The sequence below is a fragment of the Limnobacter humi genome (genome assembly GCF_024518835.1).
GTDB classification, from domain to species: Bacteria; Pseudomonadota; Gammaproteobacteria; order Burkholderiales; family Burkholderiaceae_B; genus Limnobacter; species Limnobacter humi.
In genome coordinates this window covers 113,586-503,284 of the sequence record NZ_JANIGO010000003.1, presented here as the reverse complement: position 1 = coordinate 503,284, position 389,699 = coordinate 113,586, and the positions used below count along the sequence as shown (strand labels likewise).

Genomic DNA, 389,699 nt, shown 5'->3' with positions numbered 1-389,699 from the left:
CCTTAGCGCCGATGATAGTGTGCATTCGCATGTGAAAGTAGGACATCGTCAGGCTCTCCATTCCCAAAAAACCCCTACCGACTTCTCGTCGTAGGGGTTTTTTAATTCACCCTCAATTCAACAATATTCTTGCAAATACTGGGTTGCCAACGTCATTGTTGCCAGGTTCCGTTTGCTTGAACCAAATGGCATTTAAACACCACAACAGAACGAATCGAACTCCGTTTGTCACTCTCTGAAACGTTGCGTGCGTTGTGGATTGGCATCCGTTTATTGGTGGTTTAAATTGTTTAGTCGCTGTCGATCTGTGTTAATCCACTACAACCTTTTTCTATGGCTTGCTTTGCACGTGTCGCAAGCCTTGGCAAATGGGGCGATACAGGGCCAAGCTTCTCTCCATGAAAAATTCGCCCACCCCCCTGTTATATCCTCCACCGTTGGTGATGAAGCCAGTGCCACGCTGTTGAATGAAGTTGTTCAAGGCGCCAAGTCTGATTACGAAAAGGCCCACCGGATCTATCGTTGGGTGATAAAAAACATGTCGCACGATCCACGGGCAGCGTCGCGCATCGGAGATCCAGCCCGCCATGCGTTGAGTCAGTTGTTGACCAGTCGGCGCGGCAGTTGTGCGGTGTTCGCCGATGTCACATCCAGGTTGATGGTATTGGCTGGTTTAAATGTTCGCACCGTAGAAGGTGTGGCGCGAGTAGGCACCGCTCGCAGGGGGCAGGCCAATCATCGGTGGAACGAGGTTTGGTTAGATGGTGAGTGGCGTGTGGTGGACACAACCTGGGGTGCGGGTTATCTGGAGGGTGGACGCTTTGTTCGTGACAACACTGATTTGTTTTTTGCCATGCCAGCCGAACTGGCTAAATTGAGCCACTATCCCCTACGGTATTGGGGAGGATACGCCTCGGGTGAGGAGAGTACAGTGGTTGCAGGTGGGCAGAGCCGACTGGCCTTCAACACGTTTACCAAATTGTCCGAGCAGGCGATATTCATGGCTGCAGCCGGTTTTTCGGCAGACGACCTACTTCGCGCGGCGGTGCATGGTTCAGCGCAGCCTGATTGGTATCAGCCGTTGAACACGCAGACCAAAGTCATCCAGGCGCCTGTATCAAAGGTGCTTGCACCCAGCGCCGAGGTTCGGTTCCAGTTTGAGAACCAGGCTTACGAGGAGATGGCTGTTGTTCAAGGGCGTAAATGGGTGCGACAACGCGCCAAAACGGGGCTGTTTGACCTCGCGGTAAGCGCCCTCCCGGGTGAACTGTTGGTCATGGGGCGTCGGAAAGGCCAAGATGAGTTTGAAGCTGTATTGGGTTATCAGGTTGGCGGGCGCTGAACAGGGGGCGCAACACCACGAGAACCTGCGCTACACGCTGGCACTTAAGAAATGCTCAACGATGGCGACCCATGCTCGAACACCCAGTGGCAATATGCCGTCGTTAAAGTCGTAGCTGGGGTTGTGGAGTGTGCACGGCCCAACGCCGTGACCAACGGTTCGATGGTCGCCGGTGCCGTTGCCGATCCACAGGTAGGCACCTGGTTTCTGCATGAGCATGAAAGCAAAATCTTCTGCACCCATGGTTGGCGGTAAATGGCGATGCACGGCGGTCACATCCGTGATGGACCGCAGCGCATTTTCAGCCAGTTCAGCCATGGCTGGGTCATTGATCGTGGGGGGGTAATTGCGGTGAAACTCCACGTCTGCTCTGGCGCCCATGGCCGTACAGAGCTCCTGACTGATCTTTCGAAGTTGCGACTCAATCAGGTCCAAGACGTCGTGGCTGAATGTTCGAACGGTTCCCTTGAGCACCGCCCGATCGGGAATCACGTTGATGGCCTCGCCGGCATTGATTTGAGTGACCGACAATACGGCTGGATCAACCGGACGGCAGACGCGACTGACAATGGTTTGCAGCCCCAGTATGAGTTGGGCTGCGATCACAATCGGATCGGTGCCCAAGTCGGGCATGGCAGCATGGGCGCCTTTGGCATGAATGGTGATGGAGAATTCATTGCTCGATGCCATGACGGGGCCTGAATGTGCAGCAAACTCGCCTGCTGCAAGCCCTGGCCAGTTGTGCATGGCGAATACCGCGTCGCAGGGGTAGCGATCGAAAAGGCCGTCTTCGATCATGCGCTGGGCACCGGCACCACCTTCTTCGGCTGGTTGAAAAATCAGGGCAACTTTTCCTGCAAAGTTGCGTGTCTCGGACAGCTCCTGCGCAGCCCCCAGCAGCATGGCGACATGACCATCATGTCCGCAGGCATGCATCTTTCCAGGATACAGGGATGCATGACCAAATGTGTTGCGTTCTTGAATGGGGAGTGCGTCCATGTCGGCGCGAAGACCGATCATGCGAGGTGTTGAACTCACGAGGCGACCTTCCAATATGCCCACCACGCCAGTTTTTCCGATGCCAGACTCAACGGCGTAGCCCAGGTGCCGCAGTCGCTCTTCAATTAACCGGGCGGTTCGGTTTTCTTCAAACCGCAGTTCAGGGTGGGCATGGATATCTCGCCGGGTCTGAATCCAGGCATCGACTTTGGTTGGGTTCACAGCACACATCATTGGGATTCGAGGTAACCTCAAGAATCGCAGGTTTTTTGGGTACTGGCAACCGCAGACGCTAATGGAATGCGGTGTTTCAGGGGTATGGGGCATGATCAATGGTGTGGGTTGCTGGTACAAAGCCTGGTTTAAAGCAGCGATAAAAGGCGTTGGGCACGTGTGTTTTGGTTTGTTATGTGTGGCATTGCTGGGTGGGTGTTCGTCGACCCGTTACTTGTGGCAGGCCGCTTCGGGCCACCTGTCTGTGTTAGCGGCCTCTCGTGACGTGGACGATGTGCTCAACGACCCCGAGACACCAGGATTGATTCGCCAGCAACTGGCTTACGCGCGAGATATTCGACAATACTCTGTTGAGGTGTTGGGGTTACCCGATAATCAGAGCTATCGGCGGTACGCGGATGTGGGGCGACCGTATGTGGTGTGGAATGTGGTCATTGCACCAGCCGATTCACTGGACTTGAAAAAATCATGTTTTCCAATCACGGGCTGCATTTCATACCGTGGATTTTACGATGAGACCGATGCGAAAGCCTATGCAGAGCCTTTTCGCGCTGAAGGCATGGATGTGGCCGTGATCGGTGTGCCAGCCTACTCAACCTTGGGCTATACGCCTGACCCCTTGTTGAACACGTTCATTCGGTTTCCGGCTGGGGAGCTTGCTCGAATGGTATTTCACGAGTTGGCCCACCAGGTGCTGTATGTGGCTGATGACACCGTGTTCAACGAGAGCTTCGCCAGTGCGGTGGAGGAGTTGGGTGTAAACGCCTGGCTTTCAGATTCGACACGGGTTGGTTTGAAAGCGCAATATGACCGGTTTGATGTGAAGCGCATGGCGTTTCGTGACTTAATGGCCAAGGCTCGGGCGGACCTCAAGATGCTGTACGACGATGATTCCTTGACGCCGGAAGACAAACAGCGACGCAAGGCCATTCGGTTTGCAACGCTGCGTCGGGATTATGATCAGTTGAAGGCCAACTGGGATGGTTGGCCGGGATTTGATCCGTACATGTCAGTCGATTTGAACAATGCAAAACTGGCTGTGTCGGGTTTGTATGATGACGACGTGCCAGGCTTTAAGCGACTGTTTGCGGTGTGCGGAGACAATTTCGGCCGATTTTATAGCGCCGCGCGATGGCTGGCTGACCAGAGTCCGGATGTGCGCCGTCAATGGGGCACTGGCAACCCGTCTTTGATCACCGCCTGTCCATCCTGAAAAACCAGAAGTGACCCAGCTTCAAATGAGGTCCACACTTCGTCATCGGTGAGAGCGGTGGTCGCGATGACAGCAACCCGATCTTTGGGCGTGGTGACTTGGCCAAAGTCCACTTGCAAGTCGCAGTCAATGAGGTGAGCCTGTTTGAACGGATAGGCCCGAATGATGTACTGCAGCTTGGTGGAGCAGTGGGCAAACAGTGCCTGCCCGTTGGACAGCAGCATGTTGAAAGTCCCATGACGGGCGATGTCAGAACAGGCTGCCCTGACCACGGGCTCAATGTCGCGAAGCGCGGGACGATTCAGCGAGGTGCGGTTGCCGAACGCCTGTTTCAACGCCTGCAGAATTTCGCAGAATGCCTGCTCGCTGTCGGTGTCGCCGATCGGCAGGAAGTCGCCGTGGAGCTGCGGGTTGTATTGTTTGAGATCGCCATTGTGAGCAAATACCCAGGCTTGGCCCCACAGCTCCCGAACAAACGGATGGCAGTTGGCCAGTTTGACCTCTCCCACCGTGGCTTTTCGGATGTGCGAAATGACGTTGGTGGACCGGATGGGGTAGCTGCGGATCAGCTCGGCCACCGGCGAGTTCGAAGCGGGTTTGTGGTCGATGAAACAACGCGCTGCATTGCCTTCAAAAAAGGCGATACCCCAGCCATCGCCGTGTTCGTCGGTTAGGCCCCCACGTTTGGCAAACCCTTCGAACGAAAACTGGATGTCTGTCGGGGTGTTGCAGTTCATGCCCAGAAGTTGACACATCGCTGTTGGTTGAGAAAGCTCGAGTTAAGCATTATTTCATTTTCAGGAAGCTAGCATGTCTGCCGCCACTGGTTTTTTTGAGTCTGTGTTGCGAGAATCGTTCAACGTGGCAGTGGCCTCTGCCCAACCGTCCCACGAGTTACCGGGCTTGTGGGCAGAAAAAATTCAGCCCTGGCTGGACAGCATGGCACCGGAACGACAGCGCGTGTGGGTGATCGGTGCAGGTAAAGCCGCAGCATCCATGGTTCAGGCCGTCGAGGCCTGTGCTGGTCAGCATGAGCACTTAACCGGCATGGTCATTACCCGCCGTGGCCACGGGGGGACAACCCAACATGTGGAAGTGTTGGAGGCGGCACACCCTGTGCCCGATGAAGAGGGGCAGCGCGCTTCTCGGCGATTGCTGCAACTGTTGCGGACGATTGAGGCAACTGATCCGGTGATAGCGCTGGTGTCTGGTGGTGGCTCAAGCTTGTTGAGCGTACCGGTGAAGGACATTCCCTTCGTGGATCTGCAGCAACTGAATCGGGCTCTGCTCACTTGCGGTGCCCCAATTGATGAGATGAATACGGTGCGCAAGCACGTCACCCAAACACTGGGTGGTCAGTTGGCCCAGGCTTGCCGCGCGCCGGTGTTTCAATTGATGATTTCGGATGTGCCAGGTGACGACCCGGCAGTGGTTGCATCGGGACCGTTTTGCGCAGACGACACCACCTATCAGGATGCCTTGAATGTGATTCGTCGTTGGAATGTGCAAGCGCCGCATTCTGTTTTGCGCCATCTTGAGAAAGGTTGTAAGGGTTTGGTACCAGAGACACCAAAATCCAGTTCGTTGGTGTTCCGGAAAATTCGCTCTCACATCATGGCCAGCAACGGAAAAATGCTGGATGCTGTGGAGCATTATCTGCGTCAGCAAGGGTACACCGTGCTGAGTTTTGGTGACACGGTGGAGGGTGAGTCCAGCCATGTGGCCAAGGTGCATGCTGCACTGGTGAAGCAGGCCATGCAGGGGCGGGGTGGATGGCCTGCCGCACCACTGGCCATACTCAGTGGCGGCGAATGCGCGGTGACACTCAGTGACACCCAGATGAAGCAGGCCAAAGGGGGCCGAAATTCGGAGTTCTTGTTGTCGCTAGTGCATGAGTTGCGGGCCCAGCCCGAGGTGTTTCCTTTGGCCGCATTGGCTGCCGACACGGATGGCATCGATGGGGTGGGAGGGCATGCCGGTGCTTTGTTGTTGCCCGGTGATTTGACGAGAATTCAGCAACTGCAGTTGTCCGCCAGGCTGCATCTGGAGCAGCACACCAGCCATGATTTTTTTCACACGCTGGGCCGTTTGCTGGTAACCGGGCCGACCCAAACCAATGTCAATGACCTTCGACTGATTCTGATTGGGCAACCTTGAATGACTCGTTTGCCATGGGATGCGTAGTGACGGGTTAAAATAATGGGCTTGGACATCACAGGATTTGTTATGGCTTCGTCGATTGCACCCACCACTTTGACCATTGCGCCGCCCGATGATTGGCACCTGCATCTTCGCGATGGCGAGGCGTTGGAGCACGTGGTGGCAGCCACTGCATTGAATTTCAGGCGTGCGATTGTTATGCCAAATTTAAAGCCTCCTGTCACCACCACTGAGCAGGCTCTGGCGTACCGTGGGCGCATTTTGGCCGCAGTGGACAAAGCCTGCATGAGCGGACGTTATTCCGAGGCTGACTGTGCGCAAATGCGGCAGTTTCAGCCCTTGATGGTGCTGTATCTGACAGGGGCAACACCGGCTGATGAAATTGACCGGGCCATGGTCAGTGGTGCGGTGCATGCAGTGAAGTTGTATCCAGCTGGTGCCACCACCAATTCGGATGCAGGGGTATCTGACCTGTTGGGTCAATGCTCGGCAGTTCTCGCCCGAATGCAAGCCTTGGGCATGCCCTTGCTGGTGCATGGCGAAGTTACCGAGGCGCATGTGGATGTGTTTGATCGTGAGGCGGCATTCATCGAATCGGTGATGAAGCCGTTACGATCGAGATTCCCAAGCCTTCGTGTGGTGTTCGAGCACATCACCACACGTCAGGCGGCGGAGTATGTGACCGATCACGCCACGCGCGATGCGCAGGGACGCTTGTTGCTTGCTGCGACCATCACCCCCCAGCACTTGTTGTACAACCGAAATGCGCTGTTCAGAGGAGGTCTGCAACCCCATTGGTACTGCTTGCCGATTTTGAAGCGGGAGGAGCATCGCCTGGCCTTGATCAAGGCCGCCACCTCTGGTTTGCCTCAGTTTTTTCTCGGGACGGACAGCGCTCCCCATGCTCGGCATTTGAAGGAAGCCAGTTGTGGTTGTGCGGGCTGTTATTCAGCCCCGTATGCCTTGGGCCTGTATGCAGAGGCGTTTGAATCTGTTGGCGCTCTTCAAACCACAGATGCATTTGAGGCGTTCACCAGCCGAAACGGGCCAGCCTTCTATCGCCTGCCTGTAAACCCTGGTCGATTTGAATTGCGACGGGTGCCGGAGACGGTGCCCGAGAGACTGCCATTCGTCACGGACAGTGGGATTGTACCGTTGCGGGCCGGTGAGACCTTGACGTGGTCTGTAACCGCGCGTGAGTGATGCCCAATTGATGGCGGCCAAACCCTGGCTTGTTCCTTATGGTGGTCCGTCTGTAGAATGGGTTTCGGCTGGGGTGGTAGAACCGGCTGATTGTGGGCCGGGTCATGTGGCCCTGCGCTTGAATAGGCGGGCGCATGTGATGAGCCCGAATGATGGGCTGCACTTTGTGCCGTCTACTGAACACTTGGGTGCACTGGCTTACGAGGCCCGGTGCCAACAGGGCAGCATTCCGACGCGTGATCTGGCCCATGACTGGTACAACGGTGTGGTTTGGCAGACCCTACCCAAGTTTAAGCGAGCGTTGAATGAGGCCCACATCGCTGAGTCGGCACGGCAACAGGCTGTTGGCGGCAACGGTCGGAATGCCCGCCGGGATGCGTTGACCTTGCTGGACGAGAGTGGAGCCCTGCTGCTGGTCAGTCACCCCGAAGTCGTTCAAGAATTGATCAATCATGATTGGTCGAGTTTGTTCATGCGTCACCGGGCAGATTGGGGGCATCACATTCATTTGCTGGTGTTTGGTCACGGCCTTTTGGATGCCATGGACCGTGCGCACAAGGGCCTTTGTGCCAAAGTTTTACCCGTGTGTGTTCTCGACGACGCCGACCCTAGGGGGTTGATGGCGTCTCTGCGTGCGGGGTCCTTCGATCAATGCTGGCCCGTTGTGGATCATGTGTTGGCTCAGGCTGTGACCCAGATTGAAACTCCAGCGCAATTGTGTCCGCTGCCTGTGTTGGGTGTACCAGGTTGGTGCTCAGCCAACCAAGCCCACATGTTTTATGCCGATCGGCAAGTTTTTCGCCCAAAGCCAACACTTCATGGCAATAAATCATTTCAAAGGTTGGCATTGCGGTGGGATGGTTCTACACTTTCAAGTTGAGAGTGCGCCGGACAGTCGCTGCTTCGCGAGAAGGAGAGGAAAGTCCGGACTCCAGTGAGCAAGGTGCTGGTTAACGGCCAGGCGTTGCATGGGCAGGAAACTGCCCAGGTGGCGACGGACAGTGCAACAGAAAACACACCGCCGATGGAAGGGCAACCTTCACAGGCAAGGGCGAACCGGAGGTGTAAGAGACCCCCGCGATTCTGGCGACAGAATCGGCTAGGTAAACCCCACTTGGAGCAACACCAAATAGGCGCGCACAGGCTTCACGGTCTGGACGGTGCTCCCCGGGCGCGCGGGTAGGTGGCTTGAGCTGGCAAGCAATTGCCGGCCTAGAGGAATGATTGTCGGGCCTGGCGACAGGCCAACAGAATCCGGCTTACAGGCGCACTTTCTCAACCTCATCGCAATTTCCTTCAGTTTCCTGACAAATATTTTTATTTGAGACATTACTTTCAGTTGTCTCGATATGGCTTTATTTTTTCTCGATATTTTCCCTAAAAAAATTCAAGATAACCCATCTAAGTCATTGGTTGTAAAGGCGTTTTTGCCTTGAGCGCCTTTACAAGGCCTGAGGGAATGCGTAAAGTGGTGATTCGTGGGTTTTTGTGTATTTTTGTGGGAATTTATATCTCGTGTTTCAAGGCAGCTCTTCCCTGTCGATGGATGCCAAAGGGCGCATGAATGTGCCCCAGAAGCATCGTGACGCACTGATGGATCAGTGCGCGGGAGCCTTGACGCTCACGAAACACCCCAATGGCTGCTTGCTGATGTTTCCCCGGCCTGTTTGGGAGCAGCATCGCGAGAAAATTGCGGCCTGGCCAATGTCTGCCCGACCTTGGCAGCGGATCTTCCTGGGTTTTGCGACCGATGTGGAGATCGATTCTGCTGGCCGAATTTTGGTCTCACCCGAACTGCGCGACGCCGCCTCGCTGTCGAAAGACGTGATGTTGCTGGGCATGGGTAGTCACTTCGAAATCTGGGATTCCACGCTGCTCAAGGTGGAAGAAGACAAGGCCATTGCCGCCGGCATGCCTGATTCACTGAACGACTTTAGCTTCTGAAGGTGAGTACCCATGACCACATCCCCGTGCTACTTGGGCCCACGGTGGACGCCCTGTTGCACAACCCCGATGGCATCTATTTGGACTGCACGTTTGGGCGTGGTGGGCATTCACGCGCCATTCTTGAGCGTTTGTCGCCGGTGGGTCGACTGTTGGCGCTGGATCGGGATCCCCAAGCGGTGCAGGCCATGACAGGCGTTCTTGATGCTCGGTTTCAGGGTTATCGCAGCGCGTTTGCCGATTTGGAGCGGGCCTTGGATGCCATGGGCGTGCCGAAGGTGGATGGTGTGTTGATGGACATCGGTGTGTCATCGCCCCAAATTGACCAGGCTGAGCGGGGTTTCAGTTTTAGGAAAGACGGTCCTTTGGACATGCGCATGGATCCGCAGGCGGGAGAGTCCGCGGCCGATTTTCTTGCTCGGGCCACGGCTCGGGACATCAGTGAGGTGATTAAACATTATGGGGAAGAACGGTTTGCTGTTCAGATTGCAGCAGCGATTGTTGCTCGCCGCCAAGAGCGGGCGATCACTACAACCCTCGACCTTGCCCAGATCGTGGCAGGGGCAGTACGCACGCGCGAGCCGGGGCAGGACCCTGCCACGCGCACCTTTCAAGCTTTACGGATTCACGTCAACCAGGAGCTTGCGCAGCTCGAACAGGGCCTGAACGCTGCGTTCAGACGCTTGAACATTGGTGGTCGCTTGGCGGTCATCAGTTTTCATTCCTTGGAGGACCGGATCGCCAAGCAGTTCATTGAAAAGCTGGCCAATCCAAAGTCGCAGCAGGATGCTCGTTTGCGCAAACTGCCACTGCCTGAGCCCAAGCCATTGATGAAAAAACTCGCTCGCATCAAGCCTGATGCGCAAGAGTGCGAGCGCAACCCGCGTGCCCGCAGTTCGGTGTTGCGAGTGGCCGAAAAGTTGGCGGAGGTGGCCCATGGGTAGGTTGAACATTCTGCTGCTGGCCCTGGTGATTTATTGCGCCATGCAAGTGGTTGACTTCCAGCATGAGGCGAGAACCCTGTTTGTAACGTTGGGATCAGAGCAGGAAGCTGAGCGGCAACTGGATGTTGCGTTTACGCGCCTGCAGTTGCAGCAGGTGACGCTAGCCAAAGGCGAGCGGGTTGATGAGGTGGCCCGGCGGGAGTTGAAGATGATTCCGCCGCAGCCCGGGTCCATCGTGTTCATGCCATTCAACACCAGCGGGGGTGCGCGTGAGTAAGGCCGTTCGCTTCGGTGGTTCCGAGGTTTTAGAGACGAGGTTGCCTGCTTGGCGATCTCGCCTGGTTTTGCTGGGTCTGTTTTTGGCGTTTGGCGGGTTGATTGCCCGTGCGGCCTATCTGCAAATCGTATCGAATGATTTTTTGCAGGAGCAGGGCGCCAAGCGCATGGAACGTACCCTGCCATTGCCAGCTTCGCGTGGCACATTGATGGATCGCAACAATGTGGTGTTGGCTCAAAGCGTGCCGGCGCAAACCATTTGGTATGACGGCCGGCGAATCAGTCAGGTGCCCGATCCCAAGTTGCGTGAGCTCGCCGCAGCCTTGGGTATCAAGCAACCGGATCGCATGATTCGTCAAATCCGGGCAGATGCAAAGAAGGCATTTGTGTATTTGGATCGTCAGGTGGATCCCGATTTGGCCAACAAGGCTCGGGCTTTGAAAGTGCCAGGCTTGGGCTTCATTGTGGAGAGCAAGCGTTATTACCCCCAAGGCGAGACCACTGCCCATCTGGTTGGGTTTACCAGTATTGAAGACCGTGGGCAGGAAGGTGTGGAGCTGGCCTTTGATCAGGCACTGACTGGCGAAAATGGTGAGCGAAGTGTGTTGCGGGATCGGCTGGGCAACATCATTGAGGAAACCCGTGAATTGCGCCCACCGGTCAATGGTCAGGACATGGTCCTGTCGGTGGATGCTGATGTGCAGTACATCGTGCTGTCGGAGTTGAAAAAGGCAGTTGAGCAGCACAAGGCAAAAGCGGCTGCAGCGGTGGTGCTGGACGCAAAGTCGGGCGAGTTGCTGGCCATGGCGAATATTCCCACGTACGACCCGAATAATCGCAGCGACCTTCATGGCGCAAAGCTTCGCAACCGCGTATTCACCGACATGTTCGAGCCTGGCTCGACCCTCAAGCCATTCACGGTGTCGTTGGCCATGAATGAGGGAAAGATCAAGCCCACGACCAAGATTGACACCGGCAATGGCCACCTCAGCATTGGTCCAGCCACCATTCACGACACCAAAGCCCATGGCTTGATTACCGTGGATGAAGTCATTCAATTTTCCAGCAATATTGGTACAACCAAAATTGCGCTGGATCTAGATCGAAAAGACATGTGGGATTTTTTCCACCTGGTGGGGTTCGGGCAGACGCCTGCGATCTCCTTTCCTGGTTCCGTTGCGGGCCGTATTCGCCCCTGGAAATCCTGGCGCCCCATCGAGCAGGCAACCATGTCATACGGTCACGGTATTTCCGTGTCGCTGATTCAACTTGCCCAGGCGTACACCATTTTTGCCAATCAGGGGCGTTTTGTGCCGGTGTCCTTGATCAAGCACGAAGACCACAACATGCCGCAGGGGCAGCCAGTCATTCGTCCAGAAGTGGCAGCCAGCATGCTGCACATGTTGGAGTTGGCCTCGGGGCCGGGCGGCACCGCGCCCAAGGCACAAGTGCAAGGCTATCGGGTTGCTGGCAAAACGGGGACTGCGCACAAACAGGAAGGCGGGCGTTACATCAACAAGTATGTGTCGTCCTATGTGGGGTTGGCTCCTGTGTCTAATCCGCGCGTCATTGTGGCTGTGATGGTGGATGAGCCGTCCACCGGTGTGTATTACGGTGGCTTGGTCGCTGCGCCTGTGTTTTCAACCATTGTCAAAAGTGTGTTGACCCGTCTGAATGTTCAGCCAGATGCGGTTGGACCTGGGGAACAGCTGCGCAAATATGTTCAAGCCCCTGCACCGGAGGCCATGTGAAGAGCGCCTACCTGCACTCCGTGGACGAGGTGCTGAGCGAATTGCATGAGCTTGGCTTTTTCTCGGACTGCTCAGCATTGGTGACCGATCACCGACGATTGGGTGGTCCTCGGGATGTGCTGCTGGCGGTGCCAGGTCAGTCCTTCGACCCTCGCAACCTGGCCGATGATCTGTTGCGTGAGCAGCGTTGCGGACTGGTGTTGGTGGACCATGAGGACAGTCGGGTGTATCAGAGTGCCGCTGTCTTGCCCGTGTTGAATTTGCGAAGCCTGCTTGCAGACATTGCATGTCGGTATTACGGCACGGCTGAACTGGGCCTGAACATTTATGCCGTGACTGGCACGAATGGCAAAACCACGGTTACCCGCTGGTTGGCCCAGGCACTGGGGGCTTTGGGGCTGCCGACTGCCGTGATCGGAACTCTGGGTTATGGCTCGCCCGACGAACTGAAGCCGCATTCTGGTTTAACCACACCAGATGTTGTGGGTATGCATCACTTGCTGCATGAATTGCAGGTTGATGGTTTTCGGGCAGTTTGCGTGGAGGCTTCGTCGATTGGTCTGCACCAAGGTCGATTGGCCGGTGTGCCCATCTCGACCGCACTGTTTACCAACCTAACGCAAGACCACCTGGATTATCACGGCACCATGCAAGCATACGGCGAGGCCAAGCTCATGTTGGCGACCTGGCCTGGTTTGAAGCGTGCCGTGGTGAATGTCGACGACCCTTGGGGTGAGCGTTTCCGGGAAGTCGCAAATAACCAGGGTGTTGCTGTAACGACGGTTGGTCGGGCGATGGATTCCGATGTTCGAATCATGGCGTTGGACCATCAGCCAACCGGGTTGTCCATCCATCTGCAGACTCAAGAATCGTCCTGCACCATTCAAGCTCGCGTGTTGGGTGATTTCAACGCAGAAAACATGGCCCTGGTGTACGCCGCACTGAATCAGCCTGCACTGGACACTGCCACCCTGACTCAGGCCTTGAGCACTGTCACACCCGCACCGGGTCGAATGCAATGGGTGGCTGACTCGCCCTGTGTGATTGTGGACTATGCCCACACGCCGGATGCACTGCAGCGCGTGTTGGAGACCTTGCGCGCATTGTGCACTGCTCGGGGTGGGCGCCTGCTGACCCTGTTCGGATGCGGTGGAGATCGGGACAAAACAAAACGGCCATTGATGGGCGATGTGGCAGCCCGTTTGTCGGATGCTGTTTGGATCACCTCGGACAACCCACGCACTGAAGATGCCCAGGCCATTTTGAACGACATTCTGGCAGGCGTCGAGGCGGGACTTTTGGGCAAGTTGACGGTCGAAGTGGACCGTGTGAAGGCCATTGAGGATGTGATTCGATATGCAGGTCCGGTGGATGTGGTTGTGTTGGCTGGCAAGGGGCATGAACAAACCCAAACGGTGGGGCACGAGGTTCGCACCCACTCAGACGCTGCTGTGGCGCAGGCCGTGTTGATGGAGCGAGGTCTTCATGTCTGAGCTCAACATGTCATCCGATTTGATGCTCAAAGGGCTGATTAACCACATGGTTCAGCCTGCTCCCGACCGCTTGCCTGCTGCCATCCGTCAGGTACAGACGGACAGCCGCCAAGTGCAGTCAGGCGATCTGTTTGTGTGTCTGCGGGGTGAGCGTTTTGATGCGCATGATTTTGCATCGGATGTGGTGAGCAAAGGTGCATCTGTTCTGGTCGTGGAGCGTTTGCTTGATTTGCCAGTACCCCAGTTACTGGTTCGGGATTCCCGAATGGCCTTGGGCGGGTTGGCCTGGGCTTGGCGCAATCAGTTCAGGCCCATGGTGTTTGGTGTGGTGGGTAGCAATGGCAAAACCACCAGCAAGGAAATGCTGGCCAGTATTTGCAGAAAGTATTTTGGTGAAGAGGCGACCTTGGTGACGCAGGGCAACCTGAACAATGATGTGGGGGTTCCGCAAACCTTGTTCCGTTTGCGTGCACACCACACGGCAGCCGTGATTGAAATGGGCATGAATCACCCAGGAGAAATTGGACACCTGGCTTCCTTGGTGCAGCCCAATGTGGTGTTGTTGACCAATGCCCAGCGTGAACATCAGGAATTCATGAAATCGGTTGAGGCAGTGGCAGCGGAGAATGGTTCCGCCTTTCTGCATCTGCAGTCACCTGGTACGGCCATATTTCCAGTTGGTACTCCGCACGATGTCACCTGGATGGCCCAGGCCGGGGATCAGCGATGCGTTCGGTTTGGGATGGGTGGAGATTTCGAACCTTCTTTTTCAGGCGCATCGGGTGAGCTTCAAATTGAAACAGTGCGTGGCGCCCTTCGGGTCAAGCCGGCATTTTTGGGTCAGCACAATGCCATGAACGCTGCTGGCGCAGCCGCAGCCGCGTGGGCGGGTGGGTGCGCAGATGATTCCATTCAAGCGGGTTTAGAGATGTTTCAACCGGTCAGTGGTCGCTTGCAGGTTGTGCTGAGAAACCGCCATGTGCTGCTCATCAACGACAGTTACAACGCCAATCCGGATTCAGTCAACGCTGCCAGTGCGGTGCTGGCCGAACAGGGCGGCAACACTTTGTTGGTGTTGGGTGACATGGGTGAGGTGGGTAATGCGTCGGATGCATATCACCAGGAGGTGGGACGGGTGGCCAAACAGCTCGGCGTGAGCAAGCTCTACGCCCTGGGTGAAGCAACTCGACATTCCGTGGGCAGCTTCGGTGAAGGCGCCCAACATTTTGAAAGTTTAGATCAATTGATTAAGACCATCATTCAATGCGTTCAGCCCGGTCATTGGACCGTGCTGGTCAAAGGGTCCCGCTTCATGAAAATGGAACGGGTTGTGGACGCGCTCAAGCAGCATTTTGAGCCAGGACAAGGAGATCAGCATGTTGCTTGAACTTGCCAAATGGCTAGCCACGGACATTCGCGCCTTTGGTGTTTTCAACTACCTGACTTTGCGGGCGGTACTGGCTTGTGGCACGGCGCTGTTGGTCGGCTTGGTGGCTGGTCCCATGGTGATTCGCAAGCTGACGCAGTACAAAATTGGTCAGGCCGTTCGGGATGATGGACCTCAGACCCACCTGGCCAAGGCGGGCACGCCCACCATGGGCGGTGCGTTGGTACTGATCGGCATCGGCATGTCGACATTGCTGTGGGCCGATCTATCCAACCGGTTCGTCTGGGTGGTCATGATCGTAACCTTTGGTTTTGGTTGGGTTGGTTGGGTGGATGATTACCGCAAGGTGGTATATCGCAATCCCAAGGGTTTGCCTGCCAAGTGGAAGTATTTCTGGCAAAGCGTGATTGGGCTGATCTCCGCGTTTTATTTGGCTTTCGCCGTCTCCGCCCAAGGGGGGCAGGGCGTCCCTGAAATCTTCATGGCTTGGGTCGACAGCGGGTTTTCAATGCACCTGCCCAACAATGCAGATTTGATTGTTCCCTTCTTCAAGTCCATCAGTTACCCGTTGGGGGTATGGGGCTTCATTGCCTTGTCCTATTTTGTGATTGTGGGCACCAGTAACGCGGTCAATCTCACCGACGGTCTGGATGGCCTGGCCATCATGCCCACCGTGTTGGTGGCCTCGGCCTTGGCGATATTTGCGTATGTGGCCGGTAATGCGGTGTATTCCAAGTACCTGTTGTTGCCCTACATTCCAGGCGCTGGTGAATTGGCGGTGTTCCTGGCGGCCATCGCAGGCGCAGGCCTTGCGTTTCTGTGGTTCAACGCTTACCCGGCCCAGGTGTTCATGGGTGATGTGGGTGCGCTGGCGTTGGGTGGTGCCTTGGGCACGGTGGCGGTGATCGTACGACAGGAAATCGTCCTGTTCATCATGGGTGGCGTGTTTGTGGCGGAAACCCTGTCGGTGATGATCCAGGTTTTGTATTTCAAGTACAGCGGTGGAAAGCGGGTGTTCCGGATGGCCCCCCTACATCACCACTACGAGCTGAGTGGATGGAAGGAAACCCAGGTGGTCGTCCGTTTTTGGATTATCACGATGATGTTGGTGTTGGCTGGTTTGTCCACTCTGAAATTGCGTTAACGCAAAGGACTTTGTAACGTGCTGGATTTGATGATTCATCAATCGGTGTTGCTGGTGGGGCTCGGCGAGTCCGGGCTGGCCTGCGCGCGTTGGGTTGTGGCCCAGGGTGCGCGCCTCGCCGTGGTGGATACCCGTGATCAGCCGCCAGGCCTTGGTCATTTGCAGGCGTTGGGCGTGGACATTCCATTGCACACCAGCCTGCAGGATGTCGTTTGGCAGTTTGACCGGGTTGTGGTGTCGCCTGGCCTACCGCCAGCCCATCCTTTGATGCAGTCTGTTTTGAATGCTGCGCAGGCCCATGGGACGCCTGTCGAGTCAGAACTGGATTTGATGGCGGATGCTTTGATCAGTTTGAAAAGCAGTCGCGGTTATGCGCCCCAGGTGGTTGGTATTACTGGGACCAATGGCAAAACCACCACCACGAAAATGGTGGAGTGCCTGGCTGGTTATGCCGGAAAAAAGGCCATGGCTGCCGGAAATATCAGCCCCGCTGCACTGGATGCTTTGCGGGAGTGTTTGCTCAATGACGATCTGCCCGACATCTGGGTCCTGGAACTGTCTAGTTTTCAGCTGCATTGGACAACGCGCCTGCGTTGCGATGCATCGGTGGTTTTGAATATTACTCAAGACCATCTGGATTGGCATGCCGACATGGACGAATACGCTCGGGACAAGTTCCGGATTTATGCTGAGCACTCGGTGGCGGTTGTGAACCGGGATGATGTATATGTTAACGCTGCACCAATACCCAAAGAGGCTCATCGTGTGAGCTTCGGTCTGAATGCGCCTGCGCAACCAGGCGATTTCGGTTTGTTACGCGAAGGCGGCATGTTGTGGTTGTCGCAGGCTTATGCCATGCAGGATACCCCAACATCCAGGCGCGCCAAGCTCGAGCCAGTGGAGGTTGGTCACAATCTGCTAATGCCCACCGATGCTTTACAGGTGGTGGGCTTGCACAACGCGGCCAATGCGTTGGCCGCGCTGGCGCTTTGCCAGGGTTTGGGTTTGCCCATGGCCAAGTTGTTGCATGGCTTGCGCAGCTACAAGGGCGAGCCGCACCGGGTGGAATTTGTCATGAGCCTCGGTGGAGTGGATTATTTTGATGACAGCAAAGGCACCAATGTGGGTGCTACGGTGGCAGCACTAACGGGCTTGGCGCGGTCGGTCATCTTGATTGCTGGCGGTGATGGCAAAGGTCAAGACTTTTCACCCCTGGCCTCGCCGGTGGCTGAATTTGCCAAAGCGGTGGTGCTGATTGGGAAGGATGCCGAGCAACTGGAGTCCGTATTGACCCCAGCTGGCGTGCAGTGTATCCATGCCGCCACGCTGGAGGATGCGGTGAAACAGGCGCACGCTCTGGCCACAGCCGGCGATTGTGTTTTGCTGAGCCCGGCTTGCGCCAGCCTGGACATGTTTAACAATTATGCCCACCGGGCCGCAGTGTTCGTGAGTGCCGTTCGACAACTGGCCATGGACGGAGGTCAACCATGCTGAACAAATGGTTCAAGCGTGAGCGGTCGTCCCTGCCTACCCACAGCCTGATTCCAGCCGGTGTTGCTGGAGCCAGTTCAGCCTATGGATTGGGCCGCGGCAACACGCAGGGCGTTGGACAACAGCACAGCGTCGATCAAAGCCTGGTTTGGGCTGTGCTGGCTTTGCTGTTTTTGGGATTGGTGATGGTTTATTCCGCCACCGTGGCGCTGCCCGACTCCAACAAATACGCCAATTACTCCACCACCCATTTTTTGGTCCGCCATGCAGTGTCCTTTTTGGTGGCCTTCGCCGCTGCATTTTTTGCATTCCAAATTCCCATGAAGAGCTGGCAGCAACTGGCGCCGCTGCTGTTTCTGTCTTGTCTGGGTTTGTTGTTGCTCGTGTTGATTCCCGGTGTGGGCAAGGATGTCAATGGTGCGCGGCGTTGGCTGTCGTTGTATGTGCTGAACATTCAGCCCTCCGAGTTGATGAAGGTCTGCGCCATCATTTATGCGGCCGATTACACCGTGCGCAAGCAAGCCTACATGCAGCGGATTGGCAAAGTTCTGTTGCCCATGATTGTGGCCATGTTCCTGGTGGGCATGTTGCTGTTGCTTGAGCCCGACATGGGCGCTTTCATTGTGATTGTGACCGTGGTGTTTGCCATCCTGTTTTTGGGTGGGATCAACGCCAAAGTGTTTTTGGGCAGCATTGGCATGTTGTCCGCCGCCTTTGCATTGCTGATTGCATTTAGCGATTACCGGCGGGCCCGCCTCTTGGCTTATCTGGACCCCTGGAGTGGCGACAATGCGCAGAACAAGGCTTACCAGTTGTCGCATTCGTTGATTGCGTTTGGGCGCGGTGAGGTGTTTGGCGTGGGTTTGGGCGGCAGTGTCGAAAAACTGCATTACCTGCCAGAAGCACACACGGATTTCATCCTGGCCGTGATTGGTGAAGAGCTAGGCTTTGTGGGTGTCACCATCGTGATTTTGCTCTTCGCTTTTATTGTGCGACGTTGTTTTGCGATTGGCAGCCAAGCCATCGCGCTGGAGCGAACATTCAGCGGCTTGTTTGCCAAAGGGGTGGGCACCTGGATTGGTGTACAGACCTTCATCAACATGGGTGTGAATTTGGGGTTGTTGCCCACCAAGGGCCTCACGCTTCCGCTGATGAGTTATGGCGGGTCTGCAATCATGATGAATTGTGTTGCACTGGCATTGGTGCTGCGCGTGGACTACGAAAACAGAACCATGATGCGCGGAGGGGCTGCATGACTCGCCGAACCGCACTGATTGTGGCTGGTGGCACCGGCGGGCACATATTCCCGGGCATCAGCGTGGCGCAGGAAATGATGCGCCGGGGTTGGGCTGTTCAGTGGGCTGGCAACCCGGCTGCCATGGAAGGTCGTTTGGTGCCACAGCATGGTATTACTTTGCATGCGCTGGTCTTCGCCGGGTTTCGTGGCAAAGGGCTGGGTAGCCAGTTGATGATGCCTTTGAAATTGCTGCGTGCGTTCTGGGCATCATTGCGTATCTTGTCGGTTTGCAAGCCGAATGTGGTGTTGGGCATGGGCGGCTACGTGGCCTTTCCGATGGGCATGATGGCCAGCTTGCGGGCCATTCCTTTGGTGGTGCATGAGCAAAACTCCGTGGCGGGTCTGACCAACAAAGTCTTATCGAAGCTGGCTGATCGAAATCTGGTTGCTTTCCCGGATGCACTCATTCGGGGGCAGTGGGTAGGCAACCCCTTGCGTTCGGCGGTGACCGCACAGGTGGACCCTGCTCAGCGCTATGCAAGTCGTCAGGGCTGCCTGCGGTTGTTGGTGTTGGGCGGCAGCCTGGGTGCACAGGCACTCAATGCGCTGGTGCCCAAGGCGTTGGCCCTGCTGCCAACGGCTGATCGTCCCGAAGTTATGCACCAGGCCGGTGAAAAGCACCTCGATGAATTGAAGACTCACTATGCCAATGCGGGGGTTTCCGCACAAACCGTGGCTTTCATTGACGATGTGGCCACTGAAATGGCCCGTGCTGATTTGGTGATTTGCCGTGCAGGTGCGATGACGGTGGCTGAAGTGGCTGCCATTGGTGTGGCTGCGCTGTTTGTACCGTTTCCACATGCTGTGGATGACCATCAAACCAGCAACGCCGCATTTCTGGTGAACCAACAAGCCGCATGGTTGCGACAGCAGGTTGAACTCAATGCCCAGGGGCTGTCTGAATGGCTGGCCTCATTGACCCGCAGCCAATGCCTGGCTGTGGCACTGAAGGCCCGCGACCTTGCAAAACCCAAGGCCACCAGCGATGTGGCCGATGTTCTTGAACAGGTGGCCTCACTACGATGAAACACAAAGTCAAACATGTCCATTTCGTGGGTATCGGTGGATCCGGCATGAGCGGAATTGCCGAGGTGTTGATCAACTTGGGATACAAGGTGAGTGGATCGGACTTGTCCGATTCCGCCGTCACCCAGCGTTTGATCAAACTGGGTGCCGAGGTTCGAGTGGGACACGCGCCAGAGCATATTGATGGTGCGGATGCCGTGGTGACATCCACAGCCGTCGGTGGAAGCAATCCGGAGGTGTTGGCAGCGCGCGCCAAACGGATACCTGTGGTGCCCCGTGCGGTGATGCTGGCGGAGTTGATGCGTTTGAAGCAAGGCATTGCAGTGGCTGGAACGCATGGTAAAACCACCACCACCAGCCTGGTTGCCAGCATTTTGGCAGAAGGCAAACTCGATCCGACATTCGTGATTGGTGGTCGTCTCAATTCGGCAGGGGCCAATGCCAAATTGGGGACGGGTGAATTCATGGTGGTGGAGGCCGACGAGTCGGATGCATCATTCCTCAACCTGATGCCCGTGATCGCGATCATCACCAACATTGATGCCGACCACATGGAAACCTATGGGCATGATTTCGCCAGATTGAAACAAGCCTTCGTGGAGTTTACGCAGCGTTTGCCATTCTATGGCATTGCAGCTGTGTGCGTGGACGATCCCTGTGTCCGAGAAATCATGCCCTTCGTGTCCAAGCCACTGGTGACCTACGGATTGTCCGAGCAGGCCCAGATTCGTGCTGTGAATGTACAGGCTTGTGCCGGTCAAATGAAATTCACAGTTATTCGGGAAGATGAGCCCGCTCTGGATATCACCTTGAATTTGCCCGGCGAGCACAATGTGCGCAATTCGCTTGCAGCCATCGCCGTGGCCACCGAGGTCGGTGTGTCTGACGCTGCGATTGTTTCGGCCTTGGAAAAATTCAACGGTGTGGGTCGACGCTTCCAGCACTACGGAGAAGTGCCTGCCAAAGAGGGAGGACACTTCATGGTCATTGATGATTATGGGCATCACCCGGTGGAAATGGCCGCTACACTGGCGGCCGCTCGAGGCGCCTATCCAGACAAACGCCTGGTGTTGGCCTTTCAGCCGCACCGCTACACCCGCACACGGGATTGTTTCGAAGATTTTGTCAAGGTGTTGGGCACACCAGACCTGGTGATTCTGTCCGAGGTATATGCCGCTGGAGAGCAGCCAATTGTGGCCGCAGACGGACGGTCACTGGCCAGAGCGGTTCGGGTGGCCGGGCGCGTGGAACCGATTTTTGTTGAAGACATGAAGGATATGGAAAGTACGATTTTGAATGTGGCTCGGGACGGGGATCTCGTGATCACCATGGGTGCTGGCTCCATCGGCGCCTTGCCTGCGCGGCTGGCTGCGCACACTGACCATGGAGGCCAGTCATGAATGGCCGAATTGATCCCAAAAGCTTGGGCAAAGTGGTGGTGTTGTACGGTGGAAAATCTGCAGAGCGAGAAGTATCGCTAAAGTCCGGCAGCATGGTGTTGGCTGCTTTGAAGCGCCAGGGCGTGGATGCGCATGGGTTCGATCCAGCCGAACACAGCATGGTTGAATTGTTGGAAGGACATTTTGACCGTGCAGTGATTTCTCTGCACGGTCGTTTTGGTGAAGACGGCACTATCCAGGGCGCACTGGAAAGTTTTGGCATTCCCTACACCGGAAGTGGCGTGGCAGCCTCAGCGCTGGCCATGGACAAAATTCTGACCAAGGCTGTTTGGTTGAGTGAGGGCCTGAGCACACCCGACTACGTTCGTTTGCAACCGGGTTTTGATGCCAAGGCCGTGGTGCAGCGCCTGGGTTTGCCCTTGATTGTGAAACCCGCGCAAGAAGGCTCCACCCTGGGCTTGACCAAGGTGAAGTGTGAGGAAGATCTGCAGGTTGCCTTTGACATGGCCTACCGTTACGACCCCAACGTGCTGGCCGAGAAATTCATCAGTGGCATGGAATTGACCGTGCCTGTGATGGGAGAAGGACAAGGTGCTTATGCCTTGCCAGTCATTCGGATTCAGGCACCCGATGGCAATTATGACTACCACAACAAATACATCGGGAATGAAACGCAGTATTTCTGCCCGAGTGGTCTGGATGATGCCATGGAAAGCCGGGTGAAAGACCTCTGCGTGAAGGCCTACCAGGTCCTGGGTTGCGCTGGTTGGGGTCGGGCTGACGTGCTGGTGGATAGCGATGGGACACCCTGGCTGCTCGAACTCAATACCTCACCAGGGATGACAGACCATTCATTGGTGCCGATGAGCGCCCGCGCAAGCGGTGTGGACTATGACCAATTGGTGCTCAAGATTGCGGCCAGCGCACGATTGAAGGCGTCGGGGCAAAACCTGGGAGACAAGCGCTGATGTTGGGAGCCATTTGGAACGACGACAAGCTCATGAGCATCATTGCCGGCTTTTTCTTTGCCTTGGCGATGGTGTTGTTGGGTTATGCCTGCGTTCAATGGGTCATCAACCGGCCAGTGTTTGAGTTGCGCCGCATTGAATTGCGGGGCGATGTGGACCGAATCAACCTGATCGGTTTTCAGTCGCAAGTGGTGCCGCAAGTGCGGGGCAGTTTCTTCTCGGCCAACTTACAGAATATTCGCCGGTTGGTGGAGGCTCAGCCTTGGGTGCGAAAAGCATCGATCCAGCGGGCCTGGCCCAACGGACTGCGTATTCAGATTGAGGAACACAGCCCATTGGCCACATGGGGCGAGTCCCGGTTGATCAATACCTTTGGTGAAGTGTTCTCCGCAAACCTGGCTGAGGCCGGCGATGAACGCAATCTGGCCGAATTGAGTGGCCCGGTGGGCAGCGAAGCCATGGTGGCCAACATGTACGTCAAGGCTTCCGAGCGCTTGAAAACGCTGGGCATGTGGCCCGAAAGAATTGAATTGTCGGACCGGTACGGCTGGTCCATGGACACCGACACAGGTTTGCACATTGAACTGGGTCGAGAGCAGGAGAATTTTTCCATCGACCAGAAGATGGAACGGTTGTTGAAGTTGTATCCAAGAATAGAACAAGAGGTGATGCCCAAGATCGTCAGCATTGATCTGCGGTATCCCCGGGGTGTGGCAATAAAGGGCGATCGCATGGCGGCTCTGAAAGTGAACAACGCCGCCAGCGTGAAATTGAATTGAAAGAGATAAACGAGTTTGCACGCCATGAATAAAGAGCCAAAAGATTTGATAGTGGGGTTGGACATTGGTACGTCCAAGGTGGTGGCCATGGTGGCCGAATTGCAGTCCGACGGTCGCTTCGAAGTGATTGGTGTTGCGCAACACGAATCCCGCGGGCTGAAGAAAGGCGTGGTGGTCAATATTGAGGCCACCGTCCAGTCCATCCAGGCTGCGCTGGAAGAAGCCGAACTGATGGCGGACTGCAAGATCAAGACGGTACTGACTGGCATTGCCGGAAGCCACATTCGCAGCTTCAATTCCTCGGGCATGGTGGCCATCAAGGAACGTGAGGTTACACAGGCCGATGTGGCCCGAGTGATTGAAACCGCCAAGGCGGTGAATATTCCAACGGATCAGCAAATTCTGCATGTGTTGCCGCAGGAGTTTATTGTCGACGGTCAGGAGGATGTGCGTGAGCCTTTGGGCATGAGTGGTGTACGTCTGGAAACCCGGGTGCACATCGTGACTGGCGCTGTGTCTGCCGCCCAAAACATTGTGAAGTGCGTACGCCGCTGCGGGCTTGAAGTGCAAGACCTGATGTTGCAGCCACTGGCCTCCAGCATGGCCGTGTTAACCGAGGACGAGAAAGAGCTGGGTGTGGTGTTGATCGACATTGGTGGCGGTACCACAGACATTGCTGTGTTCACGGGTGGAGCCATTCGCCACACCGCTGTCATTCCAATTGCGGGTGATCAAATCACCAACGACATTGCGATGGCCTTGCGAACACCCACGCCCGATGCTGAGGAAATCAAATTGCGCAACGGTGTGGCCAAGCAGGTGTTGGCTGACCCCCACGCCAAAATTGACGTACCGGGCATTGGCGAACGCGACACGCGAACCTTGTCCAAACAGGCTTTGGCCGCCGTCATCGAGCCCCGCGTTGAGGAATTGTTCCTCATGGTGCAGCAGGTGCTGCGTGAAAGTGGTTACGAAGAACTGTTGTCGTCTGGCGTGGTGCTCACCGGCGGGACCAGCCTGATGCCCGGCATTGCAGAACTCGGTGAAGACATTTTCATGAAGCCGGTGCGCATTGGTGTGCCGGAATACGACGGTGGTTTGGCCGACATGGTGCGCACCCCCCGATTTGCAACCGCCATGGGCTTGTTGCAAGAGGCGCGTGCACAGCACCTGCGAGGCCGCCGTGTGGCCTCGCAAGGGGGCGGCTTCAAGCAGACCGTTCAAAAAATGAAAGAGTGGTTTTTGGGTAATTTTTAAGAGTTCTTTTTTTAACTGATTTTTCGGCGAAGTCGCTTTGATAGGAGGCAATAACCATGTCGTTTGAAATTCTCGAGACAGAAACCAAAGGGACTGTCATTAAAGTGGTGGGTGTAGGCGGAGCCGGTGGCAACGCAGTGGCCCACATGATCAACCAGGGTGTCAGCGGTGTCGAATTCATCTGTGCCAACACCGACGCACAAGCACTGGCCAAAACCGGTGCCCATGTGCTGATTCAGTTGGGCCGAACAGGCCTGGGTGCGGGTGCCAAACCCGAAGCCGGCCGCCAGGCTGCAGAAGAGGATCGAGACCGCCTTCGTGATGCCCTGCGCGGCGCACACATGGTGTTCATCACCGCAGGCATGGGTGGGGGTACTGGCACTGGTGCAGCGCCTGTGGTGGCCGAAGTCGCTCAAGAACTGGGCATCTTGACGGTGGCCGTGGTCACGAAACCGTTCGAGTTTGAGGGCACCAAGCGTTGCAAAGTGGCCGACGAGGGATTGGAACAGTTGTCCAGCAAGGTGAACAGCCTGATCATCGTGCTGAACGAGAAACTGCTCGAAGTGGTTGGCGATGATGCCACCCAGGAAGACTGCTTTATTGCAGCCGATGATGTTCTGCACAATGCCTGCGCCGGCATTGCCGAAATCATCAACGTCGAGGGCAATGTGAACGTCGACTTTGAAGACGTGAAAACCATCATGTCTGAAGTGGGCAAGGCCATGATGGGCACCGCCACCGCCACAGGTCCTGACCGTGCGCGGGAGGCTGCCGAACAGGCCATCGCTTCCCCGTTGCTGGAAGGTGTGGACTTGTCGGGTGCCCGTGGCGTGCTGGTCAATATCACGGCAAGCCGCAGTTTGAAGTTGAAAGAAACCAAGGAAGTCATGAACATCATCCGCGCGTATGCGGCTGAAGATGCCACCGTGATCTTTGGCACTGCGTATGACGCATCCATGGGCGACGAGCTGCGGGTGACCGTGGTTGCGACGGGCCTTGGCCGCAAGGCTGCCAAGCCCAAGTTGGTCAGCAACGAACAGTATGTACCGGTCGCCCGCACTGGCACTTACGATGCAGTGGGTGCACAGTCGGATCAGGACCTATCCATTCCAGCTGTATTCCGTAATCCGCGGGAAAGCGCAGCAACCCGTGTGGAGGCCTTGCAGAACAGTGGTATGGATCGGTTTGACATTCCCGCATTCTTGCGTCGTCAAGCAGACTGATTTCTATCGCTGAAATTTGATTTAGACTGAAAGCCGGGCGTTTGCGCATGCTGTTGCTCCTGTGGGGGCCTCGGCCGTGCCCTATCCACGTCGCAGGGTTGTTAGCAGGCGGTTTTCGCGGTTTTGCCGAAGACTGCGGGCCTGCTGCCCTCTGCGAAATGTGCAACGTACCGGTTTTTCAATGAATTTTTCAGGAGTTTTTTTCATGGCCATTCAAGCGGGCGACAAATTACCCAGTTCCACCGTTTACGAGTTTTTCCACGAAGAAACCGGCGGCTGTTCACTCGGCCCCAACGCCTTTGACGTGCAAAAAGAGGCAGCCGGCAAAACAGTGGCCATCCTGGCTTTGCCTGGTGCCTACACACCCACCTGTTCAGCAAAACACCTGCCTGGTTTCATTCAGCATGCGGCTGAATTCCGACAGAGGGGCGTTGACGAAATTTGGTGTGTGTCGGTCAACGATGCATTTGTCATGGGCGCTTGGGGCAAAGAACAGGGGGCGGCCGGAAAAGTTCGCATGCTGGCTGACGGCGCGGCGGAGTTTACCCGCAAAATCGGCATGGAGCTCGATTTGACCACACGCGGCATGGGGGTTCGATCGCAGCGTTACTCCATGCTGGTCAAAGACGGCGTGGTTCAACTGGTCAACCTGGATCCACCCGGAACGTTTGAAAACAGCACCGCAGAAAAACTGCTGTCACAGTTGTGATTTGTTGAAAAAAGCCAGAATTTAGCCAAATTTTGGCAGATGTTGTGCGGTGGCAGGCGGCAATTTGAACGAAACCTCCATGAAAGTCTTTGGGTTTAAATCCCCCTGCCGTTACACTTCGCCGTACAACACGAGGATTTCATTGTGAAACAACGAACGCTTAAACAGGTTCTTAGCGCCACCGGCATCGGTTTGCATTCGGGCAAGCGGGTCACCATGACTCTGCGCCCTGCGCCAGCCAACACCGGCATTGTGTTTCGTCGTGTCGATCTGCCGGTGCCTGTGGATTTCCCGGTCAATGCCATGGCGGTGGGCGATACCCGCATGGCATCGACTTTGGAGCGCGAAGGCGCCAAGGTGTCCACGATTGAGCACCTGATGTCGGCCTTGTGTGGCCTCGGCGTGGACAATGCGTACATTGATTTGGATGCCGTTGAGGTGCCCATCATGGACGGTAGTGCGATCTCCTTTGTGTTTTTAATACAACAGGCTGGGCTGGAAGAGCAATCTGCCCTCAAGAAGTTTATCCGCGTCAAAAAAGCCGTGGAAGTTCGTGAGGGGGAGGGCAGTAACTTGAAGTACGCCAGCCTGAAACCTTATGACGGTTTCAAACTGACTTTCGAAATTGACTTCGGGCACCCGGCCATCGATCAAACTGGTCAAATGCTGGAAATTGATTTCGCCAGCACGTCTTTTACGAAAGATATTGCCCGTGCGCGAACCTTTGGTTTCACCCAGGATGTCGAGATGCTGCGCAATGTGGGCCTGGCTTTGGGGGGCAATCTGGACAACGCCATCGTCATGGATGAATACCGTATTCTGAATGCCGATGGGCTTCGGTATGACGATGAGTTCGTGAAACACAAGGTGCTGGATGCGATTGGTGACCTGTACGTGATTGGTCACCCCATCATTGGTGAATACCAGGCTTTTCGTTCCGGTCATGGCTTGAACAACCAATTGATTCGTGCGCTGATTAAAGACCCTTCTGCGTATGAGGTCGTGAGTTTTGAGAGCATCCGGGAGACCCCCACCGTGTTCCGAAGTGATTGGGCTGTTGCATAAGGCGCATTTGTCCAATAAGATGAACCCGCATGGTTGGGGGTTTACGGCGAAGTCTTCAGTTTTTACTTGAACTTGTGATGCCGGTTCAAGGCAGACGTTGCCGCTTTCACGGGTGAATCGGGCAGTTTGTTTTCTAAATCAAGCCATGCCTTGCGTGCCGCATCAGTGAACACCGCGCGCTTGGGTTGTCGGCGGGATTGTTTAGAGACCAAAGGATTTGTTTGTATTTGCAGTTGGATATGATTAACATTCAATCCCGACTGTTGAAGATGTGTGATCAGACTGGGAAGGGATTGCCTCAAGCGGGTCAGGGCCGCAGGGGTGCCGACGAAAAGTTTCAGCTGGTCATTTTTTAGTGGTCCCACACTGAAGGCAACACCCCGCAAAGCGGGCCAGCCTTTGATCGTTTTTTCGAGCTGACCGGATTGCGCAGCCTGCGCAATCAGAGAACCTGTTGCGCTGTGTTGGAGCAGGCTGGCCAGTGGAGAAAAATGAGAATGCTTGGGCTTCACCGAGGGTTCTCTTTGCAGTCCGTGACGTTCACCCGGGAGTTTCAGGGGTGATCGCGCGAATTGAGGAGGTTAAACATGCAGTTGATTCTCATGCGGGGTCCTTTTTCCCGCATCAGCACCATCAGTATAAGCGCTGCACACTTGGCCATGTTGGTCATCGGGCTGGTTTTTTCGGCCGTGGCGCTCATCGCTGCCGGTTTGTTTCTGGCAGCCTACTACGGAGAGGACATCCCGGTGGTTCAGGAGGTCGTGTACGCGCGTCAGCTGGAAAAGCACAACGCGGTTGCAGACACCAGCACCCCCCTGGATGCCATGGCCATTCGCATTGCCGAAATGCGTGCGCAACTGGCCAGGCTGGATGCAATCAGTGCTCGCTTGATGAAAACCAACGGCATGGACAGCAAATTGCTGAAAACAGCCCAAATCGGTCAGGGTGGTTTGCAGCAAGACAACGAAAAGTCGCTCAATTTTCGTGAAGTGAAAACAGCCCTGAAAGAAGTGGCCCAGCAAATTGAAAAACAGGCCGATGTGTACAGCATTATCGATGCTGACCTGCAATCGGCCCGTGTTCGCATCCAGAGCATTCCCAATGAGTCACCCTTGATCGACACGATTGCGGTCAGCAATTTCGGCACGCGAATCGATCCCATCACTGGTCGCCGTTCGGTCCATGAGGGAATTGACTTTATTGCACCTGTGGGCACGCCCATCCTGGCTGCAGCCTCTGGCGTGGTGGTCAATGCATCGTATCACCCCGGCTACGGCAACATGATTGAAATCGAACATGACTCGAAAACCACCACGCGATATGCGCATGCGTCGAAGTTGCTTGTCAAGCAGGGCGATATTGTTCGCTTAGGTCAGAAAATTGCGCTGGTGGGCAATACTGGCCGCTCCACTGGACCGCACCTGCACTTTGAGGTTCGTGTTGGCGGTGTGGCCAAAAACCCGCAAGAATTCCTCGCCAAAAACGGCCTTCCCCGCCCCGGTCCCAGCACTGTCACTGCGCTGAACGGCATCCTCTCGGATAACACCATCAAGCCGCTTGAATAATCTTCGCGTGCTAAACTTCTAGGCTGATTTTTTGGAATTGGCCTTGGGCTTGCCCCTGCCAATTGGTTTTATGCTTCACCGCCCAACATGGGCGAATTGGCCACCACCATCATGATTGAAACCCTGAAGAAGATTTTCGGCAGTCGCAACGACCGCCTGCTGAAAACCTATCGCAAAGCTGTTGTCCAAATCAACGCGCTGGAGCCCGCGCTGTCGGCGCTGACAGATGAGCAGCTGCGGGGTAAAACCCAGGAATTCAAAGACCGTTTGGCCCAAGGGGCCACGCTGGACAGCTTGCTGCCAGAAGCATTCGCGGTGGTTCGCGAAGCCGGCAAACGCGTGTATGGCATGCGGCATTTTGATGTGCAGCTGATTGGGGGTATTGCCCTGCATGAAGGCAAAATTTCCGAAATGCGCACCGGTGAGGGCAAAACCCTGGTGGCCACATTGCCGGCCTATCTGAATGCGTTGGAGGGCAAGGGCGTTCACGTGGTGACCGTGAACGATTACCTGGCCTCACGCGACGCCGCATGGATGGGGAAGCTGTACGGGTTTCTGGGGTTGACTGTGGGGTGCAATTTGTCACGCATGCCCCATGACGAAAAGCAGGCAGCCTACGCAGCGGATATCACTTACGGTACCAACAACGAATTCGGCTTTGACTACTTGCGCGACAACATGGTGTATGGCACCGCCGAGCGAGTACAACGCGGCTTGCACTATGCCATTGTTGACGAGGTGGACTCCATCTTGATCGATGAGGCGCGTACGCCGCTGATCATTTCTGGTCAAGCCGATGACCACACTGAGCTTTACCTGAAGCTTAATGCCGTGCCCGGCATGCTCACCCGCATGACCCAAGAGCCCAAGCCCACAGAACCGGAGCCAGAGGGCGATTACTGGGTGGATGAAAAAGGCCATCAGATCCACCTGTCCGAAGCCGGCCATGAAAAATCAGAACAGATCCTCGGGCAGATGGGCCTGCTGGCGGAAGGTGCCAGCCTGTACGATGCCGCAAATATTTCCCTGATGCACCACTTGATGGCGGCCTTGCGGGCGCACAACCTGTTTTTCAAAGACCAGCACTATGTGGTGCAGCAGGGCGAAGTCATTATTGTGGACGAGTTCACCGGGCGCTTGATGCCAGGTCGCCGTTGGTCAGATGGCCTGCACCAGGCGGTTGAGGCCAAGGAAGGTGCGCGCATTCAGCCCGAGAACCAGACGCTGGCCTCGATCACGTTCCAGAACTATTTCCGGATGTACAAAAAGCTGTCTGGCATGACCGGTACGGCCGACACGGAAGCATTTGAATTCCAGTCCATTTACGGCCTGGAAACCGTGATTATTCCCACGCACCGGCCCGTCCAGCGCAAAGACGCGCAAGACAAAATTTACAAAAGCGCTCGCGAAAAGTACAACGCGATTTTGCTGGATATCAAGGACTGCTACGAGCGCGGCCAACCCGTATTGGTGGGCACCACATCGATTGAGAATTCTGAGCTGATTTCGAGCTTTCTGGAGAAAGAAAAGCTGCCGCACAATGTGTTGAACGCCAAGCAACACGAGCGGGAAGCTGAAATTGTGGCGCAGGCTGGTCGCCCCAAGGCCATCACCATTGCCACCAACATGGCTGGCCGTGGTACTGACATCGTGCTGGGTGGCAATCTAGAGCGAGAAATCACGGCGGTTGAAAACAATGCCGAGATGGACGAGCAGGCCAAGCTCGCCACCATCGACAGGCTGCGTACTGAATGGAAGGTACGCAACGAGCAGGTGCTTGCATCGGGCGGTTTGCACATCATCGGTTGCGAACGCCATGAAAGCCGTCGAATCGACAACCAGTTGCGGGGCCGTTCCGGCCGACAGGGTGACCCAGGTTCTTCCCGCTTTTATTTGTCGATGGAAGACAACCTGCTGCGCATTTTTGCCGGTGACCGCGTGCGCGCCATCATGGAACGGTTGAAACTGCCGGAGGGTGAGGCCATTGAGGCGGGCATCGTGTCCCGCTCCATTGAGTCGGCGCAGCGCAAAGTGGAAGGCCGTAACTTCGACATCCGCAAGCAATTGCTGGAATACGATGATGTGTCCAACGAGCAGCGAAAAATCATCTACGCGCAGCGCAATGAAATTTTGGAATCCAGCGAAATCACCGAGACCATGACCAACTTGCGCCATGGTGCGTTGGAGGGCCTATTCCGCATGCATGTGCCGGAAGAGTCGGTTGAGGAGCAGTGGAATCTGGAAGGTTTGGAGCAGGACCTGCTCACCGATTATCAGATTGAAGCACCTGTGCGCCAATGGTTGGAGGCCGATGCAAAGTCGTCCGATGAAGACTTCCTGAAGCGCATTGTCCAGATGGCCGATGACATCTATGCAGCCAAGGTGGCCTTGGTGGGTCAGGAGGGCTTTAGCCGTTTTGAGAAGTCCCTGTTGCTGCAAAGCATTGACACCCACTGGCGGGAGCATTTGGCAGCGCTGGATTATTTGCGTCAAGGCATACACCTGCGGGGCTATGCGCAGAAAAATCCGAAACAGGAATACAAGCGAGAGGCTTTCGAGCTGTTTGGTGCTTTGTTGAACCGGGTGCGCGATGAAGTGGCCAAAACCCTGCTGACCGTGCGTGTGCAGTCAGCAGAGCAGGTGGAGGCTGTTGAGCAGGCCCTGGAAGAGCAGGCAGCACACATCGAAAACGTGCAGTACCAGCACCCCTCCGCAACCGGTGAGGAAGAGGCACCGGTGGCCGATGAGTCAACCGCTGCGCCGGCAAACGTGCCCCGGCGCGTCAGCGACAAAGTGGGCCGCAATGACCCCTGTCCTTGCGGGTCTGGAAAGAAATTCAAGCAGTGCCACGGCAAGCTCTACTGATCAACAGAGGACATTGAACCATGCCTGTCAATTTGACTGTACCCAGCATTGAGCAGCTGCACCCCGTGGCTGGTTTGGACATTGGTTTTGCCATGGCCCACATTCGCAAGCCCAACCGCAAGGATGTGTTGGTGATGCGCGTGGCTGAAGGGGCCAGTGTCGCGGGTGTCTTTACCAAGAACAGGTTTTGTGCGGCACCGGTGCAGGTTTGTCAGGCCCATTTGAAAGCAGACAAGGGCATTCGAGCCTTGCTGGTGAATACCGGTTGTGCCAATGCGGGCACCGGTGAGCGTGGCTTGGCCGATGCCAAAGCCACGGCAGCCAAGGTGGCCAGTTTGCTGAATATTCAGCCGGAGCAGGTGTTGGTGTTTTCAACCGGTGTGATTCTTGAAAACCTGCCCATGGACCGCTTGTTGATGGGGGTGGACCAGGCAGTGGCTGGTTTGGGTCAGGCCAGCTGGTTGGATGCAGCAACGGCCATCATGACCACAGACACCCTGCCCAAGGCCAGCAGCACCCGCTTGCCGGTTGGTACAGGCACCATCACCATCACGGGTGTGTCCAAGGGCGCTGGCATGATCCGCCCCAACATGGCCACCATGCTGGGTTACTTGGCCACCGACGCCCGGATTGCGCAAGCGGTGCTGTCCCGTTGGACCACTGAAATTGCCGATGCGTCATTCAACCGAATTACCATTGATGGCGACACGTCAACCAACGATAGTTTCATCGTTGTGGCCACTGGTGCGTCGTCCGCAGTCAACATTCAAACGGGCGATGAACCAGAGGCCAAAGCGGTGTTGGAAGCCCTGAAAGCCCAAGCCATTGTGCTGGCGCAGGCCATCGTGCGGGATGGCGAAGGCGCGACCAAATTCATCACCATCACCGTGGAGCAGGCCGGTACTGTGGATGAAGCATCCAAGGTGGCCTACGCGATTGCCCATTCACCCTTGGTGAAAACCGCATTCTTCGCGTCCGACCCCAACCTGGGCCGTATTCTGGCTGCGGTGGGTTATGCCGGCATTGAGGATCTCGATCAAACCAAAATACAGCTGTACCTGGGTGATGTGCATGTGGCCATCGATGGCGGACGCCACCCGGCCTATCAGGAAGCACAGGGGCAGGCTGTCATGAATGAAGCCGAGATTACCGTGCGGGTTCAGCTGGGTCGTGGCCAAGCCTCCACCACGGTGTGGACCACCGATTTCTCTCACGACTATGTGTCCATCAACGCGGACTATCGCAGTTAAAGGCCGTTGAACCATGCAGCAAACCGAACTGTCAGCCTTGGTTGAGCAACTGAGCCGAATTGCTCAGGCGCTGGAACAGGGCGTCATGCGCGCCCCCAGCGACTGGGATGCGTCGGTGGCTTACCGCTTGCATCATCGGGCCGGTCAGTTGCGTTTGGAGCCGGTGACCACCGTCAGCCCGCTGGATGCCAGTGTGCTGAAAAATGTGGATGTCCAACTGTCCAAGGTGGACACCAATACCCGCCAATTTGTGCAGGGTTTGCCGGCCAACAATGTGTTGCTGACGGGCGCGCGGGGCACCGGAAAATCCTCGCTGGTGCGCGCCATGTTGACCCGCTATGCGCCCCAGGGCCTGCGCCTGATTGAGGTCGACAAGTCTGACCTGTTGTTCCTGCAGGATGTGGTCGATTTGGTCAGCGATCGTCCAGAAAAATTCATTGTGTTTTGCGATGACCTGTCTTTCGAAGAAGGTGAACCTGGCTACAAGGCGCTGAAAAGCGTTTTGGATGGATCCATCGCGGGCACCTCCAACAATGTATTGATTTACGCCACATCCAACCGTCGCCACCTGCTGCCGCAGATGATGAAGGACAACCTCGCCACCCAGCACGACAACGGTGAAGTGCGGCCCGGGGAGGGCATTGAAGAAAAGGTGTCCTTGTCCGATCGTTTTGGCGTTTGGGTGTCCTTTCATCCATTCAATCAGGATGAATACTTGGCGGCGGTGGCTGTGTGGCTTGAGCACTTTGGCGCACATCTGGATGACGAGGCGCGCCTGATTGCCCTGCGTTGGACCATCGATCGCGGCGGTCGCAGTGGTAGATTGGCTTACCAGTTCGCCAAGCATTGGGCTGGCAGCAAGAAGCTCAAGGGCTGAGCCTGTCATGGTTGCACCCTTGGGTGACAAAAAGCGCATTGACGTGGCTGTGGCGGTGGTGTTTAACCACCGTGGCGAGGTGCTTTGGGGCTGCCGGCCGGAAGGTAAGCCTTACGCGGGTTACTGGGAGTTTCCGGGCGGTAAGGTGGAGGCTGGGGAAACGGTATGGCAGGCCTTGGTGCGTGAGCTGCGTGAGGAGCTGGACATCGAGTGTTTGGCCGGCGCCCGCTGGTTCATCGTCGAGCATGACTATGAGCATGCCCATGTTCGACTGCATTTGTACCGGGTGTGGACACACCGTGGTGAACCCAAATCACTGGAAGGTCAGCAGTTTGCCTGGGCCAATTTGAATGATCCCAACTTCTCTCCCATCTTGCCAGCCACAGCCCCCTTGCTGCCGGTGTTGGCCCAACCACGCCTCATGGCACTCAGTGATTTTCACGCCGATTTCGATGCCTGCAGCCAACGCTTACAGCAAGGGTTGTCCGCCGTTGCCGAGCCGGTCTATGTGCAATTTCGTGAGCCGGGCCTCCGTGGTGGGGCGTTGGTGAAGGCCTTTGAGCAAGCCCGGCGAGTGGTCGAGCCTTTTAAACATGGCACTTTGCTGATCAATTCAGCCACCCGGCAAGCCTTGTTGGCTGCAGCAGCGGATGGTTTGCTGGATGCAGGCACCGTGGCGGCCTATCCCGTGCATCTCACTGAGCAGCACCTGTTGGAGATGCAGGCACCCCCCTCCTCAGGATTGGCGGTATGGGGTGCGTCTGCACATTCCGAGGCTTCATTGAGCAAAGCCCATGCTTTGGGTTTGCGGTATGCCGTGGTGGGTGCGGTAAAAGAGACACCATCACACCCTGGTCAAGAGGGGCTGGGCTGGACCGGTTTTGAGGCGATGACTGAGCCGGCCAGATTGCCTGTGTTTGCAATTGGCGGATTATCCAGGGCTGACCTGCACGAAGCCTGTGCCCATGGTGCCCACGGCATTGCCATGATGCGGCAGTTCGATTAAAGCGAGCAGAGCCGGATCCGGAATTCGACCGGATCGAGGTATGGATTGTTTTTGCTCACGCCGTTGGCGTTGGGTACATTGAAACGCACCCACAGCATGTACTTATTGGCACTGAATTCAGGAACCACTTCGAGTTCGGATGGCAGGTCAATGGTCAGCAGCTGGTAGGTTTTGCCACTCATTTGCTGGGTAAAGCTACCTTGTTCAGCAACCGCCAGTGTCATTTCTCCGCTGTCGCGCAGAATTTTCAACACCAATTCAACCGCTTTGGCCAAGGGGCGCATGGGATCAAACCAGGCTTGAATATCAGTACGCCGTGCCGATGCAGGGCGAGATTGCCAGCGGTGGTAGCCGGGCAAGTCGAATTCACACACGCCACCTGGAATGCTGCAACGGCTTCGGATAATCATGAGGAATTCGTTGTCGCGCAGGTGGTATCCCAGCCGACCGTTGAACTGGTTCAATTCCCCAACCGCCCAGTCAATACCACCCAAGGTTTCTTCCAGCGCATCGCGGTCGACATTGGGGTGGTTTCGGAATTGGGAGAGGGTGGTTCTCTGGCGATCCAGTTCTTGAAGCAGGTCACTCTTGAGGTCAGCGCGTGAGCCCACCTCAATGATCTCAAACAGGGTCAACAGCGCTGTGTGGTGATCCAGGCGGTGGTCCTGCGACACAAAAAAATTAAATTTGCTGAACAAATCCTCCAGGCGCAGCAGCGTACGAATGCGCTCATTGAGCGGAAACTCGTATCGGGTCAGTTGACTGACTGGCGCTGTGGTGTGGGGTCCGTCTAGTACTTGGGTCACCGACTTGTCGCAAATGAAAGGTGAATCTTCAACCGTGATTGTGGACCACCTGTGGTTTTCTTGCAAATGTTGTGGTCATTTTGCTTGAATTTTTATGAGTTTTTTATGCAATTCATCGACTTGGGCAAGCAAATCGGCTTCATCACCGTGGTTTTCGACCACAAAGTCCGCACCGGCCAAACGCGTGGCGCGTGTGGCTTGTGCTTCAATCACTGCATGAATTTGTGCCTCGGGCCATCCATTGCGTTTTTTGACCCGCGCGATTTGTAACTCCACGGGGCAGTCCACCACCACCACGGCGTCCATCACTTCTCGCCAACCGCCTTTTTCAAACAGCAGGGGAATGACCAGCACACAATAGGGCGCCGTGACCCGGTGTAGCGCTTGTTCAATGGTTTGTCGGATGAGCGGGTGCAGGATCTGTTCCAGGACCTGCCGTGTGGCTGGTTCGTCAAAGGCCAGTGTCCGGATGTAATCCCGGTTCATCGCACCATCTGGCCGCACGGCCGCCTGGCCGAACGCCGCTTCTATGGCGGGCATGGCAATGCCACCGGCCCCTGTGATTTTATGGGCCACTTCATCGGCGTCCACCACGTGGGCACCCAGGTGGGCCAAGCGGTTCGACACGGTGGTTTTCCCTGAGCCGATTCCCCCTGTTAAACCAATCGTCAGTACCTGTTGTGGTTTTTTCATCTGCATGGACGGGGTACTCAAAACCAGTTCAGCAGGTTCAGGCCTGCCAGCCAGGCCAGTGCACCGGCCACCAGGCAGGGGCCAAATGGAAAGGCTTCATGACTGCGCTTGCCGCGTAGTTTCTGGATGGCCAAGCCAAACACAATACCGAACACCGAGGCAAACAGCAGCACCGTAAAGACCGACATCACGCCGAGCCAGGCACCCACGGCCGCCAGCAGTTTGAAGTCACCGTAGCCCATGCCTTCCTTCCCGGTGGCCAACTTAAAGCCGTGATAAACAAGCCACAGCAGACCGTAACCCAGCATCGCACCCATCACCGCCTGACTCAAAGGTACCAAGCCCCCGGCGAGGTTAAACAGCAATCCAGCCCACAGCAGCGGCAGGGTGAGGTCATCGGGCAGCAGGTAGGTGTCCAGATCGATCAGTGCGAGCACCAGCAGCGTGGCTGCAAAACCCATCAGCGCCAGTGCGAGCCAGCCTGCTGGGTGAATCAATGCCACACCTGCAAACAGAGCCGCGCAACTCAGTTCCACCAATGGGTAGCGCCATCCAATGGCTGATCTACAATGCCCGCAGCGCCCCTTCAGCAGCAGAAAAGACAATACCGGGATGTTGTGCCAGGGCTTCAATGGTTTTTTGCAAGCTGTGCAGTGAGACGGTGGCCAGAGCAAATTGAAGCGTGGGTGATGATCAGGTTCACGACCCTGAATTTCGGCCATTTCCCGGTCCCATGCCCGTTCCATCATGATGGGCATCCGGTAGGCCACCACATTGAGAAATGAACCGATGCACAAACCCAGAAGCGCGCTGATCACCCACCACTGGGTTTGGGTCAGCGCAGACCAATCAATCAAACCACACCTCCAATCTTGAATATCGGCAGGTACATGCCGACAATCAGCACACCCACCAGGCCGCCGATCACACACATGATCATGGGTTCCATGATGGTCGACAGTGTATCAACTTGGTCATCCAGTTTCACCTCAAACTGGTTGGCCAGCCGTTCCAGCATTTGGTCCAAGCGCCCCGATTCCTCACCGATCCGAATCATTTGCACGGTGTCGGGTGGGAAGATGGCAGCGTCCTCCATGCCCTCTGAAACCCGTGCACCGGTGGCCACTCCATGACGAATCATCATGGTGGCTTCCTCATAAACGCGGATACGGGCCACTTGTGCGACTGATTCCAGCGCTGCCATGATCGGTACGCCCGAGGCGCTGAGGGTCGAGAATGTTCGCATCCAGCGTGCGTGCACCGCGGTACGAATCAGCTCGCCAAACACGGGCAGTTTCAGCAGCAGCTTGTCGCAGGCGTCCCGGAATGTCTGACTTCGCCGATAGCCTTTTAGCAGTGCAATCACCGCAATCACGAATGCACCCAAGACCAGAAGGCCATGGTCAATCAAGAGGTCGGATGCGCCCAGCAGGCCTTTGGTGAGTGCGGGCAGTTCCGCGTTGAATTGCGCATAAACGGTTTTGAATGTGGGCAACACAAACATCAGCATGCCCACCGACACCAGCACCGCCACCACAATCACGATGCCCGGGTACACCATGGCTTTTCGCAGTTTTTGGCGGATTCGAAGGCTCTTTTCCATGTGGCTGGCCAGCCGTTCCAGCGTGGTGTCCAGTTCGCCCGCGTGTTCACCTGCAGCCAGCGTGTTGCAAAACAGCGCATCGAAGCACCGTGGGTGTTTCCGCATGGCGTCGCTGAGTCGTTGGCCGCTTTCCACGTCGGTTCGAATGTTGCGCACCACCTCCAGCATGTTGCGTTTCGCACGTGTGGTCATGCCCCCGGCGATGAGGCTTAAGGCTTGAGCCAAGGGGACTGCGGATTGAATCATGATGGCCAATTGTCGAACGAACCCGCTGACAACCACGGGCGAGATACGACCAGGCCGCTGCGTTTTCGGACGACTGAGTTGAACATGGTGAATGCCCTGTTTGCTCAGCTGAAAGAGGGCATGTTGTTCAGACTTGGCTCGAACTTCGCCGCTGCGCCGCTTGCCGGGCTTGGCACCTGGATTCTTTTCAGTCCACATGAACACGAGGTCTTTGGAGGCAGAGGGTGTTTTGGGTTGTGCACTCATGAATCAGACCTCGCTGTGGTGTGGGGGTGGCTATTCCTCTTTGGTGGCGCTCAGGATTTCTTCAATGGTGGTAATGCCTTGACGAATTTTGTCCAGCCCCGATTCCCGCATGCTTTTGACTCCGTCGGCGCGGGCCTGCTTTTCCAGGGCCAGTGCTGATGCACCTTGGATGATCAAATCCTGAAGGGCTTCGGTGATGGGCATTACCTCATGAATCCCTGTTCGACCCAGATATCCTGTGCCATTACAGCTGTCACAGCCAACCGCACAGAAGGGTGTCCAATCCGCATGGGGGACCTCTGCCAGCAAGCCGCTGTTGACCAGGCTGCGCAGGCCATCAGGATGGGGCGCTTTACAAGCACACAGTTTACGAACCAGGCGCTGGGCAATCACCAGGTTCAGGGATGAGGCAATGTTGTAGGTTTCAACGCCCATGTTCTTCAGGCGCACAATGGTCGATGCTGCGTCATTGGTGTGAAGGGTCGACAACACCTTGTGGCCAGTTTGAGAGGCCTTGATGGAGATATCCGCCGTTTCAAGGTCGCGAATTTCGCCCACCATGATGACGTCTGGATCTTGCCGCAACATGGCCCGCAAAGCTTTTGCAAAACTCAATCCGATTCGCTCGTTGATGTTCACCTGGTTAATACCCGCCAGGTTGATTTCTGCCGGATCCTCCACAGTGCTGATATTCACGGTGTCATCGTTCAACAGGTTTAAAAAAGTGTAAAGCGACACGGTCTTGCCGCTGCCTGTCGGGCCTGTGACCAGAATCATGCCGTGCGGCTTGGCCAGTGCCGCTTCAACAGCCTGTTGCTGTTGGAGGTCCAAACCCAGTTGATCCATGCGAACCACCGACTTTGTCGAGTCCAGCAAACGCATGACAATTTTTTCACCGAAGAGGGTCGGCAGTGTGCTGACCCGAAAATCGACTTTGCGTTCATCTGCACCCAGGGTCAGGCGAATGCGCCCATCTTGTGGCACGCGGGTTTCGGTGGTGTTGAGCCCGCTCATGATCTTGATGCGGGCCGCAATTTTGGCTCGTGCAGCCAATGGGGGTTGGGAGGCTTCCTGCAGCACACCGTCAACCCGGAATCGAACACGGTAGGTTTTCTCATAGGGCTCAAAGTGGATGTCCGAGGCGCCTTTCTTGAGCGCATCATTGAGCACCCGATGCACAAACCGCACAATGGGCGCATCGTCCACGTCTGGATCACTGCTTTCGGGTTGGCTGCCGTCGTCCAGCCCGACCTCGATCAAAAGGCCTTCATCGGCTGTGTGGCCAGTCTGTTGGCCCATCAACTGCAACAGTTTGTCATATTCGACCACAACTGGTTCCACCTGCAGTTGGGTTCTGAATTTCAGTTGCTGAATGGTGGATAGCTCAGTCGGATCAGCCAGGGCGACACTGATCACATCATTTCGCTTGGCCAGCACGAGCGCTTCCAGGCCTCGGTTGGCTTGGCTCAACTCGGGTTCCAGGGTGAGGAGGAAAGCTGGGTCAAACTGGCTCAAATCCATCCAGGGATAACCGAAATGCCGTGCAACCGACCGCGCCAGCAGATCTGGTGTGCAAAGTCCCTGGCTCACAATCCACTCGGCCACGGATTTTCCAGTGGCCTCCTGCTGCGTCAGTTCATCCAGTTTGTTGCTGTCGAGCTGGCCTTGGGCCATCAGTGCCCTGACCAGTCCAGAGCTTTTGACCATTGCACTGCTGATGCTCATGCGTATCCCTGTCGTCTAAGGTGTTTGTTTCTCTATCTGAATGGATGGACTGTGGATCAAAACCACGCGGCCTTCCATCACCTGCCCGGTTGTTTTTTCCGGGGAATAAATACCTTGGCTGTTTTCACACTGCGGTCGGCCACCTGAACAATCTCGATCACCGTGTTGTGCAATTTCACGCCCAGACCCGATTCCGGAATATCCTGCAGGTGTTCCAATAGCAGGCCATTGAGCGTGCGCGGCCCGTCAGTGGGCAGGTGCAGGTGATACTTCCGGTTCAGCTCACGGATATCGATTGCGCCGTCCACTGTTACTGCGCGCTCGTCCTCGTCGGTTTCAGCCCGGTGTTGATTCACCGGGGCATGGCTGGTGAATTCGCCGATCAGCTCCTCCAGAATGTCCTCAGGGGTGACCATCCCCAGCACCTCACCATACTCGTCCACCACCAGTCCCATCCGTTCCTTGTTTTCCTGGAAAGCTTGCAACTGCACATTCACGGGCGTGCCACTGGGAATGAAATACGCGGGTTGAATCAATTTCTGAAGATGTTCCTTGGAGAACTCTCCGTTTTGGAACAGCGCCAACATGCGTCGCACGTGCAAGATGCCCAGCACGGTTGCCCAATCTTCTTCGATCAGCGGGACTTTGTTGTGATGGGCTGTCGCAATTTCCAGGGCCAGTGTTTCCTCATCTTTGGCAAAGTCCAAGACCTCCATGCGGGTGCGTGGTGTCATGACATCGTCCACCGTGAGGGATTCCAGCTCGAACAGGTTCATCAAAATGGACCGCTGCTTGTGGGGCAGGTAATGCCCACTTTCCAGCACCAGTGAGCGCAATTCATCCACATTCAGGCTGGTTTCACCGCTTTGCCGTGACGAGAGCCCGAACCGCGACAGCATGCCTTCTACAAATTGGTTGATGAGCCATACAAAGGGTGAAAACAGGCGGATGAAAAAGGCAATCGGGTAGCTGGCCGGCAAGGCCACCTGGTTGGGATATGCCGCACCGATTACCTTGGGCGTAATTTCTGCAAAAACAATGATGGCAAAGGCCACAAGGCCTGTGGCAATTGACAATGCCCACTCATTGTTGCCATACCAGGAAATGGCCAGCGACGTCACCACAGCGGTGGTGGCTGTGTTCAGCAAGTTGTTGCTCAACAGCAGGGTGGACAGCAACCGGTCAGTGCGGTTGAGCAGCTTTTGAGTGAGCACAGCGCTGCGCACACCCTGCTCGGCCATGGCCTTCAGGCGATATTTGTTGATGGCCATCATGCTGGTTTCAGCAATCGAAAAAAAACCGGAGCCCAATAGCAGGCCCACCAGCAGCGCCGTTTGCGCCCAAAAGGGAAGTTCGCTCAAAACAGATCGGGATTGAACTGGAAAGACCCAGTGTAAAACAAACCAGCCCTCCCGACACAGCGGAGGGCTGAGCAAACGGGGCCGTTTGTCTAGCTGCTCCGCGCCACGGCCACGTCGCACAGGTCGACCAGCGCTTGACGGAAGTTGGATTCTGGCAAACGGTTCACGCGCAGCTTGGCCTGGTGGGCCAATTGCAGGGCCTTGTTGCGGGTGTAATCCAGCGAGCCTGAGCTTTCAATCGCTGCCAGAATGTCAGCCACATTCTGGGTGCCCCCCTGTTCAATGGCTTGGCGAATCTGGTCTTGAATGGGCGGCGCAGCATGCTGCATGGCATGAATGAGCGGCAGGGTGGGTTTGCCCTCACGCAAGTCGTCGCCCACATTTTTACCCAACGTACTGCTGTCGCCCGCATAGTCCAGCACATCGTCAATCAGCTGGAATGCACTACCCACCTCGGTGCCGTAACGGCCCAGCTCAGCAATCGTGTCGGCTGTTTGGCCGGTCACAATGCCTGCCAGTCGGCAGGCAGCCTCAAAGAGCTTGGCGGTTTTGAAGTCGATCACCTGCATGTACCGGGCTTCCGTCACATCCGGATCCTTGCAGTTCAGCAACTGCAGCACTTCGCCCTCGGCAATCGTGTTGGTGGCCTCCGACAGCACATCCATCACCTCCATCAGACCGATTCGGACCATCATCTGGAACGAGCGGGAATACAGAAAGTCACCCACCAGCACCGCAGCGGCATTTCCGTATTCAGCGTTGGCCGTCAGCCGCCCGCGCCGCATGTCAGATTCATCCACCACATCGTCGTGCAGCAACGTGGCGGTGTGAATGAATTCCACAATGGCCGCCAGTTCGGTGGCATGGCGCATTTGTGTCGCATCCGCATTCAGGGCACGTGCCATCAGCATGAGCAGGGCCGGGCGCAGGCGTTTGCCGCCAGCGCCGATGATGTAATCGCTGATCTGGTTAATCAGGCTGACTTCGGAGTGCAGACTGGTGCGAATCACCTGGTCAAGCGCTTCCATGTCGCCTGCAATGGGCAACAGTACGCTTTTTACACTCAATGTTTCTGAAGTCATGGTCCTGGATGTCAACGGAGGTTTGTCTGGCCGCCAGGGCGCCAAGCCCCTGCAGGTCGAATCGGCAAGCGCTATTGTACTTGAGGGTTTTTGCAAATTTGCGGTCGGGGTGTCTGCTTTGTTTCCGGGGCTTTCCCGGAGTTCTTACAATTTGGCATGCCCAAGCCTTTGACATTGCTCATTTTTTGGGCGATAATATGCGGCTCTCCATGTTGAAAGTGGTGCGCCTGGCTATTACGGTGTGCCCTAACAGCGTGAAGCAATTGAAAATTCCCATTTGAGGTCAACTATGTACGCGGTCATAAAAACCGGCGGCAAGCAATACAAAGTTGCTGCTGGCGAAAAATTGAAAGTAGAACAGATACCTGCAGACATTGGCCAAGAAATCTCTCTGGACGAAGTGTTGGCTGTTGGTAGCGGCGACACCGTAAAGGTGGGTACACCACTGGTTCAAGGGGCTTCGGTCAAGGCTGTTGTATTGGCACACGGTCGTCACGACAAAGTGAAGATCTTCAAGATGCGTCGTCGCAAGCACTATCAAAAGCGTCAAGGCCATCGCCAGAACTACACCCAAATCCAGATCCAGGCCATCAACGCCTGAACGCAGGAGAATGAACCATGGCAAGTAAGAAAGGCGGCGGCTCTACGCGAAACGGACGTGATTCAGAAGCCAAACGACTGGGCGTGAAAGTGTTCGGCGGTCAGGCTATCAACGCGGGCGGCATCATTATTCGCCAGCGCGGTACACGTTTCCACGCTGGCGACAACGTCGGCATGGGCAAAGACCACACCTTGTTCGCCCTGACCGATGGTCAGGTGCAATTTTCGGTGAAAGGCGCACTGCGTCGCAAAACCGTGAGTGTGGTTGCCAGCGAGGGTTAATACCCCTTGTGATGCCCGGCGCAAAGGCGAGTATGCCGGGCCCCAGTTCAGTCTCAAAGGGGCCCTGCGCTGTGCTACATTTCAATAGCCCTGCCCTGCAGGGCTATTTTCATTCCAAAGCAGAACATCATGAAATTTATCGACGAAGCAACCATTGAAGTGTTTGCAGGCAAAGGCGGCAACGGCTCTGGCAGCTTTCGTCGTGAAAAATTCATTCCCAAAGGTGGGCCTGATGGTGGCGATGGCGGCAAGGGTGGCAGCATTTTTGCCGAGGCTGACCGCAACCTGAACACCCTGATTGACTACCGCTATTCCAAGCAATACCGCGCAAAAAACGGCGAAAACGGCCGGGGTGCTGACTGCTACGGTGCTGCTGCTGACGACATCATTTTGAAAATGCCCGTGGGCACCACCGTGATCAACGCCGACACTGGCCTGGTTGTGGCCGACCTCACCGAGCATGGGCAGCGTGTATTGCTGGCCAAAGGCGGTGACGGCGGCCTGGGCAATATCCACTTCAAAAGCAGTACCAACCGGGCCCCTCGCCAATTTACCAAAGGCAAGGATGGCGAGTTGTGCCGTTTGCAACTGGAATTGAAAGTGCTGGCGGATGTGGGCCTGTTGGGCATGCCCAATGCTGGAAAGTCCACGTTGATTGCGGCCGTGTCCAATGCTCGGCCCAAAATCGCAGATTACCCGTTCACCACCTTGCACCCCAACCTGGGTGTGGTCCGAATTGGTCACGCGCAAAGCTTCGTGATTGCCGATGTACCCGGCCTGATTGAAGGTGCCGCTGAAGGGGCTGGTCTGGGTCATCAGTTTTTGAAACATCTGTCCCGCACCCGCGTGTTGTTGCACCTGGTGGACTTGGCGCCGTTTGATGAAGCAGTCGACCCTGTGCGTGAAGCGGTGGCCATTGTGGAAGAACTGCGCAAATACGACCCAGCCTTACATGCCAAGCCGCGCTGGCTGGTGCTGAACAAAATTGACATGATTGCGGACGACGAACGCAAAGCGAAAATCGACGACTTTGTGACGCGTTACAAAAAGGCCACAGGCTGGACAGGCGCTGTGCACGCCATTTCCAGCCTCACTGGCGAAAACACCCAAAACCTGATGCGCGCTGTGTACGAGCAGCTGGTGCATCAAATGAACATTGAGCACCCACCGGAGGTGGATGTTCGCTTCCGCGAGGGCACTGCAAACAACGGCGTGCCTGTACACCTTCAAGACCCGAATGCAGAGGATTGATGTGTCCATGACTGCGCACATTGGCCAACACAACAGCAGCAAAGCATTGAACGGAAAACGCCTGGTGATCAAGGTGGGCAGCTCCCTGGTCACCAATGGCGGGCAGGGTGTGCACATGGCGTCCATTCATGCCTGGGCATCGCAAATTGCCACGCTCACTGCGCAGGGCTGTGAGGTGGTGTTGGTCTCTTCCGGGGCCATCGCAGAGGGACTGAAGCGGCTGGGTTGGGCCAAGCGCCCCAAGGAAATCAATGAACTGCAGGCCGCGGCCGCCGTCGGTCAAATGGGTTTGGTGCATGCCTATGAAATTGGTTTTGCAGCGCATGGCATGACCTGTGCGCAGGTGCTGTTAACCCATGCTGACCTGGCGGACCGCGAGCGCTACCTGAACGCACGGAGCACGCTGACCACACTCATGCACCACAAGGTGGTGCCGATCATCAATGAAAACGACACGGTTGTGACTGATGAAATCCGCTTTGGTGATAACGACACCCTGGGCGCATTGGTCACCAACCTGGTTGAAGCCGACGCCCTAGTCATTTTGACCGACCAGGTGGGCCTGTTTGATTCTGATCCTCGGAAGAATCCGAATGCCCGATTCATTCACGAAGACACCGCTGGTAACCCCGAGCTTGAAAAAATGGCTGGTGGAGCTGGCAGCAGTGTGGGCACCGGCGGCATGATTACCAAGATACTGGCTGCCAAACGTGCCGCGCGCAGTGGTGCAGCCACCGTGATTGCCAGCGGGCGTGAGCCTGATGTGCTCGTTCGGCTGATGCAGGGCGAGAGCGTGGGCACATTCCTGAAAGCCCCCATGGGCCGCCTGGCTGCCCGCAAGCAATGGATGGCCGACCATCTTAAAATGAAAGGCGCGGTGTTGCTAGACGCCGGGGCCGCAGTGGCTCTGCGTGCCAAAAAAGGCAGCTTGCTGCCCATCGGGGTAACGGGTGCTCAAGGCCAGTTTCAGCGGGGGGATGTGGTGGCTTGCCTTAGCCCTGAAGGCGAGGAAGTGGCCCGTGGTTTGGTCAACTACTCGGCCGCCGAGGTCAACAAAATTGCCAAGCAGCCCACCAGCGCGATAGAGTCCATTTTGGGTTATTTGGATGAGCCCGAACTGATACATCGCGACAACATGGTGGTGCTCAGCTAGGCATAGAAGCCCTGGCAGGTCATTCTCATTTTCCCCCAATGGAGACCCCGTACATGACTTTACAAGACTGGCGAACCACGGGGAAGAGATTGTCCTGGCGTGAGTTTTCCATTTTCTATCAAGACTCGGCCACTCAGGATTCCATCGCATCGACCAAACCCGTGTTGTTGATGGTCCACGGGTTTCCAACCTCCAGTGTCGATTTCCAACCGGTTTGGTCACCGCTGGCCGCGCATTACCGCTTGCTGGCGTTTGACATGCTGGGTTACGGCTGTTCAGACAAGCCAGCGGACTGGCAATACAGCATTTTTCAACAGGCTGACATTGCCGAGGCTCTCATGGCCAGTCTGGGTTTGCGTCAAGCCACGCTGTTAACCCATGATGTGGGCGACACGGTAGGGCAAGAGTTGCTGGCCCGCCACAATGAAGGTCGCCTGAGCTTTGAGATTCGGCAGTTGGTGTTGCTCAACGGCGGATTGTTTCCGGAAACACATCGCCCATTGCTGATTCAGCGGCTGTTGCTCAGCCCGCTGGGGCCGTTGTTGTCGCGTTTCACCAGCAAAGGGAAGTTTCGCGAGAGCTTGCGCAATGTGTGTTCACCGGCACTGAAAGAGCAGGACATTGATGATGCCTGGGAACAAATGACCTTCAATGGTGGCAACCGCCGCTTCCACCAATTGATTCGTTACATGCAGGAACGCCGGGACAATCGCAGTCGCTGGGTGTCCGCCTTGCAACAGGCCAAGTGCCCTTTGGCGGTGGTGGATGGTGTTGAAGACCCCATCTCTGGTGGTCACATGGTGGACCGCTTTGAAGAATTGGTGCCCGGGCACCCCACTGTGCGTTTGGTCGGCTTGGGGCATTACCCACATTTGGAAAACCCAGCGCGGTTTTTGGAGGCCGTGTTGAGTGTGCTGCGTTAATTGCACCGACTGTGTTCTTTGCGGCTCTGTGCGGTTGCCCCGCCCTTGGCGACCGCCAATCTGTTGTTCAAAACCTGGGCCTCGCGATCGCTGAGGTCGACCCTCGAAAAAAAATGGTCGGGAATCGACCCCTGGGCCAGCTCGTTGAGCTTGGCCCACCGCGCCTGCTTGTCACGGTTTTGCAGATTGTCCTGACTGTCGCTACAGGGGAGTTGAACCGCGCAGGCCGCCCCAGCAATGCCGGTGCGCACGGCGCCGAACAGTCAGCCCCCCGATCTACCGGCTTTGCTGGGGGCTAAAAAGGCACGGGCTAAACCAATAAAAAACCCCGGAGCAGTCAACCACCCCGGGGGTCTTTATACCAAAGGCAAGCGGTTTACGCTGCTGCTGCCGCCACGTTTTTGGCCATCCGCGCCCGCACCGCTTTCTTCACCTCGTCGTTGGGGTTGCGCATGGCTTTGTTCACTTGCGCAACAAATGCATCAATCTCATCCAGAAATGCGCTGTTGTCATGCATCCAGGGGTGGAAGTCAGCGCGGAAGTAGTCAAAGAAGTCGCTGATGGCGTTGCGGAAAATGCCGCCTTTACCCAGTAAAATCTTGGCCACCGCCTTGTAGCCTTGTGCATGCTTGCCTTTGGTGTTGGGGTCGGCAAACACCAGGCGGGCGTGGAAGTACATCACCACCGGCCAGAAAATCACACTGGCCAACACCATGCCAAAACGGCGGATGAAGCGGTTGTAGACGTTGTCTGGCATCACTTCATTCCACACGTCGTAAGCCACCGCTTTGTGCTCGGTTTCTTCGTAGGCATGCCACTGCCACACTTGGCGGAAGCCTTCGTCTGAGTTTTTGCCTGTTACATTGGGATCGGACAGCACGGCATTGGCCATGATGGCGGTGTAATGCTCCAGCGCAATCGTGCCAGCCAAGGCCATTTTCTTGCCCAAAACATTTTGCAAGCCGCCCAACAGGTTCCACAGCATGCGGTCCAGCTTCAAGGCTGGTGCACCACTGCGGTCCATCATTTCGTTGTATTCCTCGTGTTCCCGGCTGTGCAGCGCTTCCTGGCCAATAAAGGCTGTGATGGCTTTTTTCAGATCAGGGTCTTGTACCTGGTCTTTGAATGCGCGCACCGAGTCCATGAACAAGCGCTCGCCAGCGGGGAACAGCACCGACAAGGCATTGAAAAAGTGGGTCACATGGGGGCCGGCTTCGTGCCAGTTGTTCACGCGGGACTCGTCCAGGTTGATTTTGACGTCGCGGCGAACTGGAATGATTTTCTTCATCAGGGACTCCTCGGTGGTATTTGTCTACAGCTGTTTTGATATTTACATCGATGAATGTATCAATCAAATTTGAGATTAACAACTGTAAACACCCGAGAGCCCGTTCTAATTTCAAGCAATCGTTTGTTTTTTGATACAGAGTAAACCCTTGAAAAAAAACGCGAGGGGCAGGGCCGCTCGCGTTTTCGGTTGTTTAACCGGAGGTCTGTTGTTCGGGTTTTTGTCCCGATTCTTCTATTTTTTTCACAACATCCCAAAGTTCTCCTTTGGGTTGTCGCCGGGGGTCATTTCTGGAAAACAACAGCTTTGCCAACTCCCCCAATGCCTGTCTGTACACATCCCGCTTGAATTCAATGACGTTTTCAAGGGGAACCCAATACTCGTTCCAACGCCAGGCATCAAATTCGGGGTGGTCTGTGGCCCGAAGGCTCACGTCGCAGTCCCGTCCGACCAATTTCAGTAGAAACCAAATCTGTTTCTGGCCTTTGTAGCTTCCTCGCCATTCCCGTCGAATCCAGTGGTCGGGCACGGTGTATCGCAGCCAATTTCTGGTTCGTCCAATGATTTCTACATGTTCGGGCAACAAGCCCACTTCTTCGTGTAACTCCCGAAACATGGCTTGTTCTGGTGATTCACCATGCTTAATGCCCCCTTGCGGGAACTGCCAGGAGTGTTCACGAATCCGCTTTCCCCAAAAAACCTGTTTTTTGGAGTTGGTCAAAATAATGCCTACGTTGGGACGGTAGCCTTCTTTGTCCAGCATACGCGCCCCGCAATGTCTTACATTTCTCATCCATTATAAGCACGCGTCCGCGTTTGTACATGCCCGCCCCAGCCTGTGCGCCGGTTAAACGTAAAATAGGGTCCTCAATTCACACCGCTCCACGAGTTTTCCATGCGCGCCACCCAGTTTTTCTTGAACACCCTGAAAGAAGCCCCTGCCGATGCCGAAATTGTGAGCCACCAGCTCATGATGCGAGCCGGCATGATCAAGCGACTGGCCGGCGGTGTGTACACCTACATGCCGATTGGTTTGCGTAGCATTCGCAAAGTGGAAAACATCATCCGAGAGGAAATGAACCGCGCGGGTGCCATTGAGTTGTTGATGCCCGCCGTGCAACCCGCCGAACTGTGGCAGGAAAGTGGGCGCTGGGAAAAGTACGGCCCAGAACTGCTCCGGTTGAAAGACCGACACGACCGCGACTTTGTGATTGGCCCCACGCATGAAGAAGTGATCACCGACGTGGTGCGCAAAGAGGTGAAGAGCTACCGTCAACTGCCGCTCAACCTGTACCAAATCCAGAGCAAATTTCGCGATGAAATTCGCCCCCGTTTTGGTGTGATGCGTGGGCGCGAATTCGTCATGAAGGACGCATATTCTTTTGACCGCGACCAGGCTAGCGCGCTCAAAACCTACGACGTGATGTACGGCGCGTACCAGCGTATTTTCACCCGCTTGGGCCTGAACTTCCGCGCGGTGGCTGCCGACACAGGCTCCATTGGCGGCAACCGCAGCCATGAATTCCATGTGATTGCCGACACCGGCGAAGACGCCATTGCCTATTGCCCAAGCTCTGACTATGCCGCCAACGTCGAACTGGCCGAGGCCATTTGCAGCGAGCAACGCCCCGCTGCCACTGTACCCATGGCGGCTGTCCACACGCCCGGCAATTCCACCTGCGAGGCGGTGGCCAAACAATTGGACCTGGCCTTGTCGCGCACCGTCAAGTCAGTGGTCTTTGCCAACGAAACGGTGGTCGATAAGAAAAAAGCGGTGCAAATCATTCTGGCCCTGGTGCGTGGCGACCACGAGGTCAACGACATCAAGCTGGGCAAGCTGCCTGGCGTACAGGAGTTGCGCTTGGCCACCGAGGCCGAAATCGTCGAAGCATTTGGCACCAAGCCGGGTTACCTGGGCCCCGTGGGCGTTCAAAATGTCCGCGTGGTGGCAGACCGCAGCGTGGCTGCGATGGCCGACTTTGTGTGCGGTGCCAACGAGGCCGACCACCACCTGTATGGCGTGAACTGGGGGCGTGACCTGCCCGAGCCCGAAGTGGCTGACATTCGCAATGTGGTCGAGGGCGATGCTTCACCAGACGGCCAGGGCGTGCTCGCCATGTGTCGGGGTATTGAAGTGGGTCATGTGTTCTACCTGGGCAAAAAGTATTCCGAAGCCCTGAAAGCCACGTTTCTCGATGTAGATGGCAAGCCTGCCGTGATGGAAATGGGTTGTTATGGCATTGGCGTGACCCGCATTTTGGGTGCAGCGATTGAACAGAACTTCGACGACCGCGGCATCATTTGGCCGCTCAGCATCGCCCCATTTGAAGTGGTGCTGTGCCCCATCGGCTACAAGAAAAGCGAGCAGGTCAAACTGGAAGCGGACACGCTTTACGACGCGCTGAAGGCCGCCGGTGTGGACGTCATGCTCGATGACCGGGATGAGCGGCCTGGTGTGATGTTTGCGGACTGGGAACTAATTGGGGTACCCCTGCGCGTCACATTGGGTGACCGAGGTTTGCAGAATGGTCTGGTTGAGTTTCAATCCCGCGACGGAAAAATTGAGAAGCGCGATGTGGCAGTGGCAGACATTCTGGGTGTGGTCCAGCAGGCATTGGCCGAGCGCCGAATTGGCTGATGGGTGCTTCCAGCGGGTAGGCTGGCTCACGCGACGAGCCGGCCTGTTCGTGTTCCTGTTTATCGTTTGCGGCCTACCCATGGCGCAAGCTGCACAGCAGCAGTATGAGCCCATGGCCGACAGCGTTCGGCTGGCGCTGCGCAATGTGCTGGACGATACCCGTCCGGTCAATCCGATTTTTCAGAACACAGAACAACGATTGGATTGGCTGGCGCAAATGAGCAAGCGTTTGTCCAAGCGGATCCCCGCCTTTTCCGATCGCATTCAACTGATCAAGGTGATTCGCTATGAAGCCCAGCGCGCGGGGCTCGACCCTCAACTGGTGTTTGCCCTTATCGAAGTGGAGAGCAATTTTCGAGCCGATGCTGTTAGCTCGGCGGGTGCGCGTGGCTTGATGCAGGTGATGCCTTTTTGGACGGACCTGCTGTCCAATGGTGACCCTCGCCAACTGCTAGAGCCTCGGATCAATGTGCGCTACGGCTGCCTGATTTTGCGCCATTACCTGGACAAGGAAAACGGCAACTTGGACCGTGCGCTGGCCCGGTACAACGGCAGCCTGGGCAGCATGACGTATCCGAATTTGGTGTATGACCGTTTGGATAGAAATTGGCAGTATCGTTATGTGCGGCGGCATTAAAGCCCCCGTTTTCTACCCAAAAGTAAAGGTTGCCCCGTGCGCATTGGGCAAATTCGCGAACCGGACCGATAACTCGCCACTGCGTGGCTCAAACATCTCGGTCCGTGTGTTCGAATGCAGTGCGGGTCAAACCGATCAGGGGGCTAACTGTTCGGCGCCGGGCATACCGGTTTTGCTCAGGGTGAGTTAATGCGCTGGCCGCCATCTACATAGAGAACGGTGATCGTGTAACCGCGGGGTTTACATCCCCGGAAAACCGCCTCCCGGTGGCATACCGCCCGGTGGAAAGCCTTTCCCTCCACCCATCTTGCGCATCATCTTGGCCAATCCGCCTTTCTGCATGCTTTTCATCATGCCCCGCATTTGGTCAAACTGGGCCAGCAGGCGGTTTACTTCCTGCACCTGTACACCCGCACCCGCTGCAATGCGCCGCTTGCGGGAAGCCTTGAGCAAATCAGGCTTGCTACGCTCCATGGGGGTCATGGAAAGAATAATTGCCTCAGTTCGCTTGATCTGCTTTTCGGCGGCGTTGGCGTCTACCTGGCCTGCGCCTTTCATCAACTGGCTGGGCAACTTGTCAATCAGGCCTTGCAGGCCGCCGAGCTTGCGCATTTGCGTAATTTGCGCCAAAAAGTCGTTCAGGTCGAAGGCTTTGCCGCTTTTCAGTTTCTTGGCCAGTTTCTCAGCTTCGGCTTGGTCAATGCCTTTCTTGGCTTCTTCCACCAGCGAGACGATGTCGCCCATGCCGAGAATTCGGCCTGCCACCCGTTCCGGGTGAAAGCGCTCAAAACCGCTCAGCTTTTCGCCCACACCCATGAACTTGATGGGCTTTCCGGTGATCTGCCGCACCGACAACGCAGCGCCACCCCGCGAGTCACCGTCCATCTTGGTGAGCACCACGCCTGTTAGTGGCAGCGCATCGTTAAAAGCCTTGGCCGTGTTGGCGGCATCCTGGCCCAGCATCGCGTCAATCACGAACAGGGTTTCGGTGGGGTTCACTGCCGCATGCAGGGCCTTGATCTCGTTCATCATGGCTTCGTCAATACCCAGGCGGCCTGCAGTGTCGACAATCAGCACATCAAAAAACTGGCGCTTGGCGTGGTTCAACGCAGCCAGCGCAATGTCCACGGGTTTTTGGTCGATGTTAGACGGGAAAAATTCAGCACCCGCTTGTCCACTGACGGTTTTCAACTGCTCAATCGCGGCAGGGCGGTACACGTCGGCAGACACGGTCATCACTTTTTTCTTGAGCGTGTCCTTCAGGTATTTCGCCAACTTGCCGGTGGTCGTGGTTTTACCCGCACCTTGCAAACCCGCCATCAGGATCACCACCGGGGGTTGGGCCGCCAGGTTGATGTCCTCGGTTTTTTCGCCCATCAGCTTGGTGAGCTGCTCGTTCACAATGCCGACCAGGGCCTGGCCCGGAGTCAGGCTGTTCAGCACTTCCTCGCCGAGTGCGCGCTCCTTCACCTGACTGATGAAGTCTTTCACCACGGGCAGGGCCACGTCGGCCTCCAACAGTGCCAGGCGTACCTCGCGCAGCATCTCCTGGGTGTTGGCCTCGGTGATACGGGCTTCGCCGGTGATGGTCTTGACGACACGCGTCAGGCGGTCAGAAAGGTTTTCAAACATGAATGCGGACCCGTGAATCGAGTAAACTGAAACGATGAACAACGCATTATTGTACGCGCTCGCAGTCCCCTTGCTCTCGGCCTCCGGTGGTTTGGCCGCCGTGGGGGTGTTGGGCAAACAGGCTGTGCCAGTGGCCCTGGGTCGCTTCGTGGCGGCGTTGGCGCTGTTGGCGTCCGGGCTGTTGCTGTTTAAGGTGCTGTTTCAGCCCGATGGCATGCACTTTGGCTTTGTGTTGGGGCTCATGTGCGTGACATGGCTCACCGCATTGGTGGCCTTTGTCGAAAGCTTCTTCAACCGTGTTCCCGTTCTTGACCTGCTCGTCTTCCCCCTGTGTGCCCTGGCATTTGCGCTGCCCTTGGTGCTGGGCGAAGATGTTGCCATCCGCATGGCTGGCGACACGCTGTTTCAAATTCACCTGCTGATTGCCCTGGCCGCCTACAGCTTGTTGGGCATCGCCGCTGGCCATGCCTTGGTGATGGCTTTTCAGGAAAAAGCACTGCACCGGCCGGGCATGCAGTCTTCCGGGCAGCGCGCACTGCGGGAAAAGTTGCTCGACCAATTGCCCCCACTCATGAACATGGAGTCCATCCTGTTTCGTCAGTTGTGGGCGGGCTTCATCTTGTTGTCACTCACGCTGCTCACCGGGTTTGTGTTTTCCGAGTCTTGGTTGGGCACCGCAGGCAAGCTCAATCACAAAACCATTTTTTCCGTGTTGTCATGGCTGAGTTTCGCCGTGCTGTTGGGTGGGCGCATGCTCCTGGGCTGGCGCGGCAAGGTGGCATTGCGGTGGTGCCTGGGTAGTTACGGCGTGTTGTTCCTGGCCTATTTTGGCACCCAGTTTGTGCTCGAATTCATTTTGAAAAGGGTGGGCTGATGGGCCGCATTCTGTTTTTGGTGGTGCTGGCCCTGTTGGGCTGGGTGTTTTTCAAAAGCTGGCAACGCAAACAATTGGGTGATAAACCGTCGGCCAACCCTCAACAAAAGCAGGGTCTTGGCCGTAATCCTGTTGAGAACATCCTGCCCTGCAAGCACTGTGGCGCCTACAGCCCCATGCATGAGGGTGTGATGATGCAGGGGCGGTTTTACTGTGGCCTGGACCACGCCAAGGCCGCCGGCGAAAAAATTCACTGAGTGCATCACTGAGTGCATCACTGAGTGCAACACTGAGGACAGTGCAATGTGGTTTGACGACGATGGCTGGCTGCGGGCAGATTGGGTCGCGCGGATGCCCAGTCCCAATTACGACACCCGACCCTTGGGCACACGGATTGACACAGTGGTGGTGCATTGCATCAGCCTGCCAGAGCGTGGGCGCAGCAAACAATACATCGAAGACCTTTTTCTCAACCGACTTGACACCAGCCTGCACCCCAGCTTCGGTGAATTGCATGGCCTGCATGTGTCGTCCCATTTCCTGATTGACCGTGATGGTTCGGTGACGCAGTTTGTCAGTGCCGACAATCGGGCCTGGCATGCGGGTATTTCCTGCGCCATGGACCGCCAAAATTTCAACCACTTTTCCATCGGTATTGAATTGCTGGGCGATGTGTATTCCCCATTTGAGCCAGCTCAAATGGATCGCCTTCAATTGCTGATCGTGGAGTTGAAGAAAACTTATCCACTGAAATACATTCTGGCGCACAGCGACATTGCACCGGGCAGAAAAACCGACCCAGGGCCGTTTTTTGAGTGGAAAGGCCTGCGCAAATCAATGACTTATGAGCTTGCCCTGTAAGCCCAAAAACAGCCGCCCCAAGGGGCGGTTTTTTGTGGCTGGGCAGTTATCCACACCCTCTCCCAAGGTTGTCCACTGTGCATAACCTGGTGGGTAATTTGTGGATAAAAAACGTTTGCCAAAACCCGAATCAACCACTAGAATTAGTTTGAGATCACAACACAAACACAATATATAGTGGTCGGGCAAAAACGGCACTTTACCCAGCCCAAGCTGTCGCCCACCTGCATTGTCCGTTGTACATCCATAAAAACCAAAACCAATTCCTCAACGCTTGTTCCAGGAGAAAAGTGCATGCAGACCAGCCATGAAAGCTCTGATTTGGCGATGAACGCGCCCATGATGTCGAACGCGCCCGAGGCCGTGGCGCCCCAGGCCGACAACAGCGCGTATGCAAACTACAAAATCATTCGCCGAAACGGAGCCGTGGTGGGTTTTGAGCCCAGCAAAATTGCTGTGGCCATGACCAAGGCTTTCCTGGCCGTCAACGGTGGTCAAGGTGCTGCATCGGCCCGCATTCGCGAACTGGTTGAGCAGCTCACCCACGGTGTGGTCAACGCCTTGGTGCGTCGTCAGCCGTCCGGCGGCATTTTCCACATTGAAGACATTCAGGACCAGGTTGAACTGGCCTTGATGCGTTCTGGTGAAGCCGAAGTGGCCCGCGCCTATGTGCTGTACCGCGAGCGCCGCGCCCAAGAGCGTGCCGCCAAGCAGGTGGAACAAGCCACCCAGCACCAGCTGCATGTGGTCGATGGCGACATCAAAAAGCCGCTGGATGTGGCTCAACTGAAGAGCCTGATTGAAAGCGCTGCCGTCAGCCTCGACAACATCGACACCGAACACCTGCTGAAAGAAACCCTGAAAAACCTGTACGACGGCGTGAAAGTGGATGAGGTTTACAAGTCCGCCATTCTGGCCGCCCGTGCCATGATCGAGACCGACCCCAGCTACACACTGGTGACCTCTCGCTTGTTGCTGCACACCATCCGCAAGGAAATCATCGGCCGCGAAATTGCGCAGGACGAAATGGCTGAGGTGTACCCCGAGTACTTCCCCCAGTTCATCCGCAAAGGCGTGGATGCCGGCCTGCTGGACAACAAGCTGCTGCAGTTCGACATGAAGAAACTGGGCGCAGCCCTGAAGTACAAGCGTGACCTGCAGTTTGATTACCTCGGCCTGCAAACCCTGTACGACCGTTACTTCCTGCACGTGGAAGGCAGCCGCATTGAAATGCCCCAGGCTTTCTACATGCGCGTGGCCATGGGCTTGGCTCTGAACGAGATCGACCGCGAAACCCGCGCCATCGAGTTCTATGAAATCCTGTCCACCTTCGATTTCATGAGCTCCACCCCCACACTGTTTAACAGCGGCACCATCCGTTCTCAGTTGTCTTCCTGCTACCTGACCACCATTGGTGACGACCTGGATGACATCTACGAAGGCATCAAGGAAAACGCGCTGCTGTCCAAGTTTGCCGGTGGTTTGGGCAACGACTGGACCCCCGTGCGTGCATTGGGCAGCCACATCAAGGGCACCAACGGCAAGTCACAAGGCGTGGTGCCGTTCCTCAAGGTGGTGAACGACACCGCCGTGGCTGTTAACCAGGGTGGCAAGCGCAAAGGCGCGGTGTGTGCTTACCTTGAAACATGGCACCTAGACATTGAAGAATTCCTGGAACTGCGCAAAAACACCGGTGACGACCGCCGCCGCACCCACGACATGAACACCGCGAACTGGATTCCCGACCTGTTCATGAAGCGCGTCATGGAAAATGGCGAGTGGACCTTGTTCAGCCCCTCCGACACGCCCGACCTGCACGACCTGTACGGCAAGGCCTTCGAAAAGGCCTATGTGGGTTACGAAGAAAAGGCCGCCCGTGGCGATCTGAAGCTGTTCAAGAAAGTGGAAGCTGCCAAGCTCTGGAGAAAAATCCTCTCCATGCTGTTTGAAACAGGCCACCCTTGGATCACTTTCAAAGACCCCTGCAACATTCGCAGCCCGCAGCAACACGTGGGTGTGGTGCACTCGTCCAACCTGTGTACCGAAATCACGCTGAACACCAGCCCCACTGAAATTGCCGTGTGTAACCTGGGTTCCGTGAACCTGGTGGCGCACCTGAAAAAGGCCGACGACGGCAGCATGGTCATCGACCACGACAAGCTGCGCAACACGGTTCGCATTGCCATGCGCATGCTGGACAACGTGATCGACATCAACTACTACGCCGTGGGCAAGGCTCGCAATTCCAACCTGCGCCACCGCCCTGTGGGCTTGGGCATGATGGGCTTCCAGGATGCGCTGCACGTGATGCGCAAGCCGTATGCAAGCCGCGATGCAGTCGAGTTTGCCGACGAAAGCATGGAAGCCATTTGCTACTACGCTTACGAAGCATCGTCTGACCTGGCCGCCGAGCGGGGCGTGTACAGCAGCTACAAAGGCTCGCTGTGGGACAAAGGCATTCTGCCGCTGGACAGCATCAAGCTGCTGGAAGAAGAGCGCGGCGGTTACGTGGAAGTGGACACCTCCGCCCGCATGGACTGGGATGGCCTGCGCGCCAAAATCCAGAAACATGGCATGCGCAATTCCAACTGTGTGGCCATTGCGCCCACGGCCACCATTTCCAACATCATTGGCGTGGCTGCATCCATTGAACCCACATTCCAGAACCTGTACGTGAAGAGCAACCTCAGTGGCGAATTCACCATCGTGAACGAACACCTGGTGCGTGACCTCAAGCGCCTGGGCATTTGGGACGAAGTGATGATTGCTGACCTGAAGTACTTCGACGGCTCGGTCATGAAAATTGATCGCATCCCCGAAGACCTGAAGCGCCTATACGCCACTGCGTTTGAAATGGATCCACGCTGGTTGGTGGAAGCAGCCGCCCGTCGCCAAAAGTGGATTGATCAAGCCCAAAGCTTGAACATCTACATGGCCGGTGTCAGCGGCAAGCGGCTGGACGACACCTACAAGCTGGCCTGGTTGCGCGGTTTGAAAACCACGTATTACCTGCGCACCATTGGTGCAACACACGCCGAGAAGTCCACCCTCAGCGGTGGCGAACTGAACTCGGTGAGTGCCGACGGTGCCGGTGGCGGCAACAGCTTTGCCGGTGCAGCAGCCGGTGGCGTGGTGCCCAACCTGCCTGAACCTGAAATTGAAGGCAAGGTGTGCACACTGCGCCCAGGCGATGCCGGGTTCGAAGAGTGCGAAGCGTGCCAGTGAGCCTTAATAAGGCTTGATTGAGCAAAAGACCAGCGATTTGGGTGAGCCTTCAAGGCTTGCCCAAGTGAATAAAAATGAACATAATGGCACTGTTGTTATATACAGTGTATTGGTTAAGGAGTTAAAAATATGCTGTCTTGGGACGATGAATTTGACGCGGCCATGAGCAAGCCCGCTGCAGCCCCTGCTGCATCCGCAGTGCCTGGCATGGGCTCGATTGCCTCCGGTTTTGCAACTGCGCAACCTGTAAGCCAAGGCCTGTATCAGCAAGCTGCCCGCCCAGTGCAGCAGCCAGCTGCTGAAGGTGCACGCGCCGGCCGTGTGAACGCAGCCGACAAGCGCGTGATCAACGGCACCACCGACGTGAACCAACTGGTGCCCTTCAAGTACAAGTGGGCCTGGGAAAAGTACCTCAGCCAGTGTGCCAACCACTGGATGCCGCAAGAAATCAACATGGACCGCGACATCGCCTTGTGGAAAGACCCCAACGGGCTGACCGAAGACGAGCGCCTCATCGTGAAGCGCAACCTGGGCTTTTTTGTAACAGCCGACTCACTGGCTGCCAACAACATTGTGCTGGGCACTTACCGCCACATTACAGCGCCCGAGTGCCGCCAGTTCCTGCTGCGCCAGGCGTTTGATGAAGCCATTCATACCCACGCTTACCAGTACATTGTGGAAAGCCTGGGCATTCCCGAGGCCGAAACTTTCAACGCGTACAACGAAATCAAATGCATTCGTGACAAAGACGAATTCCTGATTCCGTTCATCGACGTGCTGACCGACCCCGAATTCAAAACCGGCACGCTGGAAAGCGATCAAAAACTGCTGAAGAGCTTGATCGCTTTTGCCTGCATCATGGAAGGCATGTTCTTCTATGTGGGCTTTGTGCAAATTCTGGCGCTGGGTCGCCAAAACAAAATGATTGGTGCTGCCGAGCAGTTCCAGTACATTCTTCGCGACGAGTCCGCCCACTGCACATTTGGCATCGACCTCATCAACACCGTGAAACTGGAAAACCCACACCTGTGGACCCCCGAGTTCAAGGAAGAGATCAAGGCCATGTTCCGCAAAGCTGTTGAACTGGAGCATGCCTATGCGGTGGACACCATGCCCCGTGGCGTGTTGGGCCTGAACTCCGCCCAGTTTATGGAATACATGAAATTTATTTGTAACCGCCGTTCAAACCAGATTGGCTTGGGTACCTTGTACGAAGGCGCAACCAACCCATTCCCGTGGATGAGCGAGATGATGGACCTGAAGAAGGAAACCAACTTCTTCGAGCGCCGCGTAACCGAGTACCAAACCGGTGGGGCACTGAGCTGGGATTGAGCCCAAATTGTAGGCAGCTGGGTGGGCAGGAGCGCGCAGCACGCGCGCGACAACTGCTACAGCGCCTTTCTAAAGACCTCGGTCAGCGCTTTGGCCGTGGTTTCAGCGTGGAAAACCTGGAACAGATGCGCCTGTTCTATCTGGCCTATCCACCCCAGAGAATTTCCCAGACACTGTCTCGGAATAGCCACCAAGGCCTGTTCACAGGTCAATCCGAGACGCCGTCTCGGAGTATCACTCTGGAGCAGCTTGCTCAGGTCATGCCCTTGTCCTGGTCTCACTGTGCACGCCAGCTTGATCGCCAGGTTAGCAAGCAGTTTTACACCCGCGGCCCAACAAAATCATGGCGGCCCAATCCCAGACCGTGCTGCTCGATGTGAAACTGCTGGAAGTCAAGCTTGAGAAAACACAGCGCGAACCGGACGCGCGGGGAGTTTCCGGCTGCGGTTGCTGCTTTTTTTATGGCCCCTCGGTGGGTGTAAAGCGTATCGACTCCATGTCTCTGCGCCAAGTCACTTGCGTTTGTGTTACTGCCAAATACCAGGTTTGCATGTCGAGGTGGGGCTTTGGGGTTTTTTCAAAGCCAGTGGGCGTTAGCAGCGCCAGGCACCAAGCGGGTTGAGGGTCGCGCACTGAACGGTAAATAATCCCGCCCACTTCAGCCTCGCGGGCCGTTCGCGCCAACGCTTGGGTTGAGTGGTAGTTCCACGGGTGTTGCCAATGCTGAGCGTCGACTGAAAAAGGTGGGTTGCGCAGGTCAATGATCTGGGTTTCTACCGATGCTCGAAAGGCTGTGTGGGCCACAGGCTCCAGTCGTTCAAGCCCGGTGGATTCCATTAGAAACTTCCAGCGCCAATGGCCCAGCTCTGCGGCCGCAGTTCGTACAGACTCCGCACCATAAAACACACCCGGGTCAAACTCGGATCGAAAGCGTGAGCCACCTCGTTTTGGGTAATAACGAAAAGGTGTGGCCAACAGGTAGTCCAGTTGCTGTGTACCGCTGGGCATTTGAGGTTTGCTTGAATCTAGCAATGCTTCCAGCACGTCTTGTTCGTCATGGTTGTCGACCAGTTTCATGGTCGATGCGATATGCTGCGACTCGACCATGCGCCACACGTCGCCCTGCCAGGCAAACGCCTCAGACGAGACCGCGAGAGGCGTCCAGGTAGTGTGCAACACGAACAAGACCTTCTGTTTGTCGGATCAAATCAATGGGGCGACCATCGAGACCTCGGTTCTCGCTGGTTAGCCATTGCCGGGCTGTGTGTTCATTGCCTACCATAGAGTCGAGTGATCGGAATATGCGCACAAAGAGCAGGGCAAATTCCCATTCTTTACGCCGCTGGTCCAACTGGTATGAACCACTGTACAGGCGACTGACCGTGGGGTTGCTCAGGCCCAGCACCGAGGCCAAGATGGTACGTGATATGCCCAACTTTTCTGCAGCCCGGGCCACGGCTTTGCTCAAAACCACCGCTGGGTCCGGCTGTGGGTGGGCAGTGTGTGTGGCTATATTCATGGAATTTCCCTTGCTATAGAAAATATACTACCCATTTTTTTCTGTGGAAACAAGAAGGACGTTGTTTTAAGTGGTTTTTAGGACAAGCCCACTTATTTCGGCTTGTACTGCGTGGGGCAGTGGTGGCGGTTCACATCGCTGCTGCGCAGCTTCACGTGCTTGGTGGTGCGGCCATGCATGCGCTTGCGCCACATGCGGAAGCTGGATGCTTTCATGTGGGTGCGCATCAGCTCAATCACCGCCGACTCATTCAGGCCAAACTGTGTTTCTATGGCCTCAAAGGGCGTGCGGTCTTCCCAGGCCATTTCGATAATGCGGGAAATGTCTTCGTCGGTGAGTGTAGGCATGAGGCGTCTGACCAATGCTGCGTCAGCGCATAGCATACCCAAAGTCCGTGGTGCATCCCCTGGAAATCGGTCCAAATGAGGGCTAAACAAATTTCACCCGCAGAGCGATGTTAAGCTCAAAAAGAGAGATGTTCGCTCTATTTTTAAACTCAGGCCTGGGCCTATTTGAATCATGCGCCGTTTAAACCCTAAAAAACTCCTGTTGAGTAAATGGACTGCTGTAACGCCATTGCGCAAGGAAAAGCACTTCATTGTGAGCAGCGCGATTCGACCAGACGATGACAAACATCCCGTGGAGCAGTTTGTGCTTCAAGCTGTTCACTCCGGCAACGCTCAGGTCATCCACTGGCGTGAACTGCTGAACGAAGATCAATGGATTCAAGGTTGGAAGTGAGTTGATCGCATGACAAAACCCGCCACCAGCCCCACACCTCGGATCGCATTCAGCGGTGCCTGCAAACCCGGTGTTAGCCCTGCTGGATGCCTTGCTGGAAGACTACGCCGATGAATGGCTCACCAAGCCCATGTTCCATTACCGCTGGGCCTTTGAAGCCGATGTAGACCGAGCCAGCCGCATTGTGCCTTTGCCCATGAATATCCAAGTCAGCAACGAGGAACTGGCTTGGATTGCCCAGGCCTTTGGTGGACGGCAGGTGTCCCGCCTGGGTGTGGTCGGGTCCAACCCGGGTACTGCACCATTGATTGAGGCCAGTTACACGCGCCTGTTGGATATTCTGGAGCGCCACTTTGCCAGCAACGCTTTCCTGATGGGGCGCAGGCCCGGCGCTAGCGACTTTGCACTGTACGGCCAGTTGAGCCAGCTCGCCTTGTTTGACCCAACGCCCATGGCGCTAACCTGTCAAACAGCACCCCGCGTGGTGGCTTGGACCCAGTGGGTGGAGGACCTTAGCGGCTTGGAGCCTATCGATACAGATTGGGTAAGCCCATCCGCCTTACCCTCCACGGTGACAGACTTGTTGGCTGAAATGGGCCGCACCTATGTGCCTGTGATGCTGGCCAATGAGCGGGCTTTGCAAGCGGGTGAAAAGGCCGTGACTGCGGCGGTGGATGGCCAACCCTGGGTTCAGCAAACCTTCCCATACTAGGCCAAATGCCTTGGCTGGTTGCGTCGAGACTTTGCCGCATTGAACACGCAAGATCAGGCTCAATTCATGAGCCTGATTTGCGATACGGGTTGCGAGCCTTTGTTTGTGATTTGACGGGGTGAATGCGCCACTCAGTCACCAACCCATTGCAGGTCTGCCACGTAAGCCCGGCTGCTGCCTTGGGTGTTGTCTGCATCGCCCATAATGGCCACGTTCAACAATTGGCCGGGCGCTTCACCAAACGCCTTGATGTAGTCTTCGCGGATGTTGCGGTCAAATGTCCACCATTGCCCTTCGCCCTGGGGTTCGCCACGCACTTGCAATGCTTTAATGCGCACCGTCTGGGTGTGTTGCGAGGTCACAATCTCCATGGGTTCTACACCGGCCGCCACTGAGTACATCAAGGTGGCAAATGGGGCAGGTCGGCGGGTAAAGGCCTCCAGCCGTTGCAAAAACGCCTGGTCGGCTTCGCTCAAGTTGCTGCGGTTTCCATCAAAGGTGAGCACCACGCGAACGGGCGAGTCCTCCAGCGCCCGGTCGCGGGTTTGTGCTTTGGGATTGCCTTCGGCCACCCACCATTTCCAGCGCAAACGGCTGTTGTTGGTCACTGGCTTATTCATGGCATACACCAAGGATGAAGCCGATGATTTGGCATCCACCGTGAGGAAGCGCTGGCCATTACTCGCGCATTGCTGCAAGCCAAAGCGGGTGGGCAACTTGAATGGAAAAAAAGTGAGGTGTTGCCAGCCTTTCAGGGGGCTGTCATCGGGCAGGCCATACACCGGTGCAGGCTCGGTGTTCAATAGTTGAATACTGGTCGTGGCGGGGTGTACGTCCAATTGCGCGCAGGCAGCTTGGCGTTCAGTGGCCAGCGCTGTAGCGGTTTCATCGGCCGGGTGCAACGGCGCATTCACACTGCTGCAGGCGCCGAGCATCAGTACAAGGTAGGGTCCAACATAACGTAACGTTTGCATGCTCAACCTGTTCAATAAATTCCCATCACCAAACCCGCTGCCATGGCAGCACCCAGTTCGCGGCCGTGTTTCAGATTGGTCTCATCAATCACTTTGGCTTGGGCAATACGGTCTGGAGTTTGGGCGTGCGTGCACACCACCACAGGTTGCCCCACGGCATTTAAACGCCAGCCGGTTGCAATGCGCTGAATTTGCCGCACAGCACCTTGCCCGTCGCTGCCTGCGCACACAATCAGGGCGTAGGCCCGCCCGGTGATCTTGTCCAGCACCGGGTAATAGCAACGTTCAAAAAAGTCTTTCATCAGGCCCGACATGCTGCCCAACATTTCAGGGCACACCCACACCAAGCCATCGGCATTCAACAGGTCTGCCGGGTTCGCCTGCGGCGCTGACAGACAAGTCACTTGGCAATCGGGCTCACCCTGTGCGCCCAAGGCCACGGCCTGCGCCATTTGCCGTGAGGCCCCTGTGACTGAATGATAAATGATGGTCAGGTGTTTCATGTTGCAATATCGGTGACAAGCACCACCGCTGCTTGTACCCATGTCGTCTTTTTGTACGATTTTCCGCGCCCAGTGCCAAACCTATACTGGGGCACTTCGTCGATTTGGGTCAGTTGCATGTGTGCGTCACCGTTCAGTGGTTGGATTTTTCTTCGTCACCGTGCCCGCAATCTCTTGATGGCTGGCTTTCTGGGTTTGGGCCTGCTGGGTGGTTGTGCCATCGTCGACTTTCAAAATGCGATTGTGCCCGGTTTTCGCAGTGTACTCAAAGGCGACAATGGCAAAGAGGCGCTGGCCTCACTGAACCAGGAGCAGCGGGACACCTTGCTGTACTTCACCTACGGCAATGATTACCTTTACCTCTCGCCCGCGCAACGCGACAGCATGTTTGCCGATTCACGGTCATTTTTGTGGAACATTGCCGCCCGTTTCGATGTGTACCTCAGCGTCTACATGGACAACCTATTGGCTGGCAAAAAGGTGGATATTCCGGATGGCAAAGGCGGGACAATCAGCCTGAAGGCTGAGCCCAGCATGATGGAAGAACTACAGGCCCGAAAGTTGGAGATTGACCAGGCCATCAAGGCGTGGCCCACCGTCCGACAATTGAACCTTGGCCTCAACAAAGCAGCGGTTGATGAGCGTTTGGCCTTGATTAAACAACGGGTGGGGTCTTCGGCTTTCGATACGTTGAAGTCGGGCCGTGCGCGCACGCTGACCAGCCTGGTGTACGACGATGCGGCGTTGGCCAAGTTCCTGACCGACGACCAGACAGCTGTCCAGGCTGTGCAGACCGCATACAGCGAGTACGGGTACGACAATGAAGTGCGGGGTTATGACTTCGACAATACACCCACAGCCATATTGACCTTCGACCAATTGTTAAAGCAACTACAACCCGTGACCGCGTTCCCAAGCACCCGCATTGGCAGTTGAGCCCAATTCAATCCATTTGTATCGAGGATCATCTTGATGACATTCGCACACCCTTTCATTCGCAACGCTGTGTTGGCCGCAGGTTTGTTGGCTTTGCATGGTTGGGCTTCCGCCCAGCAAATTCCTTCCGACCTGGTTCCAGCCAAGGGTCCCAAGCTGGGCCCATACACCGGGCCTCGGGACATCAAGCCTTTGGGCGATGTGGATCTACCCTTTTTCTCGGACATCAAAGTGAAATTTGAGTTGGGTCAAAGCCAGTCCGACTCCAATGACCCCAGCCTTCCGTCCGCCTCAATCGACGGCACGGATGCCACTGTGATGGTGTCCAGCCGCTTGGGCAGCAAGGGCTTTGGAGCGGTCAGTGTGGGTTATGTCAAGAATGAGTCTGACTCCCAAATTGTGGCTTTCCCCCTGCAACTCACCGGCAATGCGCGGCAGGACCAGTACATGCTCACCCTGGGCTACACGCCGCTGGATTGGCTGGCGGTGGGTGGGTTCTATGGAAAGAACAGTCTGTCTGGCAGCTATCAATTTGTATTGGGTGGTCCGCCCACCGATACCACCGGTGACACTGACATTGCCGGTGCATTTGTGACGGCATTCCTGCCCTATCAGGATTGGTTGTTCAGTGCGGGCTATTCGCATGTGCGGTCTAACCAGCAGCAAAATTATGGCAACGGCAACACGCCACCCTCGCAACAGGCCGTGGTCGACGTCGACACCTTGTCGGTGGGGGCCAATTACAACGTCGGCAATGGCTGGTTGTTTAAGTCGAACTTGGCCAGCAATTTCACCGATGGGCGTCAACCGTTGCCCACCGAGCCGGCATTGGACAAGCAGTGGTTCACCCTGGGGCTGGGTGTTGATTACAAAATCAATTCGAAATGGACGGCCGGCGTGAATGCATCCACGTGGTTGGCGAATTCCAAAACGGATTACAGCCGCGTGGGTGTGTCGTTGGTCTATTCGTTTTAAGGGGGCGGTATGAACAGCGTAAAACGTTGGATTGCCCCTGTTCTGCTTGGCGTGGCCCTGTTGCAGGGGTGTGTGTCTGTGGACCGCATGGACCAGGTGGCTTATGGTTTTTTGTTGAAAACCGAGAATGGCGATGTCAAGGAAATCGATAACCTTCTGGCTTTGGCCGACAACGAGAAGCGGGAGTCCTTGGTTCGAAAAATTTATGGTGATGATGCAAAGTACCTTTCCCAAGCTCAGGTTGATGACATGTTCTCCAACACCCGGAGTTTTATTCTCAATCTGCTGGGTGGAAAAGCTGATGAACTGAAGGCCATGCTCATTGAAAAAGCGGTGGAACTCTTGCCTGACGACAAGGGTGTCAATACCGCCTACGGAAAAATCGCACTGAACAACGCGCAGGCGAAATTGCTGGAAGATCTTCTGGGGCTGCTCGATTTTTCCAAGGCGAATTGGGAAAAGATCAAGGCCTTGAATATTCAACAAAACAAGGCGGCGATTGACGAGCGGGTGGACTTGTTGAAGCAACGGTATGGGGACGCTGGTTACAAACTGCTGGAGCAAGGCGATCCTCAGCAATTCAGACGCCTGGTCAGTGGTGTATCCGACAAAGAATTGATCATGGTGTTGACCGATGATGATGCTGCCAAACGGGCACTGAACAATGCGCGAATTGCTTCTTTTGATCAGGATTACAAGGGCAATGCCATGGCCGATTTCAATGCAGGTATTCAAAACCTGGGTCCGGTCATTTTCTCGCCCACGTCTCGAATTGGTTCCTGATTGAATGTCATGAAACAGGGCCAGGCGATTGCCTGGCCCCTGCACTTTAGGGTTGGGTATTGACTGCGATCAATTGCCCTTTGGCCTGAGGATTGCCTTGAAAGGCGCCACCATCGGTCACCACATACAAGGTGTTGGCGTCCTGCAGGGTTTGACCAAAAGCCGCCGCAGTGGGGCCCAGCAGCGATTGTGCCTCGCCCCCCACGATGGTTCGTTCTCCGGTTGGCGTTACTTTCACCAGCGTGTTGTAGGGGTGGGTGGTGACGTACACATTGCCTTGGGCATCGATGGCAAAGTCATCACCTGGAATACCTTTGGCCAGCACCCGGGGTTTTCCCAGTTGGCCTTGTGCATTCATGGTGAATTCAAGAAGGGTTGTTCTGTCCGATACGGTCACGAACATCGATTGCCCTTGGAAGTGGAGGCCATTGGCACCCGGGGCCAGCGCAATCCATGGCCGGGCACGAAGTTCATCACCCTCAAAAGCTTTCTCGATGCGCCCGGTGTTGGGATCGATTTTCCAGACAATGCCCAAGTGGCTATCGGGGGAATACAACTGCCCATCGGGACCCAGGTCCAGCCCATTTGGCCAGGCATCTTCCGGGAACTTGGCGAGTACTTCTGGCTTTTGGTTGAGCGCCAAGCGCCACACCACTGATTGTTTGCCGTGGCTGGTCATGAAGATGGTGCCGTCATGGCGAACCACCGGTACCCCTGCGGTGGTGCCTTGTGGTGTTTTGAGCAAGGTGCGTGTTTCACCGGTTGGCGACCATTGCAGCAGTGTGCCCTCGGCTGCTTGGTAATAATCGCTGGAGTCCAACCGCAGTCCTTTGTTGGTGGTCAGCACAATCTGCCCCTGGGCGCCCACAGCAATGCCCTCTAGCGACTCGCCCGGTTCGAAGGTTTTCAACACGCGCGTTTGCATAGCCCGGGTTGGTAAGTCGTCGGCCTTGGGCAGCAGCAGCACCTTCAGTCCCAGTGGTTGCAACAGGGCAACGGCCAGCGCCAGCAGTGCAGCAACCCCCAAGGTCCATGGCCTAACGCTTGAGCGAGTGCTGCGCATAACCCGGGCATGGATGATCACCGCAATCAGCGACAGGCTTGCCATGAAAAACGCGAAAAACGGAACCATCAAACCAGCCACATTCCCAAGGCCCGCCAGTATTGAGCCCAACCCGCTGGCCACTTTGCGAAAACGTCCGGGGGTGTGGTTACGAAATTCCCTCACCGAAGAAATGCCCATGGCCATGAGTGTTGCGATTAACCCCAGTTGCGTTAAGGTCGTTAAGGTATTCATGAGTTACTCCTGAATTGGTTTAAAAGTAGCTTCCTATCGATTTAAATGGATCCGCGCAATGAAGTTGAGCGGGATGTGCTTATTCTGTAGCTTCCTATCTAAATGGTTAAAAAAACTCAAGTCAGTGAATCGAGATTGCGCTCGATCCGTGCCAGCAACTTGGTGAACTGTTTCCGTTCTTCTTTGGTAAAACCAGCAAACATCTGCTCAACCAATTGGTCACCTGCATCGCAAAATTCTGCTGAGTAACAAATCTCTCGGGCCGCATCGGTGATTGCAATCGATTTGGTTCGGGCGTCGTCCGCATTGGACCGTCGAACCACATGTCCGTTTTTCTCCAGAACATCGACAATATTGGTCAATGTGGGGGAGGTGACGGCGAGCCTACGCTGCAATTCACGGTGCTCGATGTCGGTCTCGTGCATCAACAATTGAAGGACGTCAAACTGCCCACCCGTGAACCCAAAAGGTTTCACGGTGTTCTCGAGTGCCCGGCGCAGCGCCAAATAGGCGCGCTTGAAATCAAGTGTGGGATGCGACATTTCGGTAGTATCCTATCGTTGTTAGAACGGACTGTCAATGGATTCGTCAAACAAGACCTTGGGTGTTTCCCAGCGTGGTTCCCAGCGTGGTTCGGGGTGTCATGCCGGTCATGCTAAACTCGATCGAATATTTTGAATGGTTTGCCATGTCCCTCCTATCCAGCCTGTTGATCTTGATTGTGGCGGCGCGTTTGTTTGGCCGTTTGTTTGCCCGTTACAACCAGCCTGAGCTCATTGGTGAAATCTTGGCCGGTGTGTTGCTGGGCCCTGCTGTGTTGGGTTTGATCAGCCCCAACAAGGCGTTGGCAGGGATTACTGAGTTGGCGGTGTTCCTCATCATTTTGAGTGCCGGGCTGGAGATGCGCCTGGCCGACATTGTGAGCGCGATGAAGGGCCGCGGCTTGGTGTTGGCAGCGTTGAGCTTCATCATTCCGTTTGGCGGCGGCATTGTGGTGGCCCAGGCTTATGAGCTGGATGTGATGCGCATGGTGTTTTTGGGTTTGTGCATTTCCATTACTGCGTTGCCGGTGGCGGTGAAATTGATGGAAAGCTTGGGTGTGTTGCATACACCGATTGCCAAGTACGCGCTGGCCACAGCGATTGTGAATGACGTGGCGGCCCTGTTTGTGCTGGGCATTGTGTTGAACCTGCCCGAAAAAATCACTGTCAACGATGCCCTGGACACGGTGGGCATTGCCACCTTAAAACTGATGGTCTTTGCCGCGGTTGTGTATGCCCTCAACAAGCTGCTGGAATGGTTGGATGCCCGCAATTTCAGTGTGGCCACTTTCCCTGAAACCATGATCCGAATATTTGGTCCAGAGGCGCTGTTCGGCATTGTGGTGGTGTTTGTATTGGTGTTTGGCACCATCAGCGAGGCCCTGGGCTTTCACTTTGTGATCGGTGCATTTTTTGGTGCGCTGTTTTTGGACAAGCGGCATTTTTTAGCATCGCGCTACACCGACCTGCAAAATACCTTGGGTTCGATCACCAACGGTTTTTTGGCGCCTGTATTTTTTGCGTACCTCGGCCTGGAGTTTCATTGGTTCTCGCTCAGCGATTGGGATTTCCCGCTGATCGTGATCGTGATTTCCGTGTTCACCAAAATGCTCTCGGGCTGGTTGGGCGGTGCCATCGTGGGCATGGGTTCGCGTGAGGCCATCGGCCTGGGTTGTGTGCTCAATGGCCGTGGCGTGATGGAACTGGTGGTGGCGGGCATTGCCTACCAAAAAGGGTTTATTGGCCCCACCATGTTTTCAACGCTGGTGCTGATGGGCATTGTCACCACCTTCTTGACGCCGATTTTTTTCAAGCAGGTGTTTTCTGGGGGGTTGCTGGAGCAGTATCGAAACCGGCACCGTTGACAACATGGCGCTTTATTGATTTAATGTGTTTAAACGCATCAACATGTTTTAAATTCCTGAGTATTCACCTTCATGAGTAAAGTCGGCAAGCTGCACTGGACTTTAAAAGACGTCAAAAAGTCGCTGGACCGCTGCGCGCCACTGTTCCATGCCTTGGGCGATGTCAACCGGCAAGCCATTCTGCTGCTGTTGGCGGAGTTTGAGCGTTTGAATGTGAGCGAGATCAGCGAACGGGTCAGTTTCTCGCGGCCCACTGTGTCGCACCACTTGAAGGTGCTAAAGGAAGCGGGGTTGATTGCTGCGGAAAAAGAGTCCCGAGAGAATTACTACACCTTGGTATGGGACGAGCCGATTGGTCAGTTGAAAACATTGATAGAACAGGCCGAAGTGGCTTGTTCTTAAAGTTTGTGAAGGAACCGTGCCCGGGGTACCACAAAGACCCTGGGTTTTTAAAGATTGAATAGGTTGATATGTTTAAACATATCGGTATTGTTACAGTGGGAGAATCACCATGAAACAGTGGGCATTGGTTACTGGCGCATCGTCGGGCATTGGGTTGCATTTTGCGGAACAGTTGGCCAAGGGGGGCGTGTCGCTCATCATTTCAGCGCGCAGCGCTGCCAAGCTGGATGAGTTGGCTGCCCAGTGGCGAAGTCAGTATGGTGTTCAGGTTGAAACTGCGCCTGGTGATTTGTCTCGCCAGGGTGCAGCCGAGGCGTTGGTGGCTACAGTGCGGGGCAAGGGCATTGCCTTGAACTACCTCATCAACAATGCGGGCGTGGGCGTATTTGGTGAGTTCAAGGACAACGACCTGGATGGCGAGTTGGCCATGATGCGCTTGAACATGGACTCGCTCACCATTCTGACCAAGCGGTTTTTGCCCGACCTGATCGCCAACCGCGGCAAAATCCTGAATGTGGCGTCTACAGCGTCATTTCAGCCTGGTCCTTACATGGCGGTGTATTACGCCACCAAAGCCTATGTGCTCAGTTTTAGTGAGGCGCTGGCCGAGGAGTTGGCACCGCATGGTGTGTCTGTCACCGCCTTGTGCCCAGGCCCCACTGCATCCGGCTTCCAAGACAAGGCCGACATGCACCATTCCGCCATGGTCAAGGGTAAACGCCTGCCCACGTCAGAACAGGTGGCGATTGAGGGTTATCAGGCCATGATGGGTGGTAAGCGGGTGTTTATTCAGGGCTTTATGAACTGGCTGATGGCACAAAGCGTGCGCTTTACGCCTCGGCGCGTGGTCACCGCCTTGGTGGCCTTTTTGACCCGCCCCACAAAGGTTTGAGTGTCTCGCTGTCGATTTGACCCACAGGCTGGGCATGGCCGATAATTCGGGCATGTCCAAATCTGCCTTTACGGTGTTGTCGCTCATCCCGCCGATGACGCAGCTCAACACACCATACCCCTCCACCGCATACCTCACCGGTTTTTTGCGCTCGCAAGGCATTCACGCCGTGCAAGCTGATATTGCCTTGGGTTTGGTGCTTCGCCTCTTTTCGCCGGAAGGATTGGATGCGATTGCCGATGAAATTGAGGCGCAGCCCGAGGTGACCGAACGTGTGGCGGCCTTCATGGATCGCTTTGACCAGTACCGGGCCACCATTGGGCCCACCATCCGGTTTCTGCAGGGAGGCGATTCTACCCTGGCCCACCGCATCAACACCCGCAACTATTTGCCAGAAGGCGAGCGGTTTGATTCACTGAACAGTTATGTGGATGAGGGGGGCGATTCGCTGGCGTGGGCCTTTGGGGCTTTGGGGGCGCAAGACCGCGCACGCCACTTGGCCACGCTGTACTTGAATGACTTGTCGGATGTGGTTCGCGATGCGATAGATGAGCGTTTTGAATTTGTACGCTACGCCGAAAGCCTGGCCAGCGGGCAAGCCAGTTTCGATCCCATGGAATTGGCGCTGGAAGGCGACACCACCCTGGTGGATGATGTGTTGGTCAGCCTGGCACTGGAAGCCTGTGATGCGCATCAACCGGATTTGGTGCTGTTGTCGGTGCCGTTCCCTGGGGCCATGTACGCCGCGCTGCGCATTGGCCAGGCCATCAAGGCTGAGTTTCCCAAGGCGCACGTTTCCCTGGGTGGAGGCTACCCCAACACCGAGCTTCGTGAGCTGGGCGAGCCTCGGGTGTTCAACTATGTGGACACCATCACACTCGATGCGGGCGAACGCCCATTGCTGGCGCTCATTGAACATTTACAAGGCAAACGTGGCCCGCAGCGCTTGGTGCGTACGTTTGTGCGAACTGCAGAAGGCGCGGTGAAGTATGTCAACTGGGCCGAACCTGATGTGCCCTTTGAAGACGTGGGTACCCCCACCTGGGACGGTTTGCCCATCCACAGTTACCTCAGCCTGCTGGACATGCTCAACCCCATGCACCGCCTGTGGAGCGATGGCCGTTGGAACAAGCTGACGGTGGCCCATGGCTGTTACTGGAAGAAATGCAGTTTCTGTGATGTGTCGCTGGACTACATTGGCCGCTATGAAACCGCCACCGCCACGGAGCTGGTCAACCGCATTGAACGCATTGTGGAAGAAACCGGGCAAACCGGGTTTCACTTTGTGGACGAGGCTGCCCCCCCCAAATCACTGAAAGCGCTGGCGCATGAATTGCTGGAACGGCAGGTGTCCATTTCCTGGTGGGGCAATATCCGTTTTGAAAAATCCTTCACGCCAGAATTGTGTCAGTTGATGGCGCAAAGTGGTTGCATTGCCATCAGCGGTGGATTGGAAGTGGCTTCGGACCGTTTGTTGAAGTTGATGCAAAAGGGTGTGTCGGTGGCGCAGGTGGCGCGGGTCACCAAGGCGTTCTCCGATGCAGGTGTGCTGGTGCACGCCTACCTCATGTACGGTTTCCCCACACAAACAGTTCAAGACACGGTGGACGCGCTGGAATATGTGCGCCAGTTGTTTGCAGAGGGCTGCATTCAATCTGGTTTTTTCCACCGGTTTGCCTGCACGGTGCACTCGCCCGTTGGGAAAAATCCGGAAGCCTATGGGGTAACGCTGTTGCCGTTGCCCGAGGGTAAGTTTGCCAAAAACGATGTGGGCTTTGTGGACCCCACCGGGGTTGACCACGACGCATTGGGCAAGGGCCTGAACAAGGCCCTGTACAACTACATGCATGGCGTGGGGTTGGAGCAAAACGTGCGAAGTTGGTTCGACATGACCGTGCCCAAACCCACTGTGCCGCGCGATTACATCGCGCGGGCACTGAACGGTCAGGAATCGCTGTCCACCTTGGTGAAACGCTGAACCGGGTGGTTGTTGACCAACACTTTTTCAAAAAACACGGACATGGGACGGCACCAGGCCTGGTTCTTGTCGCCCTTGTCCAGCGGGTGATAAACCACCATTTTGCTGCCGTCTGATTCCAGAACGGCTTCGCAGATCACTTCGTACACACCGCCCTTGTAATGCCGGTAACGTTCACCGGGTTTGACATGGGGCTCCGCAACGGGCACTGCGCTCATGGTGGTCTCCTTTGAAGTTTTTGACTTACAGTGCACCGATGGCCGCCAGGCCGTGTTTGGCGACAAATGCATCCTGCGTGGAATGCATGCCCGATACGCCGATACCGCCCACCACTTTGCCATTGAGCAGCACAGGAAGTCCACCCTCCAGCGGGGTCATGCCGGGCATGGCCAGCAGGCGCGTACCCAGACCGCCACCGGCCACCAGTTCTTCGAACACCCGCGTTTCGCGACGGAAGTTGACAGCGCAGGTGGCTTTGGCAATCGCGATGTCCACACTGGCGCGCTGGGCATTGTCGTGGCGGTGCAGCATCAGCAGGCTGCCTGTGCTGTCCACAATGGCAATCACCATGGGCCAGCCTTCGGCATTGGCGCAGTCTTCGGCGGCTTTCATCATTTGAGCGGCCTGGGCTGCAGTCAGGGGCGTGCCGTATTCGGGGGGTAGAACGGTGGGCACAGTGGGGCGGGCAATTTCAGCCATGAACAATTCTCCAGAATGATTTTTCAAGACCAACAGTGTGGCGTGTGTGGCGCGGTACGGCAATGGGTGAAGTCCCGAGTGACAAAGCCGCTGGCCCGATTCATTTTTTCGGACAAAGCACTGGAAGGGAGCCTTGGGGGCTTCCCTTCAATGTCAAATTTCAGCAATCTAGGGTCCACAAATATTCCAATACATCAAGAGACACATGAACCACTTTGAAGAAGACATCCTGATTGTGGGCGCTGGCCTGTCGGGCATCAGTGCAGCCTGCCATTTGCAGAAGGAACTCCCCAAGCGCCGCTTCACCATCCTGGAACGCCGCACCAACATTGGCGGTACCTGGGACCTGTTCCGCTACCCCGGCATTCGGTCCGACTCGGACATGTTCTCCTTCGGTTTCAAATTCAAGCCATGGCGCAATGCGCACTTCTTCTCGCAAGGTGCGGATATTCGGGATTATGTCCAGGAAGCTGCGACGGAGAACAAGGTGTTTGACCACATCCGCTTTCAGCGCAAAGTGGTGAGTGCAGACTGGAATTCACGGGCCAAGCGTTGGATTGTGAAGGTGGTGAATGAAGCCACTGGCGAAGAGGAAACCTACCGCGCCAAATTCTTCTGGTGCTGCGCCGGCTACTACAACTATGACAAAGGCTACAAGCCCGACTTCCCCGGTGAAGACACATTTAAGGGGCAAATTGTGCACCCCCAACACTGGCCTGAAGGCCTGGACTACACCGGCAAACGGGTGGTGGTGATTGGCAGTGGTGCCACAGCCGTGACCCTGGTGCCCAGCATGGTGGACAAGGCCGCGCGAGTGACCATGCTGCAACGGTCGCCCAGCTATATTTTCTCGCTGCCATCGGTGGATGCCATCACCCAGGTGCTTCAAAAAACCCTGCCAGCCAACCTCGCTTACAAGTTGAACCGCACCCGCACCATTGGCCTGGCCCATGTCATGTTCAAGGCCTGCAAAAGCCGGCCAGCGGCCATGCGCAAATTCATCTTGAAGATGGTGGCTCGTCAGTTGAAAGGCTCGACTGTTGACATCAAGCACTTCAGCCCCAGCTACATGCCCTGGGACCAACGCTTGTGCCTGGTGCCCGACGGTGATTTCTTCAAAGCCTTGCGCGGCGGCAAAGCCGATGTGGTGACCGACCACATTGAGCGCTTTGAGCCGGAAGGTATTCGCTTGAAGTCGGGCGAATTGCTGGAAGCCGATTTGATTGTGACAGCCACCGGTTTGAATGTGCAGATGGTGGGCGGCATGAATTTGATGAAAGACGGCGTGCCCGTCAACTTGGGCCAGAAAATGTTCTACAAGAGCGTGCTGCTGCAAGACGTACCCAATGCGGCGGTCGTGCTGGGTTACACCCACGCCAGTTGGACATTGAAGTCGGATCTGGCCGCTGGTTTTGTGTGCCGGTTGCTCAAACACATGGACAAGCACGGGCTCACGGTGGCCACGCCGCATGCCGGTGAGGTACCGGTGGTCAATGAGCTGACGGTGCTGGGCGGTTTGAGCTCGAATTACTTGAAACGGGTCGCCGACCAGCTTCCTCGACAAGGGGCCACACACCCCTGGCGCAACAAGCAGGACTACTACCACGACCAAAAAGTGTTGCTGAAAGACCCGGTGGATGAAGACGGCTTAATGTTTGCTTAATCCCGCTTGAATACGCTTTGCCCTGTTTATAAGGGGCAAGGCGTGCAGCAGAAAACAGCAGGTGAGCAGAGGACCGGTTGGGGCCACGTGGGGCTCCTGATGCTGTTTGGGGTATTCATCGTCTACCTAAACCGCTACACCCGCATTGACTTCGACGTGGCCGACTGGTTTTACTCCAGCGCGCAACACGCGTTCCCCTTGCAACACCAGTGGTGGGCGGAGCAACTGCTTCACAATCGGTTAAAACACCTCAGCACTGTGCTGTGGTTTGCTCTGCTGGTGTGGATGTTGGCACAGCGTTATGTGCGGAAAGCGGGCTGGTCACATGCCGCAGTATTCGTGCTGATCAGCAGCGTTCTGTCGGCCGCGGTGGTGAGTCTGCTCAAAACCCGGTCCCTGCACAGTTGCCCCTGGGATCTGCAAACCTATGGTGGTCAAAGCACCTGGTTGCCTTTGTTTTACGATGCAACAGACAACGATTTGTCTCAGGCTGGGTCAGGCAAATGTTTTCCCAGTGGGCATGCCAGCGTGGGTTTGATGTGGTTGGGCGTGTTGTTTCTGCCGAGGATTCGACGGGCACTGGCCTGGCCAGAGGGGCGTTACCAGCGTACGTTGTCCATCGCCGTTGTGTTGCTTAGCCTTGTGGTCTGTGTAGTCCAATTGGTTCGGGGTGCGCACTTTTTAAGCCATGTGTTGGCCACCTTGTGGCTTTGTTGGGTCATCTCGCTGTCGGTTTCATGGGTTTATGCGCGACTATTTGTTGTGTATTCAAGACCTTACTGCTACTCTTCTCAGAGCAATTCTAAGAACAAGATGGGAGAGTCACTATGCCAACCACTCAGCGTGCCAAAGGATCAGCCAAGCCTGCCGTAAAGCCTGCGGCAAAGCCTGTGGCCAAACCTGTAACCAAGGCCAAACCCACAGCAGCCAAACCCGCTGCAAAGACCGCTGTAAAGTCTGCCCCCAAAAAAGCAGAACCTCCCAAACCAGTGAGCAAGAAATCAGTCGCACCAGCGCTTGGTAAAAAGGACGCAGCAAAGCCTGTATCCAAGTCAGCAGCCAACGCTGAAGTCAAAAAGTCTGTCGCCAAACCGACTGCCAAAGCGCCAGCAAAGCAGCCTGCGGTCACGAAGACCGCTGCAAAAAAGGCAGCGAGCACCGTGGTGTCCAAAGTCACCGCAGTGGTTAAAAAGGCAGTCAATTCTGCGAAAAGTACTGCAAAATCGCGCGCTTCGACGGTGAAGTCCACTGCGGTCAAAAAAGCCTCACCCGTCGTGAAAGCCGTGAAAAGCACACTCAAGCCGGTGCCTGATAAAAAGGTGAAAAGTGAGCCAAAGTCCGGTAAAATCGCGAATTCTCCTGCTCCAGCAAAGCCGGTGGTTAAGCCATCGGCCAAGCCAGCGCAGAAACCGTCCAAACCCCCTGTGGCCAAGCCTGTTACAACGCCTGCCCCGGTGCTTACATCACCCATGGTTGTTGAAGCAGCGAAGCCCCAGCCAGCTCAAGAAAGCAGTCCTGTGACCACCTCGATCAAATCGGCAAGCGCGTCGCGCAAGCCGTCCAAAACTGCCCTGTCGCCCGGCGAAGTAACCCCGTTGGCCTTGCTGACGCCAGTCAAGCCTGCACGCCGCCGCCGTTCGGGCGCTGCAAAACCACGTAAACTGAAAGGTGCAACCACCACCTGGCCGTTCCCCACGGGTTCACGGCCCTAACAGTTTCACGGGGGCATATGCTGCTGATTGATATTTTGCGCCTGGTGCTTGAGACAGCTGCCAGCCTTGTCGTTTTTTGCCTGCTGCTTCGCGCTTTGATGCAGTGGGTAAGAATTCACCCCAACAACCCCCTGTCACCGTTCATTTTTTCGATGACGGACTGGCTTGTAAAGCCCTTGCGCAAAGGTGTGCCTGGTTACGGTGGTGTGGATTGGGCCTCTGTGTTGGGTGCGTTTCTTGTGTCGTTTGTGCTTCACATGGTGCTGGTGGGGTTGTCGGTTGCCCTGTCTCGAAGCAGTCCGGGTGTGGCTGCATTGGTCACCTTTTCGATTCCCCTGGCTATTTTCTGGGTCATTCGCAATATCGCCTATCTGTTGATGGGCATTGTGTTGGTTCAAGTGGTGTTGAGTTGGGTAAACCCCTTTTCGCCCATGGCCGCCATTCTCAATGAGTTGTCACGGCCGTTTCTGGAACCGCTACGGCGGGTATTGCCGTCTATCGGCAATGTGGACTTGTCGCCGCTGGTGTTCTTTCTCATTCTGCAAATCGTGATGATGGTGCTGCAACGGGTGATGCCCGGGTTTTAAGCAGCAACCTGCCATCAAGTGGGCTCTGGCGGCGCAGCGTCGTCCGCCAAACCCGAATCTGCGCTGCCACAGTGCGCACAAAATTTGGTCAGTGAATTTTTCACTTCACCACAGCTGTTGCACCGGGTTTTAATACCAAATCCACAATGGGGGCAGTGCAAGGGTTTGCCTTCATGGGCCTTGATAAAGTCTGCAATGGGTTTTTCACAGCTTGGGCAGGCACCCGCTTTCAACTTCTTCATGGACGAGTCATACAACGCATCCTTGGACAACATGGCCTTGCGGGCCTGGGTGCTGGTTTTCTCCAGTTCTTTTTGACGGGCCAGGTAAGCGTTGAGTGCCTGAATGGTTTTCACACCTGCAAACACTGTCAGGCCAATGGCGCAAAGGCTGTAGACGTATTTTCCAAAACCGAAATCTGGAATGTACGGCGTGAGTTCAACAAAAAAGAAGGTAAAAGCCGCCGCAGCGAAGCCATATACGAATGGCCAGTAGGGGCCTTTGCGGTGTTTTTTGAGCGCATAGGCAGCGGCCAGCACCAGTGGCACGATCAGCGCCAACCGGATGAAGAACACCTTGAGGTCAAAGGCCTGTTGGGCTTTGGCCTCCGCATTGTCCAGGGTGCGCTTGAGGGTGTTCAGCGCTTGAATTTGAACCGCCGCGCCATCGCGCAAGGTGGCGATGGATTGTTGATCCTTCGCGATTTGTTCATCCAGAACCTGCAAATCTCGAAGGGCTTGGGCCACTTGGGTGTTCAGTGCTTTGATGCTGTCGTTGTACTGCACGTCTTGGCTGGCTGTGCGGCTTTCCAACAAAGACTGTTGTTGTGCTCGCAGGTTTTCGTAAACGCTTTTTTGGGCATTCCGCTGCGACTGCAGTGCATTCAGGTGAGTGTTTAATGGTGCAGTCTGATGGTTCAGCCTTTCCTCAACACCTTGCAGCTCTTTCAGACGAATACGGTCTTGTTCGCTGGCCGATGCGTAGGGAACCTGGCTTTGTTGGTAGGCCGTGGGTAGATCTTGCATCAAGGCAGAGCCGAAGCTCACCAGCGTGAAATAGAAGAAGACGCTGACCACCCAGAGAATTCGCTGGTGATTTTTGGCTGAACTGCTGATGTATGTGTTCAAGTTGAGTCCTTGTCAAACAGGGTACGACAACGGTGGGGCGATGCTCCATCTTTCGTGGTTTGGGCTTGCTGAAGGTTCATCCAATAAAAAACCCGCCCTCTGAATATAATCAGAGGACGGGTTTGGTTCAATCCGCAGAACGGATTGTGGGGTGATGTAGTTGCTTGTGGCTGTTAGTGACTAACGCGCGAAACACCGCCGTTGCTGACAATGCGGACGCGTTCGCCGGGGCGGAACTGCTCATCGGCATCCTGTACGTAGGCGCGCAATGTGCCATTGTCCATCTTCACAGTGATTTCCAGCCCAGGGCGGTTGGATAGGTTGCGTTCTGCAGCTTGACCTGCAATACCACCTGCCACAGCACCCAAAATGGCACCAGCTGCTCGCCCACTGCCGCCGCCAATATTGCTACCAGCCATGCCACCCAGCACGCCGCCAGCCAGGGTGCCCACGTTGTTGGTGTCGCCTTGGATCGTGACGTTGCGGACGCTTTCGACCACGCCTTGTTCGATAATTTGGGCACGGCGCGCTTCGCCCTCCCGGTATACCTGGCCGGAGGTGCTTTGTGTTGCGCAGCCCGCCAGGCCTGTCAAGGCTAGCAGGGCGAGCACAGCGGTGGTTTTGATTCGAGAATTCCGGCGTTGAGACATGGTGAAAATTCCTTTCAAATGATCAAAGTGACTCGCCAAATGCGGCTGCGTACTGTGCTGCAATGTCGTCGCGCGTGAGGTGGTAATTCTGGCCACCTTTGTGCGCAATTTTCAACGACCCCATTAAGCTGGCCAATTGGGCCGCTTTTCGGATGGGCATGCCTTGCGACAAACCGTACAACAATCCGCCCCGGTAAGCATCACCACAGCCTGTGGGGTCTGCAATCGTCTCTGCTTTAACGCATGGAATGTCCAGGCGTTGACCCTCTGTAAATATCCAACTGCCCTCCGCGCCCCGGGTAACCACGAGTGCCTTCAGACGGGTTGCGATCTGCTCCAGGCTGAGGCCGGTCTTGTCACACAACATCTTGGCTTCATAGTCATTGACCGCCGCATAGGTTGCAAGTTCCAAAAAACGGTCCAGTTCGGGCTTGCCGAACATGGGCAAACCCTGACCCGGGTCAAACACGAATGGAATGCCGGCGGCTGCAAATTGCTCGGCGTGTTGAATCATGCCGTCTCGTCCATCCGGGGCAATAATGCCCAGGGCAATGGGGCCGGCCTGCGCCACCGTGTTGAGGTGCGAATGGCTCATCGCACCCGGGTGGAATGCCGTGATCTGGTTGTCGTCGAGGTCGGTCGTGATAAAGGCCTGTGCGGTGAACTCGTCGTTGACAGTGCGCAGCATGCTGGTGTCAATCCCCAGACCTTTGAGGCGCTCCACATAACCAGCGCCGTCATGGCCAACCGTGGCCATGGGTACTGCCAAACCGCCCAGCATGTTTAGGCTGTAGGCAATATTCCCGGCACAACCGCCCCAGTCCTTTCGCAGCGTGGGCACCAGGAATGCCACGTTCAGAATGTGAACCTGATCCGGAAGAATCTGGTCTTTAAAACGACCTTCAAACACCATAATGGTGTCAAAGGCGATGGAACCGCAAATCAAGACGCGTGGACTGCTCATGGTTGGTGTGTGCTGTGTTGGAAATGGGTCAATGTGGGTCAAGCAAGCTGACCCGAAAGCCGGTGGTGGCGCTGTCGGGTAACTGCTCGTTGAGTGTTTGGGTATTCAAGTATGCCAGCACTTCCACGGTTTGGCGGACCCGAATGGGTAGCGCGTGTTCAGCCGTTGGTCTGGTGCTTGCGCTGCTGGATTGGGATTGGCGAACTTCATATTCAGCAGGTCGGATCAGTTTGCTCGCCATGACCAGGCCCTGGGGGTCCAGAAGGTCTACCTTCAGTACTGGCCAATGCACCGGCAGTGGGCCGCGGTTGAGCAATGTCAGGTCAACCCGCAGTGTATTCTCGTCCAGTGCGGTGAGCCCACTGCCCTCCAGCACCAATGTGCGCCCTGGTTGGCTGGCTGCCAGTTCAATAACCCAGGCGGGAAGGCCTGCTTGCTGGAAAACGGGCAAGTATTGAAGCCAGCCATGGCGCGACCACCACAGGCCTTGCAGAAGCAGAAGCGTCAGCAAACAACCGCTGGCCCAGCGTTGCTGGCGGGTTAGTCGGATGGCGGGCTTTGGGTCCGGCGCAGTGGTTAGAAATTCCGGGCCAGGTGGTGGTGGGTTGGCCGTGGCTGGTAGGCTGATGTGTGTGGTCTGCCAGGCGTCGGCATCGGCTGCCGTCAGGTGGTCGATGCCAGAAAACACCTGTTGGCAATGACCACATCGCACTTGCCCTTGGTGAATTTGCAGCTGCCCCGAGGTGACCTTGAACAGGGTATTGCAATGGGGGCAGCGCGTGGCCAGGCTCATGGCTTTGTGCCATGCAGGCAAACCCAGCCATCGCGTTCAGCCCACACGCGCATGGGTATCCACTGCGCGTAGTGGGCGATCACTTCGTCAGCCTGGCGAGCCAATACGCCCGACAACACCAAGTGCCCGCCAGACGCCACATGGCCACACAGAGACGGTGCCAGCACTTTTAACGGGTTGCTCAAAATATTGGCCACCACCACTGGAAACAAGCGCTTGGCCAGATCGAAGTCTGGCAGGCCGCAGGGCATGTTCACCGCGTTATTCTGGGCGTTGTACGCGGTGCTTTCGACGGCTTGCGGGTCAATGTCAACACCAATGGCGGCAGAGGCCCCCAGCTTGAGCGCGGCAATGCCCAAAATGCCTGATCCGCAGCCATAATCAAGTACGGCCTGACCGTTTAGGGTGTGTTGGCACAACCAACGCAGGCACAGGGCAGTGGTGGGGTGCGAGCCGGTGCCAAAGGCCAAGCCAGGGTCCAGCACCAGGTTCACCCGGTTCCCGGTGTTTTCGGGAGCGTGCCAGGAGGGCACAATCCACAGCCGTTCGGTGATTTCGATTGGATCGAATTGGGACTGTGTCAGTCGAACCCAGTCTTCCTGCGGCACCTCGGAGAACTGAACGTCATCCATGGTGAAAGCCGTGTCACAGGTGTCGTCTGCAAACAAACTCACGATTTCACCGAATATTTGCTCACCCTCAGCCCGGTTGCGAAACAGGGCCACCACATGGTTGGTGCCCCAGGCAGCCTGTTCGGGCTCCATGCCGGGTTCTCCAAACAGGGGTTGTTCGTCTTCACTGTCCGCGTTGGCGTCTTCCAGGCTGACCGCCAGCGCGCCCAATTCCATGAGTGCATCAGACACCTGGTCGGCGAGGTCAAACGGCAGGGTGAGGGTGGTTTGGACGAGGTTCATGTCACTTGACGACGCGGTGTTCGAGCTTGTGCTCAAGATAATGAATGCTGGTGCCACCTTCAATGAAGCGCGCATCGTCCATCAATTCCCGGTGCAGTGGAATGTTGGTCTTGATGCCGTCCACCACGGTTTCAGCCAAGGCTTGACGCATGCGGGCCATGGCCTGTTTGCGGTCTTCGCCAAAGGTGATGATTTTCGCGATCATGGAGTCGTAATGCGGTGGTACGTTGTAACCCGAATATACGTGGGAATCAACACGGACCCCTGGGCCGCCGGGCGCGTGCCAGGCTTTGATGGGGCCTGGTGAGGGTGTGAACTTGAACGGGTCTTCGGCATTCACGCGGCACTCAATGGCGTGTCCACGGAATTCAATGTCCCGCTGGCGGAAGCGAAGCTTTTGGCCTGCCGCAATGCGAATCTGTTCCTGAACAATGTCCACACCGGTGATGAGTTCGGTCACCGGGTGCTCAACCTGTACGCGGGTGTTCATTTCAATGAAATAGAACTCGCCGTTTTCGTACAGGAATTCAAAGGTGCCCGCACCTCGATAGGCAATCTTCCGGCAGGCTTCGGCACAGCGTTCACCAATCCGCTCAATCAGCCGGCGTGGGATGTTGGGCGCAGGCGCTTCCTCAATCACTTTTTGATGGCGGCGTTGCATGGAGCAATCCCGCTCACCCAGCCAGACCGCGTTTTTGTGCTCGTCGGCCAAAATCTGGATTTCAATGTGGCGTGGATTTTCCAGAAATTTTTCCATGTAGACGGCCGGGTTATTAAACGCCTGGCCGGCTTCCGTTTTGGTCATGGTGACGGCGTTGAGCAGTGCTGCTTCGGTGTGCACCACCCGCATGCCACGTCCACCCCCACCGCCTGCGGCCTTGATAATGACTGGGTAACCGATTTGTCGTGCAATTTTCACGATTTCGCGCGGATCGTCTGGTAACTCTCCTTCAGAACCCGGCACGCAGGGCACGCCCGCTGCAATCATGGCGCGTTTGGCCGACACCTTGTCGCCCATCAGCAAGATGGACTCAGCTCGGGGGCCGATGAACACGAAGCCGCTTTTTTCAACCCGATCCGCAAAATTGGCGTTCTCAGACAAAAAGCCGTAACCCGGGTGGATGGCTTCGGAGTCGGTCACTTCGGCTGCGCTGATGATGGCTGGAATGTTGAGGTAACTCTCTTTGGAGGATGCCGGACCGATACACACGGATTCATCGGCCAATTTGACGTATTTGGCGTCAATGTCGGCTGTGGAATGCACGGCCACGGTTTTGATACCCAGCTCTCGACACGCTCGCAATATGCGCAAGGCGATCTCGCCCCGGTTGGCGATCAGGATTTTTCCAAACATGGTGATCGTCCTCCGACCTACTCGATGATGAACAGCGCTTGACCAAATTCAACAGGTTGGCCGTTGTCCACCAGAATGGCTTTCACCACACCGGCTTTGTCGCTTTCGATTTCATTGAGCAATTTCATGGCCTCAATGATGCAGAGGGTTTGGCCTTCCTTGACGGTGCTGCCAATTTCAACAAAATTGGAGGCCCCGGGGCTGGGTGCGCGGTACAGGGTGCCGACCATGGGCGATGTCACCTTGTGACCGGTTTCCACCGTTGGCGTTGCCGGTGCAGCCGCGGCAGCTGTTGCCGCCGCAGCCGCTACGGGCTGCTGCGCTGCGGGTGCCATCATGGTTGGTGTAGCCATGGCGTACTGTACGGGCTGGCTTTTGACGATTCTTACTTTGCCTTCGCCTTCCGTCACTTCCAATTCGGAAATGTCGGATTCAGCCACGAGGTCAATGAGGGTTTTGAGCTTTCTGAGGTCCATCTACGACTCCATCGAGGAGGTTGATCGTTTGGGCCCGACTCTTGGGACGGGCCATCGAGGTGTGTCGCTTGGTGCTGCTCATCAGCGCTTAAATTGGGTTTAAGTTCGTTGAGTGTGCGCCCAATTGCGATCTATTTCTAGTTGGTACTGCCGAAATATGCTGCGTATTTTCCGATGGTGCAACTGCAGCAATTTCGAACCTGCGTGAGCATACAACAATTTACCGAACCAGTGCTGCCTTGATTTCATCAGAATGGATTCTGCCGGCTTTGGTGAGGATTTTTTCACCATCTGCATTCAAAATGACAGTAAAGGGTAATCCGCCCTGGGTATTGCCCAGCTTTTTGGCCAATTCTGTGCCGGTTAGTCCGCCAAGTACCACCGTGTAATCAACTGGGGTTTTTTCGAGAAATTGCTTCACGTTGGTGGGTGAATCAATGGCAATGCCAATCAATTCAATGTTTTTCGCCTTCAGTTCCGGGTACAAGGCATTCAGTTCGGGCATTTCTTCCACGCAGGGTGGGCACCAGGTGGCCCAGAAGTTCACCACCACCGTCTTGCCTTTGAGCGCGGCCATGTCCAGTGTTGTGCCTTGCGGGGTTTCAAAGGTTTGCCCTGCCAGCGGGTACGTCGGATGGGTTCCGGTTGGGGACAAACCCAGCTGGACGGATGCAAAAAAACCAATCGCCAGGGCCGCGATGCCGCTCAATACTGGAATCCACTGCTTGTTCATCATGCCTCGAGTAAGCGGGTCAGGCCCGCGATGTCAGTTTGAAACATAGACCCTTCGCTGCTGCTTCGGTTCAACAACCCACGGCGTTGTGCCGGGCTGGCCACACCGAGTTGAACCCACCGATTTTTCCACTGAAATGCAACCGCCGGAAACACCTTGCCGGCCAGCAGGGCGTCCTCGCAGGCGTCGAAGGCCATGTTTTGGTTGAGCAGCCAGTAGTCCACTTCTTTTTCGTCGTCTGAAAACACCAGCAGGTGGATGTCTGAATGGGCACTGCCAGTGCCGTTCACCAAGGCACCGTACACAATCGGCTCGAAATGGGCCAGTTTGTGCATCAATTGCAGGGTTATTTCACGCAAATCACGCAGTTCACCGGGTTGGGTGTCCGCCAAAAACAAGGCTTGGTAGGCCCGCACTTCATCCTGAATTTCAGCATGGCTTGGAATGCGGTCGCGGGCAAGGCGTTCGCGGCCGGCCACACTTCGAACCGCTTGATTGCAGGCTGAACCGTAGTCCAATCCGTCTTCAGCAATCAATCGGGCTGCAGCCATGGCAATTTCGCGGCGCAGATCGTCTTCCGGGGGGGTGAATTCGTCCATCGCCAGAGTGTATCCAAATTCGGAGGCACTACAATATGCACTTGCGCTGACAGGACAAAACAATGCACATCCACATCCTCGGAATTTGCGGCACCTTCATGGGTGGCGTGGCCCAGCTGGCCAAAGCCCTGGGGCACACCGTGACCGGTTGCGATGCCAATGTTTACCCGCCCATGAGCACACAGCTCACCCAGGCGGGCATTGCGCTCACCGAGGGGTTTGGCGTGGAGCAGTTGGCCATCCAGCCTGATTTGTGGGTGGTGGGCAATGTGGTGTCACGCGGCAACCCACTGATGGAAGCCATCTTGAACCAAGGTTTGCCCTACACCAGTGGCCCCCAGTGGGTGGGTGAGCATATATTGCGTGGCCGTACAGTACTGGCGGTGGCGGGTACGCATGGCAAAACCACAACATCATCCATGCTGGCCTGGGTGTTGGATTGTGCTGACCAAAAGCCTGGTTTTTTGATTGGGGGTGTACCGGGTGGGTTTGATGTATCGGCACGGCTGGGTGAGGGTTTGGCCTTCGTCATAGAAGCCGATGAATACGACACTGCATTTTTTGACAAGCGGTCCAAGTTTGTGCACTACCGGCCCCGTGTGGCGGTGCTCAACAACCTGGAATACGATCATGCAGACATCTTCCCCGATTTGGCCGCCATTGAAACCCAATTTCATCACTTGGTGCGCACCGTGCCAGGTGAGGGTCGCATTGTTTGCCCGGCCAATACCGACAGTCTGAAGCGGGTGTTGAAACGCGGTTGCTGGACCCCGGTGGACCATTTTGGCGTACAGGGCCAGGGTGTATTGGGCGATGATGTGCCCTGGCAAGCCCGGCAGTTGGGTGCCTCGCGCTTTGAGGTACTGCATCGGGGCACTGTGGCGGGTGTTGTGGATTGGGCCTGGTCGGGCGTGCACAACATCAACAATGCGCTGGCGGTGATGGCGGCAGCGCAGGCCTTGGGTGTGCCAGTGGCCACAGCCTGCGAGGCTTTGTCCAACTTCCCGGGTGTGAAACGCCGCATGGAATTGCGGGGTGAGGCGGGCGGTGTGCGGGTGTACGATGATTTTGCCCACCATCCCACGGCCATCGACACCACGCTGGCTGGTGCCCGGGCCTTGATGAATGAGCTGGCTGCCCGAGAAAACCGTCAGCCAGGCCGCCTGATTGCCTTGTTTGAGCCGCGCTCCAACACCATGAAAATGGGCACGCTGGCGCAGGCTTTGCCCGCCTCGTTCAGTGCGGCTGATTCGGTGCTGTGTTACACGGCGGGCATCAGTTGGAATGTGAACGACACGCTGAGCCCACTGGGCGAACGCTTGTTTTCCAGTGCCAATCTGGACGATGTGATTCAACGGGTGGTGGCCGATGCCAGTGCGGGCGACTGGGTGGTGGCCATGAGCAATGGCGCTTTTGGCGGCATACACCAGCGCTTGCTGGACGCCTTGACTCAACGCCAGCAGGTGGTCTGACCATGTGGCCTTTTGTGCTGGAAAGCCCTGGCGGATTTTCCGCGCCACCTCAACCGTTGGATTGGGTGGTCTATTTGCACGGCTTTCGTTCCAGCTCGCGGTCGGTGAAAGCCCAAAAAACCATCGACGCTTTTGCACAGGTTGGTCTCGGCGACCGCCTGTGGGTGCCCGATTTGCCAGCATCGCCAGCGCAGGCGCTGGCCCTGGTGGAAGACGAGTTGCGTATTCGCCTGCACAACAACCCACGCTTGCGATTGGGGTTTGTGGGCAGTTCTCTGGGCGGTTTTTATGCCACGGTGCTGGGTGAGCGCCATTTGAATGCCCGTGTGGCATTGCTCAACCCCGCTGTGAAGCCGTATGACGACTTGCAAGACCAGATGGGTCGCCAGGCCGTGTATTTCTCGGATGAGGAAATCGAGTTTGTTCCCGCCTACCTGGATGAGTTGCGCGCCATGGAGACCACGCAGTTAACGCGGGCCGACCGTTACTTTCTGGTGGCTGCAACCGGGGATGAGGTGCTCAGTGTTGCGGCCATGGTGGCCCGTTACCCAGGCGCCCACCAGTTGCGCGTGCAGGGTTCAGACCACGCGCTGAGCCACTTTGATGAGCAGCTCCCGTTTGTGCGCCTCTTTCTGGGGCTGGCATGAGCGCAGTGCGTTGGCATGCCACATGCCCGGTTTCCTGGCCGGCCTGGGCCAGGGATTGGGCCTGCACCACAGGGTCCCTGACGTTGCGGCTGAAAGGCCTGAACCGGGGTTTTGAGGTGCAGCCGGTGGTTCAACGGATGACGGTGGTGTCGCCGCGAACCTTGCCGGGTGCTTGCCGCGTTCCCCGCCGGGTGATGCGCCAGCGCCTGGTGCGCCTGGCGGTGGGTGGGCACGCGGTTGTGCTGGCGCAAACAGTGATGACGTTCAACGGACAAGCCAGTGACTGGCCATTTTGGCGCCGGCTCGGGAAGCGGTCTCTGGGGTCTGTGCTGTTTACCGATCCGCAGGTTCATCGAGGGCCTTTGGCGTTTGCCAGTTTGCCTGTGCAAACCCCCTGGATTCAACAATTGATGGATGAACAAACGGCCTGCGCCGGATGGGATGTGGAATTGAAGACGATGCGGACTGTGTATGCCCGTTGTGCGCGGTTTGAACGCCGCCCAGGGCACACGCCGCTGTGGGTGATGGAGGTGTTTCTTCCAGCCTTGAACCATTTTAAGCAGGACACAGCATGAATCTGTATTTTGAGGAAGCCGGCGCTTTCAAGGTGGGGCGTGTGCTTCAAGAGCAGGGCAATGCCTACCAGGTTGAAACCTTGCATGGCAAGCGCACCAAAGTGAAGGCCAACAGTGTGTTCCTGAAGTTTGATGTGCCTGACATGGCTGAATTTGCCGAAAGCATCGAAGCCCTGTCCAAGGAAGTCGACACCGAGTTGTTGTACGCGTGTGCGCCCGCCGATGAATTTGAGTTCACCACCATGGCGCAAGAGTATTTTGGAGAAAAGCCGGGGGTGGTTCAGCAGGCAGCAATCCTGCTGGCCCTGCATGCGGCCCCCATTCATTTTCACCGCAAGGGCCGCGGCATGTACAGGGCTGCGCCTGCTGATATTTTACAGGCTGCTTTGGCTGGGCTGGAGAAAAAGCGTTTGCAGGCGGAGCAGCAGGAGGCATGGGCCGATGCTTTGGTGCGCCGTGAATTGCCCGATCCATTCCTGAAACAGGCAGCGGTGTTGTTGGTGCGGCCCGATAAAAACAGCCAGGAATACAAGGCCCTGATGCTGGCCTGCACACGTGCAGGCCGTTCACCCGACGTGTTGCTTTTGGAGTGTGGTGCCTTCAACAGTGTGCACGAGATGATGCGTGCCCGGTTCGCAGCCGTTCATTTTCCGCGAGGCACCGAGATTGATCTGCCTGCACCAGCCGTGCCCGCTGATTTGAATGAACTGCCAATTGCACCGGTGCGCGCTTTTTCCATTGATGACATTTCCACCACTGAAATTGACGATGCATTCAGTGTGGTGATGCTGGATGGCAACCGCGCCCGTGTTGGTGTGCACATTGCGGCACCGGCCTTGCTGATTGAACGGGGCAGCCCGCATGACAAAGTGGCCCGTGATCGGTTGTCGACGGTGTATGCACCGGGCGACAAGATCACCATGCTGCCCGCCAATGTGGTGGAGTTCAGCACCCTGGCGGAAGGCCGCACGGTGCCCGCTGTCAGTTTGTACGTGGACGTGGATACAGAAACAGGGGAGGTACTGGGCACGCACACCAGCGCGATTGAACAGGTACCGATTGCCGCCAACCTGCGCCACAATCACCTGGATGAGGCGTTGAGCGCCGAGGTGCTGGAGGATGAGTCACTCAGCGAGTTGCCCGCCGTGGGTGAATTTTTCCCTGCACTAAAGGTGCTGTGGACCTGCGCCAAGGCATTAAAGGCTGAGCGGGAACGTGTGCGCGGGCAACCGGAGAAGCATGCCCGCATTGATTTCAATTTTTATGTGCACGATGACGGGACGGTTGACATTGTGCCCCGTCGCCGCGATGCGCCACTGGATATTTTGGTGGCTGAGTGGATGATTTTGGTGAACCGGGAGTGGGGCGGCTTTTTAAGCCAGCACAAGGTGACTGGCATTTACCGCATTCAACCACCGATGGGCCGCGTGCGCATGTCCACCCATGCGGCGCCTCATGCTGGATTGGGTGTGCCTCAATACGCATGGAGTACCTCACCCCTGCGCCGTTATGTGGATTTGGTCAACCAACAACAACTCATTTCATTGCTGCGTTCAGAGCCTCCGGTATATACCGCCACTGACGCCGATCTGTTGTCCGCGGTGAACAGTTTCGACATCACATACAAGGCATACGCTGAATTTCAACAGAGCATGGAACGCTATTGGTGCCTGCGCTGGATCCAGCAGCGCCAGCGGAAGCAATTTGATGGCGTGGTGGTGAAAGACGAATTGGTGCGACTGGATGAAATCCCCTTGTTTGTTCGATTGGTGGGGGTTACGTCGCCGGGTCGTGGTGTCCAGGTTGAGGTTGAGCTGGATGAGGTGGATGAGTTGACGTTGACGGTGTCCTGCAAACTGATTGCCTTGAAAAAAGGCACGCCCACACGCTTGCTGGATGACGAGGAGCTGGATGAGCTGGTGTCTGAAGAACCAGCTGGTGAAACCGCCGGTGAAGCAGTAGACATGACGCCCGGCGATGGGGAGGCTGCTGCCTGATGGTGATGGGTTTTCAAGGACGGGCATTCAACCTCCAGAAAGCCTTGTTGCTGTCGGTGGTTTTGCATGGGGTGTTGCTGAGCATTCACTTTGCGAAACCCAATACCGACAAGCCGTTTCGCGCGCCACTCGAAGTCATTTTGGTGAATGCCAAGTCAGCCAAGGCACCGGAGCAGGCGCAAGCCATGGCCCAAGTGGCCCTGGACGGCGGCGGGCAGGCTGACCAGGGTCGGGCAACCACTTTGCCCAGCGAGGCTGAGGATGAAGTCATTCAGCGTGAGTTGATGGCCCGTCAGAAGCAGTTGCAGGCATTGGAGCATCTCCAGCGCGAATTGACCGGGGGTGGCCTGCGATATTCACCCCATGACCCTGCACTGGGGCATGTGGAGGGCAAGTCAGCCACGGAGTCGACCGATAGTCGCAATGGTCAGGATGACAAATCCCAACGGGCGCTGGAAATGAAGCGGTTGCAAGCCCAGATTGCCGACAACATCAAGAGCTACAACGAGCGCCCTCGCAAGCATTTCTTCTCGCCACGCACTTCACCGTACCTGTTTGCCATGTATGAAGAGGCCTGGCGACACAAAGTCGAGTCCGTGGGCAATACCCATTATCCCGATGAGCTGAAAGGAAAAATTTACGGCAAACTGCGATTGACTGCATACATCAAGGCCGATGGCAGTCTTGAAGAGGTGGAGATTGACAGGTCTTCCGGTTCTACGGTTCTGGACAGGGCGGCTGTGCGTATTCTTCGGCAATCTGCACCGTTTCCACCGTTTTCTTCCGACATGCGGCAGAAAATTGATGTGCTGGCCATTACCCGCACCTGGGTGTTCAGCCGTGATGAAATTCGAACAGAGTAGACACCATGAGTACACCTTTGCGTTTGGTGGTTTTGGGCAATCCGATTGCGCACAGCAAGTCGCCAGCCATTCATCGGGATTTTGCCAGTCAGTTGGGCCTGTCTGTTCAATATGAGCGTGTGTTGGCCCCGCTGCAAGGCTTTGACGGCACGGTTCGTGCCCTGCGTGCTGCTGGCGTGGCGGGTGCCAATGTCACCGTTCCCTTCAAGCAGGCCGCCTTTGAGTTGGCTGGCCAATACAGCGAAGGAGCCCAATTTGCAGAGGCAGCCAATACCTTGGTATTTTCACCGGAAGGTATCTACGCCGACAACACCGATGGTGGAGGGCTGTGTCGAGACTTGAATCGTCAACTTCAGGCTCACCAGTTGAGCCTGGCTGATTGCGAGGTTTTACTGCTGGGGGCGGGTGGTGCCGCCAGTGGCTGTATTGCAGCCTTTAAACAGCACGGCGTGCAGGCTTTGACCATTTTGAACCGCACGGTTCACAAGGCTGAGGCCCTGGCCTTGCGGGCCAACCGCATTGGTTTGCCAGCAACTGGCGCTGGCTTTGATACAAAAGCCATTGCCACCGGTTTGCCCCGGGTGGTGGTGAATGCGTCATCGGCCAGCCTGAACGGAGAAGTTCCTGTGATGGACGTTGCTTGGTATCGTGACGCGGTGTTGGCCTACGACATGATGTACGGCGCTGAAACCACCGCATTCATGAAGCATGTTGCCCGTGTGAATCCAGCACTGCTGATCAGTGATGGTTTGGGCATGCTGGTGTTCCAGGCTGCATTGGCTTTTGAAATTTGGACTGGGCGTACACCGGATGCGCTGATGACCTTGGCCCGCATGCGGGAAGGTTTGGGGCAGCAGCATGGCTAAACGCAACAATGCTCAGCGAAGCGCTGGTGGTATCGTATTTGCCCCGTTCCGTTGGCTATTCAAATTGCTGTTTTGGGCGTTTTGCGCAGTGGTGTTGTTGCAGTTGTGGTACTTGGCGCAAATCACCTACTGGGCACGCTTCAACCCCAGCAGCACGAGTTTCATGAACATCCGTTTGGAAGAAATGCGCAAAACCGACCGCAGTGCGCAGCTCAAACAGGCGTGGGTGCCGTACGACCAGATTTCGATGAACCTCAAGCGTGCAGTGGTGGCGGCCGAGGACAGTGGCTTCATGAGTCACTATGGTGTCGAGCCTGAGGCCATCGAAGTGGCCATTCAAAAAAACCAGCGCCGAGGTAAGGTCACACACGGTGGCTCTACCATCACCCAGCAACTGGCTAAGAACCTGTTTCTGACCAGCAAGCGCAGTTACATTCGCAAAGCGCAGGAGTTGGTCATTGCCTTCATGCTGGAGGCCATTTGGGGAAAGCGCCGCATTCTGGAGGTGTATCTGAATGTGGTGGAGTGGGGCAACGGTGTTTACGGTGCGCAAGCCGCGTCGAGCTACTACTATGGCGTGAATGCCAGCCAGTTGAGCGCTGCCCAGGCGGCACGGCTGGCCAGCATGCTGCCGGCCCCCAGGTACTTCGACAAACGCCGTGCGTCCCCATTTTTGGCCCGAAAAACAGCCACGGTCCAAGCGCGGCTTTACCAAGTGGCTGTGCCCAAGTAACGCCACTGTGGCGCTGGTTTGGTGGGTTTATTCTTCGCCCATCAGTGTGGTCCACAAGGCCTGAATGGGTTTGCGCAGGGCCATCATGGCGGGGTCACTGCTGCGACTTTTTTCATAACCAGCCAACCGCAGCGCGTGTTGTTTGGCCCGCAGCAGTCGGTAGGCATCGGCCACGCTCAGCGCCAAATCAGCGGGTATCAGGCCCAATTCGCCCGACTTTTTCAACAACGCAATATTGCCTTTGTTCTTGGTGAGCGCCGGGTGCTGGTGGGAATGGCCCAGGACCAGTGCTTGCACCATGAACTCCACATCCACCATACCGCCACGGTCGTGTTTGACATCGAACAGCTCGGTGGGGTTGGGGTGGCCCTCGAGCATTTTGTGGCGCATGGAAATCACTTCCCGTTTCACCTCAGTCCAGTCGCGGGGCAGGCAGAGGATTTCATCCCGCAGCGCTTCAAACCGCTGCCCAATGTGCGCATCTCCCACGCAAAAGCGGGCGCGGGTTAGGGCTTGATGCTCCCAAAACCACGCGCCCACGCCGCCTTCACGGCGCTGGTAGGCTTCAAAAGAGTCCACAGTACTGACCAGCAAGCCCGCTTCGCCGTTGGGGCGCAAGCGGAAATCAGTTTCAAAGAGCGTACCGGCAGCGGTGTGGGTGGTCAGCCAGCGGTTCACGCGTTTGGCCAGACTGGCATACAGTTCAGGCGCGCGGTCGTCGTCGTCTTCAAAGAGAAAAATCATGTCCAGATCCGATGCATAACCCAACTCTTTCCCGCCATGTTTGCCGTAGGCGATGATGGCAAATTTGGGTCGCTCCAGGTGACGTTTGGGCACCTGGCTCCAGGCGGATTCCAGAACCACCTCCAGTGTGCAGTCGGCCAGTTCGGACAACAGGTCAGACACCACTTCCACCGTGAGCAGGTTTTCAAGGTCTTGCGCCAGCACCCTGAAGAGCTGTGCATGGTGCTGCTCACGCACCAGGTCCATCTGACGTTCTAGGTCGGGTTGGCCATCGGGGGTTACCGCGTGGGAAAGCGCTTCACGAAGTTGTGCTTTCCACTGGTTGAAATTCGGTGGCGCCAACAAGGTGCGGCTGTCGAGCAATTCATCCAGCAAAATGGGGTGGCGAATCAGAAAGTGTGCCGCCCAGGGGCTGGCTGCCAATATGCGGCTAACGCGCATGCGCGCCACTGGGTATTCATCCAGCAGCGAGAGGTAAGCACCCCGGCGGGATACTGTCTCAATCAGATCACAACAAAATTTCCAGCAGGTATCAGGCTCATTGGATGAGCCCGCAGCGGCGAGCAATGCGGGCATGAGCCGATCCACTCGTTCCCGGTGGGCGGTGGGCAGTGTTTGGTAACGGCCCGACTCGATGAACTGTTGATAACGGTCCTGGGCTGCTTGCGGGTTTTTGAAACCCTGGGTGAGTTTGTCTGGCCAAGGCAGGGACAGGTCTGCAGTTTCCTCGTCTTCGGCTTTGTCGCCAAACACCAAATCAAAGTGGTCGGCCACAAAGGCCATGTGCTCGGTCAAGGTCTGTTGAAATTGCCCGGCGTCCTGATACCCCATGGACAAAGCGATGCGCTGCACGTCGGCCTCGCCAGCTGGCAGGCGGTGTGTTTGCGCATCGTCCACGTATTGCAGGCGGTGCTCCACATCCCGCAGAAAATGGTAGGCTGCCACCATGCGTTCAAATTCGTGGGTGTTGAGCAATCCCAGTTCGACGCAAATCGCCAATACATCCACCGTGCGCCGGCGCTGCAGCTTGGGTTCGCGCCCGCCGCGTATTAACTGGAAGGCTTGGGCGGTGAATTCAATTTCCCGAATGCCGCCACGGCCCAGCTTGACATGCACGGTGCCCGGGTGTTGGTGTTCGCGTTTGTTCACTTCGCTGCGAATTTGCGCATGCAGGGCTCGCAAGGCCCGGATGGCTCCGAAGTCAAGGTACTTCCGGTATACAAAAGGCCGAATGATGCTGTTGAGGTTGTTGAGTGATTGCTGGAAAGCTTCATCCTGCTTGGGGTTTACCGTCCAGTTGATCACCCGGGCCTTGATCCAGGCATACCGCTCCCATTCCCGGCCCTGCACCATGAAGTATTCTTCGAGCATGTCCAGACTGACGACCAATGGACCTGAATCGCCATTGGGGCGAAGGCGCATGTCCACACGGAACACAAAGCCATCCTCGGTCACCTCGGAAATCAATTTGATCAGCTTGCGGCCAACCTGCGTAAAAAATTCGGCATGAGACTGTTTGCGGCCGTTGGGGCCACCCAGGGTTTCGCCATCCTGGTTGTACAGAAAAATCAGGTCAATGTCGCTGGATGCATTCAGCTCCAGCCCGCCCAGTTTGCCCATGCCCACCACCATCAGGCTGTCCTGCTGTTCAGGTTCGCCGTAGCGTTCTGCCTGGGCCTGGTGGCAGTGGTTCAGTGCAATTTGTACTGAGGCATCGGCCAAAAATGACAGCGCCTCGGTCACTTCAAACAATTCGGCCTGTTTGAGCAGGTCTCTCCGCATGATTTCTACCATGCTGCGCTGACGTGCCAAGCGCAGGGCTTTCATGAGGCCTGCTTCATCGGTCAAGCCCCGGGCGGGTTCCAGCCAGCGGTTGATGAGGGTAATCAGGTCCAGTGCTGGGTCTGTGTCTGCATTCCAGGCCGGAAAACGATTCAGCCAACGCTGGGCATACAGAGAATGGGTAGGCCACACGGCGTGGCAGAAATCCGGAGGGAGGCTCATGGGGTGGCAATACTCGACGGGTGCTTGGTTTTACAATAGCGTACACGATGTATCACCCCTTGTTGGACGCACTGCTTGCTGGACGAATCCACCCCTGTTGAGATCACGACCCCGATTGCCGTCGACCCATGGCACCGGGCTCGCACCTGGGCATTCTGGGCATTGGCCTCGCTGTATATTCCGTTGTGTCTGGTGCTGATCGCCCTGAAATGGTGGCTCTTGCCCCAGGTGGACTCCTATCGGCCGCGCTTGGAGCAATGGCTCAGCGTGCAAACTGGTCAGCCGGTGAAATTGGGTTCGCTCAAAGCCCAATGGACTGGCCTGAGTCCACAGATCACCCTGGAGGGTCTGCGCATTGTCAGGCCGGATGGAACGCCCGGTTTTGAAACACCGCTGGTTCGCATGGATTGGTCACTGCCCAGTTTGCTGGCCTTCAATCCCAACCTGTCCAATCTGGAAATCCACTCACCGGTGCTTCAGGTCCGCCGGCTCACGGATGGTGTGTTTGAGCTTGCTGGCATTCGCATGGTTCCAGATGGTCGCACCGACAATCCTCTTGTGGACTGGTTGCTTCGCCAGCGGCGTGTCTACTTGAGCGACATCCAGGTGGTTTGGCAGGATGAGCAGGGTGTTTGGCCCAATGCTGCCGTTACGCAGGGTGAGGTATTGATGCGCAACGGCTTTGGGCAGCATCGGTTGGGTGGTGAGCTGGTGCTGCCAGCAGTGGGGCAGCAGCCCATCCGGCTTCAGTCCCGGTTTAGCACACCATTGTGGGCCACACAGCCCGGTAACCTTCGGGACTGGTCCGGTGTTCTGTTTACAGATTTCAAACTCGACAATTCCGAGCCCATGGCCCGCTTGCTGAAACTCTTCAAGCTGGATGTGGGCCTGGAGGCAGCCAATGGCCGGGTGTGGGTGGATTTTGCCGAAGGTCGCGTGCAAGGTTCACTGATCGATGCCCATGTTGAGCGGTTCAGTTTGTCCAATCCCGATGTGGATTCACCGCCTTTCCGGCTCACACATGCCAGTGCATTGGTGGAAGTTCAGGGTGAACACTCGCTGTTCCGGCCCACCGCCATCACCGTGAAAAACCTGACCGGGCAGTTAAGCGGCCAACGTCGGTTTGGGCTAAGCCATGTCGGCCTTGCGCGCACTGAAATACAAAACGCCCTGAATTGGTCACTGATCATTCAAAACCTGGATGTGGAACAAGCCCGTTCGGTGGCCCGCGAACTGGCGCCGCACATTGGACAGGCAGAGGCACTGGCCCGTTTGGATGACTACGATGCATCTGGACGCATCGACAAGGCATTGTTGACCTGGAAAACACCAGCATCGCCGCCCGGTGCTGAGGCTGTGGGCGGCGGTCAGGTTGATCTGGCATTTCAGAGTGATGTGGCGTTTCGGGGCTTGACCCTGCTGCACACCAGTGAACGACAGACCAAGGGCATGCCAGTTCGCAAGCAGGTTACTGGATTTAGAAATTTGAGTGGTTTTTTTCGTGGCAGTAACCGGAGCGGTCAGTGGCAGATCACGGGCCAGCAAAGCAGCATAGCCTTGCCCGAGCTGTTCGAAAGCCCCAGCCTGGAATTTGCTGCACTTAGCGGGCAGGGGCATTGGGCAAACCTGTTGACGCCGGGCACCCCACTGGACGTGACCATCCAACAACTCCGGGTCAGCAATCCGGATTTGACGGCGGATGTACAAGGCAATTACCGATTTGTCGAACAAGGTGATGATGTGATGAACCTGCAGGGCAACTTGGAACAGGCACAGATTCAACGCGTTCCGAAGTATTTGCCACTGGTGGTCGGTGAGTCTGCTCGAAGCTGGTTACAAACGGCGTTGAAAGGCGGGGTGGCCCGACAAGGGCAGTTTGTTATCGAAGGCAAAGTGAGTGACTTTCCGTACGGTGAGGCTCGTTATCCAGGGCGTTTCAAGATCGATATTCCATTGACTGACGGCGAGCTGCAGTTTGCGCCAGACTGGCCCGACATCAGCAACATCCAGGGTAGAGCTGTGTTTGAGGGCAAATCCATGCGGATTGTTGCCGATTCTGCCGAAACCCAAGGGGTGCCGCTGCGCAACGTGGAGGCGAAAATTGCAGACCTGGGTGCCGCCAAAACGGTGCTGACTGTGGATGGGTTTGGCGAAGGCGAGCTCAACAACATGGTTGCCTATGTCAACAACAGCCCGGTGAGTAACTTGTTGGGGCAGGCTTTGAGCAAGGCCGATACCGAGGGCTTCGCACGCTTGTCCCTGGGGCTGCGCATCCCCTTGGATGCAGTTCAAAATACGGAAGTCAAGGGCAGTTTGCAGTTAAAGGGCAATGCCATCAAGCTGGTGCGTGGCATGCCCAAGGTGACCGCGCTGGACGGTAGCATCGGGTTTTCCAACAAAGGGCTTCGCATTGATCAGTTGCAGGGGCAGGCCTTGGGTGCACCCGTTCAAATCAAGGGCAGCACCGATGCCAGCGGCCGTATGGACATTCGTGCAACCGGCAATGCCCGCGCCGCTGGCCTCGCCCAATATCTGAACCCCCTGATAGAGCCCTATCTGGCTGGTTCTACGCCCTACAGTGTCTTGGTCAGCAGCCGCGGAAACCGTCTGGACATCGACATCAACAGTCAATTGCAAGGGCTTGAGGTGAAATTGCCTACCCCGCTGGGTAAAAAGGCCGATGGTCGTTTGCCCCTTCGAATTCAGCAGTCCATCAGCAACAACACCAGCCGTTGGACGGTTGATTTGGGGCCAGACCTCTCGAACCCCAATGCATCATCGGCCATGGCGGGGCAATTGCGTGCACTGGTGACTGAACGTGGTGAGCAAGCCGATGTTGATTCCCTGCAGTTTGTAATCGGCACACCGTTGCCGGTGCCCACGCCAGGTATTCAGGGCGATGTGCGGGTTGCCACGCTGGATGTAGACACTTGGCGCGCCATTTATGAGCAGATTTCCGGGGAGACCTCTGGCCGCAAAGGGGGTTCACAAAAACCGACCGGGTTATTGGGTGATTGGCTGGCCGACACGAGTGAAAGTGCTGCACGCATCCGTTTGCGTGTCCGTGCCGATAAAATCAATTTGAGCGGCAAGCCATTTGAGGGCGTGAGCCTGACCGCCCGCACTGTGGAGAAACGCTGGCAGTTCGATGTCAGTGCAAAAGGCGTGGATGGCTACTTCACCTGGGTCCAAGACAAAGCCCGCCCGGAGGGCGCGGTGCTGGCCCGGTTCAAGAAGCTGACCATTCCGAAGTCGTTGGATGGTGGCGTGAAAAAGCTGGTGGATGAACCCGCTTCCAGCATTCCAGCGCTGGATGTTCAGGCCGATGATTTTGTTATGAACGACCTGCGAATGGGCACCTTGACTCTTCGAGCACTGAACCAGACGCGGGATGAGGTGTTGTCCAATCCACAGCGCCAACGGGAATGGCGCCTGGAAGAACTGAAACTTGAAAATCCTGAATCAGTCACCACCGCCAAAGGCGTGTGGCAATACACCCCGGGCCTGGTCAACCAGCGCACCGACATTGACATCAGCCAAACCGTGAAAGACGCTGGAGGCCTGCTGGCTCGCCTGGGCATGAACGACGTATTCAAAGGCGGAGAGGGTACTCTGACGGGTCGTTTGCGCTGGAATGATGCACCCACCAGCATGGATTACGACAGCCTGAGCGGCCAATTCAAACTGAGCAGCCGCAAAGGCCAATTTCTGAAAGCCGATCCAGGTGCAGCCAAACTGCTGGGTGTGCTCTCATTGCAAAGCATTCCCCGGCGTTTCACACTCGATTTCAAAGACCTGTTTTCCCAAGGCTTTGCCTACGACACCATTGAAGCCGATGTCACCCTGAATGAGGGCATTGCAACCACCCGGAATTTCAAAATGACGGCGCCCAGCGCAACTGTATTGATGGATGGCACACTGGACCTGGACAAAGAAACGCAGAACTTGAACGTGGTGGTATTGCCCGATTTGAATGCCACAGGGGGCTCGCTCGTTTACTCCCTGATTGCAGCCAACCCCGCGGTGGGGATTGCCTCGCTGATTGCGGACTTTTTGTTCAAAGATCCGATTTCCAAAGTGTTCTCCGTTCAATACAAAGTGAGCGGTCCATGGGCCTCACCCACCATAGAGCGTCTGAAGAAAACCGGTGAGGGCAACAACGGCAGCGTCAATAGCGGTGGTTAAGCCGCCAACATCAGGAGAAGCAACATGATCAACCCCCGGCGTGCTGTGCGTGTGGCAGCCCTTCAAATGATCTCCACGCCAGTGCTGCAGCAGAATCTGGATATGGCCGAACGCTTGGTTCAGCGGGCCGCCGCGGAAGGTGCTGAGCTGTTGCTATTGCCCGAGTATTTTTGCCTGATGGGCCACAAAGACACTGACAAACTGGCCATCGCAGAAGCCATGGGTCATGGGCCCATACAAACATGGTTGTCCGAGGTGGCTGCCAGCAACCGGGTCAATCTGGTGGCGGGTACCTTGCCGTTGAAAGTGCCCGAGCCTGAGCTGCCGAACGCCACCCCCCGGGTGTTTAACAGCAGCCTGGCCTTCGACAGCAATGGGCGGTGTGTGGCCCGCTACGATAAAATCCACTTGTTTTGTTTCCACAAGGGCACCGAGAGTTACGACGAAGCCCGGGTTCTGAAGGCCGGTGATACACCCGTGGTGGCTGAACTGGCCGGTTTGAATGTCGGATTGTCGGTGTGCTACGACCTGCGTTTTCCCGAGCTGTATCGCCGCATGGGTGCCATGGCCGGGGCCTTGGACCTGATTTTGATGCCTGCCGCCTTCACTTACACCACAGGCCATGCGCACTGGGAGGTTTTGATGCGTGCCAGGGCCATTGAAAACCAGTGCTACGTGCTGGCTTGCGGGCAGGGTGGCTTGCACCCCAACGGCCGGCGCACCTACGGGCATTCCATGCTGGTGAATGCATGGGGAGAGGTCGAGGCCGTGCAGGTCGATGGCGAGGGCGTGGTGATGGGCACCGTGGACCCTGCTAAGATGATGGATATTCGGGCCAGCCTGCCAGCGTTGACCCACCGTGTGTTGTAAAAGGAACATCCATTCATGAACGTTGTAGATCCCACCATCGAAAACCTCGCCATCGCCCAAAACCTGCTGTGGACGCCGTATGGCATTGACGAACAGGTGGTGCATAAAGCTTTTGGCGAAATGTTTACCCACAAGGTGGATTTTGCCGACCTGTATTTTCAGTACGGGTGCGTGGAGGGCTGGTCGCTGGATGAAGGCATCGTCAAAAGCGGCAGTTACAACATTGAGCAAGGTGTGGGCGTGCGTGCGGTCAGCGGCGAAAAAACCGCCTTTGCCTATTCCGACGACATTGCGTTGAAACCCATTCTGGCGGCTGCCAAAAGTGTGCGTGAAATTGCCGCGCTGGGTAAAACAGCGAACCGCAACCTCAAAACCGGCAAAGGCTTTACCGCCAATTCAGGTTTGGCGCTGTATGCGCCACTCAATCCCATTCCATCCCTCAGCTCCACCGAGAAAGTGGCCCTGCTGAAGCGTTTGGAACAGTTTGCCCGCAAGCGGGACCCGCGTGTAAAGCAGGTCATGGCCAACATTGTTGGGGCTTATGATGTGGTGCTGGTGGCCCGCAGCGATGGTGTGCTGGCTGCTGATGTACGCCCCTTGGTGCGTGTGAACGTGAGTGTGGTGGTTGAACACAAAGGCCGCAGAGAAACCGGCAACTCTGGCGCTGGAGGCCGTTTTGATTTTGCGCGCTTCACCGACGAGTTTCTTCAAGCACACGCCCACAAAGCCGTGGATGAGGCTTTGGTGAATCTGGAGGCCAAACCTGCACCGGCTGGCGCACAAACGGTGGTATTGGGTTCAGGCTGGCCCGGCATTTTGTTGCATGAGGCCATTGGCCACGGTCTGGAAGGCGATTTCAACCGCAAGGGCAGCAGTGCGTTCTCGGGCATGATCGGTCAGCGTGTGGCGGCCAAGGGCGTGACCATTGTGGACGATGGCACGCTGGCAGGCCGCCGGGGCTCGCTAAACGTCGACGACGAAGGCAACAAAACCGAATGCACCACGCTGATTGAAGACGGCATTCTCAAAGGCTATATTCAGGACATCACCAACGCACGCCTCATGAAAATGCCCGTTACCGGCAATGGCCGTCGAGAAAGTTTTGCCCACCTGCCGATGCCCCGCATGACCAACACCTACATGCTCAATGGCGACAAAACCCCCGAGGAAATCATTGCCAGCGTGAAGGACGGGGTTTACGCCGTGAACTTTGGGGGTGGCCAGGTGGACATCACCAGCGGCAAGTTTGTGTTTTCTGCCTCATTGGCCTACAAAATCCAGAACGGCAAAATTACCCATCCGCTTAAAGGCGCCACGCTGATCGGCAACGGGCCCGACTCCCTCACCAAAATCTCCATGGTGGGCAACGACATGGCCTTGGACGACGGTGTGGGCACTTGTGGCAAAGAAGGTCAAAGCGTGCCGGTTGGTGTGGGGCAGCCCACCCTGCGGATCGACGGCTTGGTGATGGGTGGAACCCAGTAACTGGCAACCGTCCGGGCATGTGCTGTGTCAGCGAGACCACAGAAAACCTTGTTACAATCCAGTACTTGGCTTGCCTGGCACAGCAAAAATCGTTTAGAGTAAAGGCATGAATTTGACACACGCCCATTCTTTTTACGCGTTTTACAGCTTCTTTGCCTGGTTTTGGCAAGCGGCGGACGAGGGTTGTGCGTAACACACATTGAACTACCAAACACCCAAAACCGCCAGGCTCTGAATACCTGGCGGTTTTTTTTTAACCCATGGGTCGCGAAAACGGGTTGCAAAAAAACACGCCAGCGCTCAGGAGAATTGGCAATGAACACGGTAACAGACGACTTGAGAATCAAAGAAATCAAAGAACTGCAAACCCCAGCAGCGGTTATCGCAGAGGTGCCCATCACCGAGGCCATCGCCCAAACGGTGTCGGGTTGCCGCAAGGCCTTGCACCAAATTTTGCACGGGGCTGATGACCGCCTGATCGTGGTGATGGGCCCTTGCTCCATCCACGACACCAAGGCTGCCATGGAATACGCCAGCAAGCTGATGGCCTACCGCGAACAGTACGCAGAAGACCTTGAAATCGTGATGCGGGTGTATTTCGAAAAGCCCCGTACCACCGTAGGCTGGAAAGGACTGATCAACGACCCCGACCTGGATGGAAGCTTTCAGATTAACAAAGGTTTGCGCATGGCGCGTGAAGTGCTGTTGAACATCAACAGCCTGGGCCTGCCAGCCGGCACCGAGTTTCTGGACATGATCACCCCGCAGTACATCGCTGACCTGGTGAGTTGGGGGGCGATTGGTGCCCGCACCACTGAAAGCCAGATTCACCGCGAACTGTCCAGCGGCTTGAGCTGCCCAGTGGGTTTCAAGAACGGCACCGATGGTAATGTGAAAATCGCAGTGGATGCCATCAAGGCTGCCCAGCATCCCCACCATTTCCTGAGCGTCACCAAGGAAGGCCGCAGCGCCATTGTCAGCACCACCGGCAACGAAGACTGCCATGTAATTTTGCGTGGCGGCAAAGCGCCCAATTATGATGCAGCCAGCGTGGAAGCGGCCGCGGTTGAAATCGGCAAATCGGGCCTGGCTGCCCGCATCATGATCGATGCCAGCCATGGCAACAGCAGCAAGGTGCCCAAAAACCAGGTGGGTGTTTGCGACAACATTGCGGAACAACTGGCTGCCGGTGACCGCCGCATCATGGGTGTGATGGTGGAAAGCCACCTGGTGGAAGGGCGTCAAGACCTGGAGCCAGGTAAGCCACTCACGTACGGTCAAAGCATTACCGATGGTTGCGTGGGTTGGGATGACAGCCTGCAGGTGCTGGAGGCCCTGGCGACCGGTGTTCGCAAACGCCGGCTGGCCTCTGCGGGGCAGTAAAGTCTGCGCTGATAGATTTAAAAAAACCGGGCCGAGTACCCGGTTTTTTGATGTTTGGCATTTGGTTCTGCAGAATCAAGCCGTATTGAACCCACTGTGTGCAACGTGTTACTCAGGATTCCATTTCATTGGGTGAAGCCCTGAACCATGTATTCCGATCACTGCCTTTCCGTGCGGTTGAATACCCAGTTACTTCGGGAGAATATCGACAGAAGCGTACAAGCCTATGAAGCTTGGCTTGTGCCGGCGCGGGAAATCAAAGCCCAGTCTTGTGCGCTGAAAGATGCGGTGAAGTCCCTCGGGCGGAATGCCTGCCCAGCGCTGAAAGAGTCTGCCAAACGTGCATACCGACTCAGCAGCAATTTGAAATACTGCTTGAAAGCGATCATTCCGACGTACCAGAGCGATCTTCAGCGAATCTGGAGAGGAACATCACCTCGATCAATCACTGAACTGGAGCAGGAACATGGCACATTCAAAACCCATGTTCGTACAGCTGAATACCTGGTGGCTGCGGTGCTTGATCCGTGCAATGCACCAGACTGTCAGGCCAATCCAGTGGCCAATCAACCCCAGCCATTGGAACAGGCCTACGGGGGCACCGAATTACCCGGAGCAAAGCCAGAAAAACTGGCCAGGGTGAGGAACGCCTATAACAGCACTGTGGCAGCAGCCAACAACCTGCACCGACTCATCAACAACTTCTCCGTACGTTCCCGGGTGGAGCCTTTTTCACAGGAACCTGACTATTTTGTGAATGAAGCCAAAGTCCGGGTGACTGACTATCCGCCCTACGACGCTGATCATTGGTGAAGTGTCCGAGACCGATCAATCGTTTTGCTGATTAAAAATTTGTAACTTCAGGAGTTCGATATGCCTTTGCCTCACATTGAATACCGTGGTGCCAGCGACAGCACATTGGTTCACCATGCCCAACTGTTGTCAAGCTCCGTCGCCAACACACACCAGAGTTTGGTGGACGCTCATCTGATGTGCCGATCTGCCGATACGGTCCCGCTGCATTGACCGCATTCCAGACTGTGAAGGGGCTTCCCTCTTCATACGCTGCTGAATTGCTGGGCAAAGACCTTCAGTCTTCTCTTGCGCAACTGCGCAATTTGAGTTGAGTAAAGCCCATTTTGGGTCGGCGGTTTTAGGCTGACCCAAAGTCACTTCCACCCCCAGCGTTTACAATCAAAGGCTTGCAGTAACCGACTCCGCAGGCTTTCCCATGACACGCAAGCGCGACACCCCCGCCACTGAATCCACCTACCTTGGCAAGCTCATCCGTATCCGCGGTGCCCGGCAACACAACCTCAAAAACCTCGATCTGGATATAAAAACCGGTGAAATCACCGTGTTTACCGGGGTGAGTGGCAGCGGCAAAAGCTCATTGGTGTTCGACACGCTGTATGCGGAAGGCCAGCGCCGATATGTGGAAACCTTCTCGCCCTATGCGCGCCAGTTTTTGGACCGCATGGACAAGCCCGATGTGGACAGCATTGACGGCGTTTTACCCGCCATCGCCATTGACCAGGCCAACCCCGTGCGCACGTCCCGAAGCACCGTGGGCACCATGACCGAAATCAACGACCACCTGAAATTGATTTATGCGCGCGCTGCCCATTTGCACTGCCGCCAGTGTGGGCAATGGGTGCGGGAAGACACGCCCGCCACCATTCAGGCCAGCCTGCGTGAACGGGCCGCCGCGCTGAATGATCCCCGTGTGGTGATTACATTCCCGGTGACGGTGCCACTGACCTTGAGTGAACAGGACGTTGAGGACTTTTTAAGCGCGCAAGGCTACACCCGTGTGCACCGCGAAACCTTGGTGCAACTGGCGGATGCGGCAGCAGACTCCAAAAAAGACAACAAGAAGACCACCAAAACAAAGTCTGCAAAACCAGCAAAGTCTAAAAAAACAGTGGCCAGTGCTGCACCCACCCACAAAACTCTGGATGTGGTGCAAGACCGTTTCCGTGTGGGCAATACCGAAGAAAGCCGCTTGAGTGATGCGATTGCGTCGGCACTGCACCGGGGCAAGGGCAAGGTGAATGTTTTTGCACTGCCGGATGACGATGGTGAGGCCGCTGCCCCGTGGCGTTTCTCCGAAGGCTTGCATTGCGCCACCTGTGACATTGACTACGCCAAGCCACTACCCAGCCACTTCTCGTTCAATTCACCCTTGGGTGCCTGCGAAACCTGCCGGGGTTTTGGCCGAGTCATTGGCATTGATTACGGATTGGTGATTCCCGATGAGAACAAATCGCTGGCCGAGGGGTGCGTGAAGCCCTGGCAAACCGAAAGCTTCAAGCCTTGCCAAAAAGACTTGGTGAAATACGCCAAGCAGCGGGGCATTGCCACCGACATTGCCTTCAAGCATTTGCCCGAAGAGCACCAACTGTGGGTGATTGAGGGCGACGCCAATTTTGATGGCAACTGGGATGGCCCCTTGTTTTATGGTGTGGCCCGTTTTTTTGAATGGCTGGAAACCCGCACCTACAAAATGCATGTGCGGGTCATGTTGTCGAAGTACCGCAGTTACACGCCCTGCACAGCTTGCCACGGTGCTCGCTTAAAGCCCGATTCACTGTTGTGGAAGCTGCCAAGTGCTCACGCACGCCACAGCATCCACGACATCATGATGATGCCGCTCGTGAACGTGGCCCAGCTGTTTGCAAACCTACAATTGCCCGGCGCGTTGGACGAAGCCAGCGACCTGGTGCTCCAGGAAATTCGCACCCGCTTGCAGTTCCTCATTCAAGTGGGTTTGGGGTACCTCACGCTAGACCGCCAAAGCCGCACGTTGAGCGGTGGCGAGGTGCAGCGCATCAACCTGACGACAGCCTTGGGCAGTTCGCTGGTCAATACCCTGTTTGTGCTGGACGAGCCCTCGGTGGGCCTGCACCCCCGTGACATTGCCCGGGTGGCCATGGCCATGCAGCGCCTGAAAGCGGCCGGTAACACCTTGGTGGTGGTGGAGCACGACCCGCAATTGATGAACCAAGCCGACCGCCTTATTGACATCGGTCCCGGCCCAGGTGAGGCGGGTGGCAACATTGTGTTTGACGGCGCCCCGGCAGCCATCGAAACGGCAGACTCCCTGACTGCCCGTTACCTCAAAGGCGATCTGAAGGTGGTGGCCCCCAACGACCGCGCGCTGGGCGATGGGGCACAGCATTTGCTGCTCCGTGGTGTGCGGGCCAACAACCTCAAAAACATCGAATTCAAGTTGCCACTGAATCGCCTGGTGGTACTCACTGGCGTCTCCGGTTCCGGTAAATCTACCTTGGTGCAAGACGTGCTGGTACCCGCGCTAAAAAAGATCAAGGGTGAACCCACCGAAGCCCCTGGCGAGTTTGATTCACTGGATGGCGCCGAGTTGATCGGCCAACTGGCCTTCGTGGACCAAAGCCCCATCGGCAAAACCACGCGAAGCAACCCGGCCAGCTATGTGGGTGGATTTGATGAGCTTCGCAAAATATTTTCCAAAACCACCGTGGCGGTGGAACGGGGCTACACACCCGGCTTTTTCAGCTTCAACAGTGGCGATGGCCGTTGCCCCATGTGCGGTGGCAATGGCTTTGAACATGTGGAAATGCAATTCCTGAGTGACGTGTATTTGCGCTGCGGTGAATGCAATGGCACCCGTTACCGGCCCGAAGCCTTGGAGGTGACCATTGAGCGCAAAGGCCAGGTGTTGAACATGCACCAAGTGCTGGAATTGACTGTGGACCAAGCCCTGCACCTGTTTGAGCACGACACCGCATTGCGCAAAACCCTGCAGCCTTTGGCCGAAGTGGGTTTGAACTACCTGCGCCTGGGTCAACCCGTGCCCACCTTGAGCGGTGGCGAGGCCCAGCGCTTAAAGCTCGCTGGCTTTTTGGCCGAATTGAAACCCACCGCCAGTGGCCAGAAAGTGGCCAAGCGGGGTGACCTGTTTGTGTTTGACGAGCCCACCACTGGCCTGCACTTCGACGATGTGGCAAAGCTCATGAAAAGCCTTCGCCTGCTGCAACAGGCCGGGCACAGTGTGTTGGTGGTGGAGCACAACCTGGACGTGATATGCGCAGCCGACTGGTTGATCGACCTCGGGCCCGAGGCCGGTGAGTTTGGTGGTGAACTGGTTGCGCAAGGTACACCGGATACATTGGCGAAACAAACCCACAGCCACACTGGTGTCGCGATTGCGCAATACCGACAGCAGCGAAATTTGCTGAAGGCGGCTGACCTCAATTCAGGCAACAATTCGAGCTCAGCCCATGAGCCCGAGGCGATGTATGCAGTCAGCACCATGCGCCGCGCGAATACAGACGGTATTGAAATCCTGCATGCCCGCGAACACAACTTGAAAAACATCAGTCTGACCATTCCCAGGGAGCAGATGACAGTCATCACAGGCCCCTCGGGCAGCGGTAAATCAACGCTGGCGTTTGATATTCTGTTTTCAGAAGGCCAGCGTCGCTATTTGGAAAGCCTGAACGCCTACGCCCGCCAATTTGTGCAGCCTGCAGCCAAGCCCGAGGTGGATGCCATTTTTGGTATTCCACCCACGGTGGCCATTGAGCAGCGCACCAGCCGGGGTGGTCGTAAAAGTACAGTGGCCACCGTCACCGAGGTGTACCACTTCCTGCGCTTATTGTTCGTCAAGTTGGGCATTCAACACTGCCCCAGTTGCGAGGTGCCGATTGCCCCGCAAAGCATGGACTCGATGCTGGCGCAAATCATGCAGGCGTACAAAGGCAAGGAAATCACCTTGTTGGCCCCGTTGGTACAAGGCCGCAAAGGCATTTACAACGAAATCGCCAAATGGGCGGTGGACCGCGGCTATGAACGCTTGCGGGTGGATGGTGCATATGTACCCACCAACCCCTGGCCCAAATTGGCTCGCTATCAGGAACACCACATTGAAGTACCGGTGGGCACGCTCACCGTGAATGCCAAAGCTGAAAAAAACCTGCGTGAGGTGTTGGCCCGTGCGTTGGAATTTGGCAAAGGTACCGTGATGGTGGAGTCTATGGTGGGGTCAATGGGCTCAGGCCGTGAGCTTGTACCATCCATTCAGTTTTTCTCGACCAAGCGCGCTTGCCCCAGTTGTGCTCGCAGTTTCCCGGAACTTGATCCGCGTTTATTCAGCTACAACAGCAAGCATGGCTGGTGCCCCAGCTGCTTTGGTGTGGGGGAAAAGGTGGACGGGTTTGATGCTGACACCACGGGTGAGGAAGGCCGCTGGCTGGCTGAGCAAGACCGCAGTGAGCAAGACGACGAGGCCGATGAAGCCGCTTATTTGGGCGACAGCATGGTGTGCGGCCAATGTGATGGACAACGCTTGAATGCAACAGCCTTGGCGGTGAAGTTCAAGGGCCAGAGCATTGCGCAGTTGGCCGACCAAACCGTGACCGATGCCTTGCAATGGGTGGAAGCCCTGAAGCTGGACACCCGTGAAGAAAGCATCGCCAAAGACATTCGCATTGAAATGGCCGGCCGCTTGAAGTTCCTGAAACAAGTGGGGCTGGATTACCTGCACCTAAACCGCAGTGCACCGACCTTGAGTGGAGGTGAGGCCCAGCGTATACGCCTGGCCAGCCAGTTGGGTACCAACCTGCGCGGTGTCTGTTACGTGCTGGATGAGCCCACCATCGGCCTGCACACCCGCGACAACCACCGCCTGCTGGATGCGTTGGATGAATTGCGCAGCAAGGGCAATACGCTGGTGGTGGTGGAGCACGACATTGACACCATGCTGCGTGCAGACCGTTTGGTGGACATTGGCCCAGGCGCCGGCAAACTGGGTGGGGCCATCATGTCGCAAGGCAGTGTGGCCGAGGTCCGCAACGACCCCAACTCGCTCACCGGCCGCTATCTGAAGCAACCCATTCCACATCTGCTGCAACCGCGCCGCCCGGTGGACAAAGCCACGCAGCACCTGCGCATTCGCAACGCCACACTGCATAACATTGCAGGCTTGAATGTGGACATTCCCTTGGGCCGTTTGGTCGCTGTTACCGGTGTATCGGGCTCGGGCAAGTCCACCTTGGCCCGCGACATTTTGCTGGCCAATATGCGGCAAGCCGTGGCCACCCAAAGCAAGCGCGGCGGAGTTCATTCGAACTGGTTTGCTTGCGATACCATTGAGAATGCGCCCGCCGTGGCCCGTGTGCTGGAAGTGGACCAAACCCCGATTGGCAAAACACCGCGAAGCTGCCCAGCCACCTACATTGGCTTTTGGAACCGCATTCGAAATGTGATGGCCGACACCGCCGAAGCCCGTCTGCGCGGCTTTGAAGCCAGCCGTTTCAGCTTCAACACCGGCCCTGGGCGATGCCCGGTGTGTGAAGGGCAGGGTATGCAAACCATTGAGATGAATTTCCTGCCCGATGTGAAGGTGCTGTGTGAGGCTTGCCGGGGCGCACGCTTCAACCCCGACACCCTACAGGTGGCCTGGCGTGATAAAACCGCCGCTGACATTCTCAACATGAGCGTGGAAGAAGCTGCACCGTTTTTTACCGCACACCCCAGCATTGCCCAACCGCTTCAATTGTTGGCCGATGTGGGTTTGGGTTACCTCACCCTGGGCCAGCCCAGCCCCACCTTGAGTGGTGGCGAGGCCCAGCGCATCAAGTTGGTGACCGAGCTCACCAAGGTGCGTGACAACCGGGTGAACCCCCACACCCTCTATGTGCTGGATGAACCCACCGTGGGCCTTCACATGAACGATGTGGAAAAGCTGATTGCCGTGCTGCACCGCCTGGTGGATGCCGGCCACACGGTGGTGGTGATTGAGCATGACCTGGATTTAATCGCCCAGGCCGACTGGGTGATCGACATGGGGCCAGAAGCGGGTGTGGGTGGTGGCGATTTGGTAGCCCAGGGTAGCCCCCAGCAGATTGCGGCTGGCAAGGGCATGGGCAAAGGGAAAAAGCCTGGGCACACGGCCAAAGCACTGGCTGATTTTTATGCCAGTCGGGGTGGGAGGTAGTTTCCAGTACGCTTGCGTTAACTGAGCGCATTCAGCAGTACCTCGTGCAGACAATACTCCCGGTCTGCACGGGGGTATTTGGCAGTCAGGTAATTCAATACGGGTGTCAGCTCTTTGATCTGGTTCATCGCGAGCCAGGTTGCCGCCACACCGGTGTTGTCGGGCTTGATATTGACCAAAAAATCCGCCTGCTGCCCCATCAGCACGGCCAGGCACTGGGCGAGCTTGTCTTGCGCATCATCAAAGCTACGGTCAATGGTTTGCAGTTTGTCTTGCAGAGCCAATGTCATGGTATCGATCAATGTGGCAGTGGCTGCACGTTGGCGTTTTCGAACACTGTTGCCCTCGGTTTGCACATGCGGCGGCATCAAGCCATCTTCAATCGCCAACAATTGGCTTTTTTGGCTTTGAATTAATCCGCTGACAGGTAAGCGCAATGGGCCGACGCTCTCGTCGGTATTCTCCAGCCACTGAAAATAAGCCGCCACAAACCGAGTGCTGTCTTTTCGATAGGTATTCACCACATCACCCAGCGACAGCAGGGCGGTCAGCAACTTCTCACGGGCCAGTGCCTGCATGGTGTGTACTTATTCCGGGGTCAAGGTGCGGTTTACACCGCCTGCGTCATTGCTTTGCGTTACCCATTCCACACCTTCCTCGGTCAGGGTAATTTTCAAGCGCACCACGCTATTGCCGGTGGCTTTGTCCTTAATGTCAGCTGTTCGGATGTTGGTCAAAATACGTTGAGGAATGCTCGGTTTGGCCAGTGCAGCCAGGCCTGCTTCGGTGCGAATGTCTTTCACAATGGCCAGCTTGTCCTGGGCCGACAGCTCGGTGTTGGTTTTTTTCAGTGTTTCCACAAATGCGTCTTGCACGGTGCGCGACACCAGCTCTTTCGACACGGTATCGTTATTTTTCCGCGCTTCGGTTAGCCGCAGTTTGGCCGTGTCGGCAAAGGCTTTCTGAAAGTTGGTCGACAGTTTGATGTTGGTGTTGGCCAAGGTGTTTTTCAGACGATTGCTGGTGGCATCGACCACCTTGGACGGTTCGTTGAGTTCGCCTTCCTCACCGGCTTCGTGGCTTTCAATGATCAAAGGCAGGTCGATGCTCACCTCGGGAATTCGCACCCTGGGAACAGACAAACCTTCCAATAGCGGGTTGTCTTTGTACAACTCGGCCAGCGCCGCCGTTTGCAGGTCGGCCGCCTGCCGGGCACGAATCAACCCCGTCATGAGTGAACCCAAAATATCGCCCAAATCATTCATGGTTGATCCGTTCCCTTACTGTCACATTGCGTTAGATTTAAGCCTTGGTTTCCTTGATGTTGTCTTCCAGAATCGACAACAGCTTTTCAAGACCAGCCGGCAATTCGTCCTGCACGGCCCGCACGTGGATTTGAAGGCTGTAGGTGCGTTCGGTTTTTTCGCCGCTGGTATTGCTCTTTTTGTTACTGTAGGAGCATTTCAGTTCAGCCGACACAGGGCCCCAGCCCCCTTTGACTGCCAGTGAGGCGCTGAGGTCTGAGGAATTGGTGGTGGTCGACTCGGTCACCGAATTGATTTTGGCGTTGAAGTCGATGGTGGTCTCTTCCACCCGAATAAATGGAATGGGCAGCATGGTCAGAATGGGTACTTCCAGCTTGAACGGTACCGCTGTGACCGTGATGTTGCCCTGCGCGTCTTTGCTTTCCACCGGTTTGTCGTATTTGAACGAGACCATGGTTGGCTTGCCGGGGTCGGTTTGCGCGTCGGCCGCATTGAAGCCCACACTTTTGATGAAGTCAACCGAGGTTTGGGCAGACTGTGCCTGTGCCTTGATGACCGCGCTGAGCGGCCCGCCAATCATGGCTTGAAAGTCAATAGATGAAAGTTCTTGTCCGATGGCCATAGGGAGGGTCTCCGGTTAGGGCAGCGCAGGGCATGCAGGGGTTTGGGTAGGTGCTGCTTCCGGAATTTGCCTGATACTTGGGAGGTGGATCAAACAAGGGCTTGGATCTGCAGACGCAATCCGGGCGTTGCCGGTGCACATTGAGTAAGTACCCACCAAAGGCTGTTCTGATATCGTCGCCTTCCTCTACCTGATCAATCGTTTAGAAGTTACGAAGGGCGACCACTTATAGAAAAATTGAACCGATGATTGTGGTTTTGCCACCCAAGTGAAAGGTTTTTCATAGTCCCTCGATGGAATTGGAGGTTCTCATGCCAGCACAACACGCACCCACGGTCGATCCTCTTCGCCGCGCGTTCTTTACGATTGAGCCTCACACTACGGAAGTGAGCAGGCAGTGTGCGGTTGCTGGTAAGAACGGTAGGGCCGACTTCACAAGCAAAGAGATTTTTCCTGCTTTCAAAGAGGCGGTTGCCAATCTGGTGGGCATGACGGTGGAGGGGGGTAAGCTTAAGCTCGACGCCTTGAGGCCAGTTACAGGTAATCAACTGAACGAACTGAACGAACTGAACGAACTGAACGAACTGAACGAATTGCCAATGGACGCTGAGGTTTTGAGGGATGTTGTGTGGAACCTGGAGCAAATTCGCGATTTTAACAATTTAGATCATGACCATGTTCAGGCTCTCAATTCAAATATCGAAAAAATAAAGCAGGCAATCAATGAGATGAACGTGGGCATCAGTCGCCGTCTCAAAGCATCCAATTCACAAGCACAACCGGAAAAGGTCGGCGAGGCGCAACAAACCGATTCTTCGCCCACAGCAGCCAATACCACGCCTACCATTCGTGACAGTAATCCCGAAAGAACTGATCTTCAGCAGCAACTGGAGCGCTTAAAAGCTAAGCATACAGCGCTTTACGGGGAGTTGGTTGCTCAGCATGCGCTTAGTCAATCAGGCAACCCCATGCAAAAGCAAGCAGCCCCCCAATACATATTGAGATTGGAGTCTCAATGTGAGCAGCACCGCATGAAGATCAGTGAGATCGAAGAAAAATTAAAAACCCCCGCTTGAGATCCAGCACAAAATCTACCGAATCCAAGATGAAAGGTTTACACACGAATGACAAATTCAGTGGCCAGTACAGCAGATGCTCAGAGAGTGAGTGAAAAACTAGACAATCTCGTGAAGCACGCGGGCGCATTGTTGATGACAAATCCCAATCGGCTCGCAGATGTTGCAAGCACGTTAATGTGTGATCCGAAGTTGTTAGAGCCTCTGCGTAACAGTAATGATCCCGAGACCCGGTGTCAGTTGGCGGCCTCCATGGCCCGAGCCAATCCACAATTGCTGACGAGGCTGAAGCAATCATTAAATGCTGATCCACCGGAAACTGGTGTGGAAGCCAGAAATACTCAGCTCACCCACTTTATTGAGTCCATCGTCAAGGAGCCACTGAAAACTGCGCCTGATCGCCCATGGACTGACACTCAGAGTTCGCTGATGAAGGAGGCTGTTGACAATGTATTGACGTCAACGGGTACTTCCCTGAGTGCCTGTCTCAACCCCGATAGATCACTAACTGCTTTGGGCGAACGGATTGCTTTAGATTGCAAGCTTGAGTTTGCCCGTATGCTTGTGGAATGTAATAACCGTAATTTCCAAAAACTGGGTTTTAACAATGCTTGTGAATTCAACTGCCCCGGATTGGCGAACTACGACAGAGAAACTTGTCGTGCTTATGTGAAGTCAGTTCACGATACCCTCTTCATCAACGCGTCAAACCCACCGAAGACTCGGCTAGAACGTTTAGAAGATGCGCTGTTGTCAAAATTTAAATTTGCCGCGCCTCTTGACGAGCGAAACTTGCGGGCTTGGTTGGGCAACAAATTGGCCTCTGCAGATGTAATAACCCCAAGGGGTTTGGCTGAACTGTTTAAAAATCTAAATGAAGCCATTTGGGGGCGTTTAAACAACCATGAGCGTTCCGAACCTGCCATCATTCCGGAGAAAACAGAGCAGCTCCGCAAATTGATCAATAGCTATAAAAAAACAAATGATTCACGGTTCAGTGAAGCGGAAATCCGTCGGGTACTTCCCCAGTTGTCGCTTCGGTTTCTTCGGGCGGAATTGTCCACGGATGCTCATTTAAAACACGAATTCGCCTTTGCCTTGATGGCGAAATTGATGAACCCCGATGAACTGAAGGGCTTCAGCCCTGAGCATTTGAACGGGTATACGCTGAAAGCCCCCGAGGTTGGTTTGCGTTTAATGGCGGGTTTGCCCGTTGCTCGTGCGTTGCCGGCCAACGATACCATTCCATCTGCATACCGCAAGCGTGAGCAGCCTGTTCAACTGCCCCGTTTTTCCGCCAGTGTGTTGAACATGAAAAACGACTTTGCGCGTCAGGGGCGTTTTCGGGTGTACACCAACCAGGCGATGCAGGCCATGGAAGCGTTGACCATTGCTGAGCACACCAAGCCAGACTGGGGCATCGACAAGCGCGCACGCACCATCGCACGCGCCTTAAGAGATTCTGCATTCGTGTGGGATAACACCGCTAACGACGATCAAGTCAAGTTGAAGGTGAACAACAGCGTGGATTGGTCCTCTCCGTTGCGAAATGATCACAAGAAATTCGTGGATCACGTGTATCGGTTTGCCACAGCACCTGCCTTGAATCCTGATCAACAGCCCCAATCCAAAGAACAACAAGAATTTAATACTCAATTGACTCAGGCCAGCAATGATTTGTTTCAGGCCAAGTTTGTGCAGGCTGGTTTCAGCGCGCGAAAATTTGATCGGGCCACCAAAGCCAATCAGGGTTTGTATTCAAAAGGGTTAAAAATTAACCGACCCGCCCGCCGTTGGCTTGGTGCTGAAACAGCTTCCTTACAGTTCCACAAAAATTGGTCAGCCCGAATTATTCGCTACATTGCGAGCTGGTGGTCCTATGGCATGCCCAATTCGGTCAGTGGACGCCCCAGTGCCAACGCGGCCCGCCTCCGCATGATGGAGGAAACGAGTGATGCATTGTTGGCGCGCATGATCAGGAAGTCGGCTGGTGATGTGCTTGCCGCCAACACCGCCGAAGTGAAAACAGCACTTGAAAACAATCTTGGTTTTGCCGACGGTAATAAAGAATGGACTTACGGTGAACTGGCTGAGGTGGGCAAGCTGGTGTTTGTCGCAGCCAGAGATGATGTGTTGACCGCCAAGTTAACGGTCGATCAACTGCGGTTTTTTGATCTGCACAATGCCACGGGCACTGAAAAAGAAAAGCTCAGTGCAGGCGGTTTGCTGTCTACCCAACTGATTAAGTTTGCACACCTGTCCAATAATCCGAGGCAACCTTTACCGAGTGTGGATGAAATCAAGAATTTCAAAAAATTGTTGACGTTTGTGGTGGCTCACAGTGCTGTGAAAGAGCCCAACCTAACTCATCTCGCCGACAATCCCGCTCCAGCTAATGTGGCAGTTACTCGTCCCGTAGGCGCTAATCCGCCAGTGGTTGTAGACAACAGAAATCGTAACCGTGTCGGTTCTGCGGGGCATCCAAGTAGGCCGCGTTCAATGGCCACTGTTGCACGACGGACAGCACAAAGTGAAGGCACTCTTCTATCTGATTTTTTCCCAGCTGAATCTCGTTCAGGCCAGAAGACCAGGATGTATGGTGAAGGTGGGATATTGTTGGATGAACATGCCTATAAAGGCATTGAACGTTATGTGCTGACACGTTCAACCGCTGGTGGGGAAGCGTTGTCCGTTGGCAAATTAAAGATATGCCTCGACAGTATTTTGGGTCACCCTGAGTTAATAGGTCAAAGTAAGAACAAATACTATAAGGCTGCAGAAAGTTCCTTTTTAAATAAGGTTTGCGATATTTTGTCCGACCGTGAAAAGATCAATAACGTCGTTGAGCCTTTGGCGTCTGATCTTTGGTTTGACAACGGTTCGGCACGACAAGAAACTGAAAATCTGAGCAAATTAAAAGTCACACGAGAATTTTTTATTCGAGAGCTCGCAAAACTCGACTCAAATCACAGTAGGTTTACTGCAGCGTATGCTGAACATTACGTCGGTATGTTGAGTTCACGCAACCAAGAAGACTTTGATCAAAAATTTGAGGAAGTCAAAGCGATATACCGTCAACTAAATCCAAAGCCAGTGCAAAACCCTGCTTAGAAAGAAGCCCAGAAACGGTTGGCTCTTTCAGGGCCGAGGCTCAATCGTCCATCCAACCAAGTTGAAGGCAAAACACCTAGGCTTTTTTCTGCCCAATCTTGCTTTCCTTCCCCGCCATCAGGTTGGCAATGTTTTGCTTGTGGCGGTACACCAGCAGGGCTGCCATCACCAGCACCGCGGCGGCTTGGCCGTCCAGCCCAAACAGCAAGGCGTTGTAAAACACGGCAAAAATGCTGGCCACCAGGGCAGCCAGGGACGAATACCGGAAGAAGTATGCAATCACCAACCAAGTGACTGCAGTGGCTAGGCCCAGCACCCAGTTGAGGCCCAGCAGCACGCCCAGTGCTGTGGCCACGCCTTTGCCACCTTCAAATTTGAAGAAGATGGGGTACAGGTGGCCAATAAAAGCGGCCAAGCCAACCCAGGCCACATCGCTTTGGGTGAACTGGTAGGTGTCTTGAAAGTGGTAAGCCAGCCCCACGGCCAGCGTGCCCTTCAACGCGTCGCCCAGCAGGGTGAACAAGGCGGCTTTTTTGTTGCCGCTGCGCAGCACGTTGGTGGCACCCGGGTTTTTCGAACCATAGGTGCGGGGGTCGGCCAGGCCTGAAAATTTCGACACCACCACGGCAAACGATACAGATCCAATCAGGTAAGCAATCACGAGAGCGGCAATGTAGGCAATCACGGTGTGGGGTCTCCGGTTTGTTGTTGTTGGTTGAAGGCCTGTTCAACGCTATTGTGCCGCAAAGTGAGGAGGTGTAATGGGGTTACCCCGCGTATTCGCTGTGAACTGATTGGCCATGTGTGCCACTTAAGTTTTTAAATCACGAGCCCGCGATGAACATTAACCCGAACAACCCTGCAAACCTGTTCAATAACCTCAACCCGGGCAACCATGCCGATGCACCTTGGTTGAATTTGCCGCCGATTCTGGCGCCCATGCCTCACTTGGCTGGAAATCCTGTGGCTGTTCAGCCGCCACCTGCTCCCCTGGCACAGGCCGCGCAAGATCTGGCAGATGCCTTGCCTGTTCCAAATGGTTCTCCACACACACCGCCTGATCAAATACTGCCCCCCGTGCTGCCTTTGGATCAGTTGTTTTGGGACAATCTGCACGCGCATGTGATGGGTGCTGCACCGGTTGCGCCGCCGGCTCCCCAGCGCCTGGGGCCTGGTGTTCATCAGTTTGGCGGGCAGCCTCAGCGTCCGGTTGCACGCGTCTTGCTGCCAGCGTTCAATGCCCTCACGCCGGGTTCTGCCGCCTCCACACAAACCCGGGAATATGGCTCACCCCCCAGTGTGTGCAAACCTGGTGTACAACCACGCCCTCGGGATGGTGGTTCTGATGACGATCACTCTCCCAACCCACGTGCGCAGCAGCGTTTGCGAGCCTAAAGTTTGAACCCACCTAATGGCCACGCCCCAGGGGGTGGCTGTTATTCAACAATTGGTGCAATTGCTCTTTGGCCACGTGGGTGTAGATTTGCGTGGTGGAAATGTCGGCATGCCCCAGCAGCAGTTGTACCACCCGCAAATCGGCCCCATGGTTCAGCAGGTGGGTGGCAAAGGCATGCCGCAACACATGGGGGCTCATGGGGCTGCGAATGCCAGCCAACAGGGCATAGCGTTTGATGTTTTTCCAAAAGGCCTGGCGTGTCATGGGACCACCCAGGTGCGTGACGAACAACTGGTCGCAGGTTTTGCCGTGCAACAGTTCGCCCCGGGTGTGCCCCAGGTACAACAGCACCGCCAGCCTGGCGGGTTCCCCCATGGGCACCAACCGTTCTTTGTTACCTTTGCCGAGCACCTTCAAGGCGCCAGCGGTCAGGTCGATGGCCTGCAAAGGCAGGTTTACCAACTCACTCACGCGCAACCCGCTGGCGTACATCAATTCCAACATGGCTTTGTCGCGCACGCCTTGGGGGGTGTGAACATCGGGTGCGTTCACCAGGTTGACCACATCGGTTTCGCTCAGGGTTTTGGGCACGCGCAAGCCCTGTTTGGCACTGTTCAAGGGCAGCGCTGGGTTGTCGCTGCGGCGGTGGGTGCTTCGCAGCCACAGGTAGAAGCGTTTTAGGCTGCTGGTTTTGCGGTTCAGGCTGCTGGGCTTTAAGCCTTGCAGGTCGAAAATGTAGTTGCGCAATTGCTCGGTGTTGGTGTTCAGCAGGCTGGTACTGGTGTTGGGCGATTGGTCGCTGTCAAAGTGCGCAATCAGCCAATCGGAAAACTGTGCCAGGTCGCTTTTGTAGGCGCTCAGGCTGTTGTTCGACAGCCCGTCTTCCAGCAGCAGGCTGGTACAAAAATCGGTGATGAGTTCGGCGTTGCTGTGCATGCCTGGCTGGCCTCGTGCAAGAATGTTCATCATACCGTTTTGATTTGCAGTGGAGTTTTGCATGCCGACCGCGATTGCTGATTTGAGAAAGGATTACACCATGGCCACGCTGGACGAGGCGGATGCCTTGCCCAACCCGTTTGACCTGTTTGCCCGTTGGTTTGACGAGGCGTTGAAGGCGGAACTGCCCGAACCCAATGCCATGACGCTGGCCACTGTGAATGCACAAGGTCGGCCCGCAGCCCGCATTGTGCTCATCAAAGGGGTGGATGCACGGGGCTTCACGTTTTTTACCAACTATGCCAGCCGAAAGGGGCAGGAATTGGACGCCAATCCGCATGCGGCTTTGCTGTTTCACTGGACCGAGCTGGAGCGCCAGGTGCGCATCGAGGGGCGGGTGGAGAAGGTGAGCGAAGCCGAGTCGGACGCGTATTACCGTTCGCGGCCAGCCGGTAGCCGTTTGGGTGCGTGGGCTTCGCCACAAAGCCAGGTGATAGAAAGCCGTGATGCACTAGAAGCCCGCGTGCACCAAGCCCGTGCGGAGCAACAAGGTGACCCGGTGGATCGCCCCCCATTTTGGGGCGGTTATCGATTGGTGCCCGATTATTTTGAGTTTTGGCAAGGACGGCCTTCCCGGCTGCATGACCGTTTGGCCTACACGCTGAGCGCCGATGGTGTCGACCCGGTTTGGGCGATTGCCCGCTTGGCACCGTAATTGCATTGGATGAACCATCACTGGATGGGGTCGGCAATGATCGGCCCCCCAAGAACCTGAATTACACCACCTGGAAATTGCCATGCCCAACAAAGGGAAACCGGGCGCGCCCAAGTCGACCAGCAGCAGTGGGCCTTTGCGCGTTCTGCTGATTGATGAAGAACCTGGACGCGCCGCCATTCTGGAACGTGCTTTGCTGGATGCTGGTTACGAACTCGTATCCCGGCTGACGTCCACTCATCGCCTGGCCGAACATGTGGCGGCCAGCGCACCGGATATCGTGATTGTCGACATGGATTCGCCAGACCGTGACAGCCTGGAGAACATGGCAGTGCTGTCCCGCAGCAATCCCAAGCCTGTGATTTTGTTTTCGGGTGAAGACGATGAAGACACGATTGCGGGGGCGATTCGCGCGGGTGTGAGTGCTTACGTGGCCGATGGTATGAACCCAGACAGGGTGCGGCCCATCATTCAGGTGGCGGTGGCGCGATTCCGCGAATTTCAGGCCTTGAAGGCCGAGCTTCAGCAAACCAAGGAACAACTGGCGGATCGCAAATTAATCGACAAGGCCAAGGGTTTGTTGATGAAGCACCGAAATTTTTCGGAAGATCAGGCCTACCACGCCATGCGGAAGTTGGCGATGGAACGCAATCAGCGCCTGGTAGACACCGCGCGCAGTGTCATCGAGGTATTTGAGATGTTGGATGGAGGCGGACTCTGATGAGTGCTGCATTAAAAATCGGAATTTTGGCACTCACGGACTCAGCCCCATTCGTTGTGGCTCAACACTTGAGCCTGTTTGCTCGGGCTGGTATGGACGTGGTGCTGGAGCGTCAGCCCTCCTGGGCCACGTTGCGTGACAAGCTGGTATACGGCGAGATACAGGCCGCCCACATGTTGGCCCCCATGGCCATTGCCGTGGAGTTGGGTTTGGGTGGGTCACCTCGAAAGTCCATTCGCGCGCCTTTGGTATTGAGCCGTGGCGGTAATGGTGTGACGGTGTCCAACGCGCTGTGGGAAGTATTGCAGGCGGTCACGGTGGACTACACGTTGGGTGATGCCCTGCGTGCCCGCAAGGCGCAGGGGCTAGAACCCTTGGTATTTGGTACGGTGTTTCGCTTTTCGATGCACACACTTCAGTTGCGCCGGTGGTTGAAAGCACAGGGCGTGGACCCGGATGTGGATGTGCGCTTTGAAGCACTGCCGCCCATTCGCATGGTGCAAGCCCTGCGCACGGGTGAGGTGGATGCATTTTGCGCTGGTGAGCCATGGGGTTCGCTGGCGGTGAGTCAGCGCGTGGGGCACATGGTGGCCACGTCAAGCCAATTGTGGCCAGATGCGCCGGAGAAGGTTCTGGGTTTTTCCACGGCGTGGGCCTACGCCAATGCGCCCCAACGGGATGCTGTGGTTCGGGTGGTACAAACGGCCTGCCATTGGCTGCAGGAAGGCGAGGCCAATCGCCGGCAAGCCGCCCAGTGGTTGTCGATGGCTGAATTCGCCAATGTACCGGCCGACCTGTTGGAGCGGGCCTTGCTTAACACGCCGGTGATTAACCCTGCCGTGCCAGCGCTCACGTTTGATGGTCAACCGCTGTCGCAGGCTGATTTGCAGATGCTGGAGACCCTGTGGCTGGAGACCCAAAGCCTGTGTGGCCCCTTGGGTGCTCAGTCTCTGGATGGATTTGACCGTGTCAAAGAGGTGTTCAACGTCATGGGTTGATCCCATGGATTGATTTACACTGTGCACAGGTGTCCGCTGGTGGCGAGGGTGGAATGGTGTTCAAGCGCGTGGTGTGTGGTTTGTTTGCATTGCTTGCAATGCCAACTCATGCGGCATCCAGCCGCGATCTGGATTCAACCCTGTCCAAGTTGCAGGCGGTGGTGCCAGGGTTACACCTGAAAATCGCGGTTGCGAAAACTTACAGTCGCGCTTTTGTGAATGAGGAAAGCTCACCACCGGAGCTGACCGTGGACCCCGACTTTTTAAGCCAGTTACAAGCCGATGCCGTGCTGTTCATGGTGGCGCACGAGTATGCCCACGTGCACATGCACCATCAGAAAAAGCTGGGCGAAAAAGCCATGGCGTTGGTGGGACTACCCGACCCCGACCGTGCGTTTGACGCACTGGAGACGCAACCAGTTCTGATGGAGCAGTTGAACACGGTGAACCGGCAGTTTGAGCTGGATGCTGATGAGCAGGCCCGAAAGTGGCTGGCTCAGCTCGGTGTGCAAGCCTGTACCGAGGATGTGTTGCGAAGCATTGATGGCGGTGAATTCGCCATGATGCCCATCACGAATTCACACCCGGGGTTTTACCAGCGGCGCAAGGTGATTTGCGCCGGCAACGCACCATAAACCCTCGATTTTACGACGACAGCGCTTGCGCAACCCACTCCACCCAATGGCGCACGTCCACATTGGCGCTGCCTTCCAGGTGCGTTAAGCAACCGATGTTGGACGAGGCGATCGCTTGTGGTTTCCCGGCCATCAGGTTGTTGAGTTTGCGTTGTTTCAACTGGCTTGAAAGCTCGGGCTGCAGCACAGAGTAGGTGCCGGCAGAGCCGCAGCACAGGTGGCTTTCAGCCACTGGTGTGAGTTCAAAGCCGAGCTTGACCAACAAACCTTCCACCACGCCTTTCAATTGTTGACCATGCTGCAAAGTGCAGGGCGGGTGGAAGGCAATGCGTTGGGGAATGCGTTGCTGGACCATGGCCGCTTTGACGGTGTTGCTCAAAGCGCTGATCGATTCGGTTTGTTGTTTCAGCAAGAACTCACCGATGTCCATGGTTTTGTCGGACACCAGCTTGGCTTTGGCTGCGTAGGCTGGATCGTGCTCGAAGTGGTGGTGGTATTCGCGCACGGTCACACCACAACCCGATGCATTCATCACCAGGGCTTCGGCTTGGCCGCTGGCCAGCAGCGGGTACCAGGCGTCGATATTGGCTTTCATTTGGGCCTTGCCGCCGTCGTGATCGTTCAGGTGAAATTTCACCGCGCCACAGCAGCCACTTTCCGACACCACGAGGCTTTCAATCTGGAGTGCATTCAGAATGACGGAGGTGGCATTGTCGATGGACGGCACCATGGCGGGCTGCACGCAGCCCTTCAACAAAATCACCTTGCGGCTGTGCGTGTTGCTGGCAAAGCCCGGGTTGTAACGGCTGGCCGGTACTTTGGCCTTGATGCTGGCGGGCAGAATGCCGCGCACTGCCTTGCCCATGGCCATGCCGGTGTTGAACAGCGCCGGTGTGGTCATGAGGGTTTTGAGGGCATTGCGCTTGAACTGCTCGCCAGCAGGACGGTCCACTTTTTCATCGACCACCTTGCGGCCAATGTCGATCAACTGACCGTACTTCACGCCCGACGGGCAGGTGGTTTCACAATTGCGGCAGGTGAGGCAGCGGTCCAGGTGTTGTTGTGTTTTGCGCGTGACTTGTTTGCCTTCCAACACTTGTTTGATGAGGTAAATGCGGCCGCGCGGGCTGTCGAGTTCATCACCCAGAATTTGGTAGGTGGGGCAGGTGGCGGTGCAAAATCCGCAGTGCACGCATTTGCGCAAAATCGCTTCAGCGGTTTGGCCCTCGGGCGTGTCTTTAATCCAGTCGGCGAGTTGGGTATCCATGGCGGCTTACAGAATGGGGGCGAGGCGGTTCACGCTGAAAATGCCAGCGGGGTCGAATTGTTGTTTCAGGCGGCGCTGCAGGTCGACCATGGCTTTGGCCGGTGCGTGAAATGCCTGTGCACGGTGTTCGGGCGTGCTGCTGCGGTACAGGGTGGCATGGCCGCCCACAGCTTGCACTGCGCTGCGAATCTGTTCCACGGTACTCCCTTCAGCAGGGCGCAGCCAGCGCAGGCCACTGGCCCATTCGTGCAGGCTGTGGCCGGGCAGGTTGAGTGGCTCCCGGGTGGCGGGAACTGCAAGGCGCCACACGTCGCCTGGGGTTGTGAACATGGGGTGGGTTTGGTCGCGAAGGCTATTCCAGAATGCATCGGCAGCCGGGGGCAGCATGACGGCACCGCCCAACCCTTTGGTTGCTGCATCCACCGCTGCACGGGCACCGCGCAAGCGAACAGTCAGCAAACCGTTTTCCCAGGCAGTGGCATTGATGGGCAGGGGCTTGCCCAGCCAGTCGTTGGTTTGCTCAATCGCTTTGGCCTCGCTGTACTCAAATTGCAGGGTGGCTTCGGCGACGGCTTTGGGCAGCACTTTGATGGACAAATCCACCGCAATGCCCAAGGTGCCCAGGCTGCCGGGAATGACCCGGGACACATCGTAGCCCGCCACGTTTTTCATGACCACGCCACCGAAGTGCAGCAGTTGGCCTTTGCCATCCAGCAGGGTGCAACCCAGCACATAGTCTTTCACGCCACCGCGTGCCAGGCGGGCCGGGCCGGCCAAGCCGCTGGCAACCACACCGCCGATGGTGGACTGTGTGCCAAACCGGGGCGGTTCAAAGGCCAGCTCCTGCTGGTGTTCGGCCAATGCGGCTTCGATGGTGTGCAGGGGTGTACCTGCCTTGGCGGTGATCACCAATTCGGTGGGTTCATAGGCCAGGATGCCAGTCCATTCCGACAGGTTGATTTCCTCGCCTTGCAGCGGGCCGCCATAAAACTGTTTGGTGTTACCGCCCACCGGGCGGAGTGGTGTGCCATGGCGTGCAGCCGTTTCAACACGGCTGCACAGGTGGTCGAGAAAGTCGCTCATGAAGGGGCCAGGCCTGAATCAGAATCGGGGAATGTCGGAAAACGGCATTTGGCCGTGGTGCACGTGCATGCGACCGTATTCGGCGCATCGCTGAAGGGTTGGAATCACTTTGCCTGGGTTCAGTAGGCCGGGTTCGTCGAAGGCCTTTTTCACCGCGAAAAAAGCATCCAGCTCTGCGCGTGAAAACTGCACGCACATCTGGTTGATTTTTTCGATGCCCACGCCGTGTTCGCCGGTGACGGTGCCACCCACTTCCACGCAAAGCTCCAGAATTTCGGCACCAAAGTCTTCGGCGCGTTTCACTTCGTCGGGGATGTTGGCATCAAACAGAATCAGCGGGTGCAGGTTGCCGTCGCCCGCGTGGAACACGTTGGCACAGCGCAGCTTGTATTTCTTTTCCATCTCGGCCATGGCGTGCAGTACATCGGCCAGGCGTTTGCGGGGAATGGTGCCGTCCATGCAGTAATAGTCGGGCGATACACGGCCCGCGGCCGGGAATGCATTTTTGCGGCCTGCCCAAAACTTCACGCGCTCGGCTTCCGACTGCGACACCTTGATGGCGGTGGCACCACAGCCATTCAACACGCGGCTCATGGCTTCGATTTCTTCGGCCACTTCCTCTGGCGTGCCATCGCTTTCCAGCAGCAAAATGGCTTCGGCCTCGGTGTCGTAGCCTGCGTTCACAAACGGCTCCACCATTTGGCTGGCGCGCTTGTCCATCATTTCCAGGCCAGCGGGAATAATGCCCGCAGCCAGCACAGCGGCCACGGCATTGCCCGCGTTGGCCACGTCGTCAAAGCTGGCCATAATGACCTGTGCCAGGGCGGGTTTGGGCACCAGCTTCACGGTTACTTCGGTCACCACGGCCAACATGCCTTCCGAACCAATGACCAGGTTCAGCAGGTCAATGCCCGCGCAGTCGGGCGCTTCCGAGCCAAATTCAACCACCTCGCCGTCGATGGTAACGCCACGCACTTTGAGCGCGTTGTGCACGGTGAGGCCGTATTTCAAACAGTGCACACCGCCGCTGTTTTCGGCCACGTTGCCGCCAATGGTGCAGGCAATTTGGCTGGAGGGGTCGGGTGCGTAGTACAGGTTGAGGTGTGCCACCGCTTCGGAAATGCCGAGGTTGCGCACACCCGGCTGCACTTTGGCCGTTCGGGAGGGTACATCGATGTCGAGAATTTTGTTGAATTTGGCCATGCCCAGCAAAATGCCTGCGGGGTGCGGCTGTGCGCCGCCCGACAAACCCGTGCCGGCGCCGCGCGCCACCACGGGTACATTCAATGAACGCGCCAGCTTGAGAATGGAAATGACCTGCGCTTCGGTTTCGGGCAGGGCCACCACCAGCGGCAGCTGGCGGAACAGGCTTAGGCCGTCACATTCATAAGGCCGGGTGTCCTCCACCTCGTGAAGCACGGCGTGTGGCGGCAGAATGCCATTTAAACCCTCAATCACCTGTTGGCGAAGGGCATTGTTCAACGTAAACGGTTCGGTGGGGGCGTTCATGGTGCGTACATCCTGAATTCAGCCCCATAGAATACCCAAAAATGGGGGTTTTTGAGCATTGGTGTATGCCCGGGGGCCGGGGTGTGGGGCGGCTCTTCTGAAGGCTTACAGGGCCGTGTTCAGCGGGCAGCGTGGGCGGGTTTGCATGCTGTAATCCTGTCGGTTCAGCAGCTTGGGGTTGGCTTTCAAGCGGAGGGCTGCCGCAAACGCAATCATGGCACCGTTGTCGGTGCACAGGCTGAGCTCTGGGAAATACACCTGGATGCCCCGTTTGCTGGCCGCTTCAGTCAGTTGCGTGCGCAGCAGCCTATTGGCGCCCACACCACCGGCCACCACCAAGCGCTGGTGCTGGCTTTCTCGGGTGGCAGCGATGGATTTTTTCACCAACACGTCCACGATGGCAGCCTGAAAACTGGCGCACAGGTCGGCCTTGTCTTGCGGGTTCAGCACCATGGTTTCTGAAGGCTGGGCCACACCAGCCAACTTCATGGCAGTGGTCAGCACCGCGGTTTTCAGGCCGGAAAAGCTGAAGTTGAAGTCACCGCTGTGCAGCATGGGGCGGGGCAGTTTGAAGCGTGTTGGATCGCCTCGTTCGGCCAACGCGGACAAGGCTGGGCCGCCCGGGTAGGGCAATCCGATCATTTTGGCGGTTTTGTCGAAGGCTTCGCCCGCTGCATCGTCCAGGGTTTCGCCCAGCAAGGTGTATTGGCCCAGGGTTTGAACGGCCATCAGTTGAGAATGCCCACCGCTCACGAGCAAGGCGGTGAAAGGAAATTCAGGTGAGGTGGCCGATAACAACGGCGACAACAAGTGTCCTTCCAGGTGGTGCACCGGAATGACTGGTTTTCCCAGCCCCATGGCCAGGCTGGTGGCAAACGCAGTGCCCGCCATGAGCGCACCCGGCAGGCCTGGGCCTGTGGTGACTGCAATGGCATCCACGTCCTGCAGGGTTTTGCCACTTTGCGCCAGCACCTGGTTCATGAGGGGAATCAGCCTGCGAATATGGTCTCGCGAGGCCAGCTCCGGAACCACGCCGCCGTAGTCTTTGTGCATGGCAATTTGAGAATGCAGCGCTTGGCCCAAAATAGTGCCCTCGGTGGTGCACAGGGCAACACCGGTTTCGTCGCAGGAGCTTTCAAAACCGAGAACGAGTTGTGGGGCAGCAGCCATTGGGGGTACTAAGCAAGCGGGTAATGGGGTTGGTTTCCATTTTCGCACACCCAGTTCACCCACAGCTTGCCATCGGTGCCTTCCTGCAGTGTGGCGTAGTTGCGCGTGCGCAAATAGGTGCTGCTACCAAACGGGGTGAGCATGCGGCTGCGCACATGGCCGTTTTCGTCCAAGGTTTCGTCGCGATCATTCGTTGTTGCCAGAATGCCCGCCCACTGCAGGGCATTGGGGGCTGGGTGCACAATGCCGGAGGACACCACTTGGTGCAGGTTGACTGGCGAGTGGCCCGTGGTGTCCTGCACCACACCCAGACAGCCCACATGCACATCCCCGGACAAAATGACTGTGCGGGCTTGGTGTTGCCTGGCCTTGCGCTGCCGCGCATTGTCCAGCAGGCGCATGATGAACCGTGCCCGTTCACCCTGGTGGGCGCGGGCACGCCAGTGGTCTTTCAGGTCATCGGTCAATTCCTGATCACCGGGCAGGGTGTCCAGTGTTTGCTCCACAAATGAAAAATCCCGGTACACCACCGGTACGCCACTCATGACGAGTAGATCGCCGTTGGTGAGGGTGTTCAGGGTGTTGATGACCGTCTGCCAATGGGGCTCGCTCATGATGCGGTTCAGACAGCGGTCGCTGCGGTTGTCCAACGCCAGAATGTTAAGCCCGCGAAACCGCAGCAGTGCCGAGTGGTGGGCTGCCTGGGGCGCCAGCAGTGTGGTGTTGGTTGAACGGCCTCGCAGTTGGAAGAGCTGAAATGCCGTGTTGGCCGCCTGAAAAGCCGCTTGCATCACAGGGCTTTGTTGCAGGTCGTCGCTGTAGCTGCCCCAGCCATCCACAATGTCGTGGTCGTCCCACATCATCAGGCTGGGTATGGTGGCCAATGCTTGTGCAGTACTGGGTTCATTCCAGCGTTCCAGGTACAGGTTGACATAGGCCGATTGAAGGGCTGCCAGTTCTTTGCTGGCAGGCTTCAGTGTGCATTTCTGGTCTTTGGGCAAAGCGCTCCAGCGTTTGAGCAGTGGCACAGACCCCCACAGGCTGTCTGCATACACTTGGTCGCCGCCCATCAGCAGCAGGTGAATGGGGGCCTTGGCATGGTCGTTCAGCAATTTTTTCCACAGGGCAAAAGGCTCTGCGGTGTTTTTCATCAATTTGGGGTCGGAAAAACCATTGCAAGAGGCGTAGGCCAGCCGGGGCGCCTGGCTGTTGCCCGGCACTTCAAAAACCCACTGGGACAATCCTTGTTGGCTGGTGGCAACAACGCCATCAAGCAATACGGCGTACGCGCACTGTTGGGCTGTGGCTCTGGTGGGCACTTGAATGTCTGCGCGCCAAAAACCCCACTGGGCCGTGGTGCTTAAACATTGCGCAGGTCGGTCGGTGGCTTGTCCACCTTGTTGGAGGCGCACCGAGGCTTGTTGCACGGTGGTGGGTGCGGCAAAGCACACGGTGTACAAGGTATCGGATTCAAGGCCCAGCAGTGGGCCCAGCATCAGTGTGTTGGTGTTGGGCATGGCGTGGTGTTCACAGGAGAAAACGCCCAGCCTAGGCAGTTTGTGCTGCGGGTGATGGTCGAGCGGGCCCGGATGGATTCTGGTGGGTTCGTTCTGTTGTGTCGCCCAGCCGACGCAGTGGGGTGAATCTGTGTTGGCCTGTACCGAGTATTACCTACACACAACAATCATGACAATCTGGAGACAGTTCATGTTTCTCAAGGGCAGCGCCAGCGGCGCACACAGCATTACCCTGCGCCAGCTCGCGTTGGGCCTCTTCGCCGTGGCCAGTCTGTCGGGCTGTTTGTCCGGCTCCGAGTCCCCGGGTATTCCGACCGGTGGTTCTGGCACGCCAGTCACACCCGCCGAAGTCGGTACGCCCATCAAGGTCAAAGATTCGGCCACTGCGGTGGGGCATGCCGCCAAGGTTGAGCAGGTCACCATCAAAGCCTTTGACGGCACCGACATTGCCCTAACGGTCTATTACCCGACCTTGGCCAAGGGTGAGGCGGCGCCATTGCTTCTGCACTCGCATGGGTTTGGCGGCAGCCGCACCACCAGCCTGGACTTTGATGAAGCCACACAAACATCCGAGATCGGCGTTGATGTGCTGCAAATGGCATACAACCAAAAGAACGCTGTGGCTGGGCGCAAGGGCTGGTACGTCATTTCCTATGACCAGCGGGGCCACGGTGATTCCGGGGGCAATGTCAGCATTCTCGACCCCAACATTGAAGGCAAGGATTTTTCAACCGTGCTGGACTGGGCGCAGGCCAATTTGCCCAACCTGGGCTACAGAACCAAAGGCAATGCACCCGACCCCGTGGTCGGTACGATTGGCCGCAGTTATGGCGGTGCATTCCAATTGATTGGCGCGGGGCTGGATGGCCGGGTGGACGCCATGGTGCCCGGTGGAACCTGGTATGACTTGCGCTACAGCCTGAACCCCGGCGGTGTGCCCAAAACAGCGTACCTGGATGGACTGGTGGCTGCGGGTGCCCAAAGCAACAAAGGCCGTTATGACCAATTCCTGATTCAAGGTTTGGTGGAAGCCAACACCACCGGTGTGGTGAATGACACCATCGTCAAACGGCTAGGCTCTCAAGGAGCGGTGTCCTATTGCGATCTGACCCAGAACCTGCCCAACGGCATGACCCTCAAGAGCATTCCAGCCTTTTTTGTGCAGGGTGCCACCGACGTGTTGTTCAACTTGCGGGAAGGCTTGCAGAACTTTGAGTGCTATCGCAAGGTGAATGCTGACAGCAAGTTGCTGTTTGTGAAGTATGGCCACAGCCTGAGCGCTTTGAGAATTCAGAAGGACCCTGCTGGCGAGTTGGCTGGCACCGGCGCCAAGTACGCCTTCAATGAAAGCCTGGTGTGGCTCAAAACCGCGCAGAATCAATGTCCGGCTACCCTGTATGACCAAGCCACCGGCCGTTGTGTGATTCCCCTGAAGGACATGATGTTTCAGTTTTTGGTGCAAAACCTGATCGGCAAGAACGAAGCGAACTCCAAAACCTACCTGGGATTTGACCCTGTGCCGGTACCGGAGATTGCGGCGGTGCTGGAAGACAGCCGGCCAGACCCCACCGCAGTGGCCATCCAAGCCAAAGGGGCAGACCGCCCCAAGCTGGAAGGTTTGCGTGCTGCCTCGGCATTCACGGCGTCCACCCAGGTTGTCACCGGCCTGTTGGGTGTGCCTTCGGGCTTGTCGTCCACACAGGGTAGCCAATTGGCACAGCCGGTGTATGTGGACCTGAACAATGCCAACCTGCCCGGCTGCTATGTGGGTGTACCCAAGGCCACCGTGAAGGTGGAGCCTGTGGGCTTGCCCTCGCCGGAAGCGCCCGAGGTATTCGTTGGCCTGGGCCTGGAACGCGCGGATGGTACGAAAACCGTGCTGCATGACCAAATCACGCCCATCAAGGGTTACGGCGAAAAAACGCTGGAATTGCCCGGTATCTCGGTGCGTTTGCAGGCTGGCGACAAGTTGACGCTGAACCTGCAGGGCTACAACCCAGTGTTTCTGACCAGTTTCAACCGTGTTCCAGTGCCTGTGAATGTGAGTGCCAGCGTGGCCTTGCCCAACACGGTCACCGACTCCACAGGTTTCTGCGGCCAGTAATTCAACCCCGGCGCACCATTCTGCAAGGAATGGTGCGTTGCACTATCTGGGTGCCCACCCAATTCACCAAATTTGACGAACTTGCACCCCCATGCAGCCTTTGGGCGCATGAATAGCGGTTTTCGTCCTCTTTTCGGTGCAATTCCTCCCCATTAAACCCTGGCACACCCCTTGCATATACAGGGGCGTGGGTCGTCAACGGCGGCGGTCCACAGGTGGATTGACAGGTCTCCAAGAGCCTTGCGCTTGCGGAGTTGGACAACGGTGTCCCGCTGCTTCGGTGGCAGGGCACCGTTTTTTTTTGGTTCGGAATTGGGTGAATAAAATGCTGATGTCTGTTCATAAGCAGAAGTTGGTGGTGATCGGTAACGGCATGGCCGGTATTCGGGTGGTGGAAGAGCTGCTGAAGCTCACCCCCGAGTTGTACGACATCACCGTATTCGGGGCAGAGCCACACCCCAATTACAACCGAATCATGCTTTCGCCCGTGTTGGCTGGAGAGCAAACCTTCGACGAAATCGTGTTGAACGACTGGGCTTGGTACCAGGAGAACAACATCACCTTGCATGTGGGCAAGGAAGTGGTTGAAATCGACCGGGTGAAGCGCGTGGTGAAATGCGCCGACGGCACCTCGGCTGCTTACGACCGATTGCTCTTGGCCACGGGCTCCAATTCTTTCATATTGCCCGTGCCCGGCAGCAACTTGCCGGGTGTGATTGGGTATCGCGACATTGCCGACACCGAGGCCATGTTGACGGCTGCCAAAAGCTACAAAAAGGCGATTGTGATCGGGGGTGGTTTGTTGGGCCTGGAGGCAGCCAACGGCTTGGCCATTCAAGGCATGGATGTGAGTGTGGTGCATTTGCCCACTTGGCTGATGGAGCGGCAACTGGACCCCACTGCGGCGGGTTTGCTGCAAAAGAGCCTGGAAGACAAAGGCCTGAAATTTTTGCTGGCCAAAAATACCAAGGCACTGCATGCCGGGGCGGATGGTCGCGTGGCCCAGATTGAATTTGCCGATGGCGAAAAGCTGGACGCCGACCTGGTGGTGATGGCGGTGGGTATTCGCCCCAACGACAAGCTGGCTGCCAGTGCAGGCTTGCTGTGCAACCGCGGTGTGGTGGTGAGTGACACGCTACAAACCATCACCGACCCCAAAATTTACGCCGTGGGCGAATGCGCCAGCCACCGGGGCGTGGCTTATGGTTTGGTGGCCCCCCTGTTTGAGCAGGCCAAGGTGTGTGCCAACCATTTGGCGCAGTATGGCATTGGCCGCTACGAAGGCTCGGTCACCTCCACCAAGTTGAAAGTCACAGGCGTTGACTTGTTTTCAGCGGGCAATTTCATGGGCGGTGACGGCACCGAAGAAATGTTGCTGTCCGACCCGATTGGCGGTGTTTACAAAAAACTGGTTATCAAAGACGACAAGCTGGTGGGCGCCTGCCTGTACGGCGACACCGTGGATGGTTCCTGGTACTTCAAACTGATGCGTGAAGGCCAAAGCATTCGCGAAATTCGTGAAAAGCTGATGTTTGGTCAGAGCAATATTGGTGATGTGGGCCATGAGGGCCAAAGCCAGGCCAGCCGCATGGCCGACACCGACGAAGTGTGTGGTTGCAACGGCGTGTGCAAGGGCACCATTGTGCAGGCCATCAAGACCAAAGGCCTGTTTACCATTGAAGAGGTGCGCAAACACACCAAGGCCAGTGCCTCCTGTGGTTCATGCACGGGCTTGTGCGAACAAATCCTGATGAGCACGGCAGGTGCGGACTACTCGGCCACACCCAAAACCAAGCCCATGTGTGGCTGTACCGACCATGGTCACCAGGTGGTGCGCGATGCCATTTTCAAACACCACTTCACCACCAAAGAACAGGTATTCAACGGCATGAACTGGCGCACCCCCAATGGTTGTTCCAGCTGCCGGCCCGCCGTGAACTACTATCTCATCAGCTCATGGCCTGGTGAGGCGGTGGACGATCCGCAAAGCCGGTTCATCAACGAGCGGGCCCATGCCAACATCCAGAAGGACAAAACTTATTCTGTGGTGCCGCGCATGTGGGGGGGGGAAACCACCGCTGCCGAGCTGCGCCGCATCGCGGATGTGGTCGACAAGTACAACATCCCCACCGTCAAGGTGACCGGCGGTCAGCGTATTGATTTGCTGGGCGTGAAAAAGGAAGACCTGCAAAGTGTGTGGAAAGACCTGGACATGCCCAGTGGTCACGCTTATGCCAAAGGCCTGCGCACCGTCAAAACCTGTGTGGGCAGCCAGTGGTGCCGCTTTGGCACGCAAGACAGTACGCAGATGGGCATTGACCTTGAACGCGCCCTTTTCAAGATGTATGCGCCTCACAAAGTCAAACTGGCGGTGTCGGGTTGCCCACGCAACTGTGCCGAAGCGGGTATCAAAGATGTGGGTGTGATTGGTGTGGACTCCGGTTGGGAGATTTACATCGGCGGCAACGGTGGTATTAAAACTGAAGTGGCTGAATTTTTGTGTCGCGTCAAAACCGCCGAAGAAGTGCTGGCCGTGAGCGGTGCATTCCTGCAGTTGTACCGCAAGGAAGGTTGGTACCTGGAACGCACTGTGCACTACCTGGCCCGGGTGGGCATGGAACATGTGAAGGCCCGTGTGATTGACGATGTCGCCAACCGCAATGCCTTGTGGGCTGAACTGCAAGCTGCACTGGCCCTGGAAGAAGACCCATGGCACAAGCCGGAGGCTGCGCAGGTGGATCTTCGCCAGTTCAAGCCCATTTCCATCCCTGTTGTGGTTGAATGAGGGCCCTGTCATGAATGCAATCAAGGAAGACATCACCATGGAATGGATTGACGTGTGCGCGGTGGAGGATATCCCCGTGCTGGGTTCACGCATTGTTCGCCGCCCCAAAGGGCAAGACGTGGCCGTGTTTCGCAATGCCGAAGAACAAGTGTTTGCCCTGCTGGATGAGTGTCCGCACAAAAAAGGCCCACTGAGTCAAGGCATTGTGCACGGCACCACCGTGACCTGCCCACTGCACAACTGGCAAATCGGCTTGAGCGACGGCTGTGCCCGCGAGCCTGATGTGGGCTGCACGGCCAAGTTTGCCGTGAAAGTGGTGGACGGCCGGGTACACCTCAACATCGACGAAATCAAGACACTGGGAATGTGACCATGACTGCCGTAACCGGACTGGAAACCATGCACACCAAAACCACCTGCCCCTACTGCGGCGTGGGTTGCGGTGTGGTGGTGACCACCGAAAGGCGGCAGCACAATGGTCGCGATGTGATTGAGTTGATTGGTGTAAAAGGCGACCCAGACCACCCGGCCAACTTTGGCAAATTGTGCAGCAAGGGCAGCAAGCTGGCGGAAACCGCGCAGGCCAATGTGTATGGGCAGGTGCGGGCAAGCCAGCCTTTGATGCGCACTGATCGGGCTCAAACGGTGAGCCCGGGCACCTGGAATGATGCACTCGACCATGTGGTTGACAAATATGCAGAGCTCATCACCCAGCACGGGCCCGACAGTGTGGCCTTTTACATCAGTGGCCAATTGTTGACTGAGGACTACTACGCGTTCAACAAACTGGCCAAGGCCCTGATCGGCACCAACAACGTGGACACCAATTCTCGCCTGTGCATGAGCAGCGCGGTGAGTGGCTACAAACGCACCTTGGGGGCGGACGCCCCACCTTGCAGTTACGATGATGTGGCTTTGGCCGATTGCGTATTCATCGCAGGCTCCAACACCGCCTATGCGCACCCCATTTTGTTCCGGCGATTGGAAGCGGCGCGTGCGCAAAACCCCAATCACCGATTGATTGTGGTCGACCCGCGCACCACCGACACAGCGCAAATGGCCGACCTGCATTTGAAAATTCAGCCGGGCACAGATGTGATGCTGTTCAATGCCATGCTGAATATCCTGATGCAACAGGGTTGGCTGGACATGGCCACCATCAACCTGCACACGGAAGGCTTTGATGAATACGCCCGGGGCGTGGCGGAGTACTCGCCAGCCCTGGCGGCACGGGTCTGTGGTGTGAAAGAGGCCGATATTTTGCAGGCGGCCACCTGGTTCGCGAAAAGCCCCAAGACACTCTCCTTGTATTGCCAGGGTTTGAACCAGGCCACCACAGGCACTGATAAAAATACGGCACTGATTGCGCTGCACCTGGCCACTGGTCAAATTGGTCGCGCAGGGGCTGGTCCATTTTCTTTGACCGGGCAGCCCAACGCCATGGGTGGTCGGGAAGTGGGTGGCTTGTCCACGCTGCTGCCGGCTCACCGTGAGTTGAGCAACCCCGTACACATTCAGGAAATGGAAGCTTTTTGGGGTGTGAAGAAGCTAAGCAGCGCACCCGGTGCCACCGCCGTTGAACTGTTTGACCGGCTGGAGAAAGGCGACATCAAAGCAGTGTGGGTGGCCTGTACCAACCCGGCGCATTCCCTGCCCAATTCCCAAAAGGTGGCGCGTGCCTTGCAAAAGGCAGAACTGGTGGTGGTGCAGGACGCCTACCTGACCCCCGCCACGGTGGAGTATGCCGACGTGGTGTTGCCAGCCACCACCTGGGGCGAAAAAGAGGGCACCGTTACCAACAGCGAGCGGCGTATTAGCCGAGTGCGCTCGGCTTTGCCGCCCCATGGCGAAGCCCGCCATGACTGGGCCATTGTCGTTGATTTTGCACGTCGCCTTGAAAAAGCGCTGGCATCGCGGGGTGTACCAAGCTCAAGTATTGAGCCTGGGAAAACCTTGTTCCCGTGGAATACACCCGAGGATATTTTTCTGGAGCACCGCGAAACCACTCGGGGACGCGACCTGGACATCACAGGCCTTGGCTATGACATTCTTGAACACCTGGGGCCGCAACAGTGGCCCATGCCCGAAGGTGCATCGCAGGGTACAGCGCGCTTGTACGAAGACCTGAACTTTCCGACGGCCAGTGGCAAAGCCCGGTTTGTGTTTGCACCCTACGAGCCTGTGGCCGAAGACACCGATGCCCGTTTTCCCTGGAAGCTGAACACCGGCCGCTTGCGTGACCAGTGGCACGGTGCCAGCCGCACCGGCACCTTGCCCGAGTTTTTCTCGCACGAGGCAGAGCCTGTGTTGGCATTGAACTCGGCTGATTACCAACGCCTGGGTTTGAATGAACACAGCTGGGTGCGCGTGAAAAGCCGCAGAGCCACGGTAACCCTGCGGGTCAAGCCCGATGACAGCGTGGCCCCCAACCAGGCGGCACTGCCCATGCATTGGGGCCCGGAGTTTTTTGGTGGCAAAGGGGGGGTGGCGGGTGTGAATGCGCTCACCACCGAAGCATTCGACCCGTATTCCAAACAGCCCGAGCTCAAGCACAGTGCGGTTCACATTGCGCGCGCCCAGCTGCCGTGGCAATTGGTGTTGTTTGCCCATAGCCCGCATTGGCTGCACACATGGCGGCAAGCCCGTGATCTGTTCGCGCACTTTGACACGGCCGTGTGTGTGCCGGTTGGCCGAGAAACGCCGGGTGTATTGTTTCGGGCCGCCTGTGAGGAAGCGCCCCAGGCTGCCGTGCTTGAGCAACTGCTGCAGTTGTTTGAGTTCAATGAATCGGAAGTGCTGTCCTACTCCGACCCCAAAACAGGTGCGATGCGGAAAATTGGCCTTCAGGTGAAGGGCCATGCGCAGGCCCGTGAGGCCACCTTGACCCGGGTTTGTTTGGCTGGTGATGTTCAGTCCGAGATTTGGCTGCGCAACCACTTTGACCAGCAATTGGATGTATTGCCCCTTCGCAATTACTTGTTGGCCCCCACGGCACAACCCCCGGGCGCGAAGACCACCGCGGTCCGCATGGTCTGCAATTGCGTGGGCGTGTCCGAAGAGTCCATCCAATCGCGCTGTGCCAGTTGGCTGGACCAAGGACCGCTGTCGGCTGCGGAATGTCTGACACGCCTGCAGGGTGAGTTGGGTTGTGGCACGCAATGTGGCTCATGCGTACCCGAGATCAAGCGGCTGGTGCAACACGCCCAGCAAGCCAACTTGGTACAATCCTGATATAACCAACCCAGCGGTTAAACACCGCGAGCCTGTCCAAGCCATGTCTGCACCGTCGTCCACTACCCCATTTAGCGCTGCCGCGTTCATCAAAGAAATTGGGCGGGGCAAGGACGGTGCCCGCAGTTTGCCCATTGAACAAGCCCAAGCCCTGTTTGCAGGTATTTTGCGGGGTGATGTCCCTGAGCTTGAACTGGGCGCGGTGCTGATTGCGCTGCGGGTCAAAGGCGAAACCGAACAAGAAATCACCGGTTTTCTTCAGGCCATTGCACAACACCCTGCGGCTTGCAGCGAACGGGTGTCATCTACCCTGAGTGGCCTGAATGAACAGGCACAGCGCACTGGAAGGCCCGTGGTGGTGATTCCGAGTTACAACGGGGCGCGGCGCAAGCCCAACTTCACACCATTGCTGGCCGGTTTGCTGGCGCATCAGGGTTACCCGGTGCTGGTGCATGGTTTGGGCACCGAGTCGGGTGCGCGGGTCACCAGTGCAGCGGTGTTTCAGCACCTGCAGTGGCCCATGCCCTGTCCGCCCGTGTATCTCTCCATGGCTGAATTGAACCCGGCGGTGGCCCGCTTGCTCGAATTGCGCAACCGCCTGGGTGTGCGCAATTGCACGCACACACTGGTCAAGTTGCTGGTGCCTGCCTCCTTGACCAACAGTGTATTGGTCACCAGTTACACCCACCCCGAGTTTTGGCACCTGCAGCGGGCTGTGCTGCAGGCCATGGGTCAAACCGCGTTGGTGCTGCGTGCCCACGAAGGAGAACCTGTGGCTGCCCCTTACCGCGTGCCGCGCATGGATGGTGTGAAGGCCGGTGCCACCTGGTGTATCAGCGAACCAGAGGCTGTGTTCACCGAGCAGCCCGACCCCCACCCCGACATTGATGCACAGGCCACCGCGCGGCTGGTTGAGCGTTGGTTGGCCGACCCGCAAGCCATGCCACATGGTTTTGCCCGGCAGGTAGACGCCATTGCCCAGGTGGTGAATGCAAACCTTTGATGTGTTGGTGTTGGGGGCCGGCGCAGCCGGCTTGATGTGCGCAGCCCAGGTGGGACGGGGTAGCCGTGCGCGCGGTTGGCGGGTGGGCCTGTTGGACCACAGCGACAAGCTGGCCGAGAAAATCCGCATCAGTGGCGGCGGGCGTTGCAACTTCACCAACCGGGTGGTGACCGAGCACAATTTTGTGTCGGCCAACCCGTGTTTTGCCCGTGCCGCCTTGTCGGCCTACACGCCCGATGACTTTATCAGCCTGGTGAAAAGCCACCGCATCCCTTATCACGAAAAACACAAGGGCCAATTGTTCTGCGACCGCAGCAGCGAAGACATCATCGAGATGCTGGCCAGCGAGTGTCGGGATGGTGGGGTGCACTGGTTAAAGCCCCATGCAGTGCAGCAGGTTCAACACAGCGACGGCTTGTTTCGACTGGACAGCACAGCAGGCCCATTAACAGCCCGCCACCTGGTGATTGCCACGGGTGGCTTGCCGGTTCCCAAAATTGGCGCCACCGACTTCGGCTTGCGCGTGGCCAAGCAGTTTGGCCATGCGCTGGTGGACCAGCGGCCGGCCCTGGTGCCCCTCACGTTTGATGCAGCACAGTGGGGTGGGCTGACCGAGCTGGCCGGTGTAACTTTGCCAGTGCGCAGCCGCGGCAGCGAAGCACAGGCCCCCTGGTTTGACGAAGACTTGTTGTTTACCCACCGTGGACTGAGCGGCCCGGCCATTTTGCAGGCTTCCAGCTATTGGAACCCCGGCGAGCCCTTGGTCTTGAACCTCAGCGGCGGTCATTACACCGCCGACGCATTCACCGCCCATTTGTTGGCCCAAGCCCAGGGCAGCAAGGCGCAGGCCGACAACTGGCTGGCCGCACAATTGCCGCATTGGCCCCGTCGCCTGCTGCAACACTGGTTGAGCGCCCCCGATGTTGGGCTGTGGGCCCAGCGCAAGGCCGCTGAGTTGGGCAAGAAGCAATTGGGCCCCTTGGCGGCATCGGTTGCAGCCTGGGTTGTGCGCCCCAGCGGCACAGAAGGCTATAAAAAAGCCGAGGTGATGCGCGGTGGTGTGAGTACGGCTGACCTTCAACCCAAAACCCTGGAGTCCCGCCGTGTTTCTGGTCTGTATTTCATCGGTGAAGTGGTGGATGTGACGGGTTGGTTGGGCGGCTACAACTTCCAGTGGGCCTGGGCTAGCGGTGTGGCGGCCGCACGTGGCATTTTGAGCAAAAATGCTTGAGGGGACAGGCTTTTCAGTGGTATGATTTCGGTCTTTGCCAGATCTCTGGCTGTCACTTATTGCCCTTTCACATTGGGTTATTGCTGAAAATTTCAGTCAAATCAATGGGTTGTTTGGGTAGTGGTGAATTGATAATTCGCTCACATTTTGGATTGGAGCCTGAATGCCTTCCGTTCGCGTTAAAGAAAACGAGCCATTTGAAGTTGCCCTGCGTCGCTTCAAGCGCACCATCGAAAAAACCGGTCTGTTGACCGAATTGCGTTCGCGCGAGTTTTATGAAAAGCCAACTTCTGAGCGCAAGCGCCTGAAGGCTGCTGCTGTGAAGCGCCACTACAAGCGCCTGCGCAGCCAGATGCTGCCGAAGAAAATGTATTGATGGCTTTTGATCGTACACAGTCTGATCTGTTGTTCGCATGTCGCTGAAAGCCCAAATTCTTGAAGACATCAAGCAGGCCATGAAGGCCCGCGAGCAAGCCAAGCTCGCCACGCTTCGGATGCTCTCAGCGGCCATCAAGCAAAAAGAGGTCGATGAACGTGTCGACCTCGACGATGGGGCGGTTCTTGCCATCATCGAGAAGCAAATCAAGCAACGCAACGAAGCGGCTGTTCAGTTCGAGCAGGGCGGCCGCCTCGAGTCTGCTGCCGCGGAAAAAGCGGAAGCGGCGGTGCTTGCTGGCTACCTGCCAGCCCAATTGTCCGATGATGAAATTCTGTCGGTCGTGCGCGAGGTGGTGGCCGCGGTGGGTGCTGCCGGGCCGCAAGACATGGGCAAAGTGATGGGGCAGGCCAAGCCGCGTCTGGCCGGCAAAGCCGACATGAGCAAAGTGTCCGCCCTCATCAAGCAAGTTCTCTCGGCGCTGTAAAGCCGCCTCCATTCACCATTTATTGGTATTCTGTGGGCGTCGGTTGCCGCAGGTATAGCTGGCAGCCTTTCTCCCGCAGCTTCAGGGCATGATTCCACAAAGTTTTATCGACGACTTGCTGTACCGCGCCGACATTGCCGATGTGGTGGGCCGCTACGTTCAGCTCAAGTCGGCCGGTGCCAACCTGCAAGGCCTTTGCCCGTTTCACAACGAAAAATCACCCTCCTTCACGGTCAGTCCCTCCAAGCAGTTTTACCATTGCTTTGGGTGTGGCGCGCATGGCAATGCGGTGGGTTTTGTCATGGAGCATTTGGGCCTGACCTTCCCGGAAGCTGTTGAGCACCTGGCCGGCAGCATGGGGCTGGAGGTGCCCTATGAGAAGGGTGCAGACATACCCGCTGAGGTGCGTTCGGAGCGGGATCAACTGGTTGAATTGCTGACCCGCGCGGCCAACTGGTACAAAGCCCAACTCAAAAGCCACCCTGAGGCCATTGAATACCTCAAAGGGCGGGGCCTGACCGGCCAAATCGCAGCCCGTTACGGCATGGGGTTCGCTCCGGATGGCTACCAGAATCTGGAGGCGATTGTTGACCATTACGCCAGCAACACCCTGCTGGACACGGCGGGGCTCACCAAAACCTCGGAAGAGGGTGGTCGGCGGTACGACCGCTTTCGTGCTCGGGTCATGTTTCCCATTCGCAATGGAAAAGGCCAGGTGATTGGCTTTGGCGGGCGTGTGATGGGGCAGGGTGAGCCCAAGTACCTCAACAGCCCGGAAACCCCGGTGTTTTCCAAAGGGCATGAGGTATACGGCCTGTTTGAGGCCCGCCAGGCCATCCACCGCATGGGCTACGTGCTCGTGACCGAGGGGTATATGGACGTGGTGGCCCTGGCGCAGTGGGGGTTTGAAAATGCCGTGGCCACACTGGGCACGGCGGTGACGCCCGATCATGTTCAAAAGCTGTTCAAGCAAACCGACCGGCTGGTCTTTTCCTTTGACGGTGATGGTGCGGGCCAAAAGGCAGCCTGGCGGGCGTTACAGGCCTGCTTGCCCCATGTGAACGAAACCAAGCGGGCTGATTTTGTGTTTTTGCCGGTTGAGCATGACCCCGACTCCTTCATCCGCACCGAGGGCCCAGAGGCTTTTGAGGCCATGGTGGCCCAGTCACTGTCTCTGTCCCAATTCCTGACGCGCCACCTTCAGCAGCATTATCCGCTGCAACAAATTGAGGGCAAGGCCGCAGCCATTGCGTTTTTAAAGCCCTTGATGGCGCAAATGCAACCCACCGTGCTGCGTTCGTCCATGCTGAGGGGGTTGGCTGAATTGCTGGACAGCACACCGGTGGAGTTGTCGCAGCATTTGGGCCTGAAAATGCGCACCACCGAGCGCGAACCCTTTGTGCCCAGAGGCAAGGGCAAATACCGCGCCGAAAGGCTTGAAAATACCTGGAGCCCGCCACGTCCCGCGGCCAAGTCCCCCCTGCTGAGTCTGGCTGCCCGGGTGATTCGCGCGCCTCAGTTGGTTCATGTCTGCGATGAGTTGGTTGAGCTCTACGAGCGTGAGGAAAAACCACAGACCGAGGTTCACAGCTTTATTCATCTGCTTGCAAAAGTTAAAACAGATCCCAATTTACTGGAGGCCAGGCTTCAACATGCGTTCAATGACGAGGTTCACCAAAACTGGGTAAATGCAGTGTTGCGTGAAGCTCGTGGTTTGGACGATTCCCTCGACTTTGAAACCGAGTTGCGTTCTGGCGTGTATCAATGCTGTGAGGTGTGGTTCAAGGAAGAGCTGGAGCGGATCACGGCACAGTTGCCCGATAACCCGGCGCAGTTGGCGTGGTACCACGAATGCATGCAGCGTTTCCAGCAACTCAAACAAAAGCGAGTTAATCAGTTATAATTAAGGGTTAGAGTGCGGGTTTTTCCCGCGCAATGTGCAGTCCAACAAGGCTGGGCATGCGGCAGTTTGTCGGTGTTGAGTGGTTCAATCGGTGTTCCAAAGGGAATCAATGTTCAAAATTCTCAACATTTTTTCGAAAAACCAGGAACAGAAACTCGATTCCGACCACAAAGGCAAGTCTGGCAACAAACGTTCGGCGGTGCAGCAAAACGCCCATTCTCAAACCCACATTCCAGATTCACCGTCCACTGCAGATCACAGTGCCGGGCAATCCACGAAGCACAAGGGAGCGTCGTCAATGGTAGGGAAGAAGGTTTCGTCACACAAGGTTGTCCCGGCCAGCTCAAAAGCGGCTGCCAAGAAGCCTGCAGTGACCCAGAAAACAGAAACCGCAAAAAAGGCGAGTGCCAAAGTGGTTGAGAGCAAGGGCAGTGTTGGGAAAAAAGCGGCCCCGGCCAAGAAGGCGGTTGCACCCGTGAAAGCGCCTGCGAAGGCGGTGGCCAAAGCGGTGACCAAAGCGGTGACCAAAGCGGCTGCCAAGGCACCAGCAAAGCCGGCAGCCAAGGCCCCGGCGAAAGCGACACCTGCCAAGGCAACGGCTGCGAAAGCACCTGCCAAACCCGTTGCAAAAGCCGCTGCAAAACCCGCTGCGAAAGCGCTTCCAAAGCCAGCGGGCAAGGCTGGCGGCAAAGTTGCTCCGAAGCCTGCACCAAAAGCCGCAGCCAAGGCCAGTAAAGAATCCAAACCGGTGGACAAGCCTGGCAAGTCCACCAAACCCGTTGCAGCCAAGGCAGAACCTGCCAAGGCCAGCCCGAAAAAATCCGTGGCGCCTGCACCTGTGGTGGAATCCCCCGCCAAGCGTGGTCGTGCGCTCAAAGCTGAAGAAGCGATTGTTCAAGACATGGCAGTTGAAGAGACCCCAAAAAAGCGCGGACGTAAACCCAAGTCCGAGGTTGAAGTTGTAGAAACCGTGGCGGCCAAGGGCCGTGGTCGTCCCCCCAAAGCCGGTAAACCAGCGGCTGAGCTCGAAGAGGGCGAGGACATTGAGGCAAGTGGCGTGGCCGATGACAGCATCGACAGCGATGTGTTGACCGAGGAAGATGACAGCGACGCGAAGAAAGCAGACCTGGTCATTCCGGTGAAGCGCGGTCGGGGCGCCAAGGCCAAAGACAAAGCGTTGATCAACTCAGCCTATTTGTCGTCCAGCACAGCCACGGCACAGGAGTTGGAAGCGCGTCGCACACAGCTGAAGACCCTGATCAAAATGGGTAAAGAGCGTGGCTACCTGACGTTTGCTGAAATCAACGACCACCTGCCCGACGAAGTGACCGATGGCGAAGTGATCGAAGCCATGGTCAGCACCTTCCACGACATGGGCATTACCGTGTACGAACAGGCGCCCGATGCGGAAGCCCTGTTGATGAACGACAATGCACCCGTGGGCACTTCTGCAGAAGACGCAGAGGAAGAAGCCGAGGCAGCACTCAGCAACGTGGACTCTGAATTTGGACGCACCACAGACCCAGTTCGCATGTACATGCGTGAAATGGGCACGGTTGAATTGCTGACTCGCGAAGGTGAGATTGAAATCGCCAAGCGGATTGAAGCTGGTCTGAAAGACATGGTGCAAGCCATTTCCGCCTGCCCAGCCATTGTCGAAGATGTGGTAGCCCTGGGCAAGAAAATTGCCGAAGGCACTCTGTCGGTGGACGAAGTGGTGGATGGCATTGTCGACCCCAACATGGACGACAGCCTGCCCGTTGAAGACACCGAGGCCTCAGCCGACGTTGATGATGAAGAAGACGAGGAAGGCGAAGAAGGCAGCGGCAGCACCTCAGGCATGTCGGCCAAACAGCTTGAGGAGTTGAAGAAAAACTCACTGGCGGTGTTTGCCGACATTGAAAAGCAGTTTGACAAAATGGCCAAGGCCCGTGGCGATGGTGGTTACAATTCTGCCGCTTACAAAAAAGCCAAGGATGCGATTGCCGACGAGTTCATGAAAATTCGCTTCACGGCCAAGCAAGTGGAGCGTTTGTGCAGCATCCTGCGTGAGCAGGTGGATAGTGTGCGCAAACTCGAAAACGAGATTTACGACATCTGCGTGAACCGTGTGGGCATTCCGCGGGAGTATTTCCTGGAGCAGTTCCGCGGTCATGAAGTGTCAGGCAAATGGGTGGATGCATTTTCCGGCCACAGCGCCGCATGGTCTGAAACCTTTGTGCGCAATATTCCCGCCATCAATGAATTGCAGGGCAAGTTGCGCAGCATTCAGGACGCCGTGTCGCTGCCGTTGACCGACCTGCGGGCCATCAACAAGCAGATGGTATCCGGTGAAAACCGGGCTCGCATGGCCAAGCGTGAAATGATCGAGGCCAACCTGCGCTTGGTGATTTCGATTGCCAAGAAGTACACCAACCGTGGTCTGCAATTCCTGGACCTGATCCAAGAAGGCAACGTGGGCCTGATGAAAGCGGTGGACAAGTTTGAATACCGCCGGGGTTACAAGTTTTCGACCTACGCCACCTGGTGGATTCGCCAGGCGATTACCCGCTCAATTGCTGACCAGGCTCGCACCATTCGAATTCCGGTTCACATGATTGAGACCATCAACAAGATGAACCGCATCAGCCGCCAGATTTTGCAGGAAACCGGTATTGAGCCGGACCCAGCAACCCTGGCCGAACGCATGGAAATGCCCGAAGACAAAATTCGTAAAATCCTCAAAATCGCCAAGGAACCCATTTCGATGGAAACCCCGATTGGTGACGATGATGATTCGCACTTGGGCGACTTCATTGAAGACAGCGTGACCCTGGCACCGCAAGATGCTGCGCAATACAGCAGCCTGCGTTTTGTGACCAAGGACGTGCTCGATTCGCTCACACCCCGCGAAGCCAAGGTGCTGCGCATGCGCTTTGGTATCGAGATGAGCACCGACCACACGCTGGAAGAAGTGGGCAAGCAGTTTGACGTGACGCGCGAGCGGATTCGCCAAATTGAAGCCAAGGCACTGCGCAAGCTGCGCCACCCCAGCCGTTCCGACAAGCTCAAGAGCTTCCTGGAAGGCGAGTAAGTTTTGGTGCCCTGCTTGCGCGGGGCCTGAATTTTTCCCACCTTGGCGGGAAGTAAAATCGTTGTCTGGCGCATGTATTGCTCAGAGAACGGCCCACCGACAGGTTGCCACTTCGGGGCTTTCGGTGCTGTAGTTTCGGGCCTGTAGCTCAGTTGGTCAGAGCAGAGGACTCATAGCGTTAAGTTGTGCCGTACGTTTGGAAACGGCGTATGGGATGGTGTCAAATTCGGCGAACCCTAAGTGCGGTAACGCATACGGCAACGCCGAGCCAAGCTTCGATGCGAAAGCGTCGTTGAAGGTGTAGAGACTAGACGGCACCCACCTAAGGCGAAAGCTACGGTGAAGGCATAGTCCAGGGAGTGGCGAAAGTCACACAAACCCGAATCCTTTGGTCCAGGGTTCAAGTCCCTGCGGGCCCACCAACACGAAAAACCCCAACCATTTGGTTGGGGTTTTTTCTTTTCCATTTCCTTGAAATACGTGTTGATTGACATCCAAAATTCACGCTGTTGATGACACTGTTCTCTGCACAGCAAGGTGGCTGAAGTGCAGTACTTCGCTTCGGCCATCGAGCGAAAACCAACGGATACCAAGTAGGGGCAATACGTTAGCCAAGTTGAAGCCGTCGACCTAAGCAGATCGATTGACAATGCCCAAAAGCATGAACCACAGCCGACCAAATGGCCACTAAAGAGAACGTGAACCGGGCATCGGCCCAGAGTGGAGGGTTTTAGCATGATCGGTTGGTGGATCGTCGTATCGACACATACCCCGCAAGAACGCGATCAAGCAGACCAAGACACCAAGCTGGCTGCAACTCTGGCGCAGTGGGAAGCCGGTGCAGACGGTATCTGCTGGATTGAGCGGCTGACCGAGCAGGGCAAGGCTGCGAAGCTATCGGGTAATGGCTACCCAAACCGTTACACGGCCAAGGCCCACGATGTGCTGCCATTGCTGGATGCAGCATCGCCGACCGACGGCGGAACCCTCATCATTGGCGATGACTACGTAATGCCATCCAACTGGCGCGGCAAAATCGAGTTGTATGACGAGCGGATAGCCGCTTGCCATGCAGACCACGTGCTAACCATCGACGCATGGGACCAGTCATGAAGACGGGCGATCCGATGATTCTGTTTTTGGATCGGCTGCTTCAACTCGCCCCTACCTCAGTCCGGACTGGAAATCGTGTTGTACGGGACTTGAATCCCGACGCTCATCTTCAATTTAACTAAGGCAATTCCGGATGCCACTCAATACCTTCGCAGCGGAGTTTTTACACGGTAATTTGCCTATCGATCTCATTTGATAGTACATTAATAATCAATTGATATTATGCAGGGGCTTCTCATGACGACTGCTCTCCAAAAAACTTTACGTACTCGCAAAGCCAAACCTGTGCTTCCCTCATCTGCGCAGTCCACGAAAACTAAAGGTGGTATCGACAGTTATGTAAGGGCGGTGTACAACGCCAGCCCGCTTGAATTGGTCGAGATGGAGCGGGCGGGGGTGCCCGGCGCTGTGATAGCAGATTTGTCTCAGCGAATGGATATCCCATCCAAACGCATTTACGAAATGCTGCGCATTCCACCAGCAACAGCAGCACGTAAAGCCGCGCCGGGTGTTGTGTTGGATGGACGGGCAGGCTTGGCCGCAATTGGAATGATTAAGCTCATCACGGTTGCGCAAAGTATTGTGGATGACAGCACTGCACCCAGTGCTGACCAGTTTGATGTGGTGAAGTGGTTGGGGCAGTGGATAGAGCAACCTCAGCCCGCCTTGGGCGGGCAAAAACCGTCTGAGCTTTTAGATACACCAACAGGTATTGAGCTGGTGTGCCGTGTGCTGGGTGCTCTTCAAAGCGGAGCCTATTTGTGAAGTTGTGGCGTATTGCAAGCAAAACGCGATCACGGCTTGCAAACGACCTGAGCGGCACTGGGGCAGCCTTGTTCCCAGGCCGGTGGAACACATATCAACAACCCGTTCTGTATTGCTCGCCCAGCATTGCGTTGGCAGTACTAGAAACCGCTGCACACATCAATGATGCTGGTTTACCACTGAATCGCTTTTTGGTGAGTATTGATGTGCCTGCTGCGGTGTGGGCGCAGCATGAGGTGGCCGACATTGCCAAGCTTCCCAAGGGTTGGTCGAGTATTCCTGCTGGACAAACCAGCGCAAAGTTTGGGTCTGATTGGTTAACAAGCCAACGCTCACCCATTTTGTTGGTGCCTTCTGTGATTGTTCCAGAAGAGTGTGTGGCACTGATCAATCCCTTGCATCCTGCTGCGTCAAAAATATCCGCTCAGGTGGTTCGGCCTTTTGAATACAGCGCACTGTTCCGGTCGGGCCAGGGTAAGCAGGGTTGACGCTGCACCTGGCCCCACCAGCATGACGTTGCCCTGTCAGTGCCCCCCACCCAAATACGCCGCTTTCACAGCCGGGTCGGTTTTCAATTTGTCGGCTGGCCCATGTACGGAAATTTTTCCGTTCTCCAACACGTAGCCATAGTCGGCCACATTCAATGCTGCTGCTGCAAACTGCTCCACCAGCAACATGGTCACACCCTCACTTTTTAGGCGGCCAATGATGTTGAACACCTCTTCCACCAAAATCGGCGCCAGGCCCATGGAAGGTTCGTCCAGCAGCACCACCTCGGGGTTGAGCATGATGGCGCGGGCCATGGCCAGCATTTGCTGTTCACCGCCAGACAATGTGCCCGCTTGCTGCGTCCGTCGCTCTTTCAAGCGCGGAAACAATTCCATGGCTTTTTCAAGGTCGCCTTTCACATCGCCTTTGCTGCGGCTGCCGGTGTAGCGCGGGAAGGCACCCAGAATCAGGTTGTCTTCAACGCTCATGGTGGCAAACACGCGTCGACCTTCGGGCGAATGGGCCAGGCCCAGCCGCGCAATGCGGTGCGAGGGCAGGGCATCAATGCGTTTGCCGTCCAGCGTGATTTCACCGTGGGTGGGTTTGATCATGCCCGACACAGCGCGCATGGTGGTGGTTTTGCCTGCACCATTGGAGCCAATCAGCGTGATCACTTTGCCCTTGGGCACGTCAATCGAAATGTTGTGCAACACCTTGACCTGACCGTACCCGGCTTCCAGATTTTTAATCGATAACATCGTCGTCGTCCTTGTTCTGCAGGGTCAGGCGGCTTCGCCACCGAGGTAGGCTTCCACCACCTTCTCGTTGGTTTGCACTTCGGCTGGGGTACCTTCCGCAATTTTCTGTCCGAAGTCCAGCACGGTCACGGTGTCGCAAATGGCCATCACCATGTCCATGTGGTGCTCAATCAGAATCAGCGTGATGCCGTGCTCCCGAATTTTGTGGATGATGGCCACCAGCTCTTTGATGTCTGGTGCAGTCAGGCCCGCAGCAGGTTCATCCAGCAACAGCAAGCGGGGGTCCAGCGCCAGCGCGCGGGCAATTTCCAGCAGGCGCTGTTTGCCGTAGGGCAGGTTGCGGGCTTCTTCCATCGCCAGGTCGGCCAGTCCCACAAAGTTCAGCAGGTTCATGGCACGGGCGATGGCTTCTTTTTCTTCGCGGCTGTGCCGTGGCAGCTTCAGGGCCACTTCCGGCAGCGTGCTGCGGAAGGTGTGGTGCAGGCCCACCAGCACGTTTTCCAGTGCGGTCATTTCGCCAAACAACTGCACGTTCTGGAATGTGCGGGCAATGCCGTTTAACGCAATGTGTGCCGATGATTTGCCGTGGATCTGTTCTTCCACAAACTGAATGGCACCGGCCGTGGGCACATAAATGCCGGTCAGCACGTTCATCATGGTGGACTTGCCCGAACCGTTCGGGCCAATCAAGCCATGAATGCTGCCGCGCTGTACCACCAGGTCCACATTGTTCAGCGCCTTCACACCGCCGAACTGCATCAGCAAATTGTTGGCTTTCAGGATTTGCTCGGGGCCACTGCGCACAGCAGCCGAAATGGCATCCCGACCGTCAATGGCCGGTGCTGGGGGCATGGTGCGCTGGCCCACCAGCAGGTCGCGGCATTTTTTCACAAAGCCGACAATGCCATCTTGCAGGTAGTAGACCACCAGCAAAATCATCAAACCGAAAATGGTCAAGCGCCAGTCGGTGATGTTTTTCAGGCTGTACGCAAATACGGCCAGGCCCACCGTGCCCAACACGGGAATGAGCAGGGTACGGGGCTGTGCAATTTTGCGGGAAATGGCCACCAGTGAACCCACCAGCACCACCACCGCCAAAGCCAAGGCCACCATGCGGAAGGTGTGAATGTCGTCCAGCAATTTGGGCAACATCACGATGATGGTGGCGCCCAGAATGGCACCCAGTCGTGTTTTACGGCCACCCATGATAATGGCCAGCAAAAACAGAATGGTCAGTTCAAAGTTGTAGGTGTTGGGTGAAATGTACTGCTCGGAATACGAGTACAAGGCACCGGACAAACCGGCAAAGCCTGCACTCAATACAAAGGCAATCACTTTGTATTTGTAGACTGACACACCCATACAATCCGAGGCCACCGGGCTGTCGCGCAGCGCTTCAAACGCCCGGCCCAAATGGCTTTTCAAAATGCGGTGCACCACCAGCATCGACAGCCCCATCAACACAGCAACCAACCAGTAGTAATGTTCATCGCCCATGGCCACACCGTCGATGTGCGGTTTTGGAATGCGCACACCCATGGGGCCTTCGGTCAACCAGTCCATCTCGTTGATCAAAATCTGGATGATGGTGCCAAATGCCAGGGTGACCATGGCCAGGTAAGGCCCGGTAACCCGCAAGGCAGGCAGTGCCAGCACCGCACCAAACGCCGCGGTGATGGCAATGGCCGCTGGCAAGGTGATCCAAATGGGCGCATGCATGTGCATGAACAACACGCCGGCCGTGTAGGCCCCAATACCGAACAGGCCTGCATGGCCCAGCGACACTTGCCCGGTGTAGCCCACCACAATGTCCAGCCCAAACAGCAGGATGGTGTAGATCATGATGGTTTCAACCAGGTGGATGTAGTACGGATTGGTCTGCACCACCGGGAAGATGAAAATGGCCGCAAAGCCCAAGCCAATCAATAGTTTTTTCAATGCGTTCATCGCGATCACACCTTTTTAATGGCCAGCTTGCCAAACAGGCCAGCGGGTTTGATGGCGAGCACGAGCAGCAACAGCACCAAGCCTGGTACGTCTTTGTAGCCCGTGGAAATGTAGAAGCCGGTGGTGGTTTCAGCGATGCCTAAAATAATGCCACCCACCACCACGCCCAGGCCGCTGTTCAGGCCGCCGATAATGGCCACAGCGAATGCTTTCAGGCCCAGCACTGCACCCATGGTGGCACCCGTCAGGGTGAGGGGGGCCACCAGCACGCCAGCCAGTGCGGCGGTCATGGATGACAGTGCATACGAGAATGAAATCACCACGCCGGTGTTGATGCCCATCAGCGCAGCAGCATCGCGGTCATTCGATGTGGCGACCACGGCTTTGCCGTAAATGGTTTTGCGGTTGAAGAATTCCACCGCCAACATCATGAGAATGGCGCCGACCACCACCAAAATTTCCATGGGCAGCACATTGCCACCAAACACGTTGATGGGCATTTCCGGCAAAGGAGAGGGGAAACGGAAGTTGTCACGCCCCCAAATGTTCTCAGCGGTGTTCTTGAAAATAATCCCCAGCGCAATGGTGGACATGATCCAGCCAAATTCCGACTTGATTTTGATGGCAGGCCGCACACCGACTGCCTCCACCAGCCCGCCTTGCAACATGCCAAACACGCACACAATCGGCAGCATCAGCCAATAATTCAAACCCAGTTTTTCAACAATGGACAGGCCGACCAAAGCGCCCAGCATAAGCGCTTCGCCCTGTCCAAAATTCAGTGTGCCGGAAGTGGCGAAGGTCAACTGATAACCAAACGCAATCACGGCGTAAATCATCCCCAGCGCAATGCCGCTGTAGACGAGTTGCAATAGGATTTCCATACCCAGTCCTTCAGACGAGTGTTATTCAACAGCACGAAAAAAAGCGACTCCTTGTGAGAGTCGCTTTTGTGGTTTAGCCAATCAGGATTTTTTGGCTTTGTCTTCGGGGTGGGCGTAAATCACTTTGCCGTCTTTGACCAGGCCCATCACTGGAATTTCGTTGGTGATGGCTTCGTGGTTGTCCTTGGTGTAGGGCTTCTTGTAGGTTGTCACCACGCCTTCAACAGGCGCCTTCAGGTCTTCCAGTGCCTCGCGGATTTTTGGACCTTCAGTGGACTTGGCCTGCTCCATCGCAGCTTTCAGCAGGTAGATGGAGTCGTAGGCTTGTGCGGCCGACACAGGTGAGTCAATGCGGCCGTTTTTGGGGCTGAATTCCTTCAGGTATGCGTCGATGAATGCTTTGCGCTTGGGTGTGTTGGGGTCCTGAATGAAGGTTTGCGGCATGATGGCGCCGTTACCGTTTGCGCCAGCGGTGTCGATGAAGTTGGCCATGGACAGTGTCCAGCTGCCAATCATCGGTACCTTCCAGCCCAGCTTGGCCATGCCGTTGGCGATTTGTGCCAGCTCAGGGCCAATGCCGTAGGTGAGCACAGCCTCAGCGCCAGCCTGGCGGGCTTTCAACAATTGCGCGGTCATGTCCACATCACCAATGTTGAATTTCTCTTCCGTCACGGGTTTGATGCCTTTGGCAGCCAGGGCTTTTTCCAAGTCCTGGCGGCCCAACTGACCGTAGTTGGTCGAGTCGGCCAGAATTGCCACCTTCTTGAAACCACGCTTGGTCACCGCTTCTTCCACAATCATGGGCGACTGAATGAAGTCAGCGGCCGAATTGCGGAACACGTAGTTTTCGGGTTTGTCGGGAAACTGTTTGGTGATGATGGTGCCGGTGGCCACGTTGTTCATGACCGGAATTTTGGCATCTTCATAAAAACGCTGGGCGGCCAAAGCCACGCCGGTGTTGATGAAGCCCACGGTGGCAACCACCTTTTCTTTTTCAATCAGCTCTTGCGCAATTTGCACACCGCGCTCGTTCTTGGCTTCGTCGTCACGCTCCACCAACTGAAGCTGGCGGCCCAGAATACCGCCCTTGGCGTTGATCTCCTTGGCGGCCAGGCGAACGCCGTCGCGCATGCTCACACCCATGGAAGACGAACCGCCCGTGAACGGTCCCGATACACCGATTTTGATCGGCTCTGCAGCCAGTGCTGACGACGCAGCCACGGCAAATGAACATGCAACTACAAATGAATTCAACCGGAATTTCATGCCTTGCTCCAACCTTTGTGAGTGTTGAGAAAATATTGTTGTGGTTATGTGGTGGTGTTTGAAAACACACCAGTGCCACAACGATAGCGCAGCATTTTTGTAGAAATCATCGGGACAAACCCGGTTTAGGGTTATCCCGTTGATGCAGTTCGATGGTGTTCAAGAGGCGCGTTTGTATTGGGCTGGCCACTCGATGGCGGTGTTCAATTCACGGGCTGCCAGCAAGGGCCACAGCGGGTTGCGCAGCAGTTCGCGCCCCAAGAGCACAAGGTCAGCGTGACCGGTTTGCAGCAAATCATCGGCCTGTTGGGCTTGCGTAATCAGGCCGACTGTGGCGGTCGGCAAGCCTGCTTCTGCGCGAATGCGTTGGGCAAACGGGGCCTGAAAACCGGGCGCTGCCGGAATTTTGGCGGTTGGTACCATGCCCCCGGTGGACACATCCACCAGGTCCACACCCAGTGCTTTGAGGTGTTTGCAAAAAGTCACGGTGTCCTCAATGGTCCAGCCACCGTCCACCCAGTCGGTGGCCGATACACGCACCAGCACCGGCAAATGGTCGGGCCACACGGCGCGAACAGCCTTCACCACAGCCAGCGGAAACCGCATGCGGTTGTCCAGCGATCCGCCATAAGCATCCGTGCGCTGGTTGGCCAGTGGCGACAAAAACTGGTGAAGCAAATACCCGTGGGCTGCATGCACCTCCACCACCTGGAAACCCGCGGCCAATGCGCGTTGGGCGGATGCAGCAAATTGACCAATCAATGCCTGAATGCCTGTTTCATCCAGCGCGGCCGGTGCTGCATAAGCATCACCGAACGCAATGGCCGATGGGCCTACCGTGGGCCAGCCACCTTCCGCCGCCGTCAATGTGCGCTGCGCTTGCCAACCCAGGCCAACACTGGCTTTTCGCCCGGCATGGGCCAGCTGAATGCCAGCCACGGCACCTTGCTGTTCAATCAATTGGCGCAACGGGTCCAATGCCTGTTGCTGTGTGCTGTTCCACAAACCCAGGCAACCCGGGCTGATTCGACCTTCTGCACTCACCCCGGTCGCTTCAACGATGACCAAGCCTGCACCACCCAAGGCGCGGCTTCCGTAGTGCACGGTGTGCCATGTTTGGGGTACGCCATCCACCGCCGAATATTGGCACATGGGCGACATGCCGATGCGGTTTTTGAGTGTGATGCTGCGAAGTGAAAGGGGTTCAAACAAGTGGGACATGACGGGGTACTCCAGAAAAATGAACAGCAGGCTCACCGGGTGAACCTGCTGCGCATTGTAGACCCCTTGTGGGCGATGGATGTGCGATCAAGCCTGTTTGGCTTTCAGGGCGCGTCGTGTTCCCGCAGGCCGACGCGATTGTCGGAATGTGTCACTGAGCATTTGCGCTGTAGCGGACAAACCACCCACCAGCAGTGCGACAGCCACTGTGGACTCGAACCCGTGGAACAGGGTTGTGCCGTTGAGGTTCAGCAAAATGAACGTGGGCACAGCCGAGGCCACTGCATGCGACAAGGCATTGTTGAAGGTCTTCATGGTTGATCTCCTTTGAAACGTTAATGACCAACGGTTCAACAATACCCCGGGGCAACTAGAGTGTCACTACCAAAGTGTACAGTTGTACACAAAATAGAATCAATCTTCCAAAGTCCTTGAAAATTCATGAAAAGTTCATAATTGAAGGCTCGAAAAACGCCGGTGTTTCAGGCCTGTCAAACAGTCAGCCCACGAAGGTGACGCGCTTTTGAGTACACTGGCGCCACACCTTACTTCGCGCCGTTTGCATGAAGCCCATCCCGGTCCAAAGTTTGCAGGCCACGGCACTGCTGTTGTCCATCACTGCGCTGGTGGAGTTGATTCTGCTGGACTACAGTCCGCTGGCATCCATCACGTTGTATCTTTTTGCGGTGGTGGTCTCTGCCTACAACTTTGCGCGCGCGGTATCGTTGGCGGTCGCAGTGTTGTCGTATCTGCTGGTGAATTACCTCATCGTCGACCCCCGCTATTCCCTGCATGTGCCAGACCCGCGTTCGTATTTTGTGTTGGCCGCTTATTTGGGTACCTCACTGTTGGTCAACACGCTGGTGCAAAAGCTGAAAGACAAAACCGATGAAGCCGAGCGAACCCTGGTCCGCCTCAAAGAGGCCCAGGAGGGTTTGATACAAACCCATGAAGAGCGGGTGAAAGGCCAACTGCTGGCTTCATTGTCGCACGACATGCGAACACCACTGACCGCCATTTTGGGTGCTTCCACGTCACTGGGTACCCAATATGATCGATTGCAGGATCATGAACGTCGCCAATTGATTTCCTCGATTGAACATGAGGCTTTCCACTTGGTGAGTTCTGCCGAAAATGTACTGGCTTTGGTCAAGCTGCGCTCGCTGAAGGCCTTGCCACAGCCCCAGGCCTGGCAATCCATTTCTGAAATTGTGGAAACCACGGTGCGCCGCTACCGCTTGCGCAAATTGCCCTGTGGCATTGAGGTGCACATGCCCAACCCACCGTTGTTTGTCAAAGGGGATGCCCTGCTGCTGGCGCAGGCACTGGCCAATCTGCTGGACAATGCCCTGGCGGCGACCCTCCGTGGAAATGTTACAGCAGGCTCACCGATTGAGCCTGTAGTGATTGAATGCGTCACCAATTCAACCAGCAGCCCGCCGTGCATTGAATGGTCGGTGAGTGACCGTGGGCGGGGTTTTCCGGCACACTTCAACACGGCCAATATTCAGGCTTTTGACGAGCAGGCGCGACAAGCCACCGCCACGGGTTACGGCTTGGGTTTGGTGATTGTCAAAACCATCACAGAACTGCACCATGGCACCCTGCGCATTCAGAACAGGCCAGGTGGCGGTGCCACCGTCACCCTGGCGTTTGAATGGCGTGAACAACCCGATTGGACCAGTGATGAACCTTAGGCCCCGAATTCTGGTGGTGGAAGACGACACCCACATCGCCCGATTGCTGCAAACAGCACTGGGTGTTGAAGGCTATGAGGTGATTTTGTTTGGCACGCTGGCCGCGGTGAATGCCGCATTGCCCGACCCGAGCGCCTCGCTGATTTTGCTGGACCTTGGCTTGCCCGATGGGGATGGTTTGGACTGGTTGCGCCGCCAGCGCAACGGCACCAGCGCCGGCGTGATCGTGTTGTCGGCGCGGGGCGCAGAGGATGACAAGGTGACAGCCCTGGACTTGGGGGCGGATGACTACATCGGTAAACCATTCGGAGTCAATGAGTTGCTGGCCCGCGTGCGTGCAAACTTGCGTCGGCAGGGTGGCGTGCAAAACCTGGCCACAGCCACCACATTGGCAACCGGTGATTTGGTGATTGATGTGGAGCATGAGGCGGTGTACCGCGCGGGCGAGAAAATTCACCTTACTGCCAAGGAACTGAAAACCCTGATGATTTTGGCTCGCGCACCGGGCAAGCTGGTCAAGCAGCGGGAGTTGCTGCAAACCGTCTGGGGGCCAGAATACCTGGACGACACGCACTACCTGCGCATTCTCATGAGCAAGCTTCGGGCAAAGCTGGAAGAAAACCCGTCAGAGCCCCGGCTGCTGTTGACTGAACCGGGTTTAGGGTATCGGCTCCAGTTGCCCTGATTTTTACGTTTTTTTTACGGCCCCTGTGTTCCCATAGCTCACCAAATTCCCAACAATAAAGAGACAGAGTTCATGGAGACAACAGGGCGACGACTGCTCGGACGGACCGTGTCCGAGTGGTTTTTTGGCTTGCCGATCATTGGCTTGCTGATTTTTACTCTCATCATCGGCACCGGCGAAATGGTGCACGGTCAATTGCTGAAAATCGGTGAATCGATGTTCGGCGTACCCGAGCAGGGCATCCAGTACTTCATGCTGCGGGGGGACAACCCCCAACCCACCTGTACTTTGGTCACGGATATTGATGCGGAGGTTGCGCGCCAAATGGCTGCGCCCAAGGCCGATGACAGTGGTTTGGGCGACCTGATGGGCGAGATGGCACCCGCCAATCCTGATGAAATCCGCGAAGCGGTGGTGGCCGCCAACAAACTCTGTCAGGAAGAAACAGACCGCTACACCAAGGTCGCCAAGCTCATGACGGGCAAGCTCAAAACCTTCACCTCGGTTGAAACCGGGTTTTTCGACCTTTTCAAAACCGGCACGGAAAACAGGCCCCTGGTGCTGCTCATCATGGTGGCACTGGCTGCGGTGATTACCACCGTGGGCGTGCATCACGTGGTTATTCGCCCGCCACTGACTGTGCTGGATTACCGGTTTGGCACTGGTGCCATTGGCATTGCCAGTATTTTTGGTGCCATTTCCTCGGTGGCCTACTACAACATCTCGGCCAACGCCGGGGTGAAGATGGAACACCCCATCACCCACTTCATCTGGATTGCCTTGTTTGTTACGCTGGCTGGCATCAGTCTGAAACAGGTTTTGCGTCCGCCCACCCACCTCAAAAAAGGCGGGACGGTGTTCAGCGCCATGCTGTCGGTGCCTCTGTTCGGCATGATGGGCATCGTGGCGGGCGTGTATTTCTTCACCCATGGCAACTGGCCAGGTTTGGCGATTTACGTTAACCAGTTGCTGGAATTGCCCAGCATTTTCCTGAGCCTGGCCTTGTATATTTGGGCCGGTATGTTGCTCAAGCAAAGCCGCATTGTTGATTTGTTCATGAACATTCTGCGGCCCTGGAAGTTGTCGCCGGAGCTGCTCACCTACATCATCTTGCTGGCCGCAGCCTTGCCCACTGCGTACACGGGTGCCTCCGGTATTTTCGTGATTGCAGCCGGGGGCATTGTGTACAACGAGGTTCGGGCAGCAGGCGGTACACGCCAGTTTGCGCTGGCTGCCACGGCCATGTCGGGTTCGTTGGGCGTGGTGTTGCGCCCCTGTTTGCTGGTGGTGCTGATTGCAGCGCTGAACAAACAGGTCACCTCCAGTGCGCTCTACCACTACGGCTTCTATGTATTCCTGCTGACGTCCACGCTGTTTTTCATTTTCTCGCAGTTGACCCGTCGCAAGAAGGCCGCGGTAGAACGCCCATTGGTGGCCTTGCCGAAAATGATGCGTGAAATCGTGCCGGTGCTGCCCTATGTGGCCCTGGTGATGGCGGTTGTGTTGGGCTACAAATACCTGCTGGACACCGAGCTGAACGAAAGTTCTGCACCGGTGATCATGCCCGCCATCATGTTCATTCTGTTGGTGTTTGACAAATTGCGCACGCCCAAAGGCTCGCTGGGTGGCGTGAGTGAGCACGGCCATGTGGATGATCGCAAGGAAGGTGTTGAACCCGCTATTCGGTTTGCCACCTCCGAGGCGGTGGGCCACATCGGCGCGCTGATCATGTTGATGGCGCTGTCATTGGCGATTGGTGGCGTGGTTGAACGTTCTGGCATCATGGACTTGGCGCCCAAGACTTTCAGCAACGCATGGACTGCCATGACCTTCCTGATGATCACCAAGGTGATTCTGGGCATGGTGATGGATCCGTTTGGTGCGGTCATTTTGGTGTCGGGTACTTTGGCGCCCATCGCTTACAACAACGGTATTGACCCGCTGCATTTCTGGATGATGGTGTTGGTGGCCTTTGAATTGGGTTACCTCATGCCACCGGTGGCGCTGAACCAGTTGTTGACCCGCCTGGTGATTGGCGACGACGAGGTGCGTAAGGCCGACAATGAGGTCAAACGCAAATCCTTTTACTGGCGTTACGAACGGTGGATTTTGCCCACCGTGGTGATGACGGTTGGCATGTTGATCACCGCCTACGGTCCGCTGGCTGTGCAGAAGTTTGAGGTGCTGAAGCCGTTGGCGCATCTAATTCGTCCCGCTGAGCATGATGCGGCTGAACCGGTGCCAGTCAGTGAGAATCAACCCGCTGCGGCAGGTGTTGCCGAACCGGTGGACGCTGCCGCGCTGCCGGTAGAACCTCAGCCCGTGGAGGCGCCTTCCGAGCCCATTCCCACCGCTGAACCTGCAGCGCTGTCATTGCCAGCCAGCGCCGCGTTGCCCGCTGCTGCAGATCCTGCTGGCGAAATCGATGAGGCACTCATGACTTGGGCCACGGCATGGTCCAACCGGGATGTGGGAGCCTACTTGGCCGCATACTCACCCGACTTCGTGTCTGCCAAAGGGGTGAAGCGCCCTGCATGGGATTCCGAGCGCAAGCAGAAAATTGAATCGAAGCAATCCATTTCCATCCGCTTGAAAAACACCCACATCGAGGTGCAGGGCGACACGGCCACGGCTGAGTTTATTCAGGAATATCAATCGGATGTTCTGAAAGAAACCAGCAAGAAGCGTGTCACCTTTGTTCGCAAGAACGGTGCATGGTTGATTGCGAAAGAAGACAGTCGTTAACTTGCGCCACGGCAGGTCCTGACTTTTTTTGATGGATTTGCAACACCTGTTTCGACACACCCGTGGCGGAGCAGGCAACGCGGGTGGTTATCACGTACACTGAGGGCATTCTTGAGTGTGCGTGCATGATCCCATGCTGAAATTCTTTCGATTGACTGTGGTCGGGTTGGCCGGCTGGTTATTTAGCGTCTCGCTGCATGCCGAGCCGCCCGTGCGAATTGCAGTCTCCAACACGGTTCTAAGCTTGCCAGTGTACGTTGCTGATGCAGAAGGCTTTTTCCAGCAAAATGCGGCGGCTGTAGAATTGCTGCCTTGTGTGGGTGGTGTGCGCTGCATGGCCATGATGCATGATGGTGCTGCAGACCTTTGCACAGCCACCGAGTTACCGGTGGTGTTCAGCAGTTTCAAGCGGCGTGATTTCGCCATCCTCACCTCGTTTGTTTCAACATCCAACGATTTAAAACTGGTGGTTCGCCGGGATTCCGGTGTGAAGCTGGCTTCTGATCTCAAAGGCAAGCGGATTGCCTACATCAAGGGAGCGGCCAGTCAGTATTTCACCGATCTGATCCTGCTGTACCACGGCATCAACCCCCAGCAAGTGGTGCTGAAAGAAATGAATCCGGACCAGACACAGGACCTGTTGCGCAGTGGGCAGGTGGATGCGGTGGTGGTGTTGGAGCCCTATGCGTCCAAGGCGGCGCAAGATTTGGCTGACGAGGTCAGCATTGTGAAGGTTCCACGTTTGTACACAGAGACGTTCAACCTGATCGGCACCAAGGCCATTCTGGATGGTCGTCCGGAGGCCATGGAAAGAATTGTGAAGTCGCTGCAGAATGCCAGTGACTTCATCAGTGCCAACCCCGAGCGTGCCAAAAAAATCCTGTCTGTTCGTTTAAAAATATCACCGGACTTGGTGGGCCGAATTTTCGATGACTACCGGTACAAGCTGAGTTTGAACCAGTCCCTGATGCGGACCATGGATGGCCAGGCCAACTGGGCTGTTCGTGAAGGGCATGTGCCGCGCGGAACGACCATTCCCAACTACATTCAGTTTGTGAATCCAGCCTTTTTGCGCAAGGTGGATCCCCAGGCCGTTACCCTGCGGTAGTACGTGGCATGCGGGTCTCCAGCAAAATCAATTTGACCATTGTCAGTACCCTGGTCTGCGTGTTGCTGATGATTGTGGGCAACGTCTGGATTCTGCGCCAGCAATTCAGCGATTTGAATCAGGCCGAGTATGCGCAGGACATCACGCGCCTGTCGGCCAATCTGCTGGGTTTGACCCAGGAATATGTGTTGTTCAAGTCCCCCACTGCCGTGCAAAGCTGGTATGCCACCTACGATGCGCTCACAGCACGGTTGTCCAGCCTGAAAACCACGCCGCAACACAGTCAGGACATGGACGATTTTGAACAGGGCGTGCTAGAAATCAAACCGATTTTCAATGAATTGATTGCGATCGCGCAATCCGCCGACGAAAACTCGGCGGCATTCCAGATTCGCCGTGAGCAGTTGATTGTGGACCGCTTGGTGACCGAAGCCCAGGTGATTGTGGAGATGGGGCACGCCTTGTCCACCGAGGTCAACAAACAGCAGCGCAGCGCCTTGCAAACGCTGGTTTTGATCACTGCACTGGGCCTTGGGTTTTTTGTCGTGGTCATCGTGTTGCTGGTGGTGTTGCTGCGCTGGGGGGTGCTCAACAGCCTGCTGACATTGCAAACCGCCGCCAATGCCATTCGGTCTGGCGACCACAGTGCTACTTGCGAGGTGTCTGGCCAGGATGAAATTGCCGAGGTGGCGATGGCGGTCAACCAGATGGCGCAGAGCCTGGCTCGCCAAAATGAAGAGCTTCGACATGCTGAAGAAAAAGCGCAGCTGGCCAGTCGCGCGAAAAGCGATTTTTTATCGACCATGAGTCATGAAATCCGCACACCATTGAACGGCATTGTGGGCCTGAGCTACCTGCTCAAAGACACGGCCAGCTCGGTCAACCAACGGGTGCTGTTGGAAAGCCTGGAGAAGACCTCCCGCAATCTGATCGATCTGGTCAGCGATGTGCTGGACATTTCCAAGATTGAGTCGGGCAGCATGGATTTGGAGGAACGCGAGTTTTCGGTGCTGGACTTGCTGGACAAGTTGGGTGGGCTGATGTCGGGCGCTGCAGCGGGCAAGTCGCTGGAGTTGATCATAGACCCATCTCCGGATTTGCCCTTGCAGGTGGTGGGTGATGAACTTCGAATTCGGCAGATGGCGGTGAACCTGGTGGGCAATGCTGTGAAGTTTACGCACCAGGGCTTTGTGCGGCTGGTCATGGAGGCGTTGGAGGTGCGTGGCCAAGGTTTACAGCTCCGGATGGCTGTGCATGATTCGGGTGTGGGTTTGGCTGAAGAGGCCAAGCAGCACCTGTTTCAGAAATTCTCACAAGCCGCTGTGTCGGTGGCTCGCGAGTTTGGTGGTTCCGGACTTGGGTTGAGCCTGGTTAAACGTTTGGCAGAGTTGATGGGCGGCCGCGTTGGGTTTGACAGTCGCCTGGGCGAAGGCAGCTGTTTCTGGGTGGAGGTTCCCTTGCGTTTGCCCGATTCTGTGACATCGGCGGCATCACCCCGCCGGGCCAGGGACGACATGGCCCGACGCCAATTGCCAGTGGTGCTGGTTTCGCAAAGTGAGCTGCAGGTGCAAGCACTTCGCAATGTGAGCCGATGTTTGGGCCGAAGCCTGCATGTGGTGGCCGATGTGTCTGGCCTGGCCAGCCAGTTGCCCTTGATCCGCTCGCAGTTTCCCGAGGGCACACTGTTGATCATTGTGGATTTCGAGGCCCATCAGGGCATTCGGGAGTCGGTGGTTCGGGTTGTCCAGTCCAGTTCGCTGGGGGATGTGCGGTTCGTGATGCTGGCCAAGGGCGGTGATGCCCGCGACTTGCTGGATCAGCAGCTGGATGATTCAGTCACGGCTGTGGTGGTCAAGCCGCTCACCCCGCTGCAACTTCAGCAATTGCTGAGTCCGGCACCCATCGAGCCCGATGACCTCTCGCTGGCTGAGCAAGGGCAGGGGCTTCGAGTGTTGATCGTCGATGACAGCGAATTGAACTTGAAAGTACTCGAGGGGATATTGAAGGGCCGGGGTTATCGAACCCTTCGTGCGCGCCACGGACTGGAAGCGGTGAGCCTGTTGAAACTGCCAGACCATGGGTTTGATGCCGTCATCATGGATGTACAGATGCCTTTGATGGACGGTTTGGAGGCCACCGAACACATCCGGACCCTGTCGTTCAACGCGCGTTTGCCCATCATTGGCTTAACCGGTGAAGTGGAGCCTCAGGACGAGCGCCGTGCGCTGCAGGCCGGCATGGACGCAGTGCTGCCCAAACCCTTGCAGCCGGATGAACTCTTGAGCACACTGGCCAAACTATTGCACGGAAAGAATCCGTCAAACCTCGCCTCCAAGGAGACATGAACCATGAAATTGCTGTTGAGTTGGGTGTTGTACGCACTGGCACTGATGGCGGTGGCCTACCTGTTGCCCGGGGTGCATGTGAATGGTTTTACGTCTGCGTTGTGGGCTGCGCTGATTTTGGGATTGGTCAACACTGTGGTCAAGCCTGTGTTGACCATTTTGACGTTGCCGCTCACGGTGCTCACCCTGGGGCTGTTTTATTTTTTGCTCAATGGGCTCATGTTCTACTGGGTGGGCTCGGTGCTCAGCGGTTTTCGGGTGGACGGGTTTTGGTGGGCGGTGCTGGCCGCTTTGTTATATTCGGTGTTTGCAACCTTCCTCAATTCACTGGTGTTCAAGCCCGACGTGAAAATCGAGCGCTTGTAAGTCCAACAGCGCAAGGCCTTGCCACACCAACCGCAGTGCCAACAGGGTAAGGGTCCAGTCCAGCGCCGTTTTGAAATGTCGCTCGGGCAAATGGCCCAATAACCTGGCGCCCACGCGGTTGCCAGCCAGGGTTGCCAAGGTCAGCCCCAGCAGCAAGTCCCAGTGGTTCCACAATTCCACGTTCAGACTTGAGAACGCGATGAGCTTCAGGCCATGCTGAATGGTCATGGCCATGCCATGGGTGCCCACCACGGTCATGCGCTGCCATTGCTTGGGCAATACGCTCATGACCAGGGGGCCGGTGGCACCCAGCACCATGCTCAAGCCCGTGGTGATGCCGCCAGACGCAGCCGGGTGCCAGGCTTGCAATTTGAGCCATTGCGCGCGCCAGGTGGCCACCAGAATGAAAATGCCCAGCACCACCATACCCCAGCCCTGCGGCACCCACAGCGCCACCGGTGTGACCACCCCTGTACCGAGAATGGCACCCACGGTGAATGGTTTGATGTAGGCCCAGTTGATGTGCCGATGCTGCACCCACACCCGGTTGATGTTGGACAGAAATTGCGCTGCACCGTGCAGGGGAATGAGAACCGATGGTGGCAGCAACTGCGCCATGATGGCCAGCAGAATAACGCCACCACCAATGCCCAGCGTGGCGGTCACGCTGGAAGTAAAAAATGCAGCGAGGCTCAACAGGATTAACAGGCTCATGGCATGCGCTCGACAGTGTTCATCAACGACCCAGTTGAAGGGGTTGGGACAGTATCCACAAGCCCAACACCGTCAATGCCACCATGAGCCCCAGCACGGGCAGTTGACTCAGATTGGCTTGCCGGCGGGTTGGGCAGTGCGCAAAAGCCTGGTGGTGAGCCAGCACGGCTGACAGCACATGACCCGCCATGATCATGCCGAGCTGGATCCACCACACCAGTTGCGCGTTCAGTAGAATGGGCGAACGCCACAGGTTGCGGGTGCCTAACAGGTTCCAGCCACGGCCCACCGGGTCGGACAACAAGTGAACCATTTGCACACCTTGCGTCAGGATGAGTGTGAAATAGTGGGAGAGGCTGTAGGCCAGGACAATCGGCATCAGGGCAGGGCCGAACAGCAACACACCCTGGGCCAGTGAGAGTGGTGCGCGCCCCCAGCGCAAACCCCAATGCAGCGTTGCACAAAACACGGCACCCAGTGCCAATGGACTGAGTAAGAGTGTTGCCTGCTCAAACACGCCAAAAGCGCCACCCAGCAGGGCACTGGCCTGCATGGGGTTGGCCTTCAGTGCGGCTGACGAGTACCCAATCCATGGTGCGGCAGCGTCCACAAACCAGGGCCACACGGTGGTCAACCACCACTGCGTGTCCTTCAAACCGTCAAAAGCAGTGGTGGCAAACAGGCCCAGCACAAACACCACACTGGCCATGCTGGGTGCTGCATGCTGCAGGCTGGGGGTGGCTGATATTGCTCGAACACCGGACTGAATGTGCTGGCGTACCGACACGCCCAAACGGTGTAGCCAGTCAAAATACACACTGAACCAATCGACCTTGGCAAAAAATTCGGTGCTACCCCATAACCAGCAGCCCAGCAGCACATACGCCCCATAGAGGCTGAGCATCCAGGCCACGTCGTTGGGCCGGGTGTGGCCGAACAATTCCAGCCAGGCCATGCCCACCAGCCCCAACACGGCTGGCCAATGCGATAACCAGGCTGGATAGGGCAGGCGCTTCGTTTTCAAACCCCCAAACAGCAAGCGGTATGGGTGAACGTGTTGGAACCAATCGCCAGTGAACCCACCCAGCAATCCCATGGCGTACACACCGGCCAGTAGCCACAGTATCCAGAAGTAGGTCATGGCCAGGTTATTGTTTCGGTTTTGTGTGCCCGCAAAGCCTGCATACAATGCCAAAAAAAACACGACCAGGCTCACGGTTTGAGCCCATCGAATAAACCAACGCCGGTGTTGGGTGTTGGGTCGGCTTTTTGCGGTACAGGTGGTTGGCGCGTGTTGGGTTGGTTTGGACAGGGCTAGCAACACAAAGGTGATCAACAGCACCGCAGCGCTGGCCCATGCAACCATCCAGAATGGCATGGGCAAGGCAAATATCTGACCAAAGCCATGGGCCATGCACACGCTTGGCGAACTGGCACTGAGTAGGATAAAGGCTAGACGAAGGGCCTTGTTCATGGGCAAGGCAACCCTGTTATTTGGGGTAGGACTCAATCACGCCCAAAATGGCCTCGGCATGGTGCAACTCCATTTCGAATGCACCGCTGTCCTTCACTGGAATGCTCACGCGCGTGGTTTGGCCGGCTGGCAATGGGATGGTTTGATCAATGCCGTGCACGTGCAATTCATCGGCCTGGTCGGTAAACACCAAAAACTCGGCTTTACCGCCCACGGTGGTGGTGAATCGGATGGGTTCTGACGTCAGCTTGCCACTGAGCACTGTAAGTTGCGGCAGTGCCTGCGCCGACTCACCGGTGGGGGCATTGCGGGCGCTGGCGGGCGCAGGTGCCGGGGTTTGCAGCGACTGGATATACAAAAAAGCCCGGGCCAGCACGGCGCTGACCAAGGCCAGGTAAACAAGAGCGCGTTTGTTCATGGATTGATTTTGCTGCGTTTGGCCTGGGTACGTTCCCACATTTGAATATACACCTCGGCCGAGTTGTACAAGGCTTTCAATGCCTCGTTGCCGCCTTCCAGTCGAACTTCTTCCACCCAGTCCGCCTTCAAGCCATAGTGGGCTTGGCCTTCTGCGTTGGCATCGTAAATTCGTTCACCACTTTTTTGTTGGTCAAATTTGACCGGGCTGACGGATTTGTTGAACACACCGTCCCAGTCCTTGCCCGAGAAGAGTGTGAACGGATACTTGACGGGTGGGCGATCTGCACCGCGTGGACCGGCTTGGGCACCCAGGCCATTTGTGTCGGCACCATAGCCCACCGCAAAATCGTATTTGGGGCTTTTCAGGCTGCTGATCAGTTTGAAGTCCTGTGTCCAGGCCTGGGCATTGCCCTGGTAAGGGTAGACCAAACCGCCAGCGGCAATCATGCGGCGGGCCTGTTCACGGGTAATGCCGCCATGCGCACCGTGGGTGGACACCAAGGGGTAGGCTGGCACCTGGCGTTCGGCCAAATCAATCAAATCGCCTTTGATGGACAGTTCCAGGTGATCCACTTCGATGATGATGCCGCGCTCCATGAGTCGCTTGAAGGCGTATTTGCCAAGCTCGGTCAGGCCGCGTTTGTTGCATTGGCGGCGGTTTTCGGCCGATGGATACACGGGCAGGCCGGGGTTGTTGGCAATCACCGCCGAGCTCAGCGGGTCGTTACCCAGACCAGGCACGGACGTCATGACCGCACCAGGCTGGCGCAAAATGTAGTCCTTGTAGTTATTGTCGCCACCCGGGCAATCGTAGGTGGTCCAGAAAGCGCCGGTGTCCAGAAAGTTACCGCCGTTGAGCACCAATCCGTCAAAAATGCCGTTGCCGCCAAAGGCGTTGTCAAACTCATGAATCGGGAACATCTGCCGTACACCCAAGTTGTACAGGCGGTCCAGTTGCCGGTCAATTTCAGCCTGGTCGCATTGGGCTTGCCCCAGCTTCACGCCGCAATTGAACAGGTGTGAAATCTCAATGCCCAGCACCACTGCCAATTTGCCTTCATTGACCACTTTGCGGGCCTCTGCCGGTGTAGTCACAATGCGGAACCAACCTTTGCCGTTGCCGCCGTATTGGGCATCCACATAGCTTTCCAAGTCACGTGCAAAAGCAATTTGCGACACGGCACTGTCCATTTCATTGCAGTTTTGCGTGGGTTTGCCTTTGGTGTTGCGAACCAGATTACACAAGGTTTCGTTTTCCACCAGGTTGGTCACGAATATTCGCAAACCTGCTTTCCAGGCCCGTTCCAGCCATTTGTAGTAGAGGCCCTCGTGGGTGAGCGAGTCGGCCGCCGGCCAGTCGTTGAAGGTGGGCCAGCCCACTGTGTCGTGGGTCGCTTGCGGCTGTACCTTGAAGAGGTTTTCCACCAGGTCCAGGCGGCCGTCCGGACCATGATCGGTTTGGCAGTTATCCAGCGCCTGGGTCACGCCGAACCGGTGAAACGGTCTGCCATGGTGGGCACCGCCCAAGAACGTGGTCGCGGTGATGTGGTTGTGCACATCGGCAAATCCTCGCAGTGCTTGGTTTTCACCAGCGCCAGTGAATGTGTCCCCGGTGGTATTGGTGGAAATCTCGGGGAAGTCGGCACAACCTTGGGTGGGCACAAAGCGGAACAGGGTGTTGCTCCCTGTGGCTGCCTTCTCGACAGACCCCAATGTGCTGCTGCTGTCCAGCAGTGCCAACTTCATTTGGGTTCCGGTGTTGGTGAGTGAGAAACCATCTCGACCTCGCTCATCGTCCAGCACCGACCATTCGATGCTGTCGGAATAGGCCGTGGTACTGGTCACCGGGGTTCCTGCGGTGTTACCCACACCTTGCATGAGCTGCTGATTGGCGTTGAACAGCATGTATTTGCCCAAAGCCGAGGGTTTGAGATACAACGGCGCTGCTTTGGACAGCAGGGTTTGATCCACCGCGTAGGTGCCGCCGGTGGTGACTGACACAAATTTTCCGCTGGCCACCGACTGCAGGGCATGGCACTGGTTGGCGATGTTGAACGCGGTGGGTTTGACCACCACTTCGCTGGGTGACGTGGGTGTGCCATTGTTGCCACCACCAGCCAGCGAGCCAGAATCGGAATTGCAGGCACCCAGTAGGGTGACTGCGGCCAGAAGGCCCAGGGCGCTCAGGCACCTGGCTGCACGATCAGATTGGTGGGGTTGTGTGCGCATGTCTCTCTACTCGACGTCGGGGTGGCCTTGAATGTGTAACAACTGTTACTTCCCGAACGCTGGAGCAGATTCGCTGGCTTGTCAGCAAAACCCCGGCTTTGTCAGAACTTTGACAGAAGCAGACTGCGTCGGGCTCAAGTATGGGTCGCTCAAGCCGATTGAACATGGGTAAAGGGCCTGTATACCCTCCCTGCTCCTTGGATCTGTTGGCGCGGGGGCGGTCTACACTGTGCGGCTAAGGTGTATGAGGTCATGTCATGACGTATTTGTGTGAACAGTCCCGACTGCCGATTTTGCTCGGTCAATCCAGCCATTTGCTGGCCAAAGTCATGGATGACCAGGTGGGCATGCATGAGCTCGCCCGATCCATTCAGCTTGACCCCGTGTTGAGCGCCAAATTGCTGCGGGTGGCCAATTCCCCGTTTTATGGCGTGAGCGGTCAAATCAGCAACATCGAAGACTCCCTGGTGGTGATCGGTCTGGCCAGTGTGCGGGGCTATATACAGGCAGAAATGCTGCGGGGCATTACCCAGTTTCCGCCCTGGAATGAAGTGAATCTGGAGCGATTCTGGGGCCAGGCCCTGTGGATGGGGTGCGCCGCATACACGCTGGCCAACCGGTGTGCGCTAAGTCCCGCACTGGCCATGTCCACGGGTTTGTTTCACAACATCGGGATGTTGATCCTGCTCGGGCAGGAAGGGGATGCTTACCAAGTGCTGTTCAACTGGGAAGAGGATGAAGACAAGCTGGCCCAGGTGGAGCGGGAACTGTTTGGCGTCGACCATGGGCAAATGGGCGGTGAGATGCTGGCCGTCTGGAAGCTGCCGCCAGTTATGGTGCATGCTGTGGCACAGCAATATGTGGACGGGCCTTTTCAGCCCGCCGCCTGGATGACCGAGATCCTGAAATGTGCCCATGTTCTGCACCGCCACCGTGAGGACCCACCCGAGGTGACGTTCCAGGCGCTGTCACCGGAGCACCGCACCCTGTTTGAACTCAAAAGCACCAACCTTCCCCGTTTTGAACGGGATGTGCAGTTGAAATACAACAACCTGATGCTGATGGTGGGCTACGGCAACAACGATTCCGGCGTCTGACCGATCTGTCACGGCAGCAGCACTGTGCACCCGGTGGTTTGACGGCTGGTGAGCAGTTCGTGAGCACGGCCCACATCGGCCAGCGGCATGCGCTGGTTGATGTGAACCTTCACCACGCCACGCATCACGACATCAAACAATTCATCGGCGCTTTCCTGCAGCTCGGCTGAATCCGCCGTGAAGCTGGCCAGGGTGGGGCGAGTGAGCACCAGCGAGCCCCGTTGGGCCAACCAGCCCAGGGGCACAGGGTCTACAGCCCCACTGGCATTGCCGAAACTCACCATCATGCCGCGGGGTTTCAGGCAGTCTAGCGACGTCACAAAGGTGTCTTTGCCCACGCTGTCATACACCACCGGCACGCCTTTGCCACTGGTCAGGGCTTTCACGCGCTCCACGGTGTTGTCTTCCGAGGTCACGATCACCTCGTCGCAGCCATTGGCCAAGGCCAATTCAGCCTTGGCGCGGGTGGAGACTGTACCAATCACCCGGGCACCCAGTGCCTTGGCCCACTGACACGCCAACAAACCCACACCGCCCGCTGCAGCATGGAAAAGAATGGTGTCGCCCGCTTTGACTGGATACACCCGGCGCAGCAGGTACTGCGCAGTCAAGCCTTTCAACATGATGGCCGCTGCGGTGTCAAAGCCAATGCCGTCGGGCAGTTTCACCAGCGGCTGTGCGGGCATGTTGCGCCGCGTGCTGTACGCACCCACCGGGCCGGATGCATACGCCACCCGGTCGCCCACCTGAAAGCCGGTCACGCCTGGCCCCACGGCGGTAATCACCCCAGCCGCCTCGGTGCCCAGGCTGCTGGGCAAGGGCAGAGGGTACAAGCCGGTGCGCCAGTACACTTCGATAAAATTCAGGCCAATCGCCTTGTGCTCCACCTGCACTTCGCCAGCTTGCGGCGGGCCCAGTTCCAGCGTATCCATCTGCAATACGTCAGGGCCACCGGTTCGGTGGATTCGAACGGTTTGAACGGAGGTATTCATGCGGACTCCTTGTGCTTCTTGAGTGTTAACAGGGCCACGCCAGCCAGCACCAGTGCGGTGCCCACGGCATGCCAAATCGTGAATGGTTCGTTGAGAATGACGGTGCCCAACACCATGGTGGCGATGGGCCCGACCATGCCCAGTTGCGACACGCGCGGTGCACCAATCAGACTGATGGCCGTCATGACCGCAAACACCGGCACAAAGGTACACAACACTGCATTGACCACCGACCAGCCCCACACTGCAGCCGGTTGCTGCCAAATGACCGACATGGGTTGCTGAATGTTGATTTGCACCAGGATGGCCGCTGCTGACACCAAAGTGGCCAGGGCGGTGACGCGGATGGTGCCCAGCCGTTTGAGCAAACGCTCGCCCAAAATCAGGTACGAGGCATAGCTGATGGATGACAAAAACACCAGGATGGAACCCAGTGCGGTGTTGCCACCGGTGAGCACGGTTTCATGGCCGTACACCACCATCAGGCCCACGTAGGCCAAACCCATACAACCCAGTTGCCAGGGTTGTGGCCATTGTTGGCGAATGGCGCAACCCATGAGCAACACCAGCGATGGGTAGGTGAATAAAATCAGCCGTTCCAGGCCAGCCGTGATGTACTGCAAACCCATGAAATCGAACAGGCTCGCCAGGTAGTACCCCAGCAAACCTGTGACGGCAATCAGTCCGTAGTCCCGCAGGGTCAGTCGTTCGCTGTTGTGGCTTTTCAGGCTGGTGTACACCAAGGCCCCCAAAAACAGCGGTAGCGACAGCAACATGCGCATGGCCAGCAGGGTGGAAGCGTCCACCCCGTGCGCGTAGGCCAGCTTGACCACAATGGCCTTGGCTGAAAAACAAACGGCACCCGCCAATGCGAGGCCCACGCCCCAAGCGGTTGGCGAGCGCTCCAGCAGCGCTCGGGTGTTACTCAAGGTAATGGTGTGTTTAAAGTCGTTTGATCAGGCTGGAGGTGTCCCAACGGCCGCCGCCCATGGCTTGCACTTCGGCATAAAACTGGTCGACCAGCGCCGTCACCGGCAATTGGGAGCCATTGCGCCGTGCTTCTTCCAGCACCAGCGAAAAATCCTTGCGCATCCAGTCCACAGCAAACCCGAAATTGAATTCGTCTTTCACCATGGTGCGGCCCCGGTTTTCCATCTGCCAGCTTTGGGCGGCGCCTTTGCTGATCACGTCCAGCGCTTTGTTGACGTCCAGCCCGGCATTCATGCCGAACTTCAAGGCTTCGGACAAGGCTTGCACCAGCCCACCGATGCAGATCTGGTTCATCATTTTGGTCAACTGACCACTGCCAGACTCGCCCATCAAAGTCACGGCCTTGGCGAAATGGGCAATCACGGGTTTGGCTTTTTCAAAGTCCACTTCGTTGCCACCACACATCACGGTCAATTGGCCGTTTTGAGCGCCGGCCTGTCCACCCGACACCGGGGCATCCAGAAAACCAAACCCGGAACTTTCCGCCTGCTCGTGCAGTTCACGGGCAATTTTGGCACTGGCGGTGGTGTGGTCAATAAACACAGCACCCGGCTGCATGGCGTGAAATGCGCCATCGATGCCGGTACACACCTGGCGAAGATCATCGTCATTGCCCACGCAGGCAAACACCAGGTCTTGCCCCTCGGCGGCTTTGATCGGTGTGTGGGCCAGCTTGCCGCCGTGCTCTGCAACCCATTGCTGGGCCTTGCTCACTGTGCGGTTGTACACCGTGACGGTGTGGCCTGCCTTGGCCAAGTGCCCCGCCATGGGGTAGCCCATGACACCCAAACCCAAAAATGCAACTTTCAATCCCATGTTCTTTCAGCCTTGTAAGGGGGTTGAACCAAACGCCTATGTGGACGATTACTGTAGCCCAAGGCTGGCAAAAGTTCGCCCCCTGAAATCCCTAATGCGGGCGGCGCTGGCGCCTCAGTTGCCCAGGTGTTGGCTGAAGAAAGCCAATGTCCGGTTCCACGACAGTTCCGCGGCTTCCCGGTCGTACCGGGCGGTGGAGTCGTTGTGGAAACCATGGTTGGTGTTGGGATAAATGTGCGCTGTGTAAGGCACCTGCCCAGCTTTTAAGGTGGCTTCGTAGGCAGACCAGGTGTCGTTCACCCGTTTGTCGAGTTCGCCAAAATGCAGCAACAGTGGGCCTTTGACCTGCTTGGGCAGCTCACCTTTGGCCGGTGTACCGTAATACGGCACGGTGGCCGACAGCAGTTCTGGGTGCGTGGCCGCCAAGAAGTTGCAGATGTAACCCCCAAAACAAAAGCCCACCACGCCCAGTTTGCCGCTGCTGTTGGCATGGGCTTTCAAAAACCGGGCAGCGGCTACAAAATCCTGTTCTATTTTCTCAGGCACCAGGCTGGCCTGCAGTTCGCGGCCTTTGTCATCGTTGCCGGGGTAGCCGCCCACCGGGAACAGGGCATCGGGTGCAAACGCCAGGTAACCTGCTTTGGCCAATCGTCTTGCCACATCTTCAATGTAGGGGTTGAGCCCCCGGTTTTCGTGCACCACCAGCACAGCCGGTGCTTTGCCGTTGCCCAGCTTGGAAGGGGCCACCAGGTAACCCCGCCCTTTGCCGTGGCCTTGTGGCGAGTCAAACTCCACGTAACCGGCTTTGATGGCCGGGTCGTTGAAGTTGACCTGCTCTGCCTGTGCATAGTCAGGCAGCAGGGCGGCCGTCAAGGTGTTCAATGCAAAGCCAGCAGCAGCCAGTGTGGCCAGTCGTGTCATGAAGGTGCGCCGGTCGATTCGACCATGGGCATAGTCGTCGTACCAGTCAAACGCCGCTTGCGGAATGGTTGGGGTGTTGTGTGGGTTGGGGGTTTGCTGCATGACAGCCTCCGATGCTTCCAGCTGTGGGTAAGAGGCCACAGTCTAGGGCGAAGCCGGGGTGGGTGTAAAGGTCATTGCAGGGATTGTATTCCTGGTGCATTCAACCAAATAAACCCCTTCAAATAGCTCGGACCTTTGTAAATCACATTCCAGCTGCTCCGGCGGTTCTGATTCGCCAAAATGGCTTAGAGATGATGAAATATTCACGCTGTATGGCTTGCCAGCATGGGTAGTCTTGATTTCCATGACGATCCCCGGCTGATATAACAACCGTGTCATAAACCCCGTACTGATTTCCCCGGAAATTTTGGGGAAAACAAACCGCCCGTCCGTATCGGTTTTCAAAGTGACCACGCGCGGGGGGGCTTTGGATTCTTCGTAGTTCCAGAAAAGAGTTTGGGTCAGTTTAAGCCCAGCAACAGGTTTGCCAGCATTCAGGATTTGACCCTGAATCTCGGGCCATAAAAGAACTTTCGCAGTAGCCATGGAACAGGAGAATAAAAGAGGGGTGAAAACCAACAAGAGACCGATAAAGCGGCAGGGAAGATACATGTGGATGTGTGACCTTTGAATGGTTACTCAATCGGCCAGCGTTCATGGTCACTAATTCGTGATAACAGCGATGGTCAGAGTGGCTTTGGTTGGTAGCCCTGTAGCGAGGGAGTAAGGGCCTTCATGGGTTCAGCTTCTTCAGATCACAGATGGCAGACCAACGTCCATCAAAAAGCTCCAAGTTTTTAAGGTCACAATTTAAAAAGCTTGTTGCCGATTTTCCATAGGAGGTTCTTAGAGAGGCTAAAACGCGGATATCCCGTCCATCAAATTGGGTATCGATTCCCAAACCAATACCCGGTTGATGTAATAACTGCGTCAACAACCCCGTACTGATTTCCCCCGTAATTTTTGGGAAAACAAACCGCCCGTCCGTATCGGTTTTCAAGGTGACCACGCGCGGGGGGGCTTTGGATTCTTCGTAGTTCCAGAAAAGAGTTTGGGTCAGTTCAAGCTCGGGAACAGGTTTGCCGGCATTCAGGATCTGGCCTTGAATTTCAGGCCACAAAAGTACTTTCTCGGTGGCCATGGCGCAGGAGAACAAAAGTGGGTTGAGGGCCAACAACAAGCCGATGCAGCGGCGGCGTAAATAGCGCATGGAATTGGATGGCCTTTGGGGGTTTGGTCCATTTAACAATGTCGTCCAAACCCGCAGCCGTGGCAATTCGTCGCTCCGCAGAGTGATGCACAAGGAAGGGGGCGTAGCCCCCCGGCCATTCACATCATCAAGGCTTGCCCACCACCACTTCGCTGATCTGCAACACGGGTTGCAGGTCGGTGTAGTTGGGGATGTCGGCCAGAATGGTTTGTGCATGGGGGCCGAATGCCGCCTGAAAGCTTTCCACCGAATCGCAAAACAAATGGCACATGGCCACGTAGGTGGGTGCCTCGCCGGGCGTGCCGCCGGCCAGTCCACGGTCCACCGTGTAGTAGCGCAGCGCATCGCCCATTTTGCTTTTCACCAAGGGCATGTGGGTGTTTTTGTAATACTCGTGGTCAAACCGTGCACCGGCCTTGTTGGGGTACATCACGCTCACCTTAATTCCTTTGCTGCTCATCCTCGTTCTCCTTCAGGTTAATTTTCTGCCGCAGAATTTGTACACTGCTGTTTTGGCCATCACAGGATATCGCATGAAATTGTGGGCACACCGCGGCAGTGGAAAAGGCGCACTCGAAAACACGCTCAAAGGTTTTCAAACCGCACTGGACAACGGTTTTGATGCGGTCGAATTTGACGTGATGCTCACGGCCGATGGCCATGCTTTTGTTCACCACGACTGGGTGATGGGCCGTTGTGCGCAGTCGGTCGACCCGGCCTTGGCCGGCACCGACTCCGTCACCCGGTTCGACAGCTTGCGGGCCAGCGACTTGCGCCACTACAGCGTGGCGGGCGAACCGGTTCCCCGTTTGGTGGAGGTCTTGGACTGGTGTTTGCAACACAACATTTCCGCCAATGTGGAGCTAAAAGCCACCGACCCGGCCAATGCCCGCCAGTTGGGGCAGGTGGTGCGGCAACAGGTGGAAGCCTGCACGCTGGAGCAACAAGCCCACATCCGCCAACACTGGCTGTTTTCCAGTTTCTACCATGCCAGCTTGTTGCCCTTGCAGGGTTTGACCTTGGCGGTTCTCTACGAGGCATTTCCGGATGATTGGGTGTTGCATGCCGATGCGCTGGGTGCCCAGGCCGTGCACTTGCATTGGTCGGCAGTGGATGCCACGGTGGTACGCCGCATTCACACCTCAGGTCGGCAGGTGCGGGTTTACACGGTGAATGATGAGGACACTTTGCGGACCTTGGCGGCGCTGGGTGTGGATGGCGCCTTCACAGATCGAATGGCGTTTGGCAGGCACTCTTTTTAAGCCGCGCCCCGTATAATCACTGCCTATTCAACCATTTTCCCAGGTTTGTACCCAATGAAAGCCGCTGAGATTCGCGACAAGTTTCTGAACTTTTTTGCCTCCAAGGGCCATACCATTGTGCCCTCCAGTTCGCTGGTGCCCGGCAATGACCCCACCCTGTTGTTCACCAACAGCGGCATGGTGCAGTTCAAAGACGTATTCACCGGCAAGGACAAACGCCCCTACACGCGGGCCACGTCCAGCCAGCGCTCGGTGCGTGCCGGTGGCAAACACAACGACCTGGAGAACGTGGGCTACACCGCGCGCCACCACACCTTCTTTGAAATGCTGGGCAATTTCAGCTTCGGCGACTACTTCAAGGAAAACGCCATCCAATACGCGTGGGAATTGTTGACCAGCGTGTACAAGCTGCCCGCTGAACGCCTGTATGTCACCGTGTACCACGAGGATGACGAGGCCTACAACATCTGGAACAAGCAGGTGGGTGTGCCGGCTGAACGCATCATCCGCATTGGCGACAACAAGGGTGCCCGCTACGCATCTGACAACTTCTGGCAAATGGCCGACACCGGCCCTTGCGGCCCCTGTACCGAAATTTTCTACGACCACGGCCCCGAGGTGTGGGGTGGCCCACCCGGAAGCCCCGAGGAAGATGGCGACCGGTACATCGAAATCTGGAACCTGGTGTTCATGCAGTTTGAGCGCACCGCCGACGGCGTGCTGCACCCGCTGCCCAAGCCCTGTGTCGACACCGGCATGGGCCTGGAACGCATTGCGGCGGTGTTGCAGCATGTGCACAGCAACTATGAAATCGACCTGTTCCAGGCGCTAATTGCTGGTGCAGCCCGTGAAGTGAATGCGCAAGGCAATGCTGTTGAACTGAACAACAACAGCCTGAAGGTCATTGCTGACCACATTCGCGCCTGTTCCTTTTTGGTGGTGGATGGGGTTATTCCCGGCAATGAAGGCCGCGGCTATGTGCTGCGCCGCATTGTTCGCCGCGCCATTCGCCATGGCTACAAGCTGGGTTGCCGCAAGCCATTCTTCAACGCACTGGTGCCCGACCTGGTTGCGCAAATGGGCGAGGCCTATCCCGAGTTGGCCAAATCGGCAGCGCAAGTGCAAAACATTCTGAAAGCCGAAGAAGAGCGCTTCTTTGAAACCATTGAAAACGGCATGAGCATTCTGGATGCAGCCTTGGGCGCGTTGCCCAAGAATGGTGTGCTCGACGGTGAAACCGCCTTCAAGCTGCACGACACCTATGGCTTCCCCTTGGACCTCACTGCCGACGTTTGCCGCGAGCGCGACATGAGCGTGGACGAAGCCGCATTTGATGCCGCCATGGACAAGCAAAAACAGCAGGCCCGCGCCGCTGGCAAGTTCAAGATGGATGCTGACTTGGCCTACAGTGGCGTGCCCACCGAGTTCAAAGGCTACGAGCAGCTGGATGTGGCCAACGCCCGCATCACCGCCATCTATGTGAATGGCAGCGCTGTGGACAGTATTTCTGCGGGCCAGCAAGGCGTGATTGTGTTGGACCAAACACCGTTCTACGCTGAAAGCGGTGGCCAGGTGGGCGATCAAGGTGAAATCTCCAGCGGTGCAGCCTGCCTCAACCTGTTCCGTGTTGAAGACACCCAAAAAATTCAAGCCAGCGTGTTTGGCCACCATGGTGAGTTGGTGACTGGCGAACTGAAAGTCGGCGATGCTGTTGGCGCGCAAGTGGACCAGTACAAGCGTGGCCGTACCATACGCAACCACAGTGCCACCCACCTCATGCACAAAGCCCTGCGCGACGTGTTGGGCGAGCACGTCAGCCAGAAAGGTTCGCTGGTGGATGCCGACAAAACCCGTTTCGACTTTGCGCACCACAGCCCCATGACCGCCGAGGAAATTGCAGCGGTAGAGCGCAAGGTGAATGATGAAATTCTGGCCAACGTACAGGCCAGTGCCCGCGTGATGGACATTGAAAGCGCCAAGGCCGCGGGTGCGATGATGCTGTTTGGCGAGAAGTACGGCGACACCGTGCGGGTGCTGGACATTGGCTCATCCCGCGAGCTTTGCGGTGGAACGCACGTGCAGCGCACTGGCGACATTGGTTTGTTCAAGATCACCAGTGAAAGCGGTGTGGCCGCGGGTATTCGCCGGGTGGAGGCCACCACCGGTTTGGGTGCGCTGGCGTTTGCCCAAGCCACGCAGGCCCAAATGGACGCCATTGCCCAAAGCCTGCGGGTACCAGCCTTTGAGGCCACCGCCAAGATTGCCCAAATGCTGGACCAGGTGAAAAGCCTGGAAAAGGAACTGGACCGCTTGAAGAGCAAGTTGGCGGCCAGCCAGGGCGACGACCTGGCCAGCCAGGCGGTGGACGTGGCCGGTATCCAGGTGCTGGCTGCAGCGCTGGAAGGTGCTGATGTGAAGCAACTGCGCGAAACTGCCGACAAGCTGCGCGACAAGCTGGGCAATGCGGCTTTGGTGCTGGCCACCGTGGCCGATGGCAAGGTCAGCCTCATTGCCTCGGTCAGCAAAGACGCCTCCGCCAAAGTCAAGGCTGGCGACCTCGTGAACTTTGTGGCCCAGCAGGTGGGTGGCAAGGGCGGTGGTCGCCCCGACATGGCCCAGGCGGGTGGCACACAGCCCGAGAATCTGCCCGCAGCGTTGGCCGGCGTGGTGGATTGGGTCAAGTCCAAGGTTTAAGGCGGACCCCACGTTTTCTTCACTCGACCTCAAACCCCTTAGGCGGTATGCACCATGAGCACACTTCAATACCGGTTTTGCCCTCAGTGCGCGCAGCCGCTTGAGCAGCGCGACCATGGTGGGGCACCGCGCATGGTGTGCACCGCTGAGCCCTGCGGCTTTGTACAGTGGGGTAACCCGGTGCCAGTGGTGGCTGCTTTGGTGGAGTACCAAGGGAAAATCCTGCTGGCGCGCAATGCGGGTTGGCCGGCAGAATTTTACGCGCTGATCACCGGCTTTCTGGAACGCAACGAGTCGCCCGAAGAAGGTGTGGCCCGGGAGTTGAAAGAAGAAACGAATCTGGATGCCGTGGAAACAAGCCTCATCGGTGTCTACCCTTTTCAACGGAAAAATGAGGTCATCATGGCTTACCACGTGAAGGCCGAGGGTGAAGTCAGCCTGTCGGAAGAGTTGGTGGCTTACAAGTTGATTGAGCCTGCCAAACTGCGGCCTTGGCGCATGGGTACCGGCTTGGCCATGGCGCATTGGATGCAGGCCCGTGGTCTGGAAGTCCAGTGGCTTGAATTTTGAACACCGAACTGAATTGCAGGAGTGTCCCATGAATGCAGACCGTGAAATTGATGCCAGTGGCCTGAATTGCCCACTGCCCATTCTTCGCACCAAAAAAGCCTTGGCCGATATGCAAAGCGGTCAGGTGTTGAAGGTGCTGGCCACCGATCCGGGTGCCGTGCGCGACTTTGCCATGTTTGCCAAACAGACTGGCAATGAGCTGCTTGATCAGCAGGAGCAAGCTGGCACTTTTGTGTTTTTCATGAAACGTCGCTAATCCCCAAGGTTGTCATTGAGCGTCCTGCTGGCCAAACCCGCACTGCCCAAACACTGGGTGCTGGACGCCAATGTTCTGTTTTCAGACTGGTGCCGTGCGCTGCTGCTGGAGTTGGCCCAGCGACATGGGGCAACGCTCCATTGGACGCCCGTCATTGAAAATGAATGCTTCCGCAATCTGGTCAGGCTTCAGCGCCTGTCCGAAGCCGACGGCATTGCCCATCGTGCCGCTCTGCCAACCGTCATGTCGGCACAGGTGTTGACGGATGATTACACCGCCTGCGTGGCCGATGTGAAATGCGTGGACGAGAAGGACCGCCATGTTGCTGCAGCGGCCTTGCATTTGAAACACCGTCTGGCGCAGCCAGTGGCTGTGGTCACCTGGAATATTCGTGATTTTCCCCGAAAGAACCTGTTGAAGTTGGGGGTGGTGCGGTACACGCCAGACGAGGTGCTGTTGGATATCTGTCCAGAGCCCTCCCTGCTGCTGGATCTGTTGCAGGCAAGCCTGGGGCGACTGGCGGTTATTCTGCAGCAGTTACCGGTTCATGAGCCGAGTCCCCACCGGCAGCAGGGGCGTCCTGCCCCGGAAACCCCTGCGCAGTGGCTTGATTTTCTGGATCGCAACCGGTTGCACCGAACAGCCCGGTGTCTTCAGCGATTCAACAGTGGTTTCCCCAAAACGGGTGGGCGTCTTTTGGGTCAATGACGCGTAACATACATTCAAATTTTCACCAAAAGACACGACACATGCACAGGCTGGTGTACACGTCAACGCAGGCGGTACCTTTAAATCCGGAGGATTTTGAGCGCCTGTGTGAGCAGGCATCCTCCAGGAACCAACGCTTGGGCCTGTCGGGGATTCTGTTGTTCAACGGCCAGGAGTTTCTGCAGTGTCTGGAGGGTGATCACGCCCAAATCACCGAGGTGTTCAAGCCCATCACCCAAGACAGTCGCCATCGAGACATTCAGATTCATTGCTTTGGCCCGGTGGCTGATCGGCTTTTCACAGGCTGGGGCATGCAGGGCATTCATTTGGGGCCCAATCGACCCGCATCGGAAGCCAAAACAGCGTTTGATTACCTGGATGCCCAGCTTCACCGGTCTTGGCAGTCCTTGGGGGCTGGCGTGTTGAATGTGGTGATGGAATACGGCCAGGTGAAAGCAGAAATGGAAAAAGCCCCCCAGCGGAGGGCTTTGCTCTCTGACCACGGGGGCTGAGCCGGTTCGCGGTCAGCCCAGTTTGGCCATCTGCTCTTCCAATTTGCCTTTCAGTTCTGCAAAGTCTTTCAGTCGGGCATTTTCCTGATCCACCACAGCCTGCGGCGCTTTGGCAACAAACGCTTGGTTACCCAGCTTGCCTTGGCACTTGGCGATCTCAATCGTCAGTTTGTCGATTTCTTTGGCCAGTCGCTTGCGCTCGGCGTCCACGTCAATTTCCACATGCAGCATCAGCTTCACGCCACCCACGATTTGGACTGGCGCGGGCGATCCTTCGGGCAATGAGCGCACCACGTTCACAGCACTGATTTTGCCCAATGCCATGAGTGCACCGGCAATCTGGTTCAGGAAGGTTTCCTGGGCGGCATCGCCTTCAAAACTGGCAAACAGGGGTACTTTGTCGGCGGGGCTCAGACCCATGTCGCCGCGCAGTGCACGCACGGCATCCACTGCCGCCTTCAATGCGGCCACATGGGCTTCAGCCTGCTCGTCAATGCGCGATGGCACGCACTGTGGGTAGGCTTGATTCATCAGGCTGGCTGGTTGACCGGCCTCACGGCGGCCAGCCACCACACTCACCGTTTGCCACAGTTCCTCCGTGATGAACGGAATGATGGGGTGTGCCAGTCGCAGAATGGTCTCCAACACGCGCACCAGGGTGCGGCGTGTGGCCCGCTGCTGGGCGGGAGAGCCGTTGGCGATTTGCACCTTGGCAATTTCCAGGTACCAATCGCAGTATTCGTCCCACACAAATTGGTAAATGTGTTGTGCAATCAGGTCGAAGCGATAGGTTTCAAAAGCTGTTGCCACATCGGCTTCTACCCGTTGCAACTGGCTGGTAATCCAGCGGTCTACCTGGGAAAAGTCCAAATAGCCGCCTGGGGTGCAGGCGTCGGCATCATGGTCGCTCAGTCCGCAGTCCTGGCCCTCGGTGTTCATCAGCACAAAGCGGGTGGCATTCCACAGCTTGTTGCAGAAATTGCGATAACCGTCACAGCGCTTCTGGTCGAAGTTGATGTTGCGTCCCAGGGTGGCCAGGCTGGCGAAGGTGAAGCGCAGCGCATCGGCACCGTAGGCGGGAATGCCGTCTGGAAACTCTTTGCGGGTGCGTTTTTCAATCTTGGGGGCGTCTTGGGGTTTGCTCAAGCCGGTGGTGCGTTTTTCCAACAAGGTTTCAAGGCTGCAGCCATCGATCAAATCCACCGGGTCCAGCGTATTGCCCACTGACTTGCTCATTTTTTTGCCTTCAGCATCCCGAACCAACCCGTGTACGTACACGGTCTTGAAGGGCACTTGGCCGGTGAAGTGCGTCGTCATCATGATCATCCGGGCAACCCAGAAGAAAATGATGTCAAAACCGGTGACCAGCACCGATGAGGGCATGAAGTGCTTCAATTCCGGTGTTTGCTCGGGCCAACCCAAGGTGGAGAAGGGCACCAGGGCTGAGCTGAACCAGGTGTCTAGTACATCTTCATCCCGCCTCAAGCGACCGGTATAGCCTGCTCGGGTGGCCTGAGCCTGGGCTTCTGCTTCTGTGCGGCCCACGAAAATCTGACCGTTGTCGCCATACCATGCAGGAATTTGATGCCCCCACCACAGTTGGCGGGAAATACACCAGTCCTGAATGTTGTTCAGCCACTGGTTGTATGTGTTCACCCACTGCTCGGGCACAAACTTCACTTCACCGCTGGCCACTGCATCCATGGCTTTTTGGGTGATGCTTTTGCCAGTGGGGTCGTTCTCGCCCACCTTGCTCATGGCCACAAACCATTGGTCGGTCAACATGGGTTCAATCACGGCTTTGGTTCGGTCGCCTTTGGGCACCATGAGCGTGTGTTTTTTAACATGCCCCATCAGGCCTTGCGCTTGCAGGTCTTCCACAATTTTTGCACGGGCCACAAAACGATCCAGACCTTGGTAAGCGGGCGGTCCGTTTTCATTCACCTTTGCATCCAGTGTCAGGATGTTGATCATCGGCAAGCCATGGCGCTGGCCCACCGCGTAGTCATTGAAGTCGTGCGCCGGGGTCACTTTGACCACGCCCGTGCCAAATGCCTTGTCCACGTATTCATCGGCGATGATCGGCAATTCGCGGTTGCACAGTGGCAAGGTAACCTTTTTGCCAATCAGGTGCTGGTAGCGTTCGTCCTCGGGGTGCACCATGACCGCAGTGTCGCCCAGCATGGTTTCGGGGCGGGTGGTGGCCACGGTCAGGTGGGTCAGGCCCTTGACCGGGTCCGCCTCCACCAGTGGATAATGGATTTCCCACAAGCTGCCTTCAGTCTCCACGCTCTCCACTTCCAGGTCCGACACGGCGGTATTGAGCACGGGGTCCCAGTTCACCAAACGTTGGCCCCTGTAAATCAGGCCCTGTTCGTACAAGCGGACAAATACCTCGGTCACTGCTTTGGAGCAGGTGCCGTCCATGGTGAAGTATTCTCGACTCCAGTCCACACTGGCACCCATGCGCCGCATCTGCTGGGCAATCGTGCCGCCGGATTTTTCCTTCCACTCCCACACCTTTTCGACAAACTGTTCACGGCCCAGGTCATGTCGGGTAATGTTCTGTGCGGCCAATTGGCGTTCCACCACAATCTGCGTGGCAATCCCGGCATGGTCGGTGCCCGGTTGCCACAGGGTGTTGTAACCCTTCATGCGGTGATAGCGGGTCAGGCCATCCATGATGGTCTGGTTAAACGCATGGCCCATGTGCAGCGTGCCGGTCACATTGGGTGGTGGCAGTTGGATGCAGAAGTCTGGCTTGCCATCGTCTGTGGTGGACTTGGCCAGTCCACGGTTCTCCCATTCAGGGCCCCAGCAGGCTTCGATGGCGGCGGGGTCAAAACTTTTGGCGAGTTCAGTCATGGTTAGCACTGCGTCATGCAGACAAATCAATTGGATGGGGCCTGATTATACCGGGCTGATGCGCTCAGTCGCGTGCTGGCCTGTCGACCCCGATGCCTGACCTTGACTAAATGTTTAAGCCTGTAATCTGAAGCGTGAAACATTGTCTTTTCCCCAAATTGGAGGTCCCTCCAAAGGGTCACAATCCGATCATTGTCATTTCATGTCCATGCTCGCGGGGTCAACATGCTCAAGTCCATCAGCGCCAAATTCAGCGCCAGTCTCGTCACAGTCATCATGCTGGGCACCCTCATGGGCGTGCTGGGCATCTACAACAGCCACTCCATCATGGAGGCCAACGCGCAAAATGAATTCACCCATGTGGTGATTGAGTCTGTGGGTGGTGTGCGTGAAAACCTCTTCAACATTGAAACCGGTGAACGCGGTTTTTTGTTGCGTGGCGATGAAAGTTATCTCCAGCCCTACCAGGATGGCAAAGTCCAGGTGCAAGCCTATTTGGAGAAGGCCGAAAAACTGACTGGGCACAACCCATTGGTTACTGCAAAACTAAAAGAGTTTTCGGCCGAGTATGGCCGCTGGATGAGTGAGGTGATTGAGCCGATGATTGCTGTCAAGCGTCAGCAGATTGCGGGCACCATCACCCAGGCCCAGTTTGATGCGGAATTGAAATCACGCCCCAGCAAACCCAAAATGGATGCGATGCGCGCTGTGTTGGCCGACGTTGAAAAGGAAGAGGTTCGTCTCTTGGGCCTGCGCAAAGAGGCTGCCCAATCCACGTACGAACAGTCCATCTGGATTGCGGCCGGCATTACCATTTTCGCCTTGGTGGTGGGTTTGGGTTTGAACTTTGTGATTGCCCGCTTTTTCAAACACAAGGTGGGCATCGCCTCAGGGGTTCTGCAGGCCCTGGCCGAAGGTAAGCTCAATTCACGTTTCCAGATCCAGGGTGACGATGAAATCGACCGCTTGTTGGCTGATCTGAGCAAAGCCCAGAACAATCTGCAAAATCTGATCGGTGAAATTCGAAGCTCAGCAGTGGATATCACCGGCAGCTCCAACGAGGTGCTGGGTGCGTCGGATGAAATGGCCCGCGCAGCCACCGAACAGGCCGATGCAACAGCTTCCATGGCTGCCGCGGTGGAGGAGTTGACCGTCAGCATTGGACAAATCACAGAAAACTCGGGCGAAGCATCGCAAACAGCCTTGCAAGCCAAGCGCTCAGCCGACGGTGGCATGCAAACCCTGGGGCAGGTGGTGAACAACATTCGGCAAATCGCCAATTCGGTACAAACCAGTGCGCAGGCTGTTCGCTCCATGGAACAGCAATCCAGCGAAATTTCCGAAATTGTGTCCACCATCACTGAAATTGCTGAGAAAACCAACTTGCTGGCCTTGAACGCAGCCATTGAAGCCGCTCGGGCTGGCGAAAGTGGTCGTGGTTTTGCGGTGGTGGCCGACGAAGTACGCAAGCTGGCCGAGCAAACCAAAGGATCCACAGACCGAATCTCCGGCATGGTCAATCAGATCCAGAGCATCACCCGTGACGCATCAAACTCCATGGAGTCTTCTGTCGAACTGGTGGAGCAGGGTATTGCCCAAGCCGACACCGTGTCCAGCGCGATTGCCCAGATCAAGTCCGATGCCGACCGCGTCAGCGATGCCATCGCGGCCATCTCCGTGTCGATGAAAGAGCAAAGCAATGTCAGTGTGGAAATCAGCCGGAACGTGGAGCGTGTTGCCCAAATGACGGAGGAAAATACCGCGGCCATTTCCCTGAACAAGGACCGCTCGAGCCGGATTTCGCAACTCGCCGGCGAGTTGCAACGGTCGGTGGGTCAATTCACGGTTTGATTATTTGCCCAAGGCATTGAGTACGATTTTTTCAAACTCCGCCATCAATTGGGGCTTGATTCGCAGCAAGGCCCGCTCAAATAATTCTGGCAATTGGGCCCGCAAAATTTCAATCTGCGGGTCAGACAGGGCACCGAGCCGAACGCCGGTGCTCTGCTCTATTTCTTGAAGGCCGCTTTCAATGACTTCGGTCAACAACGGTGGGCCGCCGTCAAACTGCTCTCCCATGGGTCATGCTCCTGCACGGTCAAAGGTATTCAGTGGGTATCCACGGTCCTTGTAGAACTTGTAACGCTGCCGAGCCAAGGCCTTGTGGTCTTCGTCCAGGCCAACGATTTCGACCAGGCGTTCGAATCGGGAAAAAAATGGCGGCCACTGCTCATCCAGGTTGATGAGCAAGTCGTGATGCACCACGTCGTCGGCTTTGTCGGTCAGCACAATCGGCGTCTCGGTAATGCCAGGGTGACCCGTGACCACATGGGGCAAAAAATCCTCATCGGAAAAAGTCCACATCAACTGGTCCAACTGCTCCAGCACCTCGGGGCGGGTGCTGAAACAAACCACTCTGAGCCCACTGCCATGGGCCTTGCGAACCAGTCGACAGGTGTACAGCAGGTGGTCGGCCACGTTGAGATGAAAGTCGATTCTGGTCACGGCTGGCGATTCCTCTGCTTCAACCTTTTGCGCGACCCATGACAAATTCCGTCAGCAGGGGCACCGGACGACCACTGGCGCCCTTGGCCTTGCCAGAGTGCCAGGCTGTGCCAGCGATATCCAGGTGCGCCCAGTCATAGGCTTTGGTGTATTTCTGCAAAAAACAAGCGGCAGTGACACTACCGGCGGGTGGCCCACCGATGTTGGCCATGTCTGCGAAGTTGCTTTTCAGCTGCTCGTGATATTCCTCGTCCAGCGGCATGCGCCAGGCGGTGTCCAGCGCGCGCTTGCCAGCGTCCAGCAGTTCATCGGCGAGGTCATCTTGCGGACTGTACAAACCGCTATTGATGTGGCCCAGGGCCACAATGCAGGCACCAGTCAAGGTGGCCACATCCACCACTGCGGCCGGGTTAAAGCGTTCCACATAGGTCAACGCGTCACACAGGATCAGGCGGCCTTCGGCGTCGGTATTCAAAATTTCGATGGTTTGGCCACTCATGGACACCACAATGTCACCGGGTTTGCTGGCGTTGCCGGCGGGCATGTTCTCTGCCGTGGGCACCACCACCACCAGGTTGATTGGCAACTTCAGTTCAGCCACCGCTTTCATGGTGCCCAGCACGCTGGCAGCACCGCACATGTCGTATTTCATTTCATCCATGTTGGCACCGGGCTTGAGTGAAATCCCGCCGGTGTCAAATGTGATGCCCTTGCCCACCAGCACCACCGGTGCTTCCTTGGGGTTTTTGGCGCCCGTGTACTTCAACACGATCAGTTTGGGTGGTTCGCTGGAGGCTTTGCCCACCGACAAAAGGCTGAACATGCCCAGGCTTTCCATCTTTTTGTGGTCCAGCACATCCACGTCCAACTTGTGCTGTTTGGCCATGGCCTTGGCGGTCTCGGCGAGGTAGTTGGGCGTGCAGATATTGCCGGGCAGGTTGCCAAGGTCTTTGGCCAGTTGCATGCCCGTGCCCACCGCCACACCAATCCGTACCCCCTTGTCGACCGCTTTCTCTGTTGATTTGGTGGCGGCCAATTCAAAGGCAGGCAGTACCGCAGGCTCTTCATCCTGTTTGCGGCAGGCCGTGAATGTGTAGAAGTGCTCGATGATGGTGCGCGCGCAGAGGCTGGCTGCCTCTTCATCATCGCCACCGTTCGGCAGTTCCTGGTTCAGTGCAAAAAACACCTTCCCCGGTTTTAGGCCTTTGACCGCGCTACACGCGGCATCGGTGGCTTTTCGAAGGGCTTTGGCCGTCAGCTTTTCAACATCGTCCAACCCCACCAGCACATAAGCGGCCACGCCGGCATTGCTACCGGTGTTCAACACGGTTCTCAGGCTGCCGGCTTTGCCCAATTGGGGGTCCAGCTTGCAGGCAGCGGAAATCAAACCATCGGTGTCCACGTCCGCACGCTTGGCAGCCGCGCTCAGGGTACCGTCTTTCAACACCGCCACCACCGCGACATCGGTGCCTTTGCCGGGCACCGGGTTGCCTGAGCTCACCTTGACCGTGGCACCGCTGCCGGCTTTGAAACTGAACATCGGCGGTGGCGTGGTTTTGCTGCTCGGCGTGCTTTTTTTTGTGGTGGCTGTTTTGACGGCTCCAGTCTTGACGGCTTTGCCTCGGGGGTTGGTGGGTGTGTTCACTGTCATGGGAATTCCTTTCCTCCAAATGGGCTGCAGGCAGTCGCAACCGGATCGGTGTCTATTTTAAGCGGGTCTGCAGCCATCAAAAACAATTGCATGAGACAATCTACCATTATTCAAACCCCGGAAAGGCGCGCGTGGGCGTTGCCTGCCACGCATGCTGTTTCGATCGTCCTTTCGAAAAGATTTCGCGCAAACAGCGGGTGCCACTTTTGTGGCCCTGTTCACCATCATTGTCACCACCGTGCTGGTTCGCACCCTGGGGCAGGCGGCCGGCGGTACGGTGGACAATGCGGAAGTCTTCATGCTCATTTTGTTGGGCGGCTTGCAGTACTTGCCAGCGGCACTGGTTATTACGGTGTTCATCGCCGTGATGGGCGTGGTGTCCCGCGCTTTCAAGGAGCAGGAAATGACCGCCTGGTTTGCATCGGGTCTGTCGCTGCATTCCCTGATTCGACCCGTGATCCGGTTTGCGATTCCGTTGACCGTGCTGGCCTTGGCGTGTTCCGTGTGGCTAACCCCTTGGGCCAAGGCCGAGCTGGACGCTGCAAAAGACCGGTTTGCCAAGCGCAGCGATGTCAGCAAGGTGAGTGCGGGTCAATTCCGAGAGTCGGGCGATGCAAACCGTGTGTTTTTTGTCGAGCGGCAATCGGAGCTCACCAAGCAGGTTGAAAACGTATTTGTGGTCGACGCCAAGGGTGAAAACCGCACCATCGTGTCGGCTTCGCGGGGAAAGGTTGAAATCGATGCTGACGGACAACCCTACCTTGTTCTCAGTGAAGGCCGCCGGTTTGCACTGGATGGCACCGGCAAGCGCTTCACCAGCACAGAATTCGAAACCTACGGCGTGGCCATTGACAACACCCTGGGCGCCGCACCCAGTTACCAGCTCCAACATCGCCGAGTGGACTACCTTATTGCCGACACCTCGCTACCCGCGCGGGCTGAATTGCTGTGGCGCATTAGCTTGCCCCTGTCTGCGCTGGTTTTGGGTTTGCTCGCCATTCCGCTGGCTTTTGTCAATCCGCGTGGGGGCCAGTCCCTCAACCAGGTTTTCGCCCTGTTGATTTACCTTACCTACAGCAATGTGGTCTCAGTGACACAAAGCATGGTGAGCAAAGGCAAGCTGGACTTCTGGCTGGCACTGGCCTTGCCACACCTGGCTGTACTGCTGCTGTTTTGGTTCTTGCTGGTTCGCCGAAACCGTCCCGCTGGTGCCGCCTGGTTCCGGCGTCCGGCGTCTGCCAAACTGCAGTTGGATGATGTGGTGGGCAATCAGGAGATCAAGCCATGAACTTGAACCAGATGGCCGACCAGTCATTCAAAGTGCCCAAGTCCATCCTGCGCTATTTCCGCCGAGAACTGTACAAGTCCATCAGCTTCGTGATGGTGGCTTTTGTGGGGTTGTTTGCATTCTTCGACCTGATTGCCGAGGTGGACCGTTTAAGCCAACCCGGCACCAGCTGGCTGTACTACACGGTGGCGATTTTTCTGGGTTTGCCGGCACGCGTATACGAAATAGCACCGATTGCCGCCCTCATCGGTTCCATCTATGCGTTGGTGCAGTTGGCAGCCAGCAGCGAATTAACTGCCATGCGGGCTGCCGGCATGAGTACTCTCATGATGCTCAAACTCATCATTCGGATTGCTTCGGGCGTGGTGTTGCTCACGGTGCTGTTTGGTGAAGGTGTTGCGCCCGCGGCCGAGCGTGCAGCGGTGCCCATGCGCGCCAAGGCATTGGGCTTTGAGGTGGATCGGGATTTTCGCAGTGGGTATTGGTTGCGGGACACCGACCAGTCACCGGAAACGGGCACCCGCGTTCGGTTTGTCAATTTTGGTGGCTTTGACCGTGATGGCGATCTGAAGCAAGTGGAATATTACGAAATGGATGCCGAAAACCGCATCCGCCAATGGGTGCGGGCAGCGTCAGCCAGTTACAACAATGACACAAGGGACTGGACGCTATCCGGTGTGCGCATTCAACGCTACTTTGATACAGCGGTGCCCAACGACCGCGCTGCCAAAGCAGGGCTGACTATTCAAGCCTCGTCAGTGCAAACCCTAGATACACTGCGATGGAAATCCAATCTGGCGCCAGAGCTGTTGACAGGCTTGTTTGTTCGGCCAGACCGCATGAGCGCCTGGCAGCTTTACAACTATTCCCGCTTTCTCAAAAGCAATCAACAAGCCACCGACAACATCGATCTGGCCTTCGCCAAAAAAGTGATGTATCCGTTTGCCATCCTCATCATGATGATGATCTCGCTGCCGTTTGCTTACCTGCATTTCCGCTCCGGTGGCGTCAGCGTCAAGGTGTTCGTCGGCATCATGATTGGCGTGGGTTTTCACCTGGTCAACAACCTGTTTTCCCACCTCAGCATGGTGGCGAGTCTGCCCCCTTTCCTCAGCGCAAGCATGCCCACCGTGATTGGTTTTGTATTGGGCATGGGTTCCTTGTGGTGGGTTTCCCAGCCGGCACCTTGGCGCCTGGTTGAACGTTTGTTCAACAAGCGCCCTGCGAACGTTTCAACCCGATAATGCCATGACGACAAACACCAATCCTGCCATCGTATTGTTCGGTCACGGCGCCCGTGATCCACAGTGGGCTGAGCCCATGAAGCATTTGCAACAGATGCTGCGGGAGCGCTGCCCAGGCGCCCTGGTTGAGCTTGCATTCCTTGAGCTCATGGCACCATCATTGCCAGACTGTGTTCAGCAACTGGCAGAGCATGGGGCCACGCAGATCCAGATCGTACCGATTTTTTTCGGCAAAGGTGGACACCTCAAAAATGACTTTCCCGCATTGCTGGCCACGCTGAATCAGCAGCACCCGGCATTGCAGATCACAGCCACGGCTGCAGTGGGTCAATGGGATGCAGTCTGGCTCGCCATTGCAGACGAAATCATGCTTCAAACGTCCGCCGCTGGTCCTTTATCGCATCCAGCTCCCTGATCTTCAAATCCGGCAGGCAATCTGTTTCCCAATCCAGTTGTTGGTTGCTGATCCGGGCAATCAGATCGGGCAGTCCTTTGACGGATTGTGGCGAAATGCCTTTGTCCATCATCCACGCTTTGGTGGGTTCATCGCGGGGTGTCAGTGTGGTGATTCGCTCATCGGCTGTCATCTTGAATGCCACACAAAGGCCATTGAATTGCACATTGCCCATTTTGTCTGGTTTGAAGTAGCCACCGTACTGTGCAATGCCACAGTTGAGCTGCAAGCCGTTGGGCCACATCAAGCGGGCATGTTTGCAAATGTCCTTTTCCATCGTCCACGCCGCATAAAATCCGTTGAGGTTACTGAAGTGGTGGATGCAATTGGTTTGTTGGGTGAAGTTCAGCGGAAATGAGGTCACGTAATCTGGCCCGCCGTCGGTTGGATGAATGACAAACACGCTCAGGGTGAGCCCACCTGCCCCATTACGTCCGGTTCCCAGCAGGTGTTGGAGCGAGCCGGATGCATCCAGCGGCTTGACCGGATTTTCCAGCCCTCGCAGAGCGCTGCGCCACCCCGCGAAATACAGTTCATGGCGCACAAGGCTGGCCTTGCTGCGGTCGGCCGGAAATGTTTTGATGGTGCAATGGCCGTGTGGCATCAGCACGCCAGTGGGCGTTTGAGTGGCGTGATCCACCAAAGCGATGGTCAATCCCGAGGCATGCATCACCGTTTGTTCAAGGCCCGCCATGTCATGAACCTCATCGGGTTGTCGCAGCAGAAAGCCGCCGCTCAGCATCATAATATCGCCCTGGCGATCCAGCCGATACAGATGCCCAACGCCGCGTCCATTGGCCTTGAAATAGCCTTTGAACTGCATCACCGCACTGCCCACATTGACCACAAACCCTTCAAAGCCATGGGGTGGTGAGCCCTCATCGGCATCATGAACATGCGGTTTGAATTGCAGGGCGATGTCCGGATTGGTCTCCAGGATTTCAGCCATCAGTGGAATGGCCTCCATGGGCATGGTGTGGCCATCCCGTTGCTGGCGCAGCGCAAGAGGTTGCGCCAGCACACCGGGTATGTTGAGTTGTCCATCATGCAGCAGGGCCCCGGCTGCGTTCAGCTTGCCTTGCCATGCATACCGAAGCCCGTCCTGTGCAAGGAGCAAGCATTCGTCCCCAAACTGCTGGTGTTCGAAGTCGAATTCACGCAGGCAATGCGCAGCCTGCAGTTGAGTGCCGCCCAAATACGGCAGTTCTGTCGTGATCAACGTGCCCTTTGTTTGCAAGCGCCCAACATGTTCAGGCTGGGAAAGTTCCTGCAGCGGCGTTGTGTTTTCACTGGTTACCTGATAGCTGTGACTCACCTTGAACAAGCCGGTTCGTGTTTCAACCCGGCACACACTGGGTTTCCCTTGATCAATCTGGATGCAAAAACAGGGTGTTTTTTCTCCGGCCAGCAGCCAAATTTCGCCTTGCTGCAAGGCCATGAGCCCCTCGGCCGGGTTTCGGGCTCGCAACATCGCCTGCTCATCAACGGTCCCCACCGCTTGAACGATATTGTCGGGCGTGGGCGTGTGGCCTGTGAGCTGTTGGATCAGCGGCGTGGCTTTGTCGAGCCATTCACGTTGCGTGGGTGTCAGGTGCTTCATTTGCGTCATCAGGCGCTGATCAGCACTCGTGTGGATTTCTCGTCCCTGGATGCTGACCTGCCCTTGGTCGCTCCAGAATATGCGGTGACGTCGATTGGGTTTGTCCGGAAAGGTGGTGTGTATCCAAGTGGGGCCGTCTCGCAGGCAGAAGTGTACTTTCGCCCCGGTGCTGGATGTCTTGATTTGCCCACGCAGTGCATCTTCGCTCCACACCACGGGTTCGGCATGGTCCAGCAACTGAAGCCGATAGGTGTTGCCTTGTTGAACCAGGGCATGTTTCAGCAAGGGCGGCAATGGCTGGTTGGCCAGTGTTTGAAAGCTCCAGGTGCTCATGTTGTGCAAAAATGCAGCTTCAAACCACATCTCATCAGAGCACGCTAGGTTCTTGTTGCTCACCACTTGGTGCATTTGCTCGGCCAGCACGCCCAGGCGTTGATGAAAAATCAGCGTGATCAGCAAACCATTCCAGGGCATGCGACCGAATTCGGCCTGTCTGGGCGAATGCACCTGTTGTTCGATGTGTTCAGCCAACTCCTGTAAATGTACTTTGGGCCAAGCGATGTCCCAAATCGCGGCGGGCAACGATTGACGTAATTTGCCATCTTCGAGAATCGCTTTCAGCATTGGCAGCAGGGCTTGCGTGTGCTCTGTGGCGGGGTTTCGTCGGCGATGCGTGGGAATGCGGTCCATCCAACACAACAGGCCCAAGGGCAGATCGCCATCCAGCCAGCCGAGCAGGTGGGTTGCCCGTTGCTGGTATTCAGTCTGCAAGTGCTGTTGCCAATGGGCGGCCAGCGGTCGAAGCACCTGAACAAGTTCGGATTCGGGAATGTCGCCCAGGTGTACCCAACTGTCCAGCGCTTCGAAAAAATCGGCGGGTTGAACCAGCTCAACCCGCATGGCCTGTTGACCGTGATCGCGGATGGCTTTTCGCGCCAGTGTCGGGTGTTGTTGCAGCCATGTGCGGATATCGGTCCGAAGATTCAACGCCCGGGTGCAAGCCTGATGCAGATGCTGAACATGCGCAAGGTTGTTTTCTGACTCCAGCGCATTGCCCAGCATCATCAAATCGGCGGTTCCAGTCCACTCCAACAGCCCTTGCGTTATTGACTCCGCCAGCGTGTTCTGTGCCTCGCCCTGCAAGGTGCTCAAATGGTTGAGCAAGCCGCGCCATATCCTGGCCATGGCCTCAGCCCTTGGGCCTGGCACCTCAACCGCAGTGTGTAGCAGGTGAATCAGCACATCAGTCAGTTCATTGGGGTCCGCTTTGTCGAGAAAGTGTTGAAAAATGGCTGGTTGCAAACAGACGGATCGGTCATTTTTTGAAAGGCGATAATTCAGGCGCCGAAGGCCGCCTTCCATCTGTGGGTTGAACCACAGATATCCGTGGCGATTCAGCCAAGCCAGCAGCGGCGGGCTGATCACATCGGTTTGTACCACCGAGCACTCGGCCCGACGGATCACCAGTGCACGCGATGCATTCAGCGTGTCGTAGCCCAATGTGTTGTCTCGACTGCATGTCACGTCCACACTGGAATGGCCTGGCGATGGTTGACCGTACCCCAAACTGAACACCACCCGTTTCCAGGTGTTTCCGTCTTGCGACGCGAGCCGGCTGATTCGGACCAATCGATCCAAGGTTTTGCTGTCCAACAATTCACCCCGTTTGGTGGCTTGCTGTTGAAAAAACGCGCGAATGTTTGACAACGTTTGTTGAGGCCAATCGGCCGCCATGCAATCGCCAGCGGGTATTTGCAGGTCAATGTCCTGCAGCGGGGCTGGCTCCCGGTAGGTGAATACCGATGAACCTTTGAGTGCCAGGGTTGGTATTTTGAGAAATTCGAGCAAATCCCGCAGCCGGAAACCCCGAATCGTTGACTGAGGTCCACTGCGCAAAGTCAATGCACGGTCCAACACCCCGTTGACGGGTTGGTATGGCAATCGCTGTTGGTGGGGGCGATCTCCCAGTTCAAACGCGTCAATTCGCGTGGTGGGGGCGCTTGGCGCTGTGATGGGCATGACACAACCGGGTCAAACCCTTTTCGTAACCGCGTGCAGCCGGTAGTTCAGCGGCTGTGGGTTAGGCGTGCTTGCGCTGGCTGTTTTTGGCTGCTTGAAGGCCTTGCAAGGCCAGTTTGTCAAGCCGTTGGGTGGCCTTGGACAGTGCCTCGCCAATCAGGATCAAGCATGGGCCATCGGCCAGTTGTTCGGCAGAAAAGCCGGGTAGGGCACCCAGTGTTAGCGGCGTGAAGCGTTCATTGGGAAGGGAGACACTCTCGCACAACACCACGGGTGTGTGGGCATTGCGGCCCTGGTCGAGCAAGGCTTGGGCCCAGGGGCCCGCTTGCCGTAGGCCCATGTAGACAGCCACCGTGTCTTTCTCGGTGCCGGTAAACAGTTCGGTGCTGGGCGTTTCGCTCACGCCGACTGCCGGCGTGGTCAGGGTCAGGCTGCGGGCTACACCGCGCAGTGTGAGTGATGTTTTCAGGCTGCTGGCAGCCGCCAGCGCCGCGGTCACGCCGGGCACCACCTCCACCTCAAAACCTGCGTCGTGCAAGGCCGTGATTTCTTCATCGGCCCGGCCAAACACCATGGGGTCGCCACCTTTCAGGCGAACCACCAGTTCAAATTCTTTGGCTGCATCCACCAGCTGTTTGTTGATGAAGTGTTGAGCGGTGGAGAGCTTTCCGCACCGTTTGCCCACCGCAATCAACTTTGCATCCGGGCGGGCGTTTGAAAGAAGAGAGGGACTGACCAGTGCGTCGTACAACACACAGTCTGCCTGCATCAGCAAACGCAAGCCACGCACGGTGATCAAGTCCTCCGCGCCTGGCCCTGCGCCAATCAATGCAATGCGTCCCATCTCAAAAGTCCCTATTTAGAACCAAGCAACCAACAACCGGGTGAAGGGTCGTCTGCTCAGTTCTTTGCAACGATCATGCCAGCCGCCACAGTTTGGTTGGTGGCACTGTCAATCAGGATAAAACTGCCAGTGCCGCGGCATTCCGCATACAAATCGGCCACCAGCGGTTGGGCCAGCACCAAGTCAATGCGGGCCAGGTCATTCATTTGCACTGTTTTGGTGCTTTCACCATGCAGCAGGGTGTGAATGTCCAGCACTTGGTTGACTGCGCTGATTTTGGCCTGTGTTTGCCGGGTGGTCTGTTTGATCCAGTACTTGCGCGCCAAGTTGAGGGGTTCATTGTCCAGCCAGCAAATGTCGGCGGTCAATGCCTTCACCGGCGCATGGCTGGCGGTGTCGGTGCTGCTCACAATCTGGTCACCGCGGGACACATCCACGTCGCGGTCTAGCACCAAGGTAATGCACTGGCCCTGGTGGGCGGTGCTCAATTCTTGGGTGTGGAACAGAATCTTGGACACCACTGCACTTTGGCCGGATGGGTGAATCACGACGGTTTCGCCCACGCTCACCGAGCCCGCTTCGATGCGGCCCATGTAGCCACGGAAGTCGTCAGCTTTGTGACCATCGTGGCGGGCCACCAGTTGGACCGGAAAGCGCAGGCCAACCGCATGCTGGGCCTCAGCACGGTCGGCACGGCTGGGAATGTTTTCCAGAATGGGCAGCAGGGGCTGGCCGGTGTACCAGGGGGTTTTGCTGCTGGCAGTCACCACATTGTCCCCGGTGAGGGCCGAAATCGGCAGCACATAAGCCTCAGCCACACCCACGGTGTTGGCCAGTTCACGCACAGCTTTTTCGGTGGCCACAAACTTGGCATGGTCAAAGTCCACCAGGTCCATTTTGTTGACTGCAAAAATAATGGCGGGCAAACCCAGCTTTCCGGCAATCGCGCTGTGGCGCTTGGTTTGGGCCAACAGGGTGGCCTTCAAGCCGTCTGCACCTGCTTCAAATGCAACGCGGGTAATGTCCACCAACACAATGGCCACGTCGGCCGTGGAGGCGCCGGTGACCATGTTGCGGGTGTACTGCTCATGGCCTGGTGTGTCGGCCACAATGAATTTGCGCGCAGGCGTGGCAAAGTAGCGGTAGGCCACGTCAATGGTAATACCTTGCTCGCGTTCCGCTTCCAGACCATCGGTCAGCAGTGAAAAGTCGATCGCATCACCGGCGACACGCTTGTGCTTGGCTTTGGAAATGGCGGCCAACTGGTCGGCAAAAATGCCCTTGCTGTCAAACAGCAGGCGACCAATCAGGGTGGACTTTCCATCGTCCACCGAACCTGCGGTGATGAAGCGCAACACGCCATGGTCTTGGGTGGTCAGCTTCAGTGTTTCGTTGATTGCGTTCATGGTGTTCATCTCAAATTCATCTCGTGGGGCGGGCTCACACGTTGAGCCTGGTGTTGAGCCTAGCGGATCAGAAATAACCTTCTTTCTTGCGGCGCTCCATGGAGGCTTCGGAGGTCTGATCGTCCATGCGGGTTGCCCCACGTTCAGTGATGTCGGTCACCGCGGTTTCAGCAATAATTTCTGCTGGGTTGGCTGCCGTGCTGGCCACAGGGCAGGTGCAGGTAATGTCACCCACCGTGCGGAAGCGCACAGTGCGGGTGGTCACGGTTTCGCCCGCTTTGGGTTGGGTCATCTCGGTGATGGGTACCAGCAAGCCATTTCGCTCAATCACCTCGCGTTCATGGGCGTAGTAAATATTGGGCAGCTCCAGCTTTTCACGCTCAATGTATTGCCACACATCCAGCTCAGTCCAGTTGGAAATGGGGAACACGCGCATGTGCTCACCCTTGTGCACACGGGTGTTGTACAAGTCCCAAAGTTCAGGGCGCTGGCTTTTCGGATCCCATTGGCCAAAGCTGTCCCGGAAACTGAAAATACGTTCTTTGGCGCGGGCTTTTTCTTCGTCCCGACGGGCTCCGCCCATGAGGGCATCGAACTCAAATTCTTCCACGGTTTCCAGCAAGGTGACACTTTGGAAGGCATTGCGCGATGCTTCAGGGTGCGGCAAGCGGATGGTGCCGCGTTTCATCGAGTCTTCCAGCGAGCGCACAATCAGTTCTTCACCCAGTTGCTTCGCTTTCCAGTCGCGAAATTCAATGACCTCCGGAAAGTTATGCTCGGTGTCAATGTGCACCAGGGGAAATGGAAACTTGCCGGGCCGAAAGGCTTTCTCGGCGATGCGCAGCATCACGATGGAATCTTTGCCACCCGAGAACAGCAGGGCAGGGCGGGCGCATTCGGCGGCCACTTCTCGCATGATGTAAATGGCCTCGGCTTCCAGCCAGTCCAGGTGCGACATCGAATGAATTTGGGTACTCATGGTGGTTCTCGTGATGAGGGTAACTTTTATCGTTTCAGGTTGGCGTTGTGCAGTCCGCATTCCTTGCTGGTGGGGTCTTCCCACCACCAGCGTCCAGCGCGAATCTCTTCGCCCACAGTGATTGCCCGCGTGCAGGGTTCGCAGCCAATGGACGGAAACCCTTCAAAATGCAACGCGTTCACTGGCACGTTGTATTGGCGGATATACGTCCACACATCGGCTTCCGACCAGTCGGCCAAAGGGTTGAATTTTTCAATGCCACGGTCGGCGTCGAATTCCCGCACAGGCAGGGCTGCGCGGGTGGCAGCCTGCGCCTGGCGCTGGCCAGTAATCCAGGCCTGCGCACCGTGAAGTGCCCGTGCAAGGGGCTCCACTTTGCGAATGCCGCAGCATTCTTTGCGCAGTTCGATGCTGTCATAAAACGCATCGGCCCCTTTCTGGCTTACATAGGTGGCCACAGCATCGGCTTTGGGCTCGTACCATTCCACCGTGCGACCGTACTTGGCTTGCAGGGCCGGGGCCACGTCGAGGGTTTGCTGGTGTAAGCGGCCGGTATTCAGGCTGAACACGCGAATGTTCAAGTTCAGGCGGGCAATCACGTCAAACAGCACATTGTCTTCAGCGGCCAGGCTGCTGGCCAAAGCAATGTGTTTGAATTCTTGTGCGGCTTGGGTCAGCAGGGTTTCAAGCAACTGCACCTTGGTGACAATGTCGGTGTCCGGCTGGTGGGGGCCGCGAAATACGGCAATCACCTGTTCCGTCAATGGGGCGTTCATGCCGCCCTCCGCGTAAAAATCGGCAGTGCACCATCGGCACTGGTCTGGTAGGGCACGGTGAAGTCCTTGAAGCCCAACAGTGCGTCTTCCAGCGATTTGCCATCCTTGATGTCAAACTGCGTAAAGCCGCAACGGGCCAAGTAAAACAACTGGTCGCGCCAAATATCGCCATAGGCGCGGATGTCGCCCTGAAAACCGTACCGGCTGCGCAGCAAGACCGCCCCCGAGTAACCCTGACCAAACTTGAACACCGGGAAATGGAAGGCCACCACGGGCAGCAGGCTCACATCGTGAGCCAGCAATTCCGGGTTGTCGTCCGGGCTCAGCCACACGCCCAGTTCACCGGCTTGTGCACGGGCTTTTAGTGCATCTTTCTGCGCTTGCCACACGGCAATATTCACCAGCACTTTGCCAGTGGACGGAATGGTTTGATCCAATTCAACCACGGTGAAGTCATCGGCTGCAATGCAAGCTTCGCCATTCAGGGGTTTAACAATGATGGATGACATTACGCGGCCTCCTGGTTGGCATACACCTGGTCTTTGAAGGGATCCAGGCCGATTCGCTCCAGCGTGTCGATGAACAGTTCGTCTTCATGGCGGTTGGCCACATACACATTCAGAATTTTCTGAACCACGCCGGGCACATCTTCGGCATAAAAGGATTTGCCAATCACTTTGCCGATGCTGGCGTGGTTGCCCTGGCGACCACCGAGGGTGACCTGGTACCACTCTTCGCCGTTTTTATCCACACCCAAAATGCCGATGTTGCCAATGTGGTGGTGGCCACAGCTGTTAATGCAACCTGAAATGTTGAGGCTGATATCGCCCAGGTCAAACTGGTAGTCCAGATTGTCCACAGCGTCTTGGATGGCCAGCGCAATCGGGATGGATTTGGCATTGGCCAGGGCACAGAAATCGCCACCGGGGCAGGCAATGATGTCGGACACCAAACCAATGTTGGGCATGGCCAGGTTGTGTTCCTTGAGCACACTCCACAGGTCGAACAGGTCTTCTTCGGCCACATCGGACAGCACAAAGTTTTGCTCGTGTGTCACCCGCAATTCACCGAATGAATACTGATCAGCCAGGTCGGCCACCAAGCGCATTTCAGCCGAGGTTGCATCACCGGGGGCAACACCGGGGCGCTTGAGCGAAATGCTAACAGCCACGTAGCCGGGCACCCGGTGCTCGCGGGCGTTGCGCACCAACCAGCGGTCAAAGCCCTTGTGGGTGGCACGCAGGCCGGCAATCTGCGCATGCACGGTGGCCACTTGCTCAGCGGAAAATACTTTGTATGAAGGCGCTGTAAAGTGGGCTGCGATGCGGTCAAGCTCAGCTTGTGGAATCACACTCACACCACCTTTGATGTGTTGCCACTCTTCATCCACCTGCTTGGCAAATTCTTCCGGGCCAATGGCGCGCACCAAAATCTTGATGCGGGCTTTGTACAGGTTGTCGCGGCGGCCATAGCGGTTGTAAACGCGCATGATGGCTTCAATGTAAGTCAGCAGTTCATTCCAGGGCAGGTCGTTTTTCAACACCGAACCAATCACGGGTGTGCGGCCCAAGCCACCGCCAGCCAACACTTGGGCTACCACGTCTCCAGCAGCGTTGCGGGACAGGTTAACGCCAATGTCGTGCACCTGCACGGCAGCCCGGTCTTCAATGGCGCCATTCACCGCAATCTTGAACTTGCGGGGCAGGTGCAAGAATTCGGGATGGAAAGTGCTCCATTGGCGAATGATTTCGCAGAATGGGCGGGGGTCCACCAGCTCGTCTTTGGCGATGCCGGCAAACGGGTCGCTGGTGGTGTTGCGGATGCAGTTGCCACTGGTCTGGATGGCATGCATTTCAACGCTGGCCAATTCTTCCAGAATGGTGGGGACGTTTTCCAGTGCTGGCCAGTTGTACTGAATGTTTTGGCGGGTGGTGAAGTGGCCATAGCCGCGGTCATAGCGGTCGGCAATGTCCGCCAGTTTGCGCAACTGGTGCGCGCCCAGCAGGCCATAGGGCACAGCCACGCGCAGCATGGGGGCGTGTCGCTGAATGTACAAACCGTTTTGCAAACGCAGCGGACGGAATTCATCGTCGCTCAATTCGCCCTTCAGGTAGCGCTCGGTCTGGTTGCGGAATTGGGCCGCGCGTTCGCGAACGAGGGCACGGTCATAATCATCGTACTTGTACATTTACATCACCAGTTTGGCGGCCACAGCAGTCAGGGTGGTGGCCAAAACCCCGCGCAGAAACTTCTCGGGCACTGCGCGACTTAAATAACTGCCCACGGTAATACCGGGGATGGAGCCGAGCAGCAACGCGCCCAGCAGACTGAAATCAAGGGTGCCCAAACCATAGTGGCCGAAAGCCGCCACCGCAGTCAGGGGCACAGCATACGCGATATCGGTGCCTGCAATCTCGGCCGACTTCATGGTGGGGTACAACATCACCAGCACCATGGCCCCAATCGCACCAGCGCCAATCGACGACACCGTCACCAGCGTGCCGATGATGGCAAATGCCACCACGGTGGTGACTTTGCGGGTGCTGTCCTTCAATTGTGCCTTGGGGTTGGTTTCAATCCACTTCAGGATGCGCGGTTTGAACAGCAGCGCGCACACGGTCAGCATCACGCAAATGGAAATTGACCAGCGAATGAACAGGTCCATGGGGCTGCCTTTGCCCGCTGCGTGAATATCCAGGCTGTGCAGAACAAAAATCGTGGTGATGGAAGCTGGCAAACTGCCGGAGGCCATGAGGGCCACCACCCGCCAGTTCACGGTGTTGCGCAGTCGGTGCACCACGGTGCCCGCGCCTTTGGTAATGGCAGCAAAAGCCAGGTCGGTACCCACGGCTGTTGTCGCCGGTACGCCAAACAGCACGGTTAGCAGAGGGGTCATGAGTGAGCCGCCGCCCACGCCAGTCAAACCCACCAGCAAACCCACAGCCAAACCCGACGCCACGTAGACCAAGTCAAAATGAAAAGGCACAAGCCGCTCGCAATCCAGTTTCAAGGACTTGCAGTGTAGTGGCAGGGCCTTATAATTCAAACGATAGTATTTCCATTTATTTATTCCCCTGGGGAATAAAGCTTGTTGGTGCGCCCCACGGCCACCCGGAGTGTTTCAAGTCCATGAATTTGCACCAACTTCGCTTTGTTCGAGAAGCGGTTCGCCACAATTTCAGCCTGACCGACGCGGCCAAGGCCTTGTTCACCAGCCAGCCGGGCGTGTCCAAAGCCATCATTGAGCTGGAAGAGGAGTTGGGCTTCGAGATCTTCAAACGCCATGGCAAGCGCATCAAGGGTTTGACGCCACCTGGTGAACTGGTGGTGCAGGCCTGTGAGCGCGTGCTGGCGGAACTGGAGAATATCAAGCGCGTGGGCGAGGAGTTTGCTGCCCGTGAAAGTGGGCAGTTGACGGTGGCAGTTACCCACACACAAGCCCGCTATGTGTTGCCACAAGCGGTGGCTGCCTTTCGAAAAAAGTATCCCAAGGTGAAACTGATTTTGCTGCAGGGCACCCCCGAGCAATTGGCCGATTGGGTGCGCAAAGACCAGGCCGATCTGGCTGTGGCCACCGAGGCCCTGGCCGATGAGCCTGATCTGGTCACATTGCCCTGCTATGACTGGGGCCATGTGGCCATTGCGCCGGCCGATGGGGAGTGGCTTCAGGATTTTCAGGGCAGCGGAGCCCGAAAAATGGCGCTGGCCGACTTCAAGGGCTTGCCCGTTATTACCTACGAGACCCACTTTGCAGGCCGGAAAAAAATTGATGCGGCCTTCAAGAAAGCGGGGGTAGAACTGGAAGTAGTGCTGGAAGCGATTGATGCCGATGTGATCAAAACCTATGTGGGTTTGGGGCTGGGGGTGGGCATTATTGCCGAAGTGGCCTTTGATGCCATGAAAGACCAACACCTGGTGGCCGTGCCGGTGGACCACCTGTTTGGCCGCAATACCACGCGCATTGCATTGCGGCAGGGTGTGTTCATGCGAACGCTGATGGTGGAGTTTATTGGCACCTTTGCGCCCATGTTGACGCCCAAGTTGATTGAACGCGTGATGGGGGGTGGGCAGGCGTACGACATTTGATGTCGGCCCCTCTATTTCTGTGCCAGTCCTAGACTCCGCAGGATGCTCACTGTTTGCATCGGAGTCCTGCTCCGCCCTGCGCATTCACACCCCTTGGCGACGGCCAATCTGTTGTTCAAAACCTGAGCCTCGCGATCGCTGAGGTCGCTCCAGCAATGCCGGTGTGCCCGGCGCCGAACAGTCAGCCCTCCGATCGGTTTGACCCGCACAGCATTCGAACAAACGGACCGAGATGTTTGAGCCACGCAGTGGCGAGTTATCGGTCCGGTTCGAGATGCGCAGGGCAACCTTTACTTTTCGGGGGGCGTTCGGCACGGGCTACCGGTGTTGCTGGGGCGGCCTGCGCGGTAATGGCTTTAAGAACCCCGCAAATGCCGGTGCACCAGCTCAAACACCCGCGCGGTGTCCTGGCTTTTGGGGCCGGTTGCAATCAATTCATTCAGCAGCTCAGCCGTTTTGAACAGCAATGGCAAATGTAAGCCTTGGGCGCGCGCAGCCTGTGCCACCATGTCCACGTCTTTGGCGTGCAGGTGGGCTTCAATGGTGGGTGGTCGTGTAAACCCTTCCACCATGTGCGGCCCGGCCCAGTCCAGCACTCGGCTGGCTGGCAGCCCGGCCTGCAGCAGTTCGAGAACCACAGACAGTTCGGCCCCTTGTTCCAGGGCATAGTTCATGGCCTCGGCAATGCCGACCAACTGGATGCACAGCGCCATTTGGTTGGCTGCCTTGATGGCCTGACCGGCACCACTGTCGCCGACATGACGAATGGTTTTGCCCAACTGTTTGAGCATGGGGACCAGCGGCTCAAATGCGCTGCGGGAGCCGCCAGCCATCATGGACAGCGTGCCGGCTTTTGCGCCAGTCACCCCACCAGACACTGGGCAGTCGATGTATTCCAGCCCTCGTGCTCGCAGGGTTGGCGCAAAGTCCTTCACGGCTGCGGCATCAATGGTGCTGAAGTCGATGAGGGTGGTACCGTGGGCGGCGTTGGCCACAACGCCACCTTCATCAAACAGCACCGCTTGAACATCCTCGGTGCGCGTCACATTCAGGGCGACCACCCGGACCTGTTGGCACAGCTCGCCGATGGTGTTGTGAAATCGGACTGGCGTGTCTTCCAGTGCCAAGCGGGTGTGGGCGCTGCGGGCCCAGCCGTGCACCGGGTAGCCGGCCGCACACAAGCGGCGCACCATGGCCGAGCCCATATTGCCCAGGCCAATAAATCCGATTGGAAAAGTGTGATTGCTCATGCGCCGATTATAGACGGCGCTGCGCAGGGTGCGTCAATCGTTGGGTGAATCTGCTGAACGCCTGCCTGGCTTACACGGCGAAGGCGAGGTCATTCAAGCGGCAATACACGACGTCGCCATTGTCCAGTTTGGCCATCACAGGGTGGCTGGTGGAAATCCAGCGGCCAAATTCCGCAATGTTGTATGCAATGATGGTGGCCGGTGTGTGGTCAACCAGTACTTTGCACCCGACCTTGAATAGCTTTGCTGTTTGGCGCAGGGTTTTCTTGCGCATCAGGGTATGCCCGTCTGGGTAGTTGAACTGGTGGTCCGACCGGGTGTTGTGGTATGCCAGAGTGAGTGCCATGTTCGCCTCCCATGCTGCGTTGCCTGCACAGTTCATTTATACGGCAGGCTTTGGGTGGTTGTTGTCCCGAACATGGGGGGATTCCCCGTTCAGTTTCACCCATTCCGAGGGGAATGGGTGCAAAAGGCGGGGGGGTATTGCCGTTTAGTGCGAAGGTAGCAGCAACTGGTTTTGAATCAGCATAAACAGGTCACTGTGTGGGTCTGCAATCTGGTCCACGATGTTGAGGTGGTTGGCTTGAACCTGCAAGGGAGGGTTCAGACCCCAATGTGCAGCCAGGTAAGCGCTTTGTTCCTTGAAGGCATCGGTTTCTTCAGTGCCAAACGCCAAGTGGACTGGAATGGTGGGCTTGGGCATGAGAGCCGGGCTCACCATGCGGGTGCGCTTTTGGTTCAGTTTCAGGTCTTTCTGGATGAACGGGGTGTGCACCAGCGGGCTCAAGTCGTAAATGCCGGAAATGGCAATCACCGATTTCACCACGTCCTGGGGTAGGTCGGACGCCCACAAGGGCCAGAATGCCAAGGCGCTCATCACGCCCAAGTGCCCACCGGCTGAATGGCCGCACACCACAATCTGGTTGGCATCGTAACCAAACCGCTCGGCTTGGCGGTACAGCCATTCAATGCCACGCAGGGTTTGACGAACGCAATCTTCAATGGTGACTTTCGGGATCAGCCCGTAATTGAGTAGGGCCACCGAGTAGCCGCGTGCCACATAGGGTTTGGCCAGGAAGGTGAAGTCGTATTTGTCCAGCGAGCGCCAGTAACCGCCGTGAATGTAGATCAACAGGGGTTTGCCGGGTTTCCCGGGAATCACATCCACGGTCTCTGCTTCAGACTCACCGAAATACAGGTTCCAATGACCATCCAGGTCAAAGCGGGCATACCGCGACAACTCAGCCCAACGGGCAAAAATTTTTGGGTGCTCGGTGAGGTAGGCGCGCACGTTGTACTGGCTTTCGAGCCAGGCCACGTCCGGCTGGTTGTCGCCGCGCGATTCACTGCGGTTGTCAGCATTCAAGGCTTTGGAGTCGGCCATCGGGGCACTTCAGACAGGGCTGGTTGGACGGAAGGTGCGCGCATTTCACAGTGCACTGCACCAAAACAAGGGGTACAACATACCTGAAAGGACCCAAAAAGTCCAATTTTTAGGCCAAATCCGCCACTGATCCCAAACTACTCTTCTGGAAATGTGCCTACAATTAAAGGTTAATCAGGTAAGCACTCCGGTGGGTGTGCAGCGGGTCGATTTTGCGACCACGAAGCCCACGCGGCCAGCAGCAGAAACACCATCACAAATGCAGCCATGGGTCTCGCTGTGCCATCGTGCAACCAGGATACCCCCACACTGGCCAGCCCTCCCAAACCAAATTGTGCGCAGCCATACAGGGCTGAGGCTGCTCCCGCATTTTTGGGGTGGGCCGCCAGCAGTTGCGCCATGGTGTTGGGCGATACCCAACCAATCGACCCCACAGCCATCAAAAAGCCCAGTGCCATGCCGGCCAGGTTCCACTGATCGGTTTGACCCGGCAGGGCGGCCAAGGCAACCAGCAATCCGCCCGCCAAGGCCCAGCGTGAACCCCACAGTGCCAATTTGGCTGGCCCCAGTCGACCCACCCATCGGCTGGACAGGTAGCCAAACGCCACCAAACTGATGATGTTTGAACCAAACAGCGTGGCATACAACGTTTCAGACAAACCAAACCATTGGATGTACACATAAGGTGTGCCAGTGATGTAGGCAAACATGGCTGCAAAGTGCGCGCCACCAGCCACAATCAGCCGCCGTGCTGCGGGTTGGGCCAACACCGTGCCATACCCGCGAAATGCGGCACCCATGGATGCTTGTGCATGGCCCTGTTGAAGCGTTTCGGGCAACAAGCGGTGGCTGCCGATGATGCAGGTCAACCCAAACAAGGCCAGCGCCACGAATTCATATCGCCAACTCCCAAGTTGCAGAATGAAGGCCCCAGCCATGGGCGCAATCATGGGCGCAAATGAGGTCACCATGCCCACCATGGCCATCACCCGCGCCGCTTCGCGTTCGTCGAACAGGTCCCGAATGATGGCGCGCGACACCACCGCTGCTGCGCCGCCACCAAAAGCCTGAATGATGCGAAACATCAAAAGTTGTTCTATGCTAGTGGCCAGGGCGCAGGCCACGCTGGCGAACACAAACACCACTGTCCCGATGAGGATGATCCGCCGGCGACCCAATCGGTCTGACAATGGCCCATACAACAACATGCCGACCGCAAAACCGGCCAGGAACACACTGACCGTTTGCTGAGCACGCGCTGGCGTGGTTCGCAGGCTGTCTGCAATGTGCGCCAGGCTGGGCAAGTACAGGTCGATGGCCAAGGGGGCAAATGCCGCCAGGGCCGCCAGAAGAAAAAACACGCGTCGTTGGATCATGGGGCTGCACAGGGTTGGACCGGGTCTTCTTGCCAGGGTCTGCCAAGCAGCCCTGTCGTGGCATGAGTGTACGCTCATCGAAGGAGGCGGTATGGAGTTGTCATCCCTGGATTTGGCCCGGATGCAGTTTGCGGCCAACATCACCTTTCACATCTTGTTTCCCACCATCAGCATCGGTTTGGGCTGGGTCATGTTTTACTTGCGGTTTCAGCATGTGCGGACCGGTAAAACCGAGTGGGAGCAAGCCCACTATTTCTGGACCAAAATTTTCGCGCTTACCTTCGCCTTGGGTGTGGTGTCTGGCATCACGATGAGCTTTCAGTTTGGGACCAATTGGCCGGGCTTCATGGAAAAGGCCGGCAATATTGCGGGGCCTTTGTTGGGTTATGAGGTGCTCACCGCTTTCTTTTTGGAAGCCACATTTTTGGGGGTGATGCTGTTTGGCAAACAGCGGGTGTCGCCCAAGGTGCATCTCTTGGCTACTTTTTTGGTGGCATTTGGCACCACGCTGTCGGCCTTCTGGATTTTGGTGCTGAACAGCTGGATGCAAACCCCTCAAGGCTTCGAGGTCATCAACGGCGAGTTGCACCCCACCGATTGGTTGGCCATTGTATTCAACCCATCTTTCCCGTACCGTTTGGCCCACATGTTGATGGCCAGTGCGTTGACGGTGTTTTTCCTGATCGCGGGTGGCAGCGCCCTCCAAATTCTGAGGCGAAAGGAAAAGCCCTTTACCCGCAGCATGCTGAAGCTGGCTGTGACGGGTGCCGCGGTGGTGATCCCGATTCAGATTGTGGTGGGTGACCTGCATGGCTTGAATACCCTTCACCACCAACCTGCCAAGATTGCTGCCATTGAAGCGGTGTGGCACACCGAGCGGGGTGCGCCCTTGGTGTTGTTTGCCATTCCCGACAAAGAGAAACAGGAAAACCGGTTTGCGATTGAAATTCCCAAACTGGCCAGTCTGATTTTGACGCACGACCCAAATGGCGAAATCAAAGGTTTAAACGAATTTGTCGGGGAGCACCCACCCGTGGCTGTGGTGTTTTATTCCTTCCGAGTCATGGTCGGCATGGGCAGCTTGATGTTGTTGGTGTCGTGGTTGGCGGTGTGGTTGTTTCGCAAGAATGGGCCCGTGCTGGACAAGCCCCTTCACCGTCTGATGCTCAAGGGCCTGTTGCTGATGATGTTCTCGGGCTGGCTGGCCACCGTGGCCGGCTGGTGGGTGACTGAAATCGGTCGGCAGCCTTATGTGGTGTATGGCGTGCTGAGCACAGCCGACGTGGTGGCCCAACACCCGCCGCAATTGTTGGCCTTCACGGTGGCCCTTTATTTGGCTTTGTACCTGGGCTTGATCGCTGCCTATGTCTGGGTGCTTCGCTACATGCTGCTGGGTGGAACAGGCTCAGCAAAACCGGTGGTGTGGGGCGGTGGTGGCGTGCCTGGTTCGGCGCCGGCAGACCGCATTCGTCGCATTCAACCGTAATCTCAGCGCCTGGAGATCCGCATGACATTCGATGAATTGTTGCCCCTGTTGTTCATGGCTGTGATGGGCTTGGCCATGTTGATTTATGTGGTGCTGGACGGTTATGACCTGGGCGTGGGCATGTTGCTGCCGTTCGCCAGCGATGCCGAGAAAGACACCATGATCAATTCAATCGGCCCGTTTTGGGACGCCAATGAGACCTGGCTGGTGCTGGGTGTGGGGGTGTTGCTGGTGGCCTTTCCCAAAGCCCACGGGGTGGTTCTCACCGCGTTGTACCTGCCAGCCACCTTGATGCTGGTGGGCCTGGTCTTGCGCGGTGTGGCGTTTGACTTTCGGGTCAAGGTGGACACGGCGTACAAGCCCCTGTGGAACCGAATTTTTACATCGGGTTCTTTGTTGACCTCGGTCTGTCAGGGCTGGATGCTGGGTTCCTACATCACCGGCTTTTCGCACCACTGGTCGCAGATTGTGTTCAACCTGGGTGTGGCATTCACCTTGCCGTTTGCTTACGCATTGCTGGCCAGTGGTTGGCTCATCATGAAAACCGAGGGTGCCCTCATGGACAAGGCTTGCCGGTGGGGGCGCATCAGCTTTTGGCCCATGCTGGCCGCCATTGCGTTTATCTCCGCCATCACACCGTTGGTGGTGCCGCAAATTTTCCAGAAGTGGTTTACGTTCCCCACCATGTTTGCCTTGGCGCCGATTCCGCTGGCCACTGTGCTGTGTCTGTGGGGCATTCACCATGTGCTGTCCAGGCCGCGTGTCATTCAGGCCGGGTATGGCTGGATGGTGTTTGGCCTCACCGCGGGGGTGATGACACTGTCGTTTTTGGGCTTGGCATACAGCCAGTTTCCCTACGTGGTGTTGAATCAACTGACGGTGTGGGATGCTGCTGCTGCACCGGGTTCGCTCAAGATCATTCTGGTTGGCGTGGTGCTCACGTTGCCAGCCATCCTCGGGTACACTGCGTTTTCGTACAAAGTGTTCTGGGGCAAGGCCAAAGAACTCTCCTACCAGTGAGCCCGAGCAATCGGTCAAAAGGAAATAGCAATGAGCGTTCGTCAACTGAGCGAAGAGTTGTCCGTGTGCGGGCAAATTCGCCCTGAAGACCTGGAAACCGTGCGCGACATGGGTTTCAAAACGGTGATCAACAATCGCCCCGATTTCGAAGAGCCAGGTCAGCCCTTGCATGCAGAGATCGAAGCAAAGGCCAAGGCCTTGGGCTTGGCGGTGCATTACCTGCCATTGGCCATGGGCCAACCACCCAGCCCGGCATTGCTGGAGCAATTTAAAACCGTGCTGGATGCCGCTGAAAAACCGGTGTTTGCGTTTTGCCGCAGTGGCAACCGGTCAGGCCAAATCTACATGGGCGCCAAGGCGCTGGGTTAAGCGCGCTGCGCTGTTCAGTGGTCTTTGCGCAGTGGCATGCCGCGATCAGCGGGCAAGGTGCTGGCCAATTCACGAATCATTTTGACCGTGTCAATATCAGCAGCCCTGTAGGCCTGCTTGCGAGCCTCTTCGTATTCGGAATGAGCGTTGTCCTCAGCGTTCAGACCATCGGCGTCCTGCACATGGTATTGAAAGCGCAACCACAGCAGGCCCTGCTCAGGTTCTTCAATCGTGATCGTCAGGGTGCTGGGGCCGCAATGCTGATTGGGCACCACCCGGGTTTCGGTGCGCAATTCATCGTGCAGTTCAATGGTGTCTTCCACCTGGAATGCGCCATAATCAAGCCGACGGTGCAGCGTGGTCACTGTGCCGCTGTGTGAAATCTCAGTGACCTCGGCTTGTTCGAGACCCAGAATGAAGCGAGTCGGTTTCCATGCCCTGGCCACCAAACCCATCCAGAGCTGTTCGCGGGTCAACCAGTCCACCACAGGCAGCTTGGGGTCGTTGATTTGCACCAGATGTTCAAATTTCATGAAGAGGGTCCTGTGATACACAGACACGGTACTACAAAACGCTACTCGGATTCCACCCGATTCAACGGCACCATCCATTTGGTTGAAGTGCCCTCGATTGAACACGGCGACATTGTTGAACAAACCCGCAACCTGCTGACCTTGGTCGAAGAGCGCCTGAATGAAGCGGGAAGTGACCGTCGCCATTTATTGATGGTGCAGGTGTACCTCACCGACATGGCTGACATCGATGGTTTTAATTCGGTGTGGGACAACTGGGTGCCCCAAGGGTGTGCGCCTGCTCGAGCCTGTATCCAGGTGGTGGCGCTGGCGCGGCCGGGCTGGAAGGTGGAGGTGGTGGTGACCGCGGCTCAACTCGAGATTTGAACCATGGATGCTGTACTTTCACAGTCCAAGGCTGCGCCAGTGGCGGTGTTCGATTCAGGCGTGGGTGGCTTGTCTGTGCTGAAGGCACTGCTGCTGGAATTGCCACATGAACGGTTTGTGTTTTTGGCCGATGAGGCCTATTTGCCCTACGGCGACAAACCGCAGGCCGTGATTGCTCATCGCGTCCTGACGGTGGCGCAAGCCTTGCAACAGCAGGGCAACAAGGCCCTGGTGATGGCCTGCAACACGGCCACCGCAGCGGCTGCCAACCAGGCAAGGCAGCATTGGCCAGCATGGCCCATTGTGGGCATTGAGCCCGCAGTCAAGCCCGCCACGTTGATGACCAAAACCGGTGTTGTGGGTATTCTGGCCACCAGCAACACCGTGGCCAGCGTACGCTTTCAGGCGCTGGTTGAGCGTTTCGACCCCCTGGCCCGTGTGGTGGCCAAACCCTGCCCGGGTCTGGTGGAATTAATCGAACAAGTCCCCATCAACGAGGCTGCAGTGCGCGAGCACCTTCGCCCAGTCATGAATGCATTTCAGCAGGATGGGGTGGATGTGATTGTGTTGGGTTGCACCCATTATCCATTTGTGGCACCGATCATTCAGCAGATGGTGGGTGAGCAGGTGACACTGATTGAAACAGGTCGACCTGTGGCTCGGCAGCTCCGTCACCGCCTGGATGAGTCAGGCTCACTGCATGAGCCTGATTTAACTGCCATGCCTGAGGTGCAGCGCGTCCGGTTTTACACCACTGGCAGCGTGGACGGGTTCAAGCAAAAGTTGGTGTCCTTGATGGGCAGCGACTGGTGTAGTGCTGTGGTCGAGCCGCAGCATATTTAAAGGTGGGTGGCCATCCATTGCGCCACTTGCACATACTGGGCAGCGGATATTTCTTCAGCCCGTGCGGTCAGCGTGATGCCCGCCGCCGCTGCCGCTTCAACGGGAACCACACCAGCCCAGGTGTTTCGCAGCATTTTGCGGCGCTGTGAAAATGCCGCGCTCACAATCCGCGAAAAAATGTCACTTGGAATGGCATTCCGTTCAGTTTTGGACTTGGGAACCATTCGCACAATGGCCGACATGACCCGGGGTGGTGGGTCAAAGCATTCGGGTGGAACATCAAACAAATGCGCCATGTCGTAATACGCTTGCAGCATCACGGAAAGACGGCCGTAATCGCTCGCTTTGGGCATGGCTACCATGCGATCGATCACTTCCTTTTGCAACATGAATTGTTGGTCAATGATGCGATCGGCATGTTCCAGCAAGGCAAACAGAATGGGCGATGAAATGTTGTAGGGCAAATTCCCCACCACACGAAACGGCGCCTGGATGTCGTGGAAATTGAATTTCAGCACATCCACTTCATGGATGGTTAGTCTGTCTTTCCAGGGGCCTGTGCGCAACCGTTGGGCCAAATCACGGTCAATCTCGACCACATGCAGCGTGGGTAGCACTTTGAGCAGCCACACGGTGAGTGCACCAAGCCCCGGACCAATCTCAACCACCGTATCGGTCGGTTTGGGGCGCAAATCACCCAGGAAATCCGCCAGTACGGTTTGGTCGGTTAAAAAGTGTTGTCCGAATCGTTTGCGAGCTTGGTGTTTCATGTGGGGGTACGAGTGGCATTGAGGCTCATGGTGTGAGCCAGCTTAATGGCCTCGACCATACTGCCGCTGTTGATGTGAGCGGTACCAGCCAGATCGAGTGCGGTGCCATGGTCTACCGAGGTGCGCACAATCGGCAACCCCAGTGAAATGTTGACACCTTCGCCAAAGCTGGCGAATTTCAGCACTGGCAAACCTTGATCATGGTACATGGCCAGTACGGCATCGGCTTCGTTGAGGTATTTGGGCTGGAACAGCGTATCGGCCGGATAAGGCCCTCGTACATCATGTCCCTGCGCCACCAGGGTTTCAATCACCGGGCGAATGACTTGAATTTCTTCCATGCCCAGATCGCCCGATTCTCCGGCGTGGGGGTTCAAGCCAGTGACCAGCACGGTGGGTTTGGCACAGCCCCAGTGGCGTTGCAGCGCCTTTAACACAATCTCCAGCGTGGTGCGCAAGCCGCCAGCGGTGATGGCGGCAGGCACTGCCTGCAAGGGAAGGTGCGTGGTCGCCAGTGCCACTTTCAGTCCACCACCGGCAAGCATCATGACCACATCGCTTTGGCCACAACGCGCAGCGAGGTATTCCGTGTGGCCCATGAAGCCCGGCCAATGGGGGCTGATGGCGGATTTTTGGATGGGAGCAGTGATCATCGCCGCAGCTTGATCACCAAGACAGGCGTCGCAGGCGCTGTCCAACAAGCGCAGGACATAGGGCGCATTGCTGGCAGTGGGTTGGCCCGTGGTACACGGCACGTTCAGGCCGTGGTGCCAGACGTACACGCCGGGATGGTCCATGGTTCCCAAGTCCGCCAATTGGCAGATGATTTGCCAGTTGGCGGATAGACCGATGGCTTGGCTTCGTTGCTTGAGCAAATCTGCATCGCCCAAGAGCACCAGTGTCCTGTTCAGTTGTTGGTGAAGCGCTTGTTCAGCAATCAGGCCACACAACTCAGGCCCGATACCGGCTGGCTCACCGCTGGTGATCAGCAAAGGGGCCGTTGTGGTGCTCACAAGCGAATATCGACATAGGTGCGGTCGCGCAGTTGACGCAGCCACTCATTGTAGGCTTCCTCGGCCTTGTTGGCCCGAATCGCCTGGCGGGCGGCTTGACGCTGGCGTTCTTCCGATGCTGCCTGTTGACGCCGTTCAGTCACCTGCACAATGTGGAAACCAAACCGGCTTTGGAACACGGTGCTGGTGCCGCCCACGGGCAACTGGTTCATTTCACGTTCAAATTCAGGCACGGTGTCGCCAGGGTAGAGCCATCCCAAATCGCCACCTTTGGAGGCCGAGCCATCCTGACTGTAGCGTTTGGCCAAGTCTTCAAAGGTGGCCTGGCCGTTTCTGAGCTGCTCCAGCGCGAAGTTCAAGCGGCGCTTGGCCTCTGTTTCACTGATGTCAGGCCCAGTTTTGATCAAAATGTGCCGTGCATGGGTTTGCGTCACCGGGGTTGCATCCAAAGAGGTTGCACCGTCCCGGCGCTCCACCACTTTCAGCACATGAAAGCCGTTGGGGCTACGAATGGTGGATACCGCATTGGGTTCAGACCTGGACAGGAAGTCTGCAAACAGGCTGGGTACGGCATCGTAACCTTGCCAGCCCATGGCACCGGTGCCGGCAATGGCCAGTTCCGGGTAAGCTTTCAGGACATCGGCTGTGCTGGAACCACCTTTGAGCATTTTTTCAATCGCACCCGCTTTGGTTTGCGCTTGGTTCAATGTGTTGCCTGTCGCATCCTGTGGGGCTTTTACCAGAAACTGCAGCCAGTTCACCTCGGGTTTGTTGCCAGGACCATTCGGCGTTTTGCTGGCCAGAAAAGCCTGAATTTCAGCATCGCTGACCTGAATTCGGGCCTCCACATCCCGCTCACGCAGGCGAGCCACAGTCATTTCATTTTTGACCTCTTCACGAAAGCGGGTGGGGGACACACCATCATCGCGAAGTCGCTCCAGGAATGATTCCATGGACATGTTGTTTTGCTCAGCAATCCGCGCCATGGTGGCGTCCACCTGCGCGTCATCGACCCGAATTCCGGTGTCATTGGCCAGTTGCAGTTGAGCGCGGTCGTTGATCATGCGGTCCAGCACTTGCTTGCGCAGCAACAGGCGGTCAGGCAGTTGAACACCTCGGCGTGTCATTTGCCGTTCGATTTGGGCCACCTGCCGGTTCAACTCACTGCGCGTGATGATGTCCGAATTCACAATGGCGACGATGCCGTCGATTTCCGGGGCACTTTGCGTGCTTTCGCCCAGCGTTGCGCTCAGCTTGCCAGTGATGCCGGATGGCGAATTGTTGCTTTTGGCCGGGGCCGGGGTGTTGGCCGGTGAGCCCACCACGGTGGCCGGTTTGCCAGGCTGTGGCATTTTCAGGCTTTGTGCCATGGCGGGCATGGGAAGGCTGAGCGCTGCGCCAAGCAGAATGCCCGTCAGGTGTGGTCCAAATCGAGAATGCATGTTGCTCATGGTTTATTGCGTGGTCAGCGACGAAGCGAATGGCGTGTAACCAGGTACTCGCCGCGAAAGAAGTTCGATCGGATTGGATCCGATTCGGCCCAGACCGGAAAGTTCCAGCTGGAGGAAAAGTGAGGTGGTCTGCAGCTGTGGTGCAGTCGCGAATCGTTGCGCAACCACACGCACAGCCCAGCATCCCTCGCCGTATTCAAGGCCTGCCACACCTTCGATCAGGCGTTTGTCGAGCATCGAATAATTGACGCGGCCCACACCACTCCACCGTTGGGAGAGGGGCCACTGCCCCGACACATCAAACTGGTCAATCAGGTTTCGGGTGTACCGATAACCAAAGTTCAATTGTTTGCCAGGGGTTGGCGAGTAGCCCAAGCTGATGTTGCCACGCTCATGCCGACCACTTTCCGCACTGAATTGGCTGGTTGCATCAACATAATAATTTTTGCTGATGCGGCCCCGTGCATTCAAGAAAAAATCCGAGTCGCTGGTGACCGGGGCTTCAAGCCCGGTCAATACCAAGCGAGGTGTTTTCAGGTTCAGGCGTTGCCCGGCTGTCATGCTGAATAATTCTTCACTGGTGATGGCGTCGCTAAACCGGCTGGTCACTGCAAATGTCAACTGATTGGCGTCGGCCACGCGGTCATAACCGGCGTAGCGGTTTTCCGAAAATATACGGCTCAGGCTTTGGTCGGTTACCGTGGTGTCAAACAGCGGTTGGTCAGACTGGTCTTTGAACGGTGTATACAGGTAGAAAATACGGGGTTCGAGGGTTTGGTTGACCGCCCGTCCAAACAGGCTCGTTTTGCGATCGAAGTACACGGTGCCATCCAATGAGGCGGTGGGTACCACGCTGCTGGCGGTGGGGCCAAACCCAGTGGCCTGGTTACGCAAATCGTAGCTGTTCGCCTGCACCGACAGCGCGGGCGTGAACGAAAACTGTGCCCGATTCACTGGCATGAACACGCGGGCCCGGGTGACACCTCGAGAACCCTCGACCCGGTTGGGCGTGCTGGTGGGGTTGGCGAAGTCGGTGTACAAACCTGACACCGACACGAATGCTGCGCCAACTTTGGTGGGGTTCAACTCCACTGCCACTTCAGGCAGCCGGTCGTAGGGTTCAACAATCACGTCATTGAACAACTGCAGAGTTTGATGCGTAACAGCCCTGACCGATGTGGACCAGTTGTCTTCCCGGTAGGCAAAATAACCTTCACGCAGCAACACCCGCTGAGACGCGACAGCCTGCGTGCGGGAAAAATCCACGAAGTACTGGTCATCAGATACCCCGTTCAGATTCAGTCCTGCGTAGTAGTTGCCTTTGTTGTAATTCTGTAGCACCGACACCGCGTAGCGGTCCTGGCCTGTTTTTTGATCGCTGGGCAGGTAGTCGAATTTCAGGTTGCCGTCCTGGTGTGGGGTCAGGTAACGGCCCTCAGCTCCCAGTTGTGCACCCCGGCCGGAAATCAGGGTGGGGTACAGCGTTAAATCCTTGTCCGGTGCGATGTTCCAGTAATACGGTGTTGTCACCTCCAGGCCGCTGTTGGACACCGTGCCGATGGAGGGCGGCAAAAAGCCGCTTTTGCGCCGGTTGGTTGTTGGAAATGACAGGTACGGTGACGCCAGAATGGGAACATCCTTAAACACCACTTTGGCACCTTTGGCGCGGCCCACTTCTTCTGTTTGGTCCAGTTCAAGGCTGTCGGCAGTGACATACCAATCGCCTTTGTCGGCTTGGGATGGATCGGGCACTTGGCAAACCGTGTAGTTCGGATTTTCCAAGGTCAGGGTTGAAATACCGTCGTATTGCAGGCGTTCAGCACGCCCCTTGCCCTTGATGTCCATCAGTTCGAATGTTGGCTTGTTGAGTCGGCTTTCGCCGGTGCCAACCTTCACATCGCCCTCCGGTGCTTTCAGGCGCATGTTGTCCTTCTCGACCACCAGGTTGCCCTTGGCGGTTGCCCGGTCAGTGATGGGCGAGTAGATGATCCGGTCACTTTGCAGCCGTAAGCCCTGGCGACGCACCTCAACCCGGCCTTCCAGTGTGGTTTCTTCGGCGCCGTTGCTGGTCATTGAGTCGGCCGAAATGTAGGTGGCCTCATCGTCTGGAATTTTGGTTTTGACACCCAGCAGGCTGGAGTCCATTTTCAGACGGGTGGGCGGCGTGCTCTGCGCTTGTGCTGTGCTGGCCAGGGCCAAGAGCACCATTGCGGAGACGGGCGTGCGCAAGTGCCATGACCGACCCGATGCCGGTGCTGGAACATCCCAACAGGTGTTTCTGGTTTTTTTGATCTTGTTCAAGCTGGGACAGGTCTCAAATGGCGTCGTTTGCGTCAACAGGCTGGCAGTTCCCACTATTATAGGCAACTGTACCGAAGATTAAGGGAATGGTTGGTTTCATGAGCGCCTTGCGTCAAGAATTGTTGGAAAAATGGCTGGAAAGCCTGCCCGCTCACGACTTTGATCTCCAGACCCTGGCGCCTGCCTCCAGTGATGCGAGTTTTCGCCGGTATTTCAGGGTGTTGGATCGTCGGTCGGGCTGCACCTGCGTGGTGATGGATGCGCCGCCCGACAAGGAGGATGTCCGGCCATTTCTGGCTGTGGCGCAGCTGCTGCGAGACGGCGGCGTTCGGGCTCCCCAGGTTTTTGCCGAGCACATTGACCAGGGTTTTCTGCTGTTGGAGGATTTTGGCGGCACCACCCTGCTGTCTGCACTTCGCGCTTCCGACACATCAACGGACCCGTTGTACCGTGCGGCGATCCATGACCTGGTTGCCATGCAGGCCAATGTGCGTGTCAATGGTTTGCCCGAGTATTCTGCCGCCAAATTGCGCGCGGAAATGGATCTGTTTGACACGTGGTATGTGGGCAAACACTTTCAAAGCGAGTTGAGCGACCCGGAAAAAAACTGGCTGGATACCATTAAAAGTACGCTGGTGGACAGTGCCTTGTCCGAGGCCCAGGTGTTTGTCCACCGCGACTACCACAGCCGCAACCTCATGGTCACGGGCATGGAGGGGAGCAAGCCGCTGCTGGGCATGCTGGACTTTCAGGATGCCGTACAAGGCCCGTTGAGCTATGACCTGGTGAGTATCTTGAGGGATGCATATGTTGAATGGCCAGAGGACATGACAGTGGATTGGGCCATTCGGTATTGGGAACAGGCCAAAAAGGCTGGCTTGTCGATTCCCGGCGATGCCAGCGAGTTTTATCGCCAGTTTGACTTCATGGGTTTGCAGCGCCACCTGAAAATACTGGGAATTTTCGCCCGCCTGTACCACCGGGACGGCAAGTCACAGTATCTGAATGACTTGCCCTTGGTGTTGGCGTACGTGCGGTCCGTTGCGTCCCGCTACATGGCATTCAAACCCTTGTTGCTGGTGCTGGATCGTCTGGAGAACAAGGCCGTCAAGGTGGGATACACCTTCTGACCATGCGAGCAATGATTCTGGCCGCTGGGCGCGGAGAACGGATGCGCCCCTTGACGGATGTTTGTCCCAAACCGTTGCTCAAAGCTGGCGGCAAGCCACTGTTGCAGTGGCACATTGAGGCATTGGTTCAGGCCGGTATCATCGAGATCGTGGTGAACCACGCACATTTGGGTCAACAGATTGCGGCGTATTTTGGCGATGGGCAATCATTGGGTGCCCGGCTGATGTATTCCGCCGAATCCACTGCCCTGGAAACCGCTGGGGGTATTGCGCAAGCGCTGCACTTGCTCAATCCAGACCACCTCGACACGCCATTTTTGGTCATCAACGGGGATGTGCATTGCGATTGGCCGGTTAAAAAGGCCTTGGATATCGAACAGTCCTGGGCACCTGGACAGCAGGCTCACCTGGTGATGGTGCCCAACCCAGACCACAACCCGGCGGGCGATTTTGAATTGCAAGGCCACACCGTGCATGATCGAACGGGCCACGAAGGCGCATTCACATTTTCGGGCATTGGGCTGTATGCGCCCAGCCTGTTCCAGGCCGTTGTGCCTGGCACTGTATTCAAACTCGCCCCCCTGTTGCGAAGTGCAATGCAACAGGGCACAGTCACAGGTGAGTTGCACACCGGGCGCTGGATGGACATCGGCACCCCCGCTCGTCTGGATGAGCTGAACCAACTTCTTCAACACAAGGCAGGTCGTGTATGAGCAGTCGTTATCCCACCCAATCACCCAGTGTGTATGCCAAGCGGCGGGCCCGTCTGGCCCTGGCATTGAAAAAACAGGGCGGTGGTGTGGCTTTGGTCCAGTCGGGTCATGAAGTGATGCGCAATCGCGATGCAGACTATGCCTTTCGCTCCGACAGCTACTTTTATTACCTCACCGGTTTTCCTGAACCTGAAGCCTGTCTGGCCTTGGCGGTTTCGCCGTCGGGCAGGAGCAAATCTTTCCTGTTTTGCCGGCCCAAGCATGAAGAACGAGAGATTTGGGACGGCTTTCGCTTTGGTCCTGCGGCTGCCCAACTGCAATTTGGATTTGATGCAGCCTTCAGCATGGACGATTTTGAGGAGGGCCTGACGGAAATGCTGGCCAATCAGCCCAGTGTATTTTTGCGCCTGGGCGAGGACGATCGTCTGGAGGCCGCGGTGGCCGATGTGCTGAAAACGTTGCGGGGCAAAGCGCGCATGGGTGTGGTCGCGCCGCATGCGGTGCTCGATATCAGCCACGCATTGGACGAACTTCGCTTGATCAAGGACAAAACCGAACTGGCCACCATGAAAAAGGCTGCCACCATTTCGGCCATGGCCCACCAACGGGCCATGTTGACCACTGCACCCGGCAAGTTTGAATACGAGGTGGAAGCCGAGTTGCTGTACACCTTTCGCAAACACGGTTCAGCGGCACCCGCGTATGGGTCGATTGTCGCAGGCGGTGCCAATGCCTGTGTGCTGCATTATCGCGCCAATGACCAGCGGCTTCATGATGGTGATTTGTTGTTGATTGATGCTGGCTGCGAGCTGGATTGCTACGCCTCGGACATCACGCGTACCTTTCCGGTCAATGGCCAGTTCAGCGCGGCGCAACAGGCTGTGTATGAGGTGGTGCTGGAGGCTCAGTACGCGGCGATTGCAGCCACCCGGCCTGGCGCTCGGTTCAACGACCCGCATGACGCAGCGGTCGGGGTGCTGACGCAGGGTTTGATTGACCTCAAGCTGCTGAAAATGAGCTTGGCAGAGGCGATTGAACAGAAAGCCTACACCCGTTTTTACATGCACCGCACGAGCCACTGGCTGGGCATGGACGTCCACGACTGTGGCAGTTATCGTGACCCCGCCGCAAAGCCGCAGGATGGCGTGGCGCCCCACACCTCGCGAAAGCTGGAGCCGGGCATGATACTGACCATTGAGCCTGGCCTGTACATCCGCCCGGGCCGCGGCGTGCCGAAGAAATTCGAGAACATCGGCATTCGCATTGAAGACGATGCCATCGTGACAGCCAACGGGTGCGACATCTACACCCACGAAGCCCCCAAAACCGTGAGCGACATTCAAGCACTGATGCAATCGAGAAACCGTGTTCAGCAAAAAAGGGCGGCATGAGCTTGAACAACGCGCAAACCGATTTTGATGTGGCAATCGTCGGCGCAGGCCCGGTTGGTCTGGCGTTTGCTGGCTGGCTGGCGGCCCAGTGGGGTGACCGCGCCCAACGCATCGCCATTTTTGATGCCAAACCATTGGATGCAACCCTGGGTGATCCTCGCGTCTTGGCGCTCAGCGATGCCACCCGGCTGCGTCTGTCCAGTCTTGGTTTTCCCGTCAACGCCACACCCATCCATCACATCCACGTGTCGGAGCAGGGGCGATTTGGGCAGGTTCGCATGAAGGCCGATGACATGGGGCTGCGCGCCTTGGGTTGGACGGTGCGCTATGGTGAGTTGGTGGCTTGTTTGTCGGAAGCCCTGGCCCATCGTGGCGTTCAGATATTCCGTCCTGCCAATGTGCGATTTGCCCATCGAAGCCGTCATCAGTCCCTGGAAATCTTGGAGTTGGACGATGGCACTGAATACACCGTTGGCCTGCGTGTGGATGCCGAGGGTGGCTTGTATGGTGAAGCGGGTGAGCGAGACCATGTGGTGGACTATGGGCAATGGGCCCTGGTCAGTGAGGTGACGGCCACAGTCGAACCCGGTTTGCTGGACCAGCACAACACCTTGGCATTTGAACGGTTCACACGCGAGGGTCCTTTGGCCTTGCTGCCGATTTCAAGCAACCAGCAAAACTATTCGCTGGTGTGGTGTGCACCCAAAACCGAGGTTGATCGGCGAATGGCTTTGCCAGATCACGCTTTTTTCGATGAATTGCGGGCGCAATTTGGTCGACGGGTGGTGGTGCACAGTACTGCGGCCCGAAAAATGTTCCCGCTGGGCATGAATTGGTGCGAGCGGCTGGTACAGGGGCGTCGGGTCGCGATTGGCAATGCAGCCCAAATTTTACATCCGGTGGCCGGACAAGGCTTGAACCTTGGTTTGCGAGATGCTGCCCAACTGGTTCGCAGTGTGTCGCCCGCCATTGTGGCGGACGAAGCCTTGCTCATTGGTGCACTGACAGATTTTGAGCGAGCGCGATCCGTTGATCGAAACGCGGTGGTCCGTCTGACAGACCTGATGGTGAAAGGTTTTTCAAACCAGAACGCACTGTTGGGTGCAGGCCGGCAAATGGCGTTGAACTTGATGGAGTTCACGCCGCCTTTGCGCAAACAATTCGCCGAGCTGATGTTGTTCGGACTGGCTGCCTGACCATGTTGACCGACCGCTTGTGGACTGAGATCTTGTTGCGCGAACGTTTTCAGCGCATGGCCAGTATTCAATGGACACCCGAACCCTTGGAGGAACGATTTTTCAAGGATCGCGAGCCAGCGGATGCAGCGGTTTTGGTGCCGATTGTGCTGCGGGAGCGCGGTTTGCATGTACTGCTCACGCAGCGAACTGCACACCTGAACGACCATGCAGGGCAAATCAGTTTCCCCGGCGGTCGCAGTGAACCCGAAGATGGTCATCCGATTGAGACAGCTTTGCGTGAAACCGAGGAAGAGGTTGGTCTTCACCGTCAACACATTGAGGTGCTGGGCACCATGCCGGTGTACCAAACCGCCACCAACTTTTTGGTGACCCCGGTGGTGGCGTTGGTGCAGCCCGAATTTGAATTAACACTGGACAGCTTCGAAGTGGCCGAAGTGTTTGAGGTGCCGCTGGATTTTCTGATGAACCCAGCCAATCACCAAACGCGCAGTTTGCAGACACCCATGGGCCCGCGGACCTTTTACGCCATGCCATACCCTGCGCCGGACAACAGTCGCGAGTATTTCATTTGGGGCGCGACGGCTGCCATGATCCGCAACCTGTACAATTTCCTCAGTGCAGGCCTATAAGGCTGTCCAACCCACACCACTGGTCATGTCATATTTCGCCCTCATCATTGCGGTGATTCTGGAAACGCTGCTGCCTGATCGTCTGTTTGACCGGTCGCGCGTCGGTGTGGACCATCTGACCCGTGAGTTTGAGATTGACCTGGTCAAGTTGGGGGTTGCGTCAGCCGCGCATCTTCAATGGTTGGCGCCGGTGGTCGTGTGGACGTTGGGCGTGTATTTCCTCAACAAGGTGTTGTTGGGCACCTGGCCGCTGTTGGCGGGTGTCGTCAGCATCACCATCATTTTGTATGGTCTTCGCTTTAAACATTTTGCCGAGGTATACACCACGGCCCAGCTGTTCTTGAATCAGGGGGATTTTTTCCGCGCGCGCGAACTGTTTCTGAATTGGATGAAAGAGTATGACGGCTCAGAAGTGCATGTTCAGCGGGCCGATGAGTTGGTGGTGTCGGCGGTTTACCACGGCTCAGAGCGCGCCTTGCGTCAATATTTTGCCGTCATCTTCTGGTACTTGGTCGTGCCTGGGCCCACAGGGCTGGTGATGTACATGGCCGTTCACTGGAGTGTGGTGCGTGAGCGGCAGTTGTGGATCGAACAGGCCCATTTGCAAGAAATGCCCAGCCTCGGAGACCTGTGGGACGCGCAGGGCAAACGTGCGCTGATGAGCCCACGTTTTGTGTTGTATCTCATGGAGTGGGTGCCTGCTCGTTTACTGGGGCTAACCGTGGCCTTGGTGTCCCAGTTTGACGAGGTGATGCTGGCTTGGCGAACTGCCCAAACACAATCACGATTTTCCAATTGGGCGCCGCTCACAGCAGCCTGTCTGGCGGCTGTGGGTTTGTCGTCTGGACTGGGTTCTGGTTCCGAGTCTGGCTTGTCAGGCTCAGATGATGCGCCTGTTCAAGCCCTGCAACAGTTCCGCCAGTTGATTTTGAAATGCGTGGTGGCCTGGTTGTCACTGGGCCTGTTGCTTGCGCTATTGGGTTGGATGCCCAATCCTTTTCATGCATAACCCTGTCCGCTGCGCAATTCCTCGCGCAGCAGCAAGAACAATTCAAAACGTGCTGCTGACAATTCTGTGGTGCCCAGTGCCAGTTTGACTGCACAATCCGGTTCGCGAAGGTGTTGGCAATTGGCAAACCGGCAACGCAGACCAGGTTTCGCAATATCCGGGAATGCGTCCAGCAATTCGTCTTCCGACAGGTGAAATAATCCAAATGCCTGAAATCCAGGCGAGTCGATCAATTCCAATCCGGCGTCACCAACATGCATTTGCGTGTGGGTGGTGGTGTGTTTGCCCGCATTCAGAGCCATGGAAATCTCGTTGGTGCTGGCTCGGGCTTCCGGAATCAACAGATTGATCAACGTGGATTTTCCCATCCCTGATTGACCCAGTATCAATGTTCGCTTGTGCTCCAGCAAGCTCAGCATGTGAGCCTGTGCATCATGGGGTGCTTCGGTCAGACTGACAAAGTGAATAGGGCATTCACCCCGGGTCCATGCATTCAATTCCTCGGTGAACTCTGCCATGGCTTCTTGAACATCGTCGAACAGGTCCACTTTGTTGAACACCACATGAAGCGGCACACCCGCATGTTGGCAGGCCACCAGCGTTCGGCCCAACAACTCAGTGGAATACGGGGGACTGATGGCCAGCACCAGCAACACCTGGTCCAGGTTGGCAGCAAACAGTTTGCTTTTCAGTGCGTCTGACCGGTACACCAGGTTTCGTCGAGGCAAAATCTCCTCCACCCAGGCTTGCTCGTCGCCACTGGGTCGAATGCTGACCTCATCGCCCACCGCCACTTCACGTCGCTTGCCTTTGCCAAACAGCTGCCACAATTTGCCGTCGTCGCCACGTGCCACAAAATGGCGACCATGGCTGGCCACCACCAAAGCGTGGCTCAGTATGTCCTGGTCCACTGCGCTCACCGTGGGTTTACCTTTGGCTGAAAATTTGATTTTTCCCAAAATGTGTGACCCTGGGTTCAGCCGACATGACGCAAGGCGTCATCCAGCTTTGCAGCACAGGCCCAATCATTGTCCGACACGCCGCCCGCGCTGTGCGTGCTCCATTTCACGGTAAGGCGGTTGTAGCCAAAATGAACATCGGGGTGGTGGTCTTCATCATCGGCCAGGTGCATCAGGGCGTGTACAGCCATTTTCACGCCTTCAAAGTTGGCAAACGCATAGGTGCGCCACAAACAGATGGGCTGTGCAGAATGGGCTGAAAACTCCACAGCCCAGTGCGGAAATTCCTTCAATTGGCTGGCAACCTGTTCCCCGGACCAAGCGGTGTCCAGGTGTCTGCAGGGCACGTATAACCAGTCAGCTGCCGGGCGTGTCCCGTTGTCCGATGGGTTTGCTGTATTCACTGGGCCCCCCGGGTATCAAGGCGGGGCCACACGGCGCCTCCCATGCGTTCTTTCAACCGTTGGATCCGGATGGAAGCGGGCGGATGGCTGTCGTAGAACGCGGAGTGAACCGGGTCAGGTGTCAGTGTGGCGGCATTGTCCTGATACAGCTTGACCAAGGCGCTGACCAAGTGTTGTGGTGCGCTCTGGTCTGCGGCATAGGCATCTGCCTCAAACTCATGCTTTCGACTCAACCAAGACATCACCGGGCGAATTGGGAATGTGAAGTAAGGCAGCACCATCATGAACAACACCAAGGCCATGGCTTCCGAACCGTTCAACAGGTCGGGCGTGACACCCAGCCCCGTGTAAAACCAGGTGGTACTGGCCAATTTTCCCAGTGCCCAGAACATCAGCAGGCTGCCGATGCCTGAAAACACCAAGTGTTTAACAATGTGTTTTTTCTTGAAGTGCCCCAGTTCGTGGGCCAAAACAGCCTCAATTTGATCATCGTTTAAACGGGCCAGTAATGTATCGAAAAACACAATCCGTTTGGCTTTGCCCATGCCGCTGAAGTAAGCGTTGCCATGGGCAGAGCGCTTGCTGCCGTCCATCACAAACAAGCCGCTGGAGTCAAATCCGCAGCGGTTCAACAGGTTGAGAATACGTTGTCGCGTTGCGCCGTCTTCCAGTGGAGTGAACTTGTTGAACAAGGGGGCGATGACGGTGGGAAACAACCACATCATCAGAAGGCTAAAGCCAAACCACACCATCCAGGCCCACAGCCACCACTGCTGACCCGCTTGACGCATCAAATACAGCACCACAAACACCAATGGACCACCCAGCAGGGTGCCCAACAGCAGCCCTTTGGCCCAATCCGCAAAAAACAGGCCCTTGCTCATGCGGTTAAAGCCGAAGCGTGCTTCCACCACAAACTGTTTGTAATAAGACAGCGGCAGGTCGAGTACACTGCCCAGCAAACCGACTGCGGCAATCAGGGCCAGCCCGGCCCACAAACCAGTGGCCCATTGGGCAGATAGTGTTTGGATGACTTGAAGACCACCCAGCAAAGTAAAGCCAATCAGGATGATGGCTTCCAGCCCGATGTTCAGCATGCCCAGTCGGGTTTTGGTGATGGAATAGTCCGCGGCTTTCTGGTGGGCCTCGAGTGAAATTTGACCAGCAAAGTCGGCTGGCACGCTGGCCCTGTGCCGGGCGATATTGTTGACCTGGCGGGTCGCCAGGTACAAGCGCAAGACCAAACTCACAGCCACCACGGCCACAAAGACTTCTGTAAAAACCATCACGCACTCACCTTTGAACATTCAGCAGGAGTCTGGACCCTGTGCGACAATACGACTCGTCCACGAAACTCTTGCTCTTACTCTGATTATGTCACAAGCCAACGCCGCCGCTGCCAGCCCAGCACCCGCCACCCTGCCGCGCGATGACTCGCGATTGCTGTGGGTGGACATGGAAATGACCGGCTTGAACCCGATGACGGACCGCATTATTGAGGTGGCGATCGTGGTAACCGACAGCAATCTGAACGTGTTGGCCGAAGGGCCTGTGTTGGCCATCCACCAGTCTGATGACATTCTCAATGGGATGGATGCCTGGAACACCAGCACACACGGCCGTTCAGGGCTCACCCAACGGGTGCGCGAGTCGACCATGTCGGAGGAGCAGGGCGAACAACTGCTGCTTGATTTTCTGTCGCAGTACATTGGCCCCAACAAAAGCCCCATGTGTGGCAACAGCATCTGCCAGGACCGCCGCTTCATGGCACGCTACATGCCCAGGCTGGAAGCTTATTTCCATTACCGAAACCTGGATGTGAGCACGTTGAAAGAATTGTGCAAACGCTGGAACCCAAGCACTGCGCGGCAGTTTGTCAAGAAAACCAAACACACGGCGCTGTCGGATATTCACGAGTCCATTGATGAATTGCGGTTTTACCGTGAGCACTTCATTGTGCCGGCTGAGGACATTCCCGGTATTTAATGGGCTGCCTGCCTAATGCTGCGTCGAATGGTGTAAACCAGCAAGCTCCCCAAGCCAAGTGCAGCCAGCAGCAAGCCTGCCACGCCGGCCATCCAGAAACCCTTCGCTTGAAGAGGGGAGGCCTGCCACACGCCCAGCCACATGCCGCCCCCAATGCCCACCACCCACAAGGCCATGAAGTAAATCAACATGGGGCGGCCCGACACTTTGTAGGCCCGCAGTGAAAATGAACAGACCGTCTGTATGGCGTCGATAAAGTGGTAAGCGATGACCCAAGGCATCAGCGAGAGCGCCACAGCGATCGTGGTTTCGTCCTGTGTGTACAGTTCGATCAGCGGTCGATCAAAGACATAGAACAAGACGCACACCAGGGTGGCAATACCCATGGCCAGTTCCAGCCCCCGTTTGACCATGGCCACAGCAACCCGTGGTGCACCCGCGCCCAATTGTTGGGCTGCCATCACGGTCGTGGCGTTGCCCATGGCCAGACACATCATGTAAGCCACTGCCGCCATGTTCGACACAATCTGATGACTGCCCACCTGGTTGACACCAAACCGAGACACCAGCAAGGCAATGAAGGTAAATGACGTCACTTCGATCAGGTAAGAACCTCCGATCGGCAGCCCCAATTTCAGAATATTGAGCAAACGTTTGGCGTCGGGTCCTACCCAGCGATGAATTCGAAATGGCGCGTATCGGGTATCGGTTTTCCACATCACCACGGACACACCCAGCACCACCCACATTGTCAATGCTGTAGCCCAGCCAAAGCCGGCTGCACCCAATGCGGGCAGCCCCCAACCCCCCTGCATGAACCACACATTCAGTGGAACCTTCAGGGCCAACATCAACACCTGAAGCGCCATCACCACACCGGGGCGCGAGATGGACTGATTCATGGCATAAAAAACCCGGAAGACCAGTGCAGCAGGCAGACCCACACCAATGCCCGTCAAATAGCCTTTGGCCGCCGTGGCAATGCTGGGTGGTGTGGCGGTGATTGAAAACAGAAAATCGGGGTTGAACAACACCAGCAAACCCAAGGCGCTCAAGAGCAGTGCGATCCAGACACCTTGCGCGGCATCCTTGCCCACCTCGGCGTATTGCCCGGCACCGTAATGGCCCGAGCAGATGGGGGTGAGTCCGATGATGACGCCCATCAGCCCCACATACAAGCTGATGTACACCGATGACCCCACTGCCATGGCTGCTAAGACATCCGAACCAGCATGCCCGGCCATCATGCTGTCCACCAAGCCGTTGGCCATCACGGCCAATTGGCCGACCAGAATGGGTATGGCCTGGCGGATCAGGGCCCGACGCGGGTGGGCCGCCGCTTGTTCAACCTCATGGTGCTGCATTGTTGGGGGTTGGGTGGTTGTTCAGCCAATCGCTTTTCTGTTGGTACAGGAAGAAGAACTCGTACTTGTCCGAATTTCGTCGCCCACTCCACACCTGTTGCCATTCGGCACCTTGGCTCTGCTCGAATTCAAATTTGACCGGGAATGCCCTGCGGGTGTCGTCTTGCAAAATCAGGAATCGGCATTGGTGCTTTTCCACGGCCGATTGCCGACTGTAGAAAGTGAGCGCTGAATGGTATTCCAACGTGCCCCGTTGTGCATCGCCCAAGTTGAAATCCCGAACGCAATGGGGGCCCTGTCCACCTTCCCGGGCGACCGTGGTTGCCAACTGCTGTCCGACCATTTTGAAGGTTTTTGCGTAGTCGATGCGGGGGATCCACAGTGTCATCATGAGCAACCAGATCAGGATAATCCCGCCACAGGACAGAACCATGGGGCGCCACAGGGCTTTCTTTCTCGATGTGGTCCGCCAAATGATGAGACGGACCCAGGCATAGGTGGCCAGCATCGCCACCACCAACTCCAGACCGACGACGTCGGGAACGTAGCCCGGCGAAAGTTTCTCGAAATTGGCTGCAATTTTGGCCGGAAAACCAAACGTGGCGGCTGTCCAGCCCAACCAGACCAAGACCGCGATCAGGGTGAAACACAATACCGCAAACCAGTCGATCAGGCTGATCAAACCGCGCCGCATGGTGGAGAGTCCCAGTGCGGCCAGCACGGACAAGGGGGGCAGCAAGGGAATGTAGTTGGCTTCCTCGGATGGATTGGTGATTAACAACACCACAAAACCAGCCAGGGCAGCAGCCATGGGAATTCGCATCGACGGTTCCTGGAAGGCGGATCGATAGCGCCACAGTGTCCAGCCAGCCATCGGTAAAATCGGCCACAAAAACCACAAGCTGGTTTTCAGCGCGATCACCAATGTGGCCGTGTCCAATGATTTGCTGGGGTCCAGAATCAGAAAACGCTGGGCATTCCAGGTCATCCAGGCATGCCACCAGGCTTCGCCATGTTTGAGGCTCATCAGCCAGATGAACCACGGTACCAAGCCCATGGCGAGGATGGCCAAGGCCCGGAGAATCCGTCGCAACAATCCAAACCGCATGGATGGGTGCGAGACGCTGCTGATCAATAGCAAAAGCAGGAATGGCAGCCAGTGTGCCCAGCCGCGGGCGAAGAATGCGATCACGATGCCCCAGCCCAACATCCAGCCGGCACCGATGGGTCTGTCTAGGGAGCGCACTGCAGCCAACAAAATGATGGACAGGCCCGCCAGTTCAGCCACTTCCGGAACTTGCGTGTGTGCCTTGACGAGCAGCCCCAGCGTGGCCAGCAGACAGAGTACCGAGGCATCTGCCACTGCCCGGGCGTAATCCACCCGCGTGGGTGCCGCGCCCAGTGGGTCTTCCGGTTGAAGTTCAACCCGTTTGGCCAGGCGATAGGTGGTATTCCAGATGGCCCAGCCCGCTAAAATGAGCCAGAACACATTGCCCAGGCGCATGGCATCGTCCAGCCAGGCGTAGGGAATGCCGGTGAAACTGACCAGCTTGCCCAGCAGGCCTGCCAACCAGGCCGCTGCAAGCCCGCCCTCGACATACAGGCGATCGCCAATCTGTGAATAGGCCCACTGTTCGACAGGCACTTTAAAAAAATGAAAGCTTTGACCAAAACCGGTGGAGTCCTCCGGTTTCCAGGGCGTTCGTGCAAACAAACCCGGGAGCACGTACAAGAGGATCAAACCCCATAGTAGGCGTCTGGACAGTCGCGCGTTGTTTGAAGCGGTGAGGGCAGCAGTCAGGACCATGGTTCTTATTGTGTCTCGAATCGGATCAATTCGGAGGCCGGTTCATGCCAATTCCGGGCCAAGAAATACAAAAGGCAGCCAGGGGCTGCCTGACTGCCTGTGCGCCGTTGTGGTCAACAGCAGGGGTCGTTTTCGACTTACTTCTTGAAGCGGTCGAAGCGGCGACGGAATTTCTCAACACGACCTGCAGTGTCCACGATGGTGTTTTGCGCACCGGTGTAGAAGGGGTGTGAGTAAGAGGACACGTCCAGTTTGATCAAAGGCAATTCACGGCCTTCGTACTGAATGGTTTCTTTGCTGGGCGCGGTGGAACGGCAGATCCACTCTTTGCCGTTGGACATGTCTTTGAAAATGACTTCGCGGTAGTTTGGGTGAATGCCGTCTTTCATGGTGCGCTCCGTTTGCAGCCAATTGGGTGGATTCGCTCGGCCCCATGCCTTCGAACCTGTTAATACCCAAACACTTGCAAAAGTTAAGTTGATTCAAGTAACCCATGAGTATAGAAAGAAAAACCGGCTCCGTCAACGCAAAAGCGTGTGTCCGGTTGATCACCCATTTGTTCGGCGTTAACTCGCTCATGTTGGGGGCGGAAGTTTGTTCGATCGTGCAGATACTAGGGTTTAACACATTGTCAATTGAAGCAAGGGTCGGAGGTCAGCATGCACAAATCCTGGACATTGAAACAACGTTCCATCGGTATCATCGCCGTGGTCAGTCTGCTGGTGGTGACCACGGGGCTGCTGTTGTATGCCCGGATGAATGTCATGTCCACTGAGCAAGCAGGCGGGCTGGAGCGTGTTGTCCAGGAGAGCGAGGTGGCGCGGCTGGTGGCCAAGGGCGTTCATGACACCACCAAAATGGCGTCGTCGTTCAAGAACGTGATGCTGCGGGGCGCCAGTGAAAAGCACCGTGACAAATATTCACGGGAATTTGAGGAATTCATCGACGGGTATGTGAAAGACAGCGATCGCTTGAAAAACATCCCGGTGATTGCCAGCAATCCAGTGCGCTTGAAAGCGGTGGCGGACTGGCGTGATCAGTTTGATGCCGTGTCTCAGAAATACAGGGCCCAACTGAAGCTTTATGTGCCAGGGGATGACCTGCAATACATGCGGCTGGATGCTGCAGTCAATGGCATTGACCGGGCGGTGGTGGCTTCCGGAAATGCCTTGCTCAAGGACAGCGAGGCCGCCCAACAGGCGGCGACCGCTCAACTGAAAGCCATCATTGACCACAGCATCACAAACCTCAGTCTGTGGCTCAATGGCGCACTGGGAATGACCCTGTTGGCACTCTGCGCCTGTCTGTATGGTTTTACACGATCCATTATTGGACAACTGGGCATGGAGCCTTCGGACCTGTCGCAGATGTCGCAGCGCATCGCCCAGGGTGACCTCACTGTCCATCAACAGCAAACAGCACACAATGCACCGGTGGGCAGTGTTGCCCATGCATTTGAATCCATGCGCGACAGTCTTGCTCTGTTGGTGTCAGGCCTGCGTCAACGTGCCCAGCACTTGGATGAGTCTTTGCAGGACATTCGGGCTCAGCTCTCCACGGTGGACGAGTCGGCCCAAGAGCAGGCCAATACCAGCAGCGCCATGGCTGCAGGGGTTGAAGAGTTGAGCGTGAGCGTGCAGCAATTGGGGAGCGTAGCCGATCAAACGGCCCGTGCGTCCCAGGTTTCCTGCCAGGTGTCGGTCGAGGGCAAGGGTTTGATTGACCAGTCTGCGCAAGATGTGCAAGAGACTGCGCAAGGAGCAGAACGCCTAAGCACCACCGTCCAGTCACTGGGTCGGCAATCCGAAAGCATCACACAAATCATCGCCACGATTGAGTCGATTGCCGAGCAAACCAATTTGCTGGCATTGAATGCCGCAATTGAGGCTGCCCGGGCCGGGGAAAGCGGACGAGGCTTTGCTGTGGTGGCCGATGAGGTACGTCGCCTGGCGGAACGGACCACCGAGTCCACATCGGAGATCGAGCAAATGGTCAGTGCCATTCAACGCGGGACGCAATCGGCGGTGGATGAAATGGTGGTTTGGGCCGATTCAGTGAATGCCAACCTGTCCAGAATGCAACAGGCGCGGACTGTTCTTAACCAGTTGGGACATGCCGCTTCGGAGGTCAGTGGTTTGGTGGTGGAGGTGAATGCATCGCTGGCCGAGCAACAAAAAGCCACCCATCAGATGTCTTCCGACATTGAAAAGCTGGCTGCCCGTTCGGAAGAGAATGCCAGTTGTGTGATTGGAATACGGCGCACGCTGGACGAATTGGCGGCGCTGTCATCCCAGTTGTCCGAGGATTCAGCACGGTTCAGGGTGTAGGCGGCATAAAAAAAGCGAGCCCGAAGGCTCGCTTGTTGGTGTTGCGAACCCGCCCGAATTGGACGGGTTTGCAGCGCGGTTGAGGCATTACATGCCCATGCCGCCCATTCCACCCATCCCACCCATGCCGCTCATGTCTGGCGCAGCAGGCTTTTCTTCCACCAGCTCTGCAACCATGCAGTCAGTGGTCAGCATCAGGGAGGCCACAGACGCTGCGTTTTGCAGCGCAGTGCGAGTCACCTTGGTGGGGTCCAGAACACCCATTTCCACCATGTCGCCGTAAACGCCAGTGGCGGCGTTGTAACCGAAGTTGCCTTCACCAGCCATCACTTGGTTGGCTACAACAGAAGACTCTTCACCAGCGTTGGTCACGATCATGCGCAGTGGCTCTTCCATGGCGCGCAGCACAATCTTGATGCCGGCGTCCTGGTCGGGGTTGGCACCTTTCAGGCCGGCAATCTTGGCGCGTGCACGCAGCAGGGCAACACCACCGCCAGGAACAATGCCTTCTTCCACGGCAGCGCGCGTGGCGTGCAGGGCGTCTTCAACACGGGCTTTCTTCTCTTTCATTTCCACTTCGGTGGCAGCACCCACCTTGATCACGGCAACACCGCCGGCCAGTTTGGCCACGCGCTCTTGCAGCTTTTCACGGTCGTAGTCGGATGTGGCTTCCTCGATTTGGGCGCGAATCTGCTTGACGCGGGCTTCAATGTTGGTTGCGTCGCCAGCACCGTCGATGATGGTGGTGTTTTCTTTGCCGATTTCAATGCGCTTGGCTTGACCCAGGTGTTCCAGGGTCACGTGTTCCAGGCTCATGCCAGTTTCTTCGGAGATCACCACGCCACCAGTTAGGATGGCGATGTCTTCCAGCATGGCTTTGCGTCGGTCACCAAAACCCGGTGCCTTGACGGAACAAGTCTTCAGAATGCCGCGAATGTTGTTCACCACCAGCGTGGCCAGGGCTTCGCCTTCCACATCTTCAGCCACGATCAGCAACGGGCGGCCGGCCTTGGCCACTTGTTCCAGTGTGGGCAGCAGGTCACGGATGTTGCTGATTTTCTTGTCGTGCAGCAGCACGAACGGGTTGTCCAGTGCAGCAACCTGCTTTTCCTGGTTGTTGATGAAGTAGGGGGACAGGTAGCCACGGTCGAACTGCATGCCTTCAACCACGTCCAGTTCGTTGTCCAGGCTCTTGCCGTCTTCAACGGTGATCACGCCTTCCTTGCCGACTTTTTCCATGGCTTCGGCAATGATGTTGCCGATGGATTCGTCGCTGTTGGCGGAAATGGAGCCCACTTGCGCGATGGCCTTGGTGGTGGAGCAGGGTTTGGACAAGGCACGCAGTTCTTCAATGGCTGCAGACACAGCCTTGTCGATGCCGCGCTTGAGGTCCATGGGGTTCATGCCAGCAGCCACAAACTTCATGCCTTCCTTGACGATGGCCTGGGCCAGCACAGTCGCGGTGGTTGTACCGTCGCCGGCGTTGTCGGAGGTTTTGGAAGCCACTTCTTTCACCATCTGGGCGCCCATATTTTCGAACTTGTCTTTCAGTTCGATTTCTTTGGCCACTGACACACCGTCCTTGGTCACTGTGGGGGCACCGAATGAGCGCTCCAACACCACGTTGCGGCCCTTGGGGCCCAGGGTCACTTTCACTGCGTTGGCCAGAATGTTCACGCCACGCACCATGCGGCTGCGTGCATCATCGCCGAAAAATACTTCTTTAGCTGCCATGTTTAATCTTCCTCTCTGAATTCTTGAAATTGGGCTTGCAAGTAAGGCTTGTAAATTAAGCCTCGATCACGCCCATGATGTCTTCTTCGCGCATGACCAGTACTTCCTTGCCGTCCACCTTGATGGTTTGGCCGGCATACTTGCCGAACAGCACGCGCTGGCCCACTTTGACATCCATGGGAATCAGCTTGCCGGAGTCGTCACGCTTGCCAGGGCCTACGGCCAGGATTTCGCCCTGGTCAGGCTTTTCGGCGGCTGCTTCGGGGATCACGATACCGGATGCTGTGGTGCGCTCGCTGTCGAGGCGCTTCACGATCACACGATCATGCAACGGACGAATGTTCATGGAAACCACTCCTAAATTTGTCTTGAAAATGAATTGCTTAAGGGAATTTGGACGGGAATTGTTAGCACTCACCGTCACTGAGTGCTAATAATAGGGACGACCTGGCTTCATTTCAAGAGGGGCTGCTTGAAAATCGGGGTTGCGGTGGAAATTTAGTAGGCCGGCTGTGTGGAGTTCTCGGCAACGCGGCGAATGGCGTTGATCAGGTCCCGGTCAATGCGACCTTCCATTTTGCGGTAAACCGGTTCAAGGGCTTTGCGCCAGACGGCACGCTCCGCATCGGTCAGTTCATTGACCTGCGTTTTTTTGGATTTTTTGACGGCATCCAGGGCTGCACGGTTGAGTTTGTCCGCTTCCTGGTTGTTTTTACGGGTGGCTTCCTCCAGGCTGTCATCCAGCAGTTTGCGCACATCCCCAGGCAAACCATCCCAAAATTTCTTGTTCACGATGACCGCATAACCCAGGTAACCATGATTGGTCACCGCCACATATTTTTGAACCAGGTGCATGTTTTTGGAAAACAGGTTGGATGGCGGGTTTTCCGTGCCGTCCACCAGGCCGGTTTCCAGTGCGGCGTACGCATCGGAGAACGCCAGTGGGATGGGGGTTGCCCCCAGTGCTTCCATTTGTGCTTCAATCACCCGGGAGGGCTGTATCCGCATGCGCTTGCCTTTGAGGTCTTCCGGAAAACGCAGGGGGGTGTTTGAGCTCATCACCTTGAAACCGTTGTCCCAGTATGCCAGCCCTTTAATGCCCCGAGCCTCCAGTTGCTCAAACAGTTTTCTGCCGATTGGGCCGCGTGTCACCGTGTTCAGGGTATCTCTGTTGGGAAAAATATAAGGTAGGTCGAATACTTCGAAATCCCGCAGGCCCAGTTGACCAAATTTTGCCAGCGAGGGGGCCAGCATCTCCACAGCGCCCAATTGCAGAGCCTCCAGCTCTTCCTTGTCTTTGTACAGCGAGGAGTTGGGGTATACCTGAACTTGCACACGGCCGCGAGAGCGCGATTCAACGAGTCGCTTGAATTCCAAGGCAGCCTGCCCTTTCGGGGTGTCTTCTTCAACCACATGACTGAACCGGATGACGATGCTCGGTTTGGCCTGTGCCGTGGCGGTCAACAGCATGCTGGTCAGAATGGCCGCTGCCATCAGGACAGGTTGTTTCATCGTGTGGACTTTTTAGGAGTTTCTTTCAAACATCCCAGAGAGACTGCGGTAGGCCCATTGTGGCTTTCCACAGGACAAGGTCGTCGGACTGGGTTTCATGGCATCATCGACGCATGATTAAAAGTGTAGCCCAACTTCTTCGATCCAGAGACCTGCGGACGCGTCAAGCCTTGCGTTTTGGCATGCCGGTGCTTGTCTTTTTGTTGTTGATGATGATTGTGGGAGGCGCGGTTTATTACACCAAACAGCAGGAACGAGAAGCCAATCAAAAAAAACTGATCAGCAACTCACTCTGGACAGCCGACACCATTCAATTCCAGATCAAGCGGCTTGCTGCGTCGCTGGATTCGTTGGCCAGCGATGTCTCCATTTACAAATCGGGACGTTTGAAAGCCAGTCTGGAGCAATTGGCCCGAAGTTCACCAGGGCTTGTGGCGGTCTACCGTGATCCTGCTGTTGAGCTTTTTGGCGCTTATACCCAGCAGCTCTCTGACATTGCCCTGATTAAAATTCGCCAACAAATCGAAGAGGCAGTCAACACGCGGATGCTGCTGAAAAGTGATGGGGTCGTGGGGCCGTTCACCCTGGACGACTTTCGGTACATCGCCACAGTCAACATCGGTCCTGATGGTTATTCCGTTTTGGTGGGCATTGTGGACATGGACCGCTTCCTGCAGGAGGAGATGCCGAAATGGTTGCTGGAGTCGACCGACGTCACCGTGACGGATCTGGACGGCAATGTCTTTGGCAGTGCAACACGCCATCCCCTGGGTGAGCGACCCGAGTTTTCCCAGGTGAGCGAACTGGAACTGGGGGGGCTTGCCTTGCAACTCAGGACCTACAGCAACAGCGATGGTCGACCAGTCTTGCTTAGTCACGTGTTCAACTCGCTCACCGTTCTCTTATTGGCCTTGTTATTGGGCACTTTCCTGCTGTTGTGGCGGGATTCCCGTCAGCGCCTGGAGATTGAGGAAAAATTGCGCGATGAAAAGCAGTTTCGCCAGTCCATGCAGGACTCGATGGCAGTGGGTTTGAGAGTGTGGGGTTTGGACGGGGTCATCCGGTACGTCAACCCGGCGTTTTGCAACATGGTGGGTTATGAGCCCCATGAGTTGATTGGTGTGCCCCAGCCGCTGCCATATTGGCCGACCAAGAGTTCGGAAGAGTACAAAGTCTTGGTGGCCAATGTGTTGTCCGGTAATGCACCGCCCGATGGTTTTGAAACGGTGTATCAGCATCGGTCGGGTCGTCTGATTGATGTGCTCATCGTTGAGGCGCCTTTGCGGGATGGCAAGGGTGAACAGACCGGCTGGATGAGTTCCGTGATTGACATCACCGATCGGAAGCGTTCAGAGGCGCTGGTTGCCGAACAACGTGAAAAACTGCAAGCGGCATCCCGGTTTGCACTGGTGGGGGAGGTGGCCACCAACATTGCCCATGAGCTCAACCAGCCGTTGGCCACGATGGTGTCGTTTGCGCAAGCCGGTCTGAATCTGGCGCAGCGGGGCGCATCGGTCGACAAGTTTGCGCAGTTGTTTGAAAAACTGCGGGATCAGGCGCAGCGGGCTGGCCGCGTGGTGGGATCGGTTCAAAATTTGGTTCGCAAGCGCAAACCCCAACGGGAACATGTGCGGGTGGATGAGTTGATGGACGCCATTCGTTTCATGGTGACCAGCTTGGCCGTCCGCCATGATGTTCGGCTACATTTCCAGATTGAGCATGGTGACTGGGTGTTGTTTGTGGATCGCATCATGGTTGAACAGGCTGTGGTCAATTTGGTGAAAAATGCCGCCGAGGCCTTCACCGCGGCGCAGCGAATTCGCAATGTCTGGATTGCGACCCGCTCCAGTTCTGAGGTTTTCGAAATCGCTGTACGTGACGACGGACCCGGTTTGAGCCTGAACAATCCAGAGAAAATGTTTGAGGCTTTGGTCTCCACCAAGCCCGATGGTTTGGGTTTGGGCCTGAGCCTTTGCCGTTCGGTGGCCGAAGCCCATGGGGGGCGGCTGCGTGCAGAGCCGGTGCCCACCGGCGGGACCTGCTTTACAATGAATTTGCCCATGGCCCTGAAGGACCTGATCGACGATGAACGACGTGGAAACCAGCCGAACCAATCAAGTATTGCTGCTCGATGATGATCAGGATTTGCGTGAAGGCTTGAAATGGATGTTTGAGTCGGCTGATTTGCCGGTTCATGGGTATGGCCGTTTTGAGGATCTTCGAACTGAACTGGATGCGCACGTCAATAGCGCCGCTCGGCTTTGTTTTCTGCTGGATCTTCGGATGCCAGACATTTCTGGACTGGAGGTGTTTCAGTGGCTGCACCGTGAAAGGTACAGCCTGGAGCGACTGCCTGTGATTTTTCTGACGGGGCACGGTGATATTTCCACCGCTGTTGAGGCCGTTAAAAATGGGGCTTTTGATTTTTATGAAAAGCCAACCACCGATGCCCGTTTGATCGAGCGGGTTCGACAGGCGCTGCGGAAATCTGGCGAGTTTCTGGACAATCAGGATACGTTGAAAGAGTGGATGGCCAGGATCGATACGCTGTCACCGCGTGAAAGAGAAGTGATGGCGCTGGTGGCGCAGGGGCGATTGAACAAAGTCATCGCCGCAGACCTGGACATTTCCATGCGCACGGTTGAAGTGCATCGTGCCAATGTGTTTGACAAGCTTCGCATTCGCTCGGCTGCCGAACTGGCCACCTTGTTGAGCAAGCTGCAGGAACGTTTGGGTTACGATCCGTTGATCTGAGAAAAATAGATCTCCACCACGCGGGGAACCTCAACCGAATTTTCAATCAATGCGCTGGATGGTCTTGGGTGTAATTCCAGAATCAGGGCCTTGCGGGCCACCCGTTGTTCGCGAAAATATTCTTTCAATTGATCCAGCCTGGCGTCAGCAATGGCCAGGTCCATTTCAGAACTGGTGTCGGTTTTGGTGGCAGATCGAATCAGCAATTTGCTACCCCGGGCTGCCTTTACTTTATTGGACAAGGTGTTCAGTGCTGTCATGCAGTTGCTGGGTACAGTGGCCGAGCCTGCTGCAAAATGAATGACCAGGGCCAGTTGGCGGTTGCCTCGACGCAGTTTCAAGTCGGATGCATTGCTGCCCTGGTTGGCCAAAGCGCCCATTAATCCCTCGTAAGGGTCAAGTTCATACGATTCCCCGCAATGCAAGTCTGGGTTTTTCAGTGTTTCCAGTGCAGGTTGTGAAGGCAGTGCTGTTGTCGAGATGCCCAGCAAACCCCACATGAGCAGCATGATGCCGATGGTCCAGACAGCATAACGATTCACGTCTTTGGGCCCTCTGGCTTGGAATCCGGGGTGGATGTGGTTTGGAAACTGACTTTGATCTGGTTGGCCAGCATGTGGTAAATCGATGCTGGCAGTATTCGTTTGCTGACTTGGGTCGAGATGGCGGACACGAAAATCAGCGGCATCACCAACTCATGGTTGTCGACCATTTCCAGCAGAATAACAAAGGCGGTAATGGGGCAATGCGTAATGGCAGACAGCACGCCCACCATGGCCAGCAGCATCAGTGGTGCTGCATCGTGGTTGACCAACCCTGCGAAGAATTGACCAACACCCGCACCAATCGACAATGTGGGTGCAAACACCCCACCAGGCACGCCACTGGCGTAGGAAATGAGGGTGGCCACCATCTTGGTGGCGAAGTAGCCGGCAGGCAATGCTTCGTCGTCTTGCAAGGCCAGTTTGGTTTCATGGTAGCCAGCACCCAGCACTTCCGCACCGATGAAATAAGCCATCAGCGACAACAGCCCGCCGCAGATGGTTGCGAACCAGTAGGGGTGTTGACTGCGGAATCGACCCACTGCGGTGTTCTTGTTCACCACAATGAGCATCGCTCTGCCGTACAAGCCGCCGATTACCCCGCAAAACACCGCCAAGGCGAGAATGGTTAGCCATTCTTCACCCCAGTCGATCGTCGCATTGGAGTAGCCGAAATAGGAGTAATTGCCTTGCGCAATCAGGGTGACCAAACCAGCCAGCACAATGGCCATCAGCAATGTGGAGGTGTGTTTCATGAGTTTGCTTCGGCCCAGTTCTTCGAATGCAAACATCAGGCCGCCTAGCGGGGTGTTGAATGCGGCGGCCAAGCCAGCCGCACCGCCGGCAATCACCAATGAGCGTGCATCGAATAACCGTGCAATGGCGGGTACCCGGTGTGCAAAACCCATGAATGCAGCACCGAGCTGGATTGTGGGGCCCTCCCGGCCGCTGGACGCTCCGGCAGCCAACACCACCGGCGTCAGGATCAGCTTGCCAAAGAAGGACTTGGGCCCCAACAGGTGGCTAATGAGTCTTGGTTTGGGATGCCGAATGATCTTGATGGCTTGGGGTATGCCGCCGCCGGCTGCCCCCGGAAAAAATTGGTTGCAAATCCATAGCACCGCAGGGAATACCACGGGTGGCAGGCACAAGGCCAGCAGGGTGTGGTTCTCGAACAGCTCTTTGTTCCATTCCGCGGCGTAGTCGGCCACATAGGCAAAACCCACAGCCACAGCGCCGACCATGAGGGCAAATGCATACACCATGAGGGCCACAATGCTGCGGTCCGCCATGAAACGGGACCGGCGGGCACTGTGAGCCAGCCATTGGTATTTGGGTTTGGGATTCACGTCGACAACATCCAGATTGGTTTTGTTCGAATTTTCGTCGATTGTCGCACAAAACGAAAAAACCCTCAGTGATCACACCGAGGGTTTTCAGGCTGGTTTGCTCAGGTCGGCCGATTAGCTGGCGCGACGCCGTGCAAATCCGCCACGATCCTGACCAAACTTCGCCGCTTGTTCCCGGCGGGGGCCACTGGGCGTACCTGGGCGAAATGCGGGTCGATTGCGATCTTCCGAACGAGGTGCTGCTGTCCGTTCAGTGTCCCGATTCCATTTTTTGTTGGGGCTGGCCGCTTCGCCGGCCCGGTCGCGATTGAACGGTTTGCGGTCGTCAGGCTTGCGCTCACCGCCGAAACTGCGTTCGCCACCAAAGGTACGCTCACCGCCAAAACTACGCTCGCCCTGTGGCTTTCGGTCGCCGCCGAATGGGCGATCCTGGCTGAAGGAACGCTCGGTGCGCTGGGGGCGGTCTTCCCGATTGAACGGTTTGCGGTCGTCGAATTTGCGTTCGCCACCAAAGCTACGTTCGCCACCAAAGCTACGCTCGCCCTGTGGCTTTCGGTCGCCGCCGAATGGACGGTCTTGGCTGAAAGAACGCTCGGTGCGCTGAGGGCGGTCTTCGCGGTTGAATGGCTTGCGGTCGTCGAATTTGCGCTCGCTGCCAAAGCTGCGTTCACCGCCAAATTTGCGCTCACCGTCATAGCCACCGCTGCGACGGCCACCCTGACCACCACCGGAATTTCGACCACTGCCACCACCGCGTTTGTTCCCGCCGCGTGGTGCCACGGTGAAATTGCCTTTGGGTTCCAGGCCTTCCACTTGTTCTTCAGGAATGCGGGCATTGATGAAACGCTCAATGCCGCGCACGGTGATGATGTCGCTGGCTTCAGCAAGGGTTACTGCAATACCGGAGCGGCCGGCACGGCCGGTGCGACCAATGCGGTGCACATAGTCTTCCGACTTCATGGGCATGCCGTAGTTGATCACGTGGGAAATGGCGGGCACATCCAAACCGCGGGCAGCCACGTCGGTGGCGACCAAAACCTTGATGTCACCTTTGCGCACGCTGGCCAGTCGACGATTGCGGACCACCTGGGGCATACCGCCATGCAGCGCGCAGGCACGCATGCCTTCGTCCATGAGGTCACGGGCCAGGTTTTCCGCGTCAATCTGAGTGCTGGTAAACACCACGGCCTGCACCATGTCGGGATGCTCAAGCCAGTGGTTCAGCAGCTTGCGCTTGTGGCCGCGACTGTCGGCCCACATCAGTTTCTGGTCGATGTCGGTGTTGGTTTCATTCTGAGCGGCCATTTCAATGCGCACTGGCTCGTTCATCAGGTTTTCAGCCAAGCCCACGATGCGTTTTGCAAAGGTTGCTGAGAACATCAGGGTTTGTTCACGTTGCGAACACAGGGCGTTGATGGCTTCCAGGTCTTCCGAGAAACCCAGGTCCAGCATGCGGTCAGCCTCATCCACAATCAGCGCATTGACGGTAGACAGGTTCAATTTACCTTGCTGAGCCAGGTCCAGCAGACGGCCCGGCGTACCCACCACCAGGCGTGCTCCGCGCAGTGAAGCCATTTGTTTGCCGTAGGGCATACCACCGACCACGGTGGCCACGCGCAGGCCTTTGAAGAACTTGACCAGGTTGATGGCGTCTTGGCTCACCTGTTGAGCCAGTTCACGGGTGGGGCAGAGCACCAGCACTTCAGGGCCTGCCAAGGCGGCCATGGGGCTTTGCTCGCTCTCCATCATGCGGTGCATGACAGGCAGCAGGAAGCCGAAGGTTTTGCCAGAGCCGGTCTGGCTGGACACCATGAGGTCGCCACCGGGCAATGCCAGGGGAATGACTTCTGCCTGTACGGCAGTGGGTGCGGAGATGTTCAGGGCATTCAGGGCTTGCAGCAAAGGCGCAGCAAGACCCATTTCTTCAAACGAGGTCAACATGACAAATGTTCCAAATCGATGTGGAATCAAGCAATCATCGACGAACAGAAATGACGCAACCGAATGGCTCAACCCGGTTGGTTAAGCGGTGGTGCAGAAGAACTGGCGGCGATGGGCGAACGCGAAAGCCATATAGCTAGCGCAACAAAGGCAACCCAACGCGGTCCAGAACAGGGGTAAGAATGACCCGTTGATTTGCAATCTGCGCGCAGTGTACTGGTTTACTGTGCAATGCACAAGAAAAATATGCCGTGTTTGCGGGCCTTTAGAAGGGGCACTCCATTTGATCATCGGCATGGCTCGTCAGGACCATTAACTTTTGGCAAATCCGGTCGTTAAACCATCAGAGGTTCATTGTTGACAGGAATATGGTCATGAGAAAACTGAAACTATTCATGGTGGCCGGTGCAGCCACCATGCTGAGCTCGTGCGATCTATCGCAGATCCCCGGGCTGGACGGCAAGCTGTCGATTGAAGACAGCAAAGCCATTGGGGCCGCCTGTCGACACTCAGGCCGGGCGTTGGAAGATTGTTTTGCGATGAATCCGAAAAGTCACCCGGCGGGGGTGTTTGACGGTTGGCGCGACATGAATGACTACATGATCGCCAATCAGATTGATGTGGTAAAGCCGGAAATTCAGTCTTCGGCCTACAGGCCGGAGCACGCCGAGAAAACGCCTGTGGTTAATGGCTCTGCGGCGGAATCATCGGCAAGCGCGTCAACGCCTGCTTCGGATGGTGACAGTTCGCCAGGTGTGCCTCGGCAGCGCTGGCAACCGAAGACGGCAGTACCCGATTCACCAACTGCCGCCAAAAAACCAGATTCGGTTGCCGGAGAAAACGGTAGCGCCAAAGAGGGTGGTGCGGTAGAACCCAAATCAGACCCAAAACCCGACAAGGCCAGGCCTTGGGAACGAAAAAAAGACGCACACAGTCGGACCTGATGGAGCCTTTGTCCCCGGCATGCAGTGGGTGGAGTGATAAGCTTTTTGCCAATTGCATTCAAGGGACATCGGACCATGGCAGGTCGAATCAGCAATCATTGGCAGTATTGGGTTCCGTGTTTGGTGGTGTTGTTGCTTGGTGTGCAGGCCCAAGCAGCCCGAGCTCAATCCAGGGGCTATGCTGAGCCGGCCTTTCGAGACGTGCCCAGCAAGCTTCTCAAGCAATTCAGCAAGGTGGGTTTGTCAGCAGATGAATTTGCGCTGCAAGCCATTCCGATTCCCCCTTATGTCAAGCAGCGGCCGCTCGCCTACGCCCACGCTGCAGACCGTTTGATGAATCCGGCCTCGGTGGCCAAGGTATTCACAACAGGTTTGGCGCTGGACACTTTAAACAGTACATATCGATTCAAAACCGCGTTCATGGCTGCTGCGGAGCCGGTTGATGGGATCTTGAACGGTCCGCTCTACATCCGCGGGGGAGGTGACCCCGGGTTCATGACCCAAGACCTTTGGTCAGCCTTGCGTGCACTTCGAATGAAAGGGGTCAAAACCATTCGTGGCTCCGTGGTCCTGGATGACACGCTGTTCTCCGACGTGGGGGTTGCGTTGAGTGCTGCCGATGCGGAGGCGTTTGATGAGGCGCCTCATCGTGCCTACAACGCACAACCGTATGCGCTGCTGATGAACCTGGGTGCCATGACATTGATGCTGGACATTAATCAGGGGGCGGTTCAGGTGGTTCCCGAGGAGGCCCCAGCCAGTTGGGCTTTTGTGTCGGAAATCAGGCTGGCTTCCGGTGCTTGTGGTGCCTGGAAAAACAGCATGGACATCGACTTTGCCAAAAAAGGTGGCAATGTGGTGGTGACCGTCAAGGGAAGCTATCCACGGGGTTGTGGTGCTGCCCGTCTGCCCATCCGCGTGCCACCCCAGGATTGGTTGTGGGAATCCTGGTTTCGTGAAATTTGGGCACAGCTGGGCGGGGAGTTTGCTGGCCAGTTCACCAAAGGCAAAACGCCCGCAAACACGGTGGAGTTGTATACGGCTGTGGGCAAAACCCTGGCTGAGGATGTGCGGCAGGTCAACAAGTGGTCCAACAATGTGATGGCCCGGCATCTGGAACTGGCGGTGGCTGGCTCGCCGCAAGCATTCAACACCAAGATGTTGCAGTGGCTTCAGGGCCAGGGCATTCGCACTCCCGACTGGTATTTTGAAAATGGCTCTGGCTTATCCCGTTCAACCCGCGTGGACGCCCGTGGTCTTACTGAATATCTGCGCAACATGGCCATGCGGGCAGATTTCCCGGATTACCTGTCCAGCTTTCCCCGCGCAGGTGTCGATGGCACTTTGCAAAAGCGTGTGCATTCCGTCGATGGTTACGCTTATTTGAAAACCGGCAGTTTGAGTGGTGTGCGTTCTGTGGCGGGGTATGTGCGCGATCGCGACGGGCAATGGTGGTCTGTGGCCATCTTGGTGAAAAGCCCGAATGCGGGGGAGGCATGGCCCGCGATGGAGGCGATGGTGGATTTTCTCTACAGAGGCGATTGAAAATGCGGGCTTCCGCGAGGCTTGCCGGCGCCCAGTCGGGCTTCCTTTGTTAGACTAAGTTCTCGAAAAACCCCAACCCTTGTCGAGGATAAAAACATGGACAACAGCAAAGACAAACTGTTCAGTGACATGAAGATCGTTCTGAGCGACGCCGAGGACCTGCTCAAGGCAGCGGCTTCATCCTCGGGTGAACGTGCTGTTGAGCTGCGTGAAAAGGCCCTGACCAGCCTGCGCCGCGCCCGTGAGGTGATGCAGGATGCGCAGTCTGCCGTGGTGGAAAAAGGCAAAGCCGCTGCCCGAGCCACCGACGATTACGTGCACGATCACCCATGGCGTGCTGTGGGCATTGCTGCAGCAGTGGGGTTTGTGTTGGGATTGATCGTTAACCGCCGTTAAGCGAGTGCCGTGTTAAATCCAAATTCCCGCTCTGCCCTGAAACGGGTGGCAGCCAGCCTGCTGGGCATGGGTCAAACCCGACTGGAACTGATGGGCGTCGAGTTGGCCCAGGCTCGCCAAGCCACGGTGTCCACCGTGCTGTGGGGTGTGGTGGTCGTGATGGCAACGGCCTTTGCCTCGCTGTTTTTGGGCATGGCCATGGTGGTGTTGGCTTGGGATTCACACCGACTGGCAGCCATATTGGCCTGTATGGTTGCCTATGTATTGCTTGCCTTGTGGGGCTACAGCCGTTTGAAAGCAGCGTTGGCTGCTCAACCGCCACTGTTTGAGGCCACCATCGCCGAGTTTGGTCGAGACCGTCAAGCCATTCTGGACTCCATGAGTGATACCGCGTCAGGTCCGTCGTCGCCCACAGCTCCTTCTGCTGGAGGTCCTATCTAATGGCGCAGAAATTTGATGCCCTGGCTGCCCGCAAGGAGCTGCTGCAGATGAAGGCTCAGCTTCAGCGCATGGAGCTGGGCGCTGAGGTGTCGGTATTGAAGCAGGAGTTTGCCTGGTTGGGTGCGTTCAAACAGGTGGGTGCTTTCTTTGCCACGCGGAACTTCAGCAGCCTTGCGCCCTGGTCTGCCTTGGGCGGTCAACTGGTGCAAGACCAGTTGAAAAAGCATCCACTGTTGGGTTTCGTGGCCTCCGCCGCCTTGGTGCGTTTTCGCCAACCGCTGGTCAAGGCCACTTGGCGTGCTGGTCTGGGTGCCTTGGTGTTGGCTGGCGCCGTGATGTGGTTTAAAGGCCGAGGCGGAGCATCAACTCCCTGATCCGTTCATTCAGTCCCGCGTCGGGTTCAATGGCGCGACCCCATTCCCGATTGGTTTCTCCGGGCCATTTGTTGGTGGCGTCCAACCCCATTTTTCCACCCAAACCACTCACCGGGCTGGCGAAATCCAAGTAGTCGATGGGTGTATTTTCCAGCAGTACAGTGTCACGCACTGGGTCCATCCGGGTGGTGATGGCCCAAATCACCTCTTTCCAGTCGCGGGCATCCACGTCGTCATCCACCACCACAATGAATTTGGTGTACATGAATTGCCGCAGAAAACTCCACGTGCCCATCATGACCCGCTTGGCATGGCCAGCATAGGCCTTCTTCATCGAGATGACTGCCATGCGGTAGCTGCAACCCTCGGGTGGCAAATAGAAATCCACAATCTCCGGAAATTGCTTTTGTAATATGGGCACAAACACTTCATTGAGGGCCACACCCAGAATCGCGGGTTCATCCGGTGGTTTTCCGGTGTAAGTGGAGTGATAAATCGCATCATCGCGCAAGGTGATGCGGTCAACCGTGAACACCGGAAACCAGTCCTGCTCGTTGTAGTAACCCGTGTGGTCGCCATACGGACCTTCCAGTGCCACATCCCAACCTTGCAAATAGGCTGGCACAGGGGGCGGCTCCCTCAATACTTTCACGCCTTCGCGAATCTCGGGGACCTGGCCATCGCCGCGGCCTTGCCGGGCAGCCACGGCGATGGGGTGATCGGATGGGTAAATGTGGCCTTCCAACACCATTTCCGATTCGGCAGGCACTTGCAAGTCATTGCCGATGCATTGGGTCAACTCCGTGCGGCTTCCCCGCAGCAGGCCAGCAAACTGATATTCCGACAATGTGTCGGGCACGGGAGTGACAGCGCCCAGGATGGTGGCAGGGTCCGCACCCAGGGCCACCGATATGGGGAACGGTTGTCCCGGGTTTTTCAGGGCATGGTCGCGAAAGTCGAGCGCACCGCCCCGGTGGGCCAGCCAACGCATGATCAATCGGTTTTTGCCCACTTGCTGCTGGCGGTAAATTCCCAGGTTTTGCCGTTTTCGGTGTGGACCCTTGGTAACCACCAAACCCCAGGTCAGCAGGGGCGCTGCGTCGTCGGGCCAGCAAGTCCAGATGGGAATCCGGTTCAGATCCACGTCTGGCCCTTCCAGTATCTGGGTTTGGCAAGGTGCATTTCGCACGGTTTTTGGAGCCATGGACAGCACCTGCCGGACCAGGGGAAGCTTGTCCATGGCATCTCGCAATCCCTTGGGTGGATCCGGTTCTTTCAGATATGAAAGCGTTTTTCCGATCTCCCGAAGCGCCTGTGTGTCGGATGCACCCATGCCCATGGCGACCCGCTTCGGCGTTCCAAACAGATTGCCAAGTACCCGGTGGGGGTATCCGTGAGGGGCGTCAAACAGCAAGGCTGGGCCTTGAGCTCGCAGCACTTTGTCGCACAAATGCGTCATTTCTAGCACGGGACTTACCGACTCGGGTACCCGCAGTAACTCACCATTTTTATAAAGCAAGTCAATGAAATCACGAAGGTTTTTGTATTTCATGGGGTGCTGCAGTCGATAGAAATTGATACGAATTGTTGATTGGCGTAAGGGTTTTCCCGAATTCGAGTCGACCTTCAGTTCTGTGGAACCCGCATGAACACACGCGTTCGGAGGGGATACCTATTTTGAGTAGAAAAACTCTACCAGATTTCGGATTGACCCCCGGAACGCTAGCCCCTAGAATCCGCTCAACTTCATCGGGGTATACACAGGCCCTGAACGAAATCCGAGTGGTCGGTATGCGCGAAAGAACTTTAGCATGCCGCGTGGCCACAATCCGAGTGCAAAGCCCCAGTCCAGAATGTTCGGGGGGCCAAGCAGAACGTTCTGCCTCACGGGTCAAATCGAGGCAGATGCAACGCTGAGTCAAACAATGCAAGTAATTGCGTTTGCGTAGCGAAGGAGGTTGCATGAAGCAGTACGATACGTTTCTGACCGTTGAGTTGAATGAAGGTCAGATCAAAGCGTTTAAAAAAGTTCGCAACTGGATGTCCTTGCTGGGCATCGCATCGGTGTTACTGGGTGCTGGTACAGCCACCGCAATGGCCGTCAACCCGGAATTCCGCAACAAGGTGTTTTTCTCTGAGCCTGTCCAGGCGGTGTTTGCGAATCAGATTGACATGGTCAGTACCGGATTGGTCAATCCAGATGCGCAGCTCAATGCGCCCGCCGTTCAGCCTGCAAAAGTGGCTTTCAATTTGATTCCGGCCAAATACAGCGTTGCCGAAACACACAAATCATTGAATCCTGGCCAGAAAGAGGTTGTCGAATACCTGTCCGAGCGTTACCGAGTGTCCTCTGAGGCGCTGGAAACAATTGTTCGCCTGGCTTACAAAGTGGGGCGGGAGGAGCAGGTGGAGCCCACGCTGATTCTGGCTGTGGTTGCGGTGGAGTCGGGTTTTAATCCGTTTGCTGCCAGTCCGGTCGGTGCCAAGGGTTTGATGCAGATCATGCCCAAAATCCACAAGGACAAATTCGAAGAAATTTCCCCGGGCGATTGGTCTGCCCTGAATCCTGAACACAACATGCGTGTGGGCGCTCAGATCATTCACGAATACACCCGTCGCACCGGATCGATTCAAACCGGATTGCGTTGGTATGTGGGCGCTGCCGTGTCTGGCAATGACAACGGTTATCCCGCCAAGGTCTTGGGTATCAAGGCCAAAATTGACTCCGTATATCGCACTGGCCGACTGGTGGCAGCACGCGAGGCGGATGAAAAAGCGGGTGTCACCAAAGTGGCCACCCACTTCGAAGGTTGATGCTTAGACCTTAGACCATTCCCATGGTTTTGTTGAAGGCATAAATGCGTTCAACGGCCTGTTCAATGTTGGGCAGGCTGTTGGCATATGACAGCCGCATCCGCTCATGGCCCCGCATGGGAGAGAAGTCCTTGCCCGGCACTGCGCACACCCAGTGGGTGTTTAACAAGCGGTTACAGTATGCGTCGCTGTCCATGGGTGTTCTGACATACAGGTAAAAAGCAGCATCAGGCGAGGTGTCCACCTGCAAGCCAGCCTTGGGCAGCGCGTGAAGCAGAAAATCCCGACGTTGCCCCAACACCTGTCGACGTTCTTCGCAGAGGTCCAGTGTGCGTTGTTCAAAGCAGGCCAGCGCTGCCCATTGGGCGGGTGCCGGTGGGCAAATCGACAGGTTTTGTGCCAGTTTCTCCACCCCTCCCAGCAAATACTCGGGCACCACCATCCAGCCCAGCCGCAGCCCGGTCATTCCGAAATACTTTGAGAAACTGTTGATCACCAACAAGCGATTGTGTTCATCGGGTAGGCCGACGGTTTGCAAAATGCTGCGGGCCGGCGAACCATAGCATAGAGACTGATAAATCTCGTCCATGATCAGAAAGCCGCCACGTTCAGCAATCGCCTGATTGATTTGCTGAGCCACAACAGGATTCAGGCGCGTACCCGTCGGATTGTTTGGCGATGCCAGCAATGCCCCACGGGTGTGTGGCTGCCAGGCAGCCATGATGTCGCCAACGGTGGGCTGAAAGCCCTGCTCAGGCGTTGTTTGAACAAACCGGGGTTGAGCGCCAGCTGCTTGCACAAATGTTTTGTTGCACGGGTACCCGGGGTCACTGAGCAAGACCTCATCACCAGGGTTTAGCAGGGCCAGGCAAGCGAATTGCAGGGCAGCGGAGGCTCCGGAGGTCACCACAATTTGTTGGGGGTTTACCGCAACGTCAAACTGTTGTTGATAAAAAACCGCAATCGCCTCGCGCAGGGGCATCAGCCCCAAGGCTGCGGTGTAACGGGTTTTGTGTGCCTGCAGCGCAGCACCATAGGCCTCCAGCACTGGGGGTGGGGTTCCAAAATCAGGTTCGCCAATCGACAGATGAATCACCGGGTGACCCTGTAGGGCCAGCGCGTCGGCCTGCTTCACCAGTTCCATGACGTGAAATGGGGCAATTTGATGGCTTAATGAGGACTGCATGTGGAGTGCACCGGAAGCATGGGTTCTGCGGAAGTTGGGCCTTTTGTGGAAACCCCTAAATACAGCCCTATGGCCTGCACCTATAATTCCGGATTGGTCGTTAACCGCGAAGAGAAGATTATATGGCTCAACCGATGGATCAGCGCTTTCGTCAGGCTGCTTTGGAATATCACGAATTTCCCAAACCCGGCAAATTGCAGATTGCCGCCACCAAAAGCCTGGTGAACCAGCGCGACCTCGCTTTGGCCTATTCGCCAGGGGTTGCCGCCGCTTGCGAAGAAATCGAGCAGGATCCATCCACAGCGGTGCGTTACACCGCCCGTGGCAATTTGGTGGGGGTGGTCACCAATGGAACCGCTGTGCTGGGTTTGGGCAACATCGGCCCGTTGGCGGCCAAGCCAGTGATGGAGGGCAAAGCTGTGCTCTTCAAAAAATTCGCGGGTATTGATGTGTTCGACATTGAAATCAATGAAACAGACCCGGACAAGCTGATTGAAATCATTGCCTCGCTGGAACCCACGTTTGGCGGTATCAACCTGGAAGACATAAAGGCGCCCGACTGCTTCAAGGTTGAGCGTGCGCTGCGCGACCGCATGAATATTCCCGTATTTCACGACGACCAGCACGGCACGGCCATTGTGGTGGGTGCCGCCGTGCTCAACGGCCTGGAAGTCATTGGCAAGAAAATTGATGAAGTCAAACTGGTCACTTCGGGTGCGGGCGCTGCAGCGTTGGCCTGCCTGGACCTGCTGGTTGAGTTGGGCTTGCCTCGCAAAAACATCTGGGTGACTGACATTGATGGCGTGGTGTTCAAAGGTCGCGAAGTGGGCATGGACCCAGACAAAGCCCAATACGCCCAAGAAACCGATGCCCGCAAGCTTGCGGACGTGATGGCCGGTGCCGACGTGTTTCTCGGCTTGTCGGCCGGTGGGGTGTTGAAACAGGACATGGTGAAGGCCATGGCCCCCCAACCCCTGATTTTGGCATTGGCCAATCCCACGCCCGAAATTCTGCCCGAGCAGGTGTATGAGGTGCGTTCTGACGCCATCATGTGCACTGGCCGCACGGATTATCCCAACCAGGTCAATAACGTGCTGTGCTTCCCTTTCATTTTCCGGGGGGCGCTCGATGTCGGCGCAACCACCATCACCAAGGACATGGAAATTGCCGCGGTGCGCGCTGTGGCCGAGCTGGCTCGCAAAGAGCAATCCGACGTGGTGGCCTCTGCCTACCGCACACAGAACCTCAGTTTTGGTCGTGAGTATCTTATCCCCAAACCCTTTGACCCTCGCCTGATCGTTCACATTGCACCGGCGGTGGCCAAAGCAGCCATGGACAGTGGTGTGGCCACACGCCCGATTGAGAACCTGGAAGCCTACAAGGATCAACTCCAGCAGTTTGTGTACCACTCCGGCACTTTCATGAAGCCGATTTTTGCTGTGGCCAAGCGCTGCGTGCAGGAAACACCCCAGACTTCCCGCGTGGTGTTTGCGGAAGGGGAAGACGAGCGCGTGCTGCGCGCCGTGCAGGTGGTGGTGGATGAGGGCATTGCCAAGCCCATCCTGATTGGGCGCCCGGCGGTGATTGAGCGCCGTCTGGAGCGCTTCGGATTGCGCATCAAGGCGGGTGCAGATTTTGACCTCATCAACCCGGAATACGATGAGCGGTATAAGGAATTCTGGGGCACGTATTACGACCTGACCAAGCGGAAGGGGGTGACCGAGGCCTATGCCAAAATCGAAACGCGCCGCCGGCACACCTTGATTGGCTCATTGATGATCCACAAAGGGATGGCAGATGCCATGATTTGTGGCACCTTTGGCACGCATGCCTTGCATCTGCATTACGTGGACCAGGTGATTGGCTTGCGCACGGGTTGCAACACCTATGGCGCCATGAACGGTCTCATGTTGCCCAATCGTCAGGTGTTTCTGGTGGACACCCACGTGAATTACGACCCGACGGCTGATCAAATTGCCGAAATCACCTTGATGGCCGCAGAAGAAATGCTGCGCTTGGGCATTGAACCCAAGGCGGCGTTGCTGTCTCATTCCAACTTCGGTTCCAGCAATCAGCCATCGGCAGTCAAGATGCGTGAAGCCTTGCAGAAACTTCGCGACCTAGCGCCCTGGCTGCAAGTGGACGGTGAAATGCACGGTGATTGTGCGTTGGACGAGTCGGTTCGCAACACCATTTTCAGTGGTTCCAACCTCACCGGCGAGGCCAATTTGCTGGTTTGTCCCAACATTGATGCGGCCAACATTGCCTACAATTTGCTAAAAACCGCCGCGGGCAATGGCATTGCTGTGGGTCCAGTATTGTTGGGTGCCGCCAAGCCGGTCCACATTCTGACCGCATCGGCCACCGTTCGCCGAATCGTGAACATGACGGCGCTTGCTGTGCTGGATTCCAACTCTGAACGGGTCAGTGCGCTTTAACAGCATGTCAAATTAAGCATCAAAATAAGCCCGCATTGTCGGGCTGTTCGATCTATCGCCCGTTGGTGTACAGGTGCAGAATGGCTTTATGAGCGAAACCCTGCACCTGCACACAGAGCCTGCCGAAGACATCACTGGATTGGTGTTGTCGGGCGGTGGGGCGCGCGCAGCGTATCAAGTGGGTGTGCTGCACCAGCTGGCCAAGTGGTTCGCGCAGGAAAAGCGCAGCGAACTGGACTTCCCCTTCAAGATTTTGTGCGGCACTTCTGCGGGTGCCATCAATGCGGCCGCGCTGACCTGCTGTGGCCGCAACTTCTACCAGTCCACCGACCGCATGATGCGGGTGTGGGAAAACTTTCGGTCTGAACAGGTTTTCCGTTCTGATTCCTTGGGCATCATTCGCACGGGCGCACGCTGGCTATCCGCCTTGTCGATTGGCTGGATGCTGCGCAAGCGCCCCAAGTCGCTGCTCGACAATAGTCCACTGACCGACTTGCTGCATCAGTTGCTCCATTTTCGCCGCTTGGATGAGGCGCTGGAAAGCGGTCACATTCATGCCCTGGCGGTGGCAGCGTCCAGTTACACCAGCGGTCGAAGCGTGACATTTTTTCAAACCCAGAAGGCCTTGGAGCCTTGGATACGAACCCAGCGGGTCGCTGTTCAAACCCGCATCACGGTGGAACATTTGCTGGCTTCTGCTGCCATTCCGTTTGTGTTTCCGTCGGTCCGTCTGGACATGGAGGGTGCTCTGGAATGGTTTGGTGATGGTGCCATGCGGCAACTGGCCCCCATCAGCCCCGCCATTCACCTGGGAGCCAATCGGGTCATGGTCATCGGCTCGAGTCAAGAGGCCAAAAATCACACAGCCGCCGTCGAGATGCAAATGGCGTATCCCAGTCTGGCCCAAATTGCGGGCCATGCCATGGCTTCCATTTTTCTGGACAGCCTTTCCAGCGATATCGAGCGCCTGAGTCGTGTCAACAAAACATTGTCATTGTTGCCGCCGGAAACCGCCACCCAAAGTGCGCTCAAACCGATTGACCTGTTGGTGATTTCGCCCAGTGCCCGCATCGACGAAATTGCAGCCAAGCACACCAATGACTTGCCTCGGCCAGTACGAACCATGCTGTCGGCTCTGGGGGCCACTGAAGCGGGCGGCTCCTCGCTGGCCAGTTACCTGCTGTTTGAGGGCAATTACACCCGCGAATTGATTCGCATGGGCATTGCAGACACGATTGCCAAGCGCGACGAGGTCTTTGCGTTTTTCCGACTGGGGCAACATCCGTAAAAGCGACGGAACGCCCGGCGTCACCTTGGGTCCAACAGGCTACAATAGCCCGTCTTTCCAGTTTTGATGCAATCGCCATGTCTGTGAAGCAGCCCACCGCCGCCTGGCATGCCCACATGCTGGATCCATCTCTGCCTGCTGCACTGTGTGTGGCCCAAGGCAAACCGGCGCAAGTGTGTACCGCACGAACACTGCATGACGTCATGCCGACGCTGGATCAGGCTGAAACCTGGGCTCAGCAAGGCTTGTGGGTGGTGGGCGGTCTCGTGTACGAAGCGGCCCCCGCATTTGACCCGGCATTCACGGTTCAGGCGGCCGGGTATGCCGGTCCTTTGGCTGTTTTTCATGCCTATGAAGCCGATCAGGTTCACACCTTGAGCCTGACCGAGCTTTTGGACCCTGCCAGGCCCATAAAAACCACCCCTTGGTGCAATGTGCAGCGCACCGATGCATTCAATGCGGCGTTCAGCGCGGCGCGCGAGGCCATTGCGGCTGGTGAATTCTACCAAATCAACCTGACCACGCGCTTGACCGCAGCAGCTCCTGCGGACTCACCGTGGAACTTGTTTCTCCAGTTGTTCAATGCACAGCCCGCTGCCAACAGCCTTTTTCTGGAGCATGCGGATGGTGCTGTTCTGAGCCTGTCTCCAGAACTGTTTTTCCGCTGGGAGCAGGGCCGGTTGACCACCTCGCCGATGAAGGGGACCCGTGCAACGGCTGCCCAAAGCCATCTGTCCGCGTGGAAGGACGGGCGTTTGTCCGATTCCAGCAAAGACAGAGCGGAAAATGTGATGATCGTTGATCTGCTGCGCAATGACCTGGCCAGGGTCTGCCTGCCTCGAAGCGTACAGGTGCAGTCGTTGTTCGACATCTTGGTATTGCCCACGGTGGAGCAGATGACGTCCACCATTATCGGACAAACCCGGGCCGACTGTCCGCTTCGGGCGGTTTTCTCAGCCCTGTTCCCGTGCGGCAGTGTCACCGGAGCACCCAAAGCGCAGGCGATGAAGCGAATTGCCGAATGGGAACCTGCACCCCGTGGGTTTTATTGCGGTGCCTTGGGTGTGTTGGCCCCGGGTGGCGCTGCCCATTTCAACGTACCCATTCGGACCGTGCAGTGGAACCCAGTGGTTGCTCCATCGGGCGCAAACGGTGAGCTTGGTTTGGTGTACGGGGTTGGCAGTGGTATCACTTGGTACTCCAATGCGCAGTCCGAGCATCGGGAGTGGTGGGAAAAAACGGTATTTCTGAGGCAGTCAACCTGTGAGGTTCAAATCCTGGAGACCGTGGCATTGAGCCATGGTCATTGGGCTCGGGAGCACCTGCACATTGAGCGAATGCGGCAATCTGCCGTTCATTTCGGCTACGTGTGGGATCCGCTGGAAGTTCACCAGGTTTTGGCGACAGCCGCTCAACAGCATGCAAGCGGTCAGTGGCGGGGACGTTGGTTGCTGAGCCCAGAGGGGCGCCTGACCGTGCAATGTGATGCCATGCCCGCAACGCCGGACAGTGTGGTCCTTCGCTTGGCAGATTCACCTTTTGAGGCACAGGCGGATTTTGTGATGCACAAAACCACCCATCGGCCGCATTACGACCACGCATTTGCGCAAGCCAATGGCGCGTTCGATGTATTGCTGTGGAATGCGGAGGGCTTGCTGCTGGAGACCTGCCGCTGCAACATTGTGCTGGACCTGGACGGAACCTTGTTTACCCCAGCCAACAAACCAGGCAGCAATTTGTTGGCGGGCGTGTTGCGCCAAGCCCTTTTGCAGCACAATACCATTCATGAAATGTCGCTCCGGAAGAATGACCTTCAGCGTGCGCGGGCCGTCTGGCTGATCAACAGCCTTCGGGGGTGGATCCCGGTCCGCGAGGTGGTGGGTCAGGGGGTGGCGATTTCATACCCCACGATCGCCGTACCCACGTCAGTCCAATAACCACACAGCGAGATCGCCCACCGTGAATCCAAGCACCATCGACATCATCGGCGCCACTCTGTTTGCCATCGCCGTGCTGCACACCTTCTCCACCAAGTTTTTCGAAAAGCTGGCACATGCGCAGCCCAACCATGCAGGTTTGTGGCACCTGCTGGGTGAAGTGGAGGCTGTGTTTGGTTTTTGGGCCATGGTTCTGGTGGTGTTCATGGCGTTTGCGCAGGGCCATGACGCAGCGGTGCACTATCTGGATACGCGCAATTACACCGAGCCCTTGTTTGTATTTGCCATCATGGTGATTGCAGCGAGCAAACCCATCCTGACGCTGGCTGGCATGATTGTTCGCGGGTTGGCGTCCATCTTGCCGATGAATCGGCAGGTGGCCTATTTCGTCACCTCCCTGTCGATTGTGCCATTGATGGGCTCCTTCATCACCGAGCCTGCCGCCATGACACTGGCCGCTTTCCTGCTGCGTGACCGCTTTTACACACGGGGCTTGAGCAATAAGCTGATGTACGCCACCTTGGGTGCCCTGTTCGTCAACGTGTCGATTGGCGGAACACTCACCCCCTTCGCCGCACCGCCCGTGTTGATGGTGGCAGCCAAATGGGGCTTTGACATGTCATTCATGCTGAGCACCTTTGGCTGGAAGGCCGCATTGGCTGTTTTCTTGAATGCCATGGTGGTGACCGTGCTGTTTGCCAAGGAAATAGCGGCCATTCGGGTGTCGGATGCGGACAAGGCTGAGAACACCATGCCGGTTTGGGTCATCGGCATGCACCTCTTGTTTTTGGTGGGTGTGGTGGTATTTGCCCACCACGCAGCGGTCTTCATGGGCTTGTTCCTGTTTTTCCTGGGCTACGCTTCCGCGTACAAAGACTATCAGGATCGCCTCATTTTGAAAGAGGGGCTCATGGTCGCTTTCTTCCTGGCCGGCTTGGTGGTGTTGGGCGGTATGCAATCCTGGTGGCTGCAGGATGTGCTCACCAAGCTCAGCCCCACAGCGCTGTACTACGGTGCAACCGCACTGACCGCCATCACCGATAACGCGGCGCTCACATACCTGGGTTCGCTGGTCGAAGGTGTCGGGCCTGAATTCAAATATGCCTTGGTGGCAGGTGCGGTCACCGGCGGTGGCCTTACCGTGATCGCGAATGCGCCAAACCCGGCGGGCTATGCCATTCTAAAACCGTATTTCAGCAATGGCGCCATCAGTGCAGGCGGCTTGTTCATTGCAGCATTTCCACCCACCGTGGTGGCCATTCTGGCCTTTCAGCTGCTGTAAACAGTGAGTGTGTTTTGACAGAGTCTCAGTCCCCCGACCCACGCGAAGGCCAATCCGCCCACTCGGAGGAATTGGCCATGGATTTTCCGCTGGACGACCAGCCTGAAAGCCCACGCGATTTGGATGATGCACAAAAAGCGTTGGCGGATGTGCAGGCGTTGTTGCGCAAACAGCGGGTGATTGAAAGTGTGGTCCACAACCAGCAACCGCATGTAAACCCCGAGCGACACAAGTTGGTGGAAGAGCTGGTGCATCGACAGCATGTGAATGAACTGTCTCAAAAGCTCCACCAGCTTCACCCGGCCGATGTGGCCTATGTGCTGGAAAGCCTGCCGATTGAAGACCGCTTGGTGGTTTGGGGGCTGGTGCGTTCAGAGCGGGACGGCGAAATTCTGCTGGAGCTATCGGATTCAGTGCGTGAAACGCTGATCCGCTCGATGGATAGCGAAGAGTTGTACGCCGCCACCGAGTCGCTGGATGCTGATGAAATTGCGGACCTGGCCCCTGACCTGCCACGCGATGTGGTGGAGAAACTGGCCAGCAGCCTTAGCCTGGAAGAGCGCGAGCAGTTGCGCGCCGCGATGAGTTACCCGGAAGACAGCGTCGGTGCCCGCATGGACTTCGACATGGTGACCATTCGGGACGATGTGACGCTGGAAGTGGTGTTGCGTTACCTGCGCCGTTTTGACGAATTGCCCGAGCAAACCGATCAGGTGTTTGTGGTGGACCGGGTTGATCATTTTAAAGGCAGCTTGCCGTTGGACCGCTTGCTGGTCAATGAGCCGGAAACCCTGGTGAGCGAGGTGATGAGCCGGGAAGTGCTGATGTTGTCTGCACTGGATGACGCCTCCGAAGCGGCCCAAGCCTTTGAACGCTACGACCTGGTGTCTGCCCCGGTGCTGGACCCTTCCGGCAAACTGATTGGACGCCTCACCGTGAATGAAGTGGTGGACGTGATCCGAGAGGAAAGCGAATCCGATATTTTGACCTCAGCGGGTTTGCGCGAGGAAGAGGATTTGTTTGCCTCCGTCTGGGAATCCGCCAAAAACCGCTGGCTGTGGTTGGGTGTAAACCTCTTCACGGCGTTTTTTGCCAGTCGAGTGATTGATGCGTTTGAGGGCACCATTGCCAAAGTGGTTGCGCTCGCCACCCTCATGCCGATTGTGGCAGGCATCGCCGGCAACTCGGGCAACCAGACCATGACGTTGATGATCCGCTCGCTGGCCTTGGGCCAAGTGACCGCTGCCAATTTGCGTCTGCTCATGAAGAAAGAGTTTGCGATTGCGGGATTGAATGGCCTGATGTGGGGTGGGTTGGCAGGGTCTGCCGCTTTCGCACTGTACTTTGGCACACCGAATGCACTGACCTTGGGTGTGCTGATGATGCTGGCCATGATGCTCAACCTGTTGGTGGCTGCCCTGATTGGCGTGGCAGTGCCCCTGACGCTGGCCAAAATTGGCCGTGACCCAGCCATGGGGTCTTCTGTATTGCTCACTTTCACCACCGACAGCATGGGCTTTTTCATTTTCCTGGGACTGGCCTCCCTGTTTTTCTAGGAGGAACCTGCCGTGCCTGGTACCTCCGCCGTCACGCTCAGCATCATCATGCCGGTGTACAACGAAGCGGCGAGGGTGGCTTATTTTGTTGAACGGGCTTGCGCATTGCTGAAACCTGGCCATGAATTGTGGGTGGTCGATGGTGGTTCAAACGATGGCACGGTGAGTATTTTGCACAGTCTTCAGTCTCAAGGCCTGCCCTTTATGCTGCTTCAAAGCGCCAAAGGCCGTGCAGCCCAAATGAATGCGGGTGCAATGCAGGCATTGGGCCAAGCCTTGCTGTTTTTGCATGCGGACACTGAAATACCGGCGGCCAGTGTCGATACTTTGGTAAATGCGATTGAACACACGCAGGGCTCGCTGTGGTGGGGGCGCTTCAATGTGCGCATTGTGGGCCAAAGCCTCTGCCTGCCCATGGTGGCCTGGTTCATGAACCAGCGGTCACGATGGACCCGCATTGCCACTGGCGACCAAGCCCTGTTTTGTAGTCGCACCTTGTTTGAACAAACTGGCGGCTTTCCCAGTCAACCCTTGATGGAGGACATTGATTGGTGCGCGCGCGCGCGGCGTGTGCCTGGTGCGGTGTTCATGCCCCTAAAGGCGCAGGTATTGACCTCGGGCCGCCGATGGGATGACCATGGTGCCTGGAGAACCATCGTGTTGATGTGGAGCTTGCGCCTGCGTTATTTCCTGGGCGAAAGTGTCGAGAGCATTGCCCAACGTTATCGCGATGCTCGATGAGGTGTCCGTGATGAAAGCCATGTTGGCCCTATTTGCAAAATACCCGGAACCCGGTCGGGTCAAAACCCGCCTACAGCCCATGCTCGGGGAGCGGGGCGCCAGCGACTTTGCCCGCTATTTGTTGTTGAGCAGTGTGGTGAAGGCGGTGGACTGGTGCTTGCATTTGACACACCTCAATGGCGAGCCCCTGCAGCTGGATGTGGCGGTGTGGACCGATGGCGGTAACCGCGACCTGTGGCAGCCCTATACCCATGGTGGGGAAGTGCCCCTGTTTCAACAGCCTCAGGGGCATTTGGGTGCGCGCATGCTGCATGCTGTCGAAACGCACCTGCACACCCATGATGCAGTGGTGTTGCTGGGGCCCGATGCGGTGGGTTTTCAAGGCCAGCACCTGCTCGCCCTGTTGCACCACCTCAACCAAGGTCAGCCGATGGCTTTCGCGCCTGCGATGGATGGCGGCTATGTGGCAGTGGCCTGTTCAACAGTCATCCCTGTTGCATTCGATGTAACCATTGAATGGGGCACAGCGAATGTGATGGAGCAAACCCTTCGTCACTTGGCACAGCAAGGCATAGAACCCCCGTGTTTACCCCGCCAACTGGACATTGACGAGCCTGATGATTTAAGACATGCCATGAGCCTGGGGTTGGTACCCACCCAATGGCATGAATTGCTGTAACCCCGATTCAAGGAATTCATGTGAACACCATCAAGAAAAGTCAGGGGCCAATCGCCGTGCTATTGGGTATCCTGTTGCAAGCGGGTGCTGTGATGGCCACCCGTGATGTCGGCCTTGTACAGGCTCAAACCGTGAGCCCCAGTGCAGCCAATGTACCGGTCATTCCAGCCTGGCCCAAACAACCTGGTGCTTTACCCGCACCCTGGAAAACCCAATTCCACCCCAAGGTACCCAAGCACACCGATTTCAAGCTCATCAGCTTTGAGGGCCAAACCGTGGTGCAAGCCAAATCCGAGTCTGGTTATGGCTCGGTCGCCTTGGCGTTCGACAAGCCCAGCGAGTTCAACACCCTACAGTGGAGCTGGCTGGTGCAGCAACACCCCAAAAACGCCAATCCCAAAACCAAGGATGGGGACGATGCAGGTGCCAAACTGTGTGTGTTTGTGCAAATTGATGAATCCACACTCAGCTTTGGAACGCGTTTGAAGCTGGGTGCTGCGCGCACCTTGTCGGGTGAAGATTTGCCAGCGGCCACCCTGTGTTACATGTGGGCTGCCGAGGGCACGCCCACTGGGGAGGTGTTCAATAACCCTTACACTGACCGGGTTCGGAACATGGTGATACGCGCCAGTGCGGAAGGCACCGCGCTGGTGAATGAACAGCGCAATGTGCAGCAGGATGCCCGGCGTGCCTTCGCGAAGGAATTGCCAGAAGGGCCTGTGAAGTTTCTGGGTATTGCGTTTGGTGCTGATGCGGACAACACCCAAAGCACAGCCTTGGGGTTGTTCGGTAGCGTATCTGTGAAGTGAGGGTACAGCAAGGCTTCGGACTGTACCGGAGCGCTTGCTGTCTTTTGCGGATGACTGTTCAAGTGCATCGAAAGTAGGAGGGTCCAACACCGCCAAAGTTTTTTAAATGGGGTGCCAACAGGGGGATGATGTCGGACGACACACCAAACCATTGGGCAATATTGGCAATCATGTGATCAACAGAGGTGGTCGGTATCAGACGCCCTCCGTCGATGTTCTGTTCGTCCTTGCGGGAGATGTCCGCTGCCTGGCCGTAGAACCCTCCACCATTCACCGCACCTCCCAGAACAAAATGATGACCACCCCAGCCGTGATCTGAGCCATCCCCATTGGTGGCCAGGGTACGACCAAAATCAGACGCCGTGAATGTGGTGACCTGATCAGCAACTCCCAACTCAACAGTGGCCTCATAAAACGACGCCAAGGCGTTGGCCAGTTTTCTCAACAACTCCGGATGAGTCGCCTTCAAGTTGTCGTGAGTGTCAAATCCGCCCAGAGATACAAAAAATACCTGCCGTTTGACACCCAGTGTTGCTCGTCCCGCGATGGTACGAGCCACTGCTTTCAACTGACTGGCCAATGAACTACCGCTCTCGAATGCAGTGGAAATATTCACTGGATTAAACGCCCCAGCGAAAACACCCGATGCTGCAATTGAACGTGACGTCACGGTATTCAGGTAGGCCTCTAGATAATTTGAACTGCCACTGGTGATCAGTTTTTGGAGCAATTGACCACAGGCTTTGGATGAACTGATATTGTCCAAAGGACCAATCGGGATCGAGCCGTTGGGGGTGATTTGATAACTGATCGCTTTCTCACCAGATAAAAAAACCGCATTGCCAGACACCGAGATGCAAGTGAAGCTTGAACCGCCGTTGGTGGACAGCATCAAATCACCCATCTTTCCGCCCCAGCCGGCAATCCCACCTTCAGCCATGTTGGACTGCCACAGCGACGATTGATCATTGTGAGAAAAAAGCTTTGGCGGCAGTCGAACCGTGCGCTTGGTGTAGGTGTCCAGGTTGGTCGGTTCAATCAAGGGCCCCACATTGAGCTGAATGCCCAGACGGCCCATTTGGAACAGCGGCATCAAGGCCTGCATCTGCGGCGCCAGGGCCAACCGCATCCCACCAGGCAGGGACTGCGATGGGTTCAGCGTTGTGGACGACAAGGCATCTTGTGCAATGGCCACAGACGGCCGGATGCTTTGATATTTGCTGTAAAACACATTGTCCACTGGAATCAGGGTGTTGGCATGGTCATTTCCACCGTGCAGGAACACGCACACCAGCGCTTTGTAATCACCATTGGTGCAGGTCGCCGCAGCGGCTTCTCCCATGCCCGCCAGTGTCATCAAGAATGGAGACGCTAGCCCCGTGGCTGAGAGTTGGGCTGTGCGCTTCAAGAAGGCGCGTCGTGAAATGGATTCTGATTGATTGAGTTTCATCTGGACTCCTCACTTTTGAATCATGTACTGGGGGCAACTCAACACCAGCAGCAAGGCCGCCTCAACCCGTGATTTCAAACCATACGAATTATTGGCTGCCGCTGGGATGGTTGCCACCGCCGCCGCCATCTCCTTCTGGATGGTCGCTGGAATGTCTTGCCCTGCCAGCAACAGGGCGATTCGACCAATCAGTTGGGGTGTGTCCAGTGCCAGTTGAATCAGTTCTGTGTAATCCGCCTTGAGGGATGAGTAATTTCGGACCACGAAATACATGTAGTTGATGTAAGCCGCGATGGAGACTTCGTTGTGTATCTGAAACTCTGGGCCAACCAATCCCCGGGTCGCGAAGGTTTGATCGGGTGGTACATAGTTGGGGCGGTAAAAATTGAATACGCTGGGCGCGCGGAACGGGCTTTGGCTAAAGCGGGTGGCCGCATCAATCGTGCTATTGAAATTCCAGTTTGGATCATTCATTTTCGCGTTGAATGTTCTTGCCCATTGAATCAAACGCGACACCGGTGACCGCAAACGTCCAAAACTGGGGTTTGCACCCATGGAAAGATCTCGGGCCTCCCGGTGCAGCAAGATGCTCCGAATCACCGCTTTCAGATCACCCCGCACGCCCTGCCCATTGTTTTCAAATGCCTGGGCCACATCGGCAACATACGCAGCACTCGGATTGCTGGTCACCATTTTCTGGATCAATTGTTTGGCGATAAACGGCGCAACATTCGGGTGTGCGAACAAGGTGTCCAGTGCGATTTTCAGGGCTTCCTCTGCTGGCGTGTTGGCCGGAATGGTCACTCCCAGAAATTTGATCGAGTCTGGCGAGTGCTTGGAATCGATCACCACCAATGGGTTGCGCATGGCAGCCGGATTATTTGGACCGTTGCCGGTCTTGTCCAGATTCCACCCGGTGAAAACCTTGGCCAGCTCGGTGACGTCTTGCTGTGAATAGGTTTCCATGGGACTTCCGGTCGCGTCCAGTTTGAGGGTGCCATCACGGTTCAATTGGTACAGGCCCACTGTGAACAGTTGCATTACTTCGCGGGCGTAGTTTTCATCCGGTTGGCGTCCGGTGATTGGGTCCGCCTTGGCGCTGCCCACGATGTTCAGAAATTTGCCCATGGCCGGGTTGCGGCTGATGGCGCCCAGCAACTCCCTGAAGTTGCCAAATGCATGCTGGTTCAGGAGATCCCAATACCCTGCCATGTAGAACGGTTGCCATTCCCCGGAAAGACCTGCCAGGGAGACAACCATGATCTCAGACCAAATCAGCGCCATTCTTTTGCGCAGGGTGTCCTCGGAGGACAGCAATTCTTTCCAGGCAAAATAATCCGCGTAGTCGATGTTGTACATATAACTGCTGTCGGCACGGCCACGCTCGATCAGCCAGTCCCAGGCGGTTTGCTGCACTGGTAAGGAAAATTGACTGTTTAGCCAGCCGCCATAGCCGGTTTTCATCAACACGCTGATGTCAGCTGGTTTGGCAAACATCTGGGCTTGCCCCAGAAACCTGGACGCTTCTGCTTCGGTCATGGGAACAGTGTCTGGCGCTGCACCGGGGGCAGCGTTTTCGCCGGCGGATGCCAACGCGGCAGCGGATGTGGTGCCCTCTCCGCCGCAAGCAGAAAGCAGCAGGCCCCCAGCACTGGCGAGGCCCAAAGGCCAATGTTGATGCGTCAGCGGTATCAACACAGGAGCCTCTGTTGAATCACTGTCTGGTTTTTCGTTGAGTTCGACTGTCATGGTGCACTCTCAAAAGAACGGTTGACGACGTTCGGTGAGTGGCCAATATAGGACAGAAGAATCAAGGGGTATGCCCAAAATCTGGGGGCTCACCCAACTGGGCGAGCGCGGTGATCAGCCCTTGCTGGTTATCGGTGCTGCATCAGGTTCAATGTGCTAACAATGCGCTCGCAATAGCGGGCAATCTGGTCGATTTCCAGGTTGACAGGGCTGCCTGCCTGGAGGTGTTTCAGCGTGGTCATTTCCACGGTATGGGGAATCAGGTTGATGTGGATATCAGATTCACCGCTTGCCAAATCGTCCACTTTGTTCACCGTGAGGCTGACGCCATTCACCGTGACCGAGCCTTTGTAAGCGAAGAAGGGGCTGAGTACCTTGGGCGAGCGGATTTGCAGGTGCCAACTTTCTCCCACCGGCGAGAAGTCAACCACATGGCCCAGGCCGTCCACATGCCCACTGACCAAATGGCCACCCACCCGGTCCGACAGGCGCATGGCTTTTTCCAGATTCACTTCACCGGGTTTGGCCAAGCCCACTGTTTTGGACAGGCTTTCCTGCGACACGTCGACCCAGAAGCGCTTGTTTTCCATGCGGACCACGGTCATGCAGGCCCCCTGAATGGCAATGCTGTCGCCCAGCTTCACATCTGAAAAATCGAGCGTGGGGGCATGCACGGCAAGGCGAACGCCAGCCCAGGCGGAGTCCTGCAGAGGGGAAACGGATTCGATTGTTCCGATGGATTCGATGATGCCTGTGAACATGGTACTACTCCAAAAATGCTCAATGTGTTTCTGTTGAACGCACCCAAACCACTTTCAGGTCGGGGCCAATCGATGTGTGACTGTGCAATTGCCAAGGCGTTTGGTCGGGCAGGGCGGTCAGTTCGGGCAAGCGGAACGCCTGCATGCCTGGACCCAGAAAACGCGGGGCGATGTATTGCACCACCTCATCAACCAAGCCAGCCTGAAGAAATGATCCATTGAGTCCAAAACCCGCTTCGAGGTGTACTTCATTGATGCCACGTTCAGCCAATTGCTTGAGCAGCAGTGCAAGATCGGTCTTGGGTTTGTTGGCCTTGCTGATCGAGCTCACCCCATGAGCCTGATGAGGCAGGGTGGGGGCAACATTGAGTGTGACTATGCCAGTTGAATTGGGATGTGAGTCTATCCAGGCCGGGCGTTGCGCGTTGGCATGGGCAATCCAGATTTCGCCGGTTTGCAGCAAGGTGGCGTCAGGTGCTATCTCAAAAAAACTGTCAACCACCACCTTGATGGGCTGGCGTGGGGTATTGATTCCGCGCACGTTCAACTGTGGGTTGTCTGCCTTCACCGTGCCAATGCCAGTGAGCACGGCACAGGCCTGGGCGCGAAGGTGGTGGCCATCTTGCCGGGCTTCAGGGCTGGTAATCCATTGGCTCACGCCGTTGTTCAAGGCCGTGACTCCATCTGCACTGGTGGCCACTTTCAGCCGTACCCAGGGGCGCTTGCGTTCCATGCGGCTAAAAAAACCACGGTTCATCCATCGAGCCTCAGTTTCCAATACACCTTGTGCGGTTTCAACGCCAGCCGCTTGCAACAGCGCCATGCCTTTTCCAGCGACCAAGGGATTGGGGTCCAGTGTGGCCACCACCACACGCTTGACGCCGGTGGGAATCAGCGCTTCCGCGCAGGGGCCTGTACGCCCATGGTGGGCACAGGGTTCCAGCGTTACATACGCCGTGCTTCCCTCCAGGCTTACACCACGCGCTGTTGCATCGGCCATGGCTTGCACCTCGGCATGGCCTTCACCGGCTTTGGCGTGAAAGCCTTGGGCCAACAATTGACCCTCTTTCACGAAGATGCAACCCACACGCGGATTGGGTGTGGTGGTGTACTGGCCCCGCCAGGCCAGTGCCAGGGCTTCCCGCATCCAGTCAATGTCGTGTTTGCCGTTTTGTTCTTGCGCAGTGGCCATCATGAGGCCTTTTTCACAGCCCGGGGTTTGCTGACCGGTTTCAACTCACCGGAGTCAGCAGGTTTGATCAGCAGTTTCGCGATTTCTTCGGAAAAGCGCTGCAGGTCGTCGAAGCTTTTGTAAACCGAGGCAAATCGAATATAGGCAACCGGGTCCAGCTGTTTCAATTGCTGCATCACCAGCTCGCCAAGAAATTTGGTGTCGACTTCACGTGTCGCATTGATCAACAGCTTTTCTTCAATGCTGGTTACCGCATGGTCAATTGCTTCAGCGGGCACAGGGCGCTTGCGAAGCGCCAGCATCAAGCTGCCACGAAGTTTGTCCCGGGAAAATTCAACCCGTGAACCATCTTTTTTAACAATGGCCGGGAAGAACAATTCAGCCCGTTCATAGGTGGTGAACCGCTTGCTGCAACTGCCGCATTGGCGACGCCGGCGAATGGCATCGCCATCGTCCGAGGTACGCGAGTCGACCACCTGGGTGTCAGCGTGGTTGCAGAATGGACATTTCATGCGAAGGGCCGTGTTGGGTGCGAATGAAAAAACACCGAGAAGCGGTTGGGCAATCTCGGTGTTTTGAGCGCATTTAGTGGCTGTAGACCGGGAACTGGCTGGTCAGTGCCTGCACTTTGGCTCGCACGGTTGCCAACGTGGATTCGTCTTCCGGATTTTCCAGAACGTCGGCAATCAGGTGTCCAACTTGGCGTGCCTGTTCTTCCTTGAAACCACGAGTCGTCATGGCTGGGCTTCCCAAGCGGATGCCACTGGTCACGAACGGTTTTTCCGGGTCGTTGGGGATGGCGTTTTTGTTCACGGTGATGTGTGCTTTACCCAGTGCCGCTTCCGCCGCCTTGCCGGTAATGCCTTTGGCGCGCAGGTCCACCAGCATCACGTGGCTTTCTGTGCGGCCGGAGACAATGCGCAAACCGCGTTCCACCAGGGTTTCAGCCAGGGCTTTGGCGTTGGCCACCACCTGTTGCTGGTATTCCTTGAATGCGGGCTGCAGGGCTTCGTGGAAGGCCACCGCCTTGCCAGCGATGACGTGCATCAGCGGACCACCCTGAATACCCGGGAAAATGGCGCTGTTGATTTGTTTGGCAATGGCTTCTTTCATCAAAATCACGCCACCGCGTGGGCCACGCAGGCTCTTGTGGGTAGTGGATGTGCACACATCGGCGTGGGGTACCGGGTTGGGGTACACGCCCGCAGCAATCAGGCCCGCATAATGGGCCATGTCCACCATGAAGTAAGCACCCACTTCCTTGGCGATTTTTGCGAAACGCTCGAAGTCGATGCGCAGAGCGTAGGCAGAAGCACCAGCGATAATGATTTTTGGCTTGTGCTCGCGAGCCAGTTGTTCCACCTGCTCGTAATTGATTTCTTCCTGTTCGTTCAGTCCGTAGGACACCACGTTGAACCACTTGCCCGACATGTTCAGTGGCATACCATGGGTGAGGTGGCCTCCCTCAGCCAATGACAAGCCCATGATGGTATCGCCGGGTTGCAGCAGGGCAAAAAACACAGCCTGGTTGGCCTGCGAACCCGAATTCGGTTGCACGTTGGCAGCTTCTGCGCCAAACAACTGCTTCAAACGGTCGATGGCCAATTGTTCAACCACGTCCACGTGTTCGCAACCACCGTAGTAGCGCTTGCCTGGGTAACCTTCAGCATACTTGTTGGTCAGTTGGGAGCCTTGGGCCTCCATCACGGCGGGGCTGGCATAGTTTTCTGAAGCAATCAGCTCGATGTGGTCCTGCTGGCGGGTGTCTTCCAGCTGGATGGCTGCCCAGAGTTCGGGGTCGGTTTGGGCAATGCCCTTTTGGCGGTCAAACATGGTGATTTCCGTGGGAAAGGATTCCGTCAAAAACGGGATTTTAAAACTGCGTCTGCTTCGCACCGCGGCTCACGGTGTGGTGCATCATCCGCGAACGAATTCAGCCCGCCATTTTAATGGATTTCAGGCGTTTAGGCCACACGGCCGTCGACTTCATCAGCCGCCGGGTTCCCGTCTGTACCGGTGAGGTGGTCCGTGTAGGCCCAGTGCACAATGTTTCGGCGCCCGTTGGCATGAATATCCACCACATGAATGCCACAATTGGGCAGCAACCAAGCTCTAGGCTTGTGTAGGGGTTCGTCGGTGCAATGGCGGTAGATGGAATCCAGCACCCCACCATGAGCCACCAGCAGCAGGGTTTGGCCTGCATGGGCTTGATGCAACCCTTGCACACACGTCACCACCCGCTGGCTGAATTGAATCAGCGACTCCCCGCCTTGAATCACAGTTTCCGGATCCCGGACTTTGAGTGCTGCAAACTCGGCTGGGCTTTTGGCATGCATCTCGTCGCCGGTGAGTCCGGACAGGTGGCCATAGTCACGCTCCCGCAGTGCGGTGGTGATGTGCAGTGGGGTTGGCCGCGACCCGTGAATGAGCTTCGCCGTGGTCAGCGCCCGGTTCAGATCGCTGGACACCCCCTGTTGATACAAGCCATGAGGGCACCCCAAGGCGGTCTCCAGTTCGCGCAAGCAGTTTGCCACCTGCCGGGCTTGATGAAGGCCTCGGGTGTTCAACGGGATGTCGGTGTGGCCCTGAAACCGTTTTTCCTGATTCCAGTCGGTTTCGCCATGGCGCACCAAAATGAAGCGTGTGGCGTCCATCGCTTTGGGCCAAGCGGCCAGCAAATCTTTCATGTCAGGTGAACGCGGGCAAACTTGCGTTTACCCACCTGGATCACATAGCGGCCAGCGGCCAGGCGGGTGGCTTTGTCGCTCACCTTTTCTCCGTCAATTTTGACGCCACCTTGTTCGATATTGCGGTTGGCTTCGGATGACGAGGGTGCCAGCTCGGCAGCCTTCAGAATCCAGGCCAGCCCTGCTGTTTCTTCACCGGCGGGCAGGTGGAGGTTCACCTCCGGCATGTCGTCGGGCAGCACGCCCTGTTTGAAGCGGGCTTCAAATTCAGCCAGGGCATCCACGGCCGATTGGGCGTTGTGAAAGCGCGCCACGATCTCCTGGGCCAAGGCCACTTTGGCATTGCGGGGGTTTGCCCCTTCAGCGCAGGCCTGTCGGAGGGCTGAGATCTCTGACATGGGCTTGAAGCTGAGCAGGGTATACCAGTCCCACATCAGGGCGTCGGAAATGGACATGATCTTCCCGAACATCTCCGTTGGCGACTCGGTCACGCCGATGTAATTGTGTTTCGACTTGGACATTTTCTCGGTGCCGTCCAGCCCAACCAACAGGGGCATGGTCAGGATGCATTGCTGGGCCATGCCATGCTGCTTTTGCAGTTCCCGACCCACCAGCAGATTGAATTTCTGATCTGTCCCACCGATTTCCAGGTCGCTTTTGAGGGCGACCGAGTCGTAGCCTTGCATCAGGGGGTAGAGAAACTCATGCACCGCAATGGGGACCCCCGATTGATATCGTTTGGTGAAGTCGTCTCTTTCGAGCATTCTGGCCACGGTGTAGCTGGAGGCGAGGCGAATCATTCCGTCGGCACCCAGGGGCATGCACCATTCGCTGTTGAAACGGATTTCCGTCTGGTCAGCATCCAGTATCTTGATTGCCTGTGCATGGTACGTCTGGGCGTTCTCCTGGATCTGTTCCCTCGATAGGGGGGGGCGCGTGCTGTTGCGACCGGACGGATCACCAATCATGGAGGTGAAATCGCCAATGAGAAAGATGACTTGGTGGCCCAAGTCTTGCAGGTGTCGAAGCTTGTTGAGCACCACGGTGTGGCCCAAGTGAATATCGGGCGCTGTGGGGTCCAGCCCGAGCTTGATTCGCAGGGGTATGCCGGTCTGTTCACTTTTTTGAAGTTTTTGAATCCAATCGGCTTCGATCAACAGTTCTTCGCAGCCGCGTTTCGTGACTTCAAGCGCGTGGGCGACTGAGTCGGATAATTTCGTTTCCGCTTGTAAATTATTTGACTCACCGCTAACAGGTGACTGGTTCATTTGGCAATCCTTTGTTACACTCCGGTTCGGTCAGTGTTGTTTTTATGGAAAAAGCCGTGTTTAGAGCCCGTTTTGGGTTCCGGTTAACCCCCACAAATCACAACAAATTCAAAACCTACAATACAAAACATGATGCTTCAGACATTCCTAGAGCGAGCCATCGCCGCAGCAATTCGCGGGATCAATACCGCAAAGCACCTGGTACACAGTGGGCTGCAGTTCGCGGATTCCGCATTGCCTGCTTCACACATTCATCGAAAGTGGGTCATTGTAGGGTGTTTTTCCCTGCCTGTTTTGGGCGCTGTGGTTGCAATTGCCAGCTCTGGCGAAAATTCGCCCGCCACGTTCCAAGCTGGCGATCCTGCCGCGGTGGTCCAAGCCATCGACCTCAACCTTGCGCAGGTGGGTGTCTACGCGGTTGACCCGCTGGTGGCAGAAGAAAAAATTCGCCGCGGTGAAACGCTGGTTGAAATGCTGGAGCGCCTCAATGTCAACACCACGGGCCTGTCGACCTTTATCAAGAGCGATCCCGTGGCCAAAAAGCTGTCGAACCTTCGCGCCGGCCGGGTGCTGAGTGTTCAGCAAAATGCCGCTGGAGACCTGGTTTGGTTGCGTTACAAAAGTGGTGTGGATGAAGACAGCCAGGAATCCATCCTGGTACAGAAAGTCAACGGACAGTTCTCTGCCAAGCTGGAGTCTGTGAATTTTGAAAAGCAGGTGGTGTTCAAGTCAGGGCGAATCGAGTCCAGCCTTTTTGCTGCAGCGGACAAGGCAGGGCTTCCGGACTCGGTGGCCATTCAGTTCACCGAAATCTTTGGATCTGACATCGACTTTCACCGCGAGCTTCAGCGGGGTGATGAATTTCGGGTGGTTTATGAAGACTTGTTGATCGATGGGCGTTCTGCGCGCGCTGGCCGCGTACTGTCCGTGGAATTCATCAATGCAGGTAAAGAACACAAAGCCTATTGGTTTGCGCCCAAAGGGCAACAGGCCGGCTACTACAACGAGGAAGGCCGCAGCTTGAAGAAGTCATTTCTCCGGGCGCCATTGGCTTTTTCTCGGATTTCTTCCGGTTTTACCACAGCTCGTTTTCATCCCATTCTTCAAACCTGGAAAGCCCACAAAGGTGTGGACTATGCGGCAGCCACGGGGACTCCGGTCATGGCAACAGCCAGTGGCATCGTGAAATACGCGGGTCAACAGAATGGCTACGGCAATTTCATTGAGATCCAACACCCTGGTGGCATTTCAACCGCCTACGCCCATCTGAGTGGCTTTGCCCGCGGCTTGCGCAAGGGGCAGTCTGTTGAACAGGGCCAAATCATTGGTTTTGTGGGTTCAACAGGCTGGGCAACCGGGCCCCACTTGCATTACGAATTCCGCGTTAATTCCGTCGCCCGCGATCCGCTGTCCGTTAAAGTGGCGCAGGCCATTCCGTTGGACCGTGCCGCACTGACTGAATTCAAGCGGGTTCAACTGGGCATGGACCGCCGAATGGCGCTGGCTGCCCAGGTACGCGTCGCCAACGCACAATGATTCTGTTTGGGGGCATGTCTGGCACCAGCACCGATGGTGTGGACGTAGCCGCCCTTCACTGGCTGCCCGACGGGCAGCTTCGCTTTCTGGGGATGGTATCCCAGGCGTTCGAACCTGGGTTGCAGTCGAACCTGCTGGCCTTGCAGGCGGTGCCCCCAGTCCCAGCTTCCCTGTCCGACGATCCCTTGCTGTTCATGTTGACGGCGCGCCAGGCTTTGTCCGATGCCTATGTGGATGGCGCACGCATGCTGCTGTCCACCATCGGGCTGGACTCCACGGATGTGCGGGCATTCGGTGTTCATGGACAAACGCTGCGCCATCGCCCCGACCTGGGCTTCACCTATCAGATCATGGATGCCGCGCGTGTGGCCACTCGTCTGGAAATTCATGTCGTGCACGATTTCAGGGCCAAGGATGTGGCTTTGTCGGGGCAGGGGGCCCCGTTGGTGCCCGCATTTCACCGGGCTTGGCTGGAGGCCCGCGGAATGTCGAACGGCACCGGGGTGTTGAATCTGGGCGGGTTCTCCAATTTGACCCTGTTGGGCACCTCGAACACACCGGTGACCGGCGGGGACTGTGGCCCGGCCAACTGCCTCATGGACGCCTGGGCCTGGCGAACACGTCAGCAAACCATGGATGAGGACGGGCTCATGGCCGCAGCGGGCCATGTCGACCAGGCTTTGTTGTCAAGCCTGTTGTCGCATCCCTTTCTGGCGAGGGCTTGGCCCAAGAGCACCGGTCGTGATGATTTCACATTGGCATGGCTGGATGATTGTTTGGCTGGTTTGCACGGTCGCCCAAGCGATGAGGATGTGATGCGGACCCTGCTGGAGTTTTCGGTCCAGTGTGTTGTTCGCTGTTTGCGTGAGAATTGCTCAAACCCGCTTAACCGCTTGGTGGTGTGTGGCGGGGGGGTACGCAACCCGGTGCTGATGAGCGCGCTAAGCGCAGCGCTTGCACCGCTGGAGGTGCGTGGTTTTGACGAACTGGGTCTTCCCGCCCAGGCTGTGGAGGCCTGTGCTTTTGCCTGGATGGCCGGGGCTTTGCTGTCGGGTACGCCGGCCAATTGTGTGGGGGTAACTGGCGCAAGCCAAGCCGCATTGCTGGGCAGTGTTCAGGCCTGGAATTGAGCCCCAGGGTTAACGGCTTTCATGTTCCTCCGGTTGGTTTTGAGAGGTTCTCTGCCCTCGGACTGGAAAGAGCTCCGACAGTACCTTGAATCCCTGCTCCGGCTCTCCTGGCCGGTAAGCAATGTGGATTGCATTGTCTTTGAACACCACCGATTTCCGCTGCCGGGGTGTGGCCGGGCACACCGTAACCAGGCAGGGGGCTGCCTGTTTGTGACTCTGGATTCCCTCCACGGCGCGTAAGGCCTCTGAGGACTCCTGCTCCGAACCTGCATAAAACACATACACCAGCAAGTGTCCGTCCAGGGTGGTCTGTTGATGATTGTTGCTGTTTCGGAGGCGTTCAAATTCAATCTGATCAAAATGCTGCATGGGCATGTAACTTTGTGCACATTCAAGCGATTCTTTGGATGGCGCCAGAACCCTTGCAATCAAACCGGTTTCAGAGCGTTTCTGCTCATGCAGCGACAGCAACTGACGATCCTGAATCGATGGCAAGGACACCTGAAACACGGACCCCCGAACCTGGCCACGAACCACCCGGTTTTTACACTCCGTGTGCGCCTGGATCTGTTCGCTCAATTCTTGCACAATGGTGGAACCATGCCCCCAGCCCTTGTGTACCTGGTTGGCTGGGTCTGTGTGCACGCCAGGCCCGGTGTCGATGATTTGAATGCGTGCTTTTTTGCCTCGCCCCCGCACACCAATGACCACACCGCCACGTTCGGTGTATTTGATGGCGTTGTCCAATCCATTGCGCAGGATTTTGGTCAGGGATTCCACATGCGTTAGTCCCTCGTGCAAGCTCGGCGAATAGCGCAGCTCCAATCCTTTGGCATTTGCCAGCAGGCGATATTCTTCGACCAGTGGTTCAATAACATCGCGCAGCCGCACCGGTTTCAGAGGGCCGAACTGATCGCTGCTGGGGTACTGAAACGCTTCCTCCAGTTGCACAAAAAACTCCTCCATCATTTGCTTCAGGGCTTTTTGTGCGGTTTGGATGTGCTGGTATCGGGCTGTGACTTCGGGGTCTTTGGCAATGGCCTTGCCCACGCTGGCAAGAATGCCCAGGGTACTGAGGGGTTGGCGCAAGTCGTGGCGAAAGTCTTTTAGCAATCGCCGGCTTTTGTAGGCAATCTGCATGGCCGCCGTTTCAATTCGGCGGTCGGGTGTCTGAATTTCCCGGTTTCTCATTTTGGTTCTGTCCTGAACCACCATGTGCAACACAGCGGCAATCGCCAGTGTCCACGCTACGCCTTTTGTAAAGTAGGGTAGCGTGTCCGACACGACAATGCCCTGGGCTTCCAGTTGGACACAGAGCGCTGCGAGCAAGAAAGCCCCTGCAAAGCTGAGCGCTTTAATTTTGCCGGGGATGTGCAGTCTTTTGTAGCCCATGATCAGATGAACCAGAACCAGGGCCAATAGGGAGTTCGCCAGAATGATGCTTTCAAAACTGCCGATGTAGGCGCCGACGGTCAAGCACACAAAACACAGCACGGGCCATAGGAGGTGCTGGCGATCATTTTGCTGCAGGCCCACCATTCGGTTCAGGTAAGCCATGGTGAACAGCCAGCCGGATGCCCCTGTAATCAGTGCAAACCAAATGTTTTTTTCCAGATCATCGAGAATGGGCGGTGTACCCCAGTATGTCAGCATTAACTGGAATATCGTACCCATGGCACCCAGGGCATTTTTGCGTTGGTTGGGTAGCGCATTGCCCAAACAAGGATAGGCGGTGACTCCCAACAGAGCTGCAGTGATCAGTGCTTCTAGTGACATAGACTACGGCGTTTCGACCCGACGTCGTGGATCGGGTCTTGTGGAGGCAACAATCAAGCGGATGCGGTGTTCAAGCGTGGAATTTTTCGATACAAACTCACGGCTTGGGTGCGGTTCTTCACGTTCATTCGGGTAAAAATTTCCCGCAAATGGGTTTTAATGGTCTCTGGGGACAGGTCCAGTTTCCGGGCGATTTCCTTGTTGGACAATCCCGAGGCCAGGTACTGCATCACCTGTTGCTGTTTGTGCGTGAGTTGAATACTGTGTGGCTGGCCAGACCGTCCGGTGATGTGTTCACCCGATGAACTGCGATTGTTCAATGCATTGGGCCGCCATTGGACTTGAACACCAGCCCGTGTCAGCGCTTCCAGCAGCAATGCCGAGGTGTGTTCAAACCCCTCGGCTTTTGACAAGGTCCAGCTGGGCGCCCGTTCGTTGGGTTGAACAGTCATGAGCAGGGATTCATCGCCGCTCATGATCACCATGGGCAGGTCTGAGTTGATGCTGGCCAAGCCGTTGATCACCTGTTGGCCTTGTGCGTCGGGCAGCCTCAGGTCAGTGATAATCAGCGAGGGTTGATGCACGCGCAACAATTCTCTGGCGTGGTCCAGTGAGGCAGCGCAAAGAATCTGCGCATTGGTGGCTACAAATTCAACAAGATCCTTGATGCCAGTTGCAAACAACGGGTGGTCTTCAACCACCAAAATCTGATTATTGACCATGGGTATTCTCCTCCCGGGCGGGTTAATTAAAACGGCGTCACTACAAATGTGATGTCCCCATCATCGGGGGATCCCAACCGCTTTCCAACCCTCTTTAGGGTGAGTAAAACTGGAGTTATGAAGGTCGTCAATCTTTTCGTCCACAAAATGACCCAAAATTGGTGAAAATACGTAATTGCCCTAGGTCAGTTCAGTGACCGATACGCCATGAATTCTTGTTTGACCTGTTGAATTTTCAGAAATGCATCAGACGGATTTCATTACAATGGAGTCACTTCCAAACATGGTGGCACCATGAGATCACGCACAGGCAGCACACCCAAACCCGTTGATGAAACCCAGGCGCGCGTTCGTCGCAAGGAGCAAACCCGGCAGAACCTTCTGCAGGCCGCTTTGAACCTGGTTGGCAACGGCAGCAGCTTTACAGCATTGGGTATTCGAGAAATTACGCGCGAGGCTGGTGTGGTGCCCACCGCGTTTTATCGCCACTTCAAAACAACGGATGAACTGGGTCTGGCCTTGGTGGAAGAGGGCGGAATTACCCTGCGTCGATTGCTGCGTGAGGCCCGTCAGGCGAGCCTGCCTGGCGAGGACATGATCAGACACTCCGTCAGTGTGTTTGTGGGGTATCTTCAGCAGCATCATTTGGAGTGGAGATTTGTGAGCTCGGAGCGGTCGGGTGGTTCGGCGGTGCTTCGCGCTGCCATCCGAAACGAGATCGCTCATTTCACCCATGAAATGGCCACAGACTTGCGTGCACTGAATATTTTTCCCAAGCTGGCGACCAACACCCTGCAATTGATCTGTAGCGTGGTGGTCACCTTGATGATGAATTCTGCCGTGGATTTTCTGGACATGAAACCAGGTCAGCCGGCTGTGGAGCGGGAGATGATCGACAACTTTGTCAAACAGATCATCATGGTGTTTCTGGGTGCTGCCCACTGGGAAGAGGAGCCCACCCACTCGTTGTCGGACAAAATCGCGGGACGGCAATGAAACCGGCGGTGATCTATGTCGACCTGGATGGCACGCTCAGTCCGTCCGACGTGTTGGTGGAATCCTGTCTGCTGTTGCTCAAGAAGAACCTGGCCTACGGATTCCTGATGGTGTGGTGGGCCTTGAAGGGGGGGTGGTATTTCAAGCAGGCCGTGGCTCAGCGGGTGAGCCCGGTGCTCGATCGCTTACCCATTTGCAGTGAAGTTCTGGACCGTTTGCAGCAATTCAAATTAAGCGGTCATGTGCTGGTATTGGCCAGTGCTTCCATGAAGCGCGATGTTCAGAAAGTGGCTGACCGCCTGGGTGTGTTTGACCGTGTGATTGCGAGCGAAGACAGCAATCTGAAAGGGGTGCGCAAATTGGCCGCCATCGAGGCAGATGCTGCAGGCGCACCGTTTGTCTATTTTGGTGATGCCGCCGTGGATTTGCCGATTTGGAAACAAGCGGCGCTCGCCTACGGCGTGAATGTGTCGCCGGTGGTGCAGGCCCGGGCCAAAGCGGCTGGTATTGATTTGCAGCGGATTGATACCCCTCGCCTGTCAATGCGGGTCTGGCTGAAGGCCATGCGCATTCAGCAATGGGCCAAAAATGGTCTTCTGTTTTTGCCGCTGATTGCGGCCCACAGTCGGGACCCTGGCTTGTGGCTGTCCATGGCATGGGGCTTTGTCGGCTTTGGATTGGTGGCCTCGGCCACCTACATCTGGAATGACCTGATGGATCTCGATTCGGACCGACAGCATCCCCGCAAACGCCATCGCCCCATGGCCAGCGGTGCCGTGTCTATACCGCAGGCTTTCCTGTTGATGGTCGGGCTGGGCGTGCTTGGTTTTCTGGTGGCGCTGCTGGGTGTCAATGTCCAGTTTTTTGGGGTGCTGGTCATCTACACCGTTGTAACGCTGCTGTACACCTTTGTCTTTAAACGCACAGCCTTTGTGGATGTGCTGCTGTTGGCCCTGTTGTACACGGTTCGGGTGATTGCGGGTGGGGTGGGCACAGGCATTGCCCTGTCCAGCTGGCTGTTGGCGATTTCGCTGTTTCTGTTTTTAAGCCTGGCTTTGGTCAAGCGTTGTGCAGAGCTGGAATTTTTGCAGATTGAAGGCAATGTGCCACACGGCCGTGGTTACCGGATGAGCGACCTGAGTTACCTGGTGTCCATGGGCATCTCCAGTGGATTCGTGGCCGTGCTGGTGTTGGCGCTGTATGTGGACAGTCAGAATGGATCGCGACTGTATTCATCGCCACAGTACCTGTGGGGCATTTGCCCGTTGTTTCTGTATTGGTTGATGCGGATCTGGATTCTCACCTCCCGAAAGGAAATGATCGACGATCCAGTTCACTTTGCCTTGAATGATCGTATCAGTTGGGGCTTCCTGCTGGCGACCATGATGTTGTTTGCCTTGGCGGCCTGACCATTCGACGAACTTTGACACCATGCCCAATACCCGTTTTGGTTTTCCTGTAACGACTGCACAAGCCCGAGGTACGTTCGGTTCCGTGGTGCTGGTGACCCTGGTTCTCAAGCTGTGGCTGGCGCACTGGTTTCCGATGACCAGTGATGAAGCCTTTTTCTACCTGTGGGCTAAATTTCCGAACTGGGGATACTACGATCACCCGCCCATGATTGGCTGGTGGTTATGGGTGCTGGACCACCTCGGTGGCTCGCCCCTGGTGGTTCGAAGTGCCACCGTGGTGCTTACCACAGTGATTGCCTGTGGCGTGGTTGTTCTCTTGAAGCGATTGCTGCCCGCTGAACAGGAAGCCCGGGCCTGGTTGGCTGGGGCGGTGTACCTCAGTTTGCCCGTGTCATGGTACGGGGTGTTTGTGACCACAGACACCCCCCTAATTTTCTTCATGTCGCTGGCGGTGTTGACCTATGTGCTGGCAGTGCGCAAAGGCTCGCATGGGGGTGTTTTTCTGGCTGGCGCATTCACGGGTTTGGCCTTCTTGTCCAAATACTTCGCAGTGCTGTTGGGTATTGCCTTTGTGTTGCACCTGCTGTTGGTGCAACGCAATTGGCGCATGGTGTTGTGCCTGGCTGCCGGGGGGTTGCCGTTTGCATTGGTGAATATCGCCTACAACGCTTTCAACTGTTGGAACAACATCATGTTCAACCTGGTGAACCGGCATGAAGATGCGCACCTGGGTTGGCAAACCGTGGTCACTTACCTGGGCATGATGTTGTATGTGATGTCCCCGTGGGCTGTTTGGGCTTTGGTGAAAGGCCGCGCAGGTTGGAGAGGCCATTCTGCGCTGGTGGTGGCCTTGTGGGTTCCGCTGGCCTTGTTCCTGTTTATTTCACTGGAAAAAACCATCGGCCTGCATTGGGTGTTGGGTTTTGTTCCCGCCGCATTTGTGCTGTTGGGTTTGTCGGCCACTGCAGAGCAAATGAAGCGCTTTGTTCGCTGGAATGCTGTGTTGGCTGTGCCCCATGTGGTGCTGTTTGCACTGCTAATACATGCCAGCCCCAACATCTGGAAAAGCAGCTTCCGGGACGACGTGGTGTTTCACCGGCAGACAGACAAGGTGTTGAAAGGCTTGATGGCAGGCATGCCCAAAGGCGCTGTGTTGACCACGGTGGCTTATTCTCCGGCCTCGCTGTTGACCTATCACCATGGGCAGGTGGTGCCTGTGTTTGGGCCTGGGAAATACCACGCCCGCAACGACGATGTGTTTGTGGATTGGCGGCAGATGGCGGGGAAAGACATTCGGATCGTGGCCAAGGACAAGCCGATTGACCCAGCCAGCTACGCACCGTATTTTGAGTCGTCCACGGTGAAAATCGAAACAATCGAGGGAATTCCGTTCACCATTGTGGACGGTCACGCTTTCGATTATGAAAAGTTTCGGAATGTGGTACTGCGTGAAGCAGTGACCAAGTATTACAAGATTCCCAAGGGCTTGCCGGTGTTTGACTGCCCGTTTGGTCGCAAGTATGGGTTTGAAGCGGAATGCCGCATTGGGGACATGGGGGTATTGAAATCGCTGTTGAAATAAAAAAGGGGCTCATTGGCTGAGCCCGAAAAATTCAGCGTATTTTTTGCCAGGATGACTCGCCTTCAATCCAGACAATGGCACCATCAGGCTGGTGGCGCAGGGGTATTGTCCAGCGTTGAACACCAGGTTTGCCCGGCTGCTGCACCTTCAGTCGCGGGTCCTGCCAGGCCAATGTGTTGCTGTTGGACACTTCACTCCAGCCTTCTGCGGATTGTTCTGGGCGAGGAAACAAACCCAATTCGCTGCTCCACGGATGTTGGCGATTGAGCAGCGCGCCATCGGGTCCCAAGCGGGCAAAGGCTCGCATTTGGTTATCCAGCACCTCAAAGCCGCCTTCCGTGCCTGGCAACACCGACACCATGAGGGTGTGTCCACTCAAACCGGGAATCACAGTCAGGAGCTGGTCTGCCAATCCGGGGTTGTCTGTGCTCTTGACCGTCAAGATTTTTGGTTGCCAAAAACCAGTCACCGGTTTTTCGGCCTCCCGCGCCACCCTGAGGGTGTGGGCTTGTCCATCAATCCGAACAACAAGCTTGAATGCTTTACGGGTCTCGTCCATGAGACGAGCGTCGTACCAACCAATGCCATCGGCTTGTTGTACCGTCGTCCAGCGCGGTGGCAACTTGCCTGATTTCACAGCGGCAGGAATAGCGCCGCCCCCGGGCTGCTGAGCCCGGTACCAGCTTGGGTTGTTAACATCTGCTTCCACCTGACCCTGACGCACCCGCAAAAACGGTTTGCCCCGCTCATCCAGAATGTCCACTGCATGCTGACCATTGGTGGCCAATGCAAATTGATACGCTGTGGTTTGGACCACCGACACATCAACACCCTTGGGCAGGTTGCTGGCTTGTTTCAGTGTGGGTACGCCTCCTTCGCTGTGATGCTCCGCATGCGCCCAACCCTGGGCGGGTTGGGCACAGGCGCAGGCCATGAGCCCGGCCAGCAAGGTGCGCCGAAGCTTAGGCCCCATGCTTGAGCATGAAGCTGACGCTCTTGGAGGGCAGCAAGTTGCCGGCAGAGTCTTTGCTGCGTGCAAAGACCATGTAAGCACCTTGCGGCACCACGGCAGCCTGGTCCGGAATCCGGAAGCTGATTTGCTTGCCGTTAACCTTGGTGAACATGGATTTCGGAATCACCACAGTACGCTGGTCTCCATCGATCAAGTGCGTCATGACAGTGTGTCGGACCAAGGTGATGGAGTCGATCTGGTTGGCATTGGTTTTGTCACCCAGTTCGATGGTCACTTCCTGGCCTTTCAAATACTGGTGCACCATCGGTTTTCCCGTTGCGGGGTCCGTTGCGGTCGCATCCTTGAAGCCCTTCAGCTCGGGACGATCGGGGTGGAACACATACGGCGGTGAATAGATCTCAAAGGACGGATCACGGCCATCATTGGGTGCAAAACCAAACTGGGCCAGGTTAATGTTCTTGAGATACAGCGTGGAAATGGGTGCATGGCCACCCACCAGCACGCGACCGTCTGGCATCAGCAATGCGGTGTTGTGGTAGGTGCGAGGATGGTTGGACACAGCCATTTGCTCCCACTTCTTGGTTCGTGGGTCAAAGCGTTCGGTGGTTTGCCGGGCAAATTCAACACCCGGTGCTGCAACGCCGTCTCGGTCACCGCCGTTGAACACCGTCACGGAGTCATCCGGCAGCAACACACCTGTGCCATACCAGCGGGTTTGGTTCAATGCACCAGTGACTTCACTCTCGTAGCCCACAATCTTGGCGTCTTTCACATTCGGAGCCAGTTCGGTTTTCACCGTGTCGATGCGGGAGGAGGCCACTGCCACATAACCACCCGGTGAGGTCAGCCCGACCAATGGCAGTACACCGCCTGCGGTCAGGAAGCTGGCATCGGTGTATTTGCCCTGGGTGTTGGGTTTCAACGGCAGCATGACCGAGAATGTGGAGCCGCGCATGCCACCGCCCACAGCTTTTTGGAGCATCTGTTCGGGGTTACCGGTGCCCAGCGTGCCCAAGAGGCTCATCAGGGCTTGCGGGCTTTTCACGGGGGCGCTCATCAGTGTGTTGGTGAGCGCTGTCATGGCTGCATTGCGCGCGGTGGGCACATTCAGGATTTGCGTGAACGACTCCAGACCGGCCTGGCTAAAGCGCAATGGGAAACCGGCATAGGCCAGGTCAGACCATTGGTCTTTGCCCGGGTTGTAAGTGGCAGCAATGTTCCACAAGGGTTGGTCGATACTTTGACCAAAGGGGTTGAAGGCCTGACCACCCGCGTTGTACAGCACATGGCCATTGGGCAGCAGGTGCATGCGGGGGAACAAGGGCAGGGTGCGCTGTGCAGCCTCACCGTTCACCTTCCAAACACCCTTGCCACCATTGGCATTGGGGTCGAAGGTTTCGGTGTGCACCACATTGCGACCACTTTGTTCAGGTGCCTGGGGGTAGATGGGCTTGAGCAGCTTGGTCACACCGCTGGCCACAAAAATCTTGCTATCAGACAAAGTCACCAACGAGGGATACCAGCGACCGAAGTTCATGTCGGCCATTTGGGTCCAGTGGTTGGTGTTGGGGTTGTAAGCACGGCTGTTGCGCAGGCCTTCCAGCTCGGTCAAGCCATAACCCAGAGCATTGCTGCCGGGCTCGCTGTAGTAGGACGTACCGCCCACGGCCAAAATGCGGCCATCGGCCAACATGGCCACGTCGGCGCAGAACAGGGCACCGTCGGCGCTGTTGGTGTCTTTGTTGGACAAGCCTGGGATGAGTTCAGTGATGTTGTAACCGTTGGGGTTGGCCCCAGCATCCACTTCAAAGGGACGCACCCAGCTGGTGGCTGCATTGGTGTCGCGTGGAATGCGCATCACACGGGTTTGGTCATTGATGGCTTTCTGGCCAAAGTCCACCAAAATGCTGAATTCAAAGTCTTCAGTGCCTTCCAGTGCATTGAAGTACAGAAAGTCACCATTGGGCAGCAGGGAAATGGTGCCGGCTGCAGGCTTGCAGCGGTTTTTGCCGGTCACCGGATCAACCAGACATTTCTGGTCAGTGCGGGTGCCGACAGCGTCGGGGTTGCGATCCTCGGTGGGGCTGCGACGGTACACAAAGGGTTCGGCAAAGGGCTTTGAAAAGCTGCCCTTGCAATTGGTGGACGTGCAGGTCTTTGTGCTGCTGGCGCCGGTGTTCAGTGGGTTTTTGCTGCCGATCAGGTCATCGAGCAAGCCTGCGTGTGCGGGCAATGCAAAGCCCGTGTTCAGTACTGTCAGCGCGATCAGCGCGTGCAGACGCTTGACTTTCATCATGTCTCATTCCTCTTTGCAAGTTGATGCTATCGCAAAGGGGTACACCCATCACCACGGGGGTTCAGGCGTTTCCTCCCTTGTTTGCCTCTGATGTTTTATTGTGACTTCTCTTCGTTCTTCGCTTGGGTTTTGGATGCTTTGCGCAGTAACGAATTGTTAACAAGTGTAATCACCAGAACGGGGTGGGGCAAGGGCAGACCCCCCTCCAAACAGGGGGGTTGGCGTTGATAAAACCGGACAAGAAAAAAGCCCCGCAGGATATGCAGCCTGCGGGGCTTTTTAAAAACTTGGTGGCGAATCAGGGACTCGAACCCCGGACCTGCGGATTATGATTCCGTCGCTCTAACCAACTGAGCTAATTCGCCGAAAGACCGCGATTATAACGAATGTTTTTGAAAAAATCAAAGCATGCGTTCAATCCGCCAGGTTTGGTATTTCAGGGCAACCCAAGCGCCTGCCACAATGGCCAGTGTGGTGATCCACGACGCCACTGACAGGGTGCTGGCCCCGCTCAAACCCTGACCCACGGTGCAGCCCAAAGCCAGAATGCCACCAAACCCCATCAGTGCGGCACCGACCACATGGTTGGCGGTGTCTTCCACGCCCTGAAACCCTTCCCAGCGGAAGCTTCCCTCTTGCCAAGCGCTGGCCGCAGCGCCCAGGACTACCCCCGCACAGGCCACCACGCCCACGGTCAGAACGCGGCTGGCGTCGGAATAAAACATGAGCCATTCCAGCGTGTAGGCGTAAGGCGCTACAAAGCTGAACGCTTCGGGTCGATTGGCGTAAGAGCCCAAATAGGCAGCCTCCAGTGTTTCCGGGTGCTCGGGCAGATACGCCAGATTGAAAGCAACCCACCACACCGCAGCAATGGCGAGGCCTACACCCAAACCACCCAGCAGGGTTTCTTTGTTCCATGCGGAGCGGGCAAACAGGCTGGTGGCGATCAGCACCACTGGCAAACCAATGGTCACGGCTGTTGCAACGCTGGTTTGGACTGATTCGCCCAGCAAACCAGGAATGCTGCTGGCGTTGCCCAGGTCGATTTTCAAGGGATCAAACCATTGAACGCGAACCACCCCGAGAATGCCCTTCAGCGCCATGTAGCTGGTTAGCCCCAGCACCAGGAAAACCACCAGGGCTTTCAGATTGCCGCCGCCGAGTCGAATCAGGGTTTTGCTGCCGCAGCCCGATGCCAAGACCATGCCCACACCAAACAGCAAGCCGCCCAGAATGCCGGATAGCCAAGACCATTGTGGATTGAGGTAAATCGTGTCTTCCGGCCGCGCAAGGCCCGTCAGGGTCATGGCCTGCAGAGCCAGACTGGCCACGCCAATGGCCAGTCCCCATGCCCGCATGCGGTTCCAGTTGCCAAAGTTCACAATGTCGGCCACAGCGCCCATGGTGCAAAAGTGGCTGCGATGCGACACGGCACCAAACCACAAGCCAATCGCAAAGGTGGCCCACAGAACGATGTGGCGCAGGTGTTCAAGGTTGAGTTCTTCCATGACTCGTTGATCATCAACAAAAGAACTCGTATTGTACCGGCGGCCACTTGGAAAGGGCAGGCCGACTGCGGCTTTATTTCAGCGCATCCAGCCGTGTCTTGGCACTACCGGCAGCAGCGCTGCCAGGGTATTTGCTCACGATTTCGCCCAGGGTTTTCTTGGCGTTCGGAATGGCTTTTAGCTCCAGCTGTGCGCTGGCCATGCTGAGCAAGGCGTCGGGTGCGCGAGGGTGTTCGGGGTATTCCTTGGCCAAGTCCCGCTGAGTGATCAGGGCAGATTTGTAGTCGCCTTGGGCAAACTGCGCGCTACCCAGAAAGTACCGGACCTGGGGGTCCAGGCTGCTCTTGGGGTATTTGTTGATGAAACTTTGAAATTGGCTAGCGGCTTGCTGGTAGTTGCCCGCTTTGAAGTGGTCCAAGCCAGCTTGGTAATCCGCAAACTGTTCCTGTGGAACGGCCAGTTCCTGACCGTCCAGTTCCAGCTTTTTGGGTTCCAGCTGTTTGATCCGGGCTTCCAGACTGGCGTACAGCACCTTGCTGTCTTCCTGCAGTTTCCGAATATTGTTGTTGGCCACTTCGAGATCGCCCCGAAGCCGTGCAATTTCTCGGTCTTTGTCGGTAACCTGCTGGGCCAGCGTGAGCTGGCCCTGTTGTGAGGTGGACTCCAGCCGCCCGATGCGCTGCTCCAGTGTTTGAATTTGCTGTCGCAACTCGATGATGGCCCGGCGGGCTTCATTGTCATCAAAAATTGCGAAGGCGTTCATGGATGCTGCGCTCAAACCGAACGCAACAGCCAGGGTGGCAAACTTGGGCTTCAAGTGCATGGGGTGTGGAGTCCTGAAGTGCATGGATTACTGGTAAGCGATGTCGGCACGGCGGTTTTCTGCCCATGCTGCTTCGTTACTGCCAGTGGCTTTGGGTTTTTCTTTGCCGAAGCTCACTGTTTCGATCTGGGACTCCTTCACACCCAGGGACAGCATCAGGGTTTTCACGGCGTCTGCACGGCGCTGGCCCAGTGCCAGGTTGTATTCAGCGCCACCACGCTCGTCGGTGTTGCCCTGAATCACCACTTTGCGGCTGGCATTGGCGGCCAGGTACTTGGCGTGATTTTGAACCACAGTGCGGTACTCGCCCTTTACGTCGTAGCTGTCAAAGTCAAAGTAAACACTGCGCTTGGCCAGCACGCCCTGTGGGTCGTTCAACGGGTCCATGTCGCCCGGTGTGACGGTGGGCACAGCACGGGTGTCGCTTTGGGTGGTGCCGGGTGCCTTGCCGGTTTTGCTTTCAACCGGTTTGTCGTTTAAGGGAACGGCCGAACTACAGGCGGCCAGTACGGCCACCAGGGTCGACAGGGCGGCATATTTTGCAAAGGTTTGTGTCATGTGCTTCTCCAAAATCCAAAAGGTTCAAAACGATGTATTCAAAAAAATCGGGTTCCCGCTGACGTTAGTCGTTGGTGTACGGTCCCCAAGTGGGTTCCGCAATGTCGCCTCCGGTGCTGCTCAATGTGTTCTTCACACGTCCGTCTTTGGATACCATGGCCAATGCCCCTTTGCCACCGGCGCGGGTGGCATACAGGATAAAACGTCCATTGGGCGAGAAGCTTGGGCTCTCTTCGCGTCCGGTCGAGGTTAGGACCATGTCCTGTCCGCCAGCCAGATCCAAGACCGCAATTTTAAATTGACCGTCCCGGCGAGTAACATAAGTTAACATTTTACCGTCTGGGCTCACTCTTGGCGAGATATTGTATCCACCTTCGAACGTCACCCGCGTTGGATTGGCGCCACTAGTCCCCATGCGGTAAATCTGTGGGCCACCACTGCGATCCGACGTGAAGTAGATATTCTGACCATCCTGACTGTAATTCGGTTCCGTATTGATGCCGCCAGTGCTGGTCAAGCGGTCCAGCCCGGAGCCATCGGCTGCGTTCATGGAAAAAATCTGTGAGCCTCCGTCCTTGGTGAGAACCACCGCCAGCTTGCGGCCATCGGATGACCAAGCCGGTGCGCTGTTGCTGCCTTTGAAATTGGCCACTGCCCGGCGTTTCCCGGTGGCCAGTTCATGCACAAACACCACGGGTTTGCGGGTTTCGAAGGACACATAGGCCAGTTGACGGCCATCGGGTGACCAGGCCGGAGAAATAATGGGTTCTTTGGACGCGAGTGCCACCTGTGGGTTTGCACCATCCGAATCGGCGATGATCAGGCGGTATCGGCCGGGGGATTTTTCGACATAGGCAATCCGGGTTGCAAAAACGCCTTTCTCGCCCAACAGCTTTTCGTACACAAAATCGGCAATTTTGTGGGCTGTCAGCCGCATGGCAGATGGGGCGACCACATAACTGAATTTGCCCAGTGACTTTTGCTGCGCCGTGTCGTGCAGGTTGAAGCGAATGTCCACACGCCCATCGCTGGTTTTTCGCACCGACCCCACCACCAAGGCATCCACGCCGACTGATTTCCAGGCTGTGGGGTCAATCAGGGTGGATTCGTTGAGGTCGATATTGCTGGTGGTGTTGATGGCTTTGAAAAAGCCGCTGCGGGTCAGGTCGCTATCAATGATGGCTTTGATGTCTTCTGGCAAACCCTGGTTTCCCTGGAATGGCGCGGCTGAATAATTGATCTGGTTGGCGCCCACGCCTGTGATGTCAATTTTCAGCTGGGCGTGCGCAGCAATTGGCAGCGCGGCCGCTGTTACCGAAGCGACGAGCACGCCGATGCGCTGCAGCCAGCGGATGCAAGCGCTTTGGGAGCGGCGAATGGATGTGGAAATAGGCATGGCAGTCGGGTTGAGTTCAGTCATCATTTGAAACTTTATTGAACGTCTTTTGGACGGAATGAGAGTACGAGCACGGGTTCAACGGAGCCGTCCTCAGCCCTGGGCAATGGGCTAGAGCGCTGCAATGCGCGCTCCACCGCGCTGTCCCACGCGGGAATTCCACTGCTTTGTTTTTGTGTAATCGACACGATCTCGCCAGTGGGTAACTGGCGGACTTCAAAAACAGCCTGTGGGTTTCCATCCACACTGCTGGCACCCGGGAACACAATTTTACTGCGCACATATTGCCGAATTCGATCACTGTAGGCGGCTTTGTTGCGGCTATTGCCAGCACTGCTACTGCCCGTGTTGGGCACACCACCGGTGGCGCGGGCGATCTCCTCCTCGCGCAGTTTCTTCAATACGTCGCTGCTGACCTGGGGCTTGGGCTCTGGTTTCTTTGGCTCAGGCTTGGGCTCCGGTTTTTTGGGCTCCGGTTTTGGTTCAGGTTTTTTCGGCTCTGGCTTCGGTTCAGGCTTGGGCTCCGGCTTTTTTTTGTCGGGCTTGGATAATTCGATGTCGGCCTTGGGTGGCTTCACGGGTGGCGGCTCAACCGCTTTGGGCGGCTCGGGCACTGGTTGGGGCTTGGGTGGCTCAACCTTGGGTTCAGGTTGAATGTCTTGCTGTACGGCCTGTGCAGGGCCTTGTAAGTCAGAGAAAAGCACGGCTTCAAATGGTGCGGGTTGTTCGGTGCGCCAAGCCAAGCCAATCACGAAGAAGGCGACCAACAGCACGTGTGCAGCCAGCGATAGGCTGAGACCAGCCTTTTCGCCGGTGTGATCAACTGGGGGTTCCAGGCGTTTGTCCAGGCCACTTTCGCGTGACATTTTGTCGAGCAAGGCTTGTTGGGCCTGGCTCAATCGCATTTCTCCGCGTTGGCGTGCAAGATCCACGGCAGTTTATCCCTTGGGTTTGACCAACAGGCCAACCTTCTGGATGGCAGCCCTCTGCAGGGCATCCATGGCATCCACCACAGCCTGGTACTGGATGGATTTCTCGGCCGAAATCACCACGGGGCGATCGGCCTCTGCACCTTGCAGGCGCTTCACTTCATCGGCCAAGCCATCGAGTGTCACTTCCCGGCTTTCATTGGTTTTGAGGTCTTTCACCACCAGCTTGCCCACTTGCCGTACGGTCACCTCAATGGGGCGAACTTGTTTGGGCACGTTGGTGTTGGTCATGGAAGGAAGATCGATCACCGATGGTGTGACCATGGGTGCGGTCACCATGAAAATGATGAGCAGCACCAACATGACGTCAATGTAGGGCACCACATTGATTTCGTTGATGCCACGGCGGCTGCGTCGACCCAGTTCTTTCATCTTGTGAACTCCGGACTCAGTGCTGACGTTGCAGGATGTTCAAAAACTCTTCCACAAAGCTTTCAAACTGGGTGGAGAGGCGATCAATGTCGTTGGCATACCGGTTGTAAGCCACCACGGCCGGGATGGCTGCAAACAAGCCGATGGCGGTGGCCACCAATGCTTCGGCAATACCCGGTGCCACGGCTGCCAAAGTGGCTTGTTGGACGTTGGTCAATCCGCGGAAGGAGTGCATGATGCCCCACACGGTGCCAAACAGACCAATATACGGGCTGACTGACCCGGCGGAGGCCAGAAACGGCAGGTTGCGTTCCAGCAGGTCATTCTCGCGCTGGAATGCAGCCTTCATCGCACGGCGTGCACCGTCAATAATGAGGGCGTAGTCCGTCAGGCCTTTTTTGTCGCGTGCGCGCAGGAATTCACTCATGCCGGCTTCAAAAATGCGTTCGAGTGGACCGGCCTCCATGCGACGGCTGCTGGCGCGCTGGAAGAGGGTGTTGAGGTCACCACCCGACCAAAATTCTTCCTCAAATTTGTCGGATTGTTGCTTGGCTTTTTTCAGTACAGCGTACTTTTTGAAAATGGTGGCCCAGGACACCAGGGAAATGGACACGAGGATCAGCATGACGACTTGCACCACGAAGCTGGCTTCGGTGATGAGCGTGATGAAGGACATGTCGGTGGAGACTTGCATGGTGATGGGGCCTGAAAAGAAAAAGGTCAACAATGGACAATGGTTTATTGGGCTGTGCGCAGCAGGTGCTGGAGCTCGTCATACACCACGGCAGGTATGGGTGATGGGCGTAGTGTCACCGTGTCAACGCAACCCACCCGGGTTTTCCCCTCGCACACCAACACATCGCCACAGCGAATCACCTGTTTGAAGACCGCGGAAACCCGTTTGAGTTCAATCAGTTCAACCGACACTTCCAGCAAGTCCTCTAGTTTAGCAGACCGGCGATAGTCGATTTCGGTTCGACTGACCACGAATACCCTGTGATGATGCTCCATCAGAGATTTCATGCCGATGCTGCGTTGAAGAAACCATTCGCTGCGGGCTCTTTCCATGAACCGGAGGTAATTGCCGTAATACACCACGCCAGCAGCGTCTGTGTCCTCAAAAAAGACCCTCAATTTGTATGTGAATGTCATAGGATGGCCGCGCTGGTAAACCCTTGGATCGTGCTATTGTAATAACGCTAACGGTCTTGGGCAGAGACAGGGTAGACAGGCTCAAGAATAAATACACACAAAAATGCACTCAGGAGAAGAGGGATGGCCAGAAACATTCCCGTTTTGGACGCGTCGTGGTTGTATGTGGAGTCGCGGGAGGCTCCCATGCACGTGGGCAGCATGGCGATCTTTACGGTAGAAAATGAACCGGTTCAGGATGCGATTGCTCGCATATTGACCTGGTTGCGCAGTTCGGTGGAATTCAACCCACCATTTAACTACCGGCTCAACAGCCCCAAACTACTAACATTGCGCCCCAAGTGGGTTGAAACCGACAAGGTCGATCTGGATTACCACTTCCGGCACAGTGCCTTGCCTGCCCCAGGTGGTGAGCGCGAACTCGGTGCGTTGATTTCTCGCCTGCATTCTCACCCCTTGGACTTTCACCGACCCTTGTGGGAAATGCATTTGATTGAAGGTTTGCAGGGCAACCGCTTTGCGTTGTACACCAAAATGCACCACTCATTGATGGATGGCGTGGGTGCCATGCGCCTGATGAGCCGTATTTTTGGCAAGAGCGCGAAGGAAAGCCTGACCCTGCCAGCCCCCTGGTCTGTGGGCACTGTGCGCAAAGAAAAAAAATCCAAAGCACCGCCACCTTTTGTGGACCAGGCGATGGAAGCCTGGAAGGCCGCCAAGTTGAATGGCGCCGCCATTTCTGTTGCTGGCAAAGCCCTGCGCGCATTGTTTGATGAGGCCTTCAAGCCAACCGACACTGCCATTGCAACACCGTTTTCAGGGCCCAAGTCGATTCTGAATGGTCGTGTGGGTGGTGCACGGCGTTTGGCCACGCAAACCTACCCATTGGAGCGCATCCGCAAGCTGGCCGAAGCCGCGGAAGTGAGTGTGAACGACATTTTTTTGGCGATCTGCTCGGCTTCACTGCGACGTTACCTGGTTGAACGAAATGCCTTGCCCCATGAAAACCTGACAGCCGGTTTGCCGGTGTCGGTTCGGCCGGCCGATGATTTGGACGGTGGCAATGCCATCAGCTTCATTCTGGCCAACTTGAACACCACCGAGGAAGACCCGCTGGTACGTCTGCGGGAAATCAACCGTTCCACGCAGGTGGCCAAGACCCATTTGCAGTCGATGCCCAAAGAGGCCATCAACAACTACACCATCATGCTGATGGCCCCCATGATGCTGCAGTTGGTCTCGGGCCTCGGCGGATTGACGCGTCCGATTTTCAACACGGTGATTTCCAACGTGCCGGGGCCTTCTCAGGATTTGTATTTTTCGGGTTGCCGACTGGCGCAGTTTTACCCCATCTCGCTGATTCCCCATGGACAGGCATTGAACATCACCGTGGTGAGTTATGCCGGCCAGTTCAACGTGGCGTTTACGGGTGACCACGATGCATTGCCATCCATGCAGCGCTTGGCTGTATACACCGGAGAAGCGCTGGAAGAGCTGGAGGGCTTGTTGGGTGTTTCGTATGTGGAAGAACCCTCATCCACCCCGGCAACCAAGCCGGTTGCGACCAGGGCAGCAGCCTCCAGGCGCGCTGCTGGTGCGGCCACCAAAACAGCTGCCAAGACAGCGGCCAAGACAAGGCCCAAGCCGGTCAGCAGGAAATCGGCTGGCTAGTACGCATGACAACCGGACTGAAATTTGTTGTGTTGAAAGGTGCTGCAGGTTGGGGTGATCGCCTGCAGTGCCTGCTTCAAGCCATCAAGTACGCCAAGGCCACTGGACGATACCTCGTGGTCGACTGGCGTGATGAAGAGTGGTCTCATGATGGGTTGTTGACGCTGGACGACTATGTTGATGTGACGGGTGTGCGGCATTTCCCCTTGCACGGTTTTTTGGCGTTGTTTCGCCAGGGGCAGATCGGCGGTGAGACCATTCCGAAACCCTGGGCTGTGCACATGGACAATTTGGACATTCGGACTTTGGTGTACACCGAGTTGTTTCAATTGCCCCAGCATGGGGAGACCATCCATGCGATTGCGGATTTCAAACAGGCAGATTTTGACGCGGACGTGGTGGTGTATGCTGGCGTCGGTTTTCGGGCCTTCCGGTTTTCGGACTTTTCCAGCTTGAAGCCCAAGGCGTGGATGTCTGCCGATTTGAAGCGTTATGCACGCAATCGCGGTTTGGTGGCCAAGGATTATGATGTGGTTCACCTTCGCGCAGGTTCCAAGCCGTGGGCAGGTGGTCAGGTAGCCCTCAAATCGTTGGCTGAGAAACTGGATGCCCAATTTCCCGACTTGAATGCCTACATCGAACAAGTCCAGCAAGCCTATGCAGCAGCCTGCCCCGATGCAGCATCGAGGAAGCCTGTTTGGGTGTTGTCAGACTCAGCGTGGCTGGCCAGCCAATGGATCGAGAAAACCGGCATCGGCCAATTTCTGTCACATCGGATGGATTCCAAAATGGTGGCTTCAGGAATTCATGAGCTCAAAGCGCATGACCTGCAGTCCGCAGGACTGTCCAAGTTTGACATTAACCTGGACAGCCTCCGGGATTTTGCCGTGATGTTGAATGCCCGTTCCGTGGTGTCTGATGGGCACTCGCTGTTTTCATCCATGGCCAAATCCTGTCAAGGCAGTGTTCATCCAGACTGGTTGTTTGACTGATGCCTCAGTAAGGGGGACAGGATTGCTGTTGCCCCATGAACAAGGTTGACAGGTTTCCCTTGGCTTTGCCCGCAGCGATCAGCAGGTATGGACACAGCACCATGGAGCCGCCTGTGGTCACCAACAGACCGAGCGCCATGCCCAACGGGCTGTGCCCGTGTCGCCATGAAACCCACAGCCCAGCGATCGTCAAGAGGATCATGAAATCCAGGTTGAATTGGCCGGACCAGCTGACCGCAAGCACGTTGTCGATGACATGGGGTATGAGGTTCAATCCTTGGTTTTGAATCACCAGCACCGTGTATCCGCTGAGGATTAGCAGTTCAATCACCAGAAACGCCTTGAATGCTTTCATGCAAATCTCCTGTCAAGGTTGAGAAACAACATGGGCCAAAAACCCGATGATGAGTATGAGCACGGCCAACCAGTCCACAGTCATGACGCGGTGCATGGCTGGATTCATGTGACCAACATGGTGAGCAATCGCCACAAATGACAACACGCTGATTCCTGCTGCCCAGTAAGCCAGGGTTTGCCAATCAGGGTGCCAGGCTGCACCGATTAGAAAGAGCCCCAGCACGGCAAACAGCGCTGCGCGATGTCGCATCAGGATTTCCAGGTTGGGCTCGTCAATCGGAATGCCGTAGAGGCGACTGAGACGTTCAGGGCCCAACACCCCGGAACTTGGTAACAGGTGAATGAGGCCCAACAAGGTGATGCAGATGGCAGAAATAGTCGAGCTCATGGCGTGAGCCTCCCGATGTTGGTGGTTCGCGTGGTGTTCGGGTGGATATTGTCGGTTTGAAACGCCAACTGGGCCGCTTCATTGACGGGGTACAGCAGTTCGACACGGATCGATTCCACTGTGATGTCAATCGGTGTTCCAAAGGTGGTGATGGTGGTCATGAATGCAAGCTCATCGCCTGTACGTGATCGGAAACGGGTGACCAGCACTGGTGTATCGATGGGTGGCATTGAGCGGGCTTGGGTTTGCCATGGGCGTGGAACGCTGGCCAACAGCGGCCGTAGATGGGGCAAATGGGCCGCTTCGGATTGAAGACGCCTGACGAGGTAGGGCATGACTTCGTCGATGTTGATGATGTGTGACAGCAAACCATCGGACCCGATCATCCAGCCCAAGAGGTTGGGCTGCCCTTGCAGCGCATCGACAGGAATGTCCAGCAGTTCAAGGAGTTTTAAAACACCTCCGTTGAATTGAACCAGGTTCCAGTCTGCATCAAGAACAATCGCCGGGTAAGGGGCGTGTTTGCTCAACAGGAGCTCAATCACTTGCCGAACTGGCGCCATGACTTTGTCGTGCAGTGGCCGATGGGGATGGGCTGGCGCATACCCGAAATGCACCAGGCATTGGTTGCGTTCACCCATGGGTAGCTGAAGTGCATCCAGTATTGCGGTGAGCATTTCCCGGCTGGGGTGTGCCTTGGCAGTTTCGATGCAACTGAGGTGGCGTTGTGACACACCCACCCGATGGGCCAACTCCGCTTGGCTGATTCGTTGGTGTTGCCGCAAATGTTTCAGAGGCGAAGGTTGGGTGTGCAAGGACATGGGGCATCTCCTGTTTTTGTCAGTGTGCCACCACTAAAAACTGAAGACGATGACCTTGCAGGTCAAATCAGATGTTCAAATCACCTTGAGCAGCCTGACCAGGGTTGAGCAGGCCTTGCGACAGATGGCTTGGGGCCACCAGGCCAAAATGCTGGTAGGTGTTGAGCGTGGCAATACGGCCGCGTGGCGTACGCTGGATATAGCCTTGTTGAATCAGATAGGGCTCGAGCACATCTTCAATCGTGTCACGTTCTTCGCCAATTGCAGCGGCCACATTGTCCAAACCCACTGGGCCTCCGTTGAACCGGTGGATGATGGCCTCCAGAAGCCGTCGGTCCATGGGATCCAGGCCAATTTTGTCCACGTCCAGCATGCCGAGTGCGGCATCGGCCACCGTGGCTGTGATCACTCCCTGGGCCTTTACTTGAGCATAGTCCCGAACACGGCGCAGCAGCCGGTTGGCAATGCGGGGCGTACCGCGTGAACGTCGCGCAATTTCCAGGCAGCCCGCCTCATCGAAGGGCATGTTGAGCAAGCCCGCACTGCGCGCCACGATGCGCGCCAGTTCGTCGGGGGTATAAAACTCCAGGCGGGAGACAATGCCAAAGCGGTCACGCAGTGGATTGGTGAGCATGCCAGCGCGGGTGGTGGCGCCCACCAGCGTGAAGGGTTGCAAATCGAGCTTTACACTGCGTGCACCCGGGCCTTCACCGATCATGATATCGATCTGGTAGTCCTCCAGCGCGGGATACAAAATTTCCTCCACCACGGGCGACAGACGATGAATTTCATCAATGAACAACACATCGTTGGCTTCGAGGTTGGTCAACAGGGCAGCCAGATCGCCGGGACGTTCCAGCACGGGGCCAGAAGTCTGCTTCAAATTCACACCCATTTCACGGGCCAGAATGTGGGCCAGTGTGGTTTTGCCCAAGCCGGGTGGACCGAACAGCAGCACGTGGTCGAGGGCTTCTTTGCGTGAGCGCGCAGCGGCAATGAAGATGTCTAGCTGATCGCGGATTTTTTGCTGACCGACATACTCGTCCAGGTGTTTGGGGCGCAGCGCGCGCTCAAACGCCTCTTCAGTTGAGGTGGTTTTGGCGGGGTTGATGAGGCGGTCCGGCTCGATCATGGATGCGTCGTGGGGGCTGGGGTGGCAACATCAGCAGTGTAAACCAGTGGCATGCTGCTCAACCTTTGGACAAGTTGCGCAAGGCCAGTTTCAGGCCTTCAGTCACCCCGGTGCCCTCAGGCAAGCCTTTGCAGGCCGTGGCGGCCTCTTTGTCCGAGTAACCCAGTGCACACAGCGCGGCAATGATTTCATCCTGCGCGCTGCCAGTGACCGGTGCATGGCCGATGGCCGACATGCTGACGCCCATGGCTGGGCCTAAGGTGCCAATCTGCCCTTTGAGTTCCAGCAGCAAACGCTCGGCTGTTTTTTTGCCGATACCCGGAATTTTTACCAGACGCGCCGTTTCCTGGCTTTGAACAGCCAGCAAAAATTCCTGGGTGGAAATGGAGGAGAGAATGGCCAGCGCCGTGCGTGGGCCGATGCCAGACACCTTGATCAATGTTTTGAACAGGGTTTTTTCATCAGCCGAGGCAAAGCCATAGAGGCTGTGCGCGTCCTCGCGAACCACCAGGTGGGTATTCAGCGTGCAGGGAGCGTTCAACTCGGGCAGGTTGAAGAAGGTGCTCATGGGCACTTGCAATTCATAGCCAACGCCTTGCACATCCAGCACAATCCAGGGCGCATTTTTCTCAGCCAGGGTGCCTTTCAGGCGTCCAATCATTGCAGTTCTCCGAGCAGTTGTTGGTTGCCAGTATACTGGACAAAACCACAGTTACAAGAGTGGTGCGTTGGTGTTTATCGCCAACTGGTGCGCCCCTTGCGGGTGCGTGTTCGCAAGGCGCCTGCCGGCAACTGGCTGGCTTGGCCCATGGCGTTGATCATTTTGCTGCTTTGGGCGTGGGTGAGCGCGGCAGCCAGTGCGTCGGCTGCATCGGCGGACGGCGCAGCGGGCAGTTTGAGCAGGCGCTTGACCATTTCCTGGACTTGTTCTTTGTTGGCCTTGCCTTGCCCAACAATGGCTTGCTTAATTTGCAAGGCGGTGTATTCCATCACGCTCAAGCCCGCGTGGGTGAGTGCCGTGAGCACCGCCCCCCGTGCCTGCCCCAACAACAAGGTGGATTGCGGGTTCACGTTGACAAACACAATTTCGACGACAGCCACTTGGGGTTTGTACATCGCGGCCAGCTCGGACAGGCCTTTGAATAAGGTGTGAAGGCGGTCAGCCAACGGTGCATCCGAATCGGTTCGGATGACACCACTGGCCACATAGGTTTGCTGACCATCGACCACATCGACCACGCCGTAACCTGTGATGCGCAAACCCGGGTCGATGCCAAGAATGCGCATGGTCGTTGATGAGGCAGCGCAGATTCAGTGACGGAAGTGACGAATGCCGGTCAGCACCATCACGATGTTGCGCTCGTCGGCGGCGGCTATCACCTCGTCGTCGCGCATGGAGCCGCCGGGCTGAATCACACAGCTGGCGCCTGCGTCGACCACCACATCCAGTCCATCGCGGAAGGGGAAGAAGGCATCCGATGCAACGGCCGAGTCGGCCAGCGTCAGGCCTGCGTTTTGCGCTTTGATGGAGGCGATGCGCGCAGAGTCCACGCGGCTCATCTGGCCAGCACCCACACCCATGGTCATGCCATCTTTGCAGAAAACAATTGCGTTGCTTTTTACAAACTTGGCACAACGCCAGGCGAACATCAGGTCTGCCCACTGCTGCTCAGTGGGTTGACGCTTGGAGGCCACTCGGATGTCACTTTGCTGCACATTGTGAATGTCGGGGGTTTGCACCAGCAAACCGCCACCCACGCGTTTGTAATCAAAGCGGTGGTTGCCGGCGTCCAGCGGAATCTCCAACAGGCGAACATTCTGCTTGGCTGCAAACACGGCGCGTGCGCCATCGTCGAAAGACGGTGCAATCAGCACCTCTACAAATTGCTTGGACACGGCCTCAGCCGTGGCCTGGTCCACAGCCCGGTTGAAGGCGATGATGCCACCAAAGGCCGAGGTGGGGTCGGTTTTGAAGGCTTTGGCATAGGCTTGCAGCGTGTTCTCGGCCACTGCCACGCCGCAGGGGTTGGCGTGTTTGATGATGACGCAAGCGGGGGCTTCGAAGGTTTTCACGCATTCCCAGGCGGCGTCGGAATCCGCAATGTTGTTGAAGGACAATTCTTTGCCCTGCAACTGACGGTAGTTGGACAGCGAGCCCACCGGTGCCTTGGCTTCGCGGTAGAAAGCAGCGGTTTGGTGGGGGTTTTCGCCGTACCGCATGTCTTGCACTTTGTGGAACTGCATCGACATCACTTCGGGGTATTCAATGCGTGCAGGCACGTCGTTCAGGTCGCCATTGGTGCCTTGCAGGCTGGTGAGGAAAGCAGCAATGGCGCCATCGTAACGCGATGTGTGCGCATAGGCTTTGGCGGCCAGTGCACTGCGTGTTTTCAGGGTGGTGGCGCCGTCATTGGCTTTCAGTTCGTCGATGACCTTGCTGTAGTCGGTGGGGTCCACCAGGATGGTCACGCTGGCGTAGTTTTTGGCGGAGGCGCGCACCATGGCGGGGCCGCCGATGTCGATGTTCTCAATCGCATCTTCCAGTTTCACATGTTCGGCTGCGGTGGCTTGGTCGAACGGGTACAGGTTGACGGCCACGAGATCGATGGGACCGATGCCGTGTTGCTCCATCGCGTCCAGGTGTGTTTGGAGGTCACGGCGAGCCAAAATGCCACCATGGATTTTTGGATGCAGGGTTTTGACTCGGCCATCCATGATTTCCGGGAAACCGGTGTGGCTGCTCACTTCTTTCACGGCCACACCTTTTTCGGCCAGCAGTTTGGCGGTGCCGCCCGTGGACAGAATTTCAACGCCCCGCTCTGCCAGCGCTTTGGCCAGTTCGAGAATGCCGGTTTTGTCGGACACGCTCAGCAGCGCGCGTTTGATGGTGTTGTGTGTAGTCATGACAGTGAAGCTGCCGAAGCAGTGTGAAACATTAAAAAAATTAGATGAGACCGTGCTGTTGCAGTTTTTTGCGCAAGGTGTTCCGGTTAATGCCCAGCATTTGGCTGGCGATGGTCTGGTTCATGTTGGCTTTTTCCATGACCACTTCGAGCATTGGACGTTCGACGGCAGACAGCACCATGTCATACACTGCGTTGGCGCTTTCGCCTTCCAGGTCATCGAAAAATTTGTCCAGGTTGCTCCGGATACAGTCGGAGATGGTCACTGGGGCCGAGTTGCGATCGTTGATGCTCATGCTGCCAATCTTGTGTGTGTTGGTTCGTTGGAAAGGTCTGAATCACTGGGCGCAAAGTACAAAGCGCCCGTGTTTCTCCAGGACATGAAAAACTCATCCACGATGCGCACCTGCGCCTCGGTGGTTGGCGCGACCATCAATTGGTCGATGACGGGGTGGTTTTTGCCGGCTGGGCCGCAAAGATACCATTGCAGGTGCTTGCGTGCGGTCAACAAGCCTGTTTTTTCACCATAAAAATGGTGGTGGTCCTGCAGGTGGTGAAGCATCACGGTGTGGGCTTCTTCCAGTGTGGGTGGTGGCAAATGCGCACCGGTGCGCAGGTAGTGCAGCACTTCACGGAATATCCAGGGATTGCCTTGGGCTGCCCGGCCAATCATGAGGCCATCGGCACCGGTGTGGTCCAGCACAAACCGCGCCTTCTCGGGGCTGGTGATGTCGCCATTTGCAATCACCGGAATGCGCACCGATTGTTTAACTGCCCGAATGGTGTCGTATTCCGCGTCGCCGGTGTATCCACAGGCGCGGGTGCGGCCATGCAATGTCAGCAGAGACACACCAATGGACTCGGCCATCTGCGCAATGGTGATCGCATTGCGGTGTTCTGGGCTCCAGCCCGTTCGGTATTTGAGGGTGAGGGGAACACCGCGTTCGGTACACACGGTGTGCACCGCACGCAGAATTTTCTCAACCAAAGCTTCGTTTTGAAGCAAGGCAGAGCCTGCCGCCACCGCGCACACTTTTTTGGCGGGGCAGCCCATGTTGATGTCGATGATTTGCGCGCCCCGTTCAATGTTGTATGCCGCTGCATGCGCCATCATCTCGGGGTCAGCACCTGCAATTTGCACAGCCACTGGTTTGGTTTCACCGTGGTGATTCAGGCGTCGGGTGCTCTTGTCAGTTTTCCACAATTGCGGGTTGCTCGCAGCCATTTCAGACACAGCATGGCCTGCACCCAGTTGTTTGCACAACTGACGGAAAGGCCGATCTGTCACGCCTGCCATGGGCGCGAGAAACAGATTGTTTGGAAGTGTGAATTGGGCGAGTTGCACGATTGCACAAAATTTGAGCAATTTTCGAGCAGCCCATTTTAGCGAGGGTGGGGTGGAAATTCGACCCTGATCGGGCAAAAAAAAGAAAATTTTTTACTTGACTTTTGAGTGTCAAAATGGGCGCTCAAGCCTCGCCGGGCTTGAGGCTGGATGCCCCAGAACGGAGCGTCCAGTCCTATTGTGCACTTACAATGTGCCGCGTTGAATCAGCTCGATTTTGTAGCCGTCCGGGTCTTCGACAAACGCGATGATGGTGCTGCCGCCTTTGACTGGGCCTGCTGGGCGCGTTACTTTTCCGCCTGCCGCCGTGATGGCATCGCACTGCTTGTAGGCGTCTTCCACCTCAATGGCGATGTGGCCGTAAGCACCGCCCATTTCGTAACTGTCCACGCCGTAGTTGTAGGTCAACTCCAGTGCGGCCTGCTCGGACTCAGGGCCATAACTGAGAAATGTCAGCGAATAGCCTTGGTCTGGTCGATCGGTGGTGCGCAGTACATGCATGCCCATCACCTGGGTGTAAAAGTCAACAGAGCGCTGCAAATTGCCAACGCGGAGCATGGTGTGAAGAATTCTCATAGTCGGGGTACCTCAGATGGACTCAGTTGTGAAAGCGCCTTGTGGGGCTCTCGGTAGTTGGGCATCAATTGTTCAACAATCGCCCAAAAACGGGGGCTGTGATTCATCTCCTTGAGATGAGCCAGCTCATGTGCAATGACATATTCAATCATCGGCAAGGGGTAGTGTACCAGCCGCCAATTCAAGCGGACTTCGCCGCGGCTGTTGCACGAGCCCCAGCGTGCATTCGGGCTGGACAGGCGAATTTGAAAAGCGGGCAATTCCATGCGCTGGGCCAGGGTTTGCGCCATGTGGGTGAACACCTCTTTGGCGTGGGTTTTCAATACTTTTTCCAGCGATTTGAGTTGTGCCGGCGGTGAATGACGGACGCTGCCTGGCAGTGTGATGTGCTGCGTCCACGGGTTGAGCATGGGCCGCGATGTGCTGGTGTGTTCCACCTGGAATGCCAGGCCACGAACAGGGATGGCATGTCCGTTGGCCAGCAGGGTTTCCAGACTGGTGCTGTTGTGTTTGCGGCTTTCCCAACGCAACAAGCTCTTTTCGATCCAGGTCGACTTGCTGGCGATGATGCGTTCGATTTCAGCCAACGCCACACGATGGGGTGCTGAAATTTGAAGCCCGTCATCGGTGATCAAGAAACCGATGCTGCGGCGTTTGCTGCGCTTGAGGCTGTAGTGGCAAAGCCCCCAGGGCAGCTCCAGCGCGCGTTGTTCAATGTCGGTGCTGCTGACTGACATCGCTCACTGTTTGTCCACCAAGGGCGTGTCGGCGCTGGTGTAGCGATGCGGGGATATTTGATGCATCTCACCTTCAATCCAGCTCTCAACAGCTTTCATCAGGCTGTCGGCATCATGGCCTTCTGGTGAAATGGGCTTACCAAACCGCAGGGTGACGGTACCGGCCTTTTTGAAAAAGCCTTTGCGTTTCCAGTACTCCCCGGCATCGTGCGCAACGGGCACCACCGGCGTGTTGGTGGCCACGGCTAGGCGCGTCCCGCCGGTTTTGTAACGACGCTTGTAGCCCACGGGTACTCGGGTGCCTTCCGGGAAGAACATCATCCACGCGCCTTGACGCATGCGCTCACCGGCCATTTTTTTCACAAACTCAAAGGCTTCAACCCCGTTTTTGCGGTCCACTGGCACCATGCGCAGCACCCACAGGGCCCAACCAAAAAACGGTACGTATTGCAGTTCGCGCTTGTAAATGAGGCAGAGGTGCCGTGGCAGCAGCAGCGCTGGAATGGCGAAGGTTTCCCAAGCGGATTGGTGTTTGGCCAACACGATGGCGCCGGTGTCGGGCAGGTGTTCCATGCCTTCAACCTTGAATTGAATACCGCACAGCCACTTCAACATGTGGATGTTGATGGCATTCCACCAGCAGGCAAACACATAACGATTGCGTATGCTGAGCACAGGGCTGAGCAGCAGCAACAAGGTGGCGTGGATGGGGGTGTACACCACCACGTACAGAAAGAACAGGATTGAGCCGACCACAGACCTCACCGCATGCCTCCGAATGGTTGTTGTGTTTTATTTTCGATTGTTTGCGAATGGATCAGCTGGCACCAGGTGAGCAGCCAAGGCAGCGAGATCCGCAAACACCAGTGTACCTGCGGGCAGCTCGTCTTTTTTCTCAGCAGTTTTTTTACCCTTGCCAGTTTTGACCAAAAACGGTTTGCAGCCGACCGATGTACCCGCTTGCAAGTCGCGAAGTGAGTCGCCCACCACGGGCACACCCTCCATGGGCATGCCGAGGCGTGCGGATATTTCTTCAAACAGGCCGGGTTTGGGTTTGCGGCAGTGGCATTTGTCGTCAGGGCCATGGGGGCAGAAAAAAATGCCGTCGATGTGTGCACCTGCCTCATTGGCCAGGTCGTGCATTTTTTTGTGCATGGCCGACAAGGTTTCCAGGTCGAACATGCCGCGCGCGATGCCCGACTGGTTGGTGGCCACCACCACGCGGTAGCCACCGCGGTTCAACCGTGCAATCGCCTCCATGCTGCCGGCGATGGGAATCCATTCGTCCGGTGATTTGACGTACTCGTCCGAGTCCTCATTGATGACGCCATCACGGTCCAGCACAATCAGTTTGGTGTTGTTGGGCATGGGCTTTGCGCTCCGGTGATTTACTGCGCCAGTTGTGAAATGTCGGCTACCCGATTCATCAGGCCATGCAGCCAGGAGAGCAGGGCAATCCGATTGTTTTTCAGGGTTTCGTCAGGGTCATTCACCATGACATGGTCAAAGAACGCATCCACGCTGGTTTTTAAAGGAGCCAATGCCAGCAGTGCCTGCTGGAAGTCACCTTGTTCAAACGCTTGGGTGGAGGCCGGCGCGACATTGCGCACCTGAGCATACAGGGCTTTTTCAGCATCCAGTGTCAAGCGTGCTTCCACAAGCTCAACCGGTGAGCCTTCCACTTTCTTCAGAATATTCGAAATGCGTTTGTTGGCGGCAGCCAATGCAGTGGCTTCGGGCAGTTGCGAGAAGGCACGCACGGCGGCCAACCGTTTGGGCAGGTCGGCAAACTGGCTAGGCTGGGTGGACAGCACACTGTCGACTTCAGCGCTGGAGTAGCCCTGGTCTTTCAGGTAGCTGCGCAGACGGTCCATCATGAAGCTGGCGATGGCGTCGGTGCTGGGCTTGAAGTCTGGATAGGCTGCAAACAGGCTATTGCCCTGGTTGAGCATGGCATGCAGGTTCAATTGCAGACCTTTTTCAATCACCATGCGAATGACACCCAAGGCGTGCCGGCGAAGTGCGAAGGGGTCTTTGTCGCCAGTGGGCACCAGGCCAATGCTGTAAATACCCAACAAGGTTTCCAGCTTGTCGGCCAGTGCGACAGCCAAGCCAACCGGGTTGCGTGGCAGTTGGTCGCCAGCAAAGCGGGGGCTGTAGTGATCTGCAATGGCTTGGGCCACATCGGCTGTTTCGCCGTCGTGGCGTGCGTAGTGCTCGCCCATATTGCCCTGCAATTCGGGGAATTCGCCGACCATGTCGGTGAGCAAGTCGGCCTTGCACAGCAGCGCGGCGCGTTTAGCCTGCTCGACTGGGGCACCCGTGATGGGGGCCAGCCACTCTGCTAGCTTGACCAGGCGTTCATTGCGGTCTTTTTGCGTGCCCAGCTTGTTGTGGTACACCACGCTGGCCAAGCCTGGCAAACGACTTTCCAGACTCTTTTTTCGATCTTGATCGAAGAAGAATTTTGCATCGGCCAGGCGCGCGCGGAGCACCCGTTCATTCCCGGAGGTGATGAGGTGTGGCGTGGTTGTGAGCAAGTTGGACACCAGCAAAAAGCGGTTTTTCATCTTGCCGTGAGCATCGGTGATTGCAAAATATTTCTGGTTGGCTTGCATGGTGAGAATCAGGCATTCCTGAGGCACTTCCAGAAACTCCTTCTCAAAGCCAGCTTCATACACCACCGGCCATTCCACCAGCGCACACACTTCGTCCACGAGCTCTGCGGGTTGCACCACCTGGTCGCCTTGGGCCTGTTCGGCCAGCTTTTGCTCAATGGCCTCACGCCGTTTGGCAAATGAGGCCACCACCTTGCCTTCCGTTTCGAGTTGGGCTTCGTAGCCGTCGGCCGTGGCGATCTCGATGGGCCCTTTGGACAGAAAACGGTGGCCCAGGGTGGTTCGACCTGCCTTAAGCCCCAGTGTTTGTGCCGCGACCACATCGTTGCCGTGCAGAGCGACCAGCTTGTGGGCCGGGCGTACAAAGTGCACGGTGCTGCCATCAGGTCGCTGGTAGCTCATCACCTTGGGGATGGGCAGCTTGGTGGTGGCTGTTTCCAGCGCTTTGTTCAACGATTCGGTCAGGTGTTTGCCCGCCATGCTGCGTTCAATCACCAACACGTCCTGCTTGCCATCGCTGATGGTTTTGAGTGTGGACACATCGGTGCCTTCCAAGCCGAGGGCGCTGAGTTTTTTCAGCAGCGGCGGTGTGGCCTGGCCTTGCGCATCCAAACCAATTTTCACGGGCAAGAGCCGTTCCTGAATATGCTTTTCGGCGGATGTACCGGCCACATCGCTAATGTGGCAACCCAGGCGGCGTGGGCTGGCGAAGGCGGTGACGACACTGTGTTCGCTCAAATGGCCTTCGTCGCGCAATGTTTGGCTCATCAATTGGCTAAAAGCCTCACCCAGGCTATTGAGGGCTTTGGGTGGGAGCTCTTCGGTGAAGAGTTCGACCAGTAAGGATGGGTTCATGGTGTGGGGTCTTGTTCGGTTGTTCAGGCGGCCTGGTTGCACATGGGAAAGCCCAGCTTCTCGCGAGAGTCGTAGTAGGCTTGCGCCACAGCACGCGACAAGTTCCGGATGCGGCCAATATAGGCAGCGCGTTCGGTCACCGAGATGGCACCGCGGGCGTCCAGCAGGTTGAAGGTGTGCGCGGCTTTCAGAATCATTTCATAGGCTGGTAGTGCCAGGTTGGCTTCAATCAGGCGTTTGGCCTCACTCTCGTATTCACCAAAGTGGCGAAACAGCATGTCGGCATTGCTGTATTCAAAGTTGTAGGTGGACTGTTCCACTTCATTTTGGTGAAACACATCACCATAGGTGAGCACTTTGTTGACGCCATTTTCTTCGCGCTCGGTCCACACCAGGTCATAAACATTTTCCTTGCCTTGCAAGTACATGGTGAGGCGTTCAATGCCGTAGGTGATTTCGCCAAGAATGGGTGCGCAGTCCAAGCCGCCCACTTGTTGAAAGTACGTGAACTGGGTTACTTCCATGCCGTTGAGCCACACTTCCCAACCCAAACCCCAGGCGCCCAGCGTCGGGTTTTCCCAGTTGTCTTCCACAAAGCGGATGTCGTTTTGTTTCGTGTCAATGCCCAGGGCCTCCAGGCTGCCCAGGTACAGGTCGATGATGTTTTCGGGCGATGGTTTCAGCACCACCTGAAACTGGTAGTAGTGCTGCATGCGGTTGGGGTTTTCGCCGTAGCGACCATCTTTCGGGCGGCGCGAGGGTTGCACATAGGCCGCGTTCCAGGGCTCTGGCCCCAAAGCGCGCAAAAAGGTGGCGGTGTGACTGGTGCCGGCGCCCACTTCCATGTCGAACGGTTGGAGCAGGGCACAACCTTGTTGGTCCCAGTATTGTTGCAGGGTCAATATGGCCTGTTGAAACGTCAGCATGCGTGCTGTCCTTCGCAATTAAAGCAGTGCAATCAAGAAATGGCCCTATTGTAAGGGCTACAGCCCCGTTTCTCGGGGGTGCAGCCCTTGCTTCGGCTTATTGAACACCGATGCAGAGGTATTTGATTTCCAGAAACTCTTCAATGCCCCACACCGAGCCTTCGCGACCCAAGCCAGACTGTTTCACCCCACCGAATGGGCCAACCTCGTTGGAAAATACGCCCACATTGATGCCGACCATGCCGTAGTCCAATGCACGGGCCACCCGGAATGTGCGGGCTGTGTTTTCGGTGTAGAAATACGCTGCCAACCCATAGGGGGTGTTGTTGGCGTTGAAAATGGCTTCCGCCTCGGTGTCGAATGGAAACACTGCGGCCAGCGGGCCAAAGGTTTCTTCCTGGGCCACCAGCATGTCGTGGTTGGCATTGTTGATGAGCGTGGGCTGGAAAAACCGGCCGCCCAACGCATGGCTTTGGCCACCCGCCAGCACCGTGGCACCTTTGGCAACAGCATCGTCCACATGTCGTTTTACTTTGGCCACGGCCTGTTCGTCGATCATGGGGCCTACACTGGCGGATGTGGCCAAGCCGTCGCCCACCTCAAGTGCGGCAACTTTGGCTTGCAATTTGCCGGCAAAGGCGGCTTGAATGCTTCGGTGTACATAAATGCGGTTGGTGCAAACGCAAGTTTGACCCGCGTTGCGGAATTTGGAGGCCATGAGGCCATCCACGGCCTTGTCGAGGTCAGCGTCCTCAAACACGATGAACGGGGCATGGCCACCCAACTCCAGTGAGAGCTTTTTAATGGTTGGGGCACACTGTTTCATCAGAATGCGGCCCACCTCAGTGCTGCCCGTGAAGGTGAGTTTGCGCACGGCGTCGCTCTCGCACAGCACCTTGCCTACTTCAATGGAGCGGTCTGAGTCGGCAGTGATCACATTCAATACACCCGGCGGGATACCAGCCTGGCGGGCCAGCTCAGCCAAAGCCAATGCTGACAATGGCGTTTGCTCGGCCGGTTTGATGACCACCGTACAACCTGCCGCCAGGGCAGGGGCCACTTTGCGGGTAATCATGGCAATGGGGAAGTTCCATGGCGTGATGGCTGCGCAAACACCAATGCCTTGTTTGAGCACCAGCAATTCCCGCCCGGCCTGGGGGCTTTCCAGCACGCTGCCTTCAATCCGTTTGGCCTGTTCGGCAAACCATTCCACAAACGATGCGCCATACGTTACTTCGCCTTTGGCCTCGGCCAGTGGCTTTCCTTGTTCCAGCGTCATCAATGTGGCCAGGTCGGTTGTGTTGGCCACAATCAGGTCAAACCATTTGCGCAGCAATTGCGCCCGGCTTTTGGCGGTGGTGTTCTTCCAGCTTTGGAATGCTTGGTCCGCATGTTCAATGGCCTGGCTGGTTTGCTCCACACTGGCGTTGCCCACCTCGGCAATGGTGGCGCCGGTGGCCGGGTTGTCGACAGGGAATGTTTGGTTGCACGGTACAAACGCGCCGTTGATGAAGGGCTGGGTTTGAAGCAGGGCGGGGTTGGACAAGGTGATGGGGCTGGGCATGGCGTGAATTCCTGTACTGCTTGGAATGGGTGCGTTGACAAGCCTTTTAGTGTACCCGCCCCGGAGCGCCCTGTGGCTTGGGGTCAACCCGCTTGTTGCTCCAGCGTGTTGAGGTTGTGAATGTGAATCAATTTGGCGGGTTTGCCATCGTGCAGAATGTTGGTGATGAAGAGTTCGGCCCGGCCGCGATTGCCATCCTCCTTCTCCAGTTGAACATCCAGTCGCTCAAACTGGCCACTTTCCTGGGTTTTTTGCAGGGCTGCCAGCAGGCGGATGCCATCCTCGGGTGACACAAAATCCACGATGCTGGTTTCATCCAGTTCGATGCTGTGGGTAGACCCCAGGTCAAGCAACGCTTGTGTGTTGCAGTACACGATGGTACCGGCCTGTTCAATCACGGCACCAAACGGGCTGTTTTCAATCAAGAGTTTGTGTTGCTCATCGTTTTGGCGCATGGCTTGCTCGGCCTGGTATTCCAGGCTGGCATCCCGAAAGATCAGCACAGCCCCTCTGACTTCCATGCGTCCGTCGTAGATGGGCGCTGAATTGTGGCGAACAATTCGGTTGCGGTCCCGATCCACCAGCAAATGCCAATACTCGGATGAAATCACTGGGAGTCCGGTGGAAAGTGTTTGCTCCACGATGTGAGGTTCGACCAAGGGGTGGCCGCTGAGGGCGCGAACCCGGTACACATCCAGCAAGGGTTTGCCGATCAGCAGGTCCTCCTGACGGTTCAGCAGTCGCTCAGCCATGGCATTGACCGAGGTGATCAGTCCAGACCTGTCGCAGGTGATGAGCCCTTCGCCAATTGAGCTCAAGGTGAGCCGCAATTGCTCTTCATTGTCTTTGAGGGCCTCTTCGGCTTGTTTGCGCGCTTTCAGTTCCTGCTCAAGGTCCTGTGTGCGCTCGCCCAGTTTGCTGAGGTATTCTGCATTGCGGCTGGCGCTGCCCAGTAGGGTCAGCACCGCCAGCAGCACACCAAATACGCAAATGAGGTAAGCAATCCGTTGTTCGTTGCGTTGGGCAGTGCCCATGCCGGGCGGGTCTTGTGCCAATTCCAGGGTCCAGACCCGTCCGCCAAAGTAGATCTTCCGGTTTAAACGCACTGTATCGCCAAGCCGCAGCGTGCTGCGAATGATGAGTCGTCGGCTGGGGCCTTCGGTGGTCACATCGGCCAGGCGGAATCGAATATGTCCATCCATCGCCTTTTTTTCCAGCGGGTTCAGCAGTGTCCGTAGATTGATGAATGCGGCGATATAGCCCTGCAGTTCGGGTTGAGCCCGCGCACTGGTGGCCTTTTTCACTGGAATAAAGACAATCAGTGCCAGTTGGCTGCTGCGCACCAAAGGCACCGGGGTGGTGGCCATGGCTTCGTTTTTGATGTCAGCCAGTGACATGGCATACCGGCGTTCAACGCCGCTGGCGTGGTTCAGGCCCAACACATCCACACTGGCCTGGTTCTTGGATTCGCTGAACAAGGTGGGGTAAAGGTACTCGGTGGTTTTGGGCGTTTGATTGTCCAGGTGCCAGATTTTGTAGGGGTGGCCGTACAGCGCAGACGCTTTGGCTTCGAACGCGGCTTTGTCCGCATAAGGCACCCGGGGTAACCAGTCGACAGCATCGACCGGACCATTGTTGACGAAAAACCGAACGAAGCGTTTGAACTCATCCAGCTCGACTGATTGGCTGGCATTGAAAAAACGCTCAATCGCTTTCAGGGGTTCGATGGTTTGTGGCAGGGGTGCAAAAGCGAGGTCTGCCAGGTCGTCCATGTTTCGGAGCTGTTGCTGGTTTTCCTGAAATTCGATGTTCTGTTGAATTTCCAAATTGGCCAGCAGAACAAGACCGCCGATGACCATCACCGGCACGGCCATCCGCAAGGCCGATTTGTAACGGAATTGCCATTTCCGGTTTCCTGGCCACACGCTGTAGGCAACCGGCGCAACCAACAGCATGCCCAGCGAATTGGCCATCCAGAGCCTGGAGAACTCAATGGACGCCAACAAGTCGCGCAGCGGCGGAAAATCTTTGTCCAGCCACAGGTTCAGGGTGCTGAGCACCAATGAACCCAGTGGGCCGATAATCATCAAGATCTTGAACAGTGTCCAGTCCGGGTGTGTGCGCCGCTTGCCCAGGGTATAGCGGGCCACCACCTTGACCAGCAAGGCGATGTAAGCCACCGTAAGTGCCGCGTGGAAAAACTGGTGGAGGCTTAGGTGTTGGTCGGCCGAGCTGTAGGGCACAGCCCAGTATGCCAAGAACAATGCCGGAAGTACCTTGCGCCCCAAGCGATAACCAGCCACATAAGCCAACCCCAAAGAGGGATTGATGTACAAAAGGGCCGGGTAAGCATCACCGAAGTTCTGGGTGGCTAGGTTTAAACCAGCAATCAGCAGGGCAGTAAAGGCTATGGCGCCATATTGAGCCATGTTGGCAGGTCCGGAAGTGGGGCGATTTCAAAGTGATACTGTAGTGTAGCCTCAACTTAAACGTTGCAAAGGTTTAAATTTATGGGTTTTTTGGCCCTTTTCCGGCTTTGCGGTGCGGGTGAATCCGGTGTGTCACTGACTGAATGAATCCAGGTTCAGCAAACCGACCAGTTGCGATAGACACGCCATGCCGAAGGTTTCGGTCCGAAGCACTCGGTTTGAGAAGCGCAGGCATTGAGCACCGCTTTGAATGGCGGTCTCGATTTCATCGGGCGTCCAGCCACCCTCGGGGCCAACCGCAATCACCAACGGGGAATCGCCTTGTGCGGCCGTATCGTTCAGCCAACCACGCAGATTCGTGTCTGCCTGGGGGGTAAATAGCATGACCTGTGCGTTGGGCAACTGTTGCCGAACGGCTTGCAGTTGTGTTTCAAGGCCTGCCACGGGCGCCACCACGGGCAGGCAAGCCCGTTCGCTTTGCAAACCAGCGGCAAGTGCAACCCGGTCCCAATGCAGGCGGCGTTTCTCGGCCCGTTCGTCGTTCAGTTTGACCACGCTGCGCTGGGCCTGCACTGGAAAAAATCCCTGGGCGCCCAATTCCGTGCATTTTTCAATCACCCAGTCCATCTTGTCGCCTTCTGGTAAGCCTTGCAGTACATACACGGCGCGAGTTAGCTCGGTGCTGGTGCAGGCCTGTGCGGTGCTGTTCAGGCGCACTTCGCCCAGTTTCTTGCTCAGGTAGTGCACCGTGGCGTCAAACTCAATGCCAGCGCCATTCCAGGCCCGAAGTGCCTCGCCTTCCCGCAGGCGCAGCACTCGGGAGGCGTAATGCAAGAGGTCGTCTTCAAGCGGCAGTACCTGCCCCTGCGCCTTGGCTTGTGGCAGGTAAAAGCGGGGTACGCGGCGCGTTGCAGCGGTGTGGCGGTGATCGGACAACACAGTGTTGGGTTCGGTCATAATTCGAGGGTTTGCTCGCTGGCTGGTGCGCGAGTGGCATTGCTTTGATAAAATTCGGTTTTTCCCGAACTTTGCCACAAGCAAAACTCAAAATCCCCAATCCTATGTCTTCTTCCTCCAAGAACATGGCCAACGCCATCCGCGCACTCGCCATGGACGCCGTTCAAGCCGCCAAGTCCGGACACCCCGGCATGCCCATGGGCATGGCTGAAATTGCAGTTGCCCTGTGGGCACGTCACCTGAAGCACAACCCCTGCAACCCGCACTGGGCAGACCGTGACCGCTTTGTGCTGTCCAATGGCCATGGTTCCATGCTGATGTACGCGCTGTTGCACCTCACGGGCTACGACTTGCCGATTGAAGAGCTGAAGAATTTCCGCCAACTGCACTCCAAAACGCCTGGACACCCCGAGGTGGATATTACCCCCGGCGTGGAGACCACCACAGGCCCGCTGGGACAGGGCATTGCCAATGCAGTGGGCATGGCGCTGGCTGAAAAGCTGCTGGCGGCCGAGTTCAATGAGCCGGGTTTTCCGGTGGTGGACCACAACACTTACGTGTTTTTGGGCGACGGCTGCCTGATGGAGGGCATTTCGCATGAGGCCTGTTCGTTGGCTGGCACGCTGGGTTTGTCCAAGCTCATCGTGTTGTACGACGACAATGGCATTTCGATTGATGGTGAAGTGGAGCACTGGTTTGGTGACGACACCCCCAAACGTTTTGAAGCCTATGGCTGGAATGTGATTCCCCAGGTGGATGGCCACAGTGTGGACGCGGTGGATGCCGCCATTGCACAGGCCAAGCAAAACGCAGCTTTGGACAAAGGCCCCACGCTGATTTGCTGCAAAACCAATATTGGTCAGGGCTCGCCCAACCTGGCAGGCACCGACAAAGTACACGGTGCCCCCCTGGGCGACGCCGAAATTGCCGCCACCCGCGCTGCCATTGGCTGGGCCCACGCGCCGTTTGAGATTCCTGCTGAGGTGTATCAGCAGTGGGATGCCCAAGTGGCCGGCGCTGCCCGCCAAGTGGCTTGGGACAAGCTGTTTGATGCGTACAGTGCAAAATTCCCGGCCAAAGCGGCCGAGTTCAAACGCCGCATGGCCGGTGACCTGCCTGCACAGTTTGAGCAGACAGCTGCCCGTTTGCTGGCCGACGTGGCTGCCAAAGGCGAAACCATCGCGACCCGCAAGGCCAGCCAAAATGCCATTACCCTGTTGGCTGCCGAGCTGCCTGAATTGCTGGGCGGCTCTGCCGACCTCACCGGTTCCAACCTCACCAACTGGCCCAAGTGTGTGGCTGTGCGCCGCAATGCAGAGGGCTTTACCGCAGGCAACCACATCAACTGGGGTGTGCGTGAATTTGGCATGAGTGCTGCACTCAATGGTGTGGCCCTGCATGGCGGGTACATTCCATTTGGCGCCACATTCCTGACCTTCTCCGACTACAGCCGAAATGCCCTGCGCATGGCGGCCTTGATGAAGAAGCGCAATATTTTTGTGTTCACCCACGACTCCATTGGTTTGGGTGAAGATGGCCCAACCCACCAACCGGTAGAACATGCTGCAACCTTGCGCCTCATCCCCAACATGGATGTGTGGCGCCCGGCTGACTCGGTGGAGTCCATGGCGGCGTGGAATGTGGCAGTCATGCGCAAGGATGGCCCATCATCCCTGTTGTTCAGTCGCCAAAACCTGCCGTTTGTGCCCCGTTCTGAAGCGGTATTGAGCAATATCGCCAAGGGTGGTTACGTGGTGCTGGAAAAAGCCAACGCGCAGGTCACTTTGGTGGCCACAGGCTCAGAGCTTGAGCTTGCGCTGGCTGCAGAAAAAGTGTTGGCCGAGAAAGGTGTTGCAGCGCGTGTGGTGTCCATGCCAGCCACCACCGTGTTTGACCGTCAATCCGCAGCCTACAAGGCTGAGGTGCTGGGCAACAAACCCATCGCCGTGATTGAAGCCGGTATCACCGACGGTTGGTACAAGTACATGGTGCAAGCGGGTGTCAAGGGCACTGTAGTGGGTATGAACAGCTTTGGCGAATCGGCCCCGGCGGGTGCCCTGTTCAAGCACTTTGGCATTACCACAGAACATTTCACCCAGGCCGCGTTGGCCTTGGTACAGGCATAACAGTTTACTTTCAAGGAGCTTTGTCATGACTATTCGCGTCGCGATCAACGGCTACGGCCGTATTGGCCGTAATGTGCTGCGTGCCCATTACGAAGGTGGTAAAAAGCACGATATTCAAATCGTGGCCATCAACGACTTGGGCGACCCCAAGACCAACGCCCACCTGACCCAGTACGACACAGCCCATGGCCGTTTTCCTGGCACCGTTGCCGTGGATGGCGACTACATGGTGGTCAATGGCGACAAAATCAAGGTGCTGGCCAACCGCAACCCGGCTGAACTGCCTTGGGGCGAGTTGGGTGTGGACGTGGTGATGGAATGCACTGGCTTCTTCACTTCCAAGGAAAAAGCATCTGCCCACCTGAAAGGCGGCGCTAAGAAAGTCATCATTTCCGCCCCGGGTGGCAAGGACGTGGATGCCACGGTGGTGTTTGGCGTGAACCACCAAGTGTTGAAGAGCACCGACACCGTGATTTCCAATGCTTCTTGTACCACCAACTGTTTGGCCCCGCTGGTCAAGCCCCTGAACGATGCCATCGGTCTGGAAACCGGTCTGATGACCACCATTCACGCCTACACCAACGACCAGGTGCTGACCGACGTGTACCACGAAGACCTGCGCCGCGCGCGCTCCGCCACCATGAGCATGATCCCCACCAAAACCGGTGCGGCTGCTGCGGTTGGCCTGGTGCTGCCCGAGTTGAATGGCAAGCTGGATGGCTACGCTGTGCGTGTGCCCACCATCAACGTGTCCATGGTGGATTTGTCCTTTGTGGCCAAGCGCGACACCACCGTTGAGGAAGTGAACAGCATCCTGAAAGCAGCCGCTGAAGGCCCGCTGAAAGGCGTGCTGGAATACAACGACGCACCCTTGGTGTCCATCGACTTCAACCACAATCCAGCCTCCAGCGCCTTTGATGCAACGCTGACCAAGGTGAGCGGCAAGCTGGTGAAAGTGTCCAGCTGGTACGACAACGAGTGGGGTTTCTCCAACCGCATGCTCGACACCACTGTGGCCCTGATGAACGCGAAGTAATTGAACAATTCCCGTCCGCTTTAAGCGGATTGTCAAAAAGCCGACCCCCATGGTCGGCTTTTTTGCGCCCATTTCTGGGGGTGTTCCCCCTTCTGTGCACTCCTGCGGGCAGGTCGTTTTGCCGATGTTTCAATCATCGGTCAGCGGCCTGTGCGCCGTGCCCCTGCCTTGTTCTGAAAAGTAGACTCCGTTCTGCAGTCTTTTCTCGGGATGGGTTGGGCGGCAAGACCGATAGCCTTGTGCTTAATCTGTCTTGAGAGTTTAGCAATGTTGACAATCTGCTCAGCCAATTTCCGTTCCATCCGGAATCAAGCCAATGCCCTGTTGGCCCTGTTTCTGGCCTGTCTGGTGATGACCGGCACCGCCCACGCCCAGCAAGCCGCCGGCACGCAGTTCATCATCAAACTGAAAAACTCAGTCGAGCTGGGTGCCACACCCAGTGTGCGTCGCCTGGAAAAAGACGGCGAATCATTGTCTGCTGTGATGACCCGCAACCGGGTCGATGCCACCTGGGTGCGTGCTGGTACGGTGGGTACACATGTCATGCGCTTTGGTCCATCGGTTCGACCGTCGGATGTTCAGTCGTTGTTGAACCGCCTGTCCAGCGATCCGGATGTGGACTTGGTCATGCAGGATCGGCCTGTTCGTATTCAGGCCACGCCCAATGAAAGCACTTACACCAACCAATGGCACTTGCAGAGCACCAGCGGGCGGGGCGGTGCCAAGTTCAACCTGGCTTGGGATTTGATCAAAGGCAGCTCAAACGTGGTGATTGCGGTGCTCGACACCGGCGTGGTGTTCGAAACCCCAGACTTGGCTGGCCGCCTGCTTTCAGGTTATGACTTCGTGTCCGATGTGAACACAGCCAATGACGGTGATGGACGTGATGCCAACCCCGCTGACCCTGGAAACTGGATCACTTCCGCCGAATCCCAGTCGGGTCCCTTTGCTGGTTGTTCAGTCAAGGATTCCTCGTGGCACGGCACTTTTGTGGCGGGTGAAATTGCCGCCAATACCAACAACAGTGCCGATATCGCGGGTGCTGACTGGAACGTGAAAATTTTGCCGGTGCGCGTGCTGGGCAAGTGCGGTGGTTACTTGTCGGATGTGCTGGATGCCATGCTGTGGTCTGCCGGCCTGGATGTACCCGGTGTTCCCCGCAATACCAACCCTGCGGCTGTCATCAACCTTAGCCTGGGCAGTGCCAACACGTGCAGCTCACTGGAGCAGGATGTGGTCAACCGCGTCACTGCGGCTGGGACCCTGGTGGTTGCGGCCGCCGGTAATGGGGGCGGCGTGGTGGATTCACCCGCCAATTGCAGCGGTGTGATGGGTGTGGGGGCCATCGACCGCGATGGCAGTCGAGCCTATTACAGCGCCTTGGGCACCGGCGTTGCCTTGATGGCACCAGGTGGTTATTACTATGGCTTGGTCGGTTTGGGCAATTCAGGCACCACCACCCCAGGCGCATCTACCTTGGTGTCCAAAACCGGAACTTCCTTTGCCGCGCCCCTGGTGGCAGCCACGGCTGGTTTGATAAAAGCCGTGAACTCGGCACTGACCCCCACTCAAATTGCGTCGGCCATCACCAGCACCACTGCGCCATTTCTGTCGCCATCGGGTCAAACCTGCTCGGCCAATTCAGGGTTTGCCACCTGCAATTGCACCACGGCTGTGTGTGGCACTGGCATGCTGGATGCCTATGCTGCGGTCAATTCCATTCGAGGCACCAAACCATTGGCCAACGCGTCGGTGACGGCCAATGGACTGGGTACCAGTTCTTACAACGGGACTGCTCCCCAGGAAAGTGCCAGCGCCTCCAACCCCGTGCTGTTGCGCGGTTCTTCCAGCACTGCACTGTCGGGTCGCACCATTGCGTCGTATTTGTGGGAACAGGTGTCTGGCACACCCGTGTTAACGGGCACCCGCAGCACAGCCGATGTGGATTTGCCAGCGGCCAACAGCACATCCGACCTGGTGTTCAAGCTCACGGTGACCGACTCGGTGGGCGAGAGCCGCAGCACTTTCACAGCGGTTCGTGTTGTGGCCAGTGGCGATAGCAGCAGTGCACCGGCCAGCATGGGTTCAACCACGCCCCAAAGCACGGGCTCAACAACCCCTGTCTCCTCGGGAGGCGGCGGTGGCGGCGGTGGTGGTGGCCTTGGCTTGTCGGGTTTGCTGATGCTGGCCAGTGCCATGATGCTCTACCGTCGGCGACCAATCCAGGCTAAAACAGGCACCCGCGCAACATAGGCCAGCAGGCCTGCCAGGGCTCCCCCCCGGTGGGCTTGAATGGCAACATGCCCGCCCACCCAGGCATCAATCGGTAATCCGGTCGATGCCTGTTTTGCTTCCAACACCAATTTGGCCAGTAAACCTGCTGTGAGCAGGAGCAAAGGCAGCGGCGATGGCGGGGTGCTTTGTGCAGCGCGCGCTGCGAACCAATGGCGCCAGGCGTGCAGCAACCCAACCACGAACGCGGTGTGCAGGGCGCCACTGAGCCCCACATACCAGTCCAGACGCTCCACCCAGGTCAAATAAAGGGGCACGGTCAATAGCCCCCACCCTAGGCCAAACCACAAAGTAACCGGGCTAACCGTTCGTTCAAAACCCCACAACACCACAGCCAAGCCGAGCAGGTTCAGCGCCAAGTGCACCCAGCCCAGGTGCACGAATTGACCCAGCAAGGTGTTCAGAAAAAATGACTCCGATAAATCAAGACCTTGCCCTTGAACTGGGCCCCAGGCCAATTGGGCGACCAGTGCGCACAAAGCCACGGCAAACCAGAGTGCCCACACGGTGAGCAAGGGCTTGGGCGGTTTATAATTCAGGATTGTTTTCAATCAACCTTCCTTGCGAGTGTTCAAGCGATGCTGCGTTTCCTGCGTCTGACCGATCAAGCCGTATCCAATCAACGTGTACTCATTCGGGTTGATTTTAACGTTCCCGTGGATGCCGACGGCAACATCACCGAAGACACCCGGATTCGCGCCTCCCTGCCCGGCATTGAATACTGCCTGAAAAACAATGCCGCCCTGATGCTAACCAGCCACTTTGGCCGCCCCACCGAGGGTGAGTACGACGAGAAGCTGAGCCTGGCCCCCGTGGCCAAGCGCCTGGGTGAACTGTTGGGTCGAAACGTTCGTTTGGTCAAAGACTGGGTAAACGGCGTCAGTGTGTCTGCTGGTGAAGTGGTGTTGCTGGAAAACTGCCGTTTCAACAAAGGCGAGAAAAAGAACAGCCCGGACTTGGCCAAGCAAATTGCGGCCCTGTGCGACATTTATGTGAATGATGCCTTTGGCACCGCCCACCGGGCTGAGGCCACCACCCATGGGGCTGCCCAGTTTGCCAAAGTGGCCTGCGCGGGCCCCCTGCTGGCGGCAGAGCTGGATGCATTGGGTGCGGCCCTGTCTGCACCCAAGCGCCCATTGGTGGCGATTGTGGCTGGCTCCAAAGTGTCCACCAAACTGACCATTCTCAATAGCCTGGCTGAAAAGGTGGACCAGTTGATTGTGGGTGGCGGCATTGCCAACACCTTCATGGCTGCGGTGGGTTTGCCCATCGGAAAGTCCCTGGTCGAAGCTGATCTGATTGGTGAGGCGAAGTCCATCATCGAGAAACTGAAAACCCGGGGTGCCGCAGTGCCCATCCCGGTGGATGTGGTGGTGGGCAGCGAATTCAGCCCATCCGCGGTGGCCACCACCAAAAAGGTGGAAGATGTGTCGGCCACGGACATGATTTTTGACATTGGTCCGCAGACTGCCGAAGGCCTGTCCACCATTTTGCAAAACGCTGGCACCATTGTGTGGAATGGCCCGGTCGGTGTGTTCGAGTTTGACCAGTTTGGCCATGGCACCGAGCGCCTGGCGCGTGCCATCGCCGCATCGTCGGCATTCTCGATTGCCGGTGGTGGCGACACCCTGGCCGCCATTGCCAAATACAACATCAGCGAACAGGTCAGCTACATTTCCACCGGTGGTGGTGCATTCCTGGAGTTTCTGGAAGGCAAAACCCTGCCTGCTGTTGAAATCCTCCAGCAGCGCGCAGCCTGAACGTCCACCCCATGAGCACACCATCCATGACCACCTTCGCCGTCCGTCAAACCAAAATTGTGGCCACCCTCGGCCCCTCCAGCACCTCACCGGAAGTACTGGAAAAGATGATTGCCGCTGGCATGAATGTGGTGCGGGTCAACTTCTCGCATGGCACAGCCGATGAACACATTGGCCGGGTAAAAACCGTGCGCGAGATTGCCGCCAAGCTGTGCAAGGACGTGGCCGTCATGGCCGACCTGCAGGGCCCGAAAATCCGCATCGGCCTGTTCGCCAATGGTTCAACGCTGTTGACCGAAGGGCAGGAATTTTTGCTCGATGCCACCTGCAAAGAAGGCGACGATACACGGGTGGGGTTGGACTATCCCGAATTGGTCAATGACGTGAAAGCGGGCGACACCTTGTTGCTGGATGACGGCAAGATTGTGCTCAAGGTCAAAAAGGTGGCGGGTTCGCAAATCTCTATGGTGACCGAGGTGGGCGGTGTGTTGAAAAACCGCAAGGGCATCAACAAACTGGGCGGGGGCTTGTCTGCGCCTGCGCTCACATCCAAAGACATGGAAGACATCCGAACGGCCGTGGCTTTTGAAGCCGACTACATTGCAGTCAGCTTCCCGAAAAGTGGTGCTGACATGTACATGGCCCGCGAACTGTGCCGTGCGGCCGGTGGGCATGCGCTGATGATTGCCAAGGTAGAGCGCTGCGAAGCACTGGAAAACCTGGATGACCTGATTCGCTCGTGCGATGGCCTCATGGTGGCCCGTGGTGACCTGGCGGTTGAAATTGGCGATGCTGCGGTACCGGCGGCCCAAAAACGCCTCATCCGTGCGGCCCGCGAGCACAACAAGCTCACCATCACCGCCACGCAGATGATGGAGAGCATGATTGAAAGCCCGGTGCCCACCCGCGCCGAGGTGTCGGATGTGGCCAACGCCGTGCTGGACGGTACGGACGCGGTCATGCTGTCGGCTGAAACCGCGGCAGGCAAGTTCCCAGTAGAAACCATCAAGGCCATGGCCCGCACCTGTGTCGAGGCTGAAAAGTCCGCCCCGGTCAGTTTGGATGCCGACTTTTTGAACCGCAAATTCAAGCGGGTGGACCAGTCCATCGCCATGGCGGCGTTGTTCACGGCGCATCACTTGGAGGTCAAGGCGATTGCAGCGCTCACGCAGTCTGGCTCCACCGCGTTGTGGATGTCCCGCCTGAACTGTGGTGTGCCGATTTTTGCGCTCACGCCGGAAGAAAAAACCCGGCGCCGCCTGTCGCTGTACCGCGATGTGCGGACCGTGATGCTGCAGTACGAAACCGAGGACCGAGAACAATTGCTGGCCAAGGCCGAGAAGGCACTGCTGGATGCCAAGGTGGTGGAACTGGGTGACCTTATCGTGATTACCATCGGCGAGCCGATTGGCAAATCGGGCGGCACCAACACCATGAAAATTGTTCGCGTGGGCGAACACATCGGATTATTGAACTGATTATTTTTGGAGACACACCATGCCACTCGTATCGATGCGCCAATTGCTGGACCATGCCGCTGAACAAGGTTACGGCATCCCCGCGTTCAACGTGAACAACCTGGAACAGGTGCAGGCCGTGATGGCTGCGGCCGATGAAGTCGGCGCACCCGTGATTCTTCAGGCCAGCGCCGGTGCGCGCAAATACGCCGGTGAGCCCTTCATCAAACACCTTATTCAAGCCGCTGTGGAAGCCTACCCCCACATTCCGCTGGTGATGCACCAGGACCATGGCACCAGCCCCAAGGTGTGCCAAGGCGCCATCGACCTCGGTTTTGGCTCGGTGATGATGGATGGTTCCCTCATGGAAGACGGCAAAACACCCGCCAGCTTCGACTACAACGTGAACGTCACCAAAACCGTGGTGGAGATGGCCCACAAAGTGGGGGTGACTGTGGAAGGTGAATTGGGTTGCCTGGGCAATCTGGAAACCGGTGAAGCCGGCGAAGAAGACGGCATTGGTGCTGAAGGCAAGCTGGACCACAGCCAAATGCTGACCGACCCCGAAGAAGCGGCCGTGTTTGTGAAGGCCACCCAGCTGGATGCCTTGGCAATTGCAATTGGCACCAGCCATGGCGCCTACAAGTTCAGCCGCAAACCCACAGGCGACATTCTGGCCATTTCCCGCGTGAAGGAAATTCACGCCCGCATTCCCAACACGCACTTGGTGATGCACGGTTCATCGTCTGTTCCTGCTGATTTGCTGGCCATCATCAACCAGTTTGGCGGCAAGATGAAGGAAACCTACGGCGTGCCCGTGGAAGAAATTCAGGAGGCCATCAAGTATGGCGTGCGCAAAATCAACATCGACACCGACATTCGTTTGGCCATGACCGGTGCTGTGCGCAAGTTCCAGTTTGAAAACCCCGACAAGTTCGACATGCGCGAATGGATGAAGCCTGCCCGCGAAGCAGCCAAGGCCATTTGCAAGCAGCGTTATCTGGAATTTGGTTGTGAAGGCCAGGCTGGCAAAATCAAAGGCATCAACCTGGTCGACATGGCTGCCAAATACGCGAAGGGCGAACTGGCGCAGATCGTGCAATAAACTGCGCCATTCGTCCCAATGCTGCGGCTTGCTTCGCCAGGCTGCAACAGAATCCACCACGCGGGGCTTCCCGCGTGTTTGTCTTTTAACGGGGGGTGTTCAACAGGCCCCCGATTTTCGAAGGCTGTTTGTGAATGAGTACCGTGTTTGAAACCCAATTGAGCTCATTGCCCTTGCTCCACCGTGGCAAAGTTCGTGAAAATTTTGCAGTCGGTGACGACAAAATGCTGATCGTGGCCAGCGACCGCCTGTCCGCTTTTGACGTCATTCTCGACCAGCCCATTCCCGAAAAGGGCATGGTGCTTACACAGATGGCCCAATTCTGGTTCGACATTCTGCACGATGTGGTGCCCAACCACCTGACCGGTATCAAGCCTGAAGACGTGCTGACGGCCGAGGAAGCCAAGCTGGTGCGGGGCCGCGCCATGGTCGTGAAGAAGCTCAAACCCCTGCCGATTGAGGCGGTGGTGCGCGGTTACATCATCGGCTCGGGCTGGAAAGACTACCAAGCCACTGGTGCTGTGTGTGGCATCAAGCTGCCTGCGGGATTGCAAATGGCCGCCAAGCTCGATGCACCCATTTTCACGCCCGCCACCAAAGCGGCTGTGGGCGAGCATGACGAGAACATCGATTTTGACACCATGTGTCAAACCATTGGCCGCGACCTGGCCGAGCAAGTTCGGAGTGTATCCATTGCCCTGTACACCAAAGCCAGCGACTATGCCGCGCGTCAGGGCATCATCATTGCCGACACCAAGTTTGAATTTGGTCTGGATGAAGCAGGGCGCCTGACCTTGATGGATGAAGTGTTGACCGCAGACTCTTCCCGTTTCTGGCCAGCTGACCAGTATCAGGTGGGGATGTCACCACCGTCGTATGACAAGCAGTTTGTGCGGGACTACCTGGAAAGCGTGCCCGGCTGGAACAAAAAGGCACCGGCACCCAAACTGCCCCAGGACATCATCGACAAAACCGCTGCCAAATACCGCCAAGCCTATGAGGCATTGACCGGCCGTGTTTGGTTGGGATAAACACCGTAGAACAATGACAGGGAACACTGCGCCATGGATGAAATGACCAAGTTGCACACCTCTGACCATCCCAAAGTGGGCGTGGTCATGGGCTCATCCTCCGACTGGGAGGTCATGAAAAACGCTGTGCAAGTGTTGCGGGATTTTGGCGTGGACTACGAGGCCCGCGTGGTGTCTGCCCACCGCATGCCCGACGAAATGTTCACCTATGCCGAAACCGCCTTGGGCCGGGGCATCCAGGTGATCATCGCCGGGGCGGGCGGCGCTGCCCACTTGCCTGGCATGTTGGCGGCCAAAACCACCTTACCGGTGATGGGTGTGCCCGTGCCCTCCAAATACTTGCGCGGTGAAGATTCGCTGTTGTCGATTGTGCAAATGCCCAAAGGCATACCCGTACACACCTTTGCCATTGGTGAGGCGGGTGCGGCCAACGCAGCGTTGGCCGCTGTGGCCATTTTGGCGTTGAACGACAGTGCCTTGCAGAAAAAACTTCAGGATTTCCGCGTCAGCCAGTCCAATGTGGCCCGTGAAATGGAACTGCCCCCTTTGCGGTGAGATGTTGGTATGAGCACACACAAATCGGTCGAATTTAAAACCGCGCAACCCAACCAGTGGCTGGGTTTGCTGGGTGGTGGCCAATTGGGCCGCATGTTTTGCATGGCCGCCCAACGCCTGGGTTACAAGGTGCTGGTGTTGGACCCTGCAACCAACAGCCCGGCTGGGTCGGTGGCGGATGGACAGGTGTTGGCCGATTACCTGGACGATGCTGGTTTGGCCGAGCTTGCCCAGCGTTGCGTCGGCGTGACCACCGAATTCGAAAATGTGCCCGCACTGGCCATGGAAACTTTGGCGGCCAGCATTCCCGTCAGCCCCTCGGCATTTTCTGTGGGGGTGGCGCAGAACCGGATTGAAGAGAAATCGTACATCAGCGGCTGTGGAGTGCCCGTGGCGCCGCATGCACCCATCCGCCAGGCCGAGGACATCACCGCTGCGCTGGAAACCTTGTTGCCCGGCATTTTGAAAACAGCCCGCTTGGGCTACGACGGCAAAGGCCAGGTGCGGGTGAAAACCCTGGATGATGTGAAGGCCGCATTCGACAACTTGAACCAGGTGGAATGCGTGCTGGAAAAGCGGCTCACCTTGCTCAAAGAGGTGTCGGTGATTGTGGCCCGTGATCACCAGGGCGAGTGTGTAACGTTTCCTGTGGCTGAAAACCACCACCGCAAAGGCATTTTGGCCACCACCATTGTGCCCGCCCGCATCGACGACGTGATGGCTGCACAAGCCCGCGCCAGTGCCATTTCGATAGCCCGTGCGCTGGATTATGTGGGGGTGCTGTGCGTGGAGTTTTTCGTGGTGGAGGGCATGGGCCTGGTGGTCAATGAAATTGCGCCACGGCCGCACAACAGCGGTCACTATTCCATTGATGCCTGCGTCACCTGCCAGTTTGAACAACAGGCCCGTATTCTGGCTGGTTTGCCGTTGGGCGACACGCGCCAGCACAGCCCGTCCGTCATGGTGAATTTGCTGGGCGATTTGTGGTTTGATGCACAAGGCAATGAGCGTGAGCCCAACTGGCCCGGTGTGTTGGCCATGCCCGAGGTGAAGTTGCACCTGTACGGCAAGGAACAGGCCCGCGTGGGCCGAAAAATGGGGCACATCACCGTGGTGGCTGCCACACTGGACCGTGCGCTGGAAGTGGCCGAGGCTGTGCGCAGCTTGCTGGGCATTGGCGATGACGACGATTAATACTTGTCACTGATACGCGCAACCAACAGCGATTCACCATGGCCAACCGAACCACATTGCTCAAACCCACGCATGGCAACATTGAAGAATGTGCGCAGGCGTTGCGGCTGGGCAAGCTGGTGGCTTTTCCCACCGAAACCGTGTTTGGTCTTGGGGCAGCGGTGTCGTCTCTTGACGGCATTCGCAACATTTTTGCGGCCAAAGGTCGCCCTGAAAACCACCCCTTGATTGCCCATGTGGCGCCCCATGCCCGGTTGGACGGCTGGGTTGCCGAAGTGACGCCGACCATGCAGCGTTTGATGGATGCCTTTTGGCCAGGCCCCTTGACCCTGGTGGTGCCCAAGGGCCCCAACATGCCGCTGGAAGTGACGGGTGGGCAACATTCGGTCGGCATCCGCTGCCCATCCCACCCGGTGGCCATTGAACTCTTGAAAGCTGTGGGTGTGCCAGTGGCGGCCCCGTCGGCCAACCGGTTTGGCAAGGTCAGCCCCACCCGGGCCAGCCATGTGTTGCAGGAACTCGATGGCCGCATTGCTTACGTGCTGGACGGGGATATTCCGGCTGTGGGTATTGAATCGACCATTGTGAGTTTGCTGAAACCCACCCCAGCCATTTTGCGGCCCGGGGCCATTACCGCCGAGCAGATTGAACAAGTGCTGGGTGTGGCGGTGCAGCGTCATGCCGAGGCTTTGCAGGCCACCGATGCCCCCCGTGTGTCAGGCGCGCTTGAAAAGCATTACAGCCCCGATGCAAAAGTGCTGGTGTTGCCTGCCAGCGCGATGGGCGAGGTTGCCTGTGAGCAACCCACCTTGATCGTCGGCTGGGGCGAGGCCTTTCTGGATGAGATTTCGGAAGTGCAGTTGCGTAGCCGCGTAAAACCCATGCTGCTGGCACTGGCGCCGCATGCCGAGCAGGTGGCGCAGCAGTTGTATCTGATTTTGCGCAAGGCCGATGAAGATGGCTATGCGCAATTGATCGTTGAAGAGCCTGATCCGGTGCCGGCGTGGGAAGGCGTTGCAGACCGTTTGCGGCGGGCGTCCGCCTGAGGCCTTGTTTCTATATAAAAAAAGCGCCTTGCGGCGCTTTTTTTACATCTGCTGCGTGGGAATGTGCCCGCGCTGCTCATTCATCTGATTGTTGTCGTCCACAAACACCAGCTTGGGCTTGAAGGTTTTGCACTCTTCATCACTCAAGGTGCCGTAGGCCGCAATAATCACCAAGTCGCCTTTTTGGGCCCGGCGGGCTGCCGCGCCATTCAATGAAATCATGCCGCTGCCACGCTCACCTTTGATGGCGTAGGTGGAAAAGCGTTCGCCGTTGTCGATCACATAGATGTCGATGCGCTGGAATTCGATGATGCCGGAGGCTTCCAGCAAGTTCTCGTCAATGGCGCAGGAACCCTCGTAGTGCAGCTCACAGTGGGTTACTTTTGCTCGGTGAATTTTTCCGAGCAACATTTCGCGTTGCATCACTCAATCTCCAGGTTGTCGATCAGCCGGGTGGTGCCCAGCTTGGCGGCGGCCAAAATCACCAGCGGTGTTTGATCGGACAGGTTTTCATCGGTGGGGCGCATCAGGTCGGCTTGCCTGCGGACCTCGAAATAATCGGGTTTCCAGCCCCGTTCCACCAATGCCTCGTGGCACCGGCGCTCGAATTGTACCAACTGGTCCAGATTCGGGCGAGCCGATTTGACCTGATTGGAGAGATCATTCAAAAGTTGAAAGAGAAACGGCGCTTCGGCCCGTTCCTGTTCATTCAGGTAGCGGTTGCGTGACGACATGGCCAGGCCGTCTGGGTCGCGAATGGTGGGCGCCGCAATAATCTCAATCGGCATGGCCAACTGTTGCACCAGGCGACGAATGATCATCAACTGCTGGTAATCCTTCTTGCCAAACACTGCCACCTTGGGCTGCACGCAGTTGAATAGTTTGGTGACCACGGTGCTCACACCCTCAAAAAAGCCGGGGCGGAACTCACCTTCCAGGGTGTTGCCCAGGCCATCGGGTGGGCGAATGCGGTAGTCCTGGGGTTCGGGGTACATGTCACGCTCGGTGGGCGCAAACATCACGTAGACATTTTCCTTTTCCAGCTTTTGGGCGTCTTCCTGCATGGTTCGGGGGTATTTGTCGAAGTCTTCCGACGGTCCAAACTGCAGGCGGTTGACAAATACACTGGCCACGACCGGGTCGCCATGCTTGGCGGCAATCCGCATCAGCGACATGTGGCCTTCATGCAGGTTGCCCATGGTGGGTACAAAGGCCACGCGGTTTTGGCCGCGCAGTTGGTCCCGCAGCTCGGTGATGGAGGAAATCTGTCTCATAGCCCGATTTAAAAGGTGTGCTCAGGTCCAGGGAAGGTTTTGCCTTTCACGGCAGACACATAGGCTTGAACCGCCGCCTGGATGGAGGGCTGATTATCCATGAAATTGCGCACAAATTTCGGTTTTTTGCCCGGAAATACATTCAACATGTCATGCAGCACCAGCACTTGGCCGTCACAATCAACCCCGGCGCCAATCCCAATGGTCGGCACAGTCAGGCTTTTGCTGATGTCGGCCCCCAATTTGCCTGGAATGAGTTCAAACAAAACCATTTGAGCGCCTGAATCCTGCATCAGCTTGGCATTGGTCTTGAGCAATTTGGCGGCTTTGGCGTCTTTGCCTTGTACCCGGTAGCCGCCCAGCGCACTCACCGACTGTGGGGTCAAGCCCAGGTGGGCGCACACGGGAATGTCCCGTGTGGTGAGGTAATTCACCGTGTCGGCCAGCCAGGCGGTGCCTTCCAGCTTCACCATGTTGGCGCCTGCTGCCATCAGTCGAGCCGCGTTGCGGTAGGCCTGCTCGGGGCTTTCCTGGTAGCTGCCAAAAGGCATGTCAGCCAGCACCCAGGCGGATTTGTTGCCGGCGGCCACGCAGCGGGTGTGGTATTCCATCATCTCCATGGTGACCGGCAGGGTGGATGGCATGCCACCCAGCACCATGCCCAGCGAGTCGCCAATCAGCAGCACATCCACACCGCTGGCATCCAGCACGCTCGCAAAACAGGCGTCGTAACAGGTCAGCATGGCGATTTTTTCGCCCTGCTTTTTCATGTCGAGCAGGTGCGGCAGGCTGACGGCTTTGCGACTGCTGGTTGTAGTGGTGGCAGGTGTGGGTTGGGCACTCATGGTTTTGGGCTCCCTGGGGTGGGCGTTACAACAAGATAGGCCAACTATTCAGACCAGTTGAAAAATTCTCGGCGACCCTTCATGGTTTCAATCTGGTTGAGCAGCAGATCAAAATCCTCTGGGTGGTCCACCGGGTTTAAGTGTTCGGTGTTGACAATCAACAGCGGCGCGTCGTCATAGTGGTAAAAGAAGCGGCTGTAAGCATCACTCAACTGAGACAAATACGCCTCGGTGATGTTCATTTCATAGGGAATGGCGCGCTTTTGTACACGCTCAATCAGTGCTTGGGGTGAGGCCTGCAGGTAAATCACCAGGTCGGGCACGCTGGTTTGCGGGCTTTGGTGCTGGTAAATCTGGTTGTACAGCTTCAGTTCTTCCTCATCCAGTGTGAGGGCTGCAAACATGCGGTCTTTTTCCAGCAGGAAGTCGCTCACCACCATGTTTTCAAAAAAGTCGCGTTGAGTCAGGTCCCGCAATTGACCAATGCGCTGAAACAGGAAGAACAACTGGGTAGGCAGTGCGTAGCGCGCCGGCTCCCGGTAAAACTTGTCCAAAAAGGGGTTTTCATCGGGTTTTTCAAGCAGCAATTCGGCTGTGAAGCGCTGCGCGATCAGGCGGGCCAGTGAGGTTTTGCCCACGCCAATGGGCCCTTCAATCACGATGTGTCTGTATTTGTTGGCAAGCATGGGCGGGTGTTTTGTGGGTGTAGGGGCACAGTGTAGCGCAGTGCCTGTGTGCGAATTTGAAAACAGGCTCAAATCCGCGTGCAGACTTGGTCTTGGGTGTTTGGCAGAAACAGTTTGGCGGCGCCCAGGCCGGGTATTTCAATGAACGGGTTGAGGTCCAACAGCGGGGCCAGCACAAATCGGCGCAGGTGCATGCGGGGGTGCGGCACGGTCAGGCTGGGGGTTTGAATGCGCGCTTGGCCAAACAGCAGCACATCCACGTCAATCAGCCGGGGGGCGTTGCGCACGGTGCGCACGCGGCCCAGCGCGGTCTCGGTGGACATGCAGGTGGCCAGCAATTCATCGGCGCTGCCTGCCCAATCCAGCTCCAGCACCGAGTTGATGTAGTTGGGGCCGCTGGAGTCCACCGGTGCACTTTCGTAGCGCGGCGATTCCCGGTGGTGTCGGCAGTGCGCATGTTGAGCAACATGCGCAATCACTTCATCAAATAAGCTCACCGGGTTGCCCAGGTTGCCACCCAAGCCCAGGTAGCAGCGGGTGCTTGCGGTTGTCATGTTCAAAGGCTTATTGACCCGATTGTTGGTTGTTGCCTGCAGCGCCAGTGGCGGTGTTGCTGTTGGGTTTGCGCTTGCGGCGGCGTTTTTTCTTCGGTGCAGCCTCAGCCCGGCCTGCGGGTGTTTCGCGCAGTTGTTCCATCAGGTGTTGGCGGTTGTTGCTTTCACCATCACTGAAAATACGCCACCAGCGGGCCACCTCCGGATCGGCATCGCCGGTTTCTGCGCGCAGTTCATAAAAGTCCAGCGCAGCCCGAAACTTCTGTTGCTCCAACATGCGGAAGGGGGCCTTGCCCGCGCGCTTTTCAAACCGGGGCTGGAAGGCCCAAATTTCACGCATGTCGCCAGTCAAACGGCGGGGAATGGCGGTGCGCTCGGCCTGCTCGGCCAGCACTTCATCCATGGCTGCAAACAGGGCGGGGAATTTCACCTCCCCCTGTTCCAGTTTTTTCTCCCAGGTTTCCAGCACCAAGTGCCACAGCAAACAGGCAAACAAAAAGCCGGGGCTCAGTGGTTTGCCGTCTTTCACGCGCTGGTCGGTGCGGGACAAAGCTTCGGCCAGAAATGCTTCGCCGCGCTCCTGGTCCATGATGGCATCCAACAGTGGAAACACACCATGGTGCAAACCAGCTTTGCGCAAGCCTTTCAGGCAGGCCAGGGCCGATCCGCTCATGAGCAGCTTCAACATTTCGTCAAACAGGCGCGATGCGGGCACGTTTTTCAACAAGTCGGCCAAGTCGGCAATGGGGGCGTAGGTGGCGGGCTCAATGGTGAAATTGAGCTTGGCGGCAAAGCGCACCACTCGCAGCATGCGGACCGGGTCTTCGCGGTAACGCTGGCTGGGCTCGCCAATCATGCGCAGGGTTTTGGCCCGCAGGTCTTCCATCCCGTGGTGGTAGTCCCACACGGTTTCGGTGCTCGGGTCGTAGTACAGGGCGTTGACGGTGAAGTCGCGGCGAGTTGCATCTTCATCTTGTCGGCCGAATTCATTGTCGCGCAGCACGCGGCCATGCTCATCCACTTCGCTGCTGGAACTGGCCAGGGCTCGGAACGTGGAGGTTTCGATGGTCTCCGGACCAAACATGACATGCACAATCTGGAAGCGGCGGCCAATGATGCGGGCCCGGCGGAACAGACGCTGCACCTGCTCGGGGCTGGCGTCAGTGGCCACATCGAAGTCCTTGGGGCGCATGCCCAGCACCAGGTCACGCACGGCACCACCCACCACAAACGCCTTGTAGCCTTTGCCTTGCAGGGTTTCGCACACGCGGATGGCGTTGTGGCTCACCAGTCGTCGGTCAATTTTGTGCTCGGCCAGGGTCCACACCTTGGGTTTGTGCACGCCATAGGCCGCCGGTGTTTTTCCACCGTGGTTCAAATGGGTGTGGCTTTGCTTGCCGGGAATGTCTTTGCTCAGTGTGGGCTTGGCCAACAAGCGTTTAAAGAACTTGCGAATCATTTGAACAGCTCCAGAATGGGCCACTGCCGTTCACGGGCAATACCAGCCAGTGTAGGGTCCGGGTTTGCGGCCACCGGGTGGCTGACGCATTCCAGCAGCGGCAGGTCGTTGATGGAATCGCTGTAAAAATACGAACGCTCAAAGTTTTGCCAGTCTAGGTTGCGGGCTTTGAGCCACGCGTTCAGGCGCGTTACCTTGCCTTCCCGAAAGCTGGGCAATCCGCTCACGCCGCCGGTGAATTCACCGGCTTTCACTTCGGGCTCAGTGGCAATCAGGTGCTCGATGCCAAAGGCATTGGCAATGGGGCGGGTGATGAAGCTGTTGGTGGCGGTGATGATCATGCACAGGTCGCCCTCGGCCTGGTGCTTGTTGACCAGTTCGATGGCTGCCGGTTTGATATTGGGGCGAATGACCTCATCCATGTATCGGGCATGCCAGGCGTCCAGCTGTTGCCGGGTGTGCGTTTTCAGCGGCCGCAGCTGAAATTCCAGAAAGGCATCAATGTCGAGGCAACCCGCTTTGTAGTCGGCGTAAAACTGGTTGTTTCTGGCTTCAAATTCATCGCGGTCCAATACACCCAGTTCAATCAGGAACTGCGACCAGCCGTGATCGGAGTCCATGGGGAGTAGGGTGTTGTCCAAATCAAAAAGTGCGAGTTTCATGGTCTTGGTCGTTATTGTTCTCGAACCACCAGGCTTTCCCGGCGTTTCATCCAGTGGCGCAGCAGGTTGACGCTCACCGGTTTGTGTTGTTCCAGCGAAAAGCGGTCCAGGCTGTCGATCACGGCCATGAGCGAACCCATGTCGCGCTGGAAGTAGCGCAGCGCATAGTCCACCACCTCGGGGCTCAATTCAAGCCCGCGGCTTTTGGCGACCGATTGCAAGGCATGGTGTTTTTCGTCGTCGCTCAAGGGATGTACACGCAGGCAAAGGCCCGCTTGAATGCGGGTGCGCAAGTCGTCTCGCACCGGAAGTTCAGCCGGGTGGTGTTCACTGGCCAATACAATCGCCGGGGGCAGGCGGTCTGCCAGGGCGGAATTAAAAGCGTTGAACAGTTGCACCTGCGAGTAGGGCGTGAGCGCTTCGAGGTTGTCGATGATCAGCGCCTGGTCGCCAGGTTTGAAGACAAACCGGGTTTGGCCAGCCAACACCGGTGCGCCCAGCAGGCTGGCCATGCTTTTGAGCAGGTGGGTTTTGCCACAACCAGCTGACCCGTACAACAAAATAAAGGGGCTGGCCGATGCACCCCGCACCAGGGCTTGCAGTTCGTGGACCACCGGCGCATTTTGCCCCACGATGAAGTTCACCAGGCTGGGCCTGGGCGGGGTGAACACATCGAGAAGCAGTTGTTGCATGAACATTGCGCGGGTGGACTGGACGGGCTTGCTTGCTGGGGATGATCCCCTTTGGCTGGCGTCAAATGGTGATCAAAACGCCAACAAGGCAGCCTTCAATAATAACTCCGAAAGGCGCTATTGGGCTTGGAGTCGGTTAAAATACACGGACTTGTGAGCAGTGCGCGGTGCTTCGCCGCGCGAACCTGCTGCCCTTCTTGCCCATTTTTCCGGACTGCCTGACCATGAATTCTCCCTTGACCTACAAAGACGCTGGCGTTGACATTCAAGCCGGGGACGACTTGGTCGAAGCCATCAAGCCAATGGCCAAAAAAACCCTGCGCCCGGGTGTACTGGCAGGCATTGGCGGTTTTGGGGCCTTGTTTGAAGTGCCCAAAGGGTACAAAGAGCCTGTGCTGGTGTCGGGCACCGATGGTGTGGGCACCAAGCTGCGCCTGGCCTTTGACTGGAACATTCACCACACGGTGGGCATTGACCTGGTGGCCATGAGTGCCAACGACATTTTGGTGCAAGGGGCAGAGCCCCTGTATTTTCTGGACTATTTTGCCTGTGGAAAGCTGGATGTGAAAACAGCCGCCAGCGTCGTTGGCGGTATTGCCACCGGTTGTGAACAGGCCGGCTGCGCCTTGATTGGTGGCGAAACAGCCGAGATGCCCGGCATGTACCCCGAAGGCGAATACGACCTGGCTGGTTTTGCGGTGGGTGTGGTTGAAAAGTCCGAGATTATTGACGGCAGCAAAGTGTCGGCAGGCGATGTGGTGATCGGTTTGGCCTCCAATGGCGTGCATTCCAACGGGTTCTCGCTGGTGCGCAAAATTTTGGACCGCGCACAACCCGACCTGAATCAATCGTGCGACGGCGTGACCTTGCGCGAAGCCATCATGGCCCCCACGCGCATGTATGTGAAGCCTGTGCTTGAACTGATTCGCAAACTGCCCGTGCATGCATTGGCGCACATCACCGGCGGTGGCCTGGTTGAAAACATTCCCCGCGTATTGCCTGAAAGCCTAACCGCCGAGTTGAACCGTGCCAGCTGGCCCGAGACCGATCTGTTCAAGTGGCTCCAGCAAAATGGCCAGGTGCCGTTTGATGAAATGAACCGCGTGTTCAACTGCGGCATTGGCATGGTAATTGTGGTGCCGGCTGCACAAACCGATGCGGCGTTGGAATTGTTGGCTGCAGCCGGTGAAAAGGCTTATCGGATTGGTGCAATTCGTGCGCGGGAAGCGGGCGAAGCGCAGACGATTGTGAAGGCCTGAACGCGGTCTTCCCAGGGCACTCCGCGGTCACACCCCTTTAGCGCAGCCATTTGCGGCACTGCGCAGTTACCTCGCCCTTGGCGACGGTCCATTGGTGTTTCCCTCACTGAGCCTCACGATCGCTGAGGTCGACCCTCCAAAAGAGACGGTCGGGAATCGACCTCTGGGCTAGCTCGTTGAGCTTGGCCCACCGCGCCTGTTTGGCACGCTCGGGCCAATGTCCCTGATTGTCGTTGCAGGGGAGGTGAACTGCGCAGGCCACAAACAGACTCGGAGCAATGGCCCCATCAATGCCGGTATGCCCAGCGCCGAAGAGTCAGCCCCCCGGTGTTGCTGGGGGCTGAAAAACAGACCGAGCCGTCGGTCTTAGCGGGGTGTAATGCGATTACAATTCCATCAATACCCACCGCAGTTCATCCCCATGCCCAAAACCTGGTCCGCAGGCCGCTTCAAGCTCACGCCATCACCGCACAGCCCCTTGATCATGGGTATCGTGAATGTCACGCCCGACTCATTCTCCGACGGTGGTCAGCACAACACGGCATCGGCTGCCATTGCCCATGCCGAAACTTTGCTGAAAGAGGGTGCTGATATTCTGGACCTGGGCGGCGAGTCCACCCGACCTGGTTCGCAGGGCGTTTCAGTGGAAGAAGAGTGGGCCCGCCTGGCCCCAGTGCTGAAGGCGCTGGTGCCGTGGAATGTGCCGCTGTCGGTGGACACTTTAAAACCGGAGATCATGCGCCGTGCTGTCGAGGTGGGCGTGGATATTCTCAATGATGTGAACGGTTTCCGTGCGCCGGGTGCTGAAGAAACACTGGCGGCCTCAACAGTAGGTGGGGTGGTCATGCACATGTTGGGAGAACCACGCACCATGCAGGCATCACCCCAATATGCTGATGTGGTGCGCGAGGTAACAGCCTTCCTGCAAGACCGGCTGACCAACCTGGAACAACAGGGTGTTGGGCTACACCGATTGATGGTCGACCCCGGTTTTGGCTTTGGAAAAACACTGGCTCACAACGTGAGCCTCATGCAGGCCACGGCCGCATTCTCTGCGCTTGGAGCAGGGGTGTTGATTGGTGTTTCACGCAAGCGCATGATTGGTGAACTCACTGGCATTGAGAACCCGCCACAGCGCATTCACGGATCGATTGCTGCCGCCCTCTTTGCCGCCCGAGAGGGGGCTGCTGTGGTGCGTGTTCACGACGTGAAAGCCACCCGAGATGCCCTGCAGGTCCAGGCTGTGTTGCTGGGTGGCTGACACTTACCCACAGGGCCTTCCGCTATACTGAGGAATGCAGCCAGCGGTGGTTGTTGTTGCATTAACTGTTGTATCGAACCCTTGCCGTTTATTCAGGATTATTTCGCATGAAGATCATTCCCGTTGTGCTGTGTGGTGGTGCTGGTACCCGCCTGTGGCCGGTCTCTCGCAAAAACCATCCAAAACCCTTCCTGAAGGTGGGCGGTGAAAGCCTGATCGCGCAGACTGTCCGGCGCGCGGCTGCGGTGGTTCAGGGGGATACCACAGCAGATGTATTGCTGGTCAGCAACGAGTCTTATCAGTTTTTGCTGCAGGATGAATGCCTGCCCGTGCTGAACGCCGCTGCCGCAGGGGCCCGGTTGCATCAAATTCTGGAGCCTGCTGGCCGCAACACGGCCCCTGCCATTGCATTGGCTGCCTTGTGGGCACAGGCCTTGCATCCCAAAGAGCGCGTGGTGTTGCTGGTGTTGCCAGCTGACCATCTCATCAGCCCCGTCAGCACTTTTGTAGAAACGGCGCACAAGGCTGTGACCAGTGCACTGAAAGGCAATCTCACCTGTTTTGGCATTCAGCCCACCGCGCCGGAAACCGGTTTTGGTTACATTCAAAAAGGCGCCAGCTTGGAAGGCTTGCCCGGCGTGCACGCTGTGAAGCGTTTTGTTGAAAAGCCCAAGCTGGATGTGGCCATGGAATATCTGGCCAGCGGTGAGTACCTGTGGAATGGCGGCATGTTTGCGCTGGAGGTGTCATCGTTCCTGTCTGCCCTGGATTCATTGGCACCGGATGTACGCAGCAGCGCCCAGGCGGTGTGGGCCCAAGCCAAGTCCCGAGCAGACAAGGCCTCTGGCGGGCAGATTGTGCAGTTTGATGCCAGCGCTTTTGCCCAGTTGCCCGACATCAGCATCGACTATGCCGTGATGGAAAAAGCAGCCAATGTGGCGGTGGTGCCTGCGGGTTTCCAGTGGAGCGACATTGGCAGTTGGGCAGCACTGGCTGAACAGGCCCAGGCCGATGCAGCCGGTAACACCCAGCAATTGGAAGGGCGGGGTGAGCTGATTTCCATTGAATCGCAAGGGACACACGTGCGCGTGGGCGACCGTACCGTGGCCACGCTGGGTGTGAGCAATTTGTTGGTGATCGATACCCCCGATGCCCTGCTGGTGGCCGACAAAAGCCGGCATCAGGATGTGAAGAAAGTGGTGGATGCGCTCAAAGCCAAGGGCAGTGAACTGGTAAATCTGCACCCCACCGTGCACCGGCCCTGGGGTACTTACACAGTCCTGGAAGATGCCGCTGGCTACAAAATCAAGCGGATTGAAGTCAAGCCAGGCGCATCACTCAGCTTGCAAATGCACCACCATCGCAGTGAACACTGGATTGTGGTGACGGGCACCGCAGAAGTAACCAATGGCGAGGCTGTGTTCTTGGTGCGCAAAAACGAGTCCACTTACATACCCGCTGGCAACAAACACCGCTTGGTCAATCCGGGGCGTATGCCATTGGTCATGATTGAGGTGCAAAGCGGCGATTATCTGGAAGAAGATGACATCGTCCGCTTCCAGGACAATTACGGCAGGGCCTGAGCAGTTACATCCACTGAACGACCACATCCAGCGTCCCGGTGAATGTCTCGCCGGGCGCAAGCCGGGTTGGCTGATGGGCAATCACCGGTTCAATGCACACAAACTGCTGCCAGTCGCCCTCCGGCAGGTCCGCCAATTGTTGGGCCAACAGCGGGCCTGGATTCCACACCATCCATTCAGTAAAACCACTGCTGCGCAGAGTAATCTGGCGTTTCAAACCGGGATCCGTCAACACCACCGTGGGGTTGCCCACATATAGTCGTTCAAACTCTGCTGCTTTAAAACGCAACTGTTGCTGTGGCGAGCGCTGTAGCGTGTGGTCCAATTTGTCCGCCACTGGCAGATCGCTCAAGCCCTCAACCTCGATGTCCATCAATCGGCTGATTTGAATATAGGGGTGCAGTCCGCCGGTCCAATCAAATGCATCGTTGCCAGTATTCGTTACCCGAAATTCATACCGAATGCGGTTGATTTCGGGGTATTCCAGCCATTCCAAGTGCGCAGCGTAAGGCCAGCCGGGCCAATCCCCCGGTTGAACATTCAATTGACTGTGGTGCCGTACCGGGCCGTTTTGCGCGTCTGCAACTGGCGACTGGGCAAACACCGAGTCCCTGGCGAAGCCATGTTTGCGCAATGGCCCGCGGTCCGCAAACTGGGGGAACAGCAAGGGTATGCCACCGCGCCATGGTTTGCCCGGCAGTTGAATGGGTGAGGTGTACAACAGGGGTGCTTTTCGAGCGGGCAGGGGTGTATTCATGGTGGCATTGACGCAACGAAATCCGATGGTTGGGGGGTGCATGGCGAGCCTTCACTCCACACGCAGCTTAGCATTTGTAAGACAATCTCTGTCACACCAGCATTCACCCGACTTTCAGCATGAGCAGACAATATTTCGGCACAGACGGCATTCGCGGCACCGTGGGGCAATCGCCCATGACACCCGATTTCATTTTACGGTTGGGGCAGGCGGCTGGCTTGGTGATTGCTCGTCATGAACGGGGTAGTCGACGGCCCACCGTCTTGATCGGAAAAGACACCCGCGTGAGTGGCTATTTGCTGGAGAGTTGTCTGGAGGCGGGCCTGACCTCGGTGGGGGTGGATGTGGTGCTGGTTGGCCCCATGCCCACTGCGGGTATTGCCTATCTCACCCGCACCCTGAACCTGTCGGCCGGTGTGGTGATCAGCGCGTCACACAACCCTTATCCCGACAATGGCATCAAGTTTTTTTCAGGGCAAGGCACCAAGCTGCCCGATGAGTGGGAGCTGGAGATTGAACAGCAGCTGCAGGGTCAATTGCCGTGCAACTCATCGGTGAACCTGGGCAAAGCCAAACGCCTGGAAGATGCCGCTGGGCGCTACATCGAGTTTTGCAAGAGTACGTTTCCTCGCGGGTTAGACCTGCGCGGATTGAAGGTGGTGGTGGATTGTGCCAACGGCGCGGCTTATCACATTGCCCCGGCCGTGTTTCGCGAGCTGGGTGCCGAGGTGGTGGTGATGGCCGACCAACCCAATGGTTTGAACATTAACGACGGTGTGGGTGCCACTCACCCGGAGGCCGTTTCAAAAGCGGTGTTGGAGAACAAGGCCGATTATGGATTTGCATTGGATGGTGACGCAGACCGATTGATTTGTGTGGACAGCAACGGCCGTATTTTCAACGGTGATGAATTGTTGTTTGTGTTGGTGGCTCACCGTTTGGGCACTGGTTTGCCGGTGCCGGGTGTGGTGGGCACGTTGATGAGCAACATGGGGCTGGAGTTGGCCTTGACCGGCTTGGGCATCGCCTTTGAACGCGCAAAGGTTGGCGACCGGTATGTGTTCGAGAAGTTGCAGGAAAGAGGCTGGCAACTGGGTGGTGAAAGCTCCGGCCATTTGCTGGTGCTGGACCGCCATTCCACGGGTGATGGCATTGTGAGTGCCTTGCAGGTATTGGGTGCAGTGCAAGGCCTGGGGCAACCACTGGCTCATATCTTGAGCCCAGTGGTGATGATGCCGCAGGTGTTGAAGAACGCACGTTTACCAGCCGGCTATGTGTGGTCAAACGACAGAGACCTAGCAGCCGCTTGTGAGCAGGTCCGGGCTGAGCTGGTCGGGCAGGGGCGCTTGCTGATTCGCCCTTCGGGCACCGAGCCAGTGCTGCGGGTCATGGTGGAGGCGAGAGACACAGCGAGAGCTGAGGGCTTGGTTGACCGGTTGTTGGCTGTACTGCCCAAAGCATCGGGATGAGTTAAATCGCGCTGCAAAGTCAGTGTCGTCAAACTGACACATGGTCACGCCATACTTCGGAGCCATCGGGTTAATCGAATGTTGCGGTCATGTCGAAAATCGCCATTGCAGGCACCGGGTATGTGGGCTTGTCCAACGCCGTGTTGTTGGCGCAGCACAATCAAGTGGTCGCGTTGGACATCGTGCAGGGCAAAGTGGACCGAATCAATGCCCGCCAAAGCCCGATTGTGGATGCTGACATTGAAGACTACCTCTCGACCAAACCCCTCAACCTGACAGCGACCACCGATGCGGCACAGGCCTATGCCGGTGCAGAGTTTGTGATCATTGCAACGCCAACCGACTACGATCCGGAAACCAATTATTTCAATACCCGGTCAGTTGAAGCCGTGATTGAACAAGTCACCAACACCAATCCCGATGCGCTGATGGTGATCAAGTCGACAGTGCCTGTGGGTTTTACCCGCCATGCGCGCCAGAAGTACCACACCGCCAACCTGATTTTTTCCCCGGAGTTTTTGCGGGAAGGCCGGGCACTGCATGACAACCTTTATCCTTCACGGATTGTGGTGGGTGAACGGTCGGCACGGGCGGAGCGCTTTGCAGCCCTGTTGCAGCAAGGCGCCATCCGAAAAGATGCCCCGGTGTTGTTCACAGGCAGCACCGAGGCGGAAGCCATCAAATTGTTTGCCAACACCTACCTGGCCATGCGCGTTGCTTATTTCAATGAGCTGGACACGTATGCCGGTGTGCATGGATTGGATACCCGACAAATGATTGATGGGGTTTGTCTGGACCCCCGTGTTGGCCCACACTACAACAATCCGTCGTTTGGTTATGGCGGTTATTGCCTGCCGAAAGACACCAAACAGATGCTGGCCAATTACAACAACGTGCCGCAAAACCTGATTCGGGCCATTGTGGATGCCAACTCCACCCGCAAAGATTTTGTGGCTTTCGACATCATCAAACGCAAGCCCAGGCTGGTTGGTATTTATCGTCTGGTGATGAAGGTCGGTTCTGACAACTTTCGCTCCAGTTCGGTGCAGGGCATCATGAAGCGCATCAAGGCCAAAGGCATCGACGTGGTGGTCTATGAACCCGCGCTGAACGAACCTCATTTTTACAACTCCACGGTGTATCACGACCTGGAGGCTTTCAAACGCGACGCCGATTTGATCGTGGCCAACCGCATCACGCCGGATTTGCACGATGTGCTGGACCGCGTGTACACGCGCGATTTGTACCAAAGGGATTAATTTTGACGGCCCACGTTTCAAACTGGGCTGGCAGGCTTGACGAAATCGGCTGCACCCCTTAGAATTCCGCTTCTTTGTCGGGGCATAGCGCAGTCTGGTAGCGCATCTGGTTTGGGACCAGAGGGTCGTGGGTTCGAATCCTACTGCCCCGACCACCCGGTTTCGATGCAAAGCCGGCACCGGGCCCCGTTGAATGCGTTCAATGTGCTGCCCGTAGCTCAGCTGGATAGAGCATCGGCCTTCTAAGCCGAGGGTCGGGGGTTCGAGCCCCTCCGGGCAGGCCAAAGAATTTTGTAAGGTTACCCTGTGGCGGGGTTAGCTCAGTTGGTAGAGCAACGGATTGTGATTCCGTGGGTCGTGGGTTCGAGCCCCATACCTCGCCCCAAATAAAACAAGGACCTGGCGTGAGAAATCCGCCGGGTCCTTTTTCGTTTCAAGAACAATCTTTCAAGCTGTTCAGCTTGCATCACCTTTGCTCAGGCCCGAGTGGTTGATCATTTCAATCACACTCATGCGGGTTGTGCTGGATTTCTGCGCGGTGGATGGCGAAACAGTGCTGTCCCCAGCGGCTGGATTGAATTCCCCTCGGCTCTGAGCGCCTCGAAGAACATTCAACACAGTGTCTTGGCTGAGCCGTGTGGTTGCATCCCTGTAATCCACCACATGGGACGTGCCGTCTCCAGCGTGTGGATTGTTTGCGGCGGTCATGCCGATGCCAGGTGTAAACACGGACAGGGCGAAGGCGGTTGCAGTGAGCAGTTGACGTGCGTTCATGGTGATTCTCCTGAATGATGGGTTGTTTGTCTGCCTCGGCAATGTCGCCCTGGCATGACTCAAACAATACACAGCCACACATGACCAAGCCCCCACCGGTAGATGACAAATTTGTCATGTCCAGAGTTCGATGCTGCTTCTATACTCACCACCATGAACACACCAATGAAGCACCCTGTCCATGAAAATACTGCTGATTGAAGATGAGAAGAAATTGGCTGCATACCTTCAAAAAGGTTTGAGTGCAGAGGGCTTTGTCGTGGATGTGGCGCACTCGGGTGTGGATGGTTTGCATTTGGCGACCCAAGGCCATTATGAGCTGATGATTTTGGATGGCATGTTGCCCGATCTGGACGGCTTGGGTGTGCTGGCTGCATTGCGGCAGCGCAGCCACATTCCGGTGTTGATGTTGACAGCCAGGGCCATGGTGGAAGATCGCGTGCGTGGGCTTCAAGCCGGAGCGGATGATTACCTCACCAAGCCATTTGCATTTTCCGAGCTGGTCGCCCGGGTCCATGCTTTGGCTCGCCGCGCCCATGGGGTTGCCACCCATGCTTCCGATGTCAGCCATTTGTCGCTTGCAGATCTTGACATGGATGCCGTCAAGCGGGTGGCCAAGCGTTCTGGTCATGATCTTCGCTTGACCGCCAAAGAGTTCAGTTTGTTGTGGCTACTGCTGCGCAGGCAAGGTGAAGTGTTGTCGCGAACTGAATTGGCAGAGCTGGTGTGGGACATGCACTTTGACAGCGAAACCAATGTGGTGGATGTGGCAGTTCGACGGCTGCGGAGCAAGCTGGATGACCCTTTTGATCAAGCCTTGTTGCACACCGTTCGTGGCATGGGTTATGTGCTGGAGGTTCGGGCTTTGGGGCAGCCATCATGAGGCGTTCAATTGCCCGGCGCTCAGCCATTCAGATGTCGATGCTCAGTATTCTGGGTGTGGTCATCATGGCAGTCATGACCTATCAAGCGATTGGCATGTGGCAGACCATGCGCCACGAAGACACCCTCAGTCGAGCCGCTTCGGGCGTCGAGCAAATTTTGCTGCGCAATCGTGAACTGCCGGTTGCTGACATGTGGGCCCGCGTGGATGAGTTGTTGCTCAGCCTGGTGAACGTGCGCGCAAAAGTCCAGGCCGTGGATGGTCAGGTGGTGTACGGTCCACAAATTTTGCTCGGCCAGGTCACACACAAGGTCACCCGGCAATACCCATTGAACGGTCTGGGGGGTAGCATGCCGATGTCCAGCCTTGAGCTGGCGATGGACGTCAGCGAAGATCGACGTTTTCTGAATTTTATGGCATGGCTTTTTAGTGGCATGGCTGGGGTCTGGGCGATTGTTGTGTTGCTGCTCAGCAGCACTTTGGCCCGCCTTGAATTAAAGCCCCTGATCCGCTTTAGTCGAGACATCGCCCAGTTTGATCCGTCAAATTTATCAGCCCGCATCCACCATGATCAGGCACCGGATGAATTGAGCCCTGTCATCGAACAATTCAATCACTTGATGGGCAAGGTTGGGCACTATCACGAGCAACTTCGTTCATTCAATTCGAACGTGGCCCATGAATTGAACACGCCCTTGTCCAGCCTCACCGTGAGTCATGAGTTGCTGCTAAGGGAACGCCATCTGGATCATGCCCAGGTTGTTGACGCGTTGCACAGTCACCTTGAAGAATTGCAACGAATGAACCGCATCATCCAAAGCATGCTGTTCTTGTCGCATGTGGGGCAGGGTCAAACACCAGAATTTGAAACGCTGTCGTTGAGTGCGTTGGTGCACACCGTGATGGATTACATGGAGCCACTTCTGGAGGAACATCAGCTCCGGTGGGTGCTGACTGGTGATGCATTGGTGCCGGTCGATGCTGAATTGATCAAGCGAGCATTGTCCAACCTGCTGTCCAATGCGGTGCGTTATGCCGATGTTGACAGCACGATTCGCATTGAAATTGATCCGAAGGCTGAGGGTCGGTGTGCCCAAGTCATGGTCTGCAACCAAGGTGTTTCCATATCGGCTGAGCACATTCCTCACCTGTTTGAACCGTTTTACCGTGTGGATCAATCGCGAACAGAAAGTCACCGAAATCATGGTTTGGGTTTGGCAATTGTCGCTGCCATTGCGCGCTTGCACGGTGGAGAGCCCATCGCGCGGTGCGACGGCTTGCAGGTCAGCGTGGGTTTTACGGTGAGTCGGCCCAGCGCTCTAGATGGCTGACAGTACCACGCTTAAATCTTGACCCATGAGGGTGGGCCGTGGGCCGATGGTTTCAAACGGCAAGCCGGCGCGGTTAATCCAGCAGGTGGAAAAGCCAAACCAGCCTGCGCCCATGACATCCCATCCATTGGATGACACGAACAGCAGATTTTCCTTGGGCAGGTTCAGTGTGCTGCAAGCCAGTGCATAGGCGGCTGGGTGTGTCTTGAATTGTCGGACACCATCGACTGAAATCAGATGGTGCATATGTGGCGACAAGCCAGCATGATCCAGTGCGGACTGCAGCATGTCGGGTGAACCATTGGACAACACCGCCATGGGCAAATCAGCCTTGCTCAGCGTGCGCAACACCGCCTGACATTCCGGGAAGGCATCCAGCCGGGCGTACTGGTTCATCAATTGCTGCACCAGCGTGTCTCGACCATCCAGCTGGAGTCGCTCAAGGCTATACCGCAGTGCTGCTTCGGTCAGTGCCCAGAAAGACGCGTAGTGGCGGCTGCCCTGTGGTTGTGGGTCGGACAGTGAAACCAACCGTGAATATTCAATTTGCTTGTCCCGCCACAGGTTACCCAAGGCTGCGCCCGAGCCAGGGTAGAGTTGTTCGGCCAGGCGCCCGATCGAATATACATCCAGCAGGGTGCCATAGGCATCAAACACGAGACCTTGAATGGTGTTCATGGGGTGGTTTTCTCGGGTGTGGTCATGGATGGATCTCCCTTCAGCAACAGACCATTGAATTTACGCATCAACTGGGTAAATACTTTACTGTCCACCGACTCTGTGCGGTGCGCCCGCAAATGCGCCACCTCTTCAAAGCTGAGGGGCTCGGCTTCAATCACACCCATGGTCCAGTTGGGGAACAAGCGTGTGCTGGTGGGGGTGATGTGAATGACCCGGCTGTCGGTGTGGCGTTTGTCATCCAGAATTTTGACGTACAGGCGAAGCACCACCGCCTCAGGGCCTTCCAATACCTGCATGAACATGCCGCCGCCGTGCACCAGCACGCCGGTGATGTCCAGGGTCGCATTGTTTTTTCGGGACGTCCGCAGGATGTCATCCAGCAGCGCGCTGTTGGCATGGGGTTTGGCTTGACTGAAGTACAAGAGGCGAATCATGTGGAGTGCTCCAACAAACGATGGTTCAGAATACACAACGAGGAATCTTCCGTAAATGAAGGATTCCCCGCAGTCCAGGTCGATGTAATGTCCGACTGTCCTAGCGCTGTTGTCCCGGCTTGTTTCCAGTGCGGAAGAAAGCCATCACCTCCAGCAATTGATTGGCCTGGCCATTCATTTCCTCTGCCGTGGCTGCCAGTTCTTCGGAGGCCGCAGCATTTTGCTGGGTTTGCTGATTCAGCGAGGTCATGGCCATGTTCACCTGGCTCACGCTGTTGGATTGCTCCGTTGATGCTGTCGTGATTTCCTGCACCAGGTTGGAAGTGCGGTTAATGGCGGGAACCATTTGTTCCAGCAGGGTGCCGGCACGCTCCGCTTTTTTGACGCTGCTGCTGGCCAAATTGCTAATTTCCTGCGCAGCCACCTGTGAGCGTTCAGCCAGTTTGCGCACCTCAACCGCCACCACTGCAAACCCTTTGCCATGTTGACCAGCCCGGGCTGCTTCAATGGCCGCGTTCAACGCCAGCAAATTGGTTTGGTAAGCGATGTCGTCGATGATGCTGATTTTGCTGGCAATCGCATTCATGGCTTCAACCGTATCCTGAACTGCTTCGCCACCCTGCGTGGCCTCCAGCGAGGCTTTGGATGCGATCTGGTCAGTTACCCGTGCGTTCTCAGTGTTTTGTCGAATGGAGTCGCTCATCTCACTGACGGAGGCAGATACCTCCTCCACGCCGGCTGCCTGCGAACTGGCCCCCTGTGAAATGGATTGCGAGGTTTTGGAAATTTCGCGAGCGGCGTTGGTGAGCGAGCTCGCATTTTGGCGAACATCGTCAATCACGTTGCGCAGTCGGTCGATGGTGGAATTGACGTTGTTTTTGACCTCGCCAAACAAGCCTGCATAGTCATTCTCAATGGTTTGGGTCATGTCACCACTGGCCAGCAGTTTGAGCACCCGGCCCACATCGCTCAAGCCCACCGATGTGGTTTGCAGCAAGGTGTTGACATTGGTGGCCAAGGCGCGCAGGAAACCCTCTTTGTCGTCCTCTCGGATGCGCCGGTCAAAGTTACCCTGGGATGCTGCATTCACGATGCTGGAAATTTCATCTTCAATCGAGACCTCTGCAGTGCGGTCGCGCCATTCCACCACCGTACCCAGTCGCTCCCCTTGATCATCGGACACTGGTGAAGCCACCAACCGGAAATGCAGATCACCCACCCGGATGGCGGTGGTGATGGGCTTGGTCAGGCTGCCCAGCAGGTTGCGTTGATGGGCGGGGTTTTTGTGGAACACATCGAAGTTGGTGCCCAGCAGGGTTTTCATGTTGAAGGCGGGCAGCACGCTGCGAATCATCGCTTCATTGCGCGACAGCATGTCGTGCAGGGCGGGGTTGAGGTAGGTGATGATGCCGTCCGCATTGGCAATCATCACGTTGGTTGTCACAGAATCCAGTGCGATGCGGATGGTCAGGTTTTCGCGTGCAATGCGCGCAGCGGCTTCGGCCTGTGCCTGTTCACGTTGCTGGGTCAGCACTTCCTGGGTGCGGTCTTTCCATTCCACCACGGTGCCCGTGCGGGCGCCTGTACCGTCCAGAACCGGCGTCACGATCAAATTGAAATACCGACCGCCAATCGTCAGTTGCGTGGTGTAGGTGCTGGTGAGTCGGTCCAGCATGCCGCGCTGGTGCGCAGGGTTCTTGTGAAAAATGTCGATGTTCACACCAACAATGTTGCGGGCATCGAACTGGGGCAAGTCTTTTTGAATGTCGCTTTGAGCCGTGATCAGCATGTCGCTCAATGCCCTGTTGACATACACGATCTTGTAGTTCGCATCGGCGATCATGACGTTGGTGGACACCGCATCCACGGCCAAGGCCTGCCGTTCGTGTTCAGCGGCTTTTTGCTGGTCGGTGGATTGGGTTTTCAGCCAAGTGTTCAGTGTCTCAGCGAGCACTTTGGCATCGCCATTCAGGCCATCGAGGGGGATTTGATGCGTTGCCGATGCTGCGCTGCCTGGTGGTAAGGATTTGATGCGGTCAATCAGGTGAATCAGTTGGTCGTTTTTGAAAAAATCAAATGCACCCATGGATGGTTTTCCTTCGGACTTTGCGAGTGAGTAGGCTCCGCAGCGATGCCGTACTGCGCAAAGAACTCGGAGTAACCACGTCAGTATGAGGGTTACTCCGTTTGGGGGAATGATGAAAAGAGCGGTAAAAAGGGTCTAATTGTTTCTTGTTTTATCCACGATTGTTTACAAATAGGTGGGTGTTGTTGTCATATTGTCAAATAAGCCCAGGCTCAAATGACGGCCCCCAAACGCACGCCCTGGTTGATCGCCCGCCGGGCATCCAGCTCAGCGGCCACATCCGCGCCGCCGATCAAGGTCACTTTCAGGCCCATCGCTTCCAGGTCACCTTGCAAGTCGCGGCGGGGCTCCTGGCCAGCGCACACCACCACATGGTCAACCTTCAGGGTTTGCGGTTCACCACCCACCTCAATGTGCAGGCCCTCGTCATCCACGCGTTTGTACTGAACACCCGGCACCATCTGGACTTTCTTTTTGACCAGGCCTTCGCGGTGTATCCAGCCCGTGGTTTTGCCCAAGCCACTGCCGACTTTGCTGGCTTTGCGTTGCAACAACACCACTTGGCGCGGCGGTTCTTCCACATGCTCAGTGGTCAAGCCACCCACGTTTTTGTAGCTGGGGTCGATGCCCCATTCCCGGTTGAATTTCTCCAAGTCCACGCTGGCTGACACGCCTTCGTGGGTCAGGTATTCAGAGGTGTCAAATCCAATGCCACCGGCACCAATCACCGCCACGGTTTTGCCCACCGGTTTGCGTTCGCGCAGCACATCCAGATAACCCAATACCTTGGGGTGGTCGGCACCGGGAATGTCCAGCTTGCGGGGCACCACACCGGTGGCCAGCACCACCTCGTCGTAGCCACCGTCTTTCAGCAGGGTTGGGGTGGCCCGGGTGTTCAGGTGTACATGCACTTTTTTCTGTTCAAGCTGGCGCTCAAAGTAGCGAATGGTTTCGTGGAACTCCTCTTTGCCGGGAATGGTTTTGGCAATGTTGAACTGGCCGCCCACCTGGCTGTGTTCATCAAACAAATGTACCTCATGGCCGCGTTCTGCGGCTGTGACGGCCAGGCTCATACCGGCTGGGCCTGCACCCACCACCGCAATGCGTTTGCGCACTGTGGTGGGTTCAATCACGATTTCCGTTTCGTGGCATGCACGCGGGTTGACCAGGCACGAGGTGATCTTCAACTGAAAGGTTTGATCCAGGCAGGCTTGGTTGCAACCAATGCAGGTGTTGATGTCGGCACTGCGGTTTTCAGCCGCTTTTTTCACAAACTCGGCATCGGCCAGAAAAGGGCGTGCCATGGAGACCATGTCGGCACAGCCATCGGCCAATACCTGTTCAGCCACCTCGGGCGTGTTGATGCGGTTGGTTGTCACCAGTGGAATATTCACCTTGCCTTTCAGGTTTTTGGTCACCCAGGCGAATGCCGCGCGGGGCACTTTGGTGGCAATGGTGGGAATGCGGGCCTCATGCCAGCCAATGCCCGTGTTGATGATGGTGGCGCCGGCCGCTTCAATGGCCTGGCCCAGTTTGACCACTTCATCCAGCGTGGAGCCACCTTCCACCAAGTCCAGCATCGACAAGCGATAAATGATGATGAAGTTGGGCCCCACCGCTTCACGAATGGCGCGAATGACTTCAATCGGCAAACGAATGCGCTTCTCGAACGAGCCACCCCAGTCGTCGGTGCGGTGGTTGGTGCGTGCGGCGATGAATTGGTTGAGCAGGTAGCCTTCCGAACCCATCACCTCCACGCCATCGTAACCCGCTTGCTGGGCCAGGCCTGCGCACCGGGCAAAGTCGCCAATGGTGCGCACAATGTCGTCGTGGCTGAGCGCTTTGGGCGTGAAGGGGTTGATGGGGGCCTTCACCGGGCTGGCCGATACCAGGTTGGGCTGGTAGCTGTAGCGCCCGGTGTGCAGAATCTGCATGGCAATGCGGCCACCCTCGGCATGCACTGCATCGGTGATGATGCGGTGTTCGGCCACTTCATGGTCATTGGTCAGTTTTGCACCACCGGCAAACACCACACCATCGTCATTGGGGGCAATGCCACCTGTCACAATCAGGCCCACGCCACCGCGTGCGCGCTCGGCATAGAAAGCGGCCATGCGCTCAAATCCGTGGGGCGCTTCTTCCAGCCCCAAGTGCATGGAACCCATGAGCACTCGGTTTTTCAGGGTGACAAAGCCCAGGTCGAGGGGGGCCAGCAGGTGGGGGAAGGGCGTGCTCATGCGGTGTGCTCCAATGAATGTATTGTTGTGCAACTGGTTGCAATTTATAGCGCAGTGGCTTGATTTATGCAACTGGTTGCATAAAGAGCGAGCCGCACTTAAGATGAAGCTTCCTTGATTGAAACGATGTTCATCCGTGTCATTGCCTCACGCCCTGTTGACTTCACTGCTGGAAAAGCCCAGCAGTGGCCTTGAATTGGCTCAACGCTTCAGCAAATCCATCGGTTATTTCTGGCAGGCTTCGCACCAGCAAATTTACCGGGAATTGGTGCGACTCGAAGAGGCTGGATGGGTGCAGTCCCATGCGGATGAAGGTGCCCGTGGCCGCAAGCGAACCTACGCAGTACTGCCCGCTGGCAAAGCAGAGCTCAAGCGGTGGATGGCGCTGCATTCCGAGCACAAAAACTTGCGGGATGAAATGATGATCCGGGTGCGCGCTGCGGCTGTGGTCGGAGCCAAGGGCCTGGCCGATGGCGTGCAGGAGCGCCTGAATAGCCACCGCGAGCAATTGGCGCTGTACAAAGCCATTCGCAAGAAAGACTTTGAGGGCAAACCCGAAACCCGTGCCATGGCGCTGCAACGGCGCATTCTGGAAGCCGGCATTGAATACGAACGCCTGTATGTGGCATTTTGTGAGGATGTGTTGAAAGAACTTGAATCGACCTGATTCAACATTGAGCACTGCCCACCACATTCGCCAGCAAATCGGCCATCAACCGCACTCGGGGTGAACGGCGTACACCCGGATGCATCACCAGCCAAACCTGACGTTTCACCGGGCAGGCTGGTGAGGTGATGTGCTCCAGGGTTTTGTCTCCCCGTACCAAAAAATAGGGCAACACAGCCAGGCCCAGGCCAGCTCGGGCTGCGTTGAGCAAGGCCAGCAGGTCATTGCTGCGGAAAATGAAGGGCCTGCCATCGGCCACCTTGTTGAGCCACTGCTGTTGCGGAACCTGGGCCAGGCTGTCGTCATACGCAAGAAATTCCCACTCGCTTTCGGGCTTTCGGCAGTAGCCGCGTTTGGCAAACAAACCGTATGAAATGTGGCCGACGGAACGGGCAACCAGGCCTGGTGCATTGGGGCGAGACATCCGGATGGCCAAGTCCGCCTCACCCCGGGCCAGGTTGGCATCCCGTGTTTCACCAATCATGTCGAGATTGATGTGTTGCCATTGTTGACGCAGGGCCGCCAAACCGGGAACCAGCCATTGTCCAACCAGGACCGGCGGGGCTGATATGCGAACCGTGCCTTTCAACGAGGCCACGCCCAGGGCTGCCCTTGAAAATGCTTGTGCTTCCTGGTCAAGCCGTTCTGCTTGGGTGGCCAGGGTTTCACCTTCCGGTGTTAAACACCAGCCTGTGCTCAGGCGGTCAAACAGGCGCACACCCAACGCCGCTTCAAGCACATCCATTCGCCGGGCGACTGTGGAATGCTCAACACCCAGCGCACGCGCTGCACCCGACAAGCTGCCGGCCTTGGCCAGTTCGTGAAAGTAGCGGATGTCATCCCATTGCGGTGATGCTGCCTTGGCGGCTTGTTGCCCTGTGTTTTTTTGCACAATGTATGCGTTTAAAAATGGAATGGTGGTTTTATTCTGCGCAGCTTAATGTGGTCTTGCAAGTGTTGATTATTCGGGTCGCTGGTTGTGCGGTCCAATTCAGGAGCAGACAAATGCGCAGTGTTGATCAAGTGGCCATGGTGACCGGCGGTGGCACCGGTATTGGACAAGCCATCAGTTTAAAGCTGGCCAACGAGGGCTACGCGGTGGCGGTTATTTATTCCCGCAGCAGCGCGCAGGCCCAACAGACGGTTGCACAGATTCAGCAGTTGGGTCAGGAAGCGATGGCCATCGCCGCTGATGTGTCGGACCGCAGCCAGGTGGTTGCTGCAGTGGCGCGGGTGATTGACCGCTGGGGAAAATTGAATGTGCTGGTCTATAACGCCGCAATCACCCGGCAGTTGCCGTTTGAGGACCTGGATTTGATCACCGACGATGTGTGGGATGTGCTGCTGTCTGTCAACCTCAAGGGTACCTTCCACTGTTGCCATGTGGCGGCGCCTTACCTGCGCCAGCAAGCCGATACAGCCATTGTGAATGTGGGCAGTATTGCGGGCGAAACCGGGTTTGGTTCGTCTTTGCCCTATGCGGTTTCAAAAGCGGCTGTGCATGGTTTAACGCGTTCATTGGCGCGGGCGCTTGCACCACACATTCGGGTCAACTGTATTGCCCCGGGCGTGGTCGACACGCGTTGGTGGAATGGCCATGAAGACAAAATGCAGAAAATTTCCGGTGAGCTGCCTTTGCAGCGAATGTCCACCCCCGATGACATTGCAGCGTCGGTGTACGGTTTGTTGGTATCCAAATCCATTACCGGGCAAGTGCTGAGGGCGGACAACGGGCAAACCTTGTAGGAGGGCTGAATTAAAGTGGCGTCATCCACACGGTTTTTGCCGGCGCGGCTGACATCAAATCCGACTGGATGAAACCTCACCGAATTGGTGCTGGAGATCAACGGCAGCAATGAAGCCACATCCTGATTATTTGAATTCAGCCAGTCGACCCACTGATCGCGGTTCAGCATGACGTGCATCCGGTTTGGAAGGACGGATTTTCATGCACCGTTTCGCCGCGCGCATTGTTTAATTTTGCACTGATGGAGTCGTCTTTGGCCCAGTGAGGTATCAGCCCCCAGTGGTGGTTGAGAATGACCCGTTCTCCTTCCCGTTGGATTCGAACCACAGGCACGGGACTGGTGGGCGCGATGTTCTACCGGTTGGTGAACAGGGACTCATCTTCTGTATACCGGGCCTCGAAATATTCCGTCAGTCTCGAAATGTGCCCTTCAATGACGCATCGTCCGCACATGAATGTACCTTTTCCTTGGTGCTTTCATATTCCCTGCCTCTTCAACACCTGTCAATTTTGTGCCGCATGACTCACATCGCGTAATTGCTGGCAAACATCATCAAAGCGGTTGTTGCAACGGTTGGTTGCATTTGATTCGATGGTCTCCAGCATTTCTGTATCCAGTGTAGAGTTGACGTGTTGCAGCACAAAAGTCAGGAAGGCCTCATCTTTCGAGGTGATAGCGATCAGCTCTGACAGATCATTCCATTGGTCTGTTAGAAGTACACCCACGGTATCTCCAATGCCCTCAGCAAGGTACCCATCATCACAACGCTTGAATTTAAAATACCAACGGTACAGGTCTTGCCACGATGTTACGTCGCTCAGTTTATGATCAGCCTCTGCGTATTGTGTGAACCTGCATCGCGTTAATTCTGTGTCTTTGGCCAGTGAAACATTGATTGAAACAATCAGCAAACCTCCGGCAATCAAAGTGAATTGTTTCAAGCCCATGCCAAGCCTTTCATTGTTGTGGTCGAAAATAATGCTGTAGCCTGGATAGACCGATAGTCCGAATTATTGTTGATCTGGATGGAGGTTAAAGGATCTTCAGCAATCAATTCTGAAATGGCGTGCATTGCTTGATCGGACGTACGGATACAGCCCATCGTGGGATGTTGAGGGCCAGGTAATCGTTTGGATGCAGATCGACCAGAGTGAACCCCAATCCCAGCGTGGTGTGGTACGTTGAATCTTAATATTCCATAGGATCCGTACGGGCCATTCGGGTCTGGCTTGTGTGGATATGGCCGTTGGGTATCTATGAAAGAATACGTGCCGTTGGGAATGAACCTCAACTTCGCACTGATGTCAACGTTGTTATAAGCAACCCAGTCGCCTACCAAATTTCCCTGTTGGTCAATCAATTGCAGCGAATGACAGGCACCATCAAATTTCAAAGAACTCATGCATATCCTCCGCAAAATAAATACTGAGGATAAATTCAAGTGACCGCGGGTGACAAATTTAAAGCCCTGATAGCAGAAGGGTGATTCTCATCAAACAAACCGTGCGAGCACCACGGCGGCCAAGGCAATGTGGGCCAAGGTGACCACCACCGACAAACCATGCAATCGCTTGAAGCGCTGTTTGTTGCCGGCATCGGTGGCGGCATTGATGGCGGGCATGAGCACTTGCCGGGTGGGCAGGGTGGTGATTGAAATGGCCGCCAGCAAATAGGCCGACAGCGGATTGCTGGCCCACAGCAAGGCAGCACCCACCGCCGATGTCACCATGACAAACAGGTAAAAGTGGGGAAATACACGGCGCAGTGTTGAACCGGCCTGCTCCGGTGGCAGCGTGGTGAACAGAGCGGCAGCAAAGCCGAAGGAATACAGCACCATGCCGCCAAACAGCAGGGCAACGGTCAGCAATGCCAAGGTGTTCATGGTGTGTTACTCCGTGTGGTGTTGGACTCCAGCCTCCGGGCCAGGGTTTGCAACCGCGGTCGAACTTTCAGGAAACCCCGGTAGGTCCATTCCAGCACCGTCAACATGCCGGGTAGGCGTGCCAATCGCGCTAGCCAGCGCCAACCAGGCAAGCGTTCCCACATGGCCACAAAGGCCGCAGCGCCGTCCAAGCGTGAGCCATCGCTGCGTTGAACATGAAAGCGGGCCAGCAATCGGGCTTGTTCGGCTGCCGATGCCGGGTCGCTGGGGGTGTGGGCACTCACATCCTGAAAACACAGACCGGTGTTGCCCTGGCCATCGGCCAATCGCTTCACGTGGGCGATTTCCCGCTGACACAGTGGGCAGGCACCGTCGTAGAGCACGGTGAGTGGGGGGTTGGGGTCTTTCATGGTGGTGTTACCTCGGTACTGCAACTACAGCACCAAGGTTACCACAGGGTATGCCCGCCGTTCGTCAGGACTTTTGCCCTTCAAAGCTTAAGCCCTCATCGGCCACCGGGCCATGCCGAAGTACTTTCTCATCAAAGAAGTAGTTCATGTTCATGACCCACGGGCGGCGTACACCTTGCTTGGGCAGGGTGGGCAAGGCGCGTTGGATGTAGCCCGCGCCAAAGTCCAGAATGGGGCGGGTTTCCATCCCGTCCTTGGGCAGGCGTGGCGTGCACACAGCCTGTCCTTGTTCGTCCATGTGGTTGAGCAATCGGCAGAAGTGCTCGCACAGCAGTCCCACTTTCAATGTCCAGGAGGAATTGGTGTAGCCAATCGCAAACACAAAGTTGGGCACCTCGTTCATCATCATGCCTTTGTAGGCCACATGGTTGCCGGGTGACAGGGCTTGACCGTCCACGCTCATCTGCACGCCACCCATCAATTGAATGTTCAAGCCGGTGGCGGTGATCACCAAATCGGCGGGCAACTTCTCGCCAGACTTGAGTTGAATGCCGTCGGTCACAAAATGATCAATGTGGTCGGTCACCACCGAGGCCTTGCCCTGCCGGATGGTGCGGAACAAATCACCATTGGGGACTGCACACAAACGCTGGTCCCAGGGGTTGTAGGGCGGGTTGAAATGTTTGTCGATGTCGAAGCCTTCGGGCAGGCGCTTGGCCACGTGCTTGCGGATGTATTTGCGGGCTGCGTTGGGAAACTTCTGGCAATACAGCCAGAACAGGCGCTGCAGGGTAATGTTTTTGCGACGCACCCAGCGGTAGGCCATTTTTTCCGGAAGCCATTTTTTGAACAGCTCGGCCAAGGGGTCTTTGGCGGGCAGGCTCATGATGTAGGTGGGCGTGCGCTGCAGCATCGTGATGTGCGCGGTTTTATCGGCCATGGCCGGTATCAAGGTGACGGCGGTGGCGCCGCTGCCAATCACCACCACTTTCTTGCCGGTGTAGTCGAGGTTTTCGGGCCAATGCTGGGGGTGCACCACCTGGCCCTTGAAGTCGGCCAGGCCTTTGAAATCGGGCGAGAAGCCTTCTTCGTACTTGTAATAGCCCGCTGCGCAAAACAACCACTTGGCGCGAATGGTTTTGGTCAAGCCATCGGCGCAGCGCACATCCACGAGCCAACGTTGCTCGGTGCTTGACCAGTTGGAGGCCAGCACTTTGTGTCCAAAGCGGATGTGCTGGTCAATGCCAAACTCGCGGGCTGTTTCGCGAATGTAGTCCAGAATGAGGTGCGCGTCGGCAATCGACTTCTCATGTGTCCAGGGCTTGAACTCATAACCAAACGTGTGAAGGTCAGAGTCAGATCGAATGCCGGGGTAGCGGAATAAATCCCACGTGCCCCCAATGCTGTCCCGGGCTTCCAGAATGGCAAAGGTTTTTTGCGGGCAATCCCGTTTGAGGTAATAACCCAGCCCAATGCCGGAAATACCCGCACCAATCACCAGTACGTCCAGGTCCACATTCGGTACCATCGTCATTTGTCCACTCCGCTGTCTTGTTGTGACGGGCTCACTGTGTGAGCCTCTGATTTTATTTCAGGTCTTTGTAAGGGGCAGGGTCCAGCGCTGGTTTCATTTGCTGCCAAAGCACATGCCGCATTTTTTTGAAAGGTAAAAAGCGCGAGCCCCACCAAATGCGGGCGGCGTTGTTGCCATACACAATGCGCGGTTCGTTTTTCAAAATGCCTTTGCGCACCTGGTCTACCATGTCTTCAGGGGGGGTGGTTAAAAACTTCTTGGCAAATTTTTCGTGTTTGGCTTCTGACGCGATGTTGGTGTTAATGCCGCCTGGGTGCACCAAGTGAACTTGAATGTCGCTGCTGCTCAACTCAACTGCCAAGGATTCGGTAAAGCCGCGCACGGCAAACTTGCTGGCGCAGTAGTCTGAATTGTTGGGGGTGCCCACCAAACCGAAGACGCTGGACACATTCACAATCGCCCCTTGCTTTTGAGACATCAACTGCGGCAGAAAAGCCCGGGTTCCATACACCACGCCCCAGAAGTTGATGCCCATCACCCGTTCATAACTGTGGTCGCTCATGGCCCACACCGGCGCGCCTTCACCACTCACACCGGCATTGTTGATGACCACGCAGGCAGGCCCCAGGGCATTTTTCACGTCATCGGCAAATGCTTCCACCGTCGACTTGTTGGACACATCCACCACGGCGCTGTGAATGCGCACCCCGGGGGTTTGTACTTTGGTGAGGCGCACGGTTTCGGCCAAGCCATCGGCTGCATAATCGCACAGGGCTAGGTGGCTGCCTTCCCGCGCAAACATCAGGGCATAGGCGCGGCCCATGCCGGATGCTGCACCCGTGATGACCACCACCTTGTCTTTGAAATTTTTCATGGTTTTCTTGTCTCCGGTTATTCACTGATTGTAATGACCGCCGCGCTGCGGGGTCTAGGCTTGTACACGTCAAGAAAGGAACAAAACACGACACAAGGGGGTTATATGCATATTGCGGAAGTGTTGTTCAGGGCTTGTCAATTCGGTGATAGGCTTGGATTCCAGCATTTTGTGCACAGCCACACCAACGCCACACAGGAGAACACCATGGGCTTGAGAATCAATGACATTGTTCCAAACCTCGACCTGACCACTGACCAAGGCAGCTTCAAACTGCATGATTTCATTGGCGACCAGTGGACGATTCTGTTCAGTCACCCCAAGGACTTCACGCCGGTGTGTACCACCGAATTCGGCGCAGTGGCCCAGTTGGCTGACGAATGGAAAAAGCGCAACACCAAGGTGATCGGCCTGTCGGTGGATGGTGTGGATGAACACTGCAAGTGGAAGGGTGATATTGAGTCATATTCAGGTGCCAAGGCCACATTCCCGATTATTGCCGACAAGGACTTGGCGGTATCTAAAGCCCTGGACATGCTGCCGGCCAATGCCTACCTGCCCGATGGCCGAACCGCTGCCGACACGGCCACGGTGCGGGTAGTCTTCATTGTCAGCCCTGATAAGAAACTGCAATTGCAAATGACTTACCCCATGTCGGTTGGCCGCAACTTTGCTGAGGTGCTGCGTGCGCTGGACGCCCTGCAGGCCACCTATGGCAAACCGATTGCCACGCCTGCCAACTGGACCACAGGTCAGGATGTGATTGTGGCGTTGTCTTTGGACAATGAGGCAGCCAAAGCCAAGTTTGGCAACATTGACATCAAGCTGCCTTATTTGCGTACCACGAAATTTCCAGGTTGAACAATCGCTGAAATAGGCGGTAAATACCCCTCATCTTTGCCCTTGTTTCCCCCACAAGCTGCCGTAAGGTGGCTGGAATGGGGGAGATCCGCAATGGGTTTGAAATTTGGGTGGTGGGGCATGGCTTTCGGCCTGGCCCTTGCAGTTCAAACCGGTTGCCTGTCTCGCGCCGAAGCGGCCAGCGGCCCATTGTCGTTGACGGTTGAAGAGCAGCGCTGGCTTCAGGAGCATCCGCAGATTCCACTGTGTTTCTCGGCCGATTTCCCGCCCAATCTGTTTTTGGATGCCCAAGGCCAGGCCCAAGGGTACATTCCCGAGTTGTATGCCTTGCTGTCCCAACAGTTGGGTATTGAAATCACACTGAATGTGGACACTTGGCCAAAGGCTGTTCAAATGGCCAAGCAGCACCAGTGTGCTGGTTTGGCTTTGGTCCGCAAGCTGGATCAGTGGAGATCCGACTTTGTGTTCTCCAATGAGCTGTTCTACACCTACTCTTACCTCTATGTTCGGAGCGACCAGAACCCGGTGATTCACGGGCTGAGCGATCTGCGCGGGCAGCGGGTTGCCTACTTGCGGCATGAAATTCAATCGGAGCGTTTGTTGGCGGCCGATCCTGGAGTGTTGCCTGTGCCGTTTGACGATGCCGACTCCTCGGTGTTGGCGCTGAATCAAAACCGGGTGGCTGCCATTCTGGGTTCTGTGGGTATTGAATTCAAACGCGTACAAAACCAGGACCCCACATTCAAGATTGCGGATGTATTGCCCCAAAGCAAGGCACCCGTGGTGATTGCCGTTCGCAAGGACTGGCCTGTGCTGGCTCAATTGCTGGACAAGGCTTTTGAAAACCTGGATCCGGATGTGAAGCGCCACTTGCAAAACCGTTGGTATGGTAATCGGCCAGAGTTCGAATCGGATGCGAATCCGTTGAAGCTGTCAGCCAGCAGCTTGCTGTGGCTTAAAGGGGCACCGGAGATTCGGGTTCGGCTGGTGGACGCGCCGCCATTTGTGATGAGCCATCCACAGCCCTCGGGTATTGCGGCCATGGTGTTGTTTACCCGGCGAGACAGCCTGGGCATCAACGGCTTGGATTCCCTGGCTGGGCAGCGGGTGGCCATGGTTGCCGATGGACAGATGGTGGATGACATCCTACGAGAGTTTCCAGGCTTGCGCGTGGTCACCGTGGGCAATCCATTGCAGGCCCTTGAAGCGTTGGCCACCGGCACAGTGGATGCCTACCTGGGTGGCTTGACGACGGCCAATTACCTCATCCGTGAACACCATTTTGACAATTTGATGGTGGTGTCGCCGGTTCCAGGCAGTGATTTAAAAATCAACATGGCAGTGCGACCCGACTGGTTGGATTTGGTCAATGTGCTGAATCAGGGGTTGGCCAGCTTGACCCCGGAACAACGAACCCACATTGCCCAGCGTTGGGGCGTGGTGGAGTACAAGCCCCATGTGGATTACACCTTGGTTTGGCAATTCGGCCTGATGGCCCTGACTGCGCTGCTGTTTTTCTACCTGTGGAACCGGTCTTTGTCCCGGGAAATCAAGCGCCGGGAGTCGGTGGAGCAAGAGCTTCGGCAGGCCATGACCTTGGCCGATGCCGCCAACAAAGCGAAAACCGATTTTCTGGCCAACATGAGCCATGAAATTCGCACGCCATTGAATGCGGTGATTGGCTTGGGTTATCTGTTGGAGAAGGGGGCTGACCCTGCTGAACAATTGGAGCAAATTCGCAGCATTCGGGCGGCCAGCGGCGCCTTGTTGGGCATTGTGAACAACGTGCTGGACCTGGCCAAAGTCGAAGCGGGTGAACTGGAACTGGAACACAAGCCTGTGCAACTTCAGGCGGTGCTGGATGAGGTGCAGCACATGATGCAGCCCGCCGCCCAAGCCAAAGGGTTGGTGTTGTCGATGCCGCAGTTCAGGCCGGAATGGCCTGCTCAGGTACTTGGCGATGCCGTGCGTCTGCGGCAAATTCTGTTGAATTTGGTGGGCAATGCGGTCAAATTCACAGCGCAGGGTCGTGTGGATGTGCGCCTGGACATCACCGCAGGCTCGTCGGCCCATCGGGTTCGGCTGTGTCTGGCGGTGGAAGACACCGGGATTGGGATTGCCCCGGCGGTGTTGCCCAAACTGTTCAAACCGTTTACGCAGGCCGACGCCAGCATGACCCGGCGTTTTGGAGGCACTGGTCTGGGCCTGACCATCGTCAAGCAACTCAGCGAACGCATGGGTGGACAGGTGACTGTGCGCAGCGAGGAAGGCAAAGGAACCTGCTTTCGGGTGGAACTGCCATTTGAATTGCCGACAGAGGCTGCGCAACTGGAGCCCAACGGCGCACAACATGAGCCCAGTCAGCCCTTGCCAGCCGGTGATCCGGATCAATTGATGTGGTTGCCCAATGTGCATGTACTGCTGGTGGACGATAGTCTGTTGAACCTGAAAATTGGTCAAAAATTGCTGGAAAGGCAAGGCGCGGTGGTGACCACGGCAACCGATGGTCAAATGGCCCTGGACGTGTTGAAGTCGTTGGATGGTCAGGTGGATTTGGTGCTGATGGACATCCAGATGCCGGTGATGGATGGCAACGCCGCGGTGATGGCCCTTCGAACAAACCCCGCATGGTCTGAATTGCCGGTGATCGGCTTGACGGGTGGTGCCCTATTGAGCGAACGTGAAAAGTCGCTCAAGGCTGGCATGAATGATTACCTCACGAAGCCACTGGACCCGGACCTGTTGGTCCGGGTGGTTCGTTATGCGGTGCAGCGGTACAGAAAACACCCGATTGCCGTGTTGCCCCGCAAGATTGACCGACCTGCCGAAAACAATGGGAGGCGTTGATTTGAAGTGGTAAAACCGATATGTTGTGCCCTATATCCGAGTTATCGCGACTTCGTCCGCTGAGATTGGCAGCCTGCGCTGAATACATCAGATGATCATCAATGAATTGAGTCAGGATGTCCAACGCATGGGCACACGGGATTGGCTCTCGCTGGCGGGTGTGCTGCTGGTGTGCGCCGTGCTGTCGATCTTGGCCGTTCACCGTTTCCAGTCGGTCAACAACGAGCGGCAAACCGATTTTTTCGAGACGGAATTCGGCGATGTCTCTGCAGGCATCCAGGAGCGAATCGGGCTGTATGAGTATGGCGTTCGAGGTGTTCGCGGCATGTTGGTGGCCCAAGCACCTGGCCAGTACTCCCTGCAATCGTTTCGCAATTACATGGCCACTCGAGACCTTGAGCGAGAGTTTCCGGGTGCCCGTGGATTCGGGTTGATTTTCAATGTGTCCCATGACAACTTGAATCGTTTTCAGGCTGAAATGTCGTCTGAGTATGGTGAATTCAAAGCCATTCGAAACCTGGGCTTGCGCACCGATCAGCACTTTGTGATCCGCTACATTGAACCGTTGGAGCGCAACCAGGAAGCAGTGGGGCTCAACATTGCATCCGAACAAAACCGGTATTCAGCGGCCATTCAGTCGGTCATGGATGGACAGGCCCGCTTGACAGCACCCATCACAGCCGTTCAAACCGCAGTCAACACACAGTCCGCGTTTCTGATGCTGTTGCCCATCCAGCGCGTCTTCAAACCGGGCGATGATTTCAACAACCGCTTGAATGCCACGGAGGGATGGGCGTATGCCGTGTTGGTGATCGATGAAATCATGTCCAAAATCAAGTTTGATCATCGTCACCTCGCTGTGCGACTCAGCGATGTCACCAGCCCATCGGCACCAGTGCCGTTTTATCAGTCAACCCAAGTGGATGGCCCGCACGCGCTGCAGCGCAAGTCCACGCTGTTGAATGTGTATGGGCGGCAATGGCAACTGGATGCCGCGCTACTGCCCAGTTACAACAGCGATTTCAAACCCTACAACATGGTCTGGATTGGTCTGTTGACCTTCACACTGTCATTTGGTGTGTTGTTGTTGGTGGCTCAATTGATCCGCGGACGCAATCGGGACGTGGCCGCCAAGCTGTACCAGTTGAAACTGACCTCAGCGATTATCGAAGGCTCGCCATTGGGCAAGGTGCTGGCTGACCTGGATGGGCGTATTGTCGATGTCAACACGCGTTTGCTCGACATGTTTAACTATCGCCGTGAGGAGATTATCGGCGAGGCTGTTGAGGTGTTGGTACCGGAGTCGGCCCGGGCACGTCATCGGGAGCACCGCAAACACTATGATTTTGGCATGCGCTCCATGAATGTGGGGCGCATTCTGTCAGGGCGACGACACGATGGTTCCGAGTTTCCGATTGAAGCAACCCTGAACACCATTGAAGTGGGGCAGCGTCGGTTTGTGTTGGTTGGCATCAATGATGTGACTGAGCGGGTGGGCTTTATTCAGGAAATTCAGCGCATCAACACCGAACTGGAATCTACTGTGCAGCAGCGCACGCAACAACTGCGTGAAGCACAAAGCACCTTGAACAAAATTGTTGATTCAGTGCCCGTCATGATTGGGTACTGGAATCACGACATTGACATGACTTATGCCAACCAGCGCTTGCGGGCGTTTGTTGAACAGCTTGAAAACACTGCCCAATACGATGAGTTGTTTTCAGCCGGCAGTGAGCATGTACAGGCCGCCTTGTCGGGTACCCCTGCGCGCTTTGAATACACGGTGCTGCTGCCAGGGGCCACCCGACAGTACCTGTTGATTGACTACATTCCGCACAAAGAACAGGACGAGCTTCGCGGTTTCTTTACCCTGATCCAAGACGTGTCCGACCTGAAGCAGCTGCAAATGAATGCTGAGTTGACTTCCAAGCAGAAGTCTGCGTTTTTGGCGGTGATGAGCCATGAAATACGCACGCCACTGAATGGTGTTCTGGGCTACGCCAGTTTGTTGCGGGACCGGGTGGAGGATGAGGCCTTGCGGGCCGATCTGGAGGTGTTGCACAGCAGTGCCCAAACCATGACCATGATCCTGAACGATATTCTGGACCTGTCGAAGATTGAAAGTGGTCAGTTCCGGGTTGAGAAAATCCCGTTTGTGGTTTTCGACCAAATTAAAACCTGCATCACCTTGCATGGCATCCCTGCACATGACAAAGGCTTGACCCTTCTGGAGTCCTATCAAGGATTGGGCCGGGATGACTACTTCCTGGGTGATCCAACCCGTTTCAGGCAAGTGATTCACAACCTGGTGTCCAATGCCATGAAATTCACGGAATCGGGCGAGATTGAGGTGTCTGCCTGTTACACACCCAGCAATCAGTCTCAGGGTATGTTACGTGTATCGGTGCGTGACACCGGGATCGGTATTTCCACGGACAAACACAAGGACATTTTCAAACCATTTTTCCAGGCGGAAGATTCAACCTTTCGGAAGTACGGTGGAACAGGGTTGGGTTTGAGCATCGTTCAATCGGTGGTGCTGTCCATGGGTGGAAGAATCTGGTTTGACTCAGTGCTTGGGGAGGGCACCACGTTCCACTTTGAATTGCCCATGGAGCGGGCGCCGGTTCAAACGGATCCAGCCAAGACAGGCCAAGCACTGAAAGTGCCCAGTCAGTCCATTTTGATCGTGGATGACATGCCCATCAACTTAAAGATATTGCGCAAGCTGCTGGAAAACGATGGACACCGGGTGGTGAGTGTTGTCAGCGGAGAGGCAGCGGTTCGGGCTTGTGAAACCGAGAAATTCGACCTGATCTTCATGGACATCAGCATGCCTGGCATCAGCGGTTATGAAGCCACCCGGCAGATTCGGGTGGCTTGTCTTCTCAATTCAGAAACGCCGGTGGTGGCGCTTAGCGGGCATGCATTTGACGAGGACATCCACCAGGCATCGGAGGCGGGCATGTGTTTGCACCTGTCCAAGCCGTTGGACATTGAGCGGGTTCGGTTGGCTGTGGCCAACCATGCCCGCGGGGTTCGGCACTAGGCCCGGGCAAAGTGGCTCAGCAAAAGGTCGGCCAGCAATGGGCTGACCGACTGCGAAATGTAATGCCCCATGCCGGGCAGTATCAAGTGGCGGGCACCAGCGATGGCACTGGCGGTGGCGTGTCCGCCGCTGGGGTTGACCAGTGGGTCGCGGTCGCCGTGAATCACCAGGGTTGGTGCAGTCACTTGTTTCAATTGGGTGGTGCGGTCCCCGCTTTTCAATATCGCGCCAATCTGGCGGGAAATGCCAGCACCGGCCCGTTTGCCGTCCAGACGGTCCCAGGCTTTGCCGGCATAGTCCACAGCCCAATCGGTCTCCACGGTGTACCGGTTTCCAGCAATGTAACGGGCTTTGTCCAGGTAAGCCGCGATTGCTTCGTCGCGGGTGGTGGGTGGTTTGCCCAGGATTTTCAGTTTGCCGCCCAGCGAGGGTTGTCCAACCTTTCGGTTGCCAGTGGTCGAAAAAATGGAGGTCAGGCTCAACACGCGAGCCTGATGGGCACAGGCCATTTCCTGCGCAATCATTCCACCCATGGACATGCCAGCCACATGGGCCTGCTCAATGCCCAGGTGGTCCATCAAGGCCACTGCATCATTGGCCATGTCGGTCAGCGTATAGGTGTTGGCATGCGGTTTTGCAAACAGAATTTCTTTCATGCCCAGCGGGGGCGATGCGTGGCGGAATGAGCGGCCAATGTCCCGGTTGTCCAGCACCACCACCCGGTAGCCCGCCTGAATCAAAGGCATCACCAATTCTTTCGGCCAATAGTGCAGTTGCAGGGTTAAGCCCACCACCAACAGCACGGTGGGGTGGCTGGCGTTGCCATAACTGCGGTAGCACAGGGCTTCGCCTGTGGGCAGGTTGAAAAATGCGTCGTCCTCATGCATGAAGACGGTGCTGGACAGTGTGGAATTGGCGTGTTGCATGGTCATGGTGATTCAAAGACAGGCTTTGAGCATACTGGCTGTTGCTGCATGTTGTACATTCAGCAGACGGTCTTGCATGTCGGCTTTTTGGCATTGAATGGATGTAGGCTTGACCTTGTGGCAATATTGGGCCGCCTGACCCATTTTTGCTGTTCAACCCCTTGCACTGGAGAGTTCTGGCATGCAACCTGTCGTTGCCCCTGCAGTTGCACCCGTGGTTGCGCCCATGGCTGCGTATTCACCTGCTGAAGAGTTGGCCAATGCCATCAGCCATGGCCTGGCTGCTGTGGCAGCGGCTGTGGTGGCGGTGTTGCTGGTGCTGAAATCAGCGTCCATCCTGAACCCAGGGGAATTGGCGGGTGTGGTGGTGTATGGTGCAAGCCTGGTGCTGCTGTTTGCAGCCTCTACTTTGTACCATGCCACCACCAACGCGCAGGCCAAAGCGCTGTTCAAGCGCATGGACCACTGTGCCATTTACTTGCTGATTGCCGGCACCTACACCCCCATGCTCATGCTGACCCTGCACACCACATCGGCCACCGTGTTGCTGTGGGTGGTTTGGGTTTTGGCGTTCGCGGGCATCGGGTTCAAGCTGTTTTTTATTCACCGATTCAAGCGTCTCTCCCTCGTCACTTATTTGCTGATGGGTTGGTCTTCGATTGTGCTCATCCGCGACTTGTGGGAGGCTTTTCCACGGGATGCCTTCTGGCTGCTGATTGCCGGTGGTTTGTGTTTCACGGTGGGCGCGGGCTTCTATGCCGCAAAAAAAGTGAAGTTCACACACGCCGTGTGGCATCTGTGGGTGGTGGCCGGTGCGGCCTGCCATTGTGCCGTCATCTGGTTTTATGTGATTCCGTCCACGGCAGCCTAGGCACCCAGTACATTCAAGGGCACTTTCAGGTAACTCACCCCGTCGTCTTCCGGGGGTGGCATTTGGCCTGCGCGCACGTTGATCTGGATGGATGGAATGATGAGTGCCGGCACTTCCAGCGTGGCATCCCGCGCCTTGCGCATCGTCACAAATTCATCTTCCGAGATGCCATCCCGCACATGAATGTTGTGCGCACGCTGTTCGGCCACCGTGGTCTCCCAACGGGCCGCACGGCCTTGGGGCGGGTAGTCATGGCACACGTACATCCGCATGTCGCCGGGCAGGTTCAATATCCGCCTCATGGAGCGGTAGAGGGTGTGCGCATCGCCTCCCGGAAAGTCAGCCCGGGCAGAGCCAACATCGGGCATGAACAGGGTATCGCCCACAAACACTGCATCATCCAGCACATACGCCATGTCGGCGGGTGTGTGGCCGGGCACCAGCAGGGCAGTTACCGTGGTGTTGCCGATCTGGAACCGCTCGCCGTCGGTGAACAGGTGATCAAACTGACTGCCATCGGGCAAAAAATTTCGCTCCAGGTTAAACAGCTTTTTGAACACGGCCTGAACCTGCCGGATGTTTTCACCGATCGCAATGTTTCCACCCAAGGTTTGCTGCAAGTAGCGCGCGCTGGACAAATGGTCTGCGTGTGCATGGGTTTCCAGAATCCAGTCGACGGTGAGTTGTTCGCTGCGTGCGTAGTCGATGATGCGGTCCGCAGATTGTGTGCTGGTACGGCCTGACTTCACATTGAAATCCAATACAGGGTCAATGATGGCGGCATGTCGCGTGGCAACGTCAACCACGACATAACTGACTGTCCAGGTGCTGGGGTCAAAGAATGGCTGAACATGGGTTTGCATGGCACTGCCTCCGTGTGTGCAGGGTGGGCATTACAATCAATCTATTGACAAATAGTATATAAATATATATATTGATGTCAACTCATATTGATGGAATGAGTGCCATGAAAGTGCAAAACCTGGATCCACAGCGCATGCGCGAAGCCGCCACCGAGGCGGTTGGCGTGTTGAAGCTAATGGCCAATGAAGACCGCCTGTTGCTGTTGTGCCAACTGTCGCAAGAGGAGCTCTGCGTGAGTGACCTTGAAGAGCGCCTGGACATTCGGCAGCCCACCTTGTCACAGCAACTGAGTGTGTTACGTAATGACGGGGTGGTGGACACGCGCCGCGATGGCAAACGCATTTTTTATCGAGTGTCCGACCCGCGCTTGTTACAACTGCTCGCGCTGATGTACGACCTTTATTGTCCAACTGGAGACAACCATGACGATTGACTGGAATTCATTCACTCCGTGGGCCTCGCTGGCCGGTGGTGTGCTCATCGGCCTGTCTGCTGCCTTGTTCGTGCTGCTCAATGGCCGCATTGCTGGCATCAGCGGCATTTTGGGTGGTTTGCTGCGGCCCACGCCTGGCGATATGGATTGGCGGCTGGCTTTTGTGGGCGGTCTGGTGATTGCGCCCGTGCTGTACACGGTGTTTGTGGGCCCTGTTCACAGCCAGATTGACGCTGGTTTTGGCGCCTTGGTGTTGGGTGGCTTGCTGGTGGGTGTGGGCACCCGTTACGGTTCCGGTTGCACCAGTGGTCATGGGGTGTGTGGCTTGTCGAGGTTATCACCCCGGTCCTTGGTGGCCACACTCAGTTTCATGGCGGCTGGTTTCGTGACGGTGTATGTCATCCGCCACGGTTTGGGCTTTTAAGGAGTATTCAACATGACAGCCATTGTTTCGTTGCTGGTGGGGTTGATTTTTGGTTTTGGCTTAATCGTTTCTGGCATGGCCAACCCTGCCAAGGTGTTGGGCTTCCTGGACCTCGCTGGGCATTGGGACCCTTCCCTGGCTTTTGTGATGGGTGGCGCCATCGCCGTGGGCCTGATCGCATTCACGGTGGCGCGACAGCGGAAGGTGTCGTTTCTGGGCGCCGACATGCGTATGCCCAAAGCGAGCGAAATCGACCGTCGCTTGGTCATCGGCAGCCTGATGTTTGGGGTGGGCTGGGGCATCGCCGGTTTTTGCCCGGGGCCTGCATTGGTTGCCCTGGGTTTATTCGGAGTGGGGGCGGGCAGTGCCAAGGCCGTTGTGTTTGTGGCATCCATGCTGGGTGGCATGGTAGTGTTTGAACTCTTGGAGCTCAGTAAAAAAAGCCATTGAACTCAATCCTGCAGTGTCTCGCACCACTGTCTGCCTGGCTGGTGATGTTTAACCTCGGCCTTAAAACGCCAGGTCATTTAACCCCTTGGCAGTCCATCCACCCCATTCGATTTTGGTGGGCTCATTACGTGAGCCCACTGCTTCTCTTGATGTTACTTCACACCGTCGGTGTGCTTTCTCAACCCGCCTTGCTCGGTTTGTCCGTGTGCATTCTGGCGGGCACGGGTACATCATCGGTACCCATGGCGTTGGCTGTTGGTGCCAATCCAATGGGTGTTTCCTCTCGACTCATGGTCAGCGCTGTGGTGGCCCTGTTGTTCATTCCCTTCACCACATTCTGGTTGATGGAAAGCCCCGAGGCCCTTCACCAGGCCGCTCTGGTTCTGGCTGTTTTGTTGTTCGCGGTGGGTTTGCCTTGGGTTCTGGGGCAGTGGTTTGCCCGGCAAAATCGCCCATCGGCTGCATGGCGTGCCCGCCTGGACGCAGCCGGGAACTGGAGTGTGCTGGCCTTGATTGTGCTGGTGGCTGTGCGTGAATTGCCCAAGTTGTCCCAACATTGGGATTTGGCGGCCGTGTCCTTATTGCTGGTGTTCGTGTTGTGTGTTGGGGGCATCTGGGCCGAAGGCAAGAAAGGCCTGGCCATCACCGCACTGATTCGAAACCTCACCCTGAGCATTTTGGTATTGAACAGCCTGAATACGGATTCAGAGGCTTTTACAGCCATGAGTGTGTTTGGTGCGCTGATGTATCTGGCCGCTATTCCATTGAACCGGTGGTCAAGGCGCAAGATGCAGTCTGTTGCTGAGGTGATTGCCTGATGCACACACTCAAAGGCCCGCAACGCATTGTTTGCCTCACCGAAGAAACCACCGAGTGGCTTTACCTGCTGGGTGAAGAGCACCGCATTGTGGGCATTTCCGGTTATACGGTGCGGCCCAAGCGGGCGCGGCTTGAAAAACCCAAGGTGAGCGCTTTTTTGAGCGCCAAGATTGATCAGATTCTGGACCTGAAGCCGGACTGTGTTTTTGGTTTTTCAGACTTGCAGGCCGACATTGCCGCACAGTTGATCCGCCACGGCATCCAGGTGACGGTGTTCAACCAGCGCAGCATTCCGGAAATCCTGGACATGCTGTTTCAAGTGGCCTCCATGGTGAATGCGCAAGCCCGTGGCCTTGAACTGCTGGGGGAGATGCAACGCGCACTCGACACCGTGGTTGCAGAGTCCGCACGCTTGCACCGGCAGCCCAAGGTGTATTTCGAGGAATGGGACACGCCAGCCATCAGTGCCATTCAATGGGTGTCTGAACTCATCACGGTGGCCGGTGGCGTCGATATCTTTCCAGAGCTGGCGCGAGAAAGCCTGGGGAAAAACCGGATTATTGCCAATACCGGTGACATCATTGCGCGGCAGCCGGACCTCATCATTGGCTCCTGGTGCGGCAAAAAGTTTCGGCCGGAGCAGGTGGTGGCTCGACCAGGTTGGGGCGCTGTTCCTGCGGTACAGGCTGGTCATGTGTATGAGATTAAATCGCCGTTGATTTTACAGCCCGGGCCCGCCTGTCTCACCGATGGTTTGCAGGCGCTCAAAAACCTGATTCATGCTTGGGCCTATGGCACACTGAAGCCGTACCACACCCCGTAAACCATGTTCGAGGCGCTGCATGTCCCCATTGATCCACATCCCATTGCGAACAGCCGATCTCGGCAATCAACTTTTTATAAGGTGCAAGCGATGAGCCTGTCGAATATCGTGATTGTGGGTGGTGGTGCTGGGGGGCTGGAGCTGGCCTGCAAGCTGGGCCGAAAATTCGGGTCTGAGTTGGGCCCCCAGTGTGTCACTTTGGTGGATGCCAAAACCTATCACATCTGGAAACCGTCGCTGCATGAAGTGGCTGCTGGGACGCTGGACATTCACCAGGAAGGGTTGTCCTATTCGATGTTGGCCTACAACAATGGTTTCAATTTCGTGTTGGGCAGTCTGGATGGTCTGCAGGCCGACGTTCAGCACATCACATTGTCGCCGGTGCTGGACGATGCAGGTGATGAAATTTTCCCCAAACGAACTTTGCGGTATGACCGATTGGTGATTGCGATTGGCAGCCAGTGCAATTATTTTGGCGTGAAAGGGGCAGCGGAACACACCATTTCACTGGACGGTCCCCAGCAGGCGGAAAGTTTCCGCCTGAAAATGCTCAAGCAACTGGCCATGCTGGACCTGCGCAAGCAGCAAGACCCCTCGGCGAACCTGAACATTGTAATCATTGGTGCTGGCGCCACTGGCGTTGAACTGGCTGCCGAGTTGCGCGAGGCCAGCCATGTACACAGCCGGTTTGGTTTCCGCCATATTGACGCTGCGCGGGATGTGAACATCACCCTCCTGGAGGGTGCATCCAAAATTTTGCCCGTGCTGCCCGATACTGTGTCTGATGCAGCGCAGCGATTGTTGGAAGCCCGCCATGTGACCATCGTGAACCAGTGCAGGGTGGTCGATATTTCTCCCAAGGCGGTGCTGGACGCAGCCGGTAACCACTACAAAGCGGATTTGTGCGTGTGGGCAGCTGGTATCAAGGCTCCCGCCTTGTTGGCCACCTTGGGTTTGCCTGTGAACAAAAACAACCAACTGGAGGTGGAGGCGAACTTGCAGGTGAAGGGTCAACCCCATGTTTTTTCGTTGGGTGATTGCGCAGCCTGTGCTCAACCCGATGGCACTTGGGTCCCACCCCGTGCGCAATCTGCGCATCAACAGGCTGATTATCTGCTGGCGCGATTTGTGGCGGAACGGAAGGGACGCACACCCAGCAACAAGCCCTACGTGTACAAGGACCACGGTTCACTGGTGTCCCTCGGTACCCGAAGTTCGGTGGGCAGCTTGATGGGCAATCTGTTCAAAGCCAGCAACCTGTTTGTCGAAGGCTTCTTTGCTCGGTCAATGTATGCAAGTTTGCACTTAATGCACCACTACGCGGTGTTGGGGCCTGTCAAAACTTTTTTGCTGGCCATGGCCCGTTTTCTGACCAAACGTGCAACGCCTTTGGTCAAGCTGCACTAATGCCCATGGGTCAAGCATCTACTGGGGCTTGCGCAGCGCTGCACTCAGCTGGTCGATCATTTCTGCCCACTCGCTGTCCTGCTCCAAGCCCTCGCGAAGAAAGGCAGCTTGTGACGCACTCCAAAACGGCGCGCGCTCCACGCGGATATCCTCCGGCAACGGCGAGTGCATCCTCAAAAACTCGGCAATCTGATCAGGCTCGGCATCCAGTCCCAAGTGTTTGAACAGCGCTGTGAATGAGTGGTGGTGACTATCCATGGTGAATGCTCCCGGGGCTTGCGCAACCGGCTGGTCGCGCTGCTGACAGCATACGCCGGATTTGACGGCAGGTTTTAGATACCACCAAACCAGTTGTAGCCCTGGTCCTCCCAATAGCCGCCGGTGTAGGCGTTGGCCACAAACAGGGTGGTGATGTGTTTGGGGTTTTTGTAACCCAGCTTGGTGGGCATGCGCAACTTCATCGGAAAGCCATATTTCGGCGGCAGCACTTCACCATCGTAGGTCAGCGTCAACAAGGTTTGAGGGTGCAAGGCGGTGGCCATGTCAATGCTGGTGTAGTAGTCGTCTGCACATTTAAAGCCCACGTATTTGGCCGTGGTGTCTGCACCAATCAATTGCAGGAAATTTGAAAGCCGCACACCACCCCAGCGACCAATCGCGCTCCAGCCTTCCACGCACACATGGCGCGTGATCTGTTCTTCCTGCGGCAAGGCACGCAGTGCATCCAGCGTCCAGGCCTGTTTGTTGGCAATCAGCCCCGCCAGCTCCAGTCGATAGTCGGCTTCATCCACCGTCACAACCTCCTCTTCACCGTAATATGCATTGAACGGAAAGGGCCGGGTCATGTCGGCGGGTGTGTAGGTCGGGGCCAATGCGGTGGAGGAAAACAGGGCACCTTGCACGCGGTCATTGAACCGCGAGACTGTCATCAGTGCTTTCTCGACGCTGGATTCGTCGCTTAAGCTGCAGCCGGACAACAGGCTGAGCGTACCCAAGCCCGAGCCCAATAAAAAACCGCGTCGCTGCAGGTTGGGTGCCATCTTGACCAATGCACGGTTGGCTTCCTGTTGCACATCCGAATCAATACCAAGCAGGCGTTTTTTGTAAACCATCACTGTTCTCCCGTGTGTTCCAGGCCCAGCATGGCCAGCAGTGTGCGCGGCACCAAAGCCACCATGGCCAGGTGAATGACGACGAACAGCACAATGCCGCTCATGGCACCGAAGTGAATCCATCGTGCAGTTTCATAACCGCCCAACAAATCCCTGAGCAGGCCAAACTGAACGGATTTCCACAACACCAAGCCACTCAAAATAACCAACGCAATCAGGCCGAGTACACCCAGATACGCCAGTTTTTGAATGGCGTTGTATTGCAATGGGTTGGCATGGCTCAATTGGCCACGCAGAAATGCGCGAACATCACTGACCAAATTGCGCAGAAGGCCAGTGATCAGCGTGTGACGCAATCGACCCGTGATGATTGAAAAACCCAGGTAGACCAGCAGATTAACCACCAACAGCCACATGGCTGCAAAATGCCACTGCAAGGCACCACCCAACCAGCCGCCCAGGGTGATTTCGGGTGGAAAGTACCAGGCAAACAGCGGCGAGGCGTTGAAAATTTTCCAGCCGCTGGTGACCATCACCCCGATGGCGAGTGCGTTCAGCCAATGCCAGGCGCGAACCCAGCGGGGGTGAATGGAAGAACTGGTGTGCGCCATGAGCAACCCCAAGGGTGGTGGATGCTCGTGAGTTCGGCACGACCTGACGAAAGGTTACACACAGGATTTACCCCGGCTGGACAGAATGGACCGCTTGTTTGATACTGTGATTCTGTTCACGCGTGTTCCATTGATGAAAGCGGTGCGTTGGTTATCCCTGGTGGTGTTGTGTGGTCTGGTGCTGAAACTCGGCATGCAGGCCATGCCGTGCTGCATGGAATGGCCCAGCTTTGAAGCGCACTCTTCAGAGCAGCATCAAGGGCCTGTGGCTGAGGCTGCCACCCAACACGATTTGGCCTCGACGCACGCTGTAGAACCACAGGCCTGTTTCCTGAAGGTGGCTGTGGCCTCTCCGGTGTTGGCACTGTTCAACATGCCAGCCACTCAACATCGCCTTCCAATGTCTCGGCAATCGCTTCAAATGCCACCTCTATATTGGCTGGATGCGGCCGTCGCGCTGCCGTTCAAACCGCCCAAAGCCTGACTCCCCCCGATCGAACTGAAGTTGCGTGCCCCATGCAATTTGGATGGGGCATGGACATGGATTGTTGATGTTGTGGAGAGTGGTCATGGCCCAGTTCAGCCGATGGCAAGGTGCCCTGCGATGGGCACCGTTAATCGTTTTGTGCGCAATGCAGCCACTGTACGCTGCAGATGTGCAGTACACCCTGAACCAGGCCCAGCAGGCACTGGACAATCAGGCCCCCATCGGGCTGGATGAGGCCATTGGACGGGCCGTTGAACGTTCGCAATCCTTGATGGCTGTGGACAAAAAAGCGCAGATGGCCCGTTTGATGGCCAGAGAAAGTCTGGCCGGTGATGACCCTGTGTTGAATCTGTCACTCACGAATTTACCCATCAATGGGGCCGATGCTTTCAGTGTGGGGCGCGATTTCATGACCATGCGCAGCGTGGGTTTCATGCAGACTTGGGTGAGACAGGCCCGGCGACAGGCGCAGTCCGCAGTGTTTGCCAGCGATGAAATGCTGGCCCGTGTTGAGCGTGCGCAACAGCTGAGCCATATCAAAACCGAGACGGCCAAGGCCTGGCTCAGCGACTGGTTGACCAACCAGATGCTGCGCAGCGTTGCGCAACAGAAACAGGCCCTGGATGTGCAATTGCTGGGGGCACAGGCCGGTTTCGAGAGCCATACGCAATCGGCCACGGATGTGCTCAATGCCAAAGCTGCGTTGCTGGAGTGGCAACAGTTGTCGGCAACCCTGCAAGCACAACAGGCCATCGCCCGCCATGATTTGAAACGTTGGGCGGGCACCGATGTGGGGACGGCTGACTTCAATGCAGAGCGATTGAGCCAGACCCCATGGCGCATGGAGGGTTTGGTCACCCAGATTGAGCGTCTGCCCGAGTTGAACATGGCGCAGACCGGCATTGCCAAAGCACAGGCCCAGCTCGCCCTGCGCAAGGAAAGTCTTGAGCCCGATTGGACCTACAGCGTGATGCTGTCAGCGCGCGGATCCCAATTCTCGGACATGCTGACCGTGGGTGCTTCACGGCCTTTGCTGTGGAATACCGATGAAAAGCAGGCTGTCGCCATTGAGGCTGCCCAGGCCGGCGTTCTGCAAATGCAGGCGGAATACATTGAATTGCAGCGCATGCTGCAACACACAGTGGAGCGGCAATTGGTTCAATACCAGAGCTTGCTGACTCGATGGACCATCGCCCAACAGTCCATTCTCCCCTTGGCTCAAACCTTGAGCCAGCAGGCCCAAGCCGATTATGCCAGCGGAAAAATCACCCTGACCACCCTGGCCACAGCCCGTCGCCAGGCATTGAATGCAGAACTGGACAGCCTGCGCCAACAGCTGGAACTGGCCCTGACCTGGGCTGACCTTCAATACCTGACTACCCCGGAGTAACGCCATGAAAAAAAATCACGCCGTGATTGTTGTCTGTTTGGGGGTGGCCTTGGTTGCGGGAACAGCCTGGTGGTTTGGCCTGCAGCATGGGATGTCGATGGCAGGCTCAATGCGTGAGCCTTCATCCACTCAAAGCGCATCCGCTGACCCCAGCAATTGGTCTATTGAGCAGGGTGAGGCGGCAACCAAACGCCACATGGATGCAGGTTTGAAAGCGGGTGATGTGGACCCGGATACCGGTCTGAAAATCCAGTATTACCACGATCCCATGGTGCCGGGTAAACGCTTTGAGGCCCCGGGCAAAAGCCCGTTCATGGACATGATGCTGGTGCCCGCCTACCAAAGCACCACGGGTTCAGACCCGGGTACTGTCACCGTCAGTCCACGCATACAGCAGAATTTGGGTATCCGGACAGCGACGGTCAAACGGGCCAGTCTGAACCCGACCGTGGTCGCACAGGGCACTGTGCAATGGAATGAACGGCACCGGGTGGTGTTGCAAGCCCGCGCCACCGGGTTTGTCGAGGCGCTGGGTGTGAAGGCGGCGTACGACCCGGTCCGCGCCGGGCAAATGCTGGTTCAACTGTATGTGCCTGAATGGGTGGCCGCCCAGCGCGATTACCTGGCCTTGTTGCGGGCTGGCTCGGTGGCTGATGCCGCCTTGCTGGATGCTGCGCGGCAGCGCATGCGGCAGGTGGGTTTAAGCCCTGCTCAAATTGCTTCGCTGGTTCAGCGTCGCGATGTGATGGGCACCATCCCGGTGGTCTCTCCGCAGGCCGGTGTAGTCACCAGCCTGGCGGTGCGCGAAGGGATGACCGTTCAGGCAGGCACCACCTTGGCAGAAATCAACACGCTGGACTCCGTCTGGCTGGATGTGGAATTGCCCCAGACCCAGGTTGGTCTGATCAAACCGGGTTCGGTGGCCACCGTACTGAACCCCGCTGACCCGGCCAGCGAGTTTCCGGCTCGGGTACAGGCGGTGTTGCCACAACTGAACAACCAGACCCGCACGGCAGTGGTTCGACTGGAGGTCGACAACGCCCGGCGTCGCCTGATGCCGGGTCAATTTGTATCAGCCCGCTTGGCGGTTGACGCGCGACAACCTGCTGTGCTGGTACCCCGCGAAGCTGTGATTGACACCGGTCAGCGCACGGTGGTGATGTTGGACCTGGGCGATGGTCATTTTGCACCCCAGCCCGTTCGGTTGGGGCTGGAAGAGCAGGGGCAGGTGGAAGTCTTGTCGGGCTTGTCCGAGGGGCAGTCGGTGGTGTTGTCGGGTCAATTCCTGATTGATTCGGAAGCCAGTCTTCGAGGCCTGGAAGATCGACTGAATGCCAGCACCGGGGTGCAGCCATGATTCGCTGGTTGATTGAATGGTCGGTGCGAAACCGGCTGCTGGTTTTGCTGGCCAGCGCTTTGTTGACAGTCGCTGGTCTGTTGAGCTTGCCTCAGACACCGGTGGATGCACTGCCCGATCTGTCGGATGTTCAGGTGATTGTTCGAACCAGCTACCCGGGTCAAGCACCGCAGATTGTCGAAAAGCAGGTGACCTATCCGCTCACCACCACCATGTTGTCGGTACCCGGTGCGAAAGATGTGCGGGGCTTTTCCTTTTTCGGGGACAGTTTTGTTTATGTGATTTTTGAGGATGGGGTGGACCTGTATTGGGCGCGCTCGCGCGTGCTGGAGTATTTGAACCAGGCGCAGTCCACATTGCCCGCTGGCGCGAAAAGCACCATTGGACCCGATGCCACTGGGGTGGGCTGGGTCTACCAGTATGCCTTGCGCGACACCACTCACCGGCTGGACCTCGCTCAACTCCGCTCCATCCAGGACTGGTACCTGAAGCCGCAATTGAAAACCGCGCTTCATGTGTCGGAGGTGGCATCCATCGGCGGGTTTGTGAAGCAGTACCAGGTGGTGCTGAACCCGCAGGCCATGGCGGCGCGCGGGGTATCGCTTCGGGATGTGGTGTCCGCCATTGAAGCGGCCAACCAGGAAGCGGGCGGCTCGGTCATCGAGTTGGGTGAGGCCGAGTACATGGTGCGTGCCACGGGGTATCTGGCCACACTGGATGATTTCCGCGCTGTACTCATCCGCAGCAATGACCGCGGTGTGCCGGTTTTGCTGGGCGATGTGGCCCGCATTCAACTGGGGCCCGACATGCGTCGCGGTGTGGGCGAGCTCAATGGCGAGGGCGAGGCCGTGGGGGGTGTGGTGGTGATGCGCAGTGGTGAAAACGCCCTGGATACCATTGAAGCCGTGAAGGCAAAGATGGATCAATTGAAGCCCGGCTTGCCCCAAGGCGTTGAGTTGGTGACGGTGTACGACCGTTCGACCCTGATTCGCTCGGCCATTTCAAACCTGACCCACAAGCTGCTGGAGGAAATGCTGGTGGTCTCCCTGGTGTGTGCCGTGTTTCTTTGGCATGTGCGTTCATCGCTGGTGGCGGTGGTGTCGTTGCCATTGGGTATTCTGGCGGCGTTTGTGATCATGCGCCTTCAAGGTGTAAACGCCAATGTGATGTCGCTGGGTGGCATTGCGATTGCCGTCGGCGCCATGGTGGATGCTGCGTTGGTGATGATCGAAAACGCACACAAGCATTTGGAGCGTTGGCAACAGCAGCACCCAGACGACACCCCTGACACAGCCACCCGCTGGCAATTGATGCAACAGGCCGCGGTGGAGGTGGGGCCAGCCCTGTTTTCATCGTTGCTCATCATCACCTTGAGTTTTGTTCCAGTGTTTGCCTTGCAGGCGCAAGAAGGGCGCTTGTTTGCACCGTTGGCTTACACCAAAACCTATGCCATGGCCGCCTCGGCGGTTTTGGCCGTTACCTTGATTCCGGTGTTGATGGGGTATCTCATTCGGGGTCACATTCCCGGCGAGGTCAACAACCCGTTGAACCGCTGGATGGTGTCTGCATATCGGCCCTTGCTCAACCGTGCGTTGCAACACCCGCGATTCACCGTGTTGCTGGGTGTGGTGCTGACCGTGTTCAGCCTGTGGCCATTGTTGCATTTGGGGTCCGAGTTCATGCCCCCACTGGATGAAGGCGATGTGCTGTACATGCCCACCGCCTTGCCGGGTTTGTCGATTGGCAAGGCTGCCGAGTTGTTGCAGCAAACCGATCGCCTGATCAAGCAAGTGCCTGAAGTGGCCTCGGTGTACGGAAAAGCGGGGCGGGCTGAATCGGCCACGGACCCTGCGCCCGTTGAAATGTTTGAAACCGTGATTCAATTCAAGCCCCGCGACCAATGGCGGCCGGGCATGACCCCGGATCGATTGGTCGATGAACTGGACCGCACAGTGCGTGTGCCCGGTTTGAGCAACATTTGGGTACCCCCCATTCGCAACCGCATTGACATGTTGGCCACCGGCATCAAAAGCCCAGTGGGTGTGAAGGTCACCGGACCAGACCTGGCCACGATTTATCAGATCGCCGGTCAGGTGGAGCAGGCGGTCAAACCGGTCACTGGGGTGACGAGTGCCCTGGCAGAACGTTTGACCGGTGGGCGTTACATTGAGTTGACCGTGGACCGCGCCGCTGCAGCCCGTTACGGGATGTCCGTGGCCGATGTGCAGGCCTGGGTGAGTGGTGCCATCGGTGGACAGGTGGTGGGCGAGACGGTGGAAGGGCTGGAGCGATACCCCATTCAAATTCGTTACCCGCGCGAGTTGCGGGATTCACCCGCCGCACTGGCGAACCTGCCCATTCAGACGCCACTGGGGCAGCAGATTGTGCTGGGCGATGTTGCCCGCGTATCGGTTGCGGCAGGGCCGCCCATGTTGCGCAGCGAGAATGCGCGACTGGCTGGGTATGTGTACATCGACATTCGCGGACGTGACTTGCAGGCCACCGTGAAGGACATGCAGCGGGCTGTGGCTCAAACCGTGAGCCTGCCCCCCGGCTATGCCATCAGCTGGTCCGGACAATTTGAGTACCTGGAACGTGCTGCACAAAGGCTCAAGGTGGTGGTGCCGATGACCTTGCTGATTATTTTGGTGCTGTTGACAGCCACCTTTGGCTCACTGGGGCAGGGGCTGTTGATCATGGCCACCTTGCCCATTGCCCTCACGGGTGGCTTGTGGCTGGTGTGGGGGATGGGCTTTAACCTGTCGGTTGCCGTGGGGGTGGGCTTGATCGCCCTCGCAGGTGTGGCTGCCGAGTTTGGTGTGGTGATGTTGATGTACCTTAACCAGGCGTGGAAAGCTCGCCTGGATGAGGGCTTGAACAGCGATGAACACCTGCTGGAGGCGATTGTTGAAGGGGCGGTCATGCGTGTTCGACCCAAAGCCATGACGGTGTTCACCATTCTGGCGGGTTTGGTCCCCATTCTGTGGAGTACTGGCACCGGCAGCGAGGTGATGCAGCGCATTGCGGCCCCCATGGTGGGCGGCATGGTCACAGCGCCTTTGCTGTCGCTGTTTGTGGTGCCGGCTGCATTTTTGTGGATGAATCAGACCTCGGCATACCGCCGCATCAGATTGTGATACACACCCGTCAGCCGCACCACCTCGTTGTGGCGTTGTCCCAGGGTTTGCGTCAGTTCTTGAATGCTTTGGTCCAGGTCAAACAGCAATTGGCGCACGCCGTCGTCTCGAACCAGGCTTTGCAGCCAGAAGAATGCCGCCAGCCGTTCACCGTGGGTGACGGCATTCACTTGGTGCAGGCTGCTGGCCGAGTACAGCACCATGTCCCCAGCGTTCAGTTTGACTGCTTGGGACCCAAACTGGGTTTCAATCACCAACTCACCGCCGTCGTAGCTGTCGGGCTCCATCAGAAAAAGCGTGGCCGACAAGTCGGTTCGAATGATGTGTGATGTTCCGGCGATGGGCCGAATGGCATTGTCCACATGCACACCAAAATGCTCACCACCCCGATAGCGGTTAAACAGCGGTGGATAAATGGTTTTGGGCAATGCCGCCGACAAAAATAGCGGATGTGCACCCAACTTCTTCAGCAAGCGGTTGCCCAGTTGCTGCGCCACCGGGCTGAGTTCTGGCAGCTGTTGATTGACCTTGACCGCTGCCGATTGAGTTCCTGCAGTGGCTTTGCCATCGGTCCATTCTGCTGCGTGCAACGCGGTTCGAAATGAGTCCAGTTCGTCGGCGTTCAGCACCTTCGGAATCACGATCAACATGGTCAAGGTCTCGGGTTGAATTAAAAGTCTTTGATGACGGTAAGCGTTGCAGAGCGGCCTTCGCCCACGTAGGTGAACGGTGAACCAGAACGATACAGTGCAGTGTAATACTCTGTATCAAACAGGTTGAGGATATTGAGCCGGACCTTCAGGTCTTTGGATACCCGGTACTCGGCCATGGCATCCCACACGGTGCTGGCCTCCAGCGAATTGTTGGTCACCGGGCCATTGGGGGTGCCACCGGAAATCTTGCCTTTGTAAGTCACTGTGCCGCCAATCGCCCATTGGTCATCCAGCTTGTAACGGGTTTGCACATTGGCACTGGTCTCTGCGGTGTTGGGGAATGATTTGCCCACTTCACTCGGTGTATCAGACTTCACAATTTCGGTGTCCAACACGGCCAGCCCCGCATTGATGTCCCAGTCGTAATCGATTTTGCCGCCTACGCCGATCTCGACACCGCGTACTTGCAATTCGCCCACCTGTGTGAACACACCCGGCGAAAGTTGTGACAACACATTGCTTTTGGTGATGTCAAACACGGCTGCTGTCAGCAACAGCCGCTTGTCCACCAATTGCCATTTGGTGCCCACTTCAACGCTGCGGTTGCGTTCGGGCTTCACATTGCTGCCGCACAAGCCGCCGTAGTCACACGCCGTGGCATCCAGTTGTTCTCCACTCGCATTCGATGAGGTGCTGTAGGTGGCATACACATTGCCATTGACCCATGGTGCGTAGGTCACACCCACATGGCCGTTGAGAAACCCGTCTTTGTAACCACCCCGTGAGGTGCCCTGGTAATCATTCGGCCCGGTGTAATAGGCATAGTCGAAGGTGTCGTAGCGCAAGCCGCTGAACACCTCCCATTCGCTGTTGAGCTTGGCCGTGTCCAACACATAAGCGGACAGCGTATTGGCGCGGATGGTCGTGATGTTGCTGCTGGGTGTGTAGCGACCACCCTGTTGCAGCCAAGCATTGTTGTTGGTGTTCAGGGGGTCACCGGCATTCGGTGTTCGGAGGCTGTCGACATAGGGAATGTTCTCGGCTTCTTCGCGGGAGAATTCCACCCCGGCGACCACGTGGTGTTGGATGGAGCCCCAGTCAAATTCCTTGATCCAGTTGGTTTGGTTCCCGATGTAGGTATTCTGTTGGTTTCGGTTTTGCGAAGTGGCCCGGACGCACACGCCAGGTGTGTTGACACCCACATTGGTGCCGGCAACGCAAGCACCAGTGCCATTGACCACGCCCAAACCGGGAATGGTTACGATGTATTGGTTGGTCGTTACGCCATACCGCGTTCGGTTTTCAAGGCGGGTACCGTTGCCCAGGTTGTAGTCCACACCGAAGGTCAGAATGTCGGCACCATTGTTCAGAAAATCCCGCCCGTTTTGTCCATAGAATTTTCTCCCGCTGACCGGCTTGCCTGCTGCGCTGTCCCAAGGCACGCCACCGTCGGGAATTTCATCTGACCGAAAATAGTAATAATCAGCGCTCAATTTCAGGTGCGAGTTGATGCGCTGATCAATCGCAACAGCCAGGCCTTGGCGCTGCTGTTCAGCACCATCTCGCGCTGGAAGGTCCCGGTCTGAATACAGGGCATTCACGCGGACTGCCGTGTCGTCCGTTAGTTGGCGATTGGCATCCAGCGTGGTTCGAAATTTATGGTCTGTACCCAAGCCCACTTCCAGCGTGGTGAAGTCGATCGGGCCAGGCTTTTTCGTGACGTTGTTGATGGCCCCCCCTGTGGTACCCCGACCGGCAAAGCTGCTGCTGGGGCCTTTGGACACCTCAATTTGCTCCACTGCAAAGGTTTCGCGGCTGGTTACACCGGGGTCTCGAAGGCCATCGATAAACACATCATTGCGGGCTTCAAAACCGCGAATAATAAAACGATCACCGAATGCGTTGCCCCCTTCACCAGTGCTGATGGTGATGCCGGGTTGCACACGAATCACGTCTTTCAGGTCGGTGGCCCCGGAGTCCTTGATGGCCTCTTTGGTGATGATCTGAATACTCTTGGGCGTCTCGGCCACCGGGCGGGCAAATTTCGATGACTCCATCAACTCGGCTTTATACGGTGAGTCCGCATTGCCCAGCGGGTTTTGTCCCTTGACAGCCTGGCCTTCTACCACTACTGCATTCAATGTCTGTGGCTTGGATTCCTCCGCAAAAGAAAGACCGGGCAGAGCGGCCAGGCCAATGGCGGCGGCCAGTGTGGGTTGCCTCAGGCTATTGGGCTTCCTCAGGCCGCGTCGGGGGTTTGGGGAGGCGTTGTGGGTCATGGCAATGGATCGAGTTTAGTTGAGAAGAGGTGTCATGGTGCCATGCGTCAATAATAATGTAAATAGAAATCATTCTCATTCATGCATTCTGTCGAGAAAATGCTTCGAGTTGTTCATCTGTGGATCAAGCTGGCGTGAGGTTTGGAGGCAGCGGTGCAAACACCAGGGTGGCTTGTTCAAAGCCCTGGGCATTGGGATACTCGCCAGTGGGTGCAAGACCTGTAACCAGCAAGGTAGGTAAGCCATGTCCGCCGAAGCAGGGCATGGTGGGGCGTTTTAAAGGCACAGGGACGGCGGGCAAGGGTTTCCCGTCCATGGTGTATCGGTCCAGACGACTACCCTCCAGAATGGCCACCCAATAATGGCCATCGGGTCCAATGGTCGCACCGTCGGGTCGTTCATTGGCGGTGGTGTATTGGGCAACCAGGGTGCGTTGGCCCAGCACGCCGGTGGCCTTGTTGAACGGGTAACGCCAGATGCACCGCTGCCGAGTATCGGCCAGCCACAGCTGGGTCCCATCGGGTGAGAATGCAAGCCCATTGCCAACCACCAGGTCGGCAGCCTTCAATTCGGCGTGTTGATCTTGGATACGATACAACCCTGCGGTATTCGGTTGACGAGCGTCCACCAGCGTGGAAATCCACACTGCACCGTCTGGCCCCCATTGACCATCATTGAATCGATGGGTGTTGGGGTCATACGGCAGGCTCATGCGGTGAGCTTGAATGGTGGCGTTGCTGCTCGTCCAGTCGACGGTGTATACATCGTGACGGCCCATGAGCAGCCACACATCGGCTTGTGCCGTGGGCAACACGCAAGCCACTTCGTCGGGTAGCACGGTCTGTTCAATGGGGTGCCTGGCAGCGTGGATGGGTGTCTTGCAGCGGTAGAGGATTTTGCTCGGAATGTCGACCCACACCCATTGCTGGTGGGCGTACCGTGGGCTTTCGGTGAGTGAGGCGCCACCCAGCTCAATTGGTGACCATTCCATGGTCCAGTCCTGGGTTACACCGGTTCTCATGCCTGTTGCCAATGTTTCAAGGCCTCAGCAGCACGTTCAGCAACGGTTCGTTCAATCTCTCCGGGTTTCATGCCTTGCAAATTGGCCGTTAACCAGCTGCCACCCACACCTTGAACGCTGGGCAAGGCTTTCCACGCAGGCAGGTCTGCCAACCCAACACCACCTGTGGGAATGAAGGTCAAATCCTGCAGGGGGGCTGACAAGGCCTTTAATGCAGTGGGTCCGCCCGCCGCCATGGCTGGGAAGAATTTCAAGACGCTGTAGCCCCAGTCCCGGGCATTCATCATGTCAGTGGCGGTGGCCACCCCGGGAATCCAGGGTAGGCTCTTCAGATGAGCCTGTTCGGCCAACCGGTTGGTTAGCCCAGGGGAGATCAATAATTGAGCCCCAGCCTGAACCGCATGGTCCATGTCGGCAACTGTCAGGACGGTACCCACAGCCAGCAGGCATTGCGGTACATCGCGAGCGATGGCTTCGCAGGCCTTCAGTGCGCACGTGGTTCGCAACGTCACTTCAATTTGCCGAATGCCGCCCAACAAGAGGCCGTTGGCGATGGCCAGGCCCTGGTCCACGGTATCGATGACCACCACTGGCATGATGGCCTGAAGACTGGGTAGGGGAATGCTGTTCATGACACACCGTCCTCTGACCACAGTGCACCGGTGCGCAAGGCCATGGCGGTGGCAGCCGATGGGCCATAGGTTCCGCTGGTGTAGGGCACCGGCCCCAAACCGTGCTGCTTCAGGTCTGACAATATACGGTCCACAAATTCCCATTGGGTTTGTACTTCATCCCGCCGAAGAAAAAGGCTGAGGCGTCCCCGCAAAATGTCGGTGATCAGGCGCTCATAAGCATCCCGCACCGGAATGCGCCAGGTGTTGAAAAAATCCAGGTCCAGCGACACGGGCTTTAAACGCAGGCGCTCGCCTGGCGTTTTGGCCAACAGTTTCAGCTCCAGTTTGTCGTCGGGCTGCAGGTGTATCACCAACTGGTTTCCACTCCAGTGTCCGCCCACTGGTTCGTAGAGTGGTTTGGGTACATCGCGAAATTGAATGACGATTTCTGCAAACCGCCGGGGCATGCGTTTGCCGGTGCGCAACAGAAAGGGCACGCCAGCCCAGCGCCAGGTTTGCACCTCGGTGCGAAATGCCACATAGGTTTCAGTGCAGGAGTGGGCTTGTACACCGGGCTCATTCAAATAGCCCGGAACCGGTTGGCCTTTGACGTAGCCGTCTGCATATTGCCCGGTGATGATCTCGGGAGTGCTCAACACTTGCGGCACTTTAAGCGAGCGCAACACCTTGAGCTTTTCATCCCGCAGGCTGTTGGCTTCCAGCGAAACCGGGGGTTCCATGGCCACAATGGCCAGTAACTGCAGCATGTGGCTTTGAACCATGTCACGCAGAGCGCCCGCGTGTTCATAAAAACCGGCCCGGTCTTCAACACCCAAATCTTCAGCCACGGTGATTTGAACGGAGGCCACGTGCTCGCGCGTTAAAAGCGGTTCAAAAATTCGGTTGCCCAAACGAAGGGCCAACAGGTTTTGAACCGCCTGTTTGCCCAGGTAGTGGTCAATCCGGAAAATCTGGTCTTCATTGAATTTGGCAGCCGCTGCGGCTTCAATGTCGGCCGATTCACGGGCATTGAAGCCCAGGGGTTTTTCAAGCACCAGGCGCAAGCGCTGGGCAGACCGTTCCTCTGGCAAGCAGGCAATCAAGTCTTTGAATCGGGAAGATGGCAATGCTGCATAGTGCACCACCGGGTGGGGGCCTTGCGCAATGGCCGCATCCAGCGCGGCTTTTGCAGTCGCTTCACCCAAGCGAACTGAACAGGTGGACAACAAGGGTGCCAGCGCAGGCAGGGTGGCTCGGGCAGCATCGTTACCGGTACGTGCCAGAAATGCATCCACTTCAGCCAAGGCCTGCGCTGGGCTCAAGGCCTCTCTTTGTGCGAAGATGAGTCTTGCACCGGGCGAGAAGTAACCCACGCTGGCCAACTGCGCCAAGGCCGGTATGATTTTTCGCTTGGCCAGGTCGCCACCTGCACCGTGCAGCACAAACGTAAACTCGCCCACCGGATTGGCGGGTGAGTCGCTGCCGCTGCCCAGGTTGCCCGATTGATTCATGCAGTCTGCTCCATGTTGATTGGAAATGCCATGTCCACCATCTTACATCCCGCGTTGCTGAAAGTCCGTGACGCGATTGAGGCCCGCTCAAAAAGCGGTCGCTCCAGTTATCTGGACAGCTTGCCAAGCGCTGCGCAGAACCGCAGTGCCGTGGGCGCTGCCAACCTGGCGCATACCACCGCAGTGTTTGAACCACCCGCCAAGCGGGTCATTGCCCTGCACAAGGCGCCACACCTGGGCATCATCACGGCCTACAACGACATGTTGTCGGCCCACCAACCGTTTGCGCAATACCCTGCCCGCATCGCCGAAGCGGCACAAGCCCTGGGCGCGACCACCCAGGTGGCTGGCGGCACACCGGCCATGTGCGACGGGGTCACGCAGGGGCGTGAAGGGATGGAGTTGTCACTGTTTTCCCGCGATGTGATTGCGCAGGCCGCTTGCATTGGCCTGTCTCACAATGTGTTTGATGGCGGCGTTTTGCTGGGGGTGTGCGACAAGATTGCGCCGGGCCTGCTCATGGGGGCTTTGGCATTTGGGCATTTGCCGTTTGTGTTTATTCCGGCTGGCCCCATGGAAACCGGTTTGAGCAATCCCGAAAAAGCCCGCATTCGCCAGTTGGCGGCAGAGGGCAAAGCCGGCAGGGATGAATTGCTGCAGGCCGAGGAGCGGGCTTACCACAGCCCTGGCACTTGCACGTTTTACGGCACGGCCAATTCCAACCAGCTGATGCTGGATTTCATGGGTTTGCAGTTTCCGGGCGCTGCGTTTGAGTCCCCATTTGGTCCACAACGGGATGCGGTACTGAACGACAGTGTGCGGGCTGTGGCCAGTGCAACGCGCAACCCCACTTTGGCTTTGGGGCATTTGGTGAATGCCGCCAGTTTGGTGAATGCCTTGGTGGGCCTCATGGCCTCGGGTGGTTCAACCAACCACACCATCCACTGGCTTGCAGTGGCCCGTGCTGCTGGATACACCATGGATTGGACCGATCTGGATGCCATTTCTGCCGCAGTGCCATTGTTGTGCCGTGTGTATCCCAACGGTGTGGAAGACGTGAATGCATTTCAGGCTGCAGGCGGCACAGCAGGTTTGCTGGCCACGTTGATGGATGGCGGTTATGTGGATGGCACTGCCATGACCGTGTGGGGTACTTCTCTGGCGGATACGGTGGGTGAAGTGGAACCCCAACGTGAAATTTTTTCGGTGCGCAAACCCCAGGCCACCCGGAATCCGGATGTGCTTCGCCCTTGGAACCAGCCTTTTCAGCCCGATGGCGGTATCCGATTGTTGACCGGCAATTTGGGACGTGCCGTGTGCAAAGTGTCTGCCGTGAAGCAAAACCACCGGGTGGTTCAAGCGCCATGCCGTGTATTCAATGATCAAGCACAGGTGATCGACGCATTCAAGCGGGATGAGTTCCAGTCGGATGTGGTGGTCGTGGTGACCCACCAAGGGCCAAGGGCCAATGGCATGCCGGAGCTTCACAAATTAACCCCTGTCCTCGGCGTGCTGCTTGATCGGGGCTTGAATGTGGCCTTGGTGACCGATGGTCGCATGAGCGGTGCCTCGGGTAAAGTGTTGGCGGCCATCCACGTGTGCCCAGAAGCGGACAGTGGTGGCCCGCTGTCCAAGCTGCGTGACGGAGACTGGGTTTCTGTGGATGCCGTTTCCGGTGTGTTGAACACCGACGCCGATCTGGATAGCCGGGCATCATCACCGAAACAGGCTCAGGCTGTGAGCCTGGGGCGTGGTTATTTTCAGTTGTGGCGTCAGCACGTGAGCACAGCAGAAGAGGGGGCCAGCGTGTTGTTTGAAATACCGGGTGAGCAGCCTTGAAAATGGAAGGATTTGTCGGGTTTTTTGCTTGAGTTCGGGGCAGCCCTCTGCCATGATGGTGATACCCCTACTCATATCAAGGATATTGCCATGACTGTATGCCCCATTGCAGTGGCTGTTGGTTGCCAGAAATGCCCCGCATTCAAGATTTGCCCAGCCAAAAGTATCCTGGGTGACCAGCCCAAGAGCAACGCACCGGTGAAGGACGAGAAGAAGTCCTGAGTTGTTGAGTATCGCCGACCATGGTCAATTGCCGGGTCGGTTATTACCCCTGGCGGTACTGTTACTCATCGAGGTTTATTGGCCTCCAGCAGCTCCGGTAGCCCAGTCCGAACGCCCCCCGAATGTAAAGGTTGCCCCGCGCATTGTCGAACTGTCCCGATCAGCTCTCGTTTTTGTCCGCACACTCACCCAAACCCGCGTCAAACTTGCACCGAATTTTCTTCAGCAGCTTGGTCATCTCCGCGTCGTAAAAGCCTTCCTTGGTCATCTGGATTCGGGCTTCGCGCATCAGCACTTCGTACTTGGCATGGTCTGCTGGTGGAATGTCCAGCCATGCGGCTGCTGGAACAGCTTTTTCAGCAATGTCGACCAGTTTCACAGCGCGGTCAAACTGCTTTGAAACCCACACCCGGGACTTGGCACCGAAACCCTCCGGAAATTTGTCTTTCCGTATGATGAGGTTGGCCGTTAGTTGTACCAGCGAAAAACGGTAAATGCCACCTTTTTGACCGATGCCTTTGTAGAGTTCAAGCGGTTGGTAGGCAATGGCCGGTGCAGCAATAATGTCCACTTGGCCGTTGTTGAATTTGCTGCCAAAGTTGATCACCTCAGACGACACGGGTTGTGCGCCCAATTGCTGCACCATCTTGGCTTGCGACTTGTCGTAATCCAGCACCGCGATTTTTTTGCCAGCCGCTTTTTCCACCGAGTTGATGCTGCGATCGTTCACCATCACATAAGCGGCACCAATCGGCAAAATACCCACCACCTCAAAATGCCCTTGCGTCATCTTGGGGGCGAGTTTCGGATTGTTGGTCAGGTCAATAATCGCCTGCAAGTGCTTGTAGGTGGGCACTGCACCAATCGAGTCGATGCTGCCCACAAACTGGTTGAACTGCCGTCCACGCAGGGCAGAAATGGCCACCGCGTCGCACTTGCCTGTCTTGAAATCCTCCGCCACCAAGCGCTCATCCACGTACGCTTGCAATTCAATGTCGGCGCCCCATTCCTTGGCGGCCACCGCATAGTCACGGGCCTGGTTGAAGGCGGGGCCATTGCGTCCAGCAATGTCGAAAATACACATTTTGGTGGGGGCGGCAAAGGCGCTGGGCGCAATCAACAGGCCGGTGGCCAACGCCAGCAAGGCGGCGGTTTTGTTCATGATTATTGTCTCCGGATAACGATGGGGAACGGGCTTACAGCCTCTTGTTGCCATCGGAGTATGGCAGCGCTATCCCCAGGACGGCAAGTATCGGCTGCGAATGGAGGCGAATTCGGATTGGATTCACATTCCCCGTCTACAATGGCCCCATTCGATGTTTTGTCTTTCGCCATGAACCCGCACAACACCACGCCACCGTCAAAACAGGCCGTTGCCGAACAAGCGGCGGTTGAACAAAAAATGGGCTACTTTGCCCGCTTGTTCGCCCGTTGGGCGGGACACAAACATGCGCCGGCCTTGCTGGCTGTGATCAGTTTCATTGAGGCATCGTTCTTTCCGATACCGCCCTATGCCATGCTCATTCCCATGTGCATTGCCAAACCGGAGAAAGCCAAGTGGTTTGCCTTGGTGGGCACCGTGGCGTCCACTGCGGGGGGACTGCTGGGCTATGCCATTGGGCATTTTGCGGCCGATTGGTCGCGTGAGTTGATCGCTCAGTGGGGCTACACCGGCGCTTTTGCAGCCACGGAGGCCTTTTTCAAAGAGTGGGGTGGTTTGTCGATTCTGGTCAGTGCCATCAGCCCCCTGCCTTACAAGGTGATGACCATCACATCGGGATTGTTCGGCATGAACATCGCGGTGTTTATTCTGACTTCTCTGCTGGCGCGGGGTCTTCGCTTTTATGTGGCAGCGTTGTCTGCGGCGAAGGCAACGGAAGTGATTCAGAAACGGATGGCATTGGACCCACGCCGTTCGGGGGGCTAACGTCCACAGCGTTGGGGGCATCCACCTGGTTGGCGATGTTGCACGCGGTGTTGGTGCCCACTGAGAAGCGCTGCCCGGTTTGGGTTTCAATTTCCCGAACGGCGGCGCACACATCCATGTGGCGCTTTTCCAGGTGTTCGATGGCGGCCTCATTGGCACGGGTTTCGGCCTGTCGTACAAAGGCCTGAAATTCAGGGTGCGCAGCGTACCGACCCAACAACGTCATGAATCGCTGGTCACCATCACCGCCTTGCTCAGCATGGATTTTTTTCAGCAGCTGGTGGGCTTGCCGCGGGTCTTGAAAGCGCACGTGGGTCAGTTCATGCACCAGCACAAACCGCATGGCGGGCTCGGTTAGCTGGCTGGCAAATGGCTCGTCCATGACGACATGGTGATTGGCTTTGGCATAGGCATACAATTGCGTGTCTTCCAGCCCCAAGCGTGAATAAGGCACTTCGTATTCATTTCGCAGTGTCTCAAAGAGCTGCACCATGCTGACCAGGTCCTGTTTGGGCTCGGGTTCCAGCGTGCCGCAGGCTGACGTCAGCATGAGCAAGGCGATGGCAGACACATGAAGGGCGGGGCGATGATTCACAGTGCTTTCCGGGCAAAGTGCAGAAAAAAGACACGCACGTGTTGCACCCAGTGTACGCAAATTACGGATGATTGTGTTTTCAGTGCTTGACCTTGCCATGGTGGTAAGGCTGATCATCATTCTTGTTGTTGCACCCAGGAGAACTCCATGATTGAGATGACCGTAAACGGCATGACCTGTGGCCATTGTGCCAGCCATGTTACAAAAGCCATTGTTGGCCTTCATCCACAGGCCAAGGTACGCGTGGACCTGCCTTCCAAAACCGTGACGGTGGACGGTGAGGTGGATCTGGATGAGGTCAAAGCCGCGTTGGCCGACGATGGCTACGTCGTAACCGGTGTGAAAGCGCTGTAATCAAGGTTTCATGCACCAAAGCCAGAATTGCGGCCTGTTTATCCCCCAAATGGTTTGACGGGGGCGTCAACGAAGCAGCTGAGCAGGGCGTTAGCTTTCTCAGGTTCGATTCTCTTTGCAGGTTTTTCCGCATGAAGCACGCATCCTTGTCTGCCCTGCTGGCCTCCAGCGTGGCCATGACCGCTCCGGCCCTGGCCGATGAAGGCTTGCCCGGTTTTTCCAAGAAATCCAAATACACCGACCGACGGGAAGAAAGCTGGCTGGGGGCGAGCCCGGTCAAGCCAGACATCCTCGCGAGTGAGCTGAAAAGGCTTCCCGGCGCTTTGGCGGCTGTGTCGCTGTTGACATCCGAGGACAAGTGGACCAGTTCGTTTCGCGATGGTGGGTGTGCGGTCAACCGTGCACCAGCCGAGCGCTTGATCGAAGAACCTCACCACAGTTGAGTCCACTGCGCTCTTGACCTTGCCACCGTGGCACACTTCAGGATGATGTTCCGTTTGATTGATTCCGGAGAACGCCATGAAGCTGTACTACTCCTCGGGAACCTGTTCCCTGTCCCCCCGCATTGTGATTGAAGAGCTGGGCTTGCCCGTCTCGGCCGTTGCGGTCAGTTTGAAAACCCACACCTTGGAAGACGGCAGTGATTATTACGCCATCAACCCCAAAGGCCACGTCCAGCTGTTGGAGCTGGACGGCGGCGAACGCATCAGCGAGGGCCCGGCCATTGTGCAATACCTGGCCGACTTAAAACCTGAATTGAAGTTGGCCCCCGCCAACGGCACCTTGGCCCGAACCCAATTGCAGTCGTTGTTGGGTTTCATCAATTCTGAAATTCACAAAGGGTTTTCACCGCTGTTTGACCGTGAGTTGTCGACCGAGATCAAGCCGCACTTCCGGAACAAGCTGGGTAAACGTCTCACTGACATCGTGGAATTGCTCGGCAGCAACACCTACCTGATGGGCGAGCAATTCACCGTGGCCGATGCCTACCTGTTCAACGTGTTGGGCTGGTGCGGGTTTGTGGGCGTGGACCTGCCTGGTGGCTGGCCCGCCCTGGAGGCTTATCGCCAGCGTGTGGCACTACGGCCCGCCGTGCAGCGGGCCATGAAGGCAGAAGGCTGGATCAAATAAATCGACCCTCAGTGTGATCCTTTGCCGCCCGGTGCGCCCAATTCATCCAGAATGGGGCAGTCCGGGCGGTTGTCCCCATGGCAACAGTGCTGAAGGTGTTGAAGCTGTTGTCGAATGGACTGTAGTTTCTCAATGTCTGCGTCCAATTCAGCGATGTATTGCTGGGCCAGCTTTTTGACATCGGCGCTTTTGCGCCCCTGGTCTTGCCACAAGGCCAGCAGGGTCTTGATGCGTTCAATGGAAAACCCCAAGTCTCGGGACCTGCGAATGAAGCGCAGGGTTTGCACATCCCGGTCGTTGTACTGGCGGTAACCGGAGAAGGTTCGGTTGGCCTCGCCAATCAATCCGATGCTTTCATAGTAGCGGATCATCTTGGCGCTGATGCCCGTGTGTTTGGACGCTTCTCCAATATTCATCATGGGGTTCAATTCCTTAATGGCCCTTGTTTAAAACATCGGCTTTGGGTTTCCAGCGCTTGAGCAAGAGCGCATTGCTGACCACACTCACGGAGCTCATGGCCATGGCCGCACCAGCCAGCATGGGGTTCAACAAACCCAAGGCAGCCAACGGAATGCCGACTGCGTTGTACACAAAGGCCCAAAACAGGTTTTGGCGGATTTTGCGGAAGGTGTGGCGCGAAATGTCGATGGCATCGCCCACCAGGGCTGGGTTGCCCCGCATCAGCGTAATGCCAGCCGTGTGCATGGCCACATCGGTGCCTGTGGACATGGCAATGCCCACATCGGCGGCAGCCAGTGCGGGGGCATCGTTAATACCGTCGCCCACCATGGCCACCACCTGGCCTTGCCCCCGCAGTTCGCTCACGACGGCTGCTTTGTCTTGAGGCAGTACGTTGGCGCGAAAGTCTGTCAGCTTCAATCGCTGTGCAATGTTGTCCGCAGCGCCGGCATTGTCGCCGGTCAGCATCACGCTGCGCACACCGTGTTGCTGTAACTGCTGGATGGCTTGGGCTGCCTGGGGTTTCAATGTGTCACCCAGGGCAATCAGGCCCAGCAGGGCATGGTCCAAGGCCAGCCAAGACAGTGTTTTCCCCGCCGCTTCATGGGCTTGCCCTTGCTGGAAAAGTGAGTCCAGATCAACGCTGTTGTCCTGCATCAGCCGTGCATTGCCCAACAACACGCGTTGCCCGTTCCATTGGGCCTCCACGCCGCGCCCTGGCAGGGCTTTGAGGTTTTGCACCGTGGGCCATTGCAGTTGTTCTGCCTGCGCTTGCGACACAATGGCTTTGGCCAGCGGGTGATCACTGTGGGCCTGGACTGCTGCGGCCAATTCCAGGACTTGATGCGCATCCCAAGCCTGGGCGGCTGCATCCACGGCGACCACGCGGGGTTTGCCTTCGGTGAGTGTGCCTGTTTTGTCGAATGCGACCACGGATATGCGGTGCGCCAGTTCAAGCGCCTCCGCATCCTTGATCAAAATACCGTGTTGGGCAGCCACGCCTGTACCGGCCATGATGGCCGTCGGTGTGGCCAGCCCCAGGGCGCAAGGGCAGGCAATGACTTGCACCGCCACCGCGTTCAACAGCGCCTGCTCCCAATCGCCCGTTAACCAACCCCATGCCAATAAAGTCAGGACTGACAGCACCAGCACCACCGGTACAAACACACTGCTGACCTGGTCCACCAAACGTTGGATGGGGGCTTTTTTGGCTTGGGCATCTTCCACCAGTTGAATGATGCGGGACAACACCGTGTCGCTGCCGATGGCGGTGGTTTCGATCAACAGTACCCCATCGCTGTTGATGGCACCGCCTGTGACTGTGCTGCCCACCTGCTTGGTGACGGGCAGGCTTTCACCGGTCAGCAACGATTCATCCACATGGCTCTCGCCGTCGCGCACAATGCCGTCCACCGCAATGCGGTCGCCAGGGCGCACCACAATCAAATCACCGATGCGCACTTCATGAACCGGGATTTCCGCTTCCAGCCCGTGGCGACGCACAATGGCCGATGTCACCTTCAGAGCCTCCAGTGCCCGAAGCGCCTCGACGGTTTGGGCTTTGGCCCGGCCTTCCAGGAATTTTCCCAGGAGTACCAAGGTGATGACCACCGCAGATGACTCAAAGTACAGGTGGGGGACCATGCCCTCATGGCTGCTGTGTGCAAACACCAAATACACCGACAGGCCATAGGCAGCACTCGTGCCCAGGGCCACCAGCAGGTCCATGTTGCCAGCGCCAGCTTTCAACGCTCGCCAACCGGCCTTGTAAAACCGGGCACCCAGCACAAACTGAACTGGGGTTGCCAGCAGCCATTGCAACCAGGCCGGCAGCATCCAGTCGATGCCAAACGGCATCCAGAGCATGGGTAGCACCAATGGAATGCTGAGGGCGGCAGCGGCGGCCACTGGCCACCAGGCTGGTAGCCCAGGCGTGGACGTTTCACTGGCAGAAGGTGCCTGGTCATGGTCCACCAGGCTGGCGTCATAACCTGCTTTTTGAATCGCCTCAATCAGTTGTGCTGGGCTCACACCCTGCGCCTCAATCTGGGCTTTCTCGGTCGCCAGGTTGACGGTGGCTTCCCGCACACCGGGTACTTTTTTGAGGGCTTTTTCAACCCGTGCCACGCACGAGGCACAGGTCATGCCCTCGATGCGCAACACCGTTGGATGCGGGTTGGTGTTGGTGTTCATGGCGTTCTCCATCAGTCGATGGACTGACTTTGAACTTTACCATGATGTCAAGGTCAAGCGGTTTTGGACGGTGTCCAGCCGGGTGGCAACCACAGGCACTTCAATTTGTTGAGCAATCCCGGTGCCTTGCCCACTTTTTGGAGCAAATGTACCCAACCCATGATGCCCTGTTTGAGCGGGTTGGTTGAGAGCACGGGCGTGAGGGTGCCATACACTGGCGCCACGCCGGGCTGAAAGTCGCGAAAGGTGCCGAACCAGCGGTCCCACACAATCAAAATCCCGCCGTAGTTGCAGTCGTGGTACGCCTCATTTTTGGCATGGTGCAAGCGGTGGTGCTGGGGGCAATTGATTACACTAGAAAACGGGGTACTTAAGTAACTTAACCTCCAGAACACAGCATTTACGTGCCTTACAGCTTGTAGAGTGGTTTTTTGACAGATGGAAAAATGTCAAATCCTTTTTTTTCATTGGGTTATACTGGCTATAGAAAAAAGAGGTAAAAACATTGGAGACACAAATTCTGATTGGAAACTTACGAACCATCGTGCAGACGCATGATGGGATAGTACTTTTCCCACAATCACACTTTCTGAATTTCTTAGGTAGTTCCACTTCTCCTCCCAAAGTAGACTCTCAAATTAAATATCACGATGCACTTAAATCGTTTGAACTTTTTCTTTCGCTAGAAGGAATTACGATTGAAAAAAATATTCTTGAAAAAGGAATATATCTAGATTCTCACCAAGCCCTAAGATTGAAATATTGGCTTGGTTTTACATACAACTTCATGAAGTCTTGCAGGCAAATTCCAGGCAGACTGATGAATGCTTATGCGAGAGAGGCACAGCTCAGAAAAATTCGTTTAATTACGAAAAATGGTAGACCATCGGTAGACGCAGCTTATGTTGCCTTGAGTACATACTCTCAGCGTGTGCAAGTAGTGTCTTCATACCTAAAACATCATTACCGATTCTTTGGTAAAGAGATGGTTAACTTCGACAGATCCGGTTCTCTTCGTAACGAGCTGGATGAGATTTTAAAGATCCTTAAAGACGCCGTACCAACTGGGAAGCCCCATGAATCACAAATCAGCTCGTACCCTCAAAGTCGTTGGTACCAAATAATCGAATTGATCGCACTAAAGCCTGAAGAAGCCTTTCTAACAAGAGGCGGTAAACCCTCCACTAACCTCATGAAGCATCAATTAGTCGCATTGCTCTGTAGCGAGGGATTACGCCGTGGCGCTGTGGCTAATTTGAGAATTCAAGATCACAAGGATGACGGGATGTTGCTTGTCCGCGGTAATGAGCAGTACTGGTATCAAGTCAACGGTGGCAAAAGAAAACGTGGCACAGCAAGTCTAAAACAAAGATTTGCCGACCCTCGAGAATCAGTTTTCCATTTCATGATTAATCCTTTAACTAATTTCTTTTTCAAGCAATATTTGACTCAGAGGAAAAGAATTGTTGATAAATACGGCTCTGACAGAACACACGGCTTCTTATTTATCCAACCTAGCTCAGGGCTACCATATACAAATCGCGAACACGTCACAGAGACCTTTAGACTTTTGAAGGAGGGCTTATCTGCAAAACAACTTCTAAAAATTGACGATTCGGACCCCTTCATTACAGATACGGGCAACAACGAATATGAGTGTCGACCGCATGTATTTCGTCATAGCGGCGTGTGTGAGCGCGCAATAAATTGGTTTCACACTGGATCGAGAGCGGCGAGGATCGTTCAGGAACTCGAAAAGATAAATGCACCAAGACACATCATCGACGAGCTCAGAACCATCGAAATTTCAAAAGATCTAAGTGCACTAGAAAAGTACCTAGTCCAAGTTTTTGGCTGGGCTCCGGAAAGTGAGATGGCTGCTTTGTATGCGAAACGAGTGGAAAAAATTTTTGCAAACGGTGTGCGATCAGATTTCCATGACCTAGTTATTGAACTCAAGAATAGAATTCTTGGTAGTAACCATGCATAAAAGCAAAACTAGCACCATTTTTCATGAAGAAAATGATGATCTAATTTTCTCAATAGTGCACAAAGAAAGACCTTATCAACCTTTCAATTTGGACTATCGCAACGGCCTAAAAAACTACAGTAGGAGATGGCTTCTGCTTCTTAGGTTATGTACTGAATTTGAGGCAACAAGGAGTCCCGCGCTACTAACCTTCCAAGGCTACCTAGAGAATTTTAACGCGCTGATTCAAATTCACTTCGAGGATGGAATAAAGGACCGTCTCTCGTCATTTGACATAGCCTATATCAACGCGAAGCTGCCAGAGAGGTTTAAACAGAGGGGTATCAAGTCCATTTTTGAGCGAGCGTTCGACAGAAAAGATTTAGGCAGAGAGTTATTTGATGACACTGTGAATAAGAGAGTCATAGGCATACTAAAACTAAAACAAGACTCTACTAAGTCGATGGTTACGTCGATTGTTAGCAAAGCAATGTCACCCGCCACATACGCGTCCATATGGGCTCAGTTAGAAACAGCTTTAGCAGACGGCAAAATTTCGAATCAACATTTTGTTTACTTCGCAACACAAGCATCAACTAACGCGCGCGATGCCAATCTTTGGCCATGCAAGGTATCTGATCTCATACAGTTAAACATAAAAAATTCGGGTGGCCACGACGAAAAGGAATGGTACCTTCGAACCTATCTCGCAAAGGCCCGACTCGACAAAGCACGAGACAAGGGTTCACTGCAGCCTTTGCCAAGAGAAGTAGGAGATAGATTAGATCTTCACAGGAAGGAAGTGATCTTTAAATTAGGGCGATTCTTCCCAAATCATCTAGATGAGATCGCTCTATTTCCTAGTTTCCTTTGGCAAGAAATAATCGATCGTACTGATACGAAGCGAACACCTAGTCCTGGGCATGCTACAGAAGCTAACAAGCTTGAGTGGATTGCCCTACTTGGCAGGTTTGCTAGACCTGGACAAATGAGCAATAGTTACCTTAACCCAATTAGAAAACTGGTTGGGCACGGAGTAATTGGTACCAGCGTAATTAGGCATACGATAGGTACTTACCTTGCTCAGCTAGGTTATGAGTCGCGAACAATAGCAAGAATCCTACAACACACAGACGAAGGGTCTGCGCAATATTATGTTGATCTCTGCTTCGCTGGTATTTTGGATGAGTTCGGACAAAAGTTTGAAGAACAAACTGCACCGATACTCAGCCATTTGCTTAAAAGAGTTGAAGCTTCTGTTGACGTCAATAATGGTCGTTATGATCAAAAGCAACTGATCCAAACCAAGGTTGGAGTCGAAATAATTACGACAGGTGCATGTAAAACGAAAAGATGTGAAGGCGTACCATTCCAATGTTATTTGTGTCCATCTAGGTCTTTTATTCCTTTTGCAGATGCTGACCATCAGTCCGTCCTAAGTGACTTAATCAAATACAGAGATGAAGAGCTACCACATAAATCTTCATCATTTCAACTCGAAATCAACAACATAAATGTGATAGCGCTACGGATCGAGGCGGTCATTCAAGCGTGTCAGTCATACAAAAGTAAACTAGGCAAATCTAATGAGTGACTCCCTAATTACAAAAAGGCGCGAGCGGAATCTGGCGGACTGGGAGAATGCGAGCCGAAATTTTCTTGCCTTGAACCACCAATCAATTATTTTTGAAAGTGACACTTGGCTAGTTCCCTATACCCAACCAATCTATTTTAAGAAAACAAAACAGAAGGCGCTTGAGCTTGGCCTCGATCCGACATGCGACACCCTACTACGATGCATCATGAGCAGCAGAATCGAAGCAGGCGTTCAATCAAACATGCTGGCAGACAATGTTTACAGGACTCTTATACAAGCAGGCATCGAAAATATCTTTAGTTTTTTACCTGAACACTTCGACGCGGCACAGGAGCGATGTGCGGAACGATTTAAAGCCAAGAAAACGATCGCTTCTTC

At 56.5% G+C, this 389,699-nt stretch carries 352 protein-coding genes, 4 tRNA genes, 1 other RNA gene and 2 pseudogenes (1 of these 359 only partly in view); 186 read left to right on the top strand and 173 right to left on the bottom strand.

The genetic code is table 11. From position 1 onward, the window contains the following. Positions 1 to 247: 247 nt before the first annotated feature. Positions 248 to 1,342, top strand: a complete 1,095-nt coding sequence (locus NQT62_RS11645) for a transglutaminase domain-containing protein (protein WP_370569171.1) — start codon at positions 248 to 250, stop codon at positions 1,340 to 1,342. Between the two features lie 30 nt (positions 1,343 to 1,372). Here the strand turns inward: NQT62_RS11645 and NQT62_RS11640 are convergent, their stop codons facing one another. After that, positions 1,373 to 2,572: a M20 aminoacylase family protein gene (locus NQT62_RS11640; RefSeq protein WP_370569174.1), complete on the bottom strand. Its 1,200-nt coding sequence runs from the start codon at positions 2,570 to 2,572 to the stop codon at positions 1,373 to 1,375. A 64-nt stretch (positions 2,573 to 2,636) separates the two neighbouring features. On the opposite strand from NQT62_RS11640, the gene NQT62_RS11635 reads away from it, so the two are divergent. After that, the gene (locus tag NQT62_RS11635; protein ID WP_256764872.1) at positions 2,637 to 3,788 is read left to right on the top strand and encodes an aminopeptidase; all 1,152 of its coding nucleotides are present in this window, start codon (positions 2,637 to 2,639) and stop codon (positions 3,786 to 3,788) included. Here NQT62_RS11635 and NQT62_RS11630 read toward each other — a convergent pair. Continuing rightward, positions 3,740 to 4,525 carry a class II glutamine amidotransferase gene (locus tag NQT62_RS11630; RefSeq protein WP_306173629.1) on the bottom strand — a complete coding sequence of 262 codons (786 nt, stop codon included), beginning with the start codon at positions 4,523 to 4,525 and terminating at the stop codon, positions 3,740 to 3,742. The two genes, NQT62_RS11635 and NQT62_RS11630, sit on opposite strands and share 49 nt — an antisense overlap. 73 nt (positions 4,526 to 4,598) lie before the next feature. On the opposite strand from NQT62_RS11630, the gene NQT62_RS11625 reads away from it, so the two are divergent. The 21 genes from NQT62_RS11625 (at position 4,599) to lpxC (ending at position 27,305) form a co-directional block, all read left to right on the top strand. After that, positions 4,599 to 5,945, top strand: coding sequence for a glycerate kinase type-2 family protein (locus tag NQT62_RS11625; protein ID WP_256764870.1), 1,347 nt, complete (start codon positions 4,599 to 4,601; stop codon positions 5,943 to 5,945). A gap of 69 nt (positions 5,946 to 6,014) precedes the next feature. Continuing rightward, positions 6,015 to 7,151, top strand: coding sequence for a dihydroorotase (gene pyrC, locus NQT62_RS11620; protein ID WP_256764869.1), 1,137 nt, complete (start codon positions 6,015 to 6,017; stop codon positions 7,149 to 7,151). 139 nt (positions 7,152 to 7,290) lie between these two features. Then, positions 7,291 to 8,031 (top strand): DUF3025 domain-containing protein, encoded by a 741-nt coding sequence (locus tag NQT62_RS11615; protein ID WP_256764868.1) that lies wholly within the window; start codon positions 7,291 to 7,293, stop codon positions 8,029 to 8,031. Next, an RNA gene (rnpB, locus tag NQT62_RS11610) (RNase P RNA component class A) lies at positions 8,031 to 8,429 on the top strand. The genes NQT62_RS11615 and rnpB overlap by 1 nt, the downstream gene beginning before the upstream one ends. 237 nt (positions 8,430 to 8,666) lie before the next feature. After that, complete coding sequence (gene mraZ, locus NQT62_RS11605) at positions 8,667 to 9,095, top strand: division/cell wall cluster transcriptional repressor MraZ (RefSeq protein ID WP_256764867.1); 429 nt, start codon at positions 8,667 to 8,669, stop codon at positions 9,093 to 9,095. A gap of 2 nt (positions 9,096 to 9,097) precedes the next feature. Further along, positions 9,098 to 10,039: a 16S rRNA (cytosine(1402)-N(4))-methyltransferase RsmH gene (gene rsmH, locus NQT62_RS11600; protein WP_256764866.1), complete on the top strand. Its 942-nt coding sequence runs from the start codon at positions 9,098 to 9,100 to the stop codon at positions 10,037 to 10,039. Beyond that, a complete protein-coding gene (ftsL, locus tag NQT62_RS11595) occupies positions 10,032 to 10,316 on the top strand; it encodes a cell division protein FtsL (protein ID WP_256764865.1) in 285 nt (94 codons plus the stop codon). Before rsmH ends, ftsL begins: the two co-directional genes overlap by 8 nt. Next, complete coding sequence (locus NQT62_RS11590) at positions 10,309 to 12,066, top strand: peptidoglycan D,D-transpeptidase FtsI family protein (protein ID WP_256764864.1); 1,758 nt, start codon at positions 10,309 to 10,311, stop codon at positions 12,064 to 12,066. Before ftsL ends, NQT62_RS11590 begins: the two co-directional genes overlap by 8 nt. After that, on the top strand, positions 12,063 to 13,559 hold the full coding sequence (locus NQT62_RS11585) for a UDP-N-acetylmuramoyl-L-alanyl-D-glutamate--2,6-diaminopimelate ligase (protein WP_256764863.1): 1,497 nt from the start codon (positions 12,063 to 12,065) through the stop codon (positions 13,557 to 13,559). The genes NQT62_RS11590 and NQT62_RS11585 overlap by 4 nt, the downstream gene beginning before the upstream one ends. Then, positions 13,552 to 14,946, top strand: coding sequence for a UDP-N-acetylmuramoyl-tripeptide--D-alanyl-D-alanine ligase (locus NQT62_RS11580; protein ID WP_256764862.1), 1,395 nt, complete (start codon positions 13,552 to 13,554; stop codon positions 14,944 to 14,946). The genes NQT62_RS11585 and NQT62_RS11580 overlap by 8 nt, the downstream gene beginning before the upstream one ends. Continuing rightward, positions 14,936 to 16,090, top strand: a complete 1,155-nt coding sequence (mraY, locus tag NQT62_RS11575) for a phospho-N-acetylmuramoyl-pentapeptide-transferase (RefSeq protein ID WP_256764861.1) — start codon at positions 14,936 to 14,938, stop codon at positions 16,088 to 16,090. Before NQT62_RS11580 ends, mraY begins: the two co-directional genes overlap by 11 nt. A gap of 30 nt (positions 16,091 to 16,120) precedes the next feature. Beyond that, on the top strand, positions 16,121 to 17,584 hold the full coding sequence (murD, locus tag NQT62_RS11570) for a UDP-N-acetylmuramoyl-L-alanine--D-glutamate ligase (RefSeq protein WP_256764893.1): 1,464 nt from the start codon (positions 16,121 to 16,123) through the stop codon (positions 17,582 to 17,584). Then, the gene (ftsW, locus tag NQT62_RS11565; RefSeq protein WP_256764860.1) at positions 17,578 to 18,837 is read left to right on the top strand and encodes a putative lipid II flippase FtsW; all 1,260 of its coding nucleotides are present in this window, start codon (positions 17,578 to 17,580) and stop codon (positions 18,835 to 18,837) included. Before murD ends, ftsW begins: the two co-directional genes overlap by 7 nt. After that, complete coding sequence (gene murG / locus NQT62_RS11560) at positions 18,834 to 19,904, top strand: undecaprenyldiphospho-muramoylpentapeptide beta-N-acetylglucosaminyltransferase (RefSeq protein ID WP_256764859.1); 1,071 nt, start codon at positions 18,834 to 18,836, stop codon at positions 19,902 to 19,904. Before ftsW ends, murG begins: the two co-directional genes overlap by 4 nt. After that, on the top strand, positions 19,901 to 21,304 hold the full coding sequence (gene murC / locus NQT62_RS11555; protein ID WP_256764858.1) for a UDP-N-acetylmuramate--L-alanine ligase: 1,404 nt from the start codon (positions 19,901 to 19,903) through the stop codon (positions 21,302 to 21,304). Before murG ends, murC begins: the two co-directional genes overlap by 4 nt. After that, the gene (locus NQT62_RS11550) at positions 21,301 to 22,272 is read left to right on the top strand and encodes a D-alanine--D-alanine ligase (RefSeq protein ID WP_256764857.1); all 972 of its coding nucleotides are present in this window, start codon (positions 21,301 to 21,303) and stop codon (positions 22,270 to 22,272) included. Before murC ends, NQT62_RS11550 begins: the two co-directional genes overlap by 4 nt. Next, on the top strand, positions 22,272 to 23,051 hold the full coding sequence (locus NQT62_RS11545; protein ID WP_256764856.1) for a cell division protein FtsQ/DivIB: 780 nt from the start codon (positions 22,272 to 22,274) through the stop codon (positions 23,049 to 23,051). The genes NQT62_RS11550 and NQT62_RS11545 overlap by 1 nt, the downstream gene beginning before the upstream one ends. A 24-nt stretch (positions 23,052 to 23,075) precedes the next feature. Continuing rightward, entirely contained in the window at positions 23,076 to 24,308 is a 1,233-nt protein-coding gene (gene ftsA / locus NQT62_RS11540; protein WP_256764855.1) for a cell division protein FtsA, read from the top strand. A 56-nt stretch (positions 24,309 to 24,364) separates the two neighbouring features. After that, positions 24,365 to 25,531, top strand: a complete 1,167-nt coding sequence (gene ftsZ / locus NQT62_RS11535) for a cell division protein FtsZ (protein ID WP_256764854.1) — start codon at positions 24,365 to 24,367, stop codon at positions 25,529 to 25,531. Between the two features lie 205 nt (positions 25,532 to 25,736). Beyond that, positions 25,737 to 26,240 carry a peroxiredoxin gene (locus NQT62_RS11530; RefSeq protein WP_256764853.1) on the top strand — a complete coding sequence of 168 codons (504 nt, stop codon included), beginning with the start codon at positions 25,737 to 25,739 and terminating at the stop codon, positions 26,238 to 26,240. A gap of 141 nt (positions 26,241 to 26,381) precedes the next feature. After that, positions 26,382 to 27,305 (top strand): UDP-3-O-acyl-N-acetylglucosamine deacetylase, encoded by a 924-nt coding sequence (lpxC, locus tag NQT62_RS11525; RefSeq protein WP_256764892.1) that lies wholly within the window; start codon positions 26,382 to 26,384, stop codon positions 27,303 to 27,305. Positions 27,306 to 27,367: 62 nt separating this feature from the next. Here the strand turns inward: lpxC and NQT62_RS11520 are convergent, their stop codons facing one another. Then, positions 27,368 to 27,817: a flagellar hook-length control protein FliK gene (locus NQT62_RS11520; protein WP_256764852.1), complete on the bottom strand. Its 450-nt coding sequence runs from the start codon at positions 27,815 to 27,817 to the stop codon at positions 27,368 to 27,370. A gap of 75 nt (positions 27,818 to 27,892) precedes the next feature. Between NQT62_RS11520 and NQT62_RS11515 the strand changes: the two genes are divergently transcribed. The 5 genes from NQT62_RS11515 to NQT62_RS11495 all read left to right on the top strand — a co-directional run bounded on the left by NQT62_RS11515 (position 27,893) and on the right by NQT62_RS11495 (position 34,868). Beyond that, positions 27,893 to 28,870 carry a M23 family metallopeptidase gene (locus tag NQT62_RS11515; RefSeq protein ID WP_256764851.1) on the top strand — a complete coding sequence of 326 codons (978 nt, stop codon included), beginning with the start codon at positions 27,893 to 27,895 and terminating at the stop codon, positions 28,868 to 28,870. 111 nt (positions 28,871 to 28,981) lie between these two features. Further along, positions 28,982 to 31,735, top strand: coding sequence for a preprotein translocase subunit SecA (secA, locus tag NQT62_RS11510; RefSeq protein WP_256764891.1), 2,754 nt, complete (start codon positions 28,982 to 28,984; stop codon positions 31,733 to 31,735). 20 nt (positions 31,736 to 31,755) lie between these two features. After that, the gene (argJ, locus tag NQT62_RS11505) at positions 31,756 to 32,985 is read left to right on the top strand and encodes a bifunctional glutamate N-acetyltransferase/amino-acid acetyltransferase ArgJ (protein WP_256764850.1); all 1,230 of its coding nucleotides are present in this window, start codon (positions 31,756 to 31,758) and stop codon (positions 32,983 to 32,985) included. A 13-nt stretch (positions 32,986 to 32,998) separates the two neighbouring features. Then, complete coding sequence (locus NQT62_RS11500) at positions 32,999 to 33,862, top strand: ATP-binding protein (protein WP_256764849.1); 864 nt, start codon at positions 32,999 to 33,001, stop codon at positions 33,860 to 33,862. Positions 33,863 to 33,869: 7 nt separating this feature from the next. After that, positions 33,870 to 34,868, top strand: a complete 999-nt coding sequence (locus tag NQT62_RS11495; RefSeq protein WP_256764848.1) for a Nudix family hydrolase — start codon at positions 33,870 to 33,872, stop codon at positions 34,866 to 34,868. Here NQT62_RS11495 and zapD read toward each other — a convergent pair. The 7 genes from zapD to NQT62_RS11460 form a co-directional block, all read right to left on the bottom strand. After that, the gene (gene zapD / locus NQT62_RS11490; RefSeq protein WP_306173651.1) at positions 34,865 to 35,626 is read right to left on the bottom strand and encodes a cell division protein ZapD; all 762 of its coding nucleotides are present in this window, start codon (positions 35,624 to 35,626) and stop codon (positions 34,865 to 34,867) included. The two genes, NQT62_RS11495 and zapD, sit on opposite strands and share 4 nt — an antisense overlap. Before the next feature lie 123 nt (positions 35,627 to 35,749). Beyond that, positions 35,750 to 36,373, bottom strand: a complete 624-nt coding sequence (coaE, locus tag NQT62_RS11485; RefSeq protein ID WP_256764846.1) for a dephospho-CoA kinase — start codon at positions 36,371 to 36,373, stop codon at positions 35,750 to 35,752. 11 nt (positions 36,374 to 36,384) lie between these two features. Then, positions 36,385 to 37,224 (bottom strand): prepilin peptidase, encoded by an 840-nt coding sequence (locus NQT62_RS11480; RefSeq protein WP_256764845.1) that lies wholly within the window; start codon positions 37,222 to 37,224, stop codon positions 36,385 to 36,387. Continuing rightward, complete coding sequence (locus tag NQT62_RS11475; RefSeq protein WP_256764844.1) at positions 37,221 to 38,462, bottom strand: type II secretion system F family protein; 1,242 nt, start codon at positions 38,460 to 38,462, stop codon at positions 37,221 to 37,223. The genes NQT62_RS11480 and NQT62_RS11475 overlap by 4 nt, the downstream gene beginning before the upstream one ends. A gap of 30 nt (positions 38,463 to 38,492) precedes the next feature. After that, the gene (gene pilB / locus NQT62_RS11470; RefSeq protein ID WP_256764842.1) at positions 38,493 to 40,187 is read right to left on the bottom strand and encodes a type IV-A pilus assembly ATPase PilB; all 1,695 of its coding nucleotides are present in this window, start codon (positions 40,185 to 40,187) and stop codon (positions 38,493 to 38,495) included. Positions 40,188 to 40,264: 77 nt separating this feature from the next. Next, a complete protein-coding gene (locus tag NQT62_RS11465; RefSeq protein ID WP_256764841.1) occupies positions 40,265 to 41,548 on the bottom strand; it encodes an HlyC/CorC family transporter in 1,284 nt (427 codons plus the stop codon). 89 nt (positions 41,549 to 41,637) lie between these two features. Continuing rightward, entirely contained in the window at positions 41,638 to 42,630 is a 993-nt protein-coding gene (locus NQT62_RS11460) for a polyprenyl synthetase family protein (RefSeq protein WP_256764840.1), read from the bottom strand. Positions 42,631 to 42,919: 289 nt separating this feature from the next. On the opposite strand from NQT62_RS11460, the gene rplU reads away from it, so the two are divergent. The 5 genes from rplU (at position 42,920) to NQT62_RS11435 (ending at position 46,839) form a co-directional block, all read left to right on the top strand. Next, complete coding sequence (gene rplU, locus NQT62_RS11455; protein WP_256764839.1) at positions 42,920 to 43,231, top strand: 50S ribosomal protein L21; 312 nt, start codon at positions 42,920 to 42,922, stop codon at positions 43,229 to 43,231. Between the two features lie 17 nt (positions 43,232 to 43,248). After that, the gene (gene rpmA, locus NQT62_RS11450) at positions 43,249 to 43,512 is read left to right on the top strand and encodes a 50S ribosomal protein L27 (RefSeq protein ID WP_256764838.1); all 264 of its coding nucleotides are present in this window, start codon (positions 43,249 to 43,251) and stop codon (positions 43,510 to 43,512) included. A 129-nt stretch (positions 43,513 to 43,641) separates the two neighbouring features. Continuing rightward, the gene (gene cgtA / locus NQT62_RS11445) at positions 43,642 to 44,763 is read left to right on the top strand and encodes an Obg family GTPase CgtA (RefSeq protein WP_256764837.1); all 1,122 of its coding nucleotides are present in this window, start codon (positions 43,642 to 43,644) and stop codon (positions 44,761 to 44,763) included. Between the two features lie 7 nt (positions 44,764 to 44,770). After that, positions 44,771 to 45,916 (top strand): glutamate 5-kinase, encoded by a 1,146-nt coding sequence (gene proB, locus NQT62_RS11440; RefSeq protein ID WP_256764836.1) that lies wholly within the window; start codon positions 44,771 to 44,773, stop codon positions 45,914 to 45,916. A gap of 53 nt (positions 45,917 to 45,969) precedes the next feature. Next, positions 45,970 to 46,839 (top strand): alpha/beta fold hydrolase, encoded by an 870-nt coding sequence (locus NQT62_RS11435; RefSeq protein ID WP_256764835.1) that lies wholly within the window; start codon positions 45,970 to 45,972, stop codon positions 46,837 to 46,839. On the opposite strand, the gene NQT62_RS11430 is transcribed toward NQT62_RS11435, so the two are convergent. The 3 genes and pseudogenes from NQT62_RS11430 to NQT62_RS11420 all read right to left on the bottom strand — a co-directional run. Continuing rightward, on the bottom strand, positions 46,836 to 47,090 hold the full coding sequence (locus tag NQT62_RS11430; protein ID WP_256764834.1) for a hypothetical protein: 255 nt from the start codon (positions 47,088 to 47,090) through the stop codon (positions 46,836 to 46,838). The two genes, NQT62_RS11435 and NQT62_RS11430, sit on opposite strands and share 4 nt — an antisense overlap. Positions 47,091 to 47,215: 125 nt before the next feature. Next, entirely contained in the window at positions 47,216 to 48,127 is a 912-nt protein-coding gene (locus NQT62_RS11425; RefSeq protein WP_256764833.1) for a metal-dependent hydrolase, read from the bottom strand. 303 nt (positions 48,128 to 48,430) lie between these two features. Continuing rightward, positions 48,431 to 48,890 (bottom strand): annotated as a pseudogene (locus NQT62_RS11420) (RNA pyrophosphohydrolase); the annotation flags it as partial. Between the two features lie 132 nt (positions 48,891 to 49,022). On the opposite strand from NQT62_RS11420, the gene NQT62_RS11415 reads away from it, so the two are divergent. Then, the gene (locus NQT62_RS11415) at positions 49,023 to 50,765 is read left to right on the top strand and encodes a proline--tRNA ligase (protein ID WP_256764831.1); all 1,743 of its coding nucleotides are present in this window, start codon (positions 49,023 to 49,025) and stop codon (positions 50,763 to 50,765) included. Positions 50,766 to 50,844: 79 nt separating this feature from the next. Further along, positions 50,845 to 51,402, top strand: a complete 558-nt coding sequence (locus tag NQT62_RS11410) for a lytic transglycosylase domain-containing protein (RefSeq protein ID WP_256764830.1) — start codon at positions 50,845 to 50,847, stop codon at positions 51,400 to 51,402. Between the two features lie 240 nt (positions 51,403 to 51,642). On the opposite strand, the gene ffh is transcribed toward NQT62_RS11410, so the two are convergent. After that, complete coding sequence (gene ffh / locus NQT62_RS11405) at positions 51,643 to 53,034, bottom strand: signal recognition particle protein (protein ID WP_256764829.1); 1,392 nt, start codon at positions 53,032 to 53,034, stop codon at positions 51,643 to 51,645. 34 nt (positions 53,035 to 53,068) lie between these two features. Here ffh and NQT62_RS11400 point away from each other — a divergent pair, with 34 nt between their 5' ends. From NQT62_RS11400 to NQT62_RS15535, 6 genes are all read left to right on the top strand, one after another. Continuing rightward, positions 53,069 to 53,908 (top strand): cytochrome C assembly family protein, encoded by an 840-nt coding sequence (locus NQT62_RS11400; protein WP_256764828.1) that lies wholly within the window; start codon positions 53,069 to 53,071, stop codon positions 53,906 to 53,908. Further along, positions 53,908 to 54,165: a PP0621 family protein gene (locus NQT62_RS11395; protein ID WP_256764827.1), complete on the top strand. Its 258-nt coding sequence runs from the start codon at positions 53,908 to 53,910 to the stop codon at positions 54,163 to 54,165. The genes NQT62_RS11400 and NQT62_RS11395 overlap by 1 nt, the downstream gene beginning before the upstream one ends. A 46-nt stretch (positions 54,166 to 54,211) precedes the next feature. Further along, on the top strand, positions 54,212 to 54,769 hold the full coding sequence (ampD, locus tag NQT62_RS11390) for a 1,6-anhydro-N-acetylmuramyl-L-alanine amidase AmpD (RefSeq protein WP_256764826.1): 558 nt from the start codon (positions 54,212 to 54,214) through the stop codon (positions 54,767 to 54,769). Between the two features lie 339 nt (positions 54,770 to 55,108). Further along, a complete protein-coding gene (locus NQT62_RS11385) occupies positions 55,109 to 57,994 on the top strand; it encodes a ribonucleoside-diphosphate reductase subunit alpha (RefSeq protein ID WP_256764890.1) in 2,886 nt (961 codons plus the stop codon). 129 nt (positions 57,995 to 58,123) lie between these two features. Then, a complete protein-coding gene (locus NQT62_RS11380) occupies positions 58,124 to 59,326 on the top strand; it encodes a ribonucleotide-diphosphate reductase subunit beta (protein ID WP_256764825.1) in 1,203 nt (400 codons plus the stop codon). Next, positions 59,230 to 59,706: a DUF1016 N-terminal domain-containing protein gene (locus NQT62_RS15535; protein WP_370569169.1), complete on the top strand. Its 477-nt coding sequence runs from the start codon at positions 59,230 to 59,232 to the stop codon at positions 59,704 to 59,706. Before NQT62_RS11380 ends, NQT62_RS15535 begins: the two co-directional genes overlap by 97 nt. A gap of 79 nt (positions 59,707 to 59,785) precedes the next feature. Here NQT62_RS15535 and NQT62_RS11375 read toward each other — a convergent pair whose 3' ends face one another. From NQT62_RS11375 to NQT62_RS11365, 3 genes are all read right to left on the bottom strand, one after another. After that, positions 59,786 to 60,505, bottom strand: coding sequence for an RES family NAD+ phosphorylase (locus tag NQT62_RS11375; protein WP_256764824.1), 720 nt, complete (start codon positions 60,503 to 60,505; stop codon positions 59,786 to 59,788). Next, complete coding sequence (locus NQT62_RS11370) at positions 60,465 to 60,845, bottom strand: MbcA/ParS/Xre antitoxin family protein (RefSeq protein WP_256764823.1); 381 nt, start codon at positions 60,843 to 60,845, stop codon at positions 60,465 to 60,467. The genes NQT62_RS11375 and NQT62_RS11370 overlap by 41 nt, the downstream gene beginning before the upstream one ends. 92 nt (positions 60,846 to 60,937) lie before the next feature. Then, complete coding sequence (locus NQT62_RS11365) at positions 60,938 to 61,192, bottom strand: TIGR03643 family protein (protein WP_256764822.1); 255 nt, start codon at positions 61,190 to 61,192, stop codon at positions 60,938 to 60,940. Between the two features lie 202 nt (positions 61,193 to 61,394). Here NQT62_RS11365 and NQT62_RS11360 point away from each other — a divergent pair, with 202 nt between their 5' ends. Together NQT62_RS11360 and NQT62_RS11355 are read left to right on the top strand one after the other, a co-directional pair. Continuing rightward, positions 61,395 to 61,586 (top strand): TIGR02450 family Trp-rich protein, encoded by a 192-nt coding sequence (locus NQT62_RS11360; RefSeq protein WP_256764821.1) that lies wholly within the window; start codon positions 61,395 to 61,397, stop codon positions 61,584 to 61,586. Positions 61,587 to 61,641: 55 nt separating this feature from the next. After that, entirely contained in the window at positions 61,642 to 62,298 is a 657-nt protein-coding gene (locus tag NQT62_RS11355; protein ID WP_256764820.1) for a glutathione S-transferase C-terminal domain-containing protein, read from the top strand. A gap of 131 nt (positions 62,299 to 62,429) precedes the next feature. Here the strand turns inward: NQT62_RS11355 and NQT62_RS11350 are convergent, their stop codons facing one another. Further along, on the bottom strand, positions 62,430 to 63,272 hold the full coding sequence (locus NQT62_RS11350) for a DUF3047 domain-containing protein (protein ID WP_256764819.1): 843 nt from the start codon (positions 63,270 to 63,272) through the stop codon (positions 62,430 to 62,432). An 11-nt stretch (positions 63,273 to 63,283) separates the two neighbouring features. Beyond that, a complete protein-coding gene (locus NQT62_RS11345; RefSeq protein ID WP_256764818.1) occupies positions 63,284 to 63,775 on the bottom strand; it encodes a flavodoxin family protein in 492 nt (163 codons plus the stop codon). Between the two features lie 117 nt (positions 63,776 to 63,892). Here NQT62_RS11345 and NQT62_RS11340 point away from each other — a divergent pair, with 117 nt between their 5' ends. The 3 genes from NQT62_RS11340 to NQT62_RS11330 are packed head-to-tail and all read left to right on the top strand — an operon-like array spanning position 63,893 to position 66,469. Then, positions 63,893 to 64,711, top strand: a complete 819-nt coding sequence (locus NQT62_RS11340) for a hypothetical protein (RefSeq protein WP_256764817.1) — start codon at positions 63,893 to 63,895, stop codon at positions 64,709 to 64,711. Positions 64,712 to 64,747: 36 nt separating this feature from the next. Next, positions 64,748 to 65,686: a porin gene (locus NQT62_RS11335; RefSeq protein WP_256764816.1), complete on the top strand. Its 939-nt coding sequence runs from the start codon at positions 64,748 to 64,750 to the stop codon at positions 65,684 to 65,686. Between the two features lie 9 nt (positions 65,687 to 65,695). Next, the gene (locus tag NQT62_RS11330; RefSeq protein ID WP_256764815.1) at positions 65,696 to 66,469 is read left to right on the top strand and encodes a hypothetical protein; all 774 of its coding nucleotides are present in this window, start codon (positions 65,696 to 65,698) and stop codon (positions 66,467 to 66,469) included. Between the two features lie 46 nt (positions 66,470 to 66,515). Here NQT62_RS11330 and NQT62_RS11325 read toward each other — a convergent pair whose 3' ends face one another. Together NQT62_RS11325 and NQT62_RS11320 are read right to left on the bottom strand one after the other, a co-directional pair. After that, on the bottom strand, positions 66,516 to 67,766 hold the full coding sequence (locus NQT62_RS11325) for an SMP-30/gluconolactonase/LRE family protein (RefSeq protein ID WP_256764814.1): 1,251 nt from the start codon (positions 67,764 to 67,766) through the stop codon (positions 66,516 to 66,518). 116 nt (positions 67,767 to 67,882) lie between these two features. Beyond that, entirely contained in the window at positions 67,883 to 68,308 is a 426-nt protein-coding gene (locus tag NQT62_RS11320) for a MarR family winged helix-turn-helix transcriptional regulator (RefSeq protein WP_256764813.1), read from the bottom strand. Between the two features lie 146 nt (positions 68,309 to 68,454). On the opposite strand from NQT62_RS11320, the gene NQT62_RS11315 reads away from it, so the two are divergent. The 4 genes from NQT62_RS11315 (at position 68,455) to NQT62_RS11300 (ending at position 72,944) form a co-directional block, all read left to right on the top strand. After that, entirely contained in the window at positions 68,455 to 69,672 is a 1,218-nt protein-coding gene (locus NQT62_RS11315; protein ID WP_256764812.1) for a cation:proton antiporter, read from the top strand. A gap of 72 nt (positions 69,673 to 69,744) precedes the next feature. After that, positions 69,745 to 70,074: an ArsR/SmtB family transcription factor gene (locus NQT62_RS11310; RefSeq protein WP_256764811.1), complete on the top strand. Its 330-nt coding sequence runs from the start codon at positions 69,745 to 69,747 to the stop codon at positions 70,072 to 70,074. A 109-nt stretch (positions 70,075 to 70,183) separates the two neighbouring features. Next, entirely contained in the window at positions 70,184 to 70,966 is a 783-nt protein-coding gene (locus NQT62_RS11305) for an SDR family NAD(P)-dependent oxidoreductase (RefSeq protein WP_256764810.1), read from the top strand. Positions 70,967 to 71,018: 52 nt separating this feature from the next. Continuing rightward, positions 71,019 to 72,944, top strand: coding sequence for a B12-binding domain-containing radical SAM protein (locus NQT62_RS11300; RefSeq protein WP_256764809.1), 1,926 nt, complete (start codon positions 71,019 to 71,021; stop codon positions 72,942 to 72,944). On the opposite strand, the gene NQT62_RS11295 is transcribed toward NQT62_RS11300, so the two are convergent. Together NQT62_RS11295 and NQT62_RS11290 are read right to left on the bottom strand one after the other, a co-directional pair. After that, the gene (locus tag NQT62_RS11295) at positions 72,911 to 73,162 is read right to left on the bottom strand and encodes a DUF1653 domain-containing protein (protein WP_256764808.1); all 252 of its coding nucleotides are present in this window, start codon (positions 73,160 to 73,162) and stop codon (positions 72,911 to 72,913) included. The genes NQT62_RS11300 and NQT62_RS11295 overlap by 34 nt on opposite strands. A gap of 25 nt (positions 73,163 to 73,187) precedes the next feature. Continuing rightward, the gene (locus NQT62_RS11290; protein ID WP_256764807.1) at positions 73,188 to 73,643 is read right to left on the bottom strand and encodes a GlcG/HbpS family heme-binding protein; all 456 of its coding nucleotides are present in this window, start codon (positions 73,641 to 73,643) and stop codon (positions 73,188 to 73,190) included. Between the two features lie 181 nt (positions 73,644 to 73,824). On the opposite strand from NQT62_RS11290, the gene NQT62_RS11285 reads away from it, so the two are divergent. Further along, entirely contained in the window at positions 73,825 to 75,306 is a 1,482-nt protein-coding gene (locus NQT62_RS11285) for a flavin-containing monooxygenase (RefSeq protein WP_370569173.1), read from the top strand. Between the two features lie 42 nt (positions 75,307 to 75,348). Next, the gene (locus tag NQT62_RS11280; protein WP_256764806.1) at positions 75,349 to 76,179 is read left to right on the top strand and encodes a phosphatase PAP2 family protein; all 831 of its coding nucleotides are present in this window, start codon (positions 75,349 to 75,351) and stop codon (positions 76,177 to 76,179) included. Here the strand turns inward: NQT62_RS11280 and NQT62_RS11275 are convergent. After that, positions 76,145 to 76,777 carry a hypothetical protein gene (locus NQT62_RS11275; protein WP_256764805.1) on the bottom strand — a complete coding sequence of 211 codons (633 nt, stop codon included), beginning with the start codon at positions 76,775 to 76,777 and terminating at the stop codon, positions 76,145 to 76,147. The genes NQT62_RS11280 and NQT62_RS11275 overlap by 35 nt on opposite strands. A 46-nt stretch (positions 76,778 to 76,823) precedes the next feature. On the opposite strand from NQT62_RS11275, the gene NQT62_RS11270 reads away from it, so the two are divergent. Then, positions 76,824 to 77,018 (top strand): hypothetical protein, encoded by a 195-nt coding sequence (locus NQT62_RS11270; RefSeq protein WP_256764804.1) that lies wholly within the window; start codon positions 76,824 to 76,826, stop codon positions 77,016 to 77,018. A gap of 17 nt (positions 77,019 to 77,035) precedes the next feature. Then, on the top strand, positions 77,036 to 77,605 hold the full coding sequence (locus NQT62_RS11265; RefSeq protein WP_256764803.1) for a YggT family protein: 570 nt from the start codon (positions 77,036 to 77,038) through the stop codon (positions 77,603 to 77,605). Positions 77,606 to 77,619: 14 nt separating this feature from the next. Here the strand turns inward: NQT62_RS11265 and NQT62_RS11260 are convergent, their stop codons facing one another. The 9 genes from NQT62_RS11260 to NQT62_RS11220 form a co-directional block, all read right to left on the bottom strand. After that, the gene (locus NQT62_RS11260) at positions 77,620 to 78,732 is read right to left on the bottom strand and encodes a hypothetical protein (RefSeq protein ID WP_256764802.1); all 1,113 of its coding nucleotides are present in this window, start codon (positions 78,730 to 78,732) and stop codon (positions 77,620 to 77,622) included. 173 nt (positions 78,733 to 78,905) lie between these two features. Then, a complete protein-coding gene (locus NQT62_RS11255; protein WP_256764801.1) occupies positions 78,906 to 79,382 on the bottom strand; it encodes an outer membrane lipoprotein in 477 nt (158 codons plus the stop codon). Positions 79,383 to 79,404: 22 nt separating this feature from the next. After that, positions 79,405 to 80,346 (bottom strand): carbohydrate kinase family protein, encoded by a 942-nt coding sequence (locus tag NQT62_RS11250; protein WP_256764800.1) that lies wholly within the window; start codon positions 80,344 to 80,346, stop codon positions 79,405 to 79,407. A 28-nt stretch (positions 80,347 to 80,374) separates the two neighbouring features. Beyond that, positions 80,375 to 81,139 carry a DUF3426 domain-containing protein gene (locus NQT62_RS11245; RefSeq protein ID WP_256764799.1) on the bottom strand — a complete coding sequence of 255 codons (765 nt, stop codon included), beginning with the start codon at positions 81,137 to 81,139 and terminating at the stop codon, positions 80,375 to 80,377. Then, a complete protein-coding gene (gene prmA / locus NQT62_RS11240) occupies positions 81,136 to 82,053 on the bottom strand; it encodes a 50S ribosomal protein L11 methyltransferase (RefSeq protein WP_256764798.1) in 918 nt (305 codons plus the stop codon). The genes NQT62_RS11245 and prmA overlap by 4 nt, the downstream gene beginning before the upstream one ends. A gap of 1 nt (position 82,054) precedes the next feature. After that, positions 82,055 to 83,407 (bottom strand): acetyl-CoA carboxylase biotin carboxylase subunit, encoded by a 1,353-nt coding sequence (gene accC, locus NQT62_RS11235; RefSeq protein WP_256764797.1) that lies wholly within the window; start codon positions 83,405 to 83,407, stop codon positions 82,055 to 82,057. Between the two features lie 17 nt (positions 83,408 to 83,424). Next, complete coding sequence (accB, locus tag NQT62_RS11230) at positions 83,425 to 83,883, bottom strand: acetyl-CoA carboxylase biotin carboxyl carrier protein (RefSeq protein ID WP_256764796.1); 459 nt, start codon at positions 83,881 to 83,883, stop codon at positions 83,425 to 83,427. 220 nt (positions 83,884 to 84,103) lie between these two features. Further along, positions 84,104 to 84,619 (bottom strand): TlpA disulfide reductase family protein, encoded by a 516-nt coding sequence (locus tag NQT62_RS11225; RefSeq protein ID WP_256764795.1) that lies wholly within the window; start codon positions 84,617 to 84,619, stop codon positions 84,104 to 84,106. Next, positions 84,616 to 85,215, bottom strand: a complete 600-nt coding sequence (locus NQT62_RS11220) for a hypothetical protein (RefSeq protein WP_256764794.1) — start codon at positions 85,213 to 85,215, stop codon at positions 84,616 to 84,618. The genes NQT62_RS11225 and NQT62_RS11220 overlap by 4 nt, the downstream gene beginning before the upstream one ends. Before the next feature lie 62 nt (positions 85,216 to 85,277). Between NQT62_RS11220 and mpl the strand changes: the two genes are divergently transcribed. Genes mpl through mtgA form a run of 7 tightly spaced genes read left to right on the top strand, consistent with a single transcriptional unit; the run spans position 85,278 to position 92,368 of the window. Further along, positions 85,278 to 86,687, top strand: coding sequence for a UDP-N-acetylmuramate:L-alanyl-gamma-D-glutamyl-meso-diaminopimelate ligase (gene mpl, locus NQT62_RS11215; RefSeq protein WP_256764793.1), 1,410 nt, complete (start codon positions 85,278 to 85,280; stop codon positions 86,685 to 86,687). 2 nt (positions 86,688 to 86,689) lie between these two features. Beyond that, complete coding sequence (locus tag NQT62_RS11210) at positions 86,690 to 87,334, top strand: YqiA/YcfP family alpha/beta fold hydrolase (RefSeq protein WP_256764792.1); 645 nt, start codon at positions 86,690 to 86,692, stop codon at positions 87,332 to 87,334. Beyond that, positions 87,331 to 87,909 carry a chorismate--pyruvate lyase family protein gene (locus tag NQT62_RS11205; protein ID WP_256764791.1) on the top strand — a complete coding sequence of 193 codons (579 nt, stop codon included), beginning with the start codon at positions 87,331 to 87,333 and terminating at the stop codon, positions 87,907 to 87,909. Before NQT62_RS11210 ends, NQT62_RS11205 begins: the two co-directional genes overlap by 4 nt. Next, on the top strand, positions 87,906 to 89,906 hold the full coding sequence (locus NQT62_RS11200) for a ribonuclease catalytic domain-containing protein (RefSeq protein WP_256764790.1): 2,001 nt from the start codon (positions 87,906 to 87,908) through the stop codon (positions 89,904 to 89,906). Before NQT62_RS11205 ends, NQT62_RS11200 begins: the two co-directional genes overlap by 4 nt. Continuing rightward, a complete protein-coding gene (locus NQT62_RS11195) occupies positions 89,906 to 90,769 on the top strand; it encodes an energy transducer TonB (protein ID WP_256764789.1) in 864 nt (287 codons plus the stop codon). The genes NQT62_RS11200 and NQT62_RS11195 overlap by 1 nt, the downstream gene beginning before the upstream one ends. Positions 90,770 to 90,774: 5 nt before the next feature. Continuing rightward, a complete protein-coding gene (gene aroE / locus NQT62_RS11190; protein WP_256764788.1) occupies positions 90,775 to 91,635 on the top strand; it encodes a shikimate dehydrogenase in 861 nt (286 codons plus the stop codon). Further along, positions 91,628 to 92,368 carry a monofunctional biosynthetic peptidoglycan transglycosylase gene (mtgA, locus tag NQT62_RS11185; protein ID WP_256764787.1) on the top strand — a complete coding sequence of 247 codons (741 nt, stop codon included), beginning with the start codon at positions 91,628 to 91,630 and terminating at the stop codon, positions 92,366 to 92,368. Before aroE ends, mtgA begins: the two co-directional genes overlap by 8 nt. Before the next feature lie 27 nt (positions 92,369 to 92,395). On the opposite strand, the gene glnE is transcribed toward mtgA, so the two are convergent. Continuing rightward, a complete protein-coding gene (gene glnE, locus NQT62_RS11180) occupies positions 92,396 to 95,116 on the bottom strand; it encodes a bifunctional [glutamate--ammonia ligase]-adenylyl-L-tyrosine phosphorylase/[glutamate--ammonia-ligase] adenylyltransferase (protein WP_256764786.1) in 2,721 nt (906 codons plus the stop codon). A 75-nt stretch (positions 95,117 to 95,191) separates the two neighbouring features. Between glnE and NQT62_RS11175 the strand changes: the two genes are divergently transcribed. The 6 genes from NQT62_RS11175 to uvrA all read left to right on the top strand — a co-directional run bounded on the left by NQT62_RS11175 (position 95,192) and on the right by uvrA (position 110,018). Further along, positions 95,192 to 99,301 (top strand): YhdP family protein, encoded by a 4,110-nt coding sequence (locus NQT62_RS11175; protein WP_256764785.1) that lies wholly within the window; start codon positions 95,192 to 95,194, stop codon positions 99,299 to 99,301. Positions 99,302 to 99,325: 24 nt separating this feature from the next. After that, complete coding sequence (locus NQT62_RS11170; protein WP_256764784.1) at positions 99,326 to 100,171, top strand: carbon-nitrogen hydrolase family protein; 846 nt, start codon at positions 99,326 to 99,328, stop codon at positions 100,169 to 100,171. A gap of 15 nt (positions 100,172 to 100,186) precedes the next feature. Further along, complete coding sequence (tldD, locus tag NQT62_RS11165) at positions 100,187 to 101,656, top strand: metalloprotease TldD (RefSeq protein ID WP_256764783.1); 1,470 nt, start codon at positions 100,187 to 100,189, stop codon at positions 101,654 to 101,656. A gap of 315 nt (positions 101,657 to 101,971) precedes the next feature. Further along, a complete protein-coding gene (aroG, locus tag NQT62_RS11160; protein WP_256764781.1) occupies positions 101,972 to 103,039 on the top strand; it encodes a 3-deoxy-7-phosphoheptulonate synthase AroG in 1,068 nt (355 codons plus the stop codon). Positions 103,040 to 103,186: 147 nt separating this feature from the next. Beyond that, on the top strand, positions 103,187 to 103,852 hold the full coding sequence (locus NQT62_RS11155) for a hypothetical protein (RefSeq protein WP_256764780.1): 666 nt from the start codon (positions 103,187 to 103,189) through the stop codon (positions 103,850 to 103,852). Between the two features lie 418 nt (positions 103,853 to 104,270). Then, the gene (uvrA, locus tag NQT62_RS11150) at positions 104,271 to 110,018 is read left to right on the top strand and encodes an excinuclease ABC subunit UvrA (protein ID WP_256764779.1); all 5,748 of its coding nucleotides are present in this window, start codon (positions 104,271 to 104,273) and stop codon (positions 110,016 to 110,018) included. 17 nt (positions 110,019 to 110,035) lie between these two features. On the opposite strand, the gene NQT62_RS11145 is transcribed toward uvrA, so the two are convergent. The 3 genes from NQT62_RS11145 to NQT62_RS11135 are packed head-to-tail and all read right to left on the bottom strand — an operon-like array spanning position 110,036 to position 111,905. Continuing rightward, positions 110,036 to 110,596 (bottom strand): hypothetical protein, encoded by a 561-nt coding sequence (locus NQT62_RS11145; protein WP_256764778.1) that lies wholly within the window; start codon positions 110,594 to 110,596, stop codon positions 110,036 to 110,038. Between the two features lie 9 nt (positions 110,597 to 110,605). Continuing rightward, a complete protein-coding gene (locus NQT62_RS11140) occupies positions 110,606 to 111,283 on the bottom strand; it encodes a hypothetical protein (protein ID WP_256764777.1) in 678 nt (225 codons plus the stop codon). A 37-nt stretch (positions 111,284 to 111,320) separates the two neighbouring features. Next, positions 111,321 to 111,905, bottom strand: a complete 585-nt coding sequence (locus NQT62_RS11135; RefSeq protein ID WP_256764776.1) for a DUF2589 domain-containing protein — start codon at positions 111,903 to 111,905, stop codon at positions 111,321 to 111,323. Positions 111,906 to 112,216: 311 nt separating this feature from the next. Between NQT62_RS11135 and NQT62_RS11130 the strand changes: the two genes are divergently transcribed. Together NQT62_RS11130 and NQT62_RS11125 are read left to right on the top strand one after the other, a co-directional pair. Beyond that, positions 112,217 to 112,981, top strand: coding sequence for a hypothetical protein (locus NQT62_RS11130; RefSeq protein WP_256764775.1), 765 nt, complete (start codon positions 112,217 to 112,219; stop codon positions 112,979 to 112,981). 252 nt (positions 112,982 to 113,233) lie between these two features. Next, positions 113,234 to 116,092: a hypothetical protein gene (locus tag NQT62_RS11125; RefSeq protein ID WP_256764774.1), complete on the top strand. Its 2,859-nt coding sequence runs from the start codon at positions 113,234 to 113,236 to the stop codon at positions 116,090 to 116,092. A gap of 76 nt (positions 116,093 to 116,168) precedes the next feature. On the opposite strand, the gene plsY is transcribed toward NQT62_RS11125, so the two are convergent. Further along, positions 116,169 to 116,774, bottom strand: a complete 606-nt coding sequence (plsY, locus tag NQT62_RS11120) for a glycerol-3-phosphate 1-O-acyltransferase PlsY (protein ID WP_370569172.1) — start codon at positions 116,772 to 116,774, stop codon at positions 116,169 to 116,171. A 155-nt stretch (positions 116,775 to 116,929) separates the two neighbouring features. Between plsY and NQT62_RS11115 the strand changes: the two genes are divergently transcribed. Continuing rightward, a complete protein-coding gene (locus tag NQT62_RS11115; protein ID WP_256764772.1) occupies positions 116,930 to 117,487 on the top strand; it encodes a hypothetical protein in 558 nt (185 codons plus the stop codon). 13 nt (positions 117,488 to 117,500) lie between these two features. Here NQT62_RS11115 and xerD read toward each other — a convergent pair whose 3' ends face one another. Continuing rightward, on the bottom strand, positions 117,501 to 118,457 hold the full coding sequence (gene xerD / locus NQT62_RS11110; protein WP_256764771.1) for a site-specific tyrosine recombinase XerD: 957 nt from the start codon (positions 118,455 to 118,457) through the stop codon (positions 117,501 to 117,503). A gap of 28 nt (positions 118,458 to 118,485) precedes the next feature. Here xerD and pdxH point away from each other — a divergent pair, with 28 nt between their 5' ends. The 4 genes from pdxH (at position 118,486) to NQT62_RS11090 (ending at position 121,493) form a co-directional block, all read left to right on the top strand. After that, the gene (gene pdxH, locus NQT62_RS11105) at positions 118,486 to 119,139 is read left to right on the top strand and encodes a pyridoxamine 5'-phosphate oxidase (RefSeq protein ID WP_256764770.1); all 654 of its coding nucleotides are present in this window, start codon (positions 118,486 to 118,488) and stop codon (positions 119,137 to 119,139) included. 82 nt (positions 119,140 to 119,221) lie between these two features. Beyond that, complete coding sequence (locus NQT62_RS11100; RefSeq protein ID WP_256764769.1) at positions 119,222 to 119,860, top strand: ANTAR domain-containing response regulator; 639 nt, start codon at positions 119,222 to 119,224, stop codon at positions 119,858 to 119,860. Then, positions 119,860 to 120,858 (top strand): CmpA/NrtA family ABC transporter substrate-binding protein, encoded by a 999-nt coding sequence (locus NQT62_RS11095; RefSeq protein WP_256764768.1) that lies wholly within the window; start codon positions 119,860 to 119,862, stop codon positions 120,856 to 120,858. Before NQT62_RS11100 ends, NQT62_RS11095 begins: the two co-directional genes overlap by 1 nt. A 53-nt stretch (positions 120,859 to 120,911) precedes the next feature. Beyond that, complete coding sequence (locus NQT62_RS11090) at positions 120,912 to 121,493, top strand: M48 family metalloprotease (RefSeq protein WP_256764767.1); 582 nt, start codon at positions 120,912 to 120,914, stop codon at positions 121,491 to 121,493. Between the two features lie 10 nt (positions 121,494 to 121,503). Here the strand turns inward: NQT62_RS11090 and glcF are convergent, their stop codons facing one another. From glcF to NQT62_RS11065, 5 genes are all read right to left on the bottom strand, one after another. Beyond that, positions 121,504 to 122,760: a glycolate oxidase subunit GlcF gene (glcF, locus tag NQT62_RS11085; RefSeq protein WP_256764766.1), complete on the bottom strand. Its 1,257-nt coding sequence runs from the start codon at positions 122,758 to 122,760 to the stop codon at positions 121,504 to 121,506. A 6-nt stretch (positions 122,761 to 122,766) separates the two neighbouring features. Then, positions 122,767 to 123,843, bottom strand: coding sequence for a glycolate oxidase subunit GlcE (glcE, locus tag NQT62_RS11080; protein WP_256764765.1), 1,077 nt, complete (start codon positions 123,841 to 123,843; stop codon positions 122,767 to 122,769). A gap of 18 nt (positions 123,844 to 123,861) precedes the next feature. Further along, positions 123,862 to 125,352, bottom strand: a complete 1,491-nt coding sequence (locus NQT62_RS11075) for an FAD-linked oxidase C-terminal domain-containing protein (protein WP_256764764.1) — start codon at positions 125,350 to 125,352, stop codon at positions 123,862 to 123,864. 105 nt (positions 125,353 to 125,457) lie between these two features. Continuing rightward, positions 125,458 to 126,522, bottom strand: a complete 1,065-nt coding sequence (tsaD, locus tag NQT62_RS11070) for a tRNA (adenosine(37)-N6)-threonylcarbamoyltransferase complex transferase subunit TsaD (protein ID WP_256764763.1) — start codon at positions 126,520 to 126,522, stop codon at positions 125,458 to 125,460. 8 nt (positions 126,523 to 126,530) lie between these two features. Continuing rightward, entirely contained in the window at positions 126,531 to 128,039 is a 1,509-nt protein-coding gene (locus tag NQT62_RS11065; protein ID WP_256764762.1) for an alkaline phosphatase D family protein, read from the bottom strand. A 190-nt stretch (positions 128,040 to 128,229) separates the two neighbouring features. Here NQT62_RS11065 and NQT62_RS11060 point away from each other — a divergent pair, with 190 nt between their 5' ends. The 13 genes from NQT62_RS11060 (at position 128,230) to NQT62_RS11000 (ending at position 146,598) form a co-directional block, all read left to right on the top strand. Continuing rightward, complete coding sequence (locus NQT62_RS11060; RefSeq protein WP_256764761.1) at positions 128,230 to 130,143, top strand: CocE/NonD family hydrolase; 1,914 nt, start codon at positions 128,230 to 128,232, stop codon at positions 130,141 to 130,143. 325 nt (positions 130,144 to 130,468) lie between these two features. Continuing rightward, positions 130,469 to 132,928, top strand: coding sequence for a nitrite reductase large subunit NirB (gene nirB, locus NQT62_RS11055; protein ID WP_256764760.1), 2,460 nt, complete (start codon positions 130,469 to 130,471; stop codon positions 132,926 to 132,928). A 10-nt stretch (positions 132,929 to 132,938) separates the two neighbouring features. Next, complete coding sequence (gene nirD / locus NQT62_RS11050; protein WP_256764759.1) at positions 132,939 to 133,298, top strand: nitrite reductase small subunit NirD; 360 nt, start codon at positions 132,939 to 132,941, stop codon at positions 133,296 to 133,298. A gap of 2 nt (positions 133,299 to 133,300) precedes the next feature. Further along, the gene (locus NQT62_RS11045) at positions 133,301 to 136,159 is read left to right on the top strand and encodes a nitrate reductase (protein ID WP_256764758.1); all 2,859 of its coding nucleotides are present in this window, start codon (positions 133,301 to 133,303) and stop codon (positions 136,157 to 136,159) included. A 43-nt stretch (positions 136,160 to 136,202) separates the two neighbouring features. Then, entirely contained in the window at positions 136,203 to 137,162 is a 960-nt protein-coding gene (gene ybiB, locus NQT62_RS11040; protein WP_256764757.1) for a DNA-binding protein YbiB, read from the top strand. Further along, positions 137,149 to 138,393, top strand: coding sequence for a BaiN/RdsA family NAD(P)/FAD-dependent oxidoreductase (locus NQT62_RS11035; protein WP_256764756.1), 1,245 nt, complete (start codon positions 137,149 to 137,151; stop codon positions 138,391 to 138,393). The genes ybiB and NQT62_RS11035 overlap by 14 nt, the downstream gene beginning before the upstream one ends. Positions 138,394 to 138,556: 163 nt before the next feature. Beyond that, complete coding sequence (gene rpsU, locus NQT62_RS11030; protein WP_256764755.1) at positions 138,557 to 138,769, top strand: 30S ribosomal protein S21; 213 nt, start codon at positions 138,557 to 138,559, stop codon at positions 138,767 to 138,769. A gap of 37 nt (positions 138,770 to 138,806) precedes the next feature. Beyond that, positions 138,807 to 139,256: a GatB/YqeY domain-containing protein gene (locus NQT62_RS11025; RefSeq protein WP_256764754.1), complete on the top strand. Its 450-nt coding sequence runs from the start codon at positions 138,807 to 138,809 to the stop codon at positions 139,254 to 139,256. 88 nt (positions 139,257 to 139,344) lie between these two features. Continuing rightward, a complete protein-coding gene (gene dnaG / locus NQT62_RS11020; RefSeq protein ID WP_256764753.1) occupies positions 139,345 to 141,159 on the top strand; it encodes a DNA primase in 1,815 nt (604 codons plus the stop codon). 370 nt (positions 141,160 to 141,529) lie between these two features. After that, entirely contained in the window at positions 141,530 to 144,232 is a 2,703-nt protein-coding gene (gene rpoD, locus NQT62_RS11015) for an RNA polymerase sigma factor RpoD (protein WP_441007051.1), read from the top strand. A 735-nt stretch (positions 144,233 to 144,967) separates the two neighbouring features. Next, complete coding sequence (locus NQT62_RS11010) at positions 144,968 to 145,345, top strand: hypothetical protein (protein ID WP_256764752.1); 378 nt, start codon at positions 144,968 to 144,970, stop codon at positions 145,343 to 145,345. 237 nt (positions 145,346 to 145,582) lie between these two features. Further along, positions 145,583 to 146,110, top strand: coding sequence for an Xre family toxin-antitoxin system antitoxin (locus NQT62_RS11005; protein WP_256764751.1), 528 nt, complete (start codon positions 145,583 to 145,585; stop codon positions 146,108 to 146,110). After that, complete coding sequence (locus NQT62_RS11000; RefSeq protein ID WP_256764750.1) at positions 146,107 to 146,598, top strand: RES family NAD+ phosphorylase; 492 nt, start codon at positions 146,107 to 146,109, stop codon at positions 146,596 to 146,598. The genes NQT62_RS11005 and NQT62_RS11000 overlap by 4 nt, the downstream gene beginning before the upstream one ends. 36 nt (positions 146,599 to 146,634) lie before the next feature. Here NQT62_RS11000 and NQT62_RS10995 read toward each other — a convergent pair whose 3' ends face one another. The 6 genes from NQT62_RS10995 to NQT62_RS10970 all read right to left on the bottom strand — a co-directional run bounded on the left by NQT62_RS10995 (position 146,635) and on the right by NQT62_RS10970 (position 152,990). Further along, a complete protein-coding gene (locus NQT62_RS10995; protein ID WP_256764749.1) occupies positions 146,635 to 147,357 on the bottom strand; it encodes an ABC transporter ATP-binding protein in 723 nt (240 codons plus the stop codon). A gap of 24 nt (positions 147,358 to 147,381) precedes the next feature. After that, complete coding sequence (locus NQT62_RS10990) at positions 147,382 to 149,304, bottom strand: branched-chain amino acid ABC transporter ATP-binding protein/permease (RefSeq protein ID WP_256764748.1); 1,923 nt, start codon at positions 149,302 to 149,304, stop codon at positions 147,382 to 147,384. A 5-nt stretch (positions 149,305 to 149,309) separates the two neighbouring features. Continuing rightward, positions 149,310 to 150,188: a branched-chain amino acid ABC transporter permease gene (locus tag NQT62_RS10985; protein ID WP_256764747.1), complete on the bottom strand. Its 879-nt coding sequence runs from the start codon at positions 150,186 to 150,188 to the stop codon at positions 149,310 to 149,312. Positions 150,189 to 150,269: 81 nt separating this feature from the next. Further along, complete coding sequence (locus tag NQT62_RS10980) at positions 150,270 to 151,454, bottom strand: ABC transporter substrate-binding protein (protein WP_256764746.1); 1,185 nt, start codon at positions 151,452 to 151,454, stop codon at positions 150,270 to 150,272. A 159-nt stretch (positions 151,455 to 151,613) separates the two neighbouring features. Further along, on the bottom strand, positions 151,614 to 152,675 hold the full coding sequence (locus NQT62_RS10975; RefSeq protein WP_256764745.1) for an NADH:flavin oxidoreductase/NADH oxidase: 1,062 nt from the start codon (positions 152,673 to 152,675) through the stop codon (positions 151,614 to 151,616). Between the two features lie 87 nt (positions 152,676 to 152,762). Next, the gene (locus tag NQT62_RS10970; RefSeq protein ID WP_256764744.1) at positions 152,763 to 152,990 is read right to left on the bottom strand and encodes a hypothetical protein; all 228 of its coding nucleotides are present in this window, start codon (positions 152,988 to 152,990) and stop codon (positions 152,763 to 152,765) included. A gap of 248 nt (positions 152,991 to 153,238) precedes the next feature. Here NQT62_RS10970 and NQT62_RS10965 point away from each other — a divergent pair, with 248 nt between their 5' ends. The 6 genes from NQT62_RS10965 (at position 153,239) to NQT62_RS10940 (ending at position 161,621) form a co-directional block, all read left to right on the top strand. Further along, on the top strand, positions 153,239 to 154,372 hold the full coding sequence (locus tag NQT62_RS10965; protein WP_256764743.1) for a sensor histidine kinase: 1,134 nt from the start codon (positions 153,239 to 153,241) through the stop codon (positions 154,370 to 154,372). After that, the gene (locus tag NQT62_RS10960; protein WP_306173627.1) at positions 154,362 to 155,057 is read left to right on the top strand and encodes a response regulator; all 696 of its coding nucleotides are present in this window, start codon (positions 154,362 to 154,364) and stop codon (positions 155,055 to 155,057) included. The genes NQT62_RS10965 and NQT62_RS10960 overlap by 11 nt, the downstream gene beginning before the upstream one ends. Before the next feature lie 72 nt (positions 155,058 to 155,129). After that, positions 155,130 to 157,802, top strand: coding sequence for a TRAP transporter large permease subunit (locus NQT62_RS10955; RefSeq protein WP_256764742.1), 2,673 nt, complete (start codon positions 155,130 to 155,132; stop codon positions 157,800 to 157,802). A gap of 133 nt (positions 157,803 to 157,935) precedes the next feature. Then, on the top strand, positions 157,936 to 158,910 hold the full coding sequence (locus NQT62_RS10950) for an ABC transporter substrate-binding protein (protein ID WP_256764741.1): 975 nt from the start codon (positions 157,936 to 157,938) through the stop codon (positions 158,908 to 158,910). Between the two features lie 32 nt (positions 158,911 to 158,942). After that, positions 158,943 to 161,255, top strand: coding sequence for a response regulator (locus NQT62_RS10945; protein ID WP_256764740.1), 2,313 nt, complete (start codon positions 158,943 to 158,945; stop codon positions 161,253 to 161,255). A 3-nt stretch (positions 161,256 to 161,258) separates the two neighbouring features. After that, positions 161,259 to 161,621, top strand: coding sequence for a phage holin family protein (locus tag NQT62_RS10940; protein ID WP_256764739.1), 363 nt, complete (start codon positions 161,259 to 161,261; stop codon positions 161,619 to 161,621). Here the strand turns inward: NQT62_RS10940 and NQT62_RS10935 are convergent. Genes NQT62_RS10935 through NQT62_RS10920 form a run of 4 tightly spaced genes read right to left on the bottom strand, consistent with a single transcriptional unit; the run spans position 161,580 to position 166,458 of the window. After that, positions 161,580 to 162,335: a sulfite exporter TauE/SafE family protein gene (locus NQT62_RS10935; protein ID WP_256764738.1), complete on the bottom strand. Its 756-nt coding sequence runs from the start codon at positions 162,333 to 162,335 to the stop codon at positions 161,580 to 161,582. The genes NQT62_RS10940 and NQT62_RS10935 overlap by 42 nt on opposite strands. A 22-nt stretch (positions 162,336 to 162,357) precedes the next feature. Then, a complete protein-coding gene (locus NQT62_RS10930) occupies positions 162,358 to 163,809 on the bottom strand; it encodes a hypothetical protein (protein WP_256764737.1) in 1,452 nt (483 codons plus the stop codon). Between the two features lie 16 nt (positions 163,810 to 163,825). Next, positions 163,826 to 164,227 (bottom strand): hypothetical protein, encoded by a 402-nt coding sequence (locus NQT62_RS10925; RefSeq protein WP_256764736.1) that lies wholly within the window; start codon positions 164,225 to 164,227, stop codon positions 163,826 to 163,828. Next, entirely contained in the window at positions 164,224 to 166,458 is a 2,235-nt protein-coding gene (locus tag NQT62_RS10920; RefSeq protein WP_256764735.1) for an amidohydrolase family protein, read from the bottom strand. Before NQT62_RS10920 ends, NQT62_RS10925 begins: the two co-directional genes overlap by 4 nt. A gap of 257 nt (positions 166,459 to 166,715) precedes the next feature. On the opposite strand from NQT62_RS10920, the gene NQT62_RS10915 reads away from it, so the two are divergent. Beyond that, positions 166,716 to 167,555, top strand: a complete 840-nt coding sequence (locus NQT62_RS10915) for an HDOD domain-containing protein (protein WP_256764734.1) — start codon at positions 166,716 to 166,718, stop codon at positions 167,553 to 167,555. Positions 167,556 to 167,563: 8 nt separating this feature from the next. Here NQT62_RS10915 and NQT62_RS10910 read toward each other — a convergent pair whose 3' ends face one another. The 7 genes from NQT62_RS10910 to NQT62_RS10880 all read right to left on the bottom strand — a co-directional run bounded on the left by NQT62_RS10910 (position 167,564) and on the right by NQT62_RS10880 (position 172,986). Beyond that, a complete protein-coding gene (locus tag NQT62_RS10910) occupies positions 167,564 to 168,547 on the bottom strand; it encodes a quinone oxidoreductase family protein (protein WP_256764733.1) in 984 nt (327 codons plus the stop codon). Then, positions 168,544 to 169,476 (bottom strand): DMT family transporter, encoded by a 933-nt coding sequence (locus tag NQT62_RS10905; RefSeq protein ID WP_256764732.1) that lies wholly within the window; start codon positions 169,474 to 169,476, stop codon positions 168,544 to 168,546. The genes NQT62_RS10910 and NQT62_RS10905 overlap by 4 nt, the downstream gene beginning before the upstream one ends. 13 nt (positions 169,477 to 169,489) lie before the next feature. Further along, positions 169,490 to 170,353, bottom strand: coding sequence for an NAD(P)-dependent oxidoreductase (locus tag NQT62_RS10900; protein ID WP_256764731.1), 864 nt, complete (start codon positions 170,351 to 170,353; stop codon positions 169,490 to 169,492). 114 nt (positions 170,354 to 170,467) lie between these two features. Next, positions 170,468 to 171,376, bottom strand: coding sequence for a dienelactone hydrolase family protein (locus NQT62_RS10895; RefSeq protein WP_256764730.1), 909 nt, complete (start codon positions 171,374 to 171,376; stop codon positions 170,468 to 170,470). A 42-nt stretch (positions 171,377 to 171,418) separates the two neighbouring features. Further along, complete coding sequence (locus NQT62_RS10890; protein ID WP_256764729.1) at positions 171,419 to 171,928, bottom strand: DUF6795 domain-containing protein; 510 nt, start codon at positions 171,926 to 171,928, stop codon at positions 171,419 to 171,421. A 121-nt stretch (positions 171,929 to 172,049) separates the two neighbouring features. Beyond that, positions 172,050 to 172,526: a DUF6795 domain-containing protein gene (locus NQT62_RS10885; RefSeq protein ID WP_256764728.1), complete on the bottom strand. Its 477-nt coding sequence runs from the start codon at positions 172,524 to 172,526 to the stop codon at positions 172,050 to 172,052. Between the two features lie 127 nt (positions 172,527 to 172,653). Next, the gene (locus tag NQT62_RS10880) at positions 172,654 to 172,986 is read right to left on the bottom strand and encodes an EthD family reductase (protein ID WP_256764727.1); all 333 of its coding nucleotides are present in this window, start codon (positions 172,984 to 172,986) and stop codon (positions 172,654 to 172,656) included. Positions 172,987 to 173,059: 73 nt separating this feature from the next. Between NQT62_RS10880 and NQT62_RS10875 the strand changes: the two genes are divergently transcribed. From NQT62_RS10875 to NQT62_RS10850, 6 genes are read left to right on the top strand one after another with little or no spacing between them, the layout of a single operon-like run. After that, a complete protein-coding gene (locus tag NQT62_RS10875; RefSeq protein WP_256764726.1) occupies positions 173,060 to 173,788 on the top strand; it encodes a glycerophosphodiester phosphodiesterase in 729 nt (242 codons plus the stop codon). A gap of 54 nt (positions 173,789 to 173,842) precedes the next feature. Continuing rightward, positions 173,843 to 176,482, top strand: a complete 2,640-nt coding sequence (gene alaS / locus NQT62_RS10870) for an alanine--tRNA ligase (RefSeq protein ID WP_256764725.1) — start codon at positions 173,843 to 173,845, stop codon at positions 176,480 to 176,482. A gap of 54 nt (positions 176,483 to 176,536) precedes the next feature. Continuing rightward, positions 176,537 to 177,052 carry an NUDIX domain-containing protein gene (locus tag NQT62_RS10865; RefSeq protein ID WP_256764724.1) on the top strand — a complete coding sequence of 172 codons (516 nt, stop codon included), beginning with the start codon at positions 176,537 to 176,539 and terminating at the stop codon, positions 177,050 to 177,052. 28 nt (positions 177,053 to 177,080) lie between these two features. Next, complete coding sequence (locus NQT62_RS10860) at positions 177,081 to 177,308, top strand: sulfurtransferase TusA family protein (RefSeq protein WP_256764723.1); 228 nt, start codon at positions 177,081 to 177,083, stop codon at positions 177,306 to 177,308. Between the two features lie 15 nt (positions 177,309 to 177,323). Then, the gene (locus tag NQT62_RS10855) at positions 177,324 to 178,016 is read left to right on the top strand and encodes a PIN domain-containing protein (RefSeq protein WP_256764722.1); all 693 of its coding nucleotides are present in this window, start codon (positions 177,324 to 177,326) and stop codon (positions 178,014 to 178,016) included. Positions 178,017 to 178,057: 41 nt separating this feature from the next. Further along, on the top strand, positions 178,058 to 178,528 hold the full coding sequence (locus NQT62_RS10850; protein ID WP_256764721.1) for a BLUF domain-containing protein: 471 nt from the start codon (positions 178,058 to 178,060) through the stop codon (positions 178,526 to 178,528). Positions 178,529 to 178,540: 12 nt separating this feature from the next. Here NQT62_RS10850 and NQT62_RS10845 read toward each other — a convergent pair whose 3' ends face one another. After that, entirely contained in the window at positions 178,541 to 181,393 is a 2,853-nt protein-coding gene (locus NQT62_RS10845) for a valine--tRNA ligase (RefSeq protein WP_256764720.1), read from the bottom strand. Positions 181,394 to 181,618: 225 nt separating this feature from the next. Here NQT62_RS10845 and NQT62_RS10840 point away from each other — a divergent pair, with 225 nt between their 5' ends. Further along, positions 181,619 to 183,244 (top strand): methyl-accepting chemotaxis protein, encoded by a 1,626-nt coding sequence (locus NQT62_RS10840; protein WP_256764719.1) that lies wholly within the window; start codon positions 181,619 to 181,621, stop codon positions 183,242 to 183,244. On the opposite strand, the gene NQT62_RS10835 is transcribed toward NQT62_RS10840, so the two are convergent. The 3 genes from NQT62_RS10835 to NQT62_RS10825 are packed head-to-tail and all read right to left on the bottom strand — an operon-like array spanning position 183,245 to position 185,438. Continuing rightward, the gene (locus NQT62_RS10835; protein WP_256764718.1) at positions 183,245 to 183,472 is read right to left on the bottom strand and encodes a hypothetical protein; all 228 of its coding nucleotides are present in this window, start codon (positions 183,470 to 183,472) and stop codon (positions 183,245 to 183,247) included. It lies immediately after the preceding gene. Positions 183,473 to 183,475: 3 nt separating this feature from the next. Further along, positions 183,476 to 183,898, bottom strand: a complete 423-nt coding sequence (locus NQT62_RS10830; RefSeq protein WP_256764717.1) for a DNA polymerase III subunit chi — start codon at positions 183,896 to 183,898, stop codon at positions 183,476 to 183,478. A 19-nt stretch (positions 183,899 to 183,917) separates the two neighbouring features. Next, positions 183,918 to 185,438 (bottom strand): leucyl aminopeptidase, encoded by a 1,521-nt coding sequence (locus NQT62_RS10825; RefSeq protein WP_256764886.1) that lies wholly within the window; start codon positions 185,436 to 185,438, stop codon positions 183,918 to 183,920. A gap of 262 nt (positions 185,439 to 185,700) precedes the next feature. On the opposite strand from NQT62_RS10825, the gene lptF reads away from it, so the two are divergent. Genes lptF through NQT62_RS10810 form a run of 3 tightly spaced genes read left to right on the top strand, consistent with a single transcriptional unit; the run spans position 185,701 to position 188,496 of the window. Continuing rightward, positions 185,701 to 186,837 (top strand): LPS export ABC transporter permease LptF, encoded by a 1,137-nt coding sequence (gene lptF / locus NQT62_RS10820; protein ID WP_256764716.1) that lies wholly within the window; start codon positions 185,701 to 185,703, stop codon positions 186,835 to 186,837. Then, positions 186,834 to 188,081, top strand: a complete 1,248-nt coding sequence (lptG, locus tag NQT62_RS10815) for an LPS export ABC transporter permease LptG (RefSeq protein ID WP_256764715.1) — start codon at positions 186,834 to 186,836, stop codon at positions 188,079 to 188,081. The genes lptF and lptG overlap by 4 nt, the downstream gene beginning before the upstream one ends. A gap of 4 nt (positions 188,082 to 188,085) precedes the next feature. Further along, entirely contained in the window at positions 188,086 to 188,496 is a 411-nt protein-coding gene (locus NQT62_RS10810) for a sirohydrochlorin chelatase (RefSeq protein WP_256764714.1), read from the top strand. On the opposite strand, the gene NQT62_RS10805 is transcribed toward NQT62_RS10810, so the two are convergent. The 8 genes from NQT62_RS10805 to NQT62_RS10770 form a co-directional block, all read right to left on the bottom strand. Continuing rightward, on the bottom strand, positions 188,447 to 192,154 hold the full coding sequence (locus NQT62_RS10805; protein WP_256764713.1) for a hypothetical protein: 3,708 nt from the start codon (positions 192,152 to 192,154) through the stop codon (positions 188,447 to 188,449). The genes NQT62_RS10810 and NQT62_RS10805 overlap by 50 nt on opposite strands. Positions 192,155 to 192,215: 61 nt before the next feature. Continuing rightward, positions 192,216 to 192,998 carry a uroporphyrinogen-III C-methyltransferase gene (gene cobA, locus NQT62_RS10800; protein WP_256764712.1) on the bottom strand — a complete coding sequence of 261 codons (783 nt, stop codon included), beginning with the start codon at positions 192,996 to 192,998 and terminating at the stop codon, positions 192,216 to 192,218. A gap of 56 nt (positions 192,999 to 193,054) precedes the next feature. Beyond that, positions 193,055 to 194,404: a sulfate adenylyltransferase subunit 1 gene (locus tag NQT62_RS10795; RefSeq protein WP_256764711.1), complete on the bottom strand. Its 1,350-nt coding sequence runs from the start codon at positions 194,402 to 194,404 to the stop codon at positions 193,055 to 193,057. Between the two features lie 67 nt (positions 194,405 to 194,471). Next, a complete protein-coding gene (gene cysD / locus NQT62_RS10790; RefSeq protein WP_256764710.1) occupies positions 194,472 to 195,383 on the bottom strand; it encodes a sulfate adenylyltransferase subunit CysD in 912 nt (303 codons plus the stop codon). 26 nt (positions 195,384 to 195,409) lie between these two features. After that, on the bottom strand, positions 195,410 to 196,159 hold the full coding sequence (locus NQT62_RS10785; RefSeq protein WP_256764708.1) for a phosphoadenylyl-sulfate reductase: 750 nt from the start codon (positions 196,157 to 196,159) through the stop codon (positions 195,410 to 195,412). Continuing rightward, positions 196,156 to 196,668: a DUF934 domain-containing protein gene (locus NQT62_RS10780; RefSeq protein ID WP_256764707.1), complete on the bottom strand. Its 513-nt coding sequence runs from the start codon at positions 196,666 to 196,668 to the stop codon at positions 196,156 to 196,158. The genes NQT62_RS10785 and NQT62_RS10780 overlap by 4 nt, the downstream gene beginning before the upstream one ends. Beyond that, positions 196,668 to 198,347 carry a nitrite/sulfite reductase gene (locus tag NQT62_RS10775; RefSeq protein ID WP_256764706.1) on the bottom strand — a complete coding sequence of 560 codons (1,680 nt, stop codon included), beginning with the start codon at positions 198,345 to 198,347 and terminating at the stop codon, positions 196,668 to 196,670. Before NQT62_RS10775 ends, NQT62_RS10780 begins: the two co-directional genes overlap by 1 nt. Then, positions 198,348 to 199,145: a sulfite exporter TauE/SafE family protein gene (locus NQT62_RS10770; RefSeq protein ID WP_256764705.1), complete on the bottom strand. Its 798-nt coding sequence runs from the start codon at positions 199,143 to 199,145 to the stop codon at positions 198,348 to 198,350. A 143-nt stretch (positions 199,146 to 199,288) separates the two neighbouring features. Between NQT62_RS10770 and NQT62_RS10765 the strand changes: the two genes are divergently transcribed. Further along, positions 199,289 to 200,245: a CysB family HTH-type transcriptional regulator gene (locus NQT62_RS10765; protein WP_256764704.1), complete on the top strand. Its 957-nt coding sequence runs from the start codon at positions 199,289 to 199,291 to the stop codon at positions 200,243 to 200,245. Between the two features lie 356 nt (positions 200,246 to 200,601). On the opposite strand, the gene NQT62_RS10760 is transcribed toward NQT62_RS10765, so the two are convergent. The 4 genes from NQT62_RS10760 to NQT62_RS10745 all read right to left on the bottom strand — a co-directional run bounded on the left by NQT62_RS10760 (position 200,602) and on the right by NQT62_RS10745 (position 204,255). After that, positions 200,602 to 201,495, bottom strand: a complete 894-nt coding sequence (locus NQT62_RS10760; protein WP_256764703.1) for an NAD(P)-dependent oxidoreductase — start codon at positions 201,493 to 201,495, stop codon at positions 200,602 to 200,604. Positions 201,496 to 201,565: 70 nt separating this feature from the next. After that, positions 201,566 to 201,841, bottom strand: coding sequence for a hypothetical protein (locus NQT62_RS10755; RefSeq protein WP_256764702.1), 276 nt, complete (start codon positions 201,839 to 201,841; stop codon positions 201,566 to 201,568). A 144-nt stretch (positions 201,842 to 201,985) separates the two neighbouring features. Continuing rightward, positions 201,986 to 202,879 (bottom strand): alpha/beta hydrolase, encoded by an 894-nt coding sequence (locus NQT62_RS10750; protein WP_256764701.1) that lies wholly within the window; start codon positions 202,877 to 202,879, stop codon positions 201,986 to 201,988. A 170-nt stretch (positions 202,880 to 203,049) separates the two neighbouring features. Next, entirely contained in the window at positions 203,050 to 204,255 is a 1,206-nt protein-coding gene (locus tag NQT62_RS10745) for a multidrug effflux MFS transporter (RefSeq protein WP_256764700.1), read from the bottom strand. Between the two features lie 91 nt (positions 204,256 to 204,346). On the opposite strand from NQT62_RS10745, the gene NQT62_RS10740 reads away from it, so the two are divergent. From NQT62_RS10740 to NQT62_RS10730, 3 genes are read left to right on the top strand one after another with little or no spacing between them, the layout of a single operon-like run. Beyond that, positions 204,347 to 205,741, top strand: coding sequence for a cytochrome ubiquinol oxidase subunit I (locus tag NQT62_RS10740; RefSeq protein ID WP_256764699.1), 1,395 nt, complete (start codon positions 204,347 to 204,349; stop codon positions 205,739 to 205,741). 21 nt (positions 205,742 to 205,762) lie between these two features. Continuing rightward, positions 205,763 to 206,761, top strand: a complete 999-nt coding sequence (locus tag NQT62_RS10735) for a cytochrome d ubiquinol oxidase subunit II (RefSeq protein ID WP_256764698.1) — start codon at positions 205,763 to 205,765, stop codon at positions 206,759 to 206,761. A gap of 30 nt (positions 206,762 to 206,791) precedes the next feature. Continuing rightward, positions 206,792 to 207,130, top strand: coding sequence for a protein tyrosine phosphatase family protein (locus tag NQT62_RS10730; protein WP_256764697.1), 339 nt, complete (start codon positions 206,792 to 206,794; stop codon positions 207,128 to 207,130). A gap of 14 nt (positions 207,131 to 207,144) precedes the next feature. Here NQT62_RS10730 and NQT62_RS10725 read toward each other — a convergent pair whose 3' ends face one another. Continuing rightward, complete coding sequence (locus tag NQT62_RS10725) at positions 207,145 to 207,663, bottom strand: SRPBCC family protein (protein ID WP_256764696.1); 519 nt, start codon at positions 207,661 to 207,663, stop codon at positions 207,145 to 207,147. 12 nt (positions 207,664 to 207,675) lie between these two features. Between NQT62_RS10725 and NQT62_RS10720 the strand changes: the two genes are divergently transcribed. Together NQT62_RS10720 and murI are read left to right on the top strand one after the other, a co-directional pair. Then, complete coding sequence (locus NQT62_RS10720; RefSeq protein ID WP_256764695.1) at positions 207,676 to 208,029, top strand: RidA family protein; 354 nt, start codon at positions 207,676 to 207,678, stop codon at positions 208,027 to 208,029. Between the two features lie 3 nt (positions 208,030 to 208,032). After that, positions 208,033 to 208,872 carry a glutamate racemase gene (murI, locus tag NQT62_RS10715; protein WP_256764694.1) on the top strand — a complete coding sequence of 280 codons (840 nt, stop codon included), beginning with the start codon at positions 208,033 to 208,035 and terminating at the stop codon, positions 208,870 to 208,872. Here the strand turns inward: murI and rsmA are convergent. The 4 genes from rsmA to NQT62_RS10695 are packed head-to-tail and all read right to left on the bottom strand — an operon-like array spanning position 208,869 to position 214,335. After that, positions 208,869 to 209,642 (bottom strand): 16S rRNA (adenine(1518)-N(6)/adenine(1519)-N(6))-dimethyltransferase RsmA, encoded by a 774-nt coding sequence (rsmA, locus tag NQT62_RS10710; RefSeq protein WP_256764693.1) that lies wholly within the window; start codon positions 209,640 to 209,642, stop codon positions 208,869 to 208,871. The two genes, murI and rsmA, sit on opposite strands and share 4 nt — an antisense overlap. Then, positions 209,639 to 210,655, bottom strand: coding sequence for a 4-hydroxythreonine-4-phosphate dehydrogenase PdxA (gene pdxA / locus NQT62_RS10705; protein ID WP_256764692.1), 1,017 nt, complete (start codon positions 210,653 to 210,655; stop codon positions 209,639 to 209,641). Before pdxA ends, rsmA begins: the two co-directional genes overlap by 4 nt. Next, a complete protein-coding gene (locus NQT62_RS10700; RefSeq protein WP_256764691.1) occupies positions 210,652 to 212,106 on the bottom strand; it encodes a peptidylprolyl isomerase in 1,455 nt (484 codons plus the stop codon). The genes pdxA and NQT62_RS10700 overlap by 4 nt, the downstream gene beginning before the upstream one ends. A gap of 3 nt (positions 212,107 to 212,109) precedes the next feature. Continuing rightward, a complete protein-coding gene (locus NQT62_RS10695) occupies positions 212,110 to 214,335 on the bottom strand; it encodes an LPS-assembly protein LptD (protein ID WP_256764690.1) in 2,226 nt (741 codons plus the stop codon). A 170-nt stretch (positions 214,336 to 214,505) separates the two neighbouring features. Here NQT62_RS10695 and NQT62_RS10690 point away from each other — a divergent pair, with 170 nt between their 5' ends. Genes NQT62_RS10690 through ampE form a run of 6 tightly spaced genes read left to right on the top strand, consistent with a single transcriptional unit; the run spans position 214,506 to position 220,478 of the window. Next, the gene (locus NQT62_RS10690; protein ID WP_256764689.1) at positions 214,506 to 215,537 is read left to right on the top strand and encodes an aminoglycoside phosphotransferase family protein; all 1,032 of its coding nucleotides are present in this window, start codon (positions 214,506 to 214,508) and stop codon (positions 215,535 to 215,537) included. Between the two features lie 2 nt (positions 215,538 to 215,539). Then, a complete protein-coding gene (gene murU / locus NQT62_RS10685; protein ID WP_256764688.1) occupies positions 215,540 to 216,250 on the top strand; it encodes an N-acetylmuramate alpha-1-phosphate uridylyltransferase MurU in 711 nt (236 codons plus the stop codon). Beyond that, the gene (locus tag NQT62_RS10680) at positions 216,247 to 217,641 is read left to right on the top strand and encodes an aminopeptidase P N-terminal domain-containing protein (protein WP_256764687.1); all 1,395 of its coding nucleotides are present in this window, start codon (positions 216,247 to 216,249) and stop codon (positions 217,639 to 217,641) included. Before murU ends, NQT62_RS10680 begins: the two co-directional genes overlap by 4 nt. Next, on the top strand, positions 217,638 to 218,837 hold the full coding sequence (locus NQT62_RS10675) for an FAD-dependent monooxygenase (protein WP_256764686.1): 1,200 nt from the start codon (positions 217,638 to 217,640) through the stop codon (positions 218,835 to 218,837). The genes NQT62_RS10680 and NQT62_RS10675 overlap by 4 nt, the downstream gene beginning before the upstream one ends. Positions 218,838 to 218,839: 2 nt before the next feature. Then, positions 218,840 to 219,469, top strand: a complete 630-nt coding sequence (locus NQT62_RS10670; protein WP_256764685.1) for a CoA pyrophosphatase — start codon at positions 218,840 to 218,842, stop codon at positions 219,467 to 219,469. A 25-nt stretch (positions 219,470 to 219,494) separates the two neighbouring features. Continuing rightward, on the top strand, positions 219,495 to 220,478 hold the full coding sequence (ampE, locus tag NQT62_RS10665; RefSeq protein ID WP_256764684.1) for a regulatory signaling modulator protein AmpE: 984 nt from the start codon (positions 219,495 to 219,497) through the stop codon (positions 220,476 to 220,478). Here ampE and rsgA read toward each other — a convergent pair. Genes rsgA through NQT62_RS10650 form a run of 3 tightly spaced genes read right to left on the bottom strand, consistent with a single transcriptional unit; the run spans position 220,469 to position 223,127 of the window. Further along, entirely contained in the window at positions 220,469 to 221,437 is a 969-nt protein-coding gene (gene rsgA, locus NQT62_RS10660; protein WP_256764683.1) for a ribosome small subunit-dependent GTPase A, read from the bottom strand. The genes ampE and rsgA overlap by 10 nt on opposite strands. Before the next feature lie 17 nt (positions 221,438 to 221,454). Then, entirely contained in the window at positions 221,455 to 221,784 is a 330-nt protein-coding gene (locus tag NQT62_RS10655; RefSeq protein ID WP_256764682.1) for a 4a-hydroxytetrahydrobiopterin dehydratase, read from the bottom strand. Between the two features lie 53 nt (positions 221,785 to 221,837). Then, positions 221,838 to 223,127: a M48 family metallopeptidase gene (locus tag NQT62_RS10650; protein ID WP_256764885.1), complete on the bottom strand. Its 1,290-nt coding sequence runs from the start codon at positions 223,125 to 223,127 to the stop codon at positions 221,838 to 221,840. A gap of 88 nt (positions 223,128 to 223,215) precedes the next feature. On the opposite strand from NQT62_RS10650, the gene orn reads away from it, so the two are divergent. Beyond that, the gene (orn, locus tag NQT62_RS10645) at positions 223,216 to 223,827 is read left to right on the top strand and encodes an oligoribonuclease (protein WP_256764681.1); all 612 of its coding nucleotides are present in this window, start codon (positions 223,216 to 223,218) and stop codon (positions 223,825 to 223,827) included. Here orn and NQT62_RS10640 read toward each other — a convergent pair. The 3 genes from NQT62_RS10640 to NQT62_RS10630 all read right to left on the bottom strand — a co-directional run bounded on the left by NQT62_RS10640 (position 223,824) and on the right by NQT62_RS10630 (position 227,387). Beyond that, positions 223,824 to 225,191: an MATE family efflux transporter gene (locus NQT62_RS10640; RefSeq protein WP_256764680.1), complete on the bottom strand. Its 1,368-nt coding sequence runs from the start codon at positions 225,189 to 225,191 to the stop codon at positions 223,824 to 223,826. The two genes, orn and NQT62_RS10640, sit on opposite strands and share 4 nt — an antisense overlap. Continuing rightward, a complete protein-coding gene (locus tag NQT62_RS10635; RefSeq protein ID WP_256764679.1) occupies positions 225,178 to 226,998 on the bottom strand; it encodes a hypothetical protein in 1,821 nt (606 codons plus the stop codon). Before NQT62_RS10635 ends, NQT62_RS10640 begins: the two co-directional genes overlap by 14 nt. A gap of 137 nt (positions 226,999 to 227,135) precedes the next feature. Further along, the gene (locus NQT62_RS10630; RefSeq protein WP_256764678.1) at positions 227,136 to 227,387 is read right to left on the bottom strand and encodes a type B 50S ribosomal protein L31; all 252 of its coding nucleotides are present in this window, start codon (positions 227,385 to 227,387) and stop codon (positions 227,136 to 227,138) included. A 270-nt stretch (positions 227,388 to 227,657) separates the two neighbouring features. Between NQT62_RS10630 and NQT62_RS10625 the strand changes: the two genes are divergently transcribed. Next, positions 227,658 to 229,325, top strand: coding sequence for a methyl-accepting chemotaxis protein (locus tag NQT62_RS10625; protein WP_256764677.1), 1,668 nt, complete (start codon positions 227,658 to 227,660; stop codon positions 229,323 to 229,325). 87 nt (positions 229,326 to 229,412) lie between these two features. Here NQT62_RS10625 and groL read toward each other — a convergent pair whose 3' ends face one another. The 3 genes from groL to NQT62_RS10610 all read right to left on the bottom strand — a co-directional run bounded on the left by groL (position 229,413) and on the right by NQT62_RS10610 (position 232,571). Continuing rightward, positions 229,413 to 231,059, bottom strand: a complete 1,647-nt coding sequence (gene groL, locus NQT62_RS10620; RefSeq protein ID WP_256764676.1) for a chaperonin GroEL — start codon at positions 231,057 to 231,059, stop codon at positions 229,413 to 229,415. 55 nt (positions 231,060 to 231,114) lie between these two features. Beyond that, positions 231,115 to 231,405: a co-chaperone GroES gene (locus tag NQT62_RS10615; protein WP_256764675.1), complete on the bottom strand. Its 291-nt coding sequence runs from the start codon at positions 231,403 to 231,405 to the stop codon at positions 231,115 to 231,117. A gap of 152 nt (positions 231,406 to 231,557) precedes the next feature. Then, on the bottom strand, positions 231,558 to 232,571 hold the full coding sequence (locus tag NQT62_RS10610) for a TRAP transporter substrate-binding protein (RefSeq protein ID WP_256764674.1): 1,014 nt from the start codon (positions 232,569 to 232,571) through the stop codon (positions 231,558 to 231,560). Positions 232,572 to 232,684: 113 nt separating this feature from the next. Here NQT62_RS10610 and NQT62_RS10605 point away from each other — a divergent pair, with 113 nt between their 5' ends. Next, a complete protein-coding gene (locus tag NQT62_RS10605; protein WP_256764673.1) occupies positions 232,685 to 234,706 on the top strand; it encodes a two-component system sensor histidine kinase NtrB in 2,022 nt (673 codons plus the stop codon). After that, complete coding sequence (locus NQT62_RS10600) at positions 234,657 to 235,325, top strand: response regulator transcription factor (protein ID WP_256764672.1); 669 nt, start codon at positions 234,657 to 234,659, stop codon at positions 235,323 to 235,325. The genes NQT62_RS10605 and NQT62_RS10600 overlap by 50 nt, the downstream gene beginning before the upstream one ends. On the opposite strand, the gene NQT62_RS10595 is transcribed toward NQT62_RS10600, so the two are convergent. From NQT62_RS10595 to NQT62_RS10585, 3 genes are all read right to left on the bottom strand, one after another. Beyond that, positions 235,307 to 235,867: a hypothetical protein gene (locus NQT62_RS10595; RefSeq protein WP_256764671.1), complete on the bottom strand. Its 561-nt coding sequence runs from the start codon at positions 235,865 to 235,867 to the stop codon at positions 235,307 to 235,309. The two genes, NQT62_RS10600 and NQT62_RS10595, sit on opposite strands and share 19 nt — an antisense overlap. Then, entirely contained in the window at positions 235,864 to 237,216 is a 1,353-nt protein-coding gene (locus NQT62_RS10590; protein ID WP_256764670.1) for a chloride channel protein, read from the bottom strand. The genes NQT62_RS10595 and NQT62_RS10590 overlap by 4 nt, the downstream gene beginning before the upstream one ends. Positions 237,217 to 237,330: 114 nt before the next feature. Further along, positions 237,331 to 239,157 carry a DEAD/DEAH box helicase gene (locus tag NQT62_RS10585; RefSeq protein WP_256764669.1) on the bottom strand — a complete coding sequence of 609 codons (1,827 nt, stop codon included), beginning with the start codon at positions 239,155 to 239,157 and terminating at the stop codon, positions 237,331 to 237,333. A gap of 374 nt (positions 239,158 to 239,531) precedes the next feature. Between NQT62_RS10585 and NQT62_RS10580 the strand changes: the two genes are divergently transcribed. The 5 genes from NQT62_RS10580 (at position 239,532) to NQT62_RS10560 (ending at position 242,857) form a co-directional block, all read left to right on the top strand. Beyond that, positions 239,532 to 240,101, top strand: a complete 570-nt coding sequence (locus NQT62_RS10580) for a hypothetical protein (protein ID WP_256764668.1) — start codon at positions 239,532 to 239,534, stop codon at positions 240,099 to 240,101. 75 nt (positions 240,102 to 240,176) lie between these two features. Beyond that, positions 240,177 to 241,646 (top strand): D-alanyl-D-alanine carboxypeptidase/D-alanyl-D-alanine endopeptidase, encoded by a 1,470-nt coding sequence (gene dacB / locus NQT62_RS10575; protein WP_256764667.1) that lies wholly within the window; start codon positions 240,177 to 240,179, stop codon positions 241,644 to 241,646. Between the two features lie 96 nt (positions 241,647 to 241,742). Further along, positions 241,743 to 242,042, top strand: a complete 300-nt coding sequence (locus NQT62_RS10570; RefSeq protein WP_256764666.1) for an ElaB/YgaM/YqjD family protein — start codon at positions 241,743 to 241,745, stop codon at positions 242,040 to 242,042. A gap of 9 nt (positions 242,043 to 242,051) precedes the next feature. Further along, complete coding sequence (locus NQT62_RS10565; protein ID WP_256764665.1) at positions 242,052 to 242,483, top strand: phage holin family protein; 432 nt, start codon at positions 242,052 to 242,054, stop codon at positions 242,481 to 242,483. Further along, positions 242,483 to 242,857, top strand: a complete 375-nt coding sequence (locus NQT62_RS10560) for a hypothetical protein (protein ID WP_256764664.1) — start codon at positions 242,483 to 242,485, stop codon at positions 242,855 to 242,857. Before NQT62_RS10565 ends, NQT62_RS10560 begins: the two co-directional genes overlap by 1 nt. On the opposite strand, the gene NQT62_RS10555 is transcribed toward NQT62_RS10560, so the two are convergent. Further along, entirely contained in the window at positions 242,826 to 244,409 is a 1,584-nt protein-coding gene (locus NQT62_RS10555; protein ID WP_256764663.1) for a UbiD family decarboxylase, read from the bottom strand. The genes NQT62_RS10560 and NQT62_RS10555 overlap by 32 nt on opposite strands. A gap of 410 nt (positions 244,410 to 244,819) precedes the next feature. Here NQT62_RS10555 and NQT62_RS10550 point away from each other — a divergent pair, with 410 nt between their 5' ends. Further along, positions 244,820 to 245,671, top strand: a complete 852-nt coding sequence (locus NQT62_RS10550; protein ID WP_256764662.1) for a lytic transglycosylase domain-containing protein — start codon at positions 244,820 to 244,822, stop codon at positions 245,669 to 245,671. 10 nt (positions 245,672 to 245,681) lie between these two features. On the opposite strand, the gene NQT62_RS10545 is transcribed toward NQT62_RS10550, so the two are convergent. Continuing rightward, positions 245,682 to 246,857: an aminotransferase class I/II-fold pyridoxal phosphate-dependent enzyme gene (locus tag NQT62_RS10545; RefSeq protein WP_256764661.1), complete on the bottom strand. Its 1,176-nt coding sequence runs from the start codon at positions 246,855 to 246,857 to the stop codon at positions 245,682 to 245,684. Between the two features lie 122 nt (positions 246,858 to 246,979). Here NQT62_RS10545 and NQT62_RS10540 point away from each other — a divergent pair, with 122 nt between their 5' ends. From NQT62_RS10540 to NQT62_RS10505, 8 genes are all read left to right on the top strand, one after another. After that, entirely contained in the window at positions 246,980 to 249,295 is a 2,316-nt protein-coding gene (locus tag NQT62_RS10540) for an NADP-dependent malic enzyme (protein ID WP_306173624.1), read from the top strand. Positions 249,296 to 249,383: 88 nt separating this feature from the next. Next, positions 249,384 to 250,583: a patatin-like phospholipase family protein gene (locus NQT62_RS10535; RefSeq protein ID WP_256764660.1), complete on the top strand. Its 1,200-nt coding sequence runs from the start codon at positions 249,384 to 249,386 to the stop codon at positions 250,581 to 250,583. 77 nt (positions 250,584 to 250,660) lie between these two features. Further along, the gene (locus NQT62_RS10530; protein ID WP_256764659.1) at positions 250,661 to 252,520 is read left to right on the top strand and encodes a chorismate-binding protein; all 1,860 of its coding nucleotides are present in this window, start codon (positions 250,661 to 250,663) and stop codon (positions 252,518 to 252,520) included. Between the two features lie 22 nt (positions 252,521 to 252,542). Further along, complete coding sequence (locus NQT62_RS10525) at positions 252,543 to 253,802, top strand: putative Na+/H+ antiporter (protein WP_256764658.1); 1,260 nt, start codon at positions 252,543 to 252,545, stop codon at positions 253,800 to 253,802. A 77-nt stretch (positions 253,803 to 253,879) separates the two neighbouring features. Then, positions 253,880 to 255,358 carry a magnesium transporter gene (gene mgtE / locus NQT62_RS10520; RefSeq protein WP_256764657.1) on the top strand — a complete coding sequence of 493 codons (1,479 nt, stop codon included), beginning with the start codon at positions 253,880 to 253,882 and terminating at the stop codon, positions 255,356 to 255,358. A 12-nt stretch (positions 255,359 to 255,370) separates the two neighbouring features. Then, positions 255,371 to 256,099 (top strand): TIGR04283 family arsenosugar biosynthesis glycosyltransferase, encoded by a 729-nt coding sequence (locus NQT62_RS10515; RefSeq protein ID WP_256764656.1) that lies wholly within the window; start codon positions 255,371 to 255,373, stop codon positions 256,097 to 256,099. Then, positions 256,071 to 256,778, top strand: a complete 708-nt coding sequence (locus NQT62_RS10510) for a TIGR04282 family arsenosugar biosynthesis glycosyltransferase (RefSeq protein WP_256764655.1) — start codon at positions 256,071 to 256,073, stop codon at positions 256,776 to 256,778. Before NQT62_RS10515 ends, NQT62_RS10510 begins: the two co-directional genes overlap by 29 nt. Positions 256,779 to 256,798: 20 nt before the next feature. Further along, positions 256,799 to 257,587 carry a DUF3047 domain-containing protein gene (locus tag NQT62_RS10505; protein WP_256764654.1) on the top strand — a complete coding sequence of 263 codons (789 nt, stop codon included), beginning with the start codon at positions 256,799 to 256,801 and terminating at the stop codon, positions 257,585 to 257,587. 58 nt (positions 257,588 to 257,645) lie between these two features. On the opposite strand, the gene NQT62_RS10500 is transcribed toward NQT62_RS10505, so the two are convergent. From NQT62_RS10500 to tyrS, 8 genes are all read right to left on the bottom strand, one after another. After that, complete coding sequence (locus NQT62_RS10500; RefSeq protein WP_256764653.1) at positions 257,646 to 259,037, bottom strand: DUF1501 domain-containing protein; 1,392 nt, start codon at positions 259,035 to 259,037, stop codon at positions 257,646 to 257,648. Between the two features lie 9 nt (positions 259,038 to 259,046). Further along, complete coding sequence (locus NQT62_RS10495; RefSeq protein ID WP_256764652.1) at positions 259,047 to 260,786, bottom strand: DUF1800 domain-containing protein; 1,740 nt, start codon at positions 260,784 to 260,786, stop codon at positions 259,047 to 259,049. Positions 260,787 to 260,914: 128 nt separating this feature from the next. Beyond that, positions 260,915 to 261,547: a riboflavin synthase gene (locus NQT62_RS10490; protein ID WP_256764651.1), complete on the bottom strand. Its 633-nt coding sequence runs from the start codon at positions 261,545 to 261,547 to the stop codon at positions 260,915 to 260,917. A 19-nt stretch (positions 261,548 to 261,566) separates the two neighbouring features. Next, the gene (ribD, locus tag NQT62_RS10485; RefSeq protein ID WP_256764650.1) at positions 261,567 to 262,742 is read right to left on the bottom strand and encodes a bifunctional diaminohydroxyphosphoribosylaminopyrimidine deaminase/5-amino-6-(5-phosphoribosylamino)uracil reductase RibD; all 1,176 of its coding nucleotides are present in this window, start codon (positions 262,740 to 262,742) and stop codon (positions 261,567 to 261,569) included. Continuing rightward, positions 262,739 to 263,251: a transcriptional regulator NrdR gene (nrdR, locus tag NQT62_RS10480; protein WP_256764649.1), complete on the bottom strand. Its 513-nt coding sequence runs from the start codon at positions 263,249 to 263,251 to the stop codon at positions 262,739 to 262,741. The genes ribD and nrdR overlap by 4 nt, the downstream gene beginning before the upstream one ends. Positions 263,252 to 263,324: 73 nt before the next feature. Then, on the bottom strand, positions 263,325 to 264,572 hold the full coding sequence (gene glyA, locus NQT62_RS10475; protein ID WP_256764648.1) for a serine hydroxymethyltransferase: 1,248 nt from the start codon (positions 264,570 to 264,572) through the stop codon (positions 263,325 to 263,327). Positions 264,573 to 264,703: 131 nt separating this feature from the next. Further along, positions 264,704 to 265,426 (bottom strand): histidine phosphatase family protein, encoded by a 723-nt coding sequence (locus tag NQT62_RS10470; RefSeq protein WP_256764647.1) that lies wholly within the window; start codon positions 265,424 to 265,426, stop codon positions 264,704 to 264,706. Continuing rightward, positions 265,423 to 266,694: a tyrosine--tRNA ligase gene (gene tyrS / locus NQT62_RS10465; RefSeq protein ID WP_256764646.1), complete on the bottom strand. Its 1,272-nt coding sequence runs from the start codon at positions 266,692 to 266,694 to the stop codon at positions 265,423 to 265,425. Before tyrS ends, NQT62_RS10470 begins: the two co-directional genes overlap by 4 nt. A gap of 129 nt (positions 266,695 to 266,823) precedes the next feature. Here tyrS and NQT62_RS10460 point away from each other — a divergent pair, with 129 nt between their 5' ends. Further along, positions 266,824 to 268,230, top strand: a complete 1,407-nt coding sequence (locus tag NQT62_RS10460) for a M23 family metallopeptidase (RefSeq protein WP_256764645.1) — start codon at positions 266,824 to 266,826, stop codon at positions 268,228 to 268,230. A gap of 14 nt (positions 268,231 to 268,244) precedes the next feature. After that, positions 268,245 to 269,360, top strand: a complete 1,116-nt coding sequence (locus NQT62_RS10455; protein ID WP_256764644.1) for an anhydro-N-acetylmuramic acid kinase — start codon at positions 268,245 to 268,247, stop codon at positions 269,358 to 269,360. Positions 269,361 to 269,369: 9 nt separating this feature from the next. On the opposite strand, the gene NQT62_RS10450 is transcribed toward NQT62_RS10455, so the two are convergent. Continuing rightward, the gene (locus NQT62_RS10450) at positions 269,370 to 271,136 is read right to left on the bottom strand and encodes a sensor histidine kinase (protein WP_256764643.1); all 1,767 of its coding nucleotides are present in this window, start codon (positions 271,134 to 271,136) and stop codon (positions 269,370 to 269,372) included. Between the two features lie 53 nt (positions 271,137 to 271,189). Beyond that, positions 271,190 to 271,858 (bottom strand): response regulator transcription factor, encoded by a 669-nt coding sequence (locus NQT62_RS10445; RefSeq protein WP_256764642.1) that lies wholly within the window; start codon positions 271,856 to 271,858, stop codon positions 271,190 to 271,192. A gap of 294 nt (positions 271,859 to 272,152) precedes the next feature. Between NQT62_RS10445 and fabR the strand changes: the two genes are divergently transcribed. From fabR to NQT62_RS10430, 3 genes are read left to right on the top strand one after another with little or no spacing between them, the layout of a single operon-like run. Then, entirely contained in the window at positions 272,153 to 272,854 is a 702-nt protein-coding gene (gene fabR, locus NQT62_RS10440; RefSeq protein ID WP_256764641.1) for an HTH-type transcriptional repressor FabR, read from the top strand. Then, positions 272,851 to 274,263 (top strand): UbiA family prenyltransferase, encoded by a 1,413-nt coding sequence (locus NQT62_RS10435; RefSeq protein ID WP_256764640.1) that lies wholly within the window; start codon positions 272,851 to 272,853, stop codon positions 274,261 to 274,263. The genes fabR and NQT62_RS10435 overlap by 4 nt, the downstream gene beginning before the upstream one ends. Before the next feature lie 22 nt (positions 274,264 to 274,285). Beyond that, positions 274,286 to 275,848 carry an ArnT family glycosyltransferase gene (locus NQT62_RS10430; RefSeq protein WP_256764639.1) on the top strand — a complete coding sequence of 521 codons (1,563 nt, stop codon included), beginning with the start codon at positions 274,286 to 274,288 and terminating at the stop codon, positions 275,846 to 275,848. Between the two features lie 31 nt (positions 275,849 to 275,879). On the opposite strand, the gene NQT62_RS10425 is transcribed toward NQT62_RS10430, so the two are convergent. From NQT62_RS10425 to NQT62_RS10375, 11 genes are all read right to left on the bottom strand, one after another. Then, on the bottom strand, positions 275,880 to 276,821 hold the full coding sequence (locus NQT62_RS10425; RefSeq protein ID WP_256764638.1) for a hypothetical protein: 942 nt from the start codon (positions 276,819 to 276,821) through the stop codon (positions 275,880 to 275,882). Further along, positions 276,811 to 279,117, bottom strand: a complete 2,307-nt coding sequence (locus NQT62_RS10420) for a galactose oxidase-like domain-containing protein (protein WP_256764637.1) — start codon at positions 279,115 to 279,117, stop codon at positions 276,811 to 276,813. Before NQT62_RS10420 ends, NQT62_RS10425 begins: the two co-directional genes overlap by 11 nt. Before the next feature lie 288 nt (positions 279,118 to 279,405). Further along, positions 279,406 to 279,482, bottom strand: a tRNA-Met gene (locus tag NQT62_RS10415). Positions 279,483 to 279,518: 36 nt separating this feature from the next. Further along, on the bottom strand, positions 279,519 to 280,625 hold the full coding sequence (locus NQT62_RS10410; protein WP_256764636.1) for a YeeE/YedE family protein: 1,107 nt from the start codon (positions 280,623 to 280,625) through the stop codon (positions 279,519 to 279,521). A 73-nt stretch (positions 280,626 to 280,698) separates the two neighbouring features. Then, positions 280,699 to 281,448, bottom strand: coding sequence for a tol-pal system protein YbgF (gene ybgF / locus NQT62_RS10405; protein ID WP_256764635.1), 750 nt, complete (start codon positions 281,446 to 281,448; stop codon positions 280,699 to 280,701). A 27-nt stretch (positions 281,449 to 281,475) separates the two neighbouring features. Beyond that, positions 281,476 to 282,006 carry a peptidoglycan-associated lipoprotein Pal gene (gene pal, locus NQT62_RS10400; RefSeq protein WP_256764634.1) on the bottom strand — a complete coding sequence of 177 codons (531 nt, stop codon included), beginning with the start codon at positions 282,004 to 282,006 and terminating at the stop codon, positions 281,476 to 281,478. Positions 282,007 to 282,070: 64 nt separating this feature from the next. After that, a complete protein-coding gene (tolB, locus tag NQT62_RS10395; RefSeq protein ID WP_256764633.1) occupies positions 282,071 to 283,429 on the bottom strand; it encodes a Tol-Pal system beta propeller repeat protein TolB in 1,359 nt (452 codons plus the stop codon). A gap of 8 nt (positions 283,430 to 283,437) precedes the next feature. Beyond that, positions 283,438 to 284,334, bottom strand: a complete 897-nt coding sequence (locus tag NQT62_RS10390) for an energy transducer TonB (RefSeq protein ID WP_256764632.1) — start codon at positions 284,332 to 284,334, stop codon at positions 283,438 to 283,440. Positions 284,335 to 284,340: 6 nt separating this feature from the next. Then, on the bottom strand, positions 284,341 to 284,763 hold the full coding sequence (gene tolR / locus NQT62_RS10385; protein ID WP_256764631.1) for a protein TolR: 423 nt from the start codon (positions 284,761 to 284,763) through the stop codon (positions 284,341 to 284,343). A 16-nt stretch (positions 284,764 to 284,779) separates the two neighbouring features. Beyond that, positions 284,780 to 285,457 carry a protein TolQ gene (tolQ, locus tag NQT62_RS10380; protein WP_256764630.1) on the bottom strand — a complete coding sequence of 226 codons (678 nt, stop codon included), beginning with the start codon at positions 285,455 to 285,457 and terminating at the stop codon, positions 284,780 to 284,782. Between the two features lie 44 nt (positions 285,458 to 285,501). Further along, the gene (locus NQT62_RS10375; RefSeq protein ID WP_256764629.1) at positions 285,502 to 285,915 is read right to left on the bottom strand and encodes a YbgC/FadM family acyl-CoA thioesterase; all 414 of its coding nucleotides are present in this window, start codon (positions 285,913 to 285,915) and stop codon (positions 285,502 to 285,504) included. 123 nt (positions 285,916 to 286,038) lie between these two features. Between NQT62_RS10375 and NQT62_RS10370 the strand changes: the two genes are divergently transcribed. Both NQT62_RS10370 and NQT62_RS10365 read left to right on the top strand, forming a co-directional pair. Further along, complete coding sequence (locus NQT62_RS10370; protein ID WP_256764628.1) at positions 286,039 to 287,586, top strand: WS/DGAT/MGAT family O-acyltransferase; 1,548 nt, start codon at positions 286,039 to 286,041, stop codon at positions 287,584 to 287,586. A gap of 5 nt (positions 287,587 to 287,591) precedes the next feature. Continuing rightward, entirely contained in the window at positions 287,592 to 288,578 is a 987-nt protein-coding gene (locus NQT62_RS10365; protein ID WP_256764627.1) for an O-fucosyltransferase family protein, read from the top strand. A 4-nt stretch (positions 288,579 to 288,582) separates the two neighbouring features. On the opposite strand, the gene NQT62_RS10360 is transcribed toward NQT62_RS10365, so the two are convergent. The 18 genes from NQT62_RS10360 to NQT62_RS10275 all read right to left on the bottom strand — a co-directional run bounded on the left by NQT62_RS10360 (position 288,583) and on the right by NQT62_RS10275 (position 306,186). Next, positions 288,583 to 288,933 (bottom strand): hypothetical protein, encoded by a 351-nt coding sequence (locus NQT62_RS10360; RefSeq protein ID WP_256764626.1) that lies wholly within the window; start codon positions 288,931 to 288,933, stop codon positions 288,583 to 288,585. 12 nt (positions 288,934 to 288,945) lie between these two features. Continuing rightward, complete coding sequence (locus NQT62_RS10355; protein ID WP_256764625.1) at positions 288,946 to 289,323, bottom strand: phosphopantetheine adenylyltransferase; 378 nt, start codon at positions 289,321 to 289,323, stop codon at positions 288,946 to 288,948. After that, positions 289,320 to 290,144 carry a helix-turn-helix domain-containing protein gene (locus NQT62_RS10350; protein WP_256764624.1) on the bottom strand — a complete coding sequence of 275 codons (825 nt, stop codon included), beginning with the start codon at positions 290,142 to 290,144 and terminating at the stop codon, positions 289,320 to 289,322. Before NQT62_RS10350 ends, NQT62_RS10355 begins: the two co-directional genes overlap by 4 nt. A 67-nt stretch (positions 290,145 to 290,211) precedes the next feature. Beyond that, positions 290,212 to 291,276: a Holliday junction branch migration DNA helicase RuvB gene (ruvB, locus tag NQT62_RS10345; RefSeq protein WP_256764623.1), complete on the bottom strand. Its 1,065-nt coding sequence runs from the start codon at positions 291,274 to 291,276 to the stop codon at positions 290,212 to 290,214. A gap of 58 nt (positions 291,277 to 291,334) precedes the next feature. Beyond that, complete coding sequence (gene ruvA / locus NQT62_RS10340) at positions 291,335 to 291,937, bottom strand: Holliday junction branch migration protein RuvA (protein ID WP_256764622.1); 603 nt, start codon at positions 291,935 to 291,937, stop codon at positions 291,335 to 291,337. A gap of 74 nt (positions 291,938 to 292,011) precedes the next feature. Then, positions 292,012 to 292,563, bottom strand: a complete 552-nt coding sequence (ruvC, locus tag NQT62_RS10335) for a crossover junction endodeoxyribonuclease RuvC (RefSeq protein ID WP_256764621.1) — start codon at positions 292,561 to 292,563, stop codon at positions 292,012 to 292,014. 24 nt (positions 292,564 to 292,587) lie between these two features. After that, positions 292,588 to 294,180: a bifunctional phosphoribosylaminoimidazolecarboxamide formyltransferase/IMP cyclohydrolase gene (purH, locus tag NQT62_RS10330; protein ID WP_256764620.1), complete on the bottom strand. Its 1,593-nt coding sequence runs from the start codon at positions 294,178 to 294,180 to the stop codon at positions 292,588 to 292,590. Positions 294,181 to 294,220: 40 nt separating this feature from the next. Beyond that, positions 294,221 to 294,475: a Fis family transcriptional regulator gene (locus NQT62_RS10325; RefSeq protein ID WP_256764619.1), complete on the bottom strand. Its 255-nt coding sequence runs from the start codon at positions 294,473 to 294,475 to the stop codon at positions 294,221 to 294,223. Beyond that, positions 294,472 to 295,524, bottom strand: a complete 1,053-nt coding sequence (dusB, locus tag NQT62_RS10320) for a tRNA dihydrouridine synthase DusB (protein WP_256764618.1) — start codon at positions 295,522 to 295,524, stop codon at positions 294,472 to 294,474. The genes NQT62_RS10325 and dusB overlap by 4 nt, the downstream gene beginning before the upstream one ends. A 186-nt stretch (positions 295,525 to 295,710) precedes the next feature. Beyond that, the gene (gloA, locus tag NQT62_RS10315; protein ID WP_256764617.1) at positions 295,711 to 296,100 is read right to left on the bottom strand and encodes a lactoylglutathione lyase; all 390 of its coding nucleotides are present in this window, start codon (positions 296,098 to 296,100) and stop codon (positions 295,711 to 295,713) included. Next, complete coding sequence (locus NQT62_RS10310; protein WP_256764616.1) at positions 296,097 to 296,837, bottom strand: M48 family metallopeptidase; 741 nt, start codon at positions 296,835 to 296,837, stop codon at positions 296,097 to 296,099. The genes gloA and NQT62_RS10310 overlap by 4 nt, the downstream gene beginning before the upstream one ends. 3 nt (positions 296,838 to 296,840) lie before the next feature. After that, positions 296,841 to 297,602: a lysophospholipid acyltransferase family protein gene (locus tag NQT62_RS10305; protein WP_256764615.1), complete on the bottom strand. Its 762-nt coding sequence runs from the start codon at positions 297,600 to 297,602 to the stop codon at positions 296,841 to 296,843. A 27-nt stretch (positions 297,603 to 297,629) separates the two neighbouring features. After that, a complete protein-coding gene (gene gmhB / locus NQT62_RS10300) occupies positions 297,630 to 298,205 on the bottom strand; it encodes a D-glycero-beta-D-manno-heptose 1,7-bisphosphate 7-phosphatase (RefSeq protein ID WP_256764614.1) in 576 nt (191 codons plus the stop codon). 20 nt (positions 298,206 to 298,225) lie between these two features. Then, complete coding sequence (gene glyS, locus NQT62_RS10295) at positions 298,226 to 300,310, bottom strand: glycine--tRNA ligase subunit beta (RefSeq protein WP_256764613.1); 2,085 nt, start codon at positions 300,308 to 300,310, stop codon at positions 298,226 to 298,228. Positions 300,311 to 300,333: 23 nt separating this feature from the next. Further along, complete coding sequence (gene glyQ / locus NQT62_RS10290; RefSeq protein WP_256764612.1) at positions 300,334 to 301,236, bottom strand: glycine--tRNA ligase subunit alpha; 903 nt, start codon at positions 301,234 to 301,236, stop codon at positions 300,334 to 300,336. Positions 301,237 to 301,333: 97 nt separating this feature from the next. Then, positions 301,334 to 302,800 carry an NAD-dependent succinate-semialdehyde dehydrogenase gene (locus NQT62_RS10285; RefSeq protein WP_256764611.1) on the bottom strand — a complete coding sequence of 489 codons (1,467 nt, stop codon included), beginning with the start codon at positions 302,798 to 302,800 and terminating at the stop codon, positions 301,334 to 301,336. A gap of 83 nt (positions 302,801 to 302,883) precedes the next feature. After that, positions 302,884 to 305,229: a CHASE domain-containing protein gene (locus tag NQT62_RS10280; RefSeq protein WP_256764610.1), complete on the bottom strand. Its 2,346-nt coding sequence runs from the start codon at positions 305,227 to 305,229 to the stop codon at positions 302,884 to 302,886. 132 nt (positions 305,230 to 305,361) lie between these two features. Further along, the gene (locus tag NQT62_RS10275; protein ID WP_256764609.1) at positions 305,362 to 306,186 is read right to left on the bottom strand and encodes a 16S rRNA (uracil(1498)-N(3))-methyltransferase; all 825 of its coding nucleotides are present in this window, start codon (positions 306,184 to 306,186) and stop codon (positions 305,362 to 305,364) included. 104 nt (positions 306,187 to 306,290) lie between these two features. Between NQT62_RS10275 and tkt the strand changes: the two genes are divergently transcribed. The 3 genes from tkt (at position 306,291) to NQT62_RS10260 (ending at position 311,601) form a co-directional block, all read left to right on the top strand. Then, positions 306,291 to 308,312, top strand: a complete 2,022-nt coding sequence (gene tkt, locus NQT62_RS10270) for a transketolase (RefSeq protein ID WP_256764608.1) — start codon at positions 306,291 to 306,293, stop codon at positions 308,310 to 308,312. Positions 308,313 to 308,337: 25 nt separating this feature from the next. Next, positions 308,338 to 309,348 (top strand): type I glyceraldehyde-3-phosphate dehydrogenase, encoded by a 1,011-nt coding sequence (gene gap, locus NQT62_RS10265; RefSeq protein WP_256764607.1) that lies wholly within the window; start codon positions 308,338 to 308,340, stop codon positions 309,346 to 309,348. Positions 309,349 to 309,615: 267 nt separating this feature from the next. Continuing rightward, positions 309,616 to 311,601, top strand: coding sequence for a S8 family peptidase (locus tag NQT62_RS10260; RefSeq protein WP_256764606.1), 1,986 nt, complete (start codon positions 309,616 to 309,618; stop codon positions 311,599 to 311,601). Here the strand turns inward: NQT62_RS10260 and NQT62_RS10255 are convergent. Then, positions 311,553 to 312,191 carry a rhomboid family intramembrane serine protease gene (locus tag NQT62_RS10255; RefSeq protein ID WP_256764605.1) on the bottom strand — a complete coding sequence of 213 codons (639 nt, stop codon included), beginning with the start codon at positions 312,189 to 312,191 and terminating at the stop codon, positions 311,553 to 311,555. The genes NQT62_RS10260 and NQT62_RS10255 overlap by 49 nt on opposite strands. 27 nt (positions 312,192 to 312,218) lie before the next feature. Between NQT62_RS10255 and NQT62_RS10250 the strand changes: the two genes are divergently transcribed. The 7 genes from NQT62_RS10250 to NQT62_RS10220 all read left to right on the top strand — a co-directional run bounded on the left by NQT62_RS10250 (position 312,219) and on the right by NQT62_RS10220 (position 319,788). Continuing rightward, positions 312,219 to 313,400 (top strand): phosphoglycerate kinase, encoded by a 1,182-nt coding sequence (locus tag NQT62_RS10250; RefSeq protein ID WP_256764604.1) that lies wholly within the window; start codon positions 312,219 to 312,221, stop codon positions 313,398 to 313,400. 11 nt (positions 313,401 to 313,411) lie between these two features. Next, a complete protein-coding gene (gene pyk / locus NQT62_RS10245) occupies positions 313,412 to 314,878 on the top strand; it encodes a pyruvate kinase (protein ID WP_306173622.1) in 1,467 nt (488 codons plus the stop codon). A 19-nt stretch (positions 314,879 to 314,897) separates the two neighbouring features. After that, positions 314,898 to 315,962: a class II fructose-bisphosphate aldolase gene (fba, locus tag NQT62_RS10240; RefSeq protein ID WP_256764603.1), complete on the top strand. Its 1,065-nt coding sequence runs from the start codon at positions 314,898 to 314,900 to the stop codon at positions 315,960 to 315,962. A gap of 134 nt (positions 315,963 to 316,096) precedes the next feature. Continuing rightward, a complete protein-coding gene (locus NQT62_RS10235; RefSeq protein ID WP_256764602.1) occupies positions 316,097 to 316,993 on the top strand; it encodes a phosphoribosylaminoimidazolesuccinocarboxamide synthase in 897 nt (298 codons plus the stop codon). A gap of 33 nt (positions 316,994 to 317,026) precedes the next feature. Beyond that, positions 317,027 to 317,548 (top strand): 5-(carboxyamino)imidazole ribonucleotide mutase, encoded by a 522-nt coding sequence (gene purE, locus NQT62_RS10230; protein WP_256764601.1) that lies wholly within the window; start codon positions 317,027 to 317,029, stop codon positions 317,546 to 317,548. Positions 317,549 to 317,557: 9 nt separating this feature from the next. Beyond that, positions 317,558 to 318,742, top strand: coding sequence for a 5-(carboxyamino)imidazole ribonucleotide synthase (locus NQT62_RS10225; protein WP_256764600.1), 1,185 nt, complete (start codon positions 317,558 to 317,560; stop codon positions 318,740 to 318,742). A 38-nt stretch (positions 318,743 to 318,780) separates the two neighbouring features. Beyond that, positions 318,781 to 319,788: an L-threonylcarbamoyladenylate synthase gene (locus NQT62_RS10220; RefSeq protein WP_256764599.1), complete on the top strand. Its 1,008-nt coding sequence runs from the start codon at positions 318,781 to 318,783 to the stop codon at positions 319,786 to 319,788. A gap of 42 nt (positions 319,789 to 319,830) precedes the next feature. On the opposite strand, the gene panD is transcribed toward NQT62_RS10220, so the two are convergent. The 8 genes from panD to NQT62_RS10180 all read right to left on the bottom strand — a co-directional run bounded on the left by panD (position 319,831) and on the right by NQT62_RS10180 (position 325,960). Further along, on the bottom strand, positions 319,831 to 320,211 hold the full coding sequence (panD, locus tag NQT62_RS10215) for an aspartate 1-decarboxylase (RefSeq protein ID WP_256764598.1): 381 nt from the start codon (positions 320,209 to 320,211) through the stop codon (positions 319,831 to 319,833). Next, entirely contained in the window at positions 320,211 to 321,062 is an 852-nt protein-coding gene (gene panC / locus NQT62_RS10210; RefSeq protein WP_256764597.1) for a pantoate--beta-alanine ligase, read from the bottom strand. The genes panD and panC overlap by 1 nt, the downstream gene beginning before the upstream one ends. Before the next feature lie 8 nt (positions 321,063 to 321,070). Next, on the bottom strand, positions 321,071 to 321,907 hold the full coding sequence (gene panB, locus NQT62_RS10205) for a 3-methyl-2-oxobutanoate hydroxymethyltransferase (protein WP_256764596.1): 837 nt from the start codon (positions 321,905 to 321,907) through the stop codon (positions 321,071 to 321,073). 44 nt (positions 321,908 to 321,951) lie between these two features. Next, positions 321,952 to 322,593, bottom strand: coding sequence for a deoxynucleoside kinase (locus NQT62_RS10200; protein ID WP_256764595.1), 642 nt, complete (start codon positions 322,591 to 322,593; stop codon positions 321,952 to 321,954). A 68-nt stretch (positions 322,594 to 322,661) separates the two neighbouring features. Then, positions 322,662 to 323,147, bottom strand: a complete 486-nt coding sequence (gene folK / locus NQT62_RS10195; RefSeq protein WP_256764594.1) for a 2-amino-4-hydroxy-6-hydroxymethyldihydropteridine diphosphokinase — start codon at positions 323,145 to 323,147, stop codon at positions 322,662 to 322,664. A 10-nt stretch (positions 323,148 to 323,157) separates the two neighbouring features. Then, positions 323,158 to 324,606 (bottom strand): polynucleotide adenylyltransferase PcnB, encoded by a 1,449-nt coding sequence (gene pcnB / locus NQT62_RS10190; RefSeq protein ID WP_256764593.1) that lies wholly within the window; start codon positions 324,604 to 324,606, stop codon positions 323,158 to 323,160. Then, positions 324,603 to 325,268: a histidinol-phosphatase gene (locus NQT62_RS10185; RefSeq protein WP_256764592.1), complete on the bottom strand. Its 666-nt coding sequence runs from the start codon at positions 325,266 to 325,268 to the stop codon at positions 324,603 to 324,605. Before NQT62_RS10185 ends, pcnB begins: the two co-directional genes overlap by 4 nt. An 11-nt stretch (positions 325,269 to 325,279) precedes the next feature. Further along, positions 325,280 to 325,960 (bottom strand): HdaA/DnaA family protein, encoded by a 681-nt coding sequence (locus NQT62_RS10180; RefSeq protein ID WP_256764591.1) that lies wholly within the window; start codon positions 325,958 to 325,960, stop codon positions 325,280 to 325,282. A 224-nt stretch (positions 325,961 to 326,184) separates the two neighbouring features. Between NQT62_RS10180 and purM the strand changes: the two genes are divergently transcribed. The 3 genes from purM to NQT62_RS10165 all read left to right on the top strand — a co-directional run bounded on the left by purM (position 326,185) and on the right by NQT62_RS10165 (position 330,063). Then, complete coding sequence (gene purM / locus NQT62_RS10175) at positions 326,185 to 327,219, top strand: phosphoribosylformylglycinamidine cyclo-ligase (RefSeq protein WP_256764590.1); 1,035 nt, start codon at positions 326,185 to 326,187, stop codon at positions 327,217 to 327,219. Between the two features lie 421 nt (positions 327,220 to 327,640). Beyond that, positions 327,641 to 328,480 (top strand): dihydropteroate synthase, encoded by an 840-nt coding sequence (folP, locus tag NQT62_RS10170; protein ID WP_256764589.1) that lies wholly within the window; start codon positions 327,641 to 327,643, stop codon positions 328,478 to 328,480. Between the two features lie 107 nt (positions 328,481 to 328,587). Next, the gene (locus NQT62_RS10165) at positions 328,588 to 330,063 is read left to right on the top strand and encodes a mannose-1-phosphate guanylyltransferase/mannose-6-phosphate isomerase (protein WP_256764588.1); all 1,476 of its coding nucleotides are present in this window, start codon (positions 328,588 to 328,590) and stop codon (positions 330,061 to 330,063) included. Between the two features lie 4 nt (positions 330,064 to 330,067). Here the strand turns inward: NQT62_RS10165 and NQT62_RS10160 are convergent, their stop codons facing one another. Further along, a complete protein-coding gene (locus NQT62_RS10160; protein WP_256764587.1) occupies positions 330,068 to 330,862 on the bottom strand; it encodes an aldose epimerase family protein in 795 nt (264 codons plus the stop codon). A 77-nt stretch (positions 330,863 to 330,939) separates the two neighbouring features. Here NQT62_RS10160 and glmM point away from each other — a divergent pair, with 77 nt between their 5' ends. The 5 genes from glmM to NQT62_RS10135 all read left to right on the top strand — a co-directional run bounded on the left by glmM (position 330,940) and on the right by NQT62_RS10135 (position 333,933). Further along, complete coding sequence (glmM, locus tag NQT62_RS10155) at positions 330,940 to 332,289, top strand: phosphoglucosamine mutase (protein ID WP_256764586.1); 1,350 nt, start codon at positions 330,940 to 330,942, stop codon at positions 332,287 to 332,289. An 89-nt stretch (positions 332,290 to 332,378) separates the two neighbouring features. Beyond that, positions 332,379 to 333,548 carry a nucleotide sugar dehydrogenase gene (locus NQT62_RS10150; RefSeq protein ID WP_256764585.1) on the top strand — a complete coding sequence of 390 codons (1,170 nt, stop codon included), beginning with the start codon at positions 332,379 to 332,381 and terminating at the stop codon, positions 333,546 to 333,548. Positions 333,549 to 333,626: 78 nt separating this feature from the next. Beyond that, positions 333,627 to 333,703, top strand: a tRNA-Pro gene (locus NQT62_RS10145). 52 nt (positions 333,704 to 333,755) lie between these two features. Continuing rightward, a tRNA-Arg gene (locus tag NQT62_RS10140) sits at positions 333,756 to 333,832 on the top strand. Between the two features lie 25 nt (positions 333,833 to 333,857). Next, positions 333,858 to 333,933 (top strand) — tRNA-His (locus tag NQT62_RS10135). A gap of 71 nt (positions 333,934 to 334,004) precedes the next feature. Here NQT62_RS10135 and NQT62_RS10130 read toward each other — a convergent pair. Further along, positions 334,005 to 334,322 (bottom strand): hypothetical protein, encoded by a 318-nt coding sequence (locus tag NQT62_RS10130; protein WP_256764584.1) that lies wholly within the window; start codon positions 334,320 to 334,322, stop codon positions 334,005 to 334,007. 181 nt (positions 334,323 to 334,503) lie between these two features. On the opposite strand from NQT62_RS10130, the gene NQT62_RS10125 reads away from it, so the two are divergent. Together NQT62_RS10125 and NQT62_RS10120 are read left to right on the top strand one after the other, a co-directional pair. Then, complete coding sequence (locus NQT62_RS10125) at positions 334,504 to 335,205, top strand: heavy metal response regulator transcription factor (RefSeq protein ID WP_256764583.1); 702 nt, start codon at positions 334,504 to 334,506, stop codon at positions 335,203 to 335,205. After that, the gene (locus NQT62_RS10120) at positions 335,202 to 336,536 is read left to right on the top strand and encodes an ATP-binding protein (RefSeq protein ID WP_256764582.1); all 1,335 of its coding nucleotides are present in this window, start codon (positions 335,202 to 335,204) and stop codon (positions 336,534 to 336,536) included. The genes NQT62_RS10125 and NQT62_RS10120 overlap by 4 nt, the downstream gene beginning before the upstream one ends. Here the strand turns inward: NQT62_RS10120 and NQT62_RS10115 are convergent. The 4 genes from NQT62_RS10115 to NQT62_RS10100 form a co-directional block, all read right to left on the bottom strand. Next, entirely contained in the window at positions 336,525 to 337,214 is a 690-nt protein-coding gene (locus NQT62_RS10115; protein ID WP_256764581.1) for a haloacid dehalogenase type II, read from the bottom strand. The two genes, NQT62_RS10120 and NQT62_RS10115, sit on opposite strands and share 12 nt — an antisense overlap. After that, positions 337,211 to 337,651, bottom strand: a complete 441-nt coding sequence (locus NQT62_RS10110; RefSeq protein WP_256764580.1) for a BLUF domain-containing protein — start codon at positions 337,649 to 337,651, stop codon at positions 337,211 to 337,213. Before NQT62_RS10110 ends, NQT62_RS10115 begins: the two co-directional genes overlap by 4 nt. Before the next feature lie 100 nt (positions 337,652 to 337,751). Next, complete coding sequence (locus tag NQT62_RS10105) at positions 337,752 to 339,737, bottom strand: methyl-accepting chemotaxis protein (RefSeq protein WP_256764579.1); 1,986 nt, start codon at positions 339,735 to 339,737, stop codon at positions 337,752 to 337,754. 212 nt (positions 339,738 to 339,949) lie between these two features. Continuing rightward, positions 339,950 to 341,974, bottom strand: a complete 2,025-nt coding sequence (locus tag NQT62_RS10100; protein WP_256764578.1) for an oxidoreductase — start codon at positions 341,972 to 341,974, stop codon at positions 339,950 to 339,952. A 136-nt stretch (positions 341,975 to 342,110) separates the two neighbouring features. Here NQT62_RS10100 and NQT62_RS10095 point away from each other — a divergent pair, with 136 nt between their 5' ends. Further along, complete coding sequence (locus tag NQT62_RS10095; protein WP_256764577.1) at positions 342,111 to 342,641, top strand: PadR family transcriptional regulator; 531 nt, start codon at positions 342,111 to 342,113, stop codon at positions 342,639 to 342,641. A 1-nt stretch (position 342,642) separates the two neighbouring features. On the opposite strand, the gene NQT62_RS10090 is transcribed toward NQT62_RS10095, so the two are convergent. After that, on the bottom strand, positions 342,643 to 343,533 hold the full coding sequence (locus NQT62_RS10090; RefSeq protein ID WP_256764576.1) for a LysR family transcriptional regulator: 891 nt from the start codon (positions 343,531 to 343,533) through the stop codon (positions 342,643 to 342,645). 113 nt (positions 343,534 to 343,646) lie between these two features. On the opposite strand from NQT62_RS10090, the gene NQT62_RS10085 reads away from it, so the two are divergent. Continuing rightward, on the top strand, positions 343,647 to 344,387 hold the full coding sequence (locus NQT62_RS10085) for an SDR family NAD(P)-dependent oxidoreductase (RefSeq protein WP_256764575.1): 741 nt from the start codon (positions 343,647 to 343,649) through the stop codon (positions 344,385 to 344,387). Positions 344,388 to 344,550: 163 nt separating this feature from the next. On the opposite strand, the gene NQT62_RS10080 is transcribed toward NQT62_RS10085, so the two are convergent. The 7 genes from NQT62_RS10080 to NQT62_RS10050 form a co-directional block, all read right to left on the bottom strand. After that, positions 344,551 to 344,715: an SOS response-associated peptidase family protein gene (locus NQT62_RS10080; RefSeq protein WP_256764574.1), complete on the bottom strand. Its 165-nt coding sequence runs from the start codon at positions 344,713 to 344,715 to the stop codon at positions 344,551 to 344,553. 177 nt (positions 344,716 to 344,892) lie between these two features. Further along, positions 344,893 to 345,336 (bottom strand): hypothetical protein, encoded by a 444-nt coding sequence (locus NQT62_RS10075; RefSeq protein ID WP_256764573.1) that lies wholly within the window; start codon positions 345,334 to 345,336, stop codon positions 344,893 to 344,895. After that, complete coding sequence (locus NQT62_RS10070) at positions 345,327 to 345,791, bottom strand: L,D-transpeptidase family protein (protein ID WP_256764572.1); 465 nt, start codon at positions 345,789 to 345,791, stop codon at positions 345,327 to 345,329. Before NQT62_RS10070 ends, NQT62_RS10075 begins: the two co-directional genes overlap by 10 nt. 90 nt (positions 345,792 to 345,881) lie before the next feature. Beyond that, positions 345,882 to 346,271 carry a DUF4149 domain-containing protein gene (locus tag NQT62_RS10065; protein WP_256764571.1) on the bottom strand — a complete coding sequence of 130 codons (390 nt, stop codon included), beginning with the start codon at positions 346,269 to 346,271 and terminating at the stop codon, positions 345,882 to 345,884. Next, the gene (locus tag NQT62_RS10060; RefSeq protein WP_256764570.1) at positions 346,268 to 346,681 is read right to left on the bottom strand and encodes a thiol-disulfide oxidoreductase DCC family protein; all 414 of its coding nucleotides are present in this window, start codon (positions 346,679 to 346,681) and stop codon (positions 346,268 to 346,270) included. The genes NQT62_RS10065 and NQT62_RS10060 overlap by 4 nt, the downstream gene beginning before the upstream one ends. A 64-nt stretch (positions 346,682 to 346,745) precedes the next feature. Next, positions 346,746 to 348,215 (bottom strand): flavin-containing monooxygenase, encoded by a 1,470-nt coding sequence (locus NQT62_RS10055; RefSeq protein WP_306173621.1) that lies wholly within the window; start codon positions 348,213 to 348,215, stop codon positions 346,746 to 346,748. 52 nt (positions 348,216 to 348,267) lie between these two features. Beyond that, on the bottom strand, positions 348,268 to 349,089 hold the full coding sequence (locus tag NQT62_RS10050; protein WP_256764569.1) for an SDR family NAD(P)-dependent oxidoreductase: 822 nt from the start codon (positions 349,087 to 349,089) through the stop codon (positions 348,268 to 348,270). A 207-nt stretch (positions 349,090 to 349,296) separates the two neighbouring features. Here NQT62_RS10050 and NQT62_RS10045 point away from each other — a divergent pair, with 207 nt between their 5' ends. The 3 genes from NQT62_RS10045 to NQT62_RS10035 all read left to right on the top strand — a co-directional run bounded on the left by NQT62_RS10045 (position 349,297) and on the right by NQT62_RS10035 (position 355,846). Further along, positions 349,297 to 349,950, top strand: a complete 654-nt coding sequence (locus NQT62_RS10045) for a peroxiredoxin (protein WP_256764568.1) — start codon at positions 349,297 to 349,299, stop codon at positions 349,948 to 349,950. 93 nt (positions 349,951 to 350,043) lie between these two features. Next, entirely contained in the window at positions 350,044 to 352,797 is a 2,754-nt protein-coding gene (locus NQT62_RS10040) for an ATP-binding protein (protein ID WP_256764567.1), read from the top strand. Between the two features lie 91 nt (positions 352,798 to 352,888). Beyond that, positions 352,889 to 355,846 carry a CHASE domain-containing hybrid sensor histidine kinase/response regulator family protein gene (locus NQT62_RS10035; protein WP_256764566.1) on the top strand — a complete coding sequence of 986 codons (2,958 nt, stop codon included), beginning with the start codon at positions 352,889 to 352,891 and terminating at the stop codon, positions 355,844 to 355,846. Here the strand turns inward: NQT62_RS10035 and NQT62_RS10030 are convergent. Beyond that, a complete protein-coding gene (locus tag NQT62_RS10030; protein WP_256764565.1) occupies positions 355,843 to 356,778 on the bottom strand; it encodes an alpha/beta fold hydrolase in 936 nt (311 codons plus the stop codon). The genes NQT62_RS10035 and NQT62_RS10030 overlap by 4 nt on opposite strands. 175 nt (positions 356,779 to 356,953) lie before the next feature. Between NQT62_RS10030 and trhA the strand changes: the two genes are divergently transcribed. Continuing rightward, the gene (trhA, locus tag NQT62_RS10025; protein ID WP_256764564.1) at positions 356,954 to 357,643 is read left to right on the top strand and encodes a PAQR family membrane homeostasis protein TrhA; all 690 of its coding nucleotides are present in this window, start codon (positions 356,954 to 356,956) and stop codon (positions 357,641 to 357,643) included. Here trhA and NQT62_RS10020 read toward each other — a convergent pair. After that, the gene (locus tag NQT62_RS10020; RefSeq protein WP_256764563.1) at positions 357,640 to 358,506 is read right to left on the bottom strand and encodes an MBL fold metallo-hydrolase; all 867 of its coding nucleotides are present in this window, start codon (positions 358,504 to 358,506) and stop codon (positions 357,640 to 357,642) included. The genes trhA and NQT62_RS10020 overlap by 4 nt on opposite strands. Positions 358,507 to 358,610: 104 nt before the next feature. Between NQT62_RS10020 and NQT62_RS10015 the strand changes: the two genes are divergently transcribed. The 6 genes from NQT62_RS10015 (at position 358,611) to NQT62_RS09990 (ending at position 362,863) form a co-directional block, all read left to right on the top strand. Next, the gene (locus tag NQT62_RS10015; protein ID WP_256764562.1) at positions 358,611 to 358,940 is read left to right on the top strand and encodes an ArsR/SmtB family transcription factor; all 330 of its coding nucleotides are present in this window, start codon (positions 358,611 to 358,613) and stop codon (positions 358,938 to 358,940) included. Next, positions 358,930 to 359,364, top strand: a complete 435-nt coding sequence (locus NQT62_RS10010) for a YeeE/YedE family protein (RefSeq protein WP_256764561.1) — start codon at positions 358,930 to 358,932, stop codon at positions 359,362 to 359,364. Before NQT62_RS10015 ends, NQT62_RS10010 begins: the two co-directional genes overlap by 11 nt. Before the next feature lie 12 nt (positions 359,365 to 359,376). Continuing rightward, positions 359,377 to 359,814, top strand: a complete 438-nt coding sequence (locus tag NQT62_RS10005) for a YeeE/YedE family protein (protein WP_256764560.1) — start codon at positions 359,377 to 359,379, stop codon at positions 359,812 to 359,814. A 128-nt stretch (positions 359,815 to 359,942) separates the two neighbouring features. Next, positions 359,943 to 360,632, top strand: a complete 690-nt coding sequence (locus NQT62_RS10000) for a hypothetical protein (RefSeq protein ID WP_256764559.1) — start codon at positions 359,943 to 359,945, stop codon at positions 360,630 to 360,632. After that, positions 360,632 to 361,456 carry an ABC transporter substrate-binding protein gene (locus NQT62_RS09995; RefSeq protein ID WP_256764558.1) on the top strand — a complete coding sequence of 275 codons (825 nt, stop codon included), beginning with the start codon at positions 360,632 to 360,634 and terminating at the stop codon, positions 361,454 to 361,456. The genes NQT62_RS10000 and NQT62_RS09995 overlap by 1 nt, the downstream gene beginning before the upstream one ends. 90 nt (positions 361,457 to 361,546) lie before the next feature. Then, positions 361,547 to 362,863 carry an NAD(P)/FAD-dependent oxidoreductase gene (locus NQT62_RS09990; RefSeq protein ID WP_256764557.1) on the top strand — a complete coding sequence of 439 codons (1,317 nt, stop codon included), beginning with the start codon at positions 361,547 to 361,549 and terminating at the stop codon, positions 362,861 to 362,863. A gap of 18 nt (positions 362,864 to 362,881) precedes the next feature. Here NQT62_RS09990 and NQT62_RS09985 read toward each other — a convergent pair whose 3' ends face one another. From NQT62_RS09985 to NQT62_RS09975, 3 genes are all read right to left on the bottom strand, one after another. After that, positions 362,882 to 363,121 carry a DUF2789 family protein gene (locus NQT62_RS09985; RefSeq protein ID WP_256764556.1) on the bottom strand — a complete coding sequence of 80 codons (240 nt, stop codon included), beginning with the start codon at positions 363,119 to 363,121 and terminating at the stop codon, positions 362,882 to 362,884. A 74-nt stretch (positions 363,122 to 363,195) separates the two neighbouring features. Beyond that, positions 363,196 to 363,975 (bottom strand): molybdopterin-dependent oxidoreductase, encoded by a 780-nt coding sequence (locus NQT62_RS09980; RefSeq protein WP_306173620.1) that lies wholly within the window; start codon positions 363,973 to 363,975, stop codon positions 363,196 to 363,198. Beyond that, entirely contained in the window at positions 363,975 to 364,586 is a 612-nt protein-coding gene (locus NQT62_RS09975; protein ID WP_256764554.1) for a cytochrome b/b6 domain-containing protein, read from the bottom strand. Before NQT62_RS09975 ends, NQT62_RS09980 begins: the two co-directional genes overlap by 1 nt. Positions 364,587 to 364,671: 85 nt before the next feature. On the opposite strand from NQT62_RS09975, the gene NQT62_RS09970 reads away from it, so the two are divergent. The 4 genes from NQT62_RS09970 to NQT62_RS09955 all read left to right on the top strand — a co-directional run bounded on the left by NQT62_RS09970 (position 364,672) and on the right by NQT62_RS09955 (position 370,957). Further along, positions 364,672 to 365,070, top strand: a complete 399-nt coding sequence (locus NQT62_RS09970; protein ID WP_256764553.1) for a hypothetical protein — start codon at positions 364,672 to 364,674, stop codon at positions 365,068 to 365,070. 85 nt (positions 365,071 to 365,155) lie between these two features. Then, on the top strand, positions 365,156 to 366,463 hold the full coding sequence (locus NQT62_RS09965) for a TolC family protein (protein WP_256764552.1): 1,308 nt from the start codon (positions 365,156 to 365,158) through the stop codon (positions 366,461 to 366,463). Positions 366,464 to 366,467: 4 nt separating this feature from the next. Then, a complete protein-coding gene (locus NQT62_RS09960; protein WP_256764551.1) occupies positions 366,468 to 367,820 on the top strand; it encodes an efflux RND transporter periplasmic adaptor subunit in 1,353 nt (450 codons plus the stop codon). Further along, positions 367,817 to 370,957: an efflux RND transporter permease subunit gene (locus NQT62_RS09955; RefSeq protein ID WP_256764550.1), complete on the top strand. Its 3,141-nt coding sequence runs from the start codon at positions 367,817 to 367,819 to the stop codon at positions 370,955 to 370,957. Before NQT62_RS09960 ends, NQT62_RS09955 begins: the two co-directional genes overlap by 4 nt. Here the strand turns inward: NQT62_RS09955 and NQT62_RS09950 are convergent. The 5 genes from NQT62_RS09950 to zwf all read right to left on the bottom strand — a co-directional run bounded on the left by NQT62_RS09950 (position 370,924) and on the right by zwf (position 377,035). Beyond that, entirely contained in the window at positions 370,924 to 371,607 is a 684-nt protein-coding gene (locus NQT62_RS09950; protein ID WP_256764549.1) for a Fe2+-dependent dioxygenase, read from the bottom strand. The genes NQT62_RS09955 and NQT62_RS09950 overlap by 34 nt on opposite strands. Before the next feature lie 20 nt (positions 371,608 to 371,627). Next, positions 371,628 to 373,889 carry a TonB-dependent receptor gene (locus NQT62_RS09945; RefSeq protein WP_256764548.1) on the bottom strand — a complete coding sequence of 754 codons (2,262 nt, stop codon included), beginning with the start codon at positions 373,887 to 373,889 and terminating at the stop codon, positions 371,628 to 371,630. Positions 373,890 to 374,013: 124 nt separating this feature from the next. Next, positions 374,014 to 374,880, bottom strand: coding sequence for an SMP-30/gluconolactonase/LRE family protein (locus tag NQT62_RS09940; protein WP_256764547.1), 867 nt, complete (start codon positions 374,878 to 374,880; stop codon positions 374,014 to 374,016). A gap of 26 nt (positions 374,881 to 374,906) precedes the next feature. Then, entirely contained in the window at positions 374,907 to 375,542 is a 636-nt protein-coding gene (locus tag NQT62_RS09935) for a bifunctional 4-hydroxy-2-oxoglutarate aldolase/2-dehydro-3-deoxy-phosphogluconate aldolase (protein WP_256764546.1), read from the bottom strand. Then, the gene (gene zwf, locus NQT62_RS09930; RefSeq protein ID WP_256764545.1) at positions 375,539 to 377,035 is read right to left on the bottom strand and encodes a glucose-6-phosphate dehydrogenase; all 1,497 of its coding nucleotides are present in this window, start codon (positions 377,033 to 377,035) and stop codon (positions 375,539 to 375,541) included. The genes NQT62_RS09935 and zwf overlap by 4 nt, the downstream gene beginning before the upstream one ends. A 30-nt stretch (positions 377,036 to 377,065) precedes the next feature. Here zwf and edd point away from each other — a divergent pair, with 30 nt between their 5' ends. Both edd and NQT62_RS09920 read left to right on the top strand, forming a co-directional pair. Next, positions 377,066 to 378,874, top strand: a complete 1,809-nt coding sequence (gene edd / locus NQT62_RS09925; protein ID WP_256764544.1) for a phosphogluconate dehydratase — start codon at positions 377,066 to 377,068, stop codon at positions 378,872 to 378,874. 90 nt (positions 378,875 to 378,964) lie between these two features. Then, the gene (locus NQT62_RS09920) at positions 378,965 to 379,096 is read left to right on the top strand and encodes a hypothetical protein (protein WP_256764543.1); all 132 of its coding nucleotides are present in this window, start codon (positions 378,965 to 378,967) and stop codon (positions 379,094 to 379,096) included. A 160-nt stretch (positions 379,097 to 379,256) separates the two neighbouring features. Here the strand turns inward: NQT62_RS09920 and NQT62_RS09915 are convergent, their stop codons facing one another. Next, complete coding sequence (locus tag NQT62_RS09915; RefSeq protein WP_256764542.1) at positions 379,257 to 380,258, bottom strand: putative solute-binding protein; 1,002 nt, start codon at positions 380,256 to 380,258, stop codon at positions 379,257 to 379,259. 171 nt (positions 380,259 to 380,429) lie between these two features. On the opposite strand from NQT62_RS09915, the gene NQT62_RS09910 reads away from it, so the two are divergent. Next, positions 380,430 to 381,023 (top strand): YqaA family protein, encoded by a 594-nt coding sequence (locus NQT62_RS09910; RefSeq protein ID WP_256764541.1) that lies wholly within the window; start codon positions 380,430 to 380,432, stop codon positions 381,021 to 381,023. Between the two features lie 109 nt (positions 381,024 to 381,132). On the opposite strand, the pseudogene NQT62_RS09905 reads toward NQT62_RS09910, so the two are convergent. Then, positions 381,133 to 381,516: pseudogene (locus NQT62_RS09905) on the bottom strand (M48 family metalloprotease); the annotation flags it as partial. Positions 381,517 to 381,765: 249 nt separating this feature from the next. Between NQT62_RS09905 and NQT62_RS09900 the strand changes: the two are divergent. The 3 genes from NQT62_RS09900 to gstA all read left to right on the top strand — a co-directional run bounded on the left by NQT62_RS09900 (position 381,766) and on the right by gstA (position 383,103). Then, the gene (locus tag NQT62_RS09900) at positions 381,766 to 381,972 is read left to right on the top strand and encodes a heavy-metal-associated domain-containing protein (RefSeq protein WP_256764540.1); all 207 of its coding nucleotides are present in this window, start codon (positions 381,766 to 381,768) and stop codon (positions 381,970 to 381,972) included. A 131-nt stretch (positions 381,973 to 382,103) separates the two neighbouring features. Beyond that, entirely contained in the window at positions 382,104 to 382,415 is a 312-nt protein-coding gene (locus tag NQT62_RS09895) for a hypothetical protein (RefSeq protein WP_256764539.1), read from the top strand. Between the two features lie 76 nt (positions 382,416 to 382,491). Continuing rightward, the gene (gene gstA / locus NQT62_RS09890) at positions 382,492 to 383,103 is read left to right on the top strand and encodes a glutathione transferase GstA (protein ID WP_256764538.1); all 612 of its coding nucleotides are present in this window, start codon (positions 382,492 to 382,494) and stop codon (positions 383,101 to 383,103) included. A gap of 8 nt (positions 383,104 to 383,111) precedes the next feature. On the opposite strand, the gene cueR is transcribed toward gstA, so the two are convergent. Genes cueR through NQT62_RS09875 form a run of 3 tightly spaced genes read right to left on the bottom strand, consistent with a single transcriptional unit; the run spans position 383,112 to position 386,195 of the window. Further along, on the bottom strand, positions 383,112 to 383,519 hold the full coding sequence (gene cueR, locus NQT62_RS09885) for a Cu(I)-responsive transcriptional regulator (protein ID WP_256764881.1): 408 nt from the start codon (positions 383,517 to 383,519) through the stop codon (positions 383,112 to 383,114). A gap of 16 nt (positions 383,520 to 383,535) precedes the next feature. Further along, the gene (locus NQT62_RS09880; RefSeq protein WP_256764537.1) at positions 383,536 to 385,755 is read right to left on the bottom strand and encodes a heavy metal translocating P-type ATPase; all 2,220 of its coding nucleotides are present in this window, start codon (positions 385,753 to 385,755) and stop codon (positions 383,536 to 383,538) included. 53 nt (positions 385,756 to 385,808) lie between these two features. Next, positions 385,809 to 386,195 carry a sterol desaturase family protein gene (locus NQT62_RS09875; protein WP_256764880.1) on the bottom strand — a complete coding sequence of 129 codons (387 nt, stop codon included), beginning with the start codon at positions 386,193 to 386,195 and terminating at the stop codon, positions 385,809 to 385,811. Positions 386,196 to 386,299: 104 nt separating this feature from the next. Here NQT62_RS09875 and NQT62_RS09870 point away from each other — a divergent pair, with 104 nt between their 5' ends. The 3 genes in view from NQT62_RS09870 to NQT62_RS09860 are tightly spaced (each overlapping or abutting the next) and all read left to right on the top strand, a layout consistent with a single transcriptional unit that may run on beyond the window. Then, positions 386,300 to 387,745 (top strand): site-specific integrase, encoded by a 1,446-nt coding sequence (locus NQT62_RS09870; protein WP_256764536.1) that lies wholly within the window; start codon positions 386,300 to 386,302, stop codon positions 387,743 to 387,745. Then, positions 387,738 to 389,318, top strand: a complete 1,581-nt coding sequence (locus tag NQT62_RS09865) for a site-specific integrase (RefSeq protein WP_256764535.1) — start codon at positions 387,738 to 387,740, stop codon at positions 389,316 to 389,318. Before NQT62_RS09870 ends, NQT62_RS09865 begins: the two co-directional genes overlap by 8 nt. Next, positions 389,311 to 389,699, top strand: partial view of a hypothetical protein gene (locus NQT62_RS09860; protein ID WP_256764534.1) — the start only. Its footprint extends 2,245 nt past the window's final position; 389 of the gene's 2,634 nt are visible here — the first part of the coding sequence; the start codon lies at positions 389,311 to 389,313; its stop codon lies off the right edge, out of view. The genes NQT62_RS09865 and NQT62_RS09860 overlap by 8 nt, the downstream gene beginning before the upstream one ends.

What these genes read in the sequence shown, in the direction of transcription:
- NQT62_RS11640 (WP_370569174.1), bottom strand. Translation starts at nt 2,572, where the DNA reads ATGTGTGCTGTGAACCCAACCAAAGTCGATGCCTGGATTCAGACCCGG.
- NQT62_RS11635 (WP_256764872.1), top strand. Translation starts at nt 2,637, where the DNA reads ATGGAATGCGGTGTTTCAGGGGTATGGGGCATGATCAATGGTGTGGGT.
- NQT62_RS11630 (WP_306173629.1), bottom strand. Translation starts at nt 4,525, where the DNA reads ATGAACTGCAACACCCCGACAGACATCCAGTTTTCGTTCGAAGGGTTT.
- NQT62_RS11625 (WP_256764870.1), top strand. Translation starts at nt 4,599, where the DNA reads ATGTCTGCCGCCACTGGTTTTTTTGAGTCTGTGTTGCGAGAATCGTTC.
- pyrC (WP_256764869.1), top strand. Translation starts at nt 6,015, where the DNA reads ATGGCTTCGTCGATTGCACCCACCACTTTGACCATTGCGCCGCCCGAT.
- NQT62_RS11615 (WP_256764868.1), top strand. Translation starts at nt 7,291, where the DNA reads ATGAGCCCGAATGATGGGCTGCACTTTGTGCCGTCTACTGAACACTTG.
- ftsL (WP_256764865.1), top strand. Translation starts at nt 10,032, where the DNA reads ATGGGTAGGTTGAACATTCTGCTGCTGGCCCTGGTGATTTATTGCGCC.
- NQT62_RS11580 (WP_256764862.1), top strand. Translation starts at nt 13,552, where the DNA reads ATGTCTGAGCTCAACATGTCATCCGATTTGATGCTCAAAGGGCTGATT.
- mraY (WP_256764861.1), top strand. Translation starts at nt 14,936, where the DNA reads ATGTTGCTTGAACTTGCCAAATGGCTAGCCACGGACATTCGCGCCTTT.
- murD (WP_256764893.1), top strand. Translation starts at nt 16,121, where the DNA reads ATGATTCATCAATCGGTGTTGCTGGTGGGGCTCGGCGAGTCCGGGCTG.
- ftsW (WP_256764860.1), top strand. Translation starts at nt 17,578, where the DNA reads ATGCTGAACAAATGGTTCAAGCGTGAGCGGTCGTCCCTGCCTACCCAC.
- murG (WP_256764859.1), top strand. Translation starts at nt 18,834, where the DNA reads ATGACTCGCCGAACCGCACTGATTGTGGCTGGTGGCACCGGCGGGCAC.
- murC (WP_256764858.1), top strand. Translation starts at nt 19,901, where the DNA reads ATGAAACACAAAGTCAAACATGTCCATTTCGTGGGTATCGGTGGATCC.
- NQT62_RS11550 (WP_256764857.1), top strand. Translation starts at nt 21,301, where the DNA reads ATGAATGGCCGAATTGATCCCAAAAGCTTGGGCAAAGTGGTGGTGTTG.
- NQT62_RS11545 (WP_256764856.1), top strand. Translation starts at nt 22,272, where the DNA reads ATGTTGGGAGCCATTTGGAACGACGACAAGCTCATGAGCATCATTGCC.
- ftsA (WP_256764855.1), top strand. Translation starts at nt 23,076, where the DNA reads ATGAATAAAGAGCCAAAAGATTTGATAGTGGGGTTGGACATTGGTACG.
- ftsZ (WP_256764854.1), top strand. Translation starts at nt 24,365, where the DNA reads ATGTCGTTTGAAATTCTCGAGACAGAAACCAAAGGGACTGTCATTAAA.
- NQT62_RS11530 (WP_256764853.1), top strand. Translation starts at nt 25,737, where the DNA reads ATGGCCATTCAAGCGGGCGACAAATTACCCAGTTCCACCGTTTACGAG.
- NQT62_RS11515 (WP_256764851.1), top strand. Translation starts at nt 27,893, where the DNA reads ATGCAGTTGATTCTCATGCGGGGTCCTTTTTCCCGCATCAGCACCATC.
- secA (WP_256764891.1), top strand. Translation starts at nt 28,982, where the DNA reads ATGATTGAAACCCTGAAGAAGATTTTCGGCAGTCGCAACGACCGCCTG.
- argJ (WP_256764850.1), top strand. Translation starts at nt 31,756, where the DNA reads ATGCCTGTCAATTTGACTGTACCCAGCATTGAGCAGCTGCACCCCGTG.
- NQT62_RS11500 (WP_256764849.1), top strand. Translation starts at nt 32,999, where the DNA reads ATGCAGCAAACCGAACTGTCAGCCTTGGTTGAGCAACTGAGCCGAATT.
- NQT62_RS11495 (WP_256764848.1), top strand. Translation starts at nt 33,870, where the DNA reads ATGGTTGCACCCTTGGGTGACAAAAAGCGCATTGACGTGGCTGTGGCG.
- coaE (WP_256764846.1), bottom strand. Translation starts at nt 36,373, where the DNA reads ATGCAGATGAAAAAACCACAACAGGTACTGACGATTGGTTTAACAGGG.
- NQT62_RS11475 (WP_256764844.1), bottom strand. Translation starts at nt 38,462, where the DNA reads ATGAGTGCACAACCCAAAACACCCTCTGCCTCCAAAGACCTCGTGTTC.
- pilB (WP_256764842.1), bottom strand. Translation starts at nt 40,187, where the DNA reads ATGAGCATCAGCAGTGCAATGGTCAAAAGCTCTGGACTGGTCAGGGCA.
- NQT62_RS11460 (WP_256764840.1), bottom strand. Translation starts at nt 42,630, where the DNA reads ATGACTTCAGAAACATTGAGTGTAAAAAGCGTACTGTTGCCCATTGCA.
- rplU (WP_256764839.1), top strand. Translation starts at nt 42,920, where the DNA reads ATGTACGCGGTCATAAAAACCGGCGGCAAGCAATACAAAGTTGCTGCT.
- rpmA (WP_256764838.1), top strand. Translation starts at nt 43,249, where the DNA reads ATGGCAAGTAAGAAAGGCGGCGGCTCTACGCGAAACGGACGTGATTCA.
- cgtA (WP_256764837.1), top strand. Translation starts at nt 43,642, where the DNA reads ATGAAATTTATCGACGAAGCAACCATTGAAGTGTTTGCAGGCAAAGGC.
- proB (WP_256764836.1), top strand. Translation starts at nt 44,771, where the DNA reads ATGACTGCGCACATTGGCCAACACAACAGCAGCAAAGCATTGAACGGA.
- NQT62_RS11435 (WP_256764835.1), top strand. Translation starts at nt 45,970, where the DNA reads ATGACTTTACAAGACTGGCGAACCACGGGGAAGAGATTGTCCTGGCGT.
- NQT62_RS11425 (WP_256764833.1), bottom strand. Translation starts at nt 48,127, where the DNA reads ATGAAGAAAATCATTCCAGTTCGCCGCGACGTCAAAATCAACCTGGAC.
- NQT62_RS11415 (WP_256764831.1), top strand. Translation starts at nt 49,023, where the DNA reads ATGCGCGCCACCCAGTTTTTCTTGAACACCCTGAAAGAAGCCCCTGCC.
- NQT62_RS11410 (WP_256764830.1), top strand. Translation starts at nt 50,845, where the DNA reads ATGGCGCAAGCTGCACAGCAGCAGTATGAGCCCATGGCCGACAGCGTT.
- ffh (WP_256764829.1), bottom strand. Translation starts at nt 53,034, where the DNA reads ATGTTTGAAAACCTTTCTGACCGCCTGACGCGTGTCGTCAAGACCATC.
- NQT62_RS11400 (WP_256764828.1), top strand. Translation starts at nt 53,069, where the DNA reads ATGAACAACGCATTATTGTACGCGCTCGCAGTCCCCTTGCTCTCGGCC.
- NQT62_RS11395 (WP_256764827.1), top strand. Translation starts at nt 53,908, where the DNA reads ATGGGCCGCATTCTGTTTTTGGTGGTGCTGGCCCTGTTGGGCTGGGTG.
- ampD (WP_256764826.1), top strand. Translation starts at nt 54,212, where the DNA reads ATGTGGTTTGACGACGATGGCTGGCTGCGGGCAGATTGGGTCGCGCGG.
- NQT62_RS11385 (WP_256764890.1), top strand. Translation starts at nt 55,109, where the DNA reads ATGATGTCGAACGCGCCCGAGGCCGTGGCGCCCCAGGCCGACAACAGC.
- NQT62_RS11380 (WP_256764825.1), top strand. Translation starts at nt 58,124, where the DNA reads ATGCTGTCTTGGGACGATGAATTTGACGCGGCCATGAGCAAGCCCGCT.
- NQT62_RS11370 (WP_256764823.1), bottom strand. Translation starts at nt 60,845, where the DNA reads ATGAATATAGCCACACACACTGCCCACCCACAGCCGGACCCAGCGGTG.
- NQT62_RS11365 (WP_256764822.1), bottom strand. Translation starts at nt 61,192, where the DNA reads ATGCCTACACTCACCGACGAAGACATTTCCCGCATTATCGAAATGGCC.
- NQT62_RS11350 (WP_256764819.1), bottom strand. Translation starts at nt 63,272, where the DNA reads ATGCAAACGTTACGTTATGTTGGACCCTACCTTGTACTGATGCTCGGC.
- NQT62_RS11345 (WP_256764818.1), bottom strand. Translation starts at nt 63,775, where the DNA reads ATGAAACACCTGACCATCATTTATCATTCAGTCACAGGGGCCTCACGG.
- NQT62_RS11340 (WP_256764817.1), top strand. Translation starts at nt 63,893, where the DNA reads ATGTGTGCGTCACCGTTCAGTGGTTGGATTTTTCTTCGTCACCGTGCC.
- NQT62_RS11335 (WP_256764816.1), top strand. Translation starts at nt 64,748, where the DNA reads ATGACATTCGCACACCCTTTCATTCGCAACGCTGTGTTGGCCGCAGGT.
- NQT62_RS11330 (WP_256764815.1), top strand. Translation starts at nt 65,696, where the DNA reads ATGAACAGCGTAAAACGTTGGATTGCCCCTGTTCTGCTTGGCGTGGCC.
- NQT62_RS11325 (WP_256764814.1), bottom strand. Translation starts at nt 67,766, where the DNA reads ATGAATACCTTAACGACCTTAACGCAACTGGGGTTAATCGCAACACTC.
- NQT62_RS11320 (WP_256764813.1), bottom strand. Translation starts at nt 68,308, where the DNA reads ATGTCGCATCCCACACTTGATTTCAAGCGCGCCTATTTGGCGCTGCGC.
- NQT62_RS11315 (WP_256764812.1), top strand. Translation starts at nt 68,455, where the DNA reads ATGTCCCTCCTATCCAGCCTGTTGATCTTGATTGTGGCGGCGCGTTTG.
- NQT62_RS11310 (WP_256764811.1), top strand. Translation starts at nt 69,745, where the DNA reads ATGAGTAAAGTCGGCAAGCTGCACTGGACTTTAAAAGACGTCAAAAAG.
- NQT62_RS11305 (WP_256764810.1), top strand. Translation starts at nt 70,184, where the DNA reads ATGAAACAGTGGGCATTGGTTACTGGCGCATCGTCGGGCATTGGGTTG.
- NQT62_RS11300 (WP_256764809.1), top strand. Translation starts at nt 71,019, where the DNA reads ATGTCCAAATCTGCCTTTACGGTGTTGTCGCTCATCCCGCCGATGACG.
- NQT62_RS11295 (WP_256764808.1), bottom strand. Translation starts at nt 73,162, where the DNA reads ATGAGCGCAGTGCCCGTTGCGGAGCCCCATGTCAAACCCGGTGAACGT.
- NQT62_RS11290 (WP_256764807.1), bottom strand. Translation starts at nt 73,643, where the DNA reads ATGGCTGAAATTGCCCGCCCCACTGTGCCCACCGTTCTACCCCCCGAA.
- NQT62_RS11275 (WP_256764805.1), bottom strand. Translation starts at nt 76,777, where the DNA reads ATGGGTGATGTAAGCACCGGGGCAGGCGTTGTAACAGGCTTGGCCACA.
- NQT62_RS11265 (WP_256764803.1), top strand. Translation starts at nt 77,036, where the DNA reads ATGCTGCTGATTGATATTTTGCGCCTGGTGCTTGAGACAGCTGCCAGC.
- NQT62_RS11255 (WP_256764801.1), bottom strand. Translation starts at nt 79,382, where the DNA reads ATGTCTCAACGCCGGAATTCTCGAATCAAAACCACCGCTGTGCTCGCC.
- NQT62_RS11250 (WP_256764800.1), bottom strand. Translation starts at nt 80,346, where the DNA reads ATGAGCAGTCCACGCGTCTTGATTTGCGGTTCCATCGCCTTTGACACC.
- NQT62_RS11245 (WP_256764799.1), bottom strand. Translation starts at nt 81,139, where the DNA reads ATGAGCCTGGCCACGCGCTGCCCCCATTGCAATACCCTGTTCAAGGTC.
- prmA (WP_256764798.1), bottom strand. Translation starts at nt 82,053, where the DNA reads ATGAACCTCGTCCAAACCACCCTCACCCTGCCGTTTGACCTCGCCGAC.
- accC (WP_256764797.1), bottom strand. Translation starts at nt 83,407, where the DNA reads ATGTTTGGAAAAATCCTGATCGCCAACCGGGGCGAGATCGCCTTGCGC.
- accB (WP_256764796.1), bottom strand. Translation starts at nt 83,883, where the DNA reads ATGGACCTCAGAAAGCTCAAAACCCTCATTGACCTCGTGGCTGAATCC.
- NQT62_RS11225 (WP_256764795.1), bottom strand. Translation starts at nt 84,619, where the DNA reads ATGATGAACAAGCAGTGGATTCCAGTATTGAGCGGCATCGCGGCCCTG.
- NQT62_RS11220 (WP_256764794.1), bottom strand. Translation starts at nt 85,215, where the DNA reads ATGGACGAATTCACCCCCCCGGAAGACGATCTGCGCCGCGAAATTGCC.
- mpl (WP_256764793.1), top strand. Translation starts at nt 85,278, where the DNA reads ATGCACATCCACATCCTCGGAATTTGCGGCACCTTCATGGGTGGCGTG.
- NQT62_RS11210 (WP_256764792.1), top strand. Translation starts at nt 86,690, where the DNA reads ATGTGGCCTTTTGTGCTGGAAAGCCCTGGCGGATTTTCCGCGCCACCT.
- NQT62_RS11205 (WP_256764791.1), top strand. Translation starts at nt 87,331, where the DNA reads ATGAGCGCAGTGCGTTGGCATGCCACATGCCCGGTTTCCTGGCCGGCC.
- NQT62_RS11200 (WP_256764790.1), top strand. Translation starts at nt 87,906, where the DNA reads ATGAATCTGTATTTTGAGGAAGCCGGCGCTTTCAAGGTGGGGCGTGTG.
- NQT62_RS11195 (WP_256764789.1), top strand. Translation starts at nt 89,906, where the DNA reads ATGGTGATGGGTTTTCAAGGACGGGCATTCAACCTCCAGAAAGCCTTG.
- aroE (WP_256764788.1), top strand. Translation starts at nt 90,775, where the DNA reads ATGAGTACACCTTTGCGTTTGGTGGTTTTGGGCAATCCGATTGCGCAC.
- mtgA (WP_256764787.1), top strand. Translation starts at nt 91,628, where the DNA reads ATGGCTAAACGCAACAATGCTCAGCGAAGCGCTGGTGGTATCGTATTT.
- glnE (WP_256764786.1), bottom strand. Translation starts at nt 95,116, where the DNA reads ATGAGCCTCCCTCCGGATTTCTGCCACGCCGTGTGGCCTACCCATTCT.
- NQT62_RS11170 (WP_256764784.1), top strand. Translation starts at nt 99,326, where the DNA reads ATGATCAACCCCCGGCGTGCTGTGCGTGTGGCAGCCCTTCAAATGATC.
- tldD (WP_256764783.1), top strand. Translation starts at nt 100,187, where the DNA reads ATGAACGTTGTAGATCCCACCATCGAAAACCTCGCCATCGCCCAAAAC.
- aroG (WP_256764781.1), top strand. Translation starts at nt 101,972, where the DNA reads ATGAACACGGTAACAGACGACTTGAGAATCAAAGAAATCAAAGAACTG.
- NQT62_RS11155 (WP_256764780.1), top strand. Translation starts at nt 103,187, where the DNA reads ATGTATTCCGATCACTGCCTTTCCGTGCGGTTGAATACCCAGTTACTT.
- uvrA (WP_256764779.1), top strand. Translation starts at nt 104,271, where the DNA reads ATGACACGCAAGCGCGACACCCCCGCCACTGAATCCACCTACCTTGGC.
- NQT62_RS11145 (WP_256764778.1), bottom strand. Translation starts at nt 110,596, where the DNA reads ATGCAGGCACTGGCCCGTGAGAAGTTGCTGACCGCCCTGCTGTCGCTG.
- NQT62_RS11140 (WP_256764777.1), bottom strand. Translation starts at nt 111,283, where the DNA reads ATGAATGATTTGGGCGATATTTTGGGTTCACTCATGACGGGGTTGATT.
- NQT62_RS11135 (WP_256764776.1), bottom strand. Translation starts at nt 111,905, where the DNA reads ATGGCCATCGGACAAGAACTTTCATCTATTGACTTTCAAGCCATGATT.
- NQT62_RS11130 (WP_256764775.1), top strand. Translation starts at nt 112,217, where the DNA reads ATGCCAGCACAACACGCACCCACGGTCGATCCTCTTCGCCGCGCGTTC.
- NQT62_RS11125 (WP_256764774.1), top strand. Translation starts at nt 113,234, where the DNA reads ATGGCCCGAGCCAATCCACAATTGCTGACGAGGCTGAAGCAATCATTA.
- NQT62_RS11115 (WP_256764772.1), top strand. Translation starts at nt 116,930, where the DNA reads ATGAACATTAACCCGAACAACCCTGCAAACCTGTTCAATAACCTCAAC.
- xerD (WP_256764771.1), bottom strand. Translation starts at nt 118,457, where the DNA reads ATGATGAACATTCTTGCACGAGGCCAGCCAGGCATGCACAGCAACGCC.
- pdxH (WP_256764770.1), top strand. Translation starts at nt 118,486, where the DNA reads ATGCCGACCGCGATTGCTGATTTGAGAAAGGATTACACCATGGCCACG.
- NQT62_RS11100 (WP_256764769.1), top strand. Translation starts at nt 119,222, where the DNA reads ATGCCCAACAAAGGGAAACCGGGCGCGCCCAAGTCGACCAGCAGCAGT.
- NQT62_RS11095 (WP_256764768.1), top strand. Translation starts at nt 119,860, where the DNA reads ATGAGTGCTGCATTAAAAATCGGAATTTTGGCACTCACGGACTCAGCC.
- NQT62_RS11090 (WP_256764767.1), top strand. Translation starts at nt 120,912, where the DNA reads ATGGTGTTCAAGCGCGTGGTGTGTGGTTTGTTTGCATTGCTTGCAATG.
- glcF (WP_256764766.1), bottom strand. Translation starts at nt 122,760, where the DNA reads ATGGATACCCAACTCGCCGACTGGATTAAAGACACGCCCGAGGGCCAA.
- glcE (WP_256764765.1), bottom strand. Translation starts at nt 123,843, where the DNA reads ATGAGCGACTTTCTCGACCACCTGTGCAGCCGTGTTGAAACGGCTGCA.
- NQT62_RS11075 (WP_256764764.1), bottom strand. Translation starts at nt 125,352, where the DNA reads ATGAACGCCCCCACCGAACCGTTTACGTTGAACAATGCCCTTCGCCAA.
- tsaD (WP_256764763.1), bottom strand. Translation starts at nt 126,522, where the DNA reads ATGGCTGCTGCCCCACAACTCGTTCTCGGTTTTGAAAGCTCCTGCGAC.
- NQT62_RS11065 (WP_256764762.1), bottom strand. Translation starts at nt 128,039, where the DNA reads ATGCCCAACACCAACACACTGATGCTGGGCCCACTGCTGGGCCTTGAA.
- NQT62_RS11060 (WP_256764761.1), top strand. Translation starts at nt 128,230, where the DNA reads ATGTTTCTCAAGGGCAGCGCCAGCGGCGCACACAGCATTACCCTGCGC.
- nirB (WP_256764760.1), top strand. Translation starts at nt 130,469, where the DNA reads ATGCTGATGTCTGTTCATAAGCAGAAGTTGGTGGTGATCGGTAACGGC.
- nirD (WP_256764759.1), top strand. Translation starts at nt 132,939, where the DNA reads ATGAATGCAATCAAGGAAGACATCACCATGGAATGGATTGACGTGTGC.
- NQT62_RS11045 (WP_256764758.1), top strand. Translation starts at nt 133,301, where the DNA reads ATGACTGCCGTAACCGGACTGGAAACCATGCACACCAAAACCACCTGC.
- ybiB (WP_256764757.1), top strand. Translation starts at nt 136,203, where the DNA reads ATGTCTGCACCGTCGTCCACTACCCCATTTAGCGCTGCCGCGTTCATC.
- NQT62_RS11035 (WP_256764756.1), top strand. Translation starts at nt 137,149, where the DNA reads ATGCAAACCTTTGATGTGTTGGTGTTGGGGGCCGGCGCAGCCGGCTTG.
- rpsU (WP_256764755.1), top strand. Translation starts at nt 138,557, where the DNA reads ATGCCTTCCGTTCGCGTTAAAGAAAACGAGCCATTTGAAGTTGCCCTG.
- NQT62_RS11025 (WP_256764754.1), top strand. Translation starts at nt 138,807, where the DNA reads ATGTCGCTGAAAGCCCAAATTCTTGAAGACATCAAGCAGGCCATGAAG.
- dnaG (WP_256764753.1), top strand. Translation starts at nt 139,345, where the DNA reads ATGATTCCACAAAGTTTTATCGACGACTTGCTGTACCGCGCCGACATT.
- NQT62_RS11010 (WP_256764752.1), top strand. Translation starts at nt 144,968, where the DNA reads ATGATCGGTTGGTGGATCGTCGTATCGACACATACCCCGCAAGAACGC.
- NQT62_RS11005 (WP_256764751.1), top strand. Translation starts at nt 145,583, where the DNA reads ATGACGACTGCTCTCCAAAAAACTTTACGTACTCGCAAAGCCAAACCT.
- NQT62_RS10995 (WP_256764749.1), bottom strand. Translation starts at nt 147,357, where the DNA reads ATGTTATCGATTAAAAATCTGGAAGCCGGGTACGGTCAGGTCAAGGTG.
- NQT62_RS10990 (WP_256764748.1), bottom strand. Translation starts at nt 149,304, where the DNA reads ATGAACGCATTGAAAAAACTATTGATTGGCTTGGGCTTTGCGGCCATT.
- NQT62_RS10985 (WP_256764747.1), bottom strand. Translation starts at nt 150,188, where the DNA reads ATGGAAATCCTATTGCAACTCGTCTACAGCGGCATTGCGCTGGGGATG.
- NQT62_RS10980 (WP_256764746.1), bottom strand. Translation starts at nt 151,454, where the DNA reads ATGAAATTCCGGTTGAATTCATTTGTAGTTGCATGTTCATTTGCCGTG.
- NQT62_RS10975 (WP_256764745.1), bottom strand. Translation starts at nt 152,675, where the DNA reads ATGTCCCACTTGTTTGAACCCCTTTCACTTCGCAGCATCACACTCAAA.
- NQT62_RS10970 (WP_256764744.1), bottom strand. Translation starts at nt 152,990, where the DNA reads ATGAAGACCTTCAACAATGCCTTGTCGCATGCAGTGGCCTCGGCTGTG.
- NQT62_RS10965 (WP_256764743.1), top strand. Translation starts at nt 153,239, where the DNA reads ATGAAGCCCATCCCGGTCCAAAGTTTGCAGGCCACGGCACTGCTGTTG.
- NQT62_RS10960 (WP_306173627.1), top strand. Translation starts at nt 154,362, where the DNA reads ATGAACCTTAGGCCCCGAATTCTGGTGGTGGAAGACGACACCCACATC.
- NQT62_RS10955 (WP_256764742.1), top strand. Translation starts at nt 155,130, where the DNA reads ATGGAGACAACAGGGCGACGACTGCTCGGACGGACCGTGTCCGAGTGG.
- NQT62_RS10950 (WP_256764741.1), top strand. Translation starts at nt 157,936, where the DNA reads ATGCTGAAATTCTTTCGATTGACTGTGGTCGGGTTGGCCGGCTGGTTA.
- NQT62_RS10940 (WP_256764739.1), top strand. Translation starts at nt 161,259, where the DNA reads ATGAAATTGCTGTTGAGTTGGGTGTTGTACGCACTGGCACTGATGGCG.
- NQT62_RS10935 (WP_256764738.1), bottom strand. Translation starts at nt 162,335, where the DNA reads ATGAGCCTGTTAATCCTGTTGAGCCTCGCTGCATTTTTTACTTCCAGC.
- NQT62_RS10930 (WP_256764737.1), bottom strand. Translation starts at nt 163,809, where the DNA reads ATGAACAAGGCCCTTCGTCTAGCCTTTATCCTACTCAGTGCCAGTTCG.
- NQT62_RS10925 (WP_256764736.1), bottom strand. Translation starts at nt 164,227, where the DNA reads ATGAACAAACGCGCTCTTGTTTACCTGGCCTTGGTCAGCGCCGTGCTG.
- NQT62_RS10920 (WP_256764735.1), bottom strand. Translation starts at nt 166,458, where the DNA reads ATGCGCACACAACCCCACCAATCTGATCGTGCAGCCAGGTGCCTGAGC.
- NQT62_RS10915 (WP_256764734.1), top strand. Translation starts at nt 166,716, where the DNA reads ATGACGTATTTGTGTGAACAGTCCCGACTGCCGATTTTGCTCGGTCAA.
- NQT62_RS10910 (WP_256764733.1), bottom strand. Translation starts at nt 168,547, where the DNA reads ATGAATACCTCCGTTCAAACCGTTCGAATCCACCGAACCGGTGGCCCT.
- NQT62_RS10900 (WP_256764731.1), bottom strand. Translation starts at nt 170,353, where the DNA reads ATGGGATTGAAAGTTGCATTTTTGGGTTTGGGTGTCATGGGCTACCCC.
- NQT62_RS10895 (WP_256764730.1), bottom strand. Translation starts at nt 171,376, where the DNA reads ATGCAGCAAACCCCCAACCCACACAACACCCCAACCATTCCGCAAGCG.
- NQT62_RS10890 (WP_256764729.1), bottom strand. Translation starts at nt 171,928, where the DNA reads ATGTATCTTCCCTGCCGCTTTATCGGTCTCTTGTTGGTTTTCACCCCT.
- NQT62_RS10885 (WP_256764728.1), bottom strand. Translation starts at nt 172,526, where the DNA reads ATGCGCTATTTACGCCGCCGCTGCATCGGCTTGTTGTTGGCCCTCAAC.
- NQT62_RS10880 (WP_256764727.1), bottom strand. Translation starts at nt 172,986, where the DNA reads ATGAGCAGCAAAGGAATTAAGGTGAGCGTGATGTACCCCAACAAGGCC.
- NQT62_RS10875 (WP_256764726.1), top strand. Translation starts at nt 173,060, where the DNA reads ATGAAATTGTGGGCACACCGCGGCAGTGGAAAAGGCGCACTCGAAAAC.
- alaS (WP_256764725.1), top strand. Translation starts at nt 173,843, where the DNA reads ATGAAAGCCGCTGAGATTCGCGACAAGTTTCTGAACTTTTTTGCCTCC.
- NQT62_RS10865 (WP_256764724.1), top strand. Translation starts at nt 176,537, where the DNA reads ATGAGCACACTTCAATACCGGTTTTGCCCTCAGTGCGCGCAGCCGCTT.
- NQT62_RS10860 (WP_256764723.1), top strand. Translation starts at nt 177,081, where the DNA reads ATGAATGCAGACCGTGAAATTGATGCCAGTGGCCTGAATTGCCCACTG.
- NQT62_RS10850 (WP_256764721.1), top strand. Translation starts at nt 178,058, where the DNA reads ATGCACAGGCTGGTGTACACGTCAACGCAGGCGGTACCTTTAAATCCG.
- NQT62_RS10845 (WP_256764720.1), bottom strand. Translation starts at nt 181,393, where the DNA reads ATGACTGAACTCGCCAAAAGTTTTGACCCCGCCGCCATCGAAGCCTGC.
- NQT62_RS10840 (WP_256764719.1), top strand. Translation starts at nt 181,619, where the DNA reads ATGCTCAAGTCCATCAGCGCCAAATTCAGCGCCAGTCTCGTCACAGTC.
- NQT62_RS10835 (WP_256764718.1), bottom strand. Translation starts at nt 183,472, where the DNA reads ATGGGAGAGCAGTTTGACGGCGGCCCACCGTTGTTGACCGAAGTCATT.
- NQT62_RS10825 (WP_256764886.1), bottom strand. Translation starts at nt 185,438, where the DNA reads ATGTTCAGTTTCAAAGCCGGCAGCGGTGCCACGGTCAAGGTGAGCTCA.
- lptF (WP_256764716.1), top strand. Translation starts at nt 185,701, where the DNA reads ATGCTGTTTCGATCGTCCTTTCGAAAAGATTTCGCGCAAACAGCGGGT.
- lptG (WP_256764715.1), top strand. Translation starts at nt 186,834, where the DNA reads ATGAACTTGAACCAGATGGCCGACCAGTCATTCAAAGTGCCCAAGTCC.
- NQT62_RS10810 (WP_256764714.1), top strand. Translation starts at nt 188,086, where the DNA reads ATGACGACAAACACCAATCCTGCCATCGTATTGTTCGGTCACGGCGCC.
- NQT62_RS10805 (WP_256764713.1), bottom strand. Translation starts at nt 192,154, where the DNA reads ATGCCCATCACAGCGCCAAGCGCCCCCACCACGCGAATTGACGCGTTT.
- cobA (WP_256764712.1), bottom strand. Translation starts at nt 192,998, where the DNA reads ATGGGACGCATTGCATTGATTGGCGCAGGGCCAGGCGCGGAGGACTTG.
- NQT62_RS10795 (WP_256764711.1), bottom strand. Translation starts at nt 194,404, where the DNA reads ATGAACGCAATCAACGAAACACTGAAGCTGACCACCCAAGACCATGGC.
- cysD (WP_256764710.1), bottom strand. Translation starts at nt 195,383, where the DNA reads ATGAGTACCCAAATTCATTCGATGTCGCACCTGGACTGGCTGGAAGCC.
- NQT62_RS10785 (WP_256764708.1), bottom strand. Translation starts at nt 196,159, where the DNA reads ATGAACGCCCCATTGACGGAACAGGTGATTGCCGTATTTCGCGGCCCC.
- NQT62_RS10780 (WP_256764707.1), bottom strand. Translation starts at nt 196,668, where the DNA reads ATGTCATCCATCATTGTTAAACCCCTGAATGGCGAAGCTTGCATTGCA.
- NQT62_RS10775 (WP_256764706.1), bottom strand. Translation starts at nt 198,347, where the DNA reads ATGTACAAGTACGATGATTATGACCGTGCCCTCGTTCGCGAACGCGCG.
- NQT62_RS10765 (WP_256764704.1), top strand. Translation starts at nt 199,289, where the DNA reads ATGAATTTGCACCAACTTCGCTTTGTTCGAGAAGCGGTTCGCCACAAT.
- NQT62_RS10760 (WP_256764703.1), bottom strand. Translation starts at nt 201,495, where the DNA reads ATGAGCAATCACACTTTTCCAATCGGATTTATTGGCCTGGGCAATATG.
- NQT62_RS10755 (WP_256764702.1), bottom strand. Translation starts at nt 201,841, where the DNA reads ATGGCACTCACTCTGGCATACCACAACACCCGGTCGGACCACCAGTTC.
- NQT62_RS10750 (WP_256764701.1), bottom strand. Translation starts at nt 202,879, where the DNA reads ATGGCCGACTCCAAAGCCTTGAATGCTGACAACCGCAGTGAATCGCGC.
- NQT62_RS10745 (WP_256764700.1), bottom strand. Translation starts at nt 204,255, where the DNA reads ATGATCCAACGACGCGTGTTTTTTCTTCTGGCGGCCCTGGCGGCATTT.
- NQT62_RS10740 (WP_256764699.1), top strand. Translation starts at nt 204,347, where the DNA reads ATGGAGTTGTCATCCCTGGATTTGGCCCGGATGCAGTTTGCGGCCAAC.
- NQT62_RS10735 (WP_256764698.1), top strand. Translation starts at nt 205,763, where the DNA reads ATGACATTCGATGAATTGTTGCCCCTGTTGTTCATGGCTGTGATGGGC.
- NQT62_RS10730 (WP_256764697.1), top strand. Translation starts at nt 206,792, where the DNA reads ATGAGCGTTCGTCAACTGAGCGAAGAGTTGTCCGTGTGCGGGCAAATT.
- NQT62_RS10725 (WP_256764696.1), bottom strand. Translation starts at nt 207,663, where the DNA reads ATGAAATTTGAACATCTGGTGCAAATCAACGACCCCAAGCTGCCTGTG.
- murI (WP_256764694.1), top strand. Translation starts at nt 208,033, where the DNA reads ATGGATGCTGTACTTTCACAGTCCAAGGCTGCGCCAGTGGCGGTGTTC.
- rsmA (WP_256764693.1), bottom strand. Translation starts at nt 209,642, where the DNA reads ATGAAACACCAAGCTCGCAAACGATTCGGACAACACTTTTTAACCGAC.
- NQT62_RS10700 (WP_256764691.1), bottom strand. Translation starts at nt 212,106, where the DNA reads ATGAGCAACATGCATTCTCGATTTGGACCACACCTGACGGGCATTCTG.
- NQT62_RS10690 (WP_256764689.1), top strand. Translation starts at nt 214,506, where the DNA reads ATGAGCGCCTTGCGTCAAGAATTGTTGGAAAAATGGCTGGAAAGCCTG.
- murU (WP_256764688.1), top strand. Translation starts at nt 215,540, where the DNA reads ATGCGAGCAATGATTCTGGCCGCTGGGCGCGGAGAACGGATGCGCCCC.
- NQT62_RS10680 (WP_256764687.1), top strand. Translation starts at nt 216,247, where the DNA reads ATGAGCAGTCGTTATCCCACCCAATCACCCAGTGTGTATGCCAAGCGG.
- NQT62_RS10675 (WP_256764686.1), top strand. Translation starts at nt 217,638, where the DNA reads ATGAGCTTGAACAACGCGCAAACCGATTTTGATGTGGCAATCGTCGGC.
- NQT62_RS10670 (WP_256764685.1), top strand. Translation starts at nt 218,840, where the DNA reads ATGTTGACCGACCGCTTGTGGACTGAGATCTTGTTGCGCGAACGTTTT.
- ampE (WP_256764684.1), top strand. Translation starts at nt 219,495, where the DNA reads ATGTCATATTTCGCCCTCATCATTGCGGTGATTCTGGAAACGCTGCTG.
- NQT62_RS10650 (WP_256764885.1), bottom strand. Translation starts at nt 223,127, where the DNA reads ATGGTTTTTACAGAAGTCTTTGTGGCCGTGGTGGCTGTGAGTTTGGTC.
- orn (WP_256764681.1), top strand. Translation starts at nt 223,216, where the DNA reads ATGTCACAAGCCAACGCCGCCGCTGCCAGCCCAGCACCCGCCACCCTG.
- NQT62_RS10640 (WP_256764680.1), bottom strand. Translation starts at nt 225,191, where the DNA reads ATGCAGCACCATGAGGTTGAACAAGCGGCGGCCCACCCGCGTCGGGCC.
- NQT62_RS10635 (WP_256764679.1), bottom strand. Translation starts at nt 226,998, where the DNA reads ATGGTCCTGACTGCTGCCCTCACCGCTTCAAACAACGCGCGACTGTCC.
- NQT62_RS10630 (WP_256764678.1), bottom strand. Translation starts at nt 227,387, where the DNA reads ATGAAAGACGGCATTCACCCAAACTACCGCGAAGTCATTTTCAAAGAC.
- NQT62_RS10625 (WP_256764677.1), top strand. Translation starts at nt 227,658, where the DNA reads ATGCACAAATCCTGGACATTGAAACAACGTTCCATCGGTATCATCGCC.
- groL (WP_256764676.1), bottom strand. Translation starts at nt 231,059, where the DNA reads ATGGCAGCTAAAGAAGTATTTTTCGGCGATGATGCACGCAGCCGCATG.
- NQT62_RS10615 (WP_256764675.1), bottom strand. Translation starts at nt 231,405, where the DNA reads ATGAACATTCGTCCGTTGCATGATCGTGTGATCGTGAAGCGCCTCGAC.
- NQT62_RS10610 (WP_256764674.1), bottom strand. Translation starts at nt 232,571, where the DNA reads ATGAAACAACCTGTCCTGATGGCAGCGGCCATTCTGACCAGCATGCTG.
- NQT62_RS10605 (WP_256764673.1), top strand. Translation starts at nt 232,685, where the DNA reads ATGATTAAAAGTGTAGCCCAACTTCTTCGATCCAGAGACCTGCGGACG.
- NQT62_RS10600 (WP_256764672.1), top strand. Translation starts at nt 234,657, where the DNA reads ATGAACGACGTGGAAACCAGCCGAACCAATCAAGTATTGCTGCTCGAT.
- NQT62_RS10585 (WP_256764669.1), bottom strand. Translation starts at nt 239,157, where the DNA reads ATGTTGACCTCGTTTGAAGAAATGGGTCTTGCTGCGCCTTTGCTGCAA.
- NQT62_RS10580 (WP_256764668.1), top strand. Translation starts at nt 239,532, where the DNA reads ATGAGAAAACTGAAACTATTCATGGTGGCCGGTGCAGCCACCATGCTG.
- dacB (WP_256764667.1), top strand. Translation starts at nt 240,177, where the DNA reads ATGGCAGGTCGAATCAGCAATCATTGGCAGTATTGGGTTCCGTGTTTG.
- NQT62_RS10570 (WP_256764666.1), top strand. Translation starts at nt 241,743, where the DNA reads ATGGACAACAGCAAAGACAAACTGTTCAGTGACATGAAGATCGTTCTG.
- NQT62_RS10560 (WP_256764664.1), top strand. Translation starts at nt 242,483, where the DNA reads ATGGCGCAGAAATTTGATGCCCTGGCTGCCCGCAAGGAGCTGCTGCAG.
- NQT62_RS10555 (WP_256764663.1), bottom strand. Translation starts at nt 244,409, where the DNA reads ATGAAATACAAAAACCTTCGTGATTTCATTGACTTGCTTTATAAAAAT.
- NQT62_RS10550 (WP_256764662.1), top strand. Translation starts at nt 244,820, where the DNA reads ATGAAGCAGTACGATACGTTTCTGACCGTTGAGTTGAATGAAGGTCAG.
- NQT62_RS10545 (WP_256764661.1), bottom strand. Translation starts at nt 246,857, where the DNA reads ATGCAGTCCTCATTAAGCCATCAAATTGCCCCATTTCACGTCATGGAA.
- NQT62_RS10540 (WP_306173624.1), top strand. Translation starts at nt 246,980, where the DNA reads ATGGCTCAACCGATGGATCAGCGCTTTCGTCAGGCTGCTTTGGAATAT.
- NQT62_RS10535 (WP_256764660.1), top strand. Translation starts at nt 249,384, where the DNA reads ATGAGCGAAACCCTGCACCTGCACACAGAGCCTGCCGAAGACATCACT.
- NQT62_RS10530 (WP_256764659.1), top strand. Translation starts at nt 250,661, where the DNA reads ATGTCTGTGAAGCAGCCCACCGCCGCCTGGCATGCCCACATGCTGGAT.
- mgtE (WP_256764657.1), top strand. Translation starts at nt 253,880, where the DNA reads ATGGATTTTCCGCTGGACGACCAGCCTGAAAGCCCACGCGATTTGGAT.
- NQT62_RS10500 (WP_256764653.1), bottom strand. Translation starts at nt 259,037, where the DNA reads ATGAAACTCAATCAATCAGAATCCATTTCACGACGCGCCTTCTTGAAG.
- NQT62_RS10495 (WP_256764652.1), bottom strand. Translation starts at nt 260,786, where the DNA reads ATGACAGTCGAACTCAACGAAAAACCAGACAGTGATTCAACAGAGGCT.
- NQT62_RS10490 (WP_256764651.1), bottom strand. Translation starts at nt 261,547, where the DNA reads ATGTTCACAGGCATCATCGAATCCATCGGAACAATCGAATCCGTTTCC.
- ribD (WP_256764650.1), bottom strand. Translation starts at nt 262,742, where the DNA reads ATGATGGCCACTGCGCAAGAACAAAACGGCAAACACGACATTGACTGG.
- nrdR (WP_256764649.1), bottom strand. Translation starts at nt 263,251, where the DNA reads ATGAAATGTCCATTCTGCAACCACGCTGACACCCAGGTGGTCGACTCG.
- glyA (WP_256764648.1), bottom strand. Translation starts at nt 264,572, where the DNA reads ATGTTTGACCGCCAAAAGGGCATTGCCCAAACCGACCCCGAACTCTGG.
- NQT62_RS10470 (WP_256764647.1), bottom strand. Translation starts at nt 265,426, where the DNA reads ATGAAAGATTTGCTGGCCGCTTGGCCCAAAGCGATGGACGCCACACGC.
- tyrS (WP_256764646.1), bottom strand. Translation starts at nt 266,694, where the DNA reads ATGAACCAGTCACCTGTTAGCGGTGAGTCAAATAATTTACAAGCGGAA.
- NQT62_RS10460 (WP_256764645.1), top strand. Translation starts at nt 266,824, where the DNA reads ATGATGCTTCAGACATTCCTAGAGCGAGCCATCGCCGCAGCAATTCGC.
- NQT62_RS10455 (WP_256764644.1), top strand. Translation starts at nt 268,245, where the DNA reads ATGTCTGGCACCAGCACCGATGGTGTGGACGTAGCCGCCCTTCACTGG.
- NQT62_RS10450 (WP_256764643.1), bottom strand. Translation starts at nt 271,136, where the DNA reads ATGTCACTAGAAGCACTGATCACTGCAGCTCTGTTGGGAGTCACCGCC.
- NQT62_RS10445 (WP_256764642.1), bottom strand. Translation starts at nt 271,858, where the DNA reads ATGGTCAATAATCAGATTTTGGTGGTTGAAGACCACCCGTTGTTTGCA.
- fabR (WP_256764641.1), top strand. Translation starts at nt 272,153, where the DNA reads ATGAGATCACGCACAGGCAGCACACCCAAACCCGTTGATGAAACCCAG.
- NQT62_RS10435 (WP_256764640.1), top strand. Translation starts at nt 272,851, where the DNA reads ATGAAACCGGCGGTGATCTATGTCGACCTGGATGGCACGCTCAGTCCG.
- NQT62_RS10430 (WP_256764639.1), top strand. Translation starts at nt 274,286, where the DNA reads ATGCCCAATACCCGTTTTGGTTTTCCTGTAACGACTGCACAAGCCCGA.
- NQT62_RS10425 (WP_256764638.1), bottom strand. Translation starts at nt 276,821, where the DNA reads ATGGGGCCTAAGCTTCGGCGCACCTTGCTGGCCGGGCTCATGGCCTGC.
- NQT62_RS10420 (WP_256764637.1), bottom strand. Translation starts at nt 279,117, where the DNA reads ATGATGAAAGTCAAGCGTCTGCACGCGCTGATCGCGCTGACAGTACTG.
- NQT62_RS10410 (WP_256764636.1), bottom strand. Translation starts at nt 280,625, where the DNA reads ATGGAAGAACTCAACCTTGAACACCTGCGCCACATCGTTCTGTGGGCC.
- ybgF (WP_256764635.1), bottom strand. Translation starts at nt 281,448, where the DNA reads ATGCACTTGAAGCCCAAGTTTGCCACCCTGGCTGTTGCGTTCGGTTTG.
- pal (WP_256764634.1), bottom strand. Translation starts at nt 282,006, where the DNA reads ATGACACAAACCTTTGCAAAATATGCCGCCCTGTCGACCCTGGTGGCC.
- tolB (WP_256764633.1), bottom strand. Translation starts at nt 283,429, where the DNA reads ATGATGACTGAACTCAACCCGACTGCCATGCCTATTTCCACATCCATT.
- tolR (WP_256764631.1), bottom strand. Translation starts at nt 284,763, where the DNA reads ATGAAAGAACTGGGTCGACGCAGCCGCCGTGGCATCAACGAAATCAAT.
- tolQ (WP_256764630.1), bottom strand. Translation starts at nt 285,457, where the DNA reads ATGCAAGTCTCCACCGACATGTCCTTCATCACGCTCATCACCGAAGCC.
- NQT62_RS10375 (WP_256764629.1), bottom strand. Translation starts at nt 285,915, where the DNA reads ATGACATTCACATACAAATTGAGGGTCTTTTTTGAGGACACAGACGCT.
- NQT62_RS10370 (WP_256764628.1), top strand. Translation starts at nt 286,039, where the DNA reads ATGGCCAGAAACATTCCCGTTTTGGACGCGTCGTGGTTGTATGTGGAG.
- NQT62_RS10365 (WP_256764627.1), top strand. Translation starts at nt 287,592, where the DNA reads ATGACAACCGGACTGAAATTTGTTGTGTTGAAAGGTGCTGCAGGTTGG.
- NQT62_RS10360 (WP_256764626.1), bottom strand. Translation starts at nt 288,933, where the DNA reads ATGAAAGCATTCAAGGCGTTTCTGGTGATTGAACTGCTAATCCTCAGC.
- NQT62_RS10355 (WP_256764625.1), bottom strand. Translation starts at nt 289,323, where the DNA reads ATGAGCTCGACTATTTCTGCCATCTGCATCACCTTGTTGGGCCTCATT.
- NQT62_RS10350 (WP_256764624.1), bottom strand. Translation starts at nt 290,144, where the DNA reads ATGTCCTTGCACACCCAACCTTCGCCTCTGAAACATTTGCGGCAACAC.
- ruvB (WP_256764623.1), bottom strand. Translation starts at nt 291,276, where the DNA reads ATGATCGAGCCGGACCGCCTCATCAACCCCGCCAAAACCACCTCAACT.
- ruvA (WP_256764622.1), bottom strand. Translation starts at nt 291,937, where the DNA reads ATGATTGGACGCCTGAAAGGCACCCTGGCTGAGAAAAATGCGCCCTGG.
- ruvC (WP_256764621.1), bottom strand. Translation starts at nt 292,563, where the DNA reads ATGCGCATTCTTGGCATCGACCCGGGTTTGCGCATCACAGGTTACGGC.
- purH (WP_256764620.1), bottom strand. Translation starts at nt 294,180, where the DNA reads ATGACTACACACAACACCATCAAACGCGCGCTGCTGAGCGTGTCCGAC.
- NQT62_RS10325 (WP_256764619.1), bottom strand. Translation starts at nt 294,475, where the DNA reads ATGAGCATCAACGATCGCAACTCGGCCCCAGTGACCATCTCCGACTGT.
- gloA (WP_256764617.1), bottom strand. Translation starts at nt 296,100, where the DNA reads ATGAGAATTCTTCACACCATGCTCCGCGTTGGCAATTTGCAGCGCTCT.
- NQT62_RS10310 (WP_256764616.1), bottom strand. Translation starts at nt 296,837, where the DNA reads ATGTCAGTCAGCAGCACCGACATTGAACAACGCGCGCTGGAGCTGCCC.
- gmhB (WP_256764614.1), bottom strand. Translation starts at nt 298,205, where the DNA reads ATGCCCAACAACACCAAACTGATTGTGCTGGACCGTGATGGCGTCATC.
- glyS (WP_256764613.1), bottom strand. Translation starts at nt 300,310, where the DNA reads ATGAACCCATCCTTACTGGTCGAACTCTTCACCGAAGAGCTCCCACCC.
- glyQ (WP_256764612.1), bottom strand. Translation starts at nt 301,236, where the DNA reads ATGCTGACGTTTCAACAGGCCATATTGACCCTGCAACAATACTGGGAC.
- NQT62_RS10285 (WP_256764611.1), bottom strand. Translation starts at nt 302,800, where the DNA reads ATGCCCAGCCCCATCACCTTGTCCAACCCCGCCCTGCTTCAAACCCAG.
- NQT62_RS10280 (WP_256764610.1), bottom strand. Translation starts at nt 305,229, where the DNA reads ATGGCTCAATATGGCGCCATAGCCTTTACTGCCCTGCTGATTGCTGGT.
- NQT62_RS10275 (WP_256764609.1), bottom strand. Translation starts at nt 306,186, where the DNA reads ATGACCGAACCCAACACTGTGTTGTCCGATCACCGCCACACCGCTGCA.
- tkt (WP_256764608.1), top strand. Translation starts at nt 306,291, where the DNA reads ATGTCTTCTTCCTCCAAGAACATGGCCAACGCCATCCGCGCACTCGCC.
- gap (WP_256764607.1), top strand. Translation starts at nt 308,338, where the DNA reads ATGACTATTCGCGTCGCGATCAACGGCTACGGCCGTATTGGCCGTAAT.
- NQT62_RS10260 (WP_256764606.1), top strand. Translation starts at nt 309,616, where the DNA reads ATGTTGACAATCTGCTCAGCCAATTTCCGTTCCATCCGGAATCAAGCC.
- NQT62_RS10250 (WP_256764604.1), top strand. Translation starts at nt 312,219, where the DNA reads ATGCTGCGTTTCCTGCGTCTGACCGATCAAGCCGTATCCAATCAACGT.
- pyk (WP_306173622.1), top strand. Translation starts at nt 313,412, where the DNA reads ATGAGCACACCATCCATGACCACCTTCGCCGTCCGTCAAACCAAAATT.
- fba (WP_256764603.1), top strand. Translation starts at nt 314,898, where the DNA reads ATGCCACTCGTATCGATGCGCCAATTGCTGGACCATGCCGCTGAACAA.
- NQT62_RS10235 (WP_256764602.1), top strand. Translation starts at nt 316,097, where the DNA reads ATGAGTACCGTGTTTGAAACCCAATTGAGCTCATTGCCCTTGCTCCAC.
- purE (WP_256764601.1), top strand. Translation starts at nt 317,027, where the DNA reads ATGGATGAAATGACCAAGTTGCACACCTCTGACCATCCCAAAGTGGGC.
- NQT62_RS10225 (WP_256764600.1), top strand. Translation starts at nt 317,558, where the DNA reads ATGAGCACACACAAATCGGTCGAATTTAAAACCGCGCAACCCAACCAG.
- NQT62_RS10220 (WP_256764599.1), top strand. Translation starts at nt 318,781, where the DNA reads ATGGCCAACCGAACCACATTGCTCAAACCCACGCATGGCAACATTGAA.
- panD (WP_256764598.1), bottom strand. Translation starts at nt 320,211, where the DNA reads ATGCAACGCGAAATGTTGCTCGGAAAAATTCACCGAGCAAAAGTAACC.
- panC (WP_256764597.1), bottom strand. Translation starts at nt 321,062, where the DNA reads ATGAGACAGATTTCCTCCATCACCGAGCTGCGGGACCAACTGCGCGGC.
- panB (WP_256764596.1), bottom strand. Translation starts at nt 321,907, where the DNA reads ATGAGTGCCCAACCCACACCTGCCACCACTACAACCAGCAGTCGCAAA.
- NQT62_RS10200 (WP_256764595.1), bottom strand. Translation starts at nt 322,593, where the DNA reads ATGCTTGCCAACAAATACAGACACATCGTGATTGAAGGGCCCATTGGC.
- folK (WP_256764594.1), bottom strand. Translation starts at nt 323,147, where the DNA reads ATGACAACCGCAAGCACCCGCTGCTACCTGGGCTTGGGTGGCAACCTG.
- pcnB (WP_256764593.1), bottom strand. Translation starts at nt 324,606, where the DNA reads ATGATTCGCAAGTTCTTTAAACGCTTGTTGGCCAAGCCCACACTGAGC.
- NQT62_RS10185 (WP_256764592.1), bottom strand. Translation starts at nt 325,268, where the DNA reads ATGAAACTCGCACTTTTTGATTTGGACAACACCCTACTCCCCATGGAC.
- NQT62_RS10180 (WP_256764591.1), bottom strand. Translation starts at nt 325,960, where the DNA reads ATGCAACAACTGCTTCTCGATGTGTTCACCCCGCCCAGGCCCAGCCTG.
- purM (WP_256764590.1), top strand. Translation starts at nt 326,185, where the DNA reads ATGAATTCTCCCTTGACCTACAAAGACGCTGGCGTTGACATTCAAGCC.
- folP (WP_256764589.1), top strand. Translation starts at nt 327,641, where the DNA reads ATGCCCAAAACCTGGTCCGCAGGCCGCTTCAAGCTCACGCCATCACCG.
- NQT62_RS10165 (WP_256764588.1), top strand. Translation starts at nt 328,588, where the DNA reads ATGAAGATCATTCCCGTTGTGCTGTGTGGTGGTGCTGGTACCCGCCTG.
- NQT62_RS10160 (WP_256764587.1), bottom strand. Translation starts at nt 330,862, where the DNA reads ATGCACCCCCCAACCATCGGATTTCGTTGCGTCAATGCCACCATGAAT.
- glmM (WP_256764586.1), top strand. Translation starts at nt 330,940, where the DNA reads ATGAGCAGACAATATTTCGGCACAGACGGCATTCGCGGCACCGTGGGG.
- NQT62_RS10150 (WP_256764585.1), top strand. Translation starts at nt 332,379, where the DNA reads ATGTCGAAAATCGCCATTGCAGGCACCGGGTATGTGGGCTTGTCCAAC.
- NQT62_RS10130 (WP_256764584.1), bottom strand. Translation starts at nt 334,322, where the DNA reads ATGAACGCACGTCAACTGCTCACTGCAACCGCCTTCGCCCTGTCCGTG.
- NQT62_RS10125 (WP_256764583.1), top strand. Translation starts at nt 334,504, where the DNA reads ATGAAAATACTGCTGATTGAAGATGAGAAGAAATTGGCTGCATACCTT.
- NQT62_RS10120 (WP_256764582.1), top strand. Translation starts at nt 335,202, where the DNA reads ATGAGGCGTTCAATTGCCCGGCGCTCAGCCATTCAGATGTCGATGCTC.
- NQT62_RS10115 (WP_256764581.1), bottom strand. Translation starts at nt 337,214, where the DNA reads ATGAACACCATTCAAGGTCTCGTGTTTGATGCCTATGGCACCCTGCTG.
- NQT62_RS10110 (WP_256764580.1), bottom strand. Translation starts at nt 337,651, where the DNA reads ATGATTCGCCTCTTGTACTTCAGTCAAGCCAAACCCCATGCCAACAGC.
- NQT62_RS10105 (WP_256764579.1), bottom strand. Translation starts at nt 339,737, where the DNA reads ATGGGTGCATTTGATTTTTTCAAAAACGACCAACTGATTCACCTGATT.
- NQT62_RS10100 (WP_256764578.1), bottom strand. Translation starts at nt 341,974, where the DNA reads ATGAGCACGCCCTTCCCCCACCTGCTGGCCCCCCTCGACCTGGGCTTT.
- NQT62_RS10085 (WP_256764575.1), top strand. Translation starts at nt 343,647, where the DNA reads ATGCGCAGTGTTGATCAAGTGGCCATGGTGACCGGCGGTGGCACCGGT.
- NQT62_RS10075 (WP_256764573.1), bottom strand. Translation starts at nt 345,336, where the DNA reads ATGGGCTTGAAACAATTCACTTTGATTGCCGGAGGTTTGCTGATTGTT.
- NQT62_RS10070 (WP_256764572.1), bottom strand. Translation starts at nt 345,791, where the DNA reads ATGAGTTCTTTGAAATTTGATGGTGCCTGTCATTCGCTGCAATTGATT.
- NQT62_RS10065 (WP_256764571.1), bottom strand. Translation starts at nt 346,271, where the DNA reads ATGAACACCTTGGCATTGCTGACCGTTGCCCTGCTGTTTGGCGGCATG.
- NQT62_RS10060 (WP_256764570.1), bottom strand. Translation starts at nt 346,681, where the DNA reads ATGAAAGACCCCAACCCCCCACTCACCGTGCTCTACGACGGTGCCTGC.
- NQT62_RS10055 (WP_306173621.1), bottom strand. Translation starts at nt 348,215, where the DNA reads ATGACGATGGTACCGAATGTGGACCTGGACGTACTGGTGATTGGTGCG.
- NQT62_RS10050 (WP_256764569.1), bottom strand. Translation starts at nt 349,089, where the DNA reads ATGAAAAATTTCAAAGACAAGGTGGTGGTCATCACGGGTGCAGCATCC.
- NQT62_RS10045 (WP_256764568.1), top strand. Translation starts at nt 349,297, where the DNA reads ATGGGCTTGAGAATCAATGACATTGTTCCAAACCTCGACCTGACCACT.
- NQT62_RS10040 (WP_256764567.1), top strand. Translation starts at nt 350,044, where the DNA reads ATGGGTTTGAAATTTGGGTGGTGGGGCATGGCTTTCGGCCTGGCCCTT.
- NQT62_RS10035 (WP_256764566.1), top strand. Translation starts at nt 352,889, where the DNA reads ATGATCATCAATGAATTGAGTCAGGATGTCCAACGCATGGGCACACGG.
- NQT62_RS10030 (WP_256764565.1), bottom strand. Translation starts at nt 356,778, where the DNA reads ATGACCATGCAACACGCCAATTCCACACTGTCCAGCACCGTCTTCATG.
- trhA (WP_256764564.1), top strand. Translation starts at nt 356,954, where the DNA reads ATGCAACCTGTCGTTGCCCCTGCAGTTGCACCCGTGGTTGCGCCCATG.
- NQT62_RS10020 (WP_256764563.1), bottom strand. Translation starts at nt 358,506, where the DNA reads ATGCAAACCCATGTTCAGCCATTCTTTGACCCCAGCACCTGGACAGTC.
- NQT62_RS10015 (WP_256764562.1), top strand. Translation starts at nt 358,611, where the DNA reads ATGAAAGTGCAAAACCTGGATCCACAGCGCATGCGCGAAGCCGCCACC.
- NQT62_RS10010 (WP_256764561.1), top strand. Translation starts at nt 358,930, where the DNA reads ATGACGATTGACTGGAATTCATTCACTCCGTGGGCCTCGCTGGCCGGT.
- NQT62_RS10005 (WP_256764560.1), top strand. Translation starts at nt 359,377, where the DNA reads ATGACAGCCATTGTTTCGTTGCTGGTGGGGTTGATTTTTGGTTTTGGC.
- NQT62_RS09995 (WP_256764558.1), top strand. Translation starts at nt 360,632, where the DNA reads ATGCACACACTCAAAGGCCCGCAACGCATTGTTTGCCTCACCGAAGAA.
- NQT62_RS09990 (WP_256764557.1), top strand. Translation starts at nt 361,547, where the DNA reads ATGAGCCTGTCGAATATCGTGATTGTGGGTGGTGGTGCTGGGGGGCTG.
- NQT62_RS09985 (WP_256764556.1), bottom strand. Translation starts at nt 363,121, where the DNA reads ATGGATAGTCACCACCACTCATTCACAGCGCTGTTCAAACACTTGGGA.
- NQT62_RS09980 (WP_306173620.1), bottom strand. Translation starts at nt 363,975, where the DNA reads ATGGTTTACAAAAAACGCCTGCTTGGTATTGATTCGGATGTGCAACAG.
- NQT62_RS09975 (WP_256764554.1), bottom strand. Translation starts at nt 364,586, where the DNA reads ATGGCGCACACCAGTTCTTCCATTCACCCCCGCTGGGTTCGCGCCTGG.
- NQT62_RS09970 (WP_256764553.1), top strand. Translation starts at nt 364,672, where the DNA reads ATGGACCGCTTGTTTGATACTGTGATTCTGTTCACGCGTGTTCCATTG.
- NQT62_RS09965 (WP_256764552.1), top strand. Translation starts at nt 365,156, where the DNA reads ATGGCCCAGTTCAGCCGATGGCAAGGTGCCCTGCGATGGGCACCGTTA.
- NQT62_RS09960 (WP_256764551.1), top strand. Translation starts at nt 366,468, where the DNA reads ATGAAAAAAAATCACGCCGTGATTGTTGTCTGTTTGGGGGTGGCCTTG.
- NQT62_RS09955 (WP_256764550.1), top strand. Translation starts at nt 367,817, where the DNA reads ATGATTCGCTGGTTGATTGAATGGTCGGTGCGAAACCGGCTGCTGGTT.
- NQT62_RS09950 (WP_256764549.1), bottom strand. Translation starts at nt 371,607, where the DNA reads ATGTTGATCGTGATTCCGAAGGTGCTGAACGCCGACGAACTGGACTCA.
- NQT62_RS09945 (WP_256764548.1), bottom strand. Translation starts at nt 373,889, where the DNA reads ATGACCCACAACGCCTCCCCAAACCCCCGACGCGGCCTGAGGAAGCCC.
- NQT62_RS09940 (WP_256764547.1), bottom strand. Translation starts at nt 374,880, where the DNA reads ATGGAATGGTCACCAATTGAGCTGGGTGGCGCCTCACTCACCGAAAGC.
- NQT62_RS09935 (WP_256764546.1), bottom strand. Translation starts at nt 375,542, where the DNA reads ATGAACAGCATTCCCCTACCCAGTCTTCAGGCCATCATGCCAGTGGTG.
- zwf (WP_256764545.1), bottom strand. Translation starts at nt 377,035, where the DNA reads ATGAATCAATCGGGCAACCTGGGCAGCGGCAGCGACTCACCCGCCAAT.
- edd (WP_256764544.1), top strand. Translation starts at nt 377,066, where the DNA reads ATGTCCACCATCTTACATCCCGCGTTGCTGAAAGTCCGTGACGCGATT.
- NQT62_RS09920 (WP_256764543.1), top strand. Translation starts at nt 378,965, where the DNA reads ATGACTGTATGCCCCATTGCAGTGGCTGTTGGTTGCCAGAAATGCCCC.
- NQT62_RS09915 (WP_256764542.1), bottom strand. Translation starts at nt 380,258, where the DNA reads ATGAACAAAACCGCCGCCTTGCTGGCGTTGGCCACCGGCCTGTTGATT.
- NQT62_RS09910 (WP_256764541.1), top strand. Translation starts at nt 380,430, where the DNA reads ATGAACCCGCACAACACCACGCCACCGTCAAAACAGGCCGTTGCCGAA.
- NQT62_RS09900 (WP_256764540.1), top strand. Translation starts at nt 381,766, where the DNA reads ATGATTGAGATGACCGTAAACGGCATGACCTGTGGCCATTGTGCCAGC.
- NQT62_RS09895 (WP_256764539.1), top strand. Translation starts at nt 382,104, where the DNA reads ATGAAGCACGCATCCTTGTCTGCCCTGCTGGCCTCCAGCGTGGCCATG.
- gstA (WP_256764538.1), top strand. Translation starts at nt 382,492, where the DNA reads ATGAAGCTGTACTACTCCTCGGGAACCTGTTCCCTGTCCCCCCGCATT.
- cueR (WP_256764881.1), bottom strand. Translation starts at nt 383,519, where the DNA reads ATGAATATTGGAGAAGCGTCCAAACACACGGGCATCAGCGCCAAGATG.
- NQT62_RS09880 (WP_256764537.1), bottom strand. Translation starts at nt 385,755, where the DNA reads ATGAACACCAACACCAACCCGCATCCAACGGTGTTGCGCATCGAGGGC.
- NQT62_RS09865 (WP_256764535.1), top strand. Translation starts at nt 387,738, where the DNA reads ATGCATAAAAGCAAAACTAGCACCATTTTTCATGAAGAAAATGATGAT.